The organism is Nannocystis punicea (assembly GCF_026965555.1).
In the GTDB taxonomy this organism is placed as follows: domain Bacteria; phylum Myxococcota_A; class Polyangia; order Nannocystales; family Nannocystaceae; genus Nannocystis; species Nannocystis punicea.
The window spans coordinates 9,155,866-9,617,238 of the sequence record NZ_CP114040.1; the positions used below are offsets into that span (position 1 = coordinate 9,155,866).

356 protein-coding genes and 1 pseudogene (2 of these 357 cut by a window edge) are annotated in these 461,373 nt (G+C 70.8%); 195 read left to right on the forward strand and 162 right to left on the reverse strand.

What is annotated here, in order from left to right; all coding sequences use genetic code 11:
- The 12 genes from O0S08_RS34970 to O0S08_RS35025 form a co-directional block, all read left to right on the forward strand.
- Positions 1-302 carry the 3' end of a Rieske 2Fe-2S domain-containing protein gene (locus O0S08_RS34970; RefSeq protein ID WP_269033780.1) on the forward strand. Its footprint begins 787 nt before the window's first position, so the window shows 302 of its 1,089 coding nt (coding positions 788-1,089); its start codon lies off the left edge, out of view; it ends in the stop codon at positions 300-302.
- 527 nt (positions 303-829) lie between these two features.
- A complete protein-coding gene (locus O0S08_RS34975) occupies positions 830-2,140 on the forward strand; it encodes a ferritin-like domain-containing protein (RefSeq protein WP_269033781.1) in 1,311 nt (436 codons plus the stop codon).
- A 214-nt stretch (positions 2,141-2,354) separates the two neighbouring features.
- Positions 2,355-3,305: an STAS domain-containing protein gene (locus O0S08_RS34980; protein ID WP_269033782.1), complete on the forward strand. Its 951-nt coding sequence runs from the start codon at positions 2,355-2,357 to the stop codon at positions 3,303-3,305.
- 657 nt (positions 3,306-3,962) lie between these two features.
- Positions 3,963-4,133, forward strand: a complete 171-nt coding sequence (locus O0S08_RS34985; protein ID WP_269033783.1) for a hypothetical protein — start codon at positions 3,963-3,965, stop codon at positions 4,131-4,133.
- A 313-nt stretch (positions 4,134-4,446) separates the two neighbouring features.
- Positions 4,447-5,676 carry a hypothetical protein gene (locus O0S08_RS34990; protein ID WP_269033784.1) on the forward strand — a complete coding sequence of 410 codons (1,230 nt, stop codon included), beginning with the start codon at positions 4,447-4,449 and terminating at the stop codon, positions 5,674-5,676.
- Between the two features lie 10 nt (positions 5,677-5,686).
- Positions 5,687-6,262 (forward strand): RNA polymerase sigma factor, encoded by a 576-nt coding sequence (locus tag O0S08_RS34995; RefSeq protein ID WP_269033785.1) that lies wholly within the window; start codon positions 5,687-5,689, stop codon positions 6,260-6,262.
- Entirely contained in the window at positions 6,259-7,029 is a 771-nt protein-coding gene (locus tag O0S08_RS35000; RefSeq protein WP_269033786.1) for a hypothetical protein, read from the forward strand. Before O0S08_RS34995 ends, O0S08_RS35000 begins: the two co-directional genes overlap by 4 nt.
- Before the next feature lie 101 nt (positions 7,030-7,130).
- Positions 7,131-7,949 carry a hypothetical protein gene (locus O0S08_RS35005; RefSeq protein WP_269033787.1) on the forward strand — a complete coding sequence of 273 codons (819 nt, stop codon included), beginning with the start codon at positions 7,131-7,133 and terminating at the stop codon, positions 7,947-7,949.
- A gap of 145 nt (positions 7,950-8,094) precedes the next feature.
- On the forward strand, positions 8,095-9,795 hold the full coding sequence (locus O0S08_RS35010; RefSeq protein ID WP_269033788.1) for a TolB-like translocation protein: 1,701 nt from the start codon (positions 8,095-8,097) through the stop codon (positions 9,793-9,795).
- 96 nt (positions 9,796-9,891) lie between these two features.
- Positions 9,892-10,242 (forward strand): MmcQ/YjbR family DNA-binding protein, encoded by a 351-nt coding sequence (locus O0S08_RS35015; protein WP_269033789.1) that lies wholly within the window; start codon positions 9,892-9,894, stop codon positions 10,240-10,242.
- Positions 10,243-10,515: 273 nt separating this feature from the next.
- Complete coding sequence (locus tag O0S08_RS35020) at positions 10,516-10,959, forward strand: nuclear transport factor 2 family protein (protein WP_269033790.1); 444 nt, start codon at positions 10,516-10,518, stop codon at positions 10,957-10,959.
- A gap of 70 nt (positions 10,960-11,029) precedes the next feature.
- Positions 11,030-11,857, forward strand: a complete 828-nt coding sequence (locus tag O0S08_RS35025) for a helix-turn-helix transcriptional regulator (RefSeq protein ID WP_269033791.1) — start codon at positions 11,030-11,032, stop codon at positions 11,855-11,857.
- Positions 11,858-12,015: 158 nt separating this feature from the next.
- On the opposite strand, the gene O0S08_RS35030 is transcribed toward O0S08_RS35025, so the two are convergent.
- Positions 12,016-13,485 (reverse strand): FAD-dependent monooxygenase, encoded by a 1,470-nt coding sequence (locus tag O0S08_RS35030; RefSeq protein WP_443094084.1) that lies wholly within the window; start codon positions 13,483-13,485, stop codon positions 12,016-12,018.
- 76 nt (positions 13,486-13,561) lie between these two features.
- Between O0S08_RS35030 and O0S08_RS35035 the strand changes: the two genes are divergently transcribed.
- Positions 13,562-14,242 (forward strand): TetR/AcrR family transcriptional regulator C-terminal domain-containing protein, encoded by a 681-nt coding sequence (locus O0S08_RS35035; RefSeq protein WP_269033793.1) that lies wholly within the window; start codon positions 13,562-13,564, stop codon positions 14,240-14,242.
- Between the two features lie 109 nt (positions 14,243-14,351).
- Here O0S08_RS35035 and O0S08_RS35040 read toward each other — a convergent pair whose 3' ends face one another.
- Complete coding sequence (locus O0S08_RS35040; RefSeq protein ID WP_269033794.1) at positions 14,352-14,996, reverse strand: HAD family hydrolase; 645 nt, start codon at positions 14,994-14,996, stop codon at positions 14,352-14,354.
- 263 nt (positions 14,997-15,259) lie between these two features.
- Positions 15,260-16,117 carry a hypothetical protein gene (locus O0S08_RS35045; RefSeq protein WP_269033795.1) on the reverse strand — a complete coding sequence of 286 codons (858 nt, stop codon included), beginning with the start codon at positions 16,115-16,117 and terminating at the stop codon, positions 15,260-15,262.
- 528 nt (positions 16,118-16,645) lie between these two features.
- Between O0S08_RS35045 and O0S08_RS35050 the strand changes: the two genes are divergently transcribed.
- Positions 16,646-18,544, forward strand: a complete 1,899-nt coding sequence (locus O0S08_RS35050) for a mucoidy inhibitor MuiA family protein (RefSeq protein ID WP_269041888.1) — start codon at positions 16,646-16,648, stop codon at positions 18,542-18,544.
- Positions 18,545-18,553: 9 nt separating this feature from the next.
- On the opposite strand, the gene O0S08_RS35055 is transcribed toward O0S08_RS35050, so the two are convergent.
- Entirely contained in the window at positions 18,554-19,633 is a 1,080-nt protein-coding gene (locus O0S08_RS35055; RefSeq protein WP_269033796.1) for an MBL fold metallo-hydrolase, read from the reverse strand.
- Positions 19,634-20,279: 646 nt separating this feature from the next.
- Between O0S08_RS35055 and O0S08_RS35060 the strand changes: the two genes are divergently transcribed.
- The 4 genes from O0S08_RS35060 to O0S08_RS35075 all read left to right on the forward strand — a co-directional run bounded on the left by O0S08_RS35060 (position 20,280) and on the right by O0S08_RS35075 (position 25,127).
- Positions 20,280-21,323 carry a sensor histidine kinase gene (locus tag O0S08_RS35060; RefSeq protein WP_269033797.1) on the forward strand — a complete coding sequence of 348 codons (1,044 nt, stop codon included), beginning with the start codon at positions 20,280-20,282 and terminating at the stop codon, positions 21,321-21,323.
- The gene (locus O0S08_RS35065; protein WP_269033798.1) at positions 21,320-22,114 is read left to right on the forward strand and encodes a LytR/AlgR family response regulator transcription factor; all 795 of its coding nucleotides are present in this window, start codon (positions 21,320-21,322) and stop codon (positions 22,112-22,114) included. Before O0S08_RS35060 ends, O0S08_RS35065 begins: the two co-directional genes overlap by 4 nt.
- A 208-nt stretch (positions 22,115-22,322) precedes the next feature.
- Entirely contained in the window at positions 22,323-23,669 is a 1,347-nt protein-coding gene (locus O0S08_RS35070) for a hypothetical protein (RefSeq protein WP_269033799.1), read from the forward strand.
- A gap of 477 nt (positions 23,670-24,146) precedes the next feature.
- A complete protein-coding gene (locus O0S08_RS35075; RefSeq protein ID WP_269033800.1) occupies positions 24,147-25,127 on the forward strand; it encodes a TolB family protein in 981 nt (326 codons plus the stop codon).
- A 141-nt stretch (positions 25,128-25,268) separates the two neighbouring features.
- On the opposite strand, the gene O0S08_RS35080 is transcribed toward O0S08_RS35075, so the two are convergent.
- Positions 25,269-26,156, reverse strand: a complete 888-nt coding sequence (locus tag O0S08_RS35080) for an SRPBCC family protein (protein ID WP_269033801.1) — start codon at positions 26,154-26,156, stop codon at positions 25,269-25,271.
- Positions 26,153-26,665 (reverse strand): ArsR/SmtB family transcription factor, encoded by a 513-nt coding sequence (locus O0S08_RS35085; protein ID WP_269033802.1) that lies wholly within the window; start codon positions 26,663-26,665, stop codon positions 26,153-26,155. The genes O0S08_RS35080 and O0S08_RS35085 overlap by 4 nt, the downstream gene beginning before the upstream one ends.
- A 122-nt stretch (positions 26,666-26,787) precedes the next feature.
- Between O0S08_RS35085 and O0S08_RS35090 the strand changes: the two genes are divergently transcribed.
- Positions 26,788-28,893, forward strand: a complete 2,106-nt coding sequence (locus O0S08_RS35090) for a 2Fe-2S iron-sulfur cluster-binding protein (RefSeq protein WP_269033803.1) — start codon at positions 26,788-26,790, stop codon at positions 28,891-28,893.
- 54 nt (positions 28,894-28,947) lie between these two features.
- On the opposite strand, the gene O0S08_RS35095 is transcribed toward O0S08_RS35090, so the two are convergent.
- Both O0S08_RS35095 and O0S08_RS35100 read right to left on the reverse strand, forming a co-directional pair.
- A complete protein-coding gene (locus O0S08_RS35095) occupies positions 28,948-29,862 on the reverse strand; it encodes an AraC family transcriptional regulator (RefSeq protein WP_269033804.1) in 915 nt (304 codons plus the stop codon).
- A gap of 6 nt (positions 29,863-29,868) precedes the next feature.
- A complete protein-coding gene (locus O0S08_RS35100; protein WP_269033805.1) occupies positions 29,869-31,389 on the reverse strand; it encodes a 2OG-Fe(II) oxygenase in 1,521 nt (506 codons plus the stop codon).
- A gap of 449 nt (positions 31,390-31,838) precedes the next feature.
- Between O0S08_RS35100 and O0S08_RS35105 the strand changes: the two genes are divergently transcribed.
- Both O0S08_RS35105 and O0S08_RS35110 read left to right on the forward strand, forming a co-directional pair.
- A complete protein-coding gene (locus O0S08_RS35105) occupies positions 31,839-31,961 on the forward strand; it encodes a hypothetical protein (RefSeq protein WP_269033806.1) in 123 nt (40 codons plus the stop codon).
- Between the two features lie 525 nt (positions 31,962-32,486).
- Positions 32,487-33,911 carry a tetratricopeptide repeat protein gene (locus tag O0S08_RS35110; protein WP_269033807.1) on the forward strand — a complete coding sequence of 475 codons (1,425 nt, stop codon included), beginning with the start codon at positions 32,487-32,489 and terminating at the stop codon, positions 33,909-33,911.
- 223 nt (positions 33,912-34,134) lie between these two features.
- Here the strand turns inward: O0S08_RS35110 and O0S08_RS35115 are convergent, their stop codons facing one another.
- A complete protein-coding gene (locus O0S08_RS35115) occupies positions 34,135-34,710 on the reverse strand; it encodes a cysteine hydrolase family protein (RefSeq protein ID WP_269033808.1) in 576 nt (191 codons plus the stop codon).
- Between the two features lie 238 nt (positions 34,711-34,948).
- A complete protein-coding gene (locus O0S08_RS35120) occupies positions 34,949-35,503 on the reverse strand; it encodes a TetR/AcrR family transcriptional regulator (RefSeq protein WP_269033809.1) in 555 nt (184 codons plus the stop codon).
- Positions 35,504-35,609: 106 nt separating this feature from the next.
- On the opposite strand from O0S08_RS35120, the gene O0S08_RS35125 reads away from it, so the two are divergent.
- Positions 35,610-36,524, forward strand: coding sequence for an NmrA family NAD(P)-binding protein (locus tag O0S08_RS35125; RefSeq protein WP_269033810.1), 915 nt, complete (start codon positions 35,610-35,612; stop codon positions 36,522-36,524).
- 163 nt (positions 36,525-36,687) lie between these two features.
- Here the strand turns inward: O0S08_RS35125 and O0S08_RS35130 are convergent, their stop codons facing one another.
- The 7 genes from O0S08_RS35130 to O0S08_RS35160 all read right to left on the reverse strand — a co-directional run bounded on the left by O0S08_RS35130 (position 36,688) and on the right by O0S08_RS35160 (position 46,617).
- Complete coding sequence (locus tag O0S08_RS35130) at positions 36,688-38,187, reverse strand: sensor histidine kinase (RefSeq protein WP_269033811.1); 1,500 nt, start codon at positions 38,185-38,187, stop codon at positions 36,688-36,690.
- Positions 38,184-38,597, reverse strand: coding sequence for a response regulator (locus tag O0S08_RS35135; RefSeq protein ID WP_269041889.1), 414 nt, complete (start codon positions 38,595-38,597; stop codon positions 38,184-38,186). Before O0S08_RS35135 ends, O0S08_RS35130 begins: the two co-directional genes overlap by 4 nt.
- 88 nt (positions 38,598-38,685) lie before the next feature.
- On the reverse strand, positions 38,686-42,048 hold the full coding sequence (locus O0S08_RS35140) for an ATP-binding protein (protein ID WP_269033812.1): 3,363 nt from the start codon (positions 42,046-42,048) through the stop codon (positions 38,686-38,688).
- Positions 42,049-42,567: 519 nt separating this feature from the next.
- Positions 42,568-43,665 carry an oxygenase MpaB family protein gene (locus O0S08_RS35145; protein ID WP_269033813.1) on the reverse strand — a complete coding sequence of 366 codons (1,098 nt, stop codon included), beginning with the start codon at positions 43,663-43,665 and terminating at the stop codon, positions 42,568-42,570.
- Positions 43,666-43,914: 249 nt separating this feature from the next.
- The gene (locus O0S08_RS35150) at positions 43,915-44,319 is read right to left on the reverse strand and encodes a hypothetical protein (protein ID WP_269033814.1); all 405 of its coding nucleotides are present in this window, start codon (positions 44,317-44,319) and stop codon (positions 43,915-43,917) included.
- Positions 44,320-44,547: 228 nt separating this feature from the next.
- A complete protein-coding gene (locus O0S08_RS35155) occupies positions 44,548-45,771 on the reverse strand; it encodes a hypothetical protein (protein ID WP_269033815.1) in 1,224 nt (407 codons plus the stop codon).
- A 126-nt stretch (positions 45,772-45,897) separates the two neighbouring features.
- The gene (locus O0S08_RS35160) at positions 45,898-46,617 is read right to left on the reverse strand and encodes a phosphodiesterase (protein ID WP_308477863.1); all 720 of its coding nucleotides are present in this window, start codon (positions 46,615-46,617) and stop codon (positions 45,898-45,900) included.
- Between the two features lie 351 nt (positions 46,618-46,968).
- Between O0S08_RS35160 and O0S08_RS35165 the strand changes: the two genes are divergently transcribed.
- The 3 genes from O0S08_RS35165 (at position 46,969) to O0S08_RS35175 (ending at position 51,572) form a co-directional block, all read left to right on the forward strand.
- A complete protein-coding gene (locus O0S08_RS35165) occupies positions 46,969-47,175 on the forward strand; it encodes a hypothetical protein (RefSeq protein WP_269033816.1) in 207 nt (68 codons plus the stop codon).
- 345 nt (positions 47,176-47,520) lie between these two features.
- A complete protein-coding gene (locus tag O0S08_RS35170) occupies positions 47,521-48,636 on the forward strand; it encodes a fibro-slime domain-containing protein (RefSeq protein ID WP_269033817.1) in 1,116 nt (371 codons plus the stop codon).
- Positions 48,637-49,697: 1,061 nt separating this feature from the next.
- Complete coding sequence (locus O0S08_RS35175; RefSeq protein ID WP_269033818.1) at positions 49,698-51,572, forward strand: hypothetical protein; 1,875 nt, start codon at positions 49,698-49,700, stop codon at positions 51,570-51,572.
- A 176-nt stretch (positions 51,573-51,748) separates the two neighbouring features.
- On the opposite strand, the gene O0S08_RS35180 is transcribed toward O0S08_RS35175, so the two are convergent.
- From O0S08_RS35180 to O0S08_RS35195, 4 genes are all read right to left on the reverse strand, one after another.
- Complete coding sequence (locus O0S08_RS35180) at positions 51,749-53,431, reverse strand: bifunctional metallophosphatase/5'-nucleotidase (RefSeq protein WP_269033819.1); 1,683 nt, start codon at positions 53,429-53,431, stop codon at positions 51,749-51,751.
- 559 nt (positions 53,432-53,990) lie between these two features.
- Positions 53,991-54,440: a thiol-disulfide oxidoreductase DCC family protein gene (locus tag O0S08_RS35185; protein WP_269033820.1), complete on the reverse strand. Its 450-nt coding sequence runs from the start codon at positions 54,438-54,440 to the stop codon at positions 53,991-53,993.
- 10 nt (positions 54,441-54,450) lie between these two features.
- Positions 54,451-54,885, reverse strand: a complete 435-nt coding sequence (locus O0S08_RS35190) for a hypothetical protein (RefSeq protein WP_269033821.1) — start codon at positions 54,883-54,885, stop codon at positions 54,451-54,453.
- Between the two features lie 65 nt (positions 54,886-54,950).
- A complete protein-coding gene (locus tag O0S08_RS35195) occupies positions 54,951-55,475 on the reverse strand; it encodes a GbsR/MarR family transcriptional regulator (protein WP_269033822.1) in 525 nt (174 codons plus the stop codon).
- 297 nt (positions 55,476-55,772) lie between these two features.
- Between O0S08_RS35195 and O0S08_RS35200 the strand changes: the two genes are divergently transcribed.
- Entirely contained in the window at positions 55,773-56,405 is a 633-nt protein-coding gene (locus O0S08_RS35200) for a hypothetical protein (protein ID WP_269033823.1), read from the forward strand.
- A 105-nt stretch (positions 56,406-56,510) separates the two neighbouring features.
- On the opposite strand, the gene O0S08_RS35205 is transcribed toward O0S08_RS35200, so the two are convergent.
- From O0S08_RS35205 to O0S08_RS35240, 8 genes are all read right to left on the reverse strand, one after another.
- Positions 56,511-56,963, reverse strand: a complete 453-nt coding sequence (locus O0S08_RS35205; protein WP_269033824.1) for a hypothetical protein — start codon at positions 56,961-56,963, stop codon at positions 56,511-56,513.
- A gap of 63 nt (positions 56,964-57,026) precedes the next feature.
- Entirely contained in the window at positions 57,027-57,494 is a 468-nt protein-coding gene (locus O0S08_RS35210; RefSeq protein WP_269033825.1) for a Do family serine endopeptidase, read from the reverse strand.
- 238 nt (positions 57,495-57,732) lie between these two features.
- Entirely contained in the window at positions 57,733-58,683 is a 951-nt protein-coding gene (locus O0S08_RS35215; RefSeq protein ID WP_269033826.1) for a hypothetical protein, read from the reverse strand.
- An 821-nt stretch (positions 58,684-59,504) separates the two neighbouring features.
- Positions 59,505-59,798 (reverse strand): hypothetical protein, encoded by a 294-nt coding sequence (locus O0S08_RS35220; RefSeq protein ID WP_269033827.1) that lies wholly within the window; start codon positions 59,796-59,798, stop codon positions 59,505-59,507.
- A 102-nt stretch (positions 59,799-59,900) separates the two neighbouring features.
- Positions 59,901-61,412 carry a hypothetical protein gene (locus tag O0S08_RS35225; protein ID WP_269033828.1) on the reverse strand — a complete coding sequence of 504 codons (1,512 nt, stop codon included), beginning with the start codon at positions 61,410-61,412 and terminating at the stop codon, positions 59,901-59,903.
- A 481-nt stretch (positions 61,413-61,893) separates the two neighbouring features.
- Positions 61,894-63,120 carry a hypothetical protein gene (locus O0S08_RS35230; RefSeq protein ID WP_269033829.1) on the reverse strand — a complete coding sequence of 409 codons (1,227 nt, stop codon included), beginning with the start codon at positions 63,118-63,120 and terminating at the stop codon, positions 61,894-61,896.
- A gap of 113 nt (positions 63,121-63,233) precedes the next feature.
- The gene (locus O0S08_RS35235; RefSeq protein ID WP_269033830.1) at positions 63,234-64,592 is read right to left on the reverse strand and encodes a serine/threonine-protein kinase; all 1,359 of its coding nucleotides are present in this window, start codon (positions 64,590-64,592) and stop codon (positions 63,234-63,236) included.
- 441 nt (positions 64,593-65,033) lie between these two features.
- Complete coding sequence (locus tag O0S08_RS35240) at positions 65,034-65,237, reverse strand: hypothetical protein (RefSeq protein WP_269033831.1); 204 nt, start codon at positions 65,235-65,237, stop codon at positions 65,034-65,036.
- A gap of 4 nt (positions 65,238-65,241) precedes the next feature.
- Between O0S08_RS35240 and O0S08_RS35245 the strand changes: the two genes are divergently transcribed.
- From O0S08_RS35245 to O0S08_RS35255, 3 genes are all read left to right on the forward strand, one after another.
- The gene (locus tag O0S08_RS35245) at positions 65,242-66,360 is read left to right on the forward strand and encodes a leucine-rich repeat domain-containing protein (RefSeq protein WP_269033832.1); all 1,119 of its coding nucleotides are present in this window, start codon (positions 65,242-65,244) and stop codon (positions 66,358-66,360) included.
- A 139-nt stretch (positions 66,361-66,499) separates the two neighbouring features.
- Entirely contained in the window at positions 66,500-68,188 is a 1,689-nt protein-coding gene (locus O0S08_RS35250) for a sensor histidine kinase (RefSeq protein ID WP_269033833.1), read from the forward strand.
- Positions 68,189-68,209: 21 nt separating this feature from the next.
- Positions 68,210-68,611 carry a hypothetical protein gene (locus O0S08_RS35255; protein ID WP_269033834.1) on the forward strand — a complete coding sequence of 134 codons (402 nt, stop codon included), beginning with the start codon at positions 68,210-68,212 and terminating at the stop codon, positions 68,609-68,611.
- Positions 68,612-68,775: 164 nt separating this feature from the next.
- On the opposite strand, the gene O0S08_RS35260 is transcribed toward O0S08_RS35255, so the two are convergent.
- Positions 68,776-69,375 (reverse strand): hypothetical protein, encoded by a 600-nt coding sequence (locus O0S08_RS35260; RefSeq protein WP_269033835.1) that lies wholly within the window; start codon positions 69,373-69,375, stop codon positions 68,776-68,778.
- A 448-nt stretch (positions 69,376-69,823) separates the two neighbouring features.
- Between O0S08_RS35260 and O0S08_RS35265 the strand changes: the two genes are divergently transcribed.
- The 3 genes from O0S08_RS35265 to O0S08_RS51405 all read left to right on the forward strand — a co-directional run bounded on the left by O0S08_RS35265 (position 69,824) and on the right by O0S08_RS51405 (position 71,300).
- Positions 69,824-70,054 (forward strand): hypothetical protein, encoded by a 231-nt coding sequence (locus tag O0S08_RS35265; RefSeq protein ID WP_269033836.1) that lies wholly within the window; start codon positions 69,824-69,826, stop codon positions 70,052-70,054.
- A gap of 43 nt (positions 70,055-70,097) precedes the next feature.
- On the forward strand, positions 70,098-70,214 hold the full coding sequence (locus tag O0S08_RS51400; protein ID WP_371879570.1) for an integrase core domain-containing protein: 117 nt from the start codon (positions 70,098-70,100) through the stop codon (positions 70,212-70,214).
- Positions 70,215-70,883: 669 nt separating this feature from the next.
- Positions 70,884-71,300 (forward strand): integrase core domain-containing protein, encoded by a 417-nt coding sequence (locus O0S08_RS51405; RefSeq protein WP_371879571.1) that lies wholly within the window; start codon positions 70,884-70,886, stop codon positions 71,298-71,300.
- Positions 71,301-71,891: 591 nt separating this feature from the next.
- On the opposite strand, the gene O0S08_RS35270 is transcribed toward O0S08_RS51405, so the two are convergent.
- Positions 71,892-72,962, reverse strand: coding sequence for a leucine-rich repeat domain-containing protein (locus tag O0S08_RS35270; protein ID WP_269033837.1), 1,071 nt, complete (start codon positions 72,960-72,962; stop codon positions 71,892-71,894).
- On the opposite strand from O0S08_RS35270, the gene O0S08_RS35275 reads away from it, so the two are divergent.
- On the forward strand, positions 72,957-73,592 hold the full coding sequence (locus O0S08_RS35275; RefSeq protein ID WP_269033838.1) for a hypothetical protein: 636 nt from the start codon (positions 72,957-72,959) through the stop codon (positions 73,590-73,592). The genes O0S08_RS35270 and O0S08_RS35275 overlap by 6 nt on opposite strands.
- A 434-nt stretch (positions 73,593-74,026) precedes the next feature.
- On the opposite strand, the gene O0S08_RS35280 is transcribed toward O0S08_RS35275, so the two are convergent.
- Positions 74,027-74,323 (reverse strand): CARDB domain-containing protein, encoded by a 297-nt coding sequence (locus O0S08_RS35280; RefSeq protein ID WP_269033839.1) that lies wholly within the window; start codon positions 74,321-74,323, stop codon positions 74,027-74,029.
- 73 nt (positions 74,324-74,396) lie between these two features.
- Here O0S08_RS35280 and O0S08_RS35285 point away from each other — a divergent pair, with 73 nt between their 5' ends.
- The gene (locus O0S08_RS35285; protein ID WP_269033840.1) at positions 74,397-74,729 is read left to right on the forward strand and encodes a hypothetical protein; all 333 of its coding nucleotides are present in this window, start codon (positions 74,397-74,399) and stop codon (positions 74,727-74,729) included.
- An 861-nt stretch (positions 74,730-75,590) separates the two neighbouring features.
- Positions 75,591-76,472 (forward strand): hypothetical protein, encoded by an 882-nt coding sequence (locus O0S08_RS35290; protein ID WP_269033841.1) that lies wholly within the window; start codon positions 75,591-75,593, stop codon positions 76,470-76,472.
- 59 nt (positions 76,473-76,531) lie between these two features.
- Here the strand turns inward: O0S08_RS35290 and O0S08_RS35295 are convergent, their stop codons facing one another.
- From O0S08_RS35295 to O0S08_RS35305, 3 genes are all read right to left on the reverse strand, one after another.
- Positions 76,532-78,868: a hypothetical protein gene (locus O0S08_RS35295; RefSeq protein WP_269033842.1), complete on the reverse strand. Its 2,337-nt coding sequence runs from the start codon at positions 78,866-78,868 to the stop codon at positions 76,532-76,534.
- A gap of 155 nt (positions 78,869-79,023) precedes the next feature.
- A complete protein-coding gene (locus O0S08_RS35300) occupies positions 79,024-80,187 on the reverse strand; it encodes a TlpA disulfide reductase family protein (protein WP_269033843.1) in 1,164 nt (387 codons plus the stop codon).
- Positions 80,188-80,440: 253 nt separating this feature from the next.
- Positions 80,441-81,112: a hypothetical protein gene (locus O0S08_RS35305; protein WP_269033844.1), complete on the reverse strand. Its 672-nt coding sequence runs from the start codon at positions 81,110-81,112 to the stop codon at positions 80,441-80,443.
- A 699-nt stretch (positions 81,113-81,811) separates the two neighbouring features.
- On the opposite strand from O0S08_RS35305, the gene O0S08_RS35310 reads away from it, so the two are divergent.
- The 5 genes from O0S08_RS35310 to O0S08_RS35330 all read left to right on the forward strand — a co-directional run bounded on the left by O0S08_RS35310 (position 81,812) and on the right by O0S08_RS35330 (position 86,300).
- Positions 81,812-82,414 carry an NAD(P)H-dependent oxidoreductase gene (locus O0S08_RS35310; RefSeq protein ID WP_269033845.1) on the forward strand — a complete coding sequence of 201 codons (603 nt, stop codon included), beginning with the start codon at positions 81,812-81,814 and terminating at the stop codon, positions 82,412-82,414.
- A gap of 156 nt (positions 82,415-82,570) precedes the next feature.
- On the forward strand, positions 82,571-83,038 hold the full coding sequence (locus O0S08_RS35315; protein ID WP_269033846.1) for a hypothetical protein: 468 nt from the start codon (positions 82,571-82,573) through the stop codon (positions 83,036-83,038).
- Positions 83,039-83,538: 500 nt separating this feature from the next.
- On the forward strand, positions 83,539-83,829 hold the full coding sequence (locus tag O0S08_RS35320; RefSeq protein ID WP_371879572.1) for a DUF2277 domain-containing protein: 291 nt from the start codon (positions 83,539-83,541) through the stop codon (positions 83,827-83,829).
- 478 nt (positions 83,830-84,307) lie between these two features.
- A complete protein-coding gene (locus O0S08_RS35325) occupies positions 84,308-85,621 on the forward strand; it encodes an alpha/beta hydrolase family protein (protein ID WP_269033848.1) in 1,314 nt (437 codons plus the stop codon).
- Between the two features lie 76 nt (positions 85,622-85,697).
- Positions 85,698-86,300 carry a TetR family transcriptional regulator gene (locus tag O0S08_RS35330; RefSeq protein ID WP_269033849.1) on the forward strand — a complete coding sequence of 201 codons (603 nt, stop codon included), beginning with the start codon at positions 85,698-85,700 and terminating at the stop codon, positions 86,298-86,300.
- Positions 86,301-86,439: 139 nt separating this feature from the next.
- Here O0S08_RS35330 and O0S08_RS35335 read toward each other — a convergent pair whose 3' ends face one another.
- The 5 genes and pseudogenes from O0S08_RS35335 to O0S08_RS51410 form a co-directional block, all read right to left on the reverse strand.
- On the reverse strand, positions 86,440-86,817 hold the full coding sequence (locus O0S08_RS35335; protein WP_269033850.1) for a DUF1993 family protein: 378 nt from the start codon (positions 86,815-86,817) through the stop codon (positions 86,440-86,442).
- The gene (locus O0S08_RS35340; protein WP_269033342.1) at positions 86,814-87,965 is read right to left on the reverse strand and encodes an IS5 family transposase; all 1,152 of its coding nucleotides are present in this window, start codon (positions 87,963-87,965) and stop codon (positions 86,814-86,816) included. The genes O0S08_RS35335 and O0S08_RS35340 overlap by 4 nt, the downstream gene beginning before the upstream one ends.
- 77 nt (positions 87,966-88,042) lie before the next feature.
- Positions 88,043-88,357 carry a DUF1993 family protein gene (locus O0S08_RS35345; RefSeq protein WP_269033851.1) on the reverse strand — a complete coding sequence of 105 codons (315 nt, stop codon included), beginning with the start codon at positions 88,355-88,357 and terminating at the stop codon, positions 88,043-88,045.
- Between the two features lie 246 nt (positions 88,358-88,603).
- Positions 88,604-88,978, reverse strand: coding sequence for a hypothetical protein (locus tag O0S08_RS35350; RefSeq protein ID WP_269033852.1), 375 nt, complete (start codon positions 88,976-88,978; stop codon positions 88,604-88,606).
- A 31-nt stretch (positions 88,979-89,009) separates the two neighbouring features.
- Positions 89,010-89,381: pseudogene (locus O0S08_RS51410) on the reverse strand (IS66 family transposase); the annotation flags it as partial.
- On the opposite strand from O0S08_RS51410, the gene O0S08_RS35355 reads away from it, so the two are divergent.
- Positions 89,289-90,638: a hypothetical protein gene (locus O0S08_RS35355; protein WP_269033853.1), complete on the forward strand. Its 1,350-nt coding sequence runs from the start codon at positions 89,289-89,291 to the stop codon at positions 90,636-90,638. The pseudogene O0S08_RS51410 and the gene O0S08_RS35355 sit on opposite strands and share 93 nt — an antisense overlap.
- Before the next feature lie 479 nt (positions 90,639-91,117).
- Positions 91,118-91,867 carry a hypothetical protein gene (locus tag O0S08_RS35360; RefSeq protein WP_269033854.1) on the forward strand — a complete coding sequence of 250 codons (750 nt, stop codon included), beginning with the start codon at positions 91,118-91,120 and terminating at the stop codon, positions 91,865-91,867.
- 462 nt (positions 91,868-92,329) lie between these two features.
- Here the strand turns inward: O0S08_RS35360 and O0S08_RS35365 are convergent, their stop codons facing one another.
- The gene (locus O0S08_RS35365; RefSeq protein WP_269033855.1) at positions 92,330-92,875 is read right to left on the reverse strand and encodes a carboxymuconolactone decarboxylase family protein; all 546 of its coding nucleotides are present in this window, start codon (positions 92,873-92,875) and stop codon (positions 92,330-92,332) included.
- A gap of 33 nt (positions 92,876-92,908) precedes the next feature.
- Complete coding sequence (locus O0S08_RS35370) at positions 92,909-93,544, reverse strand: nitroreductase family protein (protein WP_371879510.1); 636 nt, start codon at positions 93,542-93,544, stop codon at positions 92,909-92,911.
- A 507-nt stretch (positions 93,545-94,051) separates the two neighbouring features.
- Between O0S08_RS35370 and O0S08_RS35375 the strand changes: the two genes are divergently transcribed.
- Positions 94,052-95,116 (forward strand): helix-turn-helix domain-containing protein, encoded by a 1,065-nt coding sequence (locus O0S08_RS35375; protein ID WP_269033857.1) that lies wholly within the window; start codon positions 94,052-94,054, stop codon positions 95,114-95,116.
- 266 nt (positions 95,117-95,382) lie between these two features.
- Positions 95,383-96,000, forward strand: a complete 618-nt coding sequence (locus O0S08_RS35380) for a hypothetical protein (RefSeq protein WP_269033858.1) — start codon at positions 95,383-95,385, stop codon at positions 95,998-96,000.
- Between the two features lie 162 nt (positions 96,001-96,162).
- Here the strand turns inward: O0S08_RS35380 and O0S08_RS35385 are convergent, their stop codons facing one another.
- The 10 genes from O0S08_RS35385 to O0S08_RS35430 form a co-directional block, all read right to left on the reverse strand.
- A complete protein-coding gene (locus tag O0S08_RS35385; RefSeq protein WP_269033859.1) occupies positions 96,163-96,648 on the reverse strand; it encodes a four-helix bundle copper-binding protein in 486 nt (161 codons plus the stop codon).
- A gap of 469 nt (positions 96,649-97,117) precedes the next feature.
- Positions 97,118-98,155 carry a serine/threonine-protein kinase gene (locus tag O0S08_RS35390; RefSeq protein WP_269033860.1) on the reverse strand — a complete coding sequence of 346 codons (1,038 nt, stop codon included), beginning with the start codon at positions 98,153-98,155 and terminating at the stop codon, positions 97,118-97,120.
- A gap of 397 nt (positions 98,156-98,552) precedes the next feature.
- Positions 98,553-99,791, reverse strand: coding sequence for a nucleotide disphospho-sugar-binding domain-containing protein (locus O0S08_RS35395; protein ID WP_269033861.1), 1,239 nt, complete (start codon positions 99,789-99,791; stop codon positions 98,553-98,555).
- Complete coding sequence (locus O0S08_RS35400; protein ID WP_269033862.1) at positions 99,788-100,042, reverse strand: hypothetical protein; 255 nt, start codon at positions 100,040-100,042, stop codon at positions 99,788-99,790. The genes O0S08_RS35395 and O0S08_RS35400 overlap by 4 nt, the downstream gene beginning before the upstream one ends.
- 295 nt (positions 100,043-100,337) lie before the next feature.
- Positions 100,338-101,969: an ATP-binding cassette domain-containing protein gene (locus O0S08_RS35405; protein WP_269033863.1), complete on the reverse strand. Its 1,632-nt coding sequence runs from the start codon at positions 101,967-101,969 to the stop codon at positions 100,338-100,340.
- Positions 101,960-103,624: an ATP-binding cassette domain-containing protein gene (locus O0S08_RS51125; protein WP_276082558.1), complete on the reverse strand. Its 1,665-nt coding sequence runs from the start codon at positions 103,622-103,624 to the stop codon at positions 101,960-101,962. Before O0S08_RS51125 ends, O0S08_RS35405 begins: the two co-directional genes overlap by 10 nt.
- A gap of 82 nt (positions 103,625-103,706) precedes the next feature.
- Positions 103,707-103,886 carry a hypothetical protein gene (locus tag O0S08_RS35415; protein ID WP_269033864.1) on the reverse strand — a complete coding sequence of 60 codons (180 nt, stop codon included), beginning with the start codon at positions 103,884-103,886 and terminating at the stop codon, positions 103,707-103,709.
- A gap of 10 nt (positions 103,887-103,896) precedes the next feature.
- Positions 103,897-104,799, reverse strand: coding sequence for a prohibitin family protein (locus tag O0S08_RS35420; RefSeq protein ID WP_269033865.1), 903 nt, complete (start codon positions 104,797-104,799; stop codon positions 103,897-103,899).
- Positions 104,800-104,826: 27 nt separating this feature from the next.
- Positions 104,827-105,387, reverse strand: coding sequence for a YcjF family protein (locus O0S08_RS35425; protein WP_269033866.1), 561 nt, complete (start codon positions 105,385-105,387; stop codon positions 104,827-104,829).
- Between the two features lie 14 nt (positions 105,388-105,401).
- Positions 105,402-105,983: a YcjF family protein gene (locus O0S08_RS35430; RefSeq protein ID WP_269033867.1), complete on the reverse strand. Its 582-nt coding sequence runs from the start codon at positions 105,981-105,983 to the stop codon at positions 105,402-105,404.
- Between the two features lie 424 nt (positions 105,984-106,407).
- Here O0S08_RS35430 and O0S08_RS35435 point away from each other — a divergent pair, with 424 nt between their 5' ends.
- The 7 genes from O0S08_RS35435 (at position 106,408) to O0S08_RS35465 (ending at position 122,101) form a co-directional block, all read left to right on the forward strand.
- Positions 106,408-107,370 (forward strand): CgnE/CgnB domain-containing protein, encoded by a 963-nt coding sequence (locus O0S08_RS35435; RefSeq protein ID WP_269033868.1) that lies wholly within the window; start codon positions 106,408-106,410, stop codon positions 107,368-107,370.
- A gap of 36 nt (positions 107,371-107,406) precedes the next feature.
- Positions 107,407-115,428 (forward strand): type I polyketide synthase, encoded by an 8,022-nt coding sequence (locus tag O0S08_RS35440; protein ID WP_269033869.1) that lies wholly within the window; start codon positions 107,407-107,409, stop codon positions 115,426-115,428.
- The gene (locus O0S08_RS35445) at positions 115,425-117,134 is read left to right on the forward strand and encodes a hypothetical protein (protein WP_269033870.1); all 1,710 of its coding nucleotides are present in this window, start codon (positions 115,425-115,427) and stop codon (positions 117,132-117,134) included. The genes O0S08_RS35440 and O0S08_RS35445 overlap by 4 nt, the downstream gene beginning before the upstream one ends.
- A complete protein-coding gene (locus O0S08_RS35450; protein WP_269033871.1) occupies positions 117,131-118,042 on the forward strand; it encodes a CgnE/CgnB domain-containing protein in 912 nt (303 codons plus the stop codon). The genes O0S08_RS35445 and O0S08_RS35450 overlap by 4 nt, the downstream gene beginning before the upstream one ends.
- An 11-nt stretch (positions 118,043-118,053) precedes the next feature.
- Entirely contained in the window at positions 118,054-119,388 is a 1,335-nt protein-coding gene (locus O0S08_RS35455; protein WP_269033872.1) for a POT-type proton-dependent oligopeptide transporter, read from the forward strand.
- Between the two features lie 20 nt (positions 119,389-119,408).
- A complete protein-coding gene (locus O0S08_RS35460) occupies positions 119,409-120,263 on the forward strand; it encodes a phytanoyl-CoA dioxygenase family protein (protein ID WP_269033873.1) in 855 nt (284 codons plus the stop codon).
- 98 nt (positions 120,264-120,361) lie between these two features.
- Positions 120,362-122,101 carry a peptide MFS transporter gene (locus O0S08_RS35465; protein ID WP_269033874.1) on the forward strand — a complete coding sequence of 580 codons (1,740 nt, stop codon included), beginning with the start codon at positions 120,362-120,364 and terminating at the stop codon, positions 122,099-122,101.
- A gap of 27 nt (positions 122,102-122,128) precedes the next feature.
- On the opposite strand, the gene O0S08_RS35470 is transcribed toward O0S08_RS35465, so the two are convergent.
- Positions 122,129-123,073 carry an NAD-dependent epimerase/dehydratase family protein gene (locus tag O0S08_RS35470; protein ID WP_269033875.1) on the reverse strand — a complete coding sequence of 315 codons (945 nt, stop codon included), beginning with the start codon at positions 123,071-123,073 and terminating at the stop codon, positions 122,129-122,131.
- Positions 123,074-123,393: 320 nt separating this feature from the next.
- Between O0S08_RS35470 and O0S08_RS35475 the strand changes: the two genes are divergently transcribed.
- The gene (locus O0S08_RS35475; RefSeq protein WP_269033876.1) at positions 123,394-125,094 is read left to right on the forward strand and encodes a M3 family oligoendopeptidase; all 1,701 of its coding nucleotides are present in this window, start codon (positions 123,394-123,396) and stop codon (positions 125,092-125,094) included.
- A 13-nt stretch (positions 125,095-125,107) separates the two neighbouring features.
- Here O0S08_RS35475 and O0S08_RS35480 read toward each other — a convergent pair whose 3' ends face one another.
- Entirely contained in the window at positions 125,108-126,106 is a 999-nt protein-coding gene (locus tag O0S08_RS35480; protein WP_308477864.1) for an FHA domain-containing protein, read from the reverse strand.
- A 317-nt stretch (positions 126,107-126,423) separates the two neighbouring features.
- On the opposite strand from O0S08_RS35480, the gene O0S08_RS35485 reads away from it, so the two are divergent.
- The 4 genes from O0S08_RS35485 to O0S08_RS35500 all read left to right on the forward strand — a co-directional run bounded on the left by O0S08_RS35485 (position 126,424) and on the right by O0S08_RS35500 (position 132,624).
- The gene (locus O0S08_RS35485; RefSeq protein ID WP_269033878.1) at positions 126,424-127,434 is read left to right on the forward strand and encodes a phytanoyl-CoA dioxygenase family protein; all 1,011 of its coding nucleotides are present in this window, start codon (positions 126,424-126,426) and stop codon (positions 127,432-127,434) included.
- Between the two features lie 379 nt (positions 127,435-127,813).
- A complete protein-coding gene (gene amcB, locus O0S08_RS35490) occupies positions 127,814-128,959 on the forward strand; it encodes a cyclophane-forming radical SAM peptide maturase AmcB (RefSeq protein ID WP_269033879.1) in 1,146 nt (381 codons plus the stop codon).
- On the forward strand, positions 128,934-131,045 hold the full coding sequence (locus O0S08_RS35495; protein ID WP_269033880.1) for a vWA domain-containing protein: 2,112 nt from the start codon (positions 128,934-128,936) through the stop codon (positions 131,043-131,045). Before amcB ends, O0S08_RS35495 begins: the two co-directional genes overlap by 26 nt.
- Before the next feature lie 688 nt (positions 131,046-131,733).
- Positions 131,734-132,624, forward strand: a complete 891-nt coding sequence (locus tag O0S08_RS35500; protein WP_269033881.1) for a lamin tail domain-containing protein — start codon at positions 131,734-131,736, stop codon at positions 132,622-132,624.
- A gap of 270 nt (positions 132,625-132,894) precedes the next feature.
- On the opposite strand, the gene O0S08_RS35505 is transcribed toward O0S08_RS35500, so the two are convergent.
- The 4 genes from O0S08_RS35505 to O0S08_RS35520 form a co-directional block, all read right to left on the reverse strand.
- A complete protein-coding gene (locus O0S08_RS35505) occupies positions 132,895-136,782 on the reverse strand; it encodes a M48 family metallopeptidase (RefSeq protein ID WP_269033882.1) in 3,888 nt (1,295 codons plus the stop codon).
- 832 nt (positions 136,783-137,614) lie between these two features.
- Entirely contained in the window at positions 137,615-138,055 is a 441-nt protein-coding gene (locus tag O0S08_RS35510; RefSeq protein ID WP_269033883.1) for a hypothetical protein, read from the reverse strand.
- Positions 138,056-138,601: 546 nt separating this feature from the next.
- Positions 138,602-139,513, reverse strand: a complete 912-nt coding sequence (locus O0S08_RS35515) for a hypothetical protein (RefSeq protein ID WP_269033884.1) — start codon at positions 139,511-139,513, stop codon at positions 138,602-138,604.
- A 341-nt stretch (positions 139,514-139,854) separates the two neighbouring features.
- Entirely contained in the window at positions 139,855-140,532 is a 678-nt protein-coding gene (locus O0S08_RS35520; RefSeq protein WP_269033885.1) for a hypothetical protein, read from the reverse strand.
- 1,154 nt (positions 140,533-141,686) lie between these two features.
- Here O0S08_RS35520 and O0S08_RS35525 point away from each other — a divergent pair.
- Genes O0S08_RS35525 through O0S08_RS35535 form a run of 3 tightly spaced genes read left to right on the forward strand, consistent with a single transcriptional unit; the run spans position 141,687 to position 148,683 of the window.
- Positions 141,687-144,023, forward strand: a complete 2,337-nt coding sequence (locus tag O0S08_RS35525) for a DUF4215 domain-containing protein (RefSeq protein ID WP_269033886.1) — start codon at positions 141,687-141,689, stop codon at positions 144,021-144,023.
- A 44-nt stretch (positions 144,024-144,067) separates the two neighbouring features.
- Positions 144,068-146,296 (forward strand): DUF4215 domain-containing protein, encoded by a 2,229-nt coding sequence (locus O0S08_RS35530; RefSeq protein ID WP_269033887.1) that lies wholly within the window; start codon positions 144,068-144,070, stop codon positions 146,294-146,296.
- Between the two features lie 38 nt (positions 146,297-146,334).
- Complete coding sequence (locus tag O0S08_RS35535; protein ID WP_269033888.1) at positions 146,335-148,683, forward strand: DUF4215 domain-containing protein; 2,349 nt, start codon at positions 146,335-146,337, stop codon at positions 148,681-148,683.
- 287 nt (positions 148,684-148,970) lie between these two features.
- Here O0S08_RS35535 and O0S08_RS35540 read toward each other — a convergent pair whose 3' ends face one another.
- Complete coding sequence (locus O0S08_RS35540) at positions 148,971-149,846, reverse strand: AraC family transcriptional regulator (RefSeq protein WP_269033889.1); 876 nt, start codon at positions 149,844-149,846, stop codon at positions 148,971-148,973.
- 123 nt (positions 149,847-149,969) lie between these two features.
- Here O0S08_RS35540 and O0S08_RS35545 point away from each other — a divergent pair, with 123 nt between their 5' ends.
- Positions 149,970-150,572, forward strand: a complete 603-nt coding sequence (locus O0S08_RS35545) for an ATP-dependent Clp protease proteolytic subunit (RefSeq protein ID WP_269033890.1) — start codon at positions 149,970-149,972, stop codon at positions 150,570-150,572.
- A 135-nt stretch (positions 150,573-150,707) separates the two neighbouring features.
- On the opposite strand, the gene O0S08_RS35550 is transcribed toward O0S08_RS35545, so the two are convergent.
- A complete protein-coding gene (locus O0S08_RS35550; protein ID WP_269033891.1) occupies positions 150,708-152,963 on the reverse strand; it encodes a terpene synthase family protein in 2,256 nt (751 codons plus the stop codon).
- A gap of 468 nt (positions 152,964-153,431) precedes the next feature.
- On the opposite strand from O0S08_RS35550, the gene O0S08_RS35555 reads away from it, so the two are divergent.
- Both O0S08_RS35555 and O0S08_RS35560 read left to right on the forward strand, forming a co-directional pair.
- Positions 153,432-154,373, forward strand: a complete 942-nt coding sequence (locus O0S08_RS35555) for an aldo/keto reductase (RefSeq protein WP_269033892.1) — start codon at positions 153,432-153,434, stop codon at positions 154,371-154,373.
- A gap of 662 nt (positions 154,374-155,035) precedes the next feature.
- Entirely contained in the window at positions 155,036-155,470 is a 435-nt protein-coding gene (locus O0S08_RS35560; protein WP_269033893.1) for a hypothetical protein, read from the forward strand.
- Between the two features lie 10 nt (positions 155,471-155,480).
- Here O0S08_RS35560 and O0S08_RS35565 read toward each other — a convergent pair whose 3' ends face one another.
- The 6 genes from O0S08_RS35565 to O0S08_RS35590 form a co-directional block, all read right to left on the reverse strand.
- Positions 155,481-156,227, reverse strand: a complete 747-nt coding sequence (locus O0S08_RS35565; protein WP_269033894.1) for a hypothetical protein — start codon at positions 156,225-156,227, stop codon at positions 155,481-155,483.
- A 4-nt stretch (positions 156,228-156,231) separates the two neighbouring features.
- Complete coding sequence (locus tag O0S08_RS35570) at positions 156,232-157,428, reverse strand: DUF2169 domain-containing protein (RefSeq protein WP_269033895.1); 1,197 nt, start codon at positions 157,426-157,428, stop codon at positions 156,232-156,234.
- Positions 157,425-158,558, reverse strand: a complete 1,134-nt coding sequence (locus O0S08_RS35575; RefSeq protein ID WP_269033896.1) for a hypothetical protein — start codon at positions 158,556-158,558, stop codon at positions 157,425-157,427. The genes O0S08_RS35570 and O0S08_RS35575 overlap by 4 nt, the downstream gene beginning before the upstream one ends.
- A complete protein-coding gene (locus O0S08_RS35580) occupies positions 158,555-159,610 on the reverse strand; it encodes a DUF2169 domain-containing protein (protein WP_269033897.1) in 1,056 nt (351 codons plus the stop codon). Before O0S08_RS35580 ends, O0S08_RS35575 begins: the two co-directional genes overlap by 4 nt.
- Before the next feature lie 240 nt (positions 159,611-159,850).
- Positions 159,851-162,118: a type VI secretion system tip protein VgrG gene (locus tag O0S08_RS35585; protein WP_269033898.1), complete on the reverse strand. Its 2,268-nt coding sequence runs from the start codon at positions 162,116-162,118 to the stop codon at positions 159,851-159,853.
- A gap of 100 nt (positions 162,119-162,218) precedes the next feature.
- Positions 162,219-162,776: a transposase gene (locus tag O0S08_RS35590; protein WP_269033899.1), complete on the reverse strand. Its 558-nt coding sequence runs from the start codon at positions 162,774-162,776 to the stop codon at positions 162,219-162,221.
- Positions 162,777-163,386: 610 nt separating this feature from the next.
- Here O0S08_RS35590 and O0S08_RS35595 point away from each other — a divergent pair.
- The gene (locus tag O0S08_RS35595; RefSeq protein ID WP_269033900.1) at positions 163,387-164,193 is read left to right on the forward strand and encodes a class I SAM-dependent methyltransferase; all 807 of its coding nucleotides are present in this window, start codon (positions 163,387-163,389) and stop codon (positions 164,191-164,193) included.
- Between the two features lie 111 nt (positions 164,194-164,304).
- A complete protein-coding gene (locus tag O0S08_RS35600) occupies positions 164,305-164,556 on the forward strand; it encodes a hypothetical protein (RefSeq protein ID WP_269033901.1) in 252 nt (83 codons plus the stop codon).
- 413 nt (positions 164,557-164,969) lie between these two features.
- Here O0S08_RS35600 and O0S08_RS35605 read toward each other — a convergent pair whose 3' ends face one another.
- On the reverse strand, positions 164,970-166,748 hold the full coding sequence (locus tag O0S08_RS35605; RefSeq protein WP_269033902.1) for a creatininase family protein: 1,779 nt from the start codon (positions 166,746-166,748) through the stop codon (positions 164,970-164,972).
- Between the two features lie 1,457 nt (positions 166,749-168,205).
- Here O0S08_RS35605 and O0S08_RS35610 point away from each other — a divergent pair.
- The 3 genes from O0S08_RS35610 to O0S08_RS35620 all read left to right on the forward strand — a co-directional run bounded on the left by O0S08_RS35610 (position 168,206) and on the right by O0S08_RS35620 (position 170,559).
- Positions 168,206-168,916 carry a hypothetical protein gene (locus O0S08_RS35610; RefSeq protein ID WP_269033903.1) on the forward strand — a complete coding sequence of 237 codons (711 nt, stop codon included), beginning with the start codon at positions 168,206-168,208 and terminating at the stop codon, positions 168,914-168,916.
- Between the two features lie 155 nt (positions 168,917-169,071).
- Positions 169,072-169,374 (forward strand): hypothetical protein, encoded by a 303-nt coding sequence (locus O0S08_RS35615; protein ID WP_269033904.1) that lies wholly within the window; start codon positions 169,072-169,074, stop codon positions 169,372-169,374.
- A gap of 741 nt (positions 169,375-170,115) precedes the next feature.
- Entirely contained in the window at positions 170,116-170,559 is a 444-nt protein-coding gene (locus tag O0S08_RS35620) for an iron chaperone (RefSeq protein ID WP_269033905.1), read from the forward strand.
- A gap of 321 nt (positions 170,560-170,880) precedes the next feature.
- Here the strand turns inward: O0S08_RS35620 and O0S08_RS35625 are convergent, their stop codons facing one another.
- Genes O0S08_RS35625 through O0S08_RS35635 form a run of 3 tightly spaced genes read right to left on the reverse strand, consistent with a single transcriptional unit; the run spans position 170,881 to position 176,773 of the window.
- A complete protein-coding gene (locus O0S08_RS35625) occupies positions 170,881-172,356 on the reverse strand; it encodes a sensor histidine kinase (protein ID WP_269033906.1) in 1,476 nt (491 codons plus the stop codon).
- Positions 172,353-173,153, reverse strand: coding sequence for a response regulator transcription factor (locus O0S08_RS35630; RefSeq protein WP_269033907.1), 801 nt, complete (start codon positions 173,151-173,153; stop codon positions 172,353-172,355). Before O0S08_RS35630 ends, O0S08_RS35625 begins: the two co-directional genes overlap by 4 nt.
- A complete protein-coding gene (locus O0S08_RS35635) occupies positions 173,150-176,773 on the reverse strand; it encodes a DUF2339 domain-containing protein (RefSeq protein WP_269033908.1) in 3,624 nt (1,207 codons plus the stop codon). The genes O0S08_RS35630 and O0S08_RS35635 overlap by 4 nt, the downstream gene beginning before the upstream one ends.
- 224 nt (positions 176,774-176,997) lie before the next feature.
- Between O0S08_RS35635 and O0S08_RS35640 the strand changes: the two genes are divergently transcribed.
- From O0S08_RS35640 to O0S08_RS35660, 5 genes are all read left to right on the forward strand, one after another.
- A complete protein-coding gene (locus O0S08_RS35640; RefSeq protein WP_269033909.1) occupies positions 176,998-177,711 on the forward strand; it encodes a site-specific integrase in 714 nt (237 codons plus the stop codon).
- A gap of 334 nt (positions 177,712-178,045) precedes the next feature.
- A complete protein-coding gene (locus tag O0S08_RS35645) occupies positions 178,046-179,611 on the forward strand; it encodes an efflux RND transporter periplasmic adaptor subunit (protein WP_269033910.1) in 1,566 nt (521 codons plus the stop codon).
- A gap of 13 nt (positions 179,612-179,624) precedes the next feature.
- Positions 179,625-180,362, forward strand: a complete 738-nt coding sequence (locus O0S08_RS35650; RefSeq protein WP_276082560.1) for an ABC transporter ATP-binding protein — start codon at positions 179,625-179,627, stop codon at positions 180,360-180,362.
- Positions 180,359-181,588: an ABC transporter permease gene (locus O0S08_RS35655; protein ID WP_269033911.1), complete on the forward strand. Its 1,230-nt coding sequence runs from the start codon at positions 180,359-180,361 to the stop codon at positions 181,586-181,588. The genes O0S08_RS35650 and O0S08_RS35655 overlap by 4 nt, the downstream gene beginning before the upstream one ends.
- Positions 181,589-181,708: 120 nt before the next feature.
- Positions 181,709-183,388, forward strand: coding sequence for a hypothetical protein (locus tag O0S08_RS35660; protein ID WP_269033912.1), 1,680 nt, complete (start codon positions 181,709-181,711; stop codon positions 183,386-183,388).
- 78 nt (positions 183,389-183,466) lie between these two features.
- Here the strand turns inward: O0S08_RS35660 and O0S08_RS35665 are convergent, their stop codons facing one another.
- The gene (locus O0S08_RS35665) at positions 183,467-183,850 is read right to left on the reverse strand and encodes a hypothetical protein (protein WP_269033913.1); all 384 of its coding nucleotides are present in this window, start codon (positions 183,848-183,850) and stop codon (positions 183,467-183,469) included.
- A complete protein-coding gene (locus tag O0S08_RS35670) occupies positions 183,847-184,701 on the reverse strand; it encodes a hypothetical protein (RefSeq protein WP_269033914.1) in 855 nt (284 codons plus the stop codon). Before O0S08_RS35670 ends, O0S08_RS35665 begins: the two co-directional genes overlap by 4 nt.
- A 293-nt stretch (positions 184,702-184,994) precedes the next feature.
- On the opposite strand from O0S08_RS35670, the gene O0S08_RS35675 reads away from it, so the two are divergent.
- From O0S08_RS35675 to O0S08_RS35685, 3 genes are all read left to right on the forward strand, one after another.
- Positions 184,995-186,401 carry an inorganic phosphate transporter gene (locus tag O0S08_RS35675; RefSeq protein WP_269033915.1) on the forward strand — a complete coding sequence of 469 codons (1,407 nt, stop codon included), beginning with the start codon at positions 184,995-184,997 and terminating at the stop codon, positions 186,399-186,401.
- 53 nt (positions 186,402-186,454) lie between these two features.
- A complete protein-coding gene (locus tag O0S08_RS35680) occupies positions 186,455-186,736 on the forward strand; it encodes a hypothetical protein (protein ID WP_269033916.1) in 282 nt (93 codons plus the stop codon).
- 552 nt (positions 186,737-187,288) lie between these two features.
- Complete coding sequence (locus O0S08_RS35685; RefSeq protein WP_269033917.1) at positions 187,289-187,729, forward strand: hypothetical protein; 441 nt, start codon at positions 187,289-187,291, stop codon at positions 187,727-187,729.
- A gap of 261 nt (positions 187,730-187,990) precedes the next feature.
- Here O0S08_RS35685 and O0S08_RS35690 read toward each other — a convergent pair whose 3' ends face one another.
- The 3 genes from O0S08_RS35690 to O0S08_RS35700 all read right to left on the reverse strand — a co-directional run bounded on the left by O0S08_RS35690 (position 187,991) and on the right by O0S08_RS35700 (position 192,192).
- A complete protein-coding gene (locus O0S08_RS35690; RefSeq protein ID WP_269033918.1) occupies positions 187,991-188,350 on the reverse strand; it encodes a hypothetical protein in 360 nt (119 codons plus the stop codon).
- Positions 188,351-188,379: 29 nt separating this feature from the next.
- Positions 188,380-189,255, reverse strand: a complete 876-nt coding sequence (locus O0S08_RS35695; RefSeq protein WP_269033919.1) for a sigma-70 family RNA polymerase sigma factor — start codon at positions 189,253-189,255, stop codon at positions 188,380-188,382.
- Between the two features lie 180 nt (positions 189,256-189,435).
- Entirely contained in the window at positions 189,436-192,192 is a 2,757-nt protein-coding gene (locus tag O0S08_RS35700) for a serine/threonine-protein kinase (RefSeq protein WP_269033920.1), read from the reverse strand.
- Between the two features lie 247 nt (positions 192,193-192,439).
- On the opposite strand from O0S08_RS35700, the gene O0S08_RS35705 reads away from it, so the two are divergent.
- Together O0S08_RS35705 and O0S08_RS35710 are read left to right on the forward strand one after the other, a co-directional pair.
- A complete protein-coding gene (locus O0S08_RS35705; protein ID WP_269033921.1) occupies positions 192,440-193,003 on the forward strand; it encodes an ankyrin repeat domain-containing protein in 564 nt (187 codons plus the stop codon).
- A 171-nt stretch (positions 193,004-193,174) separates the two neighbouring features.
- The gene (locus O0S08_RS35710) at positions 193,175-196,690 is read left to right on the forward strand and encodes a CHAP domain-containing protein (protein WP_269033922.1); all 3,516 of its coding nucleotides are present in this window, start codon (positions 193,175-193,177) and stop codon (positions 196,688-196,690) included.
- A 233-nt stretch (positions 196,691-196,923) separates the two neighbouring features.
- On the opposite strand, the gene O0S08_RS35715 is transcribed toward O0S08_RS35710, so the two are convergent.
- Positions 196,924-198,300 carry a mercuric reductase gene (locus O0S08_RS35715; protein WP_269033923.1) on the reverse strand — a complete coding sequence of 459 codons (1,377 nt, stop codon included), beginning with the start codon at positions 198,298-198,300 and terminating at the stop codon, positions 196,924-196,926.
- 939 nt (positions 198,301-199,239) lie between these two features.
- Between O0S08_RS35715 and O0S08_RS35720 the strand changes: the two genes are divergently transcribed.
- The 5 genes from O0S08_RS35720 to O0S08_RS35740 all read left to right on the forward strand — a co-directional run bounded on the left by O0S08_RS35720 (position 199,240) and on the right by O0S08_RS35740 (position 204,372).
- Positions 199,240-199,878: a helix-turn-helix domain-containing protein gene (locus O0S08_RS35720; protein ID WP_269033924.1), complete on the forward strand. Its 639-nt coding sequence runs from the start codon at positions 199,240-199,242 to the stop codon at positions 199,876-199,878.
- A 13-nt stretch (positions 199,879-199,891) separates the two neighbouring features.
- A complete protein-coding gene (locus O0S08_RS35725; RefSeq protein WP_269041893.1) occupies positions 199,892-200,485 on the forward strand; it encodes a transposase in 594 nt (197 codons plus the stop codon).
- A gap of 580 nt (positions 200,486-201,065) precedes the next feature.
- A complete protein-coding gene (locus O0S08_RS35730; protein WP_269041894.1) occupies positions 201,066-201,923 on the forward strand; it encodes a serine/threonine-protein kinase in 858 nt (285 codons plus the stop codon).
- Positions 201,924-202,000: 77 nt separating this feature from the next.
- A complete protein-coding gene (locus tag O0S08_RS35735) occupies positions 202,001-203,203 on the forward strand; it encodes a hypothetical protein (RefSeq protein WP_269033925.1) in 1,203 nt (400 codons plus the stop codon).
- Positions 203,204-203,298: 95 nt separating this feature from the next.
- A complete protein-coding gene (locus O0S08_RS35740; RefSeq protein WP_269033926.1) occupies positions 203,299-204,372 on the forward strand; it encodes a DUF4241 domain-containing protein in 1,074 nt (357 codons plus the stop codon).
- A 98-nt stretch (positions 204,373-204,470) separates the two neighbouring features.
- Here the strand turns inward: O0S08_RS35740 and O0S08_RS35745 are convergent, their stop codons facing one another.
- Positions 204,471-205,589 carry a hypothetical protein gene (locus O0S08_RS35745; protein WP_269033927.1) on the reverse strand — a complete coding sequence of 373 codons (1,119 nt, stop codon included), beginning with the start codon at positions 205,587-205,589 and terminating at the stop codon, positions 204,471-204,473.
- Positions 205,590-205,739: 150 nt separating this feature from the next.
- Here O0S08_RS35745 and O0S08_RS35750 point away from each other — a divergent pair, with 150 nt between their 5' ends.
- Positions 205,740-206,447, forward strand: coding sequence for a hypothetical protein (locus tag O0S08_RS35750; RefSeq protein ID WP_269033928.1), 708 nt, complete (start codon positions 205,740-205,742; stop codon positions 206,445-206,447).
- A 6-nt stretch (positions 206,448-206,453) separates the two neighbouring features.
- On the opposite strand, the gene O0S08_RS35755 is transcribed toward O0S08_RS35750, so the two are convergent.
- Positions 206,454-207,008 carry a hypothetical protein gene (locus tag O0S08_RS35755; protein ID WP_269033929.1) on the reverse strand — a complete coding sequence of 185 codons (555 nt, stop codon included), beginning with the start codon at positions 207,006-207,008 and terminating at the stop codon, positions 206,454-206,456.
- A gap of 236 nt (positions 207,009-207,244) precedes the next feature.
- On the opposite strand from O0S08_RS35755, the gene O0S08_RS35760 reads away from it, so the two are divergent.
- Positions 207,245-208,018, forward strand: a complete 774-nt coding sequence (locus tag O0S08_RS35760; protein WP_269033930.1) for a hypothetical protein — start codon at positions 207,245-207,247, stop codon at positions 208,016-208,018.
- Between the two features lie 217 nt (positions 208,019-208,235).
- On the opposite strand, the gene O0S08_RS35765 is transcribed toward O0S08_RS35760, so the two are convergent.
- The 3 genes from O0S08_RS35765 to O0S08_RS35775 form a co-directional block, all read right to left on the reverse strand.
- Positions 208,236-212,375, reverse strand: coding sequence for a hypothetical protein (locus O0S08_RS35765; RefSeq protein ID WP_269033931.1), 4,140 nt, complete (start codon positions 212,373-212,375; stop codon positions 208,236-208,238).
- Between the two features lie 22 nt (positions 212,376-212,397).
- A complete protein-coding gene (locus O0S08_RS35770) occupies positions 212,398-215,430 on the reverse strand; it encodes a hypothetical protein (RefSeq protein WP_269033932.1) in 3,033 nt (1,010 codons plus the stop codon).
- A 401-nt stretch (positions 215,431-215,831) separates the two neighbouring features.
- The gene (locus O0S08_RS35775; protein ID WP_269033933.1) at positions 215,832-216,119 is read right to left on the reverse strand and encodes a hypothetical protein; all 288 of its coding nucleotides are present in this window, start codon (positions 216,117-216,119) and stop codon (positions 215,832-215,834) included.
- Positions 216,120-216,250: 131 nt separating this feature from the next.
- Here O0S08_RS35775 and sigJ point away from each other — a divergent pair, with 131 nt between their 5' ends.
- Positions 216,251-217,135, forward strand: coding sequence for an RNA polymerase sigma factor SigJ (gene sigJ, locus O0S08_RS35780; protein ID WP_269033934.1), 885 nt, complete (start codon positions 216,251-216,253; stop codon positions 217,133-217,135).
- 78 nt (positions 217,136-217,213) lie between these two features.
- On the opposite strand, the gene O0S08_RS35785 is transcribed toward sigJ, so the two are convergent.
- From O0S08_RS35785 to O0S08_RS35805, 5 genes are all read right to left on the reverse strand, one after another.
- Positions 217,214-217,840 (reverse strand): glutathione S-transferase family protein, encoded by a 627-nt coding sequence (locus tag O0S08_RS35785; RefSeq protein ID WP_269033935.1) that lies wholly within the window; start codon positions 217,838-217,840, stop codon positions 217,214-217,216.
- Between the two features lie 62 nt (positions 217,841-217,902).
- Complete coding sequence (locus O0S08_RS35790) at positions 217,903-218,889, reverse strand: ribulose phosphate epimerase (protein WP_269033936.1); 987 nt, start codon at positions 218,887-218,889, stop codon at positions 217,903-217,905.
- Positions 218,890-218,952: 63 nt separating this feature from the next.
- Positions 218,953-219,783: a hypothetical protein gene (locus O0S08_RS35795; protein ID WP_269033937.1), complete on the reverse strand. Its 831-nt coding sequence runs from the start codon at positions 219,781-219,783 to the stop codon at positions 218,953-218,955.
- Positions 219,773-220,360: an RNA polymerase sigma factor gene (locus O0S08_RS35800; RefSeq protein ID WP_269033938.1), complete on the reverse strand. Its 588-nt coding sequence runs from the start codon at positions 220,358-220,360 to the stop codon at positions 219,773-219,775. The genes O0S08_RS35795 and O0S08_RS35800 overlap by 11 nt, the downstream gene beginning before the upstream one ends.
- A 76-nt stretch (positions 220,361-220,436) precedes the next feature.
- The gene (locus O0S08_RS35805) at positions 220,437-221,483 is read right to left on the reverse strand and encodes a hypothetical protein (protein ID WP_269033939.1); all 1,047 of its coding nucleotides are present in this window, start codon (positions 221,481-221,483) and stop codon (positions 220,437-220,439) included.
- Between the two features lie 211 nt (positions 221,484-221,694).
- Here O0S08_RS35805 and O0S08_RS35810 point away from each other — a divergent pair, with 211 nt between their 5' ends.
- A complete protein-coding gene (locus O0S08_RS35810; RefSeq protein ID WP_269033940.1) occupies positions 221,695-222,258 on the forward strand; it encodes a hypothetical protein in 564 nt (187 codons plus the stop codon).
- Positions 222,259-222,399: 141 nt separating this feature from the next.
- Here O0S08_RS35810 and O0S08_RS35815 read toward each other — a convergent pair whose 3' ends face one another.
- The 4 genes from O0S08_RS35815 to O0S08_RS35830 form a co-directional block, all read right to left on the reverse strand.
- A complete protein-coding gene (locus O0S08_RS35815; RefSeq protein ID WP_269033941.1) occupies positions 222,400-223,362 on the reverse strand; it encodes a hypothetical protein in 963 nt (320 codons plus the stop codon).
- A 122-nt stretch (positions 223,363-223,484) separates the two neighbouring features.
- Entirely contained in the window at positions 223,485-224,699 is a 1,215-nt protein-coding gene (locus O0S08_RS35820; protein WP_269033942.1) for a serine hydrolase domain-containing protein, read from the reverse strand.
- 146 nt (positions 224,700-224,845) lie between these two features.
- The gene (locus O0S08_RS35825) at positions 224,846-225,361 is read right to left on the reverse strand and encodes a GNAT family N-acetyltransferase (RefSeq protein WP_269033943.1); all 516 of its coding nucleotides are present in this window, start codon (positions 225,359-225,361) and stop codon (positions 224,846-224,848) included.
- Positions 225,362-225,559: 198 nt separating this feature from the next.
- A complete protein-coding gene (locus tag O0S08_RS35830) occupies positions 225,560-226,747 on the reverse strand; it encodes an adenylate/guanylate cyclase domain-containing protein (RefSeq protein ID WP_269033944.1) in 1,188 nt (395 codons plus the stop codon).
- A 252-nt stretch (positions 226,748-226,999) separates the two neighbouring features.
- Here O0S08_RS35830 and O0S08_RS35835 point away from each other — a divergent pair, with 252 nt between their 5' ends.
- The 4 genes from O0S08_RS35835 (at position 227,000) to O0S08_RS35850 (ending at position 233,408) form a co-directional block, all read left to right on the forward strand.
- Positions 227,000-227,485 carry a helix-turn-helix domain-containing protein gene (locus O0S08_RS35835; RefSeq protein ID WP_269033945.1) on the forward strand — a complete coding sequence of 162 codons (486 nt, stop codon included), beginning with the start codon at positions 227,000-227,002 and terminating at the stop codon, positions 227,483-227,485.
- 809 nt (positions 227,486-228,294) lie between these two features.
- A complete protein-coding gene (locus O0S08_RS35840) occupies positions 228,295-229,905 on the forward strand; it encodes a hypothetical protein (protein ID WP_269033946.1) in 1,611 nt (536 codons plus the stop codon).
- 229 nt (positions 229,906-230,134) lie between these two features.
- On the forward strand, positions 230,135-230,614 hold the full coding sequence (locus O0S08_RS35845; protein WP_371879511.1) for a nuclear transport factor 2 family protein: 480 nt from the start codon (positions 230,135-230,137) through the stop codon (positions 230,612-230,614).
- 301 nt (positions 230,615-230,915) lie between these two features.
- Entirely contained in the window at positions 230,916-233,408 is a 2,493-nt protein-coding gene (locus O0S08_RS35850; RefSeq protein ID WP_269033948.1) for a PAS domain S-box protein, read from the forward strand.
- A gap of 78 nt (positions 233,409-233,486) precedes the next feature.
- Here O0S08_RS35850 and O0S08_RS35855 read toward each other — a convergent pair whose 3' ends face one another.
- Complete coding sequence (locus O0S08_RS35855) at positions 233,487-235,319, reverse strand: sodium:solute symporter family transporter (protein ID WP_269033949.1); 1,833 nt, start codon at positions 235,317-235,319, stop codon at positions 233,487-233,489.
- A 457-nt stretch (positions 235,320-235,776) separates the two neighbouring features.
- Between O0S08_RS35855 and O0S08_RS35860 the strand changes: the two genes are divergently transcribed.
- The 3 genes from O0S08_RS35860 to O0S08_RS35870 are packed head-to-tail and all read left to right on the forward strand — an operon-like array spanning position 235,777 to position 241,525.
- Positions 235,777-238,911, forward strand: a complete 3,135-nt coding sequence (locus tag O0S08_RS35860; protein ID WP_269033950.1) for a hypothetical protein — start codon at positions 235,777-235,779, stop codon at positions 238,909-238,911.
- A gap of 5 nt (positions 238,912-238,916) precedes the next feature.
- Positions 238,917-240,215, forward strand: a complete 1,299-nt coding sequence (locus O0S08_RS35865) for a hypothetical protein (protein ID WP_269033951.1) — start codon at positions 238,917-238,919, stop codon at positions 240,213-240,215.
- A 2-nt stretch (positions 240,216-240,217) separates the two neighbouring features.
- The gene (locus tag O0S08_RS35870; protein ID WP_269033952.1) at positions 240,218-241,525 is read left to right on the forward strand and encodes a hypothetical protein; all 1,308 of its coding nucleotides are present in this window, start codon (positions 240,218-240,220) and stop codon (positions 241,523-241,525) included.
- A 265-nt stretch (positions 241,526-241,790) separates the two neighbouring features.
- Here O0S08_RS35870 and O0S08_RS35875 read toward each other — a convergent pair whose 3' ends face one another.
- Entirely contained in the window at positions 241,791-242,381 is a 591-nt protein-coding gene (locus O0S08_RS35875; protein WP_269033953.1) for a hypothetical protein, read from the reverse strand.
- Between the two features lie 104 nt (positions 242,382-242,485).
- Positions 242,486-243,076, reverse strand: a complete 591-nt coding sequence (locus tag O0S08_RS35880) for a hypothetical protein (protein ID WP_269033954.1) — start codon at positions 243,074-243,076, stop codon at positions 242,486-242,488.
- Between the two features lie 162 nt (positions 243,077-243,238).
- On the opposite strand from O0S08_RS35880, the gene O0S08_RS35885 reads away from it, so the two are divergent.
- Positions 243,239-244,108 carry a PAS domain-containing protein gene (locus O0S08_RS35885; RefSeq protein ID WP_269033955.1) on the forward strand — a complete coding sequence of 290 codons (870 nt, stop codon included), beginning with the start codon at positions 243,239-243,241 and terminating at the stop codon, positions 244,106-244,108.
- A 154-nt stretch (positions 244,109-244,262) separates the two neighbouring features.
- On the opposite strand, the gene O0S08_RS35890 is transcribed toward O0S08_RS35885, so the two are convergent.
- The 3 genes from O0S08_RS35890 to O0S08_RS35900 form a co-directional block, all read right to left on the reverse strand.
- The gene (locus O0S08_RS35890) at positions 244,263-244,610 is read right to left on the reverse strand and encodes a hypothetical protein (RefSeq protein WP_269033956.1); all 348 of its coding nucleotides are present in this window, start codon (positions 244,608-244,610) and stop codon (positions 244,263-244,265) included.
- Positions 244,611-244,785: 175 nt separating this feature from the next.
- A complete protein-coding gene (locus O0S08_RS35895; protein ID WP_269033957.1) occupies positions 244,786-245,259 on the reverse strand; it encodes a 3'-5' exonuclease family protein in 474 nt (157 codons plus the stop codon).
- Positions 245,256-245,831: a 3'-5' exonuclease gene (locus O0S08_RS35900; protein WP_269033958.1), complete on the reverse strand. Its 576-nt coding sequence runs from the start codon at positions 245,829-245,831 to the stop codon at positions 245,256-245,258. The genes O0S08_RS35895 and O0S08_RS35900 overlap by 4 nt, the downstream gene beginning before the upstream one ends.
- 57 nt (positions 245,832-245,888) lie before the next feature.
- On the opposite strand from O0S08_RS35900, the gene O0S08_RS35905 reads away from it, so the two are divergent.
- The gene (locus tag O0S08_RS35905; protein WP_269033959.1) at positions 245,889-246,890 is read left to right on the forward strand and encodes a hypothetical protein; all 1,002 of its coding nucleotides are present in this window, start codon (positions 245,889-245,891) and stop codon (positions 246,888-246,890) included.
- 348 nt (positions 246,891-247,238) lie between these two features.
- A complete protein-coding gene (locus tag O0S08_RS35910) occupies positions 247,239-248,624 on the forward strand; it encodes a Ca2+-dependent phosphoinositide-specific phospholipase C (RefSeq protein WP_269033960.1) in 1,386 nt (461 codons plus the stop codon).
- A 63-nt stretch (positions 248,625-248,687) separates the two neighbouring features.
- Here the strand turns inward: O0S08_RS35910 and O0S08_RS35915 are convergent, their stop codons facing one another.
- A complete protein-coding gene (locus O0S08_RS35915) occupies positions 248,688-250,097 on the reverse strand; it encodes a DUF1552 domain-containing protein (protein WP_269033961.1) in 1,410 nt (469 codons plus the stop codon).
- A 759-nt stretch (positions 250,098-250,856) separates the two neighbouring features.
- Between O0S08_RS35915 and O0S08_RS35920 the strand changes: the two genes are divergently transcribed.
- A complete protein-coding gene (locus O0S08_RS35920; protein ID WP_269033962.1) occupies positions 250,857-251,156 on the forward strand; it encodes a hypothetical protein in 300 nt (99 codons plus the stop codon).
- A gap of 13 nt (positions 251,157-251,169) precedes the next feature.
- Here O0S08_RS35920 and O0S08_RS35925 read toward each other — a convergent pair whose 3' ends face one another.
- Positions 251,170-252,363: a hypothetical protein gene (locus O0S08_RS35925; RefSeq protein WP_269033963.1), complete on the reverse strand. Its 1,194-nt coding sequence runs from the start codon at positions 252,361-252,363 to the stop codon at positions 251,170-251,172.
- Between the two features lie 117 nt (positions 252,364-252,480).
- On the opposite strand from O0S08_RS35925, the gene O0S08_RS35930 reads away from it, so the two are divergent.
- The gene (locus O0S08_RS35930) at positions 252,481-253,248 is read left to right on the forward strand and encodes a hypothetical protein (protein ID WP_269033964.1); all 768 of its coding nucleotides are present in this window, start codon (positions 252,481-252,483) and stop codon (positions 253,246-253,248) included.
- Between the two features lie 79 nt (positions 253,249-253,327).
- Complete coding sequence (locus tag O0S08_RS35935; RefSeq protein WP_269033965.1) at positions 253,328-253,870, forward strand: STM3941 family protein; 543 nt, start codon at positions 253,328-253,330, stop codon at positions 253,868-253,870.
- Positions 253,871-253,959: 89 nt separating this feature from the next.
- Here O0S08_RS35935 and O0S08_RS35940 read toward each other — a convergent pair whose 3' ends face one another.
- Positions 253,960-254,949 (reverse strand): hypothetical protein, encoded by a 990-nt coding sequence (locus O0S08_RS35940; protein ID WP_269033966.1) that lies wholly within the window; start codon positions 254,947-254,949, stop codon positions 253,960-253,962.
- Positions 254,946-255,839 (reverse strand): hypothetical protein, encoded by an 894-nt coding sequence (locus tag O0S08_RS35945; RefSeq protein WP_269033967.1) that lies wholly within the window; start codon positions 255,837-255,839, stop codon positions 254,946-254,948. Before O0S08_RS35945 ends, O0S08_RS35940 begins: the two co-directional genes overlap by 4 nt.
- Before the next feature lie 1,064 nt (positions 255,840-256,903).
- Here O0S08_RS35945 and O0S08_RS35950 point away from each other — a divergent pair.
- Positions 256,904-257,890: a hypothetical protein gene (locus O0S08_RS35950; RefSeq protein ID WP_269033968.1), complete on the forward strand. Its 987-nt coding sequence runs from the start codon at positions 256,904-256,906 to the stop codon at positions 257,888-257,890.
- A gap of 119 nt (positions 257,891-258,009) precedes the next feature.
- On the forward strand, positions 258,010-259,170 hold the full coding sequence (locus tag O0S08_RS35955; RefSeq protein ID WP_269033969.1) for a metallophosphoesterase: 1,161 nt from the start codon (positions 258,010-258,012) through the stop codon (positions 259,168-259,170).
- 40 nt (positions 259,171-259,210) lie between these two features.
- Here O0S08_RS35955 and O0S08_RS35960 read toward each other — a convergent pair whose 3' ends face one another.
- On the reverse strand, positions 259,211-259,435 hold the full coding sequence (locus O0S08_RS35960) for a hypothetical protein (protein ID WP_269033970.1): 225 nt from the start codon (positions 259,433-259,435) through the stop codon (positions 259,211-259,213).
- Positions 259,436-259,466: 31 nt separating this feature from the next.
- Positions 259,467-259,799, reverse strand: coding sequence for an antibiotic biosynthesis monooxygenase family protein (locus O0S08_RS35965; protein ID WP_269033971.1), 333 nt, complete (start codon positions 259,797-259,799; stop codon positions 259,467-259,469).
- Positions 259,800-260,185: 386 nt separating this feature from the next.
- Between O0S08_RS35965 and O0S08_RS35970 the strand changes: the two genes are divergently transcribed.
- Both O0S08_RS35970 and O0S08_RS35975 read left to right on the forward strand, forming a co-directional pair.
- Positions 260,186-262,954 carry a serine/threonine-protein kinase gene (locus O0S08_RS35970; protein WP_269033972.1) on the forward strand — a complete coding sequence of 923 codons (2,769 nt, stop codon included), beginning with the start codon at positions 260,186-260,188 and terminating at the stop codon, positions 262,952-262,954.
- Between the two features lie 413 nt (positions 262,955-263,367).
- Complete coding sequence (locus tag O0S08_RS35975) at positions 263,368-265,131, forward strand: hypothetical protein (RefSeq protein WP_269033973.1); 1,764 nt, start codon at positions 263,368-263,370, stop codon at positions 265,129-265,131.
- Between the two features lie 286 nt (positions 265,132-265,417).
- On the opposite strand, the gene polA is transcribed toward O0S08_RS35975, so the two are convergent.
- Positions 265,418-268,087, reverse strand: coding sequence for a DNA polymerase I (gene polA, locus O0S08_RS35980; protein ID WP_269033974.1), 2,670 nt, complete (start codon positions 268,085-268,087; stop codon positions 265,418-265,420).
- Between the two features lie 636 nt (positions 268,088-268,723).
- Here polA and O0S08_RS35985 point away from each other — a divergent pair.
- The gene (locus tag O0S08_RS35985) at positions 268,724-270,907 is read left to right on the forward strand and encodes a MopE-related protein (RefSeq protein ID WP_269033975.1); all 2,184 of its coding nucleotides are present in this window, start codon (positions 268,724-268,726) and stop codon (positions 270,905-270,907) included.
- A 108-nt stretch (positions 270,908-271,015) separates the two neighbouring features.
- Here the strand turns inward: O0S08_RS35985 and O0S08_RS35990 are convergent, their stop codons facing one another.
- Entirely contained in the window at positions 271,016-272,134 is a 1,119-nt protein-coding gene (locus O0S08_RS35990; RefSeq protein ID WP_269033976.1) for a Type 1 glutamine amidotransferase-like domain-containing protein, read from the reverse strand.
- A 796-nt stretch (positions 272,135-272,930) separates the two neighbouring features.
- On the opposite strand from O0S08_RS35990, the gene O0S08_RS35995 reads away from it, so the two are divergent.
- Positions 272,931-273,563: a hypothetical protein gene (locus O0S08_RS35995; protein ID WP_269033977.1), complete on the forward strand. Its 633-nt coding sequence runs from the start codon at positions 272,931-272,933 to the stop codon at positions 273,561-273,563.
- Between the two features lie 343 nt (positions 273,564-273,906).
- Here O0S08_RS35995 and O0S08_RS36000 read toward each other — a convergent pair whose 3' ends face one another.
- A complete protein-coding gene (locus O0S08_RS36000; RefSeq protein WP_269033978.1) occupies positions 273,907-274,680 on the reverse strand; it encodes a hypothetical protein in 774 nt (257 codons plus the stop codon).
- Between the two features lie 195 nt (positions 274,681-274,875).
- Positions 274,876-275,520, reverse strand: coding sequence for a hypothetical protein (locus O0S08_RS36005; protein ID WP_269033979.1), 645 nt, complete (start codon positions 275,518-275,520; stop codon positions 274,876-274,878).
- A gap of 58 nt (positions 275,521-275,578) precedes the next feature.
- Here O0S08_RS36005 and O0S08_RS36010 point away from each other — a divergent pair, with 58 nt between their 5' ends.
- From O0S08_RS36010 to O0S08_RS36020, 3 genes are all read left to right on the forward strand, one after another.
- Entirely contained in the window at positions 275,579-276,457 is an 879-nt protein-coding gene (locus O0S08_RS36010) for a hypothetical protein (RefSeq protein ID WP_269033980.1), read from the forward strand.
- A 131-nt stretch (positions 276,458-276,588) separates the two neighbouring features.
- The gene (locus O0S08_RS36015) at positions 276,589-276,891 is read left to right on the forward strand and encodes a hypothetical protein (protein ID WP_269033981.1); all 303 of its coding nucleotides are present in this window, start codon (positions 276,589-276,591) and stop codon (positions 276,889-276,891) included.
- A complete protein-coding gene (locus O0S08_RS36020; RefSeq protein ID WP_269033982.1) occupies positions 276,888-277,148 on the forward strand; it encodes a hypothetical protein in 261 nt (86 codons plus the stop codon). The genes O0S08_RS36015 and O0S08_RS36020 overlap by 4 nt, the downstream gene beginning before the upstream one ends.
- A gap of 60 nt (positions 277,149-277,208) precedes the next feature.
- On the opposite strand, the gene O0S08_RS36025 is transcribed toward O0S08_RS36020, so the two are convergent.
- Complete coding sequence (locus O0S08_RS36025) at positions 277,209-277,994, reverse strand: OmpA/MotB family protein (RefSeq protein ID WP_269033983.1); 786 nt, start codon at positions 277,992-277,994, stop codon at positions 277,209-277,211.
- Between the two features lie 745 nt (positions 277,995-278,739).
- On the opposite strand from O0S08_RS36025, the gene O0S08_RS36030 reads away from it, so the two are divergent.
- The 6 genes from O0S08_RS36030 to O0S08_RS36055 all read left to right on the forward strand — a co-directional run bounded on the left by O0S08_RS36030 (position 278,740) and on the right by O0S08_RS36055 (position 285,027).
- Positions 278,740-278,961: a hypothetical protein gene (locus O0S08_RS36030; RefSeq protein ID WP_269033984.1), complete on the forward strand. Its 222-nt coding sequence runs from the start codon at positions 278,740-278,742 to the stop codon at positions 278,959-278,961.
- A gap of 98 nt (positions 278,962-279,059) precedes the next feature.
- Positions 279,060-279,995 carry an ATP-grasp domain-containing protein gene (locus tag O0S08_RS36035; protein WP_269033985.1) on the forward strand — a complete coding sequence of 312 codons (936 nt, stop codon included), beginning with the start codon at positions 279,060-279,062 and terminating at the stop codon, positions 279,993-279,995.
- A gap of 8 nt (positions 279,996-280,003) precedes the next feature.
- On the forward strand, positions 280,004-280,966 hold the full coding sequence (locus O0S08_RS36040) for an efflux RND transporter periplasmic adaptor subunit (protein ID WP_269033986.1): 963 nt from the start codon (positions 280,004-280,006) through the stop codon (positions 280,964-280,966).
- A 15-nt stretch (positions 280,967-280,981) separates the two neighbouring features.
- Positions 280,982-283,192 carry a peptidase domain-containing ABC transporter gene (locus O0S08_RS36045; RefSeq protein ID WP_269033987.1) on the forward strand — a complete coding sequence of 737 codons (2,211 nt, stop codon included), beginning with the start codon at positions 280,982-280,984 and terminating at the stop codon, positions 283,190-283,192.
- Between the two features lie 200 nt (positions 283,193-283,392).
- Positions 283,393-284,265: an efflux RND transporter periplasmic adaptor subunit gene (locus tag O0S08_RS36050; protein ID WP_269033988.1), complete on the forward strand. Its 873-nt coding sequence runs from the start codon at positions 283,393-283,395 to the stop codon at positions 284,263-284,265.
- A 297-nt stretch (positions 284,266-284,562) separates the two neighbouring features.
- A complete protein-coding gene (locus tag O0S08_RS36055; protein WP_269033989.1) occupies positions 284,563-285,027 on the forward strand; it encodes a histidine phosphatase family protein in 465 nt (154 codons plus the stop codon).
- A 300-nt stretch (positions 285,028-285,327) separates the two neighbouring features.
- Here the strand turns inward: O0S08_RS36055 and O0S08_RS36060 are convergent, their stop codons facing one another.
- The 3 genes from O0S08_RS36060 to O0S08_RS36070 form a co-directional block, all read right to left on the reverse strand.
- Positions 285,328-285,669 carry a hypothetical protein gene (locus tag O0S08_RS36060; protein ID WP_269033990.1) on the reverse strand — a complete coding sequence of 114 codons (342 nt, stop codon included), beginning with the start codon at positions 285,667-285,669 and terminating at the stop codon, positions 285,328-285,330.
- Between the two features lie 519 nt (positions 285,670-286,188).
- On the reverse strand, positions 286,189-287,100 hold the full coding sequence (locus O0S08_RS36065) for a LysR family transcriptional regulator (RefSeq protein WP_269033991.1): 912 nt from the start codon (positions 287,098-287,100) through the stop codon (positions 286,189-286,191).
- 10 nt (positions 287,101-287,110) lie between these two features.
- The gene (locus O0S08_RS36070; RefSeq protein WP_269033992.1) at positions 287,111-287,791 is read right to left on the reverse strand and encodes an O-methyltransferase; all 681 of its coding nucleotides are present in this window, start codon (positions 287,789-287,791) and stop codon (positions 287,111-287,113) included.
- 539 nt (positions 287,792-288,330) lie between these two features.
- On the opposite strand from O0S08_RS36070, the gene O0S08_RS36075 reads away from it, so the two are divergent.
- The 3 genes from O0S08_RS36075 to O0S08_RS36085 are packed head-to-tail and all read left to right on the forward strand — an operon-like array spanning position 288,331 to position 293,406.
- Positions 288,331-290,043 (forward strand): DUF8225 domain-containing protein, encoded by a 1,713-nt coding sequence (locus O0S08_RS36075; protein WP_269033993.1) that lies wholly within the window; start codon positions 288,331-288,333, stop codon positions 290,041-290,043.
- A gap of 5 nt (positions 290,044-290,048) precedes the next feature.
- On the forward strand, positions 290,049-291,626 hold the full coding sequence (locus O0S08_RS36080) for a cytochrome c family protein (protein WP_269033994.1): 1,578 nt from the start codon (positions 290,049-290,051) through the stop codon (positions 291,624-291,626).
- Positions 291,627-291,630: 4 nt separating this feature from the next.
- Positions 291,631-293,406, forward strand: coding sequence for a tyrosinase family protein (locus O0S08_RS36085; protein ID WP_269033995.1), 1,776 nt, complete (start codon positions 291,631-291,633; stop codon positions 293,404-293,406).
- A 32-nt stretch (positions 293,407-293,438) separates the two neighbouring features.
- Here O0S08_RS36085 and O0S08_RS36090 read toward each other — a convergent pair whose 3' ends face one another.
- Positions 293,439-294,992: a leucine-rich repeat domain-containing protein gene (locus O0S08_RS36090; RefSeq protein WP_269033996.1), complete on the reverse strand. Its 1,554-nt coding sequence runs from the start codon at positions 294,990-294,992 to the stop codon at positions 293,439-293,441.
- Positions 294,993-295,534: 542 nt separating this feature from the next.
- Here O0S08_RS36090 and O0S08_RS36095 point away from each other — a divergent pair.
- Both O0S08_RS36095 and O0S08_RS36100 read left to right on the forward strand, forming a co-directional pair.
- Positions 295,535-296,926, forward strand: a complete 1,392-nt coding sequence (locus O0S08_RS36095) for a sensor histidine kinase (protein ID WP_269033997.1) — start codon at positions 295,535-295,537, stop codon at positions 296,924-296,926.
- Between the two features lie 126 nt (positions 296,927-297,052).
- Positions 297,053-297,388: a hypothetical protein gene (locus O0S08_RS36100; protein WP_269033998.1), complete on the forward strand. Its 336-nt coding sequence runs from the start codon at positions 297,053-297,055 to the stop codon at positions 297,386-297,388.
- Between the two features lie 99 nt (positions 297,389-297,487).
- Here the strand turns inward: O0S08_RS36100 and O0S08_RS36105 are convergent, their stop codons facing one another.
- Together O0S08_RS36105 and O0S08_RS36110 are read right to left on the reverse strand one after the other, a co-directional pair.
- The gene (locus O0S08_RS36105; protein ID WP_269033999.1) at positions 297,488-300,943 is read right to left on the reverse strand and encodes a BRCT domain-containing protein; all 3,456 of its coding nucleotides are present in this window, start codon (positions 300,941-300,943) and stop codon (positions 297,488-297,490) included.
- Between the two features lie 459 nt (positions 300,944-301,402).
- Positions 301,403-301,675 carry a hypothetical protein gene (locus O0S08_RS36110; protein WP_269034000.1) on the reverse strand — a complete coding sequence of 91 codons (273 nt, stop codon included), beginning with the start codon at positions 301,673-301,675 and terminating at the stop codon, positions 301,403-301,405.
- 735 nt (positions 301,676-302,410) lie between these two features.
- On the opposite strand from O0S08_RS36110, the gene O0S08_RS36115 reads away from it, so the two are divergent.
- The 18 genes from O0S08_RS36115 (at position 302,411) to O0S08_RS36200 (ending at position 322,674) form a co-directional block, all read left to right on the forward strand.
- A complete protein-coding gene (locus O0S08_RS36115) occupies positions 302,411-303,592 on the forward strand; it encodes a hypothetical protein (RefSeq protein ID WP_269034001.1) in 1,182 nt (393 codons plus the stop codon).
- Between the two features lie 48 nt (positions 303,593-303,640).
- Positions 303,641-304,066, forward strand: coding sequence for a hypothetical protein (locus tag O0S08_RS36120; protein ID WP_269034002.1), 426 nt, complete (start codon positions 303,641-303,643; stop codon positions 304,064-304,066).
- On the forward strand, positions 304,063-305,796 hold the full coding sequence (locus tag O0S08_RS36125) for a porin (RefSeq protein WP_269034003.1): 1,734 nt from the start codon (positions 304,063-304,065) through the stop codon (positions 305,794-305,796). Before O0S08_RS36120 ends, O0S08_RS36125 begins: the two co-directional genes overlap by 4 nt.
- Before the next feature lie 7 nt (positions 305,797-305,803).
- Entirely contained in the window at positions 305,804-306,745 is a 942-nt protein-coding gene (locus tag O0S08_RS36130; protein ID WP_269034004.1) for a hypothetical protein, read from the forward strand.
- 12 nt (positions 306,746-306,757) lie between these two features.
- Positions 306,758-307,483: a MotA/TolQ/ExbB proton channel family protein gene (locus O0S08_RS36135; RefSeq protein ID WP_269034005.1), complete on the forward strand. Its 726-nt coding sequence runs from the start codon at positions 306,758-306,760 to the stop codon at positions 307,481-307,483.
- Between the two features lie 4 nt (positions 307,484-307,487).
- The gene (locus O0S08_RS36140; RefSeq protein ID WP_269034006.1) at positions 307,488-307,907 is read left to right on the forward strand and encodes an ExbD/TolR family protein; all 420 of its coding nucleotides are present in this window, start codon (positions 307,488-307,490) and stop codon (positions 307,905-307,907) included.
- On the forward strand, positions 307,904-308,683 hold the full coding sequence (locus tag O0S08_RS36145) for an energy transducer TonB (RefSeq protein WP_269034007.1): 780 nt from the start codon (positions 307,904-307,906) through the stop codon (positions 308,681-308,683). The genes O0S08_RS36140 and O0S08_RS36145 overlap by 4 nt, the downstream gene beginning before the upstream one ends.
- Positions 308,684-308,981: 298 nt before the next feature.
- Complete coding sequence (locus O0S08_RS36150; protein ID WP_269034008.1) at positions 308,982-311,642, forward strand: TonB-dependent receptor; 2,661 nt, start codon at positions 308,982-308,984, stop codon at positions 311,640-311,642.
- A gap of 331 nt (positions 311,643-311,973) precedes the next feature.
- Positions 311,974-312,984, forward strand: coding sequence for a hypothetical protein (locus tag O0S08_RS36155; RefSeq protein WP_269034009.1), 1,011 nt, complete (start codon positions 311,974-311,976; stop codon positions 312,982-312,984).
- A 105-nt stretch (positions 312,985-313,089) separates the two neighbouring features.
- Positions 313,090-313,611, forward strand: coding sequence for an SMI1/KNR4 family protein (locus tag O0S08_RS36160; RefSeq protein WP_269034010.1), 522 nt, complete (start codon positions 313,090-313,092; stop codon positions 313,609-313,611).
- Positions 313,612-314,903: 1,292 nt separating this feature from the next.
- Positions 314,904-315,605, forward strand: coding sequence for a geranylgeranylglyceryl/heptaprenylglyceryl phosphate synthase (locus tag O0S08_RS36165; protein ID WP_269034011.1), 702 nt, complete (start codon positions 314,904-314,906; stop codon positions 315,603-315,605).
- Between the two features lie 38 nt (positions 315,606-315,643).
- The gene (locus tag O0S08_RS36170) at positions 315,644-317,263 is read left to right on the forward strand and encodes an adenylate/guanylate cyclase domain-containing protein (RefSeq protein ID WP_269034012.1); all 1,620 of its coding nucleotides are present in this window, start codon (positions 315,644-315,646) and stop codon (positions 317,261-317,263) included.
- Between the two features lie 138 nt (positions 317,264-317,401).
- The gene (locus O0S08_RS36175; RefSeq protein WP_269034013.1) at positions 317,402-318,073 is read left to right on the forward strand and encodes a hypothetical protein; all 672 of its coding nucleotides are present in this window, start codon (positions 317,402-317,404) and stop codon (positions 318,071-318,073) included.
- 238 nt (positions 318,074-318,311) lie between these two features.
- Positions 318,312-320,402 (forward strand): M13 family metallopeptidase, encoded by a 2,091-nt coding sequence (locus O0S08_RS36180; protein ID WP_269034014.1) that lies wholly within the window; start codon positions 318,312-318,314, stop codon positions 320,400-320,402.
- Between the two features lie 29 nt (positions 320,403-320,431).
- The gene (locus O0S08_RS36185; RefSeq protein WP_269034015.1) at positions 320,432-320,581 is read left to right on the forward strand and encodes a hypothetical protein; all 150 of its coding nucleotides are present in this window, start codon (positions 320,432-320,434) and stop codon (positions 320,579-320,581) included.
- Positions 320,582-320,680: 99 nt separating this feature from the next.
- Positions 320,681-321,142 carry a DcrB-related protein gene (locus O0S08_RS36190; RefSeq protein ID WP_269034016.1) on the forward strand — a complete coding sequence of 154 codons (462 nt, stop codon included), beginning with the start codon at positions 320,681-320,683 and terminating at the stop codon, positions 321,140-321,142.
- A gap of 15 nt (positions 321,143-321,157) precedes the next feature.
- The gene (locus O0S08_RS36195) at positions 321,158-322,204 is read left to right on the forward strand and encodes a PAAR domain-containing protein (RefSeq protein WP_269034017.1); all 1,047 of its coding nucleotides are present in this window, start codon (positions 321,158-321,160) and stop codon (positions 322,202-322,204) included.
- 11 nt (positions 322,205-322,215) lie between these two features.
- A complete protein-coding gene (locus O0S08_RS36200; protein WP_269034018.1) occupies positions 322,216-322,674 on the forward strand; it encodes a hypothetical protein in 459 nt (152 codons plus the stop codon).
- 12 nt (positions 322,675-322,686) lie between these two features.
- Here O0S08_RS36200 and O0S08_RS36205 read toward each other — a convergent pair whose 3' ends face one another.
- From O0S08_RS36205 to O0S08_RS36220, 4 genes are all read right to left on the reverse strand, one after another.
- Positions 322,687-324,495 carry a serine/threonine protein kinase gene (locus O0S08_RS36205; RefSeq protein ID WP_269034019.1) on the reverse strand — a complete coding sequence of 603 codons (1,809 nt, stop codon included), beginning with the start codon at positions 324,493-324,495 and terminating at the stop codon, positions 322,687-322,689.
- A 25-nt stretch (positions 324,496-324,520) separates the two neighbouring features.
- A complete protein-coding gene (locus O0S08_RS36210; RefSeq protein ID WP_269034020.1) occupies positions 324,521-326,443 on the reverse strand; it encodes a type VI secretion system Vgr family protein in 1,923 nt (640 codons plus the stop codon).
- 377 nt (positions 326,444-326,820) lie between these two features.
- Entirely contained in the window at positions 326,821-328,572 is a 1,752-nt protein-coding gene (locus O0S08_RS36215; protein ID WP_269034021.1) for a CFI-box-CTERM domain-containing protein, read from the reverse strand.
- A gap of 180 nt (positions 328,573-328,752) precedes the next feature.
- Positions 328,753-329,640 carry a hypothetical protein gene (locus O0S08_RS36220; protein WP_269034022.1) on the reverse strand — a complete coding sequence of 296 codons (888 nt, stop codon included), beginning with the start codon at positions 329,638-329,640 and terminating at the stop codon, positions 328,753-328,755.
- A 143-nt stretch (positions 329,641-329,783) separates the two neighbouring features.
- Between O0S08_RS36220 and O0S08_RS36225 the strand changes: the two genes are divergently transcribed.
- Positions 329,784-331,466, forward strand: a complete 1,683-nt coding sequence (locus tag O0S08_RS36225) for a serine/threonine protein kinase (RefSeq protein ID WP_269034023.1) — start codon at positions 329,784-329,786, stop codon at positions 331,464-331,466.
- 119 nt (positions 331,467-331,585) lie between these two features.
- Here O0S08_RS36225 and O0S08_RS36230 read toward each other — a convergent pair whose 3' ends face one another.
- The 4 genes from O0S08_RS36230 to O0S08_RS36245 form a co-directional block, all read right to left on the reverse strand.
- The gene (locus O0S08_RS36230) at positions 331,586-332,407 is read right to left on the reverse strand and encodes a hypothetical protein (protein WP_269034024.1); all 822 of its coding nucleotides are present in this window, start codon (positions 332,405-332,407) and stop codon (positions 331,586-331,588) included.
- 620 nt (positions 332,408-333,027) lie between these two features.
- Positions 333,028-334,764 (reverse strand): DNA repair protein RecN, encoded by a 1,737-nt coding sequence (gene recN, locus O0S08_RS36235; RefSeq protein ID WP_269034025.1) that lies wholly within the window; start codon positions 334,762-334,764, stop codon positions 333,028-333,030.
- A 39-nt stretch (positions 334,765-334,803) separates the two neighbouring features.
- The gene (locus tag O0S08_RS36240) at positions 334,804-335,709 is read right to left on the reverse strand and encodes an NAD(+)/NADH kinase (protein WP_269034026.1); all 906 of its coding nucleotides are present in this window, start codon (positions 335,707-335,709) and stop codon (positions 334,804-334,806) included.
- A gap of 11 nt (positions 335,710-335,720) precedes the next feature.
- Positions 335,721-336,662, reverse strand: coding sequence for a GGDEF domain-containing response regulator (locus O0S08_RS36245; protein ID WP_269034027.1), 942 nt, complete (start codon positions 336,660-336,662; stop codon positions 335,721-335,723).
- A gap of 295 nt (positions 336,663-336,957) precedes the next feature.
- Here O0S08_RS36245 and rplM point away from each other — a divergent pair, with 295 nt between their 5' ends.
- On the forward strand, positions 336,958-337,392 hold the full coding sequence (gene rplM / locus O0S08_RS36250; RefSeq protein WP_269034028.1) for a 50S ribosomal protein L13: 435 nt from the start codon (positions 336,958-336,960) through the stop codon (positions 337,390-337,392).
- 28 nt (positions 337,393-337,420) lie between these two features.
- A complete protein-coding gene (gene rpsI / locus O0S08_RS36255) occupies positions 337,421-337,819 on the forward strand; it encodes a 30S ribosomal protein S9 (protein WP_269034029.1) in 399 nt (132 codons plus the stop codon).
- A gap of 1,595 nt (positions 337,820-339,414) precedes the next feature.
- On the opposite strand, the gene O0S08_RS36260 is transcribed toward rpsI, so the two are convergent.
- A complete protein-coding gene (locus O0S08_RS36260) occupies positions 339,415-340,119 on the reverse strand; it encodes an RNA-binding protein (protein WP_269034030.1) in 705 nt (234 codons plus the stop codon).
- Between the two features lie 226 nt (positions 340,120-340,345).
- Between O0S08_RS36260 and O0S08_RS36265 the strand changes: the two genes are divergently transcribed.
- The 6 genes from O0S08_RS36265 to O0S08_RS36290 all read left to right on the forward strand — a co-directional run bounded on the left by O0S08_RS36265 (position 340,346) and on the right by O0S08_RS36290 (position 346,424).
- Positions 340,346-342,217, forward strand: coding sequence for a type I restriction-modification system subunit M (locus O0S08_RS36265; RefSeq protein WP_269034031.1), 1,872 nt, complete (start codon positions 340,346-340,348; stop codon positions 342,215-342,217).
- A complete protein-coding gene (locus O0S08_RS36270; protein WP_269034032.1) occupies positions 342,214-343,542 on the forward strand; it encodes a restriction endonuclease subunit S in 1,329 nt (442 codons plus the stop codon). The genes O0S08_RS36265 and O0S08_RS36270 overlap by 4 nt, the downstream gene beginning before the upstream one ends.
- Positions 343,543-343,689: 147 nt before the next feature.
- Complete coding sequence (locus tag O0S08_RS36275; protein ID WP_269034033.1) at positions 343,690-344,085, forward strand: hypothetical protein; 396 nt, start codon at positions 343,690-343,692, stop codon at positions 344,083-344,085.
- Positions 344,086-344,227: 142 nt separating this feature from the next.
- Positions 344,228-345,298, forward strand: coding sequence for a hypothetical protein (locus O0S08_RS36280; protein WP_269034034.1), 1,071 nt, complete (start codon positions 344,228-344,230; stop codon positions 345,296-345,298).
- A gap of 16 nt (positions 345,299-345,314) precedes the next feature.
- The gene (locus O0S08_RS36285) at positions 345,315-346,049 is read left to right on the forward strand and encodes a hypothetical protein (RefSeq protein ID WP_269034035.1); all 735 of its coding nucleotides are present in this window, start codon (positions 345,315-345,317) and stop codon (positions 346,047-346,049) included.
- A gap of 75 nt (positions 346,050-346,124) precedes the next feature.
- Positions 346,125-346,424, forward strand: a complete 300-nt coding sequence (locus tag O0S08_RS36290) for a peptidyl-tRNA hydrolase (protein ID WP_269041895.1) — start codon at positions 346,125-346,127, stop codon at positions 346,422-346,424.
- Between the two features lie 96 nt (positions 346,425-346,520).
- Here O0S08_RS36290 and O0S08_RS36295 read toward each other — a convergent pair whose 3' ends face one another.
- The 3 genes from O0S08_RS36295 to O0S08_RS36305 all read right to left on the reverse strand — a co-directional run bounded on the left by O0S08_RS36295 (position 346,521) and on the right by O0S08_RS36305 (position 350,229).
- Positions 346,521-347,471 carry a hypothetical protein gene (locus O0S08_RS36295; RefSeq protein ID WP_269034036.1) on the reverse strand — a complete coding sequence of 317 codons (951 nt, stop codon included), beginning with the start codon at positions 347,469-347,471 and terminating at the stop codon, positions 346,521-346,523.
- A 473-nt stretch (positions 347,472-347,944) separates the two neighbouring features.
- On the reverse strand, positions 347,945-348,394 hold the full coding sequence (locus tag O0S08_RS36300) for a putative ABC transporter permease (protein WP_269034037.1): 450 nt from the start codon (positions 348,392-348,394) through the stop codon (positions 347,945-347,947).
- Between the two features lie 323 nt (positions 348,395-348,717).
- Positions 348,718-350,229 carry a hypothetical protein gene (locus tag O0S08_RS36305; RefSeq protein WP_269034038.1) on the reverse strand — a complete coding sequence of 504 codons (1,512 nt, stop codon included), beginning with the start codon at positions 350,227-350,229 and terminating at the stop codon, positions 348,718-348,720.
- A gap of 318 nt (positions 350,230-350,547) precedes the next feature.
- Between O0S08_RS36305 and O0S08_RS36310 the strand changes: the two genes are divergently transcribed.
- From O0S08_RS36310 to O0S08_RS36330, 5 genes are all read left to right on the forward strand, one after another.
- Positions 350,548-351,270 carry a hypothetical protein gene (locus tag O0S08_RS36310; RefSeq protein WP_269034039.1) on the forward strand — a complete coding sequence of 241 codons (723 nt, stop codon included), beginning with the start codon at positions 350,548-350,550 and terminating at the stop codon, positions 351,268-351,270.
- 154 nt (positions 351,271-351,424) lie between these two features.
- Positions 351,425-352,261 (forward strand): RNA polymerase sigma factor, encoded by an 837-nt coding sequence (locus tag O0S08_RS36315; RefSeq protein ID WP_269034040.1) that lies wholly within the window; start codon positions 351,425-351,427, stop codon positions 352,259-352,261.
- Positions 352,258-353,148 (forward strand): haloalkane dehalogenase, encoded by an 891-nt coding sequence (locus O0S08_RS36320; RefSeq protein ID WP_269034041.1) that lies wholly within the window; start codon positions 352,258-352,260, stop codon positions 353,146-353,148. Before O0S08_RS36315 ends, O0S08_RS36320 begins: the two co-directional genes overlap by 4 nt.
- A gap of 423 nt (positions 353,149-353,571) precedes the next feature.
- Positions 353,572-353,898, forward strand: a complete 327-nt coding sequence (locus O0S08_RS36325; RefSeq protein WP_269034042.1) for a hypothetical protein — start codon at positions 353,572-353,574, stop codon at positions 353,896-353,898.
- 187 nt (positions 353,899-354,085) lie between these two features.
- Positions 354,086-355,096, forward strand: a complete 1,011-nt coding sequence (locus tag O0S08_RS36330) for a hypothetical protein (protein ID WP_269034043.1) — start codon at positions 354,086-354,088, stop codon at positions 355,094-355,096.
- Positions 355,097-355,921: 825 nt separating this feature from the next.
- Here O0S08_RS36330 and O0S08_RS36335 read toward each other — a convergent pair.
- The gene (locus tag O0S08_RS36335; RefSeq protein ID WP_269034044.1) at positions 355,922-356,218 is read right to left on the reverse strand and encodes a hypothetical protein; all 297 of its coding nucleotides are present in this window, start codon (positions 356,216-356,218) and stop codon (positions 355,922-355,924) included.
- A 113-nt stretch (positions 356,219-356,331) separates the two neighbouring features.
- On the opposite strand from O0S08_RS36335, the gene O0S08_RS36340 reads away from it, so the two are divergent.
- Both O0S08_RS36340 and O0S08_RS36345 read left to right on the forward strand, forming a co-directional pair.
- Entirely contained in the window at positions 356,332-357,429 is a 1,098-nt protein-coding gene (locus O0S08_RS36340; protein ID WP_269034045.1) for a hypothetical protein, read from the forward strand.
- 84 nt (positions 357,430-357,513) lie between these two features.
- Positions 357,514-359,184: a hypothetical protein gene (locus O0S08_RS36345; RefSeq protein ID WP_269034046.1), complete on the forward strand. Its 1,671-nt coding sequence runs from the start codon at positions 357,514-357,516 to the stop codon at positions 359,182-359,184.
- Between the two features lie 456 nt (positions 359,185-359,640).
- Here O0S08_RS36345 and O0S08_RS36350 read toward each other — a convergent pair whose 3' ends face one another.
- Positions 359,641-360,756, reverse strand: coding sequence for a hypothetical protein (locus O0S08_RS36350; RefSeq protein WP_269034047.1), 1,116 nt, complete (start codon positions 360,754-360,756; stop codon positions 359,641-359,643).
- Positions 360,757-360,916: 160 nt separating this feature from the next.
- Complete coding sequence (locus O0S08_RS36355; protein ID WP_269034048.1) at positions 360,917-361,558, reverse strand: HD domain-containing protein; 642 nt, start codon at positions 361,556-361,558, stop codon at positions 360,917-360,919.
- Between the two features lie 141 nt (positions 361,559-361,699).
- Here O0S08_RS36355 and O0S08_RS36360 point away from each other — a divergent pair, with 141 nt between their 5' ends.
- The 5 genes from O0S08_RS36360 (at position 361,700) to O0S08_RS36380 (ending at position 370,732) form a co-directional block, all read left to right on the forward strand.
- On the forward strand, positions 361,700-362,686 hold the full coding sequence (locus O0S08_RS36360) for a GlxA family transcriptional regulator (RefSeq protein WP_269034049.1): 987 nt from the start codon (positions 361,700-361,702) through the stop codon (positions 362,684-362,686).
- 190 nt (positions 362,687-362,876) lie between these two features.
- Entirely contained in the window at positions 362,877-364,928 is a 2,052-nt protein-coding gene (locus tag O0S08_RS36365) for a phosphocholine-specific phospholipase C (RefSeq protein WP_269034050.1), read from the forward strand.
- A gap of 145 nt (positions 364,929-365,073) precedes the next feature.
- Positions 365,074-366,450 (forward strand): beta-helix domain-containing protein, encoded by a 1,377-nt coding sequence (locus tag O0S08_RS36370; RefSeq protein ID WP_269034051.1) that lies wholly within the window; start codon positions 365,074-365,076, stop codon positions 366,448-366,450.
- 166 nt (positions 366,451-366,616) lie between these two features.
- Positions 366,617-369,025 (forward strand): PhoX family protein, encoded by a 2,409-nt coding sequence (locus tag O0S08_RS36375; protein WP_269034052.1) that lies wholly within the window; start codon positions 366,617-366,619, stop codon positions 369,023-369,025.
- Positions 369,026-369,037: 12 nt separating this feature from the next.
- Entirely contained in the window at positions 369,038-370,732 is a 1,695-nt protein-coding gene (locus O0S08_RS36380; protein ID WP_269034053.1) for an Aq_1262 family (lipo)protein, read from the forward strand.
- 142 nt (positions 370,733-370,874) lie between these two features.
- Here O0S08_RS36380 and O0S08_RS36385 read toward each other — a convergent pair whose 3' ends face one another.
- The gene (locus tag O0S08_RS36385; RefSeq protein WP_269034054.1) at positions 370,875-371,768 is read right to left on the reverse strand and encodes a histone deacetylase; all 894 of its coding nucleotides are present in this window, start codon (positions 371,766-371,768) and stop codon (positions 370,875-370,877) included.
- Positions 371,769-371,905: 137 nt separating this feature from the next.
- Positions 371,906-373,594: a hypothetical protein gene (locus tag O0S08_RS36390; protein ID WP_269034055.1), complete on the reverse strand. Its 1,689-nt coding sequence runs from the start codon at positions 373,592-373,594 to the stop codon at positions 371,906-371,908.
- 24 nt (positions 373,595-373,618) lie between these two features.
- Here O0S08_RS36390 and O0S08_RS36395 point away from each other — a divergent pair, with 24 nt between their 5' ends.
- On the forward strand, positions 373,619-374,059 hold the full coding sequence (locus tag O0S08_RS36395; RefSeq protein WP_269034056.1) for a hypothetical protein: 441 nt from the start codon (positions 373,619-373,621) through the stop codon (positions 374,057-374,059).
- Between the two features lie 118 nt (positions 374,060-374,177).
- On the opposite strand, the gene O0S08_RS36400 is transcribed toward O0S08_RS36395, so the two are convergent.
- The 3 genes from O0S08_RS36400 to O0S08_RS36410 form a co-directional block, all read right to left on the reverse strand.
- Positions 374,178-374,690, reverse strand: a complete 513-nt coding sequence (locus tag O0S08_RS36400) for an SRPBCC family protein (protein ID WP_269034057.1) — start codon at positions 374,688-374,690, stop codon at positions 374,178-374,180.
- On the reverse strand, positions 374,687-375,031 hold the full coding sequence (locus O0S08_RS36405) for an ArsR/SmtB family transcription factor (RefSeq protein WP_269034058.1): 345 nt from the start codon (positions 375,029-375,031) through the stop codon (positions 374,687-374,689). Before O0S08_RS36405 ends, O0S08_RS36400 begins: the two co-directional genes overlap by 4 nt.
- Positions 375,032-375,182: 151 nt before the next feature.
- Positions 375,183-375,959 (reverse strand): nuclease A inhibitor family protein, encoded by a 777-nt coding sequence (locus O0S08_RS36410; RefSeq protein ID WP_269034059.1) that lies wholly within the window; start codon positions 375,957-375,959, stop codon positions 375,183-375,185.
- Positions 375,960-376,536: 577 nt separating this feature from the next.
- Between O0S08_RS36410 and O0S08_RS36415 the strand changes: the two genes are divergently transcribed.
- Both O0S08_RS36415 and O0S08_RS36420 read left to right on the forward strand, forming a co-directional pair.
- Entirely contained in the window at positions 376,537-377,526 is a 990-nt protein-coding gene (locus O0S08_RS36415) for a fibro-slime domain-containing protein (RefSeq protein WP_269034060.1), read from the forward strand.
- 43 nt (positions 377,527-377,569) lie between these two features.
- A complete protein-coding gene (locus O0S08_RS36420) occupies positions 377,570-378,316 on the forward strand; it encodes a hypothetical protein (protein WP_269034061.1) in 747 nt (248 codons plus the stop codon).
- Between the two features lie 217 nt (positions 378,317-378,533).
- Here the strand turns inward: O0S08_RS36420 and O0S08_RS36425 are convergent, their stop codons facing one another.
- From O0S08_RS36425 to O0S08_RS36450, 6 genes are all read right to left on the reverse strand, one after another.
- Positions 378,534-379,481 (reverse strand): hypothetical protein, encoded by a 948-nt coding sequence (locus O0S08_RS36425; protein ID WP_269034062.1) that lies wholly within the window; start codon positions 379,479-379,481, stop codon positions 378,534-378,536.
- Positions 379,482-379,572: 91 nt separating this feature from the next.
- Positions 379,573-380,955, reverse strand: coding sequence for a pectin acetylesterase-family hydrolase (locus O0S08_RS36430; protein WP_269034063.1), 1,383 nt, complete (start codon positions 380,953-380,955; stop codon positions 379,573-379,575).
- 168 nt (positions 380,956-381,123) lie between these two features.
- Positions 381,124-382,611 carry a DUF4215 domain-containing protein gene (locus O0S08_RS36435; RefSeq protein WP_269034064.1) on the reverse strand — a complete coding sequence of 496 codons (1,488 nt, stop codon included), beginning with the start codon at positions 382,609-382,611 and terminating at the stop codon, positions 381,124-381,126.
- Between the two features lie 315 nt (positions 382,612-382,926).
- Positions 382,927-383,799 carry an SDR family oxidoreductase gene (locus O0S08_RS36440; RefSeq protein WP_269034065.1) on the reverse strand — a complete coding sequence of 291 codons (873 nt, stop codon included), beginning with the start codon at positions 383,797-383,799 and terminating at the stop codon, positions 382,927-382,929.
- A gap of 10 nt (positions 383,800-383,809) precedes the next feature.
- On the reverse strand, positions 383,810-384,583 hold the full coding sequence (locus O0S08_RS36445; RefSeq protein ID WP_269034066.1) for a helix-turn-helix domain-containing protein: 774 nt from the start codon (positions 384,581-384,583) through the stop codon (positions 383,810-383,812).
- A 63-nt stretch (positions 384,584-384,646) separates the two neighbouring features.
- On the reverse strand, positions 384,647-385,138 hold the full coding sequence (locus O0S08_RS36450) for a DUF2127 domain-containing protein (protein ID WP_269034067.1): 492 nt from the start codon (positions 385,136-385,138) through the stop codon (positions 384,647-384,649).
- A 121-nt stretch (positions 385,139-385,259) separates the two neighbouring features.
- On the opposite strand from O0S08_RS36450, the gene O0S08_RS36455 reads away from it, so the two are divergent.
- From O0S08_RS36455 to O0S08_RS36475, 5 genes are all read left to right on the forward strand, one after another.
- Positions 385,260-387,125 (forward strand): flavin monoamine oxidase family protein, encoded by a 1,866-nt coding sequence (locus O0S08_RS36455; RefSeq protein WP_269034068.1) that lies wholly within the window; start codon positions 385,260-385,262, stop codon positions 387,123-387,125.
- Positions 387,126-387,268: 143 nt separating this feature from the next.
- Positions 387,269-387,937 (forward strand): zinc metallopeptidase, encoded by a 669-nt coding sequence (locus O0S08_RS36460; protein WP_269034069.1) that lies wholly within the window; start codon positions 387,269-387,271, stop codon positions 387,935-387,937.
- Between the two features lie 123 nt (positions 387,938-388,060).
- The gene (locus tag O0S08_RS36465) at positions 388,061-389,521 is read left to right on the forward strand and encodes a phospholipase D-like domain-containing protein (RefSeq protein ID WP_269034070.1); all 1,461 of its coding nucleotides are present in this window, start codon (positions 388,061-388,063) and stop codon (positions 389,519-389,521) included.
- Between the two features lie 138 nt (positions 389,522-389,659).
- On the forward strand, positions 389,660-390,802 hold the full coding sequence (locus O0S08_RS36470) for a hypothetical protein (protein ID WP_269034071.1): 1,143 nt from the start codon (positions 389,660-389,662) through the stop codon (positions 390,800-390,802).
- A 50-nt stretch (positions 390,803-390,852) separates the two neighbouring features.
- Positions 390,853-392,562 (forward strand): hypothetical protein, encoded by a 1,710-nt coding sequence (locus tag O0S08_RS36475; RefSeq protein ID WP_269034072.1) that lies wholly within the window; start codon positions 390,853-390,855, stop codon positions 392,560-392,562.
- A 25-nt stretch (positions 392,563-392,587) separates the two neighbouring features.
- Here O0S08_RS36475 and O0S08_RS36480 read toward each other — a convergent pair whose 3' ends face one another.
- Positions 392,588-393,307, reverse strand: coding sequence for a hypothetical protein (locus tag O0S08_RS36480; protein ID WP_269034073.1), 720 nt, complete (start codon positions 393,305-393,307; stop codon positions 392,588-392,590).
- 196 nt (positions 393,308-393,503) lie between these two features.
- Here O0S08_RS36480 and O0S08_RS36485 point away from each other — a divergent pair, with 196 nt between their 5' ends.
- The 5 genes from O0S08_RS36485 to O0S08_RS36505 all read left to right on the forward strand — a co-directional run bounded on the left by O0S08_RS36485 (position 393,504) and on the right by O0S08_RS36505 (position 400,278).
- Positions 393,504-393,704 carry a hypothetical protein gene (locus O0S08_RS36485; protein ID WP_269034074.1) on the forward strand — a complete coding sequence of 67 codons (201 nt, stop codon included), beginning with the start codon at positions 393,504-393,506 and terminating at the stop codon, positions 393,702-393,704.
- Between the two features lie 405 nt (positions 393,705-394,109).
- Positions 394,110-396,239 (forward strand): type VI secretion system Vgr family protein, encoded by a 2,130-nt coding sequence (locus O0S08_RS36490; protein ID WP_269034075.1) that lies wholly within the window; start codon positions 394,110-394,112, stop codon positions 396,237-396,239.
- Between the two features lie 3 nt (positions 396,240-396,242).
- Positions 396,243-398,387, forward strand: a complete 2,145-nt coding sequence (locus O0S08_RS36495; RefSeq protein WP_269034076.1) for a PAAR domain-containing protein — start codon at positions 396,243-396,245, stop codon at positions 398,385-398,387.
- Positions 398,384-399,442, forward strand: coding sequence for a hypothetical protein (locus O0S08_RS36500; protein ID WP_269034077.1), 1,059 nt, complete (start codon positions 398,384-398,386; stop codon positions 399,440-399,442). The genes O0S08_RS36495 and O0S08_RS36500 overlap by 4 nt, the downstream gene beginning before the upstream one ends.
- A complete protein-coding gene (locus tag O0S08_RS36505; RefSeq protein WP_269034078.1) occupies positions 399,439-400,278 on the forward strand; it encodes a DUF4123 domain-containing protein in 840 nt (279 codons plus the stop codon). The genes O0S08_RS36500 and O0S08_RS36505 overlap by 4 nt, the downstream gene beginning before the upstream one ends.
- 205 nt (positions 400,279-400,483) lie before the next feature.
- Here the strand turns inward: O0S08_RS36505 and O0S08_RS36510 are convergent, their stop codons facing one another.
- The gene (locus O0S08_RS36510; RefSeq protein ID WP_269034079.1) at positions 400,484-401,482 is read right to left on the reverse strand and encodes a hypothetical protein; all 999 of its coding nucleotides are present in this window, start codon (positions 401,480-401,482) and stop codon (positions 400,484-400,486) included.
- 295 nt (positions 401,483-401,777) lie between these two features.
- Entirely contained in the window at positions 401,778-402,812 is a 1,035-nt protein-coding gene (locus tag O0S08_RS36515; protein WP_269034080.1) for an NAD(P)-dependent alcohol dehydrogenase, read from the reverse strand.
- Positions 402,813-402,876: 64 nt separating this feature from the next.
- Here O0S08_RS36515 and O0S08_RS36520 point away from each other — a divergent pair, with 64 nt between their 5' ends.
- Positions 402,877-403,578: a TetR/AcrR family transcriptional regulator gene (locus tag O0S08_RS36520; RefSeq protein ID WP_269034081.1), complete on the forward strand. Its 702-nt coding sequence runs from the start codon at positions 402,877-402,879 to the stop codon at positions 403,576-403,578.
- 43 nt (positions 403,579-403,621) lie between these two features.
- On the opposite strand, the gene O0S08_RS36525 is transcribed toward O0S08_RS36520, so the two are convergent.
- From O0S08_RS36525 to O0S08_RS36550, 6 genes are all read right to left on the reverse strand, one after another.
- The gene (locus O0S08_RS36525) at positions 403,622-405,220 is read right to left on the reverse strand and encodes a family 43 glycosylhydrolase (protein WP_269034082.1); all 1,599 of its coding nucleotides are present in this window, start codon (positions 405,218-405,220) and stop codon (positions 403,622-403,624) included.
- 465 nt (positions 405,221-405,685) lie between these two features.
- Positions 405,686-407,128 carry a metal-dependent hydrolase family protein gene (locus O0S08_RS36530; protein ID WP_269034083.1) on the reverse strand — a complete coding sequence of 481 codons (1,443 nt, stop codon included), beginning with the start codon at positions 407,126-407,128 and terminating at the stop codon, positions 405,686-405,688.
- The gene (locus tag O0S08_RS36535) at positions 407,125-407,271 is read right to left on the reverse strand and encodes a hypothetical protein (protein WP_269034084.1); all 147 of its coding nucleotides are present in this window, start codon (positions 407,269-407,271) and stop codon (positions 407,125-407,127) included. The genes O0S08_RS36530 and O0S08_RS36535 overlap by 4 nt, the downstream gene beginning before the upstream one ends.
- A gap of 510 nt (positions 407,272-407,781) precedes the next feature.
- Positions 407,782-408,570: a hypothetical protein gene (locus O0S08_RS36540; protein ID WP_269034085.1), complete on the reverse strand. Its 789-nt coding sequence runs from the start codon at positions 408,568-408,570 to the stop codon at positions 407,782-407,784.
- A gap of 5 nt (positions 408,571-408,575) precedes the next feature.
- A complete protein-coding gene (locus O0S08_RS36545) occupies positions 408,576-410,192 on the reverse strand; it encodes a hypothetical protein (protein ID WP_269034086.1) in 1,617 nt (538 codons plus the stop codon).
- Positions 410,189-410,566, reverse strand: a complete 378-nt coding sequence (locus O0S08_RS36550; RefSeq protein ID WP_269034087.1) for a hypothetical protein — start codon at positions 410,564-410,566, stop codon at positions 410,189-410,191. The genes O0S08_RS36545 and O0S08_RS36550 overlap by 4 nt, the downstream gene beginning before the upstream one ends.
- A gap of 243 nt (positions 410,567-410,809) precedes the next feature.
- Here O0S08_RS36550 and O0S08_RS36555 point away from each other — a divergent pair, with 243 nt between their 5' ends.
- Positions 410,810-411,277 carry a hypothetical protein gene (locus tag O0S08_RS36555; protein ID WP_269034088.1) on the forward strand — a complete coding sequence of 156 codons (468 nt, stop codon included), beginning with the start codon at positions 410,810-410,812 and terminating at the stop codon, positions 411,275-411,277.
- Between the two features lie 73 nt (positions 411,278-411,350).
- Here the strand turns inward: O0S08_RS36555 and O0S08_RS36560 are convergent, their stop codons facing one another.
- Positions 411,351-414,458, reverse strand: a complete 3,108-nt coding sequence (locus O0S08_RS36560) for an FG-GAP repeat domain-containing protein (RefSeq protein WP_269034089.1) — start codon at positions 414,456-414,458, stop codon at positions 411,351-411,353.
- A gap of 168 nt (positions 414,459-414,626) precedes the next feature.
- Here O0S08_RS36560 and O0S08_RS36565 point away from each other — a divergent pair, with 168 nt between their 5' ends.
- The 3 genes from O0S08_RS36565 (at position 414,627) to O0S08_RS36575 (ending at position 418,414) form a co-directional block, all read left to right on the forward strand.
- Positions 414,627-415,787, forward strand: a complete 1,161-nt coding sequence (locus O0S08_RS36565; protein WP_269034090.1) for an esterase/lipase family protein — start codon at positions 414,627-414,629, stop codon at positions 415,785-415,787.
- Between the two features lie 480 nt (positions 415,788-416,267).
- Entirely contained in the window at positions 416,268-417,017 is a 750-nt protein-coding gene (locus O0S08_RS36570; RefSeq protein ID WP_269034091.1) for an SIMPL domain-containing protein, read from the forward strand.
- A gap of 311 nt (positions 417,018-417,328) precedes the next feature.
- Positions 417,329-418,414 carry a hypothetical protein gene (locus tag O0S08_RS36575; protein WP_269034092.1) on the forward strand — a complete coding sequence of 362 codons (1,086 nt, stop codon included), beginning with the start codon at positions 417,329-417,331 and terminating at the stop codon, positions 418,412-418,414.
- 4 nt (positions 418,415-418,418) lie between these two features.
- Here O0S08_RS36575 and O0S08_RS36580 read toward each other — a convergent pair whose 3' ends face one another.
- The gene (locus O0S08_RS36580) at positions 418,419-420,089 is read right to left on the reverse strand and encodes a hypothetical protein (protein ID WP_269034093.1); all 1,671 of its coding nucleotides are present in this window, start codon (positions 420,087-420,089) and stop codon (positions 418,419-418,421) included.
- A gap of 587 nt (positions 420,090-420,676) precedes the next feature.
- On the opposite strand from O0S08_RS36580, the gene O0S08_RS36585 reads away from it, so the two are divergent.
- The 3 genes from O0S08_RS36585 (at position 420,677) to O0S08_RS36595 (ending at position 423,777) form a co-directional block, all read left to right on the forward strand.
- A complete protein-coding gene (locus O0S08_RS36585) occupies positions 420,677-422,128 on the forward strand; it encodes an AlkA N-terminal domain-containing protein (protein ID WP_269034094.1) in 1,452 nt (483 codons plus the stop codon).
- 3 nt (positions 422,129-422,131) lie between these two features.
- The gene (locus O0S08_RS36590; protein ID WP_269034095.1) at positions 422,132-422,614 is read left to right on the forward strand and encodes a methylated-DNA--[protein]-cysteine S-methyltransferase; all 483 of its coding nucleotides are present in this window, start codon (positions 422,132-422,134) and stop codon (positions 422,612-422,614) included.
- 557 nt (positions 422,615-423,171) lie between these two features.
- Complete coding sequence (locus tag O0S08_RS36595) at positions 423,172-423,777, forward strand: glutathione S-transferase family protein (RefSeq protein ID WP_269034096.1); 606 nt, start codon at positions 423,172-423,174, stop codon at positions 423,775-423,777.
- 7 nt (positions 423,778-423,784) lie between these two features.
- Here the strand turns inward: O0S08_RS36595 and O0S08_RS36600 are convergent, their stop codons facing one another.
- Positions 423,785-424,279, reverse strand: coding sequence for a hypothetical protein (locus O0S08_RS36600; protein ID WP_269034097.1), 495 nt, complete (start codon positions 424,277-424,279; stop codon positions 423,785-423,787).
- 234 nt (positions 424,280-424,513) lie between these two features.
- On the opposite strand from O0S08_RS36600, the gene O0S08_RS36605 reads away from it, so the two are divergent.
- The 5 genes from O0S08_RS36605 (at position 424,514) to O0S08_RS36625 (ending at position 431,307) form a co-directional block, all read left to right on the forward strand.
- The gene (locus O0S08_RS36605; protein ID WP_269034098.1) at positions 424,514-427,153 is read left to right on the forward strand and encodes a pentapeptide repeat-containing protein; all 2,640 of its coding nucleotides are present in this window, start codon (positions 424,514-424,516) and stop codon (positions 427,151-427,153) included.
- On the forward strand, positions 427,150-427,524 hold the full coding sequence (locus tag O0S08_RS36610; protein WP_269034099.1) for a hypothetical protein: 375 nt from the start codon (positions 427,150-427,152) through the stop codon (positions 427,522-427,524). Before O0S08_RS36605 ends, O0S08_RS36610 begins: the two co-directional genes overlap by 4 nt.
- A gap of 8 nt (positions 427,525-427,532) precedes the next feature.
- Positions 427,533-428,243, forward strand: coding sequence for a hypothetical protein (locus tag O0S08_RS36615; protein WP_269034100.1), 711 nt, complete (start codon positions 427,533-427,535; stop codon positions 428,241-428,243).
- 433 nt (positions 428,244-428,676) lie between these two features.
- Entirely contained in the window at positions 428,677-430,029 is a 1,353-nt protein-coding gene (locus O0S08_RS36620; RefSeq protein WP_269034101.1) for an aminotransferase class V-fold PLP-dependent enzyme, read from the forward strand.
- 192 nt (positions 430,030-430,221) lie between these two features.
- Positions 430,222-431,307 (forward strand): hypothetical protein, encoded by a 1,086-nt coding sequence (locus O0S08_RS36625; protein ID WP_269034102.1) that lies wholly within the window; start codon positions 430,222-430,224, stop codon positions 431,305-431,307.
- Between the two features lie 8 nt (positions 431,308-431,315).
- Here the strand turns inward: O0S08_RS36625 and O0S08_RS36630 are convergent, their stop codons facing one another.
- Entirely contained in the window at positions 431,316-431,726 is a 411-nt protein-coding gene (locus O0S08_RS36630) for a hypothetical protein (RefSeq protein WP_269034103.1), read from the reverse strand.
- Here O0S08_RS36630 and O0S08_RS36635 point away from each other — a divergent pair.
- The 5 genes from O0S08_RS36635 to O0S08_RS36655 all read left to right on the forward strand — a co-directional run bounded on the left by O0S08_RS36635 (position 431,710) and on the right by O0S08_RS36655 (position 438,190).
- On the forward strand, positions 431,710-432,897 hold the full coding sequence (locus O0S08_RS36635) for a cytochrome P450 (RefSeq protein ID WP_269034104.1): 1,188 nt from the start codon (positions 431,710-431,712) through the stop codon (positions 432,895-432,897). The two genes, O0S08_RS36630 and O0S08_RS36635, sit on opposite strands and share 17 nt — an antisense overlap.
- A gap of 227 nt (positions 432,898-433,124) precedes the next feature.
- Positions 433,125-434,663 carry a prenyltransferase/squalene oxidase repeat-containing protein gene (locus O0S08_RS36640; protein WP_269034105.1) on the forward strand — a complete coding sequence of 513 codons (1,539 nt, stop codon included), beginning with the start codon at positions 433,125-433,127 and terminating at the stop codon, positions 434,661-434,663.
- Positions 434,660-435,307 carry an HAD family hydrolase gene (locus tag O0S08_RS36645; protein ID WP_269034106.1) on the forward strand — a complete coding sequence of 216 codons (648 nt, stop codon included), beginning with the start codon at positions 434,660-434,662 and terminating at the stop codon, positions 435,305-435,307. Before O0S08_RS36640 ends, O0S08_RS36645 begins: the two co-directional genes overlap by 4 nt.
- A 34-nt stretch (positions 435,308-435,341) precedes the next feature.
- Positions 435,342-436,529: a cytochrome P450 gene (locus O0S08_RS36650; protein ID WP_269034107.1), complete on the forward strand. Its 1,188-nt coding sequence runs from the start codon at positions 435,342-435,344 to the stop codon at positions 436,527-436,529.
- Between the two features lie 242 nt (positions 436,530-436,771).
- Positions 436,772-438,190: a DUF4215 domain-containing protein gene (locus O0S08_RS36655; protein ID WP_269034108.1), complete on the forward strand. Its 1,419-nt coding sequence runs from the start codon at positions 436,772-436,774 to the stop codon at positions 438,188-438,190.
- Between the two features lie 219 nt (positions 438,191-438,409).
- Here the strand turns inward: O0S08_RS36655 and O0S08_RS36660 are convergent, their stop codons facing one another.
- Positions 438,410-440,494 (reverse strand): CARDB domain-containing protein, encoded by a 2,085-nt coding sequence (locus O0S08_RS36660; protein ID WP_269034109.1) that lies wholly within the window; start codon positions 440,492-440,494, stop codon positions 438,410-438,412.
- 311 nt (positions 440,495-440,805) lie between these two features.
- Here O0S08_RS36660 and O0S08_RS36665 point away from each other — a divergent pair, with 311 nt between their 5' ends.
- From O0S08_RS36665 to O0S08_RS36675, 3 genes are all read left to right on the forward strand, one after another.
- Positions 440,806-442,704 (forward strand): hypothetical protein, encoded by a 1,899-nt coding sequence (locus O0S08_RS36665; RefSeq protein WP_269034110.1) that lies wholly within the window; start codon positions 440,806-440,808, stop codon positions 442,702-442,704.
- 449 nt (positions 442,705-443,153) lie between these two features.
- The gene (locus O0S08_RS36670) at positions 443,154-444,662 is read left to right on the forward strand and encodes an alpha/beta hydrolase family protein (protein WP_269034111.1); all 1,509 of its coding nucleotides are present in this window, start codon (positions 443,154-443,156) and stop codon (positions 444,660-444,662) included.
- Between the two features lie 206 nt (positions 444,663-444,868).
- Positions 444,869-445,885 carry a rhomboid family intramembrane serine protease gene (locus tag O0S08_RS36675; RefSeq protein WP_269034112.1) on the forward strand — a complete coding sequence of 339 codons (1,017 nt, stop codon included), beginning with the start codon at positions 444,869-444,871 and terminating at the stop codon, positions 445,883-445,885.
- A 15-nt stretch (positions 445,886-445,900) separates the two neighbouring features.
- On the opposite strand, the gene O0S08_RS36680 is transcribed toward O0S08_RS36675, so the two are convergent.
- The gene (locus tag O0S08_RS36680; protein WP_269034113.1) at positions 445,901-446,710 is read right to left on the reverse strand and encodes a hypothetical protein; all 810 of its coding nucleotides are present in this window, start codon (positions 446,708-446,710) and stop codon (positions 445,901-445,903) included.
- 604 nt (positions 446,711-447,314) lie between these two features.
- Here O0S08_RS36680 and O0S08_RS36685 point away from each other — a divergent pair.
- Entirely contained in the window at positions 447,315-448,154 is an 840-nt protein-coding gene (locus tag O0S08_RS36685) for an alpha/beta fold hydrolase (RefSeq protein WP_269034114.1), read from the forward strand.
- A gap of 4 nt (positions 448,155-448,158) precedes the next feature.
- Here O0S08_RS36685 and O0S08_RS36690 read toward each other — a convergent pair whose 3' ends face one another.
- The gene (locus O0S08_RS36690; RefSeq protein ID WP_269034115.1) at positions 448,159-448,830 is read right to left on the reverse strand and encodes a TetR/AcrR family transcriptional regulator; all 672 of its coding nucleotides are present in this window, start codon (positions 448,828-448,830) and stop codon (positions 448,159-448,161) included.
- Positions 448,831-449,065: 235 nt separating this feature from the next.
- Entirely contained in the window at positions 449,066-449,686 is a 621-nt protein-coding gene (locus tag O0S08_RS36695) for a hypothetical protein (RefSeq protein WP_269034116.1), read from the reverse strand.
- On the opposite strand from O0S08_RS36695, the gene O0S08_RS36700 reads away from it, so the two are divergent.
- Positions 449,685-451,289 (forward strand): class I SAM-dependent methyltransferase, encoded by a 1,605-nt coding sequence (locus O0S08_RS36700; protein ID WP_269034117.1) that lies wholly within the window; start codon positions 449,685-449,687, stop codon positions 451,287-451,289. The genes O0S08_RS36695 and O0S08_RS36700 overlap by 2 nt on opposite strands.
- 36 nt (positions 451,290-451,325) lie before the next feature.
- On the opposite strand, the gene O0S08_RS36705 is transcribed toward O0S08_RS36700, so the two are convergent.
- From O0S08_RS36705 to O0S08_RS36730, 6 genes are all read right to left on the reverse strand, one after another.
- Complete coding sequence (locus O0S08_RS36705) at positions 451,326-456,170, reverse strand: LamG-like jellyroll fold domain-containing protein (protein ID WP_269034118.1); 4,845 nt, start codon at positions 456,168-456,170, stop codon at positions 451,326-451,328.
- A 740-nt stretch (positions 456,171-456,910) separates the two neighbouring features.
- A complete protein-coding gene (locus O0S08_RS36710) occupies positions 456,911-457,603 on the reverse strand; it encodes a hypothetical protein (protein ID WP_269034119.1) in 693 nt (230 codons plus the stop codon).
- Positions 457,604-457,637: 34 nt separating this feature from the next.
- Positions 457,638-458,597, reverse strand: coding sequence for a fatty acid desaturase (locus O0S08_RS36715; RefSeq protein WP_269034120.1), 960 nt, complete (start codon positions 458,595-458,597; stop codon positions 457,638-457,640).
- Between the two features lie 287 nt (positions 458,598-458,884).
- Positions 458,885-459,508, reverse strand: coding sequence for a peptidoglycan-binding domain-containing protein (locus O0S08_RS36720; protein ID WP_269034121.1), 624 nt, complete (start codon positions 459,506-459,508; stop codon positions 458,885-458,887).
- Between the two features lie 20 nt (positions 459,509-459,528).
- Positions 459,529-460,122 (reverse strand): hypothetical protein, encoded by a 594-nt coding sequence (locus tag O0S08_RS36725; protein ID WP_269034122.1) that lies wholly within the window; start codon positions 460,120-460,122, stop codon positions 459,529-459,531.
- Between the two features lie 298 nt (positions 460,123-460,420).
- On the reverse strand, positions 460,421-460,942 hold the full coding sequence (locus tag O0S08_RS36730) for a hypothetical protein (protein WP_269034123.1): 522 nt from the start codon (positions 460,940-460,942) through the stop codon (positions 460,421-460,423).
- Positions 460,943-461,368: 426 nt separating this feature from the next.
- Here O0S08_RS36730 and O0S08_RS36735 point away from each other — a divergent pair, with 426 nt between their 5' ends.
- Positions 461,369-461,373 carry the 5' end (the start) of a hypothetical protein gene (locus tag O0S08_RS36735; protein ID WP_269034124.1) on the forward strand. It continues 640 nt past the right edge of the window, so the window shows 5 of its 645 coding nt (coding positions 1-5); its start codon is at positions 461,369-461,371; its stop codon lies beyond the right edge, outside the window.

Genomic DNA, 461,373 nt, shown 5'->3' on the forward strand with positions numbered 1-461,373 from the left:
GCAACATCTCGAAGGTCGGTCGCGCTCTCGGGTTGGGCAAGCTCCTGGCGTGGGCAGAGCAGCAGCTCGACCTGCGATGGGGCACCCAATTCAAGGAGGATCTGCCGATGGTGGTCACGCAGGCCCACCCCGGCGAGTTGTTCTCGGACACCTTCGCCAGAGCCGACGCAGGCGCGGCGCAGTATGAGCGCTTGCGCAGGAAGCTCCTGCGCACCGCGCGGGCACGGGCGCCCGAGTATCCGCTCCCGGTACGCCTCCGGCTCGGGAGCGAAGCGCGCTCGCTGGACACGAGCGCGGGCTGAGTCCGGCCCTCGTCTGCGACGAGCCGGCCGTGAAGCGGCGAGACGCGTGGTCGCGCCGCGAGGGTGATGGCCCCTTCGTCTTCGACGGGGCGAGGTGTCGGATCGGGCGAGCGCTTGCGGGCTCGCCTGAACCAGCGCGGGCCCTGGCCCGGGGGCTCAGTTGTCAGGTGAGCCCGAGCTTGAACGCGCCGGCTTTGATTTTGGACTTGGTCTTCATGGTTCCTCCTGGGGTGGTACGGAGGGTCGTCCGACGCACGTGGCTTCGCGCGTCGCGGCGAGCCCCCCGAGGGATGACAGGTGCCGCGATCCGATGTCGCGTCGCGCGAGCAAAAACTCCGCCTCGCGTGATCGCGCGTCGCCCGGCAGGGCCGGCGCCCGCACCGACGCCGCCGACACCGGTGCTCACGTCGGTCACGGGCCTCCGGGTCCCGACATCCAGAGAAGATCTCCGCGGAGGAGAAACGGCGACGACTCGCGGCGCAGCGCCGCGGGCTTTCCTGGGCGACGGAGATGCGCCATGGTTACGCATGGCTTTTTCTGACCTTGACCGCTTCGCCCGTGCCTTCACCGCCGCGCTCGCCCCCCTGATCGCCAGCTGCGGGATCGAGGAGGACCAGTTCGACGTCGACATCTGCTCCGAGCGGTTCCTCTCCATGGTCGAGCCGGAGACGCCGGTCGACTACTTCGAGCTGCGCTCGGTGCCGTCCTACGGCGACCCGGAGCTCGACCAACCCATCACTGTGATCGACTCCGTCGGGGAGAAGTGCGCCACCGCCAGCGACGAGGCGGCCTGCCTGGCTGCCTTCGACGCGCTGCCGACGGAGTCGCAATTCGTCGGCGTCGGCAACTTCGACTCGCCGGAGGTCCGCCTCTTCGCCTGGTCGCGCGCCGACGAGGTCGGGGCGATCACCGACATGGCGGGGTTGCTGGCGTTCCTCGGCTCGGTCGACACGGCCGGCGAGGCGGCGCTGGTCGGTCGTCTCGCGGGCCACGAGTTGCTGTGCTCCGAGCCGCACCAGGTCGGCGACCATCCCGAGGGACATGTCCTTTACACCACGTCCGGTTCGGGCTGCGGCAGCAAGAACGACATCGTCCACCACGTGGTGCTGGTGCGCACGGACGGGTCCATCTCCGTGCTCGACAGCAAGCGGATCCAGCGCGGCGATCCGAACTGCGCGATCGGGCGGCTGCCGCCGGGGCTGTGCCGGCCGCTCGCACCCGCGGCGTCCCGGCCGGTCGGGGCGTTCTTCGCCGAGGTCGCGCACCTCGAGGCGGCGTCGGTCCCCGCCTTCGCGCACCTGGCCCGCGAGCTGCGGGCCCACGGAGCGCCGGATGCTTTGAGGCGCGCCGCACTGCGCTCGCGCGACGACGAACGCCGCCACGCACGGCTGACCGCCAGGCTGGCGCGCCGGTTCGGCGGTCAGCCGAGCACGCCGAGGGTGCGGCCGACGCCGCTGCGGCCGCTGGTGGAGGTGCTGGCCGACAACGCGGCCGAGGGCTGCGTGCGCGAGACGTTCGGGGCCCTGGTCGCGCACGTGCAGGCGCGACGCGCCGGCGATCCGCAGGTCCGCCGGACGCTGGCGCGAATCGCCGGCGACGAGACGCGCCACGCGGCGCTGTCGTGGGGCCTGGCGCGCTGGGCTCGCGGTCGCATGCGCACGACGGAGCGGCAGCACGTGGCGCGGGCGCATGCGGAGGCGCTCGAGCGACTCGCAGGCGAGCTGACGCGTGAGCACGACGCCGAGGTGCACGCGCTCGCGGGGCTGCCGGAGCCGGCGGAGGCGCAGGCGCTGTTCGCGAGCCTGCGCGACGCGCTGCGCTCCGAGGCGCGCGCGTAGCGTCGCTACACGGAGCCCGCGCCCCGCTCTCGCGGACTCCGCCGCACTCGGCTTCAGCCAGCGTCTGCAGGTCAGGGGCAGCGTTCACGTCAGCGAACGCAGGGTCGATGTCGACCGCACCCGTTCATCGGCGCCGCAGGCGCCGACGAGCGGGTGCGCGTTCTGGCGCATTCAGGAAAACATGTTCTGATGATAACCTTGTTCGTAGTTCGACATGGACGAGCGAACGAGTGGCCCCGAGGATGCATCGGCGACGGCGCTGGCGGACGATTGGTCCGTCCTCCTGGCGGTGACCGAGCAGTTGAACGCGGCCCCGTTCCGCGAAGCGACGCTGCAGGCGTTCCTCCTGCCGGCGCCGCGGCGCGAGGAGGCCGAGGTCGTGCTCGGCACCATCGAGCCCGACGCCGCCGGCAACCCGGCGTGGCTCTCGGTCGCGGTGGTCCGGCCTGCAGCGGTGCGGCCGGCGCGGGCCCAAGTCGGCGGCCGCTACCACCTCCCCGACATCCCGTTCTCGCGGGTCTACCTCGAGCAGCCGGGCGTGCCGGTGCTCGTCGGCTCCGCGGCGACGGACCCGCGGATCGACCCGGTCCTGCGCGACATGTGGGCGGCGGCCGGCATCAAGGCCGCGCTGCTGATCGCGTTGACCCTGCGCGGCCACGTCGTCGGCGTGTTCTCGGTGCAGTGGGGCTGCGAGGTGCAGCTCGGCCCGCGTGAGCAGCGGATCTACCAGATCCTCTCGCGCAACGCGGCGCTGCTGCTGGAGAACATGGTGATCGTCGATCGCCTGCAGGCCGCGCTGGCCGAGCGAAGCACGCCGCTGATCCCGATCACCGACGACATCCTGGTCATGCCCCTGATCGGCACGCTCGACGAGAGCCGCCGCTCGCGGATCCTCGAGGTGGCGCTCCAGGGCGCGCGGTCGTCCGCCGCGCGCGTCACGATCATCGACATCACGGGCGTCCCGTCGCTCGACGTCCACGCCGCTGCGCTCCTGACCAGCGCCGCTCAGGCGCTGCGGCTGCTCGGTGTGCTCCCAATCCTGAGCGGCGTGCGACCCGAGGTCGCCCAGACCCTGACGGCTTTCGGCGATCCGCTGACCGGCATCGTGACTTGCGGAACGCTCCAGGCCGGCGTCGAATACGCCCTGCGGCAGCTCGGGAAGTAGCGCCCTCCTCGGCGAGGGCGCGCCATGCCCATGGCCGCCATTGCTGGAGAACCGGAATGAACCAAGGCGCCGGCGCGGGGATCGTGAAAGCCTGGTGTTGCCGAAGATGAAGGTGTAATTGCCTGCGCTCGTGCGGCGAGCATCGATCTGCCGCTAAAAGTCGCTGGCGCCCACGTACGAGTATTCCGCTCGTAGGCACCGTCGAGGTGATTCGTCGCCCTCGCGACTGATCGTACAACGGACGTCGCGGGTCTCGTCGTCACCGAGCAGCCCCTCGAACACAGAGTCGACCGGCGGCTCTGCGAGGTACACGCAATCCGTCGCTTTGGGATCGCCCGGCATCCATGCCGTGAAGAACTCGCCGCCCCTGGGGCCCAACAACCGGGTGCGACGAAGACGAGCGTCACCTCCTCGGGTGTGCACGCGGCCAGGGCCGGATCTGCGACGGCTCTCCGGCTGGCCGGAGCGCGCTCCCGCCGCGGAGCTCGTTCGGCTCGTCTCGGCGGCCAGGCTGCCTCCGGCCTTGGGGCTTGTTCCTGCGGTGAGATAGGCTCGCCCGCTCGGCCGGAACCTCAGGAACGGTCGCCTCGGTGATCCTTCACTTCCGCGCGCGATGACGACGGCCGAGCCCGGTCGACTGGGCCTCGGATGTCGACCATGGGATGGTTCGTGTCGGCCGAAGTCTTTCAAACCATCCAAGTTCTGCACCCCGTGGCCCAGGTGGTTGCGCTCGTGGCTCTGGCCATTGTCGCAGCGATCGTCGCTCTGGCCGTTGTCGCAGTGATCGCGATTGTCGCGGTCGTCGTCGTCGGTCTTCGGGTCGGTTGACCTCGTCGCCCGCCGAAGACGAGAGGTCGCCTGCAGCAACGGTGGACTCGAGCCCGGCGAATCGTACGACGTCGGCAGATGGAATACGTCGAAGGCGCCGTGATCGAGACCGCCGGCGTGAGCGGCATCGTCGAGTCCGCGGACGCGCTCCGTCGACGCAGCGCCGAAGCACTCGCGCCCCACGTGCCCGCCGTCGGACGTGAAGCGGGCCACCGCGGCGTCGAGGTGGCGAAGTCTGCGCTTGCTCGTCGAGGTCGAGGCGCGCGCCCGAGGCCGATGGACAGACGACGTCGCCAGCGGATAAGAACACCGCGTGCCAGGCGTCGCTCCCCACGTCCGCCGACGCGTCGTAGCGACCGCCCTCCTCACGGTGGGCCTCGGCGCGCGGGGCAGCTCGGCGCAGCCGGTCGAGCAGCCGCCCCCGCTGGCGCTGACCTGGAGCGCCCCGCCCGGGTGCCCCTCGCGGGAGAGCGTCGGCGCCTGGGTGCGCGACCACCTCGGTGCTGCGGCCAACCCGGCCGGCTATCCCGGCGTCGTCGTCGACGGCGTGGTGACGCGCCAGGGCGCCGACTGGCACCTCCGCCTGAGGGTCGACCGCGACGGTTTCTCCGCCCAACGGGCCCTGTCCGGGCCCACGTGCGAAGAGCTGGCCCGCTCCGCGGCGCTGGTCCTGGCGATCGTGCTCGAACCGACCCTCGGGCGCGCCGATCCGCCCCCGGAGCCGGCCGGCACCCCGCCTCCGACCGAAGCGGAGCCGCCCCCAGCCCAGGAGCGCCCCGACTTGCCGCCGCCCGGGCCGGTCGGCGCCCCGCCTCCGAGCGGCGCCGAGCCGCCTCCAGCGGCCCCGGAGCGCGCCGTCGCGCCCGAAGCCGCGGCCCCGGAGCGCGCCGTCGCGCCCGAAGCCGCGACCCTGGACGACGCAGGCGCGCCCGCGCGCACCCCGAAGCGCCCGCACGGCCACGCCTTGCGCGTCGCGGCCGGCTTCGAGGGCGGCCTCCTCCCCGGGCCCGGCGGCGGCCTGCACCTCGCCTACGCGCTGCGCCTGCCCGTGCTGCGGTTCGAGCTCGCAGGCAGCCTCTGGCCGGCTCGCCGCCGCGACGCGGCCGCTCCCGGCGTCGGCGCGACCGCCCTGCTCGGCGCCGTGGCCGTGCGTGTCTGCCCGACCCCGCACCTCCGGGGCCCCCGCCCCGGCGTCCCCGGGCCACGGACGCCCCGCCTGCTCGAGTTTCCGCTGTGCCTCGGCGTCGAGCTCGGCGCGCTCGACGTCCGCGCCTTCGGCTTCTCCGACGCCCGCGCCGTCCGGGCGCTGTGGGCGGCGGCGCAGGTCCAGCCGGGCGTGGCCTGGCGCTTCTCCCGGCGGCTCGCGCTGTGGGGCGGAGTCGCGCTCGTCGTCCCGTTCAACCGCGCCACGTTCACGATCGAGCCCGAGCCCACCCTCTTTCGTGTCGGCGCGGTCGGGGTGCGCGCCGAGCTCGGCCTCGAGGTCCACCTCGGGCGCGACGTGCCGCGAAAAAATTCTGATGGATCGCCGCGACGCCGATGACCAAGGGGCGATGCCTCCTGGCGTCCCTGCGCCCCCGCGACCACCGACCCTCCCTGCGACCCCGGTCGCCGCGGACACCCGCGACACCGTCGCGGCGATCTACCGCGCCCACGCCCGGGAGCTGTGGCGGGTCCTCGGCCGGCTCGGGGTCCCTCCTGCGGCCGTCGAGGACGCCTTGCACGACCTGTTCATCGTCGTCCAGCGCAAGCTGCCCGGCTTCGAGCACCGCGCCGCGCTGCGCACCTGGCTCTACGCGATCGCGGTGCGGATCGCCCGCCGATACCGCGAGCGCCTGCGCCGCGACGCCCACGATCCGGAGCAGGACGTCGTGAGCCCCGCCCGACCTCCCGACCGCGCGCTGCTCGACGCCGAGGCGGTGCGGGTCCTCGACGAACTGCTGTCCCGGCTCCCCGAGGCCAAGCGCGAGGTCTTCGTGCTGCACGAGGTCGAGGAGCTGTCCGCGCCGCAGATCGCGACCATCCTCGGGATCAACCTCAACACCGTCTACTCGCGCCTTCGAGAGGCGCGCAAGGCCTTCGTCCGGGAGCACTCCCGGCACCGATTCCTCGGGGGGGACGCGCCATGAATCAGCGCCGGGACATCGAGCACCTGCTGACCCAGGCCCGCCGCGCCGCGCCCGGCGACGAGGCCCTCCAACGCGTCTGGAGCCGGCTGCAGGTGCCTCCACCGACCGATCCCGACGGCGGCTCCGAGCTCGACCTGTCCGACCTCCCCGCCCCGGACGCCGCCGCTGCCGCCTCTCTCGGCAAGGCCCTGGTCGTCGGGGCGATCAAGGCCGTCGTCGCCGCGGCCGTCGTCACCGGAGCCGTCGTCGCCGTGTCCCGCGGTCCGGCGACCGAGCCGACCAGCCCCGGCGAGCCCCCGCGCGAGGACCCGCCAATCGCCGCACCGGCCGAGCCGCCCGCCCCGACGCCGCAGCCCGCGAGCCCTGAAGGGCCGCAGCAGGCCGAGCCCGAGGCCCGACCGGCGCCGCCCAGGACGACCCCGCGGCCGCCCAGACGAGAGCCGCCGCCCGCCTCCCCCGACGCCGATCTCGCCGCCGAGCGGGCGCTGATCGCCAGCGCCCAGGCCGCGCACCAGCGCAAAGATCTCTCGGCCGCCCGCGCCCACCTCGACGAGCACGCCCGCCGATTCCCGCGCGGCCTCCTCGCCGACGAGCGCGAGCTGCTCCGGGTCCTGACTTTGTGCGACGCCGGCGAGACGGCGCAGGCCGAGTCGATCGCCCGCGCGCTCGTCGCGAAGCGCGGCGCCGGGCTGTTCCTCCCGCGCCTGCAGGCCTCGTGCGTCTACGAGCGGCTCGTCCCCGTGCAGCGCCCGAGCGGCTCGCGCTGAACTCTGGGCCCCGCAAAAAATTTCGACGGATCGGCGGGCTCCGCAGGACGAAGCAGAGTCACCGCGTCTCGTCGGCGCGGCAAGCCCGAAAGGCTCCGGCCATGCGAAATCACCGCACCCCATCCGCATCAGCGCTCCTCCTTATTCTCACCACCGCCTGCTCCCCCGGGTATTTCCTCGGCAGTCTCACCGGCGCCGCCAGCGAGGGCGACGATGGATCGACCGGGGCCACCACCGACCTCGACACATCCACGGGGAGCGGCGACACCTCCTCGTCCGGCGAAGCGCCGGACGGCCCTACCGGCGGCGTCGCCGAGTGCCCGCCCCCCGGCGACGACTTCGACTTCGAGCTCGACTTCGACTTCTGGGACGGCACGGAGCCGGACGAGCTGAGCGTGGATTGCACGGTCGTCGCATTCGAGCCCGGAGCGACCCAGCATATCGAGCTGGAGTGCCTGTACGACGGTGAGAGCACGCCGCGACAGCACGGCGTCGACGTCACGCTGCCGGTCGACGCGACCCTGGCGGTCACGGTCGGCGATCTGGTCCACCTCGAGTACGGATATACGCCGAGCTTCGACAAGCCGCTCGCGTTCCACGCCGGCCTGAGCCGCGACGGCGCGCCCGTGTTCCTCTTCGGCGGGGGAGGCACCGACCTTTTACCGTTTTGCGCGGCCGAGGACAGCGTGCTGTCGATCTTCGCGGCCTGGGGCATGAGCTTCACCCACGGCCAGTGCGAGCTGGAGTCGATCGAGCGCGTCGACTTCGTGGTCGGCGACGAGACCACGAGCCTGTATAACCAGAGCGCCGGCCTCCTCCCGGACGGCACTCTGGCGATCATCGGTGAGGCCCTGCGCCAGGAGGAGTTCAATGAGGTCGCCTGCGGCTACCAGATCCTGCTGGTGACGCCGGCGCAGTAATGTAACCCGACACCCCGTCGGGGCTTCGCCGTCACTCTCCATATTCCTTCCATCCCGCGGGCGAAACACCGCTCGACCCGTATTGGCCACTGCAATCATACGAGGTGAAACTATCATGAGACGAGCTCTCCTTGGGCTGAGTATCTTGACCAGCGCGACAGCTTGCCCTGGCGACCCGACGGCCGGCACCGAGACCGCGTCGACGGACTCGACCTCGGCGCAGTCATCGACGACCGACGACGCTGCCTCGACCACCGGCGACGAGCCGACGACGACCGGCGAGACGTCCGGCGATCATGCGCCCGGCGGGGCCCGGATCGTGTATGGCGCGCGGGCGGGCGACGGCCCCGGCGAGCTGTTCTTCGTCGATTGCACGGGCGCGACGCCCGGCCCGCCGATCCCGATCCACACGCCCCTGACCGGGGGCTGGTCGGTCTCGGGCTTCGCCTCGTTCTCGCCCTCGTCGCGCTGGATGCACTACGTCGTGCGGCACCCGGAGCTCGGCGCGGAGACCTGGATCGCCGACATGTCCGGGCCGCTCCCCGCCGCTCCGGTGCGGATCGAGCTCCCGACGGACCTCGCGCACGGAGTGGCGGGCTTCACCCACGACGAGAGCCGGCTCGCGCTTGCTGCAAATCAGGGCACCGGCGGATCTCAGATCTACCTCTGCACTCTCGGGCCCGACGGGAGCTGCGTACCCGAGGTCTGGGGGGTGCCGCTCGCTCCGGGCGGAGGCCACTCCGGCCAGTCGATCTCCTTTTCGCCCGACGACACCCGCCTCGCCTATGCCGGCGATCCGGACGGCGACGGTATCGAACAGGTGTTTCTCGGCGGGACCGCCCCAGGCGACGCGGGCGAGGCGGCCTCGCTGTCGGGAGAGCTCCCGCCGGACGAGTCCGCCATCACCGAGATTTGGTTCAGCGCCGACGGCGGCACGCTCTACTACTCGTTCGGCTCGCTGCTGAACGGCTTCGCCGGGATCCACGCGGTCGACGTCTCCGTCGATCCGCCGGCGAGCCCCACGAACATCACGCCGCCGAAGAGCGCCGAGAAGCGGTTGATCCGCCTCCGCGACGATACGAGCGCGGTGCTGCAGTGGGACGGCGCTGCGGGCCGCGGCGACCTCTCGTTCTACGACCTCGACGGGACCGAGGCGGGCGAGGTCGTGTCTCTCCACGACGCCCCCGGCCGCGTGTCCGGCAAGTATTTCGGCTTTTCCCCCGACGGCCGCTTCGCCTTCTACCTCGCCGACACGGAGGATGCTCCGGACGAGTGGGACCTGTACGCCGTCGATACGAGCGGCCCGCTCCCGTCGTCGCCGACGAAGCTCAACGCCCCGCTCGCCGCGGGGGGAGCCGTCACCCACGTCAGCTTCAGCGCCGATTCGACGCGTCTCCTGTACTTTGCGCGCCCGGCGAGCGGGCTCGGCGTCGATCTCTGGACGGTGCGCCTCGATCCGCTCACTGCGCCCGTGATGCTGAACTCACCGCTGCCCGCCATGGGCACGCTCGAGTTCTTGACGGCCAGCGACGACGGCTCACGGGTCCTGGTCGTCGGGACCCAGGCGTCCTTCGAGACGGCGGAGCTCTTCCTCGTCGAGACCGCCGCGCCGGGAGTCTCGTCGAAGCTCAGCGCACCGCTGGGTCCGGGTCAGAACGTGGCGCACCTGCCCTTCTTCAGCGCGGACTCCCAGCGCGTCTTTTACAAGGTGGAAGACATCGTCGACGGGGAGCCCGTCTACAGCCTGCATCAGGTCGACATCCCCACGCCCGGCGCCGCGGTCCAGGTGTCGGCCGAGGATCACGCGATCGTGGAAGTGAAGGTCCTGCCGCCGGCCGGCTCGTGACGGCCCAGACCCCCGCTGTCGGCTCCTCGCCGCCCATCCCGAACCTGGCGAGCGGGGACGGTCGCGCTGCGCTGTCGCGGCGGGTAGCATCGGCCCATGATCAGCGCCGCCCGCTTCCGCGAGATCGCGCTCTCCTTCGAGGGCGCGAGCGAAGTGCCGCACATGGATCGCGCCGCCTTCCGCACCAAGCGGCGCATCTTCGCCACCCTGCCGCCCGACGCCGCGACCGCCAACCTCCTGCTCGACCGCGATCTGCAGGAGGCCCTGTGCGAGGCGAAGCCGGAGGCGTTCGCGCCGGTGCCCGGCGGCTGGGGGCGGATGGGCTACACGACGGTGAACCTGCGCGTCGTGTCGGAGCCCGATCTGATCGGCGTCCTGACCGAAGCGCACGAGCGTGCGAGCGTGCCGAAGAAGAAGCCGGCGGCCAAGCGCGCGCGCCAGCGTTGATGCCAGACGGAGCCGCCACGCCGCTCCCGGAGGTGGCGCGGGAGATACGGCCTGATGGGTGCCCGGTTGGTGCCCACGAGCAGGCCCCCGTCGCGCTGCAGGAAGTCCTCGAGACAGACCGTTCCCGTGGTCTCGGTGAGCCGTGTCGCGACCTCGACGTCATGACGATGATGTTCGACGCGCCGGTCTACACACTTACGCCAGCAACGAGCGCACGTTGCTTCAACGCGACCGACCGCTGCCCGCGCTAGATTCGGCGCAAGGAGAACTCGCATGTCCGTCGCAAGGCCCGCCGAACAGAACACCGTGCCGTCGCTGTCCCTGCCCGATCTCTTCGCGCGCTATCATGTCGGCTGGGAGACCCGCGATCCGGCGCTGATCGCGTCGCTGCATTCGGAGGACAGCGTGGTTCATCTCCATGACGGGTCGGAGCCCGTGCACGGGCGCGACGCGCTGCGGCGGCACTGCGCCGAGCTGTTCGCGCGCCTCGACTGGAGCTTCGAAATGGGGCGCCGGCTTCATGGCGCGGACCACTGGGTGTTCGAATGGACGATGGTGCTGGCGCTCCGCGAGCCCGGCGGCGGTCCCTTCACCGCGCGCGTCGAGATGCTCGACGTGGTGACGATCAATCGCGCGGGCGAGGTCGCGCGCAAGGACGTCTATATGAACGGCGCCCAGGCGCAGGCTGCGTTCGCACGCGCAGGGATCGCACGATAGCTCGTATCGCCGCCCGGCCGCGCCCCTGCCCAACTTGTTTCCTCCCGATACCACGCCGATAATCGCGGCGATGCCGGACCCGAGTTCGCCTTTCAGCAGTCCAACCTTCCCGGTGGGGGTCCGGCGGCTCGCGGCGCATCCCAACGCGTCGCTGGCGGTGCTCGTCGGGCGGACGGGTCCGGTGACGGTGGCGGATGAAGGCGGGCGCGTGACCGGGGATGTGCTGATCGTGCGACCGGGCATCACGCATTGCGTCTCCTTCGCCGAGCGCGGCGCGGACGTGCTCTATCTCAACGGCCTCGCCTTTCCCTTCACGGCGCCGCTGGCGGTCGCGGCCACGGGCGCGCTCGCCCAGCTGGCGGCGCACGCGATCGGCGGCGGGGTCGATGCGATCGCCGAGCTGCGCGCGCGGCTGGGCTCGGCCACCGCGCCGCTGCCCACGAAGTTGGCCGCGATCGTGCGGGCGATGGAGGCCGACCCGATGACGCGGATGCCTCAGGCCGAGCTGGCGCGGCGGCTCGGGATGGAGCGAACACAGGCCTTGCGCCGCTTCAAGGCCGCGACAGGGCTGACCTTCCGCGCGTTCAAACGGTGGTCGGGGCTGCAGCACGCCGCGCGGCAGATCGAGGCGGGGGTGCTGGTGCGCACCGCCGCGATGGACGCGGGCTTCGCCGATACAGCCCACCTCTCGCGCAGCTTTCGCGCCCTGTTCGGACTCTCGCCGAGCGCTGCGATCGCGGGGCTCGACCAGAGCGGTCCCCCGCTCTCCCCTGCCCTCGATCAGCCCTGCGGCAGCCTGCCCGGGCGTCGCGGATCTCTCGATCCCATGGTCGCGACCTCCTCCGAGCGCGCGAACACTCGCGGCTCCGCAGCGCATCGACGTCCAGGCACACATTGACGCGATGCTCGAGAGGCAGCCCGTCCTACGATTGCGCACGGCGACGATCGTCGGAGGTCAGCGCAGGGCGCGACACCATGCAAGGACATCCTCGCCGCGGCGATCGCAGGGAGCTCGCCGCGGCGGAGAACTCGTGGCCGCGTCGCCTGCGATACCGCTCACGCGGCTGGCCCGCACCAGCGCGCCAGGGCGGCGCGCAGGGACGGCGCGTCGTCGCCGGTCCAGGCGACGTGACCATCCGGGCGGATGAGGAGCCGCGTGACGCCCTCGACCTCTTCCTGGTCGGTGGCAAAGCTCGCGGGGACGAGCTCGACCCGATCGCGCCACGGCGCCCAGGCGTCGTGCAGCTCGCGATCCGCGAGGCGATCGATCAGGACGAAGCGACCCGCGTGCAATGATTCGTAGAGGCGCTGCGGGCCGCGCTCGGTGTTCAGGTCGAGATCCGGCACGCGTCGGCCGACCAGCGGGTGGGCCGCGTCGGCAGCGGGATAAGCGACATCGATCGCGCTGATCAGACCCGCGAGCTTGCGCTGGACCGGCGCGACGGCGAGGAGTTCGTCGAAGAGCTCGCGCAGGGCCAGGCCCTCGGGCGAGACGTCCATGAGCTTGCCCTGCGCGGTGGTATTTCGGGCCAGCGCCTCGCCGATCGGGCGGCGCTCGTCGTGGTAGCTGTCGAGCAGCCAGCGCGGCGCCCAGCCGCGGACGGCGGCCGCGAGCTTCCAGCCGAGGTTGCTCGCGTCCTGCAGGCCGACGTTGAGCCCCTGGCCGCCCGCGGGGAAGTGCATGTGCGCAGCGTCGCCGGCGAGGAACACCCGGCCGACGCGATAGCGCTCCGCGAGCCGGGTCGCGTCGCCGAAGCGCGACAGCCAGCGCGGGCTGTGCATCCCGAGGTCGGCGCCGAGGATCCGCCTCGTCGCGCTCCGCAGCTCGTCGAGCGTGACCGGCTCTGCGAGCGGGACCTGCGTCCGCGTCGGATCGACGACGACGATCCGGTGCCCGCCGTCACCGAGGGGGACGAGCAGCAGGAGGCCCTGAGCGTTCGTCCGCGAGACCGGGCCCGGCGGCGGGTCGGCCAGGGTGACGTCGCCGAGGATCGCGGTGCGGGTGGTCGCGCTGCCGGGGAAGTCGACGCCGATCGCCCGACGCACCGCGCTGCCGGCCCCGTCGCAGCCGACGACGTGGCGCGCTCGCACCTCGAGCTCGCCGCCAGGCGCCTGGACGCGCACGACGACCGCGTCGTCGGTCTGGGTGAGGCCGACGAACGCGTGCTCGCGGGCGAGCTCGACGCCGAGCTCGCGCGCCCGCGCCTCGAGCAGCTCCTCGGTGTGCACCTGCGGCAGAAAGAGCGTGTAGGGGTGCCGGGTCGGCAGGCGCGAGAAGTCGAGCCGCGTGTCGAGCCCGGCGAAGTGGGCGCTGGGGATCGGCACACCGCGGCGCACGAAGCGGTCGACGATGCCCCGCTGATCGAGGAGCTCGAGGCTCCGCGGGTGAAGGGTGAGCGCGCGCGACTGCTCCGTCCGCCGCGCCCGCTGCTCGAATACACGCACCCGCACGCCCGCGAGCGCCAGCTCCGCCGCCAGCATCAGGCCCACCGGGCCCGCGCCGACCACCACGACCTCGATCTCCATCCTCATGAGGACCTCCTCGTCGAGCAAAAACTCGAACGATGTTAGAGTTCTCTAACAGTGTTAGAAAGTCAAGCGCATGCTGCGACGCGAGCAGGTGGTGGAGGCGGCCCTGGGGCTGCTGGACGAGGTCGGGCTCGACGGCCTGACGATGCGGCGGCTGGCCGAGAAGCTGAACGTGAAGGCGGCGACGCTCTACTGGCACGTCAAGAACAAGCAGGAGCTGCTCGAGGCGATGGCGGAGGCGATGCTCGCCGATTGCGGCGCGAGCCCGCCCGAAGCCGCTCCGGGGCTCGAGCAGGCGATCGAGCTGGCGGGCAAGCTGCGGGCGGCGCTGCTGACCCGACGCGACGGGGCGCGGGTGTTCGGAGGGACCTATGTCGCGCAGCCGAACACGCTGCGGGTCTCCGAGCGGTTGCTCGCGGCGCTGCGCGAGGCGGGGCTGCCCCTGCGGGCGGTCGCCTGGGGCGCCTGGACGATCTCGTATTACGTGATCGGCTTCACCCTCGAGGAGCAGGCCCTGAGTACGTCGGGCGCCGGGCCGCAGCGGTTACAGGCAGCGCTCGACCCGATGCGCTTCCCGCAGCTCGCGGCCGCGTTCTCGCACCTGATCGACGGCGACCTCGAGGCGCGCTTCGACTACGGTCTGCGGCTGATCACCGCCGGATTGCGGGCAGAGCTGGCTTCAGGGGCCGAGCCGGTGCGTCCGGTGGATCCGCACGTGGCCGCCCGCCGGGAGCGACGCCGACCCGCGCGTTAGGAGCCGGTGGCCAGGGCGACGAGGGTGCCGTCGACTCGACGGCCGGTCGTTCCATGTGCATCGAGACGATACGCGCCCCGGACGAGGGGGTCGGTGAGCGCCACTAAGATCAGCCCGCGGTGCGCCGGAACACCCGGTGCCCGCGCGCCGCGAGGCGCTCCTCGCTCTGATGCCCGCCCGTCAGCAGGATGACGTCGATGCCGAGCGCCGTCGCTACTTCGGCGTCGTGATCCGTATCGCCGAACATCACCACCTCGGCCGGAGCGCACTGCATCTGCGCCAGCAGCTGCCGTCCGCGCTCCACCTTGCTGCGCGCCCGCCGATCGCCGAGCCCGCACACGTGCGTGAACAGTGACGTGAGACCGTGATGCTCGAGGTGCACCTGCAAGTCCGGCTCGTGCGTCGCCGACAGCACCGAGCAGCGGATGCCGCTCGCCACCAGCCCCGCGAGCATCTCGCGCGTGCCTGCGAACAATTTGGAGTGCTGCACGCGCGCCTGATACGTCGTCATGAAGTGGTGGCTCATCTCCTCGAACGAGGTGCGCTCCAGGTCGACGCCGACGCTCTTGTAGTAGTCGACCACCGGAAAGCGAAACTGCGCCAGATACGTGTCACGCGTGACGCGCGGGTAGCCGAAGCGCTCCAGGACGTCCGCCCCGATCTCGACGCACAGATCGAGGTCGTCCAGCAGCGTCCCGTTCCAGTCCCAAATGACGTGACTCTTGTCCTCGAGCAAGGCTGGCAGGCGGTGCATCGTTGCTTCCTCGTGACGCCGTCGACGGCCGCCGCCAAGATGCCACCGATGCCCGCCGCCGCCAAGTAGATGCGCGACCCGCGAGGCACGCGCCGGAGCTGCGCCGGGGCGACATCGCGGCGACTTGCAGCCTCGCGGCCATCACGCCACGGAGGTCCGCGAGCGGCGCGAACTTCGCGTCGTCGTTGCCGAGCCGGTCGAGCCTGAACCGCCGACCCCGTCGGATGGACATGGTTCATGGGACATGGTCTTCAGGACAGGTCTCACAGGACATGTCCCATGAATCGCTCGCAGGCGCCGAACAGTTGGCAGGTCTCCTCGGCGCTCAGGTCCTTGATGAACTCGCGGGGCTCGCGGAGCTTGCCGCGCTCGTACTGCGCGATGTACTTTTCGACCTGGGCGCGCGTCGAGCCGGTCGAGGCCGCGATGTCGCCGGCGTCGCGGCCCTGGCGGTGCATCCCGACGACGACGTGCGGGCGGCCCTTCTTGATCCGCCTCGGTTCGGTCAAGAACCGGTACGGGCGCGCGAGGTAGCGGACGCGGTTCTCGAGCTCCCCGCGCTTGAGCGTCAACCCGATCCGCGGCGACTCGTAGATCCCGCCGTCGCGGGGCGTCGGCGCGAGCGTGATGAACAGCGGCGACCGCTCGGCCGGCTCGACGCTGTTCGCGAACGAGTCGACGAGCGCGCGGATCGACGGCTGCTTCGTCGTCGCCAGCAGGTGCTCGACGCTGAGCGACGGCCCGTCGAACAGCGCCCCGTCGGCGAGCCGCTCGAGGCCGCGGATCAGGATCCCGCCGGACGCGTCCTCGCGCCCGAACGTGATGTCGACCCCCTTGTACGTCCCGCCGCGGTACTCCCCGCCGGTGCGATGGAAGTACCACTGCCCGAGCCCGTACTGGATCGGGTCCCCGTGAGCGAACGTGTCGGGGTGCTGCGCCCCGTTCCAGTAGAGCTCGATCTCCGTGATCCGGTGCGCGACCCCGCCGACGTGCCACTCCGCCCCGCCCAGCACCAGCCCCGCGATCCGCCGAAACGCCGGCAGGTACGCCTCGTCCCCCGCCTCCCGCGAGGGCACCAGCGCACGCAACGCCTCCGAAAAGCTCGCCGTCCGCGACTCCATGTCGCTCCACCATACCAAGTTCCGCTCCCGGGCGAGATGGGCGACGCCTCGCCGTCCGTCGACCTCGTCCGCGACAGCGAGGCCGGGGCGATGCGGGCGCGGTCGGCCGATCACGGCTGGTGCCGGGCGCGGCCGGCGACGACCTGAACCACGAACTCTTCCGCCGCTGCGCCTGTGCGCCCGCAACCCCCGCGCTCCCGTGGGGCTCGCCGGCTCCGGGCGTGCGGGCGCACCCCGGACCAGGCGACTGCGCCGTGCGGTCTCGCCGGTGATCGCGGCCTCGCGTCGTCGCCTTCGATCGCCGCGACCTCGCGCTCGGCGGCACCAGCGGTGCCCCGCCGGACCGAAGTGATTCCTGGTCGCTCGACTCGTCCTCGGCGTGGAATAGCATGTCTGTCTCTCGGGTCATGTGCACATCGACGGGCCGATCGAATGTGCACGCCTCCATCGGCGGACCTGCGAGGGGGGGCGGCGTGAGGTGAGGTAGATCGGCGGAAGGTTTCTCGCGTACACGCGTCCAACTTGAAGATGCTCGCGGATCCGAAGCTGTTGGTCGTGTTGTTCTCGCTCACCGCCGCCCTCGGGTGTGCGACCCGGTCGGCGGTCCCGACGCGGGACAGGCCCGCCGAGAAGACCCCGCCGGTGTTCGCCCTCGCGGCCTCGGTGGCCGACGGCCCCGAGGACCCGGCGGAGAAGGGCCTGGCATCGCACATCTCGCGCGTGACGGTGTACTCCGATCGGGCGCTGGTCAGCCGGGACGCGACGGTGGCGCTGACGAGCGAGCCGAAGGTGTTCCGCTTCAAGAAGCTGCCGGGGTGGGTCGACGAGGGCTCGGTGCGGGCCTCGACGAGCGCCGGCAAGATCGTCGACGTGAGCGTGGAGCGGCGCTTCCTGGCGCGCTCGACCGACGAGGGGTTCCGCAAGGCGGAGCTGAAGCACAAGGAGCTGCTCAAGCAGCTGCAGGCGATCGACGACGAGCTGGCGATCCTCGACGCGCAGCAGAAGCACGTCGAGTCGATCAAGGTGTTCTCGCTCGAGAAGCTCGGCGACGACGGGGTGAAGCGCGAGATCAAGGTCGACAGCTACGGCGAGGTGATCGACTTCGTGTCGGGGACGATGCGCAAGACGGCGTCGGCGCGGCGCGACGCCAGAGCGGCGCGCGAGCAGCTGGCGCCCGACGTCGAGGCCAGCGCGCGCAACCTCGAGGAGCTGAGCCGGCTGACGAAGCTGGAAGAGACGATGGTGCTGGTGACGGTGCAGGGCACCGAGGCGGGCGCCGCGACGCTGACGCTGACGTACGCGACGCCCGGGGCGACGTGGGAGCCGATGCACGAGGTGCGCGCGGGCGCGACCGATCCGGACTCGGTGGAGCTGACGTCGTTCGCGGTGGTGACGCAGACGACCGGCGAGGATTGGAGCCACGCGCAGCTGTCGTTCTCGACGCAGTCGTCGTCGGACAGCGAGCACATCCCGGAGCTCGAGATGCTGGCGCTCGGCAAGGGCCCGGAGGTGTCGCGCAGCGTGACGCGCGAGATCACGTCGTTCACGGCGGCGCAGAAGAAGTTCCAGGAGCAGAACCTGCACTGGAATCGGATGAATCAGGCGGCGTCGCAGCGGGTGTCGGAGGTCGAGCAATTCGAGCGCTCGTACTCGTCGAACCTGGCGCTGCTCGAGCAGGTCCAGAGCAAGACGGTGGAGATCTTCGCCGGCCTGCAGACGCGCGGCACGACGGCCCACTTCGTCGCCAGGGACCCGGTCATCGCCCGCTCGGACGGCCGCTCGATCCGCGTCCGGATCGGCAGCAGCCCGATCAAGGTGGAGCGCCGGATCATCGCCGCGCCGGAGGAGTCGCTCAACGCCGCGGTCACGCTCGAGATGAACAACAAGACGGCGCAAGCGCTTTTGCCCGGCGCGGTCGCCCGCTATCAAGACGGGGCGTTCCTCGGGATGACCGACATCGCCTTCGTCGCCAAGGACGAGGACTTCTCGCTGTTCTTCAGCGTGGCCGACCAGGTCAAGCTGGCCCGCGAGCTCGACAAGCACCAGAGCTCGCTGCAACGCAACGCGCGCAACCGCATGCAATTGTCGTTCGTCAGCAAGGCGAAGAACCTGTCGGAGCGGCCGGTCACGGTGGTGCTGGCCGAGCGCATCCCGGTGTCGGAGAACAACGAGGTGCGGGTGAGCAACGTGCGGATCGGTCCGAACGAGAAGCCCGACGGCAAGGGGATCGTCCGCTGGACGGTGACACTGGCGGCCCGCGAGGAGCGGCAATTCCGGGTGTCGTACCAGGTCGATTATCCGCCGACGCTGGTGCTCGACGTGAAGCGCAAGAGGATGGAGAAGATGCAGTCGCCGTCGCCGCCCTCGCCGGCGCCGGCGCGCATGGACTTCGAGGAGCGGCTGATCCAGATGGAGGACGCGTTCTGACCGCCTCGCTCACAGCGGGTAGACGATGAAGTCGTCGTGGACCTCGAGCACGGGCTCCTGCATGGCTTCGACGGCGTCGCGCAGCTCGAGCAGGTGGGCGAGCTCGAGCTCGAGCGGGTGCTCGTCGGGGTGCGAGGGCTGCATGAATTCGAAGTCGTCGCCGGGGGTGTTGGTCATCTCGATGTGAGCCCCGAGGACGCGACAGACCTCCTTGTCGGCGAGGTGGTCGACGAGGCGGCCGATGCTGGCGACGTAGGCGGGGAAGTCCTTGATGTAGAGGCGGCCGGGGTAGAGGGTGTCGCCGGTGAAGACGACGCCGGTGGCGGGGTCGTAGACGGCGATGTGGGCCTTCTCGTGGCCGGGCAGCGGGACGATGTCGAGGACGCGGCCGCCGAGATCGTACTGGACGATCTGCTCGGGCCAGCCGTCGATGCCGAAGAACTGGCGGACGGCCGCCTCGCCGACGCCGACGATGCTGGTGTTGGCGTCGCCGACGAAGAGGTCGTTGCCGGCGACGTGGTCACCGTGGGCGTGGGTGTTGCCGACGACGAGCTCGATCGGGGCGCCGCCGTGGGCCTGAGACCAGTCGTCGACGAGGCCGTGGACGATGTCGTCGATCGGGATGCCGCCGTCGCCGGTGTCGAGCAGGAGCGCGCGCTCCGAGCCGAACAGCAGCATCATGAAGGGGCCCTCGAAGCTGGTACACAGCGACTGGCGGAGGATCCAGGTGTCGGCGGAGTATTGATGGACCTGGACCTGCGGCTCGCTGCCGCAGTCGATGCCGTCGATCCAGTGGGCCGGGAGCTCGCCCGCACACTCCTGCACGCCGGTGGTGGCGTCGGTGGTGGAGACGGTGGTGGCGCCCGTGGTGGAGCCGGTGGTGGAGCCGGTGGTGCTGTCGTCGCTCGTCGAGGGGGTGCTCGTCGTCGTGCCCGGATCCGCGGTGGTGGTGGTGGCGTCGCCTTCGGTCGTGGCCGTGCCCGTGGTCGTGGTCGTGGTCGTCGAGCCGGTGGTGGTCCCGTCGCTGGCGGCGGGCCCCTCACCGCCGCATGCGAGTACACAGAGCAAGGGAGTCCAGAGCTTTCGCATGGCGCGAACGTACGCCACCCTCGCGCAGGCATCAACCGTGGACAGGTGGACCGGAGTCGGCTACGCCGGGCGTGCAGCGGGCCCGGAGCGGCGGATCGGGGGGCGTCTCAGCAGCGGCGCCGGCGGCTCGGGGGCGCGGTGATAGGATGTCCCAAAGGACATGTTTTTGAAAGATCATGAGATGGTATGTCCTTTCGGACATTCTGTCTCTCGGGACATCTTTACTTCGCCGAGACCGTCGCTCACCTGCTCGTCGACCCGGCCAGAGGGGCGCGCGCGCCGCTTCGCGCCGGTTCTGTCGGACGCTTGCATCCGGCGCTCGCGCGCACACTCGGCGGGGTGGCCCTGCGATCGCCCAGGCGCAGCGTCGAGCTTGTCTGCGTGAAGTAGGGGTTGGTGCTCGCATTGGGCGGGGCGCTCTGCCATTGACTTCCGACGAACCGTCGTGGGCCTGCGACGAGCCGGGTCGTCGGATGGACGAACCGGAGAGACCGGACAGCCTGGTGCGCGACGGGCTCGAGCAGCAGTGTGGCGTGGACGGGCCGCCTTGACGACCGCCAGAGCGGGGAGCTAGCCTGGAGACGTCGTGGGAGGTTCAGCTCCGCAGCATCCGACGCTCTTCGCGCGGCGGCGTTGGTCGGTCGGCATGGCCCTGGCGGTCGGCGTCGGGTTGCTGCAAACCGCCCCCGAATTCTTCGAAGGCGAGCGCATTGTGAGCATCGCGCTGCGGTGCTTGCTATGGGTGGTCGAGGCTCCGCTGCAGGTGCTCGCGCTGTCGGTCACGTTCGACCACGGCGTCCAGCGGCGGTTCGGTGCGACGAAATTGTTCGTCGCCTGCCTCCTGGTCGCCATGGCCGTCGGGGCGCTCTTCGCCCTCGCCTTCGTGTTCGTGTCCGAGGGGCTCCTGGGCCTCGAGCTCGATGAAAAGGGGCCGCTTCCGCTTCCGCTCGCCGCGGGGTTCGGCGCCATGGTCGGCGTCCTCATCGCCGGCATCTGGGGGCTCGCCTTCGTGTCCCCGCACGTGGCCGAGCAGGCCCAGCTCCGCAAGCTCGAGACGGAGCAGCTGCGATTCGAGGCCGAGCAGCTCAGGACCTCGTCGGAGATGGCGCGCTTGCGTTCGCAGCTCGAGCCGCATTTCCTCCTCAACACCCTCAACACGATCGCCGGGCTGGTGACGCAAGATCCGCGTGAGGCGCGGCGCCTGATCGGATGCCTCGGGGACCTGCTGCGTGATTCGCTGCAGGAGCAAGACGAGATGCAGACGCTCGACCAGGAGGTCACGTGGCTCAGGCGTTACGCGGAGATCCTCGAGGCGCGCCACGGTGACGCGCTCCGCTTCGATTGGGACGTCCCTCCCGATGTCGGCGGCGTGCTGCTGCCGCGGCTGTTGCTGCAGCCCCTGGTGGAGAACGCGGTCCAGCATGGTGCGCTGTGTCGCGCCGGCGGCGGCCGGGTGGCCGTGCGTGCCATGCTCCGGGGCGCCGGCGCCGGGTCGCAGCTCGTGTGCACGGTGACGGACAACGGCCCGGGCCTGTCGACGAGCGAGCCGCGCTCCGGCGCGCTCGGCCTCCGCGCCGTGCGTCGTCGACTCGAGCTCAGGGGCTCCGGGTCGGCCCTGCGCTTGCAGTCTTCGAGCGAAGGGACCTCGGCGATCATCGAGGTCCCCGTGGCTTCGGCGGGTGCGGCATGAGCCAGGAGGACGGCGAGAAGCTGCGCTCACTGGTCGTCGAGGACGAGTGGACGGCGCGAAACTACCTCGTCGAGCTCGTGGACGGCTCCAACCTGGCTCAGGTCACGGGCGCGGTCGCGTCCGCGTCGGAGGCGCGGGAGATCCTGCTCGGCGACGGGCGTCTCGCGTTCGATGTCGTGTTTCTCGACGTTCGGCTGTCCGGCGGGCGAAACGAGGGGCTGGACATCGCGCGCGAGCTCGCGGCGCTGTCCCGGCCGCCATTGCTCGTACTCGCGACCGCCTTCAATGCGCACGCGCTCGAAGCGTACGACCTCGGAGTCGCCGACTACCTGCTCAAGCCGTTCACCGAGCAACGTGTCGAGCAGTGCTTGCGCCGGCTCCGGGCACGCCGCCCGCGGCTGCAACCAGCAGGGCCCCTGCGGATCGCCGCGCGGCGGCAGAAGAGCCTGGTCTTCTTCGACCGCGACGAGGTGTGGGCGTTCGAGGCGGCGGAACGCTTGACTCGGGTGCACACCGCCCACGGCGTCTTCGACGTCGACCTGTCGCTGTCCGCGATCGAGGCGTCCTTCGGCCGCGCGCTCGCTCGGGTCCACCGCAACTGGCTGGTCAACGTGAAGCACATCAAGGAGTTCGAGCGCGACAGCGAAACCCGGGTATGGGTCGGCGACGGGCTCGTGGCGGACGGTCGCGGGATCCACGTGCCTGTCGCTCGTGAGCGCGCGCAACAGCTGCGCGACATGCTGCTGGCCAGCGCGACGGGGTTGCGCCGCATGGGTCGTGCCGGAGGCTGATATCGGTGAGGTCGTGACGACGGGCGCGATCGGCTGGTTATTTGGACATGACCTATCGGACATATTCAATTCGACCGGAATACTCGCGTCGACCTTGCCCCGCATGGCCCCGAGTCCGCGATCGCGCAGATCCCGAGCGTCTGGGGCCCTGCTGGAACCCCGCCGTGGCGGCTTGCGTGCGGGCGGACGGTGGACCACCCTCTCGTCCGTGTACGAGCACGAAGTCCTCGAGCCCCCGGCGTACCAGCGCGTCAGCGCGGTCTATGACAAGGCGCGCGCGGAGGCGAAGGAGCCGGACGGGCTCAAGGCCCGCGAGGCGGCGTATCGCGAGGCGCTGCGATGGGCGCGGAAGACGGGAGACGGGGCGCTGGTCGCGGCGGCCTGGTACTACCTGGCGAAGTTTTGGGAGGGGGAGTACGAGCGCGAGAAGGCCTGTACGGCGCACTTGCGGCTGATCGCGGCGGAGCACGCGAAGTTCGGGCCGCTGCACGCGGAGCTCGCGGGGAGCTGGCACAACTTCGGGACGTTCCTGGTCGAGGCGCACGAGCCGGCGCTGGTCGAGTGCGGGATGCGAATCTCGCTGGCGCTCGGGCGGCTGCAGGGTGCCGGCGAGGATTTCGCCGCGGTGCAGCAGACCATCCTGGTGCTGTGGAACGCGGAGCTTTACGAACGAATGTTCCGCTGGGCCCCGCACCTCGAGGGCTGGACGGAGCAGAAGGGCCTCGGCCACGCGTACCGCTGCCTCGGGCACGCGTACGGGCGGGTCGGTCGTCACGACGAGGCGCAAGCGGCCTACGAGGCGTGCCTGCGCCTCCTGCAGGAGGGCGACGAGCACTACGACGACGCGTGGCTCGGGTACGCGGAGTCGTTCGTCGAGCGGGCGGCGCCGAAGGTCGACATGCCGGCGGGGATGCTCGCCGAGTTGCGGGCGCTGGTGGACGGAGCGGAGGAGGAGTCGTCGGATCGGCAGCGGGCGATGAAAACACTCCTGGCGTGCGGGACGGCGGAGGACCTGCCGCGGATCCTCGCCGTGGCCGCGGAGGCGCCGTTGACGGTGCGGTCGACCTGCTGCACGCTGATGGGTCGCGGGTTTGACAGTGAAGAGATCCACCGGGCGCTGCGCGAGGTCGCGGCGCGCTCGTCGGTGGTCCCCATCGCCAGCGGCACCATCGACGCCGTCGAGTGGGATGCGAACACGAGCAGGAGGCACGAGGCGCTGGCGCGGTTCGAGCTCGACCAGGGGATGGACGCCCGCGCAGCGCTGCGGGCGGCTTGCCAGGGCCCGATCACGACGGACCTCGTGGGGCGGCTCGCGCTGCACCTCCTCGACGACGGCGACGCGGCGGGGCTCGACGCGTTGAGCGAGCAACATGCGGCGGTCCGGGGGGCGATGCTCCGGGTGGTGCGTGCAGTGCTCGAGCTCGAGCGAGACCCGACGGAGGCGTCGATGCTGGCGGTGTACCGCGCGTTTGCAGCGTGGGCGAAGCCGTGGGCAGCGCGGCTGGACGAGGACGGCAAGCCGCCCGCGAAGCGAGCCCATCGTTCGGACGATTGAGGGGCTGCGGCGACGGGCCGGTCCACCGCGGCGGCGGACGGGACGTCGGCGCCGGGCCGGTCCACTGCGGGACGCCGGGGCGAAGAGGCGCCCGTGCAGTTTGTCACGGATCGCCAGACCTCCGCGGCCCGCGACTTGCGACGCGAGCCCGCCTCTCCGTCGTGGGAACCATGAACAAGTCCGACACCAAGCCCCAGCCGCAGCAACCGCAGACCTCGACGCCCACCCGGCCCGCTCGACCGCTCGTCATTCGCACGGGCGTACGCGCAGGTCCGTACTCGTACCTGTGAACGAGCCGGCCGGGCGTACATCCCAGGCTTTGGCTCTTCGCCGGTCGCATGCCGGCGATCATCATCACAGCAATCGCCCCTGCGAGGCGCGCCGCATCCCGCCTGGTCCGAGCGCCACATCGACGGATCGAGCAGGCGCAGCGCCGACAGCTTTGACAGCCGGCGCTCGTTCTCGTATGGCACCCGCATGAGGCGAGCAATTCACGGCAGGGCGGCGCTGCTGGCCGCGTGCGCGTGCACGGTCGGTGGTCGCGGGCCGGTCGACGCCGCGCCGCGAGCGGCGGACCCCGGGGTCGAGCTGTACGGCGCCGGCCACTTCACGACCGGGGCCTGGGACTTCTTCATGGCCTTCTCGCCCGATCAGCGGCAGGTGCTGTTCGGCCGCGCCGACCCGTCCTTCGATCGTTACGAGATCCTCGAGACGCGGCTCGGCGCCGACGGTCGCTGGTCGAAGCCGGCGCACCCGAGCTTCGCCGGGCAGTGGAGCGACGCCGACCCGCATCTCTCGCCGGCCGGCGACGCCGTGTACTTCATCTCGAACCGCCCGATCGGCCCCGACGAGCCGGGGCCACGCACCACTTATGACATTTGGTTCGCCCCGCGCGCGCCGGACGGTTCGTGGGGGCCTGCGCAGCGCGTGCCCGAGCCGGTCAACGACGCCGCGGTCGACGAGTGGTCGCCGGCGATCGCCGCCAGCGGCAACCTCTACTTCGGGCTCGAGCGCCACGGCGGCCACGGCGGCACCGATCTCTGGGTCGCGCGTCGCGTCGACGGCGTCTATCAGCCGCCCGAGAACCTCGGCCCCGCGATCAACACGCCGGGCCTCGAAGTCGAGCCGTGGATCTCCCCCGACGAGAGCTATCTGATCTTCGCCGGGCTGCGCCGCGTCGACTCGGTCGGCAGCTACGACCTTTACTTCAGCCGCCGGCGTGACGGCGCGTGGGAGCCCGCGCGCCCGCTGGCGAGCCTCAACACCGCGGCCTCCGAGTGGAATCACAGCGTCTCGCCCGACGGCGAATGGTTGTACTTCAGCAGCAATCGCCGCTACACGGGGCCGCTCGGCCCGCGTTTCGACGACCCGCGGGACGATCGCAGCGTCGCCGGCGTCGGCGACGGCAAGCAGGGCGACATCTATCGCGTATCGATGCGCGCGCTCGGGCTGCCGTGAATGCTCATTGCAGCGTCGCCCGTCGCAGCCCGGTGCGGTGACCCGATGGACCTCGGGCGCCATCTCGACGAGCGGCGCCTCGCGACGCCGCCGAGCGCTCGATGAGCCTGAAGCTGGCGTTCGCCGGCACCCGAGCTCGCGTCACTCGAACAGCTTGCGCAGCTGCTCGGCGAACCCGTACCAGCCCTGCTGGTAGTCGCTGCGGTCGACCGGCGCGCCGAAGCCGTCGTGCACGATCGTCAGGCGGGTGCCCGCACCGCCGGCCAGCGGCTCGAGCAGCCAGGTCACGCGCGTGCTCGGCTGATCGGGCTCGCCGCGCCAGTCGGTCCAGTCGGTGACCAGCTTCTCGTCCTCGACGAGCTCGACGATCCGCGTCGGGCCGCCGTCGACGCTGCGGCCCTCGATCTCGTAGCGCCAGCCGTACGAGATCGTGCGCCGCTCGAGGTCGACCTGCGCGGCCCCGAAGAGCCAGCGGTTCATCAGCGCCGGGTCGAGCAGCGCGCGGAACACCCGGGCCGGCGGCGCCTTGATGTCGATCGAGACGCGCACCTCGGCGCGTCCGCCGGCGAAGTCCGGCAGCACCACGCCGTCTGTCCTTTCGGCCAGGTGATCGCGGAGGTTGCCGGCGTGCAGGCGCCACAAATCATCGATCACGTGGCGCGGCCGCTTGAACGGCAGGGCGCCGCGGACCGCGTGGACGACCTCGAGGGTGCTGGTCGCGGCGTCGTCGGCCGGGGCGATCGACCAGCGCACCTCGGTGTCGACGCCGTGGATCTTCCAGGTGAACGCCACCCCGGCGCCGGGCTCGAACGCGACGAGGCGCTGGGTCGCCCCGTCCGCCCCCGGGGCGGCGAGCGTGGCGCGGCCGTGGAACGCGAAGCTCCCGCCGACGCGCGGCTCGACGGCGACGTGCTCGGCGAACCACCGCGACAGCTCGGACGGCTCGACGAGCGCGCGGAAGGCTCGCGGCGGGGGGACGGGCAGCGGGAAGCTGGCGCGGTGCTCGAATGCGGGGGGATGCTCGCTCATCTCGTTCTCCTCTTGTTGCGGGTCGTCGGCGTGCGTGCCGGCGCGGGGGGCTCGTCGTCGTCGGGCAGGGATTCGACCAGGTCCCGGAGGTCGCGCAGGCGCGCCGTCCAGAACACGCGGTAGGCGTCGAGCCACGCGGTCGCGGCCGCCAGGTGCGCGGGCGAAAGCGTGTAGACCCGCTCCCGCCCGCGCCGCCGCTCGACCACCAGCTCCGCCTCGCGGAGGATCCGCAGGTGCCGCGAGACCGCCGGGCGCGTGACCGCGAACCCCTGCGCCAGCGCACCCGCGGTCTCCTCGGCCCCGCGCAGCCGCTCGAGCAGGCCGCGGCGCGTGCGGTCCGACAGCGCGAAGAACACGGCGTCGAGCGTTTCGGCGGTCGCTGCGGGCGTACAGGTCATGTGTAAAAGAGAGGTTACATGTTTCCGCGCACGCGTCAAGAGTTGGTTACGCGTCGCGGCGGTGGCCCGTCGCACGCCGCGCGCCCGCAGCGGCGGTTTGATGTCGAGCACCGCCCTCGCCCTGCCCTCGCAATCGACGACAGCGAGTTGCTCGCGCAGGGCGGCGGCTGCATGTCCGGATCGCAAAATATTTTGTCCAAATTGCGTGATGCCGTCACGCCGCGCGTACTGCCATGTTTCTCGTCATGCACAGACTCACGAGCGTCGCCGAGGTCGAAGCCGTGGTGGGCCGGCCGATTCCGGCGGTGACGATGAAGCAGATCGACACGCTCGACGAAGGGTGCCGCCTCGTCCTCGCGCGTTCACCGATCGCAGGATTCGGCTGGCGCGACGAGCAGGGCGCGCCCTGCTCCGACTTCGTGGGAGGACGGCCGGGCTTCGTCCGCGTCGACTCGGCGACGCGCATCACGGTCGAGGTGGGAGAGAACGTGCAGCCGAGGCCGGGCAGCGGCGTCTCGTTCGTCTTCCTCTTGCCAGGGGTCGGAGAGACGCTCCGTCTGAACGGCTCCGTCGACGGTCGGAGCCGCGGGCGATTGTCGATCCACGTCGAGGAGGGATTCGTTCATTGTCCGAAATGCATCCTGCGATCCGGCCTCTGGAAGCCGTCGCGTGGATCGCACCGGGAGCACGGCATCGCGGCATTCCTCGCGGCGTCACCATTCGCCGTGATCTCCTCGTGGGACGGATCGGGCGCGAGCGACACGAGCCCGCGCGGCGATCCGGCGGGCTTCATCCGACTCCTCGACGCATGCACGCTCGCCATTCCGGACCGCAAGGGCAACCAGCGCGCCGACACCTTCCACAATCTCCTGACCTGCGATCGGATCTCGCTCGCCGCCGTCGTGCCCGGTCGCCACGATGTCCTGCACGTACGGGGCACCGCCTATATCACCGACGAGCCGGGCCTTCTCTCGACGATGGCGCTCAAGGGGAAGGAGCCGCATCTCGCGCTCTGCGTCCGGATCGAGCACGCGGCGCTGGTCGCGAACGCGGCGCTCCGCGAAGCGAGGGTCTGGCAGCCCTCGTCGCACGTGAACCGGGCGGAGGTGCCAGATCTGATGGCCCTCGCCGCTCGGCACCTCGCGCGGAACCAGGACCGCGGGGCGAAGGCGATGCTGTTCCGCTCGCTCGGCCGCCTGCTCGGCGCATTCCCGGCGCCGATCCGTCGACTGCTCGACATCGGCTTCAGGAAGGACCTCGCGAAGGAAGGATACGAAGAGGTCGAGACGCGCCCGGGCCTCGGCACGCGCAAGGTCCGTGTCGTCGCGGTTCGCCGCGAGACGCCCGAGGCCGTGACGCTGCTCCTCGAAGACGGCGCGCCGTTCCACTTCCGCGCCGGCCAGTACTTCACGCTCTGTCTCGACATCGACGGCGAGAAGGTGCGTCGTGCGTATTCCGCGTCGTCGATGCCGGGCGAGCCCCGGCTCGCGCTCACCATCAAGCGCGTCGCCGGCGGCCGGTGCTCGAGCCACGTCCACGAGCGCGTTCGAGCGGGCGACTCGATCGAGCTCATCGGTCCCTCGGGGTCGTTTGCGATCGAGCACCGACCGACCGCGTCGCGGGAGCTCGTCCTCATCGCGGGCGGAAGTGGGATCACGCCGATCGCCAGCATCGCCCAGACCGTGCTCGCCCACGAGCCATCGAGTCGGATCGCCCTGCTCTACGGCAATCGATCGCGACCCGACGTGATCTTCGCGGTCACGCTCGAACGCCTCCGCTCCGAGCACGGCGCGCGCTTCCGGCTGCGTCACGTCCTGGAGCAGCCGCCCGAGGATTGGTCGGAGGGCACGGGCGTGCTCGACGAAGCGACCCTGAGAGTGGAGCTGGAGCGCCTCGGCCCGTCGCCCGACGCGCACTTCTTCGTCTGTGGCCCCGAACCGATGATGAAGGCGGCGCGTCGCGCCTTCGAAGCGCTCGCGGTGCAGCCCCATCGCATCCACGAGGAGCGGTTCTCGCCGCCGCGGCGGAGTCCGAACAGACGCGCCGCGGATCGACGATTGCCGCTGCTCGTCGAGCAGGCGGGACAGCGGATCGGCGCGACAGAAGTGCCGGCCGGAAAGACGCTGCTCGAAGCAGGTCTCGACGCGGGTCTTCCGCTGCCGTTCTCGTGCGCGATGGGCAATTGCGGTGAATGCCGGGTGAAGCTCACTGCGGGCGAGGTCGAGATGGACGAGCCGAACAGCCTCACGCAGGCGGAACGCGATCGGGGCTACGTCCTCGCGTGCGTCGCGCGCCCGCTCTCGCCGACCACGATCGAGATCGAGGAGGAAGCCGAATGAATCGACGAACGGGCGCGCTCGTGACGAGCCCTGCGCCTCCGAGCTCCCGGCGCCTCATCCGAGGCGACGAGCCATGTAACGCGCCGGCGAAGTGCCGAGAGCCTTGCGAAACATGGTGACGAAGCCGCTCGCGCTCTCATAGCCGAGCTCCTCCGAGACGCTCTGCACGGTGGCGCCTCGAGAGAGCTTCTGCAACGCAAGGATGATGTGAAGCTGCTGACGCCAGCGGCCGAAGCTCAGCCCGGTCTCCCGCACGAGGAGGCGATTCAGCGTCCGCTCGCCGACCCCGATCCGCCTGGCCCACACCTTCGTCGTCGCGTCGTCGGCCGGATCGGCCGTCATGGCATCGACGAGGCGTCGGAGGCGCGGATCGCTCGGCATCGGCAGCCGGTGCTTCTCGATCGACACTGCTGCGAGCTCGTCGAGGAGAACGCTCACCAGCCGCGCGTCCGGTCCGTCCAGGTCGTAGAGCGCCGGCCGTGTGGCGAGCCGAAGCAGCAGCTCGCGAAAGAGCGGCGTCACCGACACCGCACAGCTCTCTCGCGGGAGGTTCGGCGCGGCGTCGGGCTCGACGAAGACGCTGTATCCTTCGAGCGGCGCGCGCCCCCGTATCCGGTGACTCACGGCTCCCGGGATCCACAGCGCCGATTGGGGCGGGACGATCCAGAGCGCGCTCGACGCTTCGCACGTGAGCTCCCCCCGCACCAGATAGAAGAGCTGCGACTCGCGATGGGTGTGGAACTCGGTCTCGAGGCCGCCCGTGACCATGCTCAAGCTGATCGCATTGGCCGGGCGCGCGACCGCGGTCTTCCAGCGACCGCGCGCCTCGAGCGTGAAACGACTCGCCACCAGCTCCAGCAGGCGCGTCGAGTCGATCCGCTCGTTGGCGACGGCGACGTCTCCACGAATGGTCACACCGAACGGATGCACGGTGCGCGGCGACGAGGCATTCTTCCGTTTCGCGGCCATGGCTGCTCACAGATCGACGAGGAACCGCCGCAGCAATCGGCGCTCCTGGCCGTCGTCGAAGCGCACCACGAGCATGAGGTTGTCGTCCGAGCGCTGCTCGGACACGACCGTGCCGTCGCCGAACTTCGCGTGGCGCACTCGACGGGCTGGCTCCGGCTCGACGAGCCCGCGCGCGGCCAGCGAGGGGATGACCATCTCGACCGCGACGAGCGCGTGGAGCCATGCATCGTAGTGCTCGTTGCCGAAGTAGCCGTCGGCGCTGAAGCACGCCTCGTGGATCAGCGTCGCTCGCGCTCGCGCTCGCACGAGGACCGACTCGTCGCCGTCGCGCGCGAGCAGCAGCGGCGCCAGCGAGCTCACCGCGTCCCCGCCCGCCAGGTACTCGAGGACGTGCCCCTCCTCCGCGAAGGTCACGAGCTCGCCGAGCCCCGCGAGCGACGGCTCGGCGAGCGCCTCGCGCAGGCGCGCGAGGTCGACGGCGGCGAGGTCGACTGGCGCGTCCGCCTCGCTGGCGGCCACGCACTGGCGCACTCGCACCTCGAGGCCGAGGGCTCGCCCGGCCTCGGCGAGCTCGCGGTCGAGGCCGCGGAGGTCTCGCAGCGCGGGCCCGGCGTTCGACCCCCGCGGCACGATCACCCGCCGCGTGCACGGCAGGAGCAGGACGCCCCCATTCGGCAACAGCTCGCGGCCGGCGAGCTCCCGCGCGAGCGCCTCGCGGAACGGCGCGGCCCGATCGTCCGTCGGCTCGCGCGGCGCCCCCGAGCGCGACAGCGCGTACGTGACGACCACGCGGTGACCGTCGCGGACGACGTCGATCGCGTGCTCGACATCGGCGAAGAACGCCGCCCATCGCAGCGCGCCGGGCGGCGCTTCTCGACTGTCCCCGGGGACAGTCCGCGCCTCACCGCCGCGAACCTCTCGGCTTCCGGCTGTCTCTTCGGGCATGTCCTCGAAGACATGCACGACCTCGCGAATCGGCGCATCGGACGCTGCGCCGCTGCTGTCCCGGAGGATCGCTCGCGTCACGTCGCCCTCGCGGATCGTCAGGTCGCCGCCGGAGTGCGGCAACGGCAGCAGCACGACCAGCGTGCCGAGCATGTCGCCATCGCGCGGCGTGTCGCGGTGCCTCACGAAGTGCCCGCCAGGCGGGTAGATCTGCACGTCGGTCAGCGCCGCGACCAGACGCTCACGCGGCGAGAGCAGCGCCTCGACCTCCGCGAGCACGCCGTGACGCGCCGGATCGAAGCCGCGCAGGCGCACGCGTCCGCGGTCCCTCAGCCGCAGGGCGCGGCGAACTGCGGGATCGAAGTGCGTGCGCTCGTGGTCGCCGAACGGGGCGGGCTCGGCATGCGCCAGCAGTCGCTCGACAGTGCCGTCGGGGTCCGCGAGGTCGACGACGAGCTCGCCGTCGTCGGCCAACACCAGCGCGAGCGGAGCGTCCGGCGCACACACGCCGGAGCACGCGAGCGGCTCGGAGATCGCGTCGAGCGCGGCGGACAGCGGTGAGTCGGCGGTCAGGCGGATCATGACGATGCGGAATCGGTCATGCCTCGCCTGTCGCCGGCTCGTCAACATCCGCGCCTCGGGGCGCCGCGAGTGCCGTGGGATCACCTCGGCGCGTGCAAGGCGGTGTGGCGCGACGAATCGAGCAGCGGGGCGCCGTTACCTTCGGCGGCAAGGACCGAGGCTGAGGGACGCCATCTACACCGCACGGCCTTCCTGCCGCGGCTGCCCGACTTGCTCGACGGCGCCCGGGTCCTCGCCATCACCGGTGGCACCGTGACGGCTGCCAGCGCCGGTCCGACCAGCAAACCTGGCGATGGATCTGCGCGCCGCGACGACCGAGGTTCGCTGGGGCAGAATCGAGCAGAGCGCGGGCCGCTTCGCCCTCTCCGCCACACTCCTCCGCGACCTCGCGGCCGCGACGAACAGGGCTCCCGCTCGCCTCCGCGACGGACCACTGCTAGGGTCTGCTCATGTTCGGCATGAGCCTCACCGAGCGGATCCTGATCGGGATTCTTGTGCTGCAAGTATCCGTCCTGCCGATCACGCTGACGGGGCCGCTCGGGTTGTACCTGCTGCTGGCCGCGGCCGCGTGAACGTGGATTGAGCAGCGCCCCAGCCCGGCGGCGCAGGAGCTGCTCTCGGGGCGTCGGCCGAGCGGGGCATCGGCCACGCGGAACAGCGTGGCACATCTCGAGCATGGCGCGTCCCGGCGGCACCCGGCTCGCTCGACTCATCGCGGCGGTGGAGACTGGACGTCGACTTCTGAAGTGAAGAGACATGTCCAGGAGGCCACATCATGATGGACATTCAATTCTGCGAGACCGGCGAGCGGAGCGACACGTTAGCGGCGGACCAGTGACGATATCCAGCCGCTCACGACGACCACGCGCCACGGGCCGGCGGGCTTCGTCCCGCGCTCGCCGACCGCCCGGCCGCTCGCGGTCCGCGGCGCTGCACTTGGGGTCAGTGGCAGCGCGGGCCGGACCGGCGCATGCCCCGATGGCGATGCTCTGACGGCTCTCTGTGAGCCGCGCCGGTCGTGCCTCGATTCGAGGAGCTCGACGCGGCCGATGACGTCGTGGGGTGCGGTCAATCCCACCGACGAAGGAGCAACCACCATGCGGAGTCCGATCGAGATTGCGAGCATCAGCATCGTCGCCGTCGCGTTGACGGCCTGTGGACCGAAGGGCGCGGAGACCAAGGTACCGGACGGCAGCGGGCCCGGCGGTCAGGCCAGTCAGCCCGACGACGGTGCAGCGATACCCGAGGCGTCGGCGGCGGCCAAGACCGACTTCGCCGCCGCGGTGAAGACCTATCACGCGATCAAGCAGGGCGGCCCGCTGAGCGGCGACGCCTGTGAGCGGGCGGCCGGGGCGTTTCACGAGGTGTACCAGGCCCACGGCGCGCCGATGGCGATCGCCGAGTTCAACGCCGGGGTGGTCCGCGAGCAGTGCGGTCAGACGGACAAGGCCGAGGCCATCTATGAGCAGCTGATCGCGGCGGTGCCGAAGTTCGACCTGGCCTACAACAACCTCGGCGTGATCTACTGGAAGAAGGGTCAGGAGGCGAAGGCGCTCGAGCTGTTCAAGCGAGGCGTGGAGGCCGACAAGCTGACCGCCCAGTCCGCCCGCAACAACGTCGCCGGGCTGCTGCGCAACCAGTATGTCGGCCGCGCCGACGGCGGCGCGTTCACCGAGGCCGAGCGGTCGCTTCAGACCGTGCTCTCGATCGACTCCAACAATCAGACCGCCTACGAGAACCTGGCGCGCATCTACTACGATCGCGGCCGCCGCCGGGACAAGTCGTACCTGGTGCTGGCGAACCTGGTCGTGACGCAGGGGCTCCGCGTGCTCAAGGAGCGGGGCCGCGAGTCGCCCGACCTTTACAACATCCAGGGGCTCCTGCTGCTCGAGCGCGAAGATCAGGTGAACGCGCTCAGGGCGTTCAAGGAGGCGACGCGCATCGAGCCGGGCCACGTCGAGGCGAACCTCAACATCGCCTTCATCTCGATCCGCTTCCGCGACTACGCGACCGCAGAGAAGGTGCTGCAGCTCGCGCTGAAGGACCCGCGCCAGGCCAAGAACGTCGAGGCCCACCTGGCCCTCGGGGTCGCGCAACGCGGGCTCAAGAAGTTCAAGGATGCCGAGTCGTCGTACACCCTTGCGCTCCGGCTCGACGCCACCGACCCGCGCCCGCTGTTCAACCTCGGGGTGCTCTACCAGGACCACATCAGCACGCAGGACAGCGTCGACGAGAAGGCGAACGTGAAGCTCATCACCGTCGCCAAGGGCCACTACGACAAGTTCCTCGCGGTCGCCGGCGCCGACAAGAAGTGGAAGCACGAGGTCCTGCTGGTGAAGGACCGGATCGCCACCATCGACGAGTCGATCCGCTTCGCGGGCGTCGCGGCCGACCTGCGCGCCAAGGCCGCGGAGCTCGCGGCGCAGGCGAAGGCCGCCGAGCTGGCGGAGCAGAAGCGACTGCTCGAGCTCGAGCGCCAGGCCGAGGACGCCGAGGCCAAGGCCGCCGGGACCGGGCAATGAGCGGCGCTCACACATGCAGCGCCGGGCCCGAGGTCGAGCGAGGGACAACGCCGATTTGAAATCACACTACAGTGCGCCGCGACCGGAGGCGTGACAGCACCGGAGCGGCGACCCCGACGCAGCCACGCCGGCCGCACTGCGGCGCGAAGCTGACGGCCTGGCCGATCATCTCGCCGCGGGCCGAGGCCGTACGGCGCCGCGGGCTACTGCGCGATCGAGCCGTTCAACGGGGAGCCGTACGCGCACCACTGGTTCGCGGAGGAGCCAGCCATTCCGCGCAGGTAAGGACTTTCGCTCCCCTGCCGGGAAAGACGGTGCCGACGAGGAGCTCGTGCACCGCCGGGTCCTGGTCGGCGCACCCGTCGCGGAGCACGGTCAGCCCGTAGCCACGGTCCGACGCGTCGTACAAGGTAGCCGCGACCATGGCGCTCGTCGCGACTCCGGTGAGCACGAGCGAGTCCACGCCGCGGGCGCGGAGCACCAGATCGAGGTCCGTCCCCGCGAACGCGCTCGTGCGCCGCTTGAGCACGACGACGTCGTCCGGGGTGACCTCCAGCGCGACCTCCGTGCCCGGCGAACCCTCGTGGAAGAAGTCACCGGCCCGGTAGAAGCCCGCGAAGACCTCGCCCGCCACGTCGGCGCCGTTGGCCCGAAATGCGGTACGCACGAACACGACCAGCACCCCGGCCGCGCGGGCTCGCGGCAGCAGCTCGGTCACCGGCGGCACCACGGCCCTGGTGAACGGGTAGTTGTCGAGAATCCCGGTCTGGAGGTCACCGACGATCAGGGCGCTCGTCATGGCGCGAGCTTCTCCATCCGGCGGCCCACCGTCAACAACACACCGGGGCCCCCGCAGCGAACAGACCGCCGAATGCAGCGGCTCCGGCTGCGAGGTCGCGCCAGGCGGGGCGCGTGGCGACCGCCTCGCAATGTCCAGACCCATCGCCGCACCGGCGAGTCGGCCCGGCTCTCGCGCCGCGCAATCATCGTGCGAGGCCCAGCACGACGTCCCATGTGCGCCGAGCGACAGGTCTTGACTAAGAGGGCCGTATGCCGGCGAGCGCGAGGCGCAGCAACCGGCTCGCGGCGGTCGGATCGTTCTCGGTGGCGACGGCGACCGCGTTCGCCAGGATCATCAGGTCCTTCGTCGTGGCGCCCGCTTGAAGCGCGCCGACGGACGACGCCCGTGCCACCAGGACGTCGAGCACGCCGAGCAGCATGTCGGTGCAGCAGACCTCTTCTGGCGAGAGGCCGTCCGGGCCGGCCAGCAGCGCAGTGGCGAGTCCCCGGTGGGTCGCGGCGTACACCGTCACCTCCTCGAGCCAGGCGGCCAACTCGGCGCCGGGGTCCTCGCCCCGCTGCGCCGCTGCCCGCTCGCACAGCTGCGCGACGCCGGCCCGGAAGACCGCCTCCAACAGTGTTTGCCGCGACGGGAAGTGCCGGTGCAGGGTCGCCGAGCCGACCCCTGCCCGCTGCGCAACCTCCTCGAGCGACGCCTGCGCGCCATCCCTGGCGACCAGCTCCGCGGCGGCCGCGACGATCCGCTCCCGGTTGCGCAGCCCGTCCGCTCGCAGCTTTTTCACGCGCTCCATGGGCGATCTTCCCCTCGAAAAAGTCCTCGACAAACGGGGTGGGCCCCCATATTTTGCCTCCGAGGCATAAACGGTGGGTAACCCCACTTGTGAAAAGGAGCATAGCATGAGCAGCAGCAAGCCCGTTCTCGTCACTGCAGCCACGGGGCGCCAGGGCGGCGCCACCGCCCGCGCGCTCCTGCCCGAAGGCGGTACTTCGGTTCGTGTGATGGTGCGCAACCCCGATGCGCCGGGCGCCAGAGCGCTCGCGGCTGCCGGCGCCGAGGTGGTCCGCGGCGACCTCGACGACCCGGCGTCGTTGCGCGCCGCCTGCGCCGGGACACGGGCGGTGTTCTCGATGCAGTCGCCGATCGTCTCCGCGACCGGCGTCGACTACAGCAAGGAGCGCCAGCAGGGGAGGAACCTCGTCGAGGCCGCGCTCGCCGAGGGCGTGGAGACGTTCGTGCATACCGCGACGTCGGGCGTCGGCGACCACCGCAACGTCGAGGGGTGGGCCGAGGGTCGCTGGAAGGAGCGCGAGGACTACTGGGAGAACAAGCTCGCGACCTGCGAGCTCGTGCGCAACGCGGGCTTCGAGCACTGGACCATCATCCTGCCCTCCACCTTCATGGACCACGTCATGCTCGACCCCGCCGGGTTCGCCGACGGGCGCCGGCTGGTCACCGTGTTCAGGCCCGACCTGCCCCTGGGGCTGATCGCCCCGGAGGACATCGGCAAGGCGGCCGCGGCGGCAATCCTCGACCCGGCCACGTTCGACGGTGTCACGCTGCAACTCGCCGGCGACCTGCTCACGCTGCCACAGATCGTCGAGATCCTCTCGCGCCTCGACGGCAAGGAGTACGTGGTGCAGTCGGGCACGGTCGAGGAGGCCGTCGCAGCGGGCCTGCATCCCGGCGTGGCGGGCGGACTGACGTACATGAACGTCGCCCCGGTGCTGGCACGGCCCGAGATCGCCCGCTCCTTCGGCCTCTCCCCCATGAGCTTCGAGACGTGGGCCCGCCGGCAGCGCGGAATGGCCTGACCGCTCGCGACAATCATGACCATGTGTGGCCATTGCGGGCTACGTTGCAGATGAAGAATCACGCCTGCGATGTGCTCGGCGGCGTCATGACAATCACACCATCCACGTGAAGGCGGACGGCCATCGGCTCGAGCTCCCGCGCTTCGTCGCGCGGCTCCGTCGCCTAAAGACGCGGGAGCTCGATGTGAAAGGTCGTCCCCTCGCCCACGGCCGAGTGTACGGCCACGTGGCCTCCGTGGGCGTCGACGATCTCGCGGACGATGAACAGGCCGAGGCCGATGCTGCGCTCGCGATCGTGGCGCTGCTCGCCGCGGCGGAACGGTTGGAACAGCGACGGGATCGACTCCGGCGAGATGGGCGGACCCTCGTTGTGCACGAGCACCTGCGCCCGCGCCCCGTGGCCGACGCTGCGGACGGTGACCGGCGCGCCGGAGAGCCCGTAGCTGAGCGCGTTGTGGACCAGGTTGCCGACCGCCTGGGCGAGCCGATCGGGGTCCCAACGGCCTTCGCCGTCGCCCTCCGGCTGGTGGACGATGACGCGGTCCGGATGGTTGAGCGCCATCTCGTCGACGACCTGCCGGCACACCTCGTGGATCTCGACCCGCTGGGGATCGATCGGGAGCCGTCCGCTCGCGCGCACCTGCGTGAAGTCGAGCAGATCGCGGATCAGCCGGGTCGCACGCTCACCGCTGCGGACGATCACCTGCACGATGTCGGCGAGCGGCGAGTCGGGCGGCAGGCTCTCGGCCATCACCGAGGCGCCGGTCAGCATCGCCGACAGCGGGTTGCGCAGGTCGTGGCTGACGATCCCGATCAGCTGCTGCTCGAACTCCGCCTGCCGCCGCTGCTCGGTGACGTCGCGCGCCGTCGCGACCAGCCGCTCCGGCTTGCCGCCGGCGTCGAGCACCGGGGAGACGATGACGTCCCACCACATCGGCGCGCCGTCGAGTGTCGGGCCGAGCCCGACGACCCGACCGACCTTGCCGGCTCGCGCCGTGGCGAGCGCCTCGGCGACCTCCTGGCGGTGAGCGCTGCTCCACAGGTCGACCCACGGGCGGCCGCGGAGCTGACCGGGCCCGGCCGCGCCGAGCAGGCGCAGTCCGCCGGGGCTGATCGTCAGGATGCGCCCCTCGAGGTCGAGCACGACGATGCCGTCGTGGCTCGACTCGAGGATCCGCCGGCTGAACTCCTCGCTCGCGCGCAGGGCCTCCTGCGCCGCGCGGGTCGCCAGCTCCGAGGCGCGCAGGCGCAGCGCGTGGCGGACGCTCTGCCCGAGCCGCTGAGGCGTCAACGCGCCCTTGGCGATGTAGTCGACCGCCCCGTTCTTCATCAGCTCGACCGCCAGCGCGGTGTCCTCGTGCCCGGTGAGCACGATCGCCGGCACGAACACGTCGAGCTCCCGCAGCCCGCGGAGCACGACCAGCCCGTCGTGACGCGGGAATTGATAGTCGAGCAGCACAACCTCGACCGGCGACCGGCGCACGCGCTCGAGCGCGGCGATCGGGTCGGCCTCCTCGATCAGCGTGACCTCGAGGCCCGACCTGGCCAGGGACCGACGCACCAGCAGCCGGTCGAGCTCGTCGTCGTCGATCACCAGCACGCGCACCGGCTCGCCGGGGCTCGGGCTCGAAGTGTGCTCCAGCTCGGGGTGAGGCGTGGTCACGGCATCTCGACCAGGGTCCAGTACTTGTTGAGCGTCGCCGTCACGTCGATGAAGTTGCCGAACGTGACCGGCTTGAGCAGGTAGCCGGCGACGTTGAGCTTGAACGCGTCGATCTTGTCGCGCTCCTCGTTCGAGGTCGTCAGCACGACGACCGACGTGGCCTGCAGCGCCGGGTCGGCGCGGACGGCCCGCAGGAATTCGATGCCGTTCATCTTCGGCATGTTGATGTCGAGCAGCACCAGCCGGCGCGGTCCCAGCGAGCCGTCGCGCAGCTTGTCGAGCGCCTCGAGCCCGTTGTTGGCGACGTGGATCGGGTTGGTCAGCCGGTTGCGCTGGAAGGCGCGCTTGACGGTCAGGACGTCGACCTCGTCGTCATCGACCAGCAGGATGTGCAGCTCGCGGTTGTCCATCAAGGCTCGTTTCGTGGTGGTCGACGGAGGGATGGAGAGTCAGCTTTGGCGCGACCGGCGAAGAAAGCAAGCCGCGCCGGGCCCGCTGTCAGCCGGAGCGCCTCGGCCAGCGCACGAAGAATGTCGCGCCTGCGCCGGGTTGCGACTCGAGGGCGACGCTGCCTCCGCGGCTCTCGACGATCTTCTTGACGACCGACAGCCCGATCCCGGTGCCCTCAATTTTGTCGCGCGACTCGAGCGTCGTGAACAGGCCCCAGATCCGTTCGTGGAATTCCGGCGCGATCCCCGGGCCGTCGTCGCGGACCGAGAACTCGTAGAGCTGACCCGCGTCGCGGCACGAGACGGTGATCTGGACATCGTCGCGGCGCGCGTGCTTGAGGGCGTTGCCGATCAGGTTCTGGAACACCTGCTGGAACGGGACGCGCTCGACGGTCAGCGTCGGCATGTCCGGGCCGATCGTGATCCGGGCGGAGGGCGGCGGCGACAGCAGCTCGACCACTTCGGCCAGCAACTGGCCGGTGTCGACGGGGGTCGCGTCGACGCGGACACGGCCGGCGCGGGAGTAATGGAGGATCCCGTCGATCAGCGTCTCGAGGCGGAGCACGCGCCTGCGCAGCAGGTGCATGTACGTCTGCGACTCCTCGTCGAGCTTGTCGACGAGCGCCTCCTCGATCCACTGCGACAGGCTGGCGATCCCCCGCAGCGGTGCCTTGAGGTCGTGCGAGGCGACGTAGGCGAACTGGTCGAGCTCCTTGTTCGAACTCGCCAGCTCCTCGGAGAGCCGCTCCACGCGTTGACGCGCGAGCACCTGCTCGGTGACCTCGAAGGCGACGACCATGGCGCCGGTGACCGCGTCGCTCGGGTCGCGGATCGGCTGCGCGACGTAATTGAAGTAGGCGTCCCTGATGCCGCCGTGGCGCATGATCGGGATGTCGAGCTCGAACACGTGGACGGGTCGGCCGGTCGCCAGCACGGTGTCGAGAGACGAGATCACCGCGTGCTCGCCGATCTCCGGGAACGCCTCGCGCACGGTCTTGCCGACCAGCTCCGGGCGCCCGAGCATCTCGCAGTACGGCGGGTTGGCGACCTCGTAGCGGTGCTCCGGACCGACGAACACGGCGATCGGCACCGGCGCCTGCATGAACAGGTCGTACAGCTTCTCGCGCTCGCGCTCCGCGGCGGCGCGCAGGCGGGCGATCTGCAGGTGAGTGGCGACGCGGGCGACCAGCTCGCGCGCGGAGAACGGCTTGACGAGGTAGTCGTCGGCGCCGGCCTCGAGGCCCTCGACGCGCGACTCCTCGCCTGCGCGCGCCGACAGCATCAACACCGGGATCCGCCGCGTGCGCGGGTCCTCGCGCAGCGCGCGGAGCAGGCCGAAGCCGTCGAGGTTCGGCATCATGACGTCGGTCAAGACGAGGTCGGGCGGGCGCTCCAGCGCCGCCGCGAGCGCGACTGCGCCGTCGGGGACGGCGTCGACGACCCACCGCTGCTGCAGCACGCGGCCGACGTAGTCACGCATGTCGGCGTTGTCGTCGGCGAGCAGGATCCGCGCCGGCGGTCCGGCGTCGAGCGCCGGGTCGGACGCCGGCACCAGCGCCTCCGCGGCGAGGCCGTCGTCGCCTTGCTGCGGACCGGCGAGCCAGCGCAGCGCCTCTTGCACGTACGGCCCCGCGCCGGTCGCCGACGACAGCTGGGTGCGGCGAGCGTTGAGCCGCTCGGCGGGCAGGTGCGCGTGGCCGCGAGGGATCGCGACCGTGAACGCCGTGCCGACGCCGACCTCGCTGGTGACGTGGATCGTCCCGCCGTGCAGGCGCACGAGCTCGTGGACCAGCGCGAGCCCGATCCCCGAGCCCTCGTGAGTCCGCGAGCGCGCGCCCTGGACCCGATGAAAGCGCCGGAACAGGTGCGGCAGCTCGTGCTCCGGGATACCGGTGCCGGTGTCCCGGACGGTCAGCTCGACCTGGTCGTCGTGCACGCGCAGCGCGACCGCGATCGTGCCCTCGAACGTGAACTTGAGCGCGTTCGACAGCAGGTTGAGCACGATCTTCTCCCACATGTCGTGGTCGACGTGGACCGGCTCGGAGAGCGGCGGGCAATCGACGGCGAAGACGAGCCCGGCGCGCTCGATGGCCGAGCGGAACGCGCTCGCCAGGTCGGTGGTCAGCGCCGACAGGTCGGTCGGCTCGTACGACGCCTGGATCCGGCCGGCCTCGATGCGCGAGAAGTCGAGCAGCACGTTGACGAGCTTGAGCAGGCGGACCGCGTTGCGGTACGCGGTGTCGAGGTCGGCGCCCGCGAGCCGGCGCTTCGCCGACGAGAGCGCGTCCTCGAGCGGGCCGAGCATCAGCGTCAGCGGGGTGCGGAACTCGTGGCTGACGTTGCTGAAGAAGATCGTCTTGGCGCGATCGAGCTCGGCGAGCGCCTCGGCCCGCCGTCGCTCCTCCTCGTACGCCTGCGCGTTGGCGATGCTGGCCGCGAGCTGCCCGGCGGCCAGCTGCAAGAACCCGCGGTAGTTGTCGTCGAGCTTGCGGAACGGGCTCAGCCCGACGATAAGGACCCCGGCGCGACCCGTCTCGCCCGACGGGGCGATCGGCAGCGCGACCGCGTGCGTCGGCGGCCGCGGCCAGGCGCCGGTCGGGATGTCCCCAAGGACAGGCGGTAGCTCGACCACGCGCTCGTGCCCGTGGAGCGCCTCGGCGAACGGCCACACGGAGTCTTCGAGCGTCGACGCGACCTCCGGCGCGCCGGCGTGGCCGCGCGGGAGCCCGGCTGCCCCCGCGAGCTGCACGCGGCGCCGCTCGGCGTCGGCGACGTAGATCAGCGCGAACGGCAGGTCCTTCGGGTTGGTCTGCAGCGACGCCGCGGCGCGGGCGCATACCTCCTCCCACGTGCGCGCGTCGGCCGTGCGGGCCGCCAGCTCGCGCAGCAGCGCGAGCTGGCGCTCACCGATGATCCGCTGCGTGTCGTCCGAGTTGGCGCAGATGATCCCGCCGGTCCCGCCCTGGTCGTTCGGCACCGGGCTGTATGAAAACGTGTAGTACGTCTCCTCCTGGTAGCCGTAGCGCTCCATGATCAGCAGCAGCGCCTCGTCGTACGTGCCCTCGTTGAGGCGCATCGCCGACGCTGCGCGCGGCCCGACCTGATCCCAGATCTCGCGCCATACGATGGAGGCGGGCTGTCCGAGCGCCTCCGGGTGCTTGCCGCCGACGATCGACTTGTAGGCGTCGTTGTACAGGTTGATCAGCTCGTCGCCCCACCAGACGAACATCGGCTGGAGCGAGGTCAGAATGATCCGCACGCAGGTCTTGAGGCTCTGCGGCCAGGACTCGACCGGGCCGAGCGGCGTCGTCGCCCAGTCGATCTCCCGCATGCGTGCGCCCATCTCGCCGCCACCGGCGAGCACGTGCGACCCGCCCGCGCGGCCGACGGAGGCATCCGAGTCGAGCACCATGGAGCTCCATTACCCCACCGAAGTCGGACTGAGAAGGACCCGCTCCCATCAATGCGCGAAGCCGAGGTACGCCCCCGAAATCAAGCTCCTTGCGGAGACTCACCGGCCAATGTTCACTTCGACCGCGCGATCGAATCGCGGGCCTCGATGCGAGCCGCACGCGCCTTCTGGCGCGCAATTTCCGCCATTCGTCTGGGGGCGCGACGAGGGCACGGGCCTCAAACGGAACGATAGACGGACCCCCGAGATGTCAACCCGGCTCCGCTGCCGACAATTCTGCCATGCGCAGAACCGCGGGCGACGTGCGAGGACCACCGCCGGCGTCTGCAAGAGGAGGGCACCGATGCCGCCAGGCGGCAGACGTACCTCGACGGCAGCGAGCTCAGCCAGGACCGCATGATGGCACCGGCTCGCGTGCTGGCGAAGCCGGGCCCGTCCCTGCGCATCGTCGCCCGAGCGCAGCCCGCCTGGGCGGCCGAGCCTGTCGCATCACCTGTCCTTGCGGACAGTCATCACGCCTCAGCCCCCGAGGTTCCACGACTCCTGGAGCGACCGGGGGATCTGGAACGTCACGCGACTGCCGCCCGTCTCGGACGAATGCAGCCCCTCCAGCAGCTTGCGCGACAGCGAGGCGGAGATCTTCGCGGCGAAGTTCGTCCGATCCTGGGCCTCGTCCGACAAGAAGAACATCCACCGCATCGGCCCCATCAGGTGGCGGGTCCAGTCGGCCTTCTCGAGGCCCACGGCGTCGGCCACCGCCTCGCTGCACAGCTCGCGCATCGTCGACACCACGATGCCGTCCATCATCGTGCCCGGGATGCGCATCTTCAGGTACTCGACGAGCGACCGCGTCAACGCGACTCCATCCTCCGAAGGCCTCACCTGACGCCGCTGGATGGCCTCCCAGAGCTGCTCGGCATCTTCGAGGTCGCGGGGCAGCAGCTCGGGGTGGATGCCCAGGAAGTGACCGATCACCTTCCAGCAGTGGAAATAAGCGTCCTCTTCCTCCCGGGTGAAGTCCAGCCCGAGCTGGGTCAGCACTCGGGGGACCAGGGCCAGCGTCAAGAGCGTGGCGACGTGATCCTCCTGATTGGCCGGAGTGCCCCACTCGGCGGCTCGCCACTCGGGGTCTCGGCCGAGGTGGTAGCGAATGGTGGCATGCAGCAGGCGGATCTTCTGCGCCGTGCGCACCCCGAACCCCTTCGGCTCGAGGCCTCCCTCCGCCATCACATCCAGGACGAATTGGGCCGTCTCGATGATCCGGCGGTGCACATGCTTGTCGATGCCGCCCGTCCAGGTCAGCACCTTGGCCGCCTTGGCCCACGAGTAGCAGCACGGCAGGGACCACGTGAAGTAGGCCAGGGTCATCTGCATGCCATAACGCTGGAAGAGCCGCTGGCCCAGCCGGACTTTCTCCGCGTCGGCCCACTCGGGCCAATCATCCGTCTGGTTCAGGTAATCCTCCACCGCATCCGGCATCTCCGCCGGGACCAGGTGGACGTTCGACTGGATGCTCCTGAGCATCCGGTTGACGGAGTCCACCTCGTTGTCGGCGAAGACCCTCTGAATGACCTCGTCCGCCACGGGCTCGCCCATGGCGCGAAAGGGTTCGAGCACGTCGTCCGTCCAGCGACCAGGGGATGAAGAAGTTGAAGACATCCGGAATACTCACTCGCCCAAATGCTCGGAGTCGGCGGTTGATGCTTCCATGCCGCCGCTCTCCATGTCAAGGCACGCCGTTCGCGCGGCCCTATGCGCATGGGTGACGCCAGATTCACGACGGGGCACCGGCCGGCTCTCGCGCCTCGCAGAGCGACGAGCAGGCCAGGTCGCCGTGAGCGCCCCTGCCGCCAGATCGCGCTCGCGCTACTGGGCGGCGACACCGACCTCGATGCTGACCTTCTCGCTAAAGGGTATGCAATCGTTCTCGGTACACACAGCGCCCTTGAGCTCCCCGGTGATCGTCTTCTTGCCAGCCGTGGCGGCGGTCAGCCCGATCTCGAACTTGAGCACCTTCTCGGTGATCTTGGCGTTCTGGGCGGTCAGCTTGTCGCGGTCCAGCGTCACGCCGTCGGGCGCCGTGAGCGACAGCTTGGTCGGGTATTCCTTGTTGATGTGATACGCGCCCTTGGCCGTGACCTTCACCGCCGCGACCGTCTTCACGTTCACCTTCGCGGCGGGCTTCTCGATCGTGAGATCGTAGTTGCTCGCAGCGACCGCGGTCCCGGTCAGTGCGGTGAACAGAGCGGCGACGGTCAGAACTTTCTTCATGGTGTCCTCCTTGCCTCGCCATGGCAGCTCATCCGTATTCAGGAGTCAATAGTGGATTCAGCGCCGAAAACTGGCTCCGACGGCCACGGTGGGCGCCTATGGGCGCCCATGGGCGCCCGCCTCCAGAGCGCCTCTTCCTCGGTTGCATTCACGCTGGGCCCATGCATGGCCGGCGCCGAGACAGTCGGTCGCGCGACGAGGCGGCGTCGACCTGCTGTGTCCTTCGGGTCAGACGGATTCGCCGGTCAGCCAGCGGCGGAGCGCGGCGACGCCGCCCTTGCGCGAGCAGGAGATTCGGGCGCCGGCGAAGTCCCAGGCGAAGCCATCGCCCTCGACCTCGCGGAGCCGCCGCAGGATGTCCGAGGCGGACGCGCCGGGTTCGGAGCTCGAGAAGCTCCACGAGCTCGGGAAGGTGCCGGGCGACGAGTCGCGCTCTCGCACCATATTCACCTGCAGCGAGAACAGGCGCATCGCGGGCACGAGCGTCAGGACGGCGGTGGCCGGTTGGGGCCAGCCGCGGTTTTCGCGGCTGGTGAGCTCCAGCCTGGCCCGCCAGGGCTCGCCGAGCGGCAGGCCGAGCGCCTTGGACAGCGCGATGAAGCCGTCCGCGTCGTCGGCGGCGACTGGCGGCGATTCGGCGAACAGCCAGGCGGTGACGGCGTCGACGGGGGCGCCGGCCTTTGCGACCACGAACGAGGTCGCGGGGACGTTCCAGGGCTTGTCGTGGCGGGCGGACCACGCGGCGAGGGCGGCTGGAAGCTCCGCGAGGCGCCGCGCTTCGAGGTCGTCCGGGCCGAAGAAGCTCCAGTAGTCCGGGTGTCGGGCGGTTCGGGTGAGCACGAGCGTCGCGACTGCGTCGCTGTCGTCGACGGTGTAGAGGCGGATCGACTGATCCCAGCTCGCGTCGGCGGCCAGCCCGAGGGCCAGGCTGAGCTGCTCGACCTGGGTGGCGGGACGTGTGCCGACGCGCGGTCGGCCGGGGTCGAGCTCGTCGATCAGCGCGGCGTTGCTCCCGGGCGCCGCGTCCAGCAGGGAGACCACGCGCTGGGCCAGCTCGCGGCTGCAGGCGGCGAGCCGGGCCAGGGCCGCGTGGGCCGCGGGGGTGCCGACGGGCACGAGGGCCATCGCGGCGATGATGACCTCGTCGCGCGGGGTCACGTCGCCGGCGGCAGCGATCGCCGAGGTCGCAGCGACGAGCGCGTCGATGCTGTCCTGGGCGGAGATGAGCGGGGCGGCGAGCGGGGCGACGATGGCGTGGCGGCGCTCGCTGTGCTCCTGCCACACCGTCTCGGCCCGGCGCCAGGCTTTCGCGGCCGCGATCGCGGACGCGGGTGACTTCGCCTGGTGGCGCACGTACGCGGCGACGAGCGGCGAAGTCTCGGCGAGGGCCTCGAGGGCCGCGGTGGTGTCGAGGGCGTCGGGTCGAGCCGTGGCGAGGGTCCGAAGGTCCATCGCGCGGAGCATATCCGATCACGGGGTGTCGCGGACTGCCAGATCTCGCAGGAGTATCTCCACGGCGATGTCGAGGCACGTCGGCGCGGACAGGCACCAGATCGTCGGGACCGCTCCCGGCCAGGCTCAGGACGGATGGAAGCCTGGAGGCGGCTGCGGGTCGCGGACCCAGCCCTGACCGTCGTGCACGACGAGCGCGGGGTACTCGTCGGCGATGAGGCTCACATGCGTGACCAGCCCGCCGGCGCTGCCGAGCCAGAGGTGCAGCATGCAGGCCGGCGGCTCCATCACGATCGCTAGCCGGTTCGCCGGCGGCAGGTCGAGCGCGAGCTGGTGCGTGGTGGACGGGCACGTGCACGCCACGGTGCCCGCGAAGCGGCGCACGATCGGCCGGTGGAGGTGCCCGCACACGACGCGCTCGACCTGCGAGTGCCGCCGGAGCACCGCGGCCAGTTCGTCGCCGCCTTCGAGCCCGAGCGCGTCCATCAGCGGGAGACCGCTCGAGAACGGCGGGTGATGCATGGCGACCACCGTCGGCCGCTGCGGCTCCTCCGCGAGGCGAGCCTCGAGCCAGGCGAGCCGCTCGGCACACAGCCGACCTCCGGGCGCCCCCGGAATGTGGGTGTCGAGCACGACGAGCCGCACCGGCCAATCGTCGACGGTGTACTGCAGAAAGCCGTCGCGCGGCAGGTACGCGTGATCGGCGAACACGCGGCGGAGATTGGCGCGATCGTCGTGGTTGCCGGGCAGCAGGAACACCGGCATCTGCAGCGGTGCGAGCAGCTCACGCAGCCGCTCGTACTCGCCAATCTCGCCGCGATCGACGAGATCGCCGGTGATCACCACGAGGTCGGGTCGACGCTCGAGGCGATTCAGGTGAGCGACGGCGCGAGCCAGGTGCTCGGAGGTGTCAAGGAAGTCGTCACCGGCGCCCTACGGCGTGCTGACGTGGGTGTCGCTGATCTGGGCGATGAGCATGTCCCCTGCCTCACCGGCGCCTCGCGCTGCCGGTGCCTCTCTTATAGCGCAGCGGCACCTGCGCCGCGAACGGAAATCGCGGGGCGTCGAGGAGGCGCTCGCCATGCGCGGGAAAGGCCTCGGCCCATCCGCGTATGGGTCGGCGCAGTCACCGAATGTACGCACCCTGCGTCCGCCGTCTTCGGGTTCGACTCGGCGGCGAATACCAATCATCAGATCATGAGCGGCGAGCGCGACGACTCGCGGGTCGTCGCCGACGGGCATGCCGCGGCGGCGGCGTGGCCAGCAGGTTTCTCGTCCCTCGTGCAAGAGGCGCGCAGCGGCCGCATGGTGGCCGGCCGTCGGGTAAAATCGCTGCAAGTCAACGCATTGGGCCGACGCGGGGCCGGACGCCGTTGGCTGCAGCGCCGGCGAGCGGCCGTGTGAGACCACCCATCATCGTCTCGTCACTGGACGCTCAAGAAAACTTCACTATTGTGCTTCGTCACCCGACGAGACTGAAAAGCGTTCAATAGTATGACGTTGAATGTGGGCAAGGCCGCGAGGGGCGGCGCCGATGTCGGAGCGCATTCGTCACGGCTCTGCGACGGCCGCGAGACGTGTCCATGGCAGCCTGCGGCGTGCATGGGGCCTGCTCAAGGGTTCCCTCGCTCGCGGCGGCCGCTGAGCGTTCTCCTGATGGGACCGCGGTGCCGTGCGTGAGCTGTGAACGTGTCACCCCGGCGCGGACACGGGTTTGCAGGCGCGTAACGATTTGCATACGCTCGTGTGATGACAACCATTCGGTTCTATCGATGCGCTGCGGCGCTGAGCGTGATGATGTCGACGGCCTGCGGCGACAGCGGTGTGACGACGGCGAGCGGCACCGACGCGGATGCGAGCACCACGAACGGGTCGAGCGCCGGCACCGACACGACGCCGACAACGACGACGCCGAGCGGCGGATCGGACTCGGACGCAGGGACGGAGAGCGGCAGCGACTCGACGCCGACGACCACGGACGGCTCGGCCGGGACGACGAGCACGGACACGACGACCACGTCGGGAGACCCGACCGACACGACCGACGGGGTCGTCTCGGAGACGACCAGCACGGGCGGAGAGACGACCGACGCGACCGGGGAGACGACGACCACGACCGGCGAGACGACGACCGGCGACACGACCGGCGACACGACGAGCACGACCGACGAGACGACGACCACGACCGGCGGGATGATGCAGGAGTGCAGCGACCTCACGGTCACGTACCGCGACCACAAGCCGCTCCACGTCGACTTCGGCTGCCACATGAACGGCGTCGGGGCCCGCACGGGGCTCCTGATGAACACGCTCGGCCCCGACGACAAGCCGGTCTACAATCCGAACCCGCCGCCGCCGCCGCCCAACTGGTTCGGCACGAACCCCCAGATCACCTCGGAGGCGTCCTTCCACGAATGGTACAACACGGTGCCGGACGTCAACATGGAGATCGAGGGCGTGCTGAGCCTCACCGAGATCATGCCGAACATCTGGAGCTACAACAGCAGCTCGTTCTATCCGCTCACCGACCAGGGCTTCGGCAACAACGTCACGCCGAACTGGCTCGGCCAGACGTACGGCGATCGCAACGGCGAATTCACGACCGAGATCCACACGATGTTCCTCTACGAGCCCGGTCAGGTGTTCAGCTTCTCCGGCGACGACGACGTGTGGGTGTTCGTCGACAAGAAGCTGGCGATGGACCTCGGCGGGCTCCACGAGCCGGTCACCGGCTCGATCATGCTCGACACCCTCGGCCTCACTGCTGGCAACGTCTACAGCCTCGACGTGTTCCACGCCGAACGCTGCGGCACGGGTAGCAACTTCCGCATCGACACGTCGATCGCGTGCTTCCTGCCGCAGTGATCGGCTGAAAGGCGCACGTGCGGCTCGCGTGCCGCACACGCGCCGACGCGCGCGTTTTGCCGGTCGAGCCCGGGCCGGCGGACGGCGCTCGCCGATCCCGCGGCTGGCGGCGGGTGCCGACAATGGCTATTCCATCGGACAGGCGCCGCTGCCCCGCCGGCGGCCGCATTCTCGACCCGTTCGAGGGCACGTCGACGGGGATTCCGGCCTCCTTTATCGCCGCAGGTCTCCCAGGCTCAGGGAGGAGCGCAGCACAGGACCGGCATGACCTGCGCCCCGCGCCTCCTCACCGACCCGCTGACGGATCTGTCGAGGCCGCGCGGGAGCACCACCATCGACCCCGTCGTCCTGCACTCGACCGCTGATCAGGGTGAACCCGACGCGGTCACCCGCGACCCTGAGGTCGAGCGGGCGAGAGGCGAGCGGCACGGCGGCTGCACATCACGCGATCGGCGAGCTCCCGCGCCACCGCCGAGCCGAGCGCACCAGAACCGAACACCACGTGAAGGTCGGACATCGCCGCGAGGTGCTCTGAATTTGGCGCCCCGCGGCCGCCTCACTTCGCCGCCTCCCCTGCCTCGAGCTGCTTCATCCCCCGCGGCCCGACTCCGCCCACGCGCGTGGACGCCTCGCGCGACGCCGACGAAGGACGGAAAAAAAATCGACCGGCGTTTCGAACCAAGTCGCCGGGTCCTCTCACTACGCATGGGACGGCGTCGCCGGTCGCAGCTCGAATCGCGGCCGCGCGACGTCGGCCACGGAAACCCATGACTGACCCGATTCCATGACGCTCCACGTCCCGCGCCGCGCGCGGCCGGCGGAGCACTGAAAGCTTCCCTCGGAGGTCGATGCCCTCCGAGTGGAGGAGCCCAGCGATCGCGCATCGGGCGAGGACATTCCCTCGCCCGATCGCCGCGGCCTCCGGGCTCGAGGGCGGTATCCGCCCGGAAAGTGAGTGAACGATGCACATGACCCGGAAAACTTCGACTCGTATCCTTTCAGGCCTTACATTCGCGCTGCTGCTCGGCGCCCCGCTCGTGGGATGGGGCTACCCGATCAAGATGCCCTGGCGCGGCGACTCGCTCGACCTCGCCAACACCTACTTCCGCGGAAAAGGGCACAGCGGGTGGAATGCGGGCGTCGGGAACCCGCTCGACCTCGGCGCCGTCCGCTGGGATTCGACGATCGGCGCGAACGGGAAGTGGACCACGTCCAGGACCACCGGGCAGGACGGCAACACGACCCCGCAGGACGACGTCGTGTTCGGCGCCAAGGTGTACTCCCCGGTCGACGGGTTCGTCGTCGGCTGCCAGAAAGAGGTCGACGACAACGGCAACGCGTCCGGCAGCATCGTCTCCGGCAACCACGTCAACATCCTCACCAGCGACGGGAGGATGATCCTCCTCGCCCATCTGAGAGACAATACGATCCCGCCCGGCGTATGTCCCAACACCGTGGACCTCGTGACCACGAGCGGGGCCAACTGCGTGCCCAACGTGTCCGGCTCCAAGCGGCTACCGGTCGACACGATCCTCACCACCCCGGTCGAGATCCACAAGGGCGACTTCGTCGGGGAGGTCGGCTTCTCCGGCAACACCAGCAACCCCCACTTCCACATCCAGGTGAAGTCCGTCACGACGGATAGCCAGGGCGAGCTGTGCCTGGGGGACGACGAGGTGATCGAATTCGACGAGTCGTGGCGCCAGGCGACCGCCGACCTCACCCCGCTGACCGACAGCTGGACCGCCTTCGCGGGCAACGCCGGGGTCTTCGACAACACCCAGGAGTACCTGCTCCTGTCCGATCCGCTGGGCGCGCGCGTCGACACGCTCGACATCGAAGAGGGGACGATCCCCGCGATCGTGATGACGAACCCGAGCACCTCGGGCGGCGTCGTCGCCTACAAGAACGCGAGCAACAATTTCACCGCGATGGGCTTCGTGTTCGACGCGAACGGCGACTTCGACCTCGGAACACCCGATGTCAAGGGCTCCGTCAGCGACATCGCCCTGGCGAAGATCAGCACGAGCTCCCGCCACGTCGTCGCCGCCGTGCGCAACGGCTCGAACAACCTCCAGATCATCCCCTACTTCGTCGAGACGGACGGCGATCTCATCGAGGGGACCGGCGAGACGCGCAGCGGGATCGGCTTCGTCGAGGCGACGCGCTCGCCGTCGCACGACGGCGTCGTCGTCGCCTTCAAGAACAGCTCGAACACCCTGTCCGTGTATGACTATGAAGCGACCGTGTCCGGTACGAACGTCGCGGTGGACCTGCTCGGCAACGACGTCTCGAGCGACACGATCTCCGACGTCGGGGTCGCGGCGGTGACCGCCGGCCGCGGCAACGCCGAGACGACCGGCGCGTTCAAGGGCGTCGTCACGGTCGAGCGCCGCACGGACAACTCGATGTGGGTGCGAACGTGGGCGATCAGCGCCGCGGGGGTCGTCGACGACATCGACGTCGAGCAGGCCAAGGACGCGAGCAACACCGCGATCTCGGTCGCGGAGGTCGACGTCGCCGTCGTCGGCGACACCTCCCGTGAATTCGCGGTGGTCAGCGCGCGCACGCAGGCGGGAAACCTGGTGGTGCAGACGTGGGAGATCGCGACCACCGGCGCGCTGACGCGGCTCGAGCACGCGTCCCCAGGGGCGATCGGCGCCCTCGGCTCTGCCAAGGTCGGGACGCAGGACGCGTTGACGGCAGTCGCCGACTCTGGCGGGAATCTGTCGCTGATCTCGTGGAGCGTCAGTCCGAAAGTCGGCTCGACGGCCGGCGGGCTGCTGCGTCGGGTCGGTACGCGCCTGTTCGGGGGAATCTCCGCGGTCGCCATGGACGGCCGCCCCGCGACCGACGAGGCAGTGATCGTGGTGCGCAACAGCAGTAACGACATCTCGCTGCTCCACCACCGGACGAACTACAGCGCCGCCCGCTGACGGGCGCGGACGAGGCGCCGGCCTCGCTTCCCCCGTAAGGTGCTGACGCCGCTCTCTTCAGTCGGCTCGGGGCTGCGGGTGCCCGTCACGCAGCCCCGACCGCTTCTCCTCGGATGCCCACCACAGACGACCTGTCGTGGGACCCGACCCGCAGAGCTTGGAGCTCGCCGCGCCGCTCACGGTCCGACGGCGAGGCACGGGCCGGGCCGCGTCGCGTTGCAGATTCTTCCGTCGACGGTCGGCGCAACGCCCTGGGCGCCGGCCGCTTTCAGGCGCTCGATCGTCTGCTGTTTGAGGTCGACCTCCGGCATCTTCTTCAGCATCTTCTCGGTCAGCATCGTGTAACCATCCTGCCCGCGCGCCGGGTTGACGAGGAAGCTCTCGGTGACCGCGAGGAAGCGGTCCTTCGGCTTGACTGCCACCCAGCCCTTGGCCGTGCGGCGGCTGAGACCGGTGACCGCGCCGGTCGCCGGGTCGAAGCGGAATGCGAAGCCGGCGATCTGCAGGAAGTGGCCCTGGCCGGTCCAGTCGGAGACGGAGCGCTCGGCGACCTTCTGCAGGGTCGCACCGTCGATCTGGATCAGGCGCAGCGGGCTCGGGTACGCGAACAGCTCCTCGATCATCTGCCGCGTCACCGGGCCCGCCGCGAGGTTGCGATTCAGGCGGAACGACCCGGAGTTGTAGAACGCGACCTCGGCCCCGTGGGGCTTCGCGGACTCGAGCATCCAGTCGACGATCAGGTTGCCGAGGTTGGTCTCGAACCGGCGAATCTCCAATTCCTCGCCGACGAGCGTCACGCTCGTGCGCCCGATCTCGCCGGCGAGGCAGGCGGGCTGCTCCTTCGCCTTCGCGCAGAACTCGGCCTCGTGCTTCTTGCGCCAGCCGTCGACCACCGCCTGCAGCGCCGGGTCCGGCGCCGGGCTGGTCCCCTTCAGCGGCACGTACTCCCAGTCGATCTGGGGCTTGCCGTCGATCTTGCGCAGGCGCACCACCGCAGCCGTCGCCGCGTCGGCGTCCGCCTTCACCACCGCCGCCGTCCCGATCCGAGCGTCCTGGTGGTTGTGCTCGTGCCCGCCGAGGATCAGGTCCGGGCCCTCGGCGCCCAGGGCGGTCAGCAACGCCTGGTCCGCGGGCATGTCGAGATGCGTCAGCGCGATCACGAAGTCGGCGCCCTCGGCCCGCAGCGCCGCCGTCTCGGCCTTCGCCACCGCCACCCGGTCGCGGTGCGCCGCGATGTACTCGGCCTGGACCGAGTCGAGCGTCAGCCCGAACAGGCCCACTTTGTAGCCGCCGCTCTCGACCAGCCGCCGCGGCACGAGGTTGTCCGCCGCCACCACCGGCTCGCCGTTCTCGCCCTTCGCGAACTCGACGCTGGCCGACAGCCACGTGAACCCCGACGCCTCGACGCGGCCGTCGAGCGCGCGGCCATCGTCCATGCCGCGCTTGTCGAACTCGTGGTTGCCCGGCACCACGAACATCCGCGGGTCGAACGCCTTGCCGTCGCCGTCGAGGTGGTTGAGCGCGTCGACCATCTGGTCGCCGCCGTACAGCCGGCTCATGAACGACGGCTGCAAGAAATCGCCGCCGTGCGTGAGCAGCAGCGTCGGGTGCTCCTGCTCGAGCTGGGTTCGCAGCGCCCGGACCCGGGCCATCCCGCCCTCGCCCGCCTCGGGATTGCCCTCGATGCGGTAGGTGTCGTTGATGTGCAGGAGCACCGCCTCCTTCGGCGCGGGCGCGGCGGCTGGCGAAGTCGCCGGGTCGCTCGCCGGCGGTGTGGTCGCGGGCGCCGCGGGCTGCTGACACGCGAGGATGCCGAGGAGGGGGAGGAGCAAGTTGCGCAGTGGAAGGTCGCGTCTCACGGCGCACATGGTACCCGTCCGGATGCCGTCGAGGCTCCACTTCGCTCATTTTCGCAGCCGTTCGTTCTCGCGCGCTCGGCGACGCGAGGCCGAGCCTGCAACGAGCCGCCAGGGCTTGTCGCGCGATGTAATCATTGCACTCGGACCGGTGACTCCGAATTGGCGTGGCTCCCGGGCGGCGGGACTGCCTCGGACCGGGCTAGTCGCAGGCCGACATCGCCATGAACTGCTGCGAGGAGAGTTCCATCGAGCGCGACCAATGGCAGTCCGTCAGCGGACCACCGAGGAAGCCCACCGCCGCGGCGCGGCGCCCTGGACGAGTGTTTCCTCGCCGTCGCTTGCGCCGCAGAGCCAGGCCGGTAAGCTCTCGCAACCATGCGACACACGGAGCCGAGACGACGGAAGTTCTTGTGCCTGGCGGCTGGCGTCCTGGCGTCCGCCATGTGGTTCTCCTGGTCGGCCATCACCCTGATTCCCGGATCGACGGGTGACGGGCTGTACTGGGCCGTGAGCAATGCCCTCGCGTTCCTGGCCGGCGCGGCTTTCGGGGCAGCCGCGATCACTCGCTGAGACAGCCGCTGGGGCAGGTGTTGCCGGCGCACCGCTGCGCTGGCGGCGTGGTGATGAGGCGCGCGAGCTGGGCGTCGCTCGCCAGGCGGAGCAGGCTCGACAGCGACAGCCGGTTGCTCGAGACGAGCGTGCAGAATCGTCGCACCAGCGGGAGCAGCGCCGGCGTGGCGAGGCGTACCGACCACTCCCGGTAGTCCGCCAGCGCCCACAGGCACATCAGCCAGGCGCCGCCGCCGACGTAGACCTCGCCGGTCGAGCGGATCACCAGCAGCTCCTGATCGGGACGGTAGGCTTCGATGCCGGGAAACATCTGCGCCAGATCCGGGTGCTGCAGCGGGATGAAGTGCAGCGGCACATAGGCGGGCTGTTGCTCGAGAAATCGACGGACTGTCGAGCACAGCCCGCACTCGGCGTCGTAGAGGACAGACAGAGTCTCCACGCCGACCTCCTCAGCTCCTCATCGCGCCGGCGACGTGGTAGGGGCTCGCGGGCGGCTGAAGCAGGCCGCTCGGGTGCACCGGCGGCGGCGCGGTCCGCAGCTCGGCGCGCCGGCGGACTCGTGCGAGTACGTACATGTTGAAGAAGTGCATGCCGCCGAGGGTGAGCAGCACCGTGCCGAGCTTGCCGCTCAGGATCTCGAACACCGCGCGCGCGTCCGCAGGGGCGGCGCCGTACTCGCGCAGCCACAGGGTCACAAAGCCGATATTGACGAGGTAGAAGCCGACCACCAGCAGGTGGTTGACCGAATCGGCGAGCTCCTCGTTGCCCTGCATGGCATCGACCAGGAAGATGCGACCGTTCTTGTGCAGCGTCCGTGCGACCCACATGGTGAGGGCCAGGCTGATGCCGAGGTAGATCGTGTATGTGATGATCGACGTGTCCACTGTGATTCTCCTATATTCCTGAACTTTCAGGATTCTCTGAAAACACCAGACAAAAAAAATTTGGCTCAGCCGAGCAGGCGCAGCATGGCGGGGACGATCTTGCTCTGCTCGGTCGCGGCGACGCGCTCGGCCAGTGAGGCCGCCAATTCGACGAAGTCGGCGAGCGCCTTGAGCTGCTCGTGAACCGCGCGGCCCTCGGCGTCGCGCAGCCCGCGGGTCGAATCGGCGCAGTCACGCAGCACCGTCCGGGTCGGGTCGATCTCGCGGCGCTTGCGCTCGCGGAGGATGGTGCAGAACAGCTGCCACACGTCCTTCTCGGCCTCGAAGTACTCGCGGCGTTCGCCTGGACGCACGACCTTGCGGCACAGGCCGCAGGTGACGAGCTCGCGCAGGTTGGTGTTGGCGTTGCCGCGGCTGATCGCCAGCGCCTCCATCACCTCATCGGTCGAGCGCGGCTCGGGCGAGAGGAGGAGCAGCGCGTGGATCTGCGCCATCGTGCGGTTGATCCCCCAGGCGCTCCCGAGCGCGCCCCACTGGGCGATGAAGCGCTCGCGCGCCGTCTGCAATGTGCTGGCTCCGGAGGTCGGCATTTCTATACTTTCATTTTGTTCCGAAAGTTCCGAATGTCAAGGGGAAACGAAATGCGCGATTTCACCCCGGTAGGCGAGTCTGCGCGGAGCGCTCAAGAAGTTTGAAGCGGAAATCGCATGAGCCCCTCGCAGAACTCCTTGAAACCCCGGCCCTGGCCGCGGTGGGCGTACAGGCGACGTTGTTCTTCGCCGCCTGCGTGCGCGAGCCGCCGCTGCGACGCCCGTGCGCTGGCGCGCCGGAGACTGTGAGCTGCGGCGATTGACCATCGGCGTGGCCGTGTGGGAAGTAGGTCGGCGATGCTCTGGCGCCCGGATACGTGTGCGATCGTCGTCCTCGTCGCGTTTGCTGCGTGCATGCGGCGACCGGCGCCGGAGCCCCCGCCGGTCCAGCCCGTCGACGAGCCGTTATGCGCGGCGAGCCTCAAGCTCGCGCACGCCTGCACCGGCGCACAACCCGATCTCGTGATGTGCTCCGTGTTCACCGGCTCCGCCGCGACCTCCGAGATCACAAACAACACCGACAGCGACCTCGTGTTCGCCACGGGCATGATGATCGTCGATGGGCGCGGCGAGGAGCTTCTCCCGGCGGTCCTCGGCCCCGAGGTCCGGGTACCCGCCCGGTCCACCAATCGGCCGTGGCAGATCGCCATGCCGCGGCTGCCGGACGGGTACGTTCAAATCGAGGTTATGGTCCTCGGGACGAGCGCCGATGGCGGACACGAGCGCTCCACCAGCAGCGAGGGCCACCTTCGGGTGCGCGGCGGGCAGATCGAGGTCCTCGATTTCCACGGGTGGTACGAGGCGACGGCCTCCATGAACGTACATGAGGCCCTGCCCGGCCAACCGGACCCGGTGCCCGAGGGTCCGACCCCGGGCGAGCGGCTGTATGAGCAGTTGCGGGCGCAGGCCAAGCGACCCGCCACGCCGTGATCCGTCTCGAGCTCGCTCCAGCCCAGATCCGCCGGGCCACTGAGCGCGTCGGGGGCCGCCGGGCGCGAGGATGTTCAAGGAGAAGGCCAAGGGCTGACAGGCTCGTCAGCAATGACGTGCAGTGCACGGCAACGACGCTTGCATCAACCCGTGAGCGCCCCCGCGCCGCCCGCCGCGCGTCCGCGACTGAAGATGATAGGCTGCCCGGATATCACCATCCCGCCGTCCGGGCCCCTGCACTCTCGCCGCGCTGGCCCTGTTCGCCTGCGGCCCGACCCCCGGCAGCGACACGACCACCGACGCGAGCACGACGAACGCCACGAGCTCCTCGGAGCCGATCGCCGACACGACGACGACCGGCGCACCAACGACCGGCACACCGATGACCGGTGAGCCGACGACCAGATCCGACGGCGACACGGCCGCCACCACGACTGTCGACTCGACGATGACCGGCGTCGACCCGGGCACCACGAGCGACACGACCACCACCACGACTGTCGACTCGACGATGACCGGCGTCGACCCGGGCACCACGAGCGACACGACCACCACCACGCGAGACACCCCTTCGAATCCGGGCCCGCAGATCGCGGTCTTGAGGAGCGGACGTTTCGACCGTCACTCGATGTCCACTTGCAGGACCGTCGTCTGGCCGTCGCGCTCGATGGCAAAGCGGCTGGTGCCCGTGGTCCGGAGGTGCTCGAAAGCAGCATCGACGCCGGCAACGTCGACCACGGGAGCGCCATCGACATCCGTGAGCAAATCGCCGTTCTTGAGGCCGACGAGCTTGGGCAGGCTGTCGGTGCGCAGGCCGTAGACGAAGACCCCGCGACGGACGCCGTCTTCGATGAAGGGGATCAGGCGGGCCTGCTCACGCACGGGCGCGGTGTTGACGGCAAGCGTGTCGACGAATCGTTGATCGAGGGTGCATCGAACGTCGCAGCAGCGCACGAAGGGCGACGCATTGTCGAGCTGGGCGGCGGCGTCAGCGGCTGGGCGAGCGTTGAAGGGAGAGAGGAACAACACGCCAGCGCAGGTGAGGCCGGCGACAAACGAGCCGAGAGCGAGGTGGACGGACGAGCACATGCAGAGAGGCCTAGCAAGTCCGATGCCACCATCATGACAAGTATCCGCCGAGAGAATCGCCAGCAGACGCCGTGGGAGCCGACATTTTGTCATCCGTACGCCATGCCCGGGACTTGTTGATCCCGCCCACGGCATCGAGGCGATGATGACGAGGCGCCTCGGCGACCTGGGCGGCGACCAGGTCGAGGTCGAGGCTGGCCTCGGCGACCTCGGCGACGGTGAAGTCGTCGACCCGCGATCAGGGGGTGCAGTCGCCGCCCCCGCCGTCGACGGCGGTGAGCCGGAGCCGCGGCATCGCCAGCGGGTTGCCGTGCGGGCTGAAGTCGGCCTCGGGGAACACGATCGTCGCGTCGGCGAGCAGGAGCTGGTGCGGCAGGACGATCCAGGCCGGCGTCATGTGGTTGAGGGGGGCAGCGCCGCTGAGGACGAACTCGTTGTCGCCCGGCGCGTGCATCGAGGGCACGCGTTCGGCGACGAGGGTGGACAGGTCGGCGCCGTCGAACGGGTTTTCGGCGCCCGCGGCGGTGAGCGCTGGGAGGCACTGGCCCGTGCTCCCCAGCACGGGCGCCTCCGCATTCTCGACCACGACGGCGAGCGTCTCCTTGATGAGGGGCTCGATCGCCGGATCCGCGTCGCCGTCCGCGACCGTCGTGAAGCGGACGCGCACCGGGAGCGTCGGCTCCACCTCATATTCGAAGGCGGGGTCGTCCGGATCGGGCGCGTGGTGCGAGATGACGCCCTCGGCGGCCCGGCCGGCGAGGAACCCGAAGAACGCCGCGTCGGGCACGAGGATCGCCGGGACGCTGGCCGTGACCCTGTCGGTGTCATCGAGGGTGACACGGTAGATCGCGTAGCCGTAGCGCCGCAGCTCGACCGTACCGTCGATGTCGAGGCCCATCACGGCGAGCTCCTCGGTCTCGAGGAGGCGTGGGTCCTCGCCGCGGATGAAGATCGAATGACCATCGGTGGCGGCGTGGACGATCGACCCGCTGTCGACCGGCGGTCGCACGTAGGGTGTGTCGGCGAACAACTCGTCGCACACGACGACCGGGTGACCGTCGCTCGTCACGCCGTCGTGGGTCTTCGGGCACACAACGTCAGGTACGTCGCCCGTGCTCTCGCTCCCGCCGTCGCCCGTGCTCGCGGACGGCGGGGAGGAGCTGCCGTCGTCGGAGCCGCCGGTCGTCACTTCCTCGGTGCTCGACGCGTCTGACGCGGCGCTCGTGGAACCCGTCTCCTGACCCGCGCCATCGTCGGAGCAGCCGGCGGCCACGAGTATGGTGAGGAGGATCGCGGCGCCCGTGTCACGCCGCGCCAGCCGCGATGCCCTCGCTCTGCCAGGGATGTCGTGATTCTTCGTCATCGTGTGTCTCTCCGCGTCGTTTCAACGACGCTGACGCGCTTGAGCAAGACGTGTGCCAGCGAATGGACAGCGGCTGCTGGCTCGTCGTGCGTCCGCACGCTGTACAATTTTTGCGGGCGTGAGCCGCAAGCGACGCCGACGGCTTGATGTCCCTTTCACGTCTTATCCTTGAGGGAGGGTTGAGGGGCGTGGCCTGGCGACCAGGTCGCGCGACTTCGCGACCAGGTCGAGGCGCGGCGACCTCGGCGACGAGGTCTGCAAGTTTGACCTGGCAGCCCGTCCCGTCAACCCGCATTATCGGGTAAAATGCAATTTAATCATTTGCTTATGCGAGGAGACCGCGCCGACAAAAATTTACGGCGAGCCGAGCGCTGGGTCGCGCTGGGCCGTCGAGGTCGCTGAGCATCGAGCGCCTGCGCCACTGACCGCTGGCCCGGCGACCAGGGCGACGCGGTACCCGGGCGGATCGGAGCTACCAGTCCCAAGTATCAGCTCCTCGGCTCCATCCAGTGTCACTCGGACCTGTTTCCCACCGTAAAAGAAGGCCATCGCATCCCGCTATTTTGAAGTATACAGTTCACTTTCTTACGGATCCGACAACAGAGCTCGTCACAGAAATGCCCGCTGAAAGCAGACCATACAGAGGATCATCCGCACTTCGATGTCCTTCGTGTCCATGTCGCCGACGGTACCTTTGGTCGTGCGGCGGCAACGCCTCGTAGGCGACGCGCAGAGCCTCGCGTCCGCGCCCATACGCGATCATCCGGTTCATCCTCGCCGATCCGACGCTCGGCCAGGAACGGCATGATGAACGTGTACTCCTCCCACGTCACCGATTGCCCGTGGATGAAGACGAGCGAGGTCCCCCTGGCCGGCCCACCGACCTCGCCGGTATGGAAGTACGTCTCCGCGAAGCCGGCCCTCTGCAGCGCCTTGTCCATGGTCGTCAATCTAGACGCCCCCGCCTCGCCGCTCAGCGTCGGCGATCGAGGAGGACTCCTGCCCGACTCAACATGGCCTATAAACATGTCTAACAGGACAGATCAATGCCTGCGCGACGCCGCGAGCGCCTGTCGGTCGAGCCACGCCGCGGCCGCCTCGGCGCCCGCCGGCAACGACCCCAGCGTCTGCGCGATTCCCTGCTCGATCGCCGCGCGCGCCGTCGGCTCGACCGCCAGCACCGGCGGCACCAATCGCAGCACCTCGTCCGGCTCGAGCGGCCCTTCGAGCGCCTGCACGAGCGGGCCGCGCAGCTCCTCGAGGTTGCCGTCGCGGGCGAGGCCCGCGCAGACCTGGACGCGCGCCGCGATCGCCGGCATCTGCTCCGTGAGTCGGCGCAGGGCGGCCAGAGCACGGCCCTCCGCGCACGCCAGCAGCTCGACGCTCGCCGCCTCGACGAAGGCCGGTTCATAGCGACCCCATTCGTCTGCGGGGCCCCAGTGTCGCTCGAGCGCCTCGAGCGACTCCCGCACCTCCGCGGCGCCGCCGACGGCGACCAGCGCCCGCGCGCTCCCGAGCAATCGACGGTACGCCCGCAGCCAGGGAGGTGATTCGCCGGAAGCCTCCTCGACGTCCGCCCGCATCGCCTGGACCCGCCGGGCGAACACCGCGTGATCGCGTTGCGAGCCGGCATCCGAGAGCAAGGACTCGGCGAACCTGCTCGCCGCCCCGTGCGCCTCGACGAGCATCGCGGCCAGCAGCGCATTCACGTCCTGATACGAATGCGGGCGGATCAGCGTATTGCCGACCCGCGCCGCCCAGCGCCCCTCCTCGTCGATCCACCCTTCGAGGTACAGCTCCTCCATGCGCTCCTCGGTCCACCCGAACGATTCATGCCAGGCGTCGGCCGCTCGACCCGCGGCGAGCGTCGCCGCCACGTACCGGTTCATCGTGCCGCGCGACTCGAGAAATTGCTCGGCCGCCGCGAGGTCGACCTGCCCCGCGACGAACGCGGCCCACACCGCCAACCCCGCCCACGGACGATCCGACGCGCGGCCCCAACCACCCAGGCGACGCATCGCCAGGATCAGCGCCGCCTCGCTCGCCGCCTCGCCGCCGAGCTCGCCGAGCGCGGCGACCAGCGCCGCCTCGGCCTCGTCGACTCGACCGTGCTCGGCGAGCCAGGTCGCGCGCAGCGCCCCCTCGAGCGCCGGCATCGTTCCACTCGCCAACGTCCCGCGAAATTCGCAGGTGCGCAGCGAGAGCACCTCGTCGCCGTCGCGGTCGGCGAGTCGGCGCGCCGTATTCAGCACCGTCGAATGCTCGGCGAGCGGCACGAGCGCGAGCGCCGGCAACCTGGCCTCGTCGTCGCGCGCCTGCTGCAGGGCCGCGAGCGAGGCCTTCTTGACGCGCGACGAGTGCGGCTCCGGATCCAGCGCGCTGAACCATGCGAGCTGAAACGGGCGCGTCTCAGGCGAGTGGAGCCCCGCGATCGCATACACCGGCGCGACGTCCCCGCGCGCCCACAGGGCCTGCAACGCGACCGGCGGGATCGCCTGAGCCCACACCGCCGAGACGGCCGCGCCGACTTGCTGCTCGATCGATTGCTCGTACATGAACCCGTGGCCTCGAGTGACGCGATGATTAACGAGCAGCCCCGACAGGTCAACACCTCGCTCTCCAGAGCCCCGGAATGGGGCGATGCACGGCCTCGCGCCCGCATCCTGGCGAGGATCCCGCGCAACCTCACAGTTACGACCCTGTCTCGGCGGACCGCCGACTGGCGGCGCCCGATCTGGGCAGTCTCCGACACTGCCCCTCGAATTCGAGCACGTATGGGGGTCAGTGGCGCGAGATCCCGTACGCGCTCTTTGACGACGGCGCGAACCGACGTCGACGCGATGATCAATGTCTGCGTCTTCGGCTGGTGAGGGATCAGCGGACCGGCGGCAGGTCGAAGGGCAGGCAGTCGGTCAGCACGCCGAGGTCGCAGACGCCCGACCGGCCGGGGGTTCGCCGGGCAGTCGCGCGCGGGCGCGACGTCGTGGCCGGTGTCGGTGAACGGGGTGGCGCACTCCTGCAGTGGTGCGGCCCGTTCTATTCGCTCTTTCGCGCGTCGTACCAGCGTCCGGTGCACGACTTCTCGCCGCCCGGACGATAGTGGTACAGGAGCTCCGCGCGATCGGGGCTCTCGCAGATCCCGAGCAGCTTCTCGCGCGGGCACGGTGCCGCGAAGTCGAACGGCATCTCGCAGAACCCGGCGAAATTCGTCTCCCTGCCGTCCCACGCCTCGCGACAGCCGGCCGTCCCCTTGCCCGTCCGTTCGGGGGTGCACGATCCTCCGGGCAGCGGAGGCGGCAAGGGCCGGTCCTGCGTCGGCTCGAACGGCCGGTCCAGCCCCAGCCGCGCGCGCCCTTCCTCGCGTTCGCGGTCCCACGACGCCAGCGCGGTCTTGATGATCAGCTCTTGACTGCCTTCCGCGCGCGCGTAGTCCCCGGGGACCGCGAGCTTCTTGACCGGGATCTTCTCCTTCGTCACCGCGACGACCGCGTTCTTCACGACGACCTTGCCGCCCGCGAGCGTCGACTCGACCTCCACCGGATAACCGGGCAAGGCCTCGAGCGCGGCGAACAGGGCCTCGTCGGCCTTGCTGTACGGGGGCGGGAGCCGGCGCCGGAGCGCGTTCGCGTAGTCGCGCGCGCCGATCTCGAGCCCGGGCACGACCCACAGCCGCACCACCAGGTTCGCGCCGCGCCGGACGAAGCTCTTGCCCGCTCCCGCGATCACACCGGCCGGCGGCGTCGCGCGCTGATCCTCGGTGAACAGCGGCGACGGCAGCACGATCGCCCCGTCGGCCGCGACCTCGAGGCCGAGGTCCCCCGCGACCATCACTCGCGCCGCGGCCCCGTCGGGCGCGTCCATCGGCGCCGCGAGCCGGGCGGTGTCGTCGAGCACCCACGCGTGTGGTTCGTTGCCCGTCCAGATCAGCGTCATGGCCGGGATGATGCCGGTCGGCTCCGACTCCTCCCGCCGCCGGCTGCCGTCCTGCCAGGTCACCATCCGGCTGACCGACTGCTCGACTTGAGCCCCCAGCTTCTGCGTGAGCGTGATGGTTCGATCGACCCTCACCACCTCGACCAGGGCCGCCGCGACCGCGCTTTCGGCGGGCGGCGCAGCCGGGGCCGCGACCGGCGCCGTGACCGGAGCAGGGGTCGCTACCGGCGTCGGTTCCGGGTGCCCCGGCGTCGCCCCCCTGGGCTCCACGGAGCCGCACGCGGCCCAGAAGATCGACCACCCGACGAGCACGGAGTGCCGGCGCGACATGGCGGTATGCTTCGCACGATTCACACGCAGTGCATAGCGTCGGCGCCGGGCCGGCGTGTGCATCCGGGGCGCCAGAGGACGGCGGCGCGGAGGTGGCGCGGATGGCCCGGGGGTCAGGTGGTGGTGATGATGATGCTGTCGTGGTTGCGCTCGGGGAGCACCAGCAGCTCGATCACGTCGCCGGGTTGCCAGCGCCCGGCCACCGCCGGGATGACGGTGTCGACGCCGCGGTGGGTGGCGCCGGCGTGGACGAACTCGTAGGTGACCTGGATCCACTCGGTCTTCTGCACCTGCAAGATGCGCCCGGATACCGGCACGCCGTGGAGGAAGAACGGGCGGGCCCGGGTGCACCGCGTGTTGTAGTAAATCCAGAAGACGAGCGGGGCGAGACCCAGGGAGAGCAGGCCGAGCAGCACCATCAGGCTCCGCTGGGCCGCCGAGAGCGGCTGCGCCGGGTGGTGGTCGGCGAAAAGCAGGCGGATGGGCGACAGGGTCACCTGGTCGAAGCGGGTCCGGAGCTCCCCCGCGAGCGCCCGAGGCGTCGGCGCCAGGGTCGACATCGTCGGCTGGCCCCGCGCGAGCGCGACGGTCCCCGACGGCGTCGCCGCGCCGCCGTGGACCGGGGCGAGCAGCGCCTCGCGGACCTCCCGCGCCGACTGATAGCGGGCCGATGCTATCGGGGCGAGCAGCCGCGCGATCACCCCGCGCACGACGGCCCCGCCCGGCAAGTCGACAGGCACCTCGATCACGCCGTCGCGCGAGGCGAACTCCGACGGCGGGCGGCGGGTGATCAGGTGGAGCAGCGTCGCCCCGACGGCGTACAGGTCGCTGGCAGGGCCGGCCTGGCCCATCGTCTGCTCGATCGGCATGTAGCCGAAGGTGCCGACCACCGTCGAGCCGCCCTCCTCGGCCGCGCGGAACACGGTGCGCACGGCGCCGAAGTCGACCAGCGCCGGCGCGCCGTCGGGGCGGAGGAGGACGTTCGCGGGCTTGATGTCGCGGTGCAGCACCGGCGGGACGCGGGCGTGCAGGTACTCGAGGATGTCGAGCAGGCCGAGCGCCACCCGCAGCAGCGCGGCCGGGTCGAGGCTGGCGCCGTCGTCGATCCGCTGCTCGAGCGAGACCCCGTCGATGTACTCCATCACGAGGTAGGCGATCAGCGCGTCGCCGGCGGTCTCGCGCAGGTGATCGAAGATCTCGGGGATCCCGTGGTGACGCAACGACCGCAGCGCCGCGGCCTCGCGCTCGAACAGCTCGAACGCCTTCCAGCCGCTGTCACCGTCGGTGCGCAGCTGCTTGACCGCGACCTCGCGGTCGCTGGCGGCGGTGTCGACGGCGAGGTAGGTGTGCCCGAACGAGCCGCGCCCGAGCGCCCGGACGATGCGGTAGCGCTCGGCGACGACGTCGCCCGGCGAGAGCGTCCGCCCACCGCGTCGCGGGTGGGATTCGGGGGCGCTGCCATCGGCGAGCACGGAGACCGCAGGGTAACATACGCCCCCGACCTCGCGGCGGCGAGAGCCGTGCTTGACAGAGGGTCTGCAGGAGCGTGCCGTCCTCCCACGACCGGGCGAGTGCGACGAACAGCATCGGCGAGCCCCGGCGTCGAGGCGGATCGCCGGGCGCGGTGCGTGAACTTTTAAGCGGGATTTAAGCCGCGGCGGCCGTCGCCCGCACAGGCCCGGATCTGCCGCCACGGGCTCGCGGGCCGCGTTCCGGCCGGTTCATCGGCGCCGCGTGGCGGGTCGTTCTGCGCCCGCGGCGTTCGTGGCAGGGTGTCGCGATGGCAAACCGTCTCGCCCTCGTCCTCGGCACCCTCGTCGCCGCCTGCGGCCCGGACACCGGCATCGAGGCGACATCCGACCTCGGCACCTCGAGTGAATCCGGCTCGACGAGCGCCGACGACGACACGGGCGTCACACGACCGCGCCGACCGGCGACACGACGGACACGCCGACCTCCTCCCCGACGAGCGAGGGCACGAGCGGCGAGCCGCCACCGCTCGACTGTAGCGAGCTGTCGATCGCCGATCCGGGCCTGCTCGCGGCGATCCGCGACGCGCTGGCGATCCCCGAGGGACCGATCCCCGGCGAGGCCGCGACCACGCTGATCTTCCTCATTCCGATGCAGCCGGTCGCCTCGCTCGCGGGCATCGAGTGCCTGACCGGCTTGCAGCGGCTGGTGCTGTACGAATCGACGGTCACCGACCTCGGTCCGCTCGCGTCGCTGCACGCGCTGCACGACCTGGAACTCTGGAGCAGCGCCGTCGCCGACCTGGGGCCGCTGGTCGGCCTGCCGCTCCGGAGCCTGTACGTGGGCGACGCCCCGCTCGCGGATCTCGGGCCGCTGACGCAGATGCCGCAGCTGGAGTACCTCTCGCTCGCGGGCACGGCCGTCGCGGATCTGACGCCGCTGACCGACCACCCCGGCCTGCGCGCGTTCAGCCTCGCCGATTCGACGCCGCAGAGCATCGCCCCGATCGCATCCATCCCGGCGATCTACAACCTCAGCCTTAAAAATTGCGGCCTCACCTCGGTGAGCGAACTGGCGGCCCTGCCCAACCTCGAGATCCTCGGGCTACAGGACAACCAGCTCACCGACCTCACCGGCCTCGCCGGCATGACCAAGCTCGAGAACCTGTGGGCCGCGAACAACCAGATCGGCGACCTCTCGGCGCTGGCCGGGCTCCCTGCGCTCGCGACCGTCGAGCTCGCGAACAACCAGCTCGTCGACCTGAGCCCGCTGTCCAGCGTCCCCCAGCTCAGCCGGTTGCTGGTGAGCGACAACCTGATCTCCGACCTGACCCCGCTGGCCGCGGCGACGAAGCTGAGCGCTCTGTACGCCGACGGCAACCCGCTGGCCGGGCTGCAGGGGCTCGAAGCGCACGACCTCGGCTGGCTCAGCGCGGCCCACGCCGGGCTCACGGAGCTGCCGGTCCTCGCCCCGGAGACGCTCCGCTACCTCAACCTGGCGAACAATCACATCACCGACCTCGGACCGCTCGCGGGCCACGCCGCGCTCGCTGAAGTGCGGCTCGAGCACAACGCCATCACCGACCTCGGGCCGATCGCCGAGGCCCCGTGGCTGTCCGCGGGCTGCGTGCAGCTCGACGTGCGGGCCAACCCGCTCGACGCCACCAGCGTCGCGGTCACGCTGCCTTCGATGTGCGAGCACGACCTGACGGCGACCTGGGATCAGGGCAGCTGCGCCTGGGATCCGCGCATCTGCGAGATCCCGATCTGACGCCCCCTGCGGGAGATTCCCAGCTCGTGGACGACCTCCTCGATCTCGCCCCTGGTCGTCCCCGGCAGGTGCGAGGGTCGGGCCTCGATCGTCTCGCCCTCGTCGGGCGCGCGATCTGGTACACTCGGGTCCTCGGTCCATGTCCGACCGACCCGACGCCGAAGCGCAGCAACTCAGGGCCCGCGTCGCTGCGCTGGAGGCCGAGCTTGCGTGCGTCCGGGCCGCGGCGTCCGGCGTCGAGTGGACCGCCGAAGCGGTGCTCATCCACGACCTCGCGGGTCGGATCCTGGTCGCGAACGATCGCGCCGCCGAGCTGCTCGGTTGCAGCGTCGAGGCCCTGCTGCGGCGCGACATGTTCGACCTCGAGGAGACCCTCAAGGACGCCGATCGTGAGGCCACCCGTGAGGCCTGGCTGCTGGCCGCGCCCGACCTCCCGCTCATCGCCCGCGGGCGCTTCCTTCGCAGCGACGGGGTCGCTCTGCCGGTCGAGCTCACCGTCATCGCCCGCGACCTCGCCGGCGTCCGTCAGATCCACCTCGTCGCGCGCGACATCACCGACCGCCTGCGCGTCGAGCGGGCCCTGCGGGACAGCGAGCAACGGTTCCGCTTCCTGTTCGAGGCCTCGCCGGTCAGCATGCTCCGCGCGCGGCCGCACGGCGAGCTCCTGCAGGTCAATCGGGCCCTCGGTGCCTGGCTCGGTCTTGCCCCCGACGCCGCCCCCGGTGTCCCCGCGCGCATGCTCGTCACCCCCGACGACCGGCCGGAGTTCGACGCCCTGTTCGCCGCCCTGACCGGCGCCGACGACCGCCCGCGCAGCGCCCAGCTGCGCCTCCTCGTCGCCGGTGCGCGCCCTGTCTGGTCGCAGCTCACCCTGTTCGCCGAGGCCGACAACGCCGGCGGCCTGCGGCAGATCATCGGCGTGCTCGAGGACATCGACGCGCGCAAGCAGGCCGAGGCCCAGGTCCAGGCCCTGCTCACCAGCCTCGAGGGACAGGTCGAGGCCCGCACCGCCGAGCTGCAGCGGACCAATCAATTGCTGCGCGTCGAGATCGGCGAGCGCGAGCGCACCGAGTCGCTCCTGGTCCACGCCCACGCGCGCGCCGAGGCGGCCAGCCAGGCCAAGAGCCGCTTCCTCATGATCATGAGCCACGAGCTGCGGACCCCGCTCAACGCGATCCTCGGCTACACCGAGATGCACCTCGCCGGCCTCAAGGGCGACGAGCCGCTGGCTCCGCGGGAGGAGCTGGCTTCCGACCTGGGCAGCATCCGAATCTCCGGCCACCACCTGCTGTCGCTGATCGACGACATCTTGCACATGACGCAGATCGAGTCCGGCGACCCGCAGCAAGCGCCCGCGGCGGTCGAGCTGCTGCCGCTCCTCCACCGCCTCGTCGACGCCGCGCGCGCCCGACTCACCCGTCCAGACCTCGAGGTCGTGCTGCTCGCCGACGGCGACCTCGGCACGATCGAGACCGACGTCGTCAAGATCGAGCACATCCTGCGCCACCTGCTGGGCAACGCCGTCAAGTTCACGCCGCGCGGTCGCGTCGAGCTGCGCGCGGCTCGCATCCGCGAGCCCGCGGGTGAGCACCTGCGGTTCGACGTGTGCGACACCGGGATCGGCATCCCACCCGAGCAACGCAGCCTGCTGTTCGCCCCCTTCGTGCAGCTCGACGACTCGCCCACCCGCCGCTACGGCGGTCTCGGCCTCGGCCTCGCCCTCTGCCGCCGCTACTGTGACGAGCTCGGCGGTTCGATCGCCGTCAAGAGCGCCCCCGACCAGGGCTCCTGGTTTACGGTCCGGCTCCCGATCGCCGGCGCGCTCTGACTTGACGTAAGCTCTCGTTCGATGCGGCGCGACGAGGGCGATACGTTCTGGCGGGTCGAGCCGGGTCCGCGGATCATCCGGATCGTCCGCACCGCCGCGCTCTACACCAGCGCCGACGAGGCCGGCGCCTCCTACGAGGCGCTGTGGCAGCGGGTACACGCCCTCCCGTTCGACCGCAGTCGCCGGGCCGTACTCGTCGATCTCCGCCTCGGCCCGCAGCGCAGCGATCCCGCGTTCGAGGAGGCGACCCGCGAGCACCGCGTCCGCGTGTTCGACGGCGCCGGCGCCGGCGCCGTCCTCGTGCGCACCCTCAGCGGAAAGATCCAGCTCGTCCGGCACGAACGCCAGGACCAGGGCTACCGGACCTTCGACGACGAGGACGAGGCGGTCGCCTTCCTCGAGGAGGCCCTCGCCGGCAAGTGAGCAATGCGAGGCGGAAACGATGGCGGAGCCGCTGACAGCCGCCATGTCGCCGCGGGCGCAGGGCGATGAACTCGGCGGTGACGAGGACGCCGGCGCGTCGCCTGCCGCGGATGGGAGCCGGCAGCCCCGCGCGCGCCGTCAGGATTCGCGGGTCGCCGGTGAGCTCAGGGCACACGCGGTGGCTTGAGCTCGGACAGGGAGTCGCCGGGGAAGAAGCCCGGGCACTCGCTCTGCACGCGGCTGCACGCCTCGCCTCGCTCGGGCTCTTGCGGCGGCACATCGCCCGTGAACTGCTCGATGTTGCCGCAATCGAACACCTCGTAGAAGGTTTTGAGGTCGGTCACGATTTCCTCGATGCACGCATCGAGCTCGCCCACCGTCGTCTTGCAGGTGGACCAATCGCCTGGTTGGCAGGATTCTCCCTGCTCGTCCTCGGGCTCGACGAGTCCCTCCGGCGAGGCGAGGCATTCGTCGCGGGCGGCGTTGCAGGCGTCGACGCTGCCGTCTGACTCCATCAAGGAGACCATGATGCCCTCGAAGGAGCACAGCGCGCGATTGACGTCGTCCTCCGTGATCTCGCGGCTGGTGTAAGCCGCGGCGGCCTCGCAGAGCTGCTCTTGCTCGACCGTGGTCAGCTCGGAGACTTGCTTGTCCTCGGGCAGGCCGGAAATGGATGAGTCCGCGGGCGGGTCGGCTGCCGCCAGTCCGGGCATGGCGACGAGCGCGACGAGCGGGAGAAGTCGAGAGAGCTTGGCAATCATCATTCCACGATTGTGTGGAGCTTCGCCGGGTTTGCAACCGCGAATGATGCGTCCGGGCGGCGCGCCGGCCTCGTGGCGACAGGCGTCGAGAGCGCCGCCGAACGCGCCAGAAGACCGGCGGCCGCCCGGTTCGCCACGGCGAGCAGAACCTCCACGCGAATTGATCGGAATATGACGAGATGCTCGCCGCGCACCATGGCTCCTGGGCCACGAGGGCGCCGATCCGCATACAGTCGAGGGCCGCGGTATTTACCCGATCTTTGCTCGCAGGGCATGCGGAACCTCCCCCAATTGCACTGAACGTGAGGCAGCACTGTTTCGATGCATCCATCATGATGCGACCGTATCGGTCACGCTCGCAACGACGGCTCGTCTTTGAATCTGTACTGACTCGCCTGAGCCGCAACGGCCTGAGCTCTGTCATGAGGAGAGGCGTGGCCAGGAGGCCCGCATGAAGAAGCAAGAACGCCGACAGTTCACTCCCGAGCAGAAGCCCAAGATCCTGCGCGAGCATCACCTCGACAAGGTGCCCGTGTCCGACCTGTGCGAGAAGTACAAGCTGCGGCCGAGCGTGTTCTACGACCGGCAGCGGGCGCTGTTCGAGCGAGCGTCGCCGGTACGACCCACGTGCGAATCTCACCAGGCTACCCTCAATCCAACGGCAAGCTCGAGCGCTGCATGAGACTTTCAAGTCCACCGCCCTCCGCCCGGCGGCACCGACCACGATCGACGAGGCGCGTCGCGTCACGGCCGATTTCGTCGAGCACTACAACGCCCGCCGCCTTCACAGCGCCATCGGCTACATCGCGCCCAACGACAAGCTCGCTGGCGTGAAGCCGTGATCTTCGCCGAGCGCGATCGCAAGCTCGAGGCCGCTCGAGACCTCCGTCGTCAATGCCGAGAGCTTGCTCGTCAACACCAAACCCGCCATCATCCCAACCAGACCTGCCCACCTGCAAGTCCGTAACCCGAGCCCGCGCTCGGTTGAATTCACGCTGGAGCCAATACAATACGGCCGGCGGCGATGTGGCCGCGGACTCTTGATACACGCCGAGGAACTGCGGCAGGTCGAGCGACTCAATACCGTAGAAGCCACCGTTACGGACTCTTCGAGCGGCCGGCCTCTGCCAATGCGATTCCGAGGGCCGTTCCGACGCCGATCCCGATGGGGAGCCAGATGCCCCAGTGCCCCGTGACCCCTCCGAGGATGACCCCCGCGGCGGTGCCGAACGCAATCCCCAGGGGGAGGGCCGCACTGTCTTGGTTCGGCGCGTTCGCCGGTTGGGTCGGGTCGGGCATGGCTGTCTCCGGAGTGGCGGCACCGACTCTACCTTCCGGGTGCGGGGGGCGCAACAACCACTAGCCGCCGCGTGGTCAACCGACGCGGCGGCGCGCGAACAGGCGTTGCACCCGCAGTCACGTTGCGAGGTTCGGTTCAGGGCACCAGCGTGACGCGAGGCCGGCGCGGTCGGCGGCGCGAGGCCTCGAGCCGGCACCGGCCGCCTTGCAGCGTGGCTGGATGTCCAGCGATCGCAGCGGACGCGCTGGCGCGAGCGCCACGGCAAGGTCAACGAGCACAACGGGTCGAGCGCTGGCATAAGACCTTCAAGTCGACCGCCCTCCGCCCGGCGGCACGGACATCGATCGATGATGCGCGCCGCGTCACCGCCGACTTCGTCGAGCACTACAACGCTCGCCGCCTTCACAGTGCCATCGGCTACATCGCGCCCAACGACAACTTTGCTGGCCGAGAAGCCGAGATCGTCACCGAACGCGACCGCAAACTCGAGGCCGCTAGCGACCTCCGTCGTCGACTTGCTCGTCAACATCTCTGCAGCCTCGCCCCGCGTCTGACGGCGAGACGGTCGCCCAGCGGAGCCTCGATGAGCAGCCCTGCGTCGACGGCCGGCCAGTGTATGCGGCAGTAAACATCAAGGGGCCGCTGGCAAGCAGGGCATCGAACTCGCGAGGCGTGGCAGAACACCCCCCGCTCATCGGCGCCCTACGACCCCTTGATTAAGCCGCACCACGACAATTTAAGTTAAGCGCCTTCACGACAATTTAGGCCGCTCTCCCGCGATGAACTCCGTTCGTGCCGCGACGAATCGGTTAGGCTCGCGCAATGTCCTGTCATGACCGATTGGTGATTCTCCTCCTCGCCACGCAGGCCGCCTGCGGCCCGTCCACCGGTGGCTCGACCGAGAGCAGCGGCGAGGCTCCGACCAGCGATTCGGCGACCGACGCGCCGGGCGTCGCGCACGAAGCATGCTGAACGCTCGTAAGTCGAGCTTCCGGTCGCTTCGTCTTCGTTCAGTCGCCCTGCTCGAGCACGCAGGGCTCTTGGGAGGAGCAGAGACCCTGGGTGGATGCGATCGCTCCCGTCCTCGGGCGCTCTCGGGCCGCTCCTTGCCATCGCTGGCACCTGCGGCCCGGGCGCGGCGGTGTCCGGCGACGACGTCGGCGTGGCGAGTGTGGAGGCCGAATCATCCGGCGTCTCTTTCCATATGCTCGCAGCGCGCTCACGGCGGCGCGACGCCGCCTCGCTGGCAGCACCCCGGGTGCTGATCCAGGTCACCAACCTGCCGCAAATGCGAAGGCCCGATGCGAGTCGTCGTCGAGCATTCGCATGAAGCCTTCGACCGGCCCCACGGCGGGAAGCATGTGTCCGCGTTGCACGTCTCGTCGGCGAACCGCACGGCCGCTCCTTGGGCGCACAGGGCCGGGAGCACGACGGCGACGCTGTCGGCGTCGAGAGGATTGCCGTTGAGGTCGAGCTCGAAACACTCGAGCGACTGCCACGCCGGGGCCATGAACGCGCTGACGTCGGTGATCTGGTTGTCGGCCAGGAGCAGCCGGTGGAGCTTTGCGATCGCCGCCATCGGTGCGACATCGACGATGTGGTTGCGGGCGGCGCTCAGCTCGTAGAGCGGCACCGCGGCGAGCGGTGAGAGCTCCGAGACCAGATTGTCGTCGATGACGAGCCGGGTCAGCTTCGCCAGGCCGGCCAGCGGCGTGAGGTCGCTGAGCAGGTTGTCATGCACATAGAGGGCGTAGAGCGCGGTCAGGCCGGCCAGCGGCGACAGGTCGGAGATTTGATTGCGTCCCAGTTCGAGGGTTCGGAGCGCCGGGAGCTGCGCAAGGCCGCCGAGGTCGGTGAGCAGGTTGGAGGTGAGCGAGAGGTCGGTGAGCGCCGGCAGCAGGCCGAGCTCTGCGGAGGTGATGCTGTTCCCCCCGGCCGTCAAATACTCGAGCGAGACCGACCCAGCGAGCGGGTCGAGGCGCTCGATCGCGTTGCTCCGCAGGTCGAGCCTCGTCAGCTTCGGTTTGCCCGCCAGCGCCGTGATGTCGACGATGTCGTCCGCGTAGGCGTTGAGCTGCACGAGCTCGGTCGCGTCGGCCAGTGCGCTGATGTCGACGATGTCGTTCCAGTGAATATCCACGTACTTCAGCGCGTGCAGGCCGGCGAGCGGCGACAGATCGGTCACCTCGGTCTCGTTCACCACGATGCCCTCCAGGCCGACCAGCCCGGCCAGCGGCCCGAGGTCAGCCAACGCCCCCTCGCCGGCGTACAGCATCCGCAGGCTGTGCATCTCGGCCAGCGGCGACAGGTCGACGACCTCGGTATCGGCGAGGTCGAGGCTGTCGAGCGCGACGAGCCAGCGCAGCGGTCCGACGTCGGACAGCGGATTACCGCGCAGGTTGATGCGGGTGAGCGCCTCCGCGCAGGCTATGCCGTCAAGATCCGCGATGCCGCGGTGCTCGGCTCGAGTTTGTCGAGCGCGGCGAGATCGGACGGAAGTATCGGCCCATTGGGTAGCGCCAGCGCTTCACGCACGGCCGCCTCGAGCCCGCTGCTGGCAAACATGATCACGTCGCACACGGGAGGGAGCTCCGGCGCGCCGGTGGTCAAGGTGCCGCCGGGGGTCGAGGTGTCGTCGGTGCTCGAGGTGTCGCCGGTGCTCGAGGTGTCGCCGGTGGACGCCCCCGTCGTTGGTGCCCCGGATGTTGCTGTCGACGGCTCGGGTTCCTGGCCGGTCGTCGCCGCGTCCTGGACGACGTCATCGCTGCATGCGCCTACAAACCACGCGAGGATGCTCCCGCAGATCCGCCCTCGAGGCATATGTACGACCGTATCAGAGCGACCGGGCGAGGACTACGCTGTCGGCACCCTGGTAGGCCGCGCGATTGCGGCACGGAGCGACACCGGCGGCCGGAAGTGACACGCGGTCGCCGGCGAGCGACACCGCCTCGCCCGGAGCAACGACGCGCGACGGGCGATGTTCTGCACTCAGTACACGCGCATCACCGCGAGCGCGGCGAGGCCGGCCTCGGCTGGCGAGAGCGGGAGCAGCTCGGCGACCATCGGTCGTCGGACGGCCCCGGCGAACCCGCCAGCGATCAGGACGCCGACGAGGGCAGAGCTGATCGCGGCGATCAGAAGCGTCTCGCGCTCGTGCGACCCGCGGTGAGCACGAGCAGGCCGTCGAGCAGGAGCGTCACGACCAGGAGGAGCCCCGCGAGCAGCACGCCTCACTCCCAGCACGGGCCGCGTGGCGACAGCGCGGCGATTCGCGTGGCGCACGTCGACCTCGTCGGTCAGCCCGGGCGCCCGCGGCACGGAAGCCCGGGCGCGGACGAGGCCGTGCCATGACGGTCAGTCCGGGCACGCGGCGTCCGTGACGAGGGCACTGTTGTTGTTCTCGTCGCACTCGACGATGGAGCCGCCGCTCGGGCCGGAGTCGACCTCGACGTAGTAGTCGCTCGACTCGCCCGCGGGCGGGGCGAAGAGGACCCAGACCACGTCGGTCGAGCTGCCTGCGGGCAGGGGCTCAAGGGTCGGCTTGGTGCCGAGTTTGATGCCGGAGGCGTCGGTGCCCTCGTAGAACGTGACGTCGACCCCGGCGGGCACGCCGTCGACGGTGCCCACGTTGTGGACCGTGACGGTCAGCACCAGGCTTCGGTCGCACTGATCGAAGTCGAGGGCGAGCGAGGGGGTGAGGTCGACCGGGCAGACGTCGCCGCCCGTGGTGGTGTCGGGGTCGAGGGTGCTGGTCGAGGTGGAGGACGTCGAGGTGGAAGACGTCGAGGTGGAAGACGTCGAGGTGGAAGACGTCGAGGTGGAAGACGTCGAGGTGGAGGACGTCGAGGTGGTGTCGGGCTCGGAAGGGGCCGTGGTCTCGCCCGTGCTCGTGCTCGGCGGGCCCGACGACGTCGAGGCCACGGTCGTGGTCGACGTGGACGCGTCGGAGGTCGTTTCCTCGTTTTCAGGATCGTCAGTGGTCCCCGGCTTCTTGTCCTGCGGACAGGCGGCGAGCGCCATCAAGAAGAGACCGAGGAAGCTCCATGGATGTACATGATTAACGGAAGTGAGCATGCGGCGAGGATGGCAGAATACCGATCAGCACGGAACGCGCTAAAGCGGTTCTAGGCCGGAATTTCGTCGACCGGCGAAGTAAGAAGAGAGTCCCGGGATTCACCGAGCCCCGGAGGCGCGGGCCTGGACGACGGCCGGGGTGTGGCACCGATTCCGCTTGAAACAGGCCATTGAGACTGATTACGTGCTTTAACGGCGTTCGGAGACACGGGATTTTGGTGATGTGGTGTAAACCCCAGCTAGCCCCCCCTACGGGCTCATGTTTGAGGGATTGACTCGAAACTTCCCGGATCGCGATCCTCTCCAGCCAAATTCGCCAGGCTGGAGAGGATCGCGCCGTCGCGCATCCGAGGCCCCAGGCCACCCCGCGCTGGCCCTAACGGGGGTCGTAAGGCCGCCTGCCCGCCCGTCCACGGCGGAGATTAATCTGGCACTTGAGGCATAGTCATTGAGACATGACCTATCGGACATATTCTCACCTCTCGCGGGTGGAGCTCCGAGGGGCGGGTCATCGCTGCACGTGGTCGACATGAACGTTGTAGAGCTCGCTCATGGTGGTTCCTGCCTGGCTGGCGAGATCGACGTTGACACGATCGCGCGGGCTCGCTACGTGTCCCGGTGCATGTACGACCATGAGGATCACGTCGCGGCGTGGCGCTCGTTCCGGTCGCTGTGGCTCGCCGTGGCGATCGCAGGGATGTCGTGGCCGTTTCTCTGGCTCGGATGGGAGGGGATAACCGGGCGCGCACCCGGCGGGAGTCCGCGGGCCACGCTCGGCTTTGGCCTCGTCGTCCTGGCGGTGGCGGTCTTCGTCGGGGCGCCGCGGCGCGTGCGGACGTTACGCATGACACGCACCGCGTTTCTGGTCGACGGTCGGGCCCGGGAGCTCGGGCGCTGGACGGACGAGAGGTTGACCGCGGGGATCTTGCGAGCGGGTGGCCAGCACGCGGACGCGAGGCGCTTCGTCGCGGTCCGACAGGCCCGCCTGCACCTCGCTGCCGCTCCCGCGGTCGAGTCCGCGGAGGAGCTGCTGCGCGGCGCGGACGCGATGGCGCACGCGGTGGGGTCGTCGTCGCAATGGCCGTATGCCGCGCTGTTGGTGGAGCCGGGAGCGCCCGCGCAGGTGTGTCTCACGCCGGAGGCCGCGCGGGTGGCCGCGGCGAGCTCGTCGACGGCGTCGGTGTTCGTGCTCGCGGGCTACCGCTCGGGGCACGAGCATGCGCTGGCCGAGCGCGGGGCCGTGGTGCGGTCGCTGGGGCTCGTGAAGTACGATCCCTTTCTGCAAGCGGCGGCGAGCAGCGCTCACCACGGCGGGCCGCTGGCCGCGCTGGACGGCGGAGACCTCGACGATCTCGCCGGGTGGGTCGACCGCTTTCGGTCGCGGTCGGGTGCCGCGACGGCGGACCGGGAGGCGGTGCCGGAGGTCGACGTGTGCCTCGCTCGACGCGGTCCGGCGAGCGACAGCGGATGGCCTGCTCGCCTCGCGGCGCTGTTCGCCTATCGCGCGGTCGCCGGGCCGAGGACGGATCTCGAGGCGCGGGTCTTCGCGGTGCTGCTGCGCTGGAAGGCCCGGGCCGATGATTCGGATGACGCCCTCGACACCTTCTTTCGGGCCTGGCGCGTGTTGATGGCCCAGTCGGCGGTCGGCGAGCCCTGTCAGTGCGTGTCGTGGCCCGAAGGGCTCGCGCCTTCGAGCTCCGGCGGCGCCAGCGTCGAGAGGTCGTAGACCCTCTTGCTTCTCCGCGTGGTGCGGTGAGCAGAGCGCGCGAGCTCCGGGCATTCACCTCACCGGCTCGGCTTCGCCGGAGCCGCCGGCTTGCCCGGCTTGGCCTTCGATCGGCCCACCAGAGCTTCCATCGTCGGCGCCGGCACGATCAGCATCCAGCGAGACACCACCTCGTCGAGCAGCGTCAGCCCCGCGACGGTCGAGTAACCCAGCGACACGTTGAACTCGCTCTGGTCGATCACGCCCCAGCGGCCGAGCGGCAGGCGACCGCGGAGCGAGCCGCCTTGCTCCTTGTCGAGCGCGGCCGCGAACTCCTGGCGCGTCACCGCGACGTCGCCGAGGCCGGCGTCGGCCAGCGCGACCAGCCACGCCTGCGCGTGAAGGCGGAGGCCGGGGACCTGGCTGTACTGGACGATCTTGGCGAACATCTCCGGCAATCCGTCGCGCGCTTGCAGCCCGAACGCCAGCGCCGACATGTTGTAAGCCGGCGTCAGCTCGTCGTTCGCGGCCTCGTGCGCGCGCTGGAGGATCGCCATCGCCGTCTCGACCTCGCTCGCGTGGGCCACGATCATCGCCGCGTTGTTGTACGCGGTCGACTGCTCCTTGCCGGTCTTGCGCTCGGCCAGCGCCGCGAACGCGTCGACCGCCCGCTGCAGCGCCGCCTTGTCGCCCTGGCGGCCCTTCACCGCGTCGATGGTCGCGCGGATCGTCGCTGCAGTGTCGGCGTCGAGCTCGTTCGGCAGGGTCGCCGCCGATTGCTCGGCCGTGGCCAATAGCCCGGCGTCCTCCCAAAACAGCGCCGCGTCGAGCTGCGCCCGCACCTGCTGCAGGCGGATGTCCGGGTCCTGCTGCAGCGCCGGGGGCAGCGGCGCGGTCACCAGCGCCCGCACCTTGCCGAGCTCGTTCAGCAGCCGTGTCCCCGAGAACACCAGGCGCCAGGCGTCGCGCGACTCGGGGAACTTGCGCGTCAGCGCCAGCGCCTTCTCACTCAGCTTGCGCAGCCCCGCCAGGCTGGCGTCCCGTTGCTTCGACAGGATCTTCGGGACAGCCTCCTGCGCCGTCGTGAACAGCAGCTCGAGCACTGCCGCGCGGGCCGGGTCGAACCAGCGGTAGGCCGCGGTCAGCTGGAGCACCTCGGCGAACTCGTCCTGGAGGTCGGGCAGCGGCGCGCCCGCCGTCTGCGCCATCTGCGTCGCCACCTCGCCGATCATCACGACCGGCACCGTCCCGAGCGCGACCTCGTAGTAGAGCCGGTCGCGGTGGTCGAGGTCGTTGGCCCAGCGGACGAGCTTGACCACCGTGACGAGGTCGAGGTTGCGCCGGACCGCCGCCACCGCCTGCCCCGTGACCGGCCGCGCATCGGTCGGGTTGGCCTCGCGCAGCGCCGTGAACAGCTTCTCGGCGTCGCTCAGCCGGCCCAGCTTGAGCAGCAGGTGGCCGCGCTCGAGCTGCGGCTCGAGCTCCGGCGAAGCCGCCAGCACCAGCGCCTTGCGGGCGATCGCCACCGCCTCGTCGAGCTCCGCCAGCCGCTTCTCGAACGCCGCCGCCTTGTCCTCGCCCGGTCCGTCGGGCCCGCGCGCCTCGGCTGTCTTTCGCGCCATGTCGGCGCAGGCGACGTCGAGCCCCCTCGCGCACGCCATCGTCAGCCCGGCGAAGTCGCTCCCGCTCGCCTTCTCGCCCTTGCGCGCGACCGCCAGCTTGCCCAGCGCCACCGCGTCTTCGTACTGCTCGACTTCCATCTTGACCTGGCCTGCGCGCACCAGCACCGGCGGCACCGTCGGATGATCGGGGTGCTCGCGCAGCAGGCGGGCGGTCGCGTGCATCTGCAGCGCCGGCGCCCGCGCCACCGCGATCTTCAGGGCCGCCAGCGCCTCTTCGATCTGCGCTGACTCGGCCTTCGCCTCCTTGCGCGCGAGCTCGGCGGCGAGGTTCAACATCTGCCCGAACAAGCCGTTGCCCTGGAACATCTGCAGGTCGTGGACGACGCGGTACGCGGTCGTCAGCGCGGCCAGCAGCTCGGGGTCGTCGCTGCCGGCCGTGACCGCGCGCTCGGCGAGGAGCACCCCGCGGGCGAACTCGAAGCCGCCCTGCAGCATCGACTGCGGATCGCCGGGCTTGATCTTGTCGACCGCCGCGATCGCCTCGCGCGCCTCGGCGATGAGCTTCGGCGACTTCGGGTCGCCGGTCAGCGCCGCGTCGACCTTGCTCTTGAGCCAGGCCGGGAGGACCTCGTAGAGCGGCGCCTGCGGCCCCGGGTCGATGCGATCCGCCATCGCCGTCAGCTCCGGGTCGACGCGGCGCGGCGCCTGGGTCGTCGCCTCCGCCGGCGTCGCCGTCCCGGTCGAGGTCGGCTTGCACGCGCCCGCGAGGGCCACCAGCAGCGCCAGTCGTCGCATCCGCGGATGCTACCGCGAGTCAGGCAGCGCCGTCTCGACCGCGGATACAGTGCGGCCGCGAGCGCGAACGCGGCCGGCGAGGGCGAAGGCCCGCCGCAGCCCGAGTCGTGCACCTCGATCGCCCCGAGGTGGCGACAGCGTCCACCGCGGCGTCTTCAGTCGCCCGCGGCAGCGAGCGCCGCGGCGATGTCCTGCTCCTGGGGACCGAGCACGCGCACCAGCCGTCCCGCGGCGTCGAGCACCGCGACCGCGGGGATCTCCCGCACGCCGAAGGCGCGGAAGACCGCACCCGAGGCATCGAGCGCGAGCGGGAGCTTCGTCCCGGTGGTCGTCCTGTATTCGTTCAAGTCGCGCTCCGACGTCCACAGATTGCTGGAGACCCCCAGCCAGTGAACATCGCCCTTCGCCGCGAGCGCCTCGACCTGCTCACGCACGCGGCGGCAGGCGGTCGCGGTCGCGGGCCGGCTCTCGGCGAGATACGACTCGCACCACGGCGCGAAGAACACCAGCGCGCTCGGCTTGCCCGCGCCGCCCAGCGACACCGTCTCGCCGCCGGTCGTGAGCGAGAGATCGCGGACGAGGTCCCCGGGCGCGAGCGGGCGCGCGTCCGGACTCGCCGCGGCGAGGCTCGCGGCGGGGGCCTTGCCGTCGTCGGCGAGCGCCGTGCGCAGGGCCTCGTCCAGGCGCGCGTCGGCGAGGTGACCGACGTGGGCGATGCGCCCGTCGCGGCCGATCAGCACGTGCTGCGGCGTCACGCGCAGGTTGAACGCCTCGGCGAGCCGGCCGTCGTCGATGACGATCGGCATCTGCAAGCCGAACTCCTGGCGAAAAGCGCGTACTGCCGCCTCGTCGTCGGAGAAGCCGGTGTTGACCGCGATGACCTCGATCCGGTCCGCCATCTTCGCGTGGATGTCCGCGAAGCCCGGCATCTGCTCGCGACAGGGCACGCACCAGGTCGCCCAGAACTTGAGGTAGACGGGCTTCTTCCCGACGAGCCGCGCCAGATCGATCGGCTGGCCGTCGATCGTCGTCAGCGTGATCGCCGGCGCGGCTCGGCCGACCAGCCCGGCGCCCGCGGTCACCGCCCGCTGCTCACCGTCGTCTTCCTGCGCCGTCTCGGCGACCGCCGTCGCGGGCGCCGGCCGCGCCTCGAGAGCGCCGGCGGGGCCGGGATCCTGGGCCCGGCAGGCGCCCAGGCTGGTGAGCATTGCGAGGCCGAGTGCGCGCATTCGCACTGCCTGTGTCCGTGACTTCATCCGTGCGCTCATGGCTGTTCTCCCTCGTTGCCCAAGACAGGCGAGCGCCCGTCCGTGTGACATGGCAGGGCTTCCGCTCGACCTCGTCGGCGCCGCGCCGGCCGTCGTCGCCATGCGGCGAGAGCGCGTCGCGTCTCGCTGTCGATCACGAGCTCGTCCGCGGCCCGCTCGCTCGCCAGCGCGTCGACCCCCCGCGAGCCGCACCCGGGCGTGTGCGCCAGCCGGCCGAAACCGCGGTGCGCCCTACCGCGATCGAGTCGTCGCTGTAGCGGGGCGAGAGCACCAGCGTCGTCATGGCCTCACCCCTCGCCGCGACTCACATTGCCACCAGCGGCCCCAGCACCAGGGACCCGAACAACGCCATCGCCACCGCCCACAGGTAGCGCAGCGACCATGTGGCCGTCGTGACATGAACATCAGGACATACGGTCGTCCGCGGAGCGACCACGAAGAACGCGAAGACGACCGGCATGGCGACCAGGAACACGAACCCGAGAGAGAACCATTGTTCGCCCGTCCAGCCGCTCGACCACGCCTTCGGGGTCGCTAGCGCGTCGAGCATCCCCGAGAACATGTCGGCCAGGACCATCACGAACGGCCACGACAGCGCCCGCCGCAGCCACCGCGGCGCATACAGCCAGGCCCCGCCACGGAGCGCCTGATGCTGCCAGGCCGCCCCCGCGCCGAGGACGACCACCGCGATCGTGTGCGCCATCCGCAGCTCGATCGGCGCCCCGACCTGCTTCAGGCCGGCGTCGACCATGATCGCGCACAGGCCCAGGCTCATCAGCAACAGCCCGCCGGTCCGCCGCGCCTGCCCGCGTTCGCCGAGCAGCGCCGCGGCCCAGAAGCCCGCCGCCGCCAGCACCAGGAAGCCGCAGACCCACCCGCCCTCGAGGAACAACCCCCCGCTGGCGGGCCGCAAGATCGCCAGCCAACCGGCCCACAGCAGGTCTTCGATCGCGAGGATGCGCCCCAGCCGCCGCACCGCGCCAGGGTCTCACGCCGACCCCCGCGCCGACAAGCGCCGCGACCTGTCCCCAAGACCATGTGAGGATCCCCGCCGGCCACGTCCCGCCCCCGCGACCGACGCGTCGACGCGCAACACCGATGGACGTCGGTGCGCGCAACCCGACGCGAGCGCCCAACCGCCGCACCTCGCTCGCCTGGCGGACGCGCCGCTCTTCGCCCGCCGAGGGGCTCACTCGCCGGCCAGCAGCGGCCTGCCTGGGCCGCGTCCGTCGGCTCCGCCGGTCGTGGCCGCGTCCGAGCCTCCGCCTGCCCCAGCCCCGCGGCGGCACTCGCAAGAGGGAGATCGTCATCGACATCGACGAGGCCGAGCTCGACCTGCGAGGTCTCGTTCACGGCCTGAAGGCGATCGAGCAGGGCGAACTCGTCGATGTCGTCGAGCTCACCGAACTCGCTGGTGACGACCTGGCCGGTCCATCACCAGCTCGAGCACGTTGCGAATCCCGGCTCCCCGTTGTCGGCCACGTGACAGTGGGTCGCCCCGAGCGCTCGCGGCCCGCTCTCCGGGGAGGCGGAGACCATCAACTCGTGATCGCGGCGAGCGACGCGAGCCCTGGAATCACCCGAACACGACTCGCTCGTCGCCGCGACGCATAGATGGGCCGCCAGCGCGCAGGGAATGGCTTGCAAGGGGCGCGCGGGACATGTATCGAAGCTCATGCAGATCTTCGCGCTCGACGGATCGCTCGGCGGCGACGACGGCAACTCCGCGGTGCTGCTCGACGCGGCGGTCGAGTGGTTGCAGGCGCACGCGACGGTCGCGCGCGCGTCGCTGGCGCGTGCGCCGGGCTTCGCGGCCCACCGCGAGGCGCTGGCGGGGACGGACGCGCTGGTGATCGCGACCGGGACGTACTGGGACTCGTGGTCGAGCCTGTTGCAGCAATTCCTCGAGCAGGCGACCCCGAGCGAGGGGACGCCGCTGTGGCTCGGCAAGCCGGTCGCGGTGCTGGTGACGGCACACTCGGTCGGCGGCAAAGGGGTGCTGTCGCGGTTGCAAGGAGTGCTGGCGACGTTCGGGGCCCTGATCCCTCCGATGGGCGGACTGGTGCTCACGCACGCCGGCGAGCTGGCGCGCGCGCACGCGGGACCTGACTGCGAGGACATGTGGTGCGTCGAGGACGTCGCGGTGGTGTGCCACAACCTGCTGGCGTGCGCCCGCGGGCAGCGCGAGTTCCGGGCCTGGTCGGTCGACCGCGGCGATCCGGGCAAGCGCTGGTTGCGGCGCGGAGGGGCGCTTCCAGGCTGCGGTCGGGCCGGGTAGCCCATTCGCCGAGCTGACGAGAAGCACCACGAGCTCTTCGAGTGCCTGCGCGACCGCGCCGTCGAGCTTACGGAGCCGTGCGCGCACGAGGGCTGATCGCCGCTGGTCATACCGTCGTGATCGGCATAGCCTTGAGTGCGCGAGGGAGGCGAACGCATGACCGGAGCAGACAAGGGCGCTGTGGTGCGCGCAACGCTGCTGGCCACATTGGCGGCAGGTACGCTCGACATCGGCGCGGCCATACTGACCAACCTGCAAGTGCCGGCCCAGGTGGTGCTGCAGTCGGTCGCCGGCGGTTGGCTCGGCGCCGCCGCCTACCATGGCGGCTGGCCGACGGCCTGGCTGGGCTTGGTCTCCCACTACGCCATCATGCTGACGATCGCCACGATCTACATGGTCGTGGCCGCGCGGATGCCGGCGCTACGGCGATGGTGGATCGGGGCGGGCGTGGTCTTCGGCGTGGCGGTATGGCTGGTCATGTCCTTTGTCGTCGTGCCCCTGTCCGCCTCGCCCCTGACCGGACCGCCCGATCTGCTCGCCGCGCTGAAGCCGTTAGCAGTGCATATCCTGGCGGTGGGCCTCCCCATCGCCTGGATCGCCCGGCGAATGCTGGGTCAGGCCTGACGACCCGGCCGAGCAGGGTTGGAGTTCGATGGGGTGCCGTCAGGATCCCTCGCACCCGCCGTGGACCGGACGGACGCTTCAGCCAATCGTCACGCCAGGGTCCCAAGCGGGCATGCACTCTCGCCTTCTTCTCGACTCTTGCTCCCTCCCGTAGAGGCTCTTGACGCCCTGCTCGGGCCGCGACGATCTCTCTTCGCACCTGGGGCCTGCTGCCGGGCGCTCCAGCGCCTACCCGGACGGGACTCTCACCCGCTGGAACGGTGCAGCGTGACGCGGCCGAGCCGCTCACTTCGGGGTCGCGCTCGTCCGCGTCGTCAGGACGCACCCTGGACCGAGGCTATGGGGCGCATTGCTCGAGCGGGCCCGCTTACTCTTCGAGCGGCCGATGTCTCACGAGGCCCAGGTCGATCAGAACCACGCGCTCCTCGTCGCCCTGACCTACGACCATGAAGTTGTCCGACTCGTTGAACTGTCCTGCCACGGGCCGCTACTGTCGCTGCATGTGCCGGAACATCCGCGTCCTCAGCAACTTTCAGCCGCCGACGACCGTGGAGGAGATGCAGGCAGCCGCCCTGCAGTACGTCCGCAAGGTCAGTGGAATGCAAAAGCCGTCGCGGAGCAACCAGGCGAGCTTCGACCTCGCCGTAGTGCGAATCACTGCGGCGACCCGCGACCTCCTCGCCGCCCTCGAGGTGCGGACGACGCCACGCACACGCGAGGACGAGCTCCGCAAGGCCCGGCAACGCGCGGTCCGCCGCTTCGGCCCGCCCGACGCCGAGTCCTCCGGCTGAGGTCGCCCGTGGCGAGGTCTCCAGCGATGACCGACCGTTCGCAGGTCCGCGAGACCCGCCAGTCGAGGCGCGGCTGGCCGAGCACCAGCGTCTCCGCCTCGAGCAGTACATGCCGAACGCGGACACCGTGAGCGGCGGCCGGGCCAGCTGGACCGGGGCGCAAGCAGTATCGAACTGCGGACTCACGACCTGCTTCTCCGCGCGCGCCGCCGCGGCTCGATCGTGATACCCGTCGTCCACATTGAACGTCGCCGGCCCCTCCCTCAGCAGAGACATGTCCTCAAGGACATGTCTCATCCTGCGCTCCGGACATCCTCCGGCGTGTCCCGGTGGACAGCGCCAGAGGCCGCGCTCGTGATCGCTCCTCGGCCGCGCTCGCAGGTCTGCAGATGCGGTCGCCTGAAAAGAAAACGATTATTCGTTTTTTTAGTGACACCCCGGCCGGGAGGAGGTGTTGAACCGGCCGGAGAACATGACGATGCGAGCTTCGAACTGGATGTGGATGACCCTGTGGCTCACGGCTTGCGACCCGGCGCCCGCGGGCGGCGATTCGTCGCCGATGTGCGACACCGGCATGGAGCCCGCCGGGCCCGCCGAGCGGGACTGGTGGGACCTGGGGATGGCCGACCCGGTGCTGAACGAGGTCGCCCTCTATTATCTCGGGCAAGCGTGGATGGGGGCGACCGACGTCTCCGAGGTGCTCGAGACGCTGACGCGGGTCGATCCCGCGGATGAGCGCGGGTGGACGGCGGCCTTCCAGCAGACCTCACGGCGCCTGCGAGCGCTCGCCGAGGCGAGCGAGGAAGGCGGGCACCCACGGACCGCCGCGACGGCCTATCAACGCGCCGCCACCTACCTCCGCGCCGCCCTGCACCGGCATCCCGATCCCTGGGACCCCGAGGTCGCGGCGCTCGCGGCGGAGGCGGTCGACCTGCACGCGCGCTACCTGCTGCTGTCGAACTCGCCCTGCGCTCCGGTGGCGATCCCCTACGAGTCGACCACGCTGCCCGGGTACTTCTGCCGCGCGCACGAGGCCGAGGGCGCCCAGCCGACCCTGATCTTCCACGAGGGCAAGGACGGTTGGGCGGAGGACGGCAAGTTCGTCGTCGATGCCGCCATGGCCCGCGGGTACAACGTGCTGCTGTTCGACGGCCCCGGCATGGGCAAGACCATCCGCCTCCAGGGCCTGCCGTTCCGCCACGACTGGGAGGCCGTCGTGACGCCGGTGGTCGACTTCCTCGAGGACATGCCCGAGGTCGATCCGGCGCGGCTCGGGTTGTTCGGCGTGAGCCTGGGCGGCTATCTGGCGCCGCGCGCGGCCGCCCACGAGCACCGCCTGGCCGTGCTGGTCGCCAACCCCGGCGTGCTCGACTGGGGGGCTGCGATCCGGGCCGAACTCGCGCTCATCGATCCGGGCCTGCCGGACCTGTACGCCTCGGACCCCGGCGCCTTCGACGCTGCCATCACGCAGTTCATGGAGCACAGCAACTTCGTGCGCTGGGGCATTCACGACGCGTACTGGCACCACGGCGTCGACTCTCCGTCGGCCTTCATCGCCGAGGTCGACCGCTTCCGACTCGGAGATTCGGCGGCCGACATCCGCGCGCGCACGCTGGTGTTCGACGCGGAGGCCGAGGGGCGCGGACAGGCCGCCGAGCTGTATGCGGCGCTCACCTGCCCCAAGGACTACCTGCGCTTCACGGCCGAGGAGGCGGCGCAGTTCCACGTGCAGCCCGGCGCCACCGCGATGCTCACCCATCGGCTGTTCGACTGGCTCGACGACAACCTGTGAGCCAGGCGTCGAGCGCTCGTCCGCGGCCTCGGTGCCGCGGTGCGAGCCGTTCTGGTAGACAGACGTGGAGGTCGCTGTGCCCCGCGTCACCCCCGAGCACACTGCCGCGCGTCGCCGGTTGATCCTCGACGCCGCTCGCGCAGTGTTCGCCCGCAAGGGCACCCGGGCCGCCACCATCGAGGACATCTGCGCGGAGGCAGGCATCAGCGCGGGAGGCATCTACACGCACTTCCCGAGCAAGGCCGCGATCCGCGAGGCAATCCACGCCGAGGCGCGCGCGGCGAACCGGCGGTTCCCCGCGGCCATCCGCGCGGCCCCGGACCCGCTCGCCGCCCTGCAGGACATGGCGGGCGACATGTTCAAGCTCCTCGACGCGCCCGAGCTGCAGGCCGACCACCGCATGTCCTTGCAGATGCACGCGGACGCGGTGACCGACCCCGAGCTGGCGGCCAGCTACGCCGAGATCCACGTCGACATGATGCATGCCATCCGCGGCATCCTCGACGAGGCCGTCGCCGGCGGTCGCCTGCCCGAGACGCTCGACACCGAGTACCTCGCGTGGACGATGGTCGCGCTGTACCAGGGCGCCCGCGTCCAGAAGCTCCTCGTGCCGTCGCTCGACACGGCCCGGCTCGGCCAGATGGTCCGCCGGCTGTTGGCGGGCGTTCTGGGGGGATGAGCCGGGGCGACGCCCTCCCCGACCAAGCCCCTCCGTGTGGAGATCCGCGGCGTTTTGGCTGGGTCGCGAACAAGGATCCCGATTTCACCGCGACCACGGTCAAGAAGCAGCGCTGACCCGGTCGGCGCGGGAACCCGCCTCAGGCCGTCCGCGTGCGCAGCTGCCCCTCGTAGTCGCGCTTGCCGATCGGCACGCCGTGCGACCGCAGGATGTCGTAGGCGGTGACGGCGTGGAAATGGAAGTTCGGCAGCGAGAACGAGAGGATGAAGGTTTCCGAGGTGAAGGCCAGCCTGCGGGGGCCGATCTGGAGGTCCAGGTCCTTGCCCACCCATCCGTCGACCTCGCCGCGGCGGAACGCCTCTAGCAGGGTGCTGAAAAAAGACCCAGGTGTTCGAATATGAACCCATCTCAGCGGCCCGGAGCACTGTACGAGAGGACTTGTTGGGCCGCTGCCTCCGTGCGAGAGGCCTCCGGGGCCTTCTTCGGGCCAGGGGGCCCCCTGCCCGAGGGGCCTCATGCGATGGGCAGCAGCAGCTTGGCCATCCGAAGCAGGTTGTAGGCGGCGCCGATGAGAAGCGACGCCATCTCGTTGCGCTGTTTTCCTCGGAATCGGGTCTTGCGGTAGTTGGCGACTGTCTTCTCCCAGCCGAAGACCTCCTCGATCCGCTTCCGGAATCGCTGACTGAGCAGATAGCCCTCATGCCTCGAGGTGCGGCCATCGATCGCCGAGCCGCCGCTGCGGCCTGTATTCATGGCCACATGCGGAGTGACGCCGATCCGGCGGCAGCCTTCGACGAAGTCGCGTGTATCGTAGCCCTTGTCGGCGGCGACCGTGCGTCGGCTTCGTGTCGGATCGTTGCGCTCGAGCATCATGTATGCGGCCTCGACCTCAGCGCGTCCATGGGCGTGCGTGATGCACATGTCGACGATGAGCCCGTTGCGGTTCTCCATCAGCACGTGCTGCGCATACGACAGTTTGGCTTCCTTGCCGTTGCCCTTGCGCGCGAGCCTGGCCTCCGGGTCGGTAGTCGACCTATGCGTCTCGTTGCCGCGCTTCTCGCCATGGAAGTCGACCGTCGGGTTCTTCGCATCCTCAACCGGCGGCTTCTCCTCGACCGGCGGCTTCTCCTCGACCGGCGGCTTCTCCTCGACCGGCGGCTTCTCCTCGACCGATCCGTCCTTGCGCTTGAAGCTCTTGAGCGATGCCCACGCCTCGATCAGCGTGCCGTCGACCGAGAAATGCTCGCTGCTCATCAGCCCGGCGGCCTTCGCCTGGCCGACGACCAGCGCGAAGAACTCGCGGGCCACGTCGTGATCCATGAGCCGCTCGCGATTCTTGGTAAAGGTCGTCGGGTGGAACGCATCCTCGGTCATGTCCATGTCGAGGAACCACCGGAACAAGAGATTGTAGCCGAGCTGGTCACAGAACAACCGGTCGCTGCGGACCGAGAACAGGGCCATCAGCAGTGTCGCCTTGAGCAGCGACTCCGGCGGGATCGATGGCCGCCCGATGGTCGAGTACATGCCCTCGAACACCGGCGCGAGGTCCCTCAGCGCCGCATCGACGAGCTTCTTCACCGCGCGCAGCGGGTGCCGCTCAGGGATCTTCGACTCGGGCGAGACGAGGCAGATCATGCTGGACTGGGGGACCTTGATGCCGCGCATACGACCAATGTACGAAATCGCGCATGCCCGGCAAGACCTTCAGCTCTGTCTCCGGTGTGTGGTTACGCTGCTCTTTTTCAGCACCCTGCTAGCGCGGTCTCTGCCCTGACCATCATCGCCTGCAGCTCGGCGAAGGGGACGGGCCCGACCAGCGCGGGCGGAGTGAACGCTCCGGTCTTCAGCGCCTCCACGCCCCACACCGCGTGGTGCCAGGCCGCTTCGATCTGGAAATGGAAGGGCGCCATGTCGTCGAACAGGCGCGTGTGCACGAAGGCATCGGCATCGACACCCGTCTCCGCGAAATGTTGGGCCGCACGGCCGAGAAACCCGCCGATGGCCCGCACGGTCTGCAGGAAGGTCGGCACGCTGAGGTCATAGAGCGATGTAGGCATTGGCTTCCTCCACTTCCGGCAGGACCGGGCGTAGCTTGCTCACCTGATAAGGTACGGGTCCTCGTCGAGCAACTTGCGGACGGCCCTGTTCAGAGCTGAGACCGCTCAAGTTAAGGGCGCAAACGCACGCATTTCCATGCGCCGATGAGCGCGTAAGACGGTCGGCGAAGGGACAGCCGCCGATCCACCCGCTCGCGGAGCGTCCGCGGCCGGAAGTCCATCAGTGTCTGGGGCCTGCAGGAGCGACTAGCCCTCGTCGTCCTCGTCGTCCTCGTCGTCCTCGTCAGGTTCCATGAGCTGGTCGAAGGTCGCGTAGGCGTCGCGAGGCAAGTCGAGCTTGATCAGCCGCTTGCAGGCATTCTTGGGCGTCGTGCTGATCTTCAACGGATTCTCGTCGGTGTGATCGTATAGCTGAGCGATTCCAGCGCGCCGTCGACTTCGATCGAGCCGCGGGCGACCAATTCGATACACCCCGTGGGCATACGCGGCGAGCGTGGCGATGCGGAAGACGTTGGCGGCCAGGCGCTTCTGAGTGTCCTGCTGCTCGGCGGTCTGCTTCCAGAAGGCCGGGGCGAGCTCGAGGACGCGGCCCGAGCGCCTTGTAGAAGTACCGCCGCGCATGGGCCCAGCACGCGACCTCGATGACATCGCCGGTCGCGTAAAGGTGGCCGTAGACCGAGTGCGCGTCGGCGACGAGACGGCCCTTGTAGCCGGCGAGCAAGCGGTCGACCGCGGCGCTGTCGTGCTTTTCGGAGTAGCGGTAGAGCACGTGCCGGCCGGGCGCGAAGAGGACCCAGAAGTGGGCGCGCCGGCGCGTGCGCGGGCCCGCGCGTCGCCCACGATGTGAGCGCCGCGCGCCGACGGTCCAGCGCTCGGCCCGCGCTGCTATACGTCGAGCATGACCCGCGAGGCGCGTCTGTATAAGCTTCTCATGTCCCTGTTCGGCAGCGAGGAGTTTCGCGTCTGCGTTTCCCTCGGCTATCCTCAAATTGAGGCCGCGCTGCCCGGCCGCGACGCGCCACACAACCGCCTGATCAGCGACGCGATCGCCGAGCTCAACCGCCACGGGCTGATCGACGCGCGGTTCTTCGACTGGCTCGCGGAGCTCCGCCCGCGTCGCGCCGACGAGATCGAGCTCGTCCGGCGCGCGTGGCTGGCGAACGAGCCCGAGGAGCACCCGCCCCTTGAGAATCGCGCCGACGAGCTTGCGTCCGCCGCGCAGGACCTCGAGCTCGCGTGGCGTCCTCCGAAGGACCCCCCGACCGCGCGCCCCGACACGCCACGCGCAGATGCGCACGCAACCGCCGGCCCTCCTGCCGCGCCCGCGACCGAGCCGGGCCCCGCGGACATGCCCCGAAAGTCATGGCTGTATCGCCACCGCGTCGTGTCGATCGCCGTCGCGCTCGTCGTCTTGTCGGCGGCCTCGCTCGCCCTGTACTTCCCGGAGTCCACGCGTCTGGACCCTTGCAAAGCCGTCGTCGACAAGCAACAGCTGTGCGCCGCATCCGAGGACAGGCAGGCGGTCGCGGCGAGCGCGACGACGCTCGCGGTGTGCCGCAGCGGGGCGAGTATCGACGTCGCCAGGGAAGAGGTCGCGTGTGTCCCCTACAGGTGCGGCGAGTTCAAGGACTGCCTCCGGGCAGTCGCCGAGCACGACAGCCACGCGCACCTCGTCCGCAGGATCCGCTCGGCTGTCGACGGCGACGTCAAGCGCGACGAGGCGCTGACCGAGTGCTTGATGACGACCTCCACCGACCCGACGCTCGCCTCCCTGTGCCTCAGCCTGTTCGAGCGCAACGTGGCCAGGTTGACGCGAACGGTCCGGGACATCCGCGACGAGCTGTCGCCCGACACGATCAGCCTAAGCGGCGCCAAGCGCGACGGCTGGGACGAGTGTAGCGAGTTGCTGGCGGTCGCCGGCCGGCTCGACGCCGCGACGACGGCGCAGGCCGAGGCGCTCTGCGACGAACTCGCAGCGGCCCGGCTCGGCGCCGAGGCCGCGGAAGCTGCCAGGAGGAACATCAAGGACGGTGTCAACGACCTCCCGCTGGACTGCGACATGGCGGCCAAGCGATTGGCAGTGATCGACGCCGCCTGGGCCCGCCGACAGTTCACCGCCGTCATCGATGATTGTTACGGCTCCCTCGGGACCGTCATCCTCGCCGGCTCAACCGGCATGCGCTGCGACGTCGACGTCGACCGCGTGATCGATGCGCTCAAGAAGTACCGCCCCTCTGACCCAGGCGCCGGTCACACGCCGACATGCACGACCCTGCAATGAGCGCTCGCGGCACGATGACCTCGGGCGCCTTGTCGACGAAGCGCTCGCTGTACAGCAACTCCAGCACCTCCTGGCGCTCCGCCGCGCTCAGCGCTCGCGGCGACTGCCGTGGCTTCACCGACCTCGCCGGCGCGGGACGGCGTCGGCGATAGACGGTCGCCCGCGAAACGCCCAGCGCCTCGCACGCCCCGCGGTAGACCTGTCCTTTCAGACAGCTCGTCCGTCTGCGCGATCAGGGCTTCTCGGACGGATCGATCGCGCTCGGCCTCGAGGTCCTCGTCGCGCCGAGCACCTCGGCCTGCTCTCGCGCCCGCTCGAGGTCGTCGCCCACCCCACGAAGGAGTGGTCGCCCACCCCCCGCGAGCGCGCTGGCGCTCCACGTGCGCGCGCCCTGCGAGGCCGACGGCGCGTCGAATTTTTCTCGGACCCCCTGACAGGTGCGCCGCGACCCGGGCACCCTGCCACGGACGCGAGTCACCATGCGATACGAATTCATCTCTCTTACACCCTGGATCCTGACGTTCACCCTCGCCGCCGGCTGCACGCCCGGCTCCACCGGCGAGACCGCGACAACCGGCTCGACCGGCGCGGACACCGGCGGCGCGACGAGCACCTCGACGGGCACGAGCGATGACCCGACAACCACGGAGGGCCCCGGGACGAGCACCACGGAGGAGCCCGGGACGAGCACCACGGAGGAGCCCGGGACGAGCACCACGGAGGAGCCCGGGACGACCACCGCGGGCGACCCGACCGAGACGGACAGCTCGCCCGGCAGCTCGACGGAGGACGACACCACGACGACCACCGGCGGGCCCGATCCGGTCGAGGAAAATTGTCAGGGCCTCGAGTTCCCGCCGGAGGCGCCCGCCATGGTCGAGAGTGCCCGCTGGACCGGGCCGATGTCGATTCGACTGACCGACGCCGAGAAATTCCTGTGCGGCGACGTCTCGCCCGACAGCTTCGGGACCAGCTGCAACAGCGGCTTCCTCGTCAACGCCGAATTCCCGGGGCCGATCGTCCCCGGACAGTACGTCGACGGCGAAGACATCACGATGGAAGGCGTCTCCGCCGTGTGGGACCGGGAATGCGCGAACGGCGGCTACGGCGGATTCGTGCCCGGTGGGACGGTGACGATCTACGCGGTCAGCGAAACTTGCATCGCCGGCGCGATCTTGGACCCCGAGGACGGGGTCGAGGGCCGCTTCCTCGCCCCGAAATGCCCGTGAGTCCGCCGCGGGCCGACGCTCCGGCATCTCCCAGCCGCTCGAGCGGCGGTCGCCGTCGTGGTCGGCCCGCAGCACCAGCTCGCCCCGGCGCGCGTCGCTCGCGGTGTCTTACCGTCGCGGTCGTCGGCGAGCGCCTGGAAGCCATTGTGTGGACATGTCCCCGAGGACAGCAGAATTGCAGGTCGCCTCGATCGCATAGACGGCAAAGCACGATGAGCCGTCGGCACCGACCGCACAGAAATGCTGCGACTCTCTACCCGCAGCGCCGTTCCCGTCCGCGAATTCCGCCCGAGGACCAGCGGGTCTGGTTCACCCTCGGCCCGAATGGTCAGCTGGCTTTACACATCAGGCGAGAGCCGCCGAGCCGCCGCGAGGCCAGCGGCATGCCTCATCGGCGAATTCACGCGGATCCTGAGCGGCGCTGACAGCAGGCCCAGGTGGGTGAGGAGATCGTACCAGAGGTCAGATCGAACCGGCCGGCGGGACCGCGGGAAAGTCCTTCTCGGGATCGAAGACGTTGTTGAAGAAGTTCGTCAGGGAGTACATGGCGACCAGGGCCACGATCTCCATGACCTGCGCATCCGTATGGCCGGCAGTGCGGACGGCTTTCAGATCGGCCTCGCTGACCTGGCCGCGGGTCTCGATGACCTTGCGCGCGAATTGCACGGCGGCATCCCGCTTCGGGTCGGTGGCATGACCCTTCCGCGCGAGAATGATTTCATCGACCGGCAGCTTGGCCATATGCTCGGCCGTATAGCTGTGCACCGTCAGGCAGTAGTTGCAGCCATTCACTTCCGAGACGGCGAGGCCGATACTGTCACGCGTCTTCACGTCGAGCGCCCGGTTCAGGGAGCCGAGCAGGGTGGCCCAGGCATTGAATGCGATCGGGCTCTGCGCGAAGGTCGCCATCATATTGGGGGTGAAGCCGATATTCTTGGTGAAGGCACCCAGGGTCGGCTTCGAATCGGCCGGTACCTGGTCCGGCGTCAGAGCTGTACTTCTCGGCATCGTATTCTCCGTAGTTGCGGGGTTCTCTGATGATCAGACGAGATCCAGAACATCGGCCACCGGCCGGCGCGGCTTCTGCGGCCAGTTGCCCGGACGCTCCGTGCCGATCGACAACAGCATGACCGGCACTTCTTCCTTGCCCAGTCCGAAGGCGCGGTGCACGGCTTCGGCATCGAAGCCGATCATCGGCGTCGAGCCCAGGCCCAGCGAACGGGCGGCATAGATCATCGCCGCCGCGCCGAAGGTGCCGGTGCGGATGGCCTCGTCGCGCCGGCGCTGCGGGTAGTCCATGTAGAGATCGCGGGCGGGGATCTCCCATTCCGGCACCATCTTCGCCGGCATGATGCCCGCTTCGACCAAAGGCGCCAGGCGCGCCGGGATGACGCTGGAATCGGCGAGCTGGCCGACGATGATGAAGGTCACGGCGGCGTCGGTGATCGCAGGCTGATTCCAGGCGATCGGCCGCAGCCGCGCCTTGGCTTCAGGCGTGCGGACGGCGATGAAGCGCCAGTTCTGCAGGTGGAAGGAGGTCGGCGCGGTGGTGCCGATGCGCACCAGCTCGCGGATCTGGTCGTCGCTCAAGCTGGCAGCGGGATCGTAATACTTGGCGGCGCTGCGGCTCAGGATACAGTCGATGACGGGGTTGGTGATGGTCAATCCGTGAGGCATGTGTTTCCCTTGGTCATGGTGGTTCCGTGGGTCATGGTGAGTGCCCGGGTCATGGAAATCCCCGTGGTCAGTCGCGGGGTCACGGTGAGGGCGAAGCAGGTCCCAAAATTATTTTTGACAGATCTGCCGCCGGCGCGATGCTCGGGCAGCCCTTGCGGCGCATCCGCCAGATCGATGACTTGAAATCCGACATGAACCAGGACCGCCGCGTTCCCTACCAGGGGTCCCCGTGCAGAGGGTCCTCCGTCTGTGTCCGTGCGTCCGTTCGGTGCCGATGGGAACGTACTTCTAACTTCTACCGCTCCTGCGCGGTCCAGCCAGGCGCATCGGTCGCCGCGCCGCCGCAACGCCACCCGTGCACGCAGACTCCGCCCATCGTTCGGATTCGGAGCTCCATCGCTTCGCGCCGGTGCTTGCATCCGCCCGGCTTCTGCCGCATAGTCCAGGTCAAGATCGCTCGCGTCGCTGTGTGCATCGTTGAGGGCCAGGAGTCACGAGAGAGCCGCCGTGACCGATCCGCGACGCAGCTCGCGCGGCTTCTCCTCTCTAGGCAACATTATGGTTCTCGGCGGCGATCCCAAGGCACCCTCACCGATCTCGCGCATCTCGCGTTCGGATCTCGAGCTGCTGATGCGGACGCTCGAGGTCAGCTTTGTAAGGCTGTCCGAGTGTGTCGTCAGTTCGGGCTTCGGTCTCATGCTCGGTAGCCACGACGCGCCCGGTCTCCACTACAACCTCCGTGGTCATGGGGTCGGTTACATCGGCAACGGTCCAGCGATCGAGCTCGAGCCCCATACGATGATCATCGTTCCGCCGCACTCTCCGCTGCGAATCGACGTACCCGGAGCGCGTTCCTCATCGACCGTGAAGCTCGTCGACGGAAAGACCAACTGCACCCTCATCGATGGGGTGCATCGCTACGTCGCCGGCGGCGGAACACCAGATGTCCTCATGATCTGCGGCTTCTTTCACGCTGTCTATGCGTCGTCGATCAGTCTGTTCGGCACGTTGTCTGCGCCGATCGTCGAGCGATTCGAGGCGTGCAATATGCTGGATCAGACGCTGAAAGCCGCGCTCGCCGAGCTCGTCTCCCAAGAAGTTGGTGCGCACGCGATGTCCTCTGCGCTGCTGAAGCAGGTGATCGTCACATTGCTGCGCCGCGCTCTCTCGTCGCCGAACTCGTGGGTCGAGCAGTTTTCGCTGCTCCGAGATCCGCAAATCGCGCGAGCGTTCGCTGTCATGGTCGATAATCCGGGAGCACCGCACACCGTGCAGAGCCTCGCGGGCAGCGCGTCGCTGAGCCGGTCGGCGTTCATGGCTCGCTTTCATGACGTCATCGGCCGCTCGCCCATGCTCGTGTTGCGAGATCTGCGCATGCGGCAGGCGGCGCGCCAGCTGACGTCGGGGACGTATTCGGTCGAACAGGTCGCGGCGAACGCTGGATACGAGAGCCGCAGCAGCTTCATTCGTGCATTCCGGAACACATTCGGGCTCGATCCCTCGAGTTTTCGAGCCTCGAGACTGTCCGTCAGCCCGAGCTCAGCTGTCGGTTTCGATCTGGACGAGAAGTAGGGCCAGTACAGCCGGGCAACCTCGACGGCAGCGAAGCCGACACCTGCCTGTCGCCGCGCAGGCGGCTGCAAGCCGCGGCGCGAGCCCCGGTCCTCGCCGGCGAATCTTCGACGGCGTCCTCAGCCGGAAGGCCGATACCCGAACTTCTGACGCGCGTCGAGGGCATGGCTACGAGCACGGCGCTCGTGGTCCTGCAAACACGGACGGCTTGATCTCGCGGGCCGCGCGACTTGGCCGGCTGCCGCGCCTGCAGTACGTTGGCTGCCATGCCGAGCGCGCGTCTCTGGGTCCTGCTCCTCGCCATCGGTTGCGGTTCCACCGGTTCCGGCTCGACCGGCTCCGGGAGCGACGGCACCACCGGCAGCGGCTCCACCACAGCCGAGACTCTCACGGGCAGCGCCTCGACGGTCTCCCCCGACCTCCCGGCGCCGGTGGCGTGCTCCGGCGGCGGCGACGTCATCGAGCAGATCACCTTCGAGGCGACGACCTTCGTCGTCCACGGCCAGGCCGTCGATACCTCGCTCGACGCCGCGATCGCCTCCATCGTCCACCAGCCGTGCATGGTCGTCACCCAGAGCTCGATCGAGGTGACCGTCGGTTTCGGACCGATCATCGGCGTCGACACCGAGAGCCTTTTGCGATTCTCTTTCATCAACCAGTCGGGCGAGGTCGATCTCGCCATGGGTGGCGACATCCGGTACTTCTGGCACGACGGCCCGGTCACGCGCGTGTTCGATTTCCTGGACCCGCCGGCCAGCGGTACGGCGAGCGTGTCCGCCGCGTCGGCGCCGGGCGATCACTTCAGCGTTCACCTCCAGGGCCAGGTCGGGACGCCCCCCGAGGAATGGACGTTCGACTTCACGATCGACGCCGTGCGGCCCTGAGCCGGCGTCCGTTCGGCCACTGCCGCTCCTGTCGGCCGGGCGCACGAAGTCCTGGTTCAAGGCCGCAGGCTCGCGCGTGAACGCCTCCCGAGCCGTGAGTTTGCGGATAAAATTCGACGGGGTCGTCGGCGACTCGCGTCGGCGACCCGATCATTGGCGCTGTCAGGCCGCCTTTTGCCGCGGCGGACCGCCTGCCATCTTGCGGCATTCCTGGGCGCACGACTTGCACGCCTGGGCGCACTGCTGGCAGTGCGTCATCGAGTACTTCGCGCATTCCGCCCCGCACGCCTCACAGACGTCGGCGCAGAGCTGGCACATGCTCTGCGCATACTCGCTGCAGCGCGACATCAGCGATGCCGCGGTGAAGCATACGCCGGCGCAATCCTGGTTCATGCGGATGCAGCGCGCCATCTCGGCGACGCTCGCCTCCGCGAGACACGCGGACCCGCACGTCTCGCACGTCTTGGCGCAGACCAGGCACGCGTCGATGCATGCCTGAAACTGCTGGACTTGCTGTGGATCTTGTTGAGTCTGTTGATTTGCCATGATGAACTCCTGCTGATGTGTCGGGTGCAGGGGGTGACCTGTTGTCGTTTCAGCGGCTCCCCCGGGCCTGAACACCATGTCACCGCGGACCCCCACGATCACTTCTCGCTGACGGTCGCCCGATGCGCCCTCGCCCGCGGGCAGTGCGGGCAGCGATCTCGCGCTCGTGCCCGGTCATCGCTGCGGCGCTTTGACGTCGACCAGCTCGAGAGCGGAGCGCGCGTCCTCCCATCGTCGGATGCGGGCGACGTGACCACGCGGGAGAGGCGCCCCCGCCGCCGGCGACCAGCTCTCACCGAGCCGAGAGCTCCATCATCCAGGCCTCGAGCTCGGCGAGCGCCGGAACACGCAGGCCTCGAACCTCGCGGAAGACGGCATGAGCTGAGCGCGGTCGATGTTACCGTCGGCGCTCCCGTTCAAGAGCCGCGCGAATTCATGCAAGCGCTCGTTTCCGAACTCGTGGTCCATTCATTCGTAGTAATTCGGAGAGGACGCGACCGTCCGCGAACAAGACAGCCTATCCATCGGTAGAACGGCTCGTGCCGTCGACCATCCTCCCGCGCCCTGCGATTCAGAGGAATCGCCGTCGCCGCTCGCGCGGATCGTCGAGCGCGTCGAGGACGGCTTCCATCGAGGGCCAGCGATGATTCGGCTCGACTGCCAGCCCGCGACGGAGCACCGCGTCGAGCCACGCGGGTACCTCGCTGCCCCCGAGCTCGACGATGCGGCCCTCGAGCAAGGCGGCGCGCCGCTCCCTCTCGCCACGGCTGCCATGCGGGTGAGCTCCGTGGAGCGCCTCGAAGGCGAGCACGCAGTAGCTGAACAGGTCGCTGCGCTCGTCGACCATGCCCCCGAGCTCTTGCTCCGGCGCCATGTACCCGGGCGTGCCGACGACGGCTCCGGAGCGCGTCACGCCGCTGCCGGTGCGGTCGTCGGCCCGGGCCACCGCGAATTCGAGCGCCTCCTGGCGTTCATCGAGCACGCGCGCGAGGCCGAAGTCGATGAGCCGGGCGCGCCCGTCGGCGCCGATCATGATGTTGTCGGGCTTCAGATCGCGATGGACGATGCCTGCTGAATGCGCAGCTGCGATCCCCCGACCCACCTGGACCAGGGCTGCGAGCACCGCGTCGACTGAAGGTCGTACCTCCGCGAGCCACTGTCTCAGGGTCTGGCCGACCACGAACTCCATGACGATGCAGAGCTTGTCGTCCAGCTCGAAGGCCTCGTACACGGCCACGACATTGGGGTGAGCCAGGCGGGCCAGCGCCTGGGCCTCGCGCAAGGAGCGATGCCAGGACAGCGCATCGACGCTGCGGCGGTCGGTCTGCTTGATCGCCACCCGGCGTCGCAGCCGCTCGTCGAATGCTGCATGGACCACGCCCATCCCTCCGCGCCCGAGCAGCCCGAACACGAGGTAGCGGCCGAGCCGGGCCATTGGTGAGGCTTCGCGCTCACGAATCTCCTCGGCGTCGACCGGGCCCGTGACGGAGCGGGTGGCAGATGAGCTGTCGATGACCATCGATCCGCGGGTGGAGGGAGAGGGCGCGACGGAGTACCGCAACCTTCCGAAGGCCGATGCCGTGCGACTCCGCGTCTGCTCGCCGCACATCGCCGCCGCAGGCTGTTCGCTCGAATGTGCTCGTGTCAGAATCTGCAATCTGTTTCAGGTTGCTGCCTCGTCACTCGCCAGGGGCGAAATCGCGCGATGCAGGGATTCGAGGTACCATGCCGACAATCCCAGAATCGCGCTGATCAGAGCAATCTCTCGGTTCTGACCAATCTTTCATTCGAGCGCTCATGCCGCCGCCGCGCAGCGCAACCTGGACGCACAGGGCCGGACAGCGTCAGAGTATCGCGACCTCGACGGGCACATCGACCTGCAGGTCGCCAGTGTCTTCCACGTGGGCTCGATCCACGAAGCCCACTGCTGCCTCGCCGGGGCGGCCATCTCTGTCCGGTAAACTCGTACCAATTCTGCTCACATCGCCCGTCATGAAACCCTCCCTTCACCGATTGAACGGTCGACTCGTCTCCTGAGCGAACCCGGCGAGCAGCTCCGCCGCCCGGGCCGCTCCACCCGCGCGATACAGCCCGTCGCCGGCCTCCTGGACTCGGGCCGCCATGTCCCGATCCGCGAGCGCTGCCTCGATTCGACCCTGGAGCGCCGCCGGTTCGCAGTCTTCGGCCCGCAGCCAGACGCCGAGACCCAGCGCCTCCATGTGCTCGGCGAAGATCGGTTGATCCGCACCCTGGGGGAGCATCAACATCGGCACCCCGGCGAGCAGGGACTCGAACACGCTATTGGTCCCGGCGTGGGTGATGAAGACCGACGCGCGCTGCAGGACCGCGAGCTGGGGCACGTAGGGGCGGACCAGCGTGTGCGGGGGCGGCGGCTCGAGGGCGCTGGTGTCGGCAGCGCCCACGGCGACCACCGCGCCGTAGCGACCCTCCGCGAGCGCCTCGAAGACAGCGCGGAAGATGTCACGCCGGTCGTTGTAGAGCCGCATCGAGCCCAGCGAGGCGTAGACCAGCGGTCGAGGCAACGCGGCGAGCGCGGCGGTGAAGGCCGGGTCGTCGTCCGCGCTCCGTTCATCGTAGCAGGGGCCGACGAAGTGATAGCTCGCGTCGAACTCCGCGCGCCGCGGTTGCAGCTGCTCGGAGGTGTAGACGAGGTTGATGTCGCCGCGGAGGTTCATGCAATTGGGAATGCCGGGCAGGACATCGTCGCCGTGCGTGCGGGTGACCGCGAAGCGGTCGGCGCAGCGCGCCCAGGCCGCTCGATCGCGGGCCTCGATCCGCCCGATCTCCGCCTCGCTCCGACCCGGCCACCGCGCGGCGAAGACCGCCTCCGAGACCCGAGCTCCCCGAGGCCACAGGGCGTTGGTGTGCACGACCGCGGTCGGCAACCCGCACAGCTCGGCGGCGATGGCGGCCCACAGGCACTTGGCGGTGTACACGACGAGCGCCGGCCGCAGCGCCCGCAACATCTCGACCAGCGCCGGGACCGCCTCCATCGAGTAGTCGATCGTCCGCAGGTTCACCGTGCAGTCCGGCGGCTCGTAGCCGAAGGGCGGCTGCAGCACGACCCTCGCGCCCGAGGCGGCCACGAGCTCACGGTAAGGCTCGAGCGTGAACGCGTGGACCCGATGACCGCGCTCGACCAGCGCGCGGACGATCGGCAGCGTCGTCACGAGCCGCGAGTGGTAGGGGATGTCGAAGAAAGCGATGTCGAGACCGGTCGTCATGGTTCGCGCCTCGCGAGGGCCCACACGTGGTAGGGAAAATCTGGCTCATCGGTCAGGTCGTGGATCGCCGGGTCATAGACCACCCAATCGTCGAAGTTCGCGGCGACGCAGGCGCGGTTGCCCCACGAGCCGGTGCGGATCGGCGCCAGCGGGAAGCCGCACTCGTGCAGGAAGTGCTTGAGGCCGAGCTCGGTCCAGCGGGTGCAGTCGACCGGGTAGCGGTGCACCTTGACCAGGAACGGCACCGACACGAGGAACCATCCGCCCGGCGCAGCATGTCGTGGACGTTGCGCCCGGCGCGGTATGGATAGAGCAGGTGCTCGAAGACCTGCTCGGCGATCACGAGATCGAAGGTCTCCGCCAGCGGACCGGCGCAGACGTCGAACTCGGGGAACTCGGCGCTGCGATAGCTGGAGAAGCCGAAGTCGCGCCAGCGCCGGCCGGAGATCTCGAGCGCGTCGAAGCCGGCGAACGGGAGCGACCGCAGCCACTCGTTGCACGCCTCGTTCATCACGATGCGGCTCCACGTCATCATCGATGGATTGGTCACGGCGAAGCCTCCGGTGCGGGCGCACTCGCGGCGGCCGCGGCGGCGACCAGGCGACCGTCGTCCAGGTGCAGCCGGCGGTCGGCCAGGTGGAAGAAGCGGGCGTCGTGGCTGATGGCGATCACCGTCTTGCCCGCGGCGCGCATCTCGGGGACGAGCGTCTCGTAGAAGTAGCGGCGGAGCTCGGGGTCCTGGTGAGCCGCCCACTCGTCGAGGACGTAGATCGGCCGGTCCTCGAGCAGCGCGACCACCATCGCCAACCGCTTGCGCTGACCGGTCGACAGCTCGAGCGGGGCGAAGCGCCCGTCCTCGAAGCCCACGATCCCCTCGAGGTTGAAGCGGCGCAGCAGGGCCTCGACCCGCGCCGGGTCGGAGACGTCGAGGCCGTACGGCAGGCCGAAGAGGTGGTGATCCATGAAGACCGAGGTGAACAGGCCGCGGTAGGTCGCGCGCAGCTGCGGCGAGAGCGGACGCTCGTCGAGGCGGATCTCGCCGCGCTCGGGCGGATAGAGGCCGGTCAACAGCTTCATGAGGGTGGTCTTGCCGCTGCCGTTGCTGCCGGTGATGAAGACGACCTCGCCGCGGCCGATGCTCAGATCCACGGGGCCGACCGTGAACGTGGGTCGACCCTCGTCGACGTAGCTGAAGGCCGCGCCGCGCAGCTCGATCTGCTCGAAGCTCGTCCGCAGCGCGGGCTCCGATTCGGCCGCGGCCCCGCGCCCGGCGAGGGCCTGCTCGAGCGCGTCCAGGCGGGCGAGCGCGGCCTCGGCGGTGGCGAACACGTGGAGCTCGCGGACCAGATAGATGACGGCCGCGAAGCTCAGGAACAGCACGGTGACGACCTCGAAGCGGATCGCCGGCTCGATCGTCGTCTCGACCGGGCGAAACAGCAGGAAGCCGAGGAAGTAGATCGTCGTCGCCGTGACGGGCCCCTGGTACACCGACTTGTAATGGTGCCCCGCCGCCGCGTCGACCTCGCGGCCGGCGGCGAACGCCTCGGCCCGCAGCGCCGCACCGGCCGCGGGATCCATCTTGAGCTGGGCGAAGCCGCGGGTGAGCTGCTCGACGAGCCGTCGCCGGCGCGACCAGGCGTGATCGAGGACGACGCCCGTCTCTCGCGCGTCGCGTCGCTCGCCGTGTAGCCGCCAACCGAGCAGCGAGAGGGTCGCTACCCACACGAGCGCGCCCAGCGGCGCGAGCGCGGCGAGGTAGACGCCGAGCCCGATGAGCATCATGACGTAGACGAGGCAGTCGATGAGCACCGGCGTGACCGCCTCGAGCTGCTCGATGTCGCGGGTGAACCCGGCCGCGACGCCATCGAGCCGCTCGAAGACGCGGAGCTCGGCGGCGCGGATCCTGGCGAACAGCCGGCGACGGCGCTCGAACAGCGCGGCCTCGACCTGATTCATGATGCGCAGCGCCCCGCGCCAGCGCAGGACGAACCCGGCCGCGAGCAGCGCGGCGAATACGAGACCGGCGCCGATCTGGACGCCCGCCGTACTCGGGTGGAGCACGGTGCGGTTGAGCAGCGCGAGCTGCCCGGCGACCAGGAGCGCCGAGGCGGCGAGCATGACCAACCCGCGCCGCATCACCTGGCGAGCGTCGCCCGGGAACAGCTCCATCAGGCGCATACCGGCTCCATCCTGCCGCCGTGGAAGTGAAACCGGCGGTCGCAGGCGTCGAACGCGTCGTCGTCGTGGGTGACGGCCACGACGGTCTTGCCGCGGGCGCGCAGCGACGGGAGGATCCGGCGGTAGAACGCCTCGCGGAAGTGCGGGTCCTGATCGGCGGCCCACTCGTCGAACACGTAGATCGGTCGATCCGCGAGGAGCGCGACGATCAGCGCCAGGCGCTTGCGCTGGCCGGTCGAGAGGTCGACGGTGGTGAAGCGGCCGTCCTCGAAGCGGACCTTGTGGCCGAGCTCCATCTCCTCGAGGAGCGCGGCGACCCGCGCCGGATCGACGTCCTCGATGCCGTAGAGGCGCTCGAACAGCGCGACCTCGGCGAACACCGCGGCGAACCGGCTGCGCCACGCGGGGCCGGGGTCGGCGGGCAAGGCCTCGCCGTCGACCCGCAGCTCGCCGCCGTGGCGCCGGTAGAGCCCGCAGAGCAGCTTGATGAAGGTCGACTTGCCGCTGCCGTTGGCGCCGGTGACGAATACGACCTCGCCCGGGACGAGCTCGAGGTCGCAGGGGCCGACCGCGAAGCCTGCCCGGTCGTCGCGTGGCTCGTAGCGATAGCTGACCCCGCGGAGAGCCAGCGACGCGAACGGCTGCGGCGGCGTGCTCGCCTCGGTCCGCTGGTCGGCCAGGCCTTCGAGTCGATCGGCGAGGTCGATCATCCGCTGCCAGGTCGCGCCGAGCCGCGTGAGCAGCGGCGCGGCCATCAGCAGCATCAGCACGGGCCGGAAGATGAAGGTGACCGCGACCAGGAGCCGGCTGACCTCGGCGGCCGCGTCGGGCACCACCACCGGGAGGATGAAGCCGATCGCGGCGAGCAGCGCCAGGTAGACCTGGCGGGTCAGCGTGTCGCGGGCGAAGAACTCGGCGTGGTGGACGTCGCGGCTGCGCCGCAGGGCCTCGGCCTCGCGCTCGAAGGTTGCGGCGACCGCCGCGCTGCGGGCCCCGTGCTGCTTCAGCTGCTTGAAGCCGGCCAGCAGGTCGTCGATGGGCTCCTGCATGCGGCGGAGGGCGGCCCGATCGCGGGCCATCTGGTCGGCGACCGCGTGATCGATCCGGGCGATGAGGAGCGCCGTCGCCACCATCGCCACGCCTGCCACCAGCGCCGCTTGCAGCGAGATCGTCGCCACGTAGAGGGTGGACAGCGCCACCGTCGCCGCGGCCACGAGCGCCTGCGTGACGATCGTGCCGCCGGGGATGATGCGACCCGCGTCGCCGGTGACCCGGCCGACGATCTCGGCGCCGCCGATCGCCTCGAAGCGCTCGAGATCGAGGCGCCCGGTCGCGTCGAGGACCCGCTCGGTGGTGCGCGACACGGCCGCGGTGAGGGCGTCGAGGACCCGCTGCGAGAGGGCTCCCTGGTAGCTCGCGTTGACCGCGACCGCCACCACGAAGGTGAGCAGGGCGCCGATGGGCAGGCCGACGTCGGCCGCGGCGTCGAGACCCTGGTCGACGCTGTGGAGCACCAGCACGTTGGCCGCCGCGACCAGGCCGATCTCGACCGCCCACGTCCGGTGCGAACGACCGTCCTCGGCGACGATGAGCGCGAGCAGGCCGCCGACGCTCGCGCGCGCGTCACGGCCCGAGTCTGCGGTCGGCCCGGTCATCGATCCGCTCTCCCTGCGCCTCGCGGCTGGCGATCGAGGGGCACGTGGGGGTCGAGCACGGAGGACGCTCCTTCGCTCCGCGCTACTCGTCCTGCTCCGCCTGCGGCGCGGGTCTGGGCCCCGCGGCGACGAGGATGAGGAGCGCGACGAGCGGCGTCAGGGCCATGGCGATGACCGCGAAGCCGAGGAATCCGGCCCGGCGCCGGCGGCCGGCGACGCCCACGACGACACAGGCGAGGAGGTAGAGCGGGTGGAGGTTCATGACGGGGTCCTCACGGTGCGCTCCCCGCCCCCGGGCCCGGGGCAGCTGGAGCCGCTGGAGCGTCGGCGCCGAGGATCACCGGGAGCTGGCCGTCGCCGCTCCCCATCAGGATGACCTTGCTGTTCGCCGAGGTCGCGAGCTTCTCGGTCGCCTCGATCCCGCGCCACTTGAGGATCGACAGCCCGCTGACCGCCTCGAACTCGTGGATCCCCTCGGCCTCGGTGGTCCGGCGGATCTTCTCCAGCTCCTCGCGCTCGAGGCGGAACTTGTAGCTCAGCATCTGCTGCTCCTCCGCGAGCTTGGCCTGGATCGCGGCCTCGACCGCTTCGGGGAGGCGGAGGTCGAGGACGAGGACCGACACCAGCGCGAAGAAGCGCGGGTCGAGGTCCTTCTCGAGCGTGCGTCGCAGCTCGTCGAGCAGGCCGAGCTCGTCCTTGGCGTAGATCATCTCGGGCGTGTAGTTGCCGAGCACCTTGCGCAGCGTCGAGGTGGTCTCGGGCACGATCACCTCGTCGACGAAGTTGGGCCCGATCTCCTTGTGAAACAGCGGCAGGTCGGCCTCGAGCAGGTGGAACCGGACCGACATGTTGACCGTGATCTCGAGCCCGTCCTGGGCGTAGACCACGGTCGTCGGCCGGCTCTGCAGGTCGCGCAGGTCGTAGACGTAGAGCTTGTCCCACGGCCAGGTGAGGAGCGTGCCCTCGGCGAACGATCGCTCGGTGACGGTGCCGCCGCCGAAGCGCTTCCACAGCACGGCGCGGTGGCCCGGGAGGATCTCGTGCACGATGTCGTCGAAGAAGAACGAGGCGACGAGGAGGACGACGACGAGCAGCGTCTTCGTCCACCAGACCAGCTGACGCCAGAGTCTGAGGCCCAGGCGCTTCAGGCGGCCGGAGGAGGTCGTCGCTGCCATCTCGGGCTCTTCACCGCCGGCGCGGGTTCACTGGGGCGCCTTGCCCTTGAGGTCCTTGAGGACCGTCCTGCCGGCCTCGACCTGCGCCTGGAAGTAGTCGCGGAACTTCTCCGGGTCGAAGTCGAGGAAGGTCCCGCCGGAGCCGAAGTGGGCGGTGAAGACCCGGCCGATCGCGTAGATCAGCGAGCCGGCGAGGGCCGGCGAGGCGGCGGCGGCGAGCGGGACGCCGACGATCGGGATCACGCGCACCAGCGAGTACGCGGCCGCGGTGGCCAGCGGCGCCGAGGCCCCGCCGAGCAGCGCGGTGACGGCCGACTTGCCGATGTGCCCGCGGAATTCGACCCCGTAGTAGCGGGCCAGGCTGTGCAGCATCTTCAGCGCGCATCCGCTGGTCGTGGCGAAGTCGAGCAGGGGGACCGGGAGGATCGCCAGACCCGCGCCGATCTTCGTCCACCGCAGCACGATCGCGTCGGCGCCGCTGGTCGGCGGCAGCTTGCGGCCGGTCGGATCGCACGCGGCCTCGGGCCTGCGCCCGCCCGGGTCGGTGGTGTCCGTGGTCTTGGTGGAGGGAGTGGTCGTGTCGGGCATCGTCGTCTCCGAGGCTATGGGGTGAACGGTCGCTTGGACCCCGACTGCGACGGCTTGCCGCGCCGGATCTCCTCGACCACCAGCTTGTTGCGCGCGAACTCCTGCCGGAAATGGTCCCGCATCGCCACCGCGTCGAAGTTCAGCAACGTGCCGCCCGACTCGAAGTGCATCATGAAGACGTTGCCGACCGTCTGGGTCAGCGCCGCGGCGGCGATCGGCATCGCCACCAGGCCGAACGCGGGGCCGAGCGCGGGGACGAGCTTGAACACGCTGGCGACGAACGCGTAGGACAGCGTCTGGGCGCCGAGGGCCGCGATCAGCGAGCCGACGATCGCGCGGGAGCGGCTCTCCGAGAACTCGACGCCGTAGACCTGCGAGAGGTCGCGGATCATCTTCAGCTGGGAGGCGAGCACGCCGGCGGCGTCGACGAAGGGGATCGGGATCGCGCCGAGCCCGAGCGACCAGTACACTTGCCGCCGGATCAGCTGCCTGGCCTGCTCGCCGCGAGTGTCGGCCAGATCCGTCAGGACGGCCGTGTCTGCTGCGTCGGGGGGTTCGACCTTCGACTCGACGGTGGGCGGCGTGACTGACGACATTTCGGCTCCTCGCGAACGACGATAAAAACTCGGGGAGGTGATGGCGCGTGCGGATGCACGCGCCATCGTCCACTACTACCAGTAGCGGTTGGTGTTGAGCTTGCGGTCGGCCACGGTGATGGTCTTGATGGTCTTCTTCATGGTTTTACTCTCCGGACATTCCGTTGCGCGCAGAAACACTCTACGCGAAAGAAAGTCGGGCTCAAGCTATCTCGGTCGTTCAAACGATGTCAACGATCATTTTGCACCGACGGGCCCCTTTGCTGCGTGTAAGCGCATTACAGGCGGCTCATCGCGCTGTAAGTGCATTGCAAGCGGGCACGACCAGTCGACAGTGAAATATCATTTCAGCTTCAAATGTTCGTTCGCCTCGGATAACTTCCGCGGGCGCTCGGGCTCCGCTCGCTCGCGCGAATACACTGTCATGCAGGCGACCACCTTCTTCAAGCGACTGTTCGATCGCACCATGCCGGTCCTCGTCGACGACGCGCGGCACCTGCCGTTCCTCGCCCGGCGGGGCTTCACGGCCCGCCCGATCGGCGACTTCGACTTCGCGTCGACGACGGCGCAGCCGGTCTTCGTCATCTTCACCGAGGCGGCCGCCCACGAGGCGTTTCTGCAGCGGTGGGGCGAGATTCCGGGGATCACCGCGCACCTCTCGCTGGCGAAGTTCGACACCTCGCCGGAGATCATCGAGTACTCGATCGACCAGCTGCTGGACATCGACTTCGCGGCCACGCTCGCGCGCAGGAGCGCGCATTACGACGCGATCCTCTCGTGCGACTACGCCGAGGTCACGCCGCCGCACGGGCCGCTGCGGTGCTCGATGGGCGAGTCGGTCGAGATCGCCAACCGCGACGACGAGATGGAGCCCGGGTGGCTGTACTCGGTGTCCGAATTCCTCGAGGCCTCTCTGGTCAACATCGAGCGCGACCGCTCGACCTTCTGCCTCGACGGCGAATTCGCGTTCGACGGCCTCATCTATCTGTTCAACAACCCCGAGCTGCGCAGCCGCGTCGGCTGGATGCTCGAGGAGTGGGTGCGTCTCGCCGCGCGCGGCGGCAACTCGGCCACCCTGGTGGGCAACAGCGTCACCCGCCTGACCCTCGGCGGGCTCGACCGGACCGAGCAGCTGTTGGAGCTCACGGGCGGCAAGGAGCGCCAGAGCGCCGCGACCGAGTTCGCGTTCGGCTGCGTCGACTACTCGCTCGCGGCCCAGGACTGGTCGCGCAACTCGGTGATGCACGAGAGCTTCTGGGGGATCCACGTCGGCATCGGGATGGGACAGGACATCCCCCACTTCGACCTGATCGCCCGGCGCGCCGAGTGCCGCCACCTCCATCTCGAGCCGGCGTCTCCGGCCGAGCACGCGCCGCCCCCCGCGTGAGCGCGAGCGGTCGATAACCGTCGCGGTGTACCGCCCATGGACCTCCCCGTCTCATCCCGGTCGACGCTGATCGATGTCCTCGAGCTGCGGGCCGAACGCGACCCCGACCTCCGGGTGTTGACGTTCGTCGCCGACGACGATGGGGCGAGTGAATCGCTGACGGTCTCGGAGCTGGCGACGCGGGCGCGGAGCGTCGCCGCCTGGCTCGTCTCGTCGGGCCTCGCCGGCCAGCGGATCGTGCTGCTGTTCCCGCAGGGCCTCGAATTCGTGGTGGCCTATTTCGGCTGCCTGTACGCCGGAGCGGTGGCCGTCCCGGCACCGATGCCGCACCCCTCGCGGCTGGCGAGGACGCTGCCGCGCCTCCGCGGTATGATCGCGGACGCCACACCGGCCGCGGTCCTCTCGAACCGCGAGGGAGTGGCCATGGCGCCGCAGATCACGGCGGCTCTGGGGACCGAGGCGCTCCGCTGGCTCGCCCTCGAAGACGCGCCGCCGGGGCTCGAATCGGCGTGGCGGCGCCCGACGACGGCGCGCGATCGGCCGGCGCACCTGCAATACACGTCCGGGTCGACGGCGTCGCCCAAGGGCACGATCATCACCCACGCGAACATCCTCGCCAACTCGCGGGCGATCCGGCAGTCCAAGCGCTATTCCGCCGAGAGCCGCGGCGTCGTCTGGGTGCCGCACTTCCACGACGACGGCCTGGTCCACGGGCTCGTCCAGCCGCTGCACACCGGCTATCCGTGCCTGCTGTTCCCGGCGACCGCGTTCGTGGCGCGGCCGGAGCTGTGGCTGCGCCTCATCTCGCAAGCCGGGGGCACGCACTCGGGCGGGCCGAACTTCGCCTACGAGCTGTGCCTGCGCAAGGTCAGCGACGAGCAGCGCGAGCGGCTCGACCTGTCGAGCTGGCGCTTCGCCTACAACGCAGCCGAGCCGGTGCGCCTCGCCACGCTGCACCGCTTTCACCGGCGCTTCGCGCCGCAGGGCTTTCGCTGGAGCAGCTTCGCCCCGTGCTACGGCCTGGCCGAGGCCACGCTGACGGTCAGCGTCGGGCTCCGGGCCGACGGCCCCCGCGTCGTCGCGCTCGACGCGGCAGCCCTCGCAGAGCAGGGCGTCGTGCGACCTGTCCCGAAGGACACCGCCGGCGCGCAGATCTTCGTGGGCAACGGCCCGCCCGTCGCCGACACCGAGGTGGCGATCGTCGATCCGGGCACCGGACTGCGCTGCGCCGCCGATCGCGTCGGCGAGATCTTCGTGCGCTCGGCCTGCGTGGCTGCCGGCTACCTCGGCCGCGCAGAGGCGTCTGCCCATACCTTCGAGGCCCGGATCGACGCGACCGACGGGACCTATCTGCGCACCGGCGATCAAGGGTTTTTGCTCGACGGCGAGCTCTTCATCACCGGCCGGCTCAAGGACCTCATCGTCATCCGCGGGGCCAACCGATACCCGCAGGATCTCGAGCAGAGCGTCGAACGCTGCCACCCGGCCGTCGCGCCCGGGTGCGTCGCTGCGTTCTCGGTCGAGGCCGGCGGCGAGGAGCGCCTGGCGATCGCGGCGGAGATCAAGGGCCAGCCGGGCACGACCGCGGAGGCGCTGCATCGGGACGCTCTGCGGGCGATCGTCGAGGTCCTCTCGGAGGAGCACGACCTCCGCCCGTATTCGATCGTGCTGCTCGCGCCCGGCAACCTGCCGAAGACGTCGAGCGGCAAGATCCAGCGGCGCGCCGCGGCGCAGACGTGGACGGAGGACGCGTTCACGCCGCTGGCCCGCTTCACCGATTCGCCCGCGACCGCGCCGACGAGCCGTGCGCCGCAGGAGCACGCGGCGCCGCAGCGCAGGAGCGCGGCCGAGATCGAGGCGTTCCTGACGGCCTACCTCGCGAGCGAGCTCGGCGCGCGCGCCGGGGAGCTCGGGCCCGACGTCCCGTTTCGCCGGTACGGCCTCGACTCCGCCGGCTCGGTGCGCATGGCCGCGGAGCTGGCGTCATTCGTCGCTGCGCGGGTCGATCCGACCCTCGTGTGGAGCTACCCGAGCCTGCGCGTATTGAGCCGGCACCTGGCGGGCGAGACGGTCGCGGCGGCGCCCGATCCCGCGGCCGCGACGGCGGGTTCGTCCGGCGCGGTCGCCATCATCGGCGCGGCCTGTCGATTCCCGGGCGGCGTGACGGACCTCGACTCGTTCTGGCGATTGCTCGACGGCGGGATCGACGCGGTCGAGGAGCTGCCGCGGGCGCGTCGCGACGCGCGCCACGACTCGGCCGCCGGAGAGCCGCCCGGGGCCCGCTGGGGCGGGTTCCTGCGGGACATCGATCGCTTCGATCCCGCCTTCTTCGAGGTCTCTCCGCGCGAGGCGGCGGAGCTCGATCCGCAGATCCGCCTGCTCCTCGAGGTCGGCTGGGAGGCGCTCGAGCAGGCCGGCCAAACGCTGCAGGGGCTGCGCGGCAGCGATACCGGGGTCTTCGTCGGCATCTCGGGCCACGAGTACGAGCGCATGGCCGTCGCGCGCCGCGGCGCGAGCGATCCGCACCTGTTCCTCGGCACCGCGCACAGCACCGGCGTCGCGCGCCTCTCGTACTGGCTCGGGCTCCAGGGACCGAACGTGCCCGTCGACACCGCCTGCTCCTCGTCGCTCGTGGCGGTGCACCTCGCCTGCCAGGCGCTGCGCGCCGGCGACTGCTCGATGGCCCTCGCCGGCGGCGTGTCGCTGATGCTGGGCGCCGAGGCGACGGCGGTGATGGGACAGATGGGCGCTTTGTCGCCCACCGGCCGCTGTCGCACCTTCTCGGCCGACGCCGACGGCTACGTCCGCGGCGAGGGCTGCGGCGTGGTCGTGCTCAAGCGGCTCGCGGACGCCGAACGCGACGGCGACCCGATCCTGGCGGTGATCCGCGGCTCTGCAGTGAATCAGGACGGTCGCAGCAATGGCCTCACCGCGCCGAACGGCCTGGCGCAGGAGGCGGTGATTCGCCGCGCCCTGGCGAACGCCGCGATCGATCCGGGCGCCGTCGGGTTCGTCGAGGCGCACGGCACCGGCACCCCGCTCGGCGACCCGATCGAGGTCGGCGCCCTGCGGGCCGTGTTCGGGGCAGAGCGCCCGGACGGCGATCGCTGCGTCCTGGGCGCGGTCAAGACCAACCTCGGCCACCTCGAGGCCGCCGCCGGCGTGGCCGGCCTGATCAAGACGGTCCTGGCGCTGCGCCACGAGCGGCTGCCGGCCAACCTGCACCTGCGCGAGCCGAACCCGCACATCGACCTCGCCGGCTCCGCGCTCGCCTTCGCCGCTGCGCCCCTGCCCTTCCCTCGCGGCGCGCGGCCGCGTCTCGCCGGCGTGAGCAGCTTCGGGATCAGCGGGACCAATGCCCACGTGATCGTCGAAGAAGCGCCGCCTCCGCGCCAGGCGATCGCGGCCGCACCACAGGCCGTCCTTCTGCCTCTGTCGGCGCACGACGAACAGGCCTTGCGCGCGCGCGCCAGCGCGTGGCGACAATGGCTGGTCGCGCGCCAGGATCTCCCCCTCGGCCCATTGGCCCACACCGCGAGCGCGCGCCGAAGCCACCACGAATTCCGCCTCGGCGTCGTCGGGGCGAACATGAATGAGCTCGCCGCGGCGCTCGCAGCATTCGCGGCAGGAGAGGCGCCTGCCGGCGCCACGAACGGACGAGCGACGACCAACCCGCCAAAGGTCGTCTTCGTGTTCCCGGGCCAGGGCTCGCAGTGGTGCGGGATGGGCCAGCAACTCGCCGAGGCGGAGCCCGTGTTCGGCGACGCGCTCGCCGCCTGCGACGCGGCGATCCGCGCCGAGGCCGGCTTCTCCGTCGTCGAGGAATTGCGGCGGCCGGAGGAGAGCTCGCGGCTGGGCGAGATCGACGTCGTGCAGCCGGTGCTGTTCGCCGTCCAGGTCGCGCTGGCGGCGTTGTGGCGGTCCTGGGGCGTCGAGCCGGCGGCGGTGGTGGGGCACAGCATGGGCGAGGTCGCGGCGGCGTACGTCGCCGGAGCGCTGTCCCTCGCCGACGCAGTCGCGGTCATCTGTCGCCGCAGCCGCTCGCTCCGGGTCCTGCGGGGCCGCGGCGCCATGGCCCTGATCGAGCTGAACCTGGCGGACGCCGAGGCCGCGCTGCGGGGCCGCGAGGATCGCCTCAGCGTCGCCGTCAGCAACGGTCCGCGGTCCACGGTGATCGCCGGCGACCCCGCGGCGCTCGAGGCCGTCCTCGCCGAGCTGCAGCGCGCCGGTGTGTTCTACCGCCGCGTCAACGTCGACGTCGCCTCGCACAGCCCGCAGATGGAGCCGCTGCGCGGGGAGCTGCTCGCGACCCTCGCCGACGTCTCGCCGCGAGCGCTGCGCGTGCCGATGTGCTCCACGGTGACGGCCGCGCCGATCGCCGGCGCCGAGCTGACGGCCGCGTACTGGGCCGACAACCTGCGCCGACCGGTGCGCTTCTCCGAGGCCACGCGACGCATGCTCGCCGACGGCCACACGGTATTCGTCGAGATCAGCCCTCACCCGATCGTGCTCGCCTCGGTCGAGGAGAACATCATCGACGCCGGCGTCCGCGGCGTCGCGCTGCCGTCGCTGCGCCGGACGAAGGACGAGCGGCAGACCATGCTGCTGTCGCTCGCCGCGCTGTACGTGCGCGGGGTCGAGATCGCCTGGCCGACGCTCGCCCCGCCCGCGGGCCCGCTCGCCCCGCTGCCCGCGTATCCGTGGCAGCGCAAGCGCTACTGGATCGACGCGCCGGCCGCCGGAGCGGAACCGGCTGCGACCACGGCCTCGCAGGCGCGAGGAAGGATCGACATGCAGCAGGCCCATCACGAGGCGATCCGCGCCGCCGTCCACGCCCTCGTGTCGGAGGTGACCGGCCTCGCCGCCGCCGACATCCACGAAAGCGCGAGCCTGATCCGCATGGGCATCGACTCCTTGATGGTCATGCAGCTGAGGAACGCGATCCGGGCGCGCCTGCAGGTCGACCTGCCGACCCCCCTGTTCTTCGAGCCGACCACCACAGTCGCGTCCCTGATCGACCTCACCGCGTCGCAGGTCCCGCCGGCGGCCGTCGAGGAGGTCGCGGAGGACGAGCCCGAGCCGGTGCGCTCGCAGGATTCGGGCGACCCCGACGATTCGCCCGCCGTGCAGGGCGACGTCGCGGGATTGATGGCAGCGCAGCTGCGGGCGCTGTCCGACCTGACGCGCCGGCAGCTCGAGACCCTGCAGCGGCTCGGCGGCCGCCGCGAGCGTCCGACGAATCCGGCGAAGCACCCGTCGCCGGCCCGGCCGACGCCACCGCCGCCGCGAGCCCCTGCCGCCGCCGCGACACCGGGAGTGTTCGTCCCCTACAAGCCGATCCAGCGCGCCGCGACCGTCGCCGACGACGGCGCGATCCTCGGCGAGCTGACGCGCGAGGTCTGCGAGCCCACCGCGACCTCCAAGGCGCGCACGCAGGCGGACCGGCTCGTGTTCGCCAACAACCGCAACATCGCGGGCTTCACCCCGGCGATGAAGGAGATGACCTACCAGATCATCGCCGAGCGGGCGGCCGGCAGCCGGATCTGGGACCTCGACGGCAACGAGTACATCGACCTGACGATGAGCTTCGGCGCCTCGCTGCTCGGACACGATCACCCCGCCTTGACGACGGCGATCGAGGCCCAGATGGAGAAGACGTGGGCGGTGGGCCCGATCTCGAGCGTCGCCGGCGAGGTCGCGCAGCGGCTCTGCCAGCTCACCGGCCACGAGCGCGCGGCCTTCTACAATTCGGGCACCGAGGCCGTCATGGTCGCGCTCCGCCTGGCCCGCACCGCCACCGGCCGGGCGAAGATCGCCATCTTCGAGGGCTCCTATCACGGCATGGCCGACGGGGTGCTGGCGCTACCTCGCCGCGGCGCGAGCGTCGGCGCGGCCGCGCCGATGGCCCCCGGCGTGCCCGAGAGCGCGGTGCACGACACTCTGGTGCTGCGCTTCGACGACCCCGCCGCGCTCGAGGCGATCGCCGCGCACCGCGACGAGCTCGCGGCGGTCCTCGTCGAGCCGGTCCAGAGCCGGCGCCCCGACCAGCAGGCCCGCGGCTTCCTCCACGCGCTGCGCGAGGTGACCCGCAGCGCCGGCATCGCCCTGATCTTCGACGAGGTCGTCACCGGCCTGCGCACGCTGCCCGGCGGAGCGCAGGCGTGGTTCGGCGTGCAGGCCGATCTCGCCACCTACGGCAAGGTCGTGGGCGGCGGCATGCCGGTCGGCGTGGTCGCGGGGTCGGCCCGCTTCATCGACGGCGTCGACGGCGGCATGTGGAGCTTCGGCGACGACTCGTACCCCGCGCGCACCAACACCTTCGTCGCCGGCACCTTCTGCTCGCACCCCCTGGCGATGGCCACCTCGCGGGCTCTGCTCGAGCTCCTCGGCGCCGAAGGGCCGGCGCTGCATCGGCGGCTCAACGCGCGCACGCGCGGCCTGTGCGTCCAGCTCAACACGGTCTTCGCCGACCTCGGCCTGCCGATCCACACCGTCAACTTCGGCTCGCTGTTCCGCTTCGTGATGCCCCGCGCCTGCGAGCTGCTCTACTACAAGCTGCTCGCGCGCGGCGTGTACGTGTGGGAGGGCCGCAATTGCTTCCTGTCGACCGCGCACTCCGACGCCGACCTCGATCGCGTGGTCGAGGTCGTGACCGAGGCGGCGCAGTGGCTCGCGCGCGCGGTGCCCGAGCGAGCCGTGCCCGGGTTCGGCGTCGTCGAGCTGCCGGCCTCGTCCGCGCAGCGGGCCATGTTCGCCCGCTGCCGGCGGCCGGGCGGCGATCGGGCCTACCACGTCCCCGCGGCGATGCGCGTGCGCGGAGCCCTGCGCCCCGATGGCTTCGAGGCCGCGGTCACCGAGCTGGTGCGCCGCCACCCGAGCCTGCGCACCTGCTTCCGCAGCGACGGCGACGCGCTGTGGCAGCGCGTGCACCCGGTGGGCGGCTTCGAGGTGATCCACGAGCGCATCGACGCGTCGCAGATCGCCGCGTTCGTCGATCGCGTCACCGCGCCCTTCGACCTCGCCACGCCCGCGCTGGTGCGCTTCGGCCTGGGCGAGCTCGGCGCGGACGACTGGGTCGTCGTCGTCGACGCGCATCACCTCGTCGTCGACGGCCTCTCGCTCGACCAGCTCGTCGACGAGCTGTTCGCGCTCCACGAGGGCGGCGCGCCGCCGGAGCCGAGCGCCGCGTACACCGACTTCGTCGCGTGGGAGCGGACCTACCTCGACTCGAGGAAGCTCGAAGAAGACGCCGCCTTCTGGCGCGCGCACCTCGATCCGCCGCCGCCGCGCCTCGAGCTCCCGGCCGACTTCCCGCCCGAGGAGCGCCGCGCCTTCGCCGGCGAGCTCGTCCACTTCGAGCTCGCCGAGCCGCAGCGCCTCCGCACCTTCGCCCGCGAGCACGGGGTCACGCCGCAGGTCCTGCTGGGCGCCGGCTTCCGCGTGCTCGCCTGGCTGCTCAGCGGCCAGAGCGACGTGTGCTTCGGCGGCCCCACCGCGGGCCGGCCCGAGGCGCGCTTCTTCGAGACGGTCGGCCTCTTCATCGGCGCGGTCGTCTATCGCGCGCGCGTCCACGCCGACGAGACCTTCGCCAGGATCCTCGAGGAAGCCCGCGCGCAGTCGGTGCGGATCCTCGACGCCCAGCACTACCCGTTCGAGCGCCTCATCGATCTCCTCGGCCCCGGCGCAGGCGCGGCGCCGTTCGAGGTCGGCTTCAGCTACGAGGCGACGCCGGCGAGGGGCGCGCGACAGTTCGGCGCTCTGGACGTCGAGCCGATCCCGACCCCGCCGCGGGGCATCTCGATGGACGTGGTGCTCGAGTGCGTCGACGACGGCGACACGTTCGCCATGCGCTTCGCGTTCAACCCCGGCCGCTTCCGGCGCGAGACCGTCGAGGCTTGGGCCGCGGCCTACCAGCGGCTGCTCCCCGCGCTCGTCGCTGCGCCCGAGCGCCCCCTCGGTGCCGTGTGCGACGTGGCGCCGCTGCGCGATTCGAGGGTCACGCCGCCGGCAGGGCGAGACGAACCTCTGCCGGCGTGGACCGGCGGTACCGCGCGATGAGCTTCGATCTGCCCAGCCTCGCGCGCCTGTTGGTGCTCAGCGCTGGTTACTGGGCGCTGGACGTCGCAGTTCGCCGCGGCCTGCTGCACCGGCTGGCCGACGCCGCGGGCCGACGTCACCGCGCGCTCGCCCCGGCCCTGGGGGCCGGCGGCCTGGCGGTGCTGGTGGCGACATGTCCCTGGGAACATGTCCCGCAGGTCGAGGTCGCGCGGGTGTTGATGCTCGGTCTGAGCGTCATGTTGACCTGGAAGGTCGTCACCAAGGACCTCGATCCGGCGATCGGCGAGAGCCACGCGGGGGCGCGGCTCGCCATGCTCGGCGCCTGCGTCGGCCTGTGGTTCAGCCCGGCGTTCGTGCTGGTGGTGTTGCTGCAGCTGACGCGGCCGTTCGCGCAATGGCGACACCACGCGATCCTCCCCCTGCGCTCGCTGCAGGCGGCCGCGGCGTTCGTCGCCGTCGCCCAGCTGGCCGCGCCGCTGCCTGACTTCGCGGCCGCCTACGCGCCGGACGCCGCGACCCTGCTGTTCTTCGTCCTCACGATCCACGCCTCGCACTACGTCAGCGCCGGCCTCGCCAAGGTCCGACTGGGCGACCGCTGGTACTCGTGGGTCCGCGACAATCGCCTGCACTACATGGCCGCCAACGCCTACGCGTGGGGCTGGGGTCGCTTCGTCTCGTGGCCGACCTGGCGCAGGTTCGTGCGGCTCATCGCGCGCGGCGACCGCCCGCTGCAAGCCGGCAGCCTGGCGCTCGAGCTGCTGGCGCCGCTGGCCCTGCTCGCGCCCGAGGCCGCGCTCCTCGCCTGCGCCGCGTGGTCCGCCTTCCACCTCGCGGTCCTCGCGTGCGGCGCGTTCTGGTTCTGGGACTGGGTCGGCGCCAACCTCGTGCTCGCGCTCGCCCTGCTCGCGCTGCCCGAATCGCAGTACGGCGCGCTGTTCGGCTGGCAGTCGGTGCTGGCGTCGGTCGCCTTCATCGCCGTGTTTCCGCTGCGCAACCGCCTGTGGGGGCCGACGCTGCTCGCGTGGTGGGAGACCCCCTTCACCCAGCGGATGCACTGGCTGGTGCGCGGGGAGAGCGGCACGACCTACGAGGTCTACAGCGACTTCATGTGCCCGCACGAGCGGCTGTACGGCAAGGTCCACGCCTGCTTCCTCGCCCCGGTCCCGCTGATCACCTCGCACCTCGGGACCGTCTGGGACGCCGCGCATCGGGACGCAGTGTGCGCCGCCGGGCCCGAGCCGCAGGGGCTCGACGCGGTGCGCGCTCGCTTCGGCGTCCAGCCGCGCGACGAACGGCTGGCGCGCAACCACGTCGACTACCTGCATCGATTCTTCGGCTCGCTCAACGCCGGCGCGCGCAAGCACGTCCTGCCCGCGTGGCTCCGCTGGCTCAAGGCGCCCGGCGGGCACTACTATTATTGGGGCGACCTGCCGGCGTTCCGCGGCCAGGAGCGGGTGGTCGCGGCCAGCCTCCGGTTCCGTGAGCAGTACTTCGACGGCGAGCAGCTGGTCTCGATCCGCGACGAGCTGGTGCAGGAGCTCGTGATCGACGAGGCCTCGGCGCGGCGGCCGTGCGAGCCGGAGCCGACGTCGCGGGAGGTCGAGCTGCTCCTGGGCGCGGCCTTCTGGCGCAGCGAGCCCCTGGACTACCACGCGATCCCGAAGGCGCCGACCGGCGCGCGGCTCGAAGAAGCGAGGGCGAAATGAACACGAGCGACTACTTCCGCGCGCTGCAGGCCGGGCGCGTCACCATCGTCGTCGACGATCCCGCGGCCGCCTCGCCGTGGCTCGACCTCGGCGAGGTGACGACGCTCGCCGCCTACGACCTGCTCCGCGAGCACGACCGGCCCGCGCTCGTCGTGGCCTCGCGGCTCGAGACGGTCGGCCGGCTCCACGAGACGTGGGAGGACTCGCCGTGCGAGTTCACCTACCTCTCGCTGGCTCGCCACGACCCGAGCGAGGCGGCCGCCCGCCACGCCGCGGCGCTGCTGCGGGCGCTCGACGGCCCGGCCGCCCTGACGCTCCGCGCCGAGCGCTACGACGCGCTGCTGTCGAGCGACGTCCTCGAGGTCGCCGGGTCGCTGCGCGTGCGCCTCGGCGGCGAGCTGGAGATCGCCAACATGAGCGACGAGGTCCGGCCTCACTGGCTGCAATCGACGACCGAGTTCCTCGAGGCCTCGATCGTCAACCTCGAGCGCGACGGCTCGAGCTTCACCGCCGACGGCGTGTTCGCCTTCGCCGGCCTCGCCTACCTGTGCAACTCGGCGGACGTGCACGGCCGCCATGGCGACGCGCTGCGGCGATTGCTGCGAGCGGCGGCCGGCGGCGACAACCGCCTCGAGCTCGCCGACAACCGCGTCGAGCGCGTCGTCGTCGGCGGGGTCGACGTGACCGCCGCCTTCTCCGCGCTGTTCGCCGACGACGAGCGCGGCGCGACGGTGCTCGAGCTCGGCCTCGGCTGCGCCGGTCTCGCCCCGGACTGGACGATCGACTCGCCGCTCCACAAGGGCAGCCGCGGCCTCTTCCTCGGCGTCGGCACCGGCCATCGCGGGCCGCACGTCGACTTCGTGGCGCCGGAGGCGAGCGTGCGCTTCCAGGAGCCGCCGGCAGCGTGAGGCCCACGTCGATGCGACGGTTCAGGACCACGCCGCAGGAGCTCGACGGCACCCCGCCCGGGCTGCCGTACATCATCGTCAACGAGGCCGCGGAGCGCTTCAGCTACTCCGGCATGAAGACGATCCTCGTCGTCTTCATGACGACATACCTGGTCGATCGGACAGGGGCCCTCGCCCCGCTGTCGGGCGCCGAGGCCAAGGGCTGGTACCACGCCTTCGCCAGCGCGGTCTACTTCTTCCCGCTGCTCGGCAGCCTGCTCGCCGACGCGTTCCTCGGCAAGTACCGCACGATCTACTGGCTCTCGCTCGTCTACTGCCTCGGGCACCTCGCCCTCGCCGTCGACGGTACGCGCCTCGGGATCGTCCTCGGGCTCGCGCTTATCGCCGTCGGTTCGGGCGGGATCAAGCCGTGCGTGTCGGCGCACCTCGGCGACCAGTTCGGCCAGCGCAACCAGCACCGGCTCGAGCGCATGTTCACGTGGTTCTACTTCGCCATCAACATCGGCAGCATGCTGTCGATGCTGGCGACCCCGTGGCTGCTCGAGCGATTCGGGCCCCACGTCGCGTTCGGCGTGCCGGGGCTCTTGATGCTGCTCTCGACGGTCGTGTTCCGCGCCGGGCGCGACGTGTTCGTCCATGTGCCGCCGGGCGGCCTCGCGTTCCTGCGGCAGACCTTCGGCCGCGAGGGGCTGGCGAGCGTGAGCGCCCTGCTGCTGCTCTACGGCTTCGTCGCGGTGTTCTGGGCGCTGTTCGCCCAGACCGGCTCGGCGTGGGTCCTGCAGGCGCAGCGCATGGATCGGGTGCTCCTCGGGGTCGAGCTGCTGCCGGCGCAGGTCCAGGCGGTGCAGCCGATGTTCACCCTCGCGCTGCTGCCGTTCTCCACCTACGTGCTCTACCCGGCGATGCGGCGGTCCTTCGCGCCGACGCCCGAGCGCCGGATCGGCCTCGGCATGGCGCTGATGGCCCTCGTATTCCTGCTGCTGGCGTGGATCGAGGCCCAGCTCGGCGCCGGAGCCACGCCGTCGATCGCCTGGCACCTGCTCGGTTACCTCATGATCGCATTGGCCGAGATCCTGGTCGCGGTCACCTGCATCGAGCTGTCTTACCGGCGCGCGCCCCGGCACATGAAGTCGTTCGTCATGGCGGTCTTCGCGTTCAGCGTGTCGCTCGGCAACCTCTTCACCAGCGCGGTCAACCTCTTTGTCGTCGACGAGGCCGGCGCCCCGCTGTTGACCGGCCCGACCTACTTCCTGTTCTTCGCCGGCCTGATGGCGCTCGCAGTGCTGCTCTACGTCCCCTTCGCGCGCTGGTTCGCCGGGCGCCCGGCCCCGGCGCTCCACCGTTGAACGACGCCCCGGAGACACCCATGCTCGACCACGACACCCTCCAATCCGAGAAGCTCCAATTCTGGCGCGACGGCTTCGTCGTCGTGCGGAACATGTTCACGCGCGACGAGATGGCGGTCGTCAAGCGCAAGGTCGCCGAGATCGAGGCGATGAACGCACGAGTGGACCACCTGCGGACGCAGCAGGCGCTGGGCGAGCACCCCTCGTTCGAGACCATCTTCGTCTGGAACGACGTCGTCGGCGACGACCTCTTCGCCAAGATCGGCCGCTCGTACAAGATCCTCGACCGCCTGTCGCACTATTACGAGGACGACGTCTACGACTATCACAACAAGATCGTGCTCAAGTACCCGGGCATCGTCGGCTTCCGCCCGCACCAGGACTACGCGTATTGGCAGGGGTACGGGTGCCGCTTCCCCGAGGCGCACGCGGTGTTCGTGGCGGTCGACGCGGCGACGCGGGAAAACGGCTGCCTCAAGCTCGTCCCGCGCTCGCACCTCCTCGGCACCCTGCCCCACGGCGGCTGGAGCGCCCGCGGCAGCGACGACGGCGTCCTGCCGGAGGAGCTGGAGGCGCTGTTCGCCAGGGGCTACGCCTTCGAGCCGATCGAGGCCGAGCCGGGCGACGCGATCCTGTTCCACGGCAACACCATCCACGGCTCCGACGACAACGGCTCCGACCAGCCGCGGATCGCCATGGTCGCGACCATGAACACACGGCGCAACAGCCCCGATCCGCGGCACAATCGGCCGGGCCACCCGTACTGGTCGCGGCAGGCGCGGGTGACCGCGCCCATCACCGACGCCGACCTCGCGCTGCCGCTCCCTCGCTTCGATCTGCGGTGCGAGCCCGACGCGGCGCCGACGCCGACCTGACGCGGCGAGCGCTGCGAACACGGGTGCGCCGCCACCGACCGCGACGTGCGAGCACCGGAGCTTTACGCGCCCGAGCGTCCTGAACTATCTTTCAATCGATGTTGTTCAGGAACCACCCGCGGGGTCTGCCCGTCCTGTTCTTCTCGGAGATGTGGGAGCGCTTCGGCTTCTACTTGATGCTCGGCATCTTCACCCTGTACATGAAGGCCGGGGCGGACGCGGCGACGCCGGCGAAGTCGGGGCTGGGGCTCGCGCCGCAGGACGCCAGCGACATCTACGGCACGTACATCGCGCTGGTGTACCTGACGCCTTTCATCGGCGGTCTGCTGGCCGACCGCGTCCTCGGGTACCGCAAGGCGATCGTCATCGGCGGCGTGCTCATGGGCCTGGGCTACTCCGGCCTCGCGGTCTCGGGCTACGGGCCGCTGTTCTTCCTGTCGCTGCTGCTGATCATCGTCGGCAACGGCCTGTTCAAGCCCAACATCTCCACGCTGGTCGGCAACCTCTACAACAACGAGGAGTACCGCTCGTTCAAGGACGCCGGCTTCAACATCTTCTACATGGGGATCAACATCGGCGGCTTCGTCTGCAACTTCGTCGCCGCCTACCTCCGCAACACCTACGGCTGGGGCTACGCCTTCCTCGCGGCCGGCGTCGGCATGTTCATCGGCGTCGCGTGGTTCCTCGCCGGCACCAAGCACATCGTCGAGGCCGACGTGATCAAGCCCGCCGCGCCGGGGGACCAGCCGGTCGGCGCGCTCCTCGGCCAGGTCTTCGGGCCCGCGGCCGTGTTCGCCGCCGCCGGGTGGTTCCTGCCGCCGCTGATCGGCGGGCCCGGCACGACCGTGTTCGGCACCGCGAGCAACGACGCGTTCCTGTTCGCCTGTCTCCCGGTCACCTATTTCTATTACTCGCTGTGGCGCCGCTCACAGGGCGAGGACCGCGAGCGGATCGGCGCGCTCCTGCCGATCTTCGGCGCGGTGATCGCCTTCTGGGCCATCTTCCACCAGAACGGCGACGCCCTGACGACCTGGGCCGATCGCTACACCCGCCGGGAGATCCCGGAAGTGGCCGTTCCCTTCGCCGAGGCGGTCGGCGGCGTCCAGCGCGTCGACACCGGCCTGCGCATGGTCACCATCACCGACGATCACGGCAATCCAGTGCCCGGCCCCGACGGCGAGCCGCGAAAAGAGCTCGGCCCCGATCCCTACTTCGACAATGTCCCCGTCGATCGGCGGCCGCCCCCGCCCCCGCCGGCCTGCGCCGCCGAGGACCGGCCCGCAGCGACCGCCGCCGAATGCGAGCAGCTGCAGACCAAGCTCGTCTCCACCGAGCTGTTCCAGTCGATCAACGGCTTCTTCGTCATCCTCCTCACTCCCTTCGTCGTCGGCTTCTTCGCCCTCCTGCGCAGGCGGCGAATCGAGCCCTCGACGCCGGCCAAGATCTCGCTCGGCCTCTTCATCACCGCGCTCTCGACCCTCGTGATGGTGGCCGCGACCTTCGTCACCCACAACGGCCACGAGAAGGGCTCCGCCTTGTGGCTGATCGGCACCTACGGCGTCATCACCCTCGGCGAGCTGTGCCTGAGCCCCATGGGCCTCTCTCTGGTGTCGAAGCTCAGCCCGGCGCGCTTCACCGCCCTGATGATGGGCGGCTGGTTCCTGTCGACGTCGATCGGCAACAAGCTGTCGGGGATCCTCTCCGGCCTGTTCACCCTGTTCGAGCACAAGTCCGGCGTCTTCCTCATCAACTTCGTCGGCGCCCTCGTCGCGGCCTCGACGATCGTCTTGATGCTCCCGCGGCTGCGGCGGGTCATGAGCAAATACCTCGGCGAGTGACGCAGGCGGGCGCGCGCCGGGGTGCCCTCAATCGCCGCGAGCCCGGCGCTCGCGGTGCCAGGCGACCTGGGCCGCGAGGCCGTCGTGGAGGCAGGTCCTCGGCGCGTAGCCGATCGCCGCGGCCGCGCCGGTGTCGGCCCAGGTGTCCAGCACGTCGCCGGCCGCCCGCGCATGCGAGTCGATGCGCAGCTCGCCGACGAGCCCCTGCAGCGTCTCCAGCACGTGGCGCAGGGTGACGCGCGCCCCGCCGCCGATGTTGAAGACGCCGACGACGTCGGCCTCGGCGGCGCGCAGGTTGGCGTCGACGATGTCGTCGATGAAGGTGAAGTCGCGGGTCTGCAGGCCGTCGCCGTAGACCTCGATCGCGTGACCGTCGAGGGCGGCCTCGATGAAGCGGTGGAAGCCCATGTCGGGGCGCTGGCGCGGGCCGTAGACGGTGAAGTAGCGCAGCGACGCCCCGGGGACGCCGAAATTGTGGCGGTAGAGCTCGACGAGGTGCTCGGCCGCCAGCTTGGTGACGCCATAGGGCGAGAACGGCCGGGTCGGGCTCGACTCGCGCATCGGCAGGACCCCGGTCTGGCCGTAGACCGACGACGAGGACGCGTATACGACCTTGCGGACCGATGGGCTGCGACGCACTGCCTCGAGGATCCGCTGCGTCGAGAGGACATTGTCGTCGAGGTAGGTCTGGAAGCTCGCGCCCCAGCTCGCGCGCACGCCCGCCTGCGCGGCCTGATGGAACACGACGTCGACATCGGCCAGCAGCGGCTCGACCGGACAGCGCGCCAGATCTGCCACCTCCAGGCGGAAGCGAGGCTCGCGGCGCAGCCGGGCGAGGTTGGCCTGCTTGTAGGGAAGCGGGTAATAATCGCTCAGGCGATCGACGCCGACGACCTCGTGGCCGAGCTCGACGAGGCGCTCCGACAGGTGCGAGCCGACGAATCCGGCCGCCCCGGTCACGAGGCAACGCATGGCCCGCTCCCGGCGCGCGACCCAGCCGCACCCCCTATGTCGCGCTGCGACAACAATCACCTGCTTACCACGAGAGCCGGCGCGCATGCCACCGCTCGATCGCCTGTAATATGATTACAGTGTCAGACCTCCACGCTATTCACGGGCTCCGCTCCCCGCATTTGTAATACACTTACATCACCGCGAACATTCGCCGCAGACGGCGCGAGCGCGCACGAAAGAGGCCCCGCGACTTGCCCCGCCCCGCGTCTCCGGCGTATCGTCGCGCCAGTTGCGGGGCGCCGACGTGCGGACCGGCGCTCCGTCGATTCACGGAAACCATGACCACCCCCGTCGAGTCGTTCGTCCCCCCCAGCCTCGACGCCGCGCGCTGGGACGACCTGGAACCCCTCTACAAGGTTCTCCGCGAGCGGCCGCTCGGCTCGGCGGCCGAGCTCGAGCGGCTCTTGCTCGACCGCAGCGAGCTCGACGCCGCCGTCAGCGAGGCCGAGGCCGAGCTCTACATCGCCTCGACCCGCGCGGTCGACGACGCGTCCGTTCAGGCCGCGTACCTCGAGTTCGTGGAGACGGTCGAGCCGAAGCGCCGCATGGCGGCCTTCGAGCTCGATCGACGGATCGTCGCCAGCCCGTTCGCAGCAGGGCTCGAGCGGGGGCGATACGGGGTCCTGCTCCGTGACCTGGCCGCCGAGGTCGAGCTCTTCCGGGCGGAGAACGTCCCGCTCGCGGCCGAGCTCGCCCGGCTCGATCAGGAGTACAACCAGATCGGCGGCGCCATGACCGTCGAGTTCCGCGGCGAGGAGCGGACCCTGGCGCACCTGGGAGGGCTGCTCGAGGAGCCCGATCGTGCGACCCGCGAGGCCGCGTGGCGAACAATCCACGAGCGCCGGTATCAGGACCGCGAGCGGCTCGACGCGATCTTCGAACAAATGCTCGCACTCCGCCACCGCACGGCCATCCAGGCGGGTTTTCGTGACTTCCGCGACTACCAGCACCGCCGCCTGCGACGCTTCGATTACACCCCGGAGGACTGCCTGCGCTTCCACGACGGCATCGCCGAGATGGTCGTCCCCTTGCTGCGCCGGTCGCATCAGGCGCGCGCGCGTGCGCTGGACGTCGCGCCGCTCCGCCCGTGGGACCTGGCGGTCGACGTGAAGGCGCGGCCTCCCCTGCGCCCGTTCGACTCCGTCGATCAGCTGGTCGCTCGGACGTCGCGCGTGTTCCACCGGCTGGGCGCCGACCTCGGGCGGATGTTCGACGCCCTCCGCGAGGGCGACTGCCTCGACCTGGCGTCCCGCAAGGGCAAGGCTCCCGGCGGCTATCAGTACCAGCGCCAGCGCACCCGCAGGCCCTTCATCTTCATGAACGCCACGGGCGTCCACCGCGACGTGGTGGCGATGGTGCACGAGGCCGGGCACGCCTTTCACGCCGCGCTCTGCAAACACGAGCCGCTCCTGCACTACCGCACGGCGCCGATGGAGTTCGCCGAGGTCGCGTCGATGAGCATGGAGCTGCTCACGCTCCCGTTCCTCGACGAGTTCTACGGCCCGGAGGAGGCCGCCCGCGCCCGCCGCAACCACCTCGAGGACCTCCTCGCCAGGTTGGCGTGGACCGCCCAGATCGACGCGTTCCAGCACTGGCTCTACACCCACCCCGAGCACACGAAGGCGGAGCGCGGGCAGGAGTGGGTTCGGCTCGGCGGACGCTTCGGCGCGGCGGTGAGCTGGGAAGGCGTCGAACACCTGCTGCCCGTCGAGTGGCACCGCCAGCTCCACCTCTTCAGCGCGCCCTTCTATTATATCGAGTACGGGATCGCCCAGCTCGGCGCCCTGCAGCTGTGGTCGCAGGCGCGGCGGAGCCTGCCCGAGGCTCTGAGCAATTACACCCGGGCGCTCGCGGTCGGTGGATCGATGCCGGTCCCGGAGCTCTACCGGGAGGCGGGCCTGCGCTTCGACCTCGGCGTCGACATGATCCGCGGCCTGCTGGGCGAGGTCGAACGGACCCTCGCGGCGCTGCCCGACTGACGGGTGCGCGGGCTCATCGCTGCATCGCCCGCATCGCCTCGGCGACCTCGCGGGGACGGGTGTCGGTGACGACCTCGAGCCGCGAGACACCGATCCGCAGCTGGCGCCCCTCGCGTCGCTCGATGACGTTGACCGCGTCGATGATGCCCGCCGCGGCGAATTGGCGCCGGATCCGGTGGAGATCGACGTGCAGCCGGTTGGCGTCGCATCCGAGCCGGCGCAGCAGCTCTTCCTGCTCGATCCACCCCTGCTCTTCGGCGAACCGCTCCTGCCCGGCGAGGCGGGCGCGCGCGAGCGCCAGCAATGGCGCGTGATGGGCTCGGGCCTTGAGGTCGATGCGCTGATCGCCACGGGACGCGACGAGCTCGACCACGCCGTCGTCGTCGACCAGGAACCGCAGAGCGAGCGCCGCGAGGCTGGGAGCGACGTCCTCGGCGTCACGGGTCGAGGTGATCAGCTCCGGCAGGTGGAGCCGCCATTGATGCGTGCGGGTGAAGACGACGTCGCCGTCGCCGACCGGTCGCTGCGCGTCGTCGCGCTCGATCCACCACTTCCGATCGCGCTCGAGGATCGTCACCTCGACCTCGTCCGGCCCCGGCAAGGCCAGGAGGCCGTGCTGCGCCTCGACGACGCAATTCGGCGGATGCACGCTGACCGCGTGCGCCTGGGGCGGCCCGGCGTCGATCAGCGTGTACTGGTCGGGGTATCCGAAACCCAGCCTGGTGCCCTCGGCCAATCCGACGAGCCGGCCCGCCCCGAGCCGGCGGCCGTCGACGTAGGTGCCGTTTCGGCTGTGCAGGTCGTGCAGCTCCCAAACCCCGTGTTGCCAGCGGAGCAACGCGTGCTCGCTGGACGTCTCGGGGGTGTCCACGCGGAGCTGGCAGGCGCTCGAGCGTCCGATGAGGCAGCGAGAAGGGACGAGCCGCGTCGACGAACCGTCCTGTGTTTGAATTCGCGCCACGGGGCCGGATTTCTGCAAGACGATTACCACAGGGCGTCTGCACCTGACCACCGCGGAGGTTGATACGACGAGGAGTACGGGGATGCCTCAAGCGTTTTCGCGCTCTGATGGTCGTGCAGGATACCGGCCCTCGCGCGCGCTCGGCTCGATCCCCAGCCGAGGGTGGAGTGGCGCGTCCCGGCCCGCGTGGATCGTCGCCGTCGATCTCTATTGGCCCTGCTCCTCATCGTCTTGCCCGCACTCGCGAGACGGCTCCCGTGGAACTCGGCTCGGACCGTGGTCGGTCTCTCATGTAGCTCCTCGGCGGGCGCTCGCCCTCGCCGCCTCCGGCGTATGAACGATCACCCGCTCTGCTACCGTCACCCGGTGTGACGATGCCCGATTGTGATCGATGTGCGTGTAATGCACTTACTGTTTTTATTACATCATCAGAGAGCACATCCGACTTGCAATGTGTGGCTCGAATGCGGCAATTACTGGGGGCCATGTCGTTTCATCGTCCTGTCCCGACCCCCGAGGAAGTCGCGCGCTTTCGTCGTCGGGGTCTGATCAAGATCGACCAGCTCATGTCGCCATCCGAGATCGAGGCGCTCCGGAACGGGTGCATGGACTCGATCTGGACGCCGGACGACCCGAAGGGCCTCCCCGGCTTCGCAAACATCGCATTTACGCCCCGTCAAACTGTCTTCGATCGGATCGCAGGTGACGAGAGCCTGCGGAGCCTGCTGCGCGCACTCGTCGGCGAACGACTGATCTTCACCACCGGCAACCGCTTCAGCCTCGAGCCGGGCGCCACCGGCTCGCCGTGGCACTTCGGACGTCTCACCTTCTGCTCGATCCAGCCGCTCGAGCTCGGTTACTCGCTGTGGATCCCGCTGGACCCGATCGACACTCGGCGCCAGCACGGAGGTATGGTCTGGGTGCCGACGGACGCGTGGGATGCTCGTGGGCGCTTCCAGCTGTGGGCCGGACACATCCGTCGCGGTTCGGATTCGGCCGTCCGCGAACAGCTCGAGGTCGCCCTCCGCGCCCAATTCGGGGGGAAATCCGGGTTCCCGATGCTGGGGCCGTACGACCGGGAGTTCCTCGAGCTCCACGCCGAGACGGCCGACTTCGCGGTGGGGGACGCGTTTCTCTTCAACAAATTCGTCTGGCACCGCACCGAGCCGCTCCGCGTCGGTGAGATGCAGCAGCGCGTCGCCGTGGTATTGCGATTCGTCAGCGAGGACGCCACGCTCGCGCGTGATCTCATGCTCGCGGCGACCTCGACCATGGATGAACCGACTCGCCGAGCGCAGGGGATCTTCGGCAGCTTCCTTCACGACATCGACGACGGCGCGCTGCTGCGCAGCTCCTCGTTCTGCCCGGCGCCCCTGTAGTAGCAGGGGGAACTCCGGCCAGGCCTCGGGGTCGGCGACCGCCCAGCCGTCGAGGCGAGTCGATCGATCGCCTCTCGCACCTCGGAGAGCCCACATGGCCCAATAGACCCGCGGCCGCCGGTTCACCGCGCTGTATAGCGCCACTTACGGCGCCACGAGCGTATTATCGATCTGCTGCGGGATCGTCGACAGGAGCGCCACCGCCCTATCGGCCAGCGGCTCGGATTCGCGTCTTGTTGTCGCGCGATCCGGTCGTGCGTCGTGGTGCCCAATTCACGGTCGACCGCGTAGTTCGTTACCGCTTCGGGGCTCGAGAGCGCCCTGTGAGCTCGGCGAGTTGAGCTCGGGCCGCGGCTCCAGTAATAGGTCGACACCCCGAATGAGTCCCATCCTCGGATCTGCGCCGCCGCTCGAGGCTGCCGCCGCGACCGTGTCGCTGGCGTCGTCGGCGTCGCTGGTGCTGATGCTGCCGACCACCCTCTGCAACCTGGACTGCACCTACTGCTATTTGCCGGAACGGAGCGTATCGCGGCGCATGTCGCCGACCGTCGCGGACGCGGTGGCGGCCACAGTGCGGCGGTGGTCGGCGCTGCACCCGGTCACGCTGCTGTGGCACGGCGGGGAGCCGCTGGCCGCTGGCCGTGCGCACGTCCGCGGGTTGATGGACCGCTTCCCCGCGGGCCCTGCGGTGCGGCACGCCGTCCAGACCAACGGCACGCTGATCGACGAGGGCTGGTGCGAGCTGTTCGCCGAGCGATCGGTCGACGTCGGCGTGAGCCTCGACGGTCCTGGTCCGAACAATCGCGCGCGCGTCGACCTGCGCGGGCAGAACAGCGTCGACCGCACGCTGCGCGGCGTGGCCCTGCTGCGTCGATACGGGGTCCCGTTCAGCGTGATCGCGGTGGTCTCCGACCCGTCCGCGGCGCGGGCCGTCCTGCTGTACGAGTGGGCCGCCGAGCTCGGCGCGCACACCCTCGGCGTCAACTTCTGCGAGCGCAAGGGCGTCCACCGCGGCGACTCCGGAGAGGCGCACGCGGTCGAGTTCTGGGCGGCGCTCGCGGCCCGCTGGAAGATCGACCGCCGCCTGAAGGTCCGCGAGCTGAGCCATGCCTTCGGTTACTTCGCCGACGAGCTCGCCGGGCTCGCACAGGCCCGGGCCGAGCGTTCGATCAACCCGATGCCCATGGTGACGTGGGACGGCGAGGTCGTGCCGATGAGCCCGGACCTGGCCGGCTTCGCCTCGCCGCGGCTGGGCGCCTTCACCGTCGGCAACGTCCTGACGGCGCCGCTGGACCGGCTGCTCGCAGAGGCCGCGCGGGCTCCTTGGGTCGCCGAGGCGCTCGCCGGCATCGCGGCCTGCCGCCGCGCGTGTGACCACTTCGCGTTTTGCCGCGGGGGTCAGGCCGCCAACAAATACTTCGAGAGCGGACGCCTCGATATCACCCAGACCTCCTACTGTCGGACCAGCAAGATCGCACTCATCGAAGGACTGTTTCGTCATGTCGCGAACTCCACACACCCCTGACCCAACCACCCTGTCCGAGCGCGTCGCGGACCACGCGGCCGCGCTCAGCGATCTGATCGCCGGCGCCGGCCGCAGCGACGACATCTTCAGCGCGGGCGCCCCGGCGACGGGCCTCGACCTCGTGTTCTGGGACCCCTCGACGTACCGCTTCAACAGCGCCTCCGACTGGAACCAGTGGCGCTACATCCCCGACGGCCTCGGCGGCCAGATCGGCGTGCGCTTCAGCGTCGCGCCCGGCTTCGGCACGTGGAACTGGGACAGCTTCGGCGGCAAGGCGCCGGCCGGCTCGATCGGCGATGCCACCGGCACCACCTCGTTCGGCAAGAACCAGATGGCGGGCTTCACGTCGGCCAGCGTCAACGGGATCCGGATGCAGACGAACACTCAGTTCACCGGCGCCCACCACAACTACATCGTCGAGCTCGACTTCTCGCAGTACAAGGGCTCGGCCGCCGGCGGCAAGGACGGCGTCGCCGGGGCCAACACGTTCTTCGGCGTGAGCGACATCTACGCCGGCCTGACCTACGCGAAGACCGTGGTCAGCGTCACCGGCACCCTCGCCGACGGCAGCGCCGCCAGTCCAAGCGGCTGGCAGGTGTTCAACGGCGGCGCCGTGGGGGCGTTCGGCACCGGCAATCAGCCCAGCGCGCAGCTCGGCCTCGACAAGGGGGTGCTGCAGGGCACCAGCACGCCGGCCCCCGGCGGCACTCCCAACTCGATCGACACGGTCATGGGCCTCGTGCGCCTCGACGCCGCCGGCTACAAGACCCTGCGCCTCAGCTACGACATTTACCCGGTCGGCGGCAACCGGTCGCCGCGGACCGACTTCTCGGCCCTGTACGTCGCCACGGCCTTCCCGCGCCAGCCCGCGCAGCCGGCCGACCCGCCCAAGGCCGACCCGCCCAAGGCCGACCCGCCCAAGGCCGACCTGCCCAAGGCCGACCCGCCGTCGCAGCCGGCCAAACCCGCCAAGGAGTGCGACCTTCCCGAGGGCGCTGCGCCGGTCAAGCCCACGGTCGTGATCTCCGACAGCAACAAGAAGCCCGGGGCGTCGACCAGCTACACCTTCGCCGTGCGCGGCCCCGACGGCTCGGTGACGGGCAAGGGCTGCTTCACGTACACGACGCCGGCGGACGGCGGTGAGCCGCAGCTGTCGGCGTTCTACTACCACGACAAGGTGTCGGGGACCGTCACTCAGAGCGACGTGCAGACGTTCCACTTCAGCCAGGACGAGCCCCGACGCTTCGCCTTCGTCGGCCGTACGCCGGCCAGGGGCGTCTGCAGCCTGCACGTCGACACCACCCTGCCCGCGCAGCTGACCGGGATCGGCGGCGAGGGCCCGGCGTTCTACCTCGACAAGACCCTCGAGGGCCCCACGCCGACCACGGTGACGAAGGAGAGCGACGTCGTCCCCGCGGTCGACCTCGTCGTCGTCATCGACTCCAGCGTCTCGATGAAGGACGAGGCCGAGGCCCTCAGCCAGGCCGTGTCCGCCGCCATCGAGTCGGCCAGGAAGAACTGCCCGTCCGATCTGCGCGTCACCTACCTCGGCATCGAGGGCACGTTCAAGAACACGAAGTTCGACACCACCGTCAAGAACTACCTGGTCGGGACGGCGAGAGCCGACGAGTCGGCGCTGCACGGCCGCAAGAAGGGCACCGTCGCCGGCGGCGGGGCGCAGGAGGACGGCGCGCGCGCCATCGAAGACGTGACCCTCCACTTCGACTGGCGGGCCGACGCCCGGCGCGCCATCTTCTTCCTCGGCGACGAGGCGTTCGAGGGCGGCGAGCTCGACGTCGATCAAGAGGACATCGACGCCGCCAACCGCAGCATCGCCGCCGCCAAGCAGGGCGGGGTCCGCGTCCACACCTACCTCGGCACCAGCAGCGCCAAGGAGAAGCAGCGCAAGCCGCTCGAGTCGGAGTACGCCCGCGTGGCCAGCGAGACCGGCGGGCAGGCGTTCACCCACAAGGACGCTCTCGGCGGCTTCCAGGCCCTGCTCGAGAAGGTGATCTGCGGCAGCAAGGTGAGCACCACCGAGACCAGTGACTTCTGCTGCTGCCAGCAGTACGTCGAGGAGCCGTAGGACCAGAGGTTCGTGTCAGCGGCGAATGGACGTCGGGTGCACGCCCGGCGTCCGTTCGCGCCATCGACGCTCGCCTCGGGCCGGGTCCGCTGCATGCGGATCGTCGCGGCGTGTCGATGACGGGAGCGAGCGGCCGACTCGCCGTACCAGCGCTACGGTCCGAATTACTGCTTGGACGTAAAAACGCCTTCGTGACGCTCGCGGCGACCGGGAACGAGAGGCTCTCCCTGCCGCCCTCGACGAGGCGTCGGCTTCTTCGAGGACCCCGAGTCAGGGGCAGCGCCCGGTCGCCTCGAACCAAGTCCCACGGACGCTGCATGGAGTCACAGCACGTCCCGCGATCCCCGCGAACGTCCTTCGTGTCGCTTGCCGAGCGCGCCAGCGACTGAGCCTCGTGTCGAGCTCCACTGCGCCGGGCATCAGGGTGGTGAGACGCGGCGGGCTGAGTTTGGACACCAAAGCCCCATCGGGCTCAGGCACAGATCGCCGAGCGTGATGCTGACGGATGAGCGGTAAGTCGATTACAAATAGTCGACGACTGCGGTGAGTGTCATGAAATGATGCAGCAGTGCGCCGATCGCCGCCCCTTTCTCGCACGCGGGGAGCGAACGTGCGCGGCGGCTCCACAAGAGGTCCCACAGCGACGCCGATTGATTATGGGATCGACCTGCCGCAAGATGGGTGCGCCGTGACCGATACCATTCCGACCTTGTCCTCTGACGACTCCTCGATCCGTCTGCGGGCGGCGCAAGAGATCATTCATCGCAACATCCTCTGGTCGCTCGGCGCATGCGCCGTGCCGCTCCCGGTCGCGGACGTGCTCGCGCTCGCCGCCGTGCAGATCAAGTTGATGCGCGAGCTTTCGGCGCTGTACGGCGTGCCGTTCCGCGAGTCTCTGGCGAAGAAGATCGTGGCGTCGCTGCTGAGCAGCGTGGGTGGGTTCTCGGCCGGGTTCGTGGTCGCGGCCAGCTTCGGCAAACTGCTGCCCGGCGTGGGGACGCTCCTCGGCTTCATGTCGATCCAGACGTTCGCGGGGGCGCTCACGTACGCGATGGGACGGGTGTACCTCATGCACATCGAGTCCGGCGGGGCCCTGCTCGACTTCGATCCGCGAGCAATGCGCCAGCATTTCTACCGTGAGTTCAGGAAGGGCGAGCAGGTCGCGACGAAGCTCGCGTCGGAGGCGGCCGAGCCGTCGACCGTCGCGCCAGCGGCCGCGGCCGATGTACAGGCGAGCGGCGCGGGCGTGGCGATCGTACAGATCCATTACAAGGGTACGGCCAAGCGCAGGCAGGCCGATGAATATGCGGAGATCGCCAACAACAGTGACACCCCGGTCGACATGTCGGGTTGGACCCTGGACGCCGACGGGGCCGGACAGGTCTTCACGTTCCCACCGGAGACGCAGCTGGCGCCCGGGCAGGTCGTCCGCGTGTACACCGACGAGATGCACCCGGAGAGCGGTGGTTTTACCTTCGGGATTCACCGCCCAATCTGGAACGACCGCGGCGATCGTGCGCGACTGCGAGACAAGGGCGGAGCGGTAATGTCCGTGTTCACGTACGGCGACAAGCAATGATCACCGCCTTTCCCCACGGACCACGGAATCGCGGTAGGGACGGCCCTTCACCCTCAGCTCGGACCGCCCCCGCACGCGGGACGGCGCTCCGTCTCAGCCAAGCAACCCCCCCCAAAGGCGCCCCGTCTCGTGATCAACCGAAGTCATGGGCGCGCTGCCGGCGCGCTGGCGCGCAACCTCCTCCGCGGGGCACTGTACAGCCCAGGGCTCGCTTCGCCACTCAAACCGAGTTTCGCGCGGCCGCTGGCGTTCGGGCCGCGCGTGCAATGATCATTTCGGCTTGCGGGTCCGGCCGCGCTTCGGTGGCTCGGGCTCGGCGACCGGCGCCGGCGCGGGTGGCTCAACGCGTTCGGCGAAGAACGGGCGCTCGGTGGCGAACAGCAGCTTGCGGGCGTCGAGGCGCCACTCGGCGGGGGCCTCGGCGCGCAGCGTGATGATGCCCATCACGGCCGCGTGGCCGCGCTGCTCCGGATGCAGCGTCCGCAACGCCGCCTGCGCCGCGGGCAGGTCGGCCAGCAGGCGCTCGCGGGAGGCGAAGCGCAGCAGCTCCTCCGCCTTCTCGCCGCCGTCGCGGCGCAGCCGCTCGATCCACGGGCTCGCGTCGAGCTCGTGCGCCGCCGCGAACGCGATCGCGGTCCAGATCGTCGCGCCGTCGATCCCCTCGTCGGGTCCGAGCTTGATCACCGCGTCGCGCAGCGTCGGGTCGGCGCCGTCGGACGCGGCCGCCAGCCGCAGCACCCGCGCCCGCTGCTCCGACTTGGCCTGCTGGAACGCCGGATCGATCAGCCCGGTGTTGAGGGTGTGATACGCGGCGAGCTCCGGTTCCTCGCCCTTCTCCGTCGTCACCAGGAAGCGCAGAATCGGCGAGCGCTCGAGCAGCGGTCCCAGTTCGACGTCCTCGTCCGGCGCGACGCGGCGGCGTAGTCGCGCCAGCACGACCGCGTTGTCCTCGGCCATCGCCGGCAACGCGCGCGACGCCTCCTCGAGCATGGCGATCGCCTGCTCGAACTCGTCGCGCTCGATATGCGTGTACGCGGCCGCCTGCGTCAGCCACGGGTGCTCGGGGTGGCGCGCGTGCAGCTCGGCGAAGCGAGCGTCGCGCTGGGCCTCGTCGGCGACGCAGCGGATCGCCAGGTAGGTCGCATCGACGTTGCTCGGCTCGGCCGCGGCAGTGGCCGCGTGGCGCTCGCACACCTCGGCGCGCGCCGCGTCGTCGGCGGTGTCCTGCTCGAGCCGCCCGAGCAGCACGGAGCGGTCGTCGTCGGCCCGGCGCTCGCGCAGCACCTCGGGGAAGCCCGGCAGCCCCGTCGCGTGCAGCAGCCACTTCGCCTCTGGCCCGTCCGCCGGCTCCCAGCGGGCATGGAACAGCGTGACGCGATCGCGCTCGGCTTGCTCGAGCGGCCCCGTGACGACGAGCGGCGAACCGTCGTCGATCGCCGTGATCACCTCGCGCCGGGCCCCGCCCTTGCCGCGCACCGACTCCGGCGGCTCGCGCAGGATGTCGTCGGCGTCGGTCGCCAGCCAGCGCGGCGCGCCGAGGTGGCGCGGCTCGGGCTGCTGCTTGTAGCCGTATACCGCCTCCCACTCGACCAGCGGGCTCGCGCCGCCGACATTGTACAAATAGTCGACCGCTGCGCTCGACGCCTCGGCCGTGAACAGCTCGATCGGCTTGTTGTCGGTGGTGAATGCGCGGACATGGAGCTGCGCGCTCGCCTCGACCTGCACCTCCTCGCGCCCGTGCGCCATCACGCCGATCCGCTGCCCGCCGATCTCGACGACGACCTCGCGGCCGAGCCCGTTGTGAATGACGACAGTCGGCGAACCGACGGTGGCGCCGAATCCGAGCACCATGCCGACCACCGCTCCGGCGATCGCCAGGCGCGCGAGACCCGGGCCGAGGCCGTCGGCGAGCATGAAGCGGTCCCACCAGTCGAGCTTGTGCTGGCGCTCGCGCTCCTGTCCGAACAGGAAGCCCTCGTAATTGCGCGGCACCCGGGCCGGAGCCGGCGCGTCGCCGGGGTCCTCGTCGGAGCGCAGCGCGCGGGCGACGTGGGCCTCGGCCGACAGCAGCTCGTCGAGCGTCGCCATGCGCAACGCGCCGAGCGCCCCGCTGAACGCCGAGAACCAGCCGTCGACGACTTCCATGAACGACGCCAGGTTCTCACGGTCCGGCGGCGGCAGCTTGAAGGTCTCCGGCAGGGCCGCCTGCCAGCTCTCGACCTCGAGCTTCGCCGCGACCGCCGGGGGAAGCGTGACCGACCGGCGCTGCTCGTAGACCGTGTTCAGCAGGAATTGCAGCGCGTGGCCGGAGCCCATCAGCCGCGCGGCCTCGGACTCCGAGACCTTGCCGTCGGCGGTGACGATCTGCCACGTGTTGCTCAGATGACCGGCCGCGTCGTCGACGTTGGCCTCGGTGTGCTCCGCGTAGTGCAGCAGCGCGCGCAGGCCCTCGAGATAGGCCGGCCAGCTGCGGCCGAGCTGCTCCGCGGCCGCGTGGTGGATCTGGCGGCTGGTGCGGTCGTGCTCGTGCAGGGCGGCGAGCGTCGCCTCGTGGTCGCGCTTGGCCGCCTTGATCACGTCGTCGAGCTCGCGGCGGCGGAACTCGCATCCGCCGTAGCGCAGCACCCCGCCGGGGGCGGTCGCGACCCCGCGCCGGATCGCCTCGAGCTGCGCGACCTCGCCCGCCTGCGCGCGCGCGGTCGTCACCCGCTCCGACAGCGACTCCGGGTATAGAGACTCCAACTGCGCCTGGATATCCGTCGCCGCATCGGCCAGCGGCGGGCACAGCTCGCCCGGCTTCTGCACCCCGCGGGTAACGCTGCGCCCGAGGTACACCCCGCGGTAGCGCGAGTCGAGGTGCAGCCGCTCGTACTTGCGGTCGATGGCCGCCAGCGCCGGCCCGGTGTCGACCTGCTCGAGCTTGTCCGGCTTGCCGACCAACTCCGCGACCTTGTCGGCGATCTTGCGCCGCACCGCGTCGGGGTCGCCGAACAGCCGCCACGCCGGCTGGGCGTCGAACTCGGCGGCGACGTAGCGGCGCTTGGCGTTGTCCTCGCGCACGTGGTTCGGCGGGTGCGTCGACCACATCTGCGGCGGCTGGCACAATCCGCTCGAGAAGATCCGGTGAGCCGCGCGGTCGCCCTCCGGCAGCGGCGGCGCCTGGCCGTAGTGCGGGTCGCCGAGCAGCCGGCGCGTGTGCGCGAGCACCCGGTCCTGCAGCGCGCACAGGTCGGGCGCCTGCCGGCCCTCGCGCAGCTCGCCGGCGTAGACGTCGAGCGCCCGGTCCCACGCCGCGTCGGCCGGCGGCAGCTTGCGCAGCGCGTGCACCAGCGCGTCGCTGCCGCTGACCGACACCGACACGAGGTCGGCCTGCAGCTCCATCTCGCGCGACAGCGCACGCTCGGCGAGCACGATCACCGAGAACAGCGAGTCGAGCACCGAGCGGATCGACCACACGATTAACCGTAGCCCCCAGCCGATCCACGCGACGCGGATGTCGATGTTGGAGACGCCGATCAGGAAGCGGTCGAAGCCGTCGCGCTTGGCGACGATGTGCCCGACGACCTGCTGCGAGATGTACACCCAGCGCCCGACCGCCATCGAGCGCTGCGCGAAGTGGCCGAGCTCGTGGGCGAGTACCGCCTTGAACTCCGCCAGCGACAGCACGTTGACGAGCCCGAGCCCGATCTCGAGGTTCTTGCGCGACGGGATCAGCAGGTTGATCGGCGACAGGTCATAGAACACCGCCGCGTTGACGCGCGGCGACAGGTACACGCGGTACGGCGCCTTTGCCCCGGTCTCGGCCGCCAGCCGGCGCAGGAACGCGAACAGCCGCGGCTCGTCGGCCTCGGTGATCTCGATAAGGCCGCGATCGGCGTGGCTGCGGACGAAGAACATCGCCTTGCCGAGGAAGACCGCCAAGAACGCCGCGACCACCGCGCCGATGAACGACATCCACGCGTCTGGCCCGCCCTCCATCCCGACGCCGAACAACTTCCACGCCTGATGCGCGAACCACCCGGTCAGCGCCGCGTACACCGCGACGAACCCGAGCAGCCCCGCGACCGCCAGCCACACCTTGCGACGATAGGAGGGAGGTGGGGCCGTCAGCCCCTCGGGCACGACGGCGGGCGCGGGCGGATAGTGCTCGATAGTCACGCGGCGAGCCTATCAGCATCGCCGGCGCCGAGGTCGACGAAAGCTTGGTGCAACACCGCGCGCCGCTCGGTGAGTTGGCGCGGGCTCGCTGCGGAGCGGCCGGGGGTGAACTCCACGCAGCGGGTCCGGTGACGGCAGCGACCAGAACACCACTCACGGGTCCGAATCCGACACAGGGTCCTCGGTCGTCGTCGTTGTGGCCACTACATCGAGATTGTCCCGGCACGCGACCTCGCGACCTGGCGCGCGGCAAGCCGCAACGTCGGCATGCGGGAACTGGCCGTGCTTCGAGCAGTGCATTTCGAGACACGCGCAGTCGAAATCGATCTGATGTACAGCTACCGTACCCGTGCGAGCGGGGGCGTTGTCCGCGTAACACGTGCACTGGAGTTCGTCCTGGGCACGACGCAATTCAAACTCGTGATAAGCGGCACGGAGCAAGCGACGCTCCGAAGGACCCGACAATTGTGGAAGAATCGGATCGAACCATGTAGGCCCGTACCTGGGAATCCTACCGTCCAGCATCCGACCGCGTGTTCGCCACCTACCAAGAAACTGTCCGACTAACGTCGTTCTCGAGGGTCTGGGGCTCGGCCGACGATGCGACAGAGTCCGCCGGTGCGGCGGCGTTTCTCGCCTCGCGGAGGCGCGTCAGCTCAGGTGGTGACTCTCACGAATGCCGTCGTGCACGCGCACGCCGCACCTGCGGCGAGGCTCACGCAGCTCGCGGCGGGTCAGGGGCGCGGCGGCATCGCCGAGGCACCGAGGATGCGCTCGGCCGGCGTGTGGGAGGACGGGTGGTTGGAACGAGCGATTTCGCCTCGACCGCACGTTACGGCGCGGACAGCGTGAGCGCGATGGAGGCATCGTGGCCGCCGCAGCCCGCCTCGGCCTCGGCCGTCGCGCTCGCCTGCGGCTCGTCGTCGTCGTTCTGGAAGTCGCTGTCCTCGAGCACGTTGGGGCCGATCGGGCCGCAGGTGCGGCCGGTGACCGGCTCGATCCACGCGGTGACCTGCGTCTCCATGACGGTACCGTCGCCGACGTCGCGGGTGGTGAAGTCGCCGGCCTCGCCGCACAGCACGGCGACTTCGCGGAGCGTCGGCGGGGCGACGGTATCCACGGTATAACGCACGAGCAGCAGGCCCTGGTTCGCGACGCTGTAGTTCGCCGCGATGTCCGCGGGGACGGTGATCGTGGTGTCGAGGTCGTAGCCGGAGTCGCACGCGAAGGCGAGCGCGAACACGGTGATGAGGTGGCGGAGCGAGGGCGCCATGGCCGGAGTATCGCACGCGCCTCTCCCGGGCTCGCACTCGCGTGTCGTGACGTGACGCCAGGTCGCGGCGCCCTCCAGGGCGCGCGGCCGGCGTCGGTCGAGGTCGCGCTCAATCGGGGCACATCGCGTGGAGCCCGCCCTGCGGTTCCTCGCCGCCGACGGTGCCCTCCCCCCGTGCAAACGAGTGTGGCTCCCTGCAGCGTGTTACCTGGCCGACCGACTTCCTCCACCGCAGGCGTGCCAGCTTCCCCGGCGCTTGGCGGAGGAATTTCCAAATACTTACGAGTTCAACCTTGTCGACAAACAGCTTCTGGCTGCGTTGATCTCCTGTGCGCCGGAATCGTGGTCTCAGGCCATCGAAAGGCGCCTAAAGGCCATCGTCGTACACACCCATGTTCTTCGTTACCGCGTAAAGCTGAAACCCGCCATGCCCGCCTCTGGATCGACACCGCCGACGGCCGGCGGCCGACCTCGGCCCAGTGCATCAGCCGAGGCGACATGCTCGATCGGACATCCATCTAGCCCGGCGGCTCGGGCAGCCGGCGCTCACTCGCTGACGGTCGTCCCATCGCAGTCGATCGTCACCGACGTCGGCAACTGGCCGACGCTCGGCACCCGCACCGCCGCGAACGTCGACCCGGCGATCGACTGCTGCACCGGCAAGACGACGTCGCCGGAGACTGTTCCGCAGAACAGGTCCTCCGACACCACCGTCCCCGTCATCACGGCGTCGACCCCGACCATCACCCCGAACAGCGGGTTCGCCTCCGCCGGGATGGTCAGAATCCCGGTGGCGATCGTGAACCCGCCCCCGGCCACCGGCACGTCGTTCCACATGTACTCCTGGCCGACCGGCTGGCGCGGGTACGTCACTGCGTTCATGTCGAGCGACAGCGGCCGCACCGTCAGCGACAGCGCCCCGTCGTCCTGCACCGGCAGCGTCCCCTCGACGATGAACTGGAACGGCTCCTCCCCGAGCGGCGTGGCGATCGCCAGCAGGAACGTCCCCATCGTGTCCGTGCACACCGCCCCGAGGTTGCACGGGTCGCACGCCGGCTCGTCGGGGAACATGTCGTGCGCCTGCTCGAGCCCGGTCATGCACGCCTTGCCGCACAGCTCCGCGTCGGCCGGCGTCCCGCTCCAGCACGCGCTGCCCTCGCCGAACCCCGCCTGCGCGTCCGGCAGCCCGTTCGGCGTCGTCACCGCGATACAGTTGACGTAGTCCTGGCACGTCTTGAACGGGTCGGCCCCGTCTCCGCCCGTCGTCGGCTCGCCCGTCGTCGCCGCGCCCGTGCTCTCCCCCGCCGTGCTCTCCCCCGCCGAGCTCGGCCCCGACGGGTCGCCCGACGGACCGCCCGACGGGTCGCCCGACGGACCGCCCGACGGCCCCGACATGCCGCTGCCCCCGACCGTCATCAGCGGGTCCTTGTCCTCGCCGCAGGCGCTCGCCAGCAGCACACCAAAAATACTTACGAAAGATCGCGACACCGGCGGAGCTTGCCAACATTTGTCAGCGCGAGCAAGCCGCCTCCTGGCGGTGATCGCAATGTCCTTGTGCTCGAAAGGTGCGCCTGATGCGCACGGCGCCATGCGAACCTGTAAGCTCGCGGCCTGGAACGCGCGGACATCGTCGATCCAGGGATCGATACCGGCGCTTTTCAGTTACTCGACGAGACGCTCAACGGCTGCCCCGCGGGCGCCGCCAGGCATCCTCGCCATTGCTGTACCCACAGGTTGAGCACGTAGTGTAGGTACACGTTCGCTAGGAGCGGCGAGATCGGCTCGTTCGGGGCGGCGGGTCATTGGAGAGGGCGGCCAGGTCGCGAGCGCGCCCCCTGCTCGAGCTTGCAGATCGACCTGACCTTCTCGGGCTTCGCCATCTGCTTGCACCTGGCCATCGCCTCGTCGCGGCCCTTCTCGTCGCCATCCGAGGCGCGCAGGCGGGCGAGGGCGGCGTAGGCGTAGGGGGTAGCGACGACATCGCGCTTGGCGAGGTCCTCGAGGATCTTCTTGGCCTTGCCGGCGTTGGTCTTGGCGAGCGCCTCGGCGAGGTCGGCCTTCTTCGCAACGTCGCCCGGGCTGTCATCGGCGAGCCTCGAGAGCACCAAGACGGCGTTGTCGAGGAAGACCTTGCGGTGTTCGCTCCGGAGGTCGTCGAGCCGGACGTTCGCGAGCGCAATGATGCGTTTGGCACGCTTGGTGAGGCCCTTGGCGCTCGGCGTCCGCTCGTCGAATTCATCCGCGCCCCCGAGGATCTCCTGGATTCTGCGGCGCGCCTCCACCGGGTCGCCGCCGTTGAGGATCAGCTCGGCCTCCTTCACGGAGGCGACGCTCTTGTTCGTCGCTATCACGGCGTTTTCGCAAGCGTCGCCGCGTGACGGGGGGAGCGCCCAGAGGGCGGCGGCGGCGGTGATGATCATCAGAGATCTCTGGCGTGCCATGCGGTCATGTGTATCACGGTGAGCAGCGTACCCCAAATGGAGGGCAAGTCTCGCTGGGAGCGATGGCGGGTTCGGTGTTGGCGAGCAAGTTCTCGGCGTTGACGGCGGAGCTCTCGGGCGGCCTCGAGTTTGCGGTCGCGCTCGGCGAAGATGACGGCCTCGCGGCCTGCGAGCTTGTCGCTGCCGCCGCAGCTCGTCGGGGTCGACGTGCCCACGTCCGTTCACGGTCGATCCGCATGCGGCCTCGACGGATAAACCCCCCATGTCCGACGAGGTTCGACCGGGACGAGCCGTCCGGAGTCGATCGCCGCGACCAGCCGCGCGAGTACCTCGCGGTCCTGGAGCGGTGACGCCACGAACGCGAGCTCCGCGGCAATGAGGCGCTGCGCCCTCGCGTCGAAGCGTCGGCGAACAACGGCGCGAGCAGAGCCACCGCTCGCGGGCCACGGACCGCGATCCGAGACGCATCCGCTGCGACCGCGTGCGCCGCCATGAGCGTGAAGCTCTCCCCCCACTGCGTAACGGTCGGTGAAGCGGCATCGCGTGAAGCTCTCTGCTCCGAGCAGCTTGGCTGGCTTGTCGCACGCGACCTTGACAGGCCGTCGCACGCCGACAAGTCCCCCCAGTTCCCCGAGATCGGATCACCCGACGTCCGAACAGGGTCTGATCCTCGCGAGCCCGCGGCAAAACCAGCGCGGCGTCCTCTCGGCTGTCCGACCCGCGCGCGCCGACGGCGATCTCGCCGACCGCCAACCGACGCCGCCCCCATCGCACACGGACCCGGGGTGGAGAGTGACAGCGGCGCGACGAACCCGACACCGGAGTGGCGAACCCTCGGCATCGATCGCGCTGCTTCCTTATTGAGGCCATCCGCCCGGCCCGCCCTTCTTCCCGCGCCATCCTGGTGCAGCGGTCGATCGATGGCTCGTCGCGCTCGCCCGCGCACATCGGCGCGACTCCGACCGTTCGCCCTCACGGCGCCGCGGCGCCTGAACTCACATGGCTCGAAGTTCAGGTGCGTATCTTTCGGCCGAGACTCTCGGCGAATATCACCGGCGCACGAATCGCTATCGGCCGGGGCTCACGCTCGCGGCCGACGCGGTCGTGCCGGGCTCCCCCGCTGGCACCGCGCATGGCGGTCGCGGCGGGGGTCGCCCTCATTCAACCAATCGATCGGAGTAGGAAAAGAGATGGAAAACCTGAAGAAGCTCGAGGCTCCTCGCGCGTACACGTGCGCCCTGGCGACCGCGCTGCACCTCCTGGCCGCCGGCTGCGACGGTGCTGTGGATATCTCGATCAATATCACCAGTCCCGCGCCCGAACCGGGCTGCGGCGACGGCGAGCTCGACCCCGGCGAGGAATGCGATGACGGGGCCGGAAACGGCAACGACGCCGCCTGCAAGCTCGATTGCACCCTCAACGTCTGCGGCGACGGCCACGTCGGTCCGGGCGAGGCCTGCGACGACGGCAACGACGACGACGACGACGGCTGCGACAATACTTGCCTGGGCCCCGTCTGCGGCGACGGCCAGCTCGACCCCGGTGAGGCCTGCGACGACGGCAACGACGTCGACGACGACGCGTGCAGCAACACCTGCCTCCTCGCCAGCTGCGGCGACGGCGTCGTCCAGCTCGGCGAGGCCTGCGACGACGGCAACGCCGTCGACACCGACCTGTGCACCTCCGCCTGCCTCCCCGCCAGCTGCGGCGACGACCACCTCCAGCCCGGCGAGGAGTGCGACGACGGGGCCAGCAACGGCCCGAACGCCGCCTGTCGCGCCAACTGCAAGCTGAACGTCTGCGGCGACGGCGACATCGGCCCCGGCGAGGCTTGCGACAACGGCCCCAGCAACGCCGACCACGCCGCCTGCAAGCTCGACTGCGCCCTCAACGTCTGCGGCGACGGCATCATCGGCCCGCTGGAGGGCTGCGACGACGGCAACGCCGTCGACGACGACACGTGCACCAACGCCTGCACCGTCCCGCCGTGCGGCGACGGCATCGTCCAGGCCACCGAGGCCTGCGACGACGGCAACACCGACAACACCGACGCCTGCACCAATGCATGCACCGCCGCCGCCTGCGGCGACGGCTTCACCCAGGCCGGCGAGGCCTGCGACGACGGCCCCGACAACAGCGACGGCGGCGACTGCACGCTCGCCTGCGCCCTCGCCACCTGCGGCGACGGCCTCGTCCACGATCAGGGCAGCGGCGGCGAGGAGTGCGACGAGGGCCTCGCCAACGGCCCCGGCCACGCCTGCCTCGCCGATTGCAGCCTCAACGTCTGCGGCGACGGCGACCTCGGCCCCGGCGAGGCCTGCGACGACGGCAACCTCGCCGGCGGCGACGGCTGCGGCCCGATGTGTACCCTCGAGGCGTGCGGCAACGAGATCGTCGACGCCGGCGAGCAGTGCGACGACGGCCAGGACGGCGATCCGACCGACGGCTGCACCGACGCGTGCCTGCTGCCGACCTGCGGCGACGGCTTCGTCCAGCCCAGCCTGGGCGAGCAGTGCGACGACGGGGCCGGCAACAGCGACGGCGGGGCCTGCACGAACAGCTGCAAGCTCGCGACCTGCGGCGACGGCCTCGTCCACCTCGCTGTCGAGCAATGCGACGACGGGGCCGGCAACGCCAACACCCACGCCTGCAAGCTCGATTGCACCCTGGCCTACTGCGGCGACGGCTTCGTCGGCCCCGGCGAGGGCTGCGACGACGCCGACGCCATCGACAACGACACCTGCAGCAACGCCTGCAAGCCGCCGACCTGCGGCGACGGGTTCAAGCAGGGCCCCGAGCAGTGCGACCTCGGGCCGCTCAACGACAACACCGGCGATTGTACCCTCGCCTGCACCCTCGCCGCCTGCGGCGACGGCTTCGTGCAGGCCGGGGAGGAGTGCGACGACGGCAACGGCGACACCCACGACGCTTGCCTCGACACGTGCCACATCGCCTTCTGCGGCGACGGCGTGAAGCAGACGGGCGTCGAGGGCTGCGACGACGGCGACAACCCCGACTTCGGCGACGGCTGCAACCCCGGCTGCATCGCCCCCAAGCGCGTGTTCATCACCAGCACCACCTGGACCGGCAGCGGCGTGGGCACGATCGGCGGCGCCAAGACCAAGTGCCAGGAGCGCGCCGTCGCGGCCGGCCTCGGCGGCACCTGGGACGCGTGGATCAGCAATCACAACAGCAGCCCGGCGCTGCGCTTCGTCAAGTCGACGACCCACTACGCCCGCGTCGACGGCCCCGAGATCGCGCAGAGCTGGGAGGACCTGACCGACGGCAGCCTCGACGCGCCGATCAACGTCGATGAATTCGGCGCGCCCGTGGCTCAGGCCACCGCGTGGACCGGCACCGCCGCCAACGGGACCGCCCTCGCCGATCACTGCTTCAGCTGGACCCTGTCCAGCTACAAGGGTTACGACGGCCGCAGCGACGCCACCGACTTCAACTGGACCGCGCGCTCGCTCGCCCTCAGCCCCGCCTGCTCGGTTCAGCAGCGCCTGTACTGCTTCGAGCAATGAGCCCGGCCCTCACACCATCGACCTCTTTTGGAGATTTCACCGTCATGTTCATTCACATCCGACCCATTCATCGCGTGCGCGCGGGCCTCCTCGCCGCCGGGCTCCAACTCATCCCGGCCTGCGACGGCGCCGTCGACGTCTCCGTCGACATCAACGTCTCGACCGCCGGCAGCGCCTGCGGCGACGGTCAGCTCGACCCCGGCGAGCAGTGCGACGACGGCCCGGCCAACGGCCCCGGCCAGGCGTGCCACGCCGACTGCCAGCTCAACGTCTGCGGCGACGGCGACCTCGGCCCTGGCGAGCAATGCGACGACGGCGACGACAACGGCCCCGACGCCCCCTGCACCGCCGAATGTCAGCCAGCGGCCTGCGGCGACGGCTTCGTCGGGCCCGGCGAGGCCTGCGACGACGGCAACGCGATCGAGACCGATCTATGCACCTCCGCCTGTGTCCCCGCCGCCTGCGGCGACGGCCACCCTCAGCCCGGCGAGCAGTGCGACGACGGCCCGGCCAACGGCCCCAACGCGGCGTGTCGCAGCAATTGCACGACCAACGTCTGCGGCGACGGCGACATCGGCCCCGGCGAGGCCTGCGACAACGGCCCGAGCAACGCCGACAACGCCGCGTGCAAGCTCGACTGCGCCCTCAACGTGTGCGGTGACGGCCACGTCGGCCCGATGGAGGGCTGCGACGACGGCAACGCGATCGACCTCGACGCCTGCAGCAACACCTGCGTCGCCGCCACCTGCGGCGACGGCCTCGTGCAGGCCACCGAGGCCTGCGACGACGGCAACGCGATCGACACCGACCTCTGCACCACCGCCTGCACCCCCGCGGCCTGCGGCGACGGCCACCTTCAGCCCGGCGAGGCCTGCGACGACGGCCTCGAGAACAGCGACGGCGGCGACTGCACGCTCGCCTGCGCGCTCGCGACCTGCGGCGACGGCCTGCTTCACGATCAGGGCAGCGGCGGCGAAGAGTGCGACGAGGGGCCCGCCAACGGCCCCGGTCAGGCCTGCCTCGGCGATTGCACCGTCAACGTCTGCGGTGATTGGGACCTCGGCCCCGGCGAGGCCTGCGACGACGGCAACGTCGCCCCCGGCGACGGCTGCAGCCCGATCTGCGCCCTCGAGACCTGCGGCAACGCGATCGTCGATCCGGGCGAGGCCTGCGACGACGGCCAGGACGGCGACCAGGACGACGGCTGCACCGATCAATGCGCTGTCCCCACGTGCGGCGACGGCCACGTGCAGGCCAGCCTCGGCGAGCAGTGCGACGTCGGCCCGGGTAACAGCGACAGCGGCGCATGCACCCTGAGCTGCGCGCACGCCGTGTGCGGCGACGGCCACGTGTGGGCCGAGGTCGAGCAATGCGATCAGGGCGCGGGCAACGGCAACGACAAGCCGTGCAAGCTCGACTGCACGGGGGCCGTCTGCGGCGACGGCGTGGTCGGCCCCGGCGAGGCCTGCGACGACGCCGACGAGGACGACGACGACGAGTGCACCAGCGCCTGCAAGGCCATGACCTGCGGCGACGGCGTGGTCCAGATCGGCGAGCAGTGCGACCACGGCCCGGCCAACGACAACCTCGGCGCCTGCACCCTGTTCTGCCTGCAGGCCAGCTGCGGCGACGGCTTCATCCAGGCCGGCGAGACCTGCGACGACGGCGACGACGACGACAGCGACGCCTGCGTCGCCTGCCAGGCCCCCGCCTGCGGCGACGGTGCCGTGTGGGCCGGCCACGAGCAGTGCGACGACGGCAACAACGCCGACGGTGACGGCTGCAACGCCGACTGCACCGTCCCCAAGCGCGTGTTCGTCACCGCCATCGCCTACAACGGCAACCTCGGCGGTCTCGCCGGCGCGAAGGCCAAGTGCCAGGCCCGCGCCGACGCGGCCGACCTCGGCGGCGTCTGGGACGCCTGGCTCGGCACCACGGACAGCCTGCCCGTGTCCCGCTTCACCCTCTCGACCGCCGGCTACCAGCGCCTCGACGGCACGATCGTGGCCGACGATTGGGCCGACCTCGCCGACGGCACGCTCGACGCGCCGATCAACATGAACGAGTTCGGCGGCATCGTCGGCTCGGAACTCGTCTGGACCGGCACCGATCAAAACCTGAACGCGTCCCTCAGCCACTGCAACAAATGGGTGCAGAGCAACAACAATTGGCTGTCCACCGTCGGCTCGACCCTCGCGGTCGACTCCAAGTGGTCCTACACCGCGGGGCTCATGTGCGGCCTGCAGGCCCGCCTCTATTGCTTCGAACAGTGACCTGTCCGCGCGACCTCACGAATCATAGGAGTCTTTCCATGCACAACCCGATCTTTCGTACCATCGTCCTTCGCGCGGGCCTGCTCACGGGCGCGCTGCTGCTCGCCACCACCGGCTGCGACGCCGACGTCAGCGTCGACCTCGACGTCGACCCGCCGAACCTCACGGGCGGCGGCGGCGGCAACCTCGGCGTCTGCGGCGACGGCCAGCTCGGCCTCGGCGAGCAGTGCGACCACGGCCCCGACAACGGCCCCGGCCAGATCTGCCGCAGCAATTGCCAGCTCAACGTCTGCGGCGATTACGAGCTCGGCCCCGAAGAGGAGTGCGACCACGGCCCCGCCAACGGCGACCACAAGGCCTGCACCTCGCAGTGCTCGCACGCCGTGTGCGGCGACGGCCTCGTCGGCCCGGGCGAGGCGTGCGACGACGGCAACGACGTCGACGGCGACGCCTGCACCAACGCCTGCGCCCTCGCCTCCTGCGGCGACGGCATCACGCAGCCGCCCGAGCCCTGCGACGACGGCAACGCCGTCGACGACGACGCCTGCAGCAACACCTGCGCGGCGGCGGTCTGCGGCGACGGCGTCCTCCAGTCCGGCGCCGGCGAGCAGTGCGACGACGGCCCCGCCAACGGCCCCAGCGCCGCCTGCCGCGCCAACTGCCTGGTCAACGTCTGCGGCGACGGCGACCTCGGCCCCGGCGAGCAGTGCGACAACGGCCCGAACAACGCCGACCAGGCCGCATGCACCCTCGGCTGCGCGATCAACGTGTGCGGCGACGGTCACGTCGGTCCGCTGGAGGGCTGCGACGACGGCAACGACGTCGACGACGACGCCTGCACCAACGCCTGCACCGTCCCGACCTGCGGCGACGGCATCGTCCAGGCCAACGAGGCCTGCGACGACGGCAACGCCAGCGACATCGACGCCTGCACCACCGCCTGCACCATCGCGGCCTGCGGCGACGGCTTCCTCCAGGCCGGCGAGGCCTGCGACGACGGCGCGAACAACAGCAACGGCGGCGACTGCACGCCGGCGTGCAAGCACGCCGTCTGCGGCGACGGCCTCGTCCACGACCAGGGCAGCGGCAGCGAGGCCTGCGACAACGGCCCGAACAACGGGCCGCAGCAGGGCTGCCTCGCCGGTTGCAAGCTCAACGTCTGCGGCGACGGCGACCGCGGCCCCGGCGAGGGCTGCGACGACGGCAACCTCGTCGGAAACGACGGCTGCAGCCCGCTGTGCGCGCTCGAGGTGTGCGGCAACGGGGTCGTCGATCCGGGCGAGCAATGCGACGACGGCATGGATCACGACCAGGACGACGGCTGCACCGATCTCTGCCGCCTCCCCGCGTGCGGCGACGGCTTCATTCAGGCCAGCCTCGACGAGCAGTGCGACACCAGCAACCTCAACAGCAACAGCGGCGCCTGCACCCTGAGCTGCCAGCCCGCCGTGTGCGGCGACGGCCTGCTGTGGCTGTCCGTCGAGCAGTGCGACGGCGGCGAGGACAACGGCGAGGACCAGCCCTGCAAGCCCGACTGCACCGGCGCCATCTGCGGCGACGGCTTCATCGGTCCCGGTGAGGCCTGCGACGACGCCAACCTCGTCGACAACGACGGCTGCACCAACGCGTGCAAGCTGCCGTCCTGCGGCGACGGCCTGGTCCAGCCCGCCGAGCAGTGCGACGAGGGCGCGGGCAACAACAACACCGGCACCTGCACCCTCGCGTGCAAGCTCCCGGCTTGCGGCGACGGCTTCGTCCAGGCGAGCGAGGCCTGCGACGACAAGAACATCACGCAGACCGACGGCTGCCTGAACAACTGCCAGCTCCCCACGTGCGGCGACGGCTACGTCTGGACCGGGCAGGAGCAGTGCGACGACGGCAACAACGTCGAGGGCGACGGTTGTTTCGCGTGCGCGCCCGCCAAGCGGGTGTTCGTCACCAGCACGACCTACAACGGCAACCTCGGCGGCATCACCGGCGCCGCCACGAAATGCCAGGACCGGGCCACCGCGGTCGGCCTCGGCGGCACCTGGGACGCCTGGATCAGCACCGACGCCAGCACCCCGTCGACGCGCTTCGTGTCCCCCATGGCCGGTTATCGGCGGATCGACGGGGCGATCGTCGCCAACACCCTCGCCGATCTGACCGACGGCACGCTCGACACCGCCATCAGCGTGTCCGAATCCGGCACCACCGTCACGGCGGACGTGTGGACCGGCAGCAACGAGGCCGGCCAGGTCTACCTCCCCAACTGCAACAACTGGACCTCGAGCAGCTCCGGGGTCATCGGGATGACCGGGCGCAGCAATTCGGCCACGGGGACCTGGACCTACTACCTCACCACCACGTGCAACGGTACTCGTCGCCTCTATTGCTTCGAGATCTAGCCGTTGATTCAGGCCACGCTCCCGAGCACGTGCGACCGCTCGGGAGCGCCGGCCTGCGAACGAACACGCACGCGTCGCCTCGATCGCTTCGAGGCTGATTCAGGTCGCGCTCCCGAGCCCGTTCGAGCGCTCGGGAGCGCGAACGTCAACCTCGGTGGCACGTACACCGTGCGCATCGCCTCGATGGTTTGGCGACCGTTGCTTCAGGTGCGCTCCCCCACCACGTTCGAGCGCCTCCTTGGCGTCACCCAACCCGAAGGCCTCCCCGACCGAAGCTCGCGGTCCGCTCACGCAGCCGCGCACACGATCGGCGGCCCGAACGTCCCGCCCTCGCCACGCAAGCGGCGGCGGAACGCACCCGGCGCCTCGCCCGCGTGGCGCTTGAACGCGCGGCTGAACGCGAACTCCGAGTCATACCCCACCTCGACCGCGATGGCCGCCAGCGAATCGTCGCTCTCGACGAGCCGCCTCGCCGCGCGCTGCATGCGGACCGCCGTCAGATGGCGCAGCGGCGGGACGCCCTGCTCGGCGAGGAAGCGGCGGGCGAACGCGGCGCGAGACAGGCCCGCCGCGCTCGCCAGCGCCGCCACCGTCCAGCGCTCGGTCGGCTTCGCCTGCATGAGCTGGAGCGCCCGCGCGATCCGCCGATCGACGCTGCGTCCACCTGCGTGGGCGCGGCGATGGCTGTGCAGCGTGTATGCCAGCAGCGGCGGCAACAGCGAGCGCGCCAGCGCCTCCTGGCCCGCGCCCGGGTCCGCGAGCGCGGCGCGCAGCAGCTGTACGATCGTCGAGAGGCCCGCCGAGCGGCGCACCTCCGCCGCCGGCAGATGGACCACGGGCGCGAGCGCGGGCAGCTCCGCGACCGCCCCCGCGTACGTCGCCGAGAGCAGCTCGGCCTGCGACGCGCGAGCGCCGGGCGGCGGCGGGAGGCAGCGCAAGCGCGGCTCGGGGGACGCAGCCCTGGCCGGCTCCGCGCCGACGAGCACGAGGTCGCCGGGCGCGAGCTCGAGGATCCGCTCCTCGCCCTGCACGAGCTGAAACGAGCCCTCCACGACCACGTGCAGGCTCGGCAACTCGCCCGCGTCCACCTGCCACGGCGGCGTCCCATGACGCCTGGACACCGTCACGCCGCGAGGGAGCTGCTCGTCGAACTCGTCCGCCATGGTTCGATGGTGGCTCGCGCCGGGCCCGCCTGTCCAGCGGGCCCCCGCGAATCGAGACGCTCGGGCATGACGACGCGCTTCGTGGACATGGCGTGCAGGCCGCGGCCGCCGGATGCTCGGAGCATGCCGGACCCCGATCCCGACCCGAGCGAGCCGCACGAGGACCGGCCGCGCGTCCCCGCGTTGGCCGACGAACTGCGCCGAAGCCTGCTGAAGAGCCGGACGGTGCTGATCTTCGGCGAGATCACCAGCGAGCTCGCGCAGGCGACGACGGCCCAGCTGCTCGCGCTCGCCAGCGAGAGCGACCAGCCGATCCGCGTCGTCATCCACTCGCCCGGGGGGCACGTCGAGTCGGGCGACACCATCCACGACGTGATTCGCTTCATCCGTCCCGAGGTCAAGATGATCGGCACCGGCTGGGTCGCCAGCGCGGGCGCGCTGATCTTCGTCGCCGCCCGGCGAGAGAACCGCTTCGCGCTGCCGAACACGCGCTTCCTCCTGCACCAGCCGAGCGGCGGCCTGCGCGGGCCCGCGGCCGACATCGAGATCGAGGCGGTCCAGATCGCCGCCATGCGCGAGCGCCTCAACCGGATCTTCGCCGCCGCCACCGGCCAGGACCTCGCCACGCTCACCCGCGAGACCGAGCGCAACCTGTGGATGAACGCCCGCCAGGCCCAGGCGTACGGCCTCGTGTACCGCGTGATCGAGCGCGGGGAGGAGGTCTGAGCCGCTGCTTGCGGGTCAGACCGCGCACCCCCCCGGCCTGAACCACTGCCTGAACCACTGATAGATCTTTGGGATGAGGCGTATGTAGGGCTCTACGTCGCTGCAGCCCCGGTGGTCACGCGAGGTCTGAGGGAATCACGCGGTCCGATTTTTCGTCATCAATGACACAATCCGTGCCGCCGAGGTGCCGAGCCCTCGAGGGCCCGCGAAGTGCACCGGCGGCGAGAGCTCCCGGCGCTCGGGCTCCTTGAAGCGACCCGTCTCCCGACACCAGTGGAGGGTGCCGCTCATCATCTTCTGGAGCTGTTCGACGTACCACTCGAGCCCCTCGCGAGCGTGTGCCGAGAGCCCGAGGTCGTCGGAGAGCGCCGGCAACTCGGTGGCGACGACGTGCTCGAACTGCTGCGCCCGGGCGGTCATCAGGTCATTCACCACCTGGACGGCCTCGTCCTTCCCACAGTCGAGGAACCGCTCCACGACCAGCACGAAGTTGTGGATCTCGCCCTCGACTTCCATCTCTCTCTGGTAGGAGTAGAGGTCGTTGAGCAGGCCGACGTAATCCGAGTACGCGTTCTCCAGCGAGCGCATCGGTCGGGCGCGGAGGACCTCGGAGGGGATCGCAGCGCCCTGCTGCCCGAGCCGGCAGAAGACCGTCGTGAGCTCGGCGCCGCACGTCCACCTGCGCATCTCGACGTAATCGATCGGATCCGGGATCCGGTGCTGGATCCGGTTCTGGAGCTGCCATAGCCAGCTCTCCACGGTGCCCTCGATCACCTTGCGGAGCTTTCGCCGATCGTCCACGGAGAGCGGCGCGGCCGTGCGCTCCCAGAGGTCCGCGAGGCCGAGCTCGAACGACGTGGTCGGGGGTGGGGTGACGCCGAGCTCGATCGGCATGAACGAAGATAGCCGCTTGACGAACACCTTGGCGCCCGCCATGTCGCGGGTGCTCCCGTAGACCACCGGGAAGTAATCGTCGCCGTACGTCCCCCAGGTGATCCAGCCCGCGCTCAGGTCGAGAGCATCGGCCGAGGCGTCCGGGGAGCACCTCGCCGAGAAGTAGGCGATATCGAAGGCCTCGAGCTCACGCTCGGTCCAGCCGCTGTGGCCGACGACGTGGGGCACGGGCCCGGTGAAGCCGATGCGGCGCGCCCATTCCTTGAGGCGCTGCCTGGCACCGTCGAGGTGGGGGTTCGTCCCCGTGGAGAAGGGCATGTAGAAATCGGGCAGAGTCGTCGGGCCGACGCGCTGGTAGGGGACGTGGGAGAAATTCTTCCACCTCTTGAGCCCGAGGGCGCCGGAGGAGGCGAGGCGCGCGGCCGAGGTCCCGAGGCCCGTCGGGCCCTTGGGGAGGAGCAAGCTGCTCGATGCGCCCTTGTTCATGTAGCGGCTGGAGCGCATATGCCACTCGTGGCCGCCGGACTGCCAGTCCTGAAGCCCTCGGATGTAGGTGAGGACGTGGGCGCGCTCGATCGGGTCGAGGGCGTGCTCTTCGAAGAGGGAGGGCAGCTCGGTGCAGGCGGTGTTCTCGAACTGCTGGAGGCGGGAGGTGAGCAGATCGTTGACGAGATCGGCGGCGCGCGGGGTATCGACGTCGAGGAAGCGCTCCATCACGAGGATCGCGTTGGAGAGCTCGCCCTCCTCCTGGATCTCACGCTGGTAAGAGAAGATGTCATTACGCAGGTGGACGGCGTCGGAGAAGGCGTCCTTGAGCACGAGCATGGGGCGAGAGGCGGCGATGCGGTCGGGGACCTCGACGAAGACGGCGTGCTCGACGAGGTCGGCGGACCAGGGGGCGCCGCCGACCTTTCGTCGCATCTCGATGTATTCGATGGGGTTGGCGACGCGCTGCCCGCTGATGTTGGACAGCTCCCACGTGGACTCGTCGAGGAGGTTCTTGGTGCTCTCGAAGAAGCGCCGGCGCCAGGCGACGGATTTGGAAGGGACCGTGCGGTACCAGAGGTCGGCGAGGCCACGTTCGACGGGGTTGGTCGGCTCGGGCGGGGTGGCGTCGAGGTCGACCGGCATGAACAAGGGGAGCCGGTCGAGGTATTTCTTGGCGCCGGCCTGATCCTGGGGGCGCTTGTAGGTCTCGAGGAAGTGGTCGTCGAAATAGAAGACCCAGACGTACCAATCAGTGATGAGGTCGAGCTCGGGGCCGGGCGCCTCGGGGTGGGTGTAGGCGCAGAGCAATGCGTAGTCCATCGCGTCGAGCTTCGCCTCGCTCCAGATGTTGGGATCGGCCTCGCCGGGTGGCGGATCCAAGATCCCCACCTTCCGCGCCCATGCCTTCGTGTGGGCTCGGGCGCCCTCGAGGTTGGGGTTCAAGCGCGCGGGCCAGGGGACGTAGAAATCCGGCAATTCAAAGGGCTGCTTGCCTTCCGCTTCCGCCACGATCACACCTCGCGGGCTCCATAGCAGCCACCATCACGTCCCGTCAACACCGGCACCCGCGCGCTTGTCGGTGTGGAAGCCGCGTGTCGGCGGACTACCGCGGTCGGATGAGCGAGCTGAGGAGCGCGTCGCGCCGGCGCCACCCGCGCAGCCAGGCGCCGCTCACGGCCACGGTCGCGGCCGGCCGCGCGAAGTGGCACAGGGGTAGACGCGCGTGTTGTCCCCTCGCGCTCATCTTCGCCCGAGGCACGCCGGACAGAATCCGCCGAGCTCGACAAAACGAGGGCGACAGATTGCATGGTGAACCAGATTTGTCATGTTGGCCGAGAGATCCCCGCCACACGAATATCAACCGCCGCGGAGCCGCGAACCGAGTCGGCTGCGGCCGCTGAGGCGTTCCGCTCGCTTGAGATGGGTTCGCCACAGTCGCGGGCTGAAGTCCATTTGAGACTATCGGAGGGCGCAACAATGGTAGAACCCGACAACCTTCGATATACGAAGCTATCGCTCAACACCGGATCCGGTGCGATCCCCGCGCTCGGCTTCGGCACACTGATTCCGGACCCCATAGCAACCAGAAACGCGACCAAGGCGGCGCTGGAAGCAGGATTTCGTCTGCTCGACACTGCGGAACGTTACCGGACCGAAAAAGAGGTCGGCGAAGCGATGCAGGAGGTGTTCAAGGCGGGGAAGATCGAGCGGCAGGACGTGTTTCTCGTCACGAAACTCTGGAACAACAATCATCGTCCTGAACGCGCCAAACTCGCCTTCGAGGCCAGTCTCAAGAGGCTCGGGCTCGACTACGTCGATCTCTATCTCATCCACACCCCCTTTGCGTTCCAACCTGGAGACGACCAAGACCCGAGGGATGCGAACGACCAGGTAATCTACGACAAAGGGGTGACGTTGCTGGATACGTGGAGAGCGTTGGAGGGCCTCGTGGACGAGGGCAAGTGCAAGGCCATCGGAGTCTCCGACTTCAGCCTGGAACAGGTGAAAGAGATCTTTGAAGCCTCGAGGATCAAGCCCGCGGTCGTTCACGTCGAATCCCATCCGTATCTCCCGCAATGGGAGCTGTTGGACTATTGCCGAAAGAATGGCATCGTGCTGCAAGCTTTCGCGCCGCTGGGACATGGCCTCCCGCCCAAGCTGCTGGAAGATCCGGTGATCACCGCCATCGCCAAGCGAGTCAACAAGACCCCCGCGCAGGTCTTGCTCGCCTGGGCTATCCAGCGCGGCACGGCCCTCCTGACCACCTCGAAGACCCCCAGCAGGATCAAGGAGAACTTTGAACTCTCCACCCTCCCTGAAGACGCCATGAGGGACATCAGCGAAGGAATCAAGTCGCGGGTCAGGTTCAACCTCGTGGCGGAGACCGGCGTTCCCGGCTTCATTCCGAGAGGAAAGTGAGGTCGAGACGGTCGCCAGGTCCGGATGTCCCGGACGAACACGTAGATCGCGCCCAATTCGACGGCACTATTGTTGGCGGCGTCTTCGTCGACACCGACCGATGAACGCTCCTTGAGCGCAGCGCTGACCGCCCGAACCTTGCCTTTGCGCGATGACGCGATGCGATACGTCCATGCTTCGTTCTTTCGCTCGAAGACGTGCGCAGCGCCGGCATCAGGGGCGAACAGGTTGGCTTCGTTGCTGCCGGCTCGGCGAGGATGATGGTAATCATCTCGTCTTGCCCGCACGCCGTGCGGATCGCCTCCGCTCGCCCGGGTTGGAGGTCGAGCGCGTGGAGCGCTTAGGTATCCACCGGTCGTCGCTTCTCCTGCGCCTTGACCACCGCGGATTCGCGGCGCTGGGTTCGACTTGACCGGCTCCTCGCAGTGGTCTAGCGTGTCGCATGTGGGATCATCGAGCCACCAGGAGCGCCGACCATGAGCGTGGTGGATCCAACTCGACGTGACCCCCAGGCGTCCACAAGTAGCGACGAGCGCTCGGAAGAGCCCACCCTCGCCCAGCTCCTCGACGCCCCCGTGGGTCGCCACGAGCCGGTTCGGCCCGCTGGCGGCTGCATGGTTGCGGAGTGTACCGACGAGCGCCATCCGACCCTCCAGGGGCGTGTGCGTGTCCGCTTCGTCGACCCGGCGGGCCGTGAGCACGAGTCGTGGGTGCCGACATGTCACGGGCTCGCGGTGCGGATCGGCGATCGTGTGCTCATGGTCCAACCGGCCAACAGCGACGAATGGATCGTCACCGGCGTCATCGACGGCTTCGCCGCCCGGCCGCGGGTCGAACCTCGGCCGGTCGCGGCGCTCGAGCTCCGACCCGACGAGGCGCTGCACGTCGTTTCGAGCGCGGGCGAGCCGCTGATCGAGATCTCACAGCAAGCTGGCGGCCCCACCGTCCGCCTCCTGCGCCCCGACGTCCGCGTCGAGCTCGCGGGCAAGCTAGCGATCAGCGCCGAGGCCATCGAGCTCGAGGCTGTGCGCGGCCAGGTGAAGATCAAGGCCAGCGACGACGTGGTGGTCCAGGGCGAGGTCGTGCGGCTCAACTGAGCCCGTCGGATCAATCTGTCCGTGGGGACAGCAGGCCGCGCTCGGCGAGCATGTACTCGATGGCGACCAGGATCGGGCCCTTGACCTCGATGTCGCAGCCATTGTAGGCCGGGCCGGCGCGCCAGCCCTTCGGATCCCAATGGTGGCGGAAGCCGGTCTTTTGCCGGCAGCCGATGATCATCCCCGCCCGCCCTGCGCCGAGGCGAAGGTAGGTGCCGACAAGCTCCTCTTTGCCGTCATCGACGTGCATCTCGTCAGTGTACGTTGAGAGTGCGGCGTTGCCCCGGGTCTCGGTCATGCGCCCGATCTCGATCGAAGCTGGCAGACGCACCACCCGCTCGCGCAGCCCGAGGGTCCGCCGCAGCCGCAGCGCGTCGCCGGTGACCGAGATCCGGGCCTTGAATCGGCCTGACGCGGCCATCAGGAGCATCACCAGCGGTATGAATATTACCGGGAGGAACGGTAGGACCATCGTTCGCGCTTCATCGGACTTCAGGTCGCTCGACGCTAGCACGATCCCGAGGATGATTATGGTGGCCACGAGCGCGCCGATCGACGCACCCATCATCCTCCGGTCGATGCCGACCCACGCGAGCGCCGGCGCCTGCGATTTGTGAGCCGTGGCCAGGTGTTTGTCGAGGTTTTTGGCCCGCAGGCTCACCGCGCATACCGGACACGGCAGCTTGGCTTGCGGATGCGCGGCCGCCAGCATGCGCGCCGTGGTCAGGCCGGAGGTCGACGGGGTGGGCGAGGTCATGGGTTCACTTGGGACCGGCTCTACGCAGGTCTCGCAGGGTTGCCGGACAGTCATAGACAACCTTGGCCTCGCCGTCGATGTGAAGTTCGACCGGGATCTTGGCGTGGATCCCGGGCACGAACACCCGCGGCAGCTCGGCGTGGCGGGCCACGTAGGTCAACGACACGCGGAGCTTGTCCGGCTCGATCAAGACATTGTTCAACTGCGGCCAGCCGACGTAGAACGAGCCTTCGATCTTCCAGCCGAGCTTCGGCGGCGCCGGCAGCTCAAACTGGATCCGCGGGTGCTCCGGGTGCATGCCCTCGACCGCGATCGGCGTGCGGGCGGCGATCGACGGGAACACCAGCCCCATCGCGCCCTCTTGTAGGGCCTGCGGGGCGGTGTTTACGCCGCCGCTCAGCGCGTGGTAGTCGACCGGAAGTAGCCCGTGCTCGACCTCGGCCAGCGGCGCCCCGGGCGGCGGATGGTACCACGCCTCGGCGCCGAGCCAGCACAGGCGATGAAACATGTAGGCGCTCGTGAAGTCAAAGCAAGCTGGTAACGGCTGGCGGTACCACAGCCGCGGGTCGCCCGTGACCAGCGTCTCGGGCTTCAAGAGCTGCCGCGGGTCCTCCAGATTGGGCAGCACGATCCCCTCGCAAGGTTCGTCGACGACCACATAGCCGCGTCCGAAGGGGTTTCGAGGGTACATCCCCGGGTGATCAAATTGCAGCCGCCCGTGGTCCGCGATCGTCTTCGGCGGCTCGACGGGGGTTCGAGGATCCCAGCCCCCGTATGCATGCGTCCAGGCGATGGGCATCGTGACGAACGGGGTCGGCGCGCCGAAGCGAAGCGCGCCGCGCCCGGTCCACGCGACGCTCCGGTCCCCAAACACCTGGATTGCCCGGGCTCGCTCGCCGACGACCACGCGGACGCGATGCGAGGTCACCGGCCGGCCGCGCGGCGCGTACGCCTGGCCACGGACGGCGACATCGGTCTCGAGCTTGTTGGGCCAAAAGTCGCTCCCGGGCGCCCATCGGGGCGTCACGTCGGGCTCGCGGACGTCATGAAAGAGCGGCTCGACGGCGCCGCGACGGCAGCGGCCGTCGACGATGTCGTACGTGAACTTCACCAACCCATAGACGAACTCGGGCATGGTGGCGGGCGGGAAGAAGTCGACGACCGCGTCGTACCCGTCATGGATCGGCTTGCGCGGGCTCATAATGAATTGGGCAGCGGCGAGGAGGCCCGGCTGTTGGAGATCGTGGTCTTGCCGTCGGGGCCGGTTGTCGTGGTTTGATTGTGGAACCCGTTAAAGGGATCGGAGATGTCGGTATTGGTCTTCGTGGTTCCCTTCCCCCATTGATGCGAGATGCTGTCCTGGCCGAGGCCGAGTGGGTGATTGTTGGCGACCCCGGCGCCGCTGGTGTCGAGTTCTCCGCTGGCCGTGCCCGCCTGACCCGACACCCCGGCCTTCCCGCCCCAGCCCGAGCTGTTCGTGTGACTGACGCTGACCGACGGTGTCACCGAGAGGAAGGGTCCGCCGATCTGCAGGCCGACGCTGGCCGAGCCCTCACCCGTGAGCCCGATCTGCACCGCCCCGACCAGGACCCCCACCCCTTGCTTCACAGCCCACTGCTGCCAAGCTTTCTGGGTCCCAGGGAGCAACTGGCCGATGAATTCGGACTTCAGCAACTGCGCCACCGTGGCGCCGCCGCGGCTCTGGGCGATGGTCTTCCCCGCACCGCGGCCGAAGCCCTGGGTGCCGCCATTCCAGCGGAACAAAAGAGCGTCGAGGAGCATCCCGGCCGCGACCGCGAAGACCCCCGCCAGCCAGTCGAGCAGGCTTATGTGGACGGTGACCGTGTTGAGGTGGCTGGTCGGCGCGTCGGCCAGCGGCATGCTGATCGGATTGGCGCAGTAGGTCATCGGCGTCGGCGGCCACGCGATCGCGGTCATGCCCGCGACCGGCTTGCCGTTCATCTTCACCGTGCTGGCGCTGAAGTTGGCCTTCCGCGACGAGAACGGGATATGCACAAGGGTCAGCATGTTGTTGGGCGCCGGGGCGATCTGGAGATGCGGGATGAACTTGCCGCAGTCGTGCCCAGCGAGGCAGATCGCCATGCCCTGGTGGAACACGCTGGTGGTGAACTGGCTCCCGCCGAGGGCGTAGCCAGGCGGCCACCAAGCGTTGACCGGTGATTCGAGGGCGCAGGCCGCCAGCGACAGCGGCAAGCCCGGCAGCGGCGGCGGAATCGGCGGAAAAGGCGGCAGCGGGATGAAGTTGTGGGTCGCTGTCAGCGGTACGACCAGGTTGAGACAGATGTCTCGCTGAATCGTTACTTTGGTCACTCGATCCACCCCTTCTCTAGCCGCAGCCGGAACGAGCGCCGCGTTGTGGGCGTCACGTCCGGCATCGTGAAAAAATAACGATACACGAGATAAAAGCGCGACTGCTCCGGCAGCAGCATCAGCAAGTGCGGCTCGAGCTCGCGGGTGCCGGTACGAGGCCCGAACTCGTAGTCGGCCAGGACCCGCAGGCGCGGCAAGCGGAAGCTCCACGGGGCCCCTGGGGTCATGCCGCGCAGGAGCACCGGCGCGTCGGCGCTCGGGATCGGCAAGATCCAGTCCGGGTGGGCCCGGTGATAGACCTGCGCGAGCATCTCCTGCTGGCTCAGCCCCTCACCGCGGGCCTTGAAATGATCGTGCGCGCGCTGCAAATGGACGCCGATGTCCATCGGCACGGTGGCCCAGCAGTACGGGCGCGGGTCGTCGTTCCAGTCCACGATCAGGTGCTGCGGGTGCTCGATGTTGGGCAGCGCTCGCCGGTAGTCCGGGGCCAGGCAGGGGAAGCCGGCCGGGGCCTTGAACGCGGCGCCGACGTCCTTGGCTAGCCGCGCGGCGTCGAGGCCGCGCCCGAATCGATTCATCGAGTGCTCGAGCTCGATAATGCTGTGCTCGTCGATTCTGCACTCGACCGAGCCGCCGTAGGCGCGCTCCCATGTCAAGGGGATCGCATCGAAGCGGGCTGCCTCGGAGATCCGGGCGCCTCTGCCGGAGCCGATCCAGTGGCGGTCGCCAGTGACATTGACGCTGCGGCGGTGGTCCCCGACAGCGAGCTCAACCTGCTGCCACGAGCGCCCGTTGCCGTACGCCGCTCCGAGCACGATCACCTCGAGCGCTCGGTCCCGGCGGGGCACGGCGTCCGACGGGAACGCACCAAATTCGGTCGGCTCATCGGCGTCGAAGAGCGGCACCGGATCCTGCGTATCGAGCCGCGTGCACTGGTCCTCGCCGACCATGAAGGTCGCCTTGGCAGTCAACATTCCGTAGCGGTGCGGCGTCCCCTCAAGGGTGGAGACTCTGATCTGCGCGACGACCGGTGTGCGATTGATGAGCTCCATATGCCTCGCTGACCGCGCCGCTACCGAATCCGCGTCGCACCCGATAGCACCTGCCTCCGGGCTCCGAATGCTAGCGCCGACGCGCGCCGCTCGCAACGCCCGCGGCCGCCGCCTGCACGTGTCGGATCGTCGTTTTCGCGCGCTCGCACAGCATCGACATGGTCTCAGTTCCCCGTTCTGGTGAGGTGGGCGAATTTGACTGGTAAACAGCCGCCCCTCCACGAGTGCGCTCGACCGGCCTTAGTTGAGCTTGACCTCCGAGCCCAAGATCTCGTTGAGCCCGCTCGCCTCGCTGCTGATCGACAACGCCGATATCTTGATCCCGTCCGGCGTGATCGTGATCGTGCTACCCCCGACCTCGATCTTGAGCTCCTCGGTCGCGCTGAGCTTGAGCTTCTTGCCGTGAACGTCGACCACGTTCAACCCAAAGATGGAGACCGCGTCACTCGACGTCAGCTTCGCCTTCCCCTTGCTCCCCATGGTTAGCGTCGAGCTCGTCGATTCCAGCGACACGGCCAGCTTGCCAGACAGGCTCAACGTGTTCGTCCTCGACATGAGGGACGCGGCCTGCTTGCCGAGCAGGCTCAGCGAGCTCGTCTTCGCCTCGACTTCCACCGCGCCCTGCGCCTGCGCCGTGATATTGCCGGTCTCGGCGGTGAGCTTCACGTCGGTGTGCGCCGTCAAGCTGATGTTCTCGGTCTGCGACGTCGCCGTGATCGCCTTGTTGACGGTCATCGTGTGGGTCCCGGACTCGACGGTGAGCGAGCTGTTGCCCGACTTCACGGTCACGCTGCGGTCCTGCTCGATGGTCGTCGTGCTCTTGCCGGTCTTGACCGTCAGCGACTCGTGGCCCTTCGTCACGGTCACGCTGCGGTCACCGGTGATCGTGAAGGACTGATTGCCGCCGACCGAGAAGGTCTGGCTGGCGGTCACGCTGCGGCTGTTATTGTGGAGCACGACCTCGTTGAGGTCGCGTTGGGCGTGGAGGAACACCTCCTCACCGCCCTTGAGGTCCTCGAAGCGGAGCTCGTTGAAGCCGCCACCGCCGGGCGAGCTCTCGGACTTGATCGTGCTCTTGGTCTTCTCGTCGGGTAGCGGATAGGGCGTGGCGTTGTTGGCGTGGTACACTCGCCCGGTGATGATCGGGCGGTCGGGGTCGCCCTCGATAAAGTCGACCAATACCTCGTGTCCGATCCGGGGGATGAACATCGCGCCCCAGCCGAGCCCAGCTGAGCCCTGTGAGACCCGCACCCAGCACGAGGAGTTCTCGTTGTGCGCGCCCTCGCGGTCCCAGTGGAACTGGACCATCACGCGGCCCTGCTCATCCACGTGGATCTCCTCCTGCGCCGGGCCGACCACGGTCGCCGACTGCACCCCGCGGACGACCGGACGCGGCGTCAGACGGAGCGGGCGAAAGGGCACGCCCCGGTCGATGCACACGAACTCGTTGCTGTAATGGAACGAGCCGCCCGCGCCGTCCCCGTCGAGCACCTGTGTCTGAGTCCCTTGATGCGTCACCTGCATCAGCATGCGTGCACCGTTGAGGTCGGCGCGGCTGTGCCCCGCGACGGTGAACCAGTGACCAGGCACCAGGCGCATGCAGTCGCTGCTGCCCGACGCCTGGCGACGCGTCACCTGAAGCTCTTCCAACCGGACCTTGGCTATCGACCGCCCCTCATGCGGTTGGGCGGCGCCTGGGTCCTGGAACTCCCCGGGATAGTCGTAGAACTCGAGGTCGGCGTCGCGCTTGGCGCTGGCGTCGGCCTCCATGCTTTCCATCGGCTTGTGGAAGTTGAAGTCGCGTAGCGACACTTTGCCGGGACGCACGCGCTCGACGAGCCGAAGTGTGGTCAGGTGCTCGCGCTCGCGCAGCTGGCCGCCATTGTGAAACCACAAGGTCGAGTCTCCGGCGATCGTCGGGTGCGCGCCTGGGTGATCGGCAACCACCATCGTCGCACCGGACTCGCCGTGGTCGAAGAAGTAGAACATCCCGTCTTCCTCGAGGAGACGGCTGATGAACGCGAAGTCGCTCTCACGGTATTGCACGCAATAATTGCGTGGCGCGTAAGTGGCAGAGAGGGCGAAGCGGAACTCGTCCTTGCTCAATCCGGCACTCTTGAGCACCGCGGCGACCACCTCGGCGGTGGTCTGGTTCTGAAAGGTCCGGCACCCGTGACGGTTCAGCAGCCGCCACACCCGTGGGACCAGCGTCAATTCATAGAGATGATAGTGCCGTGACTCGCCCGTGTATTCGATGCTGGCGATCTCGGCATGGATGAGGCGGGGCGGACCGACACCTTCGAGTTGCAGCGTCGCCCCTCGGCCGACGACCTCGGCGAGGTCGAACTCGCCGGCCGCGATTTCGACCCGAAACTCATACAGCGCACTGACTCCCTCGCGTCCAGTGAAGCGGACTACCCTGAGAGGGGCCGGCATGGCCTGAACCGAGAGCGAGAACGGCGCTTGGTCGCTGTGAAAGAGCGAATCGACGGTAAGGGCGCTATTCACAGAGATACACTCCTTCGGCGAACTATCCCGACGAGAGCGCAGGTTAGGCTCACCGTGACCCGGCTTGCAAGCGCCCCAATACCCTGAGCGAAAGGTTAAGTCACGTCGTCGCGCGCGCGACCGCCCATTCCGCTAAACCTGTCGAGATCCGATCGGGGCCAATGGCGACTTCGAACACACGCATCCGCCCGCCGCACTTTCGGCAGATGGTGATGTCCATCCCAAACACGCGGGCGAGAAGCTTGGCCCAACCGATGCGACGGGGCCGGGACGAAGTCTCCGGCACGTCGTCCGACTTCACGCTCGTGAAGCCCGCGCCGGCGAACCCAAGCGCGAGCTGCTGCTCGGGGGCCGGTGTGTCGGGCGTCGGGACGATGCGAGCTCGGAGGTGGTGACTCGTGTATACGCCGAAGTATCTGATCATGTGGAAACCCGGCGGCGGCACCAGGGCGCACAGCCGGGCGAGGAATTTGTCCGCATCCATATCGGCGTGGGCGGTGCCGCGGCGCCAGGGGGCCGTGAAGTGGACGCGGACGCGGCCGTCGCCAAGCGCCTCCACCGCGTCATGAGCGAAAGGCGGGCGCAGGAGATAGCGGCAAAGACGCTCGAGCTGCTTGCGGTCGCGGCCATCGACGGTCGTGGCGGCGTGCAGGTGCATCCCGAAAGCAGACACAGTCAACGGCGGAGGAGCCCCGAGCTCGGCCGCGGGCGCCAGGTGCGGGCCGACGAGCGAACGCTGTACGCAGGCAGCAAGCGTGGAGTCGAGGTCGAGGTCGTCGTCGCATCGCACGCGTGGGTCTGGCGCGGCACGTAGGTGCCCGGCCTCGCGCATGCGGGCATGCCGTCCCCCTGCATTCGCCCGGCCGGGCCCGGTAGCTCACCAAGTCAGCGAGATTGAAACGGAAGCGCCTGCGTGGCCTGACCTTCCCCGGTCAGCAGGCCGGCCACCCGGCCCGTGCGCTGGACGGCCCTGCGACCCGCACGGACGTGTCCCCCCCATCCGCCCAACGTGACGACTGCAGGGGCTCGCCGGCCGGGACGATTACCCGAGGTCGTCCGGGTTTTTGGGGCAGATTTGTGGCAACCCGAGGTACCCAGAGGCAACCCGTGGCAAGTCGCCCTCCCCGCCCAAGCCCCTCCGGGTGGAGATCCGCGGCATTTGGGCAGCGGAGGGGCTTTCGGCGAGGATGGGTCAGAACTTGTTCCACCCGGTACTGGTCCTCGTCCTGTCTCCCGAGTCGTGACAGTGCCCATGTTACGATGTCCGCGTGCTCACGCGCCGCGCCATCTTGCTCCTCGCCCTCACGGCTTGTCGCCCGGCGGCCTCGGCCGCCTCGGCCCCGTCGTCGGCAGAACCCGCGGGCGCCCCTCGTCCGTCCGCCGCACCGGCAACGTCGTGGCAGGCGATCGTCGACGACCCGGCCCGCCCCGCCGATGAACGCGCGCTCGACCCCGGCCGCAAGCCCGTCGAGTTGCTCGCGTTCCTCGACCTCCGACCCGGCATGCGCGTCGCCGATCTCGGCGCCGGCTTCGGCTACACCACGTTCCTGCTGTCCCGCGCCGTCGGCCCGGACGGGGTGGTGTACGCGCACAACAACACCTACGCCCGCGAGCGCTTCCTCGAGCCGAAGTGGACCGAACGCCTGACGACGCCGGAGTTCCGCAACGTTGTCCGGGTCGACCGCGAATTCGACGACCCGCTGCCACCCGAGGCCAAGGACCTTGACCTCGTGATCAACGTGCTCTTCTATCATGACACGTTCTGGTTCGGCACGGACCGGGCGCAGATGAACCGCGCCGTGTTCGCGGCCCTTCGCCCGGGCGGAGCGTATGTGATCGTCGACCACAGCGCCAGCGCCGGCGCCGGCGCCAGCGACACGAAGACCCTGCACCGGGTCGAGGAGTCGACGGTCCGCGTGGAGATTGAGCAGGCCGGCTTCACTCTCGCGGGCTCGGCCGAGTTCCTGCGCAACCCCGCCGACGCGCGCGACTGGAACGCCGCCCCCTTCGCCGCCGCGGAGCGCCGTGGAACGGCGGACCGCTTCGTGCTCAAGTTCGTCAAGCCCGCGAGTTAACGCCTTTTGTTTACATGTCTCATGGGACATATTACGGTACCAGCCCGACGCGGTCGGCCAGCCCATGTTCGGACGACTCTCCTGACCGGTCTCCGCTTCATCTGAGGCCGCGTGCACGATCTCGCTTTCAGAGAAGGCGTCGCCGACCGTCAGTTTGACGGTGAAGGTGAGCCCGTGAGGGCGCTGTTCCGCGTGCCGGCGGCAGACGAGCCTTCGCGGCGCTCGGTGGTCCTCGACGCGAAGGGCTTCGCTAAACTGATGGGCGAAGGGTTCTGGAGGGGCGTGAGTATTGATCCGAGCAACATGGCCTGGCAGGCGAGCTCGTTCGGCGGAGCGCTGCGGCTGGACTTCCGGCCGATGTAGCCGCGAGAGCGGGCGGCTCGAGCGCGGGCGAAGGTCAAGCCATGAACACTCTGACCGCTGGCGATCTAGCCGTCGACCCGCTTGCGCCATGCCGATCCATGGACGCGCGCTCATCATTCACGGCAGCGGGACGGACGGCGGAATGATGCGAGCGCGGAGGTGATGGTGACTCGCTAACACGCCGAAGTATCGGATCATGTGAAAGCCGGGCGGGGGTACGAGGGCACACAGGGCGAGCGGCAACGGGGTGTTCAACTCAAACCCGAAGATCGCTGACGCCAACCGTCTGCACCTCGACGACGCACATACGGCCGGAGACCCTATCACCAAGCCCTGGTCTGCGCGCCTCCTGCGATGAAGGCACCGGCCCCATAGGATGCGGTCATCGGCTTCTTCGCGGACGTATTCCGGATTCACCGCTGTTCGGGAATCATCGTTCGCTCGCGCCGGATCTGCGCGAGCGCGGCGTCGGTCTTCAGCTGCAGCATGATGATGCCGCGCCGGACGGATGCCAGGGACGGATCGCCTGACGAGCCGTCCTCGCCGTCCTCGCGGGCCGCGGGAAGGCGCTCCGGTCGCACCATCCAGGGCGCGACCGCCAGCACCTCCGACGTATCGCGGATGCCCGCGTGATCTCCGATCGTCGCCGCGTCCTCACCCTGAGCGAGCAGCCACGCGACTTGGCTGTTGCGATGGTAATAGTCGGACACATGCAGGACCCGCGCGCGACCCTCCCACTCGCGCGAGAGCTTGGCGGCGACTCGGCGCTGAGGCTCCTGGTTGCCGCCGCTGTCGCCGATGAGGCAGATCAAGCGGAACCCGTGCGCCTCGAGACTTCGCGCCGCCGACTCGAGCACCGCTTCGAACACCTCGTCCGGGAGGCTGATCGTTCCGGGATACCGCATGTGCCCGGTCGGAGGAGAGATGTCGCCCTCGGGGGACAGGCGGATCGTGGGTGCGATGAGGGTGTTCCCCAGCGCCTCGGCAATCTGCCCTGCCGCGTGCTCGACGACCACGTTGTGCTTTCCGAGCGCGAGGTGGAGCCCGTTCTGCTCGACGCCACCCGTCGGCACGAGGACCGTGTCGAAGCCCGCGTCGAGCCGCTCGCGGACCTCGTCCCACGTCATCTGTTCCAGATAGAGCGTCGGCGACGCCGCCACCGGCGCGGATTGTCGGCACGAACTCTGCGTCGCGAACAGGACCAGCAGCGCAGAGACGGCGATCGCGGAGCCGAGCTCGCTTCGGACCCGCCGGCACGCCCGACCGATCGGCGCGAGGTAGAGCTCCCACAAGCTCTCGTAGCGCTCGCCGTCCTGGTTGTGCAGACCGAACCGAAGCTCCTCGCGCTGGCGCGAGACGTACAGCGTGCCGGCGAGCGCGTCCCAGATCGCCAGCGCGAACCCGAAATTCTTGTCGACGTGGGCCGGATCGGAGCTGTGGTGGATCTGGTGCTGCGCCGGGCTGATCACCAGGTGGCTCAGCCACGCGGGATAGTGGAGCTGGACGTGGGAGTGCCGCAGGTTGAAGCCGAGGGCGTAGAAGAGAAAGATGAAGAGATTGAGGCCGAAGAACGAGACGCCCTCGACCGAGTACCCCGCGAGGTAGCGCGCGGAACCCTGGAATGCGGCGACTGCCACACCGGTGGCTGTCAGATTCATCCAGTCGTCGAGCGGATGCACCCGATACGCCGAGACGGGGTTGAGGACCTCGGCCGAATGGTGCACCTTGTGGAGCTCCCACAGGCACCCGACGCGGTGCTGGAGATAGTGGGTCGCCCACAGCGCGAAGTCGGCGGCCACGAAGGTGCCCAGAGTGACGACCACGAGGATGAAGCTCTCGGACCAATCGCTGACGCTCGGCGGACCGAACCACGCCGACAGCGCGTCGACGACGACGCCGTCGATGCCGCTCGCCAGCGCCCCTCCGACGGCTATCCACGGCAAGACGCGGAGCAGGACCGTGTTCACGACGTAGATCACGTAGTCGCGACGGGCTGAGCGGTGCTTCAGCGACCTCCACGTCGCACGCGGCTCGTCGCCCCCAGCACGGCGCTGCCACATCGCGTGTGCGACGGCCATCGCCGCGGCGGTCACCAGATAAAACCAGAAGAGCCGGCTGGTGCTCTGGAGCACCGCGCCGAGCGGCGCCACGACGAGCGCGACCAGGACGACGAGCAGTTCTTGCGGACTCATGACAGAAGCGACCTCCACGGCGTTCGCCGTCGGTCTCCCCAACTGGCCAATGGAAGCGGCTATACCACCTCCACCACGCGTCTACCAGACGTGTTCCGCAGATGCAACCGCGAACGCGACCGACCCGGCAGCCGTCGGACGTCCGGGATACATCATCCATCACTGTGAAACCCTCGACGCCAGGGCGCTCTCACCATGGTTCGAGAGACGCCCCGGGCGCGATTCGGGGCGAGCGTTCAATCAAGGCAAATCCAGGATCGTCGGCCGGTTCAGACCGTGTGCCGGAGATACGGCGAGGAGCTGCACGTGGCGTTTTTGTGCAGGGGTCGCGCATTCTGTAGGTGGCGATCACGGCTGGGTACGTCGTCGCGGCGGGTCTCGCCGACGGATCGCCCTCCTGATGAAGCGGAAGCGCTTGTCGAACCGGCTCGGCGGCGGCGTTCGGATCCGCTGGGCGTTCTTCGCCCGATTCGTCTCGTCTACGACGTTTTCGCAGCGTGGTCATCTACCCCCGGCCCCACATCGTCTGGCTGCCGGCCACCGACCCAGGCCGAGCGAGAAGGAGCCCCGGAGCAATTGTCCCATGGGACAGTCCGACTGTCCCATGGGACAGTGAATGCGGGCGCCGTCGTGCCAGCCCGCGCCGCCTTGGTCAGGCCCCTCGAGGCTTCCTGAGCCTGCGCTGCGCGTGCGACGCGGGCGGCCGGCTCGTGTTCGCCGCGCCGGGGCGCCGGCCGCCGCCGGTCGCCCGCGCCCGTGTGACTCGCCGGTATTGGGTCGCCCGTCGCTGCCGAATGCGATGCGAATTCTTTTTCTTGTTGACTTCGCCCGAAGCGTCCAGTAGATGATTTGGAGCATCGAGATTGTCGCAAAGTGCGCGACCCGTTGCGTGAGTATCTTACTCGGTTCGAAGGAGCGTCTTTCATGATGAAGGGTTTCAAGATGTTCGCGGCTGTATTCAGCTGCACCATGCTCGCTGGCCTCGCATATCTGGGTACCGTGGCACCCGGCAATGGTCTCGTTGTCGGAGAGGCTAGTGCCTGCACCGGACCGTCGTGCAAGGCGGCGCCCGGCCGTCCCACCGCTGTGCATAACGGCCATTATGGGATTCCCTCAGACCCAAACTCGACGTGCATCGTGTGCGTGTCAAGCTGCGTCTGCACCATCCCCATCAGCGGCGGCTGAACCCCGGCTGATTCGATCTCGATGGAACGACTTTAGGCATGCAATGCCCGTGGTCATCCATCGAGATCACAAAATTTTGGTTTGGATCCTTAAAATGCGGGGCTTCGGATCGCGGCTCCAGACACCGCAATTGAGCAGGTCCTCCTGTCTCGCAACGGACGTAGTCGTGGGGTCCGACGCCCATTCTCTCTGACGAGGATTTTGTGCGACTGTCAAGAGTCACCGTTTCGATCGCTGGAATCGTCGCCGGGATCTGCGTGATCATGTTGTGGGTGACGCGCTCGTCTGCCCCAGCGCGCAAGGTCGGGACAGGGACGAGTCGGACGAGTCCGAGAGGGGGGGGGAGCGAAGAGAGCGCAGATGCTCAAGGAGCGGGAGTTCTGGGAGCGCTGGTCGATCCGGCGAACTACCTCGCCGCGGAGCAAGCGACGGACTCCACCCGCCGGGCAGAATTCAGTGCTGAGGCCGATCGGGCCAAGAATCTCCGAACCCTCCTCGCGGAGGGGGACACGAAGTGGCAAGACACATTGATCGATCTGGATTTTTCGGAGCGCAGTCATCGCACCTATCTGCGATGTAGTAAAGAGCACCTGCGAGGCCCGTGCCCGTACGAGATCGATTATGTCATAGAAGCGAAGGCGCCGGGCGTGGGCGAAGTGGTGTTCGGCCGCATCGTCATGGGCACCGACTTTCGCGCCGACTGCGATGAATACGCAAAATGTGTCGTGAAGGGAAATGTCGGCGGGCAGGTTCGGGTTCCTGCCGGTGTCACAGGATTGTTCGGCAATCACAAGGCTCAGACTGATAACCATCCTGAACTATCTCTGAAGCAATTTCAAGACACGCTGGCGATTGCCGAGGAAGGGTTGGAGATCCTGTTGAATCAGGGTCCGGATGGCACTCCCGACTGGGAGTATCGCCTGGAACACCAACGTAGTTATTTGATTCTGCTCAGGGAGCTGATGGCTGAAGGTGGGCAATGAACAGTCGTGTAAAACTGGCGCTCTTCGGGGTAGCGGGCAGCGTCATGGGTGTCCTGTGTCTATTGTGGGTCGAGCGGCAACTCCACATTTGGCCCGTTATCGAGGGGGGGCGTATAGGAGTTTTGCTGACCGAGAGATGCATGGGGTGCGTTCGGATGTTCGAAAGGATCAACGCGGACCCGTCTCGCTGGCACAACATCGTTCCGATTCCATTGGATGCTCCAGGCTCGAAATTCTCTGACGCGGTTTGCGATGCGGCTATCGCGGCGGGGGAGGCCCATGGTTCATGGTTGCTGAATCTGGTGCCTCGCCAAATGGTGTGCGCGCGGCTCGCCTCCGATGCGGCGCAGTTTGCCTCGGATGAAGGGATGGTTGCGACGCCATCCTTCTTTACCGGCGAGGGCATTATCCGTCCAGGTGATGTCGAATCGGTGTTGGGATTCCATCCCTTTAAATAGCCAGGCTCCTACCTGGTCGCAGATGGCCGTGAGTGAGGGTCGCATGGTCGTCCAGGGGCGATCGGGCCCGTCGTGCATGGGCCAGCGCATGGCGGACCGTGCTCGGCGAGCTGCTGGCGGGCGTTGCGACGGCCCGGCGGGGCCGGCTCGAAATCGCTCTTGACGCGCGCGAGGTGGATCGACGACGAAGGCGTGAACGAGGCTCGTCGATGTCAGGCAAGGAGGTCGCGAGCGTGCATACGCGGCGTCCGTCGTCGCCGTCGAAGACCACGATCTCGTCGTTCGCAGGCGGCCGGCCCCGGTGGACCTGGCACACCACCGCCCGTCCCCGAACCAGTGCATGCGGTAGGCCGGAGGAAGATCCGTCAGCGTATGTTGATAGAGCAGCTTGCGGCCCAGCGGAGCGAAGGTCGCAATCCCATGCCCGACCCTGCCGACGACCGCGCCCGTCGCCGCATTCACGACTTCACCGACTTCTCAGCTCTCCGAGAGACGGAACGGCCTCTATTTGTCATCCGCACAACAAGCACAATTAACGCGAGTGGATCGGTTTCAGCGCGGGACGATGTCGGACCATCCCCGGCGGCGTCCAGGATCGGCTTCTGGCTCGCCTGCCCCGCGCGCGCCGCCCGCGCAAGGTGCCGGGACCCGGCGCGTTCGTCACGCGCCGAAGGCCTGCCTCCGGCTTTCAAAAGGCCTCGGCGCGACGAACGCGCGGGCACTTGAGCGTACGCTCGGCGCATGGCAACCCCGAAACCAGCGGACGTCGACGCCTACCTCGCCACCCAGCCGGACCATGTCCGCGCCGCGCTCGTCCAGGCTCGCGCCGCCCTGCGCCGCGCGCTGCCGAATGCCGTCGAGACGATCAAGTACGGAATGCCCGCATACGCCGTCGAGGGGCGCGCCGTGGCGTCGTTCGCAGGCTGGAAGACCCACTACGCCGTCTACATCGTGCCCACCGACCTGTTCGCGGCGATCGCCAGGGACCTCGTCGGCCGCGAGGCCACGAAGGGCATCATCCGCTTCGAGCTCGACGAGCCGGTGCCCGAAGCGGTCGTCCGGCGTCTCGCCGCCTGGAACCCCGCCGATGGCGCCGCGACGAAGAAGCCGGCGATGAAGAAGACGGCGATGAAGAAGACGACGAAGACGGCGCCGAAGAGCGAGCAGGCGAAGCGGCGGCGCTGACCGTCACGGCGGTCTGCCACCCCCTCGACCGCGGCCGCCCACGGAGCTCCACAACCTCCGGCCCCAAGGCTCGTGGCGGGCCCCCCACGGTAAAACAGGCCGAAAGGACCCCAACCGCGGTGGTGGATCCCTACCCAGACACGAGGGCTATCTGATCAGTCAACGGTTCCGGAAGCGAATAGAGGAGTCTTCGGCCGGGAGAAGACGGTCGCCACCTTCCGCAAGACTCGATTCCGAGGCAAGCAGCGGAACGAGATGGCGTCGCTTCTCGTCGGCGCCGTGGACCACCGATCGGCGCGCGGCTCACGTCGCGTGCGGTGGTTATGTCGACCGTGAAGCTTCGGCAAGGTTCTTGGGAGGTGGCGGTGAAGCCCGCGGGAGACGGATCGTGAACGTCGCGCCGCGTCCGGGCACGGAGGCGACGGTGATCGTCCCGCCGTGCGCCTCGACCGCGGCCTTCGTATAGGCGAGGCCGAGGCCGGTGCCCCCGCCGGTCGGTCGATCAGTGAAGAAGCGGTCGAACACACGAGGCAGGTTGTCTGCGCAGATCCCCGGACCGCTGTCCGCGATCTCGACCAGCACCGATGCCTCGTCGCTCGTGACCCGCGCGCGCACCAGGCCGCCGTCGCCGGCGAACGACGCGGCGTTGTCGAGGACGTTGCGCAGCGCGGTCTCGAGCGCGCCGGCGACCCCGACGACCTCGACGCCCGCGAGTTCGGTCTCGAACCGGACGGCCGCGTAGCGCTCCTCGCCGGCGAGGGCGTCGCAGATCCCTCGCACGAGCGCGGCGACATCGAACGCCGCGCGGGGCTCGTGCGGCAGTCCGGCCTCGGCGCGGGCGATCGCGAGGAAGCGCGTGACCAGGGCGTCGAGGCGATCGGAGCTGCCGATCAGCAGCCGCGCGAGGCGGTGCGCGCGCGCCTCGTCGGCCGGCCGCTGCAGGGCCTCGGCGCACGCGCGCACGGCCGCGATCGGGCTCTTGAGCTCGTGGGCCAGGTCGGCGGCGAATTGTTCGTTGGCCCGGCTGCGCGCCGCGAGGGCCGCGAGCAATGTGTTGAACGACTCGCCGAGGTCGCCGACCTCGCTGCGCGCGACTCGTGGGATCGGCTGGGCCCGCAGCGGATCGGCGACGCGGGCCAGCACCTCGCGACGCAGGCGCAGGATCGGCGTCACGATCCGGCTGCCGAGCCACGTGGCGAGCAGCGCGCCGAGGATCAGCACGTAGAGGGTCAGCTTGAGCAACGGATAGCGGAGGTGAGACAGCGCGCGGATCGCTCGCGGCGAGCTCTTCTCGGCCAGCACGACGAATGCTCGATCGTCGCGCACCGACGCGTGGCAGCGGAGGAGCGTGCCCGACAGGACGACGGCGCACCCGGAGGAGCGGCCGAACTTGGCGGCGCGCAGGACCTCGGGCCAGGATCCGGGCGCCGGACGCTCCTCGTCGGCGGCGCGCAGGTTCGGCGCGCCCTCGGGTCCGAAGAAGACGTCGTCGAGTCGATCGCCGAGCGAGGTCTCGTCCTCGTGATCGGCGGAGGCGACGACCTCGCCCTCCCGATCGATCACGAGCACGCGGACGCCCGCGTCTCCTGCGACGCGCGCGACGAGCTCCGCCCGCGCGGCGGCGTCCGCGTCCGCGAGCCCGTCGGCGACGGCCCGCGCGGCGAGGTCCACGCCCGCCTGCATGCGCTCCATCTCGCCGGCGCCGATCCGGGCGCCGATCGCCACGACGGCGAGCGGCGCGAGCACGACCGCGAACACGACCGCGTAGGTGCGGCGACGGAGGGAGCTGCGGATCATGGGGCCCTGAGGCGATAGCCCGCGCCGATGACGGTCTCGATCGCATCGAACGCCGGATCGACGGCCTCGAGCTTGCGGCGCAGTCGACGGATGTACGTGTCGACGAGCCGGTCGTCGACAGTGGAGTCGTCGCCGCGGGCGAGCTCGAGCAGGCGCGCGCGCGAGAGGACGATGCCGGGGCGAGCGGCGAGCGCCTCGAGCAGGCGGATCTCGGTCAGCGTCGTCTCGATCGGAGCGCCGCGCCAGCGGGCCTCGAGGCGGTGGCGATCGATGTGGAGCGCGCCGGCGACCACGGACGACGTCTCGGCCGGCGGCTGGGCCCGCACCGCCTGGCGGCGCAGCAGCGCGTGCACCCTGGCGAGCAGCACCCGCGTGCTCGCCGGCTTGACGACATAGTCGTCGGCGCCAAGGTCGAGGCCGAGCGCCTGATCGATGTCGCCGTCGCGGGCGGTGAGCAGCAGGAACGGGACGCTGTCGCCTCGCTCGCGCAGCAGCCGGCACAGCGAGAATCCGTCGAGTCGCGGCAGCTGGACGTCGCAGATCACGACGTCCGGGCGATCGCGCTCGATCCGCTGCAGCCCGTCCTTGCCGTCGTGGGCCGCGCTGACCTTGTGCCCCGCGTCCTCGAACGCGATCGACAGCGCCTCGGCGAGCGCGCGGTCGTCTTCGATGACAAGGACGTTCGCCATGGGGATGACCGGCGCCTCCGATTCATAGCCTGACACAGGCCCGGCGGTACAGCGATCTATAAAGTCGTCCTCATCGGTGCCGCGAAGGGCGTTTCGCGGTCGGTTCATTCGCGCACCGCCTCCGGGCCCGCGCCCGGCTGTCGCGGCGGGAGCGGCGCGAAATATCCGACGATCAGCAGCAGGATCCCGACGCCGGTGAACGAGATGACCCGGGCCAGACTGCCATGATTTCCGAGGTCGACGAAGAACAGCTTGACCACGACCACGCCGATCAGGATCGAGCCGATCGTCCACGACGCGCGGTGGCGGTGGCGGTGACCGGCGATCATCATCCCGAGGGCGATCAGCGTCCATAGCAGCGACAGTCCGGCCTGGACCGACATCGAGGCCAGCAGCGCGTCGAGCCGGTAGGGGAGCCCGCCCCAGTGGTGCGCCGTGCGGCCCACGGCGGCGGTCAGCAGGGCGAACAGCGACGAGCCGAGCGCCCAGTGGCGGTACGAGGTGTGCACCTCCACGCCGAGCCGACTCGGGACCCGACGCCACCAGCGGACCACCGTGGCGAGAGTGATCAGCAGGCCCAGCTCGAGAGGATTGACCAGAGGCAGGTATGGCAGCGGCGCGGCAGAGCCGTCGCTGACGGCGTTGGTCAGCCAGAACCAGGCGAGCAGCAGACCCGCCACCAGGCAGCCGGCGACGCCGTGGTACGCCCGCGGATAGGCGGAGAACGGCCAGCACAGCCGGCGCCCGCCGCCGACGAGCCACAGGAACGCGCACGGCACCGGCGCCCAGCCCAGCCAGCGCCAGGCGCTCTCGGCCCCGGTCACCGCGGACACAAGGAATCGCAGCTCCACGGTCAGGATAGCGAGCACCAGCCCGCTGCCGAGCACGTGGGCGGCGCCGAGCACCCGCTGCGGCAGCAGCCCGCTCAACTGGCGCAGCGACAGCAGGTGGACGACGACCACCGCCGACCAGCCCGCGAGGCCCAGATGCGCCGCCGGGTGGTACGTGGGCTGGTACACGAGGGCCAGAGCGAGCGCCGCCGCGGGCGTCAGCGCCAGACACAGGGAGCCCATGGCCCGCCACCTCTCACGCAACGCGATCTGCGTCCACAGAGCCACGCTGCCCGCCGCCGCCAGCAGGGCCGCGTGTTCGCGCGCGCTCGCCGGGACGAATCGGTCGATCTCACCCAGCGCAGTCAGGGTCCACCAGCCGGCGCCCCAGATCAGCAGCAGCTGCGACAGGGTCGCGAGACCGAGCGAAGTCATCCGCGGCGAACGCGGACTCGTCGTCGCGCGGTGCAACTTCCCGGCGCCGATCAGCGCCGCCACGGCGAGCACCGCCGGCGTCCAGAAACCGATGTGCGCCAGCGGTCGCAGACCATCGCCGGCGGCCGGCCCGAACACCGGCGGTCCGCACATCAGAAACACCAGCCCGCCGATCGCCTGCAGTACCAGGCCGAACACCAGGCCCGCGCGCCGCTGCAGCAACAAGCTCAGCCACACGATCGCGAGGCCGCTCGCGCCCCACACCGCGCTCGCGATCTGCCACGGGAGGACGAACAGCACCGCCAGGTTGACGCACGCGAGCCCCAGCAGGAACACCACGGTCAGCCCGAACGCGAGGCGCCGGTCGCCCCGGATCAGCGGATCGTGGGCAGTCATCAGCGCGTTCGCGACGAGCATGAGGCCGATCAGCGAGGCGTTCAGCGAGCCGCGCCAGCCGGCGAGCAGGACGCCGCCGGTCGCCGACGGCGAGCCCTGCAGGTGCGCGAGGAACAGCGCGCCGCCCAGCAGCTGCACGGCGAACGCGGCGATCAAGTAGCTGCGCGAGTGCAGGCGCAAGCCGGCGAACATCGTCGCCACGCCGGCGATCGCCCAGCCGATCGCCGTGCCGTCGACGGCGAAGCACAGCGGCGCGATCGTGAAGAGGGACACGAGCCCGGCGAGCGCGAGCACCGGCGCGAGCGCGGATTCCCACGCGGCCACGGTCGGCGCGGCGCGGCGTAGCAGGTGGTGCGTCACCAGCAGCGCCACACCCAGGGTCAGCGCTCCCAGCGGCGGGCCCGCGAGAAGGGTGACGGATCCGGGGCCGAGTTCGCCGACGAACATCAAGGCCGCGCCGAGCTGCAGCGAGAGCGCGAAGATCCGAGCCGAGCGACGCTGCTGACGCACGCCGAGCCAGAAGATCCCCGCGCCCTCCACCGCCCACGCGTGCGCGGTCCAGCCGGCGTCGAAGCCCAGCGGAATCGCCAGAGTCGCGAACACGACCCCGAGCGCGACATAGGTCTCCACCAGCAGCAGGAGCGCGCCCGCTCGTCGGCGGACCAGCGAGCGCGCCAGGCCGAGGTAGAACAGGCCGAGCGCGAGGGCGCTGAAGGCCGCCCCGGACTCGATGTGCGCGACGACGGCGAGCTGGAGGCCGAAGCCGACCACGGGCGGGCCGAACATCACGATGCCGTCGATCGCGTCGGCCTGGCGCGCCGACCAGCGCAGGACCGCGTCGCGCTCCGCCCCGGCCGGCGCCCCGGCCGTCTCGCGCAGCTTACGGCCCGCGAACAGTAGGCCGATGGTGACGTACATCAGGAAGAACAGCGCGAGGAACGGCTCGGTGCTGGCGAACAGCGCCGGCGTGTACGAGCGTAGCCCCCAGGCGAGCCCGATCCCGAAGGTGCCGACGAAGCCGATCAAGTTGAGCAGGCGCCACGCCTTGAACCACGCGATCGCTAGGATGCCGGCGTCGAGCAGCACGAAGTAGCTGAACAGCGCGACGTGGTTGCCGGAGCCGGTCGAAGCGAGGATCGGCGCCGCGAAGCCGCCGAGCGCGGCCGCGATCGCCAGCGCGCGGGCGTTCTGCTTGACGGCGAGCAGCGCCGAGCCGACGGTCGTGGCGAGCAACAACAGGAACCCGGCCTTCGGGTCGATCAACGGGTGCAGCCGCATCGCCGCGAAGATCGTCAGGTACAGGGTCGCTACGCCGGTCCCCTGCAGGATCAGCCCGTACTCGGGCCTGCGCCGCCGCAGCAGCCAGCCCAGCGCGAGCAACCCGAGGCCCACCAGCGCCACGCCAGCGTAGCGGAGCTCCAGCGGGATCACCACGCGCTCGGCCGCGTAGCGCAGCAGGAACGCGAGGCCGAGGAACAGCAGCACCACGCCGATCCGCAGCACCGTGTTGCCGCCGAGCAGCCATTCACGCGCGGCCGTGAAGGCGCGGTCCTCCCGCCCGGAGCCAGCCGGGGAGTCCGACGGCGGCTCGGCGGGCGGCGTCTCGGACGCGGGCGCGGGCCACGGCTCGACGCGCGCGCTCGCTTCGATCGCGGTCGCGGTGACGGGTGATTCTACGGGCAAGCGATCGCGCAATCGGGGCGGCGCCGCAATCGCCGCGACCCGCGCGTCGACCGGCTCGCGGACATCCCGTCTGGAATCGCCGACGGCGCCGGCCCGTTCAGCGACGCGCTCGACCGACGGCGGGGCGATCCCGGCCGGAGGCCCGTAATTCGCGGCCTCGCGGGGTGTGAGCGGCGGGGCCGACGACGACGGGCGGGCCTGGCCGACACTCACGGGGCGCTCGTGAACGACGATCGTGCCGCGTTCGAAGCGCTTGCCGAGCTGCGTCAATTGCTCGCGCAGATCCTCGTTCTCGCCCGCGAGCGTCCGCAGCGAGCAGCCGTGGGCGACCGCCACGCCGGTGAGGGCTCCGACGAACGCGGCCAGGAACGATTGGCCAATCATCGCACCGAATACGAGACCGACAGTCAGGAATAACGCGACCATACGTTGGCTCCGCGCGCCGCTCCGACCGAGAGCTGCGCGGTTCGAGGTTGAGATAAGCCCGGCGCGGGCGCCTCGCGTCCGCGGCCAGCGACCGGAACGTCGACCCCCGTAGCGTGCACGCGCGGTGTGAAACCGCGGCCGGATCGCCGATGAATCGTCGACGAAATTCGTGTGAAACCGCGGTGAATCCGCGGACCGCGCCGGCCTACCGGGTCGATCGCCGCCCGGAAGCGCCCGCGGCGGTCCAGCGCGTTGGCGGAGCGAGGCGGGAGATCGAGCGCAGGGGCTCACCTCGCCGCGACGACGGATTGGACGGCGTACCCGCGCGTGTTGAAGTGGACGTTGGGCTGGACAGCATCGACTCTGAGGCAGTTGCTTTGTTCACTGCAGAACTGGCAGCGAAGAAGAGCGGCGACAAGATCCTGTTGGTGCTCCATCAGCTCTTGAAAGCGGCGTTCGAATGGGGCTTGTCGCCGACAATGCCCACATTCGTCTGGCCGCCCAAGCGCAAGCCGAAGAAGAAACTGTTTCCGCCGGAGTTGTTCGAACTCTTGCTGGCGGAGGCGAAGGCCAACGGCGCCGACGAGTTCGCCTTCATCCTCCTCGCAGGGGAGATGGCCATGAGGAGCGGCGAGCTCCGCGGCCTTTGCTGGGAACGGATCGATCGGCGCACGGGACGACGGACCATCGACCGACAGATCTTCGAGGGCCAGCTGAAGCGACCGAAGGGCGAGAAGAGCAGGACGTTCAAGCCGATCCCTCGCACGCTGGTGGCGCTCGAGCAGATCCGGCACTCTCGCAGCGAATTCGTCTTCCGCGACGATCGAGCAGCGCCTGGACGCGACGCAACTGAGGAGCTCTGCTCGCGCCTCTACCGCAGCGTCGGCGTCCTATGAAGATCGGCCCTCATGTCTGCGACCCGGAGCGATCCTGCGGATGAGCCTGGCCGGGGTCCCCCTGAATGTCTTCCGGCAGATCACGGGGCACGCGGACTGCCGGATCTCGCAGGAGTATCTCCACGACCATGTAGAGGCACGTGGGCGCGAAGCTGGCCTCCCCTTCGACCCCCAAATGGCGCGGAGGTGCACATCCTCGCGGGAGCGCCAAGCCAGCGGGGCTGGCTGGCCTTGCAGCGAGAAGGCCTGTAAACGCGACGTAAACCGGCGGTAAAGCCGCGGGAGGGCCCGTTGCTCGCCTCGTGGGCGTTTGCTAGGTACGTACAACGAACGCATGGCTCTGCCTCGCTTCTTGGCGCCGCTCCTGACCGTCGTGCTCCTCGGGGCCGGTGGTTACTACGCCTACCAGCGCTTCGCCGTCGCCGAGGCGCCCAAGATCGACTATCGGACGCAGGCGGTCGAGCGCACGCGTCTGACGGCCACGGTGACCGCGAGCGGCACGCTGTCGCCGGTGAAGACGGTGGCGGTCGGCAGCCAGGTGTCGGGGCGGATCGTCGAGCTGTTCGCCGACTTCAACTCGCAGGTGAAGAAGGGCGACGTGATCGCCCGCATCGACCCGAGCCTGTTCCAGTCGGACCTGATGAAGACGAAGGCGAGCTACAAGTCGTCGCAGGCCGCGGTGACCCGGGCGATCGCCGACCGCGAGAACGCGCGCATCAACTTCGAACGCGCCCAGCAGCTGTTCGCCGACAAGGTCGCGCCGCAGGCCGAGGTCGACGCCGCCAACGCGGCCTACAAGGTCGCCAAGGCCAGCGTGGAGTCGTCGCAGGCGGCCCTCGCGGTGGCCAAGGCGGCGATCGACACCGCCGACGTCAACCTGCTCTACACGACGATCCTGTCGCCGATCGACGGCGTCGTGATCTCGCGCGACGTGTCGGTCGGGCAGACGGTCGCGGCCTCGCTGTCGGCGCCGCAGCTGTTCTCGATCGCCGAGGACCTCAAGGCGATGGAGGTCCACACCAACGTGGCCGAGTCCGACGTCGGCGCGCTCAAGCAGGACATGAAGGTCCGCTTCACCGTCGACGCCTACCCCAACGAGCGCTTCTTCGGCACCGTGGCGCAGATCCGCAACTCGCCGCTGACGCTGCAGAACGTCGTCACCTACGACGCGGTCGTCCGCGTCGACAACGACTCGCTCAAGCTCCGCCCCGGCATGACCGCGAGCGTGACGTTCATCGTCGACGAGCGCCGCGACGCGCTCGCGGTCCCCAACGCGGCCCTCCGCTTCACCCCGTCCGACCCGAAGATCGCGGCCCTGGCCCCCAAGCCCGAGGGCGAACGCGGCGGCAAGCGCGGGGGCAAGCGCGGCGAGGACCTCGGCGAGGCCAAGGCCGAGGAAGGCAAGGCCGAGGAGGCCAAGACCGGGGCCGTCGACGCCAAGGCCGAGGCCGCCGACGCCAAGATCGCCGAGGGCAAGGCCGACGCGAAGGTCCCCGAAGGCAAGGCCGCCGACGCGAAGGCCCCCGAAGGCAAGGCCGACGAGACCAAGGCCGCCGACGGCCAGCCCGCGGACGCCAAGGCCGAGGAGGCCAAGGCCGGGGACGGCAAGGGCGAGCGGCGGCGGCGTCGCGGGCAGAACTCGGAGCTCGACAACAACCGCACCGTGTGGGTGCTGGCCGAGGGCCAGCCGAAGCCGGTGCAGGTGCAGATCGGGATCAGCGACGGGTCGATGACGGAGATCGTCGGCGGCGAGCTGACCGAGGGAATGCAGGTGATCGTCGGCGCGACCGGGGGCGAGCCGGTGACGAAGGCGGCCTCGGCGTCGCCGTTCAACCCGATGGGCGGCGGCGGCGGAGGTCGCGGCGGCGGCGGCGGTGGTGGTCGTCGCGGTGGTTTCTGAGCGGAGCGCGACGATGACCGAGCCGATCCTCGAGGCCACCGATCTGGTCAAGACCTACACGATGGAGGACGTCGAGGTCCGGGCGCTGCGCGGCGTGTCGCTGGCGGTCCGGCCGGGCGAGTTCGTCAGCATCATGGGCACCTCGGGCTCCGGCAAGTCGACGATGATGAACATCCTCGGCTGCCTCGACCGCCCGACCTCCGGCAGCTACAAGCTCGCCGGCAAAGAGGTGTCGAAGCTCGGGCGCGGCGACCTGGCGACCGTGCGCAACAAGGTGCTGGGCTTCGTGTTCCAGAGCTTCAACCTGCTGGCCCGCACCAGCGCGCAGGAGAACGTCGAGCTGCCGATGGTCTACGCCGGCGTGCCCGCGGGCGAGCGGCACGAGCGGGCCATCGCCTCGCTGGAGAAGGTCGGCCTCGGCAAGCGGCTCGACCACACCCCGGCGCAGCTGTCGGGCGGTCAGCAGCAGCGCGTCGCCATCGCCCGGGCGATCGTCAACCGGCCGAAGGTGATCCTCGCCGACGAGCCGACCGGCAACCTCGACTCGCGCACGAGCATCGAGATCATGGCGCTGTTCCAGGAGCTCGGCCGCTCGGGCATCACCATCGTCCTCGTCACCCACGAGCCCGACATCGCCGAGTTCACCAGCCGCGTGGTGATGATGCGCGACGGCAAGGTCCTGTCGGACGTCACGCAGAACCCGACCGACGCCCGCGCCGCGCTCGCCAACTACAAAGAGGGCGACGCATGAACCTCTTCAGCACGTTCCGCGTGGCCATCCTGGCGCTCTTGCTCAACAAGATGCGCTCGTTCCTGACGGTGCTCGGCATCATCATCGGCGTGGGCTCCGTGATCGCGATGGTGGCGATCGGCGAGGGCGCCAAGGCCGAGGTCCAGCGGGCCTTCGACAAGATGGGCACCAACCTGCTGGTGATCCGCTCCGGCTCGGCGCAGACGAGCGGCGTGCGCGGCGGGGCCGGCTCGCAGCCGACGCTGCTCTGGACCGACGTCGACGCGATCCGCAAGGAGACGCTGTACGTCACCAAGGTCTCGCCGAGCCTGCGCCAGAACGTGCAGATCCTCGGCGAGGGCAAGAACTGGACGACCTCGGCCGAGGGCACCACCCCGGAGTACTTCGAGATCCGCAACTGGACCTTCCAGTACGGCGGCCCCTTCAACGAGCAGGACGTCACCACCAAGGCCAAGGTCGCGGTGCTCGGCGGCACCGTCGTCGACAACCTGTTCGGCAACGCGGCCGACGCCGTCGGCTCGACCGTGCGGCTCAACAACGTGCCGTTCGAGGTCATCGGCGTGCTGTCGCGCAAGGGCCAGGCGGCCACCGGCCAGGACGCCGACGACGTGGTGATGGTCCCGGCCGGCACCTTCGCGGCCAAGGTCCAGGGCGGCCTGCGGCAGTACCTCGGCGGCAGCATCTACGTCGGCGCGGCCACGCCCGAGGACACCCGCAAGGCCCAGGCCGAGATCACGACGCTGCTGCGCGCGCGCCACAAGCTCCGCGACGACGAGCCCGACGACTTCACCGTCAGCAGCCTGGCCGAGGCGGCCAGCGCCCGCCAGGAGGGCACCGAGACGATGACCCGCCTGCTCGCCGGCATCGCCCTCGTCAGCCTGCTGGTCGGCGGCATCGGCATCATGAACATCATGCTGGTCAGCGTGACCGAGCGGACGCGGGAGATCGGCCTGCGCATGGCGATCGGCGCCCGCCCGGGCGACATCCTGATCCAGTTCGTGATCGAGGCGGTGGTGCTGGCCTCGGTCGGCGGCCTCCTCGGCGTCGGCCTCGGCTTCGGCGTCGCCACCTACCTGTCGAGCGAGTTCGGCTGGGCGACCAAGATCGACCCGCAGATCGTCGCCCTCGCGCTCGGCAGCAGCGCGCTGGTCGGCGTCGGCTTCGGCCTCTACCCGGCGCACAAGGCCTCGCGCCTCGACCCGATCCAGGCGCTCCGCTACGAGTAGTGCGTCTGTCCATGGGGACATGTCCCCCGGACCATCGTGCGAAAACGGCCCTGCCCCGCCCTGCGGCCCGGCGGGGCCGGGGCGGGCGTCCCGGGCGGGTGTCGGGTATAGTCGGAGGTGATGCCCGTCGCCCCGCCGACCGACCTCGATCAGATGTTGCAGGTGCTCGCCGACGGCGGCGAGCAGGCCCGCGAGCACCTGCTCGACCACCTGCGCGCGCTGGTGTCGCAGGGCTCGCCGGCGGCGTTCTCGCTGCGCGCGACGCTGATCAAGCTCCTCACCGCCGACTCGTCGGGACGCGTCGACGACGAGGAGCACCCGGGCTCGTGGACCCGCTCGTGGCAGATGTCGGCGCTGGTGGTGGTCGCCGGCGAGGACGCCGACGCGCGCGCGCTGATGGACCTGGCCACCGACCGCGCCCGCGAGCCCAACCGGTGGGTCCGCTACTGGACGCTGGTGACCGCCAACGAGCGCAAGGAGCACCACGCGTGGACCCTGGCGCGCGGGCGCGCGCTGGCCGAGGACACCGGCGAGCGCCTGCAGCTGCGCTGCCTCGGCTGGGCGCTGCTGGCGGCCGACCACGAGGACCGCGACGCGGTCGCGGCGCTGCTGTGGTGCATCGACGGCGCGCCGCAGCCGGTGCCGGCGGGCAACCGCTACCTGGTCGAAGGGCCAGTCGACCCGACGCACGCCCAGAGCGCGGCGCTGCGGGCGCTGCGGGCGACGCCGCTGGCGCAGGCGTTCGACCGCGTGCAGACGATCGTCGACGCGGCGCCGTTCGCCTCGTACACGTGGGACGCGGTGTCGGTGATGGCGCGCTTCGGCGGCACGTCGCGCGCGGCCGAGGCCTCGCACACCCTGGCGCGCTTCGTCGTCACCAACCGGCGCCGGCGCGAGTACTACGACATGGTCGGCCTGGCGGTGCGGGCGATCGGCCGCCTCGGCATCGCCCAGACCGACCTGCTGATGGCGGAGCTCGACAGCGCCAGCCCGGGCGTCGCGTTCGAGGCCGCGGGCGCGCTCGAGCTGCTGCTGACCACCGCCCGCGCGGTCGAGCGGATCCTCGACGTCGCCACCGCCAGCGCCGACCGCGACGACAAGCTGGCGTCGGCGCTGCGCAGCATGCAGCGCACGGCGGTGGTCGAGACGCTGGCGGCCGGGTTGCGCTGCGGCAACATGTCCCGAGAGTCCGCCGCGCGGCGGCTCCTGATCGAGCTCGGCGGCTCGGTGGCGATCGACCGCCTGCAGATCCGCCACCAGGACCTCGAGAGCCGGCGCAAGGTGGTGGCCGACCTCGACGACCGCCAGCGCGAGCACATCCGCTGGATCGCCCTCGGCGACGGCGTGGCCACCTGGATCTCGGTCGGCATGTGGATCGTGGTGTTCCTGGTCGGCGTCACCGCGATCTCGGCCGGCCTGCTCCTGACCTTCCGCCAGGGCTACGACGCGTTCCAGGCGGTGGTCCTGGCCGGCGCCGGCACGGTCTTCACCCTGCTCGGCAAGGTCGGCTTCCAGGGCCGCCTCGTCGAGGTCGCGGGCGCCCGCGCGGCCGCCCGCCTGGCCGTGTTCAACGGCTACCAGCGCCGCCTGCAGCAGGTCGACCTGGTGCTCGCGCAGCGCTTCATCGACGGCGTCCAGGTCAGCGCCGAGGACCTGCGCGAGCTGTCGTCGCTGGTCTCGACCGCGCAGACCGAGGCCCAGGCGTCCCTGCTGGCCCTCATCCCCAGCGACAAGGAGGCCGACGCGCTGCAGAAGCGGCTCGCCGCGGTCGGCCAGTCGCTCCAGAGTGGCGACTCCTGAGCTGTCCCGAAGGACATGCTCCTGGGGTCGTGCTCGAAAGGGCATGCCCCTACGGACATGCCCCTCGCGCTCACGCGCTCACTCGGCCGCGACGACGCGGACGGGGATGCACTCCTCTTCCTCGTGCTCGACCTCGACGGCCAGGCACGTCTCGCCGACCGCCACGCCGACGAGCACGAAGTTGTGGGCGCCGGGGGTCGCGTCGGAGAGGAGGATGTCGCGGTCCTGGCTGTCGAGCGCGAGCGCGTCCTTGTTGGTGAACTCGATGCGGGCGCTGCTCTCGATGGTGACGTGGACCGAGACCGCGATGCCGGCGGGGATCTCGATCTCCTCGCCGGTCAGGCGCACGGGCACCGGCGGCTGGCTGCGCAGCTCGAAGGTGACCGTCTGGTAGCGCGGGCCGCAGGCCGACAGCGCCGCCGCGGCGGCGAGGGTGGCGAAGGCAAAGGCGAGGCGGGTCACAGCGCACCTCCGGTGGTGTCGGTGGTGCCGGTGGCGTCGGTCGTGCCGTCGGTGGTCGCGTCGGTGGTCGCGTCCGTGGTCGCGTCGGTGGTCGCGTCGGTGGTCGCGTCCGTCGTCGCGTCCGTCGTCGCGTCGGTGTCGGTGAGCGGCGCGTCACCCTCGACGGTGATCTCGAGCTCGGCCCCGAGGTCGCCGAGGCGGGCGCGGACGATCGTCGTGCCGGCCGAGCTGGCGCGCACGATCACGTGGCCCTGGCCCGTGCCGACCACTGCGAGGACGCCGTCGTCGGCGACCTCGAAGGTGAAGTCGAGCAGGCCGGCGAGCACGTAGTCCTCGTCGTCGCGGGTGATCGCGTCGAACTGCAGCTCGCTGCCGGCCGCCATGGTGTACGCGGTGTAGTCGGCGCGCTGGTGCTGGATCGCCACCTCGGTCGGCGTCGACGCGTGGATGTGGATCAGATCGCCGATCGCGCTGTCGGGCAGCAGCGCCAGCACGGCGGTGTAGCCGGCGGCGAGGGCGGTGAAGGTGCCGCCCTTCAGCGCCAGGCGCTCGCTCGAGCCGGTGCGGAGGTCCGGCGGAGGCCGCGAGAGATCTTCGTTCCAGCTGTACTCGAGCTCGAAGCGGCCGCCGACGGCGACGCGGGCCGGGAAGCTGCCGACCGACTCGCCGTCCGGGCAGGCGCGATCGTCCTCGCCGATGCAGCGGTAGTGGAACTCGCCGTTGCCGAGCTCGCCAGGGCCGGGCTCGGGGTCGTAGAACTGGTCATCGCTGCAGTCGTCGAAGCACCCGCCGAGGGCGAGGAGCCCGGCCAGCAGCAGCGGACGGGAAGTGGTACATGTTCTTTTGGACATAATCTTAAGGACAGGTCGTAAGGGCCATGCGGGGACACCGGTAGCGTCCGCTCCTGATCTTGACCGGGCGGCGAGGCGGCCGCAAGGGAGGCCGGGCGACCCCGACGCAGACCCCGGGCGCGCATCGTGCGCGGCGTCGCTCGCCTGTCGCGTCACGCAGTTGTCACCAAGGTGTCACGTTACTTCCCCTTTTTGCCGCCTTCCCGTGACTGACAGACCGCGCGACCCCGCGTAGATTTCGGGCGTAGGCGGCCCTCGGGCGGCCTCGACCGAGGAGAACCCCCATGGAGGCGATGTTCGACGGACTCACGACGACGACCGGAGTCCTGCTCGTCGTCTCGCTCCTCATCGCGTTCGGGTTCGAATTCGTCAACGGCTTTCACGACACCGCGAACGCGGTCGCGACGGTGATCTACACCCGCTCGCTGCGGCCGTGGACGGCGGTCATCCTGTCGGGGGTCTGCAACTTCCTCGGGGTGTTCGTCGGCGGGCTCGCGGTCGCGCTCAGCATCATCCACCTCCTGCCGATCGAGCTGCTGGTGTCGAGCGGCGTCGGCCTCGGCCTGGCGATGATCCTGTCGCTGCTGCTGGCCGCGACGCTGTGGAACCTCGGCACCTGGTACTTCGGCCTGCCGTCGTCGAGCTCGCACACGATGATCGGCGCGATCCTGGGCGTCGGGCTCGCCAACTCGATGCTGCCGGGCCACGAGTTCGGCGCCGGCGTCAACTGGGCCAAGGTCGGCGACGTCGGCCTGGCGCTGCTGCTGTCGCCGCTGATCGGCTTCACCCTGGCGGCGCTGCTGCTGCTGGCGGCGAAGCGCCTGATCCGCGACCCGCAGCTGTACCGCGCGCCGCTCGGCTCGCGCCCGCCGCCGCCGTGGATCCGCGGGATCCTCATCTTCACCTGCACCGGGGTCAGCTTCGCCCACGGCTCCAACGACGGCCAGAAGGGCGTCGGCCTGGTGATGCTGATCCTGATGGGCATCGTCCCGGCCGGGTTCGCCATCAACCTCGCGCTCGCCGAGCCGCAGATGCGCGAGGCCAGCGCCGCGGTGGTGACGATCCACGACGCGCTCGGCAGCGCGGCGACGGCGGCGCCCGACGTGCGCGCCAAGCTGGCCGAGGTCGAGGACGAGCTGCAGTCGCTCAAGGCCACGCTCGGCTCGGCCGCGCGGCCCGAGCAGGTGCCGGCCGACCTGCGCTTCGCGGTCCGCCGCGACGTGCTGCTGATCGACTCGACGCTGAAGAAGCTCGACCAGTCGGGCGCGCTGGTCCTGCCCAAGGAGCAGGCCGAGCGGGTCAAGGACGCCCGCGCCGACCTGCGCGAACTGACGGACTACGCGCCCAACTGGGTGCTGTTCTGCGTCGCGCTGTCGCTCGGTATCGGCACCATGGTCGGCTGGAAGCGGATCGTCGTGACCGTCGGCGAGAAGATCGGCAAGGAGCACCTGACCTACGCCCAGGGCGCCTCGGCCGAGCTGGTGGCGATGAGCACGATCGGGATCTCCGCCGGCCTCGGCCTGCCCGTCAGCACCACCCACGTGCTGTCCTCGGGGGTCGCAGGCACCATGGTCGCCCAGCGCGCCGGCCTGCAGGCCGCGACGGTGCTGAAGATCGCCTCGGCCTGGGTGCTGACGCTGCCGGCGTCGATGCTGCTCGCCGGCATGCTGTTCCTGGTGTTCCGCGCGATGCTCTGTTAGCGCGGCGTCGCGCCCGGGCGAGCGGCTACAATGCCCGCCCGGAGGTCGCTTCGATGCGCAGCAGGTCCTCGCTCCTCGTGCTGGTGTTCGCCGTCGCGGCGGTTGCCTGTGACAAGTCGACCACGCCGCCCGACGCCAACGTCGGCGGCACTTACCTCGTCACCCGCGAGACGCCCTACTTCGACAGCGGCTGCGGACAGGACCGCCTCGGCGACGGCAAGCTACGCGCCAAGACCCGCTTCACCCTGGTGGCCGCGCGCCCCGGCTGCTGGACGATCAAGCTCGACGACGAGGACGAGACCTACATCGTGCCGACGCACGTGCGCGCCGAGTGATCCCTCCAGCGAGGCGACGAGGCCCGCGCGCGCCTCGGCTGCTGGACCCTCGAGCGCGACGTCGAGGACGAGGCCTCCGTCGTGCCGACGCACGAGGATGGAGGCCGCGAGGGACGACTCGCCGCGAGCGCGCCAGGGGGTGCGACGCGCGAGGCGATCGGACCTCGACGCTCGCATCGTGACGACCTGCCGCTCGCCGCGCCGGCGAGCGACCGAACCTGCCGGCCTCGGCGCTCGCCCTCGCGTCGCTCGGCGCGCCGCGGGCTGTTCCGGCGCGCCGATGGTGGCCATGACGCCGCCCTCGCGTCGCGCCGATCTGCGCCCTGCGGGCCGCGGGCGAGCAGCAGGACGTGAAGCGACGGCCGCTCGCCGCCTGGCGTCGAAGTCCGGGTGCGCCGCCTGACGGCCGCTCGCTGCGTGGTCCGCGACACAGCGGCGAGGCGCCCGCGGTAGCCGGCCCTGGACTTGGTTTCAGACTTTCCCGGGACGTCGCGGCTGCCGCGGCGCCAGGGGGCGAGCGAGATGGTGCGACGCATGTGCTTGGCCGCGGGCATGGCCGGTCTCCTGGCCATCGGGACAGGTTGTGATCTGGTCGCCCCCTCGCCTCCGCCGCCCCCGTGCGGCGCGCCGGGCGACGCGCCGTGCCCGCTGGGGACGCAGTGCGAGGACGACCCCGACGACGACTGCGAGCCGCTGCGGGCCAGCTGCCGCGGCCGCTGCGAGGCCGTGCCGTGCGGCGAGTCGATCGGGCTCGGCTGCTCCGAAGGCCAGGTCTGCATCGACGACCCGAACGACGACTGCCAGGCGCCCGCCGGCGGGCCGGCCTGCCCCGGCGTGTGCGCCGAGCTGCCCCGCCCGGTCCTGTGCGCCGAGCCGAACCGCACCTTCGTGTCCCACAGCCAGGACCTTTGCCAGCAGATCCTCTTCATCTGCGAGGTCGGCTGGATCCCGTTCTACGACAGCTGCGGCTGCGGCTGCCAGTTCCTCGGCTGAGCGGAGGGCCAGTGATTCGGGCTCGCTCGCGGTCTCGCCACGCAGGTCACGCGCCCGCCGGGCGCGTCTCGGGCTAACCCGTCCAGCGAGCGACAGCCCGTGCGACGGGCCGCACGAGCCCGAATCACTGGCCCTCCGCTCGCCGCGTCGCGCGGGTCTCGACAGCGACCTGTCCTCGAGGACACGCTCGCCGCGGCGACGACATGTCCTGAAGGACATCCTACGCCATACGGCTCACGCCTGTCCCGAAGGACAGACTCTTCAGCGACCGGCGCAGGGGACCGAGGCGTGGGGCAAGAAGCAGGTGAGCTCCGCGAGCGAGCACACCACGGCGATCACGGCCAGGACGAGGCCGCGCGGGCGCGTCGCGCCGAAGTGCTCGAGGGGCGACGCCACCCCGAGCGCCAGCGTGGCCACCATGCTGACCAGCAGCGCGACTACCAGCGGCCTGACGATCGCGTCGACGACGCCGAGCCCCTCGGCCACCCACAGGGCGGCGACGCAGACGATCCACGGCGGCCCCAGGAACAGCAGCGCGGCGACTGCCAGCCGCGAGCGCGGCCGAGACGTCGCGCTCGCCGCGTCCTCGGACTCGACGAAGCCCTCGGCCACGTCCGGCATCGGGGCGTCGGCTCGACCGTCGGCACCCGTCACTCCGGCGCGCGGAACAGGCCGCTCATGGACAGCTCGAGCTGGCTGCGGACCAGGCCGAGGATGCTGTCGACCTCGGCGCGCTCGACCTTGAGCTGGCGCTCGAGCAGCGCCTGCGTCCCGCGGAGCAGCGCCTCGCGGCCGCGGGCCACCCAGCGCGCGGCGGTGGCCCGATGGATGCCGTAGACCGCGGCGATCCGGTCGATGCTCAGGCGGTCGAGGAAGTACAGGCGCAGCACGTTGCGCTCGTCCGCCGCCAACCCCGCGAGCGCGTCGCGCAGCGCCTGCTCGACCTCGCGGCGGTACTGCGACTTGAGGAACGACAGCTCGGGGTCGGGCGAGGCGGGGTGGCGCGCCTCGTCGAGCTCCGGCTCGGGCACCAGGCGATCGGCGCGCGCCTGCTCGCGGAAGTTGAGGGCCATGCGCACGGCCGCGACCCGCAGCCAGCCGCCCAGCGGGCCCCGGCCGGCGTAGTCGCCGATCTTCGCCGGCGCGTCGGGGCGACCGACGAGCAGCTTCTCCCACAGCGCCTGGCGCAGGTCGTCGCGGTGCGCGGCCGGGACCCTGCGGCTCTTCAGCACGGCCTCGAGCTCGGCGCCGTGGCGGGCCTGGAGCGCCGCGGAGGCGCCGGGCAGGCGCAGGTGGCAGGCGCACGCGAGGTAGAAGTCGGCCGCGTGGAGGCCCGCCAGCTCGGCCGAGCCGCGGCCGACGTGGCGGTCGACGTGGGCGACGAAGGCCGCGCGCGCGAGGTCGAGGTCGGGCCAGGCCGCCCGCCCCTCGGCGTACAGGCGGGCCCACGGCCCCTCGCTGGCGGGGTCGGGGCCCGCTTCTCGCGCGCACCCGGACGCGTCGTCGGCGGTGGTCTCGTCGCGCATCGCCGGGCGCGACGATACTGCCGGGCCCCCGGGCCGTAAAGCCGCGCTGCACCGCGCACAGTACGTCGCACGCGCTGCGATCGCCTCGCATCGGCGCTCCCCTCGGTGCGCGCTCGCCTGCGCACTCCGCATGCATCGCCGACGCCTCGTGTCGGCGCTGCACCGCGCACGGCGCTCTCCTCAGCGCGCGCTCGCCTGCGCCATCTCCTCCGCGACGCTCACCACCTCCGGGTGCTCCGCGCCGAGGGCCGCCGCGTAGACCGCGTGCGCGCGGCGGTACAGCTCGATCGCCTCCGCGGTCGCCCCGCTGTCGCGGCGCAGCTGCGCGAGGTTGTAGAGCACCGCGCCGACCTCGGGGTGGCCCGGGCCGAGCGACTTCTCGAACACCGCCAGCGCGCGCGCGAACAGCCGCGCCGCCTCGTCCGGCTCGCCCATCTCGCGGCGCACCAGCGCCAGGCTGTTGAGGCTGCCGGCCACGCGCCAGTGGTCGGGCCCGAGCGCGCGCTCGGAGATCGCCAGCGCGCGGGTCTGCAGGCGCAGCGACTCGGCCAGCGCGCCGCGGGCCCGCTGGACGATCGCCAGGTCGTGCAGCGTCTCCGCCACCCCGGGGTGGTCGGGCCCGAGCGCGCGCTCGGAGATCGCCAGCGCCCGCTCGTACAGCCGCGCCGCGTCGTCCAGCGCGCCCGCGCTGTAGCGCACGCCGGCGAGGTTGTGGAGGATCAGCGCCACGTCCGGGTGCTCCGGGCCGAACACCCGCTCCTCGAGGCCCAGCGCCCGCTCGTACAGCTCGCCCGCGGCCGCGAGCTCGCCGAGCGCGTGGCGAGCCGCGGCCAGGCCGACCAGGCTGCGCGCGACGTCGGGGTGCCACGGGCCCAGCTCCTGCTCGCGGACCGCCAGCGCGCGCGCGTGCAGGCGCACCGCCTCCGCGTAGTCGCCGACCACGTCGACGACCGCCGCGAGCCGGCTGTCGAGGTGCGCCTGCTCGAGCGGCGACGCCCCGGCGTGAAGGGCCAGCTGGGTCTGCGCCGCGCGGGCCCACACCCGCCCCTCGGCGGTCCGCGCCGCCGCGTAGCCGACCACGTAGACGAGGTCGGTCGTGATCGCCAGCGCCAGACCGCCCGCCCGCGCCTCGTCCGCGGCCGCCAGCGCGCGCAACAGGCCCGCCTCCGCCGCCGGATAGTCGCCGCGCTTCTCGTGCAGCCCGGCGACCCGGAACTCCGCCTCCGCGACCAGCCCCGGCAGCCCCGAGGCCCGCGCCGCCCCGACCGCCGCGTGCGCGGCCGCCAGCGCCCCCGCGTAGTCGCCCACCGCCTGCAGCGAGCGCGCCCGCGCCAGCCCCACCCGCAGCTCCCGCGCCGCGCTGCGCTGCGCCTGCGGCACCTCCGGCCGCGAGCTCAGGGCCGCCGGCTGCGTGCACGCCGACGCCGGCGCCAGCTCGGCCGCGGCGTTGGTCGCCTGCGTCAGGACCACCGCGTCGGCGTCGCCCAGCTCGTCGACCAGGGCGACGAAGCCGGCCCGCGCCTCGTCGAGGCAGTCCTCGGCGCGCGCGCGCAGCTCCGCGTCCCAGCTGGCCTCGATCGTGTGCGCCCTGCAGGCGACCTCCGCCGCCTCACGAAAGTCCGCGGCCCAGCGGTCGAGCCACGGCGCAGTCTTGGCGAAGGTCGTCGCCGCGAACGACTTGCCGCTCGCCGCGAACGACCGCTCGACCTCGGCCCGCGCCGCCGCGCCCCACGCCTCGTCGATCCGCGCCCCACTGGCTGCGCAGGCCGCCACCCGCCCCGCGAGCTCGCGCGCCTGCCCCTGCTGCCAGCCCCACGCCGACAGCCCGAGCCCGAGCCCCATCAGCGCCACCACGCTCACCACCCGCCGCCGCCGGGCGCGCGTCAGCCCGCGCCCCAGCGCCCCGAGAAGCGCCGTCATCGACGCGTGCCGCCGCTCGGGCGCGCGCGCCAGACCGATCGCCAGCGGCTCGCGCAGGCCCGCGGGGATCCGATCGTCCCGCAGGGCCACCCGCCCCTCCGCCGCCCCCGGCGCGAACGGCCGCGCGCCCTGCAGCGCCTCGAACAGCGCCACGCAGAACGAGAACTGATCGCTGCGCGCGTCGGCCTGCGCGCCCTGCCACACCTCCGGGGCCATGTACGCCGGCGTGCCGAGCAGCGCCCCCGTCCGCGTCACCCCCTCGCTCCCGCCCGGCAGCGGCCGCCCCGGGTCGAACGTCTCCTCGACGCTCGCGGTCGCCTCCGCCGCCACGCGCACCAGCCCGAAGTCCGACACCCGCACCCGCCCGTCGCCGCTGACCAGCACGTTGTCGGCCTTGAAGTCGCGATGCACCAGCCCCGCGCCGTGCAGCGCCGCCAGCCCGCGCCCGGCCGCCACGAACATCGCCACGATCGCCGCCGACTCGCGCCGCTTTGCCGCCAACCACTCGCGCAGCGTGCCGCCCTCGACGAACTCCATGGCGAGGAACACCTGGCCCTCGAAGCGCCCGGCGTCGAACACGGTGATGACGTGCGGATCCGACAACCGCGCGAGCGCCTGGGCCTCCCGCAACAGCCGCACCGCGGCGGCCTCGCGCGCGGCCCCGGGGAGCAGCCGGTGGTGCACCAGCTTGAGCGCGACGCGGCGGTCGAGCTCGGGATCGTAGGCGGCGTAGACCGTCCCCATCGCGCCGGCGCCGACGAGGTGGAGCACCGTGTAGCGACCGATCCGGCTGCCCGCCACCAGCCGCGGCTGCGCATTCTCGGCGGCGCCCGGCGCGAGCGTCGCCGTCGACTCGCGCACCGAGTCGCCCACGCGCGCGAGCGCGGCCAGCAGCTCGCGGCACGCCTCGCACGCGTCGAGGTGCAGCGCCGCCGCGGCCTGCTCCGCCGGCGCCAGCTGTCCGCGGCTCAGCGCGTCGATCGTGTGCTCCGCGAGGCAAGCGCCGACGCCCGTCACGCTTTCGACCATCGCCCGCGCTCCCCGGCCCGCGGCCCCGCTGCCGCGACGTCGCAGCCCGACTTCGCCCCGCCCCGGCCCGCTCGCTCATCCCCGCCCCACACGCGGCGACGATAACAAGGAAGCGACGCGACCGCGGCGCACAAACACATACGCGCCGCGTGCAACTACGCGCTCACCTGTCCCAAAAGACTTGTTGCCCTCGGGCCCGACCCGACTCTATTCTCACCTGGCGAATCGACGGACCATGTGGAGGCGACGCAAGACCGACCCATTGTTGCTGGCGATCCGCGCCGGCGATCTGGGCGAGGTCGAGCGCCTCGCGGCGGCGGGCCTCGACCTCAACCAGGAGTACGACAAATCGGCGGGTCACAAGGTGGCCCCGGTGGAGCAGGCCGCGATCTCCGACCGCGCGCACGTCCTCGAGTGGCTCCTGGCTCGCGGCGCGCGGCTCGAAGGTTTCGCGGGCCTCGACAACATGCTCCTCGCGTCGGCGGTGCGGGTCCGCAGGCCGGCCCTCGTCCGCACCCTGCTGGAGCGCGGCGTCCGGCCCGAGCCGGGCCCGTTCTCGCCGCTGTACGAGGCGGCCTTCTCGCGCAGCCTCGAGATCTTCGAGCTCCTGCTCGATCACGGCGCCGACGTGAGGGAGCTCGAGGCCGTCGACGCCGGCATGCTCGCGCGAGTGAGCGGTGACATCCTCCGCCGGGCGATCGCCGCCGGCGCCCGCCTGCCGCCGTCGACCGTCGAGCTGGCGCTGAGCCACACCGCTCTCGGCGACGACGGCCGCGTGCCCGCCGGCTATCGCCGCTGACGTCCGCCGCGCGGCCGCGCGCCGGCGGATTTTTCGATCGCCGCGCCGCGACAACCAAGCGGCGCGCCTGTCATGCCGAGAGGGGCCCGCGTGCTCGGCCGGCGAGCGCCTGCGAATCATCGCAGGCGGCCGCCGCCATGGTCGCGCCCCTCGCTCACAGGTGTCACCGACATGACTCGCACGATCATCGCCACCTCGCGCTGCTGCTCCGCCGCGCTGGTGGGCCTCGTCTTCGGCCTCGCCGGCCGCGCCGCCGCCGCTCCGGCGGACGCCGATTGCCAGGCCAAGTGTCCCAACATTCCGCCGCCGCCCAAGAACTGGACCGCCACGGTCGGCCACGTCGAATGCGTCGAGTACGCCAATTATCGCTCGCAGCTCAAGCACTCCGGCAACGCCTGGACCTGGGCCGAGCACCCCACATGCAGCGACGCCGCGCCCGGCAGCACCTGCGTCCAGGAGCACGCCGAGCCCGGCACGGTCATGGTCAGCCAGCCGTTCCAGAACCAGGCCCAGGGCGCCGGGCACGTCGCGATCGTCGATTGTGTGGTCGGCGACTGGGCCAAGGTCAGCGAGTACAACTGGTCGCCGCCCGGCGTGTTCAAGGGCGACCGCTGCGTCAACGTCAAGGCCGCGCGCGACAAGGGCACCCCGTTCGCCTTCGTGCGCGCGTTCGGCAGCACCTTCCCGGCCCAGGGCGAGCGCTGCGAGGATCCGCTGAAGATCAACCACGCCTACGTCCGGCCCGACCCGAACGACAAGGAGGTCAAGCGCGGCACCGTCGAGATCTCGTTCGGCGCCTCCGCGTGCAGCCGGGCCAAGTTCCGCCTGCACCGCAAGATCTACACCTTCGACGGCGGCGTGAAGAAGGAGCACTCCGCGTGGACGAAGCCGGTCATGAACGTCCTCGATCCCTATGTCGACACCTTCGAGGACGTGCCGGCCTGCTCGCAATTCGTCTACGTGCTCGAGCGGGAGATGGTCGACCCGCCGATCGTCGGCGCCAAGATCAAGCAGTCGCCGGCGATGACGGGCGTCAACCTCGAGCCGCCGCGGACCGCCACCGCGGACTTCGTGCCCAAGGTCTACGGCCAGATGTTCCTGCGCTGGAAGTCCTCCTGCCCTGATTACGGCGGCGGCACCAAGACGCAGTACAAGATCACCTACACCCGCGGCCAGGGCCAGCCCGTCACGATCGGCCCGATCGACGGCGTCGTCCTCGCCAACGGCGGCAGCCAGGACCGCGAGTACAAGCTCACCAATCTGTTCGGCGCCACCAATTACAGCGCCAGCGTCCGAGCGTTCAACTTCTACGACGTCTCCTCGACCACCGCCGACACCGACTTCACCACCCCCGCCCCCAACAACACCACCCCCGCCCCGCTGCCGCAGCGGCCGACGCTCAGCATGCGCTGCAACGACGACAAGCTGCGCGCCTCGTGGGTCGCCGCGGCCGGCGGCGAGGCCTACGAGCTCGAGTTCACCGCCCCGAGCAAGCAGGTCCCCAAGCCCAAGCCCGCGCTGATCATGGCCGCCGGGACCAGCCACGACCTCGACGCCCCGGTCGACGGCCCCTACAGCGTGCGCCTGCGGTCGTACCGCGCCGGCAAGGCCTCGCCGTGGACCGACCCAGTGGTGTTCGCGCGCGACTGCATCGCCGAGCCGCCGGTCCTGAGCCCGCTCGTCAACGACGACTGCGCCGGCGTCAAGCTGACCTGGAAGATCGACCCCGCGGCCACCGCCGCGCACCTCAAGCAGTACCACGTCATGCGCCGCGAGCAGGGCAGCCCGCTCCTGCTGCCGATCGCCGAGACCTTGCCCAACGTCCTGACCTACAACGACATCGAGGCCAGCCCCGGCAAGAGCTACGTCTACAGCGTGGTCGCGCTCTACCAGACCCCCGAGGGCAAGACCCTGGTCTCGCCGCCGGCGCCGCTCACCAACACGGTCATTCCCCAGAGCCCGCCGCGCGCCCCCGAGATCACCAAGATCACCACGGACGTCGACCGCGTCACCCTCGAGTTCACCGACAACGCCACCAACGAGACCGGCTTCGTCGTCAAGCGCTGGACCGACAACGAGTCGGGCGCGCTGGTGCAGTACCGCCTCGACGGCAAGCCGGGCACCGGCAAGGTCACCTTCGCCGACCCGGGCCCCTTGCCGCTCGAGGACCGCAGCTATCGCTACCGCGTCTTCTCGGTCAAGGGCGCGTGCAAGGAGAGCAACGTGACCGCCTCGCTGCCGGTCGAGGGCCGGCGCATGCGCGCGCCGGTCAACGTCACGGTCAAGGCCGACGCCGGCGGCGCCCTCCTCAAATGGGCCGACACCAACCACAAGGTCAGCAGCTACGAGGTCTACCGCAAACAGCTGAGCGAGCCCGAGTGGTCGGCGTCGCCGATCACCACCCTCACCAACGTCGCCCCCGACAAGCGCTTCTACCTCGACCCCGCCAACGTCGACGCCCAGTACTACGTCAAGGCCCTGTTCGCGGGCGAGCGCACCACCAGCGTCGGCGTCGGCTCGCAGCCGGTGACCTACCTGCGCCAGACCAGCAAGGCCTGCCCGGCGGGCGGCGCCAAGCCCGAGTTGACGCGGGTGACCAACCTCGACGACCCGCGCCGCAGCAAGCTCGAGTTCAAGTTCGACGCCCCCGCCAACTTCGTCACCCGCGTCGAGTACGCCCGCGCCACCGCCGGCCCGTGGCTCACCATGCAGCAGACGAGCGCCAAGGCCGGCCCGCTCGAGGTCGACGTCAGCCCGTTCATGAACCAGCAGATCTGGCTGCGGGTGATCGGCCACGACACGACCAACAATTGCCTGTCGGCGCCGTCGCTGCACCACGTCGTCTACCCGCTGCCGACCCCGGTGCCGCTGCCGACCGTCCCCGCGCACAAGAATTGCCCGCAGGGCCTGATGGTCAAGTGGGTCGACACCAGCACCTACGGCACCAAGTTCCAGGTCGAGTGGCAGCCCGACATCCACGCCCCGTGGCAGCCGATGCCGAAGGAGAACTACTTCCGCGTCACCGGCACCAAGGAGGTCTGGCAGTGCCACACGCCGGTCGCCGCCGACGCCGGCTATCAGTACCGGGTGCGCAGCACCTATCACGTGCTCAAGAACAACAAGCCCGACGTCCTCAGCGCCTCGCTGTGGTCGAACGAGGCCGGCCCGGGCGACAGCGGCGGCGCGGCCCTGTCGCTCGCCAACGGCACGATGGAGACCATCCCCGCCAACGGCAAGCCGGGCGACCGGATCCAGAACTGGGGCCCGCAGGGCGCCTGGGCCCTGCACGCCGGCGCCAACAGCCGGCCCAACAACGACAAACTCGAGGCCCGCTTCGGCTACTACGCCGCCGCCTCCGAGACTGTCGGCCAGATCCTCGCCCTGAATTTCGAGGCCGGCAAGACCTACACCTTCAAGGGCCACGTCAACGGCGGCGGCGACGGCACCGGCAAGGTCCCGTTCCAGATCGGCTACGTCACCAACGCCAACGACCTCTCCACGTTCAAAGAGCTCGCCACCGCGCTGTTCCCCGCCGGCAACGCCTGGACCGCCGTCGCCGGCGTCAGCCACACGGTCAAGGCCGGCGACATCGCCGTCGGCAAGCGGATCGCCGTCCGCCTCGGCTCGGGCGCCGACGGCGGCACCTCGGACATCTGGTTCGACAACCTCGCAGTGCTCGTCAAGTGAGGCCAATCCCCTCGGCGCGGGACGAGCGCGCGAATCACCGCACTCGTCGGATGGGCGCAATCCTCGGAGTCGTGCCCGCGCCGGTCGCGGGCGTGCGCGTGCTGCTCCCCCTCACGAACGAGCTCGGCGCCCGGGCAGATCTTCGAGGACGGCAATCCTCGCACTCGCAGTCACGCCCGCGTCTCCCGCGGGCGCGGCCGATTTTTTCCTGGTGCCGACATTTCGCCGCGCAGTCATCGCGCCGTCATCACGGTATTGAGGCTCTCGGCCAGAGTCGGGTGGGCGAACGTCGCGTCGCGCAGCGCCGACGCCGGCAGCCCGCCCATCATCGCCACCTCGATCGTCGACATCAGCTCGCCGGCCGCGACCCCGAGGATCGTCGCCCCGAGGAACTTGTCGCTGTCCGCGTCGATCACAATTTTAATAAAGCCGCGGGCCTCGTCCATCTCGAGCGCGCGGGCGACCCGGTCCATGCCGATCCGCGCCACCTCGATCTTGCGGCCCTGGCGGCGCGCCTCGGTCTCGGACAGGCCCACGCGCGCGAGCTCCGGATCGGTGAACACCACGTACGGCACCATCCTGCCGCGCGTCGTCGCCTGCCCGCCTGACAGCAGGTTGGTGAGCAAGATCCGGTGATCGTCGTAGGCGATGTGCGTGAACGCCGGCCCGCCCTTGACGTCGCCGACCGCGTACACCCCGGACGCGCTGGTCGCCAGCCGCTCGTCGACCTTCACGTACCCGCCATCGTCGACCGCGATCCCGGCCGCCGCGAGGTCCAGTGAATCGGTGTTGGGCGCGCGTCCGGTCGCCACCAGCAGGTGCGAGCCGGCGAACCTGCGCGAGCCGACCGGCGAGTCGCACGTCAGCTCGATCCCGTCGCCCGCGCGGATCACTCGCCGCGCCTGGCTCTCGAGACAGATCTCGATCCCGTCGGCCGCCAGCACCTCCTGGATCGCCGTCGCCGCGTCGGCGTCCTCGCGCGGCAGCAGCTGCGCCGCCCGCTGCACGATCGTCACCCGGCTGCCGAAGCGGCGGAACATCTGCGCGAACTCGAGGCCGACGTAGCCGCCGCCGAGGACCAGCAGGTGCTCCGGCACGACCGCGAGCTCGAGCATGCCGGCGTGATCGAGCCACTGCACCTGGTCGAGCCCCACGAGCGGCGGCACCCGGGTGCGCGCCCCGGTGTCGATCACCACCACCTCGCCGGCGATCCGTCGCACTTCGCCGGCATTGAGGCGCACCTCGAGCTGCCGCGGACCGACGAATCGACCGGCGCCGAACAGCAGCTCGATGTTCGCCTGGGCCGCGAGGACTGCCCGGCTCGAGTCGGCGAAGTCGCGGACGATCCGGCGCGTCCGCTCGCGCACTCGCGTCATGTCCACGCTCACCGCCCCGGTGCGCACGCCGAAGTCGCCCGCTCGCCGCGCGAGGTAGGCCACGCGAGCGCTCGCCACCATCGTCTTGGTCGGCGTGCAGCCGGTGTTGACGCACGTGCCGCCCAGATGCTCGCGCTCGACGAAGGCGACCCGGCGACCGGCCGCCGCGAACGCCAGCGCCAGGGGCCTCGCCGCCTGACCCGAGCCGAGAATCACCACGTCGTAGCGGTCCATCGCCGGGAGGGTGACCGCGAACTCTTCCGCCGCAACCGGACGGCGACAGCCTCACCGCTCGGCGCCAGGACTTCGCCCGGCTCGTGCCGAGAAGCACGAAGTCACGGCGACCGATCGCTCGTGCGCGGCCGCGACACGTCGAGACCCCTGCGGCCGCGACTTCACATCCTCGCGCCCATTCACAAAAGCCGCGCGCCGCGGTTCGCGCCGGACGGCGCGTACCCCGCCTGCAGTTGCGAACTGCTCAGTCAGGCATGGCCCACGCCGCCTTGATGCCGCGTGTTCTGCCGTAGATAACGAAGCTGACGTATGAAGTTCTCAGCGTCAATCACAGTTTCAAAGCGCGAGGACGAACATGTCAGTGCAAAAAACACGGCCTACAGCGATGTATTTTTATCCTTGCATCGAGCGTTTTCGGACCGCATCCTCAGTATTGGAACTAGCGAGACAGACTCGCACCAAATACCGAAATTCTTCCATCTCGCCTCCGCCCTCAACTTCCTTCCAGAGCCATCGTTTCCAGGGGCCAGACCCTGCTTCAAAAGCACCGTGCTCGAGGGACGAGAAATACAAGAGCCGAGTCCTGTTAATCGACCGCTCGTCTCCGCCTGGCAGATCTGCCGGAAGGAGCGAGAAATGCCATTAGATCACGCTCCCTCTAAGGGGCTTCCAACTCCGCGCAGTGCCCCTGAAGTCGTCGATCCGTCGCTTCATGGGACAGGGGCTAAGTTTCGTCGTGAGCGACCAGGACCAGAGGCCGAACTCGTTCGCGCATTCTTGAACAATTTTCCTCCCATCGGCAAAAGGGGCTACAAGTTGACTCTTTTTCAAGAGCCTCGCCTTTTGTCGGGCTTTCCTGACCTAGTGCTGCCGGGCTGAAAACGCCAGAAGTTTGGAGCGGAATCGCCCCCGGGGTACTTGTGCAGCCGGAAGACCCTCATGGCACGGACGGCCCCCAGGATTCTCGTCACCGAACGGCAGCGGCGCATCCTCGACAAGCTCGAGCGGAGCCACAAGACCCCACAGCAACTGGTCCCGAGGGTGCAGATCGTGAAGTTGTCCGGGCAAGGCGTTCCGAACAACGAGCAGGCGGTCGAGCTCGACATGGGACCCGAGGCGATCGGCCGGTGGCGAAGCCGGTGGTGGAATCGTCAGGCTGAACTGGCCGCTGCGGAGGAGAGCGGCGTCAGCGACCTCGAGCTCGAGCGCTTGATCCTCAAGGTACTTGCCGATGGCCCGCGGACGGGCGCGCCGCCTCGATTCGAGGCCCACCAGGTGGCGCAGATCTTCGCGTTGGCGTGCGAGCCCCCGGAGAAGAGCGGCGTCCCCTTCAGCCACTGGACGCCGGGAGCGCTCGCTCGAGAGCTGGTGAACCGAGGGATCGTCGACTCGATCTCCGCGCGCCAGGTCGGCCGATTTTTAAAGAGAGGCCGATATTCGGCCGCACAGGGTCAAGTACTGGCTGCGCAACACGCCCGCAGATCCGGAGCGCTTCGCGGAGGAAGTCCGGACCATCTGCGAGCTCTACGAGCAGGCGACGACCCTCCACGCGCAGGGCGTCCATCTCATCAGCTGTGACGAGAAGACCGGCATCCAGGCGCTCGAGCACGCTCGGCCTGCGCTCCCGGTGCGGCCCGGGAAGATCGAGCGCATCGAGTACGAGTACGTCCGGCACGGCACGCTCTGCCTGACGGCGAATCTGGAGATCGCCACCGGGCACATCGTGAGCCCGACGATAGGCCCGCGCCGTACCGAACAAGACTTCGTCGACCACATCGCGCGCACGGTCGACGGCGATCCCGACGCACGCTGGATCTTCGTCCTCGACAATCTCAACACCCACAACTCGGAGGCGCTGGTGCGATTCGTCGCCTCGCATTGCGGCCTCGACGTGCCCCTCGGCGCCAAGGGCGAGAGCGGCGTCTTGCGCTCGATGGAAACGCGCGCGGCGTTCTTGTCGGACCCATCGCATCGGATCCGGTTCGTCTACACGCCGAAGCACTGCTCCTGGCTGAACCAGATCGAGATCTGGTTCAGCATCCTCGTCCGTCGCTTGCTACGACGCGCGAGCTTCTCTTCTCTCGAAGCCCTCCGCGAGCGCCTGGTCGAGTTCATCGCCTTCTTCAACAGGTGCATGGCCAAACCCTTCCGGTGGACCTACAAGGGCAAGGTTTTGGCCGCATGAGCGATAACGCCCATCACTTACGCCCGGCAGCACTAGTTGCCGTTCAGTGGCATGAGCCCACGGCTATGCGATGGAGAGAACAAAGAGGCGGAGTCGCCGTGGACGACCTTCGAATTGTTCACACCCTCGCTACCACAGGGCCCATCGCCGAACAAAGATTAGAATCAGTCTTCCGAACTCGCATCCTGAAAAATCTTCAGCGACTTCGCTCTGCTGGCCTTGTGATAAACCAAGGCGGTTTATGGCGTGCAGTTTCCCTCAGAAGAGCTTTCGCCGTTCGGCACATAATCGCCTTCGAGGCCAAAATGTCGGACTGGCGAGGAGCCATTGAGCAGGCATCGCTGAATCGATGGTTTGCATCGGAGACTTACATACTTTTACCCGCCCCACCGCAGGAAATCACGCTCGAGGCAGCAAAACGAGCGAGCGTGGGTGTTTGGATCTTGGGAAGCTCTTCGCCCCTCTTAAAGAGCCAGAGCCAATGCCCCAAGGTTCATCAACCTGTTTCATACGCCTCCTGGCTTTTTAATGAATGGGTCTGGCGCTCCGCCACGAATACGAGAAAACAAGGAACGCATCGATGACGGTTGTCACTTGGCTACCCAAGTACCTCCCGGGTATTTCAAATCTCCGCGGCCTTCTTGAAGGTGGGCAAAAGTGGGTATTCTCTGCTACACACTCCACGGATGGAGAAGTCGTGATTAAACTGATAAAACCTCACACTGCCGATGAACGCGTCCGGCGTGAAATTCTTGCGGTCAAGGAGATCAACTCGACGCGCGTGCCGCGTATTTTTGAAGACGGGGTTCTCCGTGGAACTCCTTTAGGATTCGATGTAATCTGGCTGCGAGAACAACGCATCCTTGGCGAGAATGTCAAGCAGATTCTACAACGTAGTACACTTTCTCAAAAGGAAATCTTGGCACTCTGTCGACATGTTCTAGAGGCTCTTGTCGATATGGGCCACGCCAGAATCGTACACCGTGACATCAAGCCGGAAAACATCATTCGCAGTGCCGATGGTTCATATTGGCTCATTGATTTTGGCATTGCACGCCATCTCGATCTTTCGTCTTTGACAGCAACGGCTGCACTCGGAGGACCCGGAACTCTTGGCTACGCTCCTCCGGAGCAGTACCGGAACAAAAAACGAGATCTTGATGGCCGCGCAGATCTTTTCGCGCTCGCGGTCACGCTCGTGGAATGCATTTCCGGCAAACACCCTTATGTTGATGGTGCTCGCGATGCACCGATGGTGCTCAAGCGAATAGAGGGTGCCCCACTGCCTATTCCTAAGATCTCCTGGAACCGGGGGAGACAGTTTGCGGACTTCCTTACTGCCATGGGTCAGCGTCGTGTTGATTGTCGCCCACGAGATGCCAGCGACGCGCTGATGTGGTTACAGGAGTTACAGGACACTTTTGCGGGATCCCCCTAATGCGCCTTGCCCTTCACTCGGGGATGCATCTCGCCAAGTATGTGTCCAGCTACTCATTTTCACCACGGAGATTCCTGATGCAACTCAAGCTACAGTTTGGCTACGGAATGATGGATCATTCGCGAGTGTTGATCGACACCTGGAAAGGTGGCTCGGTTATCCTAAGTCCAAGAGACTTGAGCCCGGTTCAACTTGAGCGACTCGCAGGACAGATTACGTCACTCCAGGGCGGAGAGGTACTGCTCGATCCGCAGTTTTACTTGCCTTATGCCGATCACGAACGACTCACGTCTCACGAATATTGGCCATCGGCTTACAGCACGGATGTTTTTTGGACTGGCTCGGAAATTCGTGGCTTGATGAAGAAACTGGTAGATCTAAACCGATCTCTTGGCTGCAAGACCCTAATCTTGCCGGGTCTGTACACAGAGCAAGTCGATGAAGATTGGATCGCTCGACAAAGCGCATTCATCGAGGAGGCTAAAGCCCTGAGCAGCAACCCTCTTCTTGTCACCGTCGCACTCGGTGCTGATGCGGTGAAATCAGATGAATCCATTGATGAGATCCTGGCAGCATCCGAAGGGTGGGATGTGAGTGGGATCTACCTCTTATGCGAACACCCCAATGGTGAATACTTGGTGACCGATCCAAATTGGCTGGCGAATGCGCTCGACCTGGTTGCTGGCTTGAAGCTTAAGGGGAAGAAAGTGCTCGCGGGGTATTGCAACCATCAGATGCTGGTGCTTGCTGCTGCCGGAGTTGACTGGATCGCTTCTGGCACTTGGATGAATGTGCGTTCTTTTCCCCCGGATAAGTTTCGCGCCCCTTACGACGATGAGATTAAGCAGCGCTCGACCTGGTACTATTGCCCGCAAGCGTTTTCCGAGTATAAGGTCCCATTCCTGGACATTGCAAAGAAACAGGGCCTGCTTGATAGGCTAGCCCCTCCGGTCGCGCTTGGTAGTGTGCACGCTGACGTTCTGTTTTCTGGAATTCAGCCAACCTCAGCTCGCTGGACGGAGCAAAGCGCGTTTCGCCACTACCTCCACTGTTTATGGTCCCAGACCAACTCTGCACGCCACGGGACCTTCGATCAGACCGTCGACGAGCACGAGCGCGCTCTCGACGCTGCCGAAGGGCTACTTGCGTCCTTGCAGGCAGTCGGGGTGAGAGGGCAATTGCGCGACTTTTCCTCTGCGCTCGATGTGAATCGCGCAGCACTGAGTGTCCTTCGTTCATCACGTGGACCTACTCTTCGGCGGAAATGGGCGACCCTCTAGCGGACAGAGCGTGCGTCAATGAATTGAAAGGCGAGATCGTCCCTCACTCTTGGCGACACGCCGGTCGCTGCCACCTCGGCTAAAGTCGCGGCCGCATGACCCCCCGCTACCCCGTCCCGAACGCCTTCCCTCCGCTCCGCGCCGCGCACCTCGCCGGCAAGCGAGCGGCAGGCGTCCAGAGCGTCCTCGCGGCCGGCGAGCTCGTCCTCGCCAGCGGCCGCCTCGTCGCCTGCGACGCCCTCATGCAGCCCGAGCGCTCGCCGTTCGCTCGCGCCGTCGCCCCGGGCAGCTACCCCGTGTACCTGTTCGTCGCCAAGGAGGGCGCGGCGATCGGCTTCGCCGAGGTGCGGGTGCGGGACGGCGCCCTCGCGCGCTTCGAGATGGCCACCCTCCCCGGCCAGGACGCGACCACTCTCGGCCCGCGCGAGACCTTCGGCTACCCGGTCGGCACCGGCCTCGGCTGCTTCGCCGACGAGGTCGCGCTGGCGCGGCTGCGCGACGCCGACGCCGCGCGCCAGCAGGAGCCCGGCTACCTCGGTTACTTCGACGCGGTCGTGCAGGCCGAGCTGGCCGCGAGCGGCGGCGCGTGGGTCAATCATCGCCCCGACCGCGGCGCCGCCGACAACGTGGTGATCTTCCGCTCCGGCGACGGCGACGGCAACTACCCCACCTGGTTCGGCTTCGACGCCGACGACCAGCTCGCCTGCGTCGTCACCAGCTTCCGCTGCTTCAAGGAGCCCGAGACCGCGGAGGACAAGCAGGCCAAGCTGGCCAAGGCCTTCGCCCCGCTGATCGCCGCGGTCGAGCGCGACCTCGGCGGAGTCCTGCGCGAGCGCGGCTTCACCGGCCCCGAGGCGACCTACAAGCCCAAGGGCAACGAGCTCAAGCTGGTCTACACGCGCGACGGCCTCACCTTCGAGGTGCTGAGCTCGACCCACGCCAACGGCGCGCTGTTCACCACCCAGTACCGCTGGGCCCGCGGGCGGACGACCCTCGACGTCGGCAACGAGCACCGCAAGGCCGGGGTGGCGCTCGGCTTCAAGGAGGGCATCGCCGTCGGCGACAACGCCTTCATCCACGCCGCCAAGCTCGGGGCCGCGTACGCGGCCCACTGGGACGCGCTCGAGCAGGCAGTGCTCGGCTACCTGCCGATCAAGCGCGCGCGGTGACGGCGCTCACCAGCGCGAAAGGACATGTCTCCTCCGACCTTGTGGAGAGGACATGTCCCATCAAACATTTCCCATCGGCCATCCCACCGAGGCGGCCGTCACGGCTCGACGCACACGCCCACGTGGTCCCACCCCGACGGCGGCTCTGACTCCACGAGCGTGAACGGCGACACGCACGACGCCTGACCCGGGCAGTTCGGCGCGCCCACGTCGCAGAACGGCACGCAGCAGCTGCTGTACTGGCAGCTCGGCTCCCACGCATGTTCGACGCAGTAAAACCCCGCGTCGCAGCCGTCCTCGTCGTGGCAGCGGTCGAGCAGGTCGCCGTCGGGCCCGGAGACGTCGGGCACGCACACGAACCCGTCGAGGCCCGGCGAGCATACCTGTCCCATGGGACAGTCCTGGACCAGCGGATCGCAGATCTGCAGGCACAGCGTCACCGTCCCGTGGTGGAGGCTCGCGCACACCTGGTCGGCCCCGCACTGCGGCGCCTCGGGCGAGCCGCCGCAGTGAGCCACGCACGTCTTCTCGCCCTCGCCCTCGACCGGCCAGCACATCGCCCCGGCCGCGCAGTCGTCGACGCCGGTCGGCGAGCCCTTGGGGCCGAGGCACGGCTCGCCGACCGCCGGCGCCGGTGCAGGGACCGGCACGCACTCGAGCTCCCAGTCGGGGACCACCTGATCCCAGATCGGCGCGCACTTGTGGCCCTCGGGGCAGTTCTGGGCCCATGGGCCGCAGGCCGACGCCCCGTCCAGGCACACCAGCCCGACCTCGAGGTCGTCGTCGCACATGGCAATCGGCGGCGACGGGTTCACGCACGCCAGCATGCACGCCTCCGAACACTTCTGCGCCGGATCGCAGCCCGCCGGCGGGATCACGCAGATCTCCCACCACGAATCATGGCCCATCTCGTAGATGCACAGCTCGTCGGCCGCGCACTCGCACCCGGGATTCGGTCCGAGGTCGGGCGGCATGATGTACACGTGCCCGGTCGTGGTGGAGTCCGCCGGCTCGCTGGTGGTGCCCGTCGTCCCCGTCGTCGTCGTGCCGCCGCTCGTCGGGTCGCTCGTCGACGTGGCGGTCGTCGACGTGGCCGTACCTGTCGCGGTGCTCGTCGATGCGGCGGTGCCGTCGCCGTCGACCCCTGGCCGCACCGCGCAACCTACAAACAGCGCCCAGAAAGCGTAGCCGCGCGGACGCAGCAAATAAGGCATCATCATCCTCTCTATACCAGATAATCGCGCGCGCCATCCCTCGCGAGACAGGCGCCGAGCCCCCGCTCCTCGCCGAGCTGTTCCGTCGCCGACGCTCGTGGTGGCCGCCAGCCCGTCGTCCGCGGCCCACCGGCCCGTGGCATGCTGGCGCGCGTGAGCGACACCGACGACGGGCCGAGTTACTACCGCTGGGGCGGCATGCCGACCTCGATCGGCATGCCCGGGCGGGTGCCCGAGCGCGTCGGACCGCCCGAGAACCTGCGCTGGACGGAAGCCGCCGACAGCCCGTTCGGCCTCGCCGGCGTCGACTGCCGCTCGTACACCCAGGCAGCGATCGCAGTGACCACCGACCCGGCCGAGTGCGAGAGCTTCGGCCGCCTGCGCGACGACCCCCGCGTGCCCGCGCCCGGCCCCGAGCTGCGCTGGCACGCCTGCGCCTTGCGCTACCCGGCCTGGCCGCGACGCGACGACGGCCTGTGGTTCGCGGCCGAGCGGATGGAGGACAAGTTCGACATCGTCCACGCGGGCGGCCTCGTGGTCGCGCGCTCGAGCTGGTCCGGCGCGCCGTGGCTGTTCGCAGCGGTCCGCTTCGCCGGCGACGGCCTCCTCGTCGACCAGGTCGCGCGCGTCGAGGACGACCACCCCGACGCCGACGACGGCCCGCTGTGCGCCCGCCAGCTCGACTACTTGCTCAAGAGCCACGTGCTGAGCTGGTGGGTGCCGCACCCCGTACCCGGCCACGTCGCTCGCGAGCCGCGGGCCATGGGCATCTATTCGTCGGTGATGTTCGGCCGCCGGGCCTACTTCGCCAGCTACGAAGACACCACGGCGATCGCCCGCTCGCTCGACGCCGACGACTGAGCGCGTCTACGTCAGACCGCAGCGCGCGCGGCGGCTCCGGTCGGGCGCTCCCAGGCCGCGCGGGCTCGTCCTCGACTCGACCAGCGCCTCGCCGGTGTCGGCGAACACCCAGCGATACGCGTGGACCTCTCCGCCGCGCAACCACTCCTGATAGTCGACGGGCCGCCGCAGCGCTGCCTCGAACCAGTCCGCGGCCCGCAGGCCGAGCGCCGCCGGCTCGCCGGTGACGTCCAGCGCCAGGGCGGTCGGCACCGCCGGCAGCGCGAAGTCCTGGCAGTGCAGTGTGTCGGCGAGCAGTCGGTCGCGGTCGAGGTAGGCGCCGAACGTCGCCAGGATCACGCGGAACTCGACGTCGACGAGGTCGACCGCGACCAGCAGCCGGCCGCGCGGCGAATGATCGGAGTGGCGCCGGCCGTAGCTCGCGTCGCCCGGCACGAACAGCTCCGCGTCGTGCGGCTCCACCCCAATCCACCCGGCAGCCCGCCGCCGCAGCCCGGCCACGAAGGCGGCCTGGACCTCGTCGAGCGGGACCTCCGCGGCGAACCATGCGGGCTCGGACATGTCGGCCGAGCCTAACAGATCGCGGCGGCGTTCGTTGACATGTCCCATCGGACATCTCTTGTTCGAGGAGCTCGCGGGCGCTCCGTGGTCTGCCGCCCACGCGCGAGGCACGGAGCACACAGGCTCTGCCGTGCAATCGCAGCACATCGCCGGCCGATCCATCGACCCTTCGATCTCGTAATGCGGCGACTCCGACCGCGCCGCAGCGGGTACGCTCATCCCAAGAAAACCAAGACATGAATCGACACTCCAGCAATCATCACACCATTCATCCTCTGCTGTTCGCCCTGGCGGTCGCCGCCTGCGGCGACGCCGACAGCGACGAGGTCGCCGCTCGCAACCTCGTGATCGGCCCGATCGTGGAGACCGGCGAATTCACCTCCGGTCCATGGACGACCACCGGCACGTCGGGCACCACCAGAACTTCCGGCACCACCACCACTTCCGGCGGCGACGATACGACCACTGGCGGCGACGATACGACCACCGGCGCCGGCGACACGGGGAGCGACGATACCGGCACGGGGAGCACCACGGGAGGCGTGTGTACACCGACCTTGCACACGCTCAACGCATTCGTCGAGGGCTCGGACATGCTGGCGGACGGGCCGCAGAATCCGCCCCCCAACTATCCCCCGGGGTGGATCGACCGCATCGAGCTGGAGACGAGCACTCAATGTAACTTCCAGAACTGGAAGGACAGCGACGGCGTCGACCCCGAGACCCCGGGCTGCCATTACGCCTTCGAGGACAAGGACTGCGAGACCCCCACCAACGACAAGTTCGGCGAATCTTGCCAGGACGGCGACATCCTCGTCGAGACCAACCCCGGCAAGGACGTCTGCCACGCGCACGCGCTCGGCCCCGGCAACATCGGCGTCGGCCACCCCGACCGCTTCTCCTGCAACGCCTATTGCACCGCCAAGTACGACCTGCCCGGCGAGTGCCGCACGACCCAGGACACCTGCGGCCCGGGGGTCGGCAGCGCCTATTGCCTGTGCGGCTGCTGAGCGGCCCTTCCGCGAGCGACTCGAGATCGTCGAGCGCCCCGCCCGGCGGGGCGCTCGACGCAGCGCTCAGCCGTGGTGGCTGGTGCCGGCCTTGACCTTGCTCTTCGTCTTCATCGAGACCTCCTCCGGCCCCGAGTCTAGCCGCCTCGTAGCGATCGACGAGGCCCGCGTTCGCGCGCGCTCGTCGGCCGCCGGAGCTCGAATCAACGCAGTTCGCTCAGCCCGCCCGGAGATGCACGATCTCCGCGTACACCAGGCGCAGCCCCGGTTCCCGCCGCGGGTCGGGCTGCGCGCCCTCCGAAGGCTCGAGCGCGTCCTCGACGTGGCGCTCGTATTCCTGCACGAGCAATCGAGTCGGAACCGGCGCGCCGCCGGCGTCCGCCGCAGGCACGCGCACGATTGCCCGGAAGAGCGCGCCGGGCGGAGGCGCCTGGGGGCGGACTTCCGCGTCGGGCGAGCTCAGAGTCACCCAGCCGAAATCGCCCTCCGCCAGCGTGCGCTGGACCTGGACGTCGAGCCGCACCTCGTTGGCCTGGATCTCCGGGCCAGGCCCCAGGAGCGTGACGTCGAGCTCCGTGCGGGCCCACGGCGTCGCGCACGCGCCCGGCAGCTGCGGCGTGTCCTCGAGCTCCCGCGAGGCGACGGTCAAGATCCGGTTCGGGGCGACCTGAAGGAAGTCCATCGTGGTCACGCTCGAGAGGTGCACTCCCGCCACCGAGTGGGGCTGGAAGCGCGCGAGCGCCAGGCGGACGAACGGGAAGTAGACGGCGCCGACGTCGATCTCCAGATCGCAGTACCAGAGCTTGCGGATCGGGTCGAACGCCACTGCATGGCCGGCGACCGCCACGGGCAGCGCGCCGCCGCCGGGCTCGCCGCAGCCATCCGGCCCCGCGAGCTCGGCCAGCTGCGCGCCCTCGTGGCACGCGACCGCCCGCGGGAATTGACGCAGCCCCGGCAGTTGCCCCGGCAGTTTGTCCCAACGCGGATAGCGCCCCGGCTCCTTCCACACCGGATCGGTCCCCCAGGTGCTCACATACGGCAGATAGTTGCCGACGTCCTCGCGCCCTTCCGGCGCGAGGATGACCCCCAGAGTCTCGCCCTCGCCGGAGGACCACCACGATCCCTCGATGTAGATCCGCAGCGCGTTGCCCTTACGCTCGCTCCATCGGACGTCCTCGGGGCTCATGAGCGACGAGAACCCCAGCACCTGCCGGACCTCCGGCGACGGCTCCTGCTGCGGCGGGGCCTCCGCGAGCAGGCCGCCGCCGCGACTCCACGCGAAGGTGGGGATCCCATACGCGACCTTGACCCCGAGCGGCCGCGCAGTGCTCGGCACGTCGATCGTGACCTCGTCGCCGGCGAGGGCGAACTGCGCCTCCTCGGCGGACAGCGGGGCGTCGGAAGGCTGCGCCCCGCGCACTGGCTCGAAGTACTCGCGGAAGCGCGTCGTCGCGACTGCGTGGTATCGGACCCGGCGGTACTTGGTGTCGCCGAACTCGTGGCGGTACAGCGGAAGCATGACCGAAGGGTCGCCGGGGTTCTTCTCCTTCTCCGCCGCGAGCGACAGCGCGGTCCTCGGCAGGCCGAGCTCGCCTGCGATCCCGAGCTCGGGCGGGGCCGGCACGAACACGTCGAACGCCCGCTCCCGGCCCTCGAGCCAGCGAGTCCCGTCCGCGGACGATGGGTCGTCGACGGGCTCGCGGTACTCGGCCATGACATCGACCCTGGAGGTGCTCGCCTGGTGCACCGAGAGCACCGGCTTTTTGCACGGCAGATCGTGGAAGGTCAACGCAGTCTCGCCGCACCGGCGCGAGGCCGTCTGCTCGTCGAGGTGCTCGAGCCGCGGCCGCAGGAGCGGCTGCCTCACCGCGTGGACCAGGAAGAGCTCGCGCTTCGGCGTGAGCATCCAGAGGCCGCCGCGAATCGCGTCGAGCTCCGCGTCCGCGAGCGTCGGCGAGGCTTCCACGATCCAGTGCCAGACCTGCAATAGATCGAGATCCTCGGGGCAGAGGCAGGACGAACAATCGAGCCGCAGCACCTGCGACGGACGCAGACGCACCGTCAGCTCGCGGCGCTTGGACGACCACTTCGCCTCCGCCTGCTCCGTGAGGCCGACTCTGGCGAGGGTGAGCCGGATCGGCCGCGGCTCCTCCCAGGCGGCGCTGGTGCGCTCTCCGGTCGAATAGAAGCTCTGGACCCACGCGGTCTCGTCGGGGAGCGTGCGCACCGCGACGCCGAACGCGAGCGGATCCGGCAAATAGCGCGGGAGCCCCGCCTGCGCCTCGGCGAGCGCGTGGCTCGCCACCCATTCGGGGAGCTTCTGGTCGTGCTCGACGATGAATTGGTAGACCTTCTTGAGGAGGAGGTCCGCCGGGGCCGGTTTCCCGTCCTGAGCGTACATTCGGGCCCAGTCCAGCTGCTTGTCGAAGACCCCGTGCATCTCGGCGGTGCGCTGGCTCGTCGGCGGCGGCGCGAGGATTCGCACCGGGCGCGTCTTCTTGGGCAGCTCGATCGGTTGACCGTCGCGCTCCGAACGAATCACCAGTCGCTCGAGCGACTCTCCCGGCGGATACGCTTTCTCGGCCTCCAGCACCGGGAGCACGACGGGCGCGTCCACCGGTTCGAGGCGCAGGTACCGTTCGGACGGCGACGCATGCTCCTCGCCGGCGTCCTGCAAGCGGATGCTGTTGCCCGCCAGGTCCACGGTGCGGGCGCGGAGGCGGTACGAGCGGCCGAACCTGAGCCGCGGCAACGAGCCCGGCACGACCTCGAACTTCGCCTTGACGATGGCCCGCGGCGGCGGCGGAGGATTCGGCGGAGCGGGTCGCTCGTCCTGCGGATGGGCCTTGCCCTCGGGGGCGACCGACAGGCTCCAGCCCTCCCACGAGAACAACTTCTCGTGCACCTCGAGGGCGTCCGCCGGCGCGCCGTCGGGGGCCTCCGGCGCGCCCTTGGGCGCGAACGGGCGGGTGGCCGCCGGCTCCGTGAACCCCTCTTCCTCCGGCTGCTGAATCGTACGACCCTCGATCTCGTAGGCACCGACCTGGGCGTGGAGCGACCGCCACTCCTTGGTGGTCTCGTCGAAGACGTCGACTCGAAGTCCGCGCAGGACGTCCTCGGCGCGCAGCTCGTCGGTCGCGCCGGGCGTGTTCTGCAGGTCCATCGATCGGTCGACGTTCTTCTCGAGCTGCTCGCCCCGGTCGCGCCGCAGGACGCCGAGGCCTGCCGAGCGCAGGGCCGGCAGGGACGCGGGACGAGCGAGCGGAGCGTCGGTGTGCACATTGGCCCAGAGGGTCTCGGCCAGCGACAGGAGCTGCAGCCCCGCGCCGTCCACGTCGAGCCGGCAGAGCTGGAACCGGCCGTCTTGCACCGTCGGCCAGGCCGATTCGAGCCGCAGGTAGCCCGCGGCGATGTCGGCCGCGTCCGAGGCGAGCGGGCGAAAGTCCGGGCCCATGAGCGTTCGCGGGGCGCGGAGGTCGACGAGCCCTTGCTGCGTCCACTCGGGCCTCACGCGGACCAGCGCGGGCACCACCGGCAGCGGAGACGGCAGCGGGACCACCAGGTCGACCACGAGCCCGAGCCGCCGCAGCAGGGCCGGATAATTGCCCAGAGTGGAGACGATCTGATGGAAGTCGAGCTGCGGGGGCGGCAGATACGGCGCGCCGGCCGGCACCCGGTGATAGAAGGCGCGGAGGAGCAGGTAATTCGTCTCGGTCTCCCCCAATTCGTTGCGCACCGAGGCGATGCGCTCCTTGCGGGCGCCCCGGGTGGTCTCGCGGCGGCCCAGACCGACGACCTCATCCGGCTCGAGCGACGTCGGCGACCCCATGAACGGCTGCGGGATCAGGACCTGCGTGGAGATTCGAGTGATCGGGCCGAGCTGCTGGCTGTCTTCCAGCCGCCAGGCGGGCGGCAAGTCGCGCGAGAACTTGGCGCCGAGCTCGGCGTACGAATTTTGCACGTGATCGGCCAGAGCGCCGGCCGGATAGGAGACCACCGGCAATGTGGCCAGCTCGTCGTCGAATCGATACCGCGGCACCGGGTGGTCGGTGGGGAAGATCGCCTGCCACAGCGGTGAATCCAGCGACTTCGGCGCGGCCTGTGCGGGCAGCTCGAGGTCGTCGCCGCCGCCCTGGGGAGAGATCCGCACCGCCCAATTCATCGTGGCGACGACGTCGGGCCAGACGGCGAGGTCCGGGTAGTCCGTCAGCGGGGCCGGGCTCTCGCCCTCCTGAGGCGGCTCCGTGCGCCCGAGCCGGGGCGAGACGAACACCGAGAGCCGGAGCGCCTGCCCTCCTTCCATTTGGACGAGCCCGTTCGGTAGCGCGGTGAAGATGATGGTCGCAGTCGTGGGCATGGCAACAAAAGTCCTGTTCTCCTCACGCGAAGGCGAGCGAGTAGCGCTTCCACGCGGGCAGCGGCATGTTCTCCGCGAAGCCCGGATCCGGGCCATCGAAGCTGCGCTCCACCGACAGGGTCACGGACGCGCTGAAGAACAATACCGACACTTCCAGCACGATCCGGGCCTCGCCATGGATGATGATCTTCGAGTTCTCCGCCGTCTTGAATTGCACCGTCAGGCCGATGTAGATCTCGAGCGAGATCCGGACGATGCCGAGCACCTCGAGCGCGCCGTTCGCCCGGAAATAGCCGGTGAGGGCCGAGCGGGTGCCCGTCGACGTGTTCTCGAGCTTGAAGTCGATCCCCGCCATCACCGACACGCCGCCGCTGGCGACGCCGAGGTTGAGGGACAGGCTGCCGCCGAACTCGATCCCGGCCTCGATCTCCTGCACCCCCCTGGCGCTGACGACGATGCCGAAGAAGCCGCCGCCGGCGAACGGCGCGATCCCGACGCGGAACTTGCTGTGCCTGCGGGCGAACTGGAACCCCACCGCGAAGGGCCGGCCCCCGAACAGCGGGAGGAACAGGCTCGCCCCCAGCGAGATGTTCTCCAGGCTGAAGATACCGACCGGGATCGGCGGCAACGTGGTGGAGTAGGCCAGCATCAGGCCGTCCGGCGTCACCTCCAGGCTCGGCGGATCGGAGAAGCCCGCGGGCTCGATGAACTTCGTCAGCTGGTCGACGAACGCGAGCGCGCCGAGGAACGTGACCTTGCGGAGGCCGACGCTCACGTCCGGCTTCTCGCCGCCGCGGGACAAGAACCCGAAGCGCTCGAATCGCAGCTCGACGACGTCCTTGATGCGAAGGACGAAGTCGGTCAGGGTGCCGCGGACCTGCGTGGTCGGGGCCGAGCCGTCGCGCCGGATCTGGGTCTCGGCGACGAGCTCGAGGACGGCGGCGGGCCCGGGGCCGTCCTCGGCGCCGGGCGGCAGGGCCGACGCATAAAACTCGAGGAAGCCGAGGTCGCGGTCACGGACGTTCGGCTTGAACTGCAAGGTCGCGGTGACGAGCTTCGGATCGCGCGGATCGTCGTAGGTGACCGTCAATCCCGGGATCTTCGGCACGCTCGGCAGGCCCGGCTCGCTCGGCGCGAGGTCACCCCAATTGGGCAGCTCGACGATGTCCCGGATCTTGATGCCGCCGAGCAGCTCGCTCTCCCGCAGCATCTCGAGGGGATCCGGCGGCACGATGTCGGTCGTGCCGGGGACGAGCAGGGGCAGCTGTCCGATCGGCCCGAGCTCGCGCGACAGGCCGGCGAACTGGGGGCGCAGGTTCGCGAGGCCGCCGCCGAGCTCCGGCGGCATGTCGAGGCCGGGCAGCGCGCCGCCGGGAGGTTGTACGAACTCCGCGAAGACTTCGCCGAGCTCGGGCTTGAGGCCCTGCTCGAGGAAGCCCTGGAAGTACCGAATCGTCTGGACGCCGAGGCCGTCACGCGTGAGGTACTGAATGGCGGGGACCAACACCTCGGCCGAGGCCATGACCGGGAGGAACGACGGCGCCGCCGGGTCGGCGACCGCGGGCGCAGCGGTGGCGAACGTGAAGTGCTGCGTGGTCAGCGAGGTCTTCCCGCTCGCCTGCCCTGCCCCGGCCTGCGACTCGGCGACGTAGGCCAGCCTCTGGCCATTGAGAGGACGCCGGGACCGCTCGCCGGTGAACTCGGTCTCGAGCTTGATGAAATCCTCGACCATGGCTTGTTGGCACACGAACGCCAGCGGCATCTGCCAGCGGATCGTGTTGCCGTCGCCGTCCACGCCCTCGACGGCGAACATGAAGTCGCTGCCGCCGAGGCGGATCCAGAACGAATGCTCGGTCGGCACGTCGTCGTGGGGGATCCGCGGCGTCCGCTCCGTGACGATCCGGACGCTCTGAAACGGGAACTGGCGCCCCCCGCTCGGGGAGACCTCGGGCGCGTAGTATTTGATCGGCTCCGCCGTCTCGATGGACATCTCCTGCACGAGGTAGGCGATCGGCGGCACCTGGTCGGGGTCCGGGCGGAGCCGCCGCTCGGTGAGGACGACGATCGTGGCGCGGTGTCCGAGCGGCCAGTAAAAGCCCCTCAGCTCCACCCGCGTGTATTGTTCGCGCCCCAGGGTCGCGCGGTGCTCGAAGCGGGCGACCGGCGAGGGGTACCGCCATTCGCCGTACAGATCGAGCCACGCGCCGAGGCTGCTCAGGATGACCTGCCGCGCGGCCAGGGGCGCGGAATACTCGGACGCGGGATCTGGCGTATTGCGGGTGGTGGTCAGTCGCGCCAGCTCCCACCGCAGCGCCGGCCAGAGCGAGTTCAGCATGGCGTCGTGGACCACCGGCCGGAGCGTCTGCTCCCCCGGCTCTTTGATGGGAGGCGGGCAAACATCCTCCAGGGGCTCGTACGCCCCGGGAGCGTCCTGCGACCAGATCGCGCGGATGTTCGGGGTCTCCGTGGGTACGCACGCAGCGTCCTCGTCCCCCTCCTGCGGCGGTCGGAAGCCGAGCCGGGTGTGCCACAATTCGGTCCGCTCGCCGTGAGTGACGGGCTTCGCGGAGTGCTCCCACGCGGCGCACTGGTCGGGTGAGAGCACCAATCGGTAAGGAGCCTCGATGGCGGTCTCCAGCGCCCCGGGGTTCGTCGGCTCGGCGGGCTCGCCCGGCGGGAGGTCCGACCGGGCGACTCGCGCCACCGCGAGCCGGCAGCTCGAGAGGATCGCCAGGATCCCCTCCGGACTGTACTGAATCGTCGGGACCTCGGGCGGGACGCGGAAGACGAGCCGGGTGGGACTCGCCAGGATCGTGCGCGCGGGCGGCCACGTCGGAAACTCCCCCGACGCGGGAGGCGGCTCGAGCTTGTCGAAGTAGAACGCCTCCTCCGCGACCGCCTGGGCCGGCAGCTCGAGCACGAGGTGGGCGTCCTGGGCCTCGTCCGCGCGCCGGAGCACCGGCATCTGGCCGCTCGTATCGAGGACGAGGTTGTCGAAGGAGATCTCGAGCCAGATCAGATCCTCGGGCCGGATCAGGAGGACAGGTCGCTCCAACTCCGCATGCCCGGGAATGCGAGGCGCAGGCCTCGCCTCCGCTCCTGCTTCGCGCTGATTTCGAGCCATCGGACCTCGGCCCGAGAGACTGAAATCATCACCCGCCCCGACAAGGCGCGAGGATGCGCCCGGGCCGACCGACGGCATCCGCCTTCGTGTTTGCAACGACGACGGCCCGAGCCCGGGGACGCGCGAATTTTTCGGCGAATGGTGCGCCCCCGGCGCGTGACCCCGGCGCGAGAAACTTGCCGGCGCGGCCCTGCCGGCCGACGCAAGAACGCGAGCCGGCGAGGACACACGACCGGCTCACGACCGGCGTGGTTTGCAGCCTCGATTGCTCGCAGCGCGGCGAGCGGACCTACGATACGCCGAGGTCGTCCATCGCGGTTCGAGCTCGTCCGTCACGCCGGGCGGTACGAGCCGATCATCGTCACCGGCTCCGGCAGCGGCGGCGCGGCCACGTGGCGCCGCAGCTCCTCCTGGAACTGCTCGCCCTCGGGCAGGCCCAGGAGCGGGTTGTCGACGCCGTCGTCGAGCTCGAGCAGCGCCACGTAGGTCACGCCGTCGGGCAGGCGCCCGTACCAGTAGCGAATGCCCGCGGGCTGCCGGCGATGCACCGCCGCGAACAGGCGCTCGATCGCCGCGTCGACCTGCGGCACGTCCTCCGGCTTCACCGTGGTTCGAACCATGAGCGTTCTCACTCGCGTCTTCCTCGTTTTGGCGGCCGAAGACGCCCCGTCCGCGGCATCTCGCGGTCACGTCGGCGCGGCCCCGGCGGTCTTCTTCATGAGAGACCCACCGCGAGCGAAGGACGTGACCGATGGAAGAGCGCGACTGGCTGGCGAACCGCTTCGAGGAGCACCGGATTCATCTGAGGGGCGTCGCCTATCGCATGCTCGGCTCGCTGAGCGAGGCCGACGACGCGGTGCAGGAGGCGTGGTTGCGGCTCAGCCGCGCGGACGTCGGCGCGGTCGAGAACCTGCGCGCGTGGCTGACGACGGTGATCGCGCGGGTGTGCCTCAACCAGCTGCGCTCGCGCGGCACGCGGCGCGAGCAGCCGCTGGGCCCGCACGTGCCCGACCCGGTCGTGCAGCGCGAGGACGGCGTCGATCCGGAGCACGAGGCGCTGCTGGCCGAGTCGGTCGGGCTCGCGCTGCTCGTCGTGCTCGACGAGCTCGCGCCCGCCGAGCGGCTCGCGTTCGTGCTGCACGACAGCTTCGGCGTGTCCTTCGAGGAGATCGCGGCGATGGTCGGGCGCACCCCCGAGGCGGCGCGTCAGCTCGCCAGCCGCGCGCGTCGCCGCGTCCGCAACGCGGCCCCTGTGCCCGACCCCGACCTCGCCCGCCAGCGCGAGGTCGTGTCCGCCTTCTTCGCCGCCACCCGCGCGGGCGACCTCGGCGCCCTCGTCGCCCTGCTCGACCCGGACGTCGTGCTCCGCGCCGACGGCGGCACCGCCCGCGCCGACGTCTCGATCGTCGCCCGCGGTCCGCGGGCCGTCGCCGAACACTCGCTCGGCTTCGCCGCCATGACCCCGTTCGTCCGACCGGCCCTGGTCAACGGCGCCGCCGGGGCCGTCGTCGCCCCGCACGGCCAGCCGTTCTCGGTCATGGGCTTCACCGTCACCGGCGGCAAGATCGTCGCCATCGACGCGCTCGTCGACCCCGAGCGGCTGCGTCGCCTCGACCTGTCCGAGCTCGAGGAATGACATGTCCTTTAAGACATGTCTATTCCTGCCGACAGCGGCGAACTTGCCTCGCCGGCGAGCATCGACCTGTCCTTTCGCTCATGTCCACTCGGTCAGCCCCTCGATCGCGTACAGGCGGCGCCAGCTCGGGCGCGCTTTCACGCGCCTGGCCAGGGCGGCCAGGTGTGGCCATTCGGTGGCGGGGCGCGGCATCTTCCGCGACCAGCGCATCAGCATCGTCGCGTACAGGTCGGCGAGGCTGACCTCGGCCCCGAGCAAGTACGGGCCGCCGCCGCCCAGGTGGGCGTCGAGGCGGTCCCACCCGGCCTCGATGCGCCTCCGCGCCGCGGCCAGCACGACCTCGGCCTCGGCGCCCCCGGCCTCGGGATAGAACCACCAGCGGAACGCCGGCTGCAACGAATTGGCGAGGTACAGCACCCATTGCAAGTACTCGCCGCGCGCGGGCGAGGACGGCGGCGGGGCCAGGTTGGCCTCGGTGTGGCGCTCGACCAGCAGCAACGCCAGCGCCGCGGTCTCCCAGCGCGGCTGACCGTCGACGATCAATGTGGGTACCACGCCGCCGGGGTTGAGCCGCAGATATTCGGGGTCGCGCTGGGCCCCGGCGTCGAGGTCGACGCGGCGCAGCTCGTGCGGCGCGCCGATCTCGAGCAGGAGCAGGTGGACCAGCATGCTGGCCGAGCCGGGCGAATAATAGAGCGTGTACATGCGCCTCCGGGGTCGCGCGACGATACCCGCGCGCGCCCCCGGAGCTCAAGCCAGGAACAGCGTCACGGCGCGAGGCCGCAGAACCCCACGTCTTCCCGCCCCGGCGGGGCCTGCATCGGCTCGTACCACGGCAGGCACTCCTGGTCGACGCCCGGGCAGGTGTTGGCGTCGTCCAGGTCGCAGAACGGGATGCAGCAGCCGAACCCCATCGGATCGCACTCGCTGGCCAGCGCCGGGTCGGCGCACCACAGGCCCGGGTCGCAGGCGTTGGCGAATTCGCAGGTGTCGAACGCCTGGCCCTCGTCGCCGCCGGCGTCGAGGACGCAGATGAATTGGTCGCTGTCGGGGTTGGGCAGCGGGATGCAGGCCTGGCCCTCCTCGCAGTCCTGAAGCAGCGGGTTGCAGTCGGGCAGGCAGATGTTCAGGGCATCGGTGGACAACACGCAGTGGGTCCCTGAATCGCACGTCGGCGACTGCGGCGAGCCCTCGCACAGCGCCCTGCAGATGCCCTCGTTGGTGACCGGGTCGGTATCCCAGCACATCGCCCCGAGCTCGCAGTCATCCTCGCCGTTCCACGGGTCAGCGACGTGGCAGGGCTCGCCCACCGCCTTGGGCATCGCGTCGATGTCGACGCAGCGCAACGCGTTCCACGTCCCGCCGGGGTTGCCACCGTCGTACGGCGCGCACTTCTGGCCCACCGGGCAATCCTGCGCCCACGCGTCGCACTCGTCCTCGACCCCGCCGGTCGTGCCGCTCGTGCCGGTCTCGCCGGTCGTGCCGGTCTCGCCGGTCTCGCCGGTCTCGTCGCCCGTCTCGTCGCCAGTCTCGCCGCCGCCCTGCGATTCGCTCGAGCTCCCGCCCGAGCTCTGCCCCTCGGTGCCGCCCGAGCTCTGGCCCTGGCTGCTGTTGCCCGAGCTCTGGCCCTCGGTGCCGTCGCCGCTCTCTTCCTCGCCCTGGGTGTCGCCGAATTCGCCGAGCAGGATCTTCGGGTCGCAGGCGGTGAGCGCCAGCCCGCCGAGCAGGAGGCTCGCCGCGCGTGTGATCGACATCAATCGATGGATTCGCATGTTCATCATCCTCGCCGGGAGATTGTCCGCCGGCCGCTCATCGCATTAAGGAATCTTCGAGGTGTCCTTTTGAGCATGCTCTTTGGGACATGCGTCGGCGACGCGCGCGGCGTAGGTCGAGCGCGGGTAGGCGCGCAGGAACGCCGCCGCCTCGCTCGCCCCGCGCGCTGGATCTCCCGCGGCGCACAGCGCCTGCACGCGCAGCGCCTGCCGCTCCTCCGCCAGCCCCCCGCCGGCGAAGCTCGCGGCGTGGCGATCGAGCAGATCGAGCGCCGCGGCCGGTTGCCCGGCCCGCAGCGCCGCCCGGGCCTCCTGCAACAGCGCCATCTCGGCGAGCATGCGGTCGCCGTCGTCGACGACGGCCGCGTCCTCCTCCACCGCCTCGCGCTCGCTCGCCGGCGCCTGCGACCCGCGCCGCGGGCCCGCCGTCTTCGGCGCTGCCGGTCGCGGGCGCGGCGGCACGACCACGAGCGGGCGCGGGCCGGTCGGCGACGGGTGGAGGACCTGTCCGGGCGCGCCGGCGGTCGCGCTCGTCGCTGCATCGTCGGCCGCGCCCGCCGACTCGTCGCGGGCCGTCGCGGCCCGCGAGCCGGGCCCGGCGGCGTCGTACTCGGCCTGCTCTCGCATGTCCTTCAGGACATGTCCCGAGACAAAGTTACCGGCCAGATCGAGCTGCCAGGCCGCCAGCAGCAGCAAGGCGGCCGCGACCGCCAGCCACGGCGCCAGGCTCGGCGACCGCCTGCGCGGGCGCGGCGAGGCGGCGCGCTCGGCCGCGGCGAGGCTCGCCCACAGCTGCGCCTCCGCGGCGGCGGACGGGCGCGCGCAGGCCTTGTAGGCGGCGATCAGCGCGCGGGAGGACGTCGGTTCATCGGTCATGCGGCCTCCGGACGGGGCGAGCGCGCAGGCGCTGGCTGAATTGTTCGAGCTTGAGCCGCGCGGCCCGCAGCCGCGAGAACACCGTGCCCAGCGGGATCTCGAGCGCCTCGGCGATCTCCGACGCCGTCAGCCCCTCGATGTCGGCGAGCAGGAACACCAGGCGCTTGTCCTCGTCGAGCCCGTCGAGGAACTCCTGCATGAACGCGGCCGCCTGGCGCAGCTCGAGCGACGCCTCCGGCTCGCGCGGCGGCGGTGGCGGCTCCACCGCGGACAGCCGCCGCTCGCGTCGCGTGTGCGCCCGCCGGCGCATCAGCACCACGTTGCGGGTGATCCCGAACAGCCACGCGGGCAGCGAGCGCGACGGCTGGAACGTGTGCAGCCGGCGGTGCACGACCAGGAACACCTCCTGCGCGACGTCGTCGGCCTCGTCGGCGGGCACGCCGAACGCGCGAGCGATCCGCCACACCGTCCCGAGGTGGCGGGCGAACACCTCGCGCAGGCTCGGCGCGCTGCACTCGACCACGGACTCGGCCGCGAACCCGGCCGACGTCAGGGGCGTGTCGAGCGTCTTGCTCACCGGGTCGATCTTTTCCGCCGGGGACCGATCGCATTAACCCCGGCGGACGATTTTTTCGCCGGCGCACGATCGCGCATCAAAACCGCGCCTCGATCAGCAGGAACCCGCGGAACGCCGCCGGGCCGACGCTGCGGACCTCGCGGTCGCCGGAGAACACGAACTGCGGGCGCCGCAGCGAGATCGCCGCCTCCGCCAGCAGCCCCAGCGCCGCGAAGCCTCGCAGCGCCCGCGGGGCCCACCCCAGCCCGGCCCCGACGGTCGCCGCCGCCCACAACGTGGTCCGCACGTAGTTGGGAGCGCCGCCGACCCCCACCGCCTGCAGGGCGCCGAGCTCGAGGCCGGCCTGCAGCGGCACCTCCAGGGGCCCCGCGCGCAGCACCGGACCGCCGCGCAGCTGCCCCGCGTGCACCCTGAAGTCGGCGCCGTACGGCTGCTCGGCCTCGCGCCGCACCTCGGCCGCGAACCACCGCGTGTAGCCGAGAGTCAGCCGCGCCCGCGGCCATGCCAGCCCGGCGGCCGTGGCCAGCCCGGCCTGGACCGGCAGCATCCCCACCTGCACCGCCGGACCGACCTGCACGAGCCCGCGGACCGCTCGCCGCGGCCGCGAGCGGGGTGCGGCCGGCGCGTCGGGCCTCGGCTCGACCTCCTCGAGCGCGGTCGCGGGCTTCGCGGGCTCCGGCGCGGGTTCGGCGACGGCCTCGGGCTTCGGCTCCGACGGCGCCGCGGGGGCCGGGGGCGCCGGCACCACGTCCTGCGGCTCGCGTCGCGCCGGGTCGACGGCGATGGCGATCACGAACGCCGCGGCGCGCACGGCCGCGTCGCAGCTGGCGACCACCAGCGTGCGCTCCTGCGTGCGCCCGTCCGTGTCGATGGCGACGACCACCCGCCAGCCCTCGCCGCTCGGCCGCGCCTGCACGCGGATGCTCTCCGTGGGCGCCGCCTCGGCCGCGGAGTCGAGGTTGCGGGAGAGCTCGGCCGTCAACGCCTCGGCGTCGGGGCAGCCCGCGGGCGCGTCCCACACGATCGCCGGCAGCGACGCGGCCCGCGTCCCCGCCGGGACGCTCACGCCGAGGCACAGGGCCAGCAGCCCCGGCGCGCGGCGAGAGAGCGATGCCCGGCCCATGCGGTCGCCGCAGGATACGTGAGCCGCCCCGTGATGCAAACGCGGACCCGAGCGCAGGCGCGCCGGCCCCCACTTTCGCCGGGCCCCGGCACGCCTCGCCGCGGAGACGCACCGTCCTCGCCAGGACATGACCTTTAAAACATGCCCAAAAGGACATGTAAGTCTGCGAGGGCGACTGGCGACTCGCTGAGCGATCTCTTACGCTCGTCGCATGCCCCGCGCGCCCTGGCCCCGGTACGCGCTGACCGTCGCGCTGGTCACGGCAGGCGCCTGCAGCCACGCCCGCTCCGGGGCCCCTCCGGAGGAGCGCGCCGAGGAGCGCGCGGACACGGGCTTTATCGCCGAGGCGCAGAGCGGCGACGTCCCGCCGATCGTCGATCATTCTCTGCCGCCCGGACTCGAGCCCGGGCCGCCGCGCTGGCGGCCCTCCGGCGTCGATCCGCGGCTAGTCGTCCGCGAGGGCGGCGACGAGCTCGGCTTCCTCGAGCAGCCGTGCGCCTACGACGAGCCGTGCGGCTGCCTCGTCGCCGCCGAGCATCGCTATCGTCGCCGCGGCGACGGCTGGTCGATCGTCGTCGTGGTCCCGGAGGTCGAGGTGAAGCGGGTCGTCAAGCGCGGGACCTGCGTCGAGGGCTGCGGCCAGCAGAGGCCGCCCGACCCGACGCCGATCCGCTCGCTCGGCGCGATCGATCCCGGCGCCGTCCAGATCGACGTGCAGCGCCCGCGCAAGGTCGTCAGGAAGCAGACCTGCACCGACCCGCTGGTCCCGCCGTGATCCCTCACCCTCGCATCGAACGACCGGAGGTCGGTCGCCAGGGCGAGCTATCATCGGTCCGAACGGACATGTCCTGCGATCCATGCCCTTACGGACATGGTCCACGGCACAGGTGAGAGACCGCGGCGCGGCCGCGCCCCGTCAGAACGCCTCGCAGGCGAACGACGTCCCGTCGAACACCTTGTCCACGCAGACCGCCGAGCTCGAGCAGCCGCACAGGCCGTCCTGGCAGATGTCGGCGTTGGGCAGGTTGTCGGCGCAGGCGGCGTCGCTGTCGCAGCCGCAGAAGGTCGTCTGGCAGGACGTGAAGCCGGCCACGCCCGTGCCGGCGCAATCGTCGTCGCTGGTGCACTCGCAGCGGCCGTTGTCGACGTTGCAGTGCGGCAGGCCGGTGTTCGTCGGGCAATCGGCGTCGCTCGTGCACGACTTCGTGCACAGCCCGTCGTCGCAGCCGTAGTCGACGTTGGCGCACACCACGATGTCCGGCCCGCCCTCGATCGGCGGCATCGGGATCTCCGCCATCATCAGGGTCGCGCAGTCGATGAAGTCGTTGGGCGCGTAGGTGCAGCGGCCGTCGCCGCCGCCGACGTCGATGCAGGCCTGATTGGGGCAGTCGGCCTGGGCCAGGCACGGCATCTGCCAGCCGCTGAACAGCGCCACGCAGTCGAGGTCCTCGCTGCAATTGCCGGACGCGTAGGTGCAGCTCCCGTCGGTGCAGGTGTAGCCCTGGTCGACGCCGCCGATGAAGCAGTCGGCGTCGGACTGACAGCGCTCGATGCAGACGTTGGCCGTCGGGCCCTGGCCGGTCGGATCGCTGCTCGTCGGATCGCCCGACGGATCGGCGGTGGTCGTCGGCACGCTCGTCGCCGAATCGCTGCCCGTCCCGTCGGTCCCCTCGCTGCCGGCCGTCGAGTCGGAGTCCGGCGTCGTGGTCGGCGTGGCCGGGGTCGTCGCGCCCGGGTCCGAGGCCGACGCGCTCGCCGACGCCGACGCGCTCGCCGACGCCGCCGTGCTGACGCCGTCGAGCGGGTCTTTCTCCTCGCCGCAGGCGGCGACCAGGAGCGAGGCGGAGCAGCAGAGGGCGGCGAGGCGGGCGGACGTCACGGCCGCCATGCTTCGCCGAAAGGCCGACCCGCGTAAAGCCCGGGGACCGCCGCGCGGCGCCTCGCGCTTGCCCGCCGCGCGCGAGGTTCTTCACGACGCGAGCATCGCCGCGCGGCGCGAGCTCAATCGTCGATCGCCTGATACGCCAGCGTCCAGAAGTCGCGGCACACCGGCGGAGGTTGCGGCGACGACCACATGCGCTGGGTGAGCAGCACCGTGATCATGTCTTCCTGCGGATCGGAGCGCCACACCGAGCCGAGCCCGCCGTCCCAGCCGTACTGGCCGATCGGCGTATACGCGTGGTCGCGGCGCGTGACCACGGAGACGCCGAAGCCGTACCCGGCCGCCGCGAAGTCCTCCGGCGTGAAGCCCGACTTGGCCTTCTGCGCCGGCGTCAGGTGATCGGTCGTCATCAGCTCGATCGACGGCCGCGACAGGATCCGCTGCCCGCCGTGGGTCCCACCGGCCAGCAGCATGCGCACGAACGCCAGGTAATCGTCGGCGGTCGACACCAGCCCCGCCGCCCCCGAGGCGAACGCCGGCGGCCGGCTCCACTGCCCGCCGCGGCTCTCGTCGTACACCGCCAGCGAGCCGTCCGGCTGCGGCCAGTAGCTCGTGGCCAGGCGATCGATCTGCGCCTCGGGCACGAAGAAGCCCGTGTCCTTCATCCCGAGCGGCTCGAAGATCCGCGCGCGCAGGAACGCCGCGAACGGCTGCCCCGAGGCGCGCTCGATCAGGATCGACAGCAGCTCGGAGCCCGTGTTGTAGAGCCACCGATCGCCCGGCTGGTACATCAGCGGCAGCGTCGAGAACTTCGCCAGCCATTCGTCGCCCGGCGGCACCTTCGCCGGCGCCGGCGGGCCCGAGTCGAGGCCCAGCGCCGCCGCGGCGCGCAGGATCGGGTACGCGTCCGGCGGCGCCATCAGCAGCCCGTAGCCGAGCCGGAACGTCAGCAGATCGCGGACGGTGATCGGCCGCTCCGCCGGCACAGTGTCCGCGAGCGGCCCGTCGACCGCCCGCAGCACCCGGCGGTCCGCCAATTCCGGCATCCACGCGTCGACGGCGTCGTCGAGCCGCAGCTTGCACTCCTCCAGCAAGATCATCGCCGCCGCCGCGGTGATCGGCTTGCTCATCGAGCTGATCCGGAAGATGCTGTCGCGCCGCACCGGGGCCCCACCGACCGCGAGGCTGCCCATCGCCTCGACATGGGTCTCGCCGCCCCGGCTCACCACAGTGACGAGCCCCGGCACCTCGCCACGCTCGACATAGCCGGCCATCACGTCCCGCATGCGGCCGAGCCGCGCCTTCGAGAATTTTCTTGAGAGATTTCGGTCCATCTTCGCCTCGCCTCCGTGAAGGTGTCGCGGGATGGACCGCAGCGCCCGGCGAGACTCATCGGTGCCCGCCGGCGCCCGCACATGACGAAGCGCACATGAGTCGCCGCCTCGGATGAGCTCGGCTCACTCGCCGTGCGACGGCCGCTCTAATTCCACGTCATCACCAGCGACGACAGCTGCTCCTGCCCGCGATACGAGCCGAGCTGCAACACCCCGGCCTCGCTGAACCCGCACGACGAGAAGAAGCGACGCGAGGCTTCGTTCGCCACCGGGCGCAGCACGACGTCGGTGACGAGCCCCGCGGGCGAAGCCGCCTGGACATGCTCGACCAGCGCCCGACCGACTCCGCGGTGCGCCCCTCGCCTGCGGACCCCGATTTGATAGAGGTACGTCCTCGGCCGCAACCATTCCGCGCGCTGCCGCGTGAAGAACCCCGACGATTCCTCCGCCCTGAGCTCGAGGAAATGATGCGAGCCCGTGGTCAAGCAATAGCCCACGAGCCTCGCGTCCGAGCGATCGACGGTGAGCCACAGGCCCGCCCCCGGCTCGCTCGCCAGCTCGAGCAGCTCCGCGCGCGAGAACCCGCTGATCAAAAACCCCTCGGCGCCCACCGCCTGCGGCTCTGCCCGCGTCATCGACAGCTCCTCCTGGAGCTCCCGCACCGGATCGACCTGAGCTTCGAGCGCTTCTGGCGGGCACAAGAATGTCGACAGTGTACGCGTCATGCTCGCCCGTAGGATCGCCGGGCCGAGTCTAAAAAAGCCGCGCGCGCCCCGTCAAGCCGCCGCGCTCTCACGCGTGGCCGCCGAGTGACTCCGGAGCGCACACCGCGAGCGCCGCTCGAGGAATGGCCCTCGCGCTCACTCCGCTCTGCTCCTCGCGGGTCCCAGGACGTGCCAGACCGGCATTTCGCCCGTCCCTTTGACATCGAGGACGCCGCCCGACACGCACTCGAAGTCGCCCTCGATCCGCGCATGGGTCGCCGAGGTGATCTGGATGGCGCCTGCGCGACCCTGCGACTCCATGCGGCTGGCGACGTTCACCGTGTGCCCCCAGAGGTCGTAGATGAACCTCTTGCGGCCGATGACTCCGGCCGTCACCGGTCCGCTGTGGATCCCGACCCGAAGCGCGAGAGCTCCGCCCGCGAAACGCACCCCCTTCATGTGCTCCTGCATCGCCAGGGCGAAGCGCGTCAATGCTTCCGCGTGGTCGCTCCTGGGCGTGGGGACGCCGGCCGCAGCCATGTAGCAGTCTCCGATCGTCTTGATCTTCTCGACCCCGAGGCGCTCGGCCAGCCGATCGAACTCGGAGAACAGCTCGTTCAGGAGCTCGACCACGGCGCTGGCGCTGACCCTCGCCGCCAGCGGCGTGAAGCCGACGATATCCGCGAACAAGATGCTGGTGCTGTCGAAGTGCTCGGCGATCGTCTCATCGGACTCCTTGAGCGTGTCCGCGATCCGCCGCGGCAAGACGTTGAGCAGGAGCCGCTCGGACTTGCCTCTCTCTGCCTCCAATTGCCGCTCGGCGCGGATGTTCAGCCGCTGGAAATACACGAACGAGAAGGTGAAGAGCAGGCAGCTGACGGTCGCGTTGATGGTGACGGACAGCGAGCCGTCGAGCCGATTCGCCGCCAGACCGGGGAGCGTCGGGATCAGCGGCATCATCGCGTCCATCCCGGCCAGCGAGAGCACGACCCACGCGACCCCGGCGCTCATCTTTCGCGGCTCCTCGACGCCGAACACCAGGAGCGGGACTGCGATGACCGACAACAGGGCGAACTTGAAGCTCGTCAGCGGCGCGTCGCTGACGATTCCGGCCGCCGCGATGATGAACAGGGGCGGCAGGAACGTCAGCAGGCCGCGGGACACGTCATACCAGCAGATACGATTGAACAGCGGAGTCGAGGCGTATGCGCTCGCCGCCGCCGACAGCAGCAGGAACAGCCGAACATCGGCGTCGAGGACCCACCAGAAGAGGATGTTTCCGGCGAGGACGACGGCCCCGGCCGTGAAGCCGAGCTTGTTCGTCAGTTCGATCTTTCGTCGCAAGTGCTCGTCCAGATCCGCCTGGACACCTGCTCGGGAGATCCTGCGCCAGAGATGCGCTCGCGCCATCACAGGCGAGCGTATCACCGGACGCAGCCGACAGGCCCGCCGCCCGAGCGCGCCGACGCGCGTGGCCGAGATGGGGTCGACGGGCCGAGGTCCGCGACTCCGCGAGCTCGCGGGCCCGAGAGCGCCGCGAGCTCCTGGCTCACACGCGCTTCGGGTCCGATCCGCGACATCACCACGATCGTCTCGGTGCTCACGAGCAGCGGCGCCAAACCGCCGATACCGGCTGTGGCGATTCGTGCCTCGGTCTCCGCTACGGGAGCGACGACGTCGGCGAGCGCTCGCCGGGCCGCGCCGGCGGCCTCGACCACCTCGCCGGCTCGCGACAATCGCCGGGTCCACATGCGTGGATCGCCGAAAGCCTGGCGGTCACGCCACCGACGCACGCTCTCGCGCGCGGATATTCAGCCTGGCTTGATCCGCGCCAGACCACGGTCGCGCGCTAGAAAGCCGGGCATGCCTCAGTTCATCCTTGAAGATTTCAACCTCGAGAACGCCGAGCGGCGCCTGTGCATCGAGGCGCTCGAGCGGGCCGGCAACATCGTCGGCGCGGCCAAACTCCTCGGTATCACCCGTCACGCGATGAAGCGCCGCATCATCAAGTTGCGCCTCAACTGGTCGCGCGGAGCCGCGCCGCCCCGAGCACCGTCCTCGGGCCCGGCCGGAGCCTCGTGAGCCCTCGGCGCGGGCGACCGCGCGCGCCTTCACGCGCGCGCGACCCGTCCGCGTCGAGGTCCCGGTGCGCCGAAGCGCGCGGCCTCGCGCTCTCATTCGCAGCGCACGCGCACGTCGACGACCTCGCCCGAGCGGCGCCGGCCCTGCGAGTGGTAAGCGAAAGCGGCTCGCTCGATCCCGCAGTCGACCTCGCGGATCTCGAAGCGCGCCAGCGGCAGTTCTCCCGGCGAGCGGCGATTGGCAGGATCGGCCCATGACACCCATACGGCGGCCATCCGTGTCGAGCTCGGCGAGCCTATCGAAACCATTGTGATCACATGACCCTTGGGACATGCGATCGGCCGAGGCGAACACGCCTGCCCGCCGTCGCGGTAGCCAACGAGGGCCAGCAGACCTCGTGCCAGGAGGCGCGCCGCGGCTCCCCGGAGAACAGACAGCGGCCTTCTCCCACGTCCTGCCAGGACAGGGATGTCGCCGATCTCGCGGACCCGCCGCTCGAGCTCGACCTCGCCTCGTCGCGGGCGAATCATCGAACCACGATTCGCGGCCAATCGTCCGCGGCTCGGCCCGCGCGCGCCTGCGCCTGGCTCGCGCACACGCGATGCCGATGAGGCCTGCGCGTCGCATCGTGACTCCAGAGCGACCGCACAAACATGCGGTGAGTTAGCGCTCACACCCAGCCTACTGCTTCGCCGGCCCGCGCGGCTGCCTGACCTATTCTCCCCGCCGATGCGCGAGGCGTCGTTCACCGGTTGTAGCCAGGAATCCTGGCACCGTTCTCGGAGTCGAAGCGGGGCGAGGAACCGTTGATGCTGACAGCCCTGCGAAGCCTGGCCGCGGTCGCCGCGACGTCGCTCGTCGTCGCCGCTTGCTTCAATCCCACCGGTCAGACCACCGAGGCGACGATCGATCCGTCCGCGCCCACCGACTCGAGCAACCCCTCGACCACGGACAGCGACCCGACGACGACCGCGCCGACCACCTCGGCCACCACCGTCGAGTCCACCACCGACACGACCACGCTGACCACCGACGTCGACCCGACCGTCGGCCCCTGCGCCGCCTGCGACTCGCCGACGCCCTACTGCGGCGCGGACGGCTGCGTCGGCTGCCAGGACCTCGCGGCCAGCGGCCAGTCCTGCGCCGACCTCGACCCCGCCGCGCCGCACTGCGACCCTGGTGGTGAGTGCGTCGCCTGCGTCGGCGACGAGCACTGCGGGCCCTCGCTCCACTGCCACCCCCAGCAGAAGATCTGCGTCCCCTGCCTCGAGGACCTCGACTGCGGGGACACCCTGAGCTGCGTCGACGGCAAGTGCATCGGCTGCACCCGCGACGAGCAGTGCCCGCAGCTCCAGCCGGTGTGCGACCCCGACACCCAGATCTGCCGCTCGTGCCGCGCCCACGCAGAGTGCCCCGAGACCGCCTGCGAGCTCGACGTCGGCACCTGCTTCCCGGCGTTCGAGACGAAGCACTGGTACGTCGATCCGGGCCTCCCGTGCGCCGACGACGCCAAGTGCGTCCTCGCCAACGAGTGCTGCACCGCCGCGCAGGCGATGAACCGCGCCGCCGCCGAACCGGCCGCGTACCACGTCCTCCACGTCAAGCCCGGCGTGCAGACCCAGCCGGTCGAGCTCGCCATCGCCGGCAAGCGCGTCGCCCTGCTCGGCCAGCCCGATGTCGTCTTCATGATCGACAGCACCGAGGCGGTGTTCAGCGTCGGCGACGGCATGAACCTCCAGCACCTCGACAGCAAGCTGTACGTCTCGCGGCTGCACGTCACCGGCGGCCAGACCACCCGGGTCGTCAGCTGCGTCGACGCCGAGCACCTGTGGCTCGACGAGGTCGACGTCTACGGCGTCGGCGGCGACGCCCTGTACGCCACGAATTGTCCGCTGACGGTCCGGCGCTCGAGCTTCCGGGCCACCAGCGCCGGCGTCACCGCGGCCGCCGGCGCGGTCGTCCACGTCGAGAACAGCATCTTCGGCGACACCGTCAGCGGCGCCCCGCTGCAGACCGTGAACGGCGGCGAGCTCGACCTCCTCTACACCACCGTCGTCGACAAGGGCAACGGCAGCATGGCCCTGCTGAAGTGCTGGGCCCCTGCCGAGGTCACGATCCGCAACTCGATCCTCGTCGGGGTCGGCGGCGAGATCCAGTGCGCCGACGCAGCGCCGACGATCTCCCACACAGTGACCACCGCGGACGGCCTGGCCGGCCCGAACATCACCACGGTCAGCGTCGACGGCGTCCCGTCGCTCTTCAGCGACTACGTCGGCGGCAACTACCACCTGGGGCCCGACGCCGGCCTGCTCGACCACTCCGCCGAGCGGCAGGAGGGCGACCCGCCGGTCGACATCGACGGCCAGCCGCGCCCCGGCGACCCCGGCGACCCCGACTTCGCCGGCGCCGACCGGCCCTAGCACGGCTGCTCGGAAGAGCATGCTCTTTGAGACATGACTCTCAAGACATGCCCTTGAAGGCATGTTCCAAAACAACCCTGCGCCGCGCGAGCCCGGCGCAGCCGCGCGCCGGACCCGGCCTTGAGCCCCGCCGCTCGCCGGGCCGACGAGCCCGCGCCGCCCCGGCTCGACCGGCCACCGGCCGCGCGCCTGCTCGGGGGTTGACGGACCGCCGGATCGCCGGCACAGCATGGTGCGCATGCCCGAAGCTCGCCCGCCGCTGCCCCCTTTCACCGAAGAGACGGCCCGCCAGAAGGTCCGCGCGGCCGAGGACGCGTGGAACACCCGCGACCCCGATCGCGTGGTCCTGGCCTACTCCGAGGACACGCGCTGGCGCAACCGCGCCGAGTTCCCGGCCGGCCGCGAGGAGGTGCGCCGGTTCCTCCAGCGCAAGTGGGCCCGCGAGCTCGAGTACCGCCTGATCAAGGAGCTCTGGACCTTCGCCGGCGCCCGGATCGCCGTGCGCTTCGCCTACGAATGGCACGACGACTCCGAGCAATGGTTCCGCAGCTACGGCAACGAGAACTGGGAGTTCGACGAGAGCGGCCTGATGGTGCGCCGCTACGCCAGCATCAACGACCTCCCGATCGCCCGCGCCGACCGCAAGTACCACTGGCCGCTTGGCCGGCGCCCCGACGATCACCCGGGCCTCTCGCAGCTCGGGCTGTGACGCCGTCCGGTCCGTGACCGCCTGTCTCTTCGGACATCTCATGATTCAGCCGCGCGCGGCCGGCTCAGCGGCGCGATGCGCCTGCGACCGCGAACGGGCGGCCAGCGCGCCCGACGGCGGAGGCGTCCCCGCTTGAGCCGGTCTTGATCCGGCGCCGGCGACGTGGCGAATCGGGCGGACCTCGCGCGGACGCATCATATGCGGCGGAAGACGGCGCAGCCGGACGCGAGCGGCTGCGGCGACGAGATTTACCCTTCTTTTAGGGTGCGAATCCGGGCGCTCGGTATTGTTGGGTGGTCTCGTGTCCGCGCTCCACTCGCCAGAACCGCCCTTCTCCGTGTTCACGGAGCTCGAGCGCGTCTCGCCGTTCCTGTTCTCCCTGCTGGAGAACAGCCCGGATTACGTGACGATGATCTCCCCCGAGGGGATCATTCACTTCACCAACCGCACCCACCCGCGGATCGGGATGATCGGCCTGATCGGGGACAGCGTGTTCTCGTACCTCCTGCCGGAAGCGCACGAGGTGGCCCGCGCCTGCTTCCGCCGGGTCGTCGAGACCGGCGAGCCCGGCTACTTCGAGGCGCGCGCCCGCGTCTCGGGCGAGCTCCGCCGCTACGAGACCCGCGTCGGCCCGGTCCAGAGCTGCGGGCGGGTCGTCGCCCTGACGCTCATCGCCAGCGACGTCACCGACCGGGTCGAGATGGAGCAGCGGCTGCGCGAGCAGCGAGACACGCTCGAGTTCGCCGCCGCCGCCACCGGCCTCGGCCTGTGGCACCTCGACATGCGGACGCACCAGCTCACGTGGGACGAGGAGATGGTCCGGATCCACGGCCGCGGCGAGGCGCCGGCCGACTTCAAGAGAGCGTGCGAGTGGATCCACCCCGACGACCGCGCGCGGGTCGACGCGAGCGTGCACGCGAGCCTGACGAGCGGCTCGTTCAAGGACCTCGAGTACCGGATCTTGCACCCGGACGGCCGGGTCGTGTGGGTGCTCGCGCGCGGCAAGGCGGTGCGCGGCGACGACGGCGAGGTCACGCGGCTGCTCGGCGGGGTGCTCGACATCAGCGAGCGCAAGCGCAGCGAGGAGGCCCTGCGCGCGAGCGAGGAGCGCTACCGGACCTCGATCGGCGCGCTCGAGGAGGGCATCGTGCTGCAGAGCCGCGACGGCACGATCCTCACCTGCAACGCCAGCGCCGAGCGGCTGCTCGGCCTGACGCAGGACCAGATGGTCGGCCGCACCTCCCTCGACTCGCGCTGGCGGGCGATCCACGAGGACGGCTCGCCGTTCCCGGGCGACACCCACCCGGCGACCGCCACGCTCGCCTCGGGCGAGCCGCAGTCGGCGGTGATCATGGGCGTCCACAAACCCGACGGACAGCTCACCTGGATCTCCATCAATTCGCGGCCGCTGTTCCTCGCCGGCCCGCAGCGGCCCGACGCAGTCGTCACCTCGTTCTTCGACATCACCGCGCGCAAGCACGCCGAGGCGGAGAACGAGCGGCTGCTGCAGGTCGAGCGAGCCGCCCGCCGCCGCGCAGTCCTGCTGTCCGAGACCAGCAAGCTGCTCGCGTCCTCGCTCGACGTCATCGCCTCGCTCGAGGAGGTCGTCCGCCACGTCGCGCCCGCGGCCGCCGACCTGGCGATCGTCGAGCTGCTCGACGACCACGGCAAGTTCGGCCCCTCGCACCCCGTCGCGGTCGCCGCCGACGACGCCGAGCTCGCGGCCGGCTACCACGAGCTGTCGCGCCGGCTCGGCCAAGCCCACGGCCGCGGCGAGCTGCTCGCGCTGGTGCGCCACGGCGAGGTCCGGTCCACCGTGGTGCGGCTCGACGGCGCGCCGCCGGTGCTGCCCGGGGTGCCGAAGCACGAGCCCCTGGCCGAGCGCCTGCGCTACCGCTCGACCGTGCTGGTGCCGCTGACGGCCCGGCACGAGCGGCTGGGCGTCCTGGTGCTGGCGGCGCGCACGCGGGCGTTCGACGCCGACGACCTCGCGCTGGCCGAGGAGCTGGCGCTGCGGATCGCCCAGTCCCTGGACGTCGCGCGCCTCTACGGCGAGATGCAGACCGCCCTGCACAAGCGCGACGAGTTCATCGCCGTCGCCTCGCACGAGCTGCGCACCCCGCTGACGCCGCTGATGCTGCAGCTCGGGCGACTCGAGCACCTGTGCCACGGCCGCGCCCCGCTGACGACCGCCGTCGCCGCGCCGAAGGTGCACACGATCGTGCGTCAGACCGAGCGGCTGCACCGGCTCATCGAGGAGCTCCTCGACGTCTCGCAGATCACCAGCGGCCGCATCCACCTCGAGCCGGAGCCCCTCGACCTGGTGGCGCTGATCCGCGAGACGCTCGACGGCTTCGCCGAGCGGCTCGCGCGCGCCCGCTGCCCGGTCCAGCTCGACATGCCGGCCCGGGCCGTGGGGCGCTGGGATCGCTCCCGCCTCGAGCAGATCGTCAGCAACCTGCTGGCCAACGCCATGAAGTACGGCGCCGGCAAGCCGATCGACATCAGCCTCGCAACCACGCCCGATTGCGTGCAGCTGTCGGTGCGCGACCGCGGGATCGGCATCTCCCTCAAGGACCAGGCCCGCGTGTTCCAGCGCTTCGAACGCGCCGTGTCCGAGCGCCACTACGGCGGCTTCGGCCTCGGCCTGTGGGTCACGCGCCACGTCGCCGAGGCCATGGGCGGCTCCGTCTCCGTCGAGAGCACCCCCGCCGTCGGCTCGACCTTCCGCGTCCACCTGCCGCGCCACCGGCCGGCGCCAGGCCACGCGCGCCCCACCCCGCCGGCCCAATGAGACACTGATGATATGTCCCTCTGGACATGTCATCACGAATAACGCGACGTACTGTGACGATTCTCCGTCCGCCGCGAATCACTCGACCCGCGACCGGAGCGACCACAGCACCAGCGCGCCGGACACCGCGAGCGCCGCGATGGCGCCGACGCGCCCCCCGGCAGGCAGCGGGAACAGCAGCCGGATCGACCCGTAGAGGGCCAGGTACAGCGCGAGGCCGTCGCGGACCACGTGGCCGAGCGCGCGCGCGAGGGCCCGTCGCGGCGCTCGCGGATCGTCGCCCGCGGCCGCGGCGGTGCGGGCCCAGAAGCCGAGCGGGCGGGCCCGGCGGTAGAACTCGAGCAGGCTCGCCGGGTCGGCCGGCGCCGTGCACAGGGCCACGATCGTCGTGACCAGCGTCGACACCACCGCCATGACCGCCAGGCGCCAGTGCGCGTCGTCGGACCACGCGAGCAGCGTCGGCGCCAGCACCAGGCTGACTGCGATCGCCGCGAACTCGCTCCACAGATTGATGCGCTCCCACAGCCAGCGCAGGATCAGCACCGCGCCGATCCCGGCCCCGAACAGCAGGCTGACGTGCCACGCCGCCTGGATCGATCCGATCCGCGCCGCCAGGATCAACGCCACCAGCAGCAGCGCCACGTTGGCCGCGCGCGCCACCCACACCAGCTCGCGGCCGGACGGCTTGCGCTTGCGCAGCGCCTCGCACCACAGCCGGCCGTAGACGTCGTGACTCCAGTAGCTCGCGCCCCAGTTGAGGTGCGTGTCGATCGTCGACGCCAGCGCCGCCAGCATCGCCACCAGCATCAGCCCGCGCGCCCCCGGCGACAGCAACAGGTCGATGCCCTGCACGAACGTCTGCTCGCGCGCGGCGACGTCGACCGGACCTGGCCCCGGGGGCAGGAGCACCAGCAGCCCGAGCGCGGTGATCACCCACGGCACGCTGCGGATCACGATCTGCAGCCACGCGAACACCAGGCCGGAGCGGCGCGCCTCGACCTCGTCGCTGCAGGCCATGCAGCGCTGGGCCAGGTAGCCGGTGCCGTCGGCGCTGGCCTGGAACAGCCACGGCAGCACCAGCACCACCAGCAGCGCCGGGGCGAATGCATCGCCTGGCCAAAGGGACAGCCACGCGGTCGCCTGCGCCTCGCCGTGGCCGGCCACCAGCGCCGCGGTGATGTCGCCCGGCCCGCCCACCGCCGCGAGCACCGCCCCGGCGTAAAGCGCGGTGCCGATCAGCATGATGGCGAGCTGGACGACGTCGGTCGCGACCACCGCGCGCAGGCCTCCCGTCAGCGAGTAGAGCGCGGTGAAGCCGAGCAGCACGACCAGGCTGATGAGCGCGTCGGCGCCGGCGACGTCGGGGGCCGCGCCGCTGATGGCGACGAACTGGCCGCCGAACGCGCGCACGAGCGCCACCACCGGCGAGAACCACGCCTCGGGCAGCCACGCGTGCCACGGCAGGAACACCTCGGTGAAGCGGACCGCGCCGACGACGACCATGGCCAGGGCCGCGCCGTTGAGCACCCCGCCGTAGTAGAGCGCCTTGCAGGCGCGCAGGGCCAGCGCTCCGCGGCCGCCGTAGCGGAGCTCGACCAGCTCGGCGTCGGTCAGCACCCGAGCGCGCCGCCACGGCCCGGCGAACACGTAGGCCAGCAGCAGGAACGACAGGCCGTAGCTCCACAGCAGCCACAGCCGGGACAGCCCGCCAGCCGCGACCAGGCCGGTGACGAGGAGCGGCGTGTCGGCGGCGAATTGGGTGGCGGCCATGCTCGCGCCCGCCTGCCAGCCGCGCAGGGTGCGACCGGCGAGGAAGAACTCGCCCAGATCGCGCGAGGCGACCTTGCGCGCCCGCAGGCCCGCGCTCACCGAGTAGGCGATGAAGGCGAGGACGAGGACGAGGTCGAGCACGACGGGCGAGGTTTGGTCCAGCTCGCCCGCGCGAGCAAGCGGCTGCGCGCGGGTCGGCGGCCCCGAGCGCTCACGCGAGCGAGCGGTCGCACCAGGAGCGCCGGCCATGAGCCGCGCGAGTCCCCTTCGAGCGCAGCTGGCGCGATCGCCCTCCCTTGTTCCTCTGGGCCGCTTCGGTCGTCACGTCTTCGCGTCCTTCGCCATCCATCCCCTTCATGACCTCAGCATCCACAAGCGATGTTGTTGCCCGTCCTGACGACATGGACCCTGCGTGCGATCTCGACAATGAGCGAGAGTCCCACGCTCGTTTCCACTGCTGCCATTACAGCCGAATGCGCGGGGTCGCCCCGCTCGGCGCGCGTGGCGACTCGAAGTGTGAGGTTCGTCGCGGAGGCTCTTCGTTCGGGACAATGAGGGCGGCAGTAGAGGTGCCTCTCGTCAAAGTCTCGAGGGCCCCATGGCTACCGTCGCACAGCTCGCCGCCGCCGAGTTTCAGGAAATCGGGTATCTCTTCCTCATCGAAGGGTGGCCCGTCGCCTTCACAAACAGAATCGAGCTCGTGGGGAGCGGCCCCGGCTCGTGGATCGGTGACGAGGTCAACGTCGGCAAGGGCCGGACCGTCGCGCTGGGGCTGGAGGTCGACGGAACGGTGAAGATGGAGATCGGGCTCGTCGATTCGGGCATGGTGCTCGACACCAACCGAAGCTTCACCGTGGTCGACCGCGAGGGGCACATCATCCGCTACTTCGAGGACGAGCCTGGCGTGCGCCTCATCGATCGGCTTGAGCCACGCGACACCCCTGCCCCCTCCTCCCTCCTCGACGAGGGAGGGAACGGGGTGGAGCTCCATGGACGGTGGGTCTCGGGCGAGAGCATTGGTCCGAACGGGCAGCGAAGGCAGTACCAGGTGATTCCGGACCCGCTGCCCGGGTATGACCATGCTGCCGTGAACTCCACGGCGGAGGATCATCTCGCTCCCGTGCTGGTGAGGCAAGAGGCGAGGCACCATGAAGGGTTGCCGTGCGCCCTCTACCTCATCCGTCGAGACCCAGTGACAGGCGAGTGGCCCGGCTGGAAGGAGCAGTTCGAGAGCGGGCGTTCGCTGATCTTCTGGGGCGTCGTCCGCAACCCTCCGACAGTGCAAGGGTACGCGTGGCGCTTCGACGTCGAGGGTCCGCAGAGCTGGCTGCGGAAGACGCTCAACACGACGCGACCGACGACGTGGGCGGAGGCGACCCCGCTCCTGGAGCTTCAGCCCAAGGAGAACCTGATCGCGGCGAGCTTCCATTACATGTACGCGAATAGCACGCGGCTGGACGGCGCGTTCTCGGCCTATCACGAGGTGCTGGACGCCCTGACGCCGACCGGCCTCACTCAGAACGAGCTCGCCGCGCAGATCAACGATAGACTACAAGCGCTCGCGGCCGCCGCGGGGCCGGACATCACATTCAACACGCACATTCCGGCGTCCGTCGGCTTCACGGCTGATGAAGTCACGATCCAGATCCAGGCGAACAACGGCGAGAACATCGTGGTCGACAACCCCGCGTATGGGGCGATCATGCGGCTCCGGATGCATAGCTCCGTTTGGCTCTACCTGGGATACGACCTCTCCGAGGCGGGCCAAGGGAAGCCGGCCATGTCGCCCCTGGAGTCTGAGAACGAGATCGAGGCGTTCGCCGGCAACAAGTTCGAGACGTGGACGAGCTCGACGCCGGACCCGACGACTGGGACGTGGTGGACCGCGCACTTCGATACCCTCCCCATGAGTCAGGTCTGGTTCACATCCCCTCATACCGTGGACGGGGACGGCGTGCAGCGCGTCTATCGGCCGTATTACGAAGATACTCTTGGGGTTGGGGTGCTGCAGCAAGGCTTCGGAACGATGCTCGACGTGGGCTATGGGAACGGAGAGCAGCCGTACTTCCCCGGGCAGCTCGCTCTGCCTCCGCCGACAAAGACGCTGCCCTCGGGCGACGTCGACACCGCCGGCTTCGTGTTGGTGAAGGGTGTCCGGAAGACCTCGACCGATGGCGACGAAGAGGAGGTCTATGCGCTGGGGCGTGCGGGATGGGTGAACGACGACGGAATGATCGCAGCTACGGACCTCGACCGCGCGCTGATGTGGATCGAAGACTGGCTGCCGCAGGAGCAATGGGGGGCGCCGCCGTTCAAGGGCCCGTGGGCGATCAAGAAGGTCGAATTCACGCCGATTGTGCTGCTGGGGTACAACTTCAAGGGGATTCCCGATCAGGCCCACAATATCCTCGCGCGGCTTCTGTTGAGCACCGGCAGTGCGTATTGGACGGGTGATGTCGTCACCACTGGGCTCAATACCCACGACGATGCGGAAGGTCCCGCCGACGATCGAGAAATGGCTGATCTCGGCCTCGGCATTCCTCAGTCGATGGTGGATCTACTCTCATTCAAAGTCGCCGCTCAATCCCTCCCCAATAACGTCGCCGGTCCTTTGAACCAGACGCGCCTCGCCTTCCTCGGCCCCTTCGATGCGCTCGAGCTGATCGAGCAGATCTGCAAGCCGCGCGGCTGGGCGATGAGCCTCAAGGACGGCAAGTACGGCCTCTTCAACCGGTTCGCCACGCTCGACCTCGACGACGTCGAAGTCCACCTCGGTCCGTCCGACATCGCGGCGGGCCCGAACGACGCTCCTCCCAGCGAAACGGTCGCGTTCGATCGGATGCTCCCCATCGACCTCGTGGAGGTGACCTACGGCGGCAATCAGCTCCTGCAGGAGACCGGCGACAAGGTCGTTCGCGTGAAGGCGAAGGACAGCCGCAGCACCCAGCGGCGAGGCAACGCGAAGCTGGAGATCGACGGGCGCACGCTGCTCGCGGACGGTTCGTGGCAGAAGGAGTTCGAGAAGTTCTGGTCCCTCGACGGCGCCCGCTTCTACGCCGAGCCGTGGACGGTCGTCCGGGTCCCCGTCAAGGGGCACAAGGCCGGGGCGATCTGGCCCGGTACCATCGTCTCGTACTCGAGCCCGTGGCCCGCGACCAGGTCCGGCGCATACGGGATGTCGCAGCGCGTCGGCCGCGTCATCAGCGTCGAGCGTGACCTGATGACCCTCGGCGCGACGATCGAGATCCTCGTCCAGGCCGGCGACCCCACCACGAAGCGCCGCTTCTCCCCGCTCGCGCGGTTGATCGACGGCCACACCACGGTCGAGGCGCGACACGACGCCGAGAACCGCAGGATCACGTGCTACGCGGACGCCTGGGGCCGCGGCTCCGAAACTCCGGATGTGGGCGGCTTCATCAAGCCGGACTGGGCCACCGGGACCGAGGCGAAAGCCCACGTGTTCTCCAGCTGGGACGGAGTTTCGTGGGAGCTGACCGCGACCTTCACCGTCGAGAGCGTCGACCCCGACGCCAACGCGATCATCTACGCCAAGGGGTCCCTCGAAGTGCATGACCAATACGGCATCTGGGACCGGCGCTACGGCATCATCACTCTGGCGAAGTACGATGATCAGGAAGCGAGCTCCTGGGCGCGGCAGGTCTTCGGCGTCCTCTGCGACAGCGATCTGAAGTTCGGCGCCGGCGATACTCCCGGCTTCCCCTGGGTGGTGTAACGACCATGACTGACATCAGCAGCAACTCGAAGCCTGATACCGCTCTCCTGCTCGACGCCTTCCTTTCCGATCACTTCATCGACCACTCGCAGTACCATAAAGACGTGGTGGAACAGGATCTAGGTCCTACCCACTGGCTCGCCGAGGCGAGCTCGGCCCGGACCGCGATCAACGGCTCGCGCGAGATCTCCCTCCTATGGAAGATTCAGTCGGGTCAGACGGGCGTCCTGATCGATCACGGCAGCAGCAGCACGACCTACTCGTACAGGATCGACGTCACCAGCGGCAATCTCGTACGCTGCCGGTACAACAACTCGACCGTAGTGAGCGCGAACCTGCCGGGAGTGGTCGCAGCGACCGATCACACGTTCCTCATCTCGTGGTGCCAACATCCGAGCGCTCCGAACTACCGGTCCGAGTTGTACATCTACAACCTCACCCTTGGCGGGGCGAACTTCGTGTTCACCACCGGGCAGCACCTGGTGGTCACGGCCTCGCCGACCGACACTCTCAGTATCGGCGCGGGGTTCGGCGGCTCCTCGCCCTTCGCGGGTGGGACCGACTTCAATCAAGTTCGCATCGGCCGGCGCTTCCACTCGACCACCGAGCAATGGGAGGATTGGATCTCGCAGAGGAAGCCGCCGGACATGACGCAGCTGCGTCGCTCGCCGCCCCTGGTTCCAGACCGCGCGACGCTCGACATCGCGGATGAGGGCTCGCTCGTCGGCCCGGCGCACCTGTGGTCCGGGCATGCGTACGAGCAGGCGGACCGCCGATTGCTCGGTTCGCTCGTCAACACGCGGGTCTACGACCCGCTGCGGATCACCAACACGTTCGCGCCCGCGGCCTGGTGGAGGACCGCGCCCGGCGACACCGCCGTCCGGCTGTGCACCACCCTGCTCTGGTGCCGGCCCGTCCCCCGCAAGGTGAATTTCGCGCACGTGCGGCTGTTCGTGCGGCAGACGATCGAGTTCGGCGCGAACACTGCGGAGGTCCGCTATCGCTGCTACAGCATCGCCGGGCTGCCCGTCCTCAACGAGGCGGTCGGGCCGCTGACGTTCCACCGCACGGCCGCGGCGACCTGCAACACTCCTCATGGCACGAACGCTGGCGAGTGGCTCGACCTCGGCGCGCTGCCCCTCGCGGTCGACGACTTGGGCATGACGTGGCTCGCGGTCGGGATCGAGTTCGACGAGACCAACCCCGCTCTCGCCTCCGACACCAGCGCCTTCGTCCGCGCCATCACGATCGATCCCTACTTCGAGCAGTCCGGCGGCGGCGGGCTCGATATCCAGGACCCCTGACCATGGCACACCGCAAACGCAACCTGAACGAGCCGCAGACCCCGATCCCGCTCGACCCCCTGCGGGGCCGCCAATTCATGCGCAAGGATCGGGCCTCCGCCATCCACGCGACCGGTGACCGCGTCCTCACGCACGGTCGGCGCATCCTGGCGACGGTCGGGCTTCACGGGGCGAGTAAATGGCACGTGTCGGACGTAGCGCTCGGCATGTCCCCTGACCCGGACGCGGCGCGTATCCCCCTGCAGCTCCCGGCCGTCAAGCTCACTCCGGGCCATTTCGTCCATGCGACGCTCGTTGCCAACCCGTCAGGCATGACGGCATACACGGACCCTATGGGCGCCTTGGTGGCGGGAGGCGCCAAGGGGGTCGTCCAGATCGCTGTGATTTACAACAACGGGGCGGACTCTGGCGTTCTGAAGCAGATCTCGATCCAGGGCTCCGGATTGCCGAATGCGGCCCAGCCCACGGGCCCTGGCGCAGCATGGTCCCAGCTCTACAGGCGCCGCGTCGCTTGCTTGCCTGATGTGGACCTCAACGACCCGGCTACCCTCGCGGCTTGGTCCGACGGGGTCACAGCGCGGATCGTCGTCGCGTACGTCGGCAGTCCTCGCGCCCTCGACCTGGTCATCCATGAGGAGCCCTACGGGCTCGCATATGACCTCGCCGGGGGCGACTGGATCGCCCCGATGCACTCCACCGGCAGCGGTGGAAATCTGGGCCAGCTCACCAGATCGGTGCCCGTGACGAAGTTCGCGGCCGACGATCCGGGTGGGGGCGCCGAGATCCTCTGCGACGCCGCCGCCCGCCTCAACCAGGAGATCGGTCCGGTGCTCTTTTACGCGTCGGGCTGGTCCGAATCGCAGCAGAACTTCGCCTCGACCGAGACCGACCCGCGCTTCGTCTCCGGAATGACCTACACGGAGCTCGCCTCCGGCCTCACGACCGCCTTCGACGCCGCGACGTCGGGCTGGTCGGTGAGCTCCGGGGCGAACGCCCGGCGAGTTCAGGAGAGCGAAGCGACGACCGTGCTGCGCGACGATGACAACGTCGTGCCCGTCCGCTGCTATGTGTATGGCCGCATGACCACGTCGGGCCCGACCGCGACCGTCCGCTTCGAGACCGCGTCCTACTCCATCGCTCAGGTCCCTGTACCATCCGGGACGGCTTACGCGTGGCGCTCGGCGCCGGGGCACCTCCGTTGCGGGCTCGGTGCGCAGGACCCCACGGTCGTCCAAGTCCGGGCTGCCACTTCCACGGGGGGCGGGACCTTCCAGTGGCTTTACCTCGTGATGGTGTACGAGGACGTGTAAACCTCGTCAGCACGGGCGAGGACGCGGCGGAACGGTCTCTTCACGCATGACAGCTCCGCTTTGGACTCGTCCAGGTCCCAGTCGATGTCCCTGCAAGACCACGAATGTACACATCGGCGCTCTCCTTCCCCGAACCATGGTCCGCTGGGATGGTGTTAGCGACCCTAGTCTCACGTGTCACCTTCCAGGGTTTGCTACCGCGTTTGCGCACAACACCGCGCCTTTTTACAGCCCGCTTGATGTCGCCGAAACGCGCGGGCGCGCCCTACTCCGGCATCATCCCCCACTTGCACCCGCCGTCCGGGCAACACGCGTCATTTTTGCAACCGAAGCCGCAGTACTCGAGGACGCGGCAGGGGCTAGCGTCGACCTCGGGGTCGGTCTTCTGGACGACCAGGTCGCCTGCGCAGGCTGGGCCGCCGCCCATGGCTCCCTCGAGCGGGCACTTGCATAGCGAGCACCCCGGCGTCGCTCCGCACTCCCCCTCCGCCCCGCACTCCTCCTCCGGCGGGAGGCACTTCGGCGGATCGAAGTAATCGTCGTCGCAACCGTATGGGCATAGAGCGGAGACACCCTGCGCCTCCTCGGTGCATTGGACCAGGAACTCGCCCGCCTCCGTCTCGACGCACTTCTCGACCTCATAGTCCTTGTTGTCGCAATAGCACCACCCTGTGCACTGCTCCGGGTAAAGGACGCACGCGTTGTCCGCCTTGCAGTCGATCGAAGCCTCCGTCGTGGTCCCCTCGGAGGTGTTCCCGGTCGAGCTGGTCGTGGTGGAGGTCGAGGTCTCGCTCCCAGTGCTGTCGCCGCAAGCGGATATGAGGAGGGCGAGCGACAGTAGGGGGACGAGACGCATAGGCTGGCGAGCCTAGCAGGTCAGCGCGGGGCTCGCGAGGGCGAGCACGCGGGTTACTCGGACGACCGGGTGAGGGCCTGGCGGAGTGCTGCGGCGGGTGCGCCCTACTCCGGCGTCTCGCCCCACTTGCACCCGCCATCCGGGCAGCACGCGTCATTTTTGCAGCCGAAGCCGCAGTACTCGAGGACGCGGCAAGGGCTAGCGTCGACCTCGGGATCGATACGCTCAACCACCAGATCGCCCGCGCAGGCCGGCCCGGCGCCCATTGCATCCTGCAGCGGGCACTTGCATAGCGAGCACCCCGGCGTCGCCCCGCACTCCCCCTCCGCCCCGCACTCCTCCTCGGGCGGGAGGCACTTCGGCGGATCGAAGTAGACGTCGTCGCAACCGTACGGGCATAGAGCGGAGACACCCTGCGCCTCCTCGGTGCATTGGACCAGGAACCCGCCCGACTCCGTCTCGACGCACTTCTCGACCTCATAGTCCTTGTTGTCGCAAAAGCACCACCCCGTGCACTGATCGGGGTAAAGGACGCACGCGTTGTCCGCCTTGCAGTCGATCGGAGCCTCCGTGGTAGTCCCCTCGGAGGTGTTCCCGGTCGAGCTGGTCGTGGTGGAGGTCGAGGTCTCGCTCCCAGTGCTGTCGCCGCAAGCGGACATGAGGAGAGCGAGCGACAGTAGGGGGACGAGACGCATGGGCTGGCGAGCCTAGCAGGTCAGGGCGCGCTCGTGGGGCGAGAGCACGCGAGTTACGTGGGCGACGGGGCGAGGGCCTGGCGGAGTGCTGCGGCGAGCGCGCCCACTCTGGCGTCATCCCCCGCCCTCGTAGCGCGCGAGTGCGTTACATTCGCGCAGCGCATGACCGACCCCGTCGAAGGCCCGCTCCCCGAGCTCGCGCGCCTGCGCCGACGGGTCGCCGAGCTCGAGGCCGAGGCCGCCGCGCTGCGCAGCAGCGAGGCCGAGCTGCGGGCCATGTTCTCGGCGATGACCGACGCGGTGCTGATCGTCGACCCCGACGGCCGCTACCTGCGCCTGCCCGAGACGGCGCCCGGCGCCCGCTACAAGCCCGCCCCCGACTTCCTCGGCAAGACCATGCACGACGTCCTGCCGCGCGACCTCGCCGACGCGTTCGTCGCCGACATCCGCCGCGCCCTCGCCGAGCGCCGGATCGTCAACAGCGTCTACAGCCGCACGATCGCCGGCGAGGAGCTGTGGTTCAGCGCCAACGCTTCCCCTCTCGGCGCCAACAGCGTCCTCGCCGTCGTCCGCGAGATCACCGACCAGGTCCGCCACGAGCAGGCCCTGCGCGACAACCTGCGCCAGCAAGAGCTCCTGCGCGAGCACGAGGCCGCGCTGCTGCAGCTGTCGACGCCGCTGATCCCGATCCGCGACGACGTCCTGGTCATGCCCCTGATCGGCCGACTCGACGCGTCGCGCCTCGAGCTCGCGCAGGGCACCCTCCTGCGCGGCGTCGCGGCTGCGCGCGCGAAGGTCGCGATCCTCGACCTCACCGGCATCGGCGAGCTCGACGACGCCGCCGCCCTGGGCCTGCTGAGCGTCGCGCGGGCCGTCCGGCTGCTCGGCGCGCGCGTGGTCGTGACCGGCGTCCGCCCGGAGGTCGCCGCCGCCCTGGTGTCACGCGCCGCCGAACTCACCGGAATCACGGTGCGCGCCAGCCTGAAGGACGCCGTGCGCGAGGCCACGAGCGACGAACGTCACTCGCAGTAGTTCGGCGACGCGCTCGCGTCACCTGCTCTGCGCGGGGCCTCCGTACGATCCATCGTCCTCACCCCGCGACCGATTCCCTGCAGGCCTATCATTCGAGCGATCCGTGCGGCCGCCTCGCCGCGGGCGGGCGACCAGGCGCCTCCGTATGCGCCGATTACCGTCGGTCGCCGTTGTGCGCGAGGTGGATGACCTTGCCACCCGCCTCGGTTCCGGCGGCGAACAACGCCTGAATCTCGCGGATCTCGCGGTCACGGCGGGGCCGCTCGGCGACGAGGCGGTCGAACAGCGCCGCGTCGATCGCCTCATGCTCCGCCAATGTGGTCACGACCGCGGTCGCGACGACGGCCGGAGACGCGGTCGGGCCCGGCAATTCGAGCGACATCGCCTCGCCGTCCGGGGCGAACCGGATGAACCGACGCAGCTCGTCGCTGCTGAACATGCGGAGTAACAGACGGTGCAGTTGCCCTTGCGGGGTGTCATCGCTGGACTGATTGCTCGGCATCCGGGCTTCCTCGTGAAGCGAAGGATGGAGTGTAGCAAGCCGGCAAGTCCGTCGGTAGCGGCCTCGTCGGTCCGCATACGAAGACCGGCCGCCCAGCCACCATTTCGAGCGATATCGCCCAGTCCAGCGAATCACGAGTGGGTATCGCCATACACCGGACTGCCATCATTCGCGCTCACCCGTGCGCGAGGAAGTGGCGCAGCTGGATGTCTGCGTCGTCGACCGCGCGGTGCGGCAGGTCGACGCGGAAGCTGCGGCCGCGGGCTTCGAACCACGACGACGCGCAGACCGCCTTGAAGCCGAACGGGTTCTCGCCGAGGAAGGTCCAGGCGTACCAGACGATCCACGGCCAGTCGAACGCGGCCGGGCGGGCGATGAAGGTCGCCCGGCGCTCGCGGTGCGGCAGCGTCCAGGCGGCGAATCTCTGCATCGCCTCGGCCGGCGAGAGCCCCGCCGTCCGGGCCCGCGCGAACGAGCCGCGGCTATTGATCACCTCGTCGGAGATCGGGGCGATGAGCACCTCGAAGCGATCGATCACCCCGCGCTCCGCCGAGCCGACCACTGCGCCGAGCTCGGTCAGCGAGTGACGGCCGAGGATCGGGCCCGAGGTCTCGACGTCGACCATGATCCACAGCTTGTCGCGGCTCATCGCGGCCTCCTCTCGTGGCGCGCGCCGATCTCCGCCCGGCCGAGCGCGTACGGCAACAGGCGGGCGATGTTCCGCGCGTCGTCGATGCCGCGGTGATGCGTCCCGGTCGGCTTGAGCCCGACGCGGCGCAGCGCCCCGTACGTGCCGCTCTGGCCCTCGCCGGCGGCCCGGGCGAACGCCTCCTTGAGGTTCAGGTGACGCGGACCGAGCGGCGAGCGGATCCCGGCGCGCCGGGCGTCGCGCTCGAGCTGGTTGCGGTCGTAGCCGCCCCACGAGCAGAACAGCGCGCCCTGCCCGAACGCGGCCAGCTTCGGCGCGACCACGCGGAAGGTCGGCGCGCGGGCGACATCGGCCTGGGTGATGGTCGTGAGCTCGGTGCAGAACGGCGACAGCCGCGGGTGGACGAGCGGACGGACGAAGGACTGGAACTCGGCGATCGGCTCCAGCGTGGCACCGTCGACCAGGACGGCGCCGATCTCGATGATCTCGCTCTCCTCGCGCGGCACGGCCCCGAGGTCGTCGCAGGTCGCCTCGAGGTCGACGACGAGGTAGCGGGTGATGGTCTCAGACATGGCGGTTGATGCTTGTGGCGGACAAAGCTTCCTTTCGCGGCCAGGTATAGTGCGGGCGTGGCCGACGAGGGCGGACAGGATTCCGGACAAGCCGCGGGCTTCACCTGGGGCGACCTGCTGGCGGCGCTGATCGAGGAGCACGGCACGCTCGCCGCGGTCGCGTGGAAGCTGATCGAGCAGGCCCCGGGCGACGACGTGGCCTCGATCGAGCGCGCGCTGCGACGGCTGCGTCGCCGCGGCCAGCTCGACGGCGGCGTGTGGGGCCAGCGGCTGCTGCGAGTGTTCGGCGTGCCGGCGTCGGTCGAGTCGCGGGTGCGCTGGATGGGCCTCTATCACAGCCCGTTCGGCGACCTGCCGCTGCCGCTGTGCCGCGATCAGCTGCGGCTGTGGGACCGGCCGCCGGTGTCGACCTCGCGCGCGCGCGTGTGGCTGCACCTCGGCCACGCCAGCTGCGCCCTGCGGTCGCGCGCGCTCGACGAGGCGACCGCCCAGCTGACGAAGGCCGCCGCCGCCCTGGCCGGCCTCGCCGGTCACGACGACGCCCGCGTCGAGCTCGCGCTGGTCCAGGCCTACACTGCCAGCCAGCGCGGCGAGCCGGTGCTCCCGGCGCTCGACGCGGTCGAGCGCATGCTCGCCGCCGCCGCGCTCGCGCCCGCCGACGCCGCCTGCTTCCGCGCGCGGCTCGTCGATCAGCGCGCCTATCAATGGAACCGCGCCGGCGAGCACGCGGCCGCGCTGGCGCTGTTCGAGGCGCTGCCCGCGAGCGACGTCCACCCGTTCGCCAGCTACCGCCGCGACGCCGGCCGCGCCTTCGGCTGCCTCCGCGCCGGCCGGGACGACGAGGCGCTGCGCCTGGCCCTGCGAGCCTGCGAGCACGCCGGCGACGGCGGCTACACGCGCCTGCGCGCGATGGGCCTGCTGCTGGTGGCCCGGATCCACGGGCCGCCCGAAGGCGAGGTCGCCCGCGCGCGCGCCCACGCGATCGCCCGCCGCCTCGACGACCACGAGCTCCTCGCGCGCGTCGAACGACAGGGCCGCCGCGGGGGCGAGAGCGCGTGAGCCGCGACGCGCGGTGAATCGGCGGACGGCCCCGGGGTTTCACGGCCGGGCAAAATTGTCGTTGCGCGTGCTCACCGGCACCGGGGCCCACCGCTCCGGCCTACTGCGCCTCGCCTCGTGATCCGCCGGCGCGGCGGACGACACTCATCCTCCGACTGCGGCATCCGGAGGGCGAAGGCCCCCGCCGATGCCCCGGAGCTCCGCCGTTTCGGCGCGCTCGCCCCGTCGCGTGGGTTACCCGCGACTGCGAGCACCGCGGAGGTCGTCCGTCGGCGTACGTCCGCCGATCGGGACGGCCGGCGGAGGGCCGTCCAATCACCGCACCATCGACCTTGCTCAGGTATTTTTATGAATACGAAGATCTGCTCGCTCACGCTGCTCGCCGGCCTCGTCCTCGCCGCCGCTCCCGCCACCGCCCTCGCCGAGGCCCCCGACGCCCTCGACTTCCGGTGGAGCGACTCCTACAGCGACGTCTACTTCGCCCGCCCGCACAACACCTATCATAAGACCGCCGAGTTCCCCAACCTCGACTATGCCCTGTGGGACGGCTTCTACGCGCTCGAGCTCGACATCCACGAGTACAAGCAGGTCAACGGGGTCAAGCAATTCCCGGTCAAGCACGGCCCCCTGGACAGCGACACCGGCAACAACTGCCGCTGGGGTCAGGGCGGCTACCTGCGCGACTGTCTCAACGACATCCGCAACTGGAGCGACTACAACCCGGGCCACCTGCCGATCACGGTGCAGATCGATCTGAAGGCGATCAGCCCGTACGCCTGGGGCGACGCCCAGTACGACGAGTTGCACGCCCAGGTGGCCCAGGTGCTCGGCACCAAGCTGTACCGGCCCGACGAGCTGCGCGCGTGGACCGGCTACGACAGCATGCGCCAGGGCGTCTACACCTACGGCTGGCCGTCGCTCGCCGCCCTGCAGGGCAAGATCATCGTCCTCATCATGGGCGGCCCGACCGGCGACAAGAACGACTATCAGGAGAACTATGTCCGCCGTTACAACTACAATTCCAACTTCTTCGTCTGTCCCAACGCCGACAGCCCGGCCGACTTCGACTGGTGGGGCAACGCCAACGACTTCGACGAGTACCAGACCAACAAGTGGGTGATCTGCGGCAACGTCGGCTCGCCCGCCGGCTGGGACAGCATCGCCTCGCGCGCCGACGCCAACCGCCAGCTGCTGAACCTGTGGAGCAGCGACTACGAGTACGACGAGTTCTGGCGCATGTACCTCGCGGTCGGCTGGGGCGCGTCGATGATCAGCCGCGGCAACGCCGACACCTTCTACGACAAGCTCCCCCTGGTCGGCCTGCGCGGCTCGGTGCCGGTCCAGTTCCAGATGGTCAACGACGCCAGCAACAAGTGCGTCGACGTGTGGAACGGCTCGTACTCCAACGGCACCGACATCATCCAGTGGTCGTGCAACGGCGACCCCAACCAGGCGTGGATCTACACCAGCGCCGGCCAGCTGCGCTCCGTCGGCAACACCGCCTATTGCTACGACATCGAGGGCGGCGACGGCGACCTCGGCGACCGCCACCACATCTGGAAGTGCGACGGCGGCGAGAGCGAGAAGTGGCGCCTCGAGTGGGACGGCTCGTGGCACGGCATGAAGAACCGCTGCATGGACGTGCCCAACAGCAGCGCCGCCGACGGCGTCCAGCTGTGGCACTACGACTGCAACAGCACCAGCGCCCAGACCTTCCGCCTGCAGTGGTGGTAGCGGAGCGCCGTCACGGCGCGCGCGCGGGCAGCCCCGTACTGGCCGGGCGGCCCGCGCCCGGCGTCACGCCAGCAGCTCGCTGTATTCGCCCTTCTCGAGCCCCTCGCGGCCGAACTCGGTGATCGGCGACCCGTCCTCGCCCGTGCAGCCGACGGCGTTGAGCAGGGTGACGAGCAGGCGATTGTGGGGATAACGCAGGTCCCACGGGTCCTCGTCGCCGACGAGGTCGATGTATTCGCCCTGCTTGAGGTAGCCGCCGGCGCTGCCTGCGATCACCGTCGGCAGGTCGATGTACGAGTGGATCTTGCCCTCCGACAGCTCGTGCATCCACACCACCGCGGAGCGGTCGAGCACCGTGCCGTCGCCCTCCTCGTAGGCCGACAGGCGATCGAGCAGGTGCCCCAACTGCTCCGCGTGCCAGCGATCGATCTGCGCCAGCATCTCCATGTACCCGGCCACCTCCTCGCCGGTGTCGTCGTCCTTGGTGTTGCCGTGCGACAGCTTGTGGTGGTTGTATTCGTGGTGCATCCCGTCCCACTGGTAGACCGGGCCGCCCGAGCCCGAGGCCCACTGGATCGTGGCCACGTTGGTCGCCCCGCAGGCGATCGCCATCGCCAGCACGTCGAGCTGCATGCGGCCGATCGCCTTGAACTGCGCGTCGAGCAGCACCGAGTCGGGGTCGACCGCCTCGATCTCGGCCGCGCGCGCGGGGTCGAGGGCGCAGGCGACCAGGCCGCTGCCGGCCATCTCGACCTCGAGGTCGCGGATCGAGTCGGCGTGCATCTCGAGCTTCATCGCGTCGGCCTTGCCGAGGCCCCTCGCCTTGAGCGCCTTGAACTCGTCCTCGACCAGGTCGAGCACGCTCTGCCGGCGCGTGGCGATCCGCAGCTTGGCCAGCTCGTCGAGCCCGCCCAGGCCCATGAGGTCCTGATACGTCAGCCACGGGTTGCCCTCGGGCGTCACCGGCATCCCGCTGCCCGCGTAGGAGATGTGGCCCAGGACGTCGAGGTGCCGCCAGCCGACCGAGAGCGTCAGCGACGGCCGCCCGTCGGGGTTGAGCTGCGCCGCCGCGAATTGATCGACGGATACGCCGCGCGCATAAAGAGTGTCCGGATCGAGCGGCTGGGCGGTGAGCTTGTGGCCCATGCCCATGGCATGATCGTTGCCCGCGGTGCCGGGATCGTGCCCCCACCCCTTGGGCACCATGTGCAGACCCCGAGGAATCAGCAGTTTTTCACGATAGGCGGTGAGCGGCTCCAGCGCCGAGCCCATCAGCGAATCCACGGTCAACGGCCCGGGCGCCTGCGGAAAGAAAGTCTCCAGGTTGACGCCGTTGCAGGTGAAGAACACGACCAGCCGATTGCCACCCGGCCCGGCCGCGCGCGCCGTGCCGCGCCGCCCGAACAGCGATTCGAGGAACGGCAACGCGACCGCGACCCCGCCCGCGCCCCGCAAGAACATTCGTCGTCGCATGCCGCTCGCTCCCGTCCGCGCGGAGGTTCGAAGCCCGCCGCCAGCGATGCCCCGATACGCCTCCGCCCGCCGCGTTCGCCGGCGAATGCGTCGCGCCGCGAACTCTCGACATTGTGCCACACTCGCCCGCCCCCTGCCAAGAATGACCGTTCGTGGTTCCCCCGCTCGACGTCACGCGCCCCGCCCCGACGGATCGCCGCGCGCCCGGCCATTGTCTTCGCTGTTGACCATCGTTCACCCGCACCACGATTCGTGCGTGCAGACGTCGCAGCAGACGCCGGCGCCGCGGACGCGGCGGGGCGTCGCGCGAAGCAGCGGTCACGACATGTCTCCGAGGACATCTCGCCCGTCGTGTCTGTCCCGGCGCCGCCGACCGTCGTTCACCCGCACCATGATTCGGGTGTGCAGAAGTCACGAAAACCGCCGGCACGGCCTGACTCCGAGGACATACAACTGTCATTCCTGGCCCGGCGCCGTGGACCGTCGTTCGGCCTTACCATGATTCGGGTGTGCAGACGTCACGGCAGGCATCGGCGCCGGGCGGGCGCGAGGGCCGCGGAGCCTCGCCCGACGCACAGCCATGATATGTCTCCGAGGACATATCGACGCACGCTCCTCTGATTTCACCTGGCGGCGCCCGGCGCTCGCGGGCTCACCGCCGAGGGGCGAAGTCGAGGTCGGGATCGTGGTCCGACGGGGACGCCGGGTGGGGCCCGCGCCCCCGGCGACAGCGCGGCCGGAGCCGGATAGAGTCTCACGATGAACGTCAACACAGTCCTCGTCCTCGGGGTGGTGGCCGCGTCGCTGTTCCTGTTCCTGCGCGCCGGCAGGCGCCTGCTGACGGCGATCGCCCTGGCCGCGAGCGTCCTGGAGGCGCTGCTGGCGTTCGGGCTCGTCCAGCTCGGCCTCAAGGGCGTCCCCCTGGGGCTCGTCCTCGGCGGCACGCTCGCGGCCTGCGGCGTGCTGCTGTACCTGCAGGTCGGCCAGAAGCCGCAGGTCGCCGCCGCGACCGTCCTCGCCCTGGTCGGCGGGATGCAGGTGCTGGCCGTGGTCCTGTGATTGCGGCCGCAGACTAGCCGCGGCGCGGCCACAGCCGCGGCAGGATCAGCGCGACCGCTCGCATCTCGATCGACTTGCGGACCACCCGCTCGGCCGCCGCCGTCGCGCGGGCGCACCAGTCGGACGGGCCGTCGCCGGCGAGCAGCGCTGGAAGATTCTCGCGGGCCTCGGCGAGCAGGGCCTCCATCGCCGCGATGGCGCGCGCCAGCGAGGCCGTCGCCGGCGCGCGCCAGCGGCTCTCGTCCACCGGCGCCAGAGCGCGCGCCGCGGCTCCGGCGTCGCCGCGCCGCGCCGCCTCGACGACGGCCGAGAGCTGGCGATGGCGAGCCTCGGCCCGCTCCTCGCCGGGCAGGATGAACGACCCGTGCGGCGTGCCGAGCGTCTCGAACACGTAGGCCCGAGTCGCGTCCATCTCCGAGTTGAAGTGCCAGCGCTGCTCGTCGTGGTGCAGGAACGTCCAGATGTCGTTGATCCGCATGTCCTCGCCGCGCTGCAGGATCGCGTCGGTGACGAGGCCGTAGCGCAGCTGGTGGGCCCGGCGGTCGAGCGAGCGCTGATCCATCAGCGCCAGCGGTCGCGTCACCTGGTCGAGCGGGATCCACACATTGATCAATGCCAGGCGCGACCGGCGATTGCGGCGATCGGGAGATTCGTGGCGGAACAGCCACGGGGCCGCGCCACGCAGCAGCTGGCGCAGCGGCGTGCCCTCGACGTCCTGGTCGGCGTGCACGGCCACCGCCGCGTCGTGCTCGTTCATGTCGGGGTTGGGCGCGCGCGTCAGCGCCATCCCGTTGGGCCCGGCGCGGCGCATGAAGAAGCCCTCAGGGGCGATGAACAACAGCCACAGCCGCTCGCCGCCCGGCAGCGTGAACGTGCGGCCCAGCAGGTTGCGGCGGATCTCCGCCGCCTCGGCGGCGTCGAGCCGGCCGGCCACGCACACGCGCTCGAGCGCGGCTTGCAGCGGGCGCCGCGACGACAGGTCGAGGTGGGCGAAGCCGTGCTCGCGCAGGTCGGGCACGAGGCCGCCCGCGGCCGAGCAGTCGTACGCGCGGCAGGTCCGGCGATCGTACGACCGCGGGTCGGCGCGCGCGACCGGGTCGAGCGTCCGGGCCCGCCGCAGGCCGCGATCGTCGAGCGAGACGTCTTCGATCCGCGTGAACGCCAGCTGGGCGTCGATGGCATGGATGGGGTCGGCGGCGGACGACATGCGAGCTCCGGGTCCATCTTACTGCACCTCCGGCGGCCGATGTCGTCGCTCGTGCACCCTGCCTCGCCTCACGCGCAGCGGCTGGTGCCCCGTCCGCCGCTCGGGCATCTTCCGCGCATGCGCTTCGCTTTCGCCCTGCTGTCCACCAGCCTCCTCACGCTCGCCGCTTGCCCCGATCGCGGCAGCGACTCCGACTCTGCCACCGACACCTCGACGGCGACCGGCCCGACGACGACGACGACCGACGCGAGCACCGGCACCGCGACGACGACCGCCACGGACCCGACCGCGCCGACCACCGCGCTGACCGGCGACGAGCCCGTGGCGTGCGAGGACGCGGTGCCCGACGAGGGCAGCCTGTGCGCGGTCGAGGGCGAGGTCTGCCAGCTCGAGACCGACCTGTGCATGCAGTTCATCGGCGCGAAGTGCCAGGGCGGCGCGTGGGTGCACTTCGAGAACATGCCCGCCCCCGAGTGCGGCGAAGGGGCCTGCGAGCCGCCGAACTTCCCGACCGAGGGCACCGCGTGCAGCCCGGAGGGCGCGTCGTGCTCGACCGATTGCTCCGACCAGTGCTCGTTCTGCAACGCCTGGACCTGCCAGGACGGCCTGTGGCAGCACCTCGAGGTGTTCCCCGAGCCGTGCCTCGAGTGCGACGCGATCTGCGACTTCGTGATCGTGCCGATGTGCCCGGGCGGGCCGCCCGACAAGGCGGCCTGCGTCACCGGCTGCGAGGCCAACAAGACCGGCGCGTGCAAGGCCGAGTTCTCCGACCTGCGGGCGTGCGCCGGCGAACAGCCGACGTTCATCTGCGACATGTCCGGCCGCCCGCTGGTCGCCGGCTGCGAGGCCGAGTTCCCCGCGTTCTACGACTGCTCGATGCCGTGAGCCCGCGGCCCGGCTCGACGCCGGCGAGGCCTCGAGGCATCCTCTGCAGGCCATGCCGGCGCCGCCAACCCAGCAACCCGTGGACACGTCGCGCACGCTCGAGATCCTCCACGCGCCGGTGAGACTGCTGGGGTACGTCGCGCTCGCGCTGCTGATGACCGCGGCCTCGCTGATGCTCGTCGTCCCCGCCGTCCCGGAGCTCGCCGGCGCCGCCTTCACCCGGGTGATCGGCACCATCGGCGCGCTGTTCTTCGGCCTGTGCACGTGCTTGTGGCTGCGACAGCTGCTGACGACGGGGGCGGTCGTCACCCTCTCGCCCGCGGGCCTGCGCGACGTCCGGATCGCCCGCGAGGTCATCCCCTGGAGCGCGATCGATCGGCTCTCGCTCTGGACCATGCAGAACCAGAGCTTCGTGGTCGTCGCGCTCGCGCCGGAGGTCGAGCAGCGCCTCACGCGGACGCGGATCGCCCGCTGGACGCGAAGCGCCAATCGCCGCCTCGGCGCCGATGGCCTGTGCGTCTCGGCCCACGGCCTCAAGGTCGACCTCGCCACCCTGGGGTCGCTCATCCAGGCCTACGCGGCCGCCCACGGCGCGCCCGCGGCGAGGTCATCCTCCAGTTGAGCCGATCACCACTGCGAGCATTTCACCGGGCGCTCGTTCCGCGCCGTCGCGAATACATCGACCCGGTGAACCCACGATACGAGGGTCGCTCACGGCAATACGACGGGTCGCATCGAGGCGTCGCGGCTGTAGCGCGCGAGGAGCCTGTACGCCAGGCGGGCCGCGTCGCGAACCGCCGAGCTCCGGCCCGCCCGCTCCTCGAGATAGAGGCGCACTGTCACGAGCACGCCCGCGGCGTAGAGCTCGAAGAGATAGGCGTCCATGCGCCGCTCGTCGTACTCTGCGAGCGACCTGTACTTCTCGAACGTGCGGATCCGGCACCCCTCCAGGAGCTCGAACACCGCGGAGAAGTCGGCGCAGTCCGTCATGAGGGTGCGGACGCCTGCTGCGCGATCGCGCCGCCTGTCCATCGCGTCGTCCACGAGCTGAACCCACATCGCGAGCTCCGCGGCGGCGTCCTGCTCGCGCGGGCTCATGGCGGGGTTGAGCAGGCTGAGTCCGAGCAGCAAAGTGGACGACGCCTTGGCGTGAGTCGCTGCCTGGACCGCCGCGAGCGACGCAGAAGGATCGCGCTGCTGGTCGATGCCGACGAGGTGGGCCTCGTTCTGCCGCGCCACTGCGGCGTGGAACAGCGCGTTGTCCCGCACGGCCGGGAGCGCGACCAGCCGCCGGTAAAAATACCCCGCGCGGTGCTCCTCGGCCGATCGCGGCACACACGAGGGATCGTGGAGCACGCGGTCCAGGTGCTCTCTCGAGATCCCCTGCTCGTCGATGAGATCGTCGTAGGGGAACACGAACGCACACGCGAGCGCGACCACCCGGCAGGCCTCGCCGGTGAAGGGCCGCCCGATCAGCTTGCAGTACGATCCGGCCCCGCACGGCGCGAGCACATCGAAGAACAGGTCGTCTTCGCGGGCCCGCGAATCACCGAAGCGGCCGCCGGCGGCCGCCGCCCTCCACTCGCGTTCGACTGCGTCGAGCGCCCGCCGGAATCGTCGCCGACGCCCGGCGAGCTCGAGGCTCAACGGGACCAGGCGCAGGACGGCCGCGGCTCCGGCGATCGACCGGGCCCGGCTCATGCGCCTCCGCGCCTCCCCACCGACGGGAGCACGATGGCTCGCATCGACGCTGCGGGGCTGTACTCCGCGACGAGCTTGCCCGCCAGAGGGACCGCGTCCCGCAGGCGGATCGCCGGCAGCGCGCCGTGTTCCACCTGATAATCCAGGTACAGGTACGTCATGCCCGCCGAGGCGACGAGATACCAGCGGAACAGGTACTCTTCCAGGCGCCGCGCATCCAGGTGACGGAGCGCGCGGATCTTCACGAACGCGGCCAGCCGGTGCCGCTCCAGCAGCTCCGCCGCGTCGGCGAAGCGATGGCACGCCGTCAGGAGCGTCTTGCGGCCCTCGAGGCGGTCCTCTCGGCGATCGAGGGCGTCATCGCAGAGCTGCAGCCACGCCGCCGCCGCCGCCTCCGCCTCGCGCTCCTCGGCCGACGAACGGCCGCGGATGAGCGCGTACGCGGCCGCTTGCGTCGCGCGCGCCTTGGCGTACGTCACCTCCGCGGCCAGCTCCGGGGGCGACGACGCGTCGAGGCGATGGACGCTGTCGAGCTGCGCGACGTGCAGCGCCCCCACGGCCTCGTCGAAGCACGTGTTCCCCCGCGCGGGAGCCAGGCCGACGAGCTGGCGATACAAACTCCGGGTAAGCCGCTCGTCGCTCGACGTCGGCGTATAGGCGGCGTCTCCGAGCACCCTGTGGAGCTGCTCCGCGGAGATTCGCTGCTCGTCGAAGAGATCGTCGTAGGGGGCGGAGAGCGCGAAGAAGAGCACGAGGGCCTTGCGCTCGTCGGAGCGCAGCCGCTTGCCCATCAGCTTGCAATAGGTGCCGAACAGAAACGGGAGGCCCCAGCCGAACATGGCGTCCAGGTAGACCTGCCGCTCGCCCGTGAGCCCGCCCGCGGCCGCCACGGTCCGCGCCAGCTCGAGGTCCCGGACGGCCTGCTTGAAGCCGCGACGAGACACGACGAGCTCTGCCGCCAGGGGCGCGAGCATCGCGTAATTTCCGGCCGCGCCGGCGACGCGGGACAGGGATGCGCGGATGGACATTCGTCATCGCTCCGGTGTGTCGATTCGATCCCGCCGACGCGCTGCGCTGCGCCCGCGCAGGCTCGGCCGCAGGACCTCGCGGGCGAGCGCCGCCTCGAACGTCTGCAGAGGTTTCATGGGGCTGCGCATGAGGCTGCGATCTTCGATCCCAGGAGCGTGCGGAGCGCCCTCTGCGAATGGTCATTGTCGCCACCGTCAGGGTATCACCGCGGAGAGATCCCCACAAGGCGCCGACGCGAGAGCCGCACGTGTGATTCGTCGAATTCGGCGTGGACGCACACGACATTGGCTTCGCGCCCGCACTCGGGACGGCTCGGGGGCGAGTCGCCCGGCGGGCGCCGACGCCCTCGTGTTCTGCCCGACACCGCCCCCGCCCTCGCCGCGCTCGTCGATCACAGCCCTCGCGGACCGCGATCAATCGATCACGAACTCGACCGGGGCATCGCGTGCGCCGATTCACGAAAGTACGCGAGCGGGCGCCCGCCCGGCGCCCGCCAGCGCGGCAGCACACATCGACGTCGCGCGATCCGTCGCCCGCCCGTCGGCCGGGAATCATCGCAGCGTCCAGGAGCGGACGACACGCACATTCATGGGCTCCGATCTCGAGGCGGACTGCCACGATTCGAGCCCGCGGCGCGACGGCCCCGAGCTCTCCTGCCGCGAATCACGCGACGCGGAGAGCGATGCCTGCATTGTCGACGTGAATCGCGGGAGCGTGCTTCGCTGGACCCGAAGAGCGAGTCCCGAGGAGGACCTGCGCGAGGCCGGTCGCACCCGCGCCGCCCGGGCGCAGGCGCGCGGCTCGGAGGCCGTGCTCGCGACCTGAACGCCGATCACAGGCCAGAGACCTTCGGACCCCCTTCGGGGCGAAGGCCCGCGAACACCGGGTGGTGGCATCCGCGGACACGAACCTGTAGGATGCGGCAATGGCCTCACGAACCGTTCGCACTGTTTCTCTTTTTAATCGCCAACGAATCTGCCTCGGCCTGTGGTGCCTCGTCTCGTCCGGTCCGGCGTGCGGCCCTTCTTCGAGCTCGACCGACACGACCGCGGGCGACACCACGGAGACGAGCTCCGGCGGCGCCACGCAGGGGACCCCGACGAGCAGCGGCGGAGGCTCCGAGACATCGAGCGGGGCCGACCCGACCGCGATCACCGTCGCCGAGTCGACCTCGACCACGACCGGCACGTCGTCGACCGGATCGGTCTCGGTCAGCTCGACCTCGCAGGAGACGAGCACGGGGCCGGCGGAGACGACCACGGGCGAGACGACCACGTCCGCAACCGGGTCGACCTCGACGACCACGTCCGGGACCGAGTCGACCTCGACGACCGGGGACTCCGGCGATCCGGTCCCCTGCAAGGCGCCGGTCGACTGTGAGCCGATCTTCTTCGAGGACCCGCAGCACCAGCTGACCGACATCGAGTCCGGCTGGCTGTTCTGCAACGGCGGGACCGTGATCTATCGCGACGAGGCCCTCGAGTGCGCGCACGAGGTGTTCTGGCCGAAGTGCGAGGGCCAGGGGGGCGACTGCGCGGCCGACAGCGACTGCCCCGACAGCCAGGTCTGCGCCAACATCTGGGGCGATTGCGGCTGCGTCGCGCAGTGCATGTCCGACAGCGACTGCGGCGACGGACAGATCTGCGTGTGCGCCGGCGACCACCCGGACGTCGGCGGCGACCTGTACCTCCAGAACACGTGCATGCCGGCGAACTGCGCCTCGAAGGCCGACTGCGAGGGCGAGTGCGGCTGCCGCGGCTCGGAGTTCTTCTGCGGCCACGTCATCGGCGCGTTCTGCCCCACCCTCGAGGACGAGTGCTCCGACAGCGACGATTGCCCGCAGGACAAGTATTGCGCCTTCGACGCCGAGCAGGAGCGCTGGACCTGCCAGTTCCTCGGCATCTGCGAGTGAGCCGCCGGGTCGTGCGATCGCCCGGCTCGCTCTCGGCGGCGCCGCCGCACGCGACACGCTCGTAACATTCGACGAACAGAAGTTTCCCCCGTGTCGCGCGCGCCTGTCAGCCTCGAATCATGGCATCGTCCAGGAGCGGAACGGCGCGCGTATTCATGGGCTTCGGCCTGCTGACGATGGGCTGCCACGATTCGGGCCCGGAGCGAGGCGACGAGGCGCCGCAGCTCGCCGCAGGCGAGCGCGACGCGCCGGCGGCCGACGCCGAGGCGCAGCTGCGGGCCGGCCTCGCGCTCGCTCCGGACGCGCAAGACATGGCCGAATACGCGAGGTCCGTGGGCGCCGACGGCGAGACGGCCCGCGCGCTCGAGCCGCCGCCGTTCACCGCCGGTTCGACGGTCTTCGCGGTGCTGCCGGACACCCAGTATTACTCGCTCGGATACCCGGGCGTGCTCGACATCCAGACCTGGTGGCTCGCCGACAACGCCGACGCGCTGGGCATCGCCTATGCGTTCCACCTCGGCGACATCGTCCACAAGAACACCGACCTCGAGTGGGAGCGGGCCAGCGACGCGCTGCGCCTGCTCGACGGCGTCGTCCCCTACGCGCTGGTCCCCGGCAACCACGACTACGGCCCCTCGGGTTCGGCCACCACCCGCGACACCGGCCTCAACACGTGGTTCTCGTTCGCCGAGACCGCGGCGATGCCGAGCTTCGGCGGCGCCTTCGAGCCGGGCAAGCTCGACAACACCTATCATTTGTTCGCGGCCGGCGGGCACGAGTGGATCGCGCTCATGCTCGAGTGGGCGCCGCGCGACGAGGTCGTCGCCTGGGCCGACGCGGTGATGACGGAGCACCCCGAGCGCCTCGGGATCCTCGTGACCCACGCGTACCTCAACAACAACGACCTCCGCTACGACCACACCGACGCGGACCACCCGCAGCAGCACAACCCGCACGGGTACACCACGCCCGGGAGCCTCAACGACGGCGAGGAGCTGTGGCAGAAGCTGGTCCGCCGCCACCGCTTCGCCATGACCCTGAACGGCCACGTGCTCGGCGACGGCACCGGCTACCTCGCCAGCGTCGACGACCACGGCCGCGTCGTCCATCAGATGCTCGCCAACTATCAGATGCGCGAGGTCGGCGGCGAGGGCTACCTGCGCCTGCTCGAGCTCCTGCCCGACGGCCGCACCATGCACGTCCGCACCTACTCGCCGCTGCTCGATCGCTACCTCGTCGAGCCCGATCAGCAGTTCACCATCGAGCTCGACGTCGACTGACGGCTCGCCGCGCGAGGCGGGTCGCGCGGCGATGCCCGAGCTACCTGCGATCGACCCGGACGCGGATGCCTTCCACGCGCCGCGATTGCCCCCGCGTGCCGCAGAACTCGCCGTTCGCGAAGTATTGCGAGTCGCCGAAGTCGCAAGGGGTCCCGAGCTCTTCGGCGAGCGAGGAGACCAGCCGCCCCGAGATGGCCCTCCAGTCCTCGACGGAGAGCTCCCGGACCTCCTCGTGTGAAAGAGACAGCAGACGATCCAGCTCCATGACGAGCGCCCTCGCTTGAATCACTCCTGGCTCACGCGTCGCCGCCGGCGCGGCGGAGCTCGAGCAGGTCGGCCGTCACCTCGCCGGCGAACAGGATCTCGAAGCTGTCGGGCTCGAACGCGCCGCGGTACCTGGCGCGGGCCTCGTCGTCGGAGTGGTGCATCCGCGACTGCATCGCGCGTTCCCACGTGGCGCGGTCGGGCCACTGCGCGTAAGCGACGACCACGCCGCCCTCGCCGCGGTGCAGCCGGGAGCCCCAGCCGCCGAACTCCTCGGCGATCGCCCGGGTGCCGGCGCGCCAGCCCTCCTCGAATTGCGCCTCACGGCCAGGGATCAGCTTCCAGCGGTAGATGACGGCGAACATGACCACGCCGTGTAGCGCGGATCGCCGCGGCGGGCCAGTCGCGCGAGGCTGCCGCTCACCGAGCGGGCTCGGCCTGAGTGTCCGCGGCGCCGGCCTCGACCGGAGCCACGATCGCGGCCTGATCGCCGAAGCCCCCGGCTGCGAAAGACGAGGCATGAATCGGCAGAGGCTCGACATTCGATCGCACGAGGAGCCCGAGTCTCGGCTCCGCGCCGGCGCGGGGACGGTGCGGGCATTGCAGGTCGCGGGTGAATCGATGGACCCAGGAGAGGCTCCCGCGAAAACAGACCCGGAGCGAGAGCGCGCGCGAACGTCTGCCGGTGCAGTGCTCTCAGCAGAGCGCGCGCCGGCGGAATTCTCGGCTAGACTCGCGTTGAAGCGCGCAGATGAGCGAATCCACGCCGCGGGCGGCCGCTTCCTCCGGTTCGGAAGACGGGAAGACTCTCGACGCCGAGGGGCCGACCCTGCCTTCGGCCGATCTCACGACGTCTGTCTCGCTCGCTCCCGGGCAGCTGCTGGCCGAGCGCTACACGGTGCTCGGCTTCCTCGGCGAGGGCGGCATGGGCGTCGTGCTGGCGGCCTACGACGCGCGGCTCGACCGGCGCGTGGCCCTCAAGCTGTTGCGGCAGCGAGCCGGCGGCTCGAGCGGGCGCGAGGAGCAGGCCCGGCTGGTGCGCGAGGCGCAGTCGATGGCGCGCCTCAACCACCCGCACGTCGTGGCGGTCTACGACGCGGGGACCCTCGCCGACGGCTCGCTCTTCATCGCCATGGAGTACGTGGAGGGGCAGACGCTGCGCGACTGGTGCGCCGAGAAGCCCCGCACCTGGCGGCAGGTGCTGGCGACCTACCTCGAGGCCGGACGCGGGCTCGCGGCGGCCCACGCGGCCGGCCTCGTCCACCGCGACTTCAAGCCCGACAACGTGCTGGTCGGCAAGGACGGCCGCGCGCGGGTGACCGACTTCGGCCTGGCGCGCAGCAACCGGCCCTCCGAGGCGCTGCCGGACAGCGCCGCGGGTGGGCCGCTGGTCCTCCCCGCCGACGAGCTGACCGTCTCGGGCATGCTGGTCGGCACCCCGCGCTACATGGCGCCGGAGCTGCTGCTCGACGGTCGCTCCGCCGATGTCCTCACCGACGTGTTCTCGTTCTGCGTGGCCCTGTACGAGGCGCTGTACGGGAAATTCCCGTTCGCCGGCAAGACCCTGCCGGAGCTGCTTCAGGCCCACGTCGCCGCCCGCGTGAGGCCGCCGCCGGCCGCGTCGGACGTGCCGGCCTGGGTGGCCCGCACCGTCCTGCGGGGCCTGAGCGGCGACCGCTCGCGGCGCCCCGCGACCATGGAGGTGGTGCTGGCCGAGCTCGCGGTCGATCCCGAGGCGCGGCGGCGCGGGCGAGCCCTCGCGGCCGGGCTGGGCCTGGCGCTCGTCCTGCTGACCGCCGTGGCCGTGCGGGGCTGGCTCGGCGCGCGCGAGGGCCAGTGCGAGGGCCTGGAGCGGCACCTGGCGGGCATCTGGGACGAGCCCACGAAGGCCCGGGTGACGGAGGCCCTGCAGGCCACCGGAGTGCACTACGCGCCCGCCACGGCCCAGCGCGCCGCGGCCCTGCTGGACGACTACGCGGGCACCTGGGTGAAGATGCGGACCGAGGGCTGCGAGGCCGCCGGCCGGGAGACCGGGGCCCTGGCGGCCCTGCGGGAGTCGTGCCTGGAGCGGCGCCGCAGCCGGTTGCGGGCGCTGACCGAGCTGCTGGCGAGCGGGCCGGACCGGCGCCTGGTCGATCAGGCGGTGCAGGCGGTGCAGTCGCTGCCGCCGCTGGCCGACTGCGACGACGCCGACGCCCTGACTGCCGCCGTCCCGCCGCCGGAAGACCCGGCCGTGCGCGCCCGCGTCGAGGCCCTGGAGGCGCAGGCGGACCGGCTCGAGGCGCTGTACGAGGCCGGCAAGTACCCGGAGGGCCTGGCGTTCGGCGAGCCGCTGCTGCGCGAGGCGGAGGCCGTGGGCTACGCGCCGCTGCAGGCGCGCGTGCTGTTCGTGCTGGCGGAGCTGCGCGAGGCGGCCGGCGACTACGAGGGCTCGAAGGCGCTGGCGGAGCAGGCGATCGTGGCGGCGGCGCGGGGTCAGGACACCCGGCTCGGCGCGCGGGCGTGGAGCCAGCTGGTGTTCGTGCTGGGGTCGCGGCAGGCCCGCGGCGAGGAGGCGCTGCGCCTGGCGCTGGCGCTCGAGGCGGCCGTCGAGCTGGCCGACGACCCGGTGGTCCGCTCCGACGCCGACAACAGCCTGGGCAACATGTACGTGAACCTCGAGCGGCACGAGGAGGGGCGCCAGCGGCACGCGCGGGCGCTGGCCCTGCGCGAGCAGGCGCTGGGCGCGGAGCACCCGTACACCACCCTGTCCCTCACCAACCTGGGCCGCGCCCTGATCGGCCTGGGCCGCTACGAGGAGGCGCGCCAGGTCCACGAGCGGGCGCTCGCGGTGCGCGAGAAGGTGCTGGGTCCCGAGCACCCGGCCAACGCCTTCTCGCTCAACTACCTCGCCACCTCGCTGGGCGCCCTGGGCCGCTACGAGGAGGCGAAGGACACCTTCGAGCGGGCGCTGGCCCTGCGCGAGAAGGCCGTGGGCCTCGACGACCCCGCCGCCAACGGCATCCTCGCCGGCCTCGGCGACGCGCTGTCGGGCCTGGGCCGCCACGAAGCAGCGCGAGAGGCCCACGAGCGGGCGCTCGCGCTGCGCGAGAAGGCCACCGGCCCCGACTCGCACCGGCTGGCGCCGATCCTCAACGGCCTGGGCCGAGCGCTGCGCGAGCTCGGCCGCCACGAGGAGGCCCGGCTCCGCCACGAGCGCGCGCTGGCCCTGCAGGAGCGGGCGCTCGGGCCGGCGCACCCCACGGTCGCCGCGTCGCTCCTGGGCCTCGGAGAGCTCGAGCTGGCCCTCGGCCGCCCGACGGAGGCCGCGCAGCTGCTCGAGCGGGCCCTGAGCCTGGCCGGGGCGGTCGATCGCGCGGACGTCCAGCTCGCCCTGGCCGAGGCGCTGTGGCCATCCCCGCAGGAGCACGCCCGCGCCCGCGAGCTGGCGACTGCGGCGCAGGACTACTGGCGCACGCTGGGGCACCTGCCGAATTTGACGCGCGCGAGCCGGTGGCTGGCGGCTCATCCTGGCACATGACCCTCGAGACATGTCATGGCAATCGCTCCGCGCTCTGCCGGTCGTGGTGAAGTCGAGGTTGTGTTCCTCCGGCCAGGGCGTGCGACGAATCCATGACCGCCTCGGCGGCCGCCCAGGACTGCCGACAATCCGGTCACCACCGACCCCTCCCACCACCGAGATTGACGCAGACACCGCACGTGAATGTCATCACCGCGCGTGACTGCCGTTCCACGAGCGCGACCGGCACGCCCCCCGCGACCTCGACCGGCGAGGGCGCTCGGGTGTTCGCTCGGCACCGACATGAATGCCATCACCGTGGGTGACTGCACGTTCCACGCGCCTCGGTGCTCCCGGCCGGAGAGGTCGCCCCGGCCGGTACCTACAATGGACGGCGCGGGGTCGGTGCGCTGTCGCCTGGGATCGTGCCGGTCGTGCCGAGCCAGGCGGGATCGGGCCCGAAGAACAATGCCCGCCGCTCGACGCATTCGAGCCGTGGTAGGTTCGGCGCGCCAGGAGCACCCCCCGTGGGCATCGACCTCTCCCTCCACCTCACGTCCCATTCCGCTCCCCGTCCCCGCGACCCCGCGGATCGGCTCGTCGCCTCGGCCAGGGGCTTCGTCCCGATCGCGTGGTGGATCCTGTTCGTGCCCGGCGACGGCGTGATGGGTCCGTACGGCCTCGCCCTGATCACCCGCACGGACGCCGCGCTCGACCGGCTGCGACGGCGGGGCCCGGAGATCCGCGCGGCAGCCGGTCGGCACGCGCTCGGCTTGCGGGCCATCGAGGCCGCGCTGACAGGCGCCCCGTCCATGTTTCTGCGGGCGGAGCTGCACGAGCTGTACGAACGCGTGCCCGACCTCGCGAAGCTGTGTGACCTGGACCGGCTGGATGTGTGGCCGCAGCAGCTCGAACGCGGTCGTATCGTGGCGACGAAGCAGCACGGCGGCTCCCTCGCGGACGCGGTGGTCGGCGCCGTCCCGGAGCATGCGGTGGAGCTGCCGGACCCGGCGACCCTGGAGGCCCGCACCCTGGCCGCGCTACGCGACGGAGACTCGTCCGAGCTCGACCTGCTGGAGGAGGCGCTCGCGCGGCAGCTCGTCGAGGCGTACGCGCCGTGGCTGGAGCTGACCCGCCGGCGCTGGGGCCGGGGCAGCCTAGAGGCCGAGGCGCAGGAGGTGCTGACGGCGCTCGCGGAGGGTCGACCCGAGCCGTTCGCCCCGCTCGCCAGGTCCTACGTACACCACGCCGCGTACGCGCTCTCGGAGGCCGCGGGCCTCTGTCATGACCGCCGCCGCTGGGTGCTGCATCGGGCGCTGCGGGGCGCGACCGAGCCGCTGGCCGCGCCGGTCGCCCTCGCCCTCAAAGTGGCCTGCCCGAGCCTCGACGCGCTGTACGTCGCCGAGTGGCTCGACGGCGGGCCGCCGCCGTGGACGGTCGCCACCCCCGAGGCGGCGCTCGCGTGCCGGTTGGCCGCCGTCGGGGCGCCCGCCTGGTTGCTGTCGCCGCACGACCCGATCGCGGCGGCCGAACGGGCGCTCGGCCGCCGCGACGCGGGGTTTTACGGCACGGCGAAGCCGGTCGCGCTGGCTGACGCGCCGGACCTCGCGGTGTCCCGCGCGCTCGGTCTGTCCGCAGAGGCGGCGCGTGGCTGGCTCCCCGAGGACGCCGGCGACGACGCCCTGGCGACCGCCGCCGGCGCCGCCGCGGAGGCGCTGTGCAAGTCCGCCCGCGAGATCGACGGGCCGACCCGGGCCGCCCTGCGCGACCTCGCCGCGCCCGAGACGCCGTTCCTGGCCGGCGCCGACCGTGCCTGCGTTCGTCTGGCGCTCGGCGACCTCGACGCGCTGCCCACCCTGCTCGCCGACGAAGCGACCAGGGCGGCGGCGCTCGTGGCCGCCCTGCGGTCCGCGGGGGCAGGCGACCGCGCGCTCGACTGGCTGGCCGCTCGGGCCCGTTCCGGCGATCCAGCCGCCGCGGCGCTGGTGCTCGACACGCCGGGCGCCGACGACACGGCCCTGGCCGCCGCGCGCTCCGCCGCGGAGCCGGCCCTCCGCTACATCCCGAAGATCCGGGACCAGTGGGCCGAGGGGCTCATCTCGACCGCCGAGCTCGACAGGGCGCTCGCCGACATCGCAGAGCTCGCCCGCGCTCTCGGCCCGGACGGCGCGCCGCTCCGGGAAGCGCTCGCCGACTGACGTCCCGCGCCATCCTCGACTCGGCGGACCTCGGCCGAATCATCGCACCACGGCGCCGATTGTTTTTTAAACAATGCGGACGCCGCGGCGTCGCTCGTTCCTCCGCGCACGCGAGGTGAGTGCGTCCTCGATTCGCCGGAGCATCGGCGAGACGTGCGCAGAATCGCCAGGTACGACGATCCAAACTCCTGCGACTTGCAGTGGCGCATGAACGACGCGCCCCCCGCGGAGCTCGAGGGGCCTCGCAGCGAGGTGCTGCTGCCCAAATCGACGCGCGGCATTCGTATCAATGCGCCTCGCCCCAGCTCTGGCCGACGCCGATGCCGACCTCGAGCGGCACGTCGAGCGGGTACGGGTGCTCCATCGCCCGCCGGGCCACCGCGGTGGTCGCCTCGACCTCGGCCTCGGGCACCTCGAACACCAGCTCGTCGTGGACTTGCAGCAGCATGCGCGCGTTCGGGGCCGCGGCCGGCAGCTCGCGGTCGATCTGCAGCATCGCCAGCTTGCACAGATCGGCCGCCGAGCCCTGGATCGGCGTATTGGCGGCGATCCGCTCGCCGGCGGCGCGGTCGGTGTCGTTGCGGCTGGTCAGCTCGGGGATCCAGCGGCGCCGGCCGAGCAGCGTGGTGACGTAGCCGTTGGTGTGCGCCTCGGCGATCGTGCGGTCGAGCCAGCGGCGGACCTCGGCGTAGTACTCGAAGTACTGCTCGATGTAGCTCTGCGCGTCCTTGCGGGCGATGCCGAGGATCTGCCCCAGCGCAGTCGCCCCCTGGCCGTAGATCGTGGCGAAGTTGACGGTCTTGCCGACGTTGCGCTGCTCCTTCGTCACCGCCTCGGGCGCGACGCGGAACAGCAGCGCGGCGGTGCGGCGGTGGAGGTCGAGCTTGTCGCGGAACGCCTCGAGCAGGCGTGGGTCCTTGCTGAAGTGGGCCAGCACGCGCAGCTCGATCTGGCTCCAATCGGCGGAGATGATCCGGCGGCCCTCCGGCGCGACGAAGGCCCGGCGGATCCGCTGGCCCTCGGGCGTGCGCACCGGCGTGCGCTGCAGGTCGGGGTCGGTGGAGATGAGGCGGCCCGACACGCCGACGGTCTGCTGGAAGCTCGCGTGGATCCGCCCGGTCTCCGGCGCGATCGCGTCGCGCAGCACGTCGGTGTACGTGTTGATCAGCTTGGCCAGCTCGCGCTGCGCCAGCACCTCGCGGGCGATCTCGTGCTTGGGCGCCAGCCGCTCGAGCACCTCGGCGTCGGTCGAATAGCCGGTCTTGTTCTTCTTGATGACCGGCAGCTTGAGCTCCTCGAACAGCACGTCGGCCAGCTGCTTGGTCGAGCCGATGTTGAACTCGTGCCCGGCGAGCGCGTAGATCCGGGCCTCGATCTCCGCCTTGCGTTTCTGGAACTCCTCGCTCATGCGCGTGAGGTCGTCGCGGTCGACGCGGATGCCGGCCAGCTCCATGCGCGCCAGCACGTACGCCAGCGGGCGCTCGACCGCCTCGTAGTGGGCCGCCTGGCCCGCCTCGACCAGGCGCTTCTGCAGCACCGGCGCCAGCGCGAGGACCACGTCGGCCAGCTGGGCCGCGTAGGTGGCCGCGGCGGTGACCTCGACGGCGCTCGGCGGCCGGGCCGACTTGCCGCTCTTGAGCAGGGTGGTGACCGCGGGGATCGATCGTTGCACGTACTCGCGAGCGACCTGGTCGAGGCCGTGCGGGATGCACTTGACCGGGTCGACGAGGAACGACGCGACCATGGTGTCGAGGAGCTCGCCGCCGAGCGTGAGGCCGTGGCGCCAGGCGAGGATCGCCAGCTGCTTGAGGTCGTGCACGTATTTGGGCCGGGTCGTGTCGCTGAGCAGCGGACCGACGAGCGCGACCGCGGCGTCGCCGAGCGCCCCGCCGACGCCGCGGAAGGCCAGGTAGATCGCCTTGCGGTCGGCGCTGGCGATCGCCACGCCGACCAGCTGCGCGTGGTGGACCCGCGTCGGCGGCTCGTACAGCGGCACCATCGCCACGGCCTGCCCGGCAGGCAAGGCGGCGATCGCCGCGCGCGCGGCCTCGACGGTGGCCGGCACCTCGACCTCGATGTCGGGCGCGTCTCCGACCTTGGCGTCGCCGCCGCCGGTCAGCAGCGAGAAGAACTCGAGCTCGCGGTAGAGCGCGTCGAGCTCCTTGGGGTCGGGCGGGCTGAGCCGGAGGGCGTCGAGCGTGACGTCGAGGTCGACGCGCTCGTCGACGGTGGCCAGGTGGCGCCACAGCTTGACCGCCTCGCGGTGCTCCTCGAGCGCGGCCTTCTGCTTGCCCTTGAGCTCGCCCAGGTGCTCGTACACGCCGTCGAGCGAGCCGTACTTCTCGAGCAGGCCGGCGGCGCCCTTCTGGCCGATGCCGGGCACGCCGGGGATGTTGTCGACGCTGTCGCCCATCAGCGCCAGGAGGTCGGGGATCCGCGCCGGCGGGACGCCCCACTTCTTGCGCACCAGCTCGGCGTCGTAGGTGACGTCGCGCATCGTGTCCTGCATGCGCACGCCGTCGCCGACCATCTGCGCGAGGTCCTTGTCGCCGGCGACGATCACGACCTCGAGCCCGGCCTCGACGCCGCGCCGCGCCAGGGTGGCGATGATGTCGTCGGCCTCGTAGCCCGGCCGGCGCAGCAGCGGGAACCGATTGGTCGCCACCAGGCGGTCGATGACCGGCAGCTGCTGCGCGAGCTCGCCCGGCATCGCCGGCCGCTGCGCCTTGTACTGCGGGTACTTCAGCTCGCGGTGCGTCGGCGCCGACGAGTCGAACACGACCGCCCCGCGCTCCGGCATGCGGCCGGAGAACAGCTTGCGGAACATGGTCGCGAAGCCGAAGATCGCGTTCGTCGGCAGCCCGGTCTTGGTCGCCAGGTTGGCCGGGATCGCAAAGAAGGCCCGGTAGATGAGCCAGGAGCCGTCGACGAGCACGAGCCGCTCTGCCTTCGCCATGCGCGGCATCATACGCCGGGGCGCGTTCGCGCGCGACCCCTCCCCGGGCCCGATCGCGAAGAAGCAGCGAGCGGCCGCCCGCGCCCGGCGTCGATCGCACGATGCTCCCGCGGCCGGCGCCGGCCCGCGCCGACGTCGGGGTGCCGCGCGCCCACTCGGCCGCGAGCCTCGCGACGACGATCGCCGGCCGAGCACGCGTCGGCCCCCGGTCCGATCGCCGGCCCGCGCGACGCGATCGATTGCGAGGACGATCGTCCGCGCGGTGAGCCGGATCTCGCGCGCCGACGCCCGCTCCCATGATTGACGCCTGCAGTCAAATCGCCGCAGCGTCGCCGACGATCGCGTCGACCCGCGTCGGCCCGCGCGTGGCCGCGCGAGTCGGGACGCCACACTTCCGGCGTTCGCCGAGCCACGGGCTGTTCTGCGCAGCCCACCTCGGCGCCGCGTATGTTGAATGGGCCCGCGAGCGCCCGACACGTGGTCGCCGCCGGCGAACTTTAACCTGGCCCGAGGGCCAGGTACGATGTGCCGCGCGGCCGCGACATGTGCGACGGGTCGCATGAAATCTCGGGCCCGCCGCGCACATTCATCGCCACGGAGAGCGTGATGCGGCCGGGCCGGTGGGGAGTGACGATCATGGAAGCGCTGAGCCTCGGACTGCTCGTCGCGCGCCCGGTCGGCGCGACGCCGGTGTTGCGGGCGCAGATCGCCCAGCGCGGCGACTTCGTGATGCTGGGCAACACGCTCGCCCACGACTGCTCGCCCGTGACCCCGGCGCCGCTGGTCGGGACGGTCGGCGACTGCGGTGCGTCGATCGTCGACGGCGCGGCCGACGTGCTGTGGCGGGCCGACGCGCCGTTCGCCGGCAAGGCCGCGGCGCACGTGGCGATCGACGCCGACGACGCGCGCAGCTCGGCGGTGCTGCTGCTGCCGCCGGCGGCCGTGCCGACGCACGCGTTCCTGTACTGGGCCGCCCAGCTGGACATCGCCGGCGCCGACGCCAACGTCGAGCTCGAGCGGCCCGGCTTCCTCGACGTCGAGCTGGTGGCCGACGCCTGCTTCATCAGCGCCGACGGCAGCTACGTGTGCTCGGTCGACGTCAGCGAGCTGGTGATCGACCTCGGCCCGGGGCTGTTCCGCGTCGGCGGCGTCGAGGTGCGGCCGTTCGCGCACCTGTTCGACGAGGAGGTGTTCGCGGCCTGGTGGATGGTGGTGGTGTACGAGCGGTCGTTCGACCCGCTGCGCAGCATCAGCGTGATCGAGGGCATCGACGCCGTGCTGCCGCAGCTGCCGTGCGAGGCCCTGTTCGAGGGCTTCGTCATCCCGACCATCGGCGTCGGCGGCACCCTCGGCCTGGCCGGCCTCGCCGGCGACCACGACGTCATCGGCGACCAGGTGCTGCTCGCCGACTTCCCGCTGAGCGACGCGCTCAACCCGGTCGACGACTTCTTCAACGGCACCCGCTCGGCGTTCGGCTTCCCGGTGTCGATCGCCGGCGACCTGCCGCGCCTGTCCGGCCTCGCCGCCAGCACCTCGGGCCTCGACCTCGACATCCTCGACATCTCCGACCGCCTCGACCCGCTCCAGACCTCGCTGTCCCTGGCGGTCACGACCGCCGCCGACAGCCTCCTGCTGGCCACCGCGGTCGTCTCGATCACCACCGCCGCCCCCGACCTCTCGATCGTCGAGACCGTCGAGGACCTGAGCGGCGGCGCCTTCGTCCCCGGCGACATCGTCGAGTACACCATCGAGGTCACCAACATCGGCAACGACGACGCCGTCGACGTCGTCCTCACCGACGAGCTGCCGGCCGGGGTCACCTTCTTGCCCGGCACGCTCGAGGTCGTCGAGGGCGAGGAGCCCGGCCTGCTCTCCGACGTGGCGCTCGACGACGAGGGCGAGTGCCTCGACGACACGATCGTCATCCGCCTCGGCATCGGCGCCGACGAGGTGAACGGCGGCGAGCTGCCGGTCGGCGACTCGACCCTCGTCCGCTTCCAGGTCGTCATCGACGACGAGGCCGAGGGCATCATCTCCCACCAGGCCACGGTCGAGGCCGCGGGCGAGCTCGGCGCGGCCGTGGAGGAGTTCACCTCGGAGGAGTCGATCGAGTTCCTGGTCGAGGAGTGCGACGAGTCGAGCCCCTGCCCGTTCGACGTCCCCCTGTGCGACCTCGGCCCGGTGCCGAACGTGTGCGTCGAGTGCCTCGAAGACGGCGACTGCGACGAGGGCGAGGCGTGCGACCCGCTGACCAGCACCTGCGAGTGCGAGGCCACCGGCCCCGAGCTGTGCGACGGCCTCGACAACGACTGCGACGAGGACATCGACGAGGACTTCGACCTCGGCGACCCGTGCACCGCCGGCCTCGGCGAGTGCCTCGCCGACGGCGAGCTGGTGTGCGACGACATGGGCGGCGTCGTCTGCGACGCGGTCCCCGGCCAGCCCGTGGCGGAGCTGTGCGACGGCCTCGACAACGACTGCGACGGCGACATCGACGGCGCCTGCGCGGCCTGCAAGTTCGACAGCGAGTGCGGCGGGTTCTTCGAGGGGCGGGTGTGCCTGCTCGGCTTCTGCATCGACGGCTGCCGCGGCGTCGGCAACTACTGTCCCGTGGGGCTGGAGTGCTCGTCGCCCGACCTGGCGATCGGCGAGTGCGTGGAGATCAAGCTGGGAGACGACGAGCTCGACGACCTCGTCGACGACAAGGCCAACGAGATCCTCGGCTGCACCTGCGACGACCGCCCCGGCGACGGCGCCGGGCCGGTGCTGCTCATTTTGGCCGTGCTGGCCCGCCTGCGCCCCCGCGCCCGCGCCCGCTGACGTCTCGGCGTTCGCCGGAGCGCGGCGACCTCGAGGCGCGGCGCGCTCACCCGAGCGACCACGAGGACGCCATGCGGCGCACGACCTCCTCGCCGACGGCTCGGCGCGTCACATGCGGATGATCTCGCCGCGGTGGTAGCTGAGCTTGCGGCCCTCCGGGTCGAACACGAACACGCAGTCGTCCTCGCCGACGCTGGCGGCGCGGTGCGGCCCGAGCTCGAACAGCAGGAAGGAGCGCTGGTTGAGGCCGACGCAGGCGTGGTGGCGGAAGCGGCGCGCCAGGTAGGACAGGTTGTCCGGATCGTCGGTCTGGATCCGCTCCGTGCAGTGGGGGAACAGCTGGATGTCGCGGACCAGCGCCAGGCCGCGGTCGTACAGCTGGAAGTCGCGGCGCTTGGTGGCGAAGTCGTCGTAGATGATCACCCGCTCGCACAGCACCATCGCCCCGGCCGACATCGCCACCAGCTGCGTGCCGCGGCGCAGCGCCTCGGCCAGCACGTCGCGCAGGCGGAAGAACCGCAGCGCGTCGAGCAGCAGATCGAGGTGGCCGCCGAACAGGATGATGCTGCTCGCCGACAGGATCCGCTGCTCCAGCCGCTGCTGCGCGGCGCGCCAGGCCGGGTCGTACTGCAGACCCACCGCGTCGAAGGTGCGCTGCTCGATCTGGTCGAGCAGATTGACCAGGTGGTCGTCGTTCGCCTCGAGCGTGTCGAGCGCGTGCCGCAGCTCGCGCGACAGCGTGTAGCGCAGCAGCTTGCCGCCGGTGCCGTAATGGCCCTGATCGCCGGCCAGCCGGGCCACCGTGATCGACGGGTCCTCGCGCTTGGCGACCGCCAGGGTGCGGCGGAACAGCTGGATCAGGTGGGCGTTGTGCTCGAGGTAGAAGGCCCGCGCCATCTCGGCGATCCGCCGCTCCTCGTGCCACGCCGCCAGCAGCCGCGGGGCCGAGCGCGCCAGCCCGCGGACCTCGTGCAGCAGCGAGAGGTTGACCAGGTTGGTGTCGTAGCCGTTCTCGAACCGCGACGGCAGGCCGATGCCGTTGAGCGCCCGCTTGACGTGCCCCTCGTCGTGCTCGCCGTCGCCCCAGGCGGCCGTGACGAGCACGACTCGCCGCGAGCGGGCGATCTCGGGGTCTTCGTGCCGCGACGACAGCAGCAGCGGCGCCGCCGTCTGCACCAGGGCGTCGACGGTCTCGGCGTTGCCATTGAAAAGAACCGCACCTCGCATGCGGCTGCGATGGTATCGCAATCACGCCGCGCCGGCCCGCGCACATGGCGCCGTGCGGACCGCGCCGGACCGGCGCCTGGGCGCGCCCCGACCCATGTTTGGGGACGTCGCGCGGTCGCCGTCGTGCTGCCCGTGCCGCCGACGAGCCTCGGGCCCGCCACCACAGCGCGCTGTGAAGCGAAGGGAGCGCAGGCAATTCATCACAGGCAACGGATCGCCGATCGCGGGCCGCGCCTGCGAGGCCGCCCGAGGTGGGACGCAGCCGCGCGAGCGCGGGCAGGCGCGGAACTCGTGGAGAGACGCACGATCGCCGGGCGCCTGCGGCCGCGTCGCGGGGCGAATCCATCGAGCATGCCCCGGCTGAGAATCTCATGACATGTCCTTGAAGACATGCAATCTATCATCGCCGTCCGAGCGCGAGTCCTCTCATGACGGCGCCCACGCTCCGGCGAATCCCTACCATGCGAGCAGGTCGCAGGCACGGCGCCGCCCCGCGCGAGGTGAATGCCCTGTCCGCAAGGACATGCCGATCCCGGCCGCTCCGGGCCGCCGCCATGCGCTGCTGAGAAAGCATCCGCGCGACGCGCTCGCGTCGACCGAGCGCCCTCTCCTCTTGAAGGGCCAGCGAGGGCCGCCTCGCCGCAGGAGCCGAGCCAGGGCCCCGGCGATGCGCGGCTCGATGCGCGCGCGCGCATCGGACGATGCGCGCGCACCCGGCTCTTGTGTTCGGGGCCGCCTCCGCCGGCCGAGGTCGTTGGCACGAATGCTGCTCGGCGCGGGCGACCAGGAGTATTGCATGATCTTCGCACGACGTAGCCTCGCGGCCCTCGCCGCAGCCTTTCTCTCCCTCGGCGCCACCCCGGCCTCTGCCGCCCCGATCGACAACCCCGGTACGACCACCTTCGCTTGGCCCAGCGGCGCCTCGCCCCTCCTCGCATTCAACTCGACCTACAAGCTGCACCAGGCCGGCAGCTCCCTCGATCTCGACGTCTTCAGCGACGGCAGCTTCCTGTTCGTCGGCGCCACCACTGCCTACGAGACGGTCTCGCCCGCGGTCACAGTGGCTGCGCAGACGCTGAAGGCCCAGCTCCAGATCATCGACGTGCTCGGCGCCCTCGACGCCGCGACCGGCGACTGGGACGTCACCCTCACCGTCCGTGTCCGCTTCCAGACCGCCGGCAACGCCTTGCCGTCGTCGTGCAATACGACCTTCTTCGACATCCAGGTGATCGAGCAGAACCCGCAGCCGGGCTTCGTCCGCTTCGACCTCGACCCCTCGGAGCCGTTCGTCATCCCGGCAGTCACCGCCGCGGCGTGCGGCGGTGCGGCCAACGCCAGCGCGATCAACAGCGCCCTCGGGCTCGGCGGCGGCACCCCGGCGTTCGAGTTCTACAAGGTCCAGCAGAGCCCGACCCTGGTCGGGAGCTGAACCCCGCCGCGCCGCGGATGCACATCACCCGCGCCGCGCGCAGCAAGAGCGCGCCGTCCAGCGAGGGCCCGGCGACGTCGGCCCTCACCGCCCGACCTCGGCCTGTCCGCGCCGACCTGCAGAGCAGGCCGCGGTCGCCCATGCACGCGCTCGCGGGCCTGCGGCCGACCGGCGGCCGTCGAGATGGCCTGCGAGATGGCCTGCGAGATGGCCTGCGAGATGGCCTGCGAGATGGCCTGCGAGATGGCCTGCGAGCCGGCCGACTCGCACTGCTTCGCTCGGCCGACCATGCACCTTCGGACATGCCCTTCAAGACATGTCCGATCGTTCAGCTTCTCCGCACTCACCGCCCCGGCTCGAACAGCACCCGCCACGGCACCACGGCGATCTCGCCGGAGGTGGTCGGCGGGTACAGCGTGGACGCGGCGATGTCGGCCACGCACGCGCCGACCTCGGGGGCCTCGCGGATGTTCTCCAGAATCGCCACCGCGCGCGCGCGGCCGTCGCCGGCGATGGCGATCTCCAGAGCCACGCGCCCGTGCAGCGTCAGCTGCCGCGCGAGCGAGCGGCGATAGCAGTCGCCGAGCTCGAGGCGGCGCTCGGCCATCGCGAGGACCACGTTGGCCTGGTCGAGCGGGTCGACGCCGATGAACGCCGGCTCGCGGCGGGCCGGGCACAGCACCGGCTCGGCGCCGCAGCCCCGGCGCATGAACTCGGCCGCGTCCGGCTCGCCGAGCCCGGCCGCCGCGGAGATGCACGAAGGGGCATGTCCTCCGAGACAGGCGGAGACGTACAGCGACGTCGCGGCCGCCGGGTCGCGCTGGAGCCCCTCGCCGCGCTCGAACGCCCGGGCCAGCGCGGCGCAGCCGAACGGGCTGGCCAGGTCGCAGGCCCGGCGGGCGTACGCGGCCGACAGCGGCAGCTCGCCGAGCTCGCGGTACTGCGCGGCCATCTCGACGCACGCCGGGCCGTCGCCGCGGTCGCAGCGGTCGGCCAGCACGTCGTAGGCGCTGGCGGGCGGCGGGGGCGAGGTCTCGGGCTCCATGGGCACATGGCAACCCGGCGGCGACAGGACCGTCGCCGCCAGCGCCACGAGCCGAAGGCACCGGCCCTTCATGCTCTCAGCATGCCACGCCTCGCGCTCGTCGGCGACGCCGGCCGGCGACTCGGGACTCGCGCGACTCGCGGGCTCCGCCCCGATCGTCGGCCGTCGCCCCCAGCCGACGCGCAGAGTCGCCCCTCGCCCGGCGAACGGCGTCCGCGAGCCGGGGCCCCGGCGGGCGACCGGAGGCTCCCGCCGCAGCTCGCGCGGTCAGCCGTCGCGGCGGTCGTACCAGGCGCGCACCGAGGCCGGCACCTGGTCGGCGACCGGCGAATCGATGACGAGGCCCACCACCTCTCGCAGCGCCCAGTCGACCAGGCGATGCGGCGGCTTGCGGTGGTGCGCCTGCCAGCGCGGGAGGACCACCTCCGCGAACCGCCCGAGGCTCCACCGGTGCCACGCGTCGAGCTGCGTGCCCCCCGCCTCGCCGTCCTCCCGCCGCGCGACGAAGGCGATCGGGTGCCGGCGGTGCAGCGCCAGCAGCCACGTTCGCAGGTCGGCCTCGAAGGCGCGGCTCTGCTTCAGGTTCGGGAACGGCTGGCCGACGCCGAAGCCGAACGAGTCCTCGTCGTCGAGATCGATCTCCTTCGGCTCGCCGAGCTTCGCGTAGGCGATGCAGATGTGGAGGTTGATGAACTGGTCGCCGCTGCCCGCGTGCAGCACGAAACTGCCCCACTCGGGCGCGTGCCGGAACGGCTCCGGGATCGCCCGCTTCAGCCCCTTCCGCGCCGCCCGCGGCGGCGGCTCCTCGAACCACACATAGAGGCTGCCCCACTCGAAGTAACCGGCCAGCCCGGCGCCGAAGAACGGGAAGGGAAACTTCGCCGCGCGCGGCCTCGCGGGCCGCTCCTTCATCTCGCCCGCGCTCGCGACCTCGCCCGCGCGTCGCTTCGCCCCGCTCGTCGCCCGACGCGTGGTCGTCGCCCCGCGCTTCGTCTCACCCGCGCTCGCAACCTTCCCGCCGCGTCGCTTCGCCTCACCCGTCGCCCCGCGCCTCGTCACCTTCCCCGCCCTCGCAACCTTCCCGCCGCGTCGCTTCGCCTCACTCGTCGCCCCGCGCCTCGTCACCTTCCCCGCCCTCGCAACCTTCCCGCCGCCTCGCTTCGCCTCGCTCGTCGCCCCGCGCCTCGTCACCTTCCCCGCCCTCGCAACCTTCCCGCCGCCTCGCTTCACCTCGCTCGCAACTCCACTCGCGTCTCGCTTCACCTCGCTCGCCCCGCGCCGCTTCGCCTTCCCCGCCCTCGCAACCTCGCCGCCACCTCGCTTCACCTCGCTCGCAACTCCACTCGCGTCTCGCTTCGCCTCGCTCGCCCCGCCCCGCTTCGCCTTCCCCGCCCTCGCAACCTTCCCGCCGCCTCGCTTCCCGCCGCCTCGCTTCGCGCCGCTCGCAACTCCACTCGCGTCTCGCTTCACCTCGCTCGCCCCGCGCCGCTTCGCCTTCCCCGCCCTCGCAACCTCGCTGCCACCTCGCTTCGCGCCGCTCGCAACTCCACTCGCGTCTCGCTTCGCCTCGCTCGCCCCGCGCCGCTTCGCCTTCCCCGCGCTCGCAACCTTCCCGCCGCCTCGCTTCGCCTCGCTCGCAACTCCACTCGCGTCTCGCTTCGCCTCGCTCGCCCCGCGCCGCTTCGCCTTCCCCGCGCTCGCACCCTCGCCCGTGCGCGCTTTCGTCCCGTTCGCCTTCGTGCGGCCCGCGGGCTGCACTGCGGAGCGACGCGATGCTGCCGAAGAGGTGCGGCGCTTGGCGGGAGACGTGGCCATCGCGCGCAGTCTACCGCAAGCGCTCGCCCGCTGAGGCGCCAGTCACGGCGCCTCTCGACCGCGCACAAAAAAGCTTCGCTCCCGCAATTTTCCCCGCCGCACCGGCGACTCCACGCATGCGAGGTCGCTCGAGCGCGCTCGCATCGACCGGAGGATGATGTCGCCATGAGAGCGTTGCACGAGCGTGGGAGCTGGATCGCCGCCGTCCTGTGGATCGCCGCCGGATTGGCCCTCGGCGCGGCCGTGCGGGCCGGGCACGCGCGGGCCTACTCCCTCGATTGCGAGGAGAACGAGCTCGGCGAGCTGCTCGAGGTCCGCAGCGTCTCGGGCAACGCCGACCCGTCGACCCAGGCGTGGGGCAAGTTCTCGTGGCTCGACGTCCCGGACCGCTCGTTCGTCGCCTACGACGAGCTCGAGAGCGAGCCCGAGGCGATCGTCCTCGACCTGGCGCGGGAGGTCGAACGATGACCCTGCAACGACTGCGCAACGCCGTGCTGTTCGCCGCCGCCGTGCTGCTCGGCGCAGCGGCCCCGCTCGGCCTCGGCTGCAACGAGCCCTGCCCCGAGGAGCCGCCCGAGGGGCTCTACACCGTCGAGAGGGGACCCGCCGACTGGAAGGCCGGCGCCCGGATCGAGGTGACCGCCACGCGGATGATCGTCTCCTACGCCACCAGCGACGGCAACGAGTGGGAGGCCGAGTACATCCGCGTCCGCGATCCCTACTGATCGCGCGCTCGCATCCGCCGCGGCGCTGGCGCGCGCCGCGGCGACGTCATGCGCCGCGGATCACTTCGGCGCCAGCTTGGCCCGCGGGTACAGCACGATCTCGATCCGGCGGTTCTTCGCCTTCGACTTGCTGCTCGGCCGGTACTGCCCGAACGCCACCGCCGCGAGCCGCGACGGATCGATCTTCGCCTCGTCCTGCAGGTAGTGGACGACGGTCAGCGCGCGCGCGGCCGACAGCTCCCAGTTGGTGACGAACGGCAGCACCGCGTCGTTGGGCTCCGGCGGCTCCTCGCCCTTCGCTGCCTTCGGGTCGGCCTTGGCGTCCTTGGCGTCCTTGGCGTCCTTGGCGTTCTTGTCGCCTTTCTTGCTCTTCGCGTCCTCGCCCTTCTTCGGCTTGCGGATCACGATCGGCGAGTCGTCGGTGTGCCCCTGAACCCACACTTGCTTGTCCTCGATGTCCTTGAGGGCCGCGCCGACCTGCGCCAGCACCTCGCGGCCGTTGTCGGTCAGGTCGGCCTCGCCGACGGGGAACAGGATCTTGTCGACCAGCTCGACGCGCACCATCCCGTCCTCGGTGGTGACGTCGCCGAACTTGCCGACCACCTCGGTCAGCTTCTTCTGCAGCGCCTCGGCCTCGTCGGCCTTGGCCTTGAGCTCGGTCTCCGACTTGCGGAGCTGCTCGCCCTCGGTCTTCAGCGCGTCGAGCTCGCGCTTGGCCGCGGACAGCTCTTCCTCGAGCACCTGCACCCGCGGGTCCGGTCCGCGTTCGGCCTCGGGCCCCGCCTCGCGCGACGGACCCGCGGCCGGCCCGCTCGGTTGCTGCGCTCCGCAGGCGGAGCCTGCCATGAATGCCGCAATGGCGACGACTGCACGGAGATGCTTGTTCGGCATGCAGAAAGCGTAGCGGACTCGCGTCCGCCGCAGAAGCCCGCGATCGTCGAACGGTCGGCGGGCCGCGGTCGGGGTCGCTGGCCCGCACACCCGGCTTCGCGTGGCGAGCGCCCCGCGAATCTGACACTGTGGTGATTGTGGCGAGATCTTCGAAGCCGCCGATCGCCGGCTCCGCTCACCCCGATGTCCACCGAGGGTCCGCCTCGGACACGCTTCGCTGCAGCGAACCGCCCGTTTCCTGGCTATGTCCGCCGACGGGCCGGTTCGGACACGGCGCTTCGCCGTGATTGCGGTGACCTCGATCACGACTATGATTCAGCGACCGGGTGATCGGGGAATTCACCGGCCACGTTCGTCGCGCAATGCGCGGTCTCCTGCGGAGGGCGGAGATACACACATCGCACTCCCGAGAATGCGCGCGAAGATCACACATGTGGGGGCCTAGGGCCGCACACAGAACGGCGTTGGGGGCGGGCCTGCACCGACCTTCCGGCCGGATCACGAATATCCGGCGAATCCGACGTGACTATGAGCGGACTCGTCGATGAAAAAATAATGGTGCCTGGACGGAGCCGATCGTGCATTCTCAGTACCGCTTCGTGGCGCGAATGGCGCCCCGAGTGAGCGCATTCGTACGCGCGGACGAATGCGCGTCCGTCCACCATTCCTTGGTCATTACCAGCAATAGAGAGAGAACGTCATGAAGAACGACAAGAAGAGCAAGAAGCAGCTGAAGGACCTGTTCATCGAGGACCTCGGTCAGGTCACCGGCGGCAAGGGCCCGATCTACACCACCCTCGCCATCGGCGAGGAGGGGCCGGAGCCCACCACGCTCGCCATCGGCGAGGAGGACCCGCCGATGACCACCCTCGCCATCGGCGAGGAGGACCCCGCGACCACGAAGGCGCTGGGCGAGGAGTAGTCCTTCGCTGACTGCCGGGGGGCAGCGCGCTGCCCCCCGGCCCCTCGCTCTCCCCGCCTTCGCTTGCACCTGCAACCTCTCGCCTGGCTGACATCATCATGTCCGATTCCCCGATCGTCATCGTCGGCTCGCTCGCGGACCCGCACGCGGCCGCCATCTTCGACGGAGTGCGCGCCCGCGGCTGCGAGCCGGTGGTGCTCGACGCCCAGCGGTTCCCGGAGGACCTGCCGATCGCCCTCGGCGAGGCGCCCGACGCCGTCGTCATCGAGGGCCGGCGCGTCGGTCGGCCGGCGGCCGTGTACGTGCGCAGCCTCTACCAGAGCCCGGCCGCCTACGGCGTCGACGCCGACGAGGCGATGAAGGAGGACTGGCGGCGCACGACCCTGGCGTTCCGCGAGCGCTCGACCCTGCTGTCGGCGATCTTGCTGCGCTGGGAGGCGCTCGGCGCCGCCTTCTACAACCCGTCGGCGAACTCGCACAACATCACCAAGCCGTACCAGCTGGCGCTGCTGCAGGCCGCGGGCTTGCCGGTGCCTGCGACCCTGTGGAGCAACGACCCGGCGGCGGTGCGGCGGTTCTGCGGCGAGCACGAGGCCGTCTACAAGCCGGTCGCCGGCGGCGCGGCGACCCGCAAGGTCGAGGCCAGGGACCTCACCGACGAGCGGTTGGAGAAGCTCCAGGCCGCGCCGGTGTGCTTCCAGGAGCTGCTGCCGGGCGACGACGTGCGCGTCTACGTGATCGACGGCCGGGTCGTGTGCGCCCTGCGGATCGTCACCGACGCGATCGACTTCCGCCAGCACGAGCAGCGCATCGATCGCATCGAGCTCGACGACGCGGTCGCGCGCGAGTGCGTGCGCGCGGCCGAGGTCATCGGCCTGCGCTACACCGGCATGGACATCAAGGCCGACCGCCACGGGCGCTACAAGATCCTCGAGCTGAACCCCTCCGCCATGTTCCTCGGCTTCGAGGCGCGCGCCGGCGTCGACATCCGCGGCCCGCTGTGCGACGCTCTCGTCGCGCATCGCGGAGCGTGAAGGACACCGTGAGCGAGCCCAGCAACAACGAGGCGGCCGACCAGGCCGCCCGCCGCGTCATCTTCCGCGGCGCAGCGCTGGAGGCTCACCGCCGCGCCTCGCGGCCCGGGCACCCGCTGCACATCGTCCCCACGTGGACGCGCTGGGCCGTCACCGTGACGCTCTTGCTGGTCGGCGCCGGCCTCGTGTTCGCCGCCACCGTGCGCGTCGGCGAGTACGCCGAGGGCCGCGCGGTGGTCCGCCGCGAGGGCCGGCTGGTCGTCACCACCTCGGCCTCGGGCACGGTGCAGGCCATCCCCGTGCGCCTCGGCCAGCGGGTCGAGGCCGGCGAGGTCCTGATCCGCCTCGACGACGCCTCGCAGCAGGCCGAGCTCGCGCGGGTCGAGCGGGAGTACGAGCAGCGCCTCGTCGAGCTGCTGCGCGAGCCCGCCGACGACACCCGGCGCGAGCGGCTGGCCGCGCTCGACGGCCAATTGCAGCTCGCGCGCGCGCGCGCGGCCGAGCGCTCGGTGGTCGCGCCGGAGCCCGGCGTGGTCTCCGACGTGCGCGTGCGTCCGGGCCAGGCGCTGGCGCCCGGCGACGCGGTCGTCGCGGTCGAGCAGGACGCCGCGCAGACCGTGGTCGTCGGCCTGTTCCCGGGCCACTACCGGCCGCTGCTCGGCGCCGCCGACACGCGCCTCTCGCTCGCGCTCGAGGGCTTCCCCGACAGCCGCCAGGACGTCGTCGTGCGCTCCGTCGCCGACGAGGTCGTCGGTCCGGCCGAGGCCATGCGCTACCTCGGGCGCGACCGCGAGGGCGCGCTGGACTTGACCGGCCCGGTGGTGGTCGTCGTCACCGTCTTGCCGTCGGACACCTTCGTCGCCGACGACACCGAGTACCGGGTGTACGACGGCATGCAGGGCACGCTCGAGGCCAAGGTGCGCTCGGCGACGCTGCTGGAGACCCTGGTCCCGGCGCTGCAGCACCTCTAGGATCCGGCGCCCGCCATGAGCACCTCGCCCGAGCCCGACCGCGCGCTGTCTCGCCGCTTTCCGGCGCTGAGCCGGCTCGGCGCGCCCGGGCCGCGCGGGCAGCTCGAGCACGTGCAGCAGATGACCGCGGCCGACTGCGGCGCGGCCTGCCTGGCGATGGTGCTGCGCTACCACGGCCGCGAGGTCAGCCTCGACGAGCTCAGCGCCGCCATGGGCGCCGACCACAACGGCGTCAGCGCGCTGGGCATCCTCCGCGCCGCCCGCAGCTACGGCCTGCGCGGCCGCGGCGTGCAGGTCGAGGACCTCGACGACCTCGGCCTGGTCCCGCGCGGCGCCGTCCTGCACTGGGAGTTCAACCACTTCGTCGTCTTCGATCGCCTCGATCGGCGCGGGATCTACATCCTCGATCCTGCTCACGGGCGCCGGCGGATCTCCCCCGCCGAGTTCGACCAGGCCTTCACCGGCGTCGCCCTCCTGCTCGAGCCCGGCGAGGCCTTCGCGCCCGAGCGCCGCCAGCGTCCGCTGGTGCGCCGCTACCTCGCGCGGATCCTCGCCCACCCGGCCCTGTGGACCCGCTCGCTGCTGATGTCGGTGCTGGTCCAGCTGCTCGCGCTCGCGCTGCCGCTGATGACCACCTTGTTGGTCGACCGGATCCTCCCGCGCGGCGACCTCGACCTCTTGCAGGTCCTGGTCGGCGGCCTGGCGATGATGGTCGTCTTCACCTTCATCAGCTCGTGGGTGCGGGCCAACCTGCTCGTGCAGCTGCGCACCCTGCTCGACGCCGACATGACGATCGGCTTCCTCGACCACCTCGTCGACCTGCCCTACGCCTTCTTCCAGCGGCGCTCGACCGGCGACCTCATGCTGCGCCTCGGCAGCAACGCGGTGGTCCGCGAGATCCTCACCTCCGGCGCGCTCTCGGCCGTGCTCGACGGCACCCTCGTCAGCCTCTACCTCGTCCTCATCTTCTGGGCCAGCCCGCTGATGGGCGGCGTCGTCGTCCTGCTCGGGGCCGTGCAGCTGTCGCTGTACTGGGCCACGCGTCGGGTCCAGCGCGAGCTGATGAGCGAGAGCCTGGCCGCGCAGGCCAAGACCTCGAGCTACGAGGTCGAGATGCTCGGCGGCATCGAGACGCTGAAGAGCATGGGCGCCGAGTTCCGCGCCGTCGACCGCTGGTCCAACCTGTTCGTCGACGCCCTCAACGTCTCGCTGCGGCGCGGTCGGCTCGACGCGCTGGTGGGGGCTTTGCTCGGCAGCTTCGGCATGGCCGCGCCGCTGGTGATCCTCGGCACCGGCGCCACCCTCGTGCTCTCGGGCGAGCTCAGCCTCGGCGCCATGCTCGGCCTGTCGGCGCTCGGCGCCGGCTTCCTCGGCCCGCTGTCCGCGCTGGTCGCGGTCACGCTCAAGTTCCAGCTGCTCGGCAGTTACCTCGAGCGCATCGAGGACGTGATGCAGTCCGAGCCCGAGCAGGACCCGGGGAAGGTCAAGCGGTCGCCGCGGCTGTCGGGGCAGATCCGCACCGAGTCGATCTCCTTCCGCTACTCCGACAGCGTCCCGCCCGCGGTCGTCGACGTCTCGGTCGACATCGCCCCCGGCCAGTTCGTCGCCGTCGTCGGCGCCTCCGGGGCCGGCAAGTCGACCCTCGCCAAGCTGCTGGTCGGGCTCTACCGCCCGCAGCAGGGCCGCGTGCTCTACGACGGCCTCGACCTCGCCGGCCTCGACCTCCGCAGCGTGCGCGAGCAGCTCGGCGTCGTCACCCAGCGCGGCGAATTGTTCGGCGTGTCGATCCGCGACAACATCGCCCTCGGCCGCCCCGACATGACCCTCGACGAGGTCGTCGAGGCCGCCCGCGCGGCCGCGATCCACGACGCGATCGCGGCCCTGCCGATGGGCTACGAGACGATCTTGGCCGACGGCGGCGCCTCGCTGTCGGGCGGCCAGCGCCAGCGCCTGGCCCTCGCCCGCGCGCTCGCCGGCAAGCCCGCGATCCTCCTGCTCGACGAGGCGACCAGCAACCTCGACACGATCAGCGAGGCGGCGATCCAGCGCTCGCTCGCGGCCCTCGAGTGCACCCGCATCGTCATCGCCCACCGCCTCAGCACGGTGATCGCCGCCGACGTCATCCTCATCATGGACCAGGCCCGCCTGGTCGACGCCGGCCGCCACGACGAGCTGCTCGAGCGCTGCCCGCAGTACCGCCGGCTCTACGAACGGGAGGCCCCGTGACGCCGCGGCTTCATGATCTTTCAGACATGTCGAATTCGACATGCTCTAAAAGACACGTCATGACATCGGTCGACCCACGGCCGGCCGCGTCCGGACATGCACCGCCGCCGATCGCCGCGCGCCCGCAGCCGTCGCCCCGTCCCGGTTCGTTGCGAGCTCCCCGGCGGCTCGCCGGGTCCGTTCGTCATGTCCTTTCGGACATGTCCCTCGCGTCACTCCGCGCGCTCGGCCTCGCCTGCCTGGCGGCCCTGCTCGCCTGCAGCGAGGCCGACCCCGCGCCGACCGACGCCACGCCTGCCGAGCACGTCCCCGCCGCCGCGCCCGCGTCCGCGCCCGCGTCCGCGCCGATGGTCGGCGTCCTGGTGCCCGAGGCCGAGGTCGTGCTGGTCTCGTCGGGGTTCTCGCGGCTGGAGCGGCTCGACCTCGAGGTCGGCGACCACGTCGACCAGGGCGACGTGGTCGCCGAGATGGACGTCCGCGGCGATCGCAGCGAGCTGGCGGTCGCGACCGCGGCGTGGAAGGCCTCGAGCGCCGAGCTCGAGCGGCTCGAGCTCGAGCTCGAGCGGGCCCGGGTCACGCGCGCCGACGTCGAGCAGCTCGAGGACTACGTCTCGCGCGCCGAGCTGCGCGAGCAGCGGTACGCCGAGAAGCTGGCGGCCGCGCGCAAGCGCGGGGCCGGGGCCTCGATGTGGCAGCAGCGCAGCAAGATGGAGGAGGCCACCGCGCGGATCGCCGAGGCCGAGCTGCGGGCCCCGTTCGCCGGCGTGATCGCCAGCCGCCACGTCGACGCCGGCGCCACCTTGACCGCGGGCGAGCCGGTCGTGCGCCTGATCTCCGACGCCCGCGTGCTCCGCTTCGCCGTCCCCGAGGCCCGCAGCCAGGCCCTGCGCCTCGGCGCCCCCGTCACCGTCCGCTTCGCCGACGGCCCCGAGCTCGCCGGCGAGGTGATCACCATCGCCCCGGAGATCGAGGTCGGCACCCGGCTGATCTTTGCCGAGGCCCGCCTGCAGGGCGACCAGGCCGCGGGCCTGCGCGTCGGCACCGTCGCCCAGGTCCGCTTCGCCGGCGAGTGAGCCCTCTTCATTTTCGTCATCAATGTCCGCGGTTCGCGGATCGGCAGCACCGCCGAATCCCGTTCTCGGCCCCAGGCGTGGCCGCGCGAAACCTCTCGGCCGCTCCGCGCATCCGAGTCGAAGTCCATGCCCCGCGCCCGCTCTCGCCCCGTTCCCTCGCCGCTCCGTCGCCTCTTCGCTTCGCTGGGCCTGGCGAGCCTCCTCTCGACATTCCCCGCGTGCAGGCCCGTCGCCCCGGAAGCGCCGCCATCCGCCGACAGGCCCGACGTCCCGGTCGCTCTGACCACCGCGATCTTCGTGCGCCACGGCGAGAAGGCGACCGATGACCCGCGCGACCCGAGCCTGAGCCCGGCCGGTGACGCGCGAGCGCAGGCCCTGGCCGCCTTGCTCGCCCGCGCCGGTGTCACGCACCTGTTCGCCAGCGAGTACCGACGCACGCAGGCGACCCTGCGCCCGCTCGCCGACGCCACCGGCCTGAACGTCACAGTCCTGCCCGCGAACGCCCCGCAGGAGCTCGTCGCGGCCATTCGCGCGCTCCCTGGCGGAGCGATCGCCGTCGTCGCCGGTCACTCCAACACCCTGCCCGCCCTGATCGACGCCCTCGGCGGCCAGGTCCGCGACACCGTCGACGCTGGCGGCCAGCCCGCCCTCCCCGACGACGCCTACGATCGATTGTTCGTCGTCACGCTGCCCACCGCACCGTCCAAGGGCCAGACCCAGACCCTCGAACTGCGCTACGGCGAAGCACGATCGACCCAGTGACAGATGCCTCGACGCGCGCGACCTGCCCGATCTCCACGCAATGAGACGACGGCGCCGCGAGCGCGGCGCCCGGATCATCACATCGAATCGGTCCGTCGAGGAATGGCGCTACCTCTGATCAGTATTCTCGTGCTCGTCAGACGTCTTCGTGGAAGACGCTCACGCAGCACGACATGCGAGATATGTGGACGCTGCCGGCGTGAGGCTCGGCCGTAGCCGTGCGCCCGTTCGGGTAATCGCGGCCGCTCTCTCCACCGGGAGACGTCGCGCTCGCCGTCGGCGCTTCCCTGTGCTTCTCGACTAGCGGCACCCGTCATCCGGGTAACTCGGCCCGCAGCCGCTGGTCTGAGGACAGCACCAGTCACGGGTGCCATCGCCGCAGCAGTGATAGCCATCCCCGCAAGTGCCGCCGCCCACGCATGTCTGCGTGCGCGAGATGGCGTGATCGGCTTCCTCGTCCGCACCGTCACCAAAGGCCTGCTCCACAGCTTCGTCGGAGAGCAGGTTCTCTCTTGCCGCATCGCTCGGCGCGACGTCCTGAGGGGTCATATCAGGGCCTGCGACGATAGCGAAGATTCCAAAGATGACACCGGACATCGACATGTGCGCGCCTCCTTCTGTCGGAGAGGAGTAATAAGTCATCTTTGACACCGTGCGAGCGAGCTCTGGTGCACTTTGCGGCTCGCGTCCGCTGCGATGCCGGTCGCCCGACTGGCGGGTCGGCTCGTCGGCATGGCTCGGCCGATGCGGCTGCTCCCGAGACCCCCGCTGTTTTTTGTGGGGCGGCCATGTCGGTTGTGCGAGGAGCCCGCCCGCAGTCGATCATCGACCGCAGCGCGTGACGACATGGCCCTTCGAGCAGGTGGTCAATCGCCGGCGGCCGCAAGACCGGCCTGCGCGATCAGCCTGGCGCCGCTGCCTTCGGGGTAAAATTGCGATCGGCTTCACCGGCGGTCCGCCGGCACGCGATCCATCGAGCGCTCGAGCCCGGCCACCGTGCTCCTCGCCAATGACCCGACTCCGACCGCCGGCCGAAGCGGACCTCGGGCCTGAAGCTCCCCGAGCACGCGCGGCCGCCTCGATCCGGCGACCGGACCGCGACGTCTTCTCGGACGGCTGCCCGTGACGTCCTCGCGCGGACGAGCGCCAGCCAACCGCGCCTCACGCCCGCTCCGGCGCGCCGAGCTCCGCCGCGATCTGTTTAATCAGCCCGCGGAGCCAGCGGTGGGCCGGCTCGTCGTCGAATCGCGGGTGCCAGGCCTGCGCGATCGGGATCGGGCCGAGCGGCAGCGGAAACGGCAGGCGCCGCACCGGCAACAGCCCGTGGGCCCGCCGCGCGAACGTGTCGGCCACCAGCGCCAGGCCGCAGCCCTGGGCCACCAGGGCCGCCGCGGCCAGCGTATTGGGCACCACCGCCGTCACCCTCCGTTTGAGCCCGCGGGCGGCCAGCTGCTCGTCGAGCAGCGTCACCGTCTTGCCGCGGCGCGAGATGACGACGTGGGGCACCGCGCAGACCTGCTCGAGGTTCGGTCGACCGCGCAGCGGTGAGTTCGCGGCGACCAGCACCGCGAATCGATCGACCAGCAGCGACTGCACGCGCACCTCCGGCCCGAGGGCATCCTGCACCCCGATGTCGAGGTCGACCACCCCGTCGCGCAGGGCGGCCACGTCCTCCTCGCCCTCGTTTACGAAGCGCACGATCACCCCCGGCGCCTCCGCCTGCACGCGCGCCAGCAGCTCCGCGCCGAGGCCGACCAGCACCCCGTCGTTGGCGCGGATCGTGAAGACCCGGCGGAACTCGGCCGGCGAGCGCGGCGCGTCGGCCACCAGCAGGGTCTCCGCCTCCGCGACCCAGCGGTGCACCCGCTCGCGCAGGGCCAGCGCGCGCGGGGTCGGGACCAGCTCACGGCCGGCGCGGACCAGCAGCGGATCGCCGACGGCCTCGCGCAGCCGCGTCAGCGTGCGGCTCATCGCCGAGGGCGTCACGTGCAGGCGCGCCGCCGCCCGCGCGACGCTCTGCTCCGCGAGCAGCGCATCGAGGGCGACGAGCAGATTGAGGTCGAGCGGCACCACTGCGCGCAGGTTAGCCGAGTCGCAGCGCGAGCAGGCACTCTTCGCCGTCGCAGCGCAGCGGCACCGGCACGTAGCCGTTCGCCGGCACCACGTGGGCCACCAGCTCCGGCGCGCTCGCCACGTTGTCGGCGACGACCACCGCGCCGGCCGCCAGCCGCGGCTCGAGCAGACGCAAGATCGGCACGTACAGCGGCTTGGCGCCGTCGAGAAGGACCAGGTCGACGGGTCCTGGAACGTCGGCGAGGCTGGTGCGCGCGTCGCCCTCGCGGATCTCGACCAGATCCGCCAGCCCCGCCGCCGCCAGGTGCTCGCGCGCTCGCCGGACCTTGGTCGGCTCGAACTCGCTGCCGATCAGCCGCGCGTCGGGCGAGCCGCCGTCGCGCAGCGCCGCTGCCAGGTGGATCGTCGACAGGCCGAACGAAGTCCCGAACTCGACGACGCGCCGGGCCCCGCGAGCGCGCGCCAGCAGGTAGAGCAGCGCGCCGAGCTCGCGCGAGACTGGCAGGAAGGCGGCGCCGAGCCGCGTATAGAGGTCCCGCCAATCCTCCCCGGCCGGCGCGAGCAGGCGGGCCCGTTCGTCTGGCGGCAGCGTCCGCAGCGGGGCGAGGACGCGTTCGTCGGTGACTTCGGCCTCGGCGAACAGGCGAGCGAGGAGCGGCGCGACTGGGTCGCTATGAAGCGTGCTGAGCATGCACGAATGCTGCGACGACGACCGGGGCCGCGGTCGTGCAAGCTGGGAAAGGAGTCCTTGCGCAGCGCGCATGCTTCGACCCTTGCGCCGGCCATCCCTACGGAGGGCGCCCGCGGCTCGGCGCGCCCGAGATCTCCCGTGAGCGCGGGGGTCGTCGCGCGCCCCCGTCGGCGATCGATCGCTCCGGCGGCGCGCGAGTGAATGACGTAAAGCGAGCACGACCCAATCATGCAACATCGATAACGCTCGAGACCGCGCCGAACCGGCGAGCTGACCGCGGGCCGGACTCATGCGATCGGCGGCGATTGCCGCGGCGCGCGGGTAGTTTACGCGGTCATCTTTGGCGATTTCGCTCTCTACGCATTTTATGTCGCCGCGTCGACGCATACGCGTGACCGACTTTTTTAACCCATACCCATTCGCTTTCGGCGTATGTTGCCGCGGCGAACTCGACCTCCGCGACCACCACGGCCTTTCCGTGCGTGCAGGGCGAGCTCGTGCCCGAATACCACGACCACCACCGCCCACCAGGAGCCGCCATGATCACTTCGAAGGCCAGCCAATGGACCACTTTTCAGACCCCCGCCTGCCAGGTCGACTTCACCGACAGCAAGCTGCAGGGGCGGATGAACCAGCTGTGGAACACCAATTTGAGCGGCTTCACCCGCCAGGGGATCACGGGCAACCCGTGGACCGCCACCAATTCCAGCGATCAGACCTGGTACTTCGACCCGACGACCACGGACACCAGCGAGGGCGGCTACGCGCAGATCATCTGGTCGCCGGTGCCGGGGCGGATCAAATACTACTTCCCGAACATCTCCAACGCCAACATGTGGTCGCTGGCCGACACCGGCTATGACACCACCGGCGCGACCTTCGGCCAGATCCCGGCCGACCCGTGCGACAGCAGCGACACCAGCAAGATCCCCTACGGCCCCTACGGCCCGCGCGGCTGGCAGGACGAGTATTGCGAGTGGAGCATCACCCGCAACGCCGCCGGCAAGATCGTGCGCATCGACTTCACCTGCGAGAACCCGGAGTACTGGAACACCCTGTGGATGGTCAGCCCGCAGCGGGTCGTCGAGCTGTACCGCGAGACCCTCGACAAGCCGCAGATCGCCCTCGAGGACCTGTATTTGCGCGATCCGACCGGCAACGTCGTGATCGACGCCTCGACCGGCCGGCCCGCCTACGACCCGCTCAACAAGTGGAACCGCGGCACCGCCTCGAGCGCCACCGCCGGCGGCGCGATGCACCTGACCAGCACGCCCAACACCCTGCAGACCGAGATCGGCCTCGGCTCGACCGCCACCACCCCGCGCACCAGCGGCAACTCGAACCCGAACACCCTGATCTGCTGCGCGCAATACGGCCAGATCGGCCGCAACTCCGACCCGCACATCGGCCAGAGCGTCAACCAGACCGTCACCCCGCCGAACCCGGCGCTCTCGCCCGCCAAGGCCACTCTCGCCAATCCGCCCGGCCTCTACATCCAGACCCCGAACTTCGGCCGGATCACCGCCCCCGGCGGCGTCGATCCGCGCACCTTCTGGACCGTCAAGCGCGGCCAGCAGTCGCTGACCGATCCGGCCGGCAACCCGCTGCCGGGCAACTTCATCCTCCACGCGGTGTTCGCGGTCCCGCCCGAGCTCGGCTTCACGATCTCCGACCTCCAGGTCGACGGCGTCCCGGTCCAGTGGGCGGCCCAGATCGCCCAGACCTTCAGCATGCAGATCGCCGCCATGGCCCTGCCGCAGCCGAAGCCCGGCCCGGCCGCGCAGGGCTGCGCCGGCAGCCCCGCGGTGTCGCAGGCCCAGGCGCTGCAGCTGTTCAACACGCCTGTCTTCAACGCCATGATCGCCACCCCGATCGCCAACCCCGTCGGCCAACCGATGAACCTCGCCAGCAACAGCACGATGATCGCGCCGCACATCGAGCCCGGCGCGCGCGCGCGGCGGCTGACCCTCGTCCTCACCGGCCTGCTCAATCCGCCGCAGCTCCCCACCACCCTCTCGTTCGGCCCCGGCGTCAGCGTCGACGCCGCCGGCGCCCCGCGGGCCGTCACCTACGCGATCCCCGGCAACACCTACCCGTCGACCAGCTACGCCCTCGATGTCTTCGTCAGCGTCGACCCCGACGCCGCCCCCGGCCTGCGCGACGTCCTCGTCGGCAACCCCGGCCAGACCCCGACCATCGCCACGCCCGCCCTGCTCAACGTCGTCGATCCTGTCACGAAGGACATGGTCTGAAGGCCATGTCTTCGAGACCATTTCTCCTCGCCCTGCTCGGCCCGCTCGCCTGCGGCGCCGGGCAGGCGCCCGCCGAGCCCGTCCCCGCGCCGCGCGAGCAGCCCGCCAAGAAAGCCGAGGCCAAGCCGCTCGACAGTAAGCAGCCCGCGCCCGCGCCCGCCGTCGCCGCGGACCCTCCCGCCTATCAGTGCGTCGTCCCGCTGCAGCTGAACGGCACCGTCCCGCCGGACATCTACCCGCACAACAACGACCGCGACGCCAACTGCTTCGGCTGGCAGGAGTTCATCGCCCTCAACTGGCCGCTCGCCAGCAGCGTCGGCTTCGGCGACCCGGGCGACACCGGCGCGGTCGCCTGGCAGGGTTACATGAGCAGCCACCAGCTGTTCAAGCCCGACGGCAGCGCCCCGCCGCCGTGGGGCACCCCGCCGGCGCTCACCCCCGACTGCCTGGCCGAGGCGGGCCTCACCGCCGCCGCCGCGAAGTCCGTCGTTCCGCTGACCATGTCGACCGCCTTCTCGAGCGAGTTCGAGTCCGGCGACGGCCAGCAGGCCGCCCCGCGCGGCGCCCCCGCGTGGCTCGGCGACGTCCGCGGCAACAACGTCTGGTACGAGGTCCGCGTCGGCGAGGACGAGTACGATTCGATCGTCCAGAATCAGTTCTACAACAGCAACGGCCAGGCCGCCTACTATCAAAAGAACCCGAACACCGCCCTGGCCCTGCCGATCGGCACGTTTCAGCCCTCGTTCGTCGGCGCCCTCGAGCTCAAGGCCGCCTGGATGGAGGTCCCGAACCCGAGCGACGCCCAGTGGAACCGCTACAAGCTGTCGCAGGCGGTCGTCGTCGACCCGGCCACGCAGAAGTGCCAGGCGCTGACCGTCGCCCTCGTCGGCCTGCACATCATCCACAAGACCGAGGCCCAGCCGACCTGGGTGTGGGCCACCTTCGAACACGTCGACAACGCCCCGGACGCCGCCGACGCGTCGACCACCACCAAGACCTGGAACTTCTACGACCCCAGCTGTCAGCCGCGGAGCGTCCAGGTCCCGACCGGCTGTCAATACGACAACCAGGCCAACGTCACCGTCAGCTGCGACCCCAACCTGCCGCCGCAGTACTGGATCGGCGACGGCTGTCCGGCGCCGACGCCGATCCGGGTGACCCGCCTGGCCCCGATCGACAGCGACGCCCAGACCGTCAACCAGACCGCGTGGGCGACCATCCGCGCCGCCTACCCCGATTCGGTGTGGCTCAACTACCAGGTCGTCGCGGTGCAGTGGAGCACCAACCCGCCGCAGCAGTCGAGCCAGCCGACCCGCGTGCCGCAGATCTTCAACAGCCCGTCGCCCGACTCGAACCTCGCCAACACGGTGCTCGAGACCTACGACCAGCGCAGCAAGTGCATCGACTGCCATCAATACGCCACCATCGCGGGCAGCAAGGACTGCAACACCAAGCCGTGTTTCCCGTCGGACTTCAGCTTCGCCCTGCAGGAGGCGCAGCCCGTCACCGCCGGCAAGCCGAAACCCCTCAAGACCCCCGCGGTGCAGGCCGGCTACCGGCCCGCGCGGCGGATCATCGAGTGAACCCATGAACGCCAGCGTCCTCGAGCATCCCACCTGGGACGGCCAGATCCGGGCCCTGTTCGCCGAACCGTACTGGATCGATCCTTCGCGGCGGTCCGCCGTCGGTCAGGGCTGGATCGACGCCATGTCCGGCTACCTCGTCCAGCTCGACCAGTACGACAGCGTCAAGCAGTGGTCGACCCAGATCTACAACCACCTGCACACGCGCTCGATGCCGCTGACCACCGACGTCACCCAGCAATGGCCCGACGCCGCGCTCGAGACCTTCCGCGCGTGGGTCAATCAGGGCTGGCGCCGGGCCGCCGGCGATCCGCTCGACCCGGCCGAGCGGATCGCCCGACCGCGCGAGCGCCCGCTGAACCTGCGGATCCGCCGCGACATCGTCGACCTCGCGCCGGCCGAGCTCGACCGCTACCGCGCCCGCCTCGACGACCTCGGGATCGGCCGCGTCGACCCCGAGGCGCCGTGGCAGAAGATCGCCTATGTGCACACCAACTGGTGCCTGCATTACCAGGAGGCGTTCCTGTTCTGGCACCGCGCCAACATGCTCTGGCTCGAGTCGCAGATCGGCATGCCGGTGCCGTACTGGAACTGGATGTCCCCGCGGGCCGCGGTCGACGGCGACCCGCACGCCGGCCTGCCGCGCTGCTTCCTCGACAAAACCTACGTCCACCCCGACACCGGCGAGGTCCGGCCCAACCCGCTGCGCTTCGCGGTCGCCCGCGACGGCCGCAGCAAGGCCTGCGTCGACGACCTCGCGCCCGACCCCGCCTGCCGCTTCGTCCACCGCGACCCGGTGCTGGCGACCACCGGCGAGCGCGACCGCGAGGCCCGGCAAAACAAGCTCGACCAATTGCTCGTCTATCAGGACCAGGTCCGCGCCGCCTTCGCCATGGAGGCCTTCAGCGTGCCCCAGGGCACCCCGGGCTACCCGTGGGCCAACATTCAGACCTTCCCGGCCCCCGACGATCAATACCCGTACCGCACCGAGAACTTCGACGGCGCCTACGAGCAGCCGCACGACAACCTCCACGGGTGGGTCGGCCCCGACATGGCCGACAACGCCTATACCGCCTTCGACCCGGTGTTCTGGTCGCACCACGCGATGATCGACCTGGTGTTCGAGCTGTGGCTGCGGCGGCGGCCGGCCACCACCCTCACCGCCAACTGCCCGCTGCTCCCGTTCGTGGGCCCGCGCGCCGCGGCGATCGACGAGACCGACCCGCGGCAGTTCCTCTACACCACCGTCGGCGAGATGGCCCGCGACTCGCGGGCGCTCGGCTACGACTTCGCCGGCATCGAGGCGATCGAGGCCCAGCTGGCCCGCCCCGCCGACGACGGCCCGCGCCTCTACGCGGTGTTCGAGGGCGTGCGCTGCACCCTCGATTCGTACACCCTCGATCTGTTCCTCGATCAGCCGGGCGCCACGCTCGCCGACGCCCGCTCGACCAATCCGCACTTCGCGATTCGCATGACCCGCGTCGGCATGGGCCTGCCCGACGACAAGGGCCGCTGCATCAAGGAGCCCGTCACCCGCGCCGTCGACCTCACCCGCACCGCCCGCGCCCTCGGCCTGCGCCCCGACATCCCCGTCCAGCTCACCGCCCTCGTCCGCGACGTCCGCACCGGCCTCCTGCTCGACCCCCGCGCCGTCGCCGATCTGCCCGGCCTGACCCCGCGCCTGGCCTGGAAGACCGCCCCCGGCGCCGTCCCCGCGCCCGCCCCGGCCCCCGCCCCGCCCCAGGCCGTGCACGCCTGCTGCGCAAGCTCCGAGCCTTGACCGCCCACTAGGCGCTCACGCGGGGCCCGAGCTCAGCGACAAACGCTGTGGCAGCAGTCGCCGCCGTCGCTGTATTCGACGCAGAGGTTCAAACCGCCGGGGACGACCTCGTCGCATACGCCGTCGTCCTCCCACGGGCAGGGGTCCTGCGGCGGCGGGCCGTTCTTGTTGTCGCCGATCTTGCGGCTCACGCCGACGGCGATCGGCGCGGCCCAGGCCTCGGCGTCGGCCTGGAGGAGCGAGGCGTTGCCGATCACCGCCAGGCGCCCGTCGACCGCGGTGAGCGCGGCGAGGCCCGACAGGTCGGCGAGGAGGTCGTTGTCGCGGATCTCGACGTCGCCGGCGACGTGCGCGAGGACGCCGAGGCCCGAGAGATCGACCAGCGCCTGGTTGCCGTCGAGCCGGAGCTCGTCGAGGGCGGTCAGCCCGGACAGGCCCGACAGCGAGACCAGGTTCTCGGTGTAGGTCAGCGACACCGAGCCGACCTGCGTGAGCGCGGGGAACGGCCCGAGGTCGGTCATCTGCCGGTTACCGCTGAACAGCTCGCCGATGGTGGTCAGCGACGCGAACGACGACAGGTCGAGGCTCCACACGTCGCCGTGCAGGCTCAGCCGGCCGACCGACTGCAAGCCCGCGAGCGCGGCGATGTCGCCGAGCGCGGGGTTGTCGATGAACGTCAGCCCGCCGTGGATCACCGTCAGCGCCTCGAGGCCCCCCAGGTCGGCCAGCGCCTCGTTGTAGAACAGCGCCAGCCCGCCGAGGGCCTCGGTGCCCGCGAACATGGCGAGGTCCGTCAGCCCGACGCGCTTCAGCTCGACCACGTGGAGGTCGTCCCACTCGACCGACAGCCCGGCGGCGGAGCTCAGTTGCGGCAGATCCGTGAGGCGCACCTCGATCGGCTCGCCCTCGACCGGTTCGATCGCCACGAGGCCCTCGAGGCCGTGGAAGTCGACGATCGGCAGGCCCTGCAGGAAGACGTCGCCGGCGATCCGCTCGAGCCCGCGCAGGCCGGTGAGATCGCCGAGCTGCGGGCAATCGGCGATCTCCAGCCCGTCGCCGACCGTGCGGATGTTGTGCAGGCCCTCGAGTGAACGCAGCTGCTCGCTCTCGCGGACCCACAGGTTCCCGGGCACCTCGGTGAGGCCGGCGAGCGGCGCGAGGTCGACGACGCCGAGGCCGTCGAGGAACAGACCGCCGATCGATTCGAGGCCCTCGAGCCCGGCGAGCGAGGGCAGCGGGACCTCGAAGCTGGTGTCGACGCTCAGCGTCCCGCCGACGCGACGCAGCTCGGCGAGCGGGGTGAGGTCGGTGATCGGGCCGCGGATCGTGAGGCTCCCGGCGATGTCGCTGCAACCGGTGAGGGCGAACAACTGCCCCTGCGTCTCGACCATGACGTCGCCGCCCGGGCAGACGGGCGCCGGCTCGCCCGTGACCGTCGGCGTGCCGGTGGCCGTCACTGTCCCGGTCGAGGTGTCGCCGTCGCCGGCACCGGTGGTCGTGCCCGCGGTCGACGCGTCCGTGTCGGACGCCGCGGGGACGCAGGCCAGCGCGAACACCAGGACGGACGACCCCGTAGAGCCACGCATCGAACCTCGAAGATAGCGGCCCCTCGCGGCGCTGTCGAGCGGGCCCGCCTCGAGCGGCGGGCGGCCGCGCGCGAACCGGGAGCGGCGCTCACGATTGCATCGACATGCCTAAAAAGACATGTTTTTAGAGACATCCATGATCGGGCCCGCGCCGCTCGTCGCCGCAGCCCGCCGCGCTGCGCCTCCGGGTGTCGACAATCGCGGCGCGCTGGACCGCGTCCGCTCGTGGTCGTCGGGCCGCTGCCGGCCGCCAACAGCGCCAGACCACGCCCGCTGGCACGACCGAGCTGGCGCAGCTCAATCATCACACCGCTCCCGAAGCCGCGCGGTTCCGTCCCACCCATGATTGCTCGCCCCTCCCCGGACGCGGACCAGCGATTCGCGCGCCGAAGCGAATGTCGTGAGTGAGCGTCGGCGCCGCACCGCCGCGCGCCTACCTCTCCTGCCATCAATCACCCGGCTCTCCTAACATTTGCACCATTCATCGCGGACAGTTGTCCGTGACATCTCACGAGGGCTCGTGGCAGCCTGGCACTCCGGGCATGCCCGACCCGTCCTCCACCGCTTCCTCGCCGCTGCTGCGGGGGCTCCTCGCCGTCCGGAGCCAGGATCACGACGTGGTCCGGCGGGGGCGCTCGTTCGTCGCCCTGTGCCTGACCTTCGCCGGAATCACCGGCGTGCTGGCGATCCCGATCGCCCTCGCCGACCCGGCCGGCGACCTGCCGATGAGCCTGGTCGTGCTCGCCTCGGTGATCGCCAACTACGCGCTCGGGGCGGTCCTGGCGCGGCGCGGCTGGGTCGACCTCGCGGGCATCCTGGTCAGCGCCAACCTCAGCCTCAGCGTCGCGGTCGCCATCCTGTTCCGCTTCCACGAGCTCAACGACGGCCTCTGGTTTATGGCCCTCGGCGTGCTCATCTCCGGCCTCGCCCTGCGACCGCGGCTGATCTGGGCGATCCTCGGCTTCAACCTCGCGCTCACCACCCTCATGTTGGTGTTCGTGCCGGCCAGCGCCGCCGGCCCGTATCACAACTTCGGCAAGCTCATGATCCTCGACGCCTTGCTGGTGACCACGGCGATCGCCGCCTTCATCGACGCCACTCGCAGCCGCGACCTGTTCCGCCGGCAGCTGCGCGCCGTCGACGACCTCAAGGTCGCCCGCGAGCGCGCCGAGCTGGCCAGCAGCGCCAAGAGCGTGTTCCTCGCCAACATGTCGCACGAGCTCCGCACCCCGCTCAACGCCATCATCGGCTTCTCCGAGATGCTGCAGGAGGACGCCGACGACCCGGGCGTGCGCGCCGACCTCGGCAAGATCCACGGCGCTGGCCATCACCTCCTCGCCATCATCAGCGACATCCTCGACCTCTCGAGAGTCGAGGTCGGCAAGTTCGAGGTGCGCGCCGACTGGTTCGACCTCGGCGACTTCCTCGCCCGCCTGCACGGCCTCGTCGCCCCCCTCGCCGCCGCCCATGGCAACACCTTCAGCCTCGACTGCGCCGCCGGCGGGGCCGTGTTCGCCGACGAGGTCCGCCTGCGCCAGGCGCTGCTCAACCTGCTCGGCAACGCCTGCAAGTTCACCGAGGGCGGCGCGGTCAAGCTCTCGGTGCGCGAGCGGGTCGAGCGCGGCGAGGCGCGGATCGAGTTCGAGGTCACCGACAACGGCATCGGCATCGCGCCCGACGACCTCGACCGGATCTACATGCCCTTCGTGCAGATCGACGACTCGCCCACGCGGCGCCAGGGCGGCACCGGCCTCGGCCTCACCCTCACCCGCGAGATCGTCCTCCTGCTCGGCGGCACCATCCACGTCGACAGCACTCTCGGCGCCGGCACCACCTTCACGCTCGCCGTCCCGCGCCGCTGGTCCCCGGACCCCGCGGCCCCGCCGCGCGTCGAGGCCGTCGCCAGCGGCGTGCCCGCGCCGCTCGCCACGTGAGCCCAGGCTCGCGGCGATCGCAGCGCCCGCGCATTTTCTCGCTTCGATCGAGATCACCGTCACGACCCCGGGTGCGACGAGGTGCGGCGCCGTGGCCCCGCGCAACATTCGTGGGTCGGAGGAAACATGGGACATCATCACCACAAGCGCGGGCACGACTGTGAGCACGGTTGGTGGGCGACCTCGGACGCGGCCGGGCATCACCACCACAAGCTCGGCCACGATTGCAGTCACGGCGTCTGGGCCACCGATTCGGTCGGGGGTCATCATCACCACAAGCGCGGCGGCGACTGCGTCGAGCACGGTCAATGGGCGACCGGCGAGAACATCGCCGACGGCCGGCTCCTGACCGACGAGGAGTTCCCGGACGATCCCACGATCGAGGTCGATCTCTCGACCACCGACCGGCGAACCTACGCCGAGATCGAAGCCGAGCTGGCGGCCCTCGAGCGGCCGAAATGACGCGGGTCCCATCATTCCAGCTCGCGTGACGCAGGCCGCGACGACCGTCGCGCGAACCACGGCGGTTCGCCCGCGGCTCGTCGCGCCGCCCCCGTTTTTTCAGAACCCGTCGCGCCCGGTCGCCTTCTGCAGCATCTCCAGCCCGCGCTTCGGCCCGCCGTTCAGGTCCTGCGGCATCGCCTGCAGGATCTCGAGCGCCGCCGCCCACAGCCCGCGCGCCTCGCAGGCCGCCAGCAGCGGATGGTTGCGATACGAGCGCTTGCCCTTGCTGATCGCCATGTGGGCGCGGTGCGCCCCCGCGAGGTCGCCGTATCCGGCCATGACCCCGCTGAGCTCCTCGAGCTTGATGTCCGGGTAGCCCTCGCCGCGCGCCAGCTCGATCGCCTTGTCGAGCAGCGTCGTGCTGACCTCCGTCAGCCCGCCGCGCGACGCCAGCGCCGCCATCAGCTGGATCGACTTGCGGTCCTTCGGCAGCTCCTCGCGGGCCCGCGCGAACCACTCCTGCCATTCGCGGCGGGTCGGGTCGAGCGCCGCCAGCACGCCCACGCGCACGTCGAACCGCTCCCACTCCGCCTGCTTCTCGAGCTTCTCCGCCACCTCGAGCCGTCCGAGCACCGCCGCCGCGCCGGCGAGGTTGCGGAAGAACTCCCCGCTGCCCTCCTTGCGCAGCTTGGGGGCCGCCTTGGCGATCTTCTCGAGGTGCCCCTTCGCCTGCTCCGGGGCCACGCGCGCCAGCGCCAGCAAGTACTCCGCGCAGCTGGTGTACTTCGGCGTCAGCTGGGTCGCGGCCACCGCCTCCGCGCGCGCCGGCTCGCCCGCCGCCGCGATCGCGGTCATCAGCCGCACCAGCGCCGACGAGGTCGACAGCCCGTCGAATTCCTCGAGCCACGCCCGCGCCGCGTCCCACTCCTTGAGCGCCACCAGCCGCTGCAGCCCGCGGTCGAGCAGCACGAACTCGTTGTGAGCCCCGCGCGCCTTCATCTTGGTCACCAGGTGCTTGAGCTCGGCCGCCGACGCGCGCGGGCAGATCGCCGAGACCGCGGCCGGCGTCTCGGTCCACGACGGCTCCTGCTCGCCGTCGGCCAGCACGTCGATGGCCTCGCGGATCCGTCCGACCGCCGCCAGCGCCTCCGCGACCACGCTCCGGTTCTCGCCCGCGTTCGTCTCCGGGTCGGCCGAGGCGATCGCCGCCTTCAGCAATTCCTCCCCGCGCTCCTTCTCGCCGAGCAGCACCCAGCCCGCGCCGATCATTGCCTTGGGCGGCGCCGGCGAGCGCTCCTTGGCCTCCTTCTTCGTCAGCAGCTTCTCCGCCTCGCGCAGCCAGCGATGCAGCATCCCCGTCTGCACGTCGGTCAGCGGCGGCCCGGCCTGCCGCCACGCCAGCGCCGCCACCACCGCCTCGGCGTGGGCCCGGGCCGCTTGCCACGGGTTCTTCCACGCCTTCCAGCCGCCGCGGCCCTCGATCGCCTCCGCCGCGCGATCGAACAATCCCAGCACCATCATCCGCTCGGCCAGCCTTCGCCGGTCGTTGTTGCCGTGATGAGCGTCGTCGAGCGCCTGCGCGCCCTGCTCGACGAACGCCGCCAGGTCGTCGATCGACCCGCCGGGCGGCGGCCACTTCGCCTTGGTCGCGCGCGCCGGCGCGGCCGCCTTGCCCTTCCTGGCGAACTTGCGCTTGAACGCCGCCCACGCCGCCGGATCGGCCGTCGCCGACGCCGGGTCGGGCCACACCTTCGCCTCGCCCCAGCGCCACGGCCACGCCCACTTGCGCCCGACCACCCACGCGATCTTGGCGTCGACCTCGGCCTCCGTCGCGCTCGCCTCCGGGGGGCCGATCACCAGGCCCTCCGGCATCGCCACCGCCACGCGTTCGCCGTCGAGCGGGAACGCCGGGTTCCAGTCCCACTGCGAGCCGTAGTCGTCGCCGTCGGTCACCAGCGGGCTCTCGCCGCTGGCCTCGATCGCCGGGTGGAAGCGACCGATCTCCGACCCGTCGCGCTCGCGCAGGAACGCCAGCCCCTTCGACGTGTGGCTGACCAGCACTCCGTCACCGTACGCCACCCCGCCGCTCGGCTCCTCGATGTCGAGCAGCAGCGCCGGCTTGTCTCCCAGCTCCCAGATCTGCAATCGCCCGCGCGCCGAGATCGCCGCCGCGCGGCCGTCGGGTCGCCACGAGAAGCCGTACCGCTCGTCCTCGTCCTCGTCCTCGCCCGCCTTCAGCGCCGGCGCGTCGGGGCTGTAGCGGTACTCCCCGCGGTCGTAAATGAAGATCCCCGGCTCCGCCCCCCACTTGTTGCCGGGTTGCACGATCGCCGCCAGCCGCGATCCGTCGCGCGAATAGATCAGCGACTCCGCGCCCACGTGCATCGGCAACTTCCCGTTCGGCAGCCCCGTGCTCGCGTCGTAGTAGACGATCCCCGCCGGGTGCATCGCGAACTCGCTGCCGTCGGGCGAGAACGACACCGGCGGGTGAGCCTGGTGCTCCCACAGGATCTTCCCCGTCTTCGCGTCGAGCGCGAACAGCTGCGACCACCCGCTGTAGCCGACGATGCGATCGGGGTGCGACCAGTCGATGCCCTTGAGCGGCTGCAGCCGCGGCTCCGAGTTCGGGTTGCTCGGGTCGGCGAGGCCGGCCGACTCGCACCAGCGCGGCTGCGGGCGCCGGCCGATCAGCGGCACGATCGCCCCCAGCGCCAGGTTCGGCCCCCAGCAGGCGATGTACACGTCGCGGCTGTTCGGCGACCACGCCCACGACGGCGGCCGGCTCCACCCGTCGGTCACGTAGGCGCACGAATCGGGCTCGCCCGTCTGCGCGAACGGGTCGAAGCTGCCGACCCCGTTGGTGTCGAATGCCAGGCCGACGCGCTTGCCGTCGGGGCGCCACTGAATGCAGCCGCCGTAGTCGGGCCAGCCGACGCCGCCGCGGATCCGCAGCAGGTTCACGCAGCGGCCGGCGCGGACGTCCCAGATCTGCAGCACCCCGCCGCGGTCGTAGTCGTCGCCGACCCACGAGCCGGTGGCGAGGAAGCGGCCGTCGGGCGACAGGTCCGTCCATTCGACCTCGACGTCGTGGCCGTGCGCGTGCCCCAGCGCCGCGTGCGGCCGCAGGCGCGCGGTCGCGGCGCGGTGGGCCGCGGTGATCCCGTGCGCCGCCTCGTGGGCGTAGAGCGCCTCGCGCAGCGGCGGCAGGTCGCGGTCGGCCTCGAACTCGTCCCACGGCAGCGCCTCGATCGCGGCCGCCAGCGCCGGCCCGGCCTTCTGCGGGTCGAGCCCCGAAAACCCCGACGTCGCCGCGCCCGCCGGCGCCACCGCCTTCGATTCACCGGCCAGCACCGCCATCAGCTCGTCCTCGCCGAGCACCGTGATCCCGAGGCGACCGGCCGCGTCGATCTTGCTGCCGGCCTTCTCGCCGGCGAACAGGATGTGCGTCGACTTGCCGACGCTGCCGCCGATCTTCGCCCCGAGCGCCGCGAGCTGCTTCTCCGCCTCGGCGCGCTTCAACTTCGAAAAGGTCCCGGTGAGGACGACGGTCTTGCCGCGGACGTCGATGGCCATCGCCCATCACTACACGTTTTCGCGCGCCCGATCCATCGCCGCGCGCGGCCCCGGGCCCGACGGCGCCCGGCCCCCTGACTTCCGTCGATGGGAGACATCCGAATGGCGACAGCGGCCCGGGGCCTTCACCCCCCGGCCGCGCTCCTGCCCCGCTCGGCACTGCCCGCGGCCGCCACTTCTTCTTTCACCGCGACTGCCATCGTGACAGTGACCCAACGGCGACGGCTCCGACGAATCGGCCGATTCGTCGGAGTAAGCCAATCGTCCGCCCCGGCGCGCCGGGGCGACCGCCGCGGCCCCTCCTGCGCGCCGGACGGGGGTCGACGTATCTGTTTCGGGCCGCCGCGAAAATTCACGCGCGCCCGCGCGATACCATGACGCTCCGCGCCGCCATTCGGCGCGTCGATTCACGCTGTCGGTCGTCGGGACGCCCCGACTGCTCCGCGGCGCTCGGCGGGCCTACTCGAGCGCGCGGCCGCCGTCGCAGGGGACCGGCTCGGCGGCGCTGGTCTCGTAGCAGACCCCCTCGATCTCGTCGTACACCAGCTCGGGGACGATCGACATCTGCTCGACCGCGGGGCACTCGACACACCAGTTGCAGATGATCGGCGGCTCCTCCTGCAGGCAGATCGGGGCATTGCAACAAACCGCCGCGGCGGTCTGGGAAGCCAGGCCGACCCCGCCGAACGCCACCACGACCGCCATCATCGACCACAATTGAGCAAAACGCATAGGTTCCTCCAGTATTTGCAGTAGTTTCCAGCATCGACCGCCGCTCGAACAATTCGAGCGAGCGAGCGAGCGATATGTTGATAGTCGCAGAATACGTATAGGAGTCAAGGCCCCGTCGCGGCCCGTTGACTGCAAACCGCCGCTCCTCCCATCCGTCGGGACGCCCCCGAGCGCACGAACGCCGTGCTCCTTACGCCCCGTAGACCCCGCTGCTGCCGGCTCTTCGGCCTGTGCGCGCGCGAACCGAGGCTCTCCCGTCGGCGGTCTCCTGACGCCTCCGACGGAACACTGTCCCGAGCCCAATGCATAGAGTATCGAGCGACGATTCAGGAGAATCCCAGCAGGCGTGGTTTACCCGCCTTCGACCGATGTAGGTCCCGTCCCGACGGCGTCCTCCCGCGAATGCATCGAGGATCTTTCGCTGCCTCCCGCGGGGGCATCGGCCTCGCCCCGCGCGACTGATCGGACCTCGGTCGGACCTGCCGGATCCGCGGAGAACGCATGTCCCATGAGACATGCCCGATTCGACATGTCCGAATTTTCACTACGCGCGCGTTTTCGCTCCTTCATTAAAATTAAACATCCGACATTATGACAAAACGATCTCCCGATGAAGACCTGACGCTCCATCCCTCGTTCTCCCGCCTCTTGGCCGAACAACCGCCCTGGAGCCGCAAGGATGGCTGTTCAGTTTAACTTGCAAGCTGTCTTTTTTAATGGATTCCTCCACGCAGCATGTCCCCTCGCCTCGCCTCGTACGTCCCGCTCGCGGCCGCACTCGGGCTGACCCTCGCGCCCCGCGGGGCCGTGGCCGCCCCGTGCGCGGAGCTCCCGAACCCCGTGATCGGCATCGGCGGCAGCGCCAGCAAGCCGCTGCTGGCCAAGGTCGCCGCCGCCCTGCACGCCGTCGACGACCCGATCGACCTCGTCTACCAGAGCCCGGGCGCCTGCTTCGGCATCACCTACTTCGTCGACGGCACCAAGATCACCGGCACCGCCAACTACTGGGACGAGGACGGCAACGAGCAGACCTGCGACCTCCCGCTGACCGGCGCCGACCCGGACTTCGGCATGCTCGGCGTCAAGGGCACCCTGTGCGAGGGCGTCGACGCCATCCCCGACGGCATCGCCGAGTTCCCCGGCCCGATCACCTCGTGGAGCCTCATCGCCTCCAACGACTCGAGCCAGACCAACATCAGCGCCGCCGCGGTCTACTTCATCTACGGCTTCGGCGCCGCGCTCGGCCAGGTCGCCCCGTGGACCGTCGACGCCGAGCTGTACAGCCGCAACGCCACCTCCGCCGCCCTGATCGCCATCGCCCTCGGCGCCGGCATCCCGCCGACCAAGTTCAAGGGCCTCGACGTCGGCACCAACCAGGCCATGATCTCGAGCGTCGGCCAATCGCTGAACCCCGAGGCCGCGCTCGGCTTCGTCAGCACCGAGGTCGCCGACCTCAACCGCGACACCGTCCACACGCTCGCCTACCAGGCCCCCGACCAGACCTGCGCCTACTGGCCCGACTCGACCGCGACCGGCTTCGACAAGCGCAACGTCCGCGACGGCCACTACGACCTGTGGAGCCCGTACAACTTCTACGTCCCGGTCGACGGCGGCGGCGAGATCACAAACCCCGAGACCCGCCGCCTCATCGGCTGGTTCACCGGCGCCGAGCCGCTGCCGCAGGGCCTGCCGCTCCTCGACATCATCATCGACAACGGCACCATCCCGCAGTGCGCCATGCAGGTGTGGCGCGACGAAGAGATCGGGCCGCTCTACAGCTTGCAGCCCGACGCGCCGTGCGGCTGCTACTTCGAGTCGCGCGCCGCCGGCGGGACCGACTGCCAGACCTGCGCCGGCGACGACGACTGCTCCGCCGACGCCCCCGCCTGCCGCCACGGCTACTGCGAGGTGATCTGACCTTTGCGACCTGTCCCTCGCGCCACCCACGAAGCCTCCAGGAGCCCCATGCCCACCGCCTCTTCCACCGTCCGCGCCCACGTCGCCGCCCGCGCCCTCGCGCTCGCCGTCGGCCTCCTCGGCGCCTGCTCGAGCGAGCAGGTCGAGCCGCCCGGCGACGACACCGACGACCCCGCCACCTCCGCCGACCCGACCGGCCCCGTCACCGCCACCGAGCCCGGCACCACCACCACCGAAGACCCGACCGGCACCACCACCACCGAGGGCACGACCACCGACGACCCGCCCGACCCGACCAGCACCACCGGCGACCCCGCCGAGTGCGAGACCCGCGACGGCTGCTGGAGCTGCACGCCCACCACCCACAAGCAGCACCTCAACGCGTGCACCGACGCCACCTGTGAGCCCTTCCCCAACACGAAGGACCGCCTCCCGCTACTCGAAGAGGACGGGACGCTGCCGCCGCTGCCGTGACCTCCGCCTCTCACTCCCGCCCCCTGGCGTGGCTCGGCGCGCTGGTCCTGGCGCTCCCGCAAGTCGCCGCCGCCGCGCCCTCGGTCGAGATCGAGATCGAGGACGACGACGCGCCCGCGCCGACGCCCAAGCCCCAGCCAGCCAAGCCGACCACGTCGACGCCGACGACGCCGACGACGCCGAGCAAGACCTCGCCTGCTCCGTCCTCGCCGACGACGACGACGACCGCACCGACGCCGTCGACAAAGACGGCGCCGACGATCTCGCCTCCGAGCGCCCCGAGCGACGTCGACGCAGTGCCGATCGACGAGCCCGTCGTCGAATCGCCACCCTCCGCGCCCGCGCAGCCCGACCCCGAGCTGACCGCGCTGCGCGAGCAATTGGCGGCAGTGCAGGCCCGCCTCGAGACGGTCGAGAAAGAGCGCGCGGCCGAGAAGGCCGAGCAGCGCAAGACGAGGGCCCGCAGCCCGTTCGTGCGCGTCGGCGACGTCGGCCGCGCCGAGATCGCCCCCACCCATATCGGCTTCGGCCCCGGCGCCGGCGTGTCGCAATGGGGCGTGCGCCTGTCGGGCTACATCCAATCGCAGTACCAGTGGAGCCAGCTGTCCGAGGACCAGATCCAGCAAGGCGGAGCGTCCCTCAACCAGAACCGCTTCATGGTCCGCCGCGGCCGCCTGCGCGTCAGCGGCGACTGGAAATGGGTCGCCTTCGACTTCGAGCTCGACGGCAGCACCACCCGCGGCCCGTTCGTCGGCGTCCGCCAGGCCAACCTCAGCTTCGTCTGGCGCAACCCCGACGCCGCCCGGCCGCCGTACATGATGGTCACCGCCGGCCTCACCGAGGCCCCGTTCGGCCACGAGCTGCGCCTCGGCCAGCGCGAGATGATGTTCATGGAGCGCTCGCTCGGCTCGCTCGCGTTCTTCCCCGGCCCCGTCGACGTCGGCGTGCGCGTGCGCGGCGGCGTCGCTGCGTTCCGCTACGACCTCGCGATCATGAACGGCACCCCGCTCGACGACCGCGCCGGCGCCCGCAACACCACCGACCCGACCCGCGCCCCCGACTATATCGGCCGCTTCGGCTTCGCCGCCCGCCCCGGCAAGCACGCCCTCAGCGGCGGCGTCAGCCTGCTCTACGGCACAGGTTTCCACCGCGGCAGCGAGGCGACCAAGAACAAGCTCGAGTGGAGCGACCTCAACGAGAACGGCGCGATCGACACCGGCGAATTGGTGGCAGTGCCCGGCCAGGCCGCCACCCCCTCGCTCAATTTCCGCCGCTGGGCCGTCGGCGCCGACTTCCAGGTCGGCCTGCGCTCGAAGGCCGGCTGGACGCAGATCCTCGCCGAGGGCACGATCGCCAGCAACCTCGACCGCGACCTCATCGTCGCCGACCCTGTCGTCGTCGGCGCCGACCTGCGCGAGCTCCACGGCTACGTCGCGGTCATCCAGGAGCTGTTCGGCCGGGCCGTGGTCGGCGCCCGCTACGATTATTATGACCCCAACACCGACCTGCTCGACCGCCGCCGCGGCGAGTTCGTGCCGAAGGCCGCCGCCATTCACACGATCTCCCCGATCGTCGGCGCCCTCCTGCCGCCAGGCTGGATCCCCGGCGTGCGCGGCCGCCTGGTGTTCCAGTACGACGCGGTCCTCGACGCCCTCGGCCGCGACAGCCGCGGCGTCCCGGCCAACCTCAAGAACGACCAGTTCATCGTCCGCCTGCAGGGGGAGTTTTAAAAAGGCGATGCGCGCCGCACTCACCGCACTGTTCTTCATGGCCGCCTGCACCGGCGAGGTCGAGCAGCAGATCGGCCTGTTCGAGCCGCTGCGCGTGCCCGACGGCGAGCTGCTCGACGACGAGCCGCCGCTCGACGAAGCTGGCCCGAAGGTCACCTCGCTCGACACCTCGAGCGGGATCCTCACCGTCGGCCAGCGCGACCGCCTGCTCTCCGGCCGCACCACCGACGACGCCCACGCGATCGCCGTCCGCTTCGACGGCCTCGGCAGCGGCTGGTGGGTGCGCCCGGTGCAGGACAAGAACCCGATGTTCCCCGGCGAGCGCGACTTCCAGCTCCGCCACGACATCGGCGGCGGCGCCCCGCCCGGCGTGCACACCCTGCTCCTCGCCGCGATCGACGGGGCCGGTCGGCGCGGCCCGGCCTTCGAGCTCGAGGTGTGCGTCCGCGACGACGGCCTGCCCGACAACCTCAACGCCTGCGACGCCACCATCCCGCCGCCGGCCGTGGTGATCACCCTCGAGTGGGACCAGGACGTCGACCTCGACCTCGTGGTCGAGACGCCGAGCGGCAAGAAGATCGCCCACGCCACCCCGACCTCCGGTGAAAAGGTCGAGACCGAGGTCCCGGCCGGCGTCGTCAAGGATCCCACCACCGGCCGCCTCGTGCGCGACAGCAACGCCGGCTGCGCGATCGACGGCCGCAACAGCGAATCGGTGGTGTTCCAGGAGCCGCCGGCGCGCGGCACCTATCTGATCTACGCCGATCTGTTCGACGCCTGCGGCGCGCCCGGCACCCTGTTCTCGGCCGCGGTGTACCGCCGGGTCGAGCGCGACGACGGCACCTTCGCCCTCGTCGAGGACGCGCGCACCGGCGGCGCGCTCGTCGACCTCCAGGCCACGGGCGGCGGCAAGACCCCGCTCTACGTGATGGCCAGCAAGCAACCGTGAGGACCGTGCCTTATGAACGTCGTCGATGAACTGATCAAGATCGCCCTGCTCGGCGCGACCTGGGTGCTCTACTTGCTGTTCGCCCTGTCGGTGCTGTCGATCGCGGCGATGGTCGAGCGCTGGCTGTTCTTCCGCAAGAACCGCGCCGGCGGCGACAAGCTGCGCCAGGACCTGCTCGCCGCCATCGCCGCCCGCGACGAGGCCCGCCTCGACGCGGCGCTGGCCGCCAGCAAGACCGTCGAGGCCGAGGTGCTGCGCCAGGCCATGCTGTTCAGGGACGGCGGCTCCGCGGCCTTCCTCGACGCGGTCGAGAGCGGCCTCGCCTCCGAGCGCGCCGGCCTCGACCGCGGCACCGTCCTGCTCGGCACGATCGGCAACAACGCCCCGTTCGTCGGCCTGTTCGGCACCGTGCTCGGCATCATCGAGGCCTTCTCGTACCTCGGCACCGGCGACCAGGCCGCCATGGGCAACGTCATGAGCGGCATCTCCGAGGCGCTGGTCGCCACCGCCGTCGGCATCTTCGTCGCCATCCCCGCGGTCATCGGCTTCAACGTCGCCCAGAAGAAGGCCGGCGAGCTCGAGAACAGCGTGCTGTCCCTCGCGCGCCTGCTGTCGGCCTGGCTCAAGCTGGCCGAGGCCCACGCCGAGGCCGAGGCCCACGACCCCGACAACCTGGCGCGCCTGCCCGACCGCTCGGCCCGCCGCGCGCTGGGGCCCATCCGCAGCGGAGGTACTTAGGGACATGGCCGGAACGACAGACACCGGCGGCCGCCGCCGCGCGCCGATCGCCGCCATCAACGTCACGCCGCTGGTCGACGTGATGCTGGTCCTGCTCGTCATCATGATGGTCTCCGCCACGTACATCGTGTCGCAGACGCTCAAGGTCGAGCTGCCCAAGACCGCCACCAGCGACGGCAAGACCGCCACGGTCGCCGCGGTCACCATCACCGACGCGCACGCGCTCTACCTCAACAAGCAGCCGGTCACCGAGGCCGAGCTGAGCACCCGCCTGCGCGGCCTCTACGCCGAGGACAGGGGCATGACCCTGGTCGTCAGCGCCGACGAGCGGGCCGACCACGGCGCGGTCGTCCACGTCCTCGACCTCGCGCGCGTCGAGGGCATCACCAGCTTCGCAGTCAACGTGGAGCGCAAGAAGCCATGAGCGATCGCCGGCGGCTGTCGGCCCGCGCGGTCTACGTCCTCAGCGCGCTGTTCCACGGCGCGCTGTGGCTGGGCGTGCGCAGCGTCGACAGGCCCGAGCCGCCGCCGCCGCCGCCGATCGTCATCAAGGTCACCGAGGTCCCGCCCGAGCCGCCGCCCGAGCCGCCCGAGCCGCCCGAGCCCGAGCCGCCTCCGCCCGAGCCGGCCCCCGAGGCCCCGCCCGAGCCCGCGCCCGAGGTCCCGCCGCCACCCGCACCACCTGCCCCGAAGGCCAGGAAGGCCGAGCCCAAGCCCGCGCCCGAGCCCGCGCCCGCGACCCCGCCGGCCGCGCCCGAGGTGCCCGACTTCGGCGGGCAGATGTCGAACGCCGGCGGCCCCGGCGGCCTGCCCGTCCCCCCCGGCGACCCGGGGGGCAGCAGCAACGGCGGCGGCAAGCGCGAGAAGGTCGAGACCAGGACGCGCTCGCTCGCGCCCGGGCCGAAGAAGGCCGCCGCCGACGATTGCGCCGAGCCCGAGGTCAAGCCCAAGCCGCTCGAGCTGCCGCAGCCGCAGTACACCGAGGCCGCGCGGGCGGCCGGGATCGAGGGCAAGGTCCGCGTGCAGCTCGAGGTCAAGGCCGACGGCAGCGTCGGCGCGGTCACCGTGCTCGCCTCGCTCCACCCTGACCTCGACGACGCCGCCAAGGTCGCCGCCAAGGCGGCCCGGTTCGAGCCCGCGACCCGCTGCGGCAAGCCGGTCGCGACCACGCTCACCATCTCGATCAAGTTCACGCTGTGACCGCAGGATCATGGCCGCTCGTTCGCACATGTCCTCGAAGACAGCCTCAAGCCGCGGCCGCCATGAGCCTGCTCGCCCACACACGTCCTCGAAGCCAGCATCACGGGGCGAGCACCATGCGCCCGCCCCTTCGCACACCTCCTCGAAGACCGCTCATCGCCGAGAGGGCCACGATCATGCTCTTTCGCACATGTCCTCGCAGACAGCATCCCATCGCGAAGTCCCTGCGTCCGCGCCTTCGCACATGTCCTCGACGTCTGCGACCCGCCGCGAGCGTCCTGCGGCTGCTCGTTCGAACATGTCCTTGAAGACAGCCAAATCCGCGCTCCTCGCGGCCCTGATCGCCCTCGCCCCGGCCGGCGCCGCCGCCCACGTGGTCGCCCCGCCGGCGCCGCAGCTGACCCGCGCGCCCGAAATGGTCGAGTTCGTGCCGGCCGACTACCCCGAGAGCGAGCGCGCCGCCGGACGCGCGGCCGCGGTGGTCCTGCGCCTCCACATCGACGACACCGGCGCGGTCAAGTCGGCCGAGGTCACCGAGTCGGCCGGCCCGGCGTTCGACGCCGCCGCGGTCGCGGCCGCCCTCAAGTTCAGGTTCAGTCCCGCCGAGGTCGACGGCAAGCCCTCGGCGATCAAGATCGCCTACCGCTACGAGTTCCAGCTCGCGCCGGCCGCCCCGGTCACCGCCGCCTTCCACGGCGTCATCAAGCGCCGCGGCACCGGGGCGCCGGTGCAGGGCGTCACTGTCACGGTCACCGCCCCCGGCCTGGCCGCGCCCGCGGTCGCGGTCACCGACGCCGCCGGTCGGTTCCAGTTCACCGACCTGCCCCCGGGGACAGCCACCGTCACCCTCGCCGGCGAGCGCCTGCCCGCGCTCGAGATCACCGAGGAGCTCGAGTCGGGCAAGGAGCACGACCTCGCCTACGAGGTCTCGCTGGTCGACCCCGAGCCCGAGGCGCCGAGCGGCGACGACCTCGAGATCGTCGTCGTCGCTCCGCCGCTGCGGCGCGAGGTCGTCTCCACCGCCGTGCGCGCCGAGGAGGCCGGCAAGGTCCCCGGCACCTCCGGCGACGTCCTGCGCGTGGTCGAGAGCCTGCCCGGCGTGGCCCGCAGCGCGGCGGGCGCGGGCCAATTGATCGTCTGGGGCGCCGCGCCGCAGGACACCCGCGTCTACGTCGACGGCGTCCCGATCCCGCGCCTCTACCACGAGGGCGGCCTGCGCTCCGTCATTCACCCGATGCTGGTCGACAGCATCGAATTGGTGCCCGGAGGTTACGGCGCCGCGTTCGGCCGTGGCCTCGGCGGCATGGTCTCGGTCGGCACGCGCACCCCCGACGGCAAGCGCGTGCGCGGCCGCCTCGCCGCCGACACCCTCGACGCCTCCGCGGTCGTCTCGGTCGCCCTCGACAGGCGCGAGCGCGTCCGCCTCGCCCTCGCCGCCCGCGTCTCCTACCTGAAGTCGTGGGCCGACCGATTGCTCGATCCGTCCGCCCGCGCCTTCTTGCCGATCCCCCGCTACGGCGACGGCCAGCTGCGCCTCTCAATTAAACCGTCTTCGCGCGACCGCATCGAGATCGTCGGCCTCGCCAGCGGCGACCGGTTTTCCCGCGGGATCCCCAGCGCCGACCCGGCCCTCGCGGTCCTCGATCAGCGGAGCCTCGACTTCGGCCGCGTCTACGCCCGCTGGACCCGCGACTACGACGACGGCGGCAGCCTCACGGTCACCCCCTTCGTCGGCTACACCCGCGCCCGGCAGGTCAGCAGCTACGGCGACATCGCCACTTCCCTGGCCTCGAACAGCTGGCTCGTCGGCGTGCGGGCGAACCGGCGGATCCGCGCCGCCCGCTGGCTGCACTTCGACGTCGGCCTCGACGCCGAGGTCAACATCACCTCCCTCGGCCGCCGCGGCTCGCTCGGCCTGCCCGCGCGCGAGGGCGACATCCGCGTGTTCGGCCAGCCGCCACCCGACCAGATCGGCGGCGACGACTGGCAGACCACCTCCGTCGGCCTCGCTCCCTACGCCCAGGCCGAGCTGTCCTTTTGGTCAGGCAAGCTGCGCGTCCTCCCCGGCCTGCGCATCGACCCTTACGCGCGCAGCATCAGCCGGCGCAACCCGCCCGCCAGCGGCGTCCCGGCCGTCGGCCTGTTCGAGCAGGACTTCGCCGTCGAGCCGCGCTTCGCGGTCGTCGGCGCGCCGCACTGGCGCGTCCAGCTGCGCGGCGCCGCCGGCCTCTATCGCCAGATGCCGGCGCCCGAGGACCTCTCGGCGGTGTTCGGCAACCCGCGCCTGCCGACCTCGCGCGCGCTGCACACCGTCGTCGGCGCCGCCGTCAAATTCACAAAGACCCTCTCGCTCGACCTCACCGCTTTCTTCACCCGTTCGAATCGCCTGGCCATGCGCAGCCCCGCCGACTCGCCGCTGCCGGCCCAGGCGCTGGCGCCGATCGGCAGCGGCCGCTCCTACGGCGCGCAATTCCTGTTGCGGCAGGAGATGTTCAAGGGCCTGTTCGGCTGGGTCGCCTACACCCTCATGCGCTCCGAGCGGCAGAACGGCCCCGACGTCCCGGTCCGCCTGTCCGACTACGACCAGACCCACATCCTCACCGCCGTCCTCGCCTACGCCCTGCCGCGCGGCTTCGAGGTCAGCGGTCGGTTCCGCTACGCCACCGGCTTCCCGCGCACCCCCGTCGTCGGCGCCTACCACGATTCGACCTTCGACCGCTTCCAGCCGGTCTTCGGCGCCCACAATTCGACGCGGATCCCCGCCTTCGTCCAGCTCGACCTGCGAATCGGAAAACGCTTCGACATCGCCGGGACCCACCTCGACCTCTTCCTCGAGCTGCTCAACGCCTGGAACCGCAAGAACCCCGAGGAGATCGCCTACTCGCCCGACTTCGCCGCCCGCGACACCATCCGCGGCTTCCCCGTCCTGCCGGCCTTCGGCCTGCAGTGGGAATTTTAAACCGGCGGACATGTCCCGTGCACCATCTATTCGCATTCGCCGGCGCTCGCGCCTCACCCCGCGCATTCGCTGCCGTAATGTCCCCGAGGACATATCCATCGTATCATCGCCATCGCCGCTCCTCGCGCCCCGGCCATCATCCCGTGTCCCCGGCTCTCGGACCTCCAGGACATGTCCATTGCGCCTCCGCCTCACCTCCGCTCCTCCCGCCCCGGCGTTCATCCCGCCGCCCTGACCTCCAGGACAGGTCCATTGCGCCTCCGCCTCGCCTCCGCTCTCCCGCCCCGGCGTTCATCCCGTGTCCGCCTCCCTGACCTCCAGGACAGGTCCCATGCGCCATCTCCTCGCCTTCGCCTCGCTGCTCGCCTGCGTCCCCGACCTCGACGTCGACCTCGCGCGCGTCGACGCCCCGCGCGTCCTGGCCGTCCGCGCCGAGCCGGCCGAGGTCGTCCCCGGTGAGCCGGTCGCGCTGTCGGCCCTCTACGTCGACGCCGGCGGCACCCTCGCCGAGGGCCCGCTCGAATGGGCCTTCTGCGCCGCCCGCCGCCCGCTCGCCGAGCTCGGGCCGGTCCACCGCGCCTGCCTGGGGCGCGGCGGCGACTCCTTGCTGTCTCTCGGGACAGGCCTCTCCGTCACCGCCCCCGCCCCCGAGGGAGGCTGCCGTCTGTTCGGCCCCGAGCCCCCGCCCGCGATGGGCGACCAGCCGGCGGGGCGCCCCGTCGACCCCGACGGCACCGGCGGCTATTATCAACCGTTGCGGATCTTCGCCGGCGACGACGACGCCGACCTCACCCTGTTTCAATTGCGGATCACCTGCGGCCTGGCCGGCGCCGACCAGCAGCAATCCGCCGAGTACCGCACCCGCGCCCGGCCCAACCGGGCGCCCGCGGTGCTCGCAGTCGAGCGCGACGGCGAGGCGCTCGCGCCCGGCGCCGCAGTGACCGTCGCCCCCGGCGCCGAGCTGCCGCTGCGCCTGGTCTGGGAGACATGTCCCGAACAACCAAAGTGCGGCGACGCCCTGTGCACCCTCGACGAGGCCGCCGACAGCTGCCCCGCCGACTGCGGCGGCCCGCTCGGCTGCGGCGGCGCCGAGACCTACCTGCGCTTCGACCCGTCGACCCTCGAGCTCGTGAGCACGCGCGAGGCGATCCGCGTCGCCTGGTACGCCACCGGCGGCCGCTACACCGCCGCGCGCACCGGTCGCTCCCCGGCCGAGCGCGAGGCCTTCAGCGACAACGCGTGGACCGCCCCCGAGACGGCCGGCGACTACACGCTTTGGATCGTGCTCCGCGACGATCGCGGGGCCGCAGACTGGCGCGAGCTGGCGATCCACGTCGAGTGAAGTGAGTCGATGCGCACAGCGATCTTCCGGCTCGCCGACGGAGCCGAGAGATCATCGAGCGCGCGATCATTGAACGCGCGAGGTCGCCCGTGATATGACGCCCCCATGCCCAAGCCGACGAACTGGCAGAAGCTCTTGCGGAAACTGAGCGACGACCTGCTCGAGGAGGCGCAGGACGAGGCCGACTTCTGCCTGGAACCGGAGGTGTACGAGCGCGTGATCGCGGACCACTGGCTCGGCCGCCCGCCGGCGTCCGAGGAGGCCCTCCGCGCGGCGGAGGTGCGCCTGGGGCTCTCGCTGCCGCCGGACTACCGAGCGTTCCTGGCGGTCTCCAACGGCTGGTACGGCTGCTTGATGTTCCCGAACGGCCTGGCCGCCCTCCTGCCGGTCGAAGAGGTCCAGCCGTCGCACGCTTCGGAGGCGAACGTGGACTGGGTCATGCAACACCACGCCTCGGAGCTCCGGGGAGTCGACCTCGTGCGCGAGACGTTGCTCATCGGCGAAGGCGACGGTAACGAGTACATCTTCCTGCACCCCGGCAAGGGCCCCTGGGGCGTGTGCAACTGGGACCACGAAGTCGGGATCACGCTGTTTCCCAGCTTCGAAGCCCTGATGCGCTCGCGGTGACGTGGCCCCGCTCCGCGTCGAGCTCCGGCCGCGAGCTCGATCACCCGTTCGACCTCGTCGATCGCCCGCAGCGACCGCGCGTGCCCGGCTCGTTCTTGCCCGGGGGACGCTCGGCGGCGGCGTGCTGGGTTCGGTCGGCCTCGCCGGCTACCGCCTCGGAGCGGCGGCTCGAGCGACGACCGCTCTTGCCCTGCCCGTCGCATCGACTGTCGCGCATCGCGGCAGGCACCCGTCGACCTGTCTCAAAAGACATTCATCCGAGTCGGGCGCCCCGGCCGGCGCGCGACTCGGGTGCGCCCCGTCGATTCAGTCGCACTCGCTCGTCGATGGCAGCGACCTGCGGGATCGCGCGATTGTCCCAGGCCAATAACGATCGTGCGCCCCAAGTCGGAGCGCCTGCGACGAACCGAGCAATGGTAACAGTCCCATCGAATGGCCAGCTTCGGCGAGATTGCCCGATCCGCCAGCCCCTATCGCCGATCGTCGCCACTCGAATTCGCCGAGTACCCGGTCCGTGGTTCAGGCGCGAGCGGATCCCGGATCTCGACGGAGTCGACCGTCACCGCTTAAAGAGAGCTCCCGTGGACGGGGGCCGGGACGCCCTGGAACCGAGTTTGCGCAGGACGAGGCAATTGTCGCCTCGAAGCGCCCTGCCCCGGGCGAAGTCCGAGCAACTGTCTGAGGGGCCAGGGCGTCCCGGACACCGGCCCCGCGACCCTCGCCGCGCATCGATCCGGGACCCGCTCGCGCCGTGCGACCCGCGTCGCGCCTCGCCGAGGCCACAGCCCCGAAGCACCCATCGAGCCGCGCATCGATCCGGGACCCGCTCGCGCCGTGCGACCCGCGTCGCGCCTCGCCGAGGCCGCAGCCTCGAAACACCCATCGAGCCGCGCATCGATCCGCGGCCGCTCGCGCCGTGCGCCCCGCGTCGCGCCTGGCCGACCACCGACCCTCGAGGACCTGCTCGATGGGACAGATGCCCCGCCGCCACGCACCCGCGGCGCGTCGACGCGCCGCGGCTCCCCTGTCGCGCGAGGCGCGTCGACGCGCCACTCGGCCGCGCGGCGATTGTCGGCACGCCGCCCTCACTCTCCACAATCGCGCGGTCTCGACAATCGCCGTCCGCCGACGCCGACCCGCTGTCACGATCGCCCGCGGCGGCCGTCGCGTGGGCGCGAGGGAACCCACGCCCCCACCTCGAGGCCGCTCGTTTTCGCACATACGCGCCGACCGCGGTTGCGTTACCCTGGGGCCCGCAAGGCCCAGCGGGCCAGAGGACCGGAGGCCCAGTCGTGGAGCAGGACCGCAACTTCGTGTTCGAGCGCTACATCCCGCTGCTCGACCCGGACACCTTCTCGGACCTCGCCTTCTACCGCGAGCTCGAGCGGATCGGCTACCGCCAGGTCTTGCTGGGGGGCACCGGTGCGGCCGACTTGCCGGGGCTGACCATGAAGCTCAAGGAGAACACCCGACTGCAGGTCGTGCTCTACCCGGCCGGCCCCGACTCGCTGGCCCCGGCCGACGTCGTCCTCCTGCCTGACGTCATGAACTCGAACTCGCACTACGCGCGGCCGTTCGGGTCCGGCTCCGTGGCCACCGCCATGCACGTCGCCCGGCGCGGCCTCAACTTCATCCCGCTGGCCTATTTCATCATGGGCAACAGCACCGCGCGCTGGTACTTCGACGCCTTCCTGGTGCCCTCGCCGAAGATCATCCTCGGCTACGCCAATTATGCCCGCATGGTCGGCTACCGCTACCTCGCGCTCGACTACGAGGACCCCGCGCTGGCCATCGACCCCAACCTCATCGCCGCGCTCAAGCAGGTGTCCGGGCTCCACCTCGTCATCTCCGACGAGTTCGACCCCGAGAGCGGCCGCCAGGCCCTGCGCATGGGCGCCGACACCGTCGTCACGCCCTCCGACATCTTCGAGGACGCCGGCGACCCGCTCCGCCTCGCCCGCGAATTCCACGACGCCCTGCTCAGGCCCCCGTGAACGCCCCCCAAATTCCACGACGCCCTGCTCAGGCCCCCGTGAACGATCCCCCGCACGATCCCGCAGGCACCTCCCCCCGCCTGCGCCTGCTCACCCGCCCGCTCCCCGTCGCCAGGCCCGACCTGCCGCTGCCGCCCCCGGGCCGGCTGCTGCACGTGTTCGCCGTCGCCATCGCCATCGGCTCGACCGCCGCCGCCGTCGGCGCTTATTACATCACCCTCGCCGCAGTGTTCCCGCCGGGCGTCCTGCCGCAATTCCTCGTCATCCTCGCCGCCCTCGTGGCCGCCTCGATCGCCGTCGTCTACGCCCGCCACCGCCGCTTCGTCGATCGCCTCGAGCCGTGGCTGCGCCGCCCCGGCGACAGCGTCGACCTCGACGCCTGGCGCCAGGCGCTGTCGTGGCCGGCGCGCCTGTCGATCTTCATCGGCCTCTCGGCGGTCGCGGTCAGCCTGAGCGCCGCCGTGATCATGATCGCGATCACCGGCGACGCCTGGCTCGGCTTGCACATCGCCGTCGGCGGCCTGCTCGCCGCCGTGCTCGACGCGATCTTCGCCTGGCTCTACACCGACGCGGCGACCCGGCCGCTGCGGCGGGCCCTGATCGCGCGCAGCCCGATGTTGCCGGTGACGGGTCCGGGGATCGTGCGCCTCGGCCTCGGCGCGAAGATGGCGATCGTGATCGTCGGCGTGCAGCTGGCGGGCGCGGTGATCTCCGGCACTCTGGCCTATCGCGGCGCGAGCGCGGCGGTGGCCGCCCACGAGCCGACGGCGCTGGCGCTGCACATCCTCGTGGTCACCGCGATCGGCCTGCTCGTCAGCCTCTCGGGCTGCCTCCTCGTCACGCGCAACACCACCGACCCGCTGCGCGAGCTGACCGACCTGGTCGGCACCTTGACGCCGGACCAGCTGTCGCGCCGCGCGCTGCCGATCGGCGGCGACGAGGTCGGTCAGCTCAGCGCCGCCGTCAACGGCATGCTCGGCGGGCTCGAGGAGCGCGACTTCATCAAGGACGCCTTCACCCGCTACGTCACCCGCCAGGTCCGCGACGTGGTGCTCCAGGGCGGCCTCGAGCTCGGCGGCGAGCTCGTCACCGCCACCATTCTGATGGCCGACATCCGCGGCTTCACCCCGCTGGTCGAGAAGATGCCGCCGAAGCAGGTCGTGCGGATCTTGAACCGCTACTTCACCGAGATGGTGGAGGAGTGCATGGAGCACGGCGGCCTCATCGACAAGTTCATCGGCGACGCGATCCTCGTGGTGTTCGGCGCGCCGGTGCGGCTCGCCCCCGAGCTGTCCGCGCGCGCGGCGGCTTCCGCGGCCCTGGGCATGCAGCGCCGGCTCGCGCGGCTCAACGACGCGCTCGCGGCCGAGGGTCTGCAGCCGCTGCGGATCGGCGTCGGCGTGCACACGGGCGAGGCGATCGCCGGCAACATCGGCGCGCCGCAGCGGCTCGACTACACGCTCATCGGCGACTCGGTCAATACCGCGACCCGCATCGAATCGGCGTGTAAGGAAGTCGGCTCCGACGTCCTGATCTCCGAAGCCACGCGGATCTTGCTCGGCGACGTGGCCACAGTCGGCGCGCCGGTGACGGTCCACCTCAAGGGCAAATCGCGCCCCACCGCGGTGTTCCCGCTGCTCGGCCTGCAGAGCTCGTGATCGCCGGCGCTCGTGGTCGCCGCAGTTCCCTGATGGTTCGTGGCCGCGCCCGCTCGGCGCGGTCCCATTCGCCGCTGCGCTCGCGCCCGCGGCGCCCGCGGTGGACGTGACCGTCACCTGCGGGTACAAAGATCTGTCATGGGGACGAGCGACCTGAACTACCAGTGGGCGGTCCGACGCCCCGCGTGGACGGTGCGCCAGGCCGGCGAGGTCGTGCGCAGCGTCGCCGACACCGTGGAGAGCGCGTGCCAGGTGCACTTCCCGTCGTCGGAGGGCTTCCGCACCGAGACCACCGAGCTGAACGGCCTGGTCGAGGGCGTGCGCCTGTCGGTCTCGCGCGGCGAGTTCGCGGCGGTGGTCAGCGCCCAGTGCTACGCCGAGCAGGTGTCTCAGGAGACATGTCCTTCGCGCCAGGTATCTGTCCGCTTGGTCGCCGCCCGCCGCGACGCCCCGCCTCCGCCGCCCACGGTGCTCCGCCTGGTCCAGGTCGCCGGCCCGGTCGCGCTGCTGCTCGGCGTCAGCGCGGTGGTGTTCGCCCTGATCTGCGCCGCCGCGGTCCCCGGCGTCGGCGGCTACTTCCGCCTGTCGCTGTGGATGAGCTTCATGCTGATGATGGCCCCCGCCGTGGCCTGGCTGGCCGGCGCCCGCACGTCCATGCAGCTCGAAGCCGTCGAGGCCAGCCAGTCCGCCATGTCCTCCCGCGTGGCCGCCCTCGCCGACGCCAACGCCCGCTGGCAACGCCTGCTCGCCGTCGTCCACGAGCAGCAAGTCGTGGTCGCCCAGTACAAGGCGCTGCCGTTCCGCCGCTGAGGCGCGATATTTACATGTCTTTCAGGACATGTACGATAGAACATGACTGACGAGCGCCCGCTCGCCCTCCCGCTCGGTGCCCGAGGTCCAGCGAGTCCTCGGAGATTCGAGGATGAACGACCGAGGGAATGCAGACGAGCGCGTGGCGCTCGGCCCGAGGCCACCGCGATTCACGCCCACTGCACCGTCCCTGCAACGTGGTTTGCAAGCCACCCGAGAGTTGGTACCACCTGGTCCCGTGAACCAGCGCTCGTTCGCCGTCATCCTCGCCGTCCTCGCTGCTTGTGGGTCCAGTGAGCCGCCGCCCGCGAAGACCGCCGCGGTCGCGCCGACCGGACCGAAGACGCCGGTGCTCGACAAGAAGCCGGAGTTCGGCGCATGGGGCGTCGATCTCGCGGGCATGGACGGGGCGGTCGCGCCGGGCGCCAGCTTCTATCACCACGTCAACGGCCACTGGCTCAGGACCGCGAAGATCCCGGACGACAAGTCGAACTACGGCCTGTTCCCCGCGCTCATCGATCGCAGCCAGGAGCGCACCAGACAGATCATCGAATCGAGCGAGGGCGCCCCGGGGACCGAGGGGCAGAAGATCGGCGACTACTATAAGACCTTCATGGACGAGGCGGCGATCGAGGCGCTCGGCACGGCGCCGCTGCAGAAGAAGCTCGAGTCGATCGCCGCCGCCGAGGACGTCGACGGCATCGTCGCGCTGCTGGCCGCGCACTCGCGCGAGCTGGGCTCGACCCCGTTCACGACGTTCGTCGACCAGGACGATCGCGAACCCGAGACGCACATCGCCACCCTCTCGCAAGGCGGCCTCGGCCTGCCGGACCGCGACATGTACGACGCCAGCGCGGGGCAGTTCGCCCCGCTCCGCGACGGCTACAAGCAGTACATCGCCACGATGTTCGGGCTCGTCGGCATGCCGGAAGCCGAAGCGCGCGCGGCGGCCGTCTACGCGCTCGAGGAGAAGCTCGCCGCGTCGCACTGGACGCGGGTGCAGAACCGCGACCCGCAGCAGACCTACAACAAGCTGACGATCGCCCAGCTCGAGGAGACCGCGCCGGGCATCGACTGGAAGCTGTGGCTCGCGGGCGTCGGGCTCGCGGGTCAGGCGGCGATCAACGTCAAGCAGCCGGGCGCGATCGCGGCGGCGGCCAGGCTCGTCCAGGACCAGCCGATCGCGGTGTGGAAGGACTACCTCACGCTGAGGGTGCTGACGGCCGCCGCGCCGTACCTGCCGAAGAAATTCGTCGACGCTCACTTCGAGATGTTCGGCAAGACCCTGTCGGGCACGCCGCAGCTCGAGGCGCGCTGGAAACGGGGCGTCGACAACGTCGTCGGTTCGCTGGGCGACGCGGTCGGGAAGGTCTACGTCGCCAAGTACTTCCCGCCGGAGACCAAGGCGGCCGCGGACGAGCTGGTGAAGAACCTGCTCGTGGCGATGGGCCAGCGCCTCGACGGGCTGACCTGGATGAGCCCCGCGACCCTGACGAAGGCCAAGGAGAAGCTCGCCACCTACAACCCGAAGATCGGCTATCCCAAGCAATGGCGCGACTACTCGGCGCTGACGATCATCCCCGGCGACGCGCTGGGCAACGAGGAGCGGGTCCTGAAGTTCATGTACGACTGGGCGCTCGCCAAGCTCGGCAAGCCGGTCGACCGCGACGAGTGGAACATGCCGCCGATGCAGGTCAACGCCTACTACAGCGCGGCGCTCAACGAGATCGTGTTCCCGGCGGCGATCCTGCAGCCGCCGTTCTTCGACGCCGCCGCGGACCCGGCCGTGAACTACGGCGGCATCGGGGCGGTGATCGGTCACGAGATCAGCCACGGCTTCGACGACCAGGGCGCGCAGTACGACGCCAGGGGCGCGCTCAAGAACTGGTGGTCGGCCGAGGACGCGGCGAAGTTCAAGCAGGCGACCGCGATGCTGGTCGCGCAGTACAATGATTATTGTCCGTTGCCCGCGGCCGACGGCAAGCCCGCGCAGTGCGTGAACGGCGAGCTCACGCTCGGGGAGAACATCGCCGACCTCGCCGGCTTGACGATCGCGTTCCACGCCTACCAGCTCTCGCTCGGTGGTGAGCCCGCGCCAGTAATCGACGGCCTGTCCGGCGAGCAGCGCTTCTTCCTCGGCTGGGCGCAGAGCTGGCGCCGGGTCTACCGCGATCCGGAGCTGGCGAACCGGCTCGTCACCGATCCGCACAGCCCGTCCGAGTTCCGGACGGACGTCGTGCGCAACCTCGACGCCTGGTACGACGCGTTTCAGCCGAAGGCCGGCGAGGCGCTGTACCTCGCGCCGGACGAGCGCGTCAAGATCTGGTAGCCGCCTCGGCTGGACATGTCCTTCAGGACATGTCCAATCAAAGGCTCGCCGCCTCGCGGCCCTCGATCGATGCCGCGAGCGAGCCGGGTCTGCCGTCCGGTGCCGACATTGCCGAGCCCGCCGCGCTCGCGGCCCCGCGCATCCTCGCCCGCGCTGGGGCTCGCGCGGTTCGAATTTGAACACCGCGGCCGGCTTGACACGATTTTTTGGAGCACGCTAAATGGACGCTGACCCGGCGGAGACGCGCGCAGTTTCGCGGGGCGTGAGGGGCATCGGGCATGAACACGAGCGACAACCTGGTCAACGCCGGTGAGGGCGTCAAACTGGCCATTCCGGCGAACTGGCGGCGCAACGCGGTCATCGCCTTCTCCAACGGCCTCGAGGGCGAGCAGGGCGCCTCGGTGGTCGTGCGTCGGGAGACACTCGAGCCGCGAATCACCCTGCAGCAATACATGGACGGGCTGCTGGTCGAGCTGGCCCGCAGCGTGCCCGAATTCGCGTTCATCGACCGGCGCAGCCGCACGCTCGCCGGTCACCCGGCGGTCGAGTTCCTCTACACCATGAGCGCGCGCGGCGAGGCGTACGAGCAGCGCCAGGTGTGCGCTCTCGACATTCCCGGCAGCGTCCTGTCGATCGTGCTGACCACGCGAAAGAGCCAGGCCACCGGCTTCAGCGAGCAATGGGAGAAGATCCTCGCCAGCCTGGTCCTCGGCCCGCCGGGCGAGCCGCGACGCCCCTGAGCCAACGAGGTCCCCATGGCAGCCCCGGCCGCGCGTCACGGCGACATCATCAAGCACGAGTCGAAGATGCTCGGCTTCTTCGCCGGGGCCGTCGCCGGCGCGCTGTTCGGCATCATCGTGCTCGGCACGGGCGGCCTGGCGCTCGCGGCGGTGGTGGCGGTCGGCGCCGGCGTCGGCTACCTGGCCGGGGCGGCGTGGGACGCGATCGCGGACAGCCCCGGCGTCGAGACCGGCGCGGTCGGCCTGGACGAGACCAACGTCATCATCAACGGCAAGGTCGCGGCGGCGGTCGTCGGCAAATCGCAGTGCTATTTCCCGGTCGTCTACAGCCACGGCGAGAAGGTGATCTCCGAGGGCAGCTCGACGGTGTTCTTCCGCTGTCGTCCGGCCGCGCGCCAGGGTGACGCGCTCATCTGCGACGGCAAGATCTCCAGCGGCTCGCCCGACGTCATCATCGGCGGCGGAACCGTCCGGATCGCCGGCAGCAAGAAGACCAACTTCGACTACTTCCTCGACTACGCGAGCCTGTACCTGACGGTCGCGCTCGGCGGCGCCAGCCTGGCGACCCTGGCCGTGTCCGCCACGGCGGTCGGCATCTCCGAGCTCATCTCGGTCAACGCGGGGCTGTCGCGATGGGTCAACTTCGCCGCCGTCAACGTGGTCAACAGCGCCGGCAGCCTCTTCAACACCTTCGGCATCGACAACCGGCTCGCCCGGGCCCACAACACCACGTTGCTGGCGGCGCAGCGGGCCGAGATCCAGAACGCGATGTACCAGCGGTACGTCCGCGGCAAGGCGGCCCTCGGCCGGCCGTACCAGATGCAGAGCGAGTGGGCCCGCAACAACCGCGTGCAGTGGGCGCTCGACCGCCGGGTCGCCAAGGCCGGGGCGCCGAAGGGCATGCAAGCCCTGACCGGATGGAAGGGCGCCTCTTTCCAGGTCGGCCTCCCGATCGCCGTCGATTTCGCGCGGAACTGGCGCGACCAGGAGCGCGAGAGCAGGGTCCCCGAGAATCCCCTCGCGGTCTCGTGTGACGACACGTCCTGGCTCGAGCCGGCGTGAATGGTGACACCATGACGGAAGAGTTCGACGACGGGCTCGAGGCCTTCGCCATCCGCACGACGCACGCGTGGGAGCTGCTGCAGATACGGATCTGGGGCGCGCACTGGGACTGGTCGGAGCCGAGCCTCGACTATTCGCGGGCCTCGCTGCTGCGCCTGTCCGACTGGCTGCTGCTGGCCGCGCGCGGCCAGGCCGTCGCCGAGCTCAAGGACGTGCTGAACCTCGCCGGCCAGTACTTCGGCGAGACGCTGATCGAGCACGCCCGCGCCGACTGGGAGCGCCGGCCCGACGGGGCGTTCGGGCTGCGCGTGGAGTGTCTCGACGGCGAGGTCCGCCACGTCGACATGATCGAGGTCCTCGGCGCCTGGGTCACCGCCGCCCGCGGCGGCAAGGGCAAGGAGCGCGAGGTCCTGGTCGAACACTTCGATCGCGCGGTCGCCGGCGCGATGCCGCCGATTCGCGTGTCCTGACCCCGCGTGGGCTCATCGCAACGCGAAGACCAGCAAGATCACCAGCAACAACCCGACATTGACGGCGACGAGCACGACCTTGACCGACGGCGCCGCTCGTCCTGTCGGAGCGCTCGCCGCGGGCGCGGGCACGGGCGCGACGGGTGCCGGCTGAACGGGGCGCGCCGGCGCGGGTCGGGCGGGCTCGGGGCGCAGCTCGAGGTTCGGCGGTTCGCGCGGCGAGCCGCCCAAAGTTTGCGCGGGCGGCAGCAGCTCGGTGCGCTCGGAACGCGGCGCCGCCAGTGCGCCGCTGCCGACGAAGATCTCGGTGCGATCGGAGCGCACCGCCGGGACGCTGTTGCCAATGAAGATCTCCGTCTTGTCCGCTCGCCCCGGCGACTTGCTCTCGACAAAGATCTCCGTCTTGTCCGCCCGCCCCGGTGATTTGCTCTCTACGAAAATCTCCGTCTTGTCCGCCCGCCCCGATGATTTGCTCTCTACGAAGATCTCCGTCTTGTCCGCTCGCCCCGGCGACTTGCTCTCGACAAAAATCTCCGTCTTGTCCGCTCGCCCGGCCGGCGCTTTGTCCTCGACGAAGATCTCCGTCTTGTCCGCCCGGCCCGCGGGGGTCGCGTTGTTGTCGGGCAGGATCTCCGTGCGATCGATCCGGCCGGACATGCTCGCAGCATTGTCCGGCAGGGGCACGATTGCATCGACGCGGACCTCGGCCTTGTCGAGCAGGCGCAGGGCCGCCGCGCCGCGGGCCGTGGGCGGCAGGGAGCCGACCTTGCTCGGCTCCGACGAACCCGCGACGGGGCTGCGCACGGGCCCGGAGAGCGGCCTGCGCGGATCTTCCAGCGGCGCGAGGGCTGCCGCGAGCGAGCGGACCGACTTCCTCTGCTCGGCCGGCAGCTCCCGCGAGCTCCCGCCGATCGTGAGCGTGGGCGGTGCGCTCGGGGCGATCGCCGGGGCGGACTCGACGGCCGACGCCCTCGCCGCGGCCGGCGACTCGCTGGCCGCCGGCACGGGCGCCGGCGCCGGAGGCTCGGGCGCCGGCGCCGGGCCGAGGCCGAGGAGCTCGCGCATCGTCGCCCGCAGCGCGACGGCGTCGGGGATCCGCTCCTCGGGATCGAGGGCCAGCGCCTGGGCGAACAGGTCGTCCACGGCCTGCGGCACGTCGGAGATCAGCGAGCGCAGCCGCATCGCGCTCCTCGCCGACGGGCGCACGCTCGTGATCAGCTCGAACAGGATCGCCGCCAGCGAGAAGACATCGCTGCGCTGATCGCCGGGCCCGGTCTGCTGCTCGGGCGCGCGGTAGCCCGATTCGTCGGTGCGGCCGGACATCGGCTCGAACTCGGCGATCCCGTAATCGAGGATCTTGACCTGCCCCTGCTCGCTCACGGTGCAGCGGGCGGACGTCAGCGCGCGGTGGGCCAGGCCGATGTTGGCGTCGACCGCCTCGAGGATCGCCGCGACCTGCTCGCCGAGGGCCAGCGCGCGCTGCCACGGGACCCGCCCCTCCTCGGCGCGCAGGCGTTCGAAAGTGCGGCCGACGTCCGCCTCGGCGAGGCAGTGCGGCGGTGAAGGCGGGGCCTCGCCGACGCCGTGCAGCAGCGAGAGCCCGGGGATCGCCGCCGCAGTCGCGACCTCGACCACCTGCGCGAACGAGGCCCAGGCCTCGGGTTCGCAGCGCGCGGGGTCGAGGACGACGAGGGTCACCTCGCGCGCCTGGCCGTCCTGGGCCACGAACACCTGGGCCGGACCGCCGCCGCGGACGAGGGCCGTGAGCCGGTAACGATTGGCGATCCGATCGCCGACGCGTGGTGCGAAGCTGCCGGACACTGGCGACGCCTTCCGGTCTCTCGGCTCAGCAGTTGATCTTCACCAGCGGCCCGCCCTTGAGCGACAGCGCCCCGACGCTCGCGGCCACATTGGTCGGCCCGCCGCTGGCGACGGTGATCGTGCCGCCGGCGACCATGGTGATGTTGGCGCCGGCCTGGATCGTGATGTTGGCGTCGGCCTGGATGAAGATGTCGGAGCCGTTGAGGGTGACGCGGGCGGTGCCGCTGGTCACGGTGAAGAAGGTGTCGTGCATCTTCGTGCCCGTGGGCGGGATCGGCGGCGGCGGCGAGCCCTGGGCGATCGTCACGGTGTGCACCGTGCCGACCATGGTCGAGTCGGCGGCGCCGATCGTCGCGTCGCGGTTGACGCCGACGTTCTCCGTCAGGTTGTTGAGGATCTCGGTGTTCCAGTCCTTCTGCGCGTGCAGGAACACCTCCTCCGAGCCCTTGCGGTCCTCGAAGCGCAGCTCGTTGAAGCCGTCGCCGCCGAGCGAGCTCTCGGACTTGATCGTGCTCTTCGTCTTCTCCTCGGGCAGCGGGTACGGCGGGTGGTTGTTGCCGTGGTAGATGCGCCCGATGATGATCGGTCGGTCGGGGTCGCCCTCGATGAAGTCGACCAGCACCTCGTGGCCGATCCGCGGCAGGAACATCGCGCCGTAGCCGTTCCCGGCCCACAGCTGGCTGACGCGGACCCACGTCGCGCTGTTCTCGTCGTGGCCGCCCTCGCGGTCCCAGTGGAACTGCACGCGCACGCGGCCCTCGGCGTCGGTGTGCACCTCCTCGCCGTCGGGCCCGACCACCGTCGCGGTCTGGACCCCGCGCATCACCGGCCGGGTGGTCGTGCGCGGCGGCCGGAACGGCACCTTGAGCTCGGTCACCGTGAACACGTTGTGGTACGTGCTCTCGCCCGACGCGTCCTGGTCGAGCACCTGCGGCTGCTCGCCCTTGTGGCGGACCTCGATCAGCCGGTACTCGGCGTTGAGCTCGTGCTTCGGGTGGCCCGCGAGCGTCATCGTCCGCCCGGGCACCAGGCGCGGGGAGTCGCTCTCGCCCATCCCGGCCCGGCGCGTCGCCTGTAGCGCCTCGAGGCGGATCTTCGCCATCGACTGCCCCTGGTGCGGCCCGCCGCGCTTGGGGTCCTGGTATTCGCCCGGGAAGTCGTAGACCTCGAGGTCGGTGTCGACCTTGGCGGCCTCCTTGACCTCGAGGTCGAGGTCGGGCTTGTGCAGGTTGAAGTCGCGGAGGGTCACCTTGCCCGAGCGCAGGCGCCCGCCGAAGCGGAACCGGCGGATGTGCTCGCGGTCCTGCACCGTCCCGCGCGGCGGGTTGAACCACACCGTCGCGGTGCCGTCGATCGGCGAGTGCGCCTGGATCTGGTCCGCCATCACCCACACGTGGCGGCTCTGCTCGTGCTCGAAGAAGTAGAAGATCCCGTCCTCCTCGAGCAATCGACTGACGAATGCCAGGTCCGTCTCGTGGTATTGCACACAGTAGTTGCGCGGCGCGTAGCTGTCGCCGAGCGAGAAGCGGAACCAATCGCGGCGGAGCCCGGCCCGCGTCAGCACCTCGGTCACGATCTGCTCGGTCGTCTTGTCCTGGAACACCCGGCAGTCCTCGCGCAGGCCGAGCTTGTAGGCCCACGGCACGATCGTCAGCTCGTACAGCTGCAGGCCGCGGGTGTAGCCGACGTACTCGGCCTCCGACACGATCCCGTGGACCGGGCGCGGCGACTCGGCCCCGTTCAGCGACAGCAGCGCCGGCTGGCCCAGCAGCGTCTCGGCGTCGAAGTCGAGCCCCGCCGCTTCGACCCGGAATTCGAACAGCGAGGACAGGGCCTCGGTCCCCGACAGCTGGACGACCCGCAGCGGGGCGCCGCCGACCGTCAGATCGAACACGGGCTTGTTCGAGGTGAGCCCGGACGCCGTCGATTCGAGTTCGGAAATGGACATCGGTCGGATCGAGGCGCAAAGCCCCTTCGGGCCGCAGGATACGACCCGGCCCGCGTTGGCGTCAACGCGAGCCGATGCGCCGATTCGAGCGGGTCCGCGCTCACCCTCATGTCATTATCGCTCGCGCCCTGCTGCGATTGGTCGGCCCGCGCGACGCGGCCGCCCGCGATCGCCGTCGCCGAAGTCACGAGTTCTCGGGCGCGCCGTCGGCTCGCCGCTGGCCGGCGACCTCGTGACCTGTCTTTTAGAGCATGTCGAAACAGCGCCGACCGGTCCGCGCATTTGCGCAATCGCTGGACCATGGACGGCGGCGCGAATGCGCTCAGCCCGCGAAACCGCCGGCCGAAAAACATGCCCCTTTGGACATGTCCGAAGAATCACCCGCGCGACGTCGCCAGCCTCGCCGCGTCGGCGACCGGCTGCAGCACCACCCGGGCCAGCCCGCGCAGCAGCGGCTCGCGGGCGATCACCCGCGCGAGCGGCGGGCTGTGGGCGTAATAGAAGCGGACCAGGTCGACGCCGGTCGGCGTGGTCTTCAAGAAATCGTCGCGGAACGCCCGCAGGGCCGCGACCTGGGCCGCCCACGGCGCGCCCCAGGCGGCGGTGGCGAGGAAGCAGAAGGTGTCGACGGTCTGGAACTTCTGCGCCTCGGTGGTGAACTGCGCGGTCGCCAGCGGGCTGCGGTTGGTGCACGCGTCCTCGTAGCGGACCGCGAACTGGTAGGTGTAGTCGGCCCACAGCTCGCCGACCTCGACGGTCACCAGGCCCTCGGTGGTGTTCAGCTCGGCGGCGGCGAAGGTCGACTGGTGGGCCGCGCCGAGCAGCTCCTCGCTCAGCGGCGTGTTGCTGGCGAGCGAGAACACGTCGACCTCCTTGAGCGCGATCGCCGGGTCGGCGGGCGGCGGCAGGCGGAAGCTGACCTGTACGCGGTCGAACGACTCGCTCACCAGCACGAGGTCGTCGACCGGCGCCAGCGTCTGGACCTGCGCGCACGAGCCCCAGCCGTCGTCGGGCGGCTCCTCCGTCGTGCCGTCCGACCCGGTGGCGCCGTCCGACTCGCCGCCGGTGTCGCTCTCGCCGTCGCCGCTGGTGCCGCCCTCGCCCGGGCCGCCGTGCGAGTAGACGCCCCAGCGGAACGTCTCGCCGTTCTTGGTCATCACCCGCAGGCGATCGGCCCCGCTGCCGTTCGCCGCGCTGATGGTCGCGTCGGGCGGGTGCAGCGTGCCCGTCGCCCCGTCCCAGTCGCCGTAGCCGGCGTATTCGACGGCGCCGCGGAAGCCCTTGGTGTGCGGGTCGAACGGCACCGCGTAGACCACCGACGGCTGACCGAGGTACTCGACCCCGTAGGCCGAGAGGTCGGGGTCGACGTAGTGGTCGTTGTCGCGGTCGAAGTCGTACGACCCGTTCTCGTCGGCCTCGACGCCGATCTCGATATAGGCAGTGAGCGGCGCCTCGGCCATCGCCGCCGGCGGCACCATCACCGTCACGAACGCCGCCTGCTCCCCGGGCGGCGTCGCGGCGGTGACCGCGTCGAGGTCGTTGAGCTCCGCGTAGGTCTGGATCTCCTCGGCGTCGACCGCCGGGTCGAACGCGATGAGGTCGTTGCGCGGCGGGTACCAGCTGATGTCGCCCTTCGGGTCGAACTGCCCCTTGTCCGAGTTGAACGCCTTCGGCGACGGGCAGGTCATCGTGTCGACCGAGATGATCTCGTGCTCGGGCGGCGACAGCGGCCGGCAGTAGTAGGGCTCGTCCGACGAGGTGTTCTCGTGGAAGCCGAGCGAGTCGAGGTCGCCGGGGTCCTCGTCGTGCAGGATGATCTTCGGGTACGTCTTGCCGCGCCGGTGGGCCCACACCGGCAGGGCCGACACGCGCGGCCCGTACGGCGCGCGCCAGCTCGACAGGAAGTTCCAGATCCCCGGCCGGTTGCCGATCCCGTACTTCCCCACCGCCTGGGTCACCATCACGTCGTGGACGTATTTGCCCTGCGCGTCCTCGAGCCAGATCGCAATCTGGGCGTTGGCCACCGGCGTGAAGTGGAACTCGACCAGCACCGGCTCCTCCGCCGCGGCCGGCGCCGGCGTCAGCGCCAGCAGGCACACGGCCGTCGGGAGGGTCAGCGAGCGCGGCACGCGGGCGACGATAGCACACTCGCCGCGGCCGTCGCCGACCCCGACCGCGTGCGTCGCGGGCTCGAGGTGGAGCCACGCCGTCGTTCGCGCCGTTCGGTCCGCGCCCGGGTGAAGTCGGGTTCATCGCGCAACCCGCATGCTCCGGCGATCACGCGCCGGTCGTGATCGACGGCCGCGCGCTCAGAAGCGCAGGACCCACGTCAGCCCGGCCGAGCGCGGGCCGAAGGTCGGCGCCACCACGACGCGCTTGGCCGCGGCGCGGCGCTTGAGGCCGATCGCCAGCAGCGCCGCGCCGGCCCCGAGCAGCGCCGGCGCGAGGACCAGGCCGACGGCCGCCATCGCGTTGGCCGACTTGCCGTCGGCGTCGATCTCCGCGCACGCGCCGGTCGCCGCTTTCGGATCCAGCGGGCAGGCGTTGGCGGAGTCGTTGTATTGGCGCTCGGCCTCGCCGACGCGCACGAGGCCGCCGGCGAACAGGCCGAGGCTGGCCAGGCCGAGGCCGAGCGACACGCCGCCGCCGATCGCCAGGGGCCGCCAGGGCTTGCCCGGCGGCGGAGCGTCGACCGGCGCGCTCGGGCCCGGCGGCGTGGCGGGCGGCGCCGGATCTTTCGGCTGCGCGGCCGCGTCGATGGCCTCGCTCGCGGCGCGGAACTGGTCGCGGGTCTCGGCCACCTGGGGCGGCAACGCCTCGCCGGGATAGGCCTCGCCGAACTGCGCCGCATAGCCGTCGAGCGCCGCGAGGCCCTCGCGGACGATGTCGATCCCCGCGCCGTTGTTCACCGACTTGCGGTACGCGTCGGCGATGTAGCTGTAGACCGCCGCGCGGTTGTCCTTGTTGTCGGGCGACTCACGCAGGCGCTCGACCGCGACGGCCCAGGTGCGCGCCGCCGTCAGATACTCGCCGCGGTTGAACTGCTCCTGTCCCTCGCGGAAGCCGATGTCGAACTTCACGAGGTCGTCCGCGGGCGCAGGGGCTGCGCGGACCACGACGGGGCCGAGCGAGAGCGAGGCGCAGAGGGGCCAGGCGAGGAGCGCTTGAATGCGCCCTCGCACGCGACTTCTTCCCATGCGGCGGACCGTAGCACATCCTGTCTGCTCCGCGCGCCACGAACACCCGGGCGTGCGCTCGATTCGAGATCGCGCGGCGCAATAATGCGCCCGACGCTCTCTGCGTTGATGGTCCGCGCGCATTGGTGGTAGGAAGCCTTGAAATGGTGCCTGACCGCGACGCCCAGGTGATCGGCACGGTGCTCGAGAACCGTTATCGCGTGCTCTCTCTGCTGGGCCGCGGCGGCATGGGCGACGTGTACGTCGGCGAAGACACCCGGCTCAGGCGCCGCTGCGCCCTGAAGATCCTCCACGCCAGGTTGGCCACGGACCGCACCAGCGTCGAGCGCTTCCTGCGAGAGGCGCAGATGATCGCCTCGCTCGACCACCCCAACATCGTCGACATCTACTCGTTCGGCGAGGAGCCGTCGGGGCTGGTGTTCTTCGCCATGGAGCTGCTGCAGGGCGTCGACCTCGACGCCCGCCTGCGCCAGCGCGCCGACCGGCCGTTCTCGACCCACGACGCCTGCGTGTGGGCCGCGCAGATCGCCAAGGCCGTCGCCTGCGTCCACGACAACGGCCTCATCCACCGCGACCTCAAGGTCTCGAACGTCTTCCTGGCCCGCAAGCGCGACGGCGAGGAGATCTGCAAGCTGCTCGACTTCGGCATCGCCCGCGCCGAGGACAACTCCGAGCTGACCGAGACCGGCATCACCCTCGGCACGCCGAGCTACATGTCGCCGGAGCAGGTCCGCAACGCCAACGTCGACCGCCGCAGCGACATCTACTCGTTCGGCGTGGTCCTGTTCAAGCTGCTGACCGGCCGCGTCCCGTTCACCGGCGAGGCGATCCAGGTGGCGATGCAGCACTGCGAGACCCCGCCCCCGGCCCCGTCGAGCATCGCCCCGGCCGCCGGCATCTCGCCGGCGCTCGACGCCATTGTCCTCAAGGCCATGGCCAAAAAGCCAGGTGACCGCTATCAGTCGATGCAGGAGGTCGGTGTGGCGCTGGCCGAGCTCCTGCGCCACGAGGCCCCCGAGCTCGCCCCGGTCACCGTCGTCACCCTGCCCCCGCGCGACCCGCAGGCCGCCGTCGCCCCGCCTCCGCGCGCCCCGCAGGCCGCCGTCGCCCCGTCCCCGCGCGAGCCGACCCCCGTGCCCCCGCCCCGGCCGGCGGAGTCGGGCCTCGCCGCCACTCCGCACGACGCCGCCACTCCCGGCGAGGGCACCAAGACCAGCCCCACCACCGCGCTCCCGGCCCCGCAGCAGCGCCGCTCGCAGCGGGGGCTCGCCCTCGCCGGCGCCGGCCTGCTCGGCGTGGCCGCCGTCGCGTTCGCGCTGACCCGCGGCGACGACCCCACGCCCGCGCCGCAGGTCGTCGAATCCCCGCCCGCCGTCGCCGCGCCGACCGCCTCGCCCGAACCTCCGCCGCAGGCGCCCAGGGTCGAGCCGCCGCCGCAACCCGAGGCCCTCCCGCCGCCGCCCGAACAGCCGCCCGAGCCCGCGCCCCAGCCGGAGTCCAAGCCCCCGACGCCCGACGAGGCCCTCCCGCCGCTCGATCCCGAGGTCGAGCCCACGCCCGCCGTCGAGAAGAAGAAGGCCGCCGTCAAACCCGCGGCGCCGGCTGACCCGCTCAAGCAGATCGATCGCAAGGCCCAGAAGTGCCGCAAGACCTACAACGCGGTCGGCGGCCCGAAGATCGTCATCGACTACGCCGTCGGCCTCGACGGCAAGGTCACCCGCTCGGTGCCCTCCGTCAACGACGCCCTCGGCAAGTGCCTCGCCGACGCGGTGCAGTCGACCACCTTCGAGGCCAAGCTGGCGCTCGGCCGCAAGCTGTCCCTCTGACCCGCGAGGGAGCGCCTGCCCCTCGAGGCATGTTCGATCGAACATGCCTATCATGACATGTCTATTTGGACATTCCAAGAGAGACATGCCGCGCGACTCGCCGCCGCCGCGCCGGCGGCTCAGGGCGTCTTGGCCTGCGCGCAGTGGGCGATCGACGAGTTGAACGAGTCCTGGACGATCTTCGCGCGCATGGCCGGGTCCTTGACCGAGGCGAGGCTGGGATAGAACTCGCGGTAGACCGCCAGCGCCGCCTGGCAGTCGCCGGCGCGGCCGAGGCAGGTCGCGGCGGTGTGGAACAGGGCCTGCGGGCTGTCGCGGATCTGCGAGTCCTCCGGCCCCTGCGGCTTGACCCTGGGGATCAGCGCGCGGGCGACGTCGAGGGCCGCCTTGCAGTCCGCGGCGGACCTCTTGTTCATGTACGCGCCGTCGGACAGCTCGAAGTAGGCGCGCAGCAGGCGGTCGCGGTCGGTCGAGTCGCCCCCGCGGCAGCGCATCCCCGCCAGCGATTCGGCGGTGGCCGCGGCCCGCTCGGGGTGCATGTTGGTCTCTTCCTGGTACCACCGCGCGACCCGCTGCTTGCCCTCCTGGCAGCGGCCGATCAGCATCTCGCACATGCCGCGGGTCACGGCCAGGCGCGCGTCGACCTTGGGGTCGATCGCGTGGAGCTCGTCGAGGTCGGCGAGGCAGCCCTTGCCGTCGTCGAAGTTCATCTTGCGCATCGCCGAGGCCACGAGTTCGCCGATCTCGGCCGTCGGCGGCACGTGAGTCACCGGCGGCGGACCCGGCGGAATGGCCTGCACCGGCTCGACCACGACCGTGCCCTCGCACGCGCACTCGCACACCGGGCACCGGTCCTCCACGGGCAACGGGGGCCGCTCGTCGCACGCGGCGGCGCTCCACATCCACGATAGCAACCACCAGGAGCTCCGTCGCACTCGCATCGTCACCTCATTTCAATGGGGCTCTGCTCCGACTCGCACGTCGCCTCGACCTGAGAATCTGTCCGGCACAGCCCGGCTCGGCGAGCGTGAGCGACCCATGACGGGAACAGGACGACTGCAGTGTAGCTCCTGGGAAGCCCGGAGCGAATCGCGGCCGAAGTCGCGCCATACGGGAGGCCCCACCCCGCTCATCCGGAGCTTCACGACCGGTCGCGTGAATTTCCGCCGGATACCACCCGAGCGAAGACCACTTCGAGGTTCAACCCCCGACAGCGGGAGCGAGCGAAGCGGCGCAACCTGACTCGCTCGCTCCCTCGATCGGCGTCGAGCGGGCGCGAAGCTCGATGAGCAGCGAGAGGCGGTGAAGCCTCTCCAGCGCCTTCGGGGCCGCGAGCACCACGTCCTCGCACTCTCGAATTGTAGGGCCGAGAGCTCACCGGCTCCGAACGAGGTGCCCACCAGGCTCATCCTCTCCGAAACCGGCTGTCGCGCCGACGCTCGGCCCCACCTGGCGGAGCCACGCCGCGCGGCCGTCCATGCGACGCGCATCAGGAGGCATGCCCGATCGCACATGCCCCATGGAGCATGTTCTTGAACACATGCCCCGGGCGACATGTCCTTCAGGACTGGCTGGCCTGAGCGCGCCGGCCGGAGCGGGGCTCCTTCTTGCGGGCCGGCGTCGCGCGGGCCTCGGCGATCAGCGCGTGCGCGTGTTCGCGGGCGCTGCTGGTCACGCGCGAGCCGCCGAGCATGCGGGCCAGCTCCTCCACGCGCTCCTCGTCGGACAGCTTGACCACGCGGGTGATCGTGCGGCCGGCCTGGGTGTGCTTCTCGACGCGGAAGTGGGCGTCGGCGAACGCGGCGATCTGCGGCAGGTGGGTGATGCAGAGCACCTGGCGCTGGCGCGACGCCGCGTGCAGGCGGCGGCCGATCGCCTCGGCCACCGCGCCGCCGACCCCGGCGTCGACCTCGTCGAACACGTAGGTCGTGACGCTGTCGCCGGTCGACAGCACGCTCTTGACCGCCAGCAGCACGCGCGACAGCTCGCCGCCCGAGGCGACCCGGTTGAGCGGCGCGACCGGCTCGCCCGGGTTGGCCGAGAACATGAACTCGACCTTGTCGAGCCCGCGCGGCCCGAGCTGCGCCGGCGGCAGCGCCTCCACCCGGGCCTCCAGCCGCGCGCGCGGGATGTGCAGCGCCGCCAGCTCGGCCTCGACCGCGCGCGCCAGCCCCTCGGCGGCCGCGGCCCGGCGGGCGTGCAGCTGCGCCGCGCGCTGCAGGCACTTGCCGAGCAGCTCCTGCTCGCGGGCGTCGAGCGCCTCGAGGTGCGAATCGGCGTGCTCGAGCTGCGACAGCTCGTCGCGCATCGCCGTCAGCCGGGCCGGCAGCGCCTCGAGGTCGCCGCCGTGCTTGCGCTTCAGCGTCTCGAGCTCGTGCAGGCGCTCCTCGACCTGCTCCAGATCACCTGGCTCGAAGGACATCTCGTTGGCGAACCGGGCCGCTGCCGCGGCTGCCTCCTCGCACGCCACCTGGGCCGCGACCAGCTGCTCCTGGATCTCCCCGAGCAGGCGCGAGCTGTCGGCGCCGCGGCGGGCCTCGTCGAGGAGGATCGCCAGGCGGCCCGCGATCGCGTCGTCCGATTCGTAGAGCACGTCGTGGGCCTGGCGGGCGAACGCGGTCCAGCGGTGGGCGTCGCGCAGCAGCACCGCCCGCTGGCGCAGCGCCGCCAGCTCGCCCGGCTCCGGACTGACGCGATCGATCTCCTCGATCTGGAAGCGCAGGAAGTCGGCCCGCGCCGCGCCCTCGGCCGCGCGCCGGCGCAGGTCGGCCGCCGCCTGGGCTGCCGCCTGCCACTCGCGGTACTGCTCGGCGTAGGCCGTGGTCTCGCCGTCGAGCCCGGCGTAGGCGTCGAGCAGATCGATGTGACGGGCGACGTGGGTCAGCGAGTGGTGCTCGTGCTGGCTGCAGATGTCGATGAGCTGCTCGCCGACCCGCTCGAGCATCCCCTGGGTGGTGAGCACCGCCTGGACCACCGAGCGCCCGCGGCCGGCCCGGCCGACCACCCGCTCGAGCACCAGCGCCTCGCGGCCCTCGCCGATCCCCAGCTCGTCGAGCGCCGGCGCCAGCCGCCGCAGCGACCCGGCGTCGAGCTCGAACTGCGCGCTGGCCCGGGCCGCGTCGGCCCCCTGGCGCACGATCTCGGCCCGCCCGCGGGCCCCTCGCAGCAGCGCCAGGGCGTCGACGATGATCGACTTGCCCGCGCCCGTCTCACCGGTGAGCACGTTCATCCCGCGCCCCAGCTCGAGGGCGACGTCGTCGAGCAGGGCGAGCCCGCGGATGTGCAGATAGCTGAGCACGACGGCGCTATAGCATGCGCACCGCCGCGCGTCAGCGCGTCAGCGCGTGCGGCCGCCGGTGCCGGCGCTCCAGCCGAGTTTGGTCGCCAGCACCCGGAACACGCTGTACTCCGGGGGGCACAGGCGCAGCGGGTCCGGCGCGGCGTCGATGACGACGCGATCGCCGAGCTCGAGCGACACGCTGGTCTGGCCGTCGATCGTCAAGAAGGCTCCGCCCTCGACCGGGCCCTCGTAGGTGATCTCGATCAGCGACGCGGCGTCGACGACCACCGGCCGGTGCGTCAGGCTGTGCGGGCAGATCGGCGAGATCGTGAAGGCAGTCGCCGACGGAGCGACGATCGGGCCCCCGGCCGCCAGGTTGTAGGCGGTCGAGCCCATCGGCGTGCACACGATCAACCCGTCGGCCTTGTAGGTCGCCATGAACTGGCCGCCGACGTCGGTCGCCAGCGACAACAGCCGCGGGAATTCGCCGTGCTTGATGTACGCGTCGTTGCAGGCCGTCTCGCGCAGGAACACCCGGCCGCCGCGCTGCAGCTCGACCTGCATGCGCAGCCGCGGCTCCCACGCCAGCTCGCCGTGGACCGCCGCCGCCAGCCCGATCTCCCCCTGCTCCGCCTGGTACGCGGTGAGGAAGCCGAGGTCGCCGAGGTTGATGCCCAGCACCGGCACGCCGGCGTCGGCCGCCCACCGGCTGGCGCGCAGCAGCGTGCCGTCGCCGCCGAGCGCCACCACCAGGTCGCAGTCCTCGGCCATGCCCTCGCAGTTCGGTACGACCTCGGCGCCCTCGCGCCGCAGCGCCTCGGCGCCGTCGCCCTCGAGCAGCGCGCACACCTTGACCGCGACGGCGTGCTCGCGCAGCCAGCGGGTGGCGTTGACGGTCGCCTCGAACGCCCGCGCTCCGTCGCGCGGATAAAGGAGGACGCGGCGGACCGCGGGGATGGGCACACGCTTCGACATCAGTCGTCGGGCGAGTAGAGGTAACCCTGGTGCTGGAACAGGCAGATCTTGCCGCCCTGCTCGCGCCGGGCCCGCTCGAGCGCCGCGTCGACCAGGTCGAGGAGGTCCTGCAGCGAGCGGGTGTCCTTGTTGGGATAGAACGACACCCCGATCGACACCGAGAAGCCGTTGACTGCGGCGGCGCGGGCCGCCGAGGGGTGAAGCAGCGGCCGCCGGGCCTCGCGCGCCACCCGCTCGGCGACCGTCAGCGCCCCGGGGAAGTGCGTGTTGGGCAGCACCAGCAAGAAGCCGCGGTCGTCGGTGCGGTGCACGAGGTCGATCTTGCGGACGTTGCCCTCGATGATCGCGTGCAGCGCCGGCGTCAGCTCGACCGCCGGCCGCGCACTCTCGGCGACCTCGTCGACCTCGACCCGCAGGCAGGCCAGCGGGTCGCTGTAGCGCTCGGCCCGCTCGAACTCCTCCTGGAGGCGGCGGCGGAACTCGTCGGGCGGCAGCACGACCCGCCGCGCCCGCGGCCCGTCGCCCTCGGCGCCGTCGCCGAGCGAGAACTGCGCCCGGGTCCGCAGCAGCACGTCGATGCGCGCGCGCAGCTCGTCGGCGTTGTAAGGCTTGCCGAGGTAGTCGTCGGCGCCGCTGCGGAGGCCCTCGACGCGGGCGTTGACCGAGTTGCGGGTGCTGACCATGAGGACCGGCAGGAACCCGCTGGCCTTGGCCTTGAGGATCCGGCACACCTCGAGGCCGCCGATCTTGGGCATGACGACGTCGAGCATGACCAGCGCCGGGCGCTCCCGGTTGAACAGCTCGAGCACCTGCTGCCCGTCGGTCGCCTCGACCACCACGAAGCCCGCGTCGGTGAGGACCGAGCGGGCCGTCGCGCGATCTCCCGGCGAATCGTCGGCGACCAGGATCTTCACGCCGGAGCTGGATGGGGCCGCCGTCACGCCGTTCAGCTTACCTTCAGGCCCGCCGGGCCGTGACCCTTCAGGCACCCGAAGGGCCGAGGGGGTTGTGTCTGGCCGCGAACCACTGCCCCCAGTATGGCCGAGTCGCCGCCGGGGGCCCAGCCCTCCCCGCGGCGGGGGTCCCGGTAGAGATCGCCCATCCGCGACCGCCGCCGGGCATGTGAGTCTGAGCCCGAACCTCGCGCGCCGTCCCGGTCAGGAGCCTTGCGAGCGACGCTCACGCCGCGTCCTGCGCTTGACAGCCCCGGGGTGCTCGCGTATCCATCCCCGTCCCATGGGTACGCACTACCCCAATCCCGCCGATATCCGCCGCGACTGGCTGCTGATCGACCTCACCGGTCTCACGGTCGGCCGCGCTGCCAGTCAGATCGCCAACATCCTTCGCGGCAAGCACAAGGCCACGTTCACCCCGCATCTCGATGTGGGTGACTTCGTGATCTGCATCAACGCCGACAAGGTCAAGCTCACCGGCGACAAGCTCGACAAGAAGTTTTACTACTTCAACTCGGGCTTCCCGGGCGGCATGAAGTCCGCCTCGGCGCGCACCCTGCTCGCCAAGAAGCCGGAAGAGCTGATCACCATCGCCGTCCGCCGCATGCTTCCCCGCTCGCCGCTGGGTCGCGCCACCGTGAGCAAGCTCAAGGTGTTCGCCGGGCCCGAGCACAACCACCAGGCGCAGCAGCCCAAGCCTTACAAGCTCCCGTTCTGAACTCCAGTCTCATTCCACGGTTCGTCTCATGGCCAAAGACACGATGAAGTACTACGCCACCGGCCGCCGCAAGAGCGCGGTCGCCCGCGTGTGGCTGTTCCCCGGCGAAGGCAAGATCCTGATCAACCGCCGCGAGGCTGACAGCTACCTCTGCCGCCCGACCAACCTCAAGCTCATCGAGCAGCCCCTGGTCGCCGCCGGTAGCCGCGAGAAGTACGACGTGTGGGCCACCGCCAACGGCGGCGGTCTGTCCGGCCAGGCCGGCGCGATCCGCCTCGGCATCGCCCGCGCTCTCCTCCAGGTCGACCCCGAGGCCCGCAGTGCCCTCAAGCACGCCGGCTACCTCACCCGCGACTCCCGCGCCGTCGAGCGCAAGAAGTACGGCCGCGCCGGCGCCCGCCGTCGCTTCCAGTTCAGCAAGCGCTGAGCCCTACCGCGGCTCATGGTCCGAGAGCGGAGCCTCACAGCTCCGCTCTCGCTGCTTTCGGCTCCCGCACTCGAGTTCTCTCCCGCCGCATGTCCCAGGCGCCTTGCGCACTCGGACATGTCCTGCGGAGCAGGTTCAAGAGATGCGGTGACTCGCCGCTGCCGCCGCCCCGGAGGGCACGCCCTGGGCACCGCGCACGGTCCCGGCCAGCCGGCACCCCCCCCGTCCGTCCTGTCCGGTCGCGCCTCGGCCCGCACGCCGACATGTCCTTCGGGCCACGTGAACTTTCGCGGCCACCTGACGAACGCCGCCGGCGTCCTGGCCAGCTCGCACACACCGACACCCGACCGGTCGCGCCTCGGCCCGCGCGCCGACATGTCCTTCGGGCCACGTGAACTTTCGCGGCCACCTGACGAACGCCGCCGGCGTCCTGGCCAGCTCGCACACACCGACACCCGACCGGTCGCGCCTCGGCCCGCGCGCCGACATGTCCTTCGGGCCACGTGAACTTTCGCGGCCACCTGGCGAACGCCGCCGACCGTCCTGGCCTGGCCGGTCGCTCGGCCAGCGCGCCCACATGTCCTTCGGGCCACGTGAATGTTCGCGGCCACTTGGCGAACACCGACGTCTCTCCTGGCCAGCTCGCACCCACCGAAGCTCGACCGGTCGCGCCTCGGCCCGCACGCCGATATGTCCTTCGGGCCATGTGAACTTTCGCGGCCACCTGGCGAACGCCGCCGACCGTCCTGGCCAGTTCGCACCCACCGACGCTCGTCCTGGCCGGCCAGCGCGCCGACATGTCCTTCGGGCCACGTGAATGTTGGCGGCAACCTGGCGAGTGTCGACAACCATCCTGTCCAGCTCACACATACCGACGCCCGTCCTGACTGTCCCGCCAGGCCGACATGTCCTTCGGGCCACACAAACGTTCACGGCCACCTGACGAACACCGACGGCCATCCTGGCCGGTCACGCCTCGGCCGCGAGCCGACATGTCCTTCGAGCCGCCCAACCGCTCGAGGCAACCTGGCGAACACCGAGATCCGTCCTCGCCGGTCCCGGCCCCTGAGCGGACATGTCCTTCGACCCCCGAACGCTCGGGAGAACGCCGACGACCCGGCTCTCGCCTCCACCAGTCGCGCCTCCGCTGCAGCCTCGTCCGGACGCTCCGCGAGCCCGCGAGCAGACCTGTCCTTCGGACCACACGCGCCCCTCCCCCTCGGACCGACTCAAGCGTTCGCTGACGAGCCGCCCCTCGCATCAGCCCGACGATCACCACCTCATGGCGCGCGGCGCGGCGAAACGACATGTCCTTCGAGACATATCATTCCACCCACTGCTCGCCCTCGGACGGAACCACTCGGCTTCGGGCGCGAGCCTCCGGCGGCCAAGTGTATCGAGCTGCGGCCCGAACCAGCCACGGCACTGCGCCCTCCGCCGGCAGCCGCGGGGGATCACCTCACCGAGCGCGCTGTGTCCTCGAGCACGCTCCAATAGGAAAGCGGCCTGACAACCGCCGAGCAGCTCACCAGACCACGCGCCAACGGCACCCTGCTGCGACAGCGGCGGTCCCGAAGAACCACCGCTCGGCGGGCCTAGTCCTCCATGTCCAGATCGCCGTCGCCTTCCTCGTGGCGGCGGCGGCCGCGGCCGCTGCGGCGCTTCGCACGGTCTTCGGCCTCGTCGCGGTCGCGTCCGCGGTCGCGGTCGCGGTCACGCCGCCCGCGGCTCTCGGACGGAGCGGGAGCGGGTGGCGGGGCCGACGCGAAGCCCCTCGCGGGCGGGCCGCCGCGATCGTAGCTCGGGCCCGAGTCGAAGTTGCGAGGCGGGCGCCCCTGTCCGGCGGGAGGGCCGGAGGGACGCGGCGAGAACCCGCGATCACCCGCGGGGGCCTCGCGTGGCGGCTGCGGGCGCGAATCGGGCGCGCCGCGGTCGTAGTTCGGGCGGCCGGGTCCGCCGAATCCGCGTGGGCCATCCGCCGAGCGCGGCGGTCCGTCAGGACGCGGCCCGCGGGGCTTGTCCTCGGCGACGCTCACGCGGATCTGCCGCATGTCGAGCGTCGCACCGTCCATCGCTTGCATCGCCGACTCGCTGTCGGCCGGGTTCTGGAACGCGACGAAGCCGAAGCCCCGCGAACGTCCGGTCTCGCGGTCCGTCACGACCTTCGCCTCGGTGACCGTACCGAAGTGGCCAAATGCTGCTCTCAACCCCTCGTCGGTCGTGTTCCAGCTGAGCCCACCGACAAATAATTTCCTAGCCATTCTCTCTTCGCTCTGTCGCGCGTGCGCGCGGCGCCTCACTTCGGATGCTGCTCGCGATCCCTGTCTCTGTCAATCCGCGCCCCGTCCTGCGGCGCAGACGGCCCTCGCTCTCCCCTCGCTCCATCCTCGCTGCCACCTTCGCTGGCGCCACAAGCGGGGTCGAAATGTCGTACAACCCCTCGGTCTTTAGGGCCTGCGGCCCCGAACTGCGTCACGCCCCCGCGCCCGGCGCCGGCGCGCCCCCTCCCCGGACGGCACCCGCTTCATGTTCTTCTCACGCCACGAAATGATCCTCGCGGCCCTGGAGACGCCGCGCCTGATCGAGCTCGCCCGCGTCCTTCAGATCCCCGAGCCCGCGCAGCGCCAGCGGGGGCAACTCATCGACCTCCTCTGCACCGCCCGTTATCACCAGTTCCGCGGCTTCCTCGAGCGACTGAGTGTCCTCGAGCTGCGAGGGATCTGCGAATTCGTCGGCCTGCACGACGCTTACGGCGATCCGGCCGACCTCATCGACCGCCTCCTCTTCACCGACGGCCGCTCGCCGGCGCCCCCGCCCGCACCTGCGGCTCCGGGGGCCCCCGCACCGCCCGCTGCGGGCGCGCCGGCGGCCCCACCCAAGAAGCGCGGAGCCAAGGGCCAGGCGCGGGGCGAGCTCGGCTTCGAGGCCACGCTGTGGCAGGCCGCCGATCGCCTGCGCAGCAACATGGACGCGGCCGAATACAAGCACGTCGTGCTCGGCCTCCTCTTCCTCAAGTTCGTCAGCGAGGCCGGCCCGCCGCTGCGCGCCGCGGGCGCCAAAGCGCCGCCGACCCGCGGCTTCAAGGTCCCGGCGGCGGCGCGCTGGGACACGCTGCTCGGCAAGGCTCGCTCGCCGCTGTTAGGTCGCGACCTCGACCAGGCGATGGCCGCGATCGAGGCCCAGAACCCGACCCTGCGCGGGATCTTGCCGCAGATCTACCAGCGCCCCGGCCTCGACGCGGCGCGCCTCGGCGAGCTGCTGCACCTGCTCGATGACATCCCCGATTTGGGGTCACAAGGCCGCAAGGCGCACGACGTCCTCGGTCGCGTCTACGAGTACTTCCTCACCTGCTTCGCCTCGGCCGAGGGTCGCAACGGCGGCCAGTTCTACACCCCGCCGAGCGTCGTCGGCCTGCTCGTCGCCCTGCTCGCGCCGACCCGCGGCACCATCTACGACCCCGCGTGCGGCTCGGGCGGCATGTTCGTGCAGAGCGAGCGCTACTTCGAGGAGCACGGCGGTCACCGCGGCGAGCTCAAGATCGTCGGCCAGGAGTCGAACCCGACCACCTGGCGGCTCGCCCGCACGAACCTCGCCATCCGCGGCATCGAGGGCGACCTCGGAGCTGAACCTTCGGACAGCTTCATGCGCGACCTCCACGCCGACCTGCGCGCGGACTACATCCTTGCCAACCCGCCGTTCAACGCGCGCGCCTGGGGAGCGACCGCGCTGGCCGACGACCCGCGGTTCTGCTTCGGCCTGCCGCCCGACGCCAACGCCAACTTCGCGTGGGTGCAGCACATCCTCTACCACCTTGCGCCGCAGGGCCTCGCCGGCCTCGTGCTCGCCAACGGCTCTTTGACCGTCGGCGGCCGCGAGGGCGAGATCCGGCGCCGGATCGTCGAGGCCGACCTCGTCGACGGCATCATCGCCCTGCCTGCCCGCCTCTTCTACAGCACCGCCATCCCCGTGTGCCTGTGGCTGCTCGCCCGCGACAAGGCCAGCGGCCGCGACCGCCGCGGCAAGGTCCTCATGATCGACGCCCGCGACATGGGCGCGATGCTCGACCGCACCCACCTGGCCCTCCGCCCCGAGGAGCTGGCCGAGATCGCCGGCATCTACCACGCCTGGCGCGGAGCACCTGTCTCCGAGAGCATGTCCCAGCGGCCATACGCCGACGTGCCCGGCCGCTGCCGCGCCGTCGACCTGCCGACCCTCGCCGAGCACGAGTTCATCCTCGCGCCGACGCGGCACGTGCGGCCGGCCGAGGCGGCCAACGCCGCGCCGGCGTTCGCCGAGCAGTTCGCCGGCCTGCGCCGTGACCTGCTCGAGCAGATCGACCGGGCCGCCGCGCTCGACCGCGAGATCGCCGACGCGCTGGCCCGGGTCGAGGTCCCGTGAGCGCGCCGGCCCACTGGGTGCGGTGCACCCTCGACACGATCAAGGCCGACAGCGAGAACGCGATCGCCGGCGGCCCGTTCGGCTCCGACCTCACCCAGGCCGATTACGTCGACGATCCCGACGGCGTGCCGGTCATCCGCGGCTGCAACCTCGGCCACGGCGAGCGGCGCTTCTACCCCGACGAGCTGGTGTTCGTGCACCCGAGCAAGGCCGACGCCCTGCGGCGCTCGCAGGCCTACCCGGGCGACGTCATCTTCACCCAGCGCGGCACCGTCTCGCAGGTCGGCCTCGTCCCCGACGACCTGCCGTGGCGGCGCTTCCTGCTGTCGCAGAGCCAGATGAAGCTGACCTGCGACCTCGCGCGGGCCGACCCCGAGTACGTCTATTACTGGTGCCGCTCGCCCGAGGTCCAGCGCTACGTCGAGAACTGGACCATCGCCGCCGGCGTCCCGCACACCAACCTCAGCACCCTGCGACAGACCCCGCTGCTGCTCCCGCCGCTCGAAGAGCAGCGGTCCATCGCCGGCGCCCTCTCGGCCCTCGACCGCCGGATCAGCCTGTGCGACGACCAGCGGGCCGTCCTCGTCCAGCTCGTCGACCTGCTCTTTCGTACATGGTTCATCGACCATGCGCCGACCGCCGACAAGGAGAACGGCCTGCGCCACCCGACCGTCGACGAGGCGCTGTACAGCCGGCTCGCCCCCGCCTTCACCGTCGAGAACGACCGCCGGTTCCCGCTCGCCTACCGCCTGCTGCCGCTGACCGAGCTGGCCGAGTTCCAGAACGGCAGCGCGTTCGGCCTGGACGACTTCAGCCCCGCCGGCGAGGGCCTGCCGATCATCAAGATCGGCGAGCTCAAGCAGGGCATCACCCGCCAGACCCGCTACTGCACCCGCCGCGACGGCGGCCGCCGGATCGACCGCGGCGACCTCCTGCTGTCCTGGTCCGGCAACCCCGACACCTCGATCGACACCTTCCTCTACTTCGGCGGCCCCGCCTGGCTCAACCAGCACATCTTCAAGGTCGCCACCAAGCGCCCGGAGGACCGCGCCTACATGTTCGGCCTCCTCCGCAGCCTCAAGCCGCAGCTGCTCGCCTTCGCCCGCGCCAAGCAGACCACCGGCCTCGGCCACGTCACCCTCAAGGACATGCGCACCGTCGTCGTCGAGTACCCGCCGGTGATGATGCGCGACGCCTTCGACGCCCTCACCGCCCCCTACTTCGCCAAGATCGGCGCCTGCGACGAGCTCCGCGCCGCCCTCATCGCCGCCCGCGACGAGCTGCTGCTCCGCCTCATGTCCGCCGACGCCCGCCTGCGCCCGTGAGCGGGGCGCAGAAGCGACATGTCCGCGAGGACATGTTGCCCTCGTCCGCGTCGACGGACCGTGGCTCGGACCGCGCGCCGGGGGTATCGTCGCCGCCGGGCCGGCGCCCTCGCGGCCCACGCTCCCTTCGCCCGCGGAGGCTCCTCGATGAAGAAGCTCGTACGGATCTGCGCCCTCTTCAACGCGAGCATGATCCTCGCGTTCCTCGTCCCCGGCGTCCTGCCGCTGCTCGGCATCGCCGCCCCGCCCTCGCCGTTCTGGCTGTGGCTGCCGTCCCTGCTGGCCCTGTTCAGCGTGCTCGTGCTGTGGCTGTCCGCCGAGGATCTGCGCCGCTACGGCACCTTCCCCTACTGGAGCGGGCTGAGCCGCCTCGCCTTCTTCGCCCTCACCTTCGCCCTCGACTTCCCCGCCACCGCCGGCCAGATCGTCGCCCTGATCGCCCTCGTCGACCTCGTCCTCGGCCTCGCCTGCGTCCTCGGCCTGCCGCGCGCCACCGGTCGCACCCCGCTGCAGCTGCTGCTCCACCGCGGCGTCGGTCGGTGAGGCCGGCCGCGAATCACATGTCCTTCGCGACATGTCCATGAGTGCATACGGCCGATAGCTCGGCCGACGCTCGAAGTCGCGTCATCGCGCGCGCGCGGCCGTCCCCTGCCCGACGGCCCGCGCCCGCGCTACAGTCGCCCGCATGCTCGCCCGTCGCGCCTGCGCCGCGCTCCTGCTCGGCGCCTGTTCGTCCGCCCCCTCGACCACCGACGCCTCGTCCAGCACCGCCGACCCGAGCACCAGCACCGCCACGACCACGACGACCGCCCCGACGACGACCGCCGAATCGACCACCGCCGAGCCGGCGGGTTGGTCGGTCGCGCTCGAGCTCGGCGTCGACAAGGGCGCGCTGTTCAGCGTGTGGGGCCCGCAGCCGGACGACGTGATCGCCGTCGGCGGCCAGGGCGTCGGCCCGAGCTCGAAGGGCCTCGCGCTGCGCTGGGACGGCGTCGCCTGGACCGAGCTCGCGCTGCCGCCGGGGACCACGCGCCTGCACTGGCTCGCCGGCGTGGGCGACGCCCTGTGGGCCGTCGGCGAGGCAGGCGCGGCGATCCGGCGCGACGGCGACGCCTGGACGACGATCGACACCGGCGTCGACGTGCCGCTGTGGGGCATCTGGGGCGCCGGCCCCGACGCGATCTGGAGCGTCGGCGGCGACGGCTTCGTCGGCGGCCCCTCGGTGCTGCGCTGGGACGGCGACGCCTGGACACCCGAGAGCCTGCCGCCGCTGCCCGAGGACTGCCACGCCCTGTTCAAGCTCGTCGGCACCGGCACCGCCGACGTCACCGCAGTGGGCGACCTCGGCGTCGTGTTGCAATACGACGGCGCCGCCTGGACGCAGCAGGACGTCGGCTCGATCGCCGACCTCATCAGCGTCAGCGGCCCCGCGAGCGCGCGCCTGGCCGTCGGCGGGCGAGCGAACGCGCGACTGGCCTGGTGGGACGGCCAGCAGTGGACCGGCGCGACGCTCGATCGGCCCGGCCTCTCGGGCGTGTGGATCGGCAACGACGGCGCAGGCTTCATCACCGGCTCGGCCGGACAGATCTTGCACATCACCGCGGGCAGCCTCGAGCCCGAGCCCGAGGCCAGCCCGACCAACCTGCTGCTCCACGCCGCCTTCGGCTTCGCGGAGGGGCCGCGCTTCGCGGTCGGGGGCAACCTCGCCGGCATGCCGCCGCACGTCGGCGTCGTCCTCCAGCACCCGGGCCCGTGAGCGCGTACCATGCGTCATGCGCTTGAACTTGCAGCCCCTCGCGCTCCTGCTCGCGATCCCCGCGTGCACCCCCGAGCAAGGCACGACCTCCGACGCGCCTTCGACCACGACCACGAGCGAGACGTCCAGCCCGAGCACCACCACCGGCGACGACACCACGACCTCCGCCGCGACCACCGATTCGCCGACCACCGATTCGCCGACCACCACCACGACCACCACCGACACCGGCAGCACCACGGGTGAGCCCGGCTACTGCTGGGGCTTCGACGCCGACGCCCCCGCGCCCTTCCTCGAGCTGTACGACTTCCAGGACAACCCGCTGGCCGAGGGCATCACCCTCCCGCTCGAGTGCGGCGGCCAGGGTTCGTGGATGTTCGGCCTCTACCCCGAGTTCGGCGGCTACCTGCCGACGAGCGACTCGGTGAGCTTCGACGTGACGGTCGACGTCGAGGGCTACAACATCAACCCTGCCGGCCACTTCTTCAGCGGCGAGGTCTGGTACTACGTCGGCTGCGACGACGTCCTCGGCGGCGTCCTCGGCGTGGTCCCGATCATCCCGCCCGACGAGCTCCCCGACCCCGCCGTCCTCGACGGCCTGTCCGCCCAGGTCCACGTCGAGCTCGACGCCGGCGGCCAGACCGTCAGCTTCGACGCGACCATGCCCCTGTCCGCGCCCATGGAAGTGACGCAGAACGGCTGTATGTTCGGGCTCGCCGACCCGCCGCACGACCTGCGCGCGCGGCTCTGATCGACCTGTCCCTTCGGACACTCGCCGCGCGCGTGGCCCCGCGGCGCGAACCATGCGATGGATCGCTCCGTGAAGATGTACATCCTGATCCGCGCCGACGTCCCGCTCGGGTTCGCCATGGTCGCGTGCGCGCACGCCTCGCTGGCCGCCTACCTGCGCTTCCGCGACGAGCCGGAGGTCGCGGAGTGGCTCGCCGGCCCGTTCCGCAAGGTCGTGTGCAAGGTCGGCGACGCCGAATTCGCGGCCGCCCGGGCGGCAGGCGACTTCGTCGTGATCACCGAGTCCGCCCTCGACGGCGCCGAGGTGGCCCTCGCCTTCAAGCCGCGGGCCGAGTGGCCGCGGGCCTTCCAGTTCTTCCCGCTGTACCGACAATAGTGAATGCCACGACCCGCGAATCGTGGCATCCGGCGTGAGCTCGGGCTCGCCGCCGGTCGACGGGGCGTCACGCCGCGTCGACCGGCGGCGCCGGGCTCACGCGCCCTCGCAGACCTTCATCGTGCCGTCGAACGCCTGGGCCGTCTGGCACACGTCGACGGTCGAGCAGCCGCAGGTGCCGTCGTAGCACTTGTCGGAGTACATCGTGCCGGCGCAGTCCGAGTCCTGACCGCAGCCGCAGACGCCGGCGTTGCAGACGGCGAAGCCGGGGAAGCCCGACGCGGTGCAGTCCGCGTCCGAGCCGCACTCGCAGCGACCGGTGCCGGTGTTGCACACCGGGTGGCCGCCCTGCGCCGGGCAGTCGGTGTTGGCCTCGCACGGGTCGAAGCAGACCTCGTTCTCGCACTTGGCCCCGGTCTTGCCGCAGACGGCGATCTGGGCCCCGCCCTCGATCGGGTCGGCCATGAGCTGTTCCTGCGTCAGGGTCTCGCACATGATGAAGTCGCTCGGGACGATCGCGCACTTGCCGACGCCGTCGCCGATGTTGACGCAGGCGTAGCCCATCATGCAGTCCGCCTGGGCCGCGCAGTCGAGCACCCAGCCGCTGATGGTCGCGTTGCACTGCGTGTCGGTCGAGCACTTGAAGGACTCGTTGACGCAGCGGCTGTTCTGGCAGGTGTAGCCCATGTCGACGCCCCCGAGGGTGCAGTCGGCATCGCCCGCGCACTCCTCCTGGCAGAACTGGCCCGAGCCGCCGTTGGTCTCGCCCTCCGTCGTCGGGCCCGCGGTCGTCGGCACGGTCTCGGTCTCGGAGGACTCGGTGGCGGCCGAGGTCTCGGTGCCGGCCGTGCCCTCCGTGCCCTCCGTGCCGGCCATCGTCGCGCCCATCGTCTGCGAGGCCTGCGTGGGCTGCGAGGACTGAGTCGTCTCCGTAGCGACGCCCGAGGTCTCCGTATCGCCACCCTTGTCGTCACCGCAGGCGAGCGGAGCGAGCAGAGCCACGAACAGAGGAATCACCGGCGTCTTCACAAGAAATGAGAGTTGCATGGCCGCGAGGGTACATCACGTGGCCGCCGCCGGCCACGGGCGACATCGCAATGAGCGATGTGTTCTTTGAGACATATAGAACATGTTCTGCTCGCTCGCCCGCGTTTGCATGATTTTTTCGAACCGCCGTGAATATCCACAGCGAGCCCGGCTCCCGGCCTCGCAGGCGCGTCTCGTAGAACGCGCAGCGAGCTCGGCCGTGCGCGCCCGCAATCACTGCACGCGTCGGTGTGGCGCAATGCGAGCTATCCGGCGAATGCACGCTGCTCGCCGGCCGCTGCGGTTACCGGGGTTTCGGCAGAATCTTCGGTTTGCCGGCTCGCGCGATCCGCCGGACAAACGGCCGAAAACACGGCTCCGTGCGCGCCCGTGCTCGGCCGTCGTGCGAACCCCGGGCGAGCCCGCGCCCTCGCCCACGCGGTCTCGTCATTCATTCGCGCCGCGCGTTCGATCACGTCCGCCGCGGACGATCGTCACATCGCCGCCACCGCGTCGTGGACTCGCTCGAGCGCCAGGCCGAAGGCGAACCACACCGGCACATAGTCGAACCGGATGAGGCCGTGGAGGTGGTAGCGCGAATAGCTGTAGTCCCACGGGCAGCGCCCGGTCAATCGACAGAGCGCCGCCCCGCCCACGTATTCGACGGCGAAGATCAGCACCGTCCAGACCGCCCCGCGCCCCAGCCACGGCCAGCTGCGGAGCGCGTCGTGCAGGGGCTCGAACAGCAGGCCGCCGACGCCGTACAGCGGGAACATCCACAGGTACGTGTGACCGAGCAGCCGCAGGCGTTGCTCGCGGCTCAGCTTCAGCTGCCCGGCGTCGTCGCCCAGGTCGCCGCGCACGCCCGTGACCAGCGCGTACAACGCGGTCCAGAGGATCTCCGCGCACCAGCCGAACGCTCCGTACACCAGAAGGTGGGTCATGAGGACCTCGCACGACGTCCAGCCTGAGATGACGCCGTCTCACGGCGCCGCAAGCGGCCTACACCGCCGGCACCGCGACGCCCGGGCCTTCGCGCGACGGCGAGCGAATACGGCGTCGAACCGCGAGCAGCCGGCCCCGGACGCCAGGCCTCGCGCGGCCGGCGGCGCGGCCCTGCGGCGACCGGCCGTGGCCCGCCGGCGAGCTGACTTGCGCGAGCGGTCGCTCGCCCGCCGGACGAGGGCGGCCCCCTCGTCCGCCGGTGCGGCCCCCGGTACTTTCTCTCGGGACATGCTCCATGGAGCATGTCCCGAGTGACAGATCTTCAGATCGCCGCCGGCAGGTCCCAGCTCTGGATCATGCCCTCCTGCACCTGCAGGTATTTGGCCGGCACATAGTAGAGCTTGCCGCTCGGGCTGACGGCCACGCGCCCCCGGTCGGGCATGGTGGCGAACACCTCGAACACCCCGGTGAAGGGCTCGACGGCCAGGACCTCGAGCGAGGACATCGAGGCGTAGACGAGGCCGGTGAACGAGTCATGGCTGAGCCCGGTGACGTGCGCCCCCAGCTCCGTGACCAGCTCCGACTCCTTGGTGAACACGTTGTAGCGGTAGAGCGCCCCGCCCTCGACCGCGACCAGCAGGTGCGCGGGGCTCACCGGCGCCGACGCCGTCACGCGGGCCGGGAAGTTGTGGACCACCGCCACGGTCGCCTGCACGAGGTCGGCGGTGTTGTACTCGCCGTTGGCGGTGCTGTTGCCGACGTAGAGCACGCGGTCCTCGCCCCACGTGAGGCCCTGCGGCCCGGCGTCGGCGACCGGCGCCATGAACGGGCCGGTGCCGCTGGTCTCCGTCGCCGGGATGACGATCGGCAGCGGATCGTCGGGGTCGTCCTCGACCAGGCGGGCCACGCCCTGGATGATGTCGCCGAGGCAGCCGCCGATGCACGTGTACGTGATCGCCACCTCGCCCAGCCCCTCGACCGCCTGCGGCGGCGCGACCGGTCCGGCGGCCACCGGCGGGACCTCGTGCAGCTGCGGGATCGTCAACCGCCGCAGCACCTTGACCTCGCCCATGTCGAGGTTCGACACACCTGGCCATTCGGTCAGCTCGCCGTCCGGCCGCAGCCGCCGCAGGTAATCGGTGCCGCTGCGCAGCGTCACCATCCACGCCGTGCAATCGTCGGCGAAGTCGATGCCCATGATCTTCTCCGCGAACGGCCCGTTGAGCAGCTCGAGGCTCGGGTCCTGGCACTCCACCGGCCGGTCGCACGCGCACGCGGACCCCCAGCACGCGCCCGCGCTCGTGCAGGCGACGTCGGCGCACGGCGCCACCGGCACGCAGCTGCCCTGGCCGTCGCACACGCTGCCCGGGCCGCACTGCTCGTCGCCGCACGCCTCGCTCGCGCCGGCCAGAGTGCACGCGTCGGCGGGCGCGTGGCAGGTGCCGGAGATGACGTCGCAGACCTGTCCCCGCGGACAGGGGTCCGGATCTTGCCCCTGGCACAGGGTGACGCACCGGTCGTCGACGCACTGCTGATTCGGCTCGCTGCACACCCCGCAGCCGACCGGCTCGCTGGTCGCCGTCGATTCGCCGGAGGTGGGCCCGGTCGTGCCGGTCGTCGCGGCGGTGGCGCTCTCGGAGCCGCCCTCGCTCGTCGTCGTCGTCGTCGGCGCCGAGGTCGCGGTGGTCGACAGCCCCTCGCTGGTCGCGCCCGTCGGCGTCATCGTCGAGCCCGCGGTCAGCGTCGCCGCGCCGGAATCGGCCCGCCCGTCGTCGCCGCAGCCCGCCACGCCCAAACAACCCACCACCACACTCCCCACGATCCATCGCTGCATTGTCCGCCGCACCCCTCCGCGCCGACGCTATCACGTCGCCGCGGGCGACTGCGCGCGCCGCCGAGCCCCACGGCCGCGGACCGCGCGAACTCCCGAGCGCCCCGGCGCCCGCAGAAGACGACGCACGGCGTCGAGGCGCGACCGATCCGATTGCGAGGGAGACCGACTGTCCATCCATAAGAGGCCGCCGCCCTGACTGCCCACAATCCATTCTCTATTGAAATTTCGCCCTGCGCGGCACGCGTGAGCGCCCTCGCGGTTCGCTCCGGTGATCGATACGCGCAGCACCGGCCACGTACTCCTCCCCAGGAGTCACTCATGCAGCCCTCTCTATTAAAACGCCTCGAGAGCCTCTTCCGCGATCTGATGGATGCCGCCGAGCTCCGTCGCTTCATCAGCAACCTGTTCGGCCGCCAGATCACCTCCCAGTTGCCGGGAGAGTGCAGCCATGAGCTCCTCGCCCATGGCACCGTGACGGTCCTCGAGCTGAACGACCTGATCGACAACGAGCTCTTCGTCGAGCTGGTGAGCGAGCGGCCGAGCATGCGACCGCACATCCAGGCCGTCGCGCAGGAGTTCGGGTTCGCGGCCGTGCCGTGTATCGGCCCCGACGGGGCGATCGTGCATTCGGTGAGGACCCCCGATTACGTGGTCCGCGACACCTATGAGAACCTCCGCAGGCAGAGCGCGGTCCTCCGCACCCTCACCCACGGCGAGGTTCATCTGTCTCGCCTGCTCGGGCACGCCCTGCGCCAGAACGACGAGGAGTTCGCGGCGCTGCCCGGCCGGGTCGTGGCCTGGATCGACGCCCATCGCCACGAGATCACGCTGACGGAGCTCAAGGTTCCGCTCGAGGCCGCCTACCTCGCGGCCTCGGCCTTCGCAGCGAACCCGCAGGGCGCCCTGCTCGGATCGCTCGCCGCGGTCATCCTGGGCGGCGACAGGATGATCCACGCGATCCAGCAGCTCGTCGGCTTCGCCAGCCTCTCCGAGCAGGAGCTCTACAAGCTGGCGCTGAAGATGGTCGAATCGGGCCGCTGAGCCGGCCCGATCGCGCGCCGACCTCCTCGGGCCGCCGCGACGGTGGCGCTGATTCGACCCTCTGCCGCGGCGGGCCGCGCCGGGGCCGCCGATCGATCGCGGTCCGATTTTCGGTCACGACCGTCTCGCGGCGGCGGTCTAATCCGGCGCCACCATGACGCGCAAACCGCCCGACATCGACGCCGACACCGTCACCCTCGCCGCAGCCGGGGACGCTGCGGCCGTGGAGGCGATCGTCCGCGGCCTCCAGGGCCCGATCCACGCCATCGCCCGGCGCATGCTGCTCGACCGCGAGGACGCCGAGGACGCGACCCAGGAGTCGCTCGTGCGCATCGTCACCCGGCTCGCGCAGTTCCGCGGCGAGTCGAAGTTCACCACCTGGGCCTTCCGGATCGCCGTGCGGCGGATCCTCGATTTTCGCGAGCAGCGGGCCGCCGCCGCGCGCTACAGCTTCCCCGCCTTCGCCGAGCACCTCGCCGACGGCCGCGACGACGGCGCAGTCGAGCGCGTGCAGGACGCCGTCCTTCATCAGCAGATCAAGCTCGCCTGCAGCCGCGCCATGTTGCATTGCCTCGACGGCGATCACCGGATCGCCTTCGTCCTCGGCGAATTGCTCGAGCTGCCCGCGGCCGACGCCGGCGAGATCCTCGGCGTCGAGCCTGCCACCTATCGCAAGCGCCTCAGCCGCGCGCGCGCGGCCCTCACCGAGTTCCTCACCCGCACCTGCGGCGTCGTCGATGCCCGGGCGCCGTGCGCCTGTCACCGCCGGCTCGAGCGCGCCGCCGCGTTGGGGCGCGTCGATCCCGGCGTCACCCACATCGACGGCGAGACCCTCGTCCAGCTGCGCAGCCACATCGCCTCGGTGTCCGAGGCCCGGCGCGTCACTGATTTCTACCGCCGCGAGCCCGAGGTCCGCAGCCGCCGCGATTTCGTCGCCGACCTGCGGCGGATCCTCGGGACCCTCCATCGACCCAATCCGGAGACTCCATGAACGCTCACGACATTTCCCCCGACTTTCCCTACTCCAAGCATTTCGTCGACGTCCTCGGCGCGCGCATGGCCTACGTCGACGAGGGCCAGGGCGACCCCATCCTCTTCCTCCACGGCAACCCCACCTCCTCCTATTTGTGGCGCAACGTCCTGCCGCACGTGCGCGGCCTCGGCCGCTGCATCGCCGTCGACCTGATCGGCATGGGCGACTCCGACAAGCCCGACATCGCCTACCGGTTCGACGATCACGCTCGTTACCTCGCGGCCTTCATCGCCGCCCTCGGCCTCGAGCGAATCACCCTCGTCGTCCACGACTGGGGCTCCGCGCTCGGCTTCGACTGGGCCATGGCGCACCCCGAGGCCGTGCGCGGGCTCGCCTTCATGGAGGCGATCGTCACGCCCATGCCGAGCTGGGACGACTTCCCCGAGGCCGGCCGGGCCATGTTCCAGGCCTTCCGCACCCCCGGGGTCGGCGAGCGGCTCGTCCTCGACGACAACGTGTTCGTCGAGCAGGCCCTGCCCGCCTCCGTCCTCCGCGGCCTCACGCCCGAGGAGCTCCGGCACTATCGGGCCCCCTTCCCCGACCGGGCCGCGCGCCGGCCCGTGCTCGCCTGGCCGCGCCAGCTGCCGATCGCCGGCGAGCCGGCCGACGTCGTCGCCCGCGTCGAACGCTACCGCGACGCCCTGTGCCGCTCCGACCTGCCGAAATTGCTCTTCACCGTCGAGCCCGGCGTGCTCGTCCCGCCGGCCGTGGCCCGGTGGTGTCGAGAGCATCTGCCGCGGCTCGAGGTGATCGAGCTCGGCCGCGGCCTGCACTTCGTGCAAGAAGATCATCCCCACGCGATCGGACGCGGCCTCGCCGCGTGGCTGGCGCGATTGCCCGCCTGATCGCGCGAGCAGGCGATCGGGACCCGCTCGCGTCTGCTCGTATGCCACGACATGGTCCTTGGGTCATGTGCCCCTTCGCTCAGGACCGGCCCGCCGCGACCGCGCGCCCCACGTCTCCCTTCCGTCACGACTCGCGTGCGCCCGCCCCGACGGATGTGCGATGCTCGCTCGCGCAAGCTCCGTGTCGACCTCGCGAACCACCGCATATCGCCGCGCGCTTCCCCTGCTCCTCGCGCTCGCGGCCCTCGTCACCGCGCCCGCCGCCGCGGCCGCCCTGCCGACAATCGTGTGGGAGGCCCCGGCGGGCTGCCCCGACGCCGGGAACGTGGAGAATCAGCTGCGGCTGCTCGTCGGGACGCGGCCCGTCCCGCCGACGGATCTCCTGCGCGAGGTGCATGCCCGCGTCGAGCCGCGTGGCGACGCATGGCTGCTCGCGTCGGCCCGGTCCGTCGCTTCGGCCCGCTCGAATTGCACGGCGGGCTCGCGCTCGAGTTCGGATCGATCACCGCCACCGGCGTCGGCAGCGACGTGATCCATCGCCGGACCACCTGGTGGGGCGCGACGCTCCTCGGCGGCGGCCTCGCCTTCACGCCGCGCGCACTTCAGGGCCACGGGGCGCTGGTCTTGCAGGTCGACGGCGTGGTCCCGCTGCATCGACCTGTCCTCTTGATCGACGCCGACGTCGAGGTGCACCGCTTCGGCGCGATCGGCCTCCGCGCCGCCCTCGCCCTCGAGATGCGGTTCCGTTAGACGTCCGACATCACGAAGCCCCGCGGCGCAGATCCGCGCGCTCATTTTTATTAATGCCGCGAGCGTGCGCCGGGAAACTGCCGGCATGCAGCCATTTCGGAGCTCCTCCGATACACGCTCCATAGTTCGGGCGAATTCCTGCGCCCGCACGCCACCCAATCACCCGCGAATCATCACGATGGCCAACATGCGCAAGCAAACTCGTAACTTCTTCGCTCTCTCCTTCCTCTGCACCGCCGCGTCGGCTGTGGCGCTGACCGCCTGCGACGCGCCGAACGCGGACTCGTTCGACCCGCCGGCTGACGACGGCAACGGTCTCGCCATCGCACAGGACGAGAACGCTGACGAGGAGAAGGGCCTCGTCGAGGACGGCGAAACGTTCTTCAACGGCGATATCCTGGCGGAGGTCGTGCTCGACGACGGCACGGAGCTTACCTTCGTCGGGGTGACGAAGGATGAACAGCACGGAGTCGGCCTGTTACGTCGCTATGCCGACGGATCGAGCGACCTCCTGGCGCAGCCGGAGATGCGCAAGGCCAGCGTGCTCGACATCTTCTGGGCGGTCAGCGAACCCGGTACGCCGATCCCCGAGCAGTTCGACCTCGCGGTGCCCGGCGCCGCCCCAAAGGGCGAGCAGGGCTGGTTGCTTTCGCGGATGGCGGAGACGCCACTCTACCAGACGCGCGGGACCGGGACGTGCTTGACGAACGCCAACTGGCAAGCCCACGTCCGGTCGTTTGGCTACGCCACCGAGTGGTGGCTGTTCGACGAGGAACCCAGCACTTCCTCCTACTTCGTCGATTACCCGAACGACTGGGGCGGCGATTGGTATATGAACGAAGTTCCGCACCACTACCGCTATTCGGTCAGCGGTAGCACCAACGGTTACGTGGTGGACAACGTCGACGAATATTTCACCTCGGTGCAGATCTGCGCGCTCGGCAGCCACCCCAACTGGCTCAACGGTACCGGCGGTATTCGCAAGACGCACCCTGGCCCCGAAGTGAAATTCTGGTACAGGACCATCGGCAGTACCACCTGGAATCTGCTGTCCAGTACCGACGTCGCCGTCGCAGACGTGCCGGATCAGTTCGAGTGGAACTTCTTCTCCGCAACCGATTGGGATTGGAGGACCGACATTCGCCTGGCCGAGGAGGACGACCTGTTCGACATCGCCCACACGTGGACGAAAAACTAGCCCTGAAGTAACCGCACACGAGCCCGCGGCCCGTGGGGGCAGCGCGCACCGACTTCATCGCCGCTTGCGCCGGCGGACCGGCGGATACGGGACACGTTCCGGATTTCCGCTTGTTCTCGCTCAGCGGCGAAGTCGTCCCGGGGTGCAGTTGTGGCTCCGGGAGCGCTGCGACGTGGCGCGCCTCGGGAGTCATGCTGAAGGCGATCTTCATCGTGGGCCGGAGATGTTCCCCACCTCGCGCAGCGTCCCTGGACGTCATGGTAGGCCCGCAGCGCCGGCGGCAGGTCGGCGGAGTCTTCGTAGTGGGGAAAGGGGTTGCTGCGCAGCGTCTCGCGCAGGTTCACCAGGTGTTCGGCGGCCTCCCGGTTCGCCGCCGTCGCCGCGCGAGTTCGGGATGGTGCTCGCCGAGGGCGTACAGGCAGCGCTCCAGCCCAGTCAATGGGAAGTGGATCAAGTCATAGTGCCGATAACGCAACCATCGTATCATGAGAGCATAATTATCGGGAACATGTGCTATCATCCCAAGAAGATTGAGAATAATCGTTTCAACAATAAAAGAAGGGAACCGAAGGTCGAGGTGCCAAGGCCGCGGCAAGTGTAAATGCTGCAGCGGGTCCAAGAAGGAACAGGATCGCTGCCAGACGCTGGACGAGTCGGCGAACCGTACCGTCTCGCAAGCGGCGTCGCAGGGACCACAACGAGGGGTCTTGATGAAGCCCCCAGGCGGTGAACATCCTGTGCAGCCGGATGGGTTGCATGAACAGCAACCACGTCAGGAGCAACACCGATGGGACCTCCGGTGCCGGCACGAGCACGGGGTGCGGGTCATGGCCGGGTGGAGACATAGTCCTTCCACGCCGCGCCGTTGAGAGCGTACCCGTCGATGGTCTCGACCAACAACCCCCGGCGGCAGAGGTCGACGGCGACGTCGCGCTGGCGTGCCCCCAGTTGCTTGCGGGCGACGCCGTGCACCGCTCGGCGCAGAAGCTCCTGCCCCTTCGCGTCGCGTTTCCACCACTGGGCGAATACGTCGTGCGTCCAGTCGGCCAGCCCCTGCAGCGTCGGGTCGACATCCTCCCATTCCGCCTGGCAGAGGCGGTACATGAGCCGCGGGAGGGACATGTGCCTCTTCGCTCAGGACCGGTCCCCCGCGACTGCGCGCGCCGCGTCTCCTTCCGTCACAACTCGCGTGCGCCCGCCCCGACGGATGTGCGATGCTCGCTCGCGCAAGCTCCGTGTCGACCTCGCGACCCCCCGCATATCGCCGCGCGCTTCCCCTGCTCCCCGCGCTCGCGGCCCTCTTCACCGCCCCCGCCGCGGCGGCCGCCCTGCCGACGATCGTGTGGGAGGCCCCGGCGGGCTGCCCCGACGCCGGTCACGTGGAGAAGCAGCTGCGGCTGCTCGTCGGGTCGCGGCCCGCCCCGCCAACGGAGCTCCTGCGCGAGGTGCATGCCCGCGTCGAGCCGCGGGGGGACGCGTGGCTGCTCGTGCTCGAATTCGTGGGGCGCGTCGACGCCAGCGAGCGCCGGTTGACCCTGTCCGACTGTCAGGCGACCGCGACCGCGACCGCCCTGCTCACCGCCATCGCCCTCGGCGACGCGCCCCAGGTCGACGCCGCCGCCCCTGTCACCGCCTCGGTCCCGCAGCCGCCTGCGAACGACACACCGACAGCTCCGGCGGCGGCCCAGCCCGCTCCCGTCCCCGCCGCGGACCTCCCGTCCGCTGCTCCGCCGGGCCCCGCCCTCGCCGGCGAGCCTCCTCTCGCGCCGCGCTCGCCGATCGAACCTGTCCCGAGAGTCAGGCGAGTCGCTCGTCCGCGAGGCTTCGTGTCCGTGGGCCCGGCGCTCGCGCTGGGGATCGTCCGGCGCGCGACGCCGGGCCTCGTCGTGGCTGCCGGCGCCGCATGGCCGCACCTCCGCCTGTCTCTCGGCTACGCGCGATGGTTCCCCGGCACCACGCAATCGTCGAGCCGACCCGAGTACGGCGCCGAGACCTCGCTGCACGTCGCGACCCTGCGCGTCGGCCCGGTCCGTCGCTTCGGCCCGCTCGAATTGCACGGCGGGCTCGCGCTCGAGTTCGGGTCGATCACCGCCACCGGCGTCGGCAGCGACGTGATCCACCGACGGACCACCTGGTGGGGCGCGACCCTCCTCGGCGGCGGCCTCGCCTTCACGCCGCGCGCGCTTCAGGGCCACGGAGCGCTGCTCCTGCAGGTCGACGGCGTGGTCCCGCTGCATCGACCTGTCCTCTTGATCGACGCCGACGTCGAGGTGCACCGCTTCGGCGCGATCGGCCTCCGCGCCGCCCTGGCCCTCGAGATGCGGTTCCGTTAGACGTCCGACCCCACCAAGCCCGGGGCGCAGATCCGCGCGGTCATTTTTATTGATGCCGCGAGCGTGCGCCGGGAAACTGCCGGCATGCGGCCATTTCCGATCGCCTCCGATACACGCTCCATCGTTCGGGCGAATCGACGATCCGCGCCCCGTCGCACGTCCCTCGCACTGTCGGCGCCGCTGCTCCTGCTCGCCGGCTGCGTCGACGGTCTGCTGATCGGCGAAGAGCTCACGAATGGATGGACCGGCTCGTTCACCGTCACGAGCGCGACCTCGAGTCCCAACTCGTCATCGTCCCCCGACGCCACCGATTCCGACGCGACCGGAGCGGCCACCGCCGACGGCCTGACCGGTGACCTCGGCAGCTCCACGAGTCCGGGCGAAAGCACCACCGGCGCCAGCGACAGCACGAGTACCGGCCCTGGCGACAGCAGCACTGGCGCCGTCGAGCTCGACTGTGTCGATGGCGTGGCCTGGGCCAAGCGGCTCGTCGCCAGCTCGCTCGAAAACGGAGGCATCACCGACATGGTGGCCGACGTCGCCGGCAACCTCATCGCCGTCGGTTACTTCGACGGCGTGGCGGATCTGGGCGACGGGCCGGTCACGGCCGGAGAATTCGACGACGGGTTCCTCATCAAGCTCGACCCGCTCGGCGAGATCCTCTGGAGTCGGGTCTACCCCGGCAGCGGCTCGCAGAACCTTCGCAGCGTCGACCTCGACGGCGACGGAAACATCCTCGTCGCCGGCAGCTTCGAGGGGACCATCGACCTCGGCGGCGGTCCGCTCGCGACCTTCGGCTTCATCGACGGCTTCGTCGCCAAGCTGACCGCCGAGGGCGACCACCTGTGGAGCCGGAGCTTCGGCGGTCCGGGGAGCGACCGCGCCATGAGCATCGCCAGCGACAGCACCGGCAACCTCGCGCTGCTCGCCGAGGCCACGGCCCCCGTCGACTTCGGTGACGGCCTGCTGGGAGGCAAGAATAGCGCCCACGTCGTCGAGTACAGCCCGTCCGGAGCGCTCCTGTGGCACCACTTCTACAACAGCACCAAGTCCGGCCTCTACGCGCGCCATCTCGCCGTCGGTCCCGACGACCACGTCGTCGTCGTCGGCGAGTTCGACAGCACGGTCGACTTCGGCGGCGGCCCGGAGCTCGGCGCCAACAAGGCGTATGTCCTCAAGCTCGACCCTGCCGGCGAATTCGTGTGGATGCGCCAGAACCTCGGCGAGGCGCAGGGGAGCAAGCCGTTCGTCGTCGGCGTCGACATCGACGCCGCGAACAACATCCACCTCGGCGGCTCCTACCAGGGACAGTTCGGCTTCGCCGACCCGCCTCTGACCACGACCGGCCAGCTCGACGCGTGGTTCGCCACGCTGCTCCCCGACGGCACGGAATCGTCGATTCACGGCCACGGCGGCGATCCCGGCTTTCACCAGGAGCCCTGGACCTTCGCGGCCAACAGCGCCGGCCAGAGCGCCATCGGCGGCCAGTTCGAGGGCTCGTTCTCCCTCGGCGGACCGACCCTGGACCCGGCCGACGGTCAGGCCTTCGCCGCCCGGTTCGCCGCCGACGGCAGCCACAGCTTCAGCGCCGCCTACGGCCCCGGCCCGAAGCTCGTCAACGTCGTCGAGATCGGCGAGGACGGCAGCGTCTGGCTCACCGGCCAGTTCGACGAGCCGTTCGAGGTCCGCGGCGAGCTGCTCGTGCCCGATCCCGCCGACCATTCCGACACTTACCTGATCCGGTGGTGCCCTTGAGGTGAGAAGGCGCCCCAATACTACGAGCACTTCGGGCCTATACACCTCGCATCTCGCGCAGAGTGTCCACCGCGTGCTCACCGCCCTGCGCTCGGGGATCGCAGGAGCGTCGCCGGCGCACCGCCCCGGAAGACCTGTCTCTTCAGACAGAGTGACCGCCGCGACCCGACCCGGCGCCGGTACCGAAGAAAATTTTCCCCCGCGAGCAATTGATCGGCGAGCGGGCGTCACCATGGGATCGAGGCCGCCGCGCGCGGCCGAGCTCCCCGCATCCCAAAACAGTGCCGGCCAGAGGTCCGCGGCGGACGGCCTCATGTCCCTCGGGTCCTATCCTATTCCTCGTCGATGCCCGACGCCGCGGACCTCTGGCCGGCACCCCCCTGATTTTATAAAACCCAAGACCCGGCCGCGAGCCGAGTCCTGCCTGCCCTTTCGGACAGCTCCTCCGCCCCGCCCTCACGCGGGCGTGAGCACCTCGTACGTCGCGCGCAGCGACTGCCACGATTCGTCCGCCAGCTCGTACGGCCGGAAGCACCACAGCTCGCGCAGCCGCGGCAGTCGCGGTCGCGCGGCCACCAGCGCCGCCGCGGTCTCGTCGTCGAAGTCGGTCCCCGGCAGCTCGAGTCGCTCGAGCCCTGCGGCCCACGCCGCCGTGGGCAGGCGGCGCAGCAGCTCGTCGCCCAGCTCGCAGTAGCGCAGCTCGACGTGCGTGAGGCGCGGCATCCCCCGCGCGGCGCACAGCGCCTCGAGGTCGGCGACCTGCCAGCCGACGTACCAGTCGTACTGGAAGTCGATCGCCAGCCGCTCGAGCCGCGGCAGTCGAGCCTCGCGCAGGAACTCGAGCCCCGACCCGCGCGGCGTCGGTGCCGGACCCCAGTCGCGCCGGTTGCTCGGGCCGAGCGGCGCCCCTCCGAGCCAGCCGAGCTCCAGCTCGCGCAGCTCCGGATGCGCCAGCGCATCGACCCACAGCTCGGCCCGCGGCAGGCTCAGCTTCGTCAGCGCCGGGCACTGCGCCAGCGCTCGCTCGAGCGTACGACACGCCACCCACTGCACCCAGTCGCGCTCGTGCGATCGGTCGCACGTCAGCTCGAGCGTCCGCAGCTCCGGCCACGGCCCGGCCGCGATCACGAGCTCGAGCGCCGGATCGAGCTCGTTGCGCCCGTGAGCGTTGCCGCCGAGGTGCAGCTGCGTCAGCCCCGGCGCCCGCGCCAGCATCGCTCGCAGCGCCGCCAGGATCGGCGCCGCGTCGCCCGGCTCGTCGATCGCCAGCGACAGCCCGCCGCTCGCCGCGTCGAACTCGAGCGTGTCGTCCCAGCGGTCGCTCCAGTGCCGCCGGCGATCGAGCACCAGCCGCGACAGCCGCGGCGGCAGCCCGCGGGCCGCGAGCTCGCCCGCCAGCGCCGCGAACTCCTCCTCGTTGCCGCCGAGGTCGCAGCGCAGCTCCAGCGCCCGCAGCCGCGGCTCGGCGCACAGCCGGGGCCACAGCCGCAGCCCGCGGTCGACCGCCAGAGCCAGCTCCACCGGCGAATCACCCGCCTGCAGCAGCTCCTCCGGCAGTTCGTCCGCGCTCACCCCCGCAGTGTACCCGGTCGGCGAGGCGCCCGACCTCGAGCTCGAGCACACCGGCCTCGTTCGTCAGCGAGGCGGCGACCTCCTGCGTCACCTCGCCGAAGCCGCCGCCCGTACCTCGGCCGCGTGCATCAGCCGGCCCCAATGTTCGCCGTGCCTCGCATCAGCCTTTCCAGGCCGACGCGCGGATGACGCTGCAGAAGTTGCCGCGACGGAAGTGAGGGTCCTTGTCGGCCAGTACATCGGCCTTGACGTTGCCAAACGTGGTATCGGGCTTGTGCTTGATGCCGTCGTAGAACGCCTGGATGATGTCTTCCTTGAAATGCTCGGTGCGCGGATGCGCATGCACCACGGCTTCGCGATCGACCTCGGCAAAGGTCTCGTAGCGGATGCCGAGCACGTCCATCTCGACGCCAGCCGTCACCAGCGCGATCTCGGGCGCCATGGTTTCGGGGATGCCAGGCGTGGTGTGCAGCGCGATGGCGGTCCACACCTTTTCCACTTCCCGTTCACCAATGCCACGGCTGCGCAGGAAATCGGCGGCGGAGTCGGCACCATCGACCTCGAAGCGCTTGTCGGGGCTGCTGTGCGCGTGGGTCAGGCCCATGTCGTGGAACATCGCGCCCGCGTAGAGCAGTTCGGGGTCGTACTTGAGGCCCCGGTGCTGTCCGGCCAGTGCGGCCCAGTAGTAGACGCGGCTCGAATGGTGGAACAGCAGCGGCGATTCGGCATCGCGCACGAGTTCGGTGATTTCGCGGGCCAGCTTGCTGTCGGGAACGGCGATGTCGCCGGCTGTGAAGCGCATGGTTGACTCCTGCTCGGTGAAGGTTTGCCTCGAGTCTAGGAGCTGGAGTAGTATGTCTTCAATCGTCGTGATGCGACGAATCAAGACAAAACCGGACAAACCGGACAAACCGGACCGCCCGGGCGACAAGACCGAATTGCCATGCCTGCCACCCGAACTATCGGCCTGTTGGCCATCGAAGGCGTCCAGCTGCTGGACGTATCCGGTCCGCTCGACGTCTTTGCCGAGGCCAATGTCCAGGCGGGTGCCGCGGTCTACCAGATGAAGGTGGTGGCGGTGCGGCGCGGGTCGGTCAGGGCATCGTCCGGCGCCAGGCTGCTGCCCGACATCGTGATCGAGGACGATCCAAAGGCGGCGCGGCTGCCGCGATTTCATACGCTGCTGGTGGGGGGTGCGCCGCATGCGGGTGACGCACCGACCGAGCCGCTGGTGCTGGAGTGGATCCGCCACACCGTGCCTGGCGCACGACGTTACGGTTCGGTCTGCAGCGGCGCATTCCTGCTGGCCGAAGCCGGGCTGCTCGATGGTCGCCGCGTCACCACGCACTGGGCCGCCGCCGATGCGCTGGCGGCGCGCTTTCCGAAAGTTACAGTGGACGCCGACGCCATTCACGTACGGGATGGCAAGCTGCGCACGGCGGCCGGGGTGACGGCCGGAATGGACCTGGCGCTGGCACTCGTCGAGGAAGACCTGGGCCGCGAGATCGCACTGAAGGTCGCCAGCCAACTGGTGATGTTCTTCAAGCGTCCCGGTGGACAGGGACAGTTCAGCCGCCGCGAAGCGCCTGCTGCCGCGAACCGCTCGGCGCTCCAGGAGCTGCAGCGATGGGTGGCCGCGCACCCGGCAGCGGCACACGACGTGCCGAGCCTGGCCGCGCGGATTGGCGTCAGCGCCAGACATCTGTCGCGGCTGTTTCGGGAAGAAGTGAGGGTCACACCGGCCCGCTGGGTGGAAGCGGCGCGCGTGACGGCCGCCAGGCAACTGCTGGAAGAGGGCAATATCGCGCCCAAGCAGGTAGCGGCAGAGTGCGGCTTCTCCAGCGTCGATACGCTGCGGCGCGCGTTCCTGCGAGTGGTGGGGGTGACGCCCGCGGAGTATCGCAAGCGGTTTGTGTCGGTGCTGGACTGAATGCACCCCTCTCCGCGCCTATTCAACAGCCCGCTTCTGCAGCGCCAGCGCGGCCTCGGCCGTCCCGGTCGAGACCCGACGCCCGCCCCTGCACCCGCGCTGCCCCGTCGCCGATTCGTCACCGGGGCGACATCGGCCGCTGACCCGGGCGACGCCGCGCCGCGGCCGGGGGGAGCGATCGTCGTCGCCGATGACGAAGCTCGACCGACGCACCTTTCTCCGCCTCGGCGGCGCGGCCGGCGGCGCGCTGGCGCTGCCGGCGTGTATCCGCGAGGCCATGTCGATCCCCGCCGATTCGGAGGACGGGTCGATCATGGACATCGATCACGTCGTCATCCTGATCCAGGAGAACCGCTCCTTCGATCACTATTTCGGCACCATGCCCGGCGTCCGCGGCTTCGGCGATCGCTTCACGGTCCCCGTCGCCGGCGCCGAATCGGTGTGGCATCAGCGCAAGAGCGGCGACGAGGTCGTCCTGCCGTATCACCTCGACAGCAGCCGCGGCAACGCCCAGCGCGTCGAGGGCCCGCCGCACGGCTTCCTCGACGGCCAGCTCGCCTACGACCACGGCCGCTTCGGCGCCTGGCCCGAGGTCAAGGGCACCGCGTCGATGGGCTATTACACCGAGCAGGAGCTGCGGTTCCAATTCGCCCTGGCCGACGCCTTCACCGTCTGCGACGCCTATCATTGCAGCATTCATAGCAGCACCAACCCCAATCGACTGTTCGCCTTCACCGGCACCAACCGCCTGCCCGGTGGGCCGCCGGCGATCGACAACGACCACGACACCCTCGGCGATGCCGCGGACGGCTACACCTGGACCACCTACGCCGAGCGGCTCGAGGCCGCGGGGGTGTCGTGGAAGGTCTACCAGGACCTGGCCGACAACTTCACCGACAACCCGCTGGTCGGCTTCAAGACCTTCCGCGCCGCGGTCGCCGGCGATCCGGCGTCGCCGCTGGTGGTCAAGGGCGTCTCGACCACCCTCACCAATTCCGACCTCGAGGGCCTGCGGCGCGACGTCCTCGCCGGCACCCTGCCGAGCGTCGCGTGGATCGTCGGGCCCGCCGATTATTCGGAGCACCCCGGGCCCTCGAGCCCGGTCCAGGGCGCCTGCTACGTGCAACAGGTGCTCGAGGCATTGATCGCCGACCCCGACGTGTGGAGCCGCACCGTCCTCATCGTCACCTTCGACGAGAACGACGGCTTCTTCGACCACGTCCCCCCGCCGTGCGCCCCCTCGGGCAACGGCGACGGCACTCTGGCCGGCGCCAGCACCGTCGACGACGCCGGCGAGCGCTACGACGACGACGGCGGCGACCCGTTCTTCGGCCCGCGGCCGCTCGGGCCGGGAATGCGCGTACCGACGTGGATCGTCTCGCCGTTCAGCCGCGGCGGCTGGGTCTGCTCCGAGGTGTTCGACCACACCTCGATCCTCCGCTTCCTCGAGGCCCGCTTCGGCGTCGTCGAGACCAACATCAGCCCGTATCGCCGGGCCGTCTGCGGCGACCTCACCTCCGCCTTCGACTTCGTCACCCCGAACGACGGCGCGCCGCCGGAGCTCCCGAGCATCCCGCGCGCCGAGGCCGACCGGATCCGCGGCGAGCAGGAGCTGCTGGCCGCGATCCCGGCCCCGGTCGGCGCCGCGGGCGTTTGGCCGCGCCAGGCCGCCGGCACCCGTCCCTCGCGCAAGCTGCCCTACGAGCTGCACGTCCTGGCGGACGTCGCCGCGGGCCAGGTCGAGCTCCGCTTCGTCAACGCGGGCCTCGTCGGCGCAGTGTTCCACGTCTACGACCGCAACGACCTCGCCGCCCTGCCGCGCCGCTACGCAGTCGAGGCCGGCAAGTCGCTGGCGGGCCGCTGGCCCGTCGACGCCGGCTACGACCTGTGGATCCTCGGCCCGAACGGCTTCCACCGCCACTTCCGCGGCGACGGCGAGGCGCTCGAGATCGCCGCGATCTACGACCCGCTCGGCGAACGCCTGCGGCTCGCCTGTCACAACCGCGGCGGCGAGGCGCGCACCTTCGTCGTCTCCGCCGACGCCTACTTCGACGGCCCGCCCGCCCGCGTCACCGTCGCCGCCGGCGCTCACGAGTACGTGAACTTCGGCCTGCGCGACAGCGGCTACTGGTACGACTTCACGGTCACGGTCGACGGCGCGCCCGCGTTCTCGCGCCGGCTCGCCGGGCGCATGGAGATCGGTCTCGACTCGATCAGCGACCCCGCGATGGGCACCGCCTAGTCATTCACGAGGACCATCGATCGCGCGGCGTTTGTCGCGAGAGCCGCCGACTGGTTGTGACAATCCGGAACGCCATCGCCATCTTCGCCGGCCATACTCCGGGCGCCGGCCGGACCCTGCCCGACCGCGCGGAGGGAAGGGCCCCATGCGATTCACCCGCCATGCGACCGCCTGGCTCGGCGCCCTCTTCGGGGCCGGTTGCAGCCTGCTCGTCGAGTTCCCCGAGTGCGCCGAGTCGCGCGACTGCATGCCCGGCTGGGACTGCGTCGCCGCGGTCTGCGTCGAGTCCGGCGAGCTCGAGGTCGTCGAGGTCGCCGAGGCGATCCGCGCCGACGCCGAGTGGACCGCCGACAGGGTCTACCGGCTCAAGGGCGAGATCTTCGTCGAGCCGGGCAAGACCCTGACCATTCGCGCCGGTACCACCATTCAGGGCGACGAGGGCTCGGCGCTGATCGTGCGCCGCGGCGCCCGGCTCGAGGCGCGGGGCAACGTCCACGCGCCGATCGTGTTCACCAGCTCGCGGCCCGCGGGCGAGCGCCTCCCTGGCGACTGGGGCGGCGTCACCTTGATGGGCAGCGCCGCGGTCAACGAGCCCGGCGCGGTGCTCGAGGGCGTGGGCGACGCGGCGGCGGCCGTCTACGGCGGCGACGACGACGGCTCGAGCTGCGGGGTGCTCGAGTACGTGCGCATCGAGTTCGCCGGCTTCGCCGTCCTCAAGGACGCCGAGCTCAACGGCCTCACCCTCGCCGGCTGCGGCGCCGGCACCGTCGTCGATCACGTGCAGGTGCACCTGGCCAAGGACGACGGCCTCGAGATCTTCGGCGGCGCCGTCGGCCTGCGCCACGTCCTCATCACCCGCCCCCAGGACGACGGCCTCGACTGGGACCGCGGCTGGCACGGCACCGGCCAGTTCGTCGCCATCGTCCAGGACGAGTTGGGTGACAACGGCATCGAGGCCGACAATTGGACCGACATGCCGGACGCCGAGCCGCGCTCGCGGCCCGTGATCTACAACCTCACCGCGGTCAGCTCCGGCGCCGGCTCGCAGCGCGGCGTCACCTTCAAGGAGGGCACCGGCGGCGCGATCAACAACGCGGTCTTCGTCGGTCACTCGCTCGAGGCGATCGACGTCCGCGGCGCCGAGACGGTCGCCCAGATGATGCAGCGCCGGCTCACCGTCGAGCACGCGCTCTTCTTCAAGATCGGCGCCGGCGGCTCGCACTTCTTCCCGACCCCCGAGGACGAGCAGACCATGACCCCCGAGGACGGCCGCGACGACGACGCCTCGTTCGACGAGGACGCCTTCCTCCGCGACCCCTCGCACGGCCATCGCTTCGGCGTCGATCCGCAGCTCGTCGATCCCTTCAACCGCGAGGCGCCCGATCTGCGGCCGGGGCCGATCGCTCGTGAAGGCGTGCTCATGCCGCCGCCCGAGTTCGACGAGGGCGCCCTGTATGCCGGCGCCTTCGCCCCTGACGGCGAGCCGTGGACCGCCGGCTGGACCGCATTCCCCGAAGGTTGACGCGGCGGCGCCGGCGCTGCCGCCAATCATCACACCGCAATTGTCGCCTGACCTCCGGGGTAGTTGACACGAACGTCGCCGAATCTCCCGCGAAGCGTCGGCCGGGTGCGACTTTCGAGCATTAGCGTCCACGCGCCGGCGGTCGACCGACGGCAGGAGACCCTCGATGCCTCGCACTCGCTTCACGCTCCGCCTCACTTCCCCCGCCCTGTGGCTCGGTCTGTTCGTCGCGCCTGCGTGCGGCGACGACTCCGCGGCCATGACCGACACTGCTGCCGGTAGCGACACCGACACCGACAGCGGCGAGCCCGGCGAGCCCGGCGAGCCTGGCGAGCCTGGCGAGCCTGGCGAGCCCGGTGACCCCGGTCAGCCCGGCGACCCCGGTGACCCCGGCGATCCCGGCGACCCCGGTGACCCTGGTGATCCCGGCGACCCCGGTGAGCCCGGCGACCCCGGTGAGCCCGGCGACCCCGGCCTCGACTTCGATCGGGCCCCGCGCTCGAGCGTCGTCGCGCTCCACTTCGCCGACGACCTCGACACCGGCGCCACCGACATCGCCGAGCTGGTCAAGGCGCTCGCGGGACATGTCGCAACGGACACGTTGCCGCCCGGCCTGCAGTTCCCGCTCGCCCCGGCCTCGACCGACACCGTGCGCGTGATCGCGGGCCTGCGCTCCAACGTCCTCGTGCGCTGGCTCGACCCGCTGGGCCACGAGGACCTGCCGGAGTCGGCCCGGTTCGGCGCCAACAACGATTACATCGCCTACTTCGGCGACGGCTGGAACGACTCGCCCGGCGACGTCCCGCAGTGGCACGGCAGCGGCAGCGGCGCGTGGATGTGGGTCAACCACGAGTACGTCTCCGGCAGCAGCCCGACCAGCACCTCCGCGCCGAACGGCCAGCACCTCACCTTCGCCCAGTTCCTCTACCGCCTCCAGCTGCTCGCCCTCGACGTCGGCGGCGACCTGTGGGACCACGACTCGCTCATCACCTACGGCAAGGAGTACAAGCGGCAGGTCGGTGGTTCGTGGCTGCACGCGGTGCAGGACCCGGCCAGCGGCGAGTGGTCGCTCGACCGCAGCCGCCCCGCCGTCCGCTACGACGCCACCAGCGCCACCCTCACCAAGATCACCGGCCTCGCGGGCCTCAGCAGCGACAAGGACGACGCGGGCGCCGACCTGCCCGCGGGCGTCGTCGCCGGCATCCTCGGCGACTGCTCGGGCGGCCAGACCCCGTGGGGCACCGTGCTCACCGCCGAGGAGAACGTCCAGGACTACTACGGCGACATGGAGACCTGCTGGAACGGCCAGCAGTTCGTCCCCGGCGCCGGCTGTGACGCGGGCCAGGACGTCGCCCTCGACGTCACCGCCAGCGACAGCAGCGAGTTCGGCAAGTCGCCCGACGCCAACGCCAGGCACCCGCGCGACCTCTACGGCTACCTCGTGGAGATCGATCCGGGCGCGCCCGCCGACGAGTTCTACGAGAAGAACGAGCCCGGCGTCGGTCACCGCAAGCTCGGCGCCCTCGGCCGCGCGCGCTGGGAGAACGCCACCTTCGCGGTCGACGGCGAGTGGAAGCCGCTGGTCGGCGAGCCGCTCGTGATCTACGGCGGCGACGATCGCCGCAGCGGCCGGATCTTCAAGTTCGTGTCGAAGGACCCGTACACCGCCGGCATGACGAAGGCCCAGGCGCGCGCGCTGCTCGACGAGGGCGACCTCTACGTCGCGCACTTCGCCGGCCTCGACAACACCACCGGCACCGAGCTCGCCGGCGGCGTCCAGCCGACCGAGGCCGCTCCGGGCCAGGGCAAGTGGATCCACCTCTCGGTCGACAACGCCACCGACGATGCGCCCAACGCCGGCACCGCCGCCGGCCCGGCCGGGACCAAGGTCGGCGCCGCGCTCAAGGCGGCCGACTGGAACGGCATCGGCGGCCTGCCGACCGACGACGACATGCGTCGGGTGCTGTTCACCGCCTGCAACAAGCTCGGGGTCATGGAGCTCAACCGCCCCGAGGATCTCGAGTGGAACCCCAACGATCCGAGCGGCACCCCGCGGCTCTACGTCGCCTTCACCAAGCACGGCGGCCAGACCGCGCTCGACGGCGAGGGCGTGATGTTCGCCCCCGACGAGTACGCCGAGAAGGCGCCCAAGCGCAGCGACCCGGTCGGCACGATCTTCGCCATGCAGGAGGCCGACCCGGACAAGCCGGCCGACTCGCTGACCTTCACCTACTTCAAGGCGTTCCACGGCACCGAGGGCGACGGGCCGTTCGACGCCTCCGACCCGGACAATCTCGTCATCGATCGCAACGGCGGCGTGTGGTTCGGCACCGACGGCAACTTCGGCGTCAGCGGCCACGCCGACGCGGTCTACTACCTCGACCTCGATCCGGCCCACAAGGCGGGCGAGCCGGGGGTCGTCACGCCGACGTGGGGCAAGGCCATGCGCATCGTCGCCGGTCCGAGCGACAGCGAGGCGACCGGCCCGGCGCTGAGCAGCGACATGCGGACCCTGTTCTTCTCGGTCCAGCACCCGGGCGAGGCGGTCTACTCGGCCTGGCCCGGCACTCCGTAGGAACTTCGAGCCATGTCACGCCTGCACGGCCCCGGCTTCCACCTCGCCTCTGCCTTCGCCCTGCTCGCCCTCGTGGGCGGGCAGTGGTGGCTGTCCCCCCGCGCGAGCTCGGAGGCCGCGGCCGCGCCGGCCCGCGCCCCCGCGGAGCGCTACGACCCGCTGGCGGTCGCGCGCGCCGCGGGCACGCGGGTCGACAACCTCGAGGCCTCGATCCCGCCGCAGTGTTACACGCGGACCGGCGCGCACTCGAACCCGTGCTACGCCTGCCACACCGCCGCGCGCGATCCGAACGGCATGAACGACTGGCACTTGCAGGAGGAGTACGCCTTCTCCGACGAGGGCCGCGTCAACCACTGGACCAACCTCTTCGTCGATCGCCGGCCGGCGATCGCCGCGATCGCCGACGACGACGTCCTCCGGTACGTCCGCGAGGACAACTACGGCCCGCTGCGCGAGGCGCTGCGCGACCGGGCCGACTTCGCCGGCTACGTCCCCGACCTCGACCTCGCCGCCGGCTTCGGCCCCGACGGCCTCGCGCGCGACGGCAGCATGTGGCGCACCTACGCCTATAAGCCGTTCGTCGGCGCGTTCTGGCCGACCAACGGCAGCGCCGGCGACGCCTTCGTCCGCCTTCCCGAGTCTTTTCGGACAGGTTCGGACGGACATGTCTCCGCGGACATCTACAAGCTCAACCTGGCCGTGCTCGAGGCGGCCCTGGCCGCGCCGTCGCGGCCGGGGCCCGGGTTCGCCTGGCCGACCGAGCCGCTCGACGAGCGGGCCGTCGGCGTCGACCTCGACCGCGACGGTCGGCTCGGCAGCGCCACCGTCCTGCGCGGCCTGCCGACCCACTACTTCGGCGACGCCGCGCGCCAGCCGGTGCGCCGCGGCGTCTACCCCGAGGGCACCGAGTTCCTGCACAGCGTCCGCTACCTCGACCCCGACGCGCCGGGCCTCGTCGCCGCGCGCATGAAGGAGCTGCGCTACGCGCGGAAGGTCGACGAGCTCGACCGCTGGGCCATCCAGCGCGCCTACGAGGAGGAGTTCGACAGCCGCCAGGAGGGCCAGCTGCCGGTCTGGCGCGGCTCGCCCGAGGTCGGCCTGCTCGGCGACTTCGGCTGGCAGCTGCAGGGCTTCATCGAGGACGAGCGGGGCCGCCTGCGCCTCCAGACCGCCGAGGAGCACCGCTTCTGCATGGGCTGTCACAACGGCATCGGCGTCACCGTCGACCAGACCTTCTCGTTCCCGCGCAAGCTGCCGGGCGCGCCGGGCTGGAAATATCAGGACCTGCGCGGCCTCGCCGACGTCCCCGCGGCCGGCCACGCCGAGCCCGAGTACCTCACGTACATGCGCCGCGTCAGCGGCGGCGACGAGCTGCGGGCCAACGACGAGATGATGGCGCGCTTCTTCCCCGGCGGCGCGCTCGACGAGGCCGAGGTCCGCCGCGCCGCGCCCGGCGGCGACCGCGACCTCGCCTGGCTGCTCGCCCCCTCGCGCGCCCGCGCCCTCGCCCTCGACAAGGCCTACTGGCTGCTCGTCCGCGAGCAGTCGTTCACCCGCGGCCGCGACGCCACCCTCGCCCCGGCCGCCAACGTCCACCGCGAGATCGGCACCAGGACCACGGAGCTGGCCGCCGCCCAGACCCGCTGGCTCGACGCCCGCCTGCAGCTCGCCTGGCCCGAAGCGCAGGCGCTGAGCGCCGGGCAGTGACTCCGCAGACTCCGAAGACATGTCCTTCAGGACATGCCTTCGGAAGGCCGGAGCCCAGCCCTCCGCGACCTATCCTTGTGGACATTCACGGCAGCACCTCGGCCATCCGCTCGGCTTGCCGTGCCGCCGCCTCACGCAGCCTTCACCCGCACGCCGCCGCCAGCGTCAGGCGGTGCAGCGCGACCAGCTCCGCGCGGTCGAGCGTCGCGCTGATGTAGCCGCCCGCCAGCACGAACGCGACCGCGATCCCGCGCCGCCGGCACGACTCGAACACCAGGCGCTCGCGCGTCGCCAGCACCTCCGCGGTGATGCCCGTCAGCGCCCCGTCGCCGCTGCGCTCGTGGAGGTCCATCCCGGCGTTGTAGATGCACAGCGAGAACCGCGGCGCCGCGCGCTCGAGCTCCGCCAGCCGCCCCTCCACCGTCGGCAAGTAATCGTCCGCCCGGCGCACCAGGTCGAGCGTCCACCGCTCCGACGGCTCGTACGCGTCGTAGTCATCGACCGACACATCGGTGTGCCACACCCGCGGGTCCTCCGCGAGCAGCGAGTGCGTCCCGCCGCCGCAGTGGGCGTCGAGGTCGAGCACCAGCACCGCGCCCGCCCCGGCCTGCAGCGCCGCCCTGGCCGCCAGCGCCAGGCCGTTGAAGGTGCAGCTGCCGGCCCCGTGGCGCCGCCGCGCGTGGTGCAGCCCGCTCGACAGCGAACCCGCCCCGCCGCCCGTCAACGCCGCCCGCGCGGCCGCCACCGCCCCGCCGTTCGACGCCCGCACCATCGTCCACAGCGCAGGGTCCCAAGTAAAACCCTGCGACTCTGCCAGCTCGCGCGGCTCCCCGCTGCGGACCGCCTCGACGTACTCGGGGTCGTGCACCTCGCCCAGCTCGGCCGCCGTCAGCGGCTCCGGCGCCCGCACCTCGATCCCGGCGATCGGCGCCGCGACCAGCGACTCGTGGACCCACTGGGCCTTGCGGGTGGTGTCGAACTCGTGGCGAGCGAGCACGTACTCCGGGCTGAAGTACACCGGGACGGGGAGCGGCATGGCGCGAACCTACTACGAACATTCGCCCGCGGCGAGTCGCACGATCGCGCGCCCCTTCGGGCGCGCCCGCGCCCCCGTCGTCGCCGCCGGGCCTTCCGGACATGCCGCATGGAACATGTCCGAAAGATCATCCAGCGCTACAGCTTCGGGCAGTCCCCGATCGGGTTGGACGACAGCCAGCAGTCGGCCACGTACGTCGTGCCCCACGGATCGGGCTCGGTCGCCCGCAGCTCGAGCTCGAGGTTGTAGCCCTGCTCGGCGCAGCGCGGGTCGAGCTCGTTGTCGGCGCGGACGACGAAGCAGCGCGGCGAACCGCCCTGGCTGACCCACCCCCCGTCCACGCGGACGCACTGGGGTATGCTGGTGCTCCAGTCCTCGGCCCAGTTGGTCGCGATGACGTCGCAGATCGGGTCGAGCTCGTGCGTGTCCGGGTCTGCGTCGTGGACGCAGCGCCAGTAGCAGGCCGGGCCCAGGTTTTCGCTCATCGTCACCGCCGCCCGGGTGAACGCCTCCGACCAGTCGGGCTCGCAGATCGAGGCCGCCGGCAGCCCTGCGAGCGCGAACTCGTCACCCGCGGCCAGGAGCCGCACCGGCGGCGGCGCGGCCATCTCGTCGCTGCAACCGGGGCCGATCCCGTGCTGCGTCTGGAACCCTGGATCGTCGGCGTCCGCGTACCCGATCGCCTGACCCTCGGCGTAACCGGGCGGCACCCCGGCGACGCTGAACACCCGGACCTGCGCCCCGAACTTGTACGTCTCGCGCTCGTCCTCCCACGACTTCAGCAGCTCGGCGAAGGTCTGCGCCGACGTCAGCACCGCCTGCTCCGGGGTCGTCGTCATCCCGTCGTCGCCGCGGTCGACCGGCCCGCAGCCCTCGTAGACCGGCCCGGGCCCGTCACAGGCGACGCCGGCGCGCCAGCAAATTCCCGGCGACAGCTCCGGCAGCTGCAGGTCGCCCCAGAACACCTCGTTGTCGCTGAAGATCGCCTCGTGCCCCGGCGCGACCGAACAATCGTTCCCCGCGCTGATCACCACGATCAGCAGATCGGCCGCCCCGCGCACGAAGCCGTACGCAGGATCGCCCTCGTCGAGCGAGCGCGCGACGGCCTGCTCGATGCTGGCGAGCGGGCTCGTGAACTCGCAGCCCGTCACTCCTTGCGGCACCGCGCAGCGCAGCGCCTCGGCCAGCCCGACCCCGTCCGGCAGGTTGTCCCAGCCCGGCCCCGCCTCGAGCCACGGCCGCGGCGCGAGCTCGCCGTCGCGCTCGGGCGTCGGCTCCAGCGCCAGCGCCTCGAGCGAGCACGCGGCAGTGCACGCCTCGCGCGCGTCGACCCCGGCCTCGTCGTCGACGAACTCGTCGAGCCGCGCGCGACAGCTCTCCATCCGCAGCGCCCCCCGCTCCGCCGCCGTCGCGCACTGCGGGTTGCCGGCGTCCGTAGTCGTGACGCCGAAGCGCAGCGACAGCGCCGGCCTCGCCGCGCCCAACGCCTCGGCGAACGCAGTCATCGCGCCCGCGAGCTGCGGCAGGCGCGGCGCGATCGCCGGGCTGTCGTCGACGACGAACAGGACGTCGAGCTCGAAGTAAGAGATGTCGATCGCCAGGAGGCCGGGCCCCGGAAATCCCGGCGTCGGAGTCGCCGTGATGCACACCCCGTCGCGCTCGTTCGCGCCGAGGAACACGCACGTCTGGCTCTCGGGACAGTCCGCGGCCACCTCGCAGGCCCCGACCGCCGCCGGTTCGTCGGCGCACGCGAGCCCGACGCTCAAGCAGATCGGCAGGAGCCTGGCGCCGCGCGCCGCTCCGCAGGTCTCCTTGAAACCGACCACCCGGCGACGTTACCCTGGGTGGCGATGCCTTCCAAGCCTCCCCGTCGCCGGTGCGCCCTCGCGCTCGGCCTCGGCCTCGGCCTGGCCGCCTGCAACGAGCCCGCGAGCGGCGGAGCGGCCTGTCTGCCGCCCGGGCGCCCCGTCGAGGAGGCCATCGAGATCCCCATCGACAAGGCGCCGGACGCTCCGGCCTCGGCCTCGTCCCTGTGGTGGTTCTGCGAGGATCCGCCGCCCGAGGTGCTGCTCGACGGTCGGTACAAGACCGAGCTCGTGTGGGTCGACGGTGAAGAGTGCGACCCCTGCGACCTCGAGCGGATCGCCAGCTACGCCACTCCTCAGGTGTGCGACAGCCGCGGCCCGATCCGCCTCCTGTGCGGACCGATCCCGCAGCAGCAGCAGCCGAACCCGTGGGATCGCAAGGGCTGCGTCTACGCGGTCGCGACCTCCAGCGGCTGCTCGTTCTGAGCTCGCGGCCGACACGCAATCGTACCTCCGCGGGTCCTGCCATTCGCCAGGTCCCACCAATCATCCCAATCACGGGCGCCCCGCGCCGGCCGGACGCGACGGAGCCCGCGACCTCGACTCAAGCCGCTGCCGCGCCGCGCAGCTCGGCGATCACGTCCTCCATGCGGTTGTACGACACCTGCATGCCGCCCTCCATGCCCGAGTTGATGTGCCCGTCGCGGTGCTCCTTGCACGAGTGCTGGACCAGAGTCCGCATCGTCGTCACCCCGTCGACCTCCTCGAAGGTCATGACATTGAGCGCCTCGCCGTCGGGGAAGCCCTCGTAGACCTCCGTCGACACCAGCCGGCGCGGCCGATCGATCTCGCGGAATTGTCCGTGGAAGCCGACCTCCATGTCGCGCTCGCGGATGACGTAGCGCCAGCGGCCGCCCTCGCGCAGGTCGACCTCGCAGACCAGCCACTCCGACGTCTCGAAGCCCCACCAGCGCCGGATCAGCGCGGGCGTGGTCCAGGCCTTGAAGACGAGCTCGGCCGGGTAATCGAAGGCGCGGGTGATGAGGATCTCGGTGTCCGACGGCAGGGTGACGACGGCCGAACCATGGCGAGTGGGAACGATCTTGTTGGTGGTCATGACTGCTTCTTCTCCTGGGAATGGAGCTCGGCGAGGAGGTCGTCGAGCCGGTCGAGACGGGTGTTCCAGGTGCGCTCGAAGGTGCGTACCCAGTCGTGGATGGGCTTCAGCGCCGGGCCGTTCAGCCGGTACCAGCGGTGCTTCCCGTCGACGCGCACGTGCACGACACCGACCGCCCGCAGCACGCCGAGGTGCTTCGACACCGTCGGCTGGCTGAGGCCCAGCCGCTCCGCGAGCTCGCCGACCGTCGCCTCCCCGCTGCCCAGGGCATCGAGGAGGTCGCGTCGGCTCGCCTCGGCGACGGCGTTGAAGACATCGGTGGTCGTGGGCGTGCGAGCCACTTGGACATCATATTCCCATATGGGAATGTGTCAAGCCCGAAGCCGCCGCCGCTCGACCGGAACCGATCGAGCGACGGTCCTTTCCTGAAACGCCGCGGCCCCGCCCGCGCCGTCGCGCGAACGGGGCCGTCAGCCGCGGCTCGTCGCCGCCTCAGCTCCAGCGGACGCGCGCGCGCAGGCCGGCGAGGCTGCCGTCGGGCGCGACGCCGACGATGTAGACCGGGTGGATCGGGCCGCCCTCGGGGTCGGCGCCGACGATGTAGACCTGCAGGTCGGCGAGGCTCGACTGCATCGCCTGCGCGAGCGCGACGGCCTGGGCGGTCTGGCCGGGCGTGTGGTGCTCGACGAGGCGGCGGAAGAAGTCGACGGCCGGCTCGATGCGGGCGATCCGCTGCGTCGGGTCGTCCAGGTCGAGGCCGAGCGTGGCGACGAAGCTCTGGGCGGTGAGGCTCTCGAGCTGGGCCGGCGCGTGGAAGCTGAGGAAGTGCTCGTTCGTCAGCTCGGTGCCGAAGTCGTCGAGCACCAGGTTGAAGGCGAGCGCCTCGAAGTGGTTCGACAGCTCCTCGCCGCTGCGCTGGCGGTGGCGCGCGACCTTGACGGCGAGGCGGCCGAGCGGAGGCATCGCCGCGACCTCGTCGGCCGACAGGCCGTTGTCGTTGGTGTCGAACGCGGCCACCAGCTGCTCGCGCGCCGTCACCAGCGCCTTCTCGACGTCGCCGCGGTCGACCCGCTCGCTCGGGTTGCCGTCCTGGCGGACGATGAAGCGGTAGAAGAAGTCGACCAGATCGCGCTCGGCCCCGGTGAGCTCGGCGATCTTGCGCCGGATCTCCGCGCGGCTGGTGATCTTGTCGCGGCCGCCGGCTTCAATGATCTGGGCGGCGGCCCACTCGAACGCTGCATTGACCTCGGACTTGGCGATGCGTGACACGGCGCGAGTGTGCCGGGGAACCGCCGCCCGGCCAAGCGAATTTCACCGCCCGCCGACCTCCGGAGCCGCCGCAGACCCGGCAAAACGGCCTCACGGGGCACGAGCGCGGCGAACCGACCGATCTCGCCCGGCCGCGCAGTGTCGGGTCGGGTCGGACCCCACCCGCTCGAGCCGCTCCGGCCGGACGAGCCGTGTCGCTGCGAGATCCGGAGCGCCGCGGCCTCGTCCTCGACGCGCGCCTGCTTCTCATGCTCCAAAGGTCATGTCCATGAAGACATGTGAACGAACGCGGCGCGAGCGCTGCGTCGCCAGCGCGACCTCGCCGCGGAGCGCCTGCGCGAGCCGACATGTCTCAAAAGCCACGCCGCCGCCGATCGCGATCGAGCTCCTGGTGTGACAGCGGGCCCGCGCGCGCCGCGATTTGCGCACGCCCGCGGGGACGCCGGGCCGTCTCGCCTGCCAGGTCGCGCGAGCGGCCAGCGGAACGCGGATCGTGCCAGTGAAGCCCGCGCTCGCCTCGACTCCGCTCGTGGCGCGTCGGCTTGCCGCGTCGCATCGATCCCGTACCTTCGCGCCCATGCCGCTCGACCTGCCCGTGCGCCGCCTGGCGACGTCCGTCGCGCTCGCGCTCGCCTCGACGTCCGCCTGCGGCGTCGACCCTCCTGACGCGAGCGCCACCTCACCGTGGGCCTCCGCCGGCAGCTCCGCCGGCGACAGCGACACGCAAGACTCCACCACCACCGGCGACGGCGACGCGAGCTCCTCCACCACCGGCGGGGCGCCGGGCAGCGACGCGGTGACCGGCCCCGTCGACTCGACGACCTCCGGCACCGGCGCGGACGTCGAGCCGACCACGACCGCCCCGAGCGACCCGACCACGGGAGGCATGAGCGACGAGCCGACCAACTGCGAGGCGCTCCGGGTCACCTACCGCGACTTCATGCCGATGCACCCCGACTTCGGCTGTCACATGGCGGGCAAGGGCGCGCGGCCGGGCCTGGTGATGAGCGCGCTGGGGGCCGATCACAAGCCGGTCCTCGACCCCAACCCGCCGCCGCCGCCGAAGCAATGGAAGGGCGACGAGCCGCAGATCACGTCGGAGCAGACCTTCGCCGAATGGTACAACACGACAGGCGGCGTCAACCTCGAGATCGCGGGCGAGCTGGCGCTGACGGAGATCGAGCCAGGCCTGTGGAGCTTCGCCAGCAGCGAGTTCTACCCGCTGACGGACCAGGGCTTCGGCAACAACGTCACGCCGAACTGGGACGGCGACACCTACCCCGATCGCAACGGCGCCTTCACCACCGAGATCCACACCACCTTCGTCTACGAGCCGGGCCAGCAGTTCAGCTTCAGCGGCGACGACGACGTGTGGATCTTCATCGACGGCGAGCTGGCCCTCGACCTCGGCGGCCTGCACTCGTCCGTCAAGGCCACCATCGACCTCGACGACCTCGGCCTCGCCCCCGGCGCCGTCTACTCGCTCGACGCCTTCCACGCCGAGCGCTGCGACAGCGGCAGCAACTTCCGCATCGACACCTCGATCGCCTGCTTCATCCCCCAGTGACCCGGACGCGACATGTCCCACGGGCCAGGTTCATGACCCATCGTTGACAGTCGACGCCCGGCTTGCCACGCTCGCGGCGATGAACGAGGGCACCAAGGGGCTGCGAGCGGTGAAGCTGTGGGACGCCTGGGGCCAGGCGCTCGCGCGCGGCGGCGACCTGTCGGCGCTGCTCGCCGACGGCGAGCCGCGGATCACCGCCGGGAGGCCGCCCACCCGCCTGCGCCTCGGCCTCCGCCACAACGCCGACGCGGGGCAGCTAGCCCTCGAGCTGCGGCTCGACTTCGCCGGCGCGCCGCGGGCCGAGCTCAGCCACGACGACGTCGTCTTCCGCCAGAACGGCCTGTTCGGCGACGAGTCGATCGAGTGGGGCGCAGTCCGGTTCGGCAGCAAGTACGTCGAGTTCAGCCAGATCCACCAGGGCGTGCCGAAGCTGATGGACGCAGTCTACGCCCGCTCGACCTTCCTGCCGCAGCTGCGCGAATTGGTCGACGTCGCGCGGATCTCCGGCCTCGGGACCGCCGTCGACGTCGCCCTCGGGCCGGCGCAGCGGATCCACTTCCAGCTCCGCCACGGCAAGGACGAGCGCCTCGCCTTCGAGCGCATGGGCTTCGACCTCACCGACGCCCGCGGCGCCCCGTTCACGGAGGCCGACGAGCAGCGGTTGGAGGATCGCCACGGGCCCAACTACGAATGGCCGCGCGGCGTCGCCTGGCGCCGCGAAGACGGCGCAGTCATCGACGGCACCACGGCCCTCTTCGGCGCCAACGCCAAGAAGATCTTCCCCCATTGAGGCGCGACGCCTGGTTCGCGCGGCCTCGCGGGCCACCGGCTCGCCCTTCATTCGGACCGCCCCGAGCGTCCCCTCATCAGAAATCATCCTGACCCATCGGACAGGCCGAACGACGCACGATCGCAGGCGAGCTCCAGCAGAGCAGCCGACCTGACCCATCGGGCAGCTCTCGACGAGCGCGACTCACACCCCAAGCCTGTCCCTTCAGACATGTCCATCAGCACCGCGCGATCACGGCGATCACCAGCCCCAGGAACACCGCCGCGAGCAGCCACAGCGACGCTCTCGAGCTCCGCTCCTGCGCCTGTCGCCGGGCGAAGGACCGCGCGCGCCGGGCCTTGCGGGCCGCGGGCGTGAAGTCTTGCACGTCGGCGGCGAACCACCGCACCGAGGCCGGCACCGCGATGGGTCCGCCGCCCACCGTGACATCGCCCCCCGAGCGCAGGCGGAACGCAGGCTCCACCACGCGCCGGGCGGTGTAGCCACCCGGGAGCTCGACCGCGTCGCCCGTCGCGGCGTCGAGCGCCGCCAGCACCGCCTCCGCCAGCGGCCGGCGCTCGGCCGCCTGCGCGTCGATCTCCGCCAGCTCGGCCTCGAAGTCGGCGAACTGCTCCGGCGACAGGTGGGCCGCGAACTCGGCCAGCGCCACGTCGGCCAGCGACAGCGCGTCGTTCGTCAGCGCTCGCAGCACTCGATCGTAGACGACGTCGACCGAGCAGTTCCACCCCGCGTCCTCGTCGTCGGTCTCGCCGACGACCTGACGGAACAGCCCGGCGTTCTCCGCCGAGAAGCCGCGCGTCTCGCCTCCGAGGGCCACCTCGAGGTTCCCGCCGCCGGCGCCGCGGTGATACGCGAGGTAGATCGACGCATCACGCGTCGCGCCCGCGAGCCGCCCCGCCTCGTCGACCACCACCAGGGCCGCCTCCGCCAGGCGCGCGCGCAGGCGCGGGTACTCGGCCAGCGCGGGGTGCCGATCGGGCAGCCGCAGGCCGCGGTGCGCCGCCACCTCGCGCGGCACCAGCCAGCGCTCGCCCTTGGTGTCGGACAGCTCGAACCGGTCGGCCTTGCCTGCCAGCGGCCCGCGGACGATCTCGGCCTGTCCGCGCCCCTCCCACCGGTGCGGGTCGATGGCCAACAGTCCGGGGATCACCAGCGCTTCGGGCATCGGGCCTCCACGGCGCGCAAGCTAGCACGCCGCCGCGCCGGCCTCCAGCGCCCGCGCCCCCGACCCGCGCGACCTGTCCCAAAGGCTATACTCACGGCCCGACGTGATGCACCTCGCCGTCGATGACCTGCCCGACCCACTCCGCCAGCTGGACCCCGTCGATCACGGTGGTCCAGAACGTCGGCGAGCGCAGCACAGTGTGGCCCTGGCCGAAGTTGTAGAGCACCTGCGTCTGGCCGATGTAGTAGGTCGCGGCGGCGTCCTCGTGGTCGGCGCGCAGCGCCAGCAGGCCGTCCTCGTACACCTCGGCCGGCACGATCAGCGGGAGCCCGTCGCACGTGTCGTACTGGCCGTTGCCCCAGCCGAACGACATGAAGGCGCGGATGATCGCGTCGGCGGTGTTCGAGAACAGGCCGAAGCGGATGTCGGGGTAGGCGCTCAGGGTGTGAGCGAGGATCTCGGTGGCGAAGTCGTCGGGGTCGGTGCAATCAGGGCCGCAGGCGGCGAGGATCGTCTGGTCGAGGCCCCACACCTCGCGGAACGTCTGCTGCAGGCACGGCGGGATGACCGAGTTGGACAGCGGCGGGCCCGAGTCGTCGATCACGATCATCTGCGGCCCCGGCCCGAACGCGTCGGCCACCTGCGCCGCGTTGAGCCCGGCCCCGAAGCCGCCGGCGCTGATGCCGGTGAGCAGCACCCGCTCGGCGTCGGCGAAGGTCGGCACCCACTGCTGCAGGTACTTGGTGATGTTGGTATAGCCGCGGAAGTGGCGGACCTGCCCGCCGAGCATGGTGTCCCTGTCGCCGCCGTGGATGTCGCCGGTGCAGTACGGGACGTAGATCATGCTCCAGTCCCTGACCGGGTTGCCCGGGTTGTTGCGATTGAAGATCCCGTCGGGCGGCGGGATGAACGGGATGTTGAACGCCGAGAAGTCGCACGCGTCGTTGAAGCAGGCCCCGCCGCCCTCGAGGTAGATCATCACGTCCTTCGAGTCGGGGTTCAGGCTGATGCCGAAGCCCGCCGGCTGGCCGTTCATACACATCGTGCCCGGCACCTCGAAGTACTGCCATTGCAGCGGCGGCGCGTCGATCGGCTCGACCGCCGTGCAGTCTGGCAGGCAGCCGTCGAACGCATCGTCGTCGCCGTCGTCACAGCCCTCGCCGGGGTCGAGCTGGCCGTCGCCGCAAGCCGGCGCGGGCGGCTCCCCGGTCGTGCTCGTGCCGGCGCCGCTCGAGCTCGAGTCCTGCCCGTGCGAGCCGCTCCCGCCGTCGCTGTCCGGCGGCGCGCTCGTGACGGCCTCGGTCGGCGCGACGCTCCCCGAACTGTCTGGTCCCGTCGCGTCCGTCTCGCTGCCGGACGCGCCCGCGTCCGACGTGTCCTGGCCCGTCGCGTCCGCCGCGTCGCCGCAACCTGCTCCGAGGACGACGCTCGCCGCGCACACCAGGCGCGCGAGGGGTGCTGCAAGCCGGGTCATGACAAAGCCTCCTGAACGGCCGGATCTGCGGTCACGCCAGACGATCGATCCCGGCGCCCGGGATTGCAAGGTGGAGCCCAGCCCCCAGCCCTCCGCAAATGCTGCCCGCCGGGCGGCGGGCGTCCTGTCGACATATGTCCCGAAGGACAGCCAGCCCTGTCCGCCCGGCTACGGGCTCAGGCGAGCGATCCACGCGTCGCGGCCGTCGACGGCCTCGTCCATGCCGCCGGCCACCACGAGCGTGCCGTCGGGGGCCGGGCGCACGCAGCGGGCCTGGCTCGCCCCGCCGCCGGCGCCGGCGATCACGGTCGACCAGCGCGGGGCGCCGTCGGGCGCGAGGCGCCGCACCCACGGCTCGCGCTTGCCCGCCTGCATGGTCGCCCCGGCGAACAGGACGTCGCCGTCGTCCGCGAGTCCGAGCCCGTAGCACAACGCGCCGGCCGCCTCCGGTCCGGCCTCGATCTCCGTCCACACCATCAGGCCGTCGGCGTCGTAGCGGCGGAGGAAGCTCTTCCACGGCACCGGATCGACGGCGGTCTCGTAGCCGCACACGACCACGCCGCCGTCGGCGAGCGCGACCACGCCCTGCAGGTAGTCGGCCTTGCTGGCCGCGCCGTTGTAGAGGCGCGACCACAGCAGGTTGCCGTCGGCGTCGTAGCGGGCGATCCACGCGTTGTTGCTCTCGCCGGGCGCGGCCTCGTAGCCGGCCGCGTAGATGTAGCCGTCGGCGGTCACCGCGATCGCCTGCGTCGCGTCGTTGCTGCTGGCCGCGCCGTCGTAGGTCCGCGTCCACAGCACCTCGCCGGCCGGCCCGTACTTGCGCAGCCAGGTGTCGTTGCCGGCGTCGACCGTCGCGGTCGCCCCGCCGATCACCAGGTCGCCGTCGGGCGTGAGCGCTGCGCCGCTGCCGACGTCGTTCAGCATCGCCGCGCCCGCGAACTTCTTGGTCCACAGCGGGCTGCCGTCGGCCGCGTGCTTGCGCACCACCACGTCGTTGCCCTGCATCGGCTCCTGGGCGAACCCGGCCAGGTACACGGTCTCCGCCGGGTCGACCACGATCGCCCGGCCCTGGTCCTCGAGCATCGCCCCGCCGGCGTAGGTCTGCGTCCACAGCTCGGCGCCGTCGGCCGCGTACTTGCGGACCCAGAGGTCGCTGTCGTCGGCGCCGACGCCGAGCAGACCGACCACGTAGATCGAGTTGTTGCCGTCGACTGCGCAGCCGAGCGCCTCGTCGACGAGCTTGAGCATGCCGGCGTGCGTGGTCGACCACAACAGTCGGCCCGACGGCTGACAGTCGTTGTTGCACCCGTCGCCGTCGGCCGCGTTGCCGTCGTCGCAGACCTCGGGCGGCTGGACCACCCCGTCGCCGCAGGCCGCGGCCGGCTCGGTGGTCTCGCCGCTGTCCGCTTCGGTGAGCGCCTCCGTCGTCGCGGTGCTCGTCGCGTCGCCGGTGGTCGATGTCTCCCCGGGCCCCGTCGACGTCGCGGGATTGCTGGTCGCCGCGGTCGTCTCGCCCGCGGAGGTCGACCCCGAAGTCGTCTCGTCGCTCGCCGTCTCCGCCGTGGACGACGCCGCGCCCTCGTCGTCGCGCCCCTGCCCGCCCGCGCAGCCGGCGATCCACGCGAGCGCGACCAGCCTCCCCTTCGTCCCGAGCATGGCCCATCCTAACCGCGCCGCAGCCCGCCTGAAACGCGCGCACATGCGGGCGGCGCCCGGCGCGGCCCAGCGATGAGGGCAGGCCCGAGGATCGCTGCCGCTGCGCGGATCTGTCACCGCCCCGCGGGTACGTCTGACGCGCACCCGACGTCGCGCAGGTCCGCGCCCCGGCGAAACACATGTCCTCGAGGACACGTCACCGACGATCTGTCCTCGAGGACATGTGAAAAATTACATGTCCCCGAGGACACTCCGTCCGACGACCCCCGCACCCGGGCAATCACATGTCCTCGAGGACATCTCGCCCGCCGCGCGTCAGCGCGCGAAGTACCGCGGGTGGTCGAGATCGGTCAACAAGTCCGCCTGAACGGGGCGCCACCCCAGCAGCTCGCGGGTCTTCTCGCTCGCCGTCGGCAGGTCGAGCGAGAAGAACGGCCCGAGCCACCCGAAGTGCTCGACCGGCCTCGGCTCGACCGGCACGTCGAGCCGCCTGCCGATCACCGCGGCGATGTCCCGCGTCGGAACCCCCACCTCGGCGACCGCGTGCACGCGCGTCCCCGCGGGCGCCTTCTCCAGCGCGAGCCGGAAGGCCTGCGCCGCGTCGAGCCGGTGCACCGCCGGCCAGCGGTTGCCGCCGTCGCCCACGAACCCGGCCACCCGCTTCTCCCGGGCGATGCGGATCAGCTCGGGCACGAAGCCGTGGTCGCCGTCGCCGTGCACTGTCGGCGGCAGCCGCACGACCGACACCCGGACCTCACGCGCCGCGAACGGCAGCGCGGTCGCCTCCGACTGGCGCGAAAAGTCCGGATCTGCAGCCATGTCCTCGGTCGCCACGCCCCCCGCGGGCGCCACTCTCGTTCCCGAGGTCACCACCAGCGGCCGCCCCGAGCCCGCCAGCGCATTGCCCAGCGCCTCGATCGCGCGGCGGTCCACCGCGACCGACCCCGAGTAATTCGAAAAGTCGTGAATGAACGCGGTGTGAATGACCCCGTCGCTCGCCGCAGCCCCGCGCTCGAGGCTTGCGAGGTCCTCGAGCGAACCGCGGAGCACCTCCGCGCCGGCGGCGGTGATCGCCGCCGCGTTCGCGTCCGAGCGCGCGAGGCCGAGGACCTGGTGCCCGTGGTGAATCAGCTCCCGAACGACCGCGCTGCCGACGAAGCCCGCGGCTCCCGTGACGAAGATTTTCATGCCCGGAACGCTACCGGTCCGCCTGCGCCGGGGCTTGGCGGTTCTTGGCGAAAAATTGTCCGGGCGTCATGCCGACGATGCGGCGAAAGTGACGGTTGAGCTGGCTCTGATCGTACAGACCGACCTGCGCGGCGATGTCCTTCGGCTTGGTGCCCGCCGCGAGCAACGCCTTCGCCTGCATGATGCGCAGCCGCGTCAGGTACGCGTGCGGCGGCATGCCGACCTGCGCCCGAAAGGCGCGGCACAGGTGGAACTTGTCCATCCCTGCGTATTCGGACAGCTCGTCGAGCGTCAGCGCTGCGGCGAGCCGCTCGCGCATCAGCCCCAGCGCGCGCCGCACCGGCCGCGTCGGCTCGAGCTTCGACTCGCGCATCACCGTCATCGCCGCGATCGCCTCGGCGAGCGCGCACTCCAGCGTGAAGGCGTCGGCCCCGACCGCGACCGCGTCGTGCAGGCGCTGAAACGGCGCGCCCCGCGGGTCCTCCGCCGCGAGACACGACTGCACGCGCAGCGCCTCGACCTCGGGCGTGGAGAAGCCGATGAGCTGATAGGTGACCGGGCCCTCGCGCTCGAGGTCGCGGTGCACGTCGCCGGGTTGAAACACGACGATCGACCCGGGAGCGCCCTTCCACGTGCGACCGTGGGTCCAGAACTCCGAGCGGCCCGCCTCGAAGCGGGTGATGACGAAGGTCTCCTTCACCCCCGAGTACGGCGCGTCGCTCTCGATTCGCACCGCCCGCAGGCCGGGCAACGAGACGGAGAGGACCTGAGCCCCGGCGGCCATGCCCGCGATCATAGCGCCCCGGCGCCGCGCCGCTTGGGCAATCTTGGCGGCCGCGCGCCGCCCTCACGCTCGCGCCCGGCGCAGGCGCCCGAGCAGGATCGCCGCCACCACCAGGTTCAGCGCCAGCGCCGACACCCCCGCGAGCCGGGCGTGGCGCAGCAGGTGGTGCACCTCGAACGGGATGAACGACAGCGTCGTCACCACGGTGATGTACTCCGCCCAGCGCCGGCCGAGCCACAGGCCGACGCCCTCGACCGCGAACAGCGCGGCGTACAGGAACGAGCCGATCCCGAGCTCCGCCAGCCGCTCGGGCGCGACGCCGGCGAGCCCCGCGAGCCCGCGCAGGACGACCACGCGCTCGCTGTGCAGCGTCAGCGCCGACGCCCACGCCTGGGCGCGCTCGGCGACGCCGGGCCGCAACAGCTCGAGCGCGCCGAGAGCGACGGTCACCAGCAGCGCGGTCTTGCAGAACTTGAACAGCGCGATCGCCCGCAGCAGCCGGTCGCGCCGCTCGCCCGCTCGCTCGTGACTCCCCCGCCGGCTCGGCCACGCCATCCAGGCCGCCCATGGTGACGGACGTCGGGCGCGCCGACCGGCGCGCGTGCGGCCGGCCGTTGTTCGACCGCACAGGCGCGGTCTGGCCGCCCGGCTATGGACAGCAGAACGGAGACGCACGATGACGCTGCTCGGGCGCAGACAGTTCGGCAAGCTCGGTGGATGGTTGGCGCTCGGGTTCGCCTGCGACTTCGAACCCGGCGGCGAGCCGCAGCTCGACGAGGATCTCTGGCAGCGGGCGCTGCAGATCGCGCGCGACCTGCTGCTCGTCGGGCCGGAGGGCCAGGACCTCAAGCTCGAGTACCTCAAGGTCCTGATCGACGACGGCCTGCCGCCGACCGACGCGCCGAAGAAGGTGCTCGTCATCGGCGCCGGGATCGCCGGCCTCGCTGCGGCGCACTTGCTCAAGCAGGCCGGTCATCACGTCACCATCCTCGAGGCCAACGCCAACCGGATCGGCGGCCGGATCAAGACCTTCCGCGCCGCGGACCCGCAGCAGCCGGCGCCGTTCGCCGACCCGGCGCTGTACGCCGAGGCCGGGGCGATGCGCCTGCCCGACTTCCACCCGCTGACCCTGGCCCTGATCGACAAGCTCGGGCTCGAGCGGCGGCAGTTCTACTACGTCGACGTCGTCGCGCCGAAGGACGGCCCGGTCCCGCCGGTCCGCTACCAGTCGTTCACCGGCGAGGTGTGGCAGAACGGCCCGCCGCTCCCCGACTTCGTCCCGCCCGACCAGGCCCTGCGCACCTGGATCGCCGTCAACGGCCTGCTCGTGCGCCGCAGCGAGTACGCCGACGATCCGGCGCTCGTCAACGAGGGCTTCGGGGTCATGGGCGCCGACACCGGCCGCACCACCGCCGAGATCCTCAACGCCGCGCTCGACCCGGTCCGCGACTACTTCTCCGACGCGCTGCCCGACGGCACCCGCGAGAACAAGCCGACCGCCGAGTGGATCGAGGGCTGGGCCCGCGCGATCTACGACTTCGACGGCTGGTCGATGAGCCGCTACCTCACCGAGTACGCGCTGCTCGACGAGGCCACCGTCGACGCCATCGGCACCGTCGAGAACGCCACCTCGCGCCTGTGGCTGTCGTTCATGCACACCTTCATCGGCCGCAGCGACATCAACCCCGGCGCCCGCTACTGGGAGATCGACGGCGGCTTCTGGCGCCTGCCCTACGCGCTCGAGCCGGGGCTGCGCCACGAGATCGTGATGGACCGCCGCGTCGTCAAGATCGTCACCGGCGACGGCGAGCACGGCCCCGCGGTGCACGTCGAGACCATCGACGAGAGCGGCGCCGCGGCCCCGGTGTACTCCGCCGACCTGGCGATCGTCACGATCCCGTTCTCGAGCCTGCGCCACGTCGAGTTCGACCCGCCGCTGTCGTACGGCAAGCGCCGCGCGATCATCGAGATGCACTACGACTCGGCCACCAAGATCGTGCTCGAGTTCAGCCGCCGCTGGTGGGAGTTCACCGAGGAGGACTGGCAGCACGAGCTCGAGGCGATCACGCCCGGCCTCTACGACGAATACGGCGAGGGCCCGGTCACCCACGTGTTCGGCGGCGGCTCGGTGACGGACAACCCCAATCGCAACATCTACTACCCGTCGCACGCCATCGGCGGCAGCCCCGGCGGGGTCGTCCTGGCCTCCTACACCTGGGCCGACGACGCCGCCCGCTGGGACTCGATGGACGACGACGAGCGCTACGAGTTCGCCCTGCGCGGCCTCCAGGACGTGCACGGCGACCGCATCGAGGCGTTCTACACCGGCCGCGGCCAGACCGAGAGCTGGATGAACAACCCTTACGCCTTCGGCGAGGCCGCAGTGTTCCTGCCCGGCCAGCTGCTCGAGCTCCACCTCCACACCGCCACCGCCGAGGGCCCGCTGCACTTCGCCGGCGAGCACACCTCGCTCAAGCACGCGTGGATCGAGGGCGCCCTCGAATCCGCAGTGCGCGCGGCGCTCGAGGTCCACCGCCGCTGATTGCGCCGACTCACGCCCTCGCCGCCGACCGCGGGCGACCCCGCTATGCCCATTCGGGCAGAGGCGCCGCCGGCGCCGCCCTTGCACCGGACTGCGGCGGCATCACCTTGGTCCTCGCAATGTGGGCCTTCGATCCACAATACATGCTCTACATGGTACCCGGCCTGCTGCTGTCGCTGCTGGCCTCGTGGTACGTAAAATCCACGTTTCGCCGCTACGCCCGGGTCCCGCTGGAGGGCGGGCGCGGCGTGACGGGCGCCGAGGCGGCCGCCGCAGTGCTCGCCCAGGCCGGCGTCCGCGACGTCCGCATCGAGCCGGTCGCCGGCGTGCTGTCCGATCATTACGACCCGGCGCACAAGGTCCTGCGCCTGTCGCCCGACGTGTACGCCGGCCGCTCGGTCAGCGCCGCCGGCGTCGCCGCCCACGAGGCCGGTCACGCCATTCAGCACGCCCGCGGTTACGGCCTCATGCGCGTGCGCCAGGCGCTGGTCCTGCCGGCGCGGGTCGGCTCGCAGCTGTCGTACATCGTCATCATCGCCGGCCTCGCCCTGCACATGCTCGGCCTGGCGTGGTTCGGCGTGTTCCTGTTCGCCGGCATCTTCCTGTTCGAGCTCGTCACCCTGCCGGTCGAGCTCGACGCGTCGAGGCGGGCCCGCGAGCGCCTGCAGGCCGCCGGCCTGGTGAGCCAGGGCGACGCCGCCGGCGTCAAGCGCGTGCTCGACGCGGCCGCCCTCACCTACGTCGCCGCGCTCGTCACCACCGCGCTGCAGATGCTCTACTTCATCACCCGGATCCGCGGCGAAGAGCGCTGAGCGGACGAGCCCGGCCCGCGCCGGCAAACAATGCTCGCGGTGGATACAACGCTGGCGCGCGCTCGCGTGGCGTCGCACGATTGAATCCGCGACGACGCCGATCGCGTCGCCGACGGTGTCATCATGATCTACCGACGATTCGACGCGGCCTGCGCGGGGCTCGGCGCGGCGCTGCTCTCCTGTCATTCGGCGGACGCCGAGCTCGTCCTGCGCGACGGCGACGCACCGGTCCGCGACGTCGTCTTCTCGCCGCAGCCGATCGAGCACAGCCACAACGCCCGGGTCGAGCAGCTCATCGGCGAGGCCGAGCGCACCCTCGACATCGCCATGTACTCGTTCAACGACGCCGGCATCCGGGCCGCCCTCGCCGCGGCCACCGGGCGCGGCGTCGAGGTGCGCCTCCTGTACGAGAAGGCCAGCGAGGACCGCAAGCTCACCGGCGCCGCGCTGCAGGGCTCGCAATCCGGGCAGCTCGAGAGTGACGGCGTCGACGTGCGCTGGGTGAACAAGATCCTGCACCACAAGTTCATGATCGTCGACGGCCCGCGCGACGACCTCGCCGCGGCCGACGACGCCCACCTGGTCACCGGCAGCGGCAACTGGTCGCCCGGCGCCGCCACGATCTACGACGAGAACACCCTGTTCCTGCGCGGCGAGCGGGAGCTGGTGCTGCGCATGCAGCAGGAGTTCGAGCACCTGTGGCAGCACTCGCGCGACTTCGTCGGCGACCCCGGGCTCGCGAGCAGTGCGTCGACCCTGGCGATCACCGACGCCATGATCGACGACGAGCCCGGCGCGCACGTCTACTTCACCTCGGCCAACTTCGACCTGCGCGGCGAGGACACCTTCGTCGCCAGCGGCCGCGAGACCGTCGGTGACACTCTGGTGGCCGCCATCGCCGGCGCGACCCACTCGATCGACATCGCCTCCGGCCACCTCCGCCTGCGCGGGGTCGCCGAGGCGCTGATGGCCCGCGCCGCCGAGCCGGGCCTGCAGATCCGCGTCTACCTCGACGGCCAGGAGTACATCGCCGAATCGACGCACGACGCTCAGGTCGACGCCCTGGACGATTGCTACGAGGAGGCCGGCACCGACCCGGCGAAGCGGCGCGCCTGCGAGGACCGCGGCTTCCTGTTCGGCTACGTCGTCGGCGCCTCGGGCGTGGCCGTCCGCTACAAGTATTACGCCTACCGCTGGCACGCCAGCTACGCCCAGCAGATGCACCACAAGTACATGCTCGTCGACGGCGACGAGCTGTGGACCGGCAGCTACAACCTGTCCGACAACGCCGAGCACAACACCTTCGAGAACATGCTGGTGTTCCGCGGCCCCGAGTACGCCGAGCTGATCGCCCGCTTCGCCGACAACTTCGCCGAGATCTGGGACACCGGCCGCGCCGACGATCGCCTGGCCGCGCTGCACCACGACATCGACGACGGCGGCCCGGTCCCGCTGGTGTTCCCGGCGATGGCGCTGGACCACGCCGAGATCTCCGACCTCAAGCAGAGGATCCGCGCGGCCTGCCCGGCGGTCGACTCGCAGCATTATCGGCGGCACCCGGAGTTGCACCGGACCTGCGAGTGATCGCGGCAGGGCGCCCGGCATCCCGCGAGCGGAGCGCCGAACCTCGCACCCTCCCCCATGGGCCGCGTGAGACCGACGGACCGCTCGTGGCCGCGGCCTCGGTCCTCCGGGCGCGAACCTGTGCTAGCGTTCGCCTCTATGCGCGCATCGACCCTCGCTATCCCGCTGCTCGTCCTGTCCGCCTGCGCGGATGCCGGTTCGGACGAGCCCCAAGACCCATGCCTCCTGCGCTCCGCGAGCCGCTGCGACGTCCGCGAGAGCGACTGCCAAGAGCACGCGCACGAGGTGATCGCCTGTATCCGCGGGACCGACCACCCGCTGCCGGCGATCGAGGTCATGACCGCCGAAGAATACGCGGCCGCGCACCCGCCGGGCCCGTCGCGCACGCCCGAGGAGCAGCGCTTGTTCGACCAGTACGTCCGCGCCTACCAGCTGCTCTGGCTGCTCCCGGACGGCTGGGAGGAGCCCGAGCCGAGCCCGGTCGCCGCGCCCTACATCTCCTATGATTCGGCGCGCGACACGATCGTCGTCATCGCCGACGGCACCCAGCCGGAGTTCGAGCTGTACGGCCTGCTCTACACGCTCGTCCTCGCCGCCCGCGACCGCGAGTCCGACCTCGACGGATTGATGCTGACGCAGACCGGGACCTTCGACAGCAAGCGCGCCCTGGTGGCGCTCTTCGCCGGCGAGGCCACGTTCTTCGCCGACATGGCGCGGGCGCGCGAGCTCGACTACGGCGAGCTGGCGCAGCGGTTCTCCTACGAGAAGGCGATCGAGGAGACCCGGCACGACTTCGCCAGCCCCTCGGTCGAGTGGGGCGTGGCGATGGCGCTGTTCCAGTACTACTACGGCGCCAATTACGTCCTCGGCGCCTTCCTCGACGGCGGGCAGCCGGCCGTCGACGCCCTCTACGACGATTCGCTGGCCTCGACCGCGTACGCGCTGGCCGGCGACGGCGACATCGATGCCGCGTTCTCGGCGATCGACGTCGCCCTGCCCGCGCCGCCCGAGGGCTTCCGCTACCTGTCGCAGGACAGCTACGGCCCGGCGATGCTGCAGATCCACCTCACGCGCGAGTACGGCCTGGGCTCGGAGGCCGCCGACAAGACGCTGGCGCGCACGTGGGTCGGCGACCGCCTGGTGATCGCCGTCAACGACTCCACCGACGCCGTCGCGGTGGTGTGGCAGATCGCCGGCCCGGGCGGCGAGGTCCGCTCGACGATCGTCCGCTCCACCGACATCGACGCCTGGAACGCCTTCGAGGCGCTGTTCGGCGGTTGACCGCCGGCCGCGCCCGGCAGGCGCGCGGCGACATCGGCTAAACTCGACGGGTGCCCCTGCTCCGCCGCCGGCCGCGGATCCAGCTGTTCACCCCGCGCGTGGTGGTGGCGGGCCGGCCGTTCATCACCCGCGTGGTGCTGCACTGCCGCGAGGCGGTCCCGCTCGAATTCGTCGACGTCGAGCTGCGCGGCGCGCTCGACCGCTTCCGCGAGCGCGAGAGCGGCACCGAGGAGCGCGTGATCGAGTTCCTGCGCCAGCGCGCCCGCGTGCGCGAGGCCGGGCCGCTGGCCGTCGGCGAGCACTCGTGGAGCGTCACCTTCCGCCTGCCCCCCGGCGCGCCGGTCAGCTACAGCGGCGGCTCGTACCGGATCTCGTACACCTACCACGTCCACGCCAGCGTGCCGTGGTGGCCCGACGCGCGCGCCGCCTTCGTCGCCCACGTCGAGAGCGCGCCGGCCGAGACGGCCAGCCCGCCGGCCACCAGCGTGTTCGCCTCGGGGCCGACGCAGGGCGAATCGCCCAACTTCGAGCTCTCGCTCGGCACCACCGTCGTCGGCCCCGGCGAGCCGCTGCGCGGCGCGATCGCCCTCGCCGACGCCCGCCGCCACGCCTACCGCGAGGCCACCCTGGCCCTCGTCGCGCTCGAGAGCGCCGACGGCTTCCTCGGCCGCACCAGCCACCGCCACGAGGTCTGCCGCTGGACCTTGCCCGCCGACCGCCTGCGCGAGGCCGAGCCGCTCGCCTTCACCCTGCAGCTGCCCGACGGCGTGGTGGCCGGCTTCGACCACGGCGGCGTCGCCCTCGCCTGGTACCTCCACGCGCGCGTCGACGTCGCCTGGTCGCGCGACCCGGAGGTGTGGATCCCGCTGACCGTGGTCGGCCGCCGCGAGCCGGCGCTGCAGGGCGAGCGCGCCCCGCCGGCCGTCGGCACCCGCCGCGTCGAGGCCCTCTGGCGCGACGTCGCCACCCGCTGCGGCCTCGCCTCCGAGCCCGGGGCGATGCACGGCGTCGTCGCCGGCGCCCAGCTGCGGATCTCCCGCGAGCACGCCGACGGCCGCGGCGCGGTGGCCGTGGCCCGCCTCACCACCCCCGACCTCGGCCTCGGCCTCGGCCTCGCCGGCGCGCCCGCGAAGCTCGTCGGAAGAGACATGTCGCAAACAACATGTCTCAATGAACATGTCGAAAAGTTGTTGGAGCGCTGCCCGCCGCGCGCCGCCGACGACCGCGGCCTGGTGTTCGAGGTCGACGAGCCGGGGCGCGACGCCGCGGCGCTGCGGCGGTTCGTCGACGACGTCAAGGCGGTGGCGGCGGCCCTCGCGGCCGCGCGCGAGGTGATGCCGGCCCCGGCGGCGATGGCCGCCCACGTGCCGGCGTGGGAGCGCGCGGCCGGCCAGCTCGGCGGTCGCCTGCAGCGCGCGTGCATGGCGGTGACCGGCGTGATCGACGGGCTCGCGGTCGCGGTGCGCACCGACTGGGACGCCCGCGGCCGCCCGCGGCGCACCCTGTTCGAGGTCCGCCCTGCGGTCCCGATCGACCGGCGGCACCACCTCGTGTGGCGCGCCGAGGACAGCGCCCCGCCCGCCACCGAGCTGCCGCTGGCGCCGCTGTGGCCGGGCGCCGGCGAGATCGTCGTCGACGCCGAGTCGGTCCGCGTCGCCCTCGACGGCCCGCTCGCCGACCCGCTCGAGCGCATCGACCAGGTCACCGCGCTCACCGTGGTCGGCAAGCACATCGAGGGCCGCCGCGGCCACTACCGCTGAACGAGCGCCGCGAACTGTTCGCGCATCAAGGCGCGTTCGGCGGGCCCAGATCCTGGATCTCGATCACCTCGACGGTGAACACGAGCAAGTCCTCTTCGTTGGTCGAGGCGACCTGATGCACGACGAGACGCGCGCGCGTACCATCCGGGCGGGTGCCGATGGCCTGGGACTTGAAGTCGAACGAAACGGGCGCATAGGCGCTCGGGTTATTGAGAAGAACCTCGAGGTCGGGCAAGTCGTCGCCAGGCGCGTCGATCGTGAACGTCAACCGCAGGCTCGCCCATCCGGTCGACGGAGCCGCACCGGCGAGGACATCCTGGGCTTTCTCCCCGAAGATCGTCGGCGTGTTCAGGAAGTCGAAGTTACTGGCGACGAGTTCGGCGCCGGATTGGGCGAACGACAGCGCGTTGGCCGTATGCAAGTTCACGGTGATCTCCGCCGCGCCGTCGTCGGTCTCCCGCTCCTTCACGTTGCCGCCCACGTGGGTGTGGAGGAGCGGGCCGCCGTTGTCTTCGAGCCAGGTCGCGGCCAGGCCCGCGTAGTCGATCAGCGCGAAGGTCTCGAAGCCCACGTCCCCCCAGCCCACGTAGTTGGGCACCGGCGGAAAGAACGTGGACATGCTGCCCTGTGCATCCAGGAAATCGGACAGCGGGCGCGGGGTCACCCCGTTTCCCGCGAAGCCGACGCCCGGCAGGAGCAGGCCCGCGAGAGCCCAGACCAGAATCGAACCCGACGCACCCCTCATCACGTACTCCTGGCGACACCAGGTCGCACCGAGAAGCTAGTTGCAGTCTTCACGGCGGCCAGTGATGACGCACACGACCGAACCGAGGTCCCACGAGCGTCCGCGTTCCATCAGGACGTCCGCCGCAGCGCCACGCATGCGTGGCCGCGGCGAGCTCACGGCTCGCAGACGAGGGGCGCGATGAAGTCGGCCCCGCGTGACGTTCCTGCTCGCCGCGCCTGCGCGCCGCATCCACAGCGGCGAGGCTCGCCTCGCCGCCGCCGGCGTGCTCGGGCGCGGCAGCACCCGCGGCCCTGCATCCGCGCGGCATCCTGCGTCGCTGAACCTCCTCGCCGGCGACCGGCGATACGAGTGGACCGAGGCGACGCGCGAGGACGAGGCCGATGCCGATCAGTGATTGCGGCCGCAACCGCGACCGAGGATCTCGCGCCGACCGCCAGGCCCCTGCCCGCGCGGCCCGTGGCGGCGGCCTCACCGCGCGACGATGTGCGGTCGGCTCGGCGCAGGTGTCGGGCTGCTCGCGCGCCCCGTTCGCGGGCGCCGACGCCAAGCATGACCCTCGGGTCATGTCTCGAGCGCCATGCTCCTCTTCCGACGGGCACAATCGCCGCCGCCGCGCAAGCCGGGGCGCCCCGGCGTCGAGATCGCGCGGGCGGCCATTCTCGCGCGCTCAAACGGCGTTCCTCGGCATCTCTCGCCTTGCTCCCGCGACCGGACCTCGGCTACCGTCGCCGCCTCGTTCGCCGAAGTCCGCGGTGGTCGGGGAGGGGGTCGGATGGCAGGGCTTGCATCTATTCTCGCGTTGATCGGCAACCGTCCGGTCTACACCTTCAGGGTCGACGGCCTCGACGTCGAGGCCCGCGTGCTGCGGTTCACCGGCCAGGAAGGCGTGAGCGCGCTGTACGAGTTTCGCATCGAGCTGGCGTGCCCGCACATGCTCGAGGTCGATCAGATGGTCGGCAAGACCGGCGTGCTCGAGGTCGCCGGCGTCGACGAGCCGCGGTTCGTCCACGGGATCGTCGCCCACGCCGAGTACGTCGGCGAGAGCCGCGAGTTCGCCCTGTTCGCGATCACTCTGGTGCCGCGGGTGTGGCGGCTGACGCTGCGCCAGGACTGCCGGATCTTCCAGGAGCAGCGCACGTCCGACATCATTCGCGCGGTGCTCGAGGTGGCCGGCTTCAAGCCGAGCGCGTACCGGTTCGACATCGTCGCCTCGTACTCCCCGCGGAACTACTGCGTGCAGTACCGCGAGAGCGACTGGGACTTCATCAGCCGCCTGCTCGAGGAGGACGGCCTCTTCTATTACTTCGAGCACGAGGAGGACAAGCACGTCCTGGTGATGTCCGACCACAAGGGCACGCACCGGCCGATCCCCGGCGACCCCGAGGTGTGGTGGAACAGCGAGGACGGGCACGTCGAGGATCGCGAGCACATCCACGAGTTCCGCTTCGGCCAGCACATCCGCTCCGGCAAGGCCAGCCTGCGCGACTTCTACTTCCCGACCCCCGACGCGGGCATGGAGGTGCGCGCCGAGGCCAAGCAGGACACCGACCTCGAGGTCTACGACTACCCGGGCGAGTACCGCTTCGCCAGCGGCGGCGACCCCGACCGCGGCCCGGGCATCGCCAAGAACCGGCTCGAGGCGCTGCAGGCGACCCGCCGCAGCGGCGCCGGCAAGGGCGACTGCATGCGCCTCGTGCCCGGCTACGCCTTCACCCTCACCAACCACCGGCGCAGCGAGTTGAACGGCGAGTACACGCTCCTCACCGTGCGGCACCGCGGCGAGCAGCCGCAGGTGCTCGACCAGGACGCCACCAGCGACGCCGCCTTCGTCTACGAGTCGCGCTTCACCTGCATCGAACGGGCGACGATCTACCGCCCGCCGCGGACCACCGCGCGGCCGTTCGTGCGCGGCCTGCAGTCGGCCGTGGTCACCGGCCCGCCCGGCGAGGAGGTCCACGTCGACGATCAGGGCCGCGTCATGGTCCAGTTCCACTGGGACCGCCAGGGCCAGTTCGACGATCACAGCAGCTGCTGGATCCGCGTCAGCCAGCTGTGGGCCGGCGCCGGCTGGGGCGCCATGTTCATCCCGCGGATCGGCCACGAGGTTTTGGTCGACTTCCTCGAGGGCGACCCCGACAAGCCGATCATCACCGGCCGCGTCTACCACGGCAACAACCACGTGCCCTACCCGCTGCCGGCCGAGAAGACCAAGAGCACGATCAAGTCGGAGAGCTCGCTCGGCGGCGGCGGCTACAACGAGTTCCGCTACGAGGACCTCAAGGGCTCGGAGCAGATCTTCATGCACGCCGAGCGCGACCTCGACATCCACGTCAACCATGACCGGATGGAGAACGTGCTGCACGACCGCCACCTGCGGGTCGGCGACGCGGTCAACGGCGAGAAGGTCGGCGACTTCAACGAGCTGGTGATGCGCGACCGCCACGTCCGCGTCGACCGCCACCGCCACGAGCACATCGGCGGCGACGCCTTCGTGCACGTCGGCGGCATCGACGGCGACGGCAACCAGCACGTCATCATCGACAAGCACCAGTACACTCTGGTCCGCGTCGACCGCCACGACCACGTCGAGGGCTCGGCGATGGCCAAGGTCGACAAGACGACCTCGCTGACCGTCGGCGACGAGGCGCACCTCAAGGTCGGCAGCAAGACCGCGCTCGAGTCGGGCGCCGAGGTCCACGTCAAGGCGCCGACGATCGTCATCGAGGCCGGCACCGGGATCACCGTCAAGGGCCCGGGCGGCTTCATCACCATCGACGCCTCGGGCGTGGTGATCCAGGGCCGCCTGGTCAAGGTCAACTCGGGCGGCGCCGCGCTGGCGGGCAGCGGCTGCGCCCCGATCGCCCCCGAGGACGCGCGCCCGGCCGAGCCCGTCTCGCCGAAGCCGGCCGACCGCGGAGCGGAGACCTGAGCCATGCCCCCGAGCGCACGCATCACGGACGGACACACCTGCCCCGTGCACGGCGGCGGGCCGGTCTGCGTCGGCGACGCGACCATCATCGTCGGCAATGTCCCTGCGGCCAGGTTGGGCGATGGCCTCATCTGCCCGTGCGGCCCCGACCTCATCTCGCAGGGCGAGAACACGGTGATCTTCGGCAACATGCCGGCCGCGCGCCTCGGCGACGCCACCGCCCACGGCGGCGCGCTGGCGCAGGGCTGCCCGACGGTGCTGATCGGCTCGACGGCGCAGACCGAGGCGCTCAAGACCGACAAGCCGTTCTGCGAGAAGTGCCCGTACGAGCAGCGGCCGCCCGAGCTCGAGGGCTTCCCGCCGGTCATCATCGACGCGCACATGCACATCCAGAGCGGCAACTGCGCCCCGCTGCCGCCGCTGCGGGCCAAGGCCATGGGGCTGCGCATCGATCGCGGCACCGTCAACTTCATGGCCGGCGTGCCGATCCTCAGCTCGCTGATGGTCGGCGACATGGGGGAGGTCGCGCCGGAGCCGACCCACGTGGTCGGCGAGCGCCTCATCAGCGAGAACAACGGCATCGACTTCCTCGCCGGCGGCGCCGGCGGCTACTTCGTCGGCGTCTCGATCGTGCTGACGATGGACATGGACTTCTGCCACCTCGACGGCTACGACGGCCTGCACATCTATCAAGAGGACGAGGAGGGCCGCCGCTGGTACGCCAACCGCAAGGACGGCACCCAGCGCTACGAGGAGTGCCGGCGGGTCTACCTCGACAGCAACGAAGACCTGCCGATGGACTACGAGGAGGGTGAGACGCAGCCGCAGGAGGGCCCGCTCGAGAGCTCGCGCCAGTTCGACCGCTACATCAAGGACCAGCGCTCCAACTGCTACGAGACGTGGCGCCAGCAGCGGCGCCGCACCGAGATGGTCGCCGCGCAGAACCCCCTGCGCCTGCTCCCGCTCTACCACTTCGAGCCGCGCCGCTACATCACGCTGGAGAAGCCCGACGCCCCGTTCAAGGCCCTGGTCGAGAACGGCGGCCTCTACGTCGGCCTCAAGATGTACACCTCGCAGGGCTACATGCCCAAGGAGTCGACCGAGCGCGGCAAGAAGACCGGCGAGGTCACCCGCGCCTTCTTCAGCCGGCTAGCGAGCGAGAACCTGCCGCTCCAGACCCACTGCACCCCGGAGGGCTGGTACACCCACCACCGCACGCTCTACATCGACCTCGCCAGCGACGAGGTGCGCGAGCAGTACAAGCACCCGGTCGACGGCTCGCTCGACGACCGCGAGCGCATGCAGTACTTCCAGGACCACTTCGTGCACCCGGAGGCGTGGCGCCTGGTGATGCAGGACAACCCGTCGCTGCGCCTGTGCCTGGCCCACTGGGCCTCCGACAAGAACCTGTGGCGCGACTCGGTCGCCGACTTCAAGAAGCCGGTGATGACGCGCGCCGAGCTGCGCGAGTTCCAGAAGTGGGCGATCGACCGCAACGGCTCGCGGTACTACCGCAACCTGCACGAGCTGTGGTCCGAGTCGCCGTTCGCCGGCAAGGCGATGCCCTCCGTCGACGCCAAGGACACCATCTACGCCAAGAGCTGGATCCGCAGCATCGTCGAGCTGTGCGGCGAGTACCCCAACTTCTACACCGACCTGTCCTACCTGCCGATCTTCGAGAAGTACCCGGCCTGGGGCGGCGAAGACGTGCCCTACTGGCACCAGTTGGTCGAGATCTTGCGCGAATACCCGTACATGGTCGACAAGCTGATGTTCGGCACCGACTGGTACATGATCCTGATGGACAAGCTCGGCTACCGCAAATGGTACGAGGAGACCATCAAGTCGCTCGAGCAGGTGTCGGAGGCGCTCGAGGGCCAGTGGAGCGCGCACTACCTGTTCCACCAGTTCGCGCTGATCAACCCGATCAAGTTCTACCGGCTCGACAAGATCGTCGACAAGCTCAAGGTCAACCTCACCACCGCCATCAACAACCTCGACGGCGGTGACAAGGCCAGGATGCTGTCCGACCTCGAGCGCCGCCACCAGGTGCTCGCGGCCGCGTGCGACCAGGCCCGCCTGTCGCGGATGCAGAGCGCGGTCAAGCAGGGCCCGCTGCGCTTCACCGGCCCGGAGGGCTGGCAGTGATCGTCCAGCCCGGCCCCGACGTCGAGCGCCGCGAGCTGCTCGCGGTCGTCTTCCACAACTACCCGCTCGACGACGCCCTCGTCGCCTGCGTGGTCCCGGTCGGCACCCCGGGCGCGGCCGCAGTGATCTCCTACGAGAACGCGCTGTGCTCGCTCCACGTCGACGAGCACGGCGCGGCGATCCGCGACCACATCACCGACGTGGTCCCGGCGATCGCCACCGGCGACCTCGCCCCGGTCCACCCGGCCATGCCCGGGCCGGTGTGCACCTACCTGCAGATGCGGCGCATGGTCCGCTACGACCTGGCCCACCGCGCCACCCAGCAGCTGCGCATGCTCCACGGCGACAACGCGCTCATCGCCGGCGCCTGGCTCTCGGGACAGGAGCAGCGCCTGGCCGTGCAAGTCGAGGACACCAGCCAGTACGACGACGGCGGCGTGGTGCTCGGCCGCGTCGAGGTGTTCGACCTCGCCGCCGGCCGCCGCCTCGGCGCCGCGCCGCTGCCGAAGCCGCGCGACGCCGGCCAGGGCTGGGCGGCCGGCGCCGACGTGGTGGCGATCGCCCGGGACGGCGGCCTCGCGGTGTTCGACGCGGCGATGCAGCCGCTCCCCGAGCACCCGCTGGTCCGCGCCGCCCGGGCCGCCCTCGCCGAGGCCGGCGCCTCCGAGGTGCACGCGCTGCGGATCCACCCGTCGCAGCCGCTCGCGGTGCTGGCGGCCTGCACCGCCGACGTGATGGGCGTCCGTGACTTCACCCTCCACCGCGTCACGTGGAGCGCGACCGGGGACCCGCTGGTGCGCCGCCTCGCCAAGCTGCACTCCGTCGGCGACCTCGGCTTCGGCGCGTTCGCCCCCGCCGGCGACGCCCTCGACGTCCGGATCGCCACCGGCGGCGTCACCTGGATGATGCTGGCCGTCGGCCCGCACGCCCTGCTCGACCTCGGCCCCTCGCGCGGCCTGCAGGGCGCCGGCTGGTCCGGCCCGCGCCGCTTCCTCGCGTTCGAGCGCGGCACGGCCCAGATCGTCGTGTGGAACCTGCCCGAAGGGACAGCATGAGCGCGAGCCGGCGCGGCATCCTCGAGCTGTGTTGGGGCCCGCAGCAGGGCGCGAAGGCGATCGTCACCCCCGGCAGGAGCCTGACGATCGGCCGCGACCCGGGCGCGGCGCTCGTCCTCGACGACCCGACCGTCGCGCCGCAGCACGCCGCCGTCGAGTGGGACGGCGAGCAGGCCCGCCTGCGCCACCTCGGCGGCCCGGCGCTGACCTTGCTCTCGGGACAGGCGGTGACGACCGCGGCGCCGCTGGCCCACGGCGAGTGGATCCGCGTCGGCGGCACCGACCTCACCTTCCACGTCGAGGCGCTCACGCCGTGCCCGTGGTCGCGCGAGCCGGCCGACGAGGCGGCCGCCGAGGCGGCGCTGACGGCCCTGCAGCGCGTCCACGGCCCGCTGTTCGCCGTGCTCGACACCGCCTGCGAGCCGCGGATCGCCGAGCTCGTGCGCGAGTCGACGGCGCCGTGGCGCTCGCTGTTCGACGGCGTCGAGGGCGCCCGCCTCGCCGACGCCGCCCCGCACGTGGTCTCGCTGTCGGCCGACCCGCGCCTGCGCGCCGACCTGGTGCGCGAGGGCTGGGGCTACCGCTGGGGCGTGCTGCTCGTCAGCGACAAGTCGCTGTTCGAGGTCCGCCAGCACCTGCGCAAGTTCCTCCTGGTCCAGCGCGAGGGCGAACCGGAGCCGACCTACTTCCGCTTCTACGACCCCGACGTCCTGCGCGTCTTCCTCGACAGCTGCACCCCGACCGAGCTGGCGCAGTGGTTCGGCAACGTCGTCCGCTGCCACCTCGGCGAGGACCTCGACAGCCCGACCGGCTGGTGGCGCGTCGACGCTCGCTGAGTGCCGGCGGGCGATCGGCGAGCGCCTATCCCTTCAATCATGTCCGAATAGACATGTCCGTACTGGCACGGCAGCGAGCGCGGCGCCGCGGATCCTGCCGCCGGATCGACACATCCCGACCCCGAGCGGGCGCTCGTTCACGCAGGAGACGCTGCGCCGGCGACCAGGCGAGGATCACCGGCGGCGCGTGCGAGCCGGTGCCGGCCTACTCTGCGACCGGCCCGCTCTCTTCGATCGCTCGCGAGCCGAGGGCCAGCACCCGGCCGTCGGTCGCGTCGATCTCGACCTCCAGCGCGCTCGCTCGCCGCGGTGGCGTCCCTCGCGGACCGCGTCGGAACGTGAAGGTGCCCTCGAACCGGGCCACGTAGACCTCGCGGTCGTCGGCCACGGTCGAGGACCGCCCTGCGCGGCGCGCAGCGACCGCGTCCCCGTGGGTCGTGGTCTCGAGCGCGACGAGCCGCGCCTGGGAATCACCCGTCGCAGCGGCTGCGACGCGCGCGATCGCCTCGGCCTCGGAGCGCGCCAGGAACGGTCCGCCGGAGGCTCCGGGGCCCGTCGCCGGCCGACCCTCCGGCAGGCCCGCGTCGACGCGCGGCGCGTCCTTCACCTCGACCGCTCCGCCGCTCGCGGCCTGCCCGAGGACGCCGAGCTGAATCCACTGGAAAGTCAGCGGGTCCTCCTGTCCGCGGCTGATCGCGTCCGGCTGCGCGGTCCAGGGCTGCCAGCCGTTCCGGGTCTGGAAAGACATCTCGGCCGGGTTGGTGGCCGTGAGCACGTTGTTGGCGCTGGTCATCTCGCCGCCCACGTTGATCTCGGTCCCTAGCGGCGGCTGGGGGGACCATCCCCAGGTCTCTCCGTCGACGACGACTGTCCACTCGTCGCCGACGACCTTCGCCTGGTAGGCGTGCTGGGTGCCCGGAGGACCCACGGGCTCGCCGACGACGTATTCGTAGTAGACCCCGGAGATACCCTCGGCCCAGTAGAGGGCAGTGACGTTCTGCCCGCCGAATCCCTGCGTGTAGCCGACCTCGACCCACGAACGGATTCCGGACGGGCTGAATATCCGCGTCCAGAGCGCGCAGAGGGTGAAGCCCCCGCTCCCCGCGTCGGTCGTGGTGTACGGCGCAGGGTTCAACCACTGCGCGAAGGCGCCGATCAGCGGATCGTCGTCGGGTTGAAAGATGCCGATCCCATAGATGGTCATTGTCTCCTCCGATCGGAGGATCGGACCCTGACGAACCCGAAGAGTCAAGCCGCGCGGAGCCCCCTGGATGACGCGGCGGCGAGCCGAATGGGCCGAGCACTGCATACCGTCGATTCGGCATGGTCAGGAATGCCCATGTCCGCCGATTGGTCCATGAACGGCGTCCTCGACGATTGCTGCTCGACCGCGCGAGCCCACCGTCGCGACTTACTGTCCTTTATCACAGGTTCGAAGAGCCATGTCGCTCGCCGTGCCGAGTGGACCGGCGGCCGCGCGACGCCGCCGGACCGGCGGTTCACACCGCGATCACCACCTTGCCCTGAGTGTGCCCCTCGGCCACGTGCCCCAGCGCGGCCGCGGCCTCGGCGAGCGGGTACTGCCGCTCGATCACCGGGCGGAGCGCCCCGGCCGCGACCAGCGACGCCAGGAACTCGAGGTCGGCCCGCCGCGGCGCGGCCATCAGCGACGTCATCCGCGGCCCCGGGAGCATGTTCCGCACCGACAGCGCCGCCAGGCGGAACATCGGCCCGAACCACTCGCTGCCCCCGCCCGCCGAGGCCACGTACACCCCGGTCGGCGTGAGCAGCGAGCGGCAGGCGGCGAGCGGGCGGTCGCCGACCAGGTCGAGCACGACGTCGTAGCGCTCCGGACGCGCGACGTAGTCTTCGCGGGTGTAGTCGACGACCCGGTCGGCGCCGATCGACCTGACCTTTTCGACATGTCGCCTGCTGCACACCGCGGTCACCTCGGCCCCGAGCGCCCTGGCGATCTGCACCGCCATGGTGCCGACCCCGCCCGACGCGCCGACGATCAGCGCGCGCTGGCCGGCCTGCAGCTTGCCGGCGTCGCGCAGGCCCTGCAGGGCGGTCATGCCGGACACCGGCAGCGCGGCCGCCTCGGCGAAGCTCGTGCCGGTCGGGATCGCCGCCAGCTGCTGCGCCGGCGCGGCCACGTACTCGGCGAACCCTTGGGTCACCTGGCCGAACACCGCGTCGCCCGGCGCGAAGCCGGTGACCCGCGGTCCGACCGCCTCGACCACCCCCGCCACCTCCTGCCCGGGCACGCGCCGCCCCGGCCGGCGCAGCCCGAACATCAGGCGCAGCAGGTACGGCTTGCCCGTCAGCAGGAACACGTCGCCCTTGCACACCGACGCCGCGTGCACCCGCACCAGCACCTCGTCGTCGCCCGCGACCGGCCGGGCGACCTCCTCGATCCGCAGCACGTCGGGCCCGCCGTAGGCCGGCTGGACGACCGCGCGCATGCTCGCGGGGAGGGCCTGGGCGGCCGGTCGGGGGTGGATGGAAGCGCTCGCGCTGTTCGCTGGGGTCATGTCGTCTCCGCCGGTACTTACGCTGTAAGTTGACCGCCCAGGGATTTAAGCTTACAGCGTAAGTATGTCAAGCAAGAAGTCGCCGAAGCGGGGCGAACGGCGCGGCAAGCCGGCCCGGCGGGCGCCGCTGAGCCGCGAGCGGGTCCTCCAGGCGGCGGTGCGGCTCGCCGACGAGGAGGGCCTGGCGGCGCTGTCGATGCGCAGGCTCGCGCAGGCGCTCGGGGTCGAGGCGATGTCGCTCTACAACCACGTGACGAGCAAGGAGGACGTCCTCGACAACATGGTCGACCTCGTGATCGGCGAGATCGAGGCGCCCACGGTCGGCGGCGACTGGAAGGCCGCCATGCGCCGGCGGGCGGTCTCGGCCCACGAGGTGCTGCTGCGCCACCGCTGGGCCCCGCAGCTCGTCGTGGCCACCCTGAACATCGGCCCGGCGATGCGCCGCTACGTCGACGCGACGATCGGCTGCCTGACCGCCGCCGGCTTCTCCTACCCGCTGGCCGACCGGGCCTGGAACGCGATCGACAGCCACATCTACGGCTTCACCCTGCAGCAGCTGAACTTCCCGCTCGAGCCCGAGCAGTACGCCGGCGCCGCGCAGCAGTTCCTGCACCTCATCCCCCCCGAGCAGTACCCGCACATGCACGCGATGTCCCGCCTCGTCATCGAGGGCAAGCACGACGGCCTGCAAGACTTCACCTTCGGCCTCGACCTCCTGCTCGACGGCCTGGAGCGCCTGCTCGACCGCGCGAAGACGGCGGTCTAGCCCCACCCCTGGAAGACGAACGCGGCCCCTGAATTCGTGGGCCTCACGGCTCGCCGGGCCAGGCCTGCAGGGTGCGGCTCGGCGAGCCGTCGTGGATCCGCGGCCAGCCGTTCTCCCACACCACGCGGTCGACGAGCACGTGCCGGCCGGCCCCGCCGTCGTGGGTGCCGTCGCCGGCGTTCGGCCACGCGTGATAGATGAAGTAATCGAGCCCGCCGACCGGCAGCAAGGTGCCGTGGCCGGGGCCGACCCATCGCTCGTTGTTGACGAGGATCGGCGGGCCCAGCTTCTCGTAAGGCCCGAACAGGCCCGCCGAGCGCGCGACGCCGGTGCGGTAGCGATGGTCGTAGACGTTGCCGCTGTACAGCAAATAATAATAATCGTCGCGCCGAACGAGCCACTGCGCCTCGACGACGCCGCCCTCCCAGGAGTCGGGATCGTTCGTCAAGATCTGCACCTCGTCGCCGGCGAAGGCCAGGCCGTCGGGGGTGAGCTGGCGGATGAAGATCGGCGTCGGCTGGCCCTGCGAATTGCCGTCGATCTTGTACAAGAGATAGGGGGTGCCGGAATCGTCGTAGTAGCTGGCGTCGATGACCCCGAGCGGATGTTCGACGAGCGGGCCCCCGGTCTCGACGTAGGGCCCGAGCGGCTCGTCGGCATACGCCGCGCCGATGCTGAGCACGTTGGCGCCGTTGACGGTGGTGAAGTACGCGATGTACCGGTCGCCGACGCGGTGCAGCTCGGGGGCCCAGTTGCGGTTGCCGTTGGCGGCCCACGCGGGCTTGCCGTTGGGCAGCACCACGGCGCCGGTGTCACTCCACAGCACGAGGTCGCGCGAGTGGCGGATCGGGAACGAGCCGCCGGTGCAGACCATGTAGAAGTGAGGCCCGTCGACCTGGTCGACCCCGAGGAGCCCGGGGTCGGGACAATCGCTCGCGATCACCGGGTTGCCGTACGGCGGCTTGGGCGGGCGCAGCTCGGCGGACGGATCGGCGGCGAGCAAATGGTCGATCGGGATGACCTGCTCGGGGATGGCATCGCTCGACCACAGCAGCCGGGCCGACGCCTCGATGTCGATCTCGAAGTAGTCGACGCGGATCGGCGTCGGCACGCCGGCCGCGAGCTCGACCGTCGCCTCGTTGCGAGTGACGTAATGCGGGGTCCAGTCGTCGATCACCAGAGCGTCGTCGACCCACACGCGGACGCCGTCGTCGGTCTCGGTGATGATCTTGTAGGTCCCGGTCGCGGGCGCGAGCAGCGAGCCGGTCCAGCGGATCGAGTAGCGATCCGCCGGCAGCGAGGGATCGGGGGCGCCGAGGCCCCAGACGAAGTCGAGCCCGGGGTCGATGCGCGACAGCACCGGATCGATGTAGGTGGCGAAATACTCGGCCCGCAGGCCGTGCATCGGCGGCGGAGGCGGCAGGCTGCCGGTCGAGCCGTCGCTGCCGTCGGCGGTGCCGGCCTCGGTCGGGCTCTCGGTGGTGGTCGCCTCGGCGCCGGTCTCGACGGCCGTGGAAGCGCCCGTCGTGGCAGGGTCCGTCGAGGTCGTCGCGCCGGATGTCGCTGCGGACGAGGAGTCCGGGTCGCCGCAGGCGAGAACAGTACCCACAGGGACGAGCGCCACGAGGCTGCGTAAGTGCATCGCGACGGATGCTAGCCAAGGCAGAGTCGAGATCCGTTCGTCTGCTGATGCAGCCCATGCAAAGCCCGATCATGAGACCGGCCTGTCTTCACGCGCCCGAAAACACGAAGACGGCTTCACCTCGCAGGAGCAGGACTTCCCATTCGCGCCAGGCGAGTACGCCGCGACCGCTGTCCGGTGTCGCCATTTGCCGGCGAGAACGACGTCCTGCAGAGCGTCGAATTCGGCCTCGACCTCCGAGCTGCTGATGTGCCGCGACGATCGACCGCGCCTGGTAAGCGATCGACAGCCACATCTACGGCTTCAGCTGCAGCTGATGAACTTCCCGCTCGAGCCCGCGGAGTACGCCAGCGCAGCGAAGTACCCACACATGCATGCGATGTCCCGGCTCGTCATCGAGGGCCAGCGCCTGCTCGGCACGCAGGACGCGGCGATCCGAGAGCACCCGCGATCGCGGCTCGGGTCCTATCGCCCGGATCCCGGCACCGTGTTCTTGTAGATCACGCCGTCCTTCATGATGATCAAAAAATTCTTGCCGGGGTCGGCCACGAGCCGGATATCCCGCAGCGGATCGCCGTCGACCAGCAGCAGATCGGCCAGCGCGCCCTCTTCGACCACGCCGAGTCTCCCGGGATAGGGATTGCGCAATCCGGACAATGCGAGCAGCTGGGCATTGGTCGATGTGGCCATGATCAGCGCCTCGGCGGGCGTGAACCAGTGGGTCAGATCGGCCAGCAGGGCGCCCTGCCGCTCGGCCAGCGCCGCGGAGAACAGGATGTCGGTGCCGAACGCGGTCTTGATGCCGTACTTCCGCGCCAGCGCGTAGACCCTGTCGGTCCCGCTCACCACCTCGCGCATCTTCCCCTGCTGTGCCGGCCCCAGCGCCGCGGCGCCGCCGAGGTCCAGGAACGGCTGGGTGCTCAACCAGATGCCTTTTTGGGCCATCAGCCGCGCGGTGGCGTCATCCATCAGGTGCCCGTGCTCGATGCATTTCACCCCGGCCGCGATCGACAGCCGGATCGACGCCGGCGTATAGGCGTGCGTGCAGACATAGGTGCCCCAGTTCTCGGCCGCCTCGACCGCGGCGTGGAGTTCATCCTGGGTGAACGTGGACACGTCGAGCGGGCTGAACGGCGACGCCACGCCGCCGCCGGCCGTCAGCTTGATCTGCGTCGCGCCCTTCATGAGCTGCTCGCGCACCCGCAGCCGCACCTCGTCCGGGCTGTCGGCGATCGCGCTGCCGCCGATCTGCTCGATCCGCGACGGCGGGCCGCCCAGGCTCCGCGGCAGCTCGGAGCGCTGGCGGAAGTCGCCGTGGCCGCTGGTGACCGTGATCATCGCCCCGGATGGATAAATGCGCGGTCCGGGCAGCAGGCCCTCGTCGATGGCGCGCTTCAGCGCGAAGCTGGGGCCGCCCATGTCGCGCACGGTGGTGAACCCGCGCATGAGCGTGGCGGTGGCTTCGACCCCGGCCTGCAGGTTGGTGTAACCGACATCGTCGGTCAAGGCCGCCGTCGGCGTGGTACGCACCAGCATCGCGTGCCAGTGCACGTCGCTCAAGCCCGGCATGAGCACGCGCCCCGCCGCAGGGATCACGGTCGTGCCGGGCTCGGCGGCGATGGGCGCGGTGGAGATGCGTTCGATGACGTTGCCCTGCACCAGCACATTGGAGGGCGCGGACAGCTCGGCGCGCCGACCGTCGAAGATCCGCACGTCCAGGAACAGGGTCGCCGGGGCCGCGGCCGGTGCGGCGCCGATGCCCGCGCCGGGCGCCGGTGACGGCACATGCCCGGCGCCCGGTTGTGCCGCGACGAAGGCGAGCATCGCCACGACACCGAGCTTCCACGGCACGCGCGAGGGAACGGCAGAGTCGCGGGGCGATGCGTCGGACGGACGGTTCGAATTCATGGTGCGTGCTCCTGCGAATCGAACGAGCGGCTGCAATCGTCGCGGAAGGTACGCCCGTCGATCGCGCGCAGCTCGACGAGCAGGCCATCGCGATCCTCCATCCGCGCGTGCGCCGAGTCGCTGAACTTCGCTTCCTTGCGCATGAGTCAGGCCCCGTGCTCCGCGGAGAGGGACGCCCTCGTGGTTCATGCCCACCGACGGCCCGGCTTCGCGGCTCCTCCTCGAGGCGAGCGTGGACGAAAGCCGTGCCCCCGCAAGCTCGCCTGGAGCCCTGGAGGAGCGGCGGCCGTCTCGCCGGAGGCTGGCCCGGCGCGTCGTCGGACGGGCTCGGCGCGAGCGAGCGAGCAGCCCGACGCGAGCGCATGCACGGCGGAGCCGGCGCAGCCGATCCTCACCTCGACCGGCTCTCCGTCACCCCGGCGATGCCGCAGACGCACCGGCTCGAGCGCCTGCTCGGCACGCAAGACGCGGCAACCTGGTCCTGCCTCCTGTCGCTCCCGCGGCGTGACAGGCACCTCGGCGCTCGATCCATTCTCGGAAAGAGCTGCGCCCGCGACCTTGCCCGTCTCTATCGCGGACGGCCACGCATCAGGGGAACACGAGCTCGATCGCGGTCGCGCTCGCCCCCTTCGACCGCGGCCCCGAGCCTCCGCCTACCGCACCACCTCGAACATCCCGCCGATGCGGCTGATGAACACCGGCAGCGACCACGCGTTGCCGTCGGCCGCCAGCCCGCGCAGCACAGGACGGTCGTCGCGGGTGCGCGGCTCGACCACGCGGCCGTCGCAGCACAGGTGCAGCACCACGTCGTCCGGGCGCAGCGGCTCGACCGTCCACGCGTCGTCCTTGGACAGCTCCGTGAATTGTTGCAGCAGCCCCGCGCGCGCCGACTCGGGCGTCATGCCGTAGAGCGGCGCCAGCTCGGCGAACTTGATCTGCAGGCGCGACAGCAGCCCCGGGATGTCGCCCTCCTCCAGGTCGGCGTGCAGCGCGTCGAGGAACATCAACAGCTCGGCGCTGGTCGCCGCGTCGAGCGACAGCGTCGCCGCCGTCTGCCACGCCCACGTCGGCCCGGGCGGCAGGCGGAACTCGTAGGCGACCCGCAGCGGCAGCGTCGGCGGCGGGTCGTCGGGCGGCGGCGCGTAGCTGAGGCCGTCGATCGGCTGGTCCTCGCCGGCGGGCACGATCTCGCCGAGCGGGCCGACGCAGCGCTGGACGATCAGCCGGCGCGGCGACAGCGGGTCGACGATCGCGCCCGGCGGGGCGATCGCGTCGATGCGGACCGCGATCTCGTTGTCGCCGCTGACCAGCCACTCGCTGATCGACGGGATCGCGGTGTACGGCGCGTCGACCGGGGTGCGCAGGATCGGCGCGCGGTTGACGAGCACCTCGCAGGCGTAGCCGTGGATCGAGACGTTGAGGTAATCGACGTTGGTGGACACGATCGTCACAGGATGGTGCGGGACCAGATCGGCCGCTTCTCCCACAGCGTGGCCTGCTTCGTCACGCTGAAGAAGAGCTTGCTCTTGGCGGTGAAGGTGCCCTTGCCGGGGGACAGGTCGAAGTTGGCCTTGAGAGCGAACGGGGCCAGCTCCATCACCGCGGCGCCCTCGAAGCCGGCGTTGATCTTGCCGACCACCTCGACCCAGTCGCCGAGCGCCCCGCGGACCCCGATCTCGCCGCCGACCGACGGCGGCACCGAGATCGTCGCCGCCGGGCCGGTGCGGTCGGGGTTGGCCTCGCGCGTGAACGTCAGCTTGAGCTCGCCGGTCACCGCCCCGTACACCTGGGCCTTCGCGCTCAGCAGCTCGAGGCCGAACGCGATCTCGGCCTTGGCCGAGACGATCGTCAGCGCCACCTCGACCTTGTAGTAGCGATAGACCGTGTGATTCTTCGGCCACTCCTTGTAGCCCCACTCGTACTCGAGGCTGCCGGCGCACACCTCGACCTCGACCGAGAAGCTCCAGCCGATCTTCGGCATGCGATTGGCGATCGCCTTGAAGAACTCGATGAGCCCGAGGATCTGCTTGCGCAGGTTCAGCAGGAACTCGATGAACTCCGCGGCCTTGAACGACTGCGTCCAGTCCTTGCCGTTGCGCGTGAAGGTGAAGCTCTTGGCGGTCGCCAGCGTGCGGCTGTCGACCGCGCCGCCGGTCTCGTACTTGTCCGACGCGTAGTCGCGGCCGCGGATGGTGCCGAGCTGCTGGGTCTGGGTGATCGTGTCGTGGCGGTTGCCGGCCGACTCGGTGCGGCGATACAGCTCCGTGTTGCCCGACGTCCGCACGTCCTCCTTGACCGAATGGGACGTGCGCGCCATGCCGCGCGTGTCGCTGCTCGACCGCGTGTCGTACGCGACCTTGCCCTCGTTGCCCCACGAGTGGGCCTTCTCCTTCTTCCTGACCGACGGCAGGCTGAGGCCGATCTTGAAGATGTCGGGCGGATAGACCGCGATCTTGTGCTTCCAGCTGTAGAACGCCTTCGGCTGCGGCGCCGGCCGGGCCCCGCAGGCCGCCATCGTGATCACCCACACCGCCGGCGGCGGGAAGAAGAACTGCCGCAGGCCGGCGAAGAAGCCGAGCCGGCCGAGGTTGTTGAGGCGGTTCCTGAACCAGTTGGGCTCGTAGCCGACCGCGACCTGGTGCACCGGCCCGCGCAGCACCTTGGCCGGGCCGAGGTTGGCCGGCGGCTGGATCGTCAGCGCCGGGTGCCCGGGCGAGTAGCCGGGCCCGCCCGAGGCCTTGACCGTGATCGTGTCGGGATCGATGACCTCGAACCTGTCCGTCACCCGCGGGTTGCGCTTGTTCGGCGAGTGGACCTGGTTGGTCATGATCTTGCCGCGCCCCATGTCGAGCCAGAACGCGACGCTCTTGATCTCCCGCTTGTCGGCCACGCCGCAGTGCTTGCAGCTGAACTCGAGCTTGTCGAAGTCGCACGGCGGGACCTTCCGCTGCTGCAGCTTCTGACAGGTCGCGCACGGCTTGTTGGCCGGCTGACCGGCCTTGCTCCGCAGGGCCGGCGGCGGCGTCTTGCGCGGGGCGGGTCTGGGGGCTGGTCTTTGGGTCATGTCTCTGCCGGGCTTTCGTACAGGCTGGCCAGCAGCTCCATCGGCTCGGGCCACGATTGCAGCTCGTCGAGGTTGTGCAGCACGCCGATCGCGTCGTCGGAGTCGGCGAACCGCTCGTCGAAGTGCGACGCGACCTCGAGGTGGCGCAGCAGCGAGACCTCCTCGAGCAGCCCGAGGTGCATCCCGCGGGTCAGCCGACGCTCGACCCACGCGCCCGCGACGTCTTCGGCCGCCTCGGCCCATCGCTCGGGGTGAGCGTCACGGAGGTGGGCGACCGCCGAGGCGACGAACCGCCGCCACGACAGGTTCGCCAGGGCCTCGATCTGCGGACGACGGATCTTGAGCATGAGCGCAGCGGCCGGGCGGCGGGGCACGACCATAGCGAACGGCTCAGCGTTCGCCTACAGCGTTATGCGAGCATTGGAGCGCGATACCGCGACGCGCAACCTACGCCCGCGGGCGTCGCTCCGCGCCCTGCCCGAACTGCGCCCGACCTCGCGCCGACGATCCGTCGCGCAGCAGCCTCGTCGCGCTCCGGCGCGCCGCGGTCGAACGACTGTCCGCGGCCTCGCGCGCCGGCGAGCCGTCGGCGGCGCGCGTGCTACGATCGCGCCGTCATGCGCAGGAAGATCCTCCTCGCTGCGTCCCTCGCGTGCCTGCCCGCAGCCGGCTGCGACTCGCAGGCGTGCACCCTGATCGGCTGCGGCAGCTCGTTCCAGATCGCTCTGCAGCGCGACGCCTGGACGGCGGGCAAGTACGAGGTCACCGTGGTCGCCGACGGCGAGACGATCGAGTGCAGCGCGACCCTGCCGCTGCAGTGCGACGCGCCGCCCGCCTGCCCCGAGGCGTCGCAGCTGCTCCTGGGCCTCGACGGCTGCGCCCTCGACCCGGCGCAGCACAAGCTCGGCAGCCTCGAGTTCCAGCAGGGCCGCGCCCCCAAGTCCGTCTCGGTGCAGGTCCGCCAGGACGGCGCCCTGCTCGGCGAGGGCGAGTACTCGCCGGTCTACAGCGAGTCGCAGCCCAACGGCCCCGACTGCGAGCCGACCTGCGTCGGCGCCGAAGCGGTGGCGCTCGCGCTGAAGTAGATGCCCCGACAGCCATGTCCATCAGGACATGACCCTCTGAACATTCCCGCTACGACATGTCCATGGGGACATATCACTGGCGCGTGCGACGGACCAGCATCTCGCCCCTGGACAGGCCGACGAGGTCGGGGCGCCGGTCGCCGTCGATGTCGGGGAACTCGACCGCCTCGAGCGCGACCTCGGCGACCTGGACCCGCACTGGGCCGTCGTCGCCGCGCAGCCACACGAACGACGCGTCCTCTTCGACGACCGCGAGGTCGTAGCGGCCGTCGCCGTCGGCGTCGGCCGCGGCGAGCAGCCGGGCCCCCTCGTCGCCCACGAGCGGCACGCGCCGGTCGACCTCGCCGGCCTCGTGGCGGTAGATCGTCGCCCCCTCCTGGCTCACCAGGTCGACGCGGCCGTCGCCGTCGACCGGGCCGAACAGCGCCACCTCGCCCGGCACGTCCGCGACGGCCCACCCGCGCGCCCCGTCGCCGCGCACCAGCGCGCCTGACCCTTCGAGCAGGTCGATCACCGCGTCGAGATCGCCGTCGCCGTCGACGTCGCCGAGCTGCAGCGTCTGGCCGCCCTCCGCCAGGCCGGCCGCCTGCTGCCACGGCTCGAAGCGCAGCGGCTCGGCGGTGCCGTGGGCGATCATCAGAGCCGTGCTGTCCCCGGCCACGAGCGCGAGGATGTCGGGCCACCCGTCGTCGTCGACGTCCGCGATCGCCAGGCGGAGGATCGGCCCGCCCGTCAGGTCCGTGAGCGGGATGAACGGCTCGTCCCGCTCCGGGCGCAGGCGATAGCAGTGGATCCAGTTGATGAGGTCGGCCGCGATCACCTCCTCCCAGCCGTCGCCGTCGAGGTCGCCGAACGCCAGGCCGCGGCTCTGGGGCCCGGCGGTCACGCCGTCGGCTCGCATCAACGGCTCGGTCTCGCTGCCCCACATCCACGTGACGCCGCCGGCGAAGCTCATGGTCCCGACGTCGTCCAGCCCGTCGTGGTCGAGGTCGACGATGACGAGCTGGTGGGCCGAGCTGGGGAAGTAGATCGGCCAGGGCGACTCGCCCGGCCGCACCACCTCGCGCAGTACATGCACCGCGACCCCCCCGCGGGCCAGCTCGACCACGTCGAATTGTCCGTCGAGGCGCGGCGCGAACGCCAGCTCGTCGGCGTACGGGAAGTCGTACTCGAGCCACTCCTCGTCGAAGCTGCCGTCGCCGCGGCCGTGGCGGTAGCGGAAGCTGTCGAGGGCCAGCCCCACCCAGTCGAGCGCCCCGTCGCCGTCGACGTCGCGCAGGTGCGTCGGCGGCCCCACGCTCTCGGCGACGATCACCGGCGCCCCGTCGGCCAGCCCGTCGATGCGCAGCGCCCCTCCGCCGAGCGAACCCACCAGCTCCGCCTCGCCGTCACCGTCGAGATCGCCGGCCACGAGGCGCTTGCCGAACCCCGGCTGCGGCATCACCCCGGCCAGCGCGCCGACGTCGTGCTCGACCCCCGGGCTGAAGTCGGCGCCGTCGGGCGTCATGCGCGTCAGCACCGTGAGCTCGCCGCGCCGGCCGAGGATCACCGGCTCGTCGACCCCATCGGCGTCGAAGTCGACCGCCGCCAGCGCGTCGACGTACAGCTCGTCGGCGAGGCGCGTGACCGCGGCCGTGCCATCGGCCGCGAACCGCACCAGCGCCGCGCCGGCGATCGCCGCCTCGGCGCTCCGCGTCGACGGCAGCGCCACGATCGCCGCCGGCTGCCCAGGACCTGTCCGAAGGGACAGAAGCGTCAGCGCCGGCACGCCGACGTCGACGCTCGGGCCGATCACGTCCTCCCCGTCGTCCCCGGAGATCAGCGCCCGCACGCGCTCGCCCTCGTTGACGACGATGTCGGCGCGCCCGTCCCCGCTGACGTCGACGAGGAGCATCGAGGTCACGGGCCCGTCGAGCACGAGGGACCGCGAGAACACGAACCCGCGGTCGGCGCGGCCGTGGAACAGGTGGATCGAGTCGACGACGGCGACCGCGAAGTCGAGCAGGGGATCGTCGTCGAGGTCGCCGGCCGCCACCGCGCTCCCGCGGGCCGACAGATCCGCCTCGGTGCGCCAGACCTCGAGCGGCGTCGCGCTCGCGGCCCAGCCCAGCCGCTTCAACGCCGACAGCGCGGCCACCATCACCTGGCCGTCCGCGTCGGCGCCGATCCACCTCGGGGTGAGGCCGACGGAGTGCTTGACGTGCCCGATCCAGGACGCCCCCTTGCCGAACCATGTGGCGAGCACCGACCCGAACGGCACCACCACCCCCGCCAGCCCGCTGCCCGCCACCGGCCCCGCCGCCAGCCCGGTCTCGGCCGCGTCCTCCGGCAGGACGAACGGCAGCGCGATCGGGCTCGAGAACCGGCCGGCGCCGTCGTTGCGGTGGATCAACACCCCCGTGCCGGCGCTGCGGGCGAGCGCGTCGAGGTCGCCGTCGCCGTCGTGATCGGCCAGCTCGAGCCAGCGGGCGCTCGCGCTCGAGGGGCTCGCCGACGCCGCCTGCAGCGTCCCGTCGCCCGCTCCGCGCAGCACCTGCAGCGCGGGCGTCTCGCGGTCGAGGGCGACCACGTCGGCTCGTCCGTCGCCGTCGACGTCGCCGACCGCGAGCTCGACCGGCTCGCGGCCCGCGAGGTAGCGGCGGAGCGCGCCGGAGCGCGGATCGACGACCACGACCTGCCGCGACCCCGGCAGCGACGCGACCAGCTCCGGCGCGCCGTCGCCGGCGAGGTCCACGGTGCGCAGCGCCGCCGGATCGTCGGGCAGCGCGAGGACTCGCCGGCGCTCGAGCCGACCCTCGCCGTCGAGCCCGAACAGCTGGAGCTGCGACGGCTCGGCCAGCGACACCGCGACCTCGCCCGGGAGCGCCTCGAGGCCGGTGGCGGTCGCGTCGAAGTGCACCATCGATTGCCAGCTGGAGTGCGTGCCGGCCTCGCGCGCGAGCACCAGCTTGGACCCGAAGTCCGTCACCACCACCGCCTCGTCGAGGCCGTCGCCGTCGAGGTCGAGGAACACCGCGTCGGCGATCGCAGTGATCATCGCCCGCGCGCTCGGCTCGGCCGCGCACAGCGGCGCCAGCGAACCGCACGGGCCGTCGTCCCCGCAGCCGAGAACCGGCCCCGCGAGCGCCCCCACGGCCACGAGGACGGCGATGCGCGAGAACGAGCGCGACCGATGCGTCATGCAGCCCGCAGAGAGTGAACGGCCGGGCGACCGCGTGCAAGCTTCTCGCGTCCCCGCGACGTCGTCGACCGCTCACCGATCTCCGCGCGATCGACACACCCCGAGCGTGCCCTCGACGCGAGGCGCGCTCGACAGCGTGGAGCCTCCCATCCACCATGCCTTTGATACATGTCCAAAAGGACATTTTTTGGAGTTCGCCGCGCCGCGCGCCGCAAGCCGGCGAGTGACGGCGATCGCCGCGTCCCTCGCTGCCCTGCCGCGCCGCCGGCGAGCCCGTATCTTCGAGCGTACGTGCTGTCGCTCGATCCATTCGGCCCCGACGACCTCGGCGAGGCGCGCGAGCGGGCGCTGCTGGCCGCGCACGGCGGGGTCGGCGTGCTCGCGCCGTACGGCCCCGTCCGCGCCGCTCTCCGGCCGCTGGCGCTCGTCCACGGCATCCACGGCCACCCCGGCGAGCTGCGGGCGCTGGCGGAGCACGCGCTGAAGGCCGGCGGCGCCCAGCCCTACCTGTTCGCCTACGACGACCTCGGGCGCTACCTCGATCGCAGCGGCGACGACCTCGCGCGGGCGCTCGCGCAGCTCGCCTGTCACACGCCGCGGCCTGCGGTCGTGATCGTCGCGCACTCGATGGGCGGCATCGTCGCCCGCTGCGCCCTCAACTCGCTGGTCGACCCGCGATGGTTCCCGCTGTTCTCCCACCGCAGGCTGCGCCGCGGCAGGGTCCGCGTACGCGGCAGCGCCGAGGCCGTGCGCGCCGGCGTGCGCCTGGAGACCGCCTGCGCCGCCGACTTCGCGTCCGTCGACCTCGTCGCAGTCGACACCCCGTGGTCGGGCTTTTTCGCCCCGCGCCTCGATCTGCGCAACCTCTGGCGGCGCGAGCGGACCTGGGTCGACATGGTCTCGAACAGCACGGTGCTGACGCGCCTGCACGACGTCGCCTTGCCGACCCACTTCCGCGTCCATCACCTCGAGGCCGACCAGGCCGCCGCCGGTCTCGCGGCCGACAAGATCTGCAGCCTCGGCGACCTCGACGACGCCGACCTCCTCTGCTTCCAGCGCGCCATCCTCGGCGATCGCCGCGCCCTCGGCAGAGACCCGCTGCGACGCAACCTGTTCGCCGCCCTCGCGGCCGAGCGCAGCTTCCCGACCCTCGCGGCCGACCTGCGCGCCAGCGGCGTCCGCGACGCGTCGGCCTTCCGCGCCGAGCTGCGGCGCGCCGTCCCCCGCCTGGCCGGCAGCCACACCTCCGTGCTCACCAATTCCGCCCTGTTCGCCCTGCTCGACGAGCTCCTCGTCCGCGGCGCCACCGAAGTGCGCCGCCAGGCCTGACGCGGACACGAGAAGAGGACGCGGCCTCAGCTCGGGTGAACGCCCTCGTCGCTCGGCCCTTCGCAGACCCACACACGGAGGGCTGCGGCATGTCCCCCGGGGCATCTCATCCATCACCCACCGCCGCGCTGCGTTCGTCCTCCGCAGCCCACGCGAGACGCGACCGCGCGTCACATGTCCCCCGGGACATCTCATCCATCGACCCCCGCCGCGCCGCGTTCTTCCCCCGCAGCCCACGCGAGACGCGACCGCGCATCACATGTCCCCCGGGACATCTCATCCGCCGCCACCGCCGCCCCGCGTTCTTCCTCCGCGGCCCACGCGAGACGCGACCGCGCGTCACATGTCCCCCGGGACATCTCATCCATCGCCACCGCCGCGCCCCTCGGCGAGCTCCGCGAGGACGACGCGCGCGCCGGCGCCCGAGGAATTGACCGAGCTCTTACATTCGCCGCCGGCGCGCGCACCTACGCTGCTTGCATGCATCGCTTGACGCTCGTCCTCCTCGCGCTCGCCGCCTGCCAGCCCGCGCCCTGCCCCCGCGAGACTCCGACCGTGATCACCTGGTCGCCCGGCGTACAGACCGCCACGCCGGTGCCCGGCCGCACCATCACCGTCTCGGGCGCCGCGGAGATCCTCACCGCGCCCGACACCTTCGAGCTGACGATCGGCTTCGACGTCCTGGCGCCCGACCTCCAGCGGGCGCGCGACGACAGCCGCCAGCGCGCCGCGGCCCTGCTCGACGTGGTCGCCCGCCACTCGATCGCCGACAGCGACGTCCAGACCCAGGAGCTGTCGCTGCAGCCGCGCTACGACAACTACGAGCACCGCAAGATCGTCGGCTACGAGGCCACGCGCGGCCTGGTCGTCACGCTGCACGACCTCGGCGCCGTCGAACCTGTCCTTTACGACATGCTGGCGGCCGGCGCCAACCGGGTCGACCGGGTCCAGTTCCACAGCAGCGCCGCCCGCGAAAAGCGGGCCGAGGCGCGCGTGCTCGCGGTCCAGGCCGCGCGCGCCAAGGCGGAGGCGATGGCCGCCGCCCTCGGCCAGACTCTGGGCGAGGCGCTGCGCGTCGAGGAGGTGACCGTCGACGCCTGGCGCCCCCCGACGCTCGGCAACATCGCGCTGATGAACGACACCGCCCCGCAGATCAGCGACACGGTCGCTACCGGGCGGATCCGCGTCCAGGCCAACGTCTCCGTCACCTTCGCCCTGGCGCACCAGTGATCGCTCCTCGACGACTTCGCGCGGACCCACGTCACCGCGGATCCGCGTCCCGGCGAACACCGTGGCGCACCAGTGACTTTTCCAGATTGAAATCGCCGCCCGCATCTCCGGTGCCGTCCATGCAGCGCCGGTCACCCTTCCGACGCGAGCAGAGCGGACGGCCGACCCGGATCTCACGGGGACGCTATCGCCTTGCGCCTCGCTCGTCGCACGCGGCCGCACGATTCGTGCGGCCGAGGAGGCCCGCAGCGCGCGCCTGGAGCCGCCGCCTCGAAGTGACATCGCCCCACGACCGCGCTACCTTCGATGTCATGCGTCGCCTCGCGCTCGCCACGCTCGCCGCCCTCGCCGCCTGCAACGACGGCCCGGAGCAGCAGTCGGGCTTCGGCTCGAGCATCACGACTGCCCCGCCCGCGACGACCTCGAGCGGCCCCGACACGTCGACCACGACGTCGAGCTCGACCGGCGCGGCCGAGGACTCGGCGGCGGCGAGCACCGCGAACAGCTCGACCAGCTCTGCCGGCGGCATCCCCGACGGCGGCGCCCCGCCGGACGGCGGCGACAAGCCGCCGCAGGGCTGCGGGGGCAAGGTCGATCTCCTGTTCACGATCAGCTCGCAATCGACGATGAAGCTGGCGCAGGGCTGGCTCAAGTCCAGCTTTCCGGGCTTCATCGACACGCTCGAGAGCGAGTTCGGTGACTTCGACTACCACATCCTGTCCGCCAACACGTCCCCGCTGTGGGGCCATCCCGTCCTCTGCGCCGGCTGCAAGGACATCTGCCCCGAGGTGCCCGAGTACCCGTGCGGAGTCACCCCCGAGCCCTGCGACACCATCGCGGGCGCAGGCGTCACGTATCCGATCGGCGAGGACGCGAGCAACAAGCGCTGCGACCTCGCCAGCGGCCTCCGCTACATCACCCCCGGCCAGCCCGACCTCGAGGAGGCATTCTCCTGCATCGCGTCGGTCGGGACCAGCGGCGCCCCCCTGGTCGCCGAGATGACGATGGCGGCCCTCGCCGACGAGATCAACGCTCCGGGCGGGTGCAACGAGGGCTTTCTCCGCGACGACGCGCTCCTCGTGGTCGTCGCCATCCAGGACACGTGGGACGAGGACAGTGTAGGCACTGCCCAGGACTGGGCGAACGCGCTGGTCGAGGCCAAGGGCGGAGATCCGGACGCCGTGGTGCTCCTCGTCATCGCCAGCGACACCGACGACCCGGACGGCTTGTGCGGCTACTCGGGCGTCCCGCCCGGTTATCACAAGCTCCGCACCTGGACCGAGCTGGTTCCCCACTCGGTGTTCGGCTCGATCTGCAACGAGCAAGGTTACGCCGCCTACTTCGCGGAAGCGGCGACGAAGATCAAGGCGCAGTGCGACGTGTTCGTCCCGCAGTGAGCGTCTACGGGTACAGGCGCAGCGCGTAGGCTCGCGGCTGCAGCTCGGCGAACTCGCTGCCGACCACCGACACGTGGCCCCACGGACCGATCGCCAGGTCCGCCGCGTCGTCGGGCCCCTTGCCCGGCCCGCTGCGGACGACGTCCCAGGCGTGCACGCCGAGCGGGCCGGGGATGGCGAAGATCCAGGCGTCCTGATCGGTGACCAACCCCTTGCGAGATCCCGCGAGCACGATCTTGCCCTCGCGATCCTCACCGACCGCGTAGGCGATCGCATCGCTCCCCGGCGTCGGCTCGAACCGCACGGCGCCAGCCTCACCGGTGGCCGAGAACCAGCGCGTCAATACCTGGCGGATCGTGAGCACGTCCCGCCCCCAGCCGGTGACGACGAAGCCGCCGTCGCGCAACGGCGCCACGGCCATCGCGCCGTCTTCCTCGAGCAGCTCGCCAGCGGACGTCCACTCGTCGAGCAACTCCCCGTCGAGTCCGTAGCGCAGCACGACCGCGCGCCGGATCTTCTGGTTGAGCTCGTCGTAGATCTGGCGCTCGCCCACGACGACGAGTTCATCCTCGACGACGGCCACCCCGCGCCCGAGCTCGTCGAGCCCGTTCTTCGGGTCGTCTTGTAAGGACGCGGCGAAGGTCGCCTGTTCGAATAGTTTGCCGTCGGCCGCCGAGACCCACCAGACCTTGAGGTCATGCGTACCCGGGGCCACCTCGCTCGCTCCGACCACGACCACGCGGTCGCCTGCGAAGGCGATCCCGAACGCCTTCGTCTTGGGGTCGCCCGTGGCCGTCCACACCAGCGGCAACGGCTCGCCCGGCCGCACCTTGGACACCGCCCACGTCGATCCGGCGCGCGTCGACGCCACGTACACGGCCCCGTCTTCGCTTGCAGCGATGGCCGGCCCGATGCCTGCGCCCGCGAGCGACACCTTGCCGAGCGAGATGGGTCCCGCCTCGACCGAGCTCGTCGCGCTGTCGAGCTTCACCACGACCGCGACGAGGCCCTCCTCCTCCGTCTCGAGGAAGCCGGACGCCGCGATCGAGTAGTCGTCGAGCAGCGCCACCCCGGTGAAGCCGCTGAGCGGCCCGTCGTGCACGTAGGGCGGCCAGACGTCGGTCCCACCGGGCGCGACGTCGACGAGCAGGTCCTCCTCGTCCTCGGCGCTCACGTTGTCGGCGGTGTGGCCGACGGCGCGGATCGTGTGGAGGCCGTCGCCTGGCGCGTCGTCGGACGTCACCTCGAGCACGGCGACGGGCTCTTTCGGCGCCGCCCCGAGCACGAGCGGCGCGTCGCCGTCGAAGATGTCGATCGCCGTCACCGGCCGCGACGTCCACACGCCGATCTGCACCTCCCCGACCTCGTGCACCGACGACGGAGTCAAGAACACCTCGACCTCGAGCGGCTCGGCCTCGCCGCCTTCGTCGCCCGCTGCGCTCGCGCTGTCCCCCTCGCTCCCGCTGCCCGGCGCTGCGCCGCTCGTCATGCTCGAGCCAGCCGTGCTCGCCGGGGCCGTCATGGACGTCGCATCCGTCGTCGCGCCGCTCGTGACGGCGCCCGACGAACTCGAGAGCGACGGTAGATCCTTGCCCGCCTGTGCGACCGCGTCCCAATCCACAGTGCAGCCGACGAGGACGGAGAAGCTGGCGACCAATTTTACAAAGCGCTGCATCACGAACCGATTGTATCATACGATGCGCGGCCTCGAGCCACCGGTGATTGGCCCGACGTAAGCCCCGGACGGCCTCTGTCGGCGAGAAGCAACGAAATAATGCCGCTCTCGACACCCCGCGAGTGTCCGAAGCAAGCGCCGATGACTGCGTGCGCCTGACGAATCGGACGCCCGCTCCCGCCCTCGACAGGCGCAACATTACCGCGGCTTTATCCCACGACGCGCGGTTCCGAGCCACAGGTGATTGGCCCGACGCAACGACGTAAGCCCCCCGGACAGCCCTCCGTCGGCAAGCAACAACGAAATAATGCCGCTCTCGACACCCGACGTGTGTCAGGAGCAAGAGACCAATGAGGGCGTGCGACCGACGATCGGACCGCCGCTCTCGCTCCCCGCCGACCCATCCTCCCGCGATCTCTCGCCAACGGCCTGCCGCGCACCCACGCCGCATCGTCGTGGTGACGTCCGAAACCGGCGACCTGCCCGCGATCCTTCGCCAGCGGCCCCGCGACCCGCTCACACCGCGGAGTTGCGGCGACGTCCGAAAACGGCGAGACGTGCGGCCGCCGGCGCGCTACACCGACCGCGTGGAGCTCGACCCCGACGCCTGCTACGACGCCCTGTGCGCCCGCGACCGCCGCTTCGACGGCGTCTTCTTCGTCGGCGTCACCACCACCGGCATCTACTGCCGCCCGATCTGCCCGGCGCGGACGCCAGGGCGCGGGCGCTGCGAGTTCTTCCGCCGGCCTGCCGAGGCCGAGCGAGCCGGCTTTCGCGCCTGTTTTCGCTGTCGGCCGGAGCTCGCGCCGGGGCGGGCCGCGGTCGACTCCGTCTCGCGGCTCGCCGCCGCCGCGCTCGCGCGCATCGACGCCGGCGAGCTCAACGACGGCTCCGTCGACGCCCTCGCCGGGCGGCTCGGCGTCAGCGCCCGCCACTTGCGGCGCGCCCTCGAGGCCGAGCTCGGCGCCACCCCCGTCGAGCTGGCGCAGACGCGGCGGCTCGCGCTGGCCAAGCAGCTGCTGCAGGACACCTCCCTGCCGCCGGCCGAGGTCGCGTTCGCGGCCGGGTTCGCCAGCGTGCGCCGCTTCAACGCCCTCGTGCAGGAGCGCTTCGGTCGGCCGCCCTCGGCCCTGCGCCGCGAGGCCGGCGAGGTCGCCGGCGCCGACGCCATCGACCTGCGCCTCGACTATCGCCCGCCGCTCGACTGGCCCGCGTTGCTCGGCTTCTTGCGCGGGCGCGAGGTCGCCGGCGTCGAGCGCGTCGACGACGACGGCGGCTACACCCGCGCAGTCGCGCTCGGCGACCGCCTCGGCTGGCTGCGCGTCGAGCCCGACCGCGTGCGCCCGGCCCTGCGCGTGCGCGTCTCGCTGTCGCTCGCGCCGCACCTGATGCCGATCGTCGCCCGCCTGCGCGGTCTGTTCGACCTCGACGCCCACCCCGACGCGATCGCCGCCCACCTCCGCCGTGAACCTGTCCTTCGAGACAGCATCGCCGCCCGCCCCGGCCTGCGCGTCCCGGGCGCGTTCGACGGCTTCGAGCTGGCCGCGCGGGCCGTCCTCGGCCAGCAGGTCTCGGTCCGCGCCGCCACCACCCTGTGCGCTCGCCTGGTCGCGCGCTTCGGCCGACCTGTCCCGAAGTTACTCCCGGGCCTGACCGCGGTGTTCCCCGCGCCCGCAGTCCTCGCCGGCGCCGCGATCGCCGACGTGCGCGCGATCGGCCTGCCCGAGCAGCGCGCCCGCACCCTCGTCGCCCTCGCCGGCGCCGTCGCCGAGGGCCGCCTCGACCTGTCCCTCGGGGCAGATCCGGAGCAGGCCGTCGCCGCGCTCTGCGCCCTGCCGGGCATCGGCCCGTGGACCGCGCAATACGTGGCAATGAGGGCGCTCCGCTGGCCCGACGCCTTCCCCGGCGGCGACCTCGTGGTCCGCCGCGCCCTCGACGTCACCACCACCCGCGCCGCCGAGGCCCGCACCGCGGCCTGGCGACCCTGGCGCGCCTACGGCGTGCTGCACCTGTGGAGCTCCGCGTCCTCCGGAGGATGAACCATGTCCCACCTCGTCCAGCGAACCCTGCCCTCTCCGCTCGGCCCCCTGCGCCTCGTCGCCGACGACCTCGCCCTCGTCGGCATCTACTTCCCCGAGCATCGCCCCGCCCCCGCGCACGCCGGCGACGCCGTCGCGCACCACCCCGTGCTCGACCTCGCCGCGCGCGAGCTCGACGAGTACTTCGCCGGTCGCCGCCGCCGCTTCAGCGTCCCGCTCGACCCGCGCGGCACCGCCTTCCAGCAGGCCGTCTGGCGCGCCCTCGCGGCCATCGACTTCGGCGTGCGGCGCAGCTACGCCGACCTGGCGCGGCAGATCGGTCACCCCTCGGCCGTGCGCGCGGTCGGGGCCGCCAACGGCCGCAACCCGCTGTCGATCGTCCTGCCGTGCCACCGCGTCGTCGCCTCCGACGGCGCGCTGACCGGCTACGCCGGCGGCCTCGCCGCGAAGCAATGGTTACTCGCCCACGAGGCCGCCCTCGTGTGACCTCGACGCACCCCCGGTGTCGCTCGACCTCGTCGCCTTCGTCCTCGCAGCGAAACAATCATCGCTCGCCCAAGAGGCTCCCCTCGCCCGCGCCTTACCGGCGTACCTCGCCGTCCCCGCCGCGTCGCCTTATTCCTCGCAGCGAAACAATCATCGCTCGCCCAAGAGGCCCCCCTCGCCCGCGCCTTGCCGGCGTCCCTCGGCGTCCCCGCCGCGTCGCCTTCGTCCTCGCAGCGAAACAATCATCGCTCGCCCAAGAGGCTCCCCTCGCCCGCGCCTTACCGGCGTACCTCGGTGTCCCCGCCGCGTCGCCTTCGTCCTCGCAGCGAAACAATCATCGCCCGCCGGCCGCGCGACGTCTGCCGGCAAGCGCGTCGTCCTCGCGTCCGCGAACGAGCCGACGCACTCGTCCCGACCCCTGCCCGACGAAACCGCGTCAACCTCCGCGCCGACTCACTCGCGACCTCCGTACAACGATCGAATCGACCTCCGCGATCGTCCGCACGACTCGCGCTTACGTCCGTCAGACGGGCGAGCTTCGGGCGTAAGGTGGCGCCATGCCCAAGCTGAGCTACTTCGACATCCCCGGCAGCCGCGGCGAGGAGTGCCGCCTCGCCCTGCACCTCGCCGGCGTCGCCTTCGAGGACGACCGGATCAAGGACTGGCCCCCGCGCAAGGAGCAGACCCCCTACGGTTCGGTCCCGACCTTCGAGGTCGAGGGCCGCGGGGTCCTCGCCCAGACCAACGCGATCCTCGTCTACATCGGCCGCGAGCACGGCCTGCACCCGCGCGACAATTGGCTCGCAGCGCGCCACGAGGAGCTCATGCTCGCGGTCGAGGACCTGCGCGCCGCGGTCGGGCCCGTGCTCCGCATCCAGGACCCCGAGGAGCGCGTCAAGGCCCGCGAGGAGCTGGCCTCCGGCTTCCTCAAGCGCTGGGGTCGCGCGGTCGAGCGCCGCCTGAACGACCTCGGCGCCGGCCCCTTCGTCTCCGGCGACGCGATCCAGGTCGCCGACCTCAAGCTCTACATGGTCGTCCGCTGGCTGTCCTCGGGCACCGTCGACCACGTGCCGCGCGACGTCTTCGCCGAGTTCCCGCGCCTCACCGCGCTCGAGCGGGCAGTCGCGCAGCACCCGAAGATCCTCGCCTGGTACGCCCGCTGAAGCCCGCTCACCCGCCCGTCGCGGCCGCACCGCTCGCGCCGCGGGCCACCATCGCGCCCGCGAGCAAGATCAGCGCGACCGCGACGTCGAGCGCGACGTCGACGAGCACCCGCGCATCGACGACGGCCTGCCCCCACAGCGCCGACGACCAGGCCGCCGTCGCCACGAAGCAGCGCCGCGCCAGCGCCAGCACCGCCAGCCCGGCCGTCCCCGCCAGCCCGGGCCGGCCGGCGATCAGGCACACGCCGCCGAGCGCCCCGACGATCGCCGCCGCGAGGTCGAACCTCACCGCCCGCGCCGCCAGCTCGCCGGCCGCGGGCGCGAGCTTTTCGAAGGGGATCGTCGATCGCACCGCCGCCGACCCGAGCGCCGCGCCGCTGATCACCAGGACCAGCGCCGCCGCCACGCGCACGCGCCGGGACACGCGCGTCCAGCGATATGCCGCCGCCGCCGCGAGCAGGCCGAGGACGACGCCGAGCCCCGGACCCGTCGCATGCGTCACGCGCCGAGCGTGCCCGCGAACCAGCTCGCGCACGACCTACCCGTGCAGCGATCGCTGGCGGCCCCTGCACCGACCCCGTTCCTCGGGCCCTCGCTCAGGTCGTCCCGCTCATCGGCCCCGACTCTTTCAAAGCTGTCTCTCGGGACATCTCACGCTTCCGGCCGTACCCCCGCGAATCATGCGTCCTCGCTCGCCCTGGATCTCCGCGGGCAGTTGCGATATGCCGCGATTCACATGACCCTCCGTCGCGACTACGGCGCCTCTCGCTTCAACGCCCCCGGCGAGTTTACGGCCATCGGCTTCTCGTCCGACTCGCGCAGCCTGCACGCCCTCGTCCTCGGCCAAAATGCCTCGCGCTGGCTGACCTTCGCCGTCGACACCGGCGCGGTCACTGCCCGGCGCGAGCTCGACGACGAGTGGCGCAGCCTCGGCGTCCTGCCCGACGGCGGCCTCGTCGTCGACAAGTGGGGCGCGGTGCGTCGCCTCTCCGCCGACGGCGAGGCCGTGTGGACCGTGAGCGACACGGAGCGCCTGCGGCTCGGCGCGGTCAGCCCTTGCGGCGCGTGGCTCGTCACCTTCGAAGATGCGCAGGCCGAGCTGCGAGACGTCCGCAGCGGCGCGGTCGTCCGCCGCCTGCCCGCAGAGGACGGCGACCTCTACGCCTTCGCCTTCAGCCGCGACGGCCGCACCCTCGCCACCGGCTCGGCCAAGGGCATCGTGCGCCTCCACGACGTCCGCAGCGGCGACGAGCTCGGCAAGCGCAAGAGCACCAAGGTCCTCGCGCTCGCCTTCTCCCCCACCGCCGGGCACCTGCTCGTCGGTCACGGCAACGGCAAGGTCGAGCTGTGGCAGCTGCCGGACCTCAAGCCGGTGCGCGGAATCGGCGGCCGGCACGAGTTCCCGCCGCCGGGCGGCGACGCGGGCTGTCGCTGGGTCGCAGTCTCGCCCGACGGCGCGCGCGGCTTCTCTCTCGGCAACGAGCGCGCGCTGCGGGCGTGGAGCCTCGCCGGCGGCGGTCCGCAGTTCGCCCTCGACGTCCCGCAGCGCCACGCCCAGGGCGCGGTCACGGCCCTGTCGCCCGACGGTCGCTGGCTCGCCACCGGCTCGACCACCGGCGCCCTCAGCGTGTGGTCGGCCGACGCCGGCGCGCCGCTGGTCGAGGACGCCGCGCCCGCCCCGATCGCGGGCCTCGCCCTCACGCCTCGGGTGGTCGCGGCCGCATCGAGCCGCACCTGCGTCGCCTGGGACCGCGCCACCGGCCGCGCCACCGCGATCGCTACCGCCTCCTCGCCCACCGACCTCCGGGGCCTGTCCTCGGGCCGGCTCGTGCGGCTCGACTATCAGTCGATCTTCGTCGGCGACGCCCTCGAATCCACCGACTCCGAGGCCTTCGAGCTGTCCGAATACGCCTCGGGCTCCCTCGCCCTCTCGCGCGACGAGAAGCTGCTCGCGGTCCCGACCCAGTACCACGTCGAGCTGTGGGATCTGGCCCGGAGCGTCCGGATCGCCGCCCTCCCCCACGCCAACCGGACCCGCGCCGCCGCCTTCGGCCCGCGCGACGCCTGGCTCGTCACCGCCGACGAATCGCTGCACCTGTGGCGCCTCGGCGGCGCGCCGACGCCGATCCGCGACATCCCGATCGACAACGGCCGCGCGAACAAGTACGTGCACGGCCTCGCGGTGTCCGGCCGCGGCCTCGTCGCCGTCAGCGTCGGCGTCGACGAAAATCACTACTACCCCGAGTGCTCGCTGCTGATCGTCGATCCGCGCGGCGGCGAGACCCTCGCCCGCCTGCCGCGCCCGGGCGTGCGCCTGGGCCAGGTCGCGTTCGTCGGCGGCGCTCGCCTGGTGGTCACCGACTCCGCGGGGCGATTGTTGCGAGTCGATCTCACCGACCCCGCGCGCGCGCGCTGGCTCGATTCCGACGACGACGACGCCTGGACCCCGCACTGTCACGAGGCGCTGCCGCTGGCGATCCTCGGCGACGACGTGGCCCACGTCGGCCCGGGCGGCAACATCATCGTCCGGACCCTCGGACCCGCCGAGCCGGAGGTCGGCGAGCCGATCCTGCTCGAGCCCGATCCCGCCGAGGCCAGCCGCCGAGCCGAGCCGACCCCCACGTTCGAGCAGCGCCTCGCCGGCGCCCGCTTCCTGTTCGCCGGCCGCTTCAAGACCACCGGCGCCGACTTCCGCGAATCGACGGTGAAGGAGCTCGGCGGCGAGGTCGCGAGCAAGCCCGACGCCCGCGTCACCCACCTCGCAATCGGCGAAAAACCCTCCGCCACGGTCACCGCGACCCTCGCGGCCAAGGGCGCCAAGTTCGAGACGCTCAGCGAGACCGCGCTCGCCGCGTTGTTGCTGCCGACCCCGGACGAAGCCCGGGCCCTCCTGCGCGGCGAGGTGCAGGACGCCGCCGCCCGCTGGAACGCCTGGCGAAAGCGCTACGTCGAGGTCCGCGGCGAAGACTTCCCGACCGCCCTGCAGGGCATCGACCTCTCGGGCCTCGACCTGCACGAGTACCAGCTGAAGGTGCTCGACTTCACCGCGGCCAACCTCGCCGGCGCGAAGTTGAAGGGCGTCGACCTGTTCGACACAGTGTTCCGCAACGCCGACCTCACCGGCGCCGACCTCACCGGCTGCAACGGTTTTCGGACGATCTTCTCCGGCGCCAAGTTGAACGGCGCCCGCCTCGGCGGAAGATTCGCGTCCGCCCGCTTCGACGGCGCCGTCCTGGCCGACGCCGACCTCCGCGACGCCGAGCTGCAATACGCCAACTTCAGCGGCGCCGACCTCCGCGGCGCGCTCCTACCAAAGCAGCTGCGCGACGTGAAGCACGACGCCCGCACCCGCTGGCCCGACGGGACCCGGCCATGAACGCCAAAATCTGGACCACCCCCATTCGTGCCACGAATTTCCGCGCCAACGAGCTGAGGTCGATCCGCTACGAGACCGGCAGCGTCTCCGTCCACCTCCTCGAAGAGGACACCGAGAACACCTGGAAGCTGTCCTTCACCCAAATTCAGGCCGTCCGCGTCACGACCTGGGAATCCGCGGGCGCGCTGCTCCAAGCCCTGCCGGTGGCCGGCGGCTTCTTCGAGCTCGAAGACAGCGACCTCTGCCGGGCGCTCGGCGCCGGCGACCGACACTATATGAAAAACTCCCGCCATTTCCTGATCTGCTGCTACGACGAGATCGTCGAGATCGTCGCCCACCAGGTCGACGTATCCCTGCAATTGACAGAGTGAGGTGAACCGTGCTCGAACACGACGCGCTGGTCGAGGCTCTCGAGATCCAGCAACGCAGCCGGCGATTGCTCCGCTGGATCGAGGCGGCCCTCGACCAGCGCCAGCTGAAGTTCGAGGAGATTCATGACGAGATGAGCGAGCAGGACGCCGCCGCCGGCTGGCTGGCGTACAACCATCGCTTCTTGCCCGAGGAGTGCCGCCCGGCGGCCGCCACCGGCCCCGCGCTGCAGCGCTTCGCCAACTTCCTCGCGTCGTACCTCGAGGTCTCCTACGACCTGGTCGAGTCGCCGATGTGGGAAGAGCGCGAACGCGAGGGCTGCGCCTGCCGGTGTTCGGTGTGCTTCTATCTCTGGCAAGCGCCGCACCTGCAACCCAAGCGGTTGAACGCGGTCGACGCGCACCGCGCCGACCTGTTGCTCGCCGACCACGTGGCCGGTCTCGCGGAAGAGCTCGGCCGTCCGCTCGACCGGCCGGCGCTCCTCCAGCTGTTGACGGATCCCGCCCTCGCCGGCGACGCCGCCCTCGTCACCTACGGCGCGGAGCTGCTGCGCCGCTGCGACGGCCTCCCCTCGGGCCCCGAAACCCTGGCGCTGTGGCGACGATTCGCATGGACGCCCGCCGGCGCGCCGCTTCGCGGCTTCGAACTGCGGGCGGAGGCGATCCTCGCCGCCCAGCAGCGCCTGGTCACCGCGCTCGCCGCGAGGCCCTCGCCCGGGTGAGTTGTTCGCGGCCGCTCGCTGTCGCACTGAGCCGCCGACCTCATTCATGCGACCTCCGCCCGCGCGCACGAGCCTCCGCCCGACCGCCTGCATTGAGCCGGCGACCCCATTCATACGACCTTCGCTCGCTCGTCTGCATGAGCCGCGCGCCGCGAGATCATCGCATTGAGCCGCTGCCATCATTCATACGACCCCCTCGCTCACGTGCACGAGCCCTCTCACAGCCGCTCGCTCGCGCCGCCGGCCTCATTCCTACGACCTCCGCGCGCTCGCCTGCACGAGCCCTCGCGCCCTGCCCGCCGGCCCGCTCGACGCGCCTTCTCGTTCACACACCGACCGCAGCCGGCCCCCTCACCCAGCGAAGCGCGCCAGTCGGCCGCGTCATCGCCCGCGAGCCGGTAGCGGCGCACAGTCGCCGCAGGAGGCCATTCCCATGCAGCTGCATCGTCGTTCCTTCCTCGGCCTGCTCGCCGGCGGGGTGGCCGCCGGCGCTGCTGCCACGGACGTCTCGGCCGCCCCCTATCGCCCGCCTCTGCGCAATGGCGCCGGCGTCGTCGACTGGTCGGCGGTGCGCGGCGAGTTCGCGCTCGACCCCGCGTGGATTCACCTCAGCAGCTTCTTCCTCGTCTCGCACCCGCGACCCGTGCGCGAGGCGATCGAGGCCTGGCGGCGGCGCCTCGACGCCGACCCGCTCCTGCTCGAGTCCGCCTTGCTCGACCCCACGGCCGATCATCACCCGATCGAGCGGGTCAAGGCCGCCCTCGCCGGCTACCTCGGCGGGCGCGCCGAGGACCTCGCCCTCGTGCCGAATACCACCACCGGCCTCGCCCTCGTCTACAACGGCCTGTCCCTGCGCCCGGGCCAGGAGGTGCTGACCACCGAGCACGACCATTATTCGCACCACGAATCGATCCGCCGGGCCGTCGACAAGACCGGCGCCGGCCTGCGATTCATCGCCCTGCACGACATGCCGCGCGGCTCCTCGCACACCTCGGCCGCCGAGCTCGTCGATCGGCTCGAGCGGCAGATCCGGCCCGAGACGCGCGCCGTCGGCCTCACGTGGGTCCACTCCTCCACCGGCCTCAAGCTGCCGATCGCCGACATGGCCCAGGTCGTCGAGCGCGCCAACGCCGGCCGCGCCGCCGCCGATCGCTGCCTGCTCGTCGTCGACGGCGTGCACGGAGTCGGCGCTCAGGACGTCGACGCCGCCGCTCTCGGCGCCGACTTCCTCGTCGCCGGCGCCCACAAGTGGCTGCTCGCCCCGCGGGGCACCGGCTTCATCGCCGGCCGCGCCGAATCGTGGCCCGAGCTGCGCCCCACGGTCCCCAGCTTCGACTTCTCCGATCGATCGATCTGGGACGCGTGGATCCGCCGCACCGGCACCCCGCCGACCCGCGCCTCGCACGTCTCGCCCGGCGGCTTCATCGCCTTCGAGCACCTGTTCTCCGTGCCCGACGCGATCACCTTTCATCACCAGCTCGGCCGCGAGAACATCGCCGCGCGGATCGCCGAGCTCAACCAGATCTTCCGCACCGAGCTGGCCAGGGTGCCCGGCGTCGTCGTCCACACCCCGCAGGACCCCTCGCTCGCCGCCGGCATCGTCGCCTTCGAGGTCGCCGGCCTCGAGCCCGACGAAGTCGTCGCCCGCCTGCACGAGCGCAAGATCCTCGCCACCAGCAGCCCCTACGCAGTCCCTTTCGTGCGCGTCGCCGCCGGCGTCATGACCTCTCACGAAGACGTCGACGCCGCCCTCGCGGCGATCCACGCCATCGCCACCGCGGCGTGACCGCGACCGCACCATCACGCCCGCGGAGGCGGAGGATTCGTCGCACTCCGGCGCCGCCCGAGCGAGACTGTCACGATCGCGCGAGCCCGCGAACGAAGCCGCGCATGCGCACCGACCGCGAACCGCATGCGCCGCGAATTGGCCCCGCACGGGCCGCGGGCCCCGGATATCATCGCCGCCACGGAGGCGGTGATGCGACGAAGCGTGGGGATGATCGGCACCAGCGTGATCCTGGCCTGTAGTGCACCCGAGGGGCGCGAAGTCTCGGCGACCGCGCCCACCACCGGGGACCCGCCGACCGGCACCTCCACCACCGAAGCAGTCACGCCGACCACCACCGAGCCCACGGGGAGCTCGACCCATGCCACCACCGACGACTCCGGCACCTCGTCGAGCACCTCCACGACCACCACCGGCAGCGGCCCGATCTTCGACCTCGGCGGCTTGCCCGACATGCCGCCCCCGCCGCCGCTCCCGCTGCCGCAGCTGTGGTACTCCGTCGAAGATCTGCTGGTCTACATCGAGCTGAACCCGGCCGACGGCACCGTCGCGCAGCTCGTCACCAGCACCCTCCTCGCCGACCCGACCATCGCCGGCGTCGTCAATTCCTGCGCCCTCACCATGCTGGAAGACGGCTCGCTCCTCGGCGGGCGCGGCATCGACGGCCAGACCCGCCTGTTCCACATCCCCAAGCCGCCGACCGACGGCAGCGACGTCGAGGTCGTCATGCTCGGCGACATGCCCGACGGCATCTACGTCGAGGCGCTCCACACCGACTGCGACGGACGGATCTACCTCATGGACACCGGCCTCGACAGCGTCAGCAACACCGGCAATCGCCTGTTGCGATTCACCGGCGATTACCTCGCCGGCGACCTCTCCTACGAGGTGATCACCGACCTCATGGTCGCGGTCGCGGCCGACATCGACGACATGGCCCCGGGCATCGACGCCCAGGGCGCGGTGACCGACAACCCCGGCTTCGGCATCGACTCCGGCGCGATCTACAACCTCGACTACACCACCGGCACCGGCACCATGCTCGGCATGGGCGGCACCTACGGCATCCATTCGCTCGGCGGCCCGCTGTTCGACGACGGCGTCTCGCGCCTCTACGTCCTCAGCGTCGACGCCGAGGTGTTCTCCGCCGACCCGGTGACCCTCGCCCTCTCGCCCGTGCTGGCCACCGGCCCCGGCCTCGCCAGCGGCAACCCGCCCGGCGACACCGGCTTCGCCGGCCCGCTGACCGCCTGCAACACCGGCTTCCCGCAGGGCTGACCCTGTCCTCAGGGACACACGCCGAGGTCGCCGGACACCCTGACATCGCCGGTATGCGCCTGGAGCGAGGCCGCGAGCAGCTGCCTGTCGACGATGTAGATCCGCCCGTCGACGTCGACCTCGCCGCCCAGCGCGCCGGTGATGTCGGTGAGCGAGGGGTTCCGCCCAGGGCGTGAACGACCTCGTCGGCGTCGAACCTCGCGCGCGCGGCGAAAAATCTTTGGCGGCCCCGCAATTGAAGCAGCACCCGCTGCAACTGAATCGTCGAGATGTCGAACACGACCGACATCGCAACCACAGCCGCGCGCGCCTCCGCGCCGAGGCGCGTCCAGCCGCTGCGCGTCGGGATTGGTTTCCAGACCCTGCGTCGGGCCGGTTTTAAAAAAGACTGAAGGAAGCGGCATGCTCTCGTCGTTCAACTTCGATACACCCGACTACAAGGCGGATCCATTCCCGTACTATGCTCGTATGCGGGAAGAGGGGCTGAGCCGGCTCGAGCCGGGCGGCTTCCTCGCGGTGAGCCGTTACGCGGACGTCGTCGCCATTCTCCGCGACCCGGAGGTCTTCAAGGCCTCCGGCCTGCGGAGGTCGCTGGAGCCGGCGTGGCTCGGGCCGCACCCCTGCACGAAGACGATGCATTCGCTCGACCCCCCGGAGCACACCAAGATGCGCGGCCTGGTGAACACCGCGTTCACGCCGTCCGTGCTCGAGCGCACCGCACCCTTCCTGCGGACATTGGTCGACTCCGTGGTGGGCTCCTTCGCCACGCGCGGCGAGGTGGAGTTCGTCGCGGACGTGGCGACGCCCCTCACGGCCGGCGCGATCGGTCACTTTCTCGGGCTCGATCCAGGGCTGCACGCGAAGTGCAAGGAGTGGTCGGACGGCTACCTGAGCATCACGCCGTCGCCCCGGAGCCCGGAGCACGAGGCCACCGTCCGCAAGGCGCTCGACGAGATGCAGCGCTACTTCACCTCGGTGATCGAAGAGCGCCGGCGTTCGCCGGGCGAAGATCTGGTAAGCGGGCTCGCGCGGGCCGAGATCGACGGCGAGCGCCTGACGGAGCGGGAGCTCATCGGATTCCTGGCGATGCTCCTGGTCGGTGGCATGGAGACCACCGCGAACCTGCTGTCGAGGTCGATGCTCATGCTGGCCCAGCGCCCCGACCTGCTGGACCGGCTGCGCGCAGATCCGGCGCTCGTGCCCGCCTTCATCAACGAGCTGCTGCGCTACGATCCCTCGTCGCACGGGATGCCGCGCTACGTGGCGCGAGACACGGAGATCGCCGGGCACGCGGTGTCCGCCGGGACCAGCGTGGTGCTGATGCTGGCGTCCGCCAATCGCGACCCGCTGCAGTTCCCCGAGCCCGACGTGTTCGACCTGGCTCGAGACACGCGCGGGATGGTGTCGTTCGGGCAAGGCATCCACTTCTGCCTCGGGATGGCGCTCACCAAGCTGCAAGCACGGCTCGCCCTCGGCGAGCTCTGCGCCCGCTTCCGGCGCTTCGAGCTGGTGGAGCCGACCCTCGAATGGACACACACCGTCATCGTGCGCGGCCCGACGAGGCTGCGGCTCCGCGGCCTGCTCGCCTAGCAAAGAGTCCGCAACTTGGACTCGACGGCGGCGGGCGGCCCGCTGGAACGGCCTCGCGCCGGGTTCGACACTTCACTGATTGAATGCATATGCTCGATCAACAGCGATTTCCCGGCGCCCCGAGTACGGGGAGAGACTACGTGCAAACGGCTCCGCCGCCGCTCGAGACCTCGGAGAGGCCGGCGGAGACGCATCGACAGCGGGTCGTCCGGCACCTCGATCGCGCGGTGAGGTACTGCCTGGACACGCAGGAGCCGCCCGGCTCCTGGCAGATCGAGCCCGACCCGCGGATGTTCGACACTGCGCTGGTGGCCTGCGCGCTGTCACACACCGGGGGGGCGGCTGCTGCGGCGGCCGTGGAGAGCGCGCGTACCTGGCTCGAGCGCCGCGCCCCGCAGGACCACGATCCGGTGGCGAGGCTCCTCGACGAGATCCCCTGGCTCCTCCTGCGAGGGAGCGCCGGGCCCATCGATCTGCGGGGCCCCACGCTGTACGGCGACCTCTATCGGCGCAAGACGATCCTGCTCTACGCGCTCGCCCGCAGCCGCGGGGCGCGCGTGCTCTCGCCGTACACGCCGCCGCAGATCAAGGAGCTCGTCGCGCGCTTCTACGAGCGGGCCGACACGCTGCGGATGAAGCGGTGGAGCCACGTGGATCTCCTGTCCACGTATTCGCTCCTCGAAGCGCTGGACGGCGACGGCAGCAGGGCCGCCGAGGTCGCCGAGCGCCTGGTGACGATGCAGAGCGCCGACGGCGGCTTCTGCCACAACCCCGTCAGCTCCGCGGTCGCGCTCCTCGCGTTGGCCAGCGCGCTCCCCGGCTCGTCGGCCCACGAGCGGTGCCTCGCGCACCTGCTCGGCGCGCAGCGAGCCGACGGGACCTTTCGCTTCTGCACGAGCGACGTCTGGGACACGTCGCTGACCCTGCGCGCGTATGGCGATCACCCCCTCTTCGCCCGCGACGCCGCGCCCCGGGCCTTCGGCTTCCTCTTGAAGGCGCAGAACCCGGACGGCGGGTGGGGCTACCGCAGCGACCTGGAGTCGGACAACGACACGACGCCCTGCGCCCTCCTCGCGCTCCGCGACCGTGAGGACGACGCGTCGGCCGACGCCGCGGAGAAGGGCGTCTCCTATCTCCTCGGGTGCCAGCTCGAAGGCGGGCTGTGGACCACCTGGCAATCGGCGGAGGACCTCCCCGTCGAGGACTGCGTGGCCCACGTCGTCGCGGCGCTGGCCGCATTCCGCGGCCCCGCGCACCGCTCGATCCGGCCCGCCCGGCGCTGGCTCGCGCAGCGCTACGAGACACAGGGCCGCTGGACCGCGGGGTGGTATCGCAACTTGCCTTATGCGGTGCTGGAGGTGAGCAAGGGGCTCGGCGACGGGCACCCCGTCATGTACAGCGCGGTCCAATCGCTCCGCGCGCTCCAGAACGCCGACGGCGGCTTCCCGCTCGGCCCGGGCGAGGACAGCACGCCGAGCGCGACCGGGCTCGCGGTCGCGGCGCTCGCGGAGCGCTACGACGTGCAGGAGCCGTTCCTGCGCCGGGCGCTCGATTACCTGATGGACACCCAGCAGCCGAACGGGACCTGGCCCGGCAAGCCGGAGCTCTATGGCCCCCGGCCGCTCGTCTATCACCTGCCGACGAACACGCACGCCTTCGCCGGCATGGGACTCATGGCTGCATGGCGGCGGCTCGCCGCGGCTCGCCCCGAGGCCGAGCTGCGCCTCCGGGCCTCGGCCTCGTGCGGAGGAGGTACCCCGCGATGAGATTCGACGCTGCCATCTTCGACTACGACGGTGTGCTGGTGGAGCTGGATCGCAGCAGGGCCGCTTCGCTGTTCCACGGGCGCTCGCCGCTGCCGGTTCGGGAGCTCCACCGGCGGTGGGAGGCCTTCTGCGCCGACCACCTCGGAGAGCGACTGGTCGCACACGAGATGTGGCGCGCCTTCTGGGAGGGCCTCGGCGTCGAGCTGCAAATCCCCGCGGCCGCGCTCGCGGAGATCTGCGCATACGATTATCTGACGCTCTTCCGCCGCTGCCCCGACGCGCTCGACGCCTTCCGTGAAGCGCGGCGCCTCGGCCTCCGGATCGGCGTCCTCTCGAACTCCGCCCTGCCCAGGCTCGAATCTCCCTCCGCCCCGCTCCGCGTGACGGAGCTGGCCGACATCGTGCGGGTGCCCGCCCGCGGGAGCGCCGTCAAACCGGAGCAGGCGGCGTATCTCGACGTCGCGCGCCTCCTGGGCACCTCGCCCGACCGCTGCCTGTTCTTCGACGACGAGCCGAGCTTCGTCGCGGCGGCCCGCGCGGCCGGCATGCGAGGGTTCCTCGTGCGCCGCAGCGCCGGCGCCCCGCCGGACGATCCGGCCGTCGTGAGCGACCTATCGGACCTCCGGGCCCTCGCCCGAGGATAGACCTCGACCCTCGATTCATGACCGGCCTTCGACAATGAGCTCGACGTTCAATCTCCTCTCCCCCGATTACCAGGCCGATCCCTTCCCCTTCTACGCCCGAATGCGCGAGGAGGGGATCTCGCGGATCGAGCCGGGAGGCCGCTACGCGGTGAGCCGATACGCCGACGTCCTCGCCGTCCTCCGGAACACCGAAGTGTTCTCGTCCGGCGGGTTCGCTAGCGCGTGGGAGCCCGACTGGCTCAGGCCCAACCCCTGCGCCTACTCCCTGCATTCCATGGATCCGCCGGAGCACACCAAGATGCGCAATCTGGTGAGCGCCGCGTTCCTGCCGCGTACGATCGAGCGCACCGCCCCCCTCGTGCAGGGCGTGGCGGAGGCCGCGGCGCGGCGGTTTCTGGAGCGCGGCGAGGCGGAGATCGTGAACGACATCGGTCTGCCCGTGACCGCCGGGACGATCGGGCACTACCTCCGCCTCGATCCCGCGCTGCACCCGAAGCTCCGGGGGTGGTCGGAGGCGATGATGAGCATCCGGCCCGTGCCCCGGAGCCACGAGCACGCGAGCCACGTGCGCGCCGCCGTCGACGAGATGGCCGCGTACCTGAGGACCCTGATCGAGGCCCGGCGGCGCGCCCCGCAGGACGACATGGTGAGCCTGCTCGTGCAGGCCGAGGTCGACGGACAGCGGCTGACCGACGCGGAGATCGTCCCCTTCCTGGCCGTGCTGATCGTCGGCGCGATGGACACCACGACGGGACTCATGACAAACGCGATGCTCCACCTGACCGAGCGGGCCGACCTCCTCGACCGGCTGCGCGCAGATCCGTCGCTCGTGCCGCGCTTCCTGGACGAGGTGCTCCGCTTCTCGCCGCCGGCGCACTCGATGGCGCGCTCCGTCAAGCGCGACACGGAGATCGCCGGGCAGAAGGTGCCCGCGGGCGCCGTCGTGATGGCGATGCTCGCGGCCGCGAACCGCGACGAGCGCCAGTTCTCGAACCCCGACGTGTTCGACATCGATCGGAGCGACCGCGGATCCGTGGCCTTCGGGCACGGCATCCACAGCTGCATCGGCATGGCGCTGGCGAAGATGGAGGTACGAATCACCCTCGGCGAGCTCCTGCCGCGCTTCCGGCACTTCGATCGCGTGGGACCGCCCGCCCCGTGGAACCACACCTACCTCGTGCGCACGATGACCAGCCTGCGCCTCCGCGGGGCGCCGGCGTGACCCCCCACTCTTTCTCCGGTATGAATCCCCGACGAACGAGCGGGCTGCATGCTACACCTGCACGGCGACGTCGACACTGTATTGTTTCCAGCAGTGACGACGTGTTCCATAAATAGCTAAAGTCTCCGAGAGATCCATCAGCACCCGGACCGACGGGATCCTCTCCGCGACCTCGCCCCGTGCGCGCGCCTGGGGACAGCCCGATTGTAAATCGCGGAGGACTCTGGGATCATTGCGCCGCAATGAAGATAGCGACGGCAGTGTCCTTCGTGGGTCGGTGGCTGGTGCTCGTGGCGGCGGGCCTCGTGGTCGCGTGTGTCGACGGCGGCGGGGCGACGAGCGCGACCACGACCGCGCCCAGCAGCACCGGCGCGCCCGCATCGTCCAGCGGGACGGGCGGGGAGCCGACCACCCAGCCCCCCTCGACGTCGACCGACACCGACACGACCGGCGAGCCCACAACCGCCGCGCCGACGACCGGTACGCCGGCGCACTGCGGCGACGGCGAGCTCGCCGACGACGAGGAGTGCGACGACGGCAACGCCGACGAAACCGACGAATGCACCGGCGCCTGCACAATCGCCGTATGCGGCGACGGGATCGTGCGGGCCGGCGCCGAGGAGTGCGACGACGGCAACATGATCGCTACCGACGCGTGCACGACATCGTGCAAGCTGGCGGTCTGCGGCGACGAGATCGTGCAAGAGGGCGTCGAAACGTGCGACGACGGCAACCCGGTCGACGCCGACGCGTGCACCAACGCGTGCAGCGCCGCCGCCTGCGGCGACGGGCTCGTCGGACCGGGCGAGATGTGCGACGACGGCAACACGGTCGACGACGACGGTTGCACCAACCAGTGCGCGCCGGCCTCGTGCGGCGACGGGGTCGCGCAGGCGGGGGTCGAGGAGTGCGACGACGGCAACGCCGACGACACGGACGCCTGCCTCGCCACATGCAAGGCGGCCGCGTGCGGCGACACGAAGGTCCAGGCCGGGGTCGAGGAGTGCGACGACGGCAACCTGGTCGACGACGACCAGTGCAGCAACGCCTGCGAGGCCGCCAAGTGCGGCGACGGCATCGTCCAGGCGCCCGAGCTGTGCGACGACGGCAACATGATCGACGACGACCAATGCGACAACGCATGCACTCCGCCGGACACGCAGAAACTCGTCTTCGTGACCAGCACCGTGTACACGGGCAACCTCGGCGGCCTCGCCGGCGCCGACGCGAAGTGCCAGGAGCGAGCGACCGCCGCCGGGCTCCCGGGCACGTACATGGCCTGGCTCAGCGACAACACCGGCACCCCGGCGACGCGGATGACCAAGGCCAACGTGCCCTACGTGCAGGTCAACGGCGTCAAGATCGCCGACAACTGGGCCGACTTGACCGACGGCGTCTTGGGATACCCGATCTTGTACACCGAGCTCGGCGGTATGTCGCCGATCGCCATGTTCTGCAACCGCGGCCAGCGGCCGGTGTGGACCAATACGACGATCGCTGGGCTGCAGATCAACCCGGAACGCTCGTGCGAAAACTGGACGGGCGGCGGCGGCGAGGCGTTCTTCGGCTCGGCCGCCCACTTCGATCAGCGCTGGACGATGTGGTGCTCGGGTCAGGGCGTGTGCGGGTTCAAGGCGCCGATCTACTGCTTCCAGCAGTGAGAGAGGGTGCTCGCTGCGCAGCCCGGGGATACTCGGCGCCGCGGACTCATCAACCTCGTGAACCACGGCTGCCCGCGCGCGCCGTCGAGGTCCTTGTCGCTCGTGACCTGGTCGCTCCCGAGGTCCACGACGCCGGCGACCGCGGGGTCTCCGAATCGCGCGGCTCGAAGCGCTGGAACGATGAGGACTTCGATCGGCGCATGCGGCCTCTCGGACCCGTCAATCGATGAGCTCGGGGTTGACCGCGGAGCCCCAATTGTTGGTCTCGTCGGTCTCGGCCACCTGGTTGCCCGGGTCGATGATGACGCCGCTGTAGTACCACCCTGGCGCGAGCTGCGGGACCGTGCACTGGAACTCGAACTCGGTGATCGTCTTCGCCGGCACCGGCCCGACGCTGACCGTGCACGCCTTGGCGTCGGCCAGAGTGATCGAATCGTCGAGCGAATAGTGAATGTTGGCGTCGAACTTGGCCGGCGACGCGTCGGTGCCGTTGTTGCGGATCTGCAGGTGGTACGTCAGCGTGTCGCCCGGGCTCGGGGGGAGAGCGCCGTCGTCCCAGTGGAGCTCGTACTCGAGGTCGACGTCGGGCGCCTCGACCTGGAGCTGAGCAGGCGCGGCTCCGGCGTTGTTGGTCTCGTCGGTCTCGGTGATGAGGGCCCCCGGGTCGGCGACCGCGCCCAGCCAGTACGCGCCGCTGACGACCGCCGGGATCGTGCACTGCGACGAGACGATCACCTGCTCCCCGCCCGGCAGCTCGGCGTCTGCGGCCTTGGAGCACACGAACTTGTCCGCGATCGTGACGTTCGCGTCGGTCGACAGGTAGAACGAGACGCCGAACGCCGGCGACGGATCGGCCCCGGCGTTGCTCACCGTGGCCGAGAGCGTGACGAGCTGGCCAGTGTCGACGGTCACGTCGTCGCTCGCGACTGCGCCCATCACGAGGTCGAGGTCGGGCGCCGCGATCGTGACCACCATCGGGTCGGAGGCGACGTTGTTTCCCTCCTCGATCTCGTCGAACACGTTCGACGGGTCGACGATCGCGCCGAAGTAATAGTCGCCGACCAGCGACGGCACCGCGCAGTCGAGCTGCAGCGCCTCCTCGGAGTTGCCGGCGAGGCCGTCGACGTCGTTGTGGGCGCAGATCAGCGTGTCGGCGGGCGTGATCACGGAGTCGGTCGAATAGTACAGACCGACGCTGTACGCCTGCACGTCGGCGGCGGCGAGGTTCTTGACCTGGAGGTCGAAGCTGGTCTCGGCCCCCTGGAGCACCTGGTGCGCCGCCGCGAGCGCGCTCCCGAGGCTCAGGTCGACGGTTCCGGGCTCCGGGTTGCCGATGATGACGAGCTTGTCGGGGTCGAACAGGTCGTTGTTGGTCTCGTCCGACTCCGTGATCTTCTCGGCGACGTCGACCGCCATGCGGACGTGGTACTCGCCGTCGAAGACATCCGCGGGGATCTGGATGTTGACGCTGTACGGCTTGGCCTCGCCCGGACCGATGTCGAGCAGATAGGTATTGTCCCAGACGAAGACGTCGTCGTCGTCGCCGAACAGCTCGTTCTTCGAGAGGAGAACGCGCAGCACGACGTCGTACGCGACCCCCTCCGTGCCGCTGTTGACGATCTCGAACTTCATGACCGTCGGCGCTCCGGGCTGGAGCGTGTGGTCGGCGAGGTAGAAGTACCCGAGCAGGAGGTCCACGAACTTCTCCGGGGCCGGGTACACGCAGATACCGATCTGCGGTACGCACTGGGCCCCGGGCGGGCACGCCTCGCCGCCCGAACAGTCGAGCACGCACGCCTTCTCGCCGCCCTCGAGCAGCGGCAAGCAACGCGAGGGGGCTCTGGAGTCGCCCGGGCCGGCGTAGCAGTCGCAGTCGTCGACGCAGGCGAGCGAGCAAATCCCGAGGCTCGGGTCGTTCAGGTCGTCGACGAGGCAGCCCAGAGAATCGTCGTCGCACATCTCCCCGTTGAGACAGTCCTTGTAGCTGCCCTCGGGCCGATCGCGGCACTCCTCGGGCTCGCCGGTCGACGGATCCGGCGGCGGCTCTCCGCTCGAGCTGTCGGAGTCGTCCACGCCCGTCGAGGTCGAGCTCGACGTCGCCGTCGTCGTCGGGTCGACGTCGCCGCTCGTCCCGGTCGTCGTCGTCGTCGTCGTCGGAGAGGTCGAGGTCGACGTCGTGGTGGTCGTCGTCGTGTCGTCGTCGCCGGCGGTAAGGGTGTCCAGAATCGGCTGCGAGCCGTCGTCCGGACAGGCGGTGAGACAAAAACTGGCGACGATACAAATAGGAGTGATTGGAGATTTCACGGCGCGTGAGGGTGCCGGATCGGCCCCCGACCGTCAACGCAGCGCAGTTCTGTAGATCGTTCCGACGACGCCGGGCAGGAGCCTCGTCGATGTCGAGAGAACGATCGTCCTCCTCGCAAGGTGGAGGGATGGCGACGAGCGCGTCGGCGGAAGTATCAGCGTGGCCCGCTGCCGGACCCGGCCCCGAGGCCGGCCGAGTTCATGCTCGCGGCACGCCATGCGCAGCAGCGCCTCCTCGACCGCCAGGCTCGGGTGCAAGAGCCACCCGGGTCGCTCGACCTCCGCCCTGCCGCGTGGTCTCCTCGGCCTGCATGCACCGCTGGCGCGATTTCTTCTGCCCCGATGAGGCCCGCGCGCCCGAGCTCGTGCGCCGCCTCGGCGCTCGCCTGCTCGGCGACGACGGCGAACCGCCCGCCAGCACCGGCGAGGTCGCCGAACTGACCTCACCCCGCGATCCTTCTCGCCCCGGCCACATCATCAGCCCCGCGCCGCTCGTGCACCCGCGCCTGCGGGCCCACATTGCCACGCGCCTCGGCATCACCCGCGAGCAGGTCGCCGCCGTCGCGCGCTACGACACCTGCATCCTCGGCGGCGAGGTCGTCGAGGCCGGGCGCCTGCGCGAGGTCGACTTCGACGACATCGCCGACAACGGCGGCGGCGCGGCCCTGCGCCGCCTGCTGCGCGAGCGCACCGGCGTCGACGACCTCCTCCTCGATCACGTCCCGGTGCTCCCCGCCGACGAGCGTCCGCCCGCGCTGTCCGACGCCGGCGAGCTTGTTCCTGGCGCCGTCGACCGCGCCTACGAGCGATTCATCGCTGCCGCCGCCGTCCACCGCCGCTACCTCGAATTGAACGCCCCCTGCGTGATGCGCATGGCGCAGTGGGAGCGCGTCCAGGACGCCTTCGATTCGCTGTGCGCCGCGATCGCCGGCGAGCCCGATCCGCGCGCGCGGCCGTTCGCGCTCGACGACGACTGGCTCGACCGCCGCGCCGCCGACCTCGCCCATTCACGCAGCGAGCCCGATCGCGTCGACCTCTATCGCTCGCACCTGCAGGCATCCCTGCAGCCGGCACCACCGCGGCCGCCGCTGCCGCTCCACGGGCATCACGTCGATCCGCTGACCCCGCTCGCCTGCCGCTTCGTCGGCGACGACGGCCTGCTCCTCGTCTTGCCGCACGCAGTCCTCCTCGTCGACGCCGCCACCGGCGACCTGCGATTCGCAGTCCCCGCCGTCACCAGCGACGTCCTCGCAATCACCGGCGACCACGCAGTCTTCGTCGCGCGCGGCGACCTGCTCGCCCAGGTCCACCTCCTCGACCTCCGCCGCGGCGTCTACCTCGACGCGTGGGGCTCCGTCACTCCGCCGCTCTTCCCGATGGGTCCGTACAAGCTCGACGAATGGTGCCTGTACGACTACGGCCGCCGGCTCGCGCGCCCGCTGCCGGACCCCGGCAACACCAAGCAAGGCGCCGTCCTCGGCCCCTGCCTGCGACACGCGTGGATCGACGGCACCCGGCAGATCTTCCGCCTCACGGACTTCCTCCCGCAGCTCGATCTCGCCGACCTGCCGCCCGTCGACCCGCCGCCCGTACACGCCCTGTGGCGCCGCGGCGAGCAGCCCCCCGACATCGATCCACACGACCCCTCCGTCTTCCCGTTCGTCGACGCAATGGTGGCAGTCGACGAGCCCGTCGAGGACGACGCCCACGAATACGAAGACGAGGAGGACGACGCCATCGACCCGCGCGTCGCCTTCACCCTCGCCCCCGACGGCTTCCGCGTGTTCTGGGGCGGCGCCCTGTACGTGCGGCGCGCCCCGGTGCTTCGCCTCGGGCGCCCGTTCGCCAGCGTCGCCCTCGACCGCGCCGGCGAGCGCCTCCTCGTCGCCTATCCCGGCGAGCTCGCCCTCCACCCGCTCGCGCCCGACGGCACCCCCGGCCCCGAGCGGCGCCTCTCGCTCGCCCGCCACGCCGATGTCGTCACCCTCGCGGCCCTGCGCGGCCGCGTCCCCGGCCTCGACCGCGCCGTCGAGATGCAGCTCCTGAGCCGCTTCGGCACCGTCGACGCCATCTGCCGCGCGACCCTCGAGGACCTCGCCCGCGAGGACGGCTTCCCGCCGATGCTCGAGGAGCTGTACCGACCGCTGCCGCCGGGGCTGGTGCGATCGATCCAGTCGGCCCTGCGCGAATCATCGCAGCGGCGCGAATGATTCGTCGAGGATCGGGCCGCGTCGCTCCCTCGCGCCCGCCTCGCATGAATCATCGCAGCCGCGCGGGTGACTCGCCGGGGAAAATCCCCCTCGGACGAAGGCGTACCCGCGGGCGGGAAACCACGCCGGCGCACCGGCGCGCTCCGGCCTCTCCCGCCGAGCGATATCCCTGCGCGGGATACCATGGCCACCGCCGACGAGGTCGCCCGCGCGTCCGGCCACGCGGCCTGTCCGCTCGCGCACGACCGCTCACGCGCGAGCGACGGGCAAACAGCCCGTCTCCGCGTCCGCTTGCTCCGCCACGCCGCCGCGGGGTAGGCATGGATCGCTGGCGTCGCCCCGCGCGAAATTGCCGGGCGCCGCGCGGTCACTACCCTTGCAGGTGCCTCATGGACGCTCGACGAACCGCTGATAAAACTCTCGCCCTACTGCTCCTATTTCCCGCTTGCGTGCAGACGCAGAGCGGCCTGTCGCAGCAGCACAACGCCGACGTGGTCTTCACGGGAGTCACGACCCAGCCCAACCAGGTCATCGACCTGTTCCTCCGCGATCGTCGGGGCGCCACCGTGGGCACCCCGCCGGCGGAGACGACCCTGCCGGTCACCGCCGCCAGCTCCGGCACCGAGACCAGCCCCGGGAGCGGCCTCTACTCCTTCACTGCCACGATTCCCGCGGCCCAGCTGCCGGCTTCCTCGTGGATCTCCCAAGCCAACGACGGCCGCGCCCAGGGCGGCCTCCGGCGCGGCGTCGGTCGCGTCGAGATCGTCGCGCGGGCCCACGGCAACGCCACCAACTTCAAGACCTACTCCGCGGCCGCGCTCGACTGCGCCGGCGTGGCCGCCAATCAGAGCGAGATCGTCAATTGCGCCGACGGCGACTCCTTCCTCGTCTACGACGACGACGGCGTCGGCCTCACCGGCGCCGCGGCCACGGCCGCGGACTTCGTGCTGCAGCCCGGAGCGCCCTACGCGATCACGCCCGACGTCGACATGGAGGTCGGCACCTATTCAGTCCCCGGACTCACGCCCCCCGTCAACGCAGTCGTCTGTCGGCCCCACGCCGGCGCGCCCGCGACGGGTCGGCGCACCGTCGTCCTGAACCACGGCGGCTTCCTGCTCGACTGGGGCGCCCTCGATGCCTGCGTCAATTGGGCCCGCGCCGGCTGGATCGCCGCCCTCACCGCCTATCGCTACGAGCCGATCGTCCCCGACGGCTCGCCCGTCTACACATATCCGGCCGCAGTGGCGCGGCCCGGCACCTCGGACCCCGCCGAGCTCTGCCTCGGCGAGGTCACCGACACCTTGCGCTGGCTCGACATCGTCCGCGACCGCGCCGACACCGACGACGATCAGATCCTCATGTGGGGCTATTCGCACGGCGCGTGCGTCACCCTCCGCGCCCTCGAGCAGGGCGCCGAGGTCAAGGCCGCGGTCGCCGTCTCGAGCCCCACCGAGTTCTCGCGCTGGGAGCAATACTCCGCCAACGTCGGCGATCCCACCGGCATCCACATCGCCCTCGGAGGCACTCCCGCCGCGATCCCCGACGCCTACCACGCCCGCTCGCCCGCGCGAATGGCCGTCGACCTGCAGCGCCGCGGCGACGTCAAGCTGCTGCAGATCGCCGTCGAGAAAGACACCATCGTCCCCGTCTCGCAGGGCTGCATGCTCGCCGACGCCATCGGCGCCGAGAATCACCTGATGCTCCCCGGCGGCGACTACTCCGCGAGCACGACCGCCCCCAACGGCGTCACCTTCGCCGGCTGCCAGCTCAGCTACATCACCTGGACCGGCGGGACCCCCGGGTGGAACAAGCGCGCTTACTACCTGCTCTACGAAAACATCACCCCCTGGGACGGCCACCTCTATTTCGGCTACACCACCCCTCCCGCCCCCGGCCAATCGTGGGACCTCCCGCTCAACAAGGGCATCCGCGACTTCCTCCTCGCCTCGTTCCCCTGACGATTCACGGGTCGCCCCGCGTATCGATTCGGCCCACGCACGGGAGCCCTCGAGAGCCGGCGTCGCGGGGGCTCTCGGTCTTCGGGCAGCGCTGAACGCAGAGAGCTGGGCGCTCCGCCCCAGTGAAGCAACTGCACCCCCCAGGATCGCCCGCGCCGTTCGCGCGATTGCGACGGCCACCGCGCCTGGGTATCGTCCGCGCCGCGATGCGCAAACTGACCGAGTTGCCGAGCGAGGCGGACGCCGGGCATCTGGTGGATCGATTGCTGGTCGCCGGGATCGACAGCGAGATCCGCACGCGCGCGCCCTGGGAGGTATGGGTCCTCGACGACGACGACCTGCCCAGGGCGGCGCAGCTCATCGCCGACTTCAAGCCCGGCGAGCGCGCGCCCGACGTCGTGCGCGCAGCCGCGGAGCTCCGCAAGGAGCGGGAGCGCCGACAATCGCGGGCCGGCCGGCGGATGGTCGTCGTCGCGGACCGCTGGCGCGGCGGGTCGGTCGACACGCTCGGGCCCGTCACCTTGTTCCTCGTCGTCGGCTCCGTGCTCGTCGCGCTGTACAGCGACTTCGGCGATCCGGCGACGATGACGATCCAGAACCTGAGCATCGAGCCGTGGGACTCGTACGAATTCCTGGGCAAGGTGCAGGACGGCGAGGTGTGGCGGCTCGTCACGCCGATGTTCATTCACTTCGGCCCGCTGCACCTGCTGTTCAATTGCATGTGGGCGTGGCAGCTCGGGCGGCAGATCGAGCACAACCACGGCCCGCTGACGATGATCGGGCTGGTGCTGCTCAGCGAGATCCCCGGCGGCCTCGGCCAGTACCTCGTCACCGGGCCGAACTTCGGCGGGATGTCGGGCGTCGTCTACGGCCTGTTCGGGTTCGTGTGGATGCAAGCGCGCTACGCCCCGGCCCGCGGCTACCAAATCGACGACCGCACCACGGCGATGATCATGGTGTGGTTCGTGGCCTGCGCGACCGGCCTGCTGGGACCGATCGCCAACATCGGCCACGCCGGCGGCCTGGTCGCGGGCCTGCTCGCCGGCCTCCCGGCCTACGTCGGTCACCTGCGCGACCGCATCGAGGAGCCGGAATTCGCGGCCGGCAATTGGGCCAGCATCAACGTCCGCGGCGGTCGTCGGCTCGCCCGCCAGTTCTTCACGCCCTACGTCCCGCTGTGGTTCTTGCTGCTCGCAGTCGTCGTGATCGCGCTCGATTTGTGAGCGGCGCGTCGCGCCTCACGGACAGATCTGGTTCATCGCCGGGCAATAGTCGGCCACCACCTCGCCGGCGATGTCCCAGCCGTCGGCCTTGAAGGCGATCGTGAACGAGACGTGGGAGTCGGGCATGACCGGTGTCGCCTCGGGGTCGCACCAGAGGACGTCGTCCTCGGAAAAACCACCGTCGTACTCGAGGATCGTGATCTCGCCGGTGATGTTCGCGAACTCGTTGTCGAAGCGCACCTCCACCTCGGCGGGGCCGGTGCCGATGAAGTCGTTCGGCCACATGTCCATGTACATGCTGACCGAGATCTTCATGTAGTCGGGGCCTTCCATCTCGAACGATGGCGTCCCCACGCTGGACGCCTCGGGATACAGGTACAGGAACAGCGCCCCGCCGCATTCGCCGCCCGAGACGCTGTAGGCGGCCCAGGGCAGGGTCCTCGCGCCGACCGGCGTCTGGGCCTGCACGGTCGACGTCGGCTCGGCCGGAGCGACGCAGCACGGCCCCGGCTCGCCGGTCGTGCTGCCCTCCGTGTCCGTCGATTCCCCGCTCGAGGTGTCGCCGGTCGTCGAGGTCACCGGCATCGGGCCCGTGGTCGACGACTCCACCCCCGTGCTGTCGATCGTCGTGGACCCATCGGTGGTCGGCGCGCCTGTGGTCGGCACGGCCGTCGTCGACGCCGTGCTCGTCGACGACGAGGTCGTCGTGTCCGTCGACGCAGTGGTCGTGCTCGTCGGATCGGGGTCCGTCGCGGTCGAATCGTCCTGCGGCGCCCCTGGCCCGCAGGCCGCCAACATCAGCCAACAAAGTGCGTATCGCTGCATTTTTTGTAATATAGCATTCGCGCAGGCAGAGCTCATGGCGCCCGCGTGGGCGTCCGACACGGGCCTCGTGCCTTGCTTCACGCGGCGGGCCGGCGAAGCCAGGCTTCACTCGACGGATCCATCCCGGCCTGGCCACCGCGCCGGCACTGCACACACTCGCGCTCGACGCGGCCCCCGGATCTCCGGGGGCGGTGCTCGCCGCCGTGCCCGTGCCCTCGGCGCAGCGCCGTCGCCTCGGCTCCGGACAGGGGTCGCACGCGGTCTCGCGATGGGTCGCCCCGGGCGCCTACATCGACCGCTCGCGACTACAGGCGATCCTCCGCGCCGTCGTCTCGAGGGCAGGCGCAGCAGTCCGCGCCCGTGACAGCGAGATCGCTCGCGAGAGGACATGGCGCAAGGGCCATGTCCTTCGCGACCCCTGCGCCCGCGCTTCCCCGAGGCCTGGCGCCGGACGGCCGAATTTCGCCGGTTTTCTCGCGTTCGAGCGCCTCCGCGCCGCGCCGCGTCGAATCATTGCCGCGAACTGACCATGCGACTATTTTTTTGATCGCTCGGCCAAACCTGCGCGAATCCACGCGCCTGGGCCGGCATCGAGGAGACCCCCATGTCGAAATCCATCCCCATCGTCCTCGTCCTGGCGGCGCTCGCCGGCTGTGGTGATTCAGGCCAGCCGGCCCGGGCCATCGACGCCTGGTTCGTCGCCAGCGACGGCGTCGATCTGCACTACATCGAATACGCCGGCGACGGCAGCCCGGTCGTCCTGCTGCACGGGTACACCAGCACCGGGGCCGCGACCTGGCAGGCGACCGGCGTCGCCGAGGCGCTGGCGGAGCGCCACCGCGTCATCGTCCTCGACCAGCGCGGCCACGGCGACAGCGACAAGCCGCACGACCCGGCCGCCTACGGCGGGCGCATGCTCACCGACATCGTCGAATTGATGGACCACCTCGACATCGCCCGGGCCCACGTCGCCGGCTACTCCATGGGGGGCTGGATCACCGGCGTGCTGCTGGACGTCGCGCCGCAGCGGTTCATCACGGCCACCTTCGGCGGCGCCGGCGTGACCGAGACCGACGAGGCGCTGCGGGCCGCCGCCGAGGCGCTCGACCCGGTCGGCGTCGACCCCGAGGAGGCCGAGCTGCTGAAGATGCTCGAGGAGGGCACGATCGGCCCGCCGGAGCTCGACCAGGCCGCGATGGAGGCGCTGGCGGTCGGCTGGGGCGAGTGGGGCCCGCCGCCGGTCGACCTCTCCGGCGTCGAGTTCCCGGTGCTCGCGGTCAACGGCGAGTTCGATCGGCCGTACTCGAACACGGTGCGCATGGTCCGGGAGCTGCCGCGCTTCACCAGCGCGGTGGTCCCCGGCAGGTCGCACCTCACCACGCTCATCGACCCGATGTTCCGCGACGTGATCGTCGAATTCATCGACGCCCACGACGGCGAATGAGCGCTCACCGCCGCTTGCGTCGGGCCGGGCCCTTCGAGCGCACGGTGTCGTCGGGCGTCGCGCGGGTGGCCGCCTCGAACAGCGCCACCGCCTCGCGCGACGCCTCGGCGAGGTCGACCGCGGCGCCGTAGGTCGCGCGCTGGATCAGCACGCCGTCGATCACCGAGCGCACCGCCACCGCCATCGCTCGCGGCGTGAACCGGCGGAACTCCCCGTCCGCCTGCCCCTGGCGGAAGATCGCCTGCAGGAACTCGAGCCCCGGCTCGTACGTGCGCGCGTCGAGCACTTGCTGCCCGGTGTGGGTGCGCAGGCCGTTCCAGATCTCCAGCAGCGCCACCGCCTCCTGGCCGTGGTCGGCGATGAACGCGATGCTGCCCTCGATGTACGCCCGCAGCTTGCCCGCCGCCCGCGGCTGGGCCTCGACGGTCGCCAGCACCTTGCCGGCCACCTTCGTCATCACCGAGGTGTAGACCTGGGCGATCAGCTCGTCCTTGCCCGCGAAGTGGTACGAGATGACGCCCTTGCTGATCCCCGCCCGCTCGGCGATGCTCGCCAGCGAGGCCTGCGCGTACCCGAGGCTGGCGATGATCTCGATCGTGCACTGCACGATCTGGGCGCGGCGCGCTTCTTCGACGAACGACCGCGGCGCGTCGCTCGAACCGGCTCGGGGCGGCATGGCCCCCGCAAGGTGACACGCCGGCGCGACGGAGAGCAAGGGCGCGCGGCTCGCAAGCCGTCGCCGCGCGCGGCGGCCCCAGGCACGGCCGCGCATTCGCCTCGCCCGACGCGACGCGCCGGCCTCGGAGCGCCGGACGGCCACGACCGGCTCGCCGCTCCCTTGCGACCTGGTACCGACATTCGCCGAGGGCGACCTCGCGGACGCGGCGCCGCATTGTCGACACCCCGCAGTGCTACGAATCGCCGAACTCGGCGACGACGACCACGAGGCGCCACCGCGCCTCGCCTGGCGCCTCGTAGCCGAGCACCGCGTGCGCGGCCTTGCCGTCGAGCGTGCACACCCTCCCGGGCCGCGGCGCGATCATCACCCCCCCGACTCGCGCCACGGTCGCTCGCGCGTCCGCTCGCGGCGCGCTCGCCAGCCCACGCGCGGCCCCGCGAGGGAACACCACCAGCTCGCCCCCGCGGGCCTCGGCGGGGAAGTCGAGGAACACCACGCTCGTCCGCAGCGGCGCAGCCCCGGCGAAGCGCCCGGCCTCGGGCCGACGATCGACGTGCGGCCGCAGCAGGAACGAGTCGGCCTCGGTCGGCGGCGTCTCGTTGACGGCGAGCACCAGCAACGGCGGCCGCGGATCGCCGAGGCGACGCACGACCTCGGCGAGGGCGGGCAGCTCCGCGTCGAGGACCGCCCGCGCGGCGTCGTCGGCGATCTCGCGCAGCAGGCCGCGCGTCCGCGGATCGCTCTGCGCCACCGGATGAGGTCCGAGCGCGGGCCGCAGCGCCGCGGCCAGCTCCGCCGGCTGCGGGACGACATCCTCGACCACGATCGGCGGTACCATCGGCGACCTCGCCATGACCGAGCCTACCAGCGATCCCGAGCGCGGCGCCTGGCTCGCGCGCATGGGCCGGGCCCTCGCCGGCCACGGCCCGGTCCAGCTCGAATTCTCGCACCGCCTCGCCCCCGGGGACGTGCGCGCCCGGGGCCGCTTCACCGGCTGGCTCGCCGGGACCGATCGCCGGTCCCTCGCGCCGATCGCCGCGCTCCTGCGCGACCTGGGCGCCCCCGACGTGGTGCTCGCGGCCCAGCGCGCCGAGGAGCCCGTCCCCGCGCGCCAGGGCGTCGCCATCGCCATCGCCGACCCCAGCGAATCGCCCGAGTTCCGCTTCTATCGCCACGGCCGCGCTGCCTCCACCCTCGCCGAGCGATACGACGCCTGGCGCTGGCGACCTGGCCGAACAGCCAGGTGCTCGCGCTACGACTTTCACTTCGTCCCCGACCCCGAGCGCGATCCGCTGACCCTCGTCCGCCCCGAGCACCGCGACGGCCTCGCCGACCTCCTCGCCGACGATCGCTTCCGCCGGCTCTCCGGCTTCTGGTCGCGCGAGGACGACGGCGCAGTCGTTCAGCTCGACCTGGCGCTCCCGTGGCTGCCGCGCGCCGGCGCGTTGCCGGGCCTGCGCGCCCTGGCGCGGCAGATCGGCGCGCCCGAGGGGCCCTGGCTCGACCTGCCGATCCGTCACCTGGCCCTTGCGACAGCCGGCCACCCGCCGACGCTCACGCTCTACGTCCAGGCCCCGCTGCGCGGACCGTGGCCCGCCGACGAGGACGCGCTGCAAGCGGGCGTCGTCGCCGGCGCACGCGCCCTGCAGACCGCCGTCGAGGCCGAGCTCTCGCGCCTCCCGCAGCTCCCGCCGCCCCTCGCCCCCGAGCGCTCCGAACTCGACGGCTTCTACGGCGGCGCGGTCGATCGCTGGCGGGCGATCCTCGGCGAGGATCTGCATTATCACGCGGGCATCTTCGCCGACCCCGACGTCGATCCCGACGACGCGACCTTCACCGCGGCCTCGCGCCGGGCGGTCACCGAGCTGTACGAACATTTGCCAGCCGGCGGGCGGATCTACGACGTCGGCTGCGGCTGGGGCGGGCCGCAGGCGATGATCGTCCGCGACCTCCGGGCGCAGTGCCTCGGGCTCACCGTCAGCCGCGGCCAATGGCAGCACATCCGCGCGGCCGGCCTCCCCGTCCGCTGGGGCGACGCCGAATCGACGCTCCCCCCGGGCCGCTTCGACGCCGCGCTCCTGCTCGAGTCGCTGAGCCACATCCGCGACAAGGAGCGGCTGCTGCAGGTCCTGCGGGCTTCGTGCCGCCGCCTGGTGATGCGCGTCAATTGCCAGGACGCCGCGCCGCCGGGCCCGGCCTTCGCCGGCTCGATGCACATGATCTCCTCCGCGCAATTGCGCCGATCTCTGGAGGCGTCCGGCTGGCGGATCGTGCACTGGCGCGATCGCCGGCGCGAGGCCCTGCCCTCGGTCCGCGGCTGGCACCGCCGCCTGTCGGCGCTGCCGCCCACCGACGACGCCCACGTCGAGGCGCTGCGGACCTGGTGCGCGCGGGTGATGAAGATGCCCCGCGCCTGGGCCGACCACAACCCGCTGATCGAGGTGGTCGCAGACTGAGGGGCGCGGTCGTCATGGCGACCGCGCCCCCATGATTTACCAATTGGTAGGATCGAGCGTGTCGCCGACGTCCTCGAAGAAGTCCTTGAAGTCCCCGCCGAGGCTGCCGAAGAAGCTCTCGATCTCGTTCGCCGCGTAGCCGGCCCCCGAGAGCGCGGTGTTGAGGGCGTCCGCGCCGAGGCCGTAGCTGTCCTTGAGGAACTGGCCCGTCTGCGAGGTGGTCCAGCCGAAGCTGGTCTTGAGGATCTTCGCGGCCTCGTTGGCGCCGATCGACAGCATCTTGACCGCCTCGCCGGCCCCGACCCCGAAGGTGTTGACGAGGCCCTTGGCGATGTCGGCCGACTTGGCGCCGACGTTCTCGAAGAACTTGGCGGCGTCCTTGGCGACCGGAGTGACGTTGGCCTTGACCCACTCGAACGCGACCTGACCAGCCTGGACCAGCGGGCCGAGCAGGCCGTTGACGATCAGGTCCTTGGCGTACTGATAGAACGCGGCCGCGAGGGCGGCGACGTCCTTGAACGGGACGCTGACCGAGAACGGCCCCGGGTTGTAGGACGTGCCCATCGCCGCGAACGAGAACGAGATGCCCTGCGAGAACGCGCTCGAGTCGACCTTCGTCGTGATCGAGGTGCCGACCGAGAGGTTGACGTTGAAGCCGCCGATCGTGACGCTGACGCCGATCGTCGGGCCGAAGGTGAGCTGGAAGCCGGCGGAGGTCAGGGTCACCGAGGCGTTCTGATAGATGCCCCAGGTGCCGGTGTTGAGATTCGCAGTGAAGCCGCTGGTCGACAGCGTGGCCTTGACCTGCGACTTGTACACGCCGCCGAGCAGGCTGAACTGGCCGTCGACGGTGCCGCCGACCTGCGTCTTCTTGAGCACGACGTCGATCGCCGCGCCGCCGTTGCCGTTGACCGCGCTGACCCGCAGGAACTCGACGCCGCCGCCGCTGAGGACGATCGGGTCCATGGCGCCGACCAGCGAGCCGCCCTCGTCGAAGTCGAGCTGGCCGGCGACGCTGGCCTTGAAGCCCCACAGGTCGAGGCGGCCGCCGAGCTTGAGGCCGGGCGGGTAGCTCTGGCCGGCGATCGTGCCGCCCTTGGGGGCGAGGTAGAGCTGCAGGTCCTTGATCGAGACGTCGAGGACGCTGCCGACGTCGAGCCACGCGCCGGTGAGCGCGTCGATGAGCCGCGGCAGATCGATGCCCTCCTCGCTGTAGATGTCGAGGATGCACTTCGACCAGTCGCTGGCGTCGATCTTGATCCCCACGCGCGCGCCGAGCAGACCGCCGCCGATGTGCACCTCGCCGCGGACGCCGAGGACCACGAACGGGAACACCGGCGTCGCGCCGACCTGCACGCCGAGGCCGACGATCGTCAAGCCACGGACACCGAACGGGTCCTTCCACGCGCCGTCGGCCGCGTCGAGGGCGCCCCACACCGACACCGAGTTGCCGACGCCGGTGGCGACCTCGATGCCGCCGCGCAGCTGCAGGACCTCGCCGCCGAGGTCGAGCCGGAAGGCGATCACTGCGCCGGCGGTGGTGTCGGTCAGCTGCTTGCTGACGTTCAGCGCCAGCGACTCGAACACGACCAGCGGCGTGCCGAGCTCGACGTCGAGCTGCAGGGTGGCGCCCACGAAGAAGTTCTGCTCGGCCCCCCGCGAGGTCCCGACCGCGAGCACGACGCTGCGCGAGGCGAGGCCGAGCTGCGGGAAGGTCGCGTGGATCAGGTTGAACGGCGGGATCGCGGCCGCGCTCAGGGTGGCGTACATGTTGACGCCGTCGAGGTAGCTGCCGAGCTGCTCGTCCTCGCCGTCCTCGTTGGCGAGGATGATCGTGGTACTGCCGTAGAGCGCGAGGTACGGCATGACCACGGCCTCGATCGCCGGGCGCACGCTGCCGGGGATCTTGCTGAGCACCTCGGCCTGAACGATCGCAGCGATGCTGCTCGACTGCGGCAGGCCGAACTTCACCATCCACGTCAGGCCGTCGTCGCCCGAGCCGAGGTTCAGCGCGAGCGGGTCGACCGTGACCTTGAACGGCGCGGTCAAGGTGACCTTGCCGGCGTAGCTCGCCGCCTTCTCCAGCGGCTGCACCGTGACCGCCCCCTCGAACACGATCGGCAGGCCGAACGGCACGAACAGGATCTCCGCCTGCAGCTCGCCGAGGTTCTTGACCGCGGCCGGCAGCTCGAGCGGCTGCACCTGGCTGCTGGGACCGGTGGACGCGCCGAGGCTGCTCACGCCGCTCGGCGTGTCGCCGACCACCGGCTCGTCGCCCGGCAGCGCCTCGCTCGACGCCTGCAAGGCCACGCCCGTGCGCCAGCGCGGTGCGCCGCTCAAGTTGCCGTGGTTGCCGGTCGCGCTCCGATCGCGCGCCCGCGTGCCGCCGCCGTCCGAGAGCGGCCAGTAGCCGACCAGGCCGGCCTCCATGCCCCAAAGCCGCCGGTGCATGTCGGCCTGGATCTCGGCCTGGCTGCGCACGACGTTCCACAGGCGGACCTCGGCGACGGCGCCGACGAAGGTGTTGTCGACGCGACCGATCCATTTCACCGGCGAGGCGACCGGCGGCTTGCTCGTCGCGAATGTGTGGACCAGCGCGCCGTCGACGTAGATCCGGTAATTGCTGCCGTCGAAGGTGGCGGCGACGTGATGCCAGCGACCGGCCTCGCCGCTGAGGACGGGGCCGGTGACGCCGCCCTGCTGCCCGGCGCCGTCGCCGTACGCGACGTGGATCTTCCGCTTCTGGACGACCCACAGGCTCGGTGAGCGCTGCGGGACGCCGCCGGCCGGCTGGTTGCCGAGGAAGCCGTGATAGTTGTCGTCGGCGAGCGCCGGCTGAATCCAGCACTCCTGCGTGAAGCGGCCGCCGAGCACCAGGGCGCTGCTGTCCGGCAGCTCGACGAAGTCACTCCCCCCGAGCTGCAGCGCCGGCGACCACGGAGACGCGACGGGCAATTGATGGTCGGCGGCGGCGAGCCTCGCGTCGCCCTGCAAGACGCCGGGAGCACCGGTACGCGCGCGGTCCTCGAGGCCCTCGCCGGACGCGCCGTCGAGCGGCCAGTAACCGACCAGGCCCGGCTCGCTGCCGTAAAGGCGACGATGCATGTCGGCCGCGATTTCGGCCTGGCTGCGAGCGCGGTTCCACAGACGTACGTCGGTGATGGCGCCGACGAAGGAGTTGTCGACGCGGCCGATCCATTTCACCGGCGAGGCCACCGGCGGCTTGCTCGTCGCGAATGTGTGGACCAGCGCGCCGTCGACGTGGACCCGGTAATTGCTGCCGTCGAAGGTGGCGGCGACGTGGTGCCAGCGACCGGCCTCACCGCTGAGGACGTTGCCGGTGACGTCGCCCTGCTGGCCGGCGCCGTCGCCGTACGCGACGTGGATCTTCCGCTTCTGCACGACCCACATGCTCGGTGAGCGCTGCGGGACGCCGCCGGCCGGCTGGTTGCCGAGGAAGCCATGATAATTGTCGTCGGCGAGCGCCGGCTGAATCCAGCACTCCTGCGTGAAGGCGCCGCCGAGCACCAGCCCGCCGTTGTTCGACAGGTCGACCCAGCCGCCGGCGAGTCGGAGCGCCGTCGGCCTGGGCAGACCCGGACCGTCCGCGCTCCAGACGGCGGTGACGAGCGCGCCGTGGGCCGCGTTCGGGCCGAGGTCGGCGGCGCGGGCACCGGGGCCGTCGTCGAGCGGCCAGTAGCCGACCAGGCCGGACTCCGTGCCCTGCAGGCGCCGGTTCATGTCGGCCTGGATCTGCGCCTGAGTGCGCGCGACCTTCCACAATCGGACCTCGGCGAGGTCACCGACGAAGGAATTGTCGACGCGACCGATCCACCGCACCGGCGAGGCGACCGGCGGCTTGCTCGTCGCGGATGTATGCACCAGCGCGCCGTCGACGTAGATGCGATAGGTGCCGCCGTCGAAGGTGGCCGCGACGTGGTGCCAGCGGCCCCGCTGGCCGCTGAGGACCGCCCCGGTGACTCCCCCCTGCTGTGCGGTGCCGTCGCCGAACGCGAAGTGGATCTGCCGCTTCCCGACGATCCACAGGCTCGGCGAGCGCTGCGGGACGCCTCCGTCCGGCTGGTTGCCGAGGAAGCCGTGATAGCTGTCGTCGCTGAAGGCGGGGCAGATCCAGCACTCCTGCGTGAACTTGCCGCCGAGCACGAGAGCGCCGGTGTTGCTCAGCTCGACATGGTTGCTGCCGTCGGTGCGCAGCGCCGCGAAGCGCGGCTGGATCGAGGGGCCGATCGCTTCCCACTGACCCGTTGCGATCGTGCCGTTGTTGCCGCGGCCGCTGCCATCACGAGCGACCGCGCCGGCGCCCTCGTCGAGCGGCCAGTAACCGGCCAGCCCGGTCTCGTTGCCGAGCAAGTGCCGCCGCATGTCTTCCTGGATCTGCGCCTGGCTCCGGACCGTCGACCACAGCCGGACCTCGGCGAGGTGGCCGTGGAACTTCTCGACGTAGCCCTGGCCGAGGAGCAGCGGGAGATTGCTGGCCTTGGCCGCCGGGAACTGCGCCGCCGCCTCCGCGATCTGCACGCCGTTGCGATACCAGCGGAGCACCTTGCGACCGAGGTCGCGGACCACCGCGAGGTGTGTCCATTCGCCGATCACCACCGTCCCGGCCGGCGCGGCGAACCCCTGATAGGGACCGGCGTTGTCGCCGGCGGTCCCGTAATAGTAGTTGAGCGCGCCGTCGGGCTCGACGGTGATGGTGCCCTCGCCGCCGAAGGCCTTGGCGATCGGGTTCTGGCGCTTCCCGAGCGAGGCCGGGCGAACCCACAATTCGACGGTCTGGTCGCCGATGAGCTGTAATTCGCTCGAGTTGGCGATCTCGACGCGGGTGCCGCTTCCATTGAACGAGAGTGACGTTGTTTTCATGACCTCGTAGATCCGTTTCTGGCAGATGGCGGAGCGCACAACCGCGGCCCGTCGACCGGGCCGCTTCAATTCAGGCGGCGAGCCTTACACGGTGGTCATGTCGGCACAAGCAGCGTCGATTCGCGCGCTCCGGCGCCGCGCGGTTCAGTTCCGCACAATCGGCAAATTGAACCGAGGAACAATGCTCATCGCGATTGGGGCCTCCACCCGATGTTCCGACGCCACGACGTGCGCGGCCGACCGCGGCCCGAGAGAACGTCCACACGCGCAAGAACGGGCGCTCCGACGCATTCTTGGCGAGGCGGCCGGGGGCGCAGTCGACAGTCTGCGAAGCTGGACACGCCGCTCGGAGGCTCTTCCAAGAAGGATGTCGGGACCAAGTTCGGAGTGTCACGCGATTGTGATAAAGCAGCAGCCCAATGGCCATACCGCGATGGCCTTCATCGACCGTGCCATCGACAATCTAAACAATTTCACAACTGGACGGGGCGGCACACATCGCCCGTCGCGGCCGGCCGCCTGCTCCGGCAGATTCGGCCGGCGACCTCCCTGCCGATTCTGCCGAGAGCGACCTCGGGTCCTGATGTGCCGCATCGCAGGTCGTCACCTCATCGCGCGGCCCGCGGTGAGCGGTGCAGTCCTCTCGCCGGTTTCCACCCGGGTGATCCACTTTACGCGGGCATACGGTCGCTGACCGCAAGTGCACGAGGATTCACGGCCGACACGCTCGCGGATCGCCCTCAGCCGCGTCCGGCGAGCAGCCGCGCGGTCCAGCGCTGCAGCGCCGCGAGCCGGGCTCGCTGGCGGCCGTCACCGCCGCCCTGCAGGACGGCGCGGGTCATGCAGAACACGTCGGAGGTGATCACGCCGACCTCGGGGTAATCCTCCTCGAGCGACCCCAGCTCGACCGCCCCGACCGCGGCGAGCAGCGGCCGCGTGACGAGGTTGCGCACCGGGCGAGCGACGACGGTGGCGAACACGAGGTCGCAGCCGTCGTCGAGCAGCCGCGCGAGCGCCCGCCACGCCAGGGCCGGCGCGCACAGCCTGTACTTCGGGTCAGGTAGCACCGCGAGCTGATCGAGGTAGCCCACGCGCAGGGCCTCGATCGCCGCGAGCTCGGCCGGACCGACGCCGCCGCCCCAGCCGATGTGCGCGCGGCGCTGCCACAGCGCGCTCCGCCGCAACGCCGCGTCCGGCAGCGCGGTGACGAAGCCGACCACCCGCGAGCCGTCGAGCAGGACCTCCACCTGCGCCCCGGTGAGCAGCGCCTCGTACTGCGCGCGCGTGGAGCCGAGCAAGAACCCGCCGCGGCTGCTCTCGGCGACGTCGGCGTCGGGCTGCATGCGCAGCTGCTGCTTGACCTGCAGCATCGCCCCGGCGTCGCCGACGACGCCCGCCCGCAGACGCAATGACGGGATTGACGTCTGAATCACATCCCTCGGGCCGATCTCGGTGTTCATATTTCTCTTAGATCTCCGGGCGGTCGACGAAGATGGGTCCGCGCAGCTGTTGCAGCACTGCGCCGAGGACGGTGCGGACCTCGCCCGGGGCCGGACCGCGCAGGCGCCGGGCGGGCAGCAGGTACCACGGCAGCCGCGGATCGCCGTGGTGGGTGCTGTGCTCGTGGAAGTTGAGCAGCAGCCAGCCGAACAGCCGCCCCGGCGCGAGCGAGCGGACATTGCCGCGGACATCGGCGCCGAGCGGCGTGCGATAATGATAGATGTAGACGAACAGCGAATACACCCACGCGAACGCGAGCGTCGGCAAGCCGAGAGTCGCGAGGTACACGTCGCGCCCGCAGCCGACCAGCACCAGGGCGTGGACGGCCGCGCCGAAGCCGAGCTCGACCCACGCGCGCAGCCGATGTCGCCCCCGCCAGCCCTTGAAGGCCGGGGAGATCCGGCAAGCCACGCCGGTCGGCAGCAGCAAGAAGAGGACGACAGAGACCAGGCCGTGGACGTAGAAGCCGCCGCAGAACACGCCGAGCAGCCAGGCCGCCCAGCCGAGCGCCCACGCGAGGCTCCGACGCAGGCCGGGCGCGCGCGGCAGCAGCACGACGTCGAGGGTGGCGATCTTCGGCGCGCGCCGGTTGTGCCCGTGGTGAAAGGCGTGGATCTTGCGCACCACGGTCAGCGGCGCGAGCAGCGGCGCGAGCAGCAGCGCGCCGACCAGGTCGTTGAGCCGGCGATGATCGGGGAACAGCTTGCCGTGCACGGCCTCGTGCCCGACCGTGAACATGCGGTCCATCCACAGCCCGAGCGCGAGCACCAGCGGCGCCTGCACCCACGCCCCCGCCCCGGCCTGCGCCGCCCAGGCGGCCGCGCCGAGGAGGACGCAGTAGAGGCTGCAAGTCTCGAACACCAGCGCCGCGGAGATCCAGTTGTGCGCCGGCGACCGGTCCGACGCCCCGAACACTTCACTTGCCATGGAGCCCTCTCCGCACCCGAGGTTGCAGACCTTCGCGACATTGTGCCGAGCGGCACCGGCGTGGTCCCGTCCGCAAGGCTGGATCGATCGTCCGCATCATGATGCTCGACGCGCGAGCGAGGAGTCGCCGGAGCGGCCCGAAAAATTGCGAGACCGGCAATTTTTCTGCGCGCGCCGCAGCACAGCGCCTCCGCCGCCAGCCACACCTGCAGGCGCGGCCAGCGAGCGCGGCACGTTCGCCACGCTCGCGGTCGGGCCGCGCGGGTCGTTCTCGTCGTGACCTCGCGTCAGCACCCGTGAGCCTCCTGCAGGGCGGCGATCGTCGGCTCGTCCAGCGCGCCCGTCACCTCGAGGCCGCGCAGCGCCTGGAAGTGACGCAGGGCCCGCTGGATGCCCTCGTCCGGCGTCGACGGTTCGGCGTGGTACAGCCCGAGGCTCCGCAGGCGCTGCGCGGCGCCTCGCCAGCGGTCCGCGGGCTCCAGGTGCCCGAGCTCGAACTCGTACCTCTCGCCGCGCCCGGGGAGCACCAGGGTCGCGGTCGTCACGTCGGCAGAGAGCGCGGCCTCGAGACGTCCGTCCCCGTCCGCCGCGCCTTCGAGCACCTGGCCGCCGGCGGTGAGCACATACGGCTCGCCGGCCAGCGGTTCGCCGTTTCGCTGCAGTCGCAGGCGAAACATCGCCCGCGGGCGACTCACGCGGAAGCAATGCACGCAGTCCGTCCCGACCTCGAAGGTGCGCGGATCGGGCCGGGGCAGCGCGACCTCGTCCCCCGGCGCGAGGACGTTGGGATCGCGGCCTGCATCCCGCAGGGCACGATTGCCGGGGTCGTTCCAGATCGCGTCGAAGGGGAGCCACGTCCGCTCGGCGAGGGAACTGACGCACTCTCCCGGCTTGATCTTGTGAGTCGGCATGGCGAAGTGCTGGGGGTCGCTCAGGACGGAGCTCGTGCCGGCGTCGTCGCCAGCTCGCAGACCCCGCCGTCGAGGTCCGGAAAGGACACACGGCATGTCCCGGGGGACAGACGCACGATCCGCGCCGAGCCGAGTGAATCGGTATAGCCGCGGTGCTGGTGCCCGTCGGGGTCGATGAGGAGATAGCGCTGACCGGGGATCGCCACGTCGTCCTCGTCGGCGAGGCGGATCTCGATCCAGTGGGTCGCATCCACCGGCCGGTCCAGCGCACGGTCGTCGTCCGCGCTGTCCGCCCGCTCCGTGCGCGCCCGCGACTCCACCATCCCCCATTGCCCTGCCGGGAGCACGCGGACCAGGACGAGCCGCCCCGCGTCGATCGCCGCGACCAGGCGCGCCAGGACCTCGCGGTCGTCCCGCATCGAGGCCCCGGACGCGAGCTCCGCGGCGAGGAGACGCAGCGCCCTCGCGTCGAAGGCGTCGGCGAACAGCGGCGCGAGCAGAGCCTCCGCTTGGCGAGCGCGGGCGGCGATGCGTGGCGCGTCGGCGGCGACGGCATTCGCGGCCGCGAGCACGAAGCTCTCACCACGACTGCGGAACGGCCGGTGGAGCGCCACCACCGGAAGCTAGCGGGTCCTGGCGATCGTGCCAAGCGTCGATGCGCGCCGGCGCGCGGGCTCGACAAACGAGGGTGACGATTCCTCGACCGGGTCCGATGTCATGAGCGTGAGGATCCGCCGGCACGGCGACGTCGGCGCCGAGAACGTGGATGGCCGATCGGTCAGGTCGTCCCCGCGAGGAGGACGCCCTCCCCCACGGGCGGGGCTGCATGTTTCAACTCCGGACCCCCGACGCGGGCTCGCCTCGCGGGTCGTTCATCGCGGTCGACGAGCAATGTGCATAGTGGACTCCGACTCACTCGCGCGCCTCGTAGCCGAAGTAGTGGGCGAGGAACTGCGCGAAGCCGTCGTACTTCCACCAGAACTCGTAACCCTGGTGGCATCCGAGCACGCGGAGCTCGCGGCCTGGACGGAGCACGAGGAGGTGCTCCTGGCTGCCCGACCTCGGCAGCTCGAGCGCGACCGCGTCGACGAGGTCGCTCTCGGGGAGCAGATCGATCCAGGCCGCAAGGAGCTGCTCGGCGGCGTCGCCGGGCCCGTCTTCCGGCGCCCCGGCCCACCGGCCCAGGATCTCGCGCAGCGGCCGGAGGGCAAGGCGCGGGGCGTCCTGCGGCGCAGACGGGTCGAGGAGCGGAAACCACGCGGCGTCATAGGCGAGCCACGTGGTGAGCTCCTCCGGGGGCGCGGAGCCGTCGTCCAGGCGGAGCCGGGCGAGCGGCTCGCGCTCGAGCGGACGAGGGTCGCGGTGGACGTGGAACCACGCCTTCCCGACGTCGCCCTCGCTGTGGAGACGGCGGATCACGTCGTCGACGGTCATAAGCCGGCTACGTACCACGGAACACACAGCCGTCCGGAGCACTCGCTGCACATCCCCGGTCCGTCGCGACTCGCAGATCGACTTCACCGGTGAGCGACCCTCGAATCGCTCCGCGGCTCGTCGGCCTCCCGCTCTGCCCGGAAACCCGAGGCTGCGCGAACCGGCGCAGGCGCTCGTCGCCTGCCGACGAGGGCACGCGTCCTCCGTCGCAGCGCCGCGCGAGCACCCGAGTTCGTCCATTGCGGCGCCCCCCGAGCGCCCGAGTGCGGCCGTCGGTGCGCCAGTGTGGGACAGCTTCGCGCGAAGCAGAGGTCGGCGGGCGCTCGCGCGGGCGCACGGCGGCCTCGTCGAGGCGAACGTCCGCCGGCGCGGAGCGTCCGGCGAGCCGCATCTCTTGCAGCCAGGACGGTGTTACCCTAGCCGGCGATGCG

Excerpts from the sequence above, each read along its gene's own strand:
- O0S08_RS35040 (WP_269033794.1), bottom strand. The coding sequence starts at position 14,996 with ATGCACCGCCTGCCAGCCTTGCTCGAGGACAAGAGTCACGTCATTTGG.
- O0S08_RS35650 (WP_276082560.1), top strand. The coding sequence starts at position 179,625 with ATGACCGAGCCGATCCTCGAGGCCACCGATCTGGTCAAGACCTACACG.
- O0S08_RS35695 (WP_269033919.1), bottom strand. The coding sequence starts at position 189,255 with ATGCGCGACGAGACCACCGCCGACGACGCGTCCGGGTGCGCGCGAGAA.
- rplM (WP_269034028.1), top strand. The coding sequence starts at position 336,958 with ATGGGTACGCACTACCCCAATCCCGCCGATATCCGCCGCGACTGGCTG.
- O0S08_RS36545 (WP_269034086.1), bottom strand. The coding sequence starts at position 410,192 with ATGACCCAAAGACCAGCCCCCAGACCCGCCCCGCGCAAGACGCCGCCG.
- O0S08_RS35290 (WP_269033841.1), top strand. The coding sequence starts at position 75,591 with ATGACACGCACCGCGTTTCTGGTCGACGGTCGGGCCCGGGAGCTCGGG.
- O0S08_RS35120 (WP_269033809.1), bottom strand. The coding sequence starts at position 35,503 with ATGGAGCGCGTGAAAAAGCTGCGAGCGGACGGGCTGCGCAACCGGGAG.
- O0S08_RS36265 (WP_269034031.1), top strand. The coding sequence starts at position 340,346 with ATGTTCTTCTCACGCCACGAAATGATCCTCGCGGCCCTGGAGACGCCG.
- O0S08_RS35890 (WP_269033956.1), bottom strand. The coding sequence starts at position 244,610 with ATGCCGAGCAATCAGTCCAGCGATGACACCCCGCAAGGGCAACTGCAC.
- O0S08_RS36530 (WP_269034083.1), bottom strand. The coding sequence starts at position 407,128 with ATGAATTCGAACCGTCCGTCCGACGCATCGCCCCGCGACTCTGCCGTT.
- O0S08_RS35075 (WP_269033800.1), top strand. The coding sequence starts at position 24,147 with ATGAGGCGAGCAATTCACGGCAGGGCGGCGCTGCTGGCCGCGTGCGCG.
- O0S08_RS36095 (WP_269033997.1), top strand. The coding sequence starts at position 295,535 with ATGCCCGACCCGTCCTCCACCGCTTCCTCGCCGCTGCTGCGGGGGCTC.
- O0S08_RS35675 (WP_269033915.1), top strand. The coding sequence starts at position 184,995 with ATGTTCGACGGACTCACGACGACGACCGGAGTCCTGCTCGTCGTCTCG.
- O0S08_RS35295 (WP_269033842.1), bottom strand. The coding sequence starts at position 78,868 with ATGCGACGACTGGCGCTGCTGGTGGCCCTCGCGGGCGCGTGCAAGCCG.
- O0S08_RS35135 (WP_269041889.1), bottom strand. The coding sequence starts at position 38,597 with ATGGACAACCGCGAGCTGCACATCCTGCTGGTCGATGACGACGAGGTC.
- O0S08_RS36120 (WP_269034002.1), top strand. The coding sequence starts at position 303,641 with ATGCCCACCGCCTCTTCCACCGTCCGCGCCCACGTCGCCGCCCGCGCC.
- O0S08_RS35460 (WP_269033873.1), top strand. The coding sequence starts at position 119,409 with ATGCTCGACCACGACACCCTCCAATCCGAGAAGCTCCAATTCTGGCGC.
- O0S08_RS36400 (WP_269034057.1), bottom strand. The coding sequence starts at position 374,690 with ATGACCACCAACAAGATCGTTCCCACTCGCCATGGTTCGGCCGTCGTC.
- O0S08_RS35210 (WP_269033825.1), bottom strand. The coding sequence starts at position 57,494 with ATGTGCTCGTCCGTCCACCTCGCTCTCGGCTCGTTTGTCGCCGGCCTC.
- O0S08_RS35790 (WP_269033936.1), bottom strand. The coding sequence starts at position 218,889 with ATGTCGATCACACGCGCGGCGAGCCTCCTGCTCGGCGGGCTGGCGCTC.
- O0S08_RS36225 (WP_269034023.1), top strand. The coding sequence starts at position 329,784 with ATGGTGCCTGACCGCGACGCCCAGGTGATCGGCACGGTGCTCGAGAAC.
- O0S08_RS35660 (WP_269033912.1), top strand. The coding sequence starts at position 181,709 with ATGCCCGTCGCCCCGCCGACCGACCTCGATCAGATGTTGCAGGTGCTC.
- O0S08_RS36025 (WP_269033983.1), bottom strand. The coding sequence starts at position 277,994 with ATGGCAGGCTCCGCCTGCGGAGCGCAGCAACCGAGCGGGCCGGCCGCG.
- O0S08_RS36035 (WP_269033985.1), top strand. The coding sequence starts at position 279,060 with ATGTCCGATTCCCCGATCGTCATCGTCGGCTCGCTCGCGGACCCGCAC.
- O0S08_RS35125 (WP_269033810.1), top strand. The coding sequence starts at position 35,610 with ATGAGCAGCAGCAAGCCCGTTCTCGTCACTGCAGCCACGGGGCGCCAG.
- O0S08_RS36505 (WP_269034078.1), top strand. The coding sequence starts at position 399,439 with ATGAGCGCGAGCCGGCGCGGCATCCTCGAGCTGTGTTGGGGCCCGCAG.
- O0S08_RS36580 (WP_269034093.1), bottom strand. The coding sequence starts at position 420,089 with ATGCAGCGCTTTGTAAAATTGGTCGCCAGCTTCTCCGTCCTCGTCGGC.
- O0S08_RS35455 (WP_269033872.1), top strand. The coding sequence starts at position 118,054 with ATGCGACGGTTCAGGACCACGCCGCAGGAGCTCGACGGCACCCCGCCC.
- O0S08_RS36145 (WP_269034007.1), top strand. The coding sequence starts at position 307,904 with ATGAGCGATCGCCGGCGGCTGTCGGCCCGCGCGGTCTACGTCCTCAGC.
- O0S08_RS35315 (WP_269033846.1), top strand. The coding sequence starts at position 82,571 with ATGACCGGAGCAGACAAGGGCGCTGTGGTGCGCGCAACGCTGCTGGCC.
- O0S08_RS36510 (WP_269034079.1), bottom strand. The coding sequence starts at position 401,482 with ATGACCATCTATGGGATCGGCATCTTTCAACCCGACGACGATCCGCTG.
- O0S08_RS35320 (WP_371879572.1), top strand. The coding sequence starts at position 83,539 with ATGTGCCGGAACATCCGCGTCCTCAGCAACTTTCAGCCGCCGACGACC.
- O0S08_RS35030 (WP_443094084.1), bottom strand. The coding sequence starts at position 13,485 with ATGGAGATCGAGGTCGTGGTGGTCGGCGCGGGCCCGGTGGGCCTGATG.
- O0S08_RS36210 (WP_269034020.1), bottom strand. The coding sequence starts at position 326,443 with ATGTCCATTTCCGAACTCGAATCGACGGCGTCCGGGCTCACCTCGAAC.
- O0S08_RS36620 (WP_269034101.1), top strand. The coding sequence starts at position 428,677 with ATGCAGCTGCATCGTCGTTCCTTCCTCGGCCTGCTCGCCGGCGGGGTG.
- O0S08_RS35005 (WP_269033787.1), top strand. The coding sequence starts at position 7,131 with ATGCGAAATCACCGCACCCCATCCGCATCAGCGCTCCTCCTTATTCTC.
- O0S08_RS35230 (WP_269033829.1), bottom strand. The coding sequence starts at position 63,120 with ATGTCGCGCCGGCACTCCGTGCTCGTCGGGTGGTCGATCTTCTGGGCC.
- O0S08_RS36730 (WP_269034123.1), bottom strand. The coding sequence starts at position 460,942 with ATGACCGTCGACGACGTGATCCGCCGTCTCCACAGCGAGGGCGACGTC.
- O0S08_RS35735 (WP_269033925.1), top strand. The coding sequence starts at position 202,001 with ATGCAACTCAAGCTACAGTTTGGCTACGGAATGATGGATCATTCGCGA.
- O0S08_RS36430 (WP_269034063.1), bottom strand. The coding sequence starts at position 380,955 with ATGACCCGGCTTGCAGCACCCCTCGCGCGCCTGGTGTGCGCGGCGAGC.
- O0S08_RS35370 (WP_371879510.1), bottom strand. The coding sequence starts at position 93,544 with ATGCCTCACGGATTGACCATCACCAACCCCGTCATCGACTGTATCCTG.
- O0S08_RS35260 (WP_269033835.1), bottom strand. The coding sequence starts at position 69,375 with ATGATGATTGCCAAGCTCTCTCGACTTCTCCCGCTCGTCGCGCTCGTC.
- O0S08_RS35570 (WP_269033895.1), bottom strand. The coding sequence starts at position 157,428 with ATGAGCCCGCGCAAGCCGATCCATGACGGGTACGACGCGGTCGTCGAC.
- O0S08_RS36435 (WP_269034064.1), bottom strand. The coding sequence starts at position 382,611 with ATGCTCGGGACGAAGGGGAGGCTGGTCGCGCTCGCGTGGATCGCCGGC.
- O0S08_RS36655 (WP_269034108.1), top strand. The coding sequence starts at position 436,772 with ATGAAGATAGCGACGGCAGTGTCCTTCGTGGGTCGGTGGCTGGTGCTC.
- O0S08_RS36515 (WP_269034080.1), bottom strand. The coding sequence starts at position 402,812 with ATGACCCCAGCGAACAGCGCGAGCGCTTCCATCCACCCCCGACCGGCC.
- O0S08_RS35925 (WP_269033963.1), bottom strand. The coding sequence starts at position 252,363 with ATGTCGTCCGCCGCCGACCCCATCCATGCCATCGACGCCCAGCTGGCG.
- O0S08_RS36610 (WP_269034099.1), top strand. The coding sequence starts at position 427,150 with ATGAACGCCAAAATCTGGACCACCCCCATTCGTGCCACGAATTTCCGC.
- O0S08_RS35910 (WP_269033960.1), top strand. The coding sequence starts at position 247,239 with ATGAATACGAAGATCTGCTCGCTCACGCTGCTCGCCGGCCTCGTCCTC.
- O0S08_RS35255 (WP_269033834.1), top strand. The coding sequence starts at position 68,210 with ATGCGGCGCGACGAGGGCGATACGTTCTGGCGGGTCGAGCCGGGTCCG.
- O0S08_RS36105 (WP_269033999.1), bottom strand. The coding sequence starts at position 300,943 with ATGGCCATCGACGTCCGCGGCAAGACCGTCGTCCTCACCGGGACCTTT.
- O0S08_RS35970 (WP_269033972.1), top strand. The coding sequence starts at position 260,186 with ATGAGCGAATCCACGCCGCGGGCGGCCGCTTCCTCCGGTTCGGAAGAC.
- O0S08_RS35465 (WP_269033874.1), top strand. The coding sequence starts at position 120,362 with ATGTTGTTCAGGAACCACCCGCGGGGTCTGCCCGTCCTGTTCTTCTCG.
- O0S08_RS36020 (WP_269033982.1), top strand. The coding sequence starts at position 276,888 with ATGACCCTGCAACGACTGCGCAACGCCGTGCTGTTCGCCGCCGCCGTG.
- O0S08_RS35715 (WP_269033923.1), bottom strand. The coding sequence starts at position 198,300 with ATGGACCGCTACGACGTGGTGATTCTCGGCTCGGGTCAGGCGGCGAGG.
- O0S08_RS35580 (WP_269033897.1), bottom strand. The coding sequence starts at position 159,610 with ATGGAGCTCATCAATCGCACACCGGTCGTCGCGCAGATCAGAGTCTCC.
- O0S08_RS34985 (WP_269033783.1), top strand. The coding sequence starts at position 3,963 with ATGGGATGGTTCGTGTCGGCCGAAGTCTTTCAAACCATCCAAGTTCTG.
- O0S08_RS36480 (WP_269034073.1), bottom strand. The coding sequence starts at position 393,307 with ATGAGGGGTGCGTCGGGTTCGATTCTGGTCTGGGCTCTCGCGGGCCTG.
- O0S08_RS35810 (WP_269033940.1), top strand. The coding sequence starts at position 221,695 with ATGCCCCGCGCGCCCTGGCCCCGGTACGCGCTGACCGTCGCGCTGGTC.
- O0S08_RS35115 (WP_269033808.1), bottom strand. The coding sequence starts at position 34,710 with ATGACGAGCGCCCTGATCGTCGGTGACCTCCAGACCGGGATTCTCGAC.
- O0S08_RS36445 (WP_269034066.1), bottom strand. The coding sequence starts at position 384,583 with ATGGCCGCCGGGGCTCAGGTCCTCTCCGTCTCGTTGCCCGGCCTGCGG.
- O0S08_RS35225 (WP_269033828.1), bottom strand. The coding sequence starts at position 61,412 with ATGTACGAGCAATCGATCGAGCAGCAAGTCGGCGCGGCCGTCTCGGCG.
- O0S08_RS36160 (WP_269034010.1), top strand. The coding sequence starts at position 313,090 with ATGCCCAAGCCGACGAACTGGCAGAAGCTCTTGCGGAAACTGAGCGAC.
- O0S08_RS35360 (WP_269033854.1), top strand. The coding sequence starts at position 91,118 with ATGCGATACGAATTCATCTCTCTTACACCCTGGATCCTGACGTTCACC.
- O0S08_RS35105 (WP_269033806.1), top strand. The coding sequence starts at position 31,839 with ATGTTCGGCATGAGCCTCACCGAGCGGATCCTGATCGGGATTCTTGTG.
- O0S08_RS35245 (WP_269033832.1), top strand. The coding sequence starts at position 65,242 with ATGCAGCCGGTCGCCTCGCTCGCGGGCATCGAGTGCCTGACCGGCTTG.
- O0S08_RS35885 (WP_269033955.1), top strand. The coding sequence starts at position 243,239 with ATGACCGACCCCGTCGAAGGCCCGCTCCCCGAGCTCGCGCGCCTGCGC.
- O0S08_RS35645 (WP_269033910.1), top strand. The coding sequence starts at position 178,046 with ATGGCTCTGCCTCGCTTCTTGGCGCCGCTCCTGACCGTCGTGCTCCTC.
- O0S08_RS35270 (WP_269033837.1), bottom strand. The coding sequence starts at position 72,962 with ATGCACAGCCTGCGGATGCTGTACGCCGGCGAGGGGGCGTTGGCTGAC.
- O0S08_RS35525 (WP_269033886.1), top strand. The coding sequence starts at position 141,687 with ATGGAAAACCTGAAGAAGCTCGAGGCTCCTCGCGCGTACACGTGCGCC.
- O0S08_RS36455 (WP_269034068.1), top strand. The coding sequence starts at position 385,260 with ATGACGCTGCTCGGGCGCAGACAGTTCGGCAAGCTCGGTGGATGGTTG.
- O0S08_RS36200 (WP_269034018.1), top strand. The coding sequence starts at position 322,216 with ATGACGGAAGAGTTCGACGACGGGCTCGAGGCCTTCGCCATCCGCACG.
- O0S08_RS35635 (WP_269033908.1), bottom strand. The coding sequence starts at position 176,773 with ATGATTGGCCAATCGTTCCTGGCCGCGTTCGTCGGAGCCCTCACCGGC.
- O0S08_RS36275 (WP_269034033.1), top strand. The coding sequence starts at position 343,690 with ATGAAGAAGCTCGTACGGATCTGCGCCCTCTTCAACGCGAGCATGATC.
- O0S08_RS35300 (WP_269033843.1), bottom strand. The coding sequence starts at position 80,187 with ATGTCACACGGACGGGCGCTCGCCTGTCTTGGGCAACGAGGGAGAACA.
- polA (WP_269033974.1), bottom strand. The coding sequence starts at position 268,087 with ATGGCGAAGGCAGAGCGGCTCGTGCTCGTCGACGGCTCCTGGCTCATC.
- O0S08_RS36190 (WP_269034016.1), top strand. The coding sequence starts at position 320,681 with ATGAACACGAGCGACAACCTGGTCAACGCCGGTGAGGGCGTCAAACTG.
- O0S08_RS35335 (WP_269033850.1), bottom strand. The coding sequence starts at position 86,817 with ATGAGGCCCCTCGGGCAGGGGGCCCCCTGGCCCGAAGAAGGCCCCGGA.
- O0S08_RS35960 (WP_269033970.1), bottom strand. The coding sequence starts at position 259,435 with ATGGAGCTGGATCGTCTGCTGTCTCTTTCACACGAGGAGGTCCGGGAG.
- O0S08_RS35430 (WP_269033867.1), bottom strand. The coding sequence starts at position 105,983 with ATGTCGTCAGTCACGCCGCCCACCGTCGAGTCGAAGGTCGAACCCCCC.
- O0S08_RS35805 (WP_269033939.1), bottom strand. The coding sequence starts at position 221,483 with ATGGGCCGGGCATCGCTCTCTCGCCGCGCGCCGGGGCTGCTGGCCCTG.
- O0S08_RS35055 (WP_269033796.1), bottom strand. The coding sequence starts at position 19,633 with ATGCGAAAGCTCTGGACTCCCTTGCTCTGTGTACTCGCATGCGGCGGT.
- O0S08_RS36045 (WP_269033987.1), top strand. The coding sequence starts at position 280,982 with ATGAGCACCTCGCCCGAGCCCGACCGCGCGCTGTCTCGCCGCTTTCCG.
- O0S08_RS36535 (WP_269034084.1), bottom strand. The coding sequence starts at position 407,271 with ATGCGCAAGGAAGCGAAGTTCAGCGACTCGGCGCACGCGCGGATGGAG.
- O0S08_RS35680 (WP_269033916.1), top strand. The coding sequence starts at position 186,455 with ATGCGCAGCAGGTCCTCGCTCCTCGTGCTGGTGTTCGCCGTCGCGGCG.
- O0S08_RS35565 (WP_269033894.1), bottom strand. The coding sequence starts at position 156,227 with ATGACCTCGCCCACCCCGTCGACCTCCGGCCTGACCACGGCGCGCATG.
- O0S08_RS36360 (WP_269034049.1), top strand. The coding sequence starts at position 361,700 with ATGCCTGCCACCCGAACTATCGGCCTGTTGGCCATCGAAGGCGTCCAG.
- O0S08_RS36015 (WP_269033981.1), top strand. The coding sequence starts at position 276,589 with ATGAGAGCGTTGCACGAGCGTGGGAGCTGGATCGCCGCCGTCCTGTGG.
- O0S08_RS36625 (WP_269034102.1), top strand. The coding sequence starts at position 430,222 with ATGCGACGAAGCGTGGGGATGATCGGCACCAGCGTGATCCTGGCCTGT.
- O0S08_RS35655 (WP_269033911.1), top strand. The coding sequence starts at position 180,359 with ATGAACCTCTTCAGCACGTTCCGCGTGGCCATCCTGGCGCTCTTGCTC.
- O0S08_RS36590 (WP_269034095.1), top strand. The coding sequence starts at position 422,132 with ATGTCCCACCTCGTCCAGCGAACCCTGCCCTCTCCGCTCGGCCCCCTG.
- O0S08_RS35045 (WP_269033795.1), bottom strand. The coding sequence starts at position 16,117 with ATGGAGTCGCGGACGGCGAGCTTTTCGGAGGCGTTGCGTGCGCTGGTG.
- O0S08_RS35325 (WP_269033848.1), top strand. The coding sequence starts at position 84,308 with ATGCGAGCTTCGAACTGGATGTGGATGACCCTGTGGCTCACGGCTTGC.
- O0S08_RS35495 (WP_269033880.1), top strand. The coding sequence starts at position 128,934 with ATGTCGCGAACTCCACACACCCCTGACCCAACCACCCTGTCCGAGCGC.
- O0S08_RS36605 (WP_269034098.1), top strand. The coding sequence starts at position 424,514 with ATGACCCTCCGTCGCGACTACGGCGCCTCTCGCTTCAACGCCCCCGGC.
- O0S08_RS36370 (WP_269034051.1), top strand. The coding sequence starts at position 365,074 with ATGCGATTCACCCGCCATGCGACCGCCTGGCTCGGCGCCCTCTTCGGG.
- O0S08_RS36115 (WP_269034001.1), top strand. The coding sequence starts at position 302,411 with ATGTCCCCTCGCCTCGCCTCGTACGTCCCGCTCGCGGCCGCACTCGGG.
- O0S08_RS35740 (WP_269033926.1), top strand. The coding sequence starts at position 203,299 with ATGACCCCCCGCTACCCCGTCCCGAACGCCTTCCCTCCGCTCCGCGCC.
- amcB (WP_269033879.1), top strand. The coding sequence starts at position 127,814 with ATGAGTCCCATCCTCGGATCTGCGCCGCCGCTCGAGGCTGCCGCCGCG.
- O0S08_RS36685 (WP_269034114.1), top strand. The coding sequence starts at position 447,315 with ATGTCGAAATCCATCCCCATCGTCCTCGTCCTGGCGGCGCTCGCCGGC.
- O0S08_RS36280 (WP_269034034.1), top strand. The coding sequence starts at position 344,228 with ATGCTCGCCCGTCGCGCCTGCGCCGCGCTCCTGCTCGGCGCCTGTTCG.
- O0S08_RS35845 (WP_371879511.1), top strand. The coding sequence starts at position 230,135 with ATGGTGCGCATGCCCGAAGCTCGCCCGCCGCTGCCCCCTTTCACCGAA.
- O0S08_RS36295 (WP_269034036.1), bottom strand. The coding sequence starts at position 347,471 with ATGCAACTCTCATTTCTTGTGAAGACGCCGGTGATTCCTCTGTTCGTG.
- O0S08_RS35755 (WP_269033929.1), bottom strand. The coding sequence starts at position 207,008 with ATGTCCGAGCCCGCATGGTTCGCCGCGGAGGTCCCGCTCGACGAGGTC.
- O0S08_RS35380 (WP_269033858.1), top strand. The coding sequence starts at position 95,383 with ATGCCGAGCGCGCGTCTCTGGGTCCTGCTCCTCGCCATCGGTTGCGGT.
- O0S08_RS35155 (WP_269033815.1), bottom strand. The coding sequence starts at position 45,771 with ATGGACCTTCGGACCCTCGCCACGGCTCGACCCGACGCCCTCGACACC.
- O0S08_RS35820 (WP_269033942.1), bottom strand. The coding sequence starts at position 224,699 with ATGGACCGAAATCTCTCAAGAAAATTCTCGAAGGCGCGGCTCGGCCGC.
- O0S08_RS36720 (WP_269034121.1), bottom strand. The coding sequence starts at position 459,508 with ATGCCGACTCACAAGATCAAGCCGGGAGAGTGCGTCAGTTCCCTCGCC.
- O0S08_RS35395 (WP_269033861.1), bottom strand. The coding sequence starts at position 99,791 with ATGACGACCGGTCTCGACATCGCTTTCTTCGACATCCCCTACCACTCG.
- O0S08_RS35915 (WP_269033961.1), bottom strand. The coding sequence starts at position 250,097 with ATGCGACGACGAATGTTCTTGCGGGGCGCGGGCGGGGTCGCGGTCGCG.
- O0S08_RS35530 (WP_269033887.1), top strand. The coding sequence starts at position 144,068 with ATGTTCATTCACATCCGACCCATTCATCGCGTGCGCGCGGGCCTCCTC.
- O0S08_RS35510 (WP_269033883.1), bottom strand. The coding sequence starts at position 138,055 with ATGGCGCCCTCGCTCCGCCACCTCATCACCGTGTTCGCGCTCGCCTTC.
- O0S08_RS35345 (WP_269033851.1), bottom strand. The coding sequence starts at position 88,357 with ATGCCTACATCGCTCTATGACCTCAGCGTGCCGACCTTCCTGCAGACC.
- O0S08_RS35015 (WP_269033789.1), top strand. The coding sequence starts at position 9,892 with ATGATCAGCGCCGCCCGCTTCCGCGAGATCGCGCTCTCCTTCGAGGGC.
- O0S08_RS35025 (WP_269033791.1), top strand. The coding sequence starts at position 11,030 with ATGCCGGACCCGAGTTCGCCTTTCAGCAGTCCAACCTTCCCGGTGGGG.
- O0S08_RS35995 (WP_269033977.1), top strand. The coding sequence starts at position 272,931 with ATGATCTTCGCACGACGTAGCCTCGCGGCCCTCGCCGCAGCCTTTCTC.
- O0S08_RS35860 (WP_269033950.1), top strand. The coding sequence starts at position 235,777 with ATGGCTACCGTCGCACAGCTCGCCGCCGCCGAGTTTCAGGAAATCGGG.
- O0S08_RS35060 (WP_269033797.1), top strand. The coding sequence starts at position 20,280 with ATGGCCCTGGCGGTCGGCGTCGGGTTGCTGCAAACCGCCCCCGAATTC.
- O0S08_RS35765 (WP_269033931.1), bottom strand. The coding sequence starts at position 212,375 with ATGCCCACGACTGCGACCATCATCTTCACCGCGCTACCGAACGGGCTC.
- O0S08_RS36675 (WP_269034112.1), top strand. The coding sequence starts at position 444,869 with ATGCGCAAACTGACCGAGTTGCCGAGCGAGGCGGACGCCGGGCATCTG.
- O0S08_RS36470 (WP_269034071.1), top strand. The coding sequence starts at position 389,660 with ATGCGCGCATCGACCCTCGCTATCCCGCTGCTCGTCCTGTCCGCCTGC.
- O0S08_RS36220 (WP_269034022.1), bottom strand. The coding sequence starts at position 329,640 with ATGGGAAGAAGTCGCGTGCGAGGGCGCATTCAAGCGCTCCTCGCCTGG.
- O0S08_RS35450 (WP_269033871.1), top strand. The coding sequence starts at position 117,131 with ATGAACACGAGCGACTACTTCCGCGCGCTGCAGGCCGGGCGCGTCACC.
- O0S08_RS36290 (WP_269041895.1), top strand. The coding sequence starts at position 346,125 with ATGTACATCCTGATCCGCGCCGACGTCCCGCTCGGGTTCGCCATGGTC.
- O0S08_RS35950 (WP_269033968.1), top strand. The coding sequence starts at position 256,904 with ATGGCCTCACGAACCGTTCGCACTGTTTCTCTTTTTAATCGCCAACGA.
- O0S08_RS35265 (WP_269033836.1), top strand. The coding sequence starts at position 69,824 with ATGAAGAAGCAAGAACGCCGACAGTTCACTCCCGAGCAGAAGCCCAAG.
- O0S08_RS36715 (WP_269034120.1), bottom strand. The coding sequence starts at position 458,597 with ATGGCAAGTGAAGTGTTCGGGGCGTCGGACCGGTCGCCGGCGCACAAC.
- O0S08_RS35250 (WP_269033833.1), top strand. The coding sequence starts at position 66,500 with ATGTCCGACCGACCCGACGCCGAAGCGCAGCAACTCAGGGCCCGCGTC.
- O0S08_RS35965 (WP_269033971.1), bottom strand. The coding sequence starts at position 259,799 with ATGTTCGCCGTCATCTACCGCTGGAAGCTGATCCCTGGCCGTGAGGCG.
- O0S08_RS35730 (WP_269041894.1), top strand. The coding sequence starts at position 201,066 with ATGACGGTTGTCACTTGGCTACCCAAGTACCTCCCGGGTATTTCAAAT.
- O0S08_RS36440 (WP_269034065.1), bottom strand. The coding sequence starts at position 383,799 with ATGAAAATCTTCGTCACGGGAGCCGCGGGCTTCGTCGGCAGCGCGGTC.
- O0S08_RS35785 (WP_269033935.1), bottom strand. The coding sequence starts at position 217,840 with ATGTACACGCTCTATTATTCGCCCGGCTCGGCCAGCATGCTGGTCCAC.
- O0S08_RS36110 (WP_269034000.1), bottom strand. The coding sequence starts at position 301,675 with ATGCGTTTTGCTCAATTGTGGTCGATGATGGCGGTCGTGGTGGCGTTC.
- O0S08_RS36230 (WP_269034024.1), bottom strand. The coding sequence starts at position 332,407 with ATGCGAGTGCGACGGAGCTCCTGGTGGTTGCTATCGTGGATGTGGAGC.
- O0S08_RS35955 (WP_269033969.1), top strand. The coding sequence starts at position 258,010 with ATGGCATCGTCCAGGAGCGGAACGGCGCGCGTATTCATGGGCTTCGGC.
- O0S08_RS35420 (WP_269033865.1), bottom strand. The coding sequence starts at position 104,799 with ATGGCAGCGACGACCTCCTCCGGCCGCCTGAAGCGCCTGGGCCTCAGA.
- O0S08_RS36375 (WP_269034052.1), top strand. The coding sequence starts at position 366,617 with ATGCCTCGCACTCGCTTCACGCTCCGCCTCACTTCCCCCGCCCTGTGG.
- O0S08_RS35140 (WP_269033812.1), bottom strand. The coding sequence starts at position 42,048 with ATGGTGCTCGACTCGGATGCCTCCGTCGGCCGCGCGGGCGGGTCGCAC.
- O0S08_RS35200 (WP_269033823.1), top strand. The coding sequence starts at position 55,773 with ATGCTCTGGCGCCCGGATACGTGTGCGATCGTCGTCCTCGTCGCGTTT.
- O0S08_RS36645 (WP_269034106.1), top strand. The coding sequence starts at position 434,660 with ATGAGATTCGACGCTGCCATCTTCGACTACGACGGTGTGCTGGTGGAG.
- O0S08_RS35705 (WP_269033921.1), top strand. The coding sequence starts at position 192,440 with ATGTGGAGGCGACGCAAGACCGACCCATTGTTGCTGGCGATCCGCGCC.
- O0S08_RS36130 (WP_269034004.1), top strand. The coding sequence starts at position 305,804 with ATGCGCGCCGCACTCACCGCACTGTTCTTCATGGCCGCCTGCACCGGC.
- O0S08_RS35080 (WP_269033801.1), bottom strand. The coding sequence starts at position 26,156 with ATGAGCGAGCATCCCCCCGCATTCGAGCACCGCGCCAGCTTCCCGCTG.
- O0S08_RS34975 (WP_269033781.1), top strand. The coding sequence starts at position 830 with ATGGCTTTTTCTGACCTTGACCGCTTCGCCCGTGCCTTCACCGCCGCG.
- O0S08_RS35065 (WP_269033798.1), top strand. The coding sequence starts at position 21,320 with ATGAGCCAGGAGGACGGCGAGAAGCTGCGCTCACTGGTCGTCGAGGAC.
- O0S08_RS36335 (WP_269034044.1), bottom strand. The coding sequence starts at position 356,218 with ATGTCCCTCCCGCGGCTCATGTACCGCCTCTGCCAGGCGGAATGGGAG.
- O0S08_RS36460 (WP_269034069.1), top strand. The coding sequence starts at position 387,269 with ATGCTCTACATGGTACCCGGCCTGCTGCTGTCGCTGCTGGCCTCGTGG.
- O0S08_RS35175 (WP_269033818.1), top strand. The coding sequence starts at position 49,698 with ATGCCCTGGCGCGGCGACTCGCTCGACCTCGCCAACACCTACTTCCGC.
- O0S08_RS35930 (WP_269033964.1), top strand. The coding sequence starts at position 252,481 with ATGCGCTTCGCTTTCGCCCTGCTGTCCACCAGCCTCCTCACGCTCGCC.
- O0S08_RS36320 (WP_269034041.1), top strand. The coding sequence starts at position 352,258 with ATGAACGCTCACGACATTTCCCCCGACTTTCCCTACTCCAAGCATTTC.
- O0S08_RS36140 (WP_269034006.1), top strand. The coding sequence starts at position 307,488 with ATGGCCGGAACGACAGACACCGGCGGCCGCCGCCGCGCGCCGATCGCC.
- O0S08_RS36305 (WP_269034038.1), bottom strand. The coding sequence starts at position 350,229 with ATGCAGCGATGGATCGTGGGGAGTGTGGTGGTGGGTTGTTTGGGCGTG.
- O0S08_RS35690 (WP_269033918.1), bottom strand. The coding sequence starts at position 188,350 with ATGCCGGACGTGGCCGAGGGCTTCGTCGAGTCCGAGGACGCGGCGAGC.
- O0S08_RS36085 (WP_269033995.1), top strand. The coding sequence starts at position 291,631 with ATGAACGCCAGCGTCCTCGAGCATCCCACCTGGGACGGCCAGATCCGG.
- O0S08_RS36395 (WP_269034056.1), top strand. The coding sequence starts at position 373,619 with ATGCCTTCCAAGCCTCCCCGTCGCCGGTGCGCCCTCGCGCTCGGCCTC.
- O0S08_RS35220 (WP_269033827.1), bottom strand. The coding sequence starts at position 59,798 with ATGGACAAGGCGCTGCAGAGGGCCGGCTTCGCGGAGACGTACTTCCAT.
- O0S08_RS36635 (WP_269034104.1), top strand. The coding sequence starts at position 431,710 with ATGCTCTCGTCGTTCAACTTCGATACACCCGACTACAAGGCGGATCCA.
- O0S08_RS35535 (WP_269033888.1), top strand. The coding sequence starts at position 146,335 with ATGCACAACCCGATCTTTCGTACCATCGTCCTTCGCGCGGGCCTGCTC.
- O0S08_RS35310 (WP_269033845.1), top strand. The coding sequence starts at position 81,812 with ATGCAGATCTTCGCGCTCGACGGATCGCTCGGCGGCGACGACGGCAAC.
- O0S08_RS35540 (WP_269033889.1), bottom strand. The coding sequence starts at position 149,846 with ATGGCGGACGAGTTCGACGAGCAGCTCCCTCGCGGCGTGACGGTGTCC.
- O0S08_RS35020 (WP_269033790.1), top strand. The coding sequence starts at position 10,516 with ATGTCCGTCGCAAGGCCCGCCGAACAGAACACCGTGCCGTCGCTGTCC.
- O0S08_RS34980 (WP_269033782.1), top strand. The coding sequence starts at position 2,355 with ATGGACGAGCGAACGAGTGGCCCCGAGGATGCATCGGCGACGGCGCTG.
- O0S08_RS35340 (WP_269033342.1), bottom strand. The coding sequence starts at position 87,965 with ATGCGCGGCATCAAGGTCCCCCAGTCCAGCATGATCTGCCTCGTCTCG.
- O0S08_RS35795 (WP_269033937.1), bottom strand. The coding sequence starts at position 219,783 with ATGACCGATGAACCGACGTCCTCCCGCGCGCTGATCGCCGCCTACAAG.
- O0S08_RS36575 (WP_269034092.1), top strand. The coding sequence starts at position 417,329 with ATGCGTCGCCTCGCGCTCGCCACGCTCGCCGCCCTCGCCGCCTGCAAC.
- O0S08_RS35050 (WP_269041888.1), top strand. The coding sequence starts at position 16,646 with ATGCTCGCGGATCCGAAGCTGTTGGTCGTGTTGTTCTCGCTCACCGCC.
- O0S08_RS36330 (WP_269034043.1), top strand. The coding sequence starts at position 354,086 with ATGCGCAAGCAAACTCGTAACTTCTTCGCTCTCTCCTTCCTCTGCACC.
- O0S08_RS35840 (WP_269033946.1), top strand. The coding sequence starts at position 228,295 with ATGCTGACAGCCCTGCGAAGCCTGGCCGCGGTCGCCGCGACGTCGCTC.
- O0S08_RS36680 (WP_269034113.1), bottom strand. The coding sequence starts at position 446,710 with ATGCAGCGATACGCACTTTGTTGGCTGATGTTGGCGGCCTGCGGGCCA.
- O0S08_RS35895 (WP_269033957.1), bottom strand. The coding sequence starts at position 245,259 with ATGAGCCGCGACAAGCTGTGGATCATGGTCGACGTCGAGACCTCGGGC.
- O0S08_RS36100 (WP_269033998.1), top strand. The coding sequence starts at position 297,053 with ATGGGACATCATCACCACAAGCGCGGGCACGACTGTGAGCACGGTTGG.
- O0S08_RS35405 (WP_269033863.1), bottom strand. The coding sequence starts at position 101,969 with ATGCGCCTGATGGAGCTGTTCCCGGGCGACGCTCGCCAGGTGATGCGG.
- O0S08_RS36565 (WP_269034090.1), top strand. The coding sequence starts at position 414,627 with ATGTCCAAAAGGACATTTTTTGGAGTTCGCCGCGCCGCGCGCCGCAAG.
- O0S08_RS36315 (WP_269034040.1), top strand. The coding sequence starts at position 351,425 with ATGACGCGCAAACCGCCCGACATCGACGCCGACACCGTCACCCTCGCC.
- O0S08_RS35150 (WP_269033814.1), bottom strand. The coding sequence starts at position 44,319 with ATGAAGAAAGTTCTGACCGTCGCCGCTCTGTTCACCGCACTGACCGGG.
- O0S08_RS35620 (WP_269033905.1), top strand. The coding sequence starts at position 170,116 with ATGGCAACCCCGAAACCAGCGGACGTCGACGCCTACCTCGCCACCCAG.
- O0S08_RS35760 (WP_269033930.1), top strand. The coding sequence starts at position 207,245 with ATGAATCGACACTCCAGCAATCATCACACCATTCATCCTCTGCTGTTC.
- O0S08_RS36385 (WP_269034054.1), bottom strand. The coding sequence starts at position 371,768 with ATGCCGCTCCCCGTCCCGGTGTACTTCAGCCCGGAGTACGTGCTCGCT.
- O0S08_RS35940 (WP_269033966.1), bottom strand. The coding sequence starts at position 254,949 with ATGAGCCGGGCCCGGTCGATCGCCGGAGCCGCGGCCGTCCTGCGCCTG.
- O0S08_RS35900 (WP_269033958.1), bottom strand. The coding sequence starts at position 245,831 with ATGTCTGAGACCATCACCCGCTACCTCGTCGTCGACCTCGAGGCGACC.
- O0S08_RS36425 (WP_269034062.1), bottom strand. The coding sequence starts at position 379,481 with ATGCCCGAAGCGCTGGTGATCCCCGGACTGTTGGCCATCGACCCGCAC.
- O0S08_RS36365 (WP_269034050.1), top strand. The coding sequence starts at position 362,877 with ATGACGAAGCTCGACCGACGCACCTTTCTCCGCCTCGGCGGCGCGGCC.
- O0S08_RS35240 (WP_269033831.1), bottom strand. The coding sequence starts at position 65,237 with ATGAGGAAGATCAGCGTGGTCGCGGCCTCGCCGGGGATCGGTCCCTCG.
- O0S08_RS36520 (WP_269034081.1), top strand. The coding sequence starts at position 402,877 with ATGTCAAGCAAGAAGTCGCCGAAGCGGGGCGAACGGCGCGGCAAGCCG.
- O0S08_RS35670 (WP_269033914.1), bottom strand. The coding sequence starts at position 184,701 with ATGTCCAAAAGAACATGTACCACTTCCCGTCCGCTGCTGCTGGCCGGG.
- O0S08_RS35990 (WP_269033976.1), bottom strand. The coding sequence starts at position 272,134 with ATGCGAGGTGCGGTTCTTTTCAATGGCAACGCCGAGACCGTCGACGCC.
- O0S08_RS35920 (WP_269033962.1), top strand. The coding sequence starts at position 250,857 with ATGAACGTCAACACAGTCCTCGTCCTCGGGGTGGTGGCCGCGTCGCTG.
- O0S08_RS35555 (WP_269033892.1), top strand. The coding sequence starts at position 153,432 with ATGGTAGAACCCGACAACCTTCGATATACGAAGCTATCGCTCAACACC.
- O0S08_RS35110 (WP_269033807.1), top strand. The coding sequence starts at position 32,487 with ATGCGGAGTCCGATCGAGATTGCGAGCATCAGCATCGTCGCCGTCGCG.
- O0S08_RS36150 (WP_269034008.1), top strand. The coding sequence starts at position 308,982 with ATGTCCTTGAAGACAGCCAAATCCGCGCTCCTCGCGGCCCTGATCGCC.
- O0S08_RS35625 (WP_269033906.1), bottom strand. The coding sequence starts at position 172,356 with ATGATCCGCAGCTCCCTCCGTCGCCGCACCTACGCGGTCGTGTTCGCG.
- O0S08_RS36665 (WP_269034110.1), top strand. The coding sequence starts at position 440,806 with ATGCACCGCTGGCGCGATTTCTTCTGCCCCGATGAGGCCCGCGCGCCC.
- O0S08_RS35350 (WP_269033852.1), bottom strand. The coding sequence starts at position 88,978 with ATGCGCGGCGGTACTTCTACAAGGCGCTCGGGCCGCGTCCTCGAGCTC.
- O0S08_RS35035 (WP_269033793.1), top strand. The coding sequence starts at position 13,562 with ATGCTGCGACGCGAGCAGGTGGTGGAGGCGGCCCTGGGGCTGCTGGAC.
- O0S08_RS36495 (WP_269034076.1), top strand. The coding sequence starts at position 396,243 with ATGCCCCCGAGCGCACGCATCACGGACGGACACACCTGCCCCGTGCAC.
- O0S08_RS36595 (WP_269034096.1), top strand. The coding sequence starts at position 423,172 with ATGCCCAAGCTGAGCTACTTCGACATCCCCGGCAGCCGCGGCGAGGAG.
- O0S08_RS35475 (WP_269033876.1), top strand. The coding sequence starts at position 123,394 with ATGACCACCCCCGTCGAGTCGTTCGTCCCCCCCAGCCTCGACGCCGCG.
- O0S08_RS36080 (WP_269033994.1), top strand. The coding sequence starts at position 290,049 with ATGTCTTCGAGACCATTTCTCCTCGCCCTGCTCGGCCCGCTCGCCTGC.
- O0S08_RS35445 (WP_269033870.1), top strand. The coding sequence starts at position 115,425 with ATGAGCTTCGATCTGCCCAGCCTCGCGCGCCTGTTGGTGCTCAGCGCT.
- O0S08_RS36555 (WP_269034088.1), top strand. The coding sequence starts at position 410,810 with ATGCGCAGGAAGATCCTCCTCGCTGCGTCCCTCGCGTGCCTGCCCGCA.
- O0S08_RS36070 (WP_269033992.1), bottom strand. The coding sequence starts at position 287,791 with ATGCTCAGCACGCTTCATAGCGACCCAGTCGCGCCGCTCCTCGCTCGC.
- O0S08_RS35590 (WP_269033899.1), bottom strand. The coding sequence starts at position 162,776 with ATGCACCTGCACGCCGCCACGACCGTCGATGGCCGCGACCGCAAGCAG.
- O0S08_RS36195 (WP_269034017.1), top strand. The coding sequence starts at position 321,158 with ATGGCAGCCCCGGCCGCGCGTCACGGCGACATCATCAAGCACGAGTCG.
- sigJ (WP_269033934.1), top strand. The coding sequence starts at position 216,251 with ATGGAAGAGCGCGACTGGCTGGCGAACCGCTTCGAGGAGCACCGGATT.
- rpsI (WP_269034029.1), top strand. The coding sequence starts at position 337,421 with ATGGCCAAAGACACGATGAAGTACTACGCCACCGGCCGCCGCAAGAGC.
- O0S08_RS35095 (WP_269033804.1), bottom strand. The coding sequence starts at position 29,862 with ATGGCCGCGAAACGGAAGAATGCCTCGTCGCCGCGCACCGTGCATCCG.
- O0S08_RS36000 (WP_269033978.1), bottom strand. The coding sequence starts at position 274,680 with ATGAAGGGCCGGTGCCTTCGGCTCGTGGCGCTGGCGGCGACGGTCCTG.
- O0S08_RS51125 (WP_276082558.1), bottom strand. The coding sequence starts at position 103,624 with ATGACCGGGCCGACCGCAGACTCGGGCCGTGACGCGCGCGCGAGCGTC.
- O0S08_RS35195 (WP_269033822.1), bottom strand. The coding sequence starts at position 55,475 with ATGCCGACCTCCGGAGCCAGCACATTGCAGACGGCGCGCGAGCGCTTC.
- O0S08_RS36060 (WP_269033990.1), bottom strand. The coding sequence starts at position 285,669 with ATGACTTATTACTCCTCTCCGACAGAAGGAGGCGCGCACATGTCGATG.
- O0S08_RS35605 (WP_269033902.1), bottom strand. The coding sequence starts at position 166,748 with ATGAGTCCGCAAGAACTGCTCGTCGTCCTGGTCGCGCTCGTCGTGGCG.
- O0S08_RS35100 (WP_269033805.1), bottom strand. The coding sequence starts at position 31,389 with ATGATCCGCCTGACCGCCGACTCACCGCTGTCCGCCGCGCTCGACGCG.
- O0S08_RS36135 (WP_269034005.1), top strand. The coding sequence starts at position 306,758 with ATGAACGTCGTCGATGAACTGATCAAGATCGCCCTGCTCGGCGCGACC.
- O0S08_RS36075 (WP_269033993.1), top strand. The coding sequence starts at position 288,331 with ATGATCACTTCGAAGGCCAGCCAATGGACCACTTTTCAGACCCCCGCC.
- O0S08_RS36300 (WP_269034037.1), bottom strand. The coding sequence starts at position 348,394 with ATGACCCACCTTCTGGTGTACGGAGCGTTCGGCTGGTGCGCGGAGATC.
- O0S08_RS35865 (WP_269033951.1), top strand. The coding sequence starts at position 238,917 with ATGACTGACATCAGCAGCAACTCGAAGCCTGATACCGCTCTCCTGCTC.
- O0S08_RS36325 (WP_269034042.1), top strand. The coding sequence starts at position 353,572 with ATGGCTGCTCGCGTCGGCCCGGTCCGTCGCTTCGGCCCGCTCGAATTG.
- O0S08_RS36285 (WP_269034035.1), top strand. The coding sequence starts at position 345,315 with ATGCGCTTGAACTTGCAGCCCCTCGCGCTCCTGCTCGCGATCCCCGCG.
- O0S08_RS36310 (WP_269034039.1), top strand. The coding sequence starts at position 350,548 with ATGCAGCCCTCTCTATTAAAACGCCTCGAGAGCCTCTTCCGCGATCTG.
- O0S08_RS35000 (WP_269033786.1), top strand. The coding sequence starts at position 6,259 with ATGAATCAGCGCCGGGACATCGAGCACCTGCTGACCCAGGCCCGCCGC.
- O0S08_RS35170 (WP_269033817.1), top strand. The coding sequence starts at position 47,521 with ATGACAACCATTCGGTTCTATCGATGCGCTGCGGCGCTGAGCGTGATG.
- O0S08_RS36185 (WP_269034015.1), top strand. The coding sequence starts at position 320,432 with ATGTCCAATCAAAGGCTCGCCGCCTCGCGGCCCTCGATCGATGCCGCG.
- O0S08_RS36380 (WP_269034053.1), top strand. The coding sequence starts at position 369,038 with ATGTCACGCCTGCACGGCCCCGGCTTCCACCTCGCCTCTGCCTTCGCC.
- O0S08_RS36030 (WP_269033984.1), top strand. The coding sequence starts at position 278,740 with ATGAAGAACGACAAGAAGAGCAAGAAGCAGCTGAAGGACCTGTTCATC.
- O0S08_RS36005 (WP_269033979.1), bottom strand. The coding sequence starts at position 275,520 with ATGAAGGAGCGGCCCGCGAGGCCGCGCGCGGCGAAGTTTCCCTTCCCG.
- O0S08_RS36450 (WP_269034067.1), bottom strand. The coding sequence starts at position 385,138 with ATGGCGTGGCCGAGCCGGCGGGGGAGTCACGAGCGAGCGGGCGAGCGG.
- O0S08_RS36465 (WP_269034070.1), top strand. The coding sequence starts at position 388,061 with ATGATCTACCGACGATTCGACGCGGCCTGCGCGGGGCTCGGCGCGGCG.
- O0S08_RS36650 (WP_269034107.1), top strand. The coding sequence starts at position 435,342 with ATGAGCTCGACGTTCAATCTCCTCTCCCCCGATTACCAGGCCGATCCC.
- O0S08_RS35630 (WP_269033907.1), bottom strand. The coding sequence starts at position 173,153 with ATGAACCGACCGCGAAACGCCCTTCGCGGCACCGATGAGGACGACTTT.
- O0S08_RS35880 (WP_269033954.1), bottom strand. The coding sequence starts at position 243,076 with ATGCGTCTCGTCCCCCTACTGTCGCTCGCTCTCCTCATGTCCGCTTGC.
- O0S08_RS35365 (WP_269033855.1), bottom strand. The coding sequence starts at position 92,875 with ATGCCGAGAAGTACAGCTCTGACGCCGGACCAGGTACCGGCCGATTCG.
- O0S08_RS36705 (WP_269034118.1), bottom strand. The coding sequence starts at position 456,170 with ATGAAAACAACGTCACTCTCGTTCAATGGAAGCGGCACCCGCGTCGAG.
- O0S08_RS36690 (WP_269034115.1), bottom strand. The coding sequence starts at position 448,830 with ATGCCGCCCCGAGCCGGTTCGAGCGACGCGCCGCGGTCGTTCGTCGAA.
- O0S08_RS35390 (WP_269033860.1), bottom strand. The coding sequence starts at position 98,155 with ATGTGCGGCGAGCAGACGCGGAGTCGCACGGCATCGGCCTTCGGAAGG.
- O0S08_RS35615 (WP_269033904.1), top strand. The coding sequence starts at position 169,072 with ATGTTCGAAAGGATCAACGCGGACCCGTCTCGCTGGCACAACATCGTT.
- O0S08_RS35685 (WP_269033917.1), top strand. The coding sequence starts at position 187,289 with ATGGCCGGTCTCCTGGCCATCGGGACAGGTTGTGATCTGGTCGCCCCC.
- O0S08_RS36355 (WP_269034048.1), bottom strand. The coding sequence starts at position 361,558 with ATGCGCTTCACAGCCGGCGACATCGCCGTTCCCGACAGCAAGCTGGCC.
- O0S08_RS36695 (WP_269034116.1), bottom strand. The coding sequence starts at position 449,686 with ATGGCGAGGTCGCCGATGGTACCGCCGATCGTGGTCGAGGATGTCGTC.
- O0S08_RS34995 (WP_269033785.1), top strand. The coding sequence starts at position 5,687 with ATGCCTCCTGGCGTCCCTGCGCCCCCGCGACCACCGACCCTCCCTGCG.
- O0S08_RS35875 (WP_269033953.1), bottom strand. The coding sequence starts at position 242,381 with ATGCGTCTCGTCCCCCTACTGTCGCTCGCCCTCCTCATATCCGCTTGC.
- O0S08_RS35710 (WP_269033922.1), top strand. The coding sequence starts at position 193,175 with ATGACTCGCACGATCATCGCCACCTCGCGCTGCTGCTCCGCCGCGCTG.
- O0S08_RS36050 (WP_269033988.1), top strand. The coding sequence starts at position 283,393 with ATGTCCCTCGCGTCACTCCGCGCGCTCGGCCTCGCCTGCCTGGCGGCC.
- O0S08_RS36570 (WP_269034091.1), top strand. The coding sequence starts at position 416,268 with ATGCATCGCTTGACGCTCGTCCTCCTCGCGCTCGCCGCCTGCCAGCCC.
- O0S08_RS35440 (WP_269033869.1), top strand. The coding sequence starts at position 107,407 with ATGGACCTCCCCGTCTCATCCCGGTCGACGCTGATCGATGTCCTCGAG.
- O0S08_RS36090 (WP_269033996.1), bottom strand. The coding sequence starts at position 294,992 with ATGCGTGGCTCTACGGGGTCGTCCGTCCTGGTGTTCGCGCTGGCCTGC.
- O0S08_RS35355 (WP_269033853.1), top strand. The coding sequence starts at position 89,289 with ATGTCCCTGTTCGGCAGCGAGGAGTTTCGCGTCTGCGTTTCCCTCGGC.
- O0S08_RS36175 (WP_269034013.1), top strand. The coding sequence starts at position 317,402 with ATGGGGACGAGCGACCTGAACTACCAGTGGGCGGTCCGACGCCCCGCG.
- O0S08_RS35435 (WP_269033868.1), top strand. The coding sequence starts at position 106,408 with ATGCAGGCGACCACCTTCTTCAAGCGACTGTTCGATCGCACCATGCCG.
- O0S08_RS36560 (WP_269034089.1), bottom strand. The coding sequence starts at position 414,458 with ATGACGCATCGGTCGCGCTCGTTCTCGCGCATCGCCGTCCTCGTGGCC.
- O0S08_RS36700 (WP_269034117.1), top strand. The coding sequence starts at position 449,685 with ATGACCGAGCCTACCAGCGATCCCGAGCGCGGCGCCTGGCTCGCGCGC.
- O0S08_RS36525 (WP_269034082.1), bottom strand. The coding sequence starts at position 405,220 with ATGCACTTACGCAGCCTCGTGGCGCTCGTCCCTGTGGGTACTGTTCTC.
- O0S08_RS36415 (WP_269034060.1), top strand. The coding sequence starts at position 376,537 with ATGCCGCTCGACCTGCCCGTGCGCCGCCTGGCGACGTCCGTCGCGCTC.
- O0S08_RS35165 (WP_269033816.1), top strand. The coding sequence starts at position 46,969 with ATGAGCGGCGAGCGCGACGACTCGCGGGTCGTCGCCGACGGGCATGCC.
- O0S08_RS35985 (WP_269033975.1), top strand. The coding sequence starts at position 268,724 with ATGGAAGCGCTGAGCCTCGGACTGCTCGTCGCGCGCCCGGTCGGCGCG.
- O0S08_RS36155 (WP_269034009.1), top strand. The coding sequence starts at position 311,974 with ATGCGCCATCTCCTCGCCTTCGCCTCGCTGCTCGCCTGCGTCCCCGAC.
- O0S08_RS35745 (WP_269033927.1), bottom strand. The coding sequence starts at position 205,589 with ATGATGCCTTATTTGCTGCGTCCGCGCGGCTACGCTTTCTGGGCGCTG.
- O0S08_RS35870 (WP_269033952.1), top strand. The coding sequence starts at position 240,218 with ATGGCACACCGCAAACGCAACCTGAACGAGCCGCAGACCCCGATCCCG.
- O0S08_RS35545 (WP_269033890.1), top strand. The coding sequence starts at position 149,970 with ATGCCGGACCCCGATCCCGACCCGAGCGAGCCGCACGAGGACCGGCCG.
- O0S08_RS35415 (WP_269033864.1), bottom strand. The coding sequence starts at position 103,886 with ATGAACCTCCACCCGCTCTACCTCCTCGCCTGTGTCGTCGTGGGCGTC.
- O0S08_RS35720 (WP_269033924.1), top strand. The coding sequence starts at position 199,240 with ATGGCACGGACGGCCCCCAGGATTCTCGTCACCGAACGGCAGCGGCGC.
- O0S08_RS35470 (WP_269033875.1), bottom strand. The coding sequence starts at position 123,073 with ATGCGTTGCCTCGTGACCGGGGCGGCCGGATTCGTCGGCTCGCACCTG.
- O0S08_RS35425 (WP_269033866.1), bottom strand. The coding sequence starts at position 105,387 with ATGCCCGACACGACCACTCCCTCCACCAAGACCACGGACACCACCGAC.
- O0S08_RS35775 (WP_269033933.1), bottom strand. The coding sequence starts at position 216,119 with ATGGTTCGAACCACGGTGAAGCCGGAGGACGTGCCGCAGGTCGACGCG.
- O0S08_RS35090 (WP_269033803.1), top strand. The coding sequence starts at position 26,788 with ATGTTTCTCGTCATGCACAGACTCACGAGCGTCGCCGAGGTCGAAGCC.
- O0S08_RS36345 (WP_269034046.1), top strand. The coding sequence starts at position 357,514 with ATGCGGCCATTTCCGATCGCCTCCGATACACGCTCCATCGTTCGGGCG.